Raw genomic sequence first — 461,373 nt, forward strand, 5'->3', positions numbered from 1 at the left:
GCAACAACCGTCGACGTCGACGTCGACGAACTACGCACCGTGAACCGGCCCCGACCGCGCGGACTGCACCGGTTCCAAGCCTGCGCCGCTTGCAATGCCCGCGTCCCTCGATGTCGATCGAAGTCGGCATGGGCGTCGACGGCGATCGCAGCACCACAACGACCGTCGACGTCGACGAAAATTACCTTGAACATCAATATCGATCAGCAATGGCATCAGTGTCGGTGCTTATCGCAGCCCTGCGACGACCGTCGGCGTTGATGAACATCGGGGCGAACGGTCGAGTGCATGAGCGGCGGACCTGCGACGACCTGTCAGTTCAGCGGCACGCCCGCGGCGCTCAGGCGGCGGCCGCGGACGACCACCACCCGGTCGCCGAGTACGCGGCCCTCGTGGCCGAGCTGGGTGCCGTGCACGTAGTACCAGAGCTCGTTGTCGTACGTGAGCGGCGCCTCACGTTCGACGTGGCGGACACGCAGCGCAAGCTCGCCGGTGCCGTACATGTAGTCTCGCTCGGCCAAGAGCAGAACGAGCTTCTCGGTGCTCACGCTGCCTCCAGGCAATCGGGAACGCCGACGTTACACTTATCGCTGCGCAAGGGATACCGGACAGTATGTGACTGTTCGGCTGGCGGGCAACATGGTTCGCTTACTGGACCGCCGGGTCGGCGATGAAACCTTTTGGCCGCCACTTTGGTGTGGGCGCGGGTTTCCGGAGCTCAGCGCGGTTGGAATGAACAGCCCGCGCGGAGCGCGATCGCGCACGGGCCGTTCATGCATCCAGGACACCGTGACCGCCGCTCCGCCGGAAACCCCCTATCCGGGCTCCTTGAGCGAATCTTGCGAAAGCTGACCGTTTAGGGGGCTGCGTCCACTGTGGAGGCCCGCGGTGCCGCCCGCGACCGACAGTCACCGGCCGTCACCTCAGCGACGATCTACGGACGGCTCATCAGACCTGGTTGGGCCCCATGAAGGTGAGGTCCCGCATGATCGGCGCCAGGGAACCCGCAGACGTTGGGCGGCCGAACCGCTGAGCCGGCCGAACCGCCGAGTCACCCAGCCGTCGAACCCTCCAGCCGCTCGGCCGCCGAGCCGCCAAGCCGCTCAATCGCCCAATCACCGCGCCGCCAAGCCGCCCAGCCGCTCAATCGCCGCGCCGCCAAGCCGTCCAGTCGCCGTGCCGCCAGCCGGCGAGCCGCCCAGTCGCCGTGCCGCCCAGTCGCCGTGCCGCCGAAACGCCCAGCCGCTCAATCGCTCAGTCACCGTGCCGCCAAGCCGTCCAGTCGCCGTGCCGCCAGCCGGCGAGCCGCCCAGTCACCGTGCCGCCCAGTCGCCGTGCCGCCGAAACGCCCAGCCGCTCAATCGCTCAGTCACCGTGCCGCCAAGCCGTCCAGTCGCCGTGCCGCCAGCCGGCGAGCCGCCCAGTCACCGTGCCGCCCAGTCGCCGTGCCGCCGAAACACCGAACCGCTCAATCGCCGCGCCGCCCAGCCGCCGAGCCCGCGCCCCGCCCAGTCGCCGTGCCGCCCAGTCGTCGAGGTGCCCAATCGTCGAGGTGCCCAGCCGTCGAGGTGCCCAGCCGTCGAGCCGTCCAGCATCTCGATCACCAACGGCGCAGCGTGCGAAGCGTCCTCATACGGCGCCCCGAGACCAGCCGTTCCCGTAGAGGCCGGTCGCCGCGGCCCGGTCGGCGTAAGTCGCAGGTCCGGCACCATCACGTGCCGGACCGTACGCGTGGCCGACCCACCGAGATCAACCGGACCGTCGAGCCCGGCGACTCGCAGCGCACCAGCGAGCCGGCCACCAGCGGGGTACGACAGGCAGTGCAGTGGGGTACGGCAGGCGACTCAGCGCAAAGCCTCGACCTCGTCGGGAAGGTCCTCGACACCGACCGCCAGAGCCTGCTCGTGGCGGCGGCGGGCCGAGGGCAGGATCAGCGCCGCGACGATGCCCAGGACCGCGACGCCCGCGCAGAGCCAGAAGCCCTTCGTGAACGCGTCGTCGGTCGGCAGGCCGCGGGCGGTGGTGTTGGAGGCGATGACCGCGGCGATGACGGCCGTGCCGATGCTGCTGCCGATGGTCCGGGCGATCGTGTTGACGCTCGCCGCCTCGCCGGTGTGGGTGGCCGGGACGCTCTCGATGATGGCGTTGGACATCGCGGCGAACGCGAGGCCGATGCCGGCGCCGGTGAACAGGCCGGAGACCAGGATCTGCCAGATCGCGCCGTGCCCGGCGGCGGGCAGGACGAACGCGGCGGTGACCGCGGCCGCGCCCAGGGTCATCGGGACCTTCGGGCCGAAGCGGCGGTCGAGCAGGCCGGCGAGCGGGCCGAAGACCAGCATCATGAGCACCGTCGGGAGCAGGAACAGGCCGGCCTGGGAGACCGACTTGCCGAAGCCGTAGCCGGTGGCCGCGGGGAGCTCCAGCAGCGTCGGGACGAGCACGAACGTGCCGAACATGGCGAAACCGAAGATCAGCGCCACGAGGTTGGTGGCCCACACACCGCGCAGGGCCATCAGGCGCATGTCGACCAGCGGCTCGCGCACGCGCAGTTCGACCACGACGAAGACGGCGAGGAGCACGACCCCGGCGGCCAGCAGCACGACCGTCTGCGGGCTCCCCCAGCCCCACTCGCGGCCCTTGCTGATCGCCAGGAGCAGCGAAACAAGGGCGGCGGAGAGGATCGCGGCGCCGATCAGGTCGAGGCGTCCGGGTGCGCGCACGGGCGACTCCGGTACCCCCACCAGGACGCCTATGAGGGCGATCCCGACCACCACCAGCGGAAACCAGAACAGCCAGTGCCACGACAGGTTGTCCACGATCGGGCCGGCGGCGACGATCCCGACGCCCGCGCCGATGCCGAAGATGGCCGAGAGCAGCCCGACGGTGACGCCGACGCGTTCGCGGGGCAGTTCGTCGCGGACGATGCCGATCGACAGCGGCATGATGGCGCCGGCCGCGCCCTGCAGCGCGCGGGCGACGATGAGCACCGTCAGGTTCGGCGCGAGCGCGGCCAGCAGCGTTCCGGCGGCCAGGATGACCAGGACGACGAGCATGACGCGGCGCTTGCCGACCATGTCGCCGAGCCGGCCGAGGATCGGCGTGAGGACCGAGGCCGACAGCAGGTACGCCGTGAGAATCCAGCTGATGTCGCCCGTCGACGCGTGCAGGTCCCGGGCGATGATCGGCAGTGCGGGCGCGACGAGCGATTGCAGCACCGCGAACGCCAGGCCGCCGAGCGACAGGAACAGCACGACAAGGGTGCTGTTCGAGTGCCGGCCGGTGCGTTCGCCCGACGGCGTAGATGTCACGGGTACCCCTCAGCATGTAAACGACTGTTGACTTCGACCGTAGCGAGCGATCCACAGCGAAGTCAACAGCGGTTTACACCACACCGCTCGACGCCCGGCGGCGAGCCGATCGGGTCCGGGCGTTCAAGACCCTGCTCCGGGGGTACTGGACAAACCATGACTTTCGACCCGGAACAGATGGAAGCGGAGCAGGAGATCCTGCGCAACGGCGGCCCCACGCGCACGGGAGGCGTGCAGACCACCACCGGCTCGAGCGCCGGACCGGGCGGCTCCGGCCGCGCGCCGCAGCGCCACGTGGAGCCCGGCGCGCTGACGACCACCGGCGACGCCACGACCGGCGGCATGTCCTCCCCGGCCGAGGGCAGCACGAGCGACGCCAGCGGCCCGGCCGCCGAGGCGGGCGACTTCACCGACCGCTGAGCCGCAGCGCCGGGAGCGACCGTAACGCGACCATTGACATGGAACGATATTCCACATAGATCTGTCGACCATGTTCACGCTGCGGCGGATGGCCGCGATTCTGGCCGTCGTCGTGGCGGTGGTGGCGCTCGGCGCCCCACCGGCCATGGCGGTCAGCCAGTTCCAGAAGCTCTACCAGGAGCCCGACGCCTACGAGGCCCGGTTCCCCGACATCCTCAAGCTCGACGACGGCCGCCTCATGGCGGTCTGGCACCGGGCCACCGAGCACGTCAGCCCGACCAGCTTCGGCACCGTCCAGGTCTCGTTCGGGACCAGGAGCGGCGCGACGTGGAGCTGGGTCACCCACCAGGCCCTCGCGCACCCGGCGACGATGGCGGACCGGGACATGCGCGACCCGAAGATCGGCAAGATGCACGACGGCTCGGTGGTGCTGACGTTCTTCGTGCCGGGCGACGGCGTCTACTACTCGGTCTGGAAGCCCGGCTGGAACAACTTCACCGACCCCGTCAAGCTCGTCGTGCCCGGCATCGGCGGCAGCGCGCTCGCCGAGCACGGCAGCGTCCTGGCCCTCGACGACCGGGGCGGCCGGGCCGACCAGGTCCTGATCCCCGTGTACAACGACACCGGCGCGTGGTTCGTGCGGGCCACCTGGCAGCCGGTGAGCACGGTGCGGCTGCTCGTCGCCGACGCGTTCCAGCTGGGCGCGAACACCCCGGTCGGCAACGGCTTCACCGAGAACTACACCGAGCCGAGCTTCGTGCAGGTCCAGGGCACCGTCGTCGCCGTCGTGCGGCACGCGCAGAACATGGGCACGACGTCCAACCAGGCTCCGGCCCTGGTGCTGCGGTGGGACCCGTACACGTTCACCGGCGCCGCCGGCGACTACACCACGCAGTTCGTCAACGTCCTGGCCAGCTCGCACAACCTGCTCAAGACGCACGACGACAAGGTGCTGTTCACGTTCGGCGACAAGGCCGTGGCGCTGCGCCCGACCTACGGCATCCTCGTCGACCAGCCGCTGCAGACCTGGCCGGCCGGGCCGAAGGTGCTCATCTACAACTCCGGCATCGCCAACGGCGACCAGGCCAACCCGTCGAGCGTCGAGGTCGGGTCCGGCACCGCGGCCGACCCCTTCGCGTTCTTCACGCTCGCCTACAACGCGAAGGCGAAGAGCACCACCGAGGGCAACAACCAGTCCCCCAACGGCGGCTCGCTCTGGATCATGCGCAGCGTCGCGTCCGAGTACTGAAGCGTCTGCTCAGAAGTCCTGTCCGTAACCCCGGCGACTGTCGCCCGGCGGCCGGCCGTCGGAGTCGGCCCGGCGGACAGGACTTCCGGCAACGTGCTCAGGACGCAGCGGCGGCCGTCCGGATCGCGCGGACGGCCGCCGGGATGCCGCCGGACCACGGGGCACCGTGCCCGGGCAGCAGCCACTTCGCCTCGATGCCGGCCAGGCGCTCCAGCGAGTCGAGGGCCTGCTGCGGCTCATCGGTGAACGGGGCCGGCTGCGGGCCGGTCCGGCCGGTCAGCACGTGGCGGGTGGTGAGGCCGTCGCCGACGAACACGGCGTCGGCCACCGGGACGTGCACGGCGATGCTGCCGGCGGAGTGGCCGGGCAGGGCGATGACCCGCGGGGCGCCGGGCAGGTCCAGCACCTGGCCGTCCGCGACCGGGACGACCTCGGTCAGGTACGTGGTGCGCAGGCCGCCCTTGCGGATCGTGTGCCACAGGAAGCCGGTCATGGGCAGCACCTTCTTGGGCCCCCACGAGTCGGGGCTGTACTTCTCCTCGCCGCGCGCCCGGGCGGCGTCGGCCGCGCCGATGTACACCGGGACGTTGCACTCCCGCCGCAGGCGTTCGGCGAAGCCGATGTGGTCGGTGTCGCCGTGGGTGAGCACGACGCCGCGGACGTCGGCGAGCGTGCGGCCCATGGCGGTCAGCTCACGTCGCAGGTCGTGCCAGTGCCCGGCCAGGCCGGCGTCGATGACGGTGACACCCTCGTCGGTGACGACGAGGTACGCCGCCACGAGATCGTCGCCGATGCGGTGGAGATGCGGCCCCAGGTTTGTCATGATAGCTATGGTAGTTAGCCATGATGGCTACGGTCAATAGCTATGGTGGGGAGCACACATGCCGACGCCCGATCGCACCTCGCTCGAGGAGATCGTCCAGGCCGGCCGCGACATCCTGGAGTCGGCCGGCCTCGACGGGCTGACCATGCAGGCGGTGGCGGCCCGGGTCGGGGTCCGGCCGCCGTCGCTCTACAAGCGGGTCCGCAACCGCGAGGACCTGATCGGCCTCATCACCGAGGCGACCGCGCGCGAGCTGAGCGCCGAGCTGGCCCGGCTCCAGGCCGGCGGCGACGTCCACGCGGAGCTGGCCGCGATGGCCCACGCGTTCCGGGCCTTCGCCCACGCCCGGCCGGCCGCGTTCGCGCTGATCTTCGGCCGCCGGGCGGACCAGGCCCGGCCGACTGTCGCGGCCCTGGCCGAGCTGGCCGCGCCGCTGCTGCGCGTGACCGAGCGGCTGGCCGGTGCGGCGCACGCGCTACCGGCCGCGCGCACCGTCACGGCCTGGCTCTACGGGTTCGTCACGATGGAGCTGGCGGGCGCGTTCAACCTGGGCGGCGACGTCGGCGAGGCGTTCGAGTTCGGCATCGCCCGGCTCACCGAGACCCTGGCGCCGCGGGACGTGCGTCAGGCCCCGTAGCCGCAGATCTTCCAGTCCCCGTCCTCTTTGAGCAGGGTGAGCGACAGGTTGTTGGTGCTCGTCTTGCCGCTTGTCGCGCTGGTCTTCACGGTGAACTGGGTGAAGACGGTCGCCGTGTCGCCGCTGATCGTCTCGCCTGTCACGTGCCAGTCGATGATCCGGTCGTTGTCCGCCGGGTCGTTGGTGGACAGCTCCTTCTTGAGCTTCGCCGCCTCGGTCTTGCACAGGTACTTGCCGAGCTCGTCCGCGGACGGCTTGTCCTTCAGCGCTTCCTTCATGTACGCCTGCACGACCTCGGTCGGCGTGTCGACGAAGACCTTCTGGTAGGTGAAGTAGCCGCCGACGACGACCAGGATCAACGCCAGCAGGGCACCGCCGGCGATCAGCGCGAGCTTGCCGCCGCGCTGCTGGGTGGGCGGCGGCAGCTGGGTCGCCCACGGCACCTGCGGCGGCTGCCCGAACTGCGGCTGTCCGGACTGGGGCTGGCCGTACTGGGGCTGCCCGAACTGCGGCTGGCCGTGCTGGGGCTGTCCGTACTGGGGCTGGCCGTAGGGATCAGGCCGGCCGTAAGGGTCAGGCTGCCCGTAGGGCTGAGGCTGGCCGTAGGGCTGCTGCGGATCCGTCGGTCCCCCGGGGTACGTCACAGCCGGATCCTATACAGCTCCTTCACTGCGCGCTCACAACGGCAAGATCGCCGGGGTGGTGAAGGTCTCGCCGTCCGGGCCCGGGCCCCACGTCACGCGCAGCGGGCCGGACGGCAGGCCGGACGTCGTGAACCGGCCCACCGCGTCCGTCGCACCCGTCCAGGTGCCGTCGCGGTGGCGGATCTCCAGCGGCGCCGCGAGCGGGCGGCTGATCTGCCCGGTCACGTGCACCGTACCGTCCTCGTCGGTCAGCTCCAGGTCCAGCACCGTGTCGCCGGCGCCGTAGCTGAGCATCCGCGAACCGTCGGCGGGCCCGGCCCGGACACCGGCGGCCGCACCGGCGACGGCGCTGTCCAGGAGCAGGGCGGCCAGCGCGTCATCCGCGCAGCGCCAGGCCAAAATGCCGGAAGCGGCCTGCAGCAGTGGTACCGGCGGTGGGTCGACGGTTGCGTAGACGCGCGCGACCGCATCGCCGAGGGCGTCGTCGTCGCTCGCCGTCATGATGGTCTCCTCAATCGGCTCGGCGTCACGTCGACGCCATCAGGCCGCGCAGCATCCCCAGGCAGCGGGCCCGGGTCGGGCCGATGCTCCCGACCGGGATGCCGAGCGCCGCCGCCAGCTCCGCGTAGCTCGGCACCGGGTCGGTGCCCATCGCCCGCAGCAGCCGCGAACAGCGCTCCGGCAGGCGCCCGACGGCCTGCCACAGCAGCCGGTCCTCCTCGGCCCGCAGCACCGTCTCCTCCGGCAGGTCGGAGGTCGACCGCACGGCGGCCATGTGCTCGTCGAGGTCGGTCGGCGACTCCCGGCCGCGGCGGCGCAGCATGTCGATGGCCTCGTTGCGGGCCGTCGTCGCCAGCCAGGCGCCGAGACCCGCGCCATCGCGGACCTGGTGCAGCTTCTCGACCAGGCGGAACCACGTGGCCTGGAACACGTCCGCGGCGTCCGCGTCGGCCAGCCGGAAACTGCGGGCGGTCGCCCACACCAGGCCGGAGTAGCGCGCCACGAGCGAGTCCCAGGCCCGCTGATCCCCGTCGGACGCCTCGATCAGCGCAATGGTGGGATCGAATGTGGTCACGAGATGGCAGGGTACCCGGCGAAGCTGACCGCGGTGCCGGAGAGCACCTGCTTCGCCGCGGCCACCACCCCGCCCGTGTGCGCCGCTTCGGCGATCGCGGCCACGACGTGCGGGGTCGCGAACGAGGTGCCGCTCCAGGCCGCCCAGCCGGTCGTGAACTCCGGGTGGTTGATGTAGGTGCTGACCACGTCGGCCCCGGGCGCGGCGACGCTCACCCACGATCCGGTGTTGCTCCACTGGCACACGGCGGTGCCGTCGTGGGCGGCCACGGCGATCACCTGGTCCTTCCAGGCGACGCCGGCACCGGCGAACGCGGCCGGCCAGAACGGCGGCCCGGCCTGCCCGTCGTTGCCGGCCGCGGCGACCACGAGCCGGTCCTGGCCGAGCAGGAACCGGTTCAGGGCCCAGCGCAGCAGCACCGGCGGCTGATCGTCGGCGGTGTACCCGCCGAGGGACAGGTTCAGAATGTCCGTGTCGTCAAGAGTCGCGACTTTTTGCGCCAGATCCAATTCGGTGCCGACGCCGAACGAGTCGAGCACCTTGACAATGCGGACCCGCGCCTGGCTCGTACCCTGCAGTACCACTCCCGCGATGAAGTTGGCGTGGCCGACGTCGGAGTCGATCACCGAGTCCCCGTCGGCGTCGGTGTTGGTCTCGTAGTCCGACGCCCCGACCGTGTAGCGGCTGACCGGGAGCGGGCTGTCGGACCACACACCGGTGTCCATGACCGCGACCCGCACCGGCGCCTGCGGACCGGGCGCGGCGAGCGTGGCGGCCGCGCTCACCACCGGCCGGCCGAAGGGGCCGCCCTGCCAATGGGGCGTGCCGAGCAGGACGTGGTTCGGGCCGACCTGGACGTCCCCGGCCCGCTCGCGGACCCGCCGGGCGGCGCGCAGCGGGTCGAGGCCCCGCGCACGGATTCGCCGTACCCCCGGCAGCGGCTCGTCCTCGACGAGGTCCGCGGCGCTCTTGCCCTGGGCGGACACGGCGCTGCGGGCGTCGTCGTAGTGCTCGTCCACGGCCAGCAGCTCGTCGCCGACGTAGCGCACCGTCCGCGGCCCGGCCGCGTCCGTGACCAGCCAGGGCAGGGCGGCGAGATGCTCCGCGCGGCGGGCCCGCCACCGCTCCAACCGTTGGTTCACGGCTCCTCCTCGATCTCGTTCGGCAACGTTTGGATGACCCGCCGGGTCATCCGATCGATACGTCGGGTAGGCGACAGTCCCATCCAGTGCAAGGATCGCAATCGTGACCGAAGCCGCAACACCGCTCGCGCTGGCGGCGCGGGCGATCGAGGCGGCGGCGGGCGACCCGCGGCGGGCGCGGACGCTCGCCGAGACGGCCCTGGCCGCGGCGCGCCGGGCTCGGGACCCCGAGGCACTGTCCATGGCGCACCGGGCGGCCGGGCTCGCCGCCCGCGCATCGTACGACGCCGGCGCCGCCGCCCGGCACCTCCGCAAGGCTGTAACCGTTGCCGCCGCACACGATCGGGCGACCGAGGCGGCCGAGGCCCGGATGAGCCTGGCCCTGGTCCTGGACGAGATGGGCCGCCCGGCCGCCGCGGTCCGCGAGATCGACGCCGCCCTGGTCGGCCTGCGCGGGCTGCGCCGGGCCCGGGCCGTGATGCAGCGGGCCGTGATCCTCAACCGGCTCGGCCGCGACGGCGAGGCCCTGGCCGGCTACGGGGCCGCGCTGCGGGTGTTCCGGCGCGCCGGCGACCGGCTGTGGCAGGCCCGGGCGCTCAACAACCGCGGGATCCTGCACGGGTACCACGGCAATCTGCGGCTGGCCCAGGCCGACCTCGACGCCGCCGCCGCGATCTACGCCGGCATGGACCTGCCGGTCGGCGCGGCGCAGGTCCAGCACAACCGCGGTTTCGTGGCCGCGCAGGCCGGCGACGTGCCGGAGGCGCTGGTGCGCTACGCCCGGGCCCGCCCCGAGCTCAGCCGGACCGGACCCGACGCGGTAGGCCTGCTCGACCTCGCCGAGGTACTCCAGTCGGTGCGCCTGCTGCCCGAGGCCCAGCGGGCCGCCCAGGACGCCGTCGACGCCTGCACGGCCGGGCGCCTCGACGGGGTACGCGGTGAGGCGGCGCTGCTGGTGGCCCGCATCGCCCTGGCCCGCGGACGCGCGAGCGAAGCCCGGGCGACGGCGCAGGCGGCCCGGCGCGCGTTCGCCAAGCACGGCCGGCAGCTGCTGGTCCTGCGCGCCCTGGCGGTGGAGCTGTCGGCCCAGATCGCCGCCGGTTCGGCGCACCGCGGCACCCTGCGCCGCCTCCAGGCGACGGCAACCGCACTGACCCGCGCCGGATGGCTGATCCCCGCCTGGGAGGCCTGGCTGGATGCAGTGCATTTGGCGGTACTGCTCCAGGACCGGCCGGCCGCAGCGGCCGGACTGGCCGGGGCGGCCGGGGCGGCCACCCGAGGGCCGGCCGCACTGCGAGCCCGGCTCTGGCACCAGCGCGCCCTGGTCGCCCTGTCCACCGGGGACGTACCCGCCGCCATCCGCGCCGCCGACGCCGGCCTGGCCGAGTTCGAGGTCCACCGCTCCAGCCTGGGCGCCACCGAACTGCGCGTCCGCAGCGGCGCCACCATCGCCGAGCTGGCGGAGTTCCGCCTGGCCCTGGCCGTGGCCCACGAGACACCGCAGCGCCTGCTGGCCACCGCCCAGCGCACGTGCGCCGCGACGCTGTGGCTGCCCCCCGCCCGCCCGAGCGCCGACCAGGTCATCACCCGCGGCCTGGCGATGCTCCGCCGGGTCCACGCCGACCTGTCCGCGGCCCCGATCAGCGCCGCCCACTCCGGCCGCCTGATGCGCTGGCAGCACGACCTCGAGGCCCGCATCCGCACGAGGGCCTGGCAGGCCCAGGGCACCGGCCCCGCCGAGTCGGGCCGCCTGGCGCTCGACGACCTCGCCGCCGCGCTGGGCCCGGCCGCGCTCGTCGACTTCGTGGCCGTGGCCGGCGTCCTGCACGCCCTGGTGGTCACCGACGGCCGGGTCGTCCACCGCCCCCTGGGCCCGCTGGCCCCCCTGGTGGAGGAGCTGGGCGGCCTGCGCTTCGCCCAGCGCCGCCTGGTGATGGTCCGCGGCCACGCCGGCGCCGCCGCGGCCGCCGCCCGGCACGCGGCCCGGGCCCTGGACGCGGCCCTCCTGGCGCCCCTGGCCGACCTGACCGGCGACCGCGACCTCGTCCTGGCCCCGGTGGCCCAGCTGCACGCCGTCCCGTGGGCCCTCCTGCCGAGCTGCCGCGGCCGCCCCGTGCGGGTGGCCCCGTCGGCCGCGATGTGGTGGCGCGCGCACCGCACCGCCCAGCCCACGGGCCCGGCCGTCCTCGTCGGCCCGTCCGACCCGCCCCACGCCGGCCTGGAGGTGGCCCGCATCGCCGAGTTCGCCCCCGACGCCCGGGTCCTGACCGGCCACCGGGCGAGGGCGGCCGACGTCCTGTCCGCCCTCGACGGCGCGCGGATCGGCCACATCGCCTGCCACGGCGACTTCCGCAGCGACAACGCCCTGTTCTCCGCGCTGCGCCTGAGCGACGGCCCGCTGACCATCTACGACCTGTCCGCCCTGCGCACCGCGCCCGGCCTGCTGGTCCTGTCGGGCTGCGACACGGGTGTCTCCGCCGTGCACCTGGGCGAGGAGCTGCTGGGCCTGACGAGCGCCCTCCTGCAGCTGGGCACCCGCACGGTCCTGGCCAGCACGGGCCCGGTCGACGACGAGGCCACGGCCGCCCTGATGGCCGACGTCCACAAACGCCTGGCCGCCGGCTACACCCCGGCCGCCGCCCTGGCCGCCGCGCAGCTCTCCGCCGACCAGGCCCACCACCACAGCACTGGCGTCTTCGCCTGCTTCGGCGCCTGACCCCCGGCCGCGCCGGGTCAGGTGGCGACGGCCAGGGCGGTCGAGCGGGCCTCGTCGGCGGTCGCCTTCGCCGCCGTGACGATGCCGACGACCGCGCCCACCAGCAGGACGACGGCCCACACGATGGCGGCCACGGCGCAGACGATGCCGGCCACCGCGTCGGTGATGCTGGCCAGCACGCCCGGCACGACGCCGTGCAGGAAACTGACCGCCACCGTGCACAGCAGCGACGTCAGCACCAGCGCCACGAGGCCCTTGTTCTGCAGGAACCGCTGCTGGGCCGCGGCGAGCGAGCCGGCGAAGACGAACTTCAGGAACATGATCAAAGACAGGATCACGGTGGCCGTACCGCGCGGGAAAAACCCGAACCCGATGAGGTACGCGATCGTCCCGAACGGAAACGCCAGCAGCAGCGTCACCATGAGGATCAGCTTCGCGACGGCGAGCACCAGCAGCCCGATCGCGGCCAGCACCAGGAGCACGGCGAAGACGAGCGTCACGATCCCCTGCAGCCGGCCCTGGAGCTTGGCCGGCACCACGAGCCCGGCGGCCATCAGGGCGACAGTGAACAGGGCGACCACGTCGACGAGCGCGAGGTACGGCACCCCGAGCCCGGCCGGCCGCTCGACCTGCCCGCCGGCCGGCACCTGCAGCCCGGCGCCGGCCGCCTGGTCGGTCAGTGCGGTGCCGGCATCGAACCCGCCGACGATGAGGTGCTCGCCGAGCTCGACGCAGACGACCAGGGCCATGGCGACGAGGGCGATGATGAAGAACGGGGTGCGCAGGCGCTCGATGTTCACGGCTGTCACTCCCCCGTCATCAGGGTCAGCACGCAGGTCCGCTCGCCCGCGCAGATGACGTCGATCTGGGCGCCGCCTTTGCCGACGGCGACGCTGACGGTGGAGCCGGCCTCGACGTCGCTGCGCACGAGCGTGTCGCGGCCGGGGGCGGGGGCCTGCACGGCGACGTCGCTTTCGCTGCGCAGCCGGACCCTGCGCTGGTCCACTGTGGACTTGGCAACGGTGAGGGTGCAGGTGCCGTTCTTCACGGTGAGCTTCTCCTCCAGCAGGCACGGTGCGGACAGGTCGGCCCGGGCGGCGTCGGGCGTGCCGCCGAAGCGGTGCCCGAGCCAGCCGACGAAGCCGCCGGGCTTGCGCAGGGCCGTGGAGTCCCCGCCGGTGTGGTTGACCGCGGACAGCACGTAGAGCACGGCGATGAGCGCCAGGACGAGGATCGCGATCCGCGGCTGGGTGAGCTTGAAGGCGCCCATGTCAGGCCACCATCTGCGCGTTCAGGGACAGGCTGAACGGGCCCGCCTGGTCGAAGTCGTCGACGGCCGCGACGTACCACCGGAACGTTCCGTCGTTCGTGAAGTAGGCCCCGGTGGGTGACCCGACCACCTGCATGAACGCCGTCTGCACCGGCGGAACGGCGGATCGGGCGTCGACCCGCACGGCGTTCACCCCGAGGGCGGCGCAGATCGGCGCGGAGGCGGAGGTGTTGTGAAAGCAGACTGACGGCGCGTAGACGACCAGCCAGTGGGTGACGTAGCGCTCGGCCTGCTCCCACTGCAACGTGGCTTTGCCCTTGATGCTGATTTTGGCATCGCCGGGGGTCTTCAGGGTCGGCGCGGTGAGCCGCACCGCGACGACGAGGTCCACTTTGGAGCCCACCTCGACCTTGGCTCCGACGGGGGGATTCTGTTCGACGATGTTGCCGACGTGGTCGAGGTCGAGCCGATACTTGACGGCGCCCGGGACGAGCCCCCGGTCGCGCAGCAGAAATCCCGCGTTTTCCTCGTTGTAGCTGAGCACCGTCGGGACCGAGACCAGGCCGGACGCCGGGGCCGACGGCTGCGGTCTCGCCTGCTGCGCCTCGCCGCCGCCGAGGGTGAGGACCAGGGTGACGGTGACGACCGTGATGACCACGAGCGCGGCCGCGACGAGCAGGATCCACATGGGTATCCGGCGCTTCTCGGGTGCGGGCGGGGCGGCGACGTCGAAGACGATCCGGTTGCTCAGCACCGAGGACTCCTCGGGTGCCTCGCTCGCCGAATACACGCGGCCGCGGACCTCGTACGTGCCGGGCGCGGCGCCGTCGGGCACCTGGACGGCGAGCAGGAACGAGGCGGAGCCGCTGGCCGCGACCTGCCGCTGCGGCTGGTCGACGGTGAACCAGGCCGGGTCGGCGCCGTCGCCGGGCACGACCTGGAACACCGCCCGGTCGGCCCGGGCCGCCGGGTTGGTCACGGTGAAGGTGGTCTCCCCCCGCTTGGCGTCGTCGAGCGCGACCCGCTCCGCGGCGGTGGTGACCACCCAGTTGGTGGACATAACCTAAGCCTCCTCAGCAATGTCGGCGGTGACCGCGGCGGGCTTCTCCAGCGCCACGGCGACCCGGATCAGCGGCAGTTGGTCGTGCGCGGCGGCCGGCACCCGCACGACGATGTGGAACGGGCGGTCGGCGGGCTCGTCGATCACGAACCCGGCGACGCCGGTGACGGTGGCCAGCAGCGCGCACAGCCCGGCGGCGGTGCCGCGGGTCCGGGCCAGCTCGCCGGCGCGCGCGGCGAGGTCCCGCTGCCGGCCGGGCGGCAGGGACCGCCCGATGTGGTCCATCGCCAGCCAGCCGAGCAGATAGGGCAGGAACGCGTCAGGTGTGCGGTAGGGCGCGACCAGGTCGTCGACCGCGGCCAGCCGGCCCTCGACGGGCTCGTGCATGCCCTCCATGACGTCCAGGAGCGCGGCGAGCGGCCCGCCGGTGCCGGCGGCGCGCTGGTACACGGCCGGGAGCAGCCGCTCGATGTCAGCGCTGCGCATCGGCCCGCACCACGTCGATCGCGTGCTCCGCCGAGCACAGCAGCCAGGTCGCCGGGATCGTGACGGCCTGGCGGACCTCGCGGCCCGCGGTCTGGGCCCAGGCCGCGCCGTCGTCGGTGCGGTAGGCGCCGCCGGCGGTCCCGGCCAGGACCCGGCCCCGGTGCGTGCCGGGTCCGCTGACCGCGAGGGACGTCACCGCCATGAACCGGGTCCGGTCGCGCAGGGGCAGCCCCGAGTTGACGTTCGCCGGCTGCCACTGCGGGCCCGGCGCGCCGCTGTCGAGGCGCAGGACCCCGCCGCTCTGCGTCGCCGCGACGGCCACCGGTCCGTCGAAGGCGATGTCCCAGCAGGTGCCGCCGGTCCAGCCGGCGTTCATCTTCTCCCACTGCACGCTCGCCTCGAACAGCCGCGCGCGCTGGCAGCCCTGCCCTGGCCTGCTCGCGTCCGGTTCGCCGGCGCCGGCCCACAGAACTGTGGCCGGCCCGTCGAGCTGGACCTCGAGCGTCCGCACGTCGACGTTGCGCAGCCCGACGGGGCTGAACGACCCGGCCGCGCCGCCGAGCACCGAGAGGTAGACGCCCTGCTGAGCCTGGGCCGCGACGGCGACCCCGTGCACCCCGCGGTCGGAGACGAAGGCCCGCACTCCCGAGAACCCTTTGTCGGGATCGGCCTGATCCACCAGAATCTGCAGGGGTACCGCACCCGCCTGCGCCGCCACCGCGTAGAGCCCGGCGTCCGTCGCCAGCAGCAGCGCCGCCGCCCCTTCCCGGTCGATCCAGGCCACGTCGGCGACCGCGGGTTCGAGCGCGGCGACGAGCGTCCACGTCTCGCCGAGGTCGGAGGAGATCCGCACCACGGAGCCGCCGTCCTGATCCCGGCTCACCGCGGCCAGGTGCCCGGGCCGCGCGACGATCCCGGGCCGGGCCGCGGCGGGTGCGACGGTCACGATCCGCACGTCCTCGCCCGGGAACCGGCCGACCGGCTCCCACCCGTCGCCGCCGTTGGTGGAGCGGAAGAGCAGCTCACCGGCGCCGGCGTACCAGGTGTCGGCCTGGTACTGGTCGGCGGCGACGGTCCGCACCACCTGGTCGGGCGCCTCGTCGAGCACGAACCGGACGTCGTCGACGTAGCGCACGCCCGGCTCGGCCTGTTCGAGGAGCCGGTACACGTTCGACGCGCGCAGCGGCTCGCCGAACGCCCAGCCGGTCGGGTTGAGCGGGGTCGGCAGCGGGCTGATGGTGCCGTAGAGCCGGTCGTTGATCCGGCGCCGCACGGCGTCGGGATCCTCGTGCGGCCCGACCACCACCCGGGCCCGGACCGACACCGGCTTGTACCGCGCCCACCCGGCCAGGACCCGCGTGCCGAGCGCCCGCCGGGTGTCGAGGTCGGCCTGGGTCTGGGCGCGCACGTCCTCGGTCTGCAGGGCGAGCAGCGCCGCCATCGGCAGCCGGCCGCCGGGCCGCGACTCGGCGCCGACGTGCGGGACGAGTACCACCTCGACCTCACCGGGGTGGGCGAACGCCCACATGGCGCTGCGGGTGAACGCGGTGGCGCGGGCGACGGCCGGTGACGCGGCGGTCGCGAGGAGCTCGAAGTCGCGGGCGGTGACGGCCCGGCGCAGGGCGAAGAACTCGTAGGGGCCGCGGGTGAGGGCGGACTCGATCGGCTCCAGCGCGCGCCCGCCGACGGCCGCCTGCGGGTTGGTGACGGTGACGCCGGGGATCGGGGTGCGCAGGGCGGTGAGTGTGCCGGGGGCGACGTTGCCGGCCGGGCCGCCGCCGGTGCGGTACCAGAGCCGGACCTCCCGCCCCGCGGCCGGGACCGCCGCGACCGGCACGCCGCCGCCGTCCACGGCCGGTGCGAACGTCACAGTGCCGGTGCTGCGGTCCAGCTGATACACCTTCGCGTCGGGCGCCACGCCGGCGAACCCGGAGACGGCGGCCCAGATCTCGAAGGTGCGCCCGCCGAAGTCCCGGCCGGCCGCGACCTCCCCGGTCGTGCCCGGCGGGACCTCGACCCCGAGCACCACGTCGTACGCCTCGGTCGTCGTCACCAGCGGCGCATGGGCGGTGCGCAGGATCTGCCCGGCCCGCCCGGTGCCCGGGCCGAGCAGCTCCCCGGCGACCACGTCGCAGTGGTAGCCGCGCACGGCGACCTCCGCGGCGCCCGCCGCCAGCTCGGCCGACTCGGTCGTCACGAACACCACCGGCCGCGGATCGGCCCCGCCGGTCCCGGCGACCGCCGTCCCGGCCGGGATCGCGACCCGCGGCCGGTCCTCCCCGGCCCGGCCGAAAACCAGCCCGGCCCAGGCGGCGGCGGGCGGGCGGCGGGCCACGCCGAGCAGGTTCAGGAACTCGACGTACGTCTTCTCCGGCACCCGGTTCAGCCGGTACAGCAGCACCTCCGTCAGGTGCGCGAACGCCTCGACGAGGGTGATGCCGGGGTCGTGCACGGACAGGTCGGTCCACTCGGGGCACGTGCGGGCGATCCGCTCGCGGGCGTCGCGGACGAGGTCGGCGAAGGCGCGGTCGTCGAGGTTGGGCACGGGCAGGCTCATGGTCGGCTCCCAGGTGGTGTCGGGGCGAGGTCGAGGGTCAGGTCGAGGTCGTTGCGCGCGGCCGTGGCCCGGACCCGGTAGCGCAGCCGGATGTTGAGGCGGGTGGCGATGTCCGGGTCGGCGGCCGCGTCGAGCTCGACGATGTCGGCCCGCGGCTCCCAGCGCAGGATCGCCTGGCGCACGTAGTGCACGGCCAGCCCGGCCGTGGTCTGGTCATTGGGCGCGAACAGCAGCCGGTCCAGGTGGCAGCCGTACTCGGGCCGCATCAGCCGCTCCCCCGGCGTCGTCGTGAGCAGCAGCAGCAGCGCCTGTCGCACCGCCGCGTCCCCCTCCACCATGGACAGCGCCCCGGCCGCGGTGACCGCCGGCCCGGTGCCGCCGCCGTACCCGGCCGAGCCGGCACCCGCGAACCAGATCGTCCTCTCGGCGCTCATGTCGCCGCCTCCACGAACCCCTGGCCCGGGTCTCGGACCGTGTAGTGGACGGTGCCGGGCACGGTGCCGTCGGTGAGCCCGTCCAGGTCGGACAGCACGATCCGCTGCCCGCCGATGCGCAGCCACGGGCTGTAGCCGGTGTTCACGGCGAGCGTCGTCGTGCACGGCTTCATCGTCGGCCCGATGTTCGGGCAGCCCGAGACCCGGCACCCTTCCGGATCGGCGTCGACGAGCACGGCGCTGCCGCCGATGCGCACCCACGACTGCCGGGCCGAGTTGTGCACCCGGCCGTCGTGGCCGCAGCGCACCACGGCCGCCAGTGTCACGAGCTTCACGTCAGCCCTCCCGCAATGTCCACGATGGAGTGTTCGAAGTCGACGCTCGACGCCTTGACGGTGATGCCGTGGCCGGGCGCCTCGAGGACCATGTCGGTCGCGGCGTGCAGGCGCAGCAGGTCGGGGCCGAGCTCTACGTACGACCCGGCGTCGTTCTGCAGGCGCAGCGACTTGTGCTCGTCGTCGAAGACGACCGACTGCCCGGCCGCCGTGCGCAGCGACCACCGCCGCACCCGTCCGCCGCTGACCCCGGCTCCGTCCGGCGCGGCCGCCGCCCCGAACAGCGAGCCGAGCACGATCGCGGCCCCGTGTGCGTCCTGCGGCAGCGCCACGAGCACGGCGTCGCCGACGTCGGGCAGCACCACAAGCCCGCGCCCGGCCCCGGCCCCCGGCGCGAGCACCGGCAACCAGCCCAGGTCCAGCCCGGCCACCGCGCCGAGCGTGACCCGGACCCGCCCGCACCCGTCGGGGTCGGCGACGTCGGCGACGGTCCCGAGGGTCAGCGCCGCCCCGCCGCGCTCGGCGGTCCGCTCGGGCGGCCGGCTCGACAGCGTCGCCAGATAACCGTCGGCGTCGACGGTCGTCACGACCTCGCTCAGCACGTACGCCCCGTCGAGCGCCGCGGCGACCCCCTCGACCCGCACCCGGCCGCCGGCCCGCAGGTCCGGGCGGCCCGCCGCGACCCCGTCGAACACCACCGTGCGCGCGTCGCTCACGTCGAGCGCCGCCTGCGCCACCGCCCGCAGCTCGTCCTCCCCGGCCGCGGCCGCGTCGAGCAGCGTCAACGTCCCCGCCCCGCCCGCGGTGCCGACCTGCGGGCGCAGCGCGATGTCACGGCCGCCGGCGGGCCGCTCGGCCGCCGCGGTGAGCAGGTCCGCGGTCCGGGGCCGCCAGGCCGTCGCCGCGCACCGGGCGGCGGCGCGCTCCAGGCTCGCCGAGATCTCCGCGCGGTGCAGGTTGCGGCCGTAGCGCAGCACGACCGGCTCCCCGTGCCCGCGCAGCGACACCAGCCGCAGCCGGCGATCGTCGAGCACCGCGTAGAGCCCGACCCGGGCCAGCGTGGCCGCGAGCAGCTCCAGGTCGCGCTGGCGGTGCTGGAGCACCCGCTCGAAGCGCGGGCCCGGCTCGTCGGCCTCGACCGTCACCCCGAGCCCGGCGGCGACCGCCTCGGCCAACTCCACCGCGTCGACGTGCTCCAGGCACCGCGGCGTCTGCCGTTTGCGCAGGCGGTGCAGCGCGTCGTACGCCACGACCCGCGACACCGTCTCCCCGTCGGCCGCCCGGACCACGTCGACGCCTGTCACGTCCCCGGCGAACAGGTCGCGCTCGTCGCCGCCGACCCGCACCGTGATCCCGGCCCCGAGCAGCTCGACCGCCCGGCCCTGCGGGTCGTGCAGGGTCAGCTCGCACTGCGCCGGCTGCGACAGCCGCCGCGCCACCCGCACCGCCCGGACCCGGCCGCCGCCGGGCAGCTGCTCGCCTCCGGCCCGCACCTCGACCGCCGGGATCACGACCGGCTCCCGGCGGACGGCACCGCGAGGACGGTTCCGGCGCGCACGGCGAGCGGATCGTCGACGTCGTTGTGCGCCGCGAGCTCCCGCCAGCGCATGGGGCTGCCGAGGGCGTCGGCCGCGAGCAGGTCGATGCGGGCGGTGCCGGGGCGGCCGTCGGACGTACCCCCGTCGCCTATCGCTTCGAGCGCGGCCGGACGGTCGGTGTCGCCGTTGGCGGTGGCGGTCCTGGTCAGCTCCTCGTCGAACGAGCAGGCGGCCGACCCGGCCGGCTCACCGACCCGCAGCAGCTTCAGCCGGATCCACGACCGGCCGGGGGCCCCGCCGGCGTTGAACGCGTCGAACCGTTCGGCGATCGCCGACACGACGCACGGCACGTTCCACGACTTGCCCCAGACGAGCCGGATCAGCGGCGGCCGGCCGGCCCCGAGCTCGTGGGCGGTGTTCTCGGCGAGGTTCCACAGCCGGGCGGTGAGCGCCCGCACGTCCTGCGGCGCGCCGCCCGACTCGACAAGCCCGACGTCGAACACCATGTCGAGCAGCAGCTCGGTCCGCCCGCCGCCGGTGAACCGCACGGGGTCGTCGGCCTGCCCGCGCCCGACGATCGGCTCGCTGCCGGCCGCCGGGGTGCGCACCCCGGCCAGCCGCCGCACCTCGAACGTCTCCGGGTTGAGCAGGCAGTCGATCCGCTCACCGGTGGCGTCGATGATGAACGCTACGCGTTCCATGGCAGTCCTCGCTGTTCGTCGTCCAGATACCGGTCCCGTTCCCGCCGCCGCGGCCGCGCGGCGACCGCGAACTGCCCGCCGTCGTCCGGCAGCTGCGGCCACGGCCCCTCCACCGCCGCGAGCGCGACCCGCTCGACGACACCGTGCACCGGCCGTTCATCCACAGTGGACAGCCACGGTGCCGATGCCGGCGCCGGCCCGGGAACCGGTGCAGTCGCCGCGGCCGGGGCAGGCTCCGCGGGTGCACCGGCGCTGTGCAGCGGCGACGGCGATCGGCCGCTCACCACGTCCAGCCAGTGCTGCGGCGGCCCCGCCGGCCGCGGCCACGCCCCCGGCGGCGCGGGCGTCACCGCGACGACTGACGAGCCGGCGATCCCCGCGGCGCCCGGCGTGGCCACACCCGGAGACCGCCCGCCAAGGACGACCGGTCCTGGCCGGCCCCGCCACGGTGCGACCGGTTGAGCTGCGACCGGCTGAGTCGTAGTCGTTTGAGGCGTGAACGGCTGAGGCGCGAGCGCTTGCATTGGAGGCGCTTGCGGTGCATTCGCTTGCGGCGCGAACGATTCAGGCGCGAACGGTTCAGGCGCAAACGGTTGAGCCGCAAACGATTTAGGCTCAAACGATTGAGGCGCGAACGGTTCAGGCTCAATCGATTGAGGCGCGAACGGTTGAGATGCGAACGGTTGAGGCGCGGGCGGGTCGGGGGTAGTGGGCTCCGGTGAACGGCTGTGCGCCACGGGCCGTGCATCCTCGCGCGATCGGACACCCATGCCGTGCGAGAACGAGTCGCTGCGCCCGGAGTCGACCGCCCGCTCGACCCGTGCCGGCCGGGCGTCCGCGTCCGCGTCCTCGTCGCCGGCCGTGTAGCCGATGCTTGCGGGATTCAGCGGTTCGGGCAGCGCCGGTCCGAACGGGAACAGTGGCTCCGGGACCGGAAACGGTGGCTCCGGGACCGCAACCGGGAGCGGTGGGGGCTGGGTCGCCAGCCGGGTGGCCAGGCGGTCGACCCGGTCGGCCAGGTGGTGGGCCCGCGCCGCGGCACGGTGCAGGCCCAGCGCCAGGCCGCTACGCAGTCGGCGCCTGACCACCGCCGGCCTCCCGCTGCAGACCCTCGTGTGCCAGCGTGAGGGTCTCGATGGCCAGTTCGCGGCTCATGGCGTCGAGCGGGGAGCCGTACCACTCCTGCGGCCACGCGTTGAGCAGGTTCCAGCGGATCGCCTCGGTGGAGCCCGAGGAGTCCAGGACGACGATCGAGACGTTGCGGCGGTTGACGCGGCCCTCGACGGCCGTCATGAGCCAGTCCCACAGGTCGGCGGAGTCGGTGAGGCCGAAGCGCAGGGTGACCGGCGGGTACGTGACGCGGCTGGGGATCGCGCGCACGATGCTGTTGTTGCCGGCCTCACGGTACGAGATCCGCTCGACCTTGACGCCGAGGCCGTTGACCTCGGTGAAGTGGCCCTCGGTGACGTTGTTGATGAGCAGCTTGAAGTTGTAGGCCCGATACGGGTCGACGACGTTCCCGGGCTGGGCCGCGGGGGACGCGGGCAGTGGCGCGGTCATTGACGGGCTCCCTTACTGCGCTTCGGTGCCGACGGAGGACTGGCTGAGCTTGAACACGACGAACTCGGCCGGCTTGACCGGCGCGACGCCGATGAGGGCGACGACCTGGCCGGCGTCGCGGACCTCCGGCGGGTTGGTCTCCGCGTCGCACTTGACGAAGAACGCCTGCTGCGGCGTGGCCCCCATGAGCGCGCCGTCGCGCCACACGCGGGTCAGGAACGCGCCGATGTCGCGGCGGATGGAGCGCCACAGCTGCTCGTCGTTGGGTTCGAAAACGATCCAGCGGGTACCGTCGGCGATGGACTCCTTGAGCATGGAGAACAGGCGGCGCACGTTGAGGTAGCGCCACTCCGACGCCTCGGCGGCGAGGGTGCGGGCGCCCCAGACGCGGATGCCCTCGCTCGGGAAGTAGCGGATGCAGTTGACGCCCGCCGGGTTGAGGATCTCCTGCTCGGCCCGGGTGATGCGGTAGGTGAGGTCCAGGGCGCCGCGGACCGGCTCGTTCGCGGGCGCCTTGTGCACGCCCCGCAGCGTGTCGGTGCGGGCCCAGATCCCGGCGACGTGGCCGCTCGGCGGGGTGGGGACGATCTCGCCGCTGATCGGGTCGCGCACGACAAGCCACGGCAGGTAGAACGTGCCGTAGTCGGACTGCCGCGGCCGCAGCGCGCCGTCGTTGGCCGGTGCCGGGGCCGGGGCGGCGTCCTTGTCGCCCTCGGCCTTGGGCTTCTTCGGCGCGGTGGCGGTGGCGACGCGGGTGTACCGCTCCACCTCGGCCGGCTCCGCGGGCGCGTCCAGGATCGCCACCCGGTCGCCGAGCAGCTCGCAGTGCTTGAGCAGCTCCTCGTGGGAGGCCGGGTCGCTGTAGCCGGGCGCGGCCACGATCGCGATGTCGTCGATGGCCTCCAGCAGCCCGAGGCCGCTGCGGCCGCGGCCGGTGGTGCCGATCGGCTCCCCGGGGGCCACGTTGACGACGTAGCAGCGGCCGCCGCCGTTGTCGAAGAAGCCGTACACGGCGCGGGACAGTGCGGTGCCGGGGCCGGGCTCGTCGCCGCCGCCGAACGCGCGCAGGAACTGCGACCACGAACCGATGGCGACGGCCTCGTTGCGGCGGGCGTCGCGGTCGGGGGCGGTGCCGACGAAGCCGGCGGTGCTCGTGCCCACCGCCCCGATCGGCCGGGCGCCGCCGCTTACCTCTTCGACGTAGATGCCGGGAGACGCGTAGAAGGGCATGTCAGTCCTCTCTGAACTCGCAGAAGATCACCGCGGGGCTACCGTCCGCAGCGACCTCGTGGTGGAAGTGCCGGCCCCGCCCGGTCAGCCGCAGCGCGACGGGGCGGCCGGTGACGACGCCGGGCAGCGCGAAGCGCCCCGCGTGGTCGGTGTCGGCGGCGAGACGCCCGTCGGCGGTCTCCACGCGCATCCCGGCGAGCGCATGCCCGCCCGGGCCGAGGACGGTGCCGCGCAGGGTCGTCATCGGCGCCGTCTGCAGCCGCAGCGGCTCGACGACGCGCGGGACGGGGCGCAGCGGCCGGTCGAGCCGCGCGACCACGTCGATGTGGAACGCGGGCCGCGGTGTGAGCCCGGCGCTGAGCCAGATCTCGGCCGGGACGGGCTCGAAGGTCGCCGGATACGGGCTGCCGACGGTCGCCTGCAGCATCCGGTCCAGCGACAGCAGGTCGTCGGGGCGGGAGCAGCAGCAGAGGTACCGCAGCCGCAGCCGGACCGCGGCCGCACCGTCGCCGGGCCGCAGCTGCTGCTCCGGGAGCAGGCCGAGCAGCCACAGGTACACCTGCGCGCCCTCGGCGACCGGAGGGCCGGAGCCGGCCGTGACGCCCGCGGCCCGCGCCCACCCGAGCAGCTCCTCGGTCGCGGCCGTCGTCACCCCGGGTTGCATGGGCGTCCTCCCGTCGCTGCGATGCGGCTGTCCCGCATCGGGCGTCAGGAAGAGCCCCGGTGGAGCCCTCGAAATACTCCGGTTCTGTCAGCTAGGCGACGTATCAGTGCGCGTCACCCGGGCGGGGTTGTCCTCATCCCCGGGTGGTCACCGCCGGGAAGGAGGCCCAGATGTGCTTGGCGTCGGCGGTGGCGTACCAGCCGACGTCGAGGGACAGCTGCCGGGCCAGGTGCAGGCCGCGGCCGCCGGAGTCGTACGGCTCCACGTCGCGCAGCTCCGGGACGGCCTGCATGTCGTGGTCGGCGATGTCGATCAGGAAGCAGTCGTCGGCGAGCAGCAGCCGGACCACGCTCGGCGGCAGGCCGTGGACGAGCGCGTTGGTGGCCAGCTCGGAGGCGACGAGCAGCACCCGGTCGGCCCGGTCGTCGAACGCGGGCGCGGCGACGAGGTGCCGGGCCTCGAGCGTCTCCAGCAGCGCCTCCCGCAGCCCGTGCAGCTCCCGTACGTTCGTGATGATCCAGCTGCGCAGCTCGGTCGTCACCGGGGGCAGTGGCGAAACACTCAACGTCGTCACCTGGTCGGGCTACCCATCTGCTCGGGGATTGACTCCTCGGCCACCGGTTCGGGGGCCACCGTCGAGCCCAGGACGCTCAGCAGTGCCGGTGCGAGCAGCGACCGTACGATGAACGCGTCGATGAGCACACCGGTGGCGAGGGCGAAGGCGAGCTCGCGGAACGGCCGCAGCGGCACGAGCAGCAGCAGCCCGAAGCTCACCGCGAGCGTGATCGCGGCGGTGCGGATGGCCCGGGCCGAGTGCGGCAGGGTCAGCGCGAGCGCCTCGCGCAGGGGCCGGGTGCGGGCCTCGCGCCAGGCCGGGCCGATGCCGAAGATGTTGTAGTCGGAGCCCAGGGCGACCAGGAGCACGGCGGCGGCGAACGGCACGTAGAACGTCAGGCCGTCGGCGTGCCAGACGTCCTGGAACAGCCACGTCGTGAGGCCCAGCGTCGCGCCGATGGCCAGCACGCTGCAGGCCAGCAGGCCGATCGGCGCGAACAGGGCCCGCAGGAACAGCATCAGGAACAGCAGGTTGGCCAGCAGCGCGGCGATCGCGATCCGGCCGAGGTCGCTCTTGGTCTGCTCGACGACGACCCGGGCGACGGCGGTGTCGCCGCCGAGGCTGGCCTGGGTGTTCTCCAGCCCGGCCGCGGCCAGCAGGCCGGGCAGGTCCCGGTTGAGCCGGTCGAGGGTCTGCACGGCCCGGGCGCCGAGCGGCTCGGTGTCGAGGATGAGCAGGTAGCGGGCGGCGCTGCCGTCGCCGGCCCGGAACACGTCGAACCCCTTGGGCAGCTGCGCGGAGGACGGGCCGAGGACCGCGGCCACGCCGGGCTCCTTGGCCAGGGCCTGCTGCACCCGGTTGAGCTCGTCGGGGCGCCCGGCGATGCCGCCGCCCTCCACCAGCAGCTCGGTCGGCGACAGGATGCCGTCGGCGAACCCGGTCTCGGCCGCGGTCGCCGCGGCCCGCGCGGGCCGGTCCGCCGGCAGCGCGTCGACGAACGACACCCCGAGCCGGATGTGCTGCAGCGGCAGCGCGGCGATGACGAGCCCGGCGGTGCACAGCACCAGCACCGGCGCGGCGAACCACTTGCGGGTCAGCAGCCGGGCCCACCAGGTGCTGCCGGCGGGTTCGGTGTCCACGAGCGGCCGGCGGCCCAGCGGCGACCAGAACGCGGCCGCGCCGAAGATCGCGAGCAGTGCGGGGACGAGCGTGACGGACACGATGACACCGATGAGGATGGCGAGGGCCATGCCCGGCCCGAACGCCCGGAACGCCGGCGACCCGGCCACCACCAGCGCCCCGGTGCCCGCCGCCGCGGTCAGCCCGGCCACCAGGATGATCGGCGTGAACCGGGCCGTCGCCTGGCGGGCCGCCTCCACCCGCGTCTCCCCGGCCGCGAGGGACCGCCGGACGCCGGCCAGGTAGAACACGACGTAGTCGGTGACGACGCCGAGCAGCAGCGCGACGAGCAGCGGCTGGGTTTCCTGCGGCACCGGTACGCCGAGCTTCAGCGCGAGCACACCGCCCACGTGCAGGGTCAGCAGCGTCGCGACCCCGGCGACCGCGAGCGCGACGAGCGGCGCGATGAGCGAGCGGAAGGCGACCGCGACGATGAGGAACACGGCGATGACGGTGATCAGCTCCAGCCGCGACACCGACGACTGGACGATCCGGGCCTGCTCGACCCGGGCCGGGACCGAGCCGGTGACGCCGACGACCGCGTCATCGGGGCCGTAGTGGGCCTGCACGAACCGCTCGGCCGCCTTGACCTGCCCGGCGAAGGACACGTCGGGATTGGTGAACAGGTACGTGACAATCGTCGTGCCGTTCTCCTCGGAGCCCGGGAACAGGCCCTTGACGTTCATGACGGGCACGGCGGCGCGGATCGGCCCGGCGTCGGTGTACGTCCCGTCGCTGACCGCCTGCGCCCGCTCGAGCGCCGCGGTGCGGGCCTGCTCGGGCAGCCCCTGCGGGTTGCGCTGCACGACGGCGACCCGGCTGAGCAGCGGGAATCCGAACTTGTCGAACGAGCGCAGCTCGCTGTTGATCGCCGGGTTGTCCTTGGAGACCAGCTGCTCCAGGTCGCTGCCGCCCTGCCCGACCGCCGGGAGGTAGATCACCGACGCGATCGCGGCCGCGGCCCATCCGGCCACGACGAACCAGCGCAGGCCGACGACGAGCGCGGCGTATGCGCGCGGCAGCAGGCTCGGCCGCCACCGGCCACGGGTTTCGATGCCCTCATCCACGCCCGCCGTTGTGCCCCGGCAGCGGCATCGTAAAACGGTGAACTCTTCCGGGGCCCTGCCCGTACCCCCTCCGTGAGGTGGCTCGTGGCGGCGGTGGCCGGTGTCCTGTTCGTGCTCGCTGCACCGGCGCTCCCGGCGAGCGCGCACGCCGTGCTGAGCGAGTCGAACCCGCGGCCGGGGGCGGTCGTGGCGACGCTGCCCGGGGAGATCCGCCTCGCGTTCAACGAGGCAGTGCACGCGGTACCGGGCAAAACGGTCGTGGCCGGGCCGGACGGCAAGCGGATCAACGCGGGCGACCCGGCGGTGGCCGACGGCGCGCTGGTGCTCCGGCTGCGCGCCGCGGACCGGGTGACCGGGACGTACGTCGTCTCGTACCGGGTCATCTCGGCCGACAGCCACCCGGTGTCCGGCTCGTTCACGTTCTCGGTCGGCGCGCCGTCGGCGGGCCCGGCCGCCGCGGTGCCGACCGGCATTGACCCGATCGTGCGAGCCCTGGTCCCGGCGGCGAAGTACGCCGGGTACGTCGGCCTGGTGCTGCTGATCGGCCCGGCGGTGCTGCTGGCGGTGTGGTACCCCCGCCGCCTCTCCCGGGCCGCGCCGCTGCGCCTGGCCCGGGCCGGGATCTACGCGGCGGCCGGCGGCACCGTCGCCGCGCTGTGGCTGCAGGCCCCGGCCGCGTCCGGCGCGGCGCTGCTGGACGTGGCCCCGGCCGAGCTGTGGGAGGTGCTGACGTCACAGTTCGGCCTGCTGCTGCTGGCCCGGCTGGTCGCGCTCGGCGCGGTCGCGGTGATCCTGCCCCGGCTGCGGCGCCGCCCCGACCGGCGCCTCGGCACCGGGCTCGCGCTGGTGGCCGTGGGCGGGCTCGTCACGTGGCCGCTGACGGGGCATCCGGTGGCGTCGCCGTATGCGTGGCTGCTGGTCGCGGCCGACGTGGTCCACCTGGCCGCCATGGGCCTGTGGCTCGGCGGCCTGATCGTGCTCGCGGCCGTGGTGCTGCGCCGGGCCGACCCGCGCGAGTTGCGGCTGATCCTGCCGTCGTGGTCGCGGTGGGCGCTGATCACCGTGTACTGGCTTGTCGCCGCGGGCGTGCTGCAGGCCCTGGTGCAGCTCGGCGGCTGGCCGGCGGTCACCGGCAGCACGTACGGCCGGCTGATCCTGGTCAAGGGCGGCCTGGTCGTCGGCGTCCTCGCGATCGCCTACCTCTCCCGGCGGCTCGTGCAGCGCGGGGCGTTCACCGCGGCGCGGCTGCGCCGCAGCGTCGGCGTCGAGGCCGCGCTGGCCATGGCCGTGCTCGCGGCGAGCGCCGTGCTGGTCCAGCTCACGCCCGGCCGCACCGTCGACGTGGAGGCGGCCGCGGCGGCCCGGGCCCGCGGCTTCGCCACGACGCTGACGAGCCCGCTGTATGCGGTGCAGTTCGAGGTGTACCCGGCGGCGGTGGGCGAGTACAACAGCTTCCACGCGTTCGTGTACACCCCGGAGGGCCGGCCCCTGGAGGTCGTCGAGTGGACGGTCACGGCGGCCCTGCCCGGCCAGGGCATCGAGCCCATGCCGAACCCGGTCTACACCCTCACCGGCAACCAGGGCCTTGGCAACATCACGTTCCCGTTCGCCGGTGACTGGAGGCTGACCCTGACCCTGCGCGTGTCCGACTTCGATCAGGCCACCGTCACCGCCCAGGTCCCCGTCACCTGAGCGCCGCCGGCCGGGACGGGCGGCCGCTACCTACTGGCCGGGCACGCGGTAGGTCAGCAGGACGTTGCCGCCGGTCGTGCCGTGGACCTCGACCAGGTCCAGCCGCCGCAGCGCGTCCTGGTCGGCGAACAGCTTCCGGCCGGTGCCGGCGAGCGCGGGCGCCACGACCAGCCGCAGCTCGTCGACCAGGCCGGCGTGGAGCAGCGACTGCGCGAGCGCGATGCTGCCGTGGATGCCGATGTCACCGCCGTCCCCGGCCTTGAGCGCGGCGACGTACCCGGCGGCCGGGGTGTCGACGAAGACGCTGTTGGACCATGCAGTGGCGGGGCGGGACGCGGTGAACACGTGCTTGGTCGTGCCGTTGATGAAGCTCGCGAACGGCTCCACGTCCGCGGTGGGCCAGTAGCCGGACCAGTAATCGTAGGTGCCGCGGCCGAGCAGGACGGCGTCCTGGCGTTCGATGACGCGGGCCAGGTTGTCGAACACGCCCGCGTCCGTGTCGAACATCCAGTTGCCGGGCTCCTCGGCCACGCCGTCGAGGGACATCAGCTGATACAGCACCACGTTGCGCATGCCACCACCCTATGGCCGCCGCAGTCGTGCCCGGCCGCCGGCGCCGGGGCGGGTCGCGGTCGGATCACCCGCGCAGGGCGCCCCGCGCCCGCCGCGGGCCGTTCGGCCGGTCGCTCAGGACCTGGTGTAGTAGCCGGCGTCGAGGTCCTCCAGCAGCGTCGGGTGGGTCGGGGTCCAGCCGTACTGCCGCTGGGTGTACTCGCTCGACGCGGGCATGTTCAGGCCGAAGAACATCCCGATCCAGCCGAAGTGGGCCGGGGCCTCCTGCGCGGGCACGGACTTGACGGGCAGGTCGAGGCCGCGGCCGATCGCCTCGGCGATGGCCTTCGTGGACACGCCGGGCTCGGCTACTGCGTGCAGTACAGCCGCCGCCGGAGCTTGTTCGATCGCGAGCCTCACCAGCGTCGCCGCGTCCGCGCGGTGGACGGCCGGCCAGGCGCCGCTGCCGTCGCCGACGTAGGCCGAGACGCCGTGGCGGCGGGCCGCGTCCACCAGGACGGCGATGAAGCCGTGGTCGCCGTCGCCGTGGACCGTGGGGGCGAAGCGGATGACGCCGGCGCGCACACCCCGGTCAGCGTAGGCGAGCGCGGCGGCGGCGTTGGCGACGCGCGGGTGGCTGGCCGGGTCGCCGGGCTCGTCCTCGGTGGCGGGCGTGCCGTCGCGGCTCAGCCCGGCGACGCCGGAGGCGATGAACAGCGGGCGGCCGGTGCCGGCCAGGGCGTCACCGAGCGTGGTGATCGCGCGCCTGTCGGTTTCAGCGGCGCCCTGCATGTCCGAGAAGTCGTGGTTGTAGCCGAGGTGGACCACGCCCTCGGAGTCGTCCGCCCCGGCGCGCAGCGAGTCGAGGTCGTCCAGGCTGCCGCGGCGCACCTCGGCGCCGAGGCCGGCGATGGTCGCGGCGGCGCTGTCGGAGCGGGCCAGGCCGACGACGTGGTGGCCGGCGGCGAGGAGCTCGGCGGTGACGGCGGAGCCGATCCAGCCGCTGGCGCCGGTGACGAAGATGCGCATGGTGACGTCCTTACCTTCGAGGCGATGTCACTTGATGACATGACGAACGTAGCACGCGATGTCATCATGTGACATGGCCTAGACTGTGTGACGTGGGACGCTGGGAGCCGGACGCGCGGGGCCGCATGGGTGAGGCGGCGATGCAGCTGTACGTCGAGCAGGGCTTCGAACAGACGACGGTCGCCGAGATCGCGGCCCGGGCCGGCGTCACCGCGCGCACCTTCTTCCGCCACTTCACCGACAAGCGCGAGGTCCTCTTCGCCGGCTCCGAGCTGCTGCTCCAGGGCATGGTGGCGGCCCTCGACAACGCTCCGGCGACGGCCACACCACTCGACGCGGTCACGGCCGCGCTGGACGCGGCCGCCGAGTTCCTCGGGCGCAACCACGCGCACTCCTGCCAGCGCCAGGCCGTCATCACGGCCAACCCGGAGCTGCTCGAGCGCGAGCTCATCAAGATGGCCCGCATCGCCGCCGCCCTGGCCGAGGGCCTCCGCTGCCGCGGCGTGCCGGACCCGGAGGCGACGCTGGCCGCCGAGGCCGGGGTGGTGGTGCTGCGGGTCGCGTTCGTGACCTGGGTGAGCCGCCCCGACCCGACCGACCTCGCCGCGACCATGCGCGACACCCGCGCCCGCCTCACGGCCACCGTCTGCGGGCCGTAGGGCCGCCCCCGGTCACCGCCGGTCACGCGGACGGGCCGGCCGGCGCGCGGCCCGGGCGGCGCGGCGCGGTGCGCAGCGGCGATGTGCTCAGGCGCTCCGGCTGGCTCCCGGCCCGCAGCGCGCCGGTGGCGGCCGGACCGGTCGTGCGGTGGGCCGACCGGTGACGCCGGTCGTGGCGGGTGCGACGGTGACGCCGGTCGTGCGACGGTGATGGCGGTCGTCCGACGGTGACGCCGGTCGTGCGGTGGGCGACGGTGACGCCGGTCGCGCCGGGTGCGACGGTGACGCCGGTCGTGCGACGGTGATGGCGGTCGTGCGACGGTGACGCCGGTCGCGCGGTGGGCAACGGTGACGCCGGTCGCGCCGGGTGCGGCGGTGACGCCGGCCGTGCGACGGTGATGGCGCGGTCGCTCACTCGGCGTCGTGCAGGACGATCCCGAGGGCGTGCCGGCGGCCGGACTTCACCAGGCTCACGCCGTGGCGCACCGGGGCGGCGGACCAGCCACGGGCGGTGCGGATGGGGCGGTCCCGGGTGGTGAACACGAGGCCGTGGCCCTGCTCCAGGATCGCCGTGGTGCCGCGGGACTGGGCGCGGGGACGCTGCTCGACGAGCATGAACTCGCCGCCGGTGTAGTCGGTGCCGTAGCGGTCCAGGCCGATGACGACCTGGAGGGGGAAGACGAGCTCGCCGTACAGGTCGCGGTGCAGCGCGTTCCAGTCGCCCGGGCCGTAGCGCAGCAGGATCGCCGTCGACTTGCGCTGGCCCCGCTCGTGACACATCGCCGTCCACTCGTCGAGCGTGTCCGGCCACGGCGCCGGACGGGCCAGCCGGGCCGACCAGTCGCGGGCGATCGGCAGCAGCCTGGGGTACAGCCGCTGCCGTAACGCTTCGATGACGGCGGGCAACGGGCGCTCAAAGTAGCGGTAACAGCCGGAGCCGAACCGGTGCCGGGCCATGTCGACCGTCGAGCGGAACACCTCGTCCCGGTCGAACAGCGCGGCGAGCTCGCGGCAGCCGGCCGCGTCGAGCAGCCGGCCGGTCGGCGCGCACCCGACGTCGTCCAGGCCCTTGGTCACCGCGTCCCAGTCTGTGGTCATCACCCAATCCTGCGCGCCTTCGCCCGCCCGGTGCTTGCGGAAATCGGACCTCGCACTGGACCGTAACGCTCCCGGTGGACAAGGCGTTGAGCGGTGATGATGCGGACACTGCGGGCAGCGGTCACCGGTGCGCTGCTGATGTTCGGCGCTGTCGCGTCCGGCGGGGCGGCGAGCGGGGCCGGGGTCGCGGCGACCGCGGCCCGCCTGGACGCGCTGTACATCAGCATCCACGGCCACGCCGACGAGCTGCGGGCGGCCGAGCGGCTCAACTACGAGCGGGTCGAGGGCGGTACCGCCGCCTGCATGCACGCCCACGGCCGCACCGCGTACCGGCCGGTGCCGTACGACGGCTGGTACCGCGACTTCACCGACGCCGACCTGGGCTACGGCAACGGCTACGGCTCGGTCCTGGACTCGCTGGGCGGCCCCGGGCGCCGGCACCTGCGCAACGAGGCCGCCCAGGCGCGCCTGCTACCCGACCAGCGGGACCTGGCACCGCAGGATGTCGACGTGTACAACGCGTGCACGGCGCCGTACGGTCACAGCCCGTACTGGGACTTCATCGGGCCGACGATGAGCCTGGACGACCTCCTGGCCCCGGTGGAGGCGGACCCGGTCGTGCAGCAGGCGGCGGCACCGTACAGCGCGTGCATGCACGACCGCTTCGGCTACACGATCGGTGAGCGGCCGGACGACCTGCTGTACCCGAAGTCGTCGATGGACGCGAAGTTCGCCGCCGACGCCGAATGCCGCCGCCCCGCCTACACGGCCGCGATGCTCGCTCTCGCACCACGGATCACCCCGTGGGAGCAGCGGCACCGGGCCGAGCTGACGGCGGTCCGCCAGCAGTGGCGCCAACTGGTCGCCGACGCGGCCCGCCTCCCTCGCTGACCCCAGCTTCGGAGCGCCGGCCACGCTGGGCGGCAACAGCCCGTCCCAGCTCGGGTGCGACGGCCGGGCCGGGCGGCCATGTCCGATTGATGACGGCCGCTGCCGTATCTTCCGCGGCCGGCTCGGGGTCCTTCACCCATGACCGTCACCATGCCGGGGCTCCCGGCGCCGTACCGGGTCATCCCGGACTCCATCCGCCGCATCCTCGTCATGAGCTTCTTCGCCACCAACCGCGCCGTCGACCAGCTTGCGCTGTGGGCGGGTGAGCGGCCCGTCCACGCGTTCGACGGCTGGCCGGGGGCGGTCAAGGCGGCGATGGACGCCGTCGGCGACCGGCTCCGCGAGGACATCCGGCCGGGTCTGGAGCAGGAGCTGCTGGACCTGGTCTACTACTCGGCCCGGGCCGTGGAGAGCTTCGGCGACCAGGATTTCGCAGGTGTACTGCGCGTCGGCCACCTCGTTCCCCTGCACAACCGCCACCAGGTGACTGTCAGCAACGTCACCGAATACGCCGACCGGGCCCGGGTGCACCTCACCGATCCGGCGCTCGTGGCGCTGCTGGTGCACGAGCCGTACCTGGCCGCCCACCGCCCGACGATGGTCCCGCCGGGCTCGACGACCGGCGGCCTCACCGCCGTCGTGGGAAACCGGCAGGTCCGCGCCCCGGACCTCGATTTCGACATCTATGCCGACGACGCCCCGACCAACGTCGACAACGTCGATTCTCGTCAACCCCACCGCGTCCACATCGACGATCGTCACGGACACCCCGTCAACGCCGACCGTCGTCACGCACACGCCGTCGACGTCGACGCTCGTCACCAACACCAAGTCGACATCGACGACAGTCGCGGACATCCCGTCGACATCGGCAACCGTCACGAGCCCAGCATCGATGTCGACAACCGTCACGGACACCCCGTCGACGTTGACGGTCGTCGCCAATCCCGCGTCGATGTCGACGGTCGTCACGAACACGGCGTCAACGTTGACAGCTCTCTCGGGCACCCCGTCGATGTCGACCGCCGTCGCGAGCTCCGCGTCGACGTCGACGAGCGTCATGAACACGACGTCGACGTCGACGGTTCTCTCGGGCACCCCGTCGATGTCGACCGCCGTCGCGAGCTCCGCGTCGACGTCGACGAGCGTCACGAACACGACGTCGACGTCGACGGTTCTCTCGGGCACCCCGTCGATGTCGACCGCCGTCGCGAGCTCCGCGTCGACGTCGACGAGCGTCATGAACACGACGTCGACGTCGACGGTTCTCTCGGGCACCGCGTCGATGTCGACCAGCTTCGCGGACGCCCAGTCGACGTTGACGGTCGTCACGGGAACCGCGTCGATGTCGACGAGCTTCGCGGACGCCCTGTCGACGTTGACGGTCGTCATCGACACCCCGTCGACGTCGATTTCTGGCACGGGCCGGCTGTCGATGTTGATGCTCGTCGAGGGCAGGGCGTCGATGTGGAAGGTCGTCAAGGACCGGCCGTCGACGTCGAGTTCGTCAGGGCCGCCGCGGTGCTGACGCAGGCCTGCTTCGCCGAGGTGCGGGGACGCCATGAGGTCACCGGAACCCTGCGGGTGCGTCTGGGTGGGCGGCCGGCCGGCGTCATGTACCTGGCCGCGTGCCGCCTGCGCGCCGAGTTTCCGGGGCTGACCGTCGAGCTGGGTTGACGAGCCACCGGGGCGTATCTCTATAGTGCTAGGCATCTAGTGAAACGAGACGTCACGGTGATTGAGTTCCATCTCGACGGGCGCTCCGGCATCGCCCCCTACATGCAGCTCATCCAGCAGGTCCGCCACGCGCTGCGGCTCGGGCTGCTGGTCGAGGGGGACCGCCTGCCCACCGTCAAAGAGGTCGTCGCGAAGGTGGCGATCAACCCGAACACGGTGTTCAAGGCGTACCGCGAGCTCGAGTACCAGGGGCTTGTCACCGCCCGGCCGGGCGTGGGCACGTTCGTCGCCCGCACCCTGGCCGATCAGTCGCTCGCCGCGCACGAGTCGCTGCGCGCGGAGCTGCGCGCGTGGCTGGACAAGGCGCGCGGCGCCGGCCTGGACGACGAGAGCATCGAGGCGCTCATCGCGAGTACCGTCCGCACCCCCATCGAGGAGTCGACATGACCGAACCCGCGCTCAGAGCCGTGGGCCTGAGCAAGCACTACGGACGGCGCCGCGCCCTGGCCGACTGCACCCTCGACATCCCGGCCGGCCGGGTCGTCGGCCTCGTCGGCCCGAACGGCGCCGGCAAGACCACGCTGCTGCAGCTGGCCGCGGGCATGCTGCGCCCGAGCGCCGGCACCATCGAGGTCCTCGGCGGCCGCCCCGGCTCCGGCGGCGCGCAGCTGGCCCGGGTCGGCTTCGTCGCCCAGGACGCGCCGACCTACGCGGGCCTGTCCATCGCCGACCACCTGCGCTTCGGCGCGTCGGCCAACCCGCGCTGGGACCAGGCGGCGGCCGAGGAGCGCATCGCCGCGCTCGGCCTCGACCCGAGCCACCGGGCGGGGAGGCTCTCCGGTGGGCAGCGGGCCCAGCTCGCCCTCACCCTGGCCATCGCGAAACGGCCGGAGCTGCTGATCCTCGACGAGCCCGTGGCCAGCCTCGACCCGCTCGCCCGCCGGGAGTTCCTCAAGGTGCTGATGGGCTTCACCGCCGAGCACGGCGCCAGCGTCATCCTCTCCTCGCACCTGGTGTCGGACCTCGAACGGGTCTGCGACTACCTGGTCGTGCTGGTCGGCTCGCGGGTGCGGGTGGCCGGCGACGTCGACGACCTCGTGGCCGGGCACTTCCGGCTCACCGGCGCCCGCTGCGACCCGGCCGACCTGCCCGCGGGTGTGCACGTCATCGAGGAGAGCCACACCGAGCGGCAGTCGACGTTCATCGTGCGCGCCGGCGGGCCGCCCGACACGTTCGCGTTCACCGCCGAGCAGCTCACCCTCGAAGACCTCGTCCTCGCGTACATGTCGCAGGCCGCGTCGGCCCGCCCGATGCTGGAGCCCACCCGATGATGATCTGGTTCACCTGGCGGCAGTTCCGCGCGCAGACCGTGGTCGCCGCGGGGGCGATCGCCGCGCTCGGCGTGCTCCTGCTCGCCACCGCGCACATCATCACCGACCTGTACGCCGACGTGGCCGCCTGCACCGCCGGCTGTGACGGTGCGGTCCACACGTTCCTGACCCGCTTCCACGACAGTGCGGCCTTCCCCGTGTACCTCACCGGCCTGGTTTCCGCCTATGCGCTCCCGCCGCTGCTGGGTGTCTTCTGGGGCGCTCCCCTGATCGCCCGGGAGCTCGAGACCGGCACCTACCGCCTGGCCTGGAACCAGTCGGTCACCCGGACCCGCTGGCTGGCCGGCCGGCTGCTGTTCGGCGGCGCCGTGACGGCGGCCGGGTCGGGCCTGCTCAGCCTGGCCGTGACCGTCTGGTCCCGGCACGTCGACGTGGTCTCCAAGGACCGGATCCAGCCGCTGCTGTACGGCTCCCGCGGGCTCGTGCCGATCGGGTACGCGGTCTTCGCCTTCGTCCTCGGCGTGACCATCGGCATGCTCCTGCGCCGCGTGGTCCCGGCGATGGCCACGACCCTCGCCGCCTACGCGGCCGTGGCGGTCGCGATGCCGCTGTGGGTCCGCACGCACCTGGTCGCGGCCGTGCGCGAGAGCACCCCGCTGACCGCCGACGACATCCAGGGGCTCTCGTTCAGCCCGAGCAAGGGCACGATGAGCGTCCGCGGCGCCGACGTCGAGGGCGCCTGGACCGTCTCCACCGGGACGTTCAGGGCCGACGGCAGCGTCTTCACCGGCCCGGGCGACCCGGTGGCGTGCGGCATGCAGACCGGCGGCAGCCCGTCCCGGTGCGGCGAGTGGCTGGCCACGCAGCACCTGCACCTCGATCGGGTGTATCACCCGGACAGCCAGTTCTGGTCGCTGCAGTGGGCGGAGACCGGCCTGTTCCTGGGCCTGGCCGCGCTGCTGGCCGGCTTCTGCTTCTGGTGGGTGCGTCAGCGGGTGGTCTGAACGGCGATGGCGGCGTGGGGCCGGTGCGCGCCGCCGTCACCGTCGGGCCGTTCGAGGCGGCCGACCTCGGTGAAGCCCGCGGCGGCCAGGAGTGCGGCGAACCCGTCGGGCGGATACCGGTAGGCGGTGGTGACCTTGTGCTCGAACGGCTCCACGCGCTCGCCGGTGAAGAAGCCGACGACCATGATGCCGCCCGGGATCAGCGCGCGCCGCAGCCGGGCCAGGACGGCGGGAACGTCTTCGGGGTCGCGGTGGATGAGGGAGTACCACAGCAGCATCCCGGCGATGGAGGCGTCCGCGGCCTCCAGGTGGTCCATCGAGCCCAGGTCGAAGCGCAGGTCCGGGTGGGCCGCCCGGGCGTGGGCGACGAACTCGGGCACCAGGTCGATGCCCGACACGTCGGCGCCGAGCCCGTGCAGGTAGCCGGTGAGGTGCCCGGGGCCGCAGCCCAGGTCCAGCACCGGCCCGGGCCGGCCGGCCAGGTGCCGCCTGATGAAGTCCAGGTCGTCGGGGTGCGTCTTGTCCGGCGATGCGAACATGTCGATGTAGAGCCCGGCCACCGCCGAGTAGGACGCCGCGATCGTCACCGCCCGACCCTATGCCGGCGACCACCGCGGGACGCGGCCGGTGTCGTGCCCGGCGGCCCGGGTGCACGGACTAAAGTACGTGGGTGCAGATCCGATTCGACGTCCCCGCCGACCCGGCCTACCCCGCACGGGTGGCCGCCGTCATGAGCAGTGAGAAGCTGCGGCGGTACCGCAACATCGGCGCCGCGCTCGTAGGGCTGGGCGTCATCGGGCTGGTGGTCACCCGCTACGCGTCCTGGGGTGCGCTCATCCAGCCGCTGTCCCTCGCGATGGTCGTCGGCGGCGCGCTGTCGGTCCTCTACGGGCCGTGGGTGCGGTACAACTCCAAGCGCCGCTCCGGCCGCTACGCCGTCGAGGGCGCCTACGACATCACCGCCGACAACATCATGATGACGAGCGGCTCCGAGTCCGGCGGCATCGCCTGGGACGGGGTTTCGCGGGTGGCGCAGACGCCGGACTTCTGGGTCGTGTACGTCGGGCGCATCCCGGCGACGGTGATCCCCCGGGAGTACATGTCCGAGCCGGACGCGGCGCAGCTGGAGCGGTTCCTGCACGAGCGCGGGCTGCTCGGCGTCTGAGCTCAGCCGCCGACGAACGTCACGGTCTCGCGCAGGTCGGCCCGCCCGGTGCGCAGCGGTGGCACGCCGTCACGCGCGTAGCCGACCGAGACACCACAGAGCAGGACCAGCTCGTCGCCGGCGCCGACCGTCTCGCTCACCGTCGTGCGGTACATCGTCCACATCACCTGCGGGCAGCTGTGCAGGCCCTCGGCGCGCAGCAGCAGCATCACGGTCTGCAGGTACATGCCCGCGTCGGCCCACTGCCCGGGGCCCATCGCCCGGTCGACGTAGCAGAACAGCACCACCGGCGCCCCGAACCCGTCCGAGTTCAGCGCGGCGATCTTCGCCGGCCGGGCCGGGTCGTCGCGCTCGATGCCGAGCGCCGCGTAGCGCTGAGCGGCCGCGGCCGTGAACCGGTCCCGGTACGGCGCCGCCAGCTCCGCCGGGTACATCGGATACTGCCGCTCGTCGCCCGGATCGCCCGCCCGCGCCCGCGCCGTCGCCCGCCGCTTCAGCCCGGCCAGCGGCTCCCCCGCCACGACGTACACGTGCCACGGCTGCAGGTTCCCGCTGGACGGCGCCCGCGCGGCCGCGCCGAGCACCCGCTCGAGCACCTCCCGCGGCACCGGCCGGTCGCTGAACGCCCGCACGGCGCGGCGGCTGTCCACGGCCTCGTACACGTCCACCGCCGGCCCATCCTCTCGATCCACCGCGAACGGTCACAGTCCGGACGGCCGCGGCTCGGCGGGCGCTGCGAGCCGCTCAGCGCCCGCTCAGTGCACGCTGCGCTGCAGCACCCGGTTGCGGGCCTCGAGCGCGGCCTCCAGTGCGGCGCGGGCGGCCCGCTGGGCCCGCTCGGCCGCGAGCCGCCCGGCCTGCGCGCGGTCGCGGGCCCGGGCGGCATGTTTGCGGGCCAGATGGGCCCGTTCGTGGGGTGACGATGTGCGATCCACGCCCTCTATGATTCCAGGCCCGACGGGCCGCGAAACCTGCAATGCCGCTACGGGACCGGGTCGTGCGTCCCGCGGGGCGTCGACGCGTTGCAGCGGCGGATCCGGGCCGCGGTCAGGCGCGAGCCGATGACCAGACCGTAGCGGCGGACCGCCTCCAGCCCGTAGTTGCTGCACGAGGGCACCTGACGGCAGCGCGTCGGCAGATGCGGTGAGAGCCGGCGTTGGTACCCCCGGATCGCCGCCATCCCCGCCCGCACCGGCACACCCGGCCGCACCCCCACCGGGCGCGCCGCCCGCGGAGGCGCCGCGATCGCCAGCACCCCGAGCAGCGACCCGAGCATGAACGGGTTGCAGTCGCACCCGTCGCAGCCGTCACACCCATCGCAACCGTCGCACCCGTCGGGGCTGCACCCGCTCAGGTCCACATCGGACCATCGCCGCCACCAGCTCCGCCGCGGCCCGGCCTCGTCCACGTCCACGCCCGGCATTGTGCGGACCCGGCACGGTACCGATCAAGGCAGCTGTCGCCTGTGCGTCGATTGACGCCGGCGGCTACGCTGCCCGCATGGGAGCCGGACGGGGGCGCTGGTTCGTCGTGCTCGCCGCCGGGCTCGTCGCCGCGGCCGCCGTGGTGCTCGCCGTCCGGCTGCACCGCCCCGCCGATCCGCGGCCGGCCGCCGCCGGGCCGTCGGCCTACCCCACCACCGAGCGGCTGTGCACCGCCGGCTGCGACGCCCGCGGCACGATGCGCTGGTCCGTGCCGGTGCCGGGGCCGTACGTGGAGAGCGGCGGGTTCGTGTTCCCGGCGAGCGCGGACGGGACCGCGTCCGCGCGCTCCTGCAGCCGCAAGGCCGGCCCGGCGTTCTACCTGTGGGCCGGCGACCGGCTGCTCGCCTACGACGCGGCGAGCGGCCGGCTGCGCTGGAACGCCGCGCTGCCGCTCCCGCCCGCCGGCGCCTACTGCCAGATCTTCGCCGACGCGCAGCACGTGATGGTCGTCGCCACCGACGCCAAGGACGGGCCCGACCGGGCCGGCGTCGTCAGCGCCGCCGACGGCCGGGCGGTCGGCAGCTGGGACGCGCCGTATCCGCACGGGCCGGGCAACGTGCCCGCGGCCGCCGTGTCCGGCCTGGCCGGCGACCGGGCGATCTGGCTGCGGTTCTCCGGCGAGGTCAGCGCCGTCGACCTCGCGACCGGGCAGCCCCGGTGGACCTCCCCGGTGGCCCCGTTCGCCGGCTACCACGCCGACGGGGCCGGGCTGTTCCTCGACCGGGCGGGCGGCGGCCTCGAGCAGGTGCAGCGCCTCGACCTCGCCACCGGCGCGCTGACCCGCATCCCGGTGTCGGCACCGATCGGCGCGAACGGCCGGCTGTACATCGGGCGCAGCTCCAGCACCCCCTACGACGGGCTGAGCGGGGTGCTCCTGGCCACCTCCGACGACAGCGCCGCGGCCATCTCGGCAGCCGACGGAACCCTCCTGTGGCGGATCGTGACCGGGCAGGTCCGCGCACCCGGCGTCCCGTACGTGCAGCAGATCTGGACCGTCGACCCGGTGGCCGCGGCCGTGTACGTCGACGGGCCGCAGCCCCAGCAGGTGCGCCGGGTCGCGGCCCGCTCCGGGGAGACCGGCGAGCCGTTCGGGGCGTCCGGGGTGAAGGGCTGGACGGTCCTCGGCGGCGTCGGCGTCCACACCGGCACCGTCAGCGGCGGCCCCGGGCTGCTCGGCGACGAGCCGGCCACGGGCGAGGTCCGCTGGCGGGTGCCCGGGCCGCGCTCGTTCAGCGGCCTCGGCACCGACGCCGCTTCCCCGCTGGTCATGGTGGGCTTGGGCTGCGCCGGCACCGGCGCGCGCCCGATGGACGACGCGCTGCACGTGTGCACCGCACCGGTACTGGTCGCCGTCAACGTCTGAGCGACCAGCACAACCGCCGGAATCGCTCACCCGTCCACCACCGACCGATTTCCACGACCGCCGCTGATCGAGACCACGCTCGGCTCACACCGCGTAGGCCGTCCTAGGAAACTAGGCTCCATCTCCAGGGGCGCTGGCGGCGCGGTCATGGGGTTCGGATGCGGGCCGGCGCTCACGGTTCGTAGGGTGATGACATGGATCATGTCGATGCCGGCCCGCTGTCGATCGCCTACCGGCAGGACGGCCCGGCGGACGGCTGGCCCGTCGTCCTGTCGCACGGCTTCCCCTACGACGTGCACGCCTTCGACGGGGTCGTTCCGGCCCTGACGGACCACGGCGCCCGGGTGATCCGCCCGTACCTGCGCGGCTTCGGCCCGACCCGGTTCCGCGCCGCCGGCACCGTCCGCAGCGGGCAGCAGGCGGCGCTCGGATCGGACCTGATCGCGCTCGCCGACGCCCTGCGGCTGGACGGGCCGATCATCGCCGGGTACGACTGGGGCGGCCTGGCCTCCTGCGTCGCGGCCGCGCTGTGGCCGCGACGGGTGGCCGGCCTGGTGTCGATGGCCGGGTATGACATCATCGACATCGATCGGCAGCGGCACGGCTTCGACCCGGCCGTCGAGCACGCCGTGTGGTACCAGCACCTGTTCCAGACCGAACGTGGCCGCGAGAGCCTCACCGCGCACCGCCGGGCCCTGTGCCGGATGCTGTGGCGGCAGTGGTCGCCGCGGTGGGACTTCGACGACGCGACATTCGCCCGGACCGCCGCGTCGTTCGACAACCCCGACTTCGTCGACGTCGTCATCCACGCCTACCGCCACGCGCTGGGCCAGGCCGAGGGCGATCCCGCGTACGACGACCTCGAGGCCCGGCTGGCCGCCCGCCCGCCGATCACCGTCCCGGCGGTGACGCTCGACGGCGCCACGGACACCTTGAAGCCGGGTGGCACCGCCGACCACGCCCCCATGTTCACCGCCCGGCACGAGCACCGGCTGGTCGACGCCGGCCACAACCTGCCGCAGGAGGCACCGGCCGCCTTCGCCGACGCCGTGCTGACCGTGCGGGCCTGGCTCGTCTCGCCCTGACCGCCCACCGGCCCACGACCCCGTTCGCTGCGGCCGTCAGCGCGCACCGCCGTGCGGCACCGCCACCCGGAGCCGCCACGCCGACGGGCCGCGGCCGCGCGCGGACGGTCGGCCCGCGGCTGCGCGCGGACGGTCGGCCCGGAGCGCCAGCGCCCGCGGGTGCGCCGCCGGCCGCTGAGTGCGCGCGCAGGGCCGAGCCGGCGTGGACCGCACGCCGGCCGCGGACCAGGGCTCCGGGGCAGACCGTGCGCCTGGGGCGATCGACCGGGGCGGGGGCCACCCGCTTCTGCGCAGCCGGCCCCGGTGAGCGCGCGCAGGCCCGGGCCGGCCCGGACCGCACGCCGGGCGCGGGTGTGCGGTTCAGGCGGGAGGCGGTGCGGTGCTCTCGCGGACCTTCAGGGAGGTGGCCAGCTCGACGCCGAGCTGGGGCGGGCGTTCGCCGCGGCCCAGCGCCAGGGCCATCTCCGTCGCCGCGGCGGCCATCTCGACGAGCGGCTGGTGGATCGTGGTCAGGGGCGGGTCGACGAGGGTGGCCACCGCCAGGTCGTCGAAGCCGACGACGCTCAGGTCGGCCGGGATGCGCAGGCCGAGGTCGCGGGCGGCCTTGTAGACGCCGACGGCCTGCAGGTCGTTGGCGGTGAAGACGGCGGTCGGGCGGTCGGGGCGGCGCAGCAGGCCGGCGGCGGCCGCGTGGCCGCCGTCCACGGTGAGCTCGGCCGCGGCGACCACCGCGGCGTCGTACGGCAGGCCGGCCGCGTCGAGGGCCGAGCGGTAGCCGTCCAGACGGGCCCGGCAGTACAGGACGCCGTCGGGGCCGCCGACCATCGCGATCCGCCGGTGGCCGAGCCCGGCCAGGTGCCGGGTCGCGGCCCGGCCGCCGGACCAGTTCGTGGCGCCGACGAACGGGACGTCGTCGGGCAGCTCGCGCGTCGGGTCGAAGACGACGAACGGGATGCCGCGGGCCCGCAGCTGGTCGCGCTGCTCCTGGTTGAGCTGGGCGACGGTGACGACGCAGGCGGGACGCCGCTCCAGGGCGCTGTCGATCCAGTATCGGATGGCGCTGCCCTGCGGCCCGAACTCCGACAGCACCACGCCGACGTGGTGCTTGCGGGCGACCCGCTGGACGCCGTGGATGATCTCGGTGCCCCACATGTGCTCGAGACGCTCGAAGACCAGCTCCATCAGGTCGGTGCGGTTCGGCGGGGTCGGCTTGCGGTAGCCGTACTCGCTGATGAGCGCCTCGACCCGGGCCCGGGTCTCGGCGGCCACCCCGGATCGGCCGTTGATGACCTTCGAGACCGTCGGGACCGAGACGCCGGCCGACTCGGCGATGTACGCGATGGTGACCGGCGTCGAAGCGTCACCTGCGTCCATCCGGTCAGGATAGCGGCTCATAGTCGAACCAATCGGCGTGCACGGTGCCCTGCGTCGCGTACAGCCCGATGACCCGGCCGGTGAACCCGCCGGCCACCTCCGTCGACAGATAGCGCCCTTCGAGGGTGGCCAGGGCGCAGAAGGTGCCGTCGAAGAACTCGATGCCGAGCGTGAGGCTGTCCGGGCCGGCGAGGGGGTCCCAGTCGCCGGCCGTCTCGGCGATGTCGATGCGCAGCACGACCGGGCCGGGCTGGACGGCCATCTTCTCGACCACGGTGCGCAGCGTGCCGACGACCGCGTGGACGGCGACGGCGCCCTCGGACGCCTCGATCGAGTACCGGTGCCGGTCGTCGAGGCGGACGGCGAGGCCGCCGGTGCCCGCGGCGGCGTCGATTTTCGTCCGGACCCGGCATGATCGATGCTGCTGACGCCGGCCGACGAAAATCGAGCGGAGCGTCAGCCAGCCCGGGCGGACCTTGTTCGTGACCTGGTCGACGGTCCGGCCCCGCGGTGAGATCCAGCGCGGGTCCAGCTCGGCGGCGTCGAAGTCGTCGCGGACCGGGGGTTCGGCGGCCGGGTACAGCGGCCAGGGCAGTGGCGGCAGTTCGACAGGCACCTCGCCGACCACCGGCCAGCCGTCGTCGTCCCACCGGACCGGGGCCAGGAACGTCTCGCGGCCGAGGACGTGCCAGCCGGGGGTGCCGCCGCCCGGGCGCACGCCGAGCAGCACCATCCACCACGAGCCGTCCGGGGCCTGGACCAGGTCGGCGTGGCCGGTGTTCTGGATCGGGTGGTCGGTGCCACGGTGCGTGACGATCGGGTTGCGCGGGCACGGGTCGAACGGCCCGGCCGGTGTCGGGCCGCGGGCGACGGACACCGCATGGCCACGCTCCGTGCCGCCCTCCGCGAGCAGGAGATACCAGTGGTCGCGGATGCGGTACAGATGCGGCGCCTCCGGGGCTTTGGCTCCGGGCGACCCGGACCAGATCGGGTACGGCTCGCCGAAGGTCCGGCCGGTCTCCGGGTCGAGGCGCACCTGGTTGACGCCGGCGGTCGTGCAGTAGCAGGTGCCGTCCTCGTCGTCCCAGGCCAGGTCCGGGTCGATGCCGTGGACGCCGGGCAGCGGGAGCGGATCGGACCAGGGGCCGGCCGGATCGGTCGTGGTGACGATGAAGTTTCCGCCACCGCTGACATTCGTGACAATAAGCCAGAAACGCCCGCCATGGTACCGCAGAGTAGGCGCGTAGACACCGCCCGAGGCAGGGGTGCCGGGCGGCAGGTGCAGCTGGCCCGGCCGGTCGAGGACGTTGCCGATCTGCGTCCAGTGCACCAGGTCCCGGCTGTGCAGGAGCGGGATGCCGGGGAAGTACTCGAAGCTGGAGCAGGCCAGGTAGTAGTCCTCCCCCACGCGGCAGACGCTCGGGTCGGGGTGGAAGCCGGGCAGGACGGGGTTGGTGGGCGACGTCATCCTTTGATTGCTCCGATCAGCATGCCCTTGACGAAGTGGCGCTGGACGAACGGGTACACGAGGAGGATCGGGATCAGGGTCAGGGTCACCACCGCCATCTGGATCGACAGCGGGGCCAGGGCCTGGTGGCCGGCGAGCTGGCCGCTGGTGATTCCGGTGCCCGGGGTCGGGCTGCCGAGCAGGGTGTAGGTGTACACGATCATCTGCAGCGGCCACGTACCGTTGTCGGGGAGATACAGCAGCGCATTGAAGAAAGAATTCCAGTAGCCGACCGCGTAGAACAGCGTGATGACGGCGACGACGGGTTTCGAAACCGGCACCACGACCGACCACAGCACCCGCCACTCGTTCGCGCCGTCGAGGCGGGCCGAGTCGATGAGGTCCGGCGCGGTGTTCATGAAGAAGCCGCGCATCACGATGATGTTGAACACGGAGACGGCGCTGGGCAGGATCAGCGACCAGTAGTTGTCGTAGCCGCCGAGCGCCGACACGACGATGAACGTGGGGATGATGCCGCCGCCGAAGAACATCGTGACGATCAGCGTCATCAGCAGGGTGCGGTGGGCGAACGAGCCGCGGCGCGACAGCCCGTACGCGCACATGACAGTCGTCAACATCGACAACAATGTGCCGACGAGCGTGATGACGACGGAAATCACCAGCGAGTGCATGATCAGCGCGTTGGCGAAGATCTGCCGGTAGGACTGCAACGTCAGGTTGTCGGGCAGCAGGACCATGCCGCCGGCCCGGTTGATCGCCGCCTGGTCGGACAGGCTGGTGAGCACGACGGAGTACAGGGGGACGGCGAGCACGAGCAGCACGACGGTCAGCACCGCGCCCTTGCCGGCCCGCCCGGCCACCGTCGGTGGCTCCTGCCAGATCGGTCTCGTCATCGCCGATACAGCCCGTCTTCGCCGAAGGCGTGCGCGAGGCGGTTCGCGGCCAGGATCAGCATCAGCGACAGCACGCCCTTGAACAGCCCGGCCGCCGCGCCGTAGCTGAAGTTGTTGTTGACGACGCCGTAGTAGTACGCGAACGTGTCGAGCACCTCGGCCGCGTCCCGGCCTACCATGTCCCGCTGGATCAGCATCTGCTCGAACCCGACGGTGAGGGCGTTGCCGAGCCGCAGGACGAGCATCAGCACGATGACACTGCGTAACCCAGGCAGCGTGATGTGCCACAGCCGCCGCCACCGCCCGGCCCCGTCGGCCGCGGCCGCCTCGTACAGCTGCGGGTCGATCGCGGCGAGCGCGGCCAGGAACACGATGATGCCCCAGCCGGCCTCCTTCCAGACCGCCTGCGCGGTGACGAGGAGCTTGAATGTGTCAGGGTCGGTCATCACGTCCCAGGTGCGCAGGTCGTGGCGGCGCAGGAATGCGTTGAGCACGCCCGCGCCGCCGAGCATCTGCTGGAAGATGGTGACGACGAGCACCCACGAGAAGAAGTGCGGCAGGTAGACGACCGACTGGATGAACGCGCGGATGCTCGGATTGAGAATCGAGTGCAGCAGGATCGCCAGGGCGATGGGAATCGGGAAGTACAGCACCAGCTGGACCGCGCTGATGACCAGGGTGTTGCGCACCGCCGACCAGAACAGCGGGTCGCCGAGCAGGACTTCGAAGTTCGCCGTCGCGACCCACGGGCTGTGCATGAAGCCCGTGTAGACGCTGTACTGCTGAAACGCCATGACGGTGCCGAGCATCGGCGTGTATGCGAACACGAGGAGCAGCCCGACGGCCGGCAGCGTCATGAGCACCAGCGGCCAGTCGCGGCGCGCTTTCTTCATTGCCCCGTGCCGTATTTGCCGCGGATGTCGTCGTAGAACCGGCGCAGCTGGTCGCCGCCCTGCTTGCGCCAGGTGTCCACACTGGACTTGAATGCGCCGATCGGTTTGCGGCCGAACCGCACGTCCTTGATGGTGTCCTCGACCTGCTGCTCGATCGATGCGTACTGCGCCGGTTCGGCGATGTTCATCCCGTAGAACAACGGCCGGACGGCGTGTTTGACGGCGTCCGCCTGCCACGCCGCGAAGTCCTTCACGACCTGGGTGAGGCCGTTCTTGACGAGGGTGACGGCGGGCGGGCTGACCAGGAACTGGTAGCCCTGGGCCACCTCCTGCTGCCCCTTGCCGGTGAGCACCGGATTGCCGCCGGTCATGGTGAAGTCGACGCTTTCGGCGCCGAAGTTCACCAGCAGGTACTCCTTGGAGCCGTACGGGGCGGCCAGATAGTCGGCAATGGCCAGGCATTCGCGGATCTGCGCGTCGGACAGTTTCTTGTTGAGGTAGCTGAACCAGCCGGCACCCGGGCTGAGTTCGATGCCGGCGGTGCCGCCCGAGGCCGAGAAAACCTTGAAAGCCTGGCGGTTGTACTGCGCATCGGCCGCCAATCCGCCCTTGGCATCGTCACCGTCCCAGCCGCCGGTCCCCCCGCCCTGGACGGCTACCTTGCCGCTCCAGAATCGCTGCCGGCCCTGCTGGGTGTTGTTGGCGAGCGCGTCCGGGTGCACGTAGCCGGACTTGGCGATTTTCGCGGCGAAGTTCAGCGCCTCCAGCATGGCTTCGGTCTCGTACTGGTTCACGAGTTTGCCGCTCGCGTCCGCTGACCACTTGCCGTACAAACCGAAGGGGAATTTCAAATAGGGCCAGAGGTCGTCGAAGGCCCATCGCCCCGCGCCGGTGTCGGTCAGTTTGGCGCCGAGTGCGAAAAGGTCGTCGATGTGCCGCAGCTCCGGGCCGGCGCCGGCGGCGTCGAGGAGGTCCTTGCGGTAGAAGATGTATCCGCCGAATCCGCCGGCGGACGGGAAGCACGGCAGGCCGTACAGTTTGCCGTTCCAGACTCCGGCCTGCCATGCGGCGGACGCAATGGCGGCCAGGTTCGGATACCTGGCGACGTTGCCGCCGGACAGATACGGCGTCAGATCGGCGAACCGGTCAAGCGCGGCGCCGAGGTTCAGCTTCGCGTTGGCCCAGCCGGGGATCTGCAGCCAGTCGGGCAGGTTGCCGGAGGCGAACAGCGCGGGAATGGAGTCGACGTACGTGTTGCCGTCGCTCGGCTGGAGCTTCAGTGTGGCGCCGAGCGCCTTGTTCACGGCGTCGTAGTAGGCGTTGCCGCTGGACGGCGGGATCGAGCCCCACAGGGGAGTCCGGGTCACATAGGTGCCGCCCTTACCGGGAGTGCCGCCGACCGTCGCCACCGGGTCCTTGGGGTAGCTCAGGAACGCGGAGTCGGACGCGGCCCCACCGGCGCCGGTCACGGACGGTATGTCGGCGGTGACGGCCCGGCTGGGGATGTAGTCGGGTAACGCCTTCTTCAGGTCGTCCGCACCGGTCGTGCCCGGGCCGCTGTTCGTGGGCGCGTCTCCGCAGGCCGCGAGGAGGGCCGGGGTGGCGAGCGCCGCGCCGGCGGCCGCGAGGAGCCGCCGCCGGGACAGTCCGGCGTTCATGCAGTGACCACCGAGCAGGCCGAGCCGTTGAGGGCGAACGCCGTCGGGCTGGCGTCGCTGGCCGTCCAGCCGCCCTGGAAGCCGAACGAGGTGCTGCCGCCGGCCGGGATGGCGGCGTTGTAGGAGGCGTTGACGGCGGTGGCCGCCTTGCCACTCTGAGTGACCGTCGCGTTCCACGCCGTCCCGACGGTCGTGTCGCCCGGGAACGTCCACGTGAGCGTCCAGCCGTTGATGGCGGCCGGGCCCGTGTTGGCGACCGTCACCGTGCCGACCAGGCCGCCCTGCCACTCCTGCTTCGTGTAGGTCACCTTGCACGTGCCCTGCGGGGCGCTCGGCGATCCGCTGCCGCTCCGGCTCGGGCCGGCGCTCGGAGACGTGCTGCCGCTCCGGCTCGGGCTCGCGCCCGGCGACGCGCTGCTGCGGCTCGGGCTCGGCGACGTGGTCGTCGCCTTGTGGAGGGTGACGACGGCGATGGAGTACGCCGCAACGGTCTGCGCGGACGCGGACCCGGTCGTCGCCGTGCCGATCGCCGACGCGTTCTTCAGGTACGAGAAGACGGTCGGCGGGCCGGCCGCCGGCGTGAAGCCGCTGTAGGCCAGGTTGACGGTGACGGCGTTGTTCGGGTCCTTGTTGATGAGCATGACACTGACGTCGCCGTTGGCCTTCTTGACGGCGTGCGTCGACAGCATCGCGGTCGACGATGTCGTCTTGAGGAGCTGGTCGCCGGGGCCGCCGAGCCGGCCGAGCATCTGCAGGCCGTAGTACGACGGGAACGGTGTGTTCGCGGGCGGCTCACAGGACGCGCCGCTGGAGAGCATGCCGCCGTCGTTGTAGTCGGTGGCGCCCTGGATCGTCGTCACCTTGCTGCAGTCGGTGCCGTTGCGCAGATCCCACCAGTCGACGTTGAACGCGCCCTGCTCCATCCAGGTCAGATACATGTCGGGCGTGTACAGGCCGGAGGGTGACGTGTTGAGCGCGTACTGCGAGTTGGCCTCGGTGACCGCGATGGCGAGGTTCGGCTGGATCGTCCTGAGGGCGCTCATCATCGCCGGGATGTCGGCCTGCGGCTTGGTGAGCATCTCCGCTTCGCTCGTGCTGTACGGGTAGTGGTGCACGATCCCGAAGTCGATCTTCGATCCGGCGATCGACAGCACGGTGTGGTTCCAGTCCTTGGTGTCGCCGGGCCCGACGATCCCGTCCGGCCAGTTGCCGGGCGTGGTCAGCACCGCACCGATCTTGATGGTCGGGTCGACGGCCTTCATCGCGGTCACGAACTGCAGCACGTTCGTCGCGTACGTGGTCGCGGTCTTGCTGTCGTGCTTGTCGATCTCCCAGTTCGCGCCGTAGAGGCCGTTGCCGTACAGCTCGTTGCCGATCTCCCAGTATTTGATGCCGTAACCCTTGGTGACGTTCGCATAGCGCACCCAGTCCGCCGCCTCCTGGGGCGTGCCGGACCCGTAGTTCGCGGTGATGATGGGGGTGGCACCGGCCGCCTTGACCATGGCCACGAACGGGTCGAACTCGGTGTTGGGCGCGACGTAGCCGCCGCCCTCGACCGTGTGCGTCTGCCAGTGGTAGCCGTCGCTGTAGCTGCCCCCGGGGTACCGGACGGCCGTGATGCCCGCCCCGGACAGCTGCGTGGACGTCGACGCGTCGTTCATGCGCCCGTCCCAGACCGCGACGTTCATGCCGACACCGGCGCCGTCGATGGTGCGCAGCGTCTGCCCGGCATCGACCGACACCGTCGCGGCCGTGGCGGCGGCGGCGGCCGCGGACGGCACGACCAGGGCGGTGAGGCCCGTGGCGGCGAGCAGCACCGCCCCGGTCAGCGCAGGGAGCCTTCGCATAGTTCCTCCCATTCGGGTGATATGCCTGGAAACTTTCGGCAATCGAGACCGATAGTTGCCAGACCCGATGAAGGAGGTCAATCGTTGGTCGCAGTATTCGCCGGTCGCCGCAGCCCGCCGGCGAAACTTTCAGTGCTCGCGTCGCCGGCTCAGTGCAGGTACACGATGCGGCCCCGTCCGTGGCGGGTCTCGCTCAGCTCGTGCGCGGCGGCGGCCTCCTCCAGCGCGAACGTCGCCGCGACGGGAATGCGCAGGTCGGTGTGGAGCAGGCCGTGGACCGCGAGCGGGTCGCTGAAGCCGCTGGACATGTGCACGCCGTGCTCGGCCGCGGCGAAGTCGGCGATCGTCACCACCTTCGCCGGGTCCCCGGCGATGGCGATCAGGTCCGGCAGCGCGCCGCCGAAACAGTCGAAGACGCCGTCGGCGTGCTTGACGCGGTCGGGCAGCCCTTCGCCGTACGTGGTGGGTTCGGCGCCGAGGGAGCGCAGGAAGTCGTGGTTGGCCTCGCTCGCGGTGCCGATGACGCGCAGGCCGCGCGCTCGGGCCACCTGGACGGCGACCGCGCCGGTGCCACCGGCGGCCCCGTTGATCAGCAGCGTCCGGCCGGGCCCGAGGGCCAGCCGGTCCAGGACGCGGGCGCTGGTCTCGAGCGGCCCGGTCGCGCCACCGGCCTCGGCCCAGTTCCACGCGGCCGGCTTCGGTGCCCAGGCGACGAGGACGGCGAAGTCGGCGTTGGCACCGCGCCGGCTCATCGCGGTCATCCCGAACACCGCGTCGCCGATCGCCGCCCCGGTGACCCCGGCACCGATCTCGTCCACCACACCGGCGGCGTCGAAGCCGGTGCGGTACGGCAGCGGAGTCGCGATGACACCCTGCAGACGCCCGGACCGGACGATCGTCTCCCCCGGCGAGAACCCGGACGCCCGCACGGCGATACGGATCTCCCCCGGCCCCGCATGCGGCTCAGGAATGTCGTCGACATGGACGACACTCGGCGGCCCGTACTCGGTGAACTGCACAGCTCTCATGCCGCCGGAACGTAACGGAACACCCCGTCCGGTTGGCTAAAATGAGAGCGGTGACGGCCGAAGTGAGGCAACCGGGGCGCTCCGACGCCCGCGACAACCGGACCCGCATCCTGGCGGTCGCCCGCGCCGCGTTCGCCGCCGACGGTCTGGACGTGCCGATCCGGGAGATCGCCCGCCGCGCCGAGGTCGGACCGGCGACCGTCTACCGCCACTTCCCGACGAAGGAAGCCCTGTTCGCAGCCGCGTTCGCCGCGCCGCTGGAGCTGTGCTCCACGATCGTGGCCGAGGGCCTGGCCGCCCACGACCCGTGGCGCGGATTCTGCCTGGTGCTCGAGCGCCTGATGGAGGTGCACGCGCTGGACCGCGGGTTCGCTCGCGCCTTCACATCGTTGCCCTACTTCACGGCCGACCGCGATCGCACGATGCAGATGCTGCTGCGGTTGATCCACCGCGCGAAGTCCGCCGGCGCCCTGCGCTCCGACTTTGTGCTGGAGGATCTCGTCCTGGCCTTGATGGCCAACGACGGCATCCAGGCCGACTCCCAGGCCGCCCGCACCGCCGCCTCCCGCCGCCTGGCCGCGCTCATGCTCCAGTCCTTCCACGCCCACCCCGTCCCAACTCCACTCCCCCCACCCGCCCGCCTCCCGCTGACCCTCCGCTGACGTCCGACGTAGACGGGTGCTGCGGGACAGCTGTCGACGTCGACGCCCGGTGCCGAACAGCCGTCGACGTTGACGGCGCTGCGGGACAACTGTCGACGTTGACGCGTAGTGCCGAACAGCCGTCGACGTCGACGCTATTGCGGGACAGACGTCGACGTCGCCGCGTGGCGCTGGACAATCGTCGACGTCGACGGTGCTGCGGGACAGTCGTCAACGTCGACGCCTGTGCCGGACAGTCGTCGATATTGACACCTGGTGCCGGAGCCTCCACGCGGCTGCGGGCGTCGGCTTGATGCGTTCGGTCTGGCTGTGACGGCATTCGTGGCGCTGGACCAGTCCGGTGATGGGGCCGGTGGGCCAGCGGCTGCGGTCCTCGCTTGGCATCCGCTGGTCCTCGGCACGGTCCACGCGGCCCGGTCGGCCGCAGACTCTCATCGGCTTGGCAATCGGCGTGGAGTGGTTCGCGGTGGTCGGGGCGGCGGGCCAGGATGCCGGGTGCAGGTTGGGGTTTGTGACCGTCGTCGGAACCCTGAAATGAGCGGACGCGCCGCCCCGGCCGGTCCGCGAGCACTGTGCCGGCGCGGCGCTGCACGGAAAGGCGGTGCACGGGGTGACGGGGCATGGGGAGGCGGGGCCGGCGTGGGTGTTGCGTCTGCGGTACGCCCGGCGGGGCGGATCGGCGCGGGCGGATCGGCCGAAAGCACGGTGATCGGCTCGCACCAATGACCGGGGTGATGACCGGTCTGCGTACCGATGACCCGGGCGGCGGCAGCGGCGACGATCGACGGTATGAAGGCGATAGTGCAGGAGCGGTACGGGCCGCCGAGTGTGCTGCGATATGCGGAAGTGGCCACGCCCGTCCCGGCCGCCGACGAGGTGCTGGTGCGCGTCCACGCCGCCGGTGTCAACGCGGCCGACTGGCACATGCTGCGGGGCGATCCGAAGCTGGCTCGGCTGACCGTGGCGGGGTTCGGGCTGCGCGGGCCGAAGCAGTCGATCCCCGGGCGCGACTTCGCCGGCGTCGTCGAGTCGGCCGGTAGTGCGGTCGAGGATCTCTCACCCGGTGATGAGGTGTACGGCACGAGTGCGGGCGCCTTCGCCGAGTACGTCTGTGCCAAGTCGGGCACCGTCGCCCGCAAGCCGGCCGGGCTGACGTTCGAGGAGGCCGCGGCGCTGCCCCTGGCCGGCGTGACGGCCCTCGGTGGGCTGCGCGACCTGGCCGCGGCTCAGCCCGGTGGGCGCCTGCTCGTCAACGGCGCCTCGGGTGGTGTGGGCATGTTCGCGGTACAGCTGGCCAAGGCCATGGGTCTGCACGTCACAGGCGTGTGCAGCACCCGCAACCTCGAGCTCGTCACGGGCTTCGGCGCCGACGAGGTCATCGACTACACGCGCCACGACTTCACGCGCGGGGGGCGGCGCTACGACGTCGTCTTCGACCTGGTGGCCAACCGTTCCCTGGCGGCGCTGCGCCGCGCGGTCACCCCGGCCGGTGTGCTGATCCTGGCGGGCGGCGGCGTGTACACGGGCGGCAGCCTGGTCGGGCCGATGGGGCTGGTCATCGTCGGGCTGCTGACCGGCCGCCTCGTGCGCCAGCGCATCGTGCTGCTCGCCGCCGCGCCGGACCGTGAGCGGCTCGACACCCTCCGCGAGTACGTCGAGGCGGGCCACGTCAGGCCGGTCATCGAGCGCACGTACCCGCTGCACCGGGCCGCGGCGGCGATCACCCACCTGGAGACCGAGCACGCGCGCGCGAAGATCGTGATCACGTGCAGAATCGAGGGGTGAACGAGTACAGCGACAGGGGTGTGGCCCGGGTCCTCACCCAGGCGCGGCAGGGCGTGCGGCGGTACGCCCCGCAGGAGGCCGACGCGGCCCGCCGCCGCGGTGCCCTGATCGTCGACACCCGCACCGAGACCCAGCGCGCCGAGACGGGCGAGCTCCCGGGCGCCCTGGTCATCGACCGCACGGTCCTCGAGTGGCGCCTCGACCCGGCAAGCCCCGACCGCATCGCGGAGGCGACCTCGTATGACGTGGAGGTCGTCGTGGTCTGCCGCCAGGGTTACAGCTCCAGCCTGGCCGCCGAGAGCCTCCGCCGTGTGGGCCTGCACCGCGCCACCGACCTGGCCGGCGGCGTCGAAGCCTGGGTGCGGGCGGGCCTGCCCCTGCGCCGCTGACCCGCCGACGTGCGCCGCTGCCCCGCCGACCTGCGCCGCTGCCCCGCCGACCTGCGCCGCTGCCCCGCCGACGTCCGCCGCTGACAACGCCGACGTGCGTAGCTGACACCTGCCGGCGCCTGCGGTCGGGCGTCGACTGCGGCCGGGCGCCAGCCGCCGGTCGGACGCCAGCCGCCGATCAGGCGGTGGCTGCCGGTCAGGCGGTGGCTGCCGGTCAGGCGGTGGCTGCCGGTCAGGCGGTAGCTGCCGGTCAGGCGGTAGCTGCCGGTCAGGCGGTAGCTGCCGGTCAGGCGGTGGCTGGCGGTCAGGCGGTGGTGAACGGGGCCGTCATGGCGGTCAGGAGGGAGTGTTCGTCGTCGTCGCCGGACAGGTGCCAGGTGAAGACGCCGCGCAGGGATCGGTCGGCGGCGAAGCGGGCCCGCTCGGCTATCGACTCCGCGTCCTCGTAGCTGACGAACGTGCTGGTGTGCTCGTTGTACAGCCACGGTGAGCGGGCCACCGGGTGGTGGTGGCGCTGCCAGGCCGGGTCGGGGAGCAGGGTGCGTCTGACGTCTCGCCAGTCGTAGGTGTCGGTGGTGCCGATCTGGGGCTGGTAGAGGCCGGCCCGGGTGCCGGGTGACGCGACCACGAAGCCGCGGGCGTAGAACGGGACGCCCAGGACCAGCTTGTCGCGCGGGACGCCTCGCTGCTCGTAGTACGCCACCGCGCCCTCGACGTTGTTCCAGCGGCGCAGCGGGGCGGGCATCGGGTCGTCGGCGACCTCGGTCAGCGGGGCGTTGAAGGTGGCGACCGGTGAGAAGCCGGTGCCGAAGTCGTACGTCATCAGGTTGACGAAGTCGAGAAGCGTGGCGAGCTCGGCGAGTTCGTAGCTCTCCGCCGGGTCGTACGGGCCGTTGGACTGCAGGCGACCCGCGGGCAGGGCGGCGGTCAGCAGGCGGTCCGGGCCGAGGCGGTCGCGCAGCTCGCGGGCCAGCAGCGTCGCGTTGCGGCGGTCCTCGGGGCGGTGGACCAGCTCCGCCGGGCCGCCCGAGACGGGGAACTCCCAGTCCAGGTCCACGCCGTCGAAGGCGGCGGCCAGCGGCATGAGCTCGTCGGCGAACGCGGCCCGGGCACGTGCGCTCAGCGCCGCGTCCGAGAAGCCTCCGGCTCCCCAGCCGCCGACCGACAGTACGATCGAAGCACCGGCTTGTCGCAGCGTGGCAAGGGCTTCGAGGTGGGCCGGGGCCCCGGGTGGGAGCGTGAGGTGGCCGTCCTCGACTGTGGCGAAGGCGTAGAACAGGTGGGTCAGCCGGCCGGGCGGGACCGCCCACGGGAAGCTCGTCGCGGGCAGGTAGGCGCCGAGCACGGCCGGGGCAGTGATCATCAACGCACCCTAACAGCAGCCCCGAGATCAGGGCGGAGACCGACTTGGTGACCTTGGCCGCTGGTCGACACCGTCCGTGGACGGCGGCGGGATTCGAACCCGCGTAACCACCTTGGGTTGGAAGTAACGGTCGCCTGCGCACCGGGGATGCTGTGCCCACATCGTGCAGCATCGCCGGCCCGTGCGGCAAAGCATTTAGCGGACCAGTTGACTGCCCGGCCGGGCAGCCGCAGGGCTGGCTGGTGTCGCAGCAGTGCGGGCGGACCGCACCGTCCACAATGGCCGATGCAGGGCGAGTCACGCCGTCCACACTGAAGGCGCCGGTCGGCCACCGTAAGCGCCCCTGCGCCGCGTGGGTGCGAACCGCGGCGGCGCCACCGGCACCATCGCCGTCGTCGCGCCCCGTGGGTGCGGACGGCGCCCGGACCATCGGCCTGCCCCGGTGCCGGCCTGAGCCCGCGCTCGGCCGTCAGATGTCGAACAGCGCGAACAGCCGCGGGTCGGCGAACGTCACGCTGCTGCGCACCTGCCCGCGGTACACCCGGAAGATCTGCAGTGAATGCGGTAGGCCGTCCGGCGAGTAGGCGGCGAGGCCGGGCGCGCCGTTGGCGGTGATGGGCCGCGTCCGCCAGCCGGGGCCGCGCATCGCGAAGACGCGCTCCATGAAGGTGGCGTAGTGGTGCCGGCCGGCGAGCCACAGGTTCACCGGCGGCATCTCCAGGACGACGTCGGCGGCGAGCAGGCGGGTGAGGGCGGGCACGTCGGCCGCCTCGAACGCGCTCGCGTAGCGCTCGACCACGGCCCGCTCGTCCGGGTCGGCCGGCTCGCGCAGGTCGTCCAGCTCCGGTGCGGCCTCGCGCAGCGCCGCCCGGGCGCGCTGGAGGCTGCTGTTCACCGACGCGACGCTCGTGTCGAGGGCCTCGGCGACCTCGGCCGCGGAAAGCTGCAGCACCTCGCGCAGGACAAGCGCGGCCCGCTGCCGGGCCGGGAGCAGCTGCAGCGCCGCGACCAGGGCGAGGCGCAGACCGGCGCGCTGCTCGGCGGCGTCGGCGGGGTCGCCCAGCCGGGCGTCCGGGAACGGCTGGAGCCACGGGATGTCGAGGCTCGGGGTGAGCGGCGCGTGCGGGTCGTCGCCGGGCGGCCCGAGACCGCTCGGCAGCGGGCGGCGGGCCCGGCCCTCCAGAGCGGTGAGGCAGGCGTTCGTCGCGATCCGGTGCAGCCACGTGCGCACGGACGCGCGCTGCGGGTCGTAGCGGTCGGCCGCCTTCCACGCGCGCAGCAGCGTCTCCTGGACCAGGTCCTCGGCCTCCTCGACGGACCCGAGCATCCGGTAGCAGTGCGCCAGCAGGTCACCGCGGTACGGCTCGAACTGCGTCACGCCGGGAGCGTACGCGATGAGTTCCGCGGGCGGCGGCGGTATGTGGTGGTGAGAACGGTCCCCGACGAAAGGAACCACCGATGGGCGACATCATCGTCATCCAGTTCAGCACCCTGGACGGCGTGGTCTCGGACCCCGACGGCCGCTCCGGTACCGCCTATGGCGGCTGGGCGTTCCGATACGGCCCCGGCGCGGTCAGTGACGACAAGTTCCGCCTCGGCGCGCGGATGGAGCGCGACGGCGTGCAGCTCTACGGCCGCGGCACCTGGGAGAGGTTCGCGAAGCTGTGGCCGGGCCGCGACAGCGACTATGCGCGCGTGATGAACGCGGTCCCGAAGCGGGTCGCCACGCGCCGCGGCATCGACGCGTCGGCCTGGTCGAACTCGGCCGCGATCGACGGTGACGCGGTCGCCTGGGCCGCGGCCGAGCGGGCGCGGCGCAACGTGGTCGTGATCGGCAGCCTGAGCCTGGTGCACGCCCTGGCCGCGGCGGACCTCGTCGACGAGTACCGAATCCTCACCTTCCCGCTGGTCACCGGTGCGGGTGACCGGCTGTTCGCCGACGGCGTGCCGGGCGAGTTCCGGTTCACGGACGCCGAGACGGTCGGCGCGGCGGTGCTGACGGTCCTGCGCCGCAAGGACTGACACCCGGCTGCCACCGGCCCTGGAGCAGGACGCCGGGCACGGACGGGGCGGGCCGCACCAGGCACCGGTGTGGCCCGGCCCGGGTCAGGGCGTGTGGAGGGCGGGGACCCAGTGCCCGCCGTAGCGCTGGCGCAGGTCGGGGCGGTCGCGGTCGGTGCCGGTCACCACGCCGCGGCACAGGGGCGAGCCGCAGTGGCACACCATGCTGAAGGCGGGGTGTGCGGTGCTGGTGGCGTAGTCGTTCGTGAGCTCCTCGTCCGCGGCGATGTCGCGGCGGGCGGAGAGGGTGTAGGCGTCGGTCCACCACAGGTTGGGGTCGCAGCTGTGGTTGCCCTTGCCGTTGGGGCGGTCCGGGGGCAGGACCAGGTTGAGGATGGCGGTGACGGCGATGGTGTCCACATACCGGCCGGCGCCGCGCAGCATGGCGTCGAGCTCGGGCCAGCCGACCAGGCGACCACCCAGGCGGGACACCGGCGTGCCGGCGGCGATGGGAGCGCGGGCGAACAGGCCGTGCCCGGCGATCGGCGACGGGCGGACCTCGGCGTCCGGGTGGAGCCAGCAGTCCGGTGCCGGAGGCGGCGGCTCGGTCATGCGCCCTCCGCTCCGCTCCGGGCACTCGACCGCCGAACTGCACCCCTGATGACCGGCCCCTCCGCAAGCTCCGGACCGGTCATGACGGGTGCGTCAGGCCGTGGCCCGGCCGGTCGACGGTGGGCCCGGCCGGGGCGCGGCGGCCGGGGCGGGTGCGGGTCAGGGCCGGGACCTCCGCGACGCCGCGACCCCACCCGGGGCAGCGCCGCCTCATCGGGCCGGGAGCCCCTCGACGAGCAGCGTGCAGAGGTCGGCGAGGACTGTCTCGCGGTCGGCCTGGCTCCACTCCTGGGCGTGGGCGGGGTGGTGGAACGCGGCGGTGGCCGCGAACACGGCACGGGCCGTCGCGGCGGTGCCGACGATGGACTCCAGCTGGCCCAGGAGCGCCTCGACGTGCTCGCCCGCGACGACGCTGTGCTCGGCGGCGAGCACCCGGTAGGTCGCGAAGATCTCGGGGTCGCGGGCGGCGGCGTCGCGCTTGGCCCGGAAGAGCGCGAACACCCATGCCCGGAGGCGCTCGGCCGGGCCGGTGGCGGTGTCCGCGGCGATGGCGGCCAGGTCGTCGTACGCGCGGTGCAGCCAGCGGCGGGTCACGGCCTCGCGCAGGGCGGCCTTGGACGGGAAGTGGCGGTAGACGGCCGCGTGGCTGACGCCGAGGGACCGGGCGACGTCCACGACGGTGGCCTTCGCGGGGCCGTGCCGGCGCAGGACGTCCTCGGTGGCCAGCATGATGGTCTCGGCGTCGAGCACGGCGCGACTCTAGCGCTCGCTGTCGAGCATCGCCATCTGCGGCGCGCCGTACCTGGTGCCGGCGACGGCCCCGGCGGGGACCGCCTCCTCGATGGCGGCCAGGACGTCTGGCTCCAGGACGAGTTCGGCCGCGTCGAGGGCCGCGGCGACCCGGCCGGGGCGGCTGGCCCCGACCAGCGCCACGATGTCGTCGGCCTGGGCGAGTACCCACGAGATCGACAACTGGGCGATGGTGACGCCGAGGCCGTCGGCGATCGGGCGCAGGCGCTCGACGAGTGCGAGGTTCGTGGCCAGGTTCGCGCCGTGGAACCGGGGCAGGTGCCCGATCTCGCCGCCGCCCGTGTAGGAGCCGGTGAGCAGGCCGTGGGCGAGCACGCCGTAGGCGGTCACGCCGATGCCGAGCTCGCGGCAGACCGGCAGGATCTCCCGCTCGGGACCGCGGCTGAACAGGGAGTACTCGATCTGCAGGTCGGCGATCGGGTGGACCGCGTGGGCCCGGCGGATGGTGGCCGCGCCGACCTCGGAGAGCCCGACGTGGCGCACCCAGCCCGCCGCCACCATCTCCGCCGCCGCGCCGACGGTGTCCTCGATCGGCACGGCGGGGTCGAGGCGGGCCGGGCGGTAGATGTCGATGTAGTCGGTGCCGAGCCGCTGCAGCGAGTACGCCAGGGAGCTCTTGAGCGACGCCGGGCTCATGTCCATGCCGACGAACTGCCCGGCCGGGTCGCGCAGGCCGCCGAACTTGTCGCTGATGACGGCCCGCTCCCGGTCGCCGGGGCGCAGCGCCTGGCGGATCAGCCACTCGTTGTGCCCGTTGCCGTAGAAGTCGCCGGTGTCCAGCAGGGTGATGCCGGCGTCGAGCGCGGCGCGGACGGTCGCCACGCCGGCCTCGTCGCCGGCGTCGCCGGAGGACATCTGGTTGCAGCCGAGCCCGATCGCGGACACCAGCGGGCCGTGGGTTCCAAGCCGTCTCATACGCCGACGCTAGCCCACCGGGTTACAGATTACAAATTCTGTAACTTGACACCCCGCCGCTCCTCACCCGGCTCACCTGCCGCCGTAGAGCTGGTAGGCGTCCTCCGCGATCTCCTTGACCTCCGCCGCCGGCGGCGCGGCGATCGTGACGGGCCGGCCGAAGCCGGAGAGCTTGACGGTCGTCGTGGCCGGCTTCATGCCCGCGATCGTGGGCGCCGGGTGCAGGACGAGCGTCGTGACGTACCCCTGCTCGTCAAGGGTCGCCTCGAACGGGAACGGCTGGGCCTTGGCGTTGTGGATGACGGCGGTCGGCCCGGCCCTCGCCGGGTCGAGGGTGCCGGTGAACGAGCGGGGGCCGCCGCGCCGCACGTCGGCCAGCGCGGGCCCGGCCGACCCGACCGACGCCACGATGCCGGTGAAGCCCAGCGCGGCGGCCAGCGGGGCCCGGGACAGCTGCATGTGCGTCCACTGCCTGTCCGGCGGGCCGGTGCGGCTCCAGAGGTCGTCGCCGATCACGGTGATCTCCACGACCGTCACGCCGACGCCGCGGCTGGGCTCCGACCGGCCGCTCGATGCCTTGCGCGCCGGATCACTGACGCCGGACATGACGCCCTGGACCTGCTTCGTCGCATCCTCGACGACCTGCACCGCATACGTGCTCGTCGTCGCCGCGGTCCGGTCCAGCCCGGCCGCGAGCTCGTCGCGGGCGCTCGCATACGTCACCACCGACGGCGACGGTGACGGCGGCCCGGCGGCCGGCCCGGTCGATGTCGCCGGGTCATCACACGCCGCGAGCAACAACGCGGCCACCACGATCAGAGCTCCCCGCACAGCTCGACATCATGGCAGATCGACCGGCGCCCCGCGGACGGCCGCGCCCGGTCACGTGTCGCGGTGGTCGATGAGCCGTTGCAGCTTCCCGACGGAGCGGGCGAGTGTCTCCGGCTCCACCACCTCGACGTCGATGCTGGTGCCGATGGTGTCCTTGACCTGTGCGGCGATCTCGGCCCCGGCCCGCTCGCGGCGCCCCGGCGGGCAGTCCGGCCGCGCCTCGACCTGGACGGTGAGGTGGTCCATCCGCCCGCGGGTGGTGAGGACCAGCTGGAAGTGCGGGGCGAGCCCGGCGGTGCGCAGGACGATCTCCTCGATCTGCGTCGGGAACAGGTTCACCCCGCGCAGGATGATCATGTCGTCGGAGCGGCCGGTGACCTTCTCCATGCGCCGCATCGACGGCCGCGCCGTGCCCGGCAGCAGGCGGGTGAGGTCGCGGGTGCGGTACCGGATGATGGGCATCGCCTCTTTGGTGAGTGACGTGAATACCAGCTCCCCGAGCTCGCCCTCGGGCAGCACGGCGCCGCTGTCCGGGTCGACGACCTCCGGGTAGAAGTGGTCCTCCCAGATGTGCAGCCCGTCCTTGGTCTCGACGCACTCCTGCGCGACCCCGGGCCCGATGACCTCCGACAGCCCGTAGATGTCGACGGCGTGCATCCCGGCCCGCTCCTCGATCTCCAGGCGCATCTGCTCGGTCCAGGGCTCGGCCCCGAAGATCCCGATCTCCAGGCTCGACTCGCGCGGGTCCAGGCCCTGCTTCTCGAACTCGTCGATGATCGTCAGCATGTAGGACGGCGTCACCATGATGATCCGCGGCCGGAAGTCGGTGATCAGCTGCACCTGCCGCGGCGTCATCCCGCCCGACACGGGGATGACGGTGCACCCGAGCCGCTCGCCCCCGTAGTGCGCGCCCAGCCCACCGGTGAACAGCCCGTAGCCGTACGCGTTGTGCAGCCGGTCCCCGGCCCGCCCGCCGGCCGCCCGGATCGAGCGCGCCATCACATCGGACCACACATCCAGATCCTGCTGGGTGTACCCCACGACGGTGGGCCGGCCCGTCGTGCCGGACGAGGCGTGCAAGCGCCGCAGCTCCCCCTCGGGCACCGCGAACATCCCGAACGGGTAGTTGTCCCGCAGGTCCGCCTTGGACGTCAGGGGGAAACGGGCCAGATCCTCCAACGACCGAAGATCATCCGGGTGTACGCCGGCCGCCGCGAACGCCCGCCGATAGTGCGGGACCCGCGCATGGGCCAGCCGCAGCGTCGAGCGCAGCCGCTCCAGCTGCAACTCCCGCAACCGCCCGACGTCCATCCGCTCGGCCTCGTCGAGCAGTTCCGGCTCCGGCGCCCTCGCCGCCAACATCCTCCCACCCGACACCCGCCCCGACCCCCTGTCAAGCCGAGGCCGCCCGCGTCGTCCACGATCCGCCGGCGGACCCCACGGGCGCCGGGTAGCTGCTGGTGGCGATACTGGTGGGCGTGCAGTACGTGTCCAGAGTGCCGCGACCGCCGCTGGACGCGCTCGCCGACGACCTCTACTACCTCGAGGGCACGCCGCCGTACGCCCGGCTGATGCTGCCCGCGATGCCGGCGGCACTGCTCATCGTCAACCTCGGGGCGCCGCTGCGCATCCGCGCCGGCGCCGACACCGAGGCGGCCGAGTTCGCCGACGGCTGCGTCGTCTCGACGCCCACCCGCGCACTGGACTTCGGCTACCCGGTCCCCACCCGGTCCGTCGGCGTCCACCTCAAGCCGTGGGGGCTGGCGCCGATCCTGCCGATGCCCGCGGTGGAGCTGTGCGACCGGCCGGTGACCGTCGAGCAGGTATGGGGCCGGGCGGCCGTCGCCGAGCTGCGCGACCGGCTGGCCGCGGCGGCCGGGCCGCACGAGATGCTGACGCTGCTCGAGGACGAGCTGATGCGGCGGCTGCGCGCGACCGCCGGCCTGGGCCTGGTCCGCCGCACGAGCGGCGTCATCGCGGCGACCGGCGGGGCGGTGGCGATCGGCGAGCTGAACGCGGCGGCCGGCGTCAGCAGCACCCACATGGTCAAGCGGTTCAAGGAGCTCGTCGGCGTCACGCCGAAGCGGCTCGCCCGCACCCAGCGCTTCGCCGCCGCCGTGTTCGCGATGGACCCGGCCGGGCCGATCGACTGGGGCGCCCTCGCCGGTGCCGCCGGCTACTTCGACCAGGCCCACTTCGGCCACGAGTTCCGGGCGTTCACCGGCCTCACGCCGACCCGCTACGCCGAGGTCCGCCGGCGGTTCCGCCGCGAGCACCCCGGCCACGTGCTGGACGGCTGGCCGCTGCCTGTCGATTGATTTCCTACAAGAGCCGAGACCCACGAGCCGATACGTTCGGGGGGTACCCGGATCAGAGGAGACATCGTGGGCAAGGTCGTCATGTACAGCTCGGTGTCGGTCGACGGCTTCATCGCGGACGACGACGACCGGCCCGGCCCGCTGTTCGACTGGCTCTCCGGCGGTGACGTCGCGCTCGACGACAGCGGCGCGCTGCGGGTGTCGCAGGCGTCCTACGACTACGTCCGGCCGTACTGGGACGGGATCGGGGTGACGATCGTCGGCCGCCACGTCTTCGACCTGACCGACGGCTGGGACGGCAAGCCGCCGAGCGGCGTCGGCCACGTTGTCGTCGTGACCCACCGCCCGGCACCCGACGGCTGGGACCCCGCGGCGCCGTTCCACTTCGCCGGCGGCGTCGAGGCCGCCGTGGCGGCGGCGCAGGAGCTGGCCGGGGACCGCATCGTCGAGGTCGCCGCCGGGGACGCCGGCGGCCAGGTGCTCGCCGCGGGCCTGATCGACGAGGTGCGCATGGACGTCGTACCCGTCGTGCTCGGGTCCGGCAAGCGCTACTTCGGCGCGGTCGACGCCCAGCACCTGCTGGAGGACCCGGACGTGGTGCTGCCGGGCCGCCGGGTGCTGCACCTGCGCTATCCGGTGCGCCGCTGACCGCCCGCGCCCGGCTACGAGGCGCCGAGCCGGATCGCCTTTCGCGGGGCGGCACCCGGTGAGCCGGGCCGGCGCCGGGCTTTGCGGCGGGCGGTCGGAAGTTCGGGGCTCCCGCAGTACCGTGGCTATCGTGTAGTTTTGCGCGGTTCAGGCCGGGCCCAGTCGCGGCCGTCTCCGTGGCGGCGGTCGTCGGGCTGGCGGGATCGGGGCTGCTCGGGCCGTGGTGGTCGGTGCTCGTCGACGACGCCGGGCAGCTCGCGGCGGCGACCGCCGCCGCGGTGGCCTGCTGGGTCACGGCGGGCCGATACCGCGGCGGGCAGCGGTGGTGGCGGGTGTGGATGGGGGCCGGGGCGGCCGGGTGGGCGGCCGGGCAGGTGATCTGGTCGTGGTATCAGCTGGTCCGCGGGGTCGGGTTGCCGGCGCCGTCGCTCGCCGATGCCGGGTACCTGACGCTGCCCGTGTTCGTGATCCCGGCCCTCGCGGCGGTGTCGGACCGGTCGCCGCCGGGGGTGACGCGGCGGGCGGTGACGGTGCTGGACGGGCTCATCATCGTGGGCGCGCTGTTCGCGCTCAGCTGGGGCACGGTGCTCGGGTCGGTGGTCCGGCACGGGTCGGCCGAGCCCCTCGCCTACGCGGTGGCGATCGCCTACCCGGTCTCCGACCTGCTGCTCACGGTCATCGTCATCCTGCTCGTCGCCGTGGCCTCCTCACCGGCCAACCGCAGGCAGCTCGTCCTGCTCGGCTGCGGGCTGTTCGCCCTGTCGCTCTCCGACAGCGTGTTCGCCTACCGGGTGTCGATCGGCGCCGACGGGATGCCGCCGGCGACGGACGCCGGGTTCATCGCCGGGTTCGCGCTGATCGCGGTGGCCGCCCTCACCCCACCGGGCGAGACGCCGGAGCCGGCGGTGCGCCCCGAGGTCCACTGGGGCCACCTCCTCCTCCCGTACGTCCCGGTCCTCGCCATGGGCGCGATGCTCGTCGTGCGCCGCGCCCTGGACGTGGCCCCCGACCCCGTCGTGGGCATGGCGGCCACGCTCGTCATCGGGCTCGTCGTCATCCGGCAGGCGGTCGCCCTGGTGCAGGGCGCCAACCTCGTCGCCTCCCGGGCCCGGCTGCTGCTCGCCACCGACCTGGCCCGGCGGCGCCTCGAACGCGACCTGCACGACGGCGTCCAGCAGCGGCTCATCTCCCTCGCCCTCGACGTGCGGCGGGCCGAGGCGGACGCGCCGCCGGAGCTGGACGGGCTGCGCCGTCAGCTCGCCGACATTGTGGACGGCCTCAACGCGACGGCGGAGGAGGTGCGGGAGCTCTCGCGCGGCGTCCACCCGGCGATCCTCACCGACGGCGGGCTGCGACCGGCGCTGCGCGCGCTGGCCCGCCGCAGCGCCGTGCCCGTCGACGTCGACGTGCGGGTCGAGGGGCGGCTGCCGGAGTCGCTGGAGGTCGCCGCGTACTACGTCGTGGCCGAGGCGTTGACGAACGTCGCCAAGCACGCTGACGCCACGCTGGTGACCGTGTCCACCGAGGTCCGCGGCCCCGGCCTCTACCTCACGGTGACCGACGACGGCCACGGCGGCGCCGACCCGCGGCGCGGCACCGGCCTGACCGGCCTGCGCGACCGCGTCGAGGCGCTCGGCGGCACCCTGGCGGTCGACACCTGCCCCGGCGTCGGCACCCGCCTGCACGCCGAACTCCCGCTCACCGGCTGATCGCCGACGCCGTCCGGGGCCCGGCCGGGCGTGCCCCGGGACGCGGGCCCGGCGCCGGTGGGCCGCCCGTGACGGCGCGGCCCACCGGTGCGGTGGTGACTACGACACGCAGTCCTGGGCGCGGGCCAGGTACAGCCCGTGGTCGAGGAACGCCAGCGACGCGTCGAGAGCGTTGGTGTCCAGGGCGACCTGCGCCGCGGCCCGCACGCTCGGCCCGCCGGCCGCCATTGCCTGGTTGATCCTGAGCAGCAGGTCGACCGCCCAGCCCTGGAGCACGCCGTGCTTCAGGAAGGCACGCAGGTCGGCCGGTGCGCCGTCGAGCCGGGTCTGGAGCCGGCCCCGCAGCACTGTCAGCTTCTCCGCCTGCGCCCGGGCGAGGATCTGGTTGGCCACGACCCTCACCTCGGTGTCGGAGGCGGTGTCGAGATTGATCGTGATGAGCGAGCGGATGTCACTGTACTGCCGGTAGGTCCCCGAGTCCTGAGCGCGGGCGATGTACAGGCCGTCGTTCAGGTACTGCAGGAAGCCGTCGACGGTGCCGGCGTCCAGAGCGATCTGGGCCGCGTTCTGGACGTTCGGGCCACCGCCGGCGAGGGCCTGGTTCACCTTGATCCGCAGGTCGGTGGACCACGGCGCCGCCACCCCGCTCTTGAGGAACGCGCGCAGGTCGGCCGGTGTGCCGTCGAGCCGGGCCTGGACGCGGCCGGGCAGGACGCTCAGCCGGTCGGCGACGGCCGCGGACAGGATCTGGTTGGCCAGGATCCGCACCTGCGTGTCGGTGGCCGTGTCGAGGTCGATGGTGACGAGCGTCCGGATGTCCGTGTAGACAACCGTTTCACAGGTTGTTGCGGCCGGCCCGGGCGATGCGCTCTGCGCCGCCGCCGACGCCGCCGGGACCAGGAGAGTTGCCGCCAGGATGAGGGCAGCCGGGATCTTCCATCGCATGCAGACGTCTCTGCCCGTGTCAGTCCAACGTTCGCGATTGCCCCGCACTATACAAGCGCATCGACGCCCGTGATGTCCCACAGCCGCACGACCGCGTCACCCCGGTCGAGCGTGGCGAGCGCCGCACCGCCGGCCGGGAACGCCACGTCGCAGGCCGGTGTGGCGATGCCGTGGACCAGCCCGCCCGTGGCCACGTCCCACACGCGGGTCTCCTCGCCGCCGGTGGCGAGGCGGGCGCCGTCCGGGCTGAAGGCCAGCCCGGACAGCCCCGGTGTGGCGAGGTCGTGGATCGTGTCGCCGGCCGGGAGGTGCAGCCGCACGTGCCGCAGGGTGCCGACGGCCAGCATCCGGCCGCCCGGCGCGGCGCGGCGCGCGGGCCCCCACGGACGCTGCCCCGCCCGGACCTCCCGGACGGCTCCGCCGGGTCCGAAGACGACCCCGTCGAGGTGGAGGCGCGGCAGCGGCTCGTTGCTCCGCCGCGTCCCGGTAGCCACGTCCCAGACGGTGAGCCGCCCGCCCGAACGGTAGCCCCACACGGCCAGGGTGGCGCCGTCCGGGCTGAACGACATCCCGTACGGGTCCACCGCATCGGGATGCTCGCCGATGCGGATCTCGCGCACCGGCACCGGCGCCGCCAGGATCGACGCGAGGTCCGCCGCGGCCCGCCGGTCGCCACCGGCGGCGAGCGACCGCAGCTGCGCGACAGCGGCCTCACGCTCCCCCTGATACAGCCGCAGCATCGCCTGGGTCCGCCGATACGCGACGGCCTCCGGCCGGTCGAGCAGCGCGATGACGTCCGCGCACCACCCGGACCGGCCCCGATGGCGCGAGGCCGCGAGCAGCCGGTCGTGCAGCCACGCGCTGGGCCCGATGACGGGGAGCAGCGCGACCGCCTCCTCGGCCCGGGCGGGCCACCAGCGCAGTGCTGTCCAGGCCAGTTCCCGGCGGGCCACCGGATCACCCGCCGCGGCCCGCCCGCGCACCACCTCGAGGCGCCGCGGGCCCCACAGGCCCTGGCTGCGCAGCCAGGACTCGACCCGGCGGCTGTCGGCCGGGGCGTGCTCGAGCTGCATCATGGCCTCCGGCACCCGCCCGAGCCCGGCGAGCAGCCGGGCCCGGCGACGCTGCGCGCTGACGTCGCCGGCCTCGGCCGGCGGGCGCAGCACCTCGACCGCCTCAGCGCTGCGCTTGCGCCGGACCAGCCAGTCGCTGTAGCCCCAGCGCGCGTCGACGTCCCCGGCCGCCATGCGGGCCAGCAGCTCGCCCGTCCGGTCGGTGTGGTTGAGCCACCGTGCGAGCACGCGCGCGGCGACGGTGTCCCCCGCGTCGGCCCGGCCGCGCAGTTCGTCGATGCGCCCCTCCCGCACCATCCGCTTCGCGCCGGCGTACGGCCCCTCGTGATACGCCACGCCGATGATGATGCCGCGGCGGGCGCCGATGCGTCTGCGGGATTTCTTGCCCCTTCGCACGGGGCGTCGCGCGGGCCGGCCTCCGCGAGGGCAGGGAGCGGCTACGGTGCCGGGGCCTCCGCCGGGGTGGAGCGGAACGACTGGCGGTAGGCCTGGGGGCTGACGCCGACCACGCGCTTGAAGCAGTCGCGGAACGCGGTCGGGGAGCCGAAGCCGGCCTGGCCGGCGATGCGGTCGACGGTGATCCCGGTCGCTTCCAGCAGGTACTGCGCGCGGCGCACCCGGGCCCGGTGCAGCCACTGCAGCGGGGTCGTGCCGGTCTGCTCGCGGAAGCGGCGGTTGAGGGTGCGCACGCTCATGCCCGCGTGGGCGGCGATCTTGCGGGTGGTGAGGTCCTCCCCCAGCGACTCGTCGAGCCAGCGCAGCAGCGGCTCCATGGTGGCGCCGCGCGGGACCGGGGGCTGCTCGTGGACGATGAACTGGGCCTGGCCGCCCTCGCGCTCCAGGGGGACGACCGACAGCTTGGCGGCCATGGTGGCGGCGGCCGAGCCGTGGTCGCGGCGGACGAGGTGCAGGCACAGGTCGAGGCCCGCGGCGGCGCCGGCGGAGGTGGCGAGGTGGCCGTGGTCGACGTAGAGCACATCGGGGTCGACGTCGATGGCCGGGTACGAGCGCGCCAGCAGCTCGGCGGCGGTCCAGTGCGTCGTGGCCCGGCGTCCGGCGAGCAGGCCCGTGGCGGCCAGGATGAACGCGCCCGAGCAGATGGAGGCCAGGCGGGCGCCGCGCTCGGAGGCGGCCCGCAGCCGGGCGATCACCTGCGGGTCGATCGGCTCGGTCACGTCGGCGCAGCCGGGCAGGATGACGGTGTCGGCGACGTCGAGCGTGTCGAGGCCCCACGGCGCCCGGATGGTGAACGCGCCCGCCTCCACCGTGCTCGCCGGCGCGCACACCCGTACCTCGTAGGGGTTGCGGCCGTCCTCCAGGCGCACCCGGGAGAACACCTCCAGCGGCGTGGCCAGGTCGAAGGGCACGACTCCCGGCAGCGCGAGGACCGCGACGATGTGCATGCCCGCAGCCTAGGCCAGCGGTGGCCGGGATCCGTTGATGTGTGGCATTCCCGCCACTTTCCCGGTCCGGGGAACTTTCCTAAGTTCGATCACCGTGACGAAAGTGCTGCTCAGCATCCATGTGCTCGCCGCGATCATCGCCATCGGGCCGGTGACCGTCGCCGCGAGCATGTTCCCGGCGGTGGCCCGGCGGGGTGACGGCCGCGCGCTCGGCCTGCTGCATCGCATCTGCCGGGTGTACTCCACCATCGCCGTCGCCGTGCCGGTGTTCGGGCTGGCCACGGCGAGCAGTCTCGGCGTGCTCGGCGACGCCTGGCTGCTGACGTCGATCGCCCTCACCGTGCTCGCGGCCGCGCTGCTGGGCCTGGCGATCCTGCCGCGGCAGCGGCGCCTGATCGACGACGGTGGCGACGCGCGGCGGCTCGGGATGCTCACCGGCGTGTTCAACCTGCTGTGGGCGGTCGTCGTGGTCCTGATGATCGTGCGGCCCGGCTCCACGACGGGGGTGTGACGATGCCGCTGCTGCGGGCCGCGGCCCTGGTCGAGCTGGTGAGCCTGGTGGCGCTGCTGGTCAACCTGGCGACAGTGCACGTCGCCGCGGTGGCGTCGCTGCTCGGGCCGGTGCACGGCTGCGCGTACCTGCTGGTGATCGGGGCGACCTGGCACCGCACGCGCTCGGCCCGCACCACGGTGCTGGCCGCCGTCCCGGTCGCCGGCGGGCTTCTCGCGCTGCGGCGGGTCCGGTGAGCCCAGCCCGGCCGTCCCTGCTCGACCGGGCTGGAGTCCTTACCGCACCGCCGGGCCGTTACGGCAGCGTCGCCGCGACCGGCGCCGAGCGCTGGGTGGTGGTGCCGTCGCCCAGCTGCGAGTTGCCGTTGTTGCCCCAGCACCACAGGCCGCCGTCCGTGCGGACGCCGCAGGTGTGGTAGCTGCTCGCGAAGTTCGCCGTCCAGGTCGTCAGCGTGCCGACCCGGGTGGGAGCGGACCGGTTGGTCGTGGTGCCGTCGCCGATCTGCGCGGTGATGTTGTTGCCCCAGCACCACAGGCTGCCGTCGGTGCGTGACCCGCAGGTCGTGTCGACGCCGGTGCCGACCTTGTTCCAGGTCGTGACGGTCCCGACCTGGACCGGGGTGTTCTGCAGCGAGCCGCTGACGCCCAGCTGGCCGTAGCCGTTCTCGCCCCAGCACCACAGCGTGCCGTTGGTGCGGGTGGCGCAGGTGTGCGCGTAGCCGGCGGCGACGCCGTTCCAGGTGGTGGCGGTACCCACCTGGGCCGGGGTGGTGGAGTAGCCGACGGTGCCCAGGCCCAGCTGCCCGGCCGAGCTGTCACCCCAGCACCACATGGTGCCGTCGGTCCGGGTGGCGCAGGTGTGGGCGTAGCCGGTGGTCACGCTCGCCCAGGTGGTGGCGGTGCCGATCTGCTGCGGCGTGGTGAACGTCCAGGCCGCGGAGCCGTTGCCGACCTGGCCGAGCCGGTTGTAGCCCCAGCACCACAGGGTGCCGTCGGTACGCGTGGCGCAGGTGTGCGCGTCACCGGCGCTCACGCTCGCCCACGTCGTGGCGGTGCCGACCTGCGTCGGGGTGGTCTTGTTGGCGGTGGTGCCGTCGCCGAGCTGGCCGCGGAAGTTACGGCCCCAGCACCACAGGGTGTGGTCGGTCCGGGTGGCGCAGGTGTGGCTGCTGCCGGCGTCGATGGTCGCCCAGGTCGTGGCGGTGCCGATCCGGGTCGCGGTGGACTTGTCGGTGCCGCTGCCGTCACCGACCTCGCCGCTCCAGTTGCTGCCCCAGCAGTAGAGGCCGCCGTTGGTACCGATGGCACAGGAGTGCGCATAACCGGCGGTGACGCTGGCGGCCGGCGTGGCGGCCAGCGCGTTCGCCGGGCCGATCGTGGCGCCGACCCCGACGCCCGCGATGACCATCGCCGCCGTAGCGACGAACCTTCTCAGTTGGCTCATGCGCTGCGACGCTAAGATCACCCCGTCGCGCAGGGCAACGCCCACGTCACCGAAACCGGCCCTGACCTGCACTTGACCGGGAAAGTTACAGCGCCGTCGGGCGGGTGTCAGGCGCCGGGCTGCTTGCGGTCCTCGCCCGACTCGGCGCCCGCGACGACCGTGGCCAGGGCGGCGCCGTCCGCGTTCGGGTCGCTGACCGTCTCGTCGGGCTTCGCCTCGTCATCATCCTCGTCCTCCTCGGCCGGGGCGGGGCCGACGGCCGAGGCGAGCAGGGCCGAGTTGGGGATGTTGAGCGGGCCGTCCTTGGTCTCCAGGATGGTGTACAGCAGGCCGGCGGAGACGATGACGCCGCGGTGGGGGCCGTTGATCGCGCCGGACATGACCCGCACCTGCTGGCCGGGGACGTACGGGCGGGCGAACAGCAGCACCAGCCCCGCGAACAGGTTGCCCAGGACCGGCTGCGCGGCCAGGCCGACGATGATGCCGGTGATCGCCCCGCCGACGAGCAGCTGACGCAGCTGGAGGCCGAGCAGGTCACAGACCGTGAGCACGGCGATGAGGTACCCGCCGAGGAGCACGAACAGCCGCAGCGGCGTCCCGGCCACCGCCCCCGCGCGGGCCACCGCGATCCGCTGCACCTCGCGCGCCGCGGTCCGGCTGGCCGCCACGCCGAAGACGAGCGTGAGCAGCGCACAGCCGTAGGCCATCAGCCGGATCCGCAGCGACTGCGCGTGTACCCCGCCGATGTTGTGCCCGGTCACCAGGAACGCCAGCGCGAGCACACCGAAGACGATGGTCCGCCGGAAGTCGGGCCGCACGCGCAGGTCGATCGCCCGCAACGCGCTCCCGTCGGCCTTGCGCCACCCGGCCATCCAGCTCATCGTCCTACCTCCAGCCCGGTTGCCGACCCTACCGTCCCGGCGTTGCGCCAGGCATCACCCGGGGTACCCCTAGGATCTTGGCCATGGCGACACGGCTGGTGCAGGTCAACATGAAGGCCCACGACGACGCGGCGCTCGGCGCGTTCTGGGCGGCCGCCCTCGGCTGGTCCGTCTCCAGCGAGGCCCCCGGGGTGACCAACCTCGAGCCGGAGGGCTTCACCTACCCCGACCCGTCAGCCGTCTGCATCGACCTGGTCGCCTCGGCGGAGCCCAAGACCGGCCAGAACCGCGTGCACCTCGACCTGGCCACCACCTCGAAGGCCCACCAGGCCGAGCTGGTCGACCGCCTGCGGTCCCTGGGCGCCCGCCCCGCCGACGTCGGCCAGGGCAGCGACGTCTCGTGGGTCGTCATGACCGACCCGGAGGGCAACGAGTTCTGCGTCCTGGACTGGCACGACCCGGACCACCCCACGGGCCCGATCGCCACCGTCGTCGTCCACTGCGCCGACCCGCGCGTGATGGCCGACTTCTGGAGCCGCGCCACCGACTGGACGCTGCTGCGCGTGTCCGACGACAGCGCGGTCCTGCGCTCGGCCGGCAACGTCGGCCCGTTCCTGCAGTTCCTGCACAGCCCGAACCCGAAGACCGGCTGGAACCGCGTCCACCTCGACGTGCGCCCCTACCCGGGCGACGACCCCGCGGCCGAGGCCGCCCGCCTGCGGTCGCTCGGCGCCACCGCCATCGACGTGGGCGACGACGTGCCGTGGACGGTCCTGGCCGACCCGGAGGGCAACGAGTTCTGCCTGCTCAGTCCCGGCTGATCCAGCACCGCTCGCCCGAGGTCCTTCGGATCGGCGCCGCCGAAGCCGGCGACGCCGATCCTGCACTCCGTCGTGGCTCAGCCGAACAGGAGCAGTTGCCACAGGTCGTAGGACTGGATGCCCCGCCCGTGGGTGGCGGCGTACAGGCGCAGGCCCGTCGGGCCCGTGCGCAGCTGCATGGTGGTGGTCGTGGGCAGGTTGCGGCCCAGGACCTTCCAGCCGGTGCGGCCCGGGGCGCGGTAGAAGACGCCCAGGTCGGTGCCGACGATCAGGCCGCCGCCCCAGATGACCTTCACGGCATTCGCCGGGATGTCGGGGAGGTCGGCGGAGATGTCGGTCCAGTGCGCGCCCGCGTCGCGGGACTCGAAGACGTGCCCGACGCCGGCACCCGGGCCCTCGGTCCACTTGCGCGAGTAGCCGTTCATGGCCACGAACACGTGGTTGGGGTTGGCCGGGTCGACGTCGAAGCCGGAGACGTACCGGTTCGGGATCACACCGTCGACCGGCAGGTCCAGCTGGTGCCAGCCGGTGCCGTCGGCCTTGCCGACCGCGATGCCCCGGGTGAAGCCCTGGTTGTTGCACGGGCCGCACCAGCCGACGTAGACCTGGCCGCCGGAGATGGCGACGCCGGTGGCGACGTGGCCGGCACCGAGGTCGAACACGTTGATCCAGTCGGCGCCCGACTGGATGTTGAAACCCTTGTGCTGGATCCACACATGGGTGCCGCCGGCGACCCAGTCGTTGCCGTTCGCCGCGATCGGCGCGATGAACCGGGCGCCGGCCGAGCCGAGGGCATTGTCGGGCGGGGCGACGTTGCGGCTGGAGACCTTCGACGGGTCCGTGGTCCAGGAGCCGTCATTGACCGCGCAGTTGTTCGTCACCGACAGCGCCAGGTACACGTACTCGGCCGCGATGTTGCACCCGTTGGCCGGGTCGACGATGGTGTCACCGCCGTCGCCGCCGAAGTTCGAGCCCATCACCCGGTCGCCGGGGCGCAGGATCGACTGGCCGTTGTCCTGCAGACCACCGCTGACCGCCACACCCACATTGCGGCCCTGCCGGTCCAGGCCGACGCCGACGGAGTAGTACTGCAGCACGTCCATGCTGCCGTCGTTGAGCGACGCCCAGTCGAGGGCGTGCCCGGACGCGTCGGCCCGGCCGTTGACCGGCCGCTTGTAGATGCCGCCGTCGTCGCCGACGAGCAGGTACGACCGGCCGCCGCTGCTGCCGATCGCGGCCGCGTGCTGGTCGGCGTGGACGGTCTGGTGGCAGTCGCCGGTCTGCTTCGACGGGTCGATGCTCCAGCAGGGGAACGGGAAGTTCCAGTACGGGCCGGGCGTGGTCCAGGTCGCGCCGGCGTCCCTGGTCTCGAAGACCTCCTCGAGGCCGAGGTACAGGTGCCGGGGGTCGTTCGGGTCGACCTGGAGGAACTGGTTGTACCAGCTCTGGATGCCCGGCATGTACCCGTCGTCGGTAAGCGCCGAGCCGGAGGCGGCGAGCTTGTGGTAGTCGGCGATGCGCGTCCACGGCCCGAGCGGGTTGCCGCTCGCGGAGACGAAGACGCCGTAGAGGTTGCTGTCGGGGTTTGTCGCGAGCATCTCCGGCGACTGCTCGATCGCGTAGTACTTCGACCCGTCGGCCGACCGCGAGAAGGTGACCGCGCCGACGTTGTCCGGGTCGCTGGCGATGTCGCCGCCGAGCGTCGTCTTCTGCCAGGCGCCGTGCACCCTGGTGTAGAAGCCGTTGTAGTCGTCGCTGCTGCGCCAGCCGATGGCCAGCACGACCTTCGACGGGTCCCGCGGGTCGATGGCGACGTCGTTGGCGATGTTCTTGTACGCCGCGTTGTCGTCGGCCGCGTCGGCCCCGCCCGGCAGGAACGACGGGTTGGGCGCGAACTCGAGGTGCCACGGCCCGGCGAGGTTGGCGACCGAGTGCGTCCACACGCCGCGGCTCGTCGCCGCCCAGACCGTGTCGCCGCCGAAGCGCAGCGCCCGGATCGTGGTGTTCTCCAACTCGGTGCCGCCGACCCGGTCGGAGGTCCGGAACTCGCCGTGGCGCGGGTCGTTCAGGACGTAGACACCGGTGCCGACGAAGCTCGTCGCGCTCGTGTTCGCCTCGCCGGTCGCGAACCACAGCCGGCCGCGGCCGTCGAGGCGCAGGTCGCCGGTGGCCGGGGCCGGAAGCTTGTCGGAGATCGGCTGCCAGCGCCCGCCACCGGTGGAGGAGCGCCACACGCCGCCGTTGGCGGACCCGGCGTACACAAAACCGCGGTCATCGGCGGCCATCCCGACCACCCGGCCGGTGACGTTCCCGGCGCCGCCGGAGGAGTTGGAGTTGATGTCGCGGTACCGGGGGTCGTCCGAGTTGTACGGCAGGCCGGTCTCGTCCGCCCACCGGCCGCCCGTGCGCGGCAGCGACTGCAGCTGGGCCCAGGCCGCCGAGTAGGCACCGGGGGCGACGACGCCGGGTGCGCTGCGGGCCTCGTTCCACTGGTCGGCCTGCTCCATGATGTCGCTGGAGCCCTCTTCGTCGTCGTCGCCCGGCGCGAGGCTCGACACGGTGCTCCCGCGATGGGCGGTGGCCGCGCGGTCGCCGGCGTGCAAGGGCCGCGGGGTTCCCGGTGGCGCGGCGCCGGCGGGCAGCCCGCCGAGGATGAGCAGCGTCGCCGATAAGCCGGCGACGGTGGACACACGTCGGTGCATGGTGGGCCGCAATGCCCGCTCCCTCCGTGAGGAGTGCCGGCCGGTCCGGCCAGCGCGTTCACGCCCGATCGTTCATCGCGGCGGCGCGGGAGAGAAGCGGAGCCCGTCATCGGGGAACGCTTGAAGGGTTTCGGCAAGGGTAGACCATGATCAATGCATGGGCACCCCGCTGACCATCTCCATATTGATTGTACCGGGAGAAAGCGCCGTACAAATCGTCAGGAATGTGGATTTTCAGCGATTGAGCGGCGCCTACGCTCGGCCCTTGTGTCCGACGTGCGCATGCAGGAGATCGCGGCCGAACAACTCGTCGTCGACCGCGTGTACCGGCTCCTCGACACGAAGCGCGAGCAGGCCGGCGCGCTCGCGGGCGAGGGCCACCGCCGGGCCGCGGCCGGTCCGCTCACCGGGCTCGTGGAGCGCGATGCCATGGTCCACCGCGCCGCCGCGCAGCTGGCCGCCCTGTCCGCCGCGGAGGAAGGGCTGGTGTTCGGGCGGCTGGACTTCGACGACGGGGAGCGGTACCACATCGGCCGGCTCGGCGTGCGCGACGGCCTCGACCCGCTGCTCATCGATTGGCGGGCCCCGGCCGCCGAGGCGTTCTACCGCGCGACGCCCGGCGCGCCCCTCGGTGTGACCCGCCGCCGGGTCATCATCTGCCGCGGCCCGCGCGTGCTCGACCTCGACGACGACGTGCTCGACCCGGACGCCGCCGGCGACCTGCACGTGCTGGGCGAGGGTGCGCTCCTGGCCGCGCTGCGCCGCTCGCGCGGGCCGCACATGCGCGACATCGTCACCACGATCCAGCACGAGCAGGACGCCGCGATCCGCGCCCCGGCCCGCGGTGTCACCGTCATCACCGGCGGCCCCGGCACGGGCAAGACGCAGGTCGCCCTGCACCGCGCCGCCTACCTGCTCTACACCGACCGCGCCCGCTTCACCGGCGGCCGCATCCTCGTCGTCGGCCCGTCGTCGGTCTTCACCGACTACATCGCCCGGGTCCTGCCCGCGCTCGGCGAGGACAGCGTGCACCTGCGCGCCCTCGGCGATCTCGTCGACGGCACCACCGCCACCCGCCGCGACCCGCCCGACGTCGCCCGGTGCAAGGGGGCCGAGTCCATCGTCGCGGTCCTCAGGGACCTGATGTGGCAGACGCCGCCCGACGCTCCCGAGCAGCTGCGGATGGTGTACTCCGGGCAGGTGCTCACCCTCGACGAGCCGGACCTGACCGCGGCCCGCCGCCGGGTCCGCGCCCGCTGCGAGCAGAGCGGGGTGCCGGTGAACGCCGCCCGCCGTCCCGCCGCGGCGGTGCTCCTGGCCGCGCTGCGGGCCCGCGCGGTGACCGCGTTCGACGCCGAGGAGGTCGCGGAGCGCCGCGAGTTCCTCACCTTCCTCGACGGGTGGTGGCCGGTCCTCACCCCGGACGCCGTGCTGTCGTGGCGCTTCGGCCCCGACCGCTCGATCGACGACGTCCCGCTGCTCGACGAGCTCGCGGTGCTCCTCGGCCGCCCGCCCGCCGCCCCGAAGGCCCCGGCCCCCGAGTGGCAGCTGCGCGAGCTCAACCCGGGCACCCGCCTGGTCGAGACGTTCGTCCTGGCCTGCGGCCTGCGCGACGGCTGGGAGCTCTACGCCCCCGGGCTGCCGACCCCGATCGCCCTGGCCGGCCCCGGCATCGACAACGACGCCATCGCCGCCGCCCAGCGCTGGGCCGAGGCCGTCATCCTCCGCGAGGGCCACCGCGTGACCGGCTGGACCGACGGCTACGACCCGCACGGCGAGGAGGGCTACGTGCCGGTCCTGGCCGACCCCCTCCCGGTCTCCGAGCCCGACGACGACCCGATCGAGGAGGACCCGTACCTCCACGTCATCCTCGACGAGGCCCAGGACCTGTCGCCGATGGAGTGCCGGATGCTGGCCCGCCGCGCGCAGTACGCCTCGATGACCGTCGTCGGCGACCTCGGCCAGGCCACCCACCCCCTGGCCGCCGCGAGCTGGCCGGAGCTCGTCGCCCGCCTGGGCAAGCACGAGGTCCGCACCCTCGACCTGCCGACCGGCTACCGCGTGCCGCAGACCATCGCCGACTACGCCGCCCGCGCCCTGGCCCCGGGGCTGGAGCCGACCCGCTCCTACCGCCCCGGCGGCACCCTCGACGTCCGCCGGGTCACCGATCTCGCCGAGGCGATCCGCGCGACACTGGCCGGCATCGCGGCGGGCGCGACGGTGGCGGTCATCGCGGCCGACGCCCAGGCGCCCCACCTCCCCGGACCGGTCGTGCCGGTGAGCCTGGTGAAGGGCCTGGAGTACGACCACGTCATCGTCGCCGAGCCGGCCGCCATCGTCGCGGCCGAACCCCGCGGCCGCAACCGCCTGTACGTCGCCCTGACCCGGGCCGTGTCCGCACTGACAGTCCTGCACACCGAGCCCCTCCCGGCCGCCCTGCACGACCCCGCCCAGGCCCGCCCCTTCGGCGATGCGGCCGGCACCTCCTGACCGGCCCCGCGTGGCGGCCGGGCGGTGTGGGCGGTGTGGGATCATTGCGCGGTGGCGGTGTATGCGGTTGCGCTCGTGCTGCTCGTCGACCCCACCGGCGCCGTGCTGCTGCAGCACCGTGACGGCAACGCTGTCGCGTCACCGCATCAGTGGAGTCTGCCCGGCGGGCGTATCGAGCCCGGCGAGACGCCGGAGGAGGCGGCCCGGCGTGAGTTGCTGGAGGAGACGGGGCTTGTCGCCGGCGAGCTGGAGCCGCTGTGGCACGGCCCGCGGCCGGCCGAGGACGGCTTCCCGCACACCGTGACGGTGCACGTGTTCCGGGGCCGGACCGAGGCGCGGCAGGAGGACGTCGTGCTGGGCGAGGGGCAGGCCATGGTGTTCGTCGCCCGGGACGCACTGCTCGATCGCGACCTGGCGGCCGCCACGGCGCCGGTGCTGGCCCGGCATCTCGGCCGACCCACATCTTGACCGCCGGATGGTGCCGCCAGCCGTAGCCCGGCACGATCAGGCCGCGCAGCACCTGCAGTGCCTCGACCCGCTGTTTGCCGAGCCGGCGCTGGTCCAGCACCCGGGCACTGGCGGCGAAGTCGGGGTACGGCAGGAACGTCTGCATGCCTCCGTCTTCACACTCCCCTCCGGATTCGCCCCTTGAGCAGGGCGGCCCGCTGGTTGAATAGGGGCAAATCAACCCAGAGGTGAAGAATGTCCCGATCGCGCGCCACCGCGCCCCTGTTCGCCGCGCTGACCACGTTCGTCGCGCTCTCGTCAACGCTGCTCGGCGGCCCGGCGGCGGCCGCGGCGGACGCGCCGGCCGTGGACAGTGTGCTTGTCACCGGTACCGGCGAGGTGTCCGGTGAGCCCGACACCGTCACCGCCGACTTCGCGGTGGAGATCACCGCAGCGGCGGTCGACGACGCCATGACCCGGGCCGGCACCGCGGCCACCCGGGTGCGCGACGCGCTGCTGCACGCCGGGGTCGCCCGGGCCGACCTGCAGACCTCGAACGTCAACGTCGGCGCGCAGCGCAACGACGACGGCAACGTCACCGGCTACACGGTCAGCCAGGGCATCACCGCGACCATCCGGAGCCTGCCGCAGGCCGGGGCCGTCCTCTCCGCGGCGATCGCGGCCGGTGGGGACGCCGCCCGGCTCAACGGCGTGTGGTACTCGATCGAGGACGACACGGCGCTGCTGAGCCAGGCGCGCAAGCTGGCGTTCGCGGACGCCCGGGCCAAGGCGCAGCAGTATGCCCAGGAGGCGGGCCGGCCGCTCGGGCGCGTCATGACGGTGAGCGAGGTGCCGTTCACGGTGCCGGTGTCGGGCGGGTTCGACTACCGGTCGGGGGCTGACGCGCCGGCGGCGCCGATGCCTGTCGAGCCGGGCCGGCAGCGCCTGTCCGTCACCGTCACCGTCGAGTGGGCCCTGCCGCCGGCCCCGGACCAGCACGCGTCGATGTGACGGGCGAGCCCCGGTCCGCTCAGTCGGTCGCGGTCGCGGCGGCGGCGATGGGCTCGAGGGCCGCGGTCAGCTCGGCGAGCTCGGCCGGGCTGAGCACGTCGTAGGCGGCCGCGGCGAGCTCGTCGGTCAGGGCCTCGATCCGGGCCTTGAGCGCCCGGCCGGCGCCGGTGAAGCCGCCGTCCGCGCTCACCAGGCCGCGGGCGCGCAGGCCGTCGACGACCGCGGCGATCGTCGGCGCGGGCAGGTGGTGCAGGCGCCCGAACTCCTCCGCGCGCTGACCGAGGTCCAGCGCGAGCAGGACGTGGGCCTCGGCGCCGGCGATGCCGTGGGCGACGAGGACGGCGTTGTGGCTGTCGCCGCGGTGCTCCCGCAGGAGCGTCGCGGCGTGCCACAGCCGGGCCACCGGCTCTCGCGGCACGTCGAGTGCCCGCAGACCGGCGTAGAGGGGCCGGCCCTCGGTCGGCGCGCTGCCCGCGGCCCGGGTGGCGAGGTCGGCCGCCCGGGCCAGGCCCGGCGAGCCGGCCAGGGCCGCGCCGATCATGAGGCGCAGGGCGGCGGTGCTCCCCCGCTCGCGGATGGCGACCGCCTCCTGCGGGGTGAGCGTGCCCCACACCCACGGGATGTGCCGGGCCACCTCACCGTCGGCGAAGTTGTAGAAGACCGCGTGCACCACCTCGGCCGGCGCGAGGCCCAGCGGGGCGGCGCGGCCGGCGAAGTAGCCGTCCCAGTAGTTGCGCATCCCGGCGGCCAGGAACGCCTCGTTGGCCACCGCGGAGAACGTGGCGGTGGCGATCGGCTCGACGAGCTCGAACATGCGGTGGATAGCGGCCTGTGCGTGCGGCATGTCGGTGTCTCCTGTGCTCGTTCGCGGCGGTGGTGCTCATCCACGCTACGAACGGCCCGGCCCGGATTCGACAGCACCGGCCCGGCGGGTCAGACGTCGACGGTCACCGCGGTCGTGGGGCGGGCGCAGCACAGCAGGATGTTGCCCGGGGCGGGCGGCTGCAGCGGCGTGAGCGAGTGCGTGACGGTGCCGGACAGCAGCGGCGTCTCGCAGGTGTGGCAGACGCCGGTGCGGCAGCTCCAGCGGGTCGGTACGTCGCACGCGTCGGCCAGGTCCAGGAGGCTGCCCGTCGCCGGGAACGGCACCGTCAGCGCGCTGCGGGCGAACGTCACCGGCGGGCCGGTCCCCGCCCCGCCCTCCGGCGGGTGCGGTGCGCGGGAGGGGCGCGCTGCGAGCCCGGGGTTGATCGGGTCGCGGGCGCCGAACGCCTCGGTGTGGATGCGGGCCGGGTCGACGCCGACGGCGCTCAGGGCGGTGCGCATGTCGGCCATGAACGCATCCGGGCCGCAGACGTAGGCGTCGGCGTTGGGCGGCAGCGACAGGGCGGTCAGCCCGGCGGCGTCCAGGCGGCCCGTGGTGGCGCTGTAGAAGATGCGCTCGGCCGCGCCGATGCGGGCGGCGAGCGCGTGGGCCTCGGCCGCGAGGGGGTGCTCGGCGGGGCTGCGGGCGGCGTGGATCCACCAGACCTCACGGGTCGCGGCCTCATCGGCCAGGTGGTGCAGCATCGCCAGCACCGGGGTCAGCCCGATGCCGGCCGAGATGAGCAGGACCGGGGTGTCGGCGGCGGTCAGGACGAAGCTGCCGCGCGGGGCGGCGGCGTCCAGCGTCGCGCCCGGGCGCAGCTCGCGGGTCAGGTAGCGGCTGGCGGCGCCCTCGCCCTTGACCGTGATGCGGTAGGTGCGCCCGCCGGTCGTCGACAGCGAGTAGCTGCGGACCGGGCCGTGCTCGGGCAGGCGGAGGGTGAGGTACTGGCCGGGGGCGGCGCGCGGGAGGGCGGCGCCGGCCGGGTCGACCAGGTGGATCGAGGTGACGTCCGCGTTCTCGTGGGTCACGCCGGCGACGCGCAGGGGGCGGAAGCCCTCCCACGCCGGCGGGGCCGTGGCGGCGGCGGTCAGCAGGTCGCGGAAGGAGGCCCGCCAGCCGGGGCTCAGCGCGCGGAGGCCGGCGGCGAGGCGCAGGCGCGACGGGTCGGGCTCCGGCAGGTACAGCAGCGCATCGGTCTGGGTTATCGAGAGGGCACCGGGACCCTCCCGGGTCTGCTCGATGGCGTCGCCGGCCCGGATGCGGCCCTCGCGCAGGACGCGCATGTAGAAGCCGGGGCGGTGGTGGGCGACGAGCAGGGCGGCCATCTCGGGCACGCCGAGGCGCAGACCGACGCGGTAACACGTGACGCGCGGCTGCGTGACCTCGAACTCGGCCTCGCCGATGCGGTACCGGTCGCCGATGCACACCTCGTCGTCGGGCAGGCCGTCGATGGTGAGGTTCTCGCCGAACTGGCCCCAGGCGCGCGGATCGAGGCCGAGCTGCTCGTGCCAGAAGGCGTAGGAGCCGACCTGGTACGCCAGCACGGCGCGCTGCTGCCCACCGTGCCCGGCGGTGTCGCCCTGGCCGTCGCCGTCGAGGTTCAGCCGGCGGGCCAGGACCGGGCCGGCGACCGGGTGTTTCCACGCGCCCGTGTGGACCGTGCGCCCCTGCCACGGCACGTCCTTCGGCCGCCCCACGTTCACGGACACCAGCGTCGCCACGGCTCCATCCTGCCGCCCGGCACGGGGGCGTGGCGTCGTTCCCACAGAGTGAACGGCGGCCGTCCGGGCTCGGCACCACCTGGCATAGTGAGCGGTCGCGATCGATGGACCCGCAGACCACGGGGAGGTACCGGGCATTGCTTCGCCTGCTGCTCGTCGACGGCGACCCGCAGTCGGCCGTCGCGCTGGCCGCGCTGCTGGGCGGCGAGGGGTTCGAGGTCCGGGTGGCCGCTACGGCCGGTGACGCCCTGCGCACGTTCGACGAGCACGGCGCCGAGCTGGTGCTGCTCGACGCCGGGCCGGGGCTGTGCCGGGCGCTGCGGACCCGCTCCGCGGTCGGCATCATCGTGCTCAGCGGCTGCGGCGGCGAGGACGACAAGGTGGCCGCGCTGGAGTACGGCGCCGACGACTACGTGACCCGGCCGTACGGTCAGCGGGAGCTCGTCGCCCGCATCCGCGCGGTGCTGCGCCGCACGCCCGGCCGCCGGGCCCGCCGAGCCGTCATCAGCGCGGGCCCGGTCCGGCTCGACCCGGCCGCCCACACCGCCACCGTGACGGGCCGCCCGCTCGACCTGCCGCTGAAGGAGTTCCAGCTCCTCGAGGCCCTGGTCCGCAACCCCGGCCGCACCCTGGGCCGCGACCAGCTCCTGGAGACGGTGTGGGCGGGCGCGGCGGGCGAGAGCAACACGCTGAACGTGCACATCAAGCGCCTCCGCGCGAAGATCGAGCCCGACCCGGCCGCGCCCCGCCACCTGCTGACGGTGCGCGGGATCGGCTTCAAGTACCTGCCGTGATCCCGCCGGCCGTACTGCGCGCGTTCGGCGTGGCGGCGCCGGCCCGGCCGCTCGACGGTGGCCAGGGCACGTCGTGGACGGCGGGCGGGCTGGTGTTCAAGCCGGGCGGCGGGCGGCTGCACGAGTGGCTCGGCCGGGTGCTGCCGGGCGTGGCGGCGGACGGCTTCCGGCCGGCGCCGCCGGTGCGGACGCGCGACGGCGCCTGGGAGCACGGCGGATGGTCGGCCACGCGCTGGGTCCCGGGGCGCGCGCCCGACACCGCCTCGGTGTCGGCGTGGGTGGAGATCATCCGGGCCGGGCGGGCGTTTCACCGCGCGGTGGCCCATCTGGACCGGCCAGACCTCCTCGACGCGCGGCAGGACGCGTGGGCGATCGCGGACCGGGCCGCCTGGCAGGAGCGGGACCTCGCGCTGCACCCGCAGCTGGCGCCCGTCGCGCGGCGGCTGCTCGCCGCGCTGGAGCCGCTGGGGCCGGCGCAGGTCGTCCACGGTGACCTGACGGGCAACGTGCTCGTCGCGGCCGGGCTCGCACCGGCCGTCATCGACATCTCGCCGTACTGGCGGCCGCCGGCCTATGCCGAGGGTGTCGTCGTGGCCGATGCGCTCTGCTGGCACGGTGCGCCGCCGTCGCTGCCGGAGACGGTGCAGGTCCCGGTGGCGGCGGTGGCGCGCGGGCTGCTGTTCCGGATGGCCACGACGAGCGAGCGGCACGCGGCCGGAGCCGTCACCGAGGCGGCGCTGCGCGACGAGGCGCGCCGCTATGCGCGCGCGGCCGCGGCCATCGGGCGGTAAATCGGTGGCCCGGCGGGCGGGGTGGCGGGAAAATCCGCCCGGGCAGCCCGAACCTGAGGAGACGTGACGATGGCGGAAGTCCGTACGGCGGCCGGTGTGCTGCGGGGACGCAGCGAGGCGGGCGTGACGGTGTTCCGGGGCATGCCGTTCGCCGCGCCGCCCGTCGGTGCCCTGCGCTTCGCCGCGCCGGCGCCGGCCGCGCCGTGGGACGGGGTGCGCGAGGCCGTGGCCTTCGGGCCGCCGCCGCCGCAGCCGGACCCGTTCGGCCGCGGCGAGACGCGGGCCGAGGGCGCCGAGTGGCTCACGGTCAACGTCTGGTCGGCCGATCCGGGCCGCGGCGCGAACCTGCCGGTGATGGTGTGGATCCAGGGCGGCGGCTACACGTTCGGCGCCGCGAGCAGCCCCGAGTTCGACGGCCACCGGCTCGCGCGCGACGGCGTCGTGGTGGTGACGTTCAACTACCGCGTCGGCTTCGAGGGCTTCGCGCAGATCGCCGGGGCGCCGGCCAACCGCGGGCTGCTCGACCAGGTCGCGGCTCTGGCCTGGGTGCGCGACAACATCGGGGCGTTCGGCGGGGACCCCGACCGGGTCACGGTGTTCGGGGAGTCCGCCGGGGCCGGGTCGATCGCCGCGCTGCTGGTCATGCCGCGGGCCGATGGGCTGTTCCGGCGGGCGATCGCGCAGAGCGTGCCGGGGGCGTGCCTGGCGCCGGAGCTCGCGGCCGAGATCGCCGCCGCCTGCACCGCGGAGCTGGGCCTGGAGGCCACTGTCGCCGAGCTGGCCGACGTGGACCCGGCGCTGCTGGTCGAGGCGGCGATGGAGGCCGCGGGGAAGATGACGGCGCAGGCGCGGTGGGGGGTGGTCGGGTACCGCTCGCTGCAGTTCGGCCCGGTCGTCGACGGTGACGTGCTGCCGGTCGGCCTGTTCGGCAACGGCCGGGCGACCGAGCTGCTGGTGGGCCACAACCGGGACGAGCAGCGGCTGTTCAGCGCCCTGACCGGCGTCATCGGGCAGGTCACCGGGGAGCAGGCGGACGAGGCGCTGCGGCTGCTCGCGCCGGGGCCGCACGGGGAGCGCCGCTACCGGGAGGCGTTCCCCGACGCGGGGGCGGAGCGGTTGTACGAGCTCGTCCACGGCGACTGGCTGTTTCGCATGCCGAGCCTGCACCTGGCCGAGGCGCAGCTGCGCCGCGGGGGCCCGGCGTACCTCTACGAGCTGACCTGGGCCGCGCCGGGCCTCGGCGCCACCCACGGGCTCGACGTGCCGCTCGTGTTCGGCAACCTCGGGGGCAGCCGGCCCGCCATGCTGCTCGGCGGCGCGGTGGCCGCGGCGCAGGAGCTGTCGGCGCAGATGCGGGCCGCGTGGACGGCGTTCGCCACCACCGGCGATCCGGGCTGGCCCGCCTACGACACCGAGCGGCGCCTGACCCGGGTCTTCGACGTCGAGCCCGAGGTCGTCGCCTACCCGGAGGACGCCTCGCGCCGGATCTGGGGCGAGCACACCTTCGACACCCTGCGGCTGCGCGAGTAGGGCCCCGGGCGGCGGCCCAGGAGCCGGGCGGGGTTGCCGGTTCGCTCAAGACCCGGGCTTCGACGGTACCGCCGCCGAGCCGACGCGTGGCAGTCGCGCCTCGAGGTCGGCCGGCGGCAGCGGGCGGGCGTAGAAGTAGCCCTGGGCGTTGCGGTACCCCAGCAGCGTCAGCTCGGTCGCCTGGGCCTCGTGCTCGATGCCCTCCGCGACCGTGTCCATGTGCAGGATCTGGCTGAGCCGGATCACGGCCTCGGCGACCGCGGCGCCCTCGCGCTCGCCGTTGAGCTCGTTGACGAAGCAGCGGTCCAGCTTGAGGATGTCCACCGGCAGGCGGGTGAGGTAGCGCAGGGAGGAGTACCCGGTCCCGAAGTCGTCGAGGGCGATGCGGACACCGTGCCGGCGCAGCTCCTCCAGCTGCGGCACCGCGGACCGGTCGTCGACGAGCGCGCTCTCGGTGATCTCCAGCACGAGGTTGCGCGGGTCGTAGCCCGTGCGGTCGAGCACGGCCAGCACGGCGGCGGCCAGGTCGGGCTGCTCGAGCTGGACCGGGGACAGGTTGACGCTCACGTACATGCTCCGGCCGGGCGGGAGCATCGCCTGCCACTGCCCCACCTGCCGGCACGCCTCGCCCAGCACCCACGCCCCGATCTCGTTGATCAGGCCGGTGCGCTCGGCGGCCGGGATGAACCGGTCCGGGCCGAGCAGGCCGAGCCGCGGGTGCTGCCAGCGCACGAGCGACTCCGCGGCCACGAGGTCTCCGGTGGCCAGGGCGACGATCGGCTGGTACAGCAGGCGCAGCTGCCCCTCGGGGACGGCGGCGGCGAGATCCTCGGCGAGGGCGGCGGCGGCCCGCTCGGCCTCGACGGCCTCGGCCGAGTACATCACCCAGCCGAGGGTGCCGCTGCGTTTGGCGGCGTACATGGCGATGTCGGCCCGGTGCGGCAGTTCGGGGGCGTCGGCCGCGCTCTCGGCGATCGCGATGCCGATGCTGCCCTTCAGGTGCAGGGTGTTGCCGCCGATAAGCAGCGGCGCGTTGCAGGCGGCCAGGATCCGCTCGGCGACGGCGATCGCGTCCTCGCCGCGGCGCAGCTCCGGGAGCAGGACCGCGAACTCGTCGCCGCCGAGGCGGGCCGCGACGTCGCCGGCCCGGACGGTGCGGCGCAGGATCTCGGCGAACGCGACGAGCATCCGGTCGCCGACCGCGTGCCCGTAGTTGTCGTTGACCTGCTTGAACCCGTTGAGGTCGAGGACCAGGGCGGCCATCGGGTTGCCGGTGCGCCGCTGCCGGTCGACCGCGGCCCGCAGGGCGATGCGCAGTTCCCGGCGGTTGGCCAGCCCGGTGAGGCTGTCGGTGACGCCGAGGGCGTAGTTCTCGCGGGCCGCCAGGACCTGCCGGGCGGCGACGCCGACGGTCATGACGATCGCGCCGGCGACCAGGCCGAGCCACGGGTACATCCCCGTCTTCACCGCGGCCACGACGAGCAGGGCGTAGCCGCCGGCGAGGGCGGTGTACGGCAGCCAGGAGCGGCCCGGCAGCGGCCGGTCGGCGACGGCCCCGGCCACGGCGGGTCCGGGCCGGACCACGGCCGCGAGCAGAATGAGCAGGACCGGCAGGTGCAGGGCGGCCGGGGCCAGGACCTCCGGGCCGACCCCGTGCACCACCTGGTAGAGGAATACCGCGTCGATCACGAGGTAGCCGACGGTGCCGCCGAGCAGGAGGGACAGCGGCCGGCGGGCGGCGGGGGCCGGGCCGCGCAGGAGCACGCTGCCGACCCCGACGATCAGCACGACGTCGCCGAGCGCGAACAGCACCGCGCCCAGCCGCAGCGGTTGGAGCAGGCCGCCGCCGCGCAGGGCCGGCCCGAGCACCAGATACCACATCAGCATCAGGCTCGCGCCGAGCACCGTCGCCATGTCCATCGCGAGCTTCCACCGGGCCAGGCGGCCCAGGCCGGCCGCCATGGACAGCAGCCCGGCCAGCAGCACCGGCACGATCAGCAGGCGCGGGACGACGGCGACGAGCGTCACCGGGCCCCAGCCCTTGTCGCCGGTCCGGAACGCGACCGCGAAGCCGACGCCGGCCACGACGAGCAGCGCCAGGGCCACGCTGGTGAACCGGTACGGCCGGCGGGCCGCGGGGCTCCGGCGGGCGCTGGTGGCCGCGCGGACGTGCAGCGCCAGCGCGACGACTTCGAGGGCGCACAGGGAGATGCCCGCCACCTCGGTGCTCTTCACGGCAGCCCAGATCGGAACGGGCGCGGCCGAGTTGAGCTTTGCCATGATGATGGACCTGAGCGACCGACGCCTGGCGCGTGGTCCGCCGCGACCGGCCGAACGCGGGCAACCCCCTCGATATCGCACACCCCCTCTGGCTCACCCGGGCGCTCGGGTAGCGGACCGCCGCCGTCGAGGCCCCGCCCCCAACCCTGCTGCGCGACGCCCGCGGTCACCGCCCGCAGCCTGCGTCGACATCATAACCCAATGTAGTTGCAGTATTACTCTGCGCTATGGCACACCCTCTGTGCCATAGCGGCTTGTTCGTGTGCCAAAAGTGTGCCACCATGGCACACATGGAGCTGACCACATACGTGAACACCCTCGGCCGCGAGTTCGCCACCCTGGCCGAGGCCGGCGGCGCGGAGTCACGGGCACTGGTCGAGCGCCTGACCGGCCCCCTGGAGTCGGCGATCCGGATGACGCTGCTGGAAGCGCTGTCGGCGGCGGCCGACGAGATCACCCGCGACCTGGCACCGGGCTCCGTCGAGCTGCGCCTGCGCGGCCGCGACCCCGGCTTCGTCGTCACCGCACCCGCGTTCACGCAGCCGCCGGCCGGCGCCGACGCGCCGGACCCCGACCGGCTGATCGGCGAGGACGGACCGTCCGCGCGGATCAACGTGCGGCTGCCCGAACAGCTCAAGGCCGCGATCGAGGAGGCCGCGGCCCGGGAGGGCCGCTCGGTCAACGCCTGGCTCGCCCGCGCCGCCGCCGCCGCACTCCAGCAGCACGCCGAACCGGCCCCCACCGTCACCCGCGGACACCAGCGCTTCTCCGGCTGGGTCCGCTGACACCCACCCACCCACTCCCGGAACGGGGACGACCATGCCCACCTTCGACACACCGCAACCCATCACCGTCAGCCTCGACCTCGGCGTCGGCCACGTGCGCATCTTCGCCACCGACCGGGCCGACACCGTCGTCGAGGTCCGCCCGACCGACCCGGCCGAGCCGTCCGACGTCGACACCGCCGCGCAGGTGCGGACCGACCTCACCGGCGGCACACTGCGCATCACCGGGCCGCGCCCGCGAATGTTCGACTTCTCCCGCAAGACCCGCTCGGTGGAGCTGACCGTCGAGGTGCCCCGCGGCTCGCGGGTGGCCGGCGAGCTCCAGCTCGGCGACTTCCGCTGCACCGGGCCGCTCGGCGACTGCCGGCTCAAGACCGGCCTCGGCAACGTCTGGGTCGAGCAGAGCGGCTCCCTGCGCGTCGACACCGGCGCCGGCGACGTGACGGCCGGCGGCGTCGCCGGTGACGCCGAGATCGCCACCGGGACCGGGAAGGTGCAGCTCGGCACGGTCGACGGGGCCGCGGTGGTCAAGAACTCCAACGGCGAGTCGGCGGTCGAGGCCGCCGGCGGCGACGTGCGCATCCGCAACGCCAACGGCCGCATCGCGGTCGGCCGGGCCGGCGCCGGCGTCGACGCGAAGACGTCCCTGGGCGACGTCCGGCTCGGCGCGGTGACCCGCGGCTCGGTCATCACCGAGAGCGCGCTTGGCGACCTGGAGATCGGCATCGCCGCGGGCACGGCCGCCTGGCTCGAGGTGAACACCGGCTTCGGCCACGTCCGCAACGAGCTGACGAACACCGCCCGCCCGGAGCCGACCGACGAGACCGTCGAGGTCCGCGGCCGCACGTCCTACGGCGACGTCATCATCCGCCGGGCCTGACCGGCGACTCGGGCTGCACCGGCCCGGGCGTCTGCGGGTGCGCCCGGCGGCGACGCTGCAGGAGCAGCCCTCCGGCGGTCAGCAGGACGAGCGTGCCCAGGGCGGCCCACAGCGGCCAGGCGCCGGGCTGCCAGCCGTAAGCGCCGACCGTGACGTAGGCGGCGGTCGCCGGGACGATGCCGATCCCGGTGCCGAGCAGGAAGTCGCGCAGCCTGACGCTCGTCACCCCGGCGACGTAGTTGACAGCGGTGAACGGCACCACCGGGATCAGCCGGGCGACCAGGATGGCCCGCACACCGTGCTTCGCCAGCACGGCGTCGACCGCGTCCAGGCGGCCACCGGCGAGCCAGCGCACGGCGTCGCGGCCGAGCAGCCGCCCCAGGTACAGGGCCATGACCGCGCCGAGCAGCGCCCCGCAGACCACCGCGGGCAGCCCGCCCGCGATGCCGAACAGCGCACCCGCGGCGAGGGTGAACACCGTCTTCGGCAGCGGCGACAGGCACACCAGCCCGTAGACCCCGGCGAAGGCGGCCGGCGCCCACCAGCCCAGCCCGTCGGCCCACCGCCGCAGCGCGTCCCGGTCGGGCAGCCCGACGAACACGGCGAGCGCGACCACCCCGCCGACGAGGACGACGAGCCCGGCCAGTCGCAGCAGCCGGGCTCCACGCGTCATGATTCACATCATGCCCGATCCGGCGCGCATCGGCTCGCCGCGTCCACGCGATGACCGGCCGGCTCGCCGACCGCGGTGGGGTCAGCCCCTCCAACCGACGGGGGTCACCGGGTCTGTGCCGGGGCACAAAATCGGGAACGCTTCGATGCATGACCATCACCCGACGCGCCGTGCTCGGCGCCGCCGCGTTCGTGCCGTTCCTGGGGAGCGTGGGCTCCAGGAACCCCGAGGACCTCATCGACCTCCGCCGCGATCTGCACGCCCATCCGGAGGCGGCGGGGCAGGAGCAGTACACCGCCGGCGTCGTCGCGCAGCGCATGCTCGCCGCCGGCCTGCAGGTGACGACCGGCATCGGCGGCCACGGTGTCGTCGGCGTGCTGCACGGTGCCCGCCGGGGCCGGACGGTCGCCTACCGGGCCGACATCGACGCGGTGCCGCCGGCGGCGCAGTTCCCCACCGGGCCCGTCACCGCGCACCTGTGCGGGCACGACATCCACACCACCGTCGGCGTCGGCGTGGCCGAGGCGCTGGCCCGGCAGCGGCGAGCCCTGCAGGGCAGCTTCGTGTTCGTGTTCCAGCCCGGCGAGGAGAACCTGACCGGCGCGTCGGCGATGCTGGCCGACCACCTCTTCGACAGCAACCCGCCCGCCGAGATCCACGCCCTGCACTGCGCCCCGTTCCCGGTCGGGCAGTTCGCCGTCATGCCCGGGTTCGGCCTGGCCGGCCTGGACCGGGCGCAGATCACCCTGCCCGACGCCGCCACCGCCCGGTCCGTGGCCGCGGCGGTCAGCGCGCTCGGCACTGTGCAGTTCCCGCAGGGCACGGCGGACATGGAGCGGCTCATCGCCGACCTGCAGCAGCCCGGCTCGCCGCTCGCCGAGTTCGTCTTCATGCGCGCGTCGGCCTCCGGCGCCACCGTCTCGCTGGCCTACAAGTGCTGGCCCGAGCAGCGGTACACCGCCATCCGGCAGGAGATCCAGCGCCTCGCCGGGCCCGCCGCCGTCGCCTGGGCCGGCGACCCGTTCCCGGCGATGGTCGTGGGCGAGCGCGAGGGCACGGCGGTGGAGCGGTACCTGCGCCGGGCCGCCCGCCGCGTGACCCGGCTGCACGGCTCAATCCCGTTCAACGGCGAGGACTTCGCCCTGTTCCTCAAGCGGCTGCCCGGGACCTACACCTTCCTGGGGGTCCGCCGCCCGGGCAGCACCATCGACACCGCGTACCCGCACTTCGGCGCGTTCGACCCGGACGAGCGGGCCATCGCCCACGGCGTGCACGCCATGGCCGGCTGGCTCGCCGAGCGGGGACTATCACGGTGAGATGACAAATGCGTACGCGTAGGTGATCATGTTCCAGCCCTGGTCCCACACCGGTTGGAGCGCCACCGTGTCCCGCATCGACAGCACCTTCGGCCGCCCGGAGCTGGCCGCCGTCCGCGCCGCCGCCACGCGCGGCGACCTGCGGGCGCTCAGCGCCACCCTCACCACCGGCCTGGCCGGCGCCCACGACCGGCTCGACCGGATGTGGGAAGCGGTCGACGCCTTGACCGCCCGGGCCGGCACCGCGGTGCCGGCCGGGCTGGATGACTGGCTGCGCGCCGAGCCCGGCAACCCGACAGCCCTCGCCCTGCGCGGCGGCGCTGAGGTCGGCCGGGCCTGGGAGGTCCGCGGGAGCGCTCCGGCCCGGCAGACCCGGCCGGAGCGCCTCCACGCCTTCCAGGCTGCGCTCGCGGACGCCGAGCGCCTGTGTCACGCCGCCGCCCAGGCCGACCCGCGCGACCCGGCGCCGTGGGCGTTCCTGCTGCAGTCGGCCCGCGGCCGGCAGCTCGACACCGGTGAGGTCCTCCGCCGCCGCGACGAGCTGGAGGCCCGCGCCCCGCAACACCTGCGGTCCCAGGCCCACGCGGCCATCGCTCTGGGCCCGATGTGGGGCGGCTCGACACAGCTCGCGGTTGAGACCGTCCGTACCTGGCTGCGCAGTGCCCCGGCCGGCTCGACGCTGCCGGCCCTGTTCTTCGTGGTGCAGTTCCAGCGCTTCCCGCAGGAGGGCCGCGGCTTCGCGAGCGACCCGGCCGTCCGTGAGGAGGGCACCCGCATGGCCGCCCGGCTGCCCGAGCACCCGGCCCGCACACCCGACGAGTTTCTGGCCCACAACTACGCTGCCGGCTGGTTCGCCCTGACCCGCGAGCCGGGCCGCGCGAACCACCACTTCAAACTCCTGCAGGGGTACGCCACCGAGCAGCCCTGGACCTCCCTGGGCGACGCGACCGGGCAGCGGGCGATCGCGGTCTTCCGCGGCAAGCGCCAGAACGCCATGCTCCGACTGCCCATCTGAGGTCCGCGGACCGACAGCCCCGGCGCGGTGGGCGGGGCCCACCGCGCCGAGGACCGGCACCACGTTCGTCAGCCGCGCGAACGTGCCTGCCCGGCGATCACGGGTAGCTCACCACGGTGTGCGGGGTCACGTGGTCCGGCGTGGCGGTGTCGCCGGTGTCGTTGATGACGTGGGTGATCGAGCCCTTGCCCAGCGACACGGTCAGCAGGTCGTGGAACCTGACGTTGGCGTTGACCGGCGCCTCGAAGGAGTGGTACGCGGCGATGGACTCGTCGGTCGTGAAGACGCAGTAGCTGCCCATGCCCCACGCCTCGTGCGAGGTGACGGTGTTGGCGACCTTGTACGCGGCGTAGCCGGTGATCCCGTCATGGGACCAGGCCGCGGCCGACGGCGGGTCGTAGGGCAGCTCGTTCTGGAAGAAGATCGTCTTGCCGCCGTTGCCGTTCCAGATGACGTTGTACTTCTCGAAGTGCTCCACGAACAGCCCGTACGCCGTCACGTTCTGCCCGTTGACGATCAACCCGGTGTCCGACGGGTTGGACGTCCAGCCCGCCCCGGCACCGTGGTCGGCCCGCCACGCCCAGATGTGGTCGATGATCGTGTTGTTGTTGTTCACCACGAGCGCGTTCGTCACCTTCGCCGCGCCCGCACCACCGACCCGCAGGAACACGTCGGAGATGAGGTTCGGAGCACCCGCGTGGTTGCCCGAAGCCCCCGCCGGACCGACCTGCAGCAGCGCCGGGGAGTTCGTCGGACCCGCATCGAACAGCAGCGACGCGATCTTCACCCCGTCGACGTCACCGACCTGCATCGGCAGCACACCGTTGTCGGCCACGATCGTCGCGTAACCCAGACCCAGCACCACCGTGTTGGCCCGGTTCACGTTCACCGTCTGGCTCAGGTGGTACACACCCGGCGTGAACAGCAGGTTCAGACCCTGCGCCACCGCCTGGTTCAGCGTCGCCGCGGTCACACCCGGCTTCGCCACATAGAACTGACTCAGCGGCAGCGACGTGCCCGGGGTCTGCCCGTTGATCCAGGTCGCACCGCTGCTGCTGGTGCGCAGCGACGGGACGAAGACGCGGTAGCCCGAGGCGTCGGCGTAGAAGTACGGCTTCTCCTGGGTCACCGGCGAGGTGGCCAGGGTGGTGTACGCCGGCGACGGGAACGAGGTCGCGGGCGCGCCCTGCACCCCCGAGAACACCATGTTCCACAGGGCGCTCTTCCAGCTCCCGATCGTGCTGTCGCGGGTGAACCACTGCTGCTGCGAGCACGGGCTGATCTGCCCGCTCACCCGGCTGTCGGCGATGTACCCGCCCGAGGCCCAGCCACAGTTCGGGCTGGCCAGGGTCATGCCGCCGTGCACGTCCATCCGGCGGAACGGCGCCGCCTGGGCCACCGCCCAGCGGTCGGTGCCGTTCACCGGATAGACCGACAGGTTCTCGGCCGAGCGCCAGAAGTTCTGGGTGGCGTTGCCGGCCATCCAGCCGGCGTCGACGGTGACGTCACCGTGGATCTGCACGTCCTGCGGGTTCTGCCCGAGGCCGCTGATCGACGTGTAGAAGCCGATCTGGGCATTCAGGCCGCTGTAGGAGCCCGGCTTGAACAGGAACTGGTAGCGCTCCGAGCCGAACTGGTTGGTCTCCTGCTGGGTGAAGACCTGGTCGAGCTTCGCCTGGATCGTGGCCGACGACTGGCTCGGGTCGAAGACGATGACGTTGGAGCCGAGGTCACCGCCGCCGGGCAGGCCCGGGCCGGACGGGGTCGTGCTCGGCGACGGATCGGTGCCCGGGCCGGAGCTGAACACCGAGAACTCGAAGAGCGAGTAGCCGTACTGGGTGGCCCGGGCGGTCCCGTACAGCCGGATGAAGCGGCCGGAGCCGCTGACGTTGAGGGTTTCGGTCCCGCCGGCGCCGGTCGTGGTCGAGTAGATCGGCGTCCAGCCGTTGACGCCGTCGGCCGAGACCTCGACCCGGTACGCCTTCGCGTAGGAGCGCTGCCACGACAGCGACACCTGACAGATCTGTGTGGTGGCACCGAGGTCGATCTGAATCCACTGTGGATCGACGCCGTGCTCGCTCGACCACCGCGACGAGCCCGAGCCGTCCACGGCCTTGGCGGGGCCCAGGCTCGCACTTTCCGACGACGACGCCGTGGCCGTCCTGTTCAGAGCGACATTGGTGGTACCACACCCGGTCGCCGCGTCCGCCGAGCGACCGATCACCACGAGTGTGCACGCCAGTAGCGCCGTGGCGGCGGCGGCTACGGCGAAGAGTCTGCGCTGCATGACAGCAAGGTAGGACCGGCCCGAAGGCCGGGGCAATCGCTTGCCATCTCTTGCCAAATGGATCAACGCGGCTCCACTGTGGACCTTGACTTGGCATGGCAACTCAATGGCAAACGCTTTCCCGGGGCCGCGGGCCGCTGCTACGGTCCGCAACTACCTATCGCCGATGCTCGATTCAACCGCCAAGGAGTCGACATGAGCATCCGTCCGAAACCACACCGGATCCTGGTCGCGGCGGCGTTCGCCCTCGCGCTTGCCGCAGGTGTGGCCGTGGCCGGCCCGGCGCTCGCCGCGGACGACCCGCCGCGCGCGCAGTACCACGAGATGCACGCCAACTGCACCGTCAACCACACGCTCAACGACGACCCGATCGTCTTCCCGGGCCTGCCCGGCGCCTCGCACAACCACTCGTTCATCGGCAACCCGGCGGTGAACGCGAACTCCACCCCGCAGTCGCTCGTCGGCGGGGCGAGCTCGTGCGAGGACACCCTCGACGCGTCCGGGTACTGGTTCCCGACGCTCCTGCAGCGCGGAGTACCGCTGCAGCCCGACAAGCCGACCGTCTACTACAAGTCCGACGTCAAGGACTACCGCACCGTGAAGCCGTTCCCGGCGGGCTTCAAGCTGCTCGTCGGCGACGCCAAGGCTCCGAACACCGCGGCCTTCAGGGGCAACTACCAGTGCACCGGCTACAAGGGCGCCGACTTCCCGGCCTCCTGCCCGGCGGGCTCGACGCTGCAGGTCCGCCTGACGTCGCCGAGCTGCTGGGACGGCGTGCACTTGGACACCGCCGACCACAAGTCGCACATGGCGTGGCCGGTCAACGGCGTCTGCCCGGCCGACCACCCGGTCCCGCTGCCGATGCTCGAGATCAAGCTGCCGTACCCGCTGAACAACGGCGACACCGGCGGCCTGGCCTACGCCTCGGGCGGCAGCTACACGTTCCACTACGACTTCATGAACGGCTGGAACGCCGCTCGCCAGGCCTACCTGGTGTCGTACTGCATCAACGGCGGCCGTCAGTGCAACGGCTTCGGCGTGGACCCGAAGAACCCCTGATGTCCGCGATGGCGGCGATGCCCGACTCGATCGCCGCCCGCGAAGTGTTCCCGAAGCCGAGGATCAGGCGCGGCTGCGGGTGTACCTCGCCCACGTAGAGGCTCGCCATACCGTACAACCCGACACCGCGCGAGGCCGCCGCCGCGATGAACGCGGCCTCGCCGGTGCCGGGCGGCAGGTGCAGCACCGCGTGGAAGCCGGCGGCGAGCCCGGTCACGGGCAGGTGCGGCGCGTGGCGCTCCAGCGCGGCGAGCAGCGTCTCGCGGCGGGCGGCGTACTCGGCCCGGACCCGCCGCAGGTGCCGGTCGTAGCGCCCCGACTCGAGCAGGGCGGCCAGGGCCAGCTGGTCAAGGCCCGGGCTGCCGCGGTCGGCGCGCCACTTCCCGCGGGCCAGTGCGGCGTGCAGGCGCGGGGGCGTGACGATCCAGCCGAGGCGCAGGGCGGGGGCGAGGGACTTGCTGACGGTACCGAGCGAGACGACACAGTCGGGGGCGAGCCCCTGCAGCGACCCCACGGGATCGCGGTCGTAGCGGAACTCGGCGTCGTAGTCGTCCTCGACGATGATCGCGCCCGTGGCCCGGGCCCAGGCGATGAGCTCGAGCCGGCGCGGCCCGGTGAGCACGACCCCGGTCGGCCACTGGTGCGCGGGCGTCACGAACACCGCGTCGGCCCCGCTGCGGGCCAGCGCCCCGACGTCGAGCCCGCCCTCGTCGACCGCGACCGGCACCGCCCCGATGCCGGCCGCCGCCGTCAGGTCCGCGACGTTCGCGCCGCTGCCCGGGTCCTCGAACCCGATGCGGGTGAACCCGGCCGCGGCCAGCGCCCCGACCACGAGCCCGAGCGCCTGCTGCATGCCCGCACAGACGATGAGGTCCTCCGCCGTGGCCGCGACCGCGCGCACCCGGCCCAGGTAGGAGGCGAGCACCTCGCGCAGCGCCCGGGCCCCGACCGGCTCGCCGTAGTCGAACGCCGCGTTGGGGGCGGCGCGCAGGGTCTGCTGCACCGCCCAGGCCCACTCGGCGCGCGGGGCCAGGCCGAGGTCGGGCACGCCGTGGCGGAAGTCGGCGACCGGGTATCGCGGGCGCTGCTCGGCGATCGTGCTCGGTGCCTGCGCATCGGGGCGCACCACGACGCCGGGGGCGACGCGCGTCGCGGAGCCGGGGCGGCTGGTGAGGTACCCCTCGGCCTGGAGTTGCGCGTAGCAGTCCTGCACCAGTCCGCGCGACAGGCCCAGAGCGCGGGCCAGTTCCCGCGACGACGGCAGCGGCTCGTTGCCGGCCAGCCGCCCGCCGCGAATAGCGGCCCGCAGCTGCTCTTCCAGCTGCGTGCGCAGCCCGGCGCCGCCGCCGCGGTCGATCGTCACCAGCAGCCCCGGCCCCGAACCGGCCCACTCGACAGGCACGGAACTGGACCTTACCAGGGGTCCGGTTCGCCCATAGCGTCATGGGCATGACGACCTACGCGCTCCCCGCCCCGCCCGCGACGACGCCGGCCCGCCCGCGTCTGGTGACCCGGGCGCTGCTGCTGCGGCTGGTGTCGATGCTCGGCTCGTCGATCGGCTTCTACCTGCCGCTGTCGGTGGTGCCGCTGTTTGCCCGCGACTCCGGCTCCGCGCGCGCCGCGGGCCTGGCCACCGTCGCGCTGCTGCTGGCGACCGTCGCGTGTGAGCTCGTCACGCCCCGCCTGGTGGCCCTGGTCGGCTACCGGTGGGCCCTGGGCCTGGGCCTCGTCCTGCTGGGCGCGCCGACGCTGGTGCTGACCGTGACCGGCGAGCCGGGAGCGATCCTGGCGGTCTGCCTCGTCCGCGGAGCCGGGTTCGCGATCTGCACCGTCGCCGGCGGGGCGCTGACCGTCACGCTGATCCCGGCCGAGCGCCGCTGCGAGGGCCTGGCGTTCGTCGGCACGGTCGCGGGCGGCTCGAGCCTGATCGCCCTGCCCACCGGCGTGTGGGCGGCCGACCGCTGGGGCTACACCCCGGTGTTCCTGGCCACGGCCGTCCTCACGCTCCTGGCGCTGCTCGCGGTGCCCGGCCTCCCCCGCCGGATCGCCGGCAACACCGCCCACCGCGGCCTGCTGTCGGGCCTGCGCCGCCCGGCCCTGACCCGGCCGGCCACCGTCTTCGCGGCCGTCACCGCCGCCGTCGGCGTGCTCGTCACGTTCCTGCCGCTGGCCACCTCGGCCCAGCCGGCCTGGGTCGCCGCCGCCGCACTCCTCGCGCAGCCCGCCGCCGCGACCGCCGCCAGCTGGCTCACCGGCCGCGTCGCCGACCGCCGCGGCCCCGCCCGCTTCCTGACGCCCGGCCTGATCCTGGCCGCCGCCGGCATGGCCCTCCTGGCCCTCATCGGCACTCCGGCCGCGGTGATCGGCGGCGCGGCCGTGTTCGGCACCGGCTTCGGCATCCTGCAGAACACCACACTGTCGCTCATGTACTCGCGCGAGCGGGCCGGCGGCGAAAGTACCGTCAGCGCCATCTGGAACACCGCCTACGACCTGGGCATGGCCGCCGGTGCCCTGGCCGCGGGCCTGATCGTCGCCTCCGCCGGCTACCCGCTGACCTTCCTGCTCACCGCCGCCGCCATCCTCCCCGCGCTCGCACTGTCCACCCGGGAGCGCTGACCCGCCGCGGGCCGGCCGGCGTCCGGGCCGACGCCGACCGGCCCCGCGCCGCGATCAGGCGGTGCGGTGGCGACCCTGGTACACGGTCGCGGTCAGCTTGTACAGGTGGCGGTGGCCGACCTGCTGGCACGACGCCTTGTCCCACTGGCCGCGGCGGACCCCGGCCCGCGCGTCGCTGCGGCACGCGTGGCGGCTGCGGTAGAAGTCGACGGTGAACGTCCGGGCCTTCGGCGCGAACCGCACGTCGTGCTGGTGGCCCCGGTTGTCGCGGTCGCGCCAGTCACCCTGCTGGTCCCGGCCGCGGCCGTCGTTGCCGCCGCGGTCGCCCCGGCCGTCGTTGCCGCCGTGGTCGTCGCTGCGGCCGCCGTGGTCGTTGCCCCGGTCGTCGCGCTGGTCGCCGCTGTGGCCGCTCGGCTGACTGCCCGAGCCGTCGCCGTGGCCGTCGTCATGCCTGCCGTCGCCGCGCTTCCCGTCGTCGTGCTTCCCGTCGTCGCTCCGCTGGCCGTCGCGGCTCTGCACACCGCCGGTGCGGGCCTGGTCGGAACCGTGCTGCTGGGTGGCGGTCGTCGTGACCGGCACCGCGACGTCGGTCGGCGACGCGACGGAGGCGGCGGAGGCGGCGGTGCCGCTCAAGCCCAGCGCCGCCCCGGCGACGACGCCCATGCCGACAACCGTCAGTGTCCTGCGAGCCTTGGCATTCATGTCCGGTGGTTCCTTCCCCCGTTGCGATTTCCGTGTGCAAGCACCGTAAACCCCCAAACCGGACATGTACGAAATATGCGCTCACCGCTTCATCCCGATTCCCGCCGCCGAACACGCGCGCGCAGCCACCGGAAACGCGCGCCCGACCGGCCGAAACGCGAGCCCGGCCACCGTTCGGAGGAGGGCGGCCGCCGTTCAGCCGGTGCAGCGCCGCGCGATCAGCGTGGCCTCATCGCCGTTCCAGACCGGCCCCGGGCGCACGATGTAGCCGGCGGCCACGAACTCGTGCCCGCCCGTGCGGACCCCGTCGAGGAACTTCCCGCCCACCGGTCCGGCGGCGACCCGGGTCCACCGCGTCCCGTCCCAGTGCAGCGCCAGGGGTTGCCTGGTCGCCGCCCGCTCCTCCCCGATCAGCCCGAGCAGCCACGCGTCCCCGGGCCCGAACACCGTCACGCCGTGCACGGAGCCGGCGCCGACGTCAGGCAAGGCGGCGACAGTCCACTGCCGACCGTCCCAGTGGGCGGCGTACGGGCGCTGGGTGCCGACGGTGTCCACCCAGAGGCCGCCCACCCAGACGTCAGCCGGCCCGGCCGCTTCGACGTTGCGCAGCAGGGTCTGCCGGCCCGCGACGGGTGGCCGGGGCATGGCCGACCACCGCACGCCGTCCCAGTGCTCGACGAGCGGATCGCCGCCCCAGTCACCGCCGACCGCCCACACGTCCGAGGGGCCGGAGGCGGCCGCCGCGCGCAGCAGGTTCGACGTCGCCAGCGGGCTGGGTGCGGCGATGCGGGTCCAGCCGCCGCCGTTCCAGCGCAGGACCGCGGCCTCCGAGGAGTACTGGGTCTCGTTGGTGTAGCCGAGCACCCAGACGTCGGTGGCGGTCATCACGACGGCCGACGCGAACAGGCCGGCCGGGAGCGGCCGCTCGGTCCACGTGGTGCCGTCCCAGTGCACCGCGATGCTGTACACCGGCACATCGCCGCCGTCACCGGCACCGTTGTCGCCGTAGCCGACGGCCCAGGCGTCGGTGCGGCTGCGGGCGGCGACGTCGGACAGCAGGTTGGCGCCGGTGCCGGGGTTCGGGCTCGGGAACGTCTGCCACGCCGAGCCGTCGTAGTGCGCCAGCAGGCTGCGGCGGCCGGACTGCCCCACCGCCCATACGTCGGACGGGCCGGTGGCGGCGATCCCGGCGATGTAGTGGATCCCGGCGGCGGCCGGCGGCATCGCGATGCCGGTCCAGCCCGCCGCGCACCTCGTCGGCGCCGGTGTCACCACGGGAGCCGGGGTCGTCGGCGTCGGTGCCGGTGCCGGTGGTGCGGTTGTCGTTGGCGCGGTTGTCGTTGGCGCGGCAGTCGTGGGTGGTGCGGTGGTCGCCACCGGTGGGGCGCCGGCCGCGGTCGTGGCGGGCGCCGAGGCCGGCGGAGGCTTCGGTGCGGCCGAGGGCGGGCGCGTGGAGGCGGAGGTGACGGCCACGACCGGCCGGTCGGCGGCGTCCGAGGACAGGGTGGAGGACAGCACCCCGGCGACGACCGCCACCACGACCGCCCCGGCGGTGCCCGCCGCGGCGACGGCGCCCGGATGCTGCTGCGCGGTGCTCACGACGGCCGCGACCGCCGGCTGCCGGGTCACGCTCGCGACGAGCGCCTGGACCCGGTCGCGCCCGCGCTCCAGGCGACCGGGCGGTGCGTCGGGAGCCGTGACCGCGCCCTCCAGCACGGCCACCGGCGACGGCACCGGGCGGGAGAACCAGCCGGTGACGATCTCGATGATCGTGCGGCGGCGGTCGGGGTCGGTGTCGCGCTGCCGGTCCAGCCACGCCTGGAGCGCGGCGGGGACGGGCAGCAGCGGCAGGGTCCGGAACTTCTTGAGCACGGCGGCGCCCGAGCGGGCCAGCCGGATGGTGTCGGCCTCGGCGCCGCAGGCCGCGCAGCCGGTGATGTGGGCGGCGACCGCGTCGTAGCCCTCGGGTGCGATCGTCCGCCGCCCGCCCAGGAGCCCGGTCAGGCCCGCGCAGCCCAGGGTGCCGGCCGAGCGGGCCACCCACACGGCGGCGAGGCGCGCCACGAACCGCTTCAGGGCCCTGGACTTCAGGACCGAGATGTTGCTGTAGCCCGTGAGGCCGGCCGCAGCGGCGAGGTCGGCCCCGGTGAGCTCCAGGCGGAAGGCGCAGTAGACGAGGGTGCAGTCCCGCGGCGAGAGCAGGCTCAGCGCCTCGTGCACCCACTGCCAGAACTCGCGGGTGCCGGCCTCCTCCGGCGGGCTCGGGGCGGAGGAGGTCAGGGCCGGCTCGAGGTCGGCGGGCGCGGCCGGGATCGAGTAGCCGCGCCGGCGCCGGGCCGTGTAGCGGGCCACCTCCCGCCCGGCCGCCGTGAGCAGATACTTGAACAGCGAGCTGCGGTCGTAGGCGAACCGCAGCTCCGTGCCGCCGTCGTAGGCGCGGATGACGGCGTACATGACCCTGCGGGTCAGCTCTTCCGCGTCGGCGTCGTCGGGGACATGGGCGCGGACGAAGCCCCAGATCTCGGGCATTGCGTCGTTGAGGAGGTGCCAGAGCGCCTCCCGGCCGGCCGCTCCACCGCGCCGGACGTCCTCGAACCGCCGATCCATCAGGCCCTCCACGAGCTCGCCGCGGCCGCCGCACCCATGGTGGCGGTCCCATCGCGGTCTGTCACTCCCCGATCGGCTCGACTTCCGGGCCGACCGGGCGCGGGCGTCCGAGGTGGTCGAGGTGATCAACGTGGTCGCGGGCGCCCACCACCTTCAGAGGCAGCCGGGCCCGCGCGCTCACACCCCCGGACCGGGGAATGTCGAGCAGCATGGCGAGGCCGGCGGCGGCCAGTGCCAGTCCCTCGCGCTGCGCGAGCATCGCGCCGGCGCCGAACAGTTGCAGCAGGATCTGCAGTCGCTTCATACCGTCCACAGAGTCGTTCCCCGGCGCCGGCTAACAGGCCCGGCGAGAATGGGGCCATGGAGATGGATGTCAACGCCGCGGTGCGGTTCGTGGCGACGCACGGGCGGGTGCTCGACCGGCGGCGGCTGGATGTGCTCCTCGGCCGGGGGGAGCCGGAGCCCGTGCTCGCCGCGCTCGACGCGTACCGGAACGGGGACGGCGGGTACGGCTGGGGCCTGGAGCCCGATCAGCGCTCGGCCACCAGCCAGCCCGTCGGCGCCATGCACGCCCTGGAGGTGCTGGCCGACGCCGGGGACGGGCGGAGCCCGCGGCCGATCGAGGTGTGCGACTGGCTGGCCGCGCACAGCCGGGCCGACGGGGGCATCCCGTTCGGGCTCCCGCACGACGACACCGCCGGCAACGCGAAGCACTGGGTCGACGCCGACCCGGCCGTGTCCTCGCTGCAGATGACGGCGCAGCTGGCCGCCCAGGCGCACCGGATCGCGCGGCGGCGGGCCGACGTCGCCGGGCACCCGTGGCTGGCCGCCGCCACCGCCTACTGCATCGACCAGATCGAGCGGCTCGGCGCCGACCCGCACGCCTATGTGGTGATGTTCGCGCTGCACTTCGCCGACACCGCCCCGCCGGCCCACCACCTGGTCGAGCGGCTGCTGCGGTACGTGGTGCCGGACGGGCCGACGCCGGTGAGGGGCGGGGCCGGCGGCGAGGCGCTGCACCTGCTGGACTTCGCGCCCTACGCGGACGGCCCGGGCCGCCGGGCGCTGCCCGCCGGGGCGCTCGCGAAGGACCGGGAGCGGCTCGCCGCCGCTCAGCGCGACGACGGCGGCTGGACCGTGGACTACCCGGTGTACAGCCCGGCGGCGGCGCTGGAGTGGCGGGCCTACGCGACGGTCCAGGCGGTACGCGTGCTGCGCGGCCGGTAGTGCGCTGCCCGGCGACCGGGACCGGTATCCGTTGACCGGGGGGCCGCGCTCGTGATACCAGTCGACGATCATCGATACTCGTGACAATCCTGCCGCTCATCGCGGCGTTGCTCCTCCTGCAGCGGTACTGGCGCGGCGGCCTGACCATCGGCGCGCTCGAGTGAAAGGCAATGCGATGCTCAAGGCGCACGTCACCCTCGACCCGGCGGCCGTCGTCGCCCCCGTCAGCCGCCGGCTCTTCGGCACCTTCGTCGAGCACATGGGCCGGTGCGTGTACACCGGCATCTACGAGCCCGGCCACCCGCTCGCCGACGAGGACGGCTTCCGCACCGACGTGCTCGCGCTGACCCGCGAGCTGGGCGTCACCACGGTGCGCTACCCGGGCGGCAACTTCGTCTCCGGGTACCGCTGGGAGGACGGCATCGGCCCGCGCGCGCAGCGGCCGCGGCGGCGGGAGCTGGCCTGGCACAGCATCGAGACGAACGAGATCGGCATCGACGAGTTCGCCCGGTGGGCGGCCAAGGCGGGCGTCGAGATCATGTACGCGGTGAACCTCGGCACCCGCGGCGTCCAGGAGGCGCTCGACGTGCACGAGTACTGCAACCAGCCGGCCGGGACGACGCTCGCCGACCTGCGCCGGGCCAACGGGGCCGAGCAGCCGTACGGGATCGCGATGTGGTGCCTCGGCAACGAGCTCGACGGGCCGTGGCAGCTCGGGCACAAGAACGCCGCCGAATACGCCCGGCTCGCCGCGGAGACGGCCCGCGCGCTGCGGGCGGCCGAGCCGGGTCTGCAGCTGGTGGCGTGCGGCAGCTCCGGCTCGACGATGCCCACGTTCGGCTCCTGGGAGTCGACGGTCCTGGAGGAGACCTACGACCTCGTCGATTACATCTCGTGCCACGCGTACTACGAGGAGTACGACGGCGATCTGGGCTCGTTCCTGGCTTGTGCCAACGACATGGACCACTTCATCGACAGTGTCGTCGCCACCGCGGACAGTGTCGGTGCCCGTCTGCGCAGCCGTAAGAAGATCCAGCTGTCCTTCGACGAGTGGAACGTCTGGTACCTCTCCCGCTTCCAGGGCGGCCCGCCGCCGACCGAGTGGCAGGTCGCGCCGCGGGTCATCGAGGACGAGTACAACGTCGCCGACGCCGTGGTCGTCGGCAACCTGCTCATCGCGCTGCTGCGCCACAGCGACCGGGTCACCGCGGCCTGCCAGGCGCAGCTCGTCAACGTCATCGCGCCGATCCGCACCGAGCCGGGCGGCCCGGCCTGGCGCCAGAGCATCTTCCACCCGTTCGCCCGCACGGCCGCCCTCGCCCGCGGCGACGTGCTGCGGACCGCCGTCGACGGCCCCTCCTACGAGACCGAGCGCTACGGCACGGCCGCGACTGTCGACGCCGTCGCCACCCACGACCCGGCCACCGGCGACCTGGTGCTGTTCGCCGTCAACCGGGACCGGGCCGAGCCGGTCGAGCTGACCGTCGGCCTGCGGGCGTTCGGGGCCGGCGCCCGCCCGGCCGGGACGTGGACCCTGGCCGACGACGACCTGCTGGCGACCAACACCGCCGACTCCCCCGACCGCGTCACCCTCGACACCTCCGGCACCGTCACCGTCGACGGCGACACCGCGACGGTCGTGCTGCCTCCGGTCTCCTGGACGGCGGTCCGCTTCCGTAAGCCTTCCTGACCCCAACCGCCGGCCGGTCACGGCGAGGCCGCCGCCCACCGGCCGGGTCATGGCAGGGCGCCCCGGCGACGACGCCCCGGGGCGGCGGGCGCTGTCAGGGCTGGCCGCGCATCCCGTGTTCCGCGATGCGTTCCGGTTTTGCGGCTAGGGTTTGGCGACGGTGAGCCGGGCGTGGCGGCCGTGGACAGGGTGATGGGCGTCGGTTTGGCCTGTTGGAAGCATTCCTCGATCGCCGGAGGTGGAGGCGTGGACAGTTCGGTGCAGCCGGGGCGCAGGCTCGTCCCGGTGGTGCTCGGTGCGGTTGCGCTTGTTGCCGTGGTGGTGGAGGCGGTGGCGGCGGCCAACCCGGGACGCTACGTCGTGCTCGTTCCGGCCGGTCGGGCCGCCGTCGTCGCCGTGGTGCTGGCGGCGGCGTTGGTGGTGGCTGGCGTCGCCGTCGGTCTGCTGGTGCGCCGGACGGTCGCGGCGAAGGTCGTGGCCGCCGGCACGGCCGTGGTGGCGCTCGTCGTGGTGTGCTGGGGGCTCGAGGTCGGGCGGGCGAACGACGGCCGGCAGCGGGGCGCAACGGACTCGGTCGCGGTCTCGCCCGACGGCCGGTTCGAGCTGGTGCTCGTGCACTACCCGTCGTCGGAGGCGCCGCGCGACTACCTGCGGCTGCGCTCGAGGGACGGGGTGGGTAGCCGCGAGTCCGGGCAGAGTCTCGCCTGCTTCTCCAAACACTATGACGTCAACGCCCCCGAGGACCAGTTCGGCCAGGCGTCGTTCGTCGCGGAGCGCGAGGTCGAGATCCGGGCCGCGACGGGCGAGCCGTTCCGGACGACCTTCGACCCCGCCTCGTTGAACGCCGTCGCGACCTGGTCCCGGGGCTGCGACGCCTGAAGGCGCTCCCACCAGCCACAGTCGAGCCGGTCTCGAAGCACCGTTGTAAAGCTAGGCGGACTCGAGGGTGGTGGCGATCGGGCGGCGGGCGGCCAGGAGGGCCGGTACGGCCGTCAGCGCCACGATCGCCAGGATGACCAGCAGCGCCGTGGTCAGCATCGCGGTGATCGTGGCGTAGTGGAAGCCGCCCGATTGGTCGAAGTACGCGTACAGGCCGATGCCCGCCGGGACGCCCGCGGCCACGCCGGGCAGGGCGGGGAGGAGCTGGGCCACGGCCAGGCCGGTGCCGGCCTGGAACGGGGTGGCGCCCAGGGCCCGGGCCACGGCCAGCGGGTGGCGGGCGTCCAGGACCGCGCTCCACGTGCTCACGACGGTGTTGAACAGGGCCAGGACGCAGATGACGGCGGCCACCAGGAAGCCGGCCCGGGCGGTGGCGGCGCCGCGGACGTCCGGGAGTTCGGCGCCGCCGAGGTCGACGGGGTGGGTGCCGATCTGGGCCGTCAGCATCAGGACCGCCGACAGGGCGAACATCGTCATGAAGGCGTTGACGGTGACCAGGCGGGCCCGGCGGGGGCGACGGGCGTTGATGCGGACACCCAGCAGGAGTGGGGTGGGCAGGCGGCGGGAGAGCCACACGCGCCAGCGGCGGCGGCGCGGCGGGGCGGCGGCGTCGGCCAGGGCGTGGGTGGTGCTCGTGGCGGTGGCCCGGAGCACGGGGACGACAGTCGCGGCGGCGGCGATGGCCACGGCCAGTTCGACGGCGGCCAACAGGGCCTGCAGCGGTGGCGGGGCGGCACGTGACGTACCCAGGAGACCGGCACTTGGCTCGAAGAGGGCCGGTGCCGTGAACCAGCCGGCGAGCAGCCCGGCGCCGGCCGCGGTCAGGGCGATCACCAGGTACTCCGTCAGGTGCACGAGCGCGATGAGGGCCGGGCCGGCGCCGAGGGCCTTGAGCACACCCACCCGGCGGCGGCGCCCGGCGATGCGCCCGGCGACGATGCCCAGCACGCCGGCGATGGACAGGACGTTGAGCATCCAGCCGCCGAGCCGCAGGGTCAGCTGGGCGTCGCGGTTCTGTTCCTGGTAACGCTCCTCGAAGTTCTGCCAGCGCAGCATGTTCAGGCCGGGGCCCCACTGGTGGGTGAAGGCGCGTGAGGCGTCCGGGTCGGCGATGCGGACCTTCAGCGAGTACGTCTGCGGGTGCGCGACCTCGCTGCGCTCGACCCAGATCAGGCCGGCGCTCGCCGTGGCCACACCCTGGCCGGGCACGCGCCAGCCGGCCGACGGGTACGCCGAGCGGGACGCCGTGATCGCGGTGCCGGCGACCCGCAGCGGGCGACCGTCCACTGTGACCTGATCGCCGAGGTGCAGGCCGAGCGCCACGGCGAAGCCGTGTTCGACGACGGCGGCGCCGGGGGCGATCCACGTCCCGCTGCGCACCAGCGGCTGGTCGACGGCGGCCGGGGACGGGTCGCGGCCCTCGACGACGGTGCGCACGGTCCGGCCGCCGGCGCTCATCATCAGGTACGCGATCGGGAACGGTCCACTGCTGGCGATCGTGTCCGGGTTGTTCGCGACCGCTTCGAGGTCGGGCAGGACGGCGTCGCCGGTGCCGAGCGGCTCGGCCGCCGCGTCGGGGCCGTTCGTCGCGGCCCTCGTCTGCTGGTAGGACGAGGCGGCGATGGCGTTGAGCGCGAAGCCGAGGCTCAGCGTCGCCGTGGCGGCGCCGATGGCCACGACCAGCAGGGCCGTCTCGAGCCACGTGCGGCGCACGTCGCGCACGAGGAGGCGCCCGATGATCAGGAGTCGGCCGCGCACGTCAGCGCCCGCTGCCGGCCCGGTAGAGCGACCCCAGCATGCCGTCGCGCATGGCGATCATCCGGTCGGCGACGGCCGCGATGCGCATGTCGTGGGTGACGACGACGAGGGTCTGCCCGGCCGCCCGCAGCTCCTCGAAGAGGCGCAGCACGTCGAGGGTGGCCTCGCTGTCCAGGTTGCCGGTCGGCTCGTCGGCCAGCACGATGAGCGGATCGTTGCTCAGCGCGCGGGCGATCGCGACCCGCTGGCGCTGCCCGCCCGACAGCGCCGACGGCAGGTGCTTCGCCCGCTCGGCCAGCCCGACCCGCTCCAGCAGCTGCATGGCCCGCCGCCGGGCCCGGGCCGGTGACCGCCCGGCCAGCAGGGCCGCCATCTCGACGTTCTCGACCGCGGTGAGCTCGTCCATGAGATGGAACGCCTGGAACACGAAGCCGACGCTGTCGCGGCGCAGCCGGGCCCGGGCCCGCTCGCTCATCGTGTCGATGCGCTGCCCGGCCAGCCAGACCTCGCCCTCGTCGGGCTCCTGCAGGCCGCCGAGCAGGTGCAGCAGCGTAGACTTGCCGCAGCCGCTGGGCCCGGTGACGGCCAGCGACTGCCCCTGGGGTACCTCGAGCTCGACCTCGTCGACCGCCCGGACCAGCCCTTCGCCGCGGCCGTACCACTTGCTCAGCCGCCGGCCGCTCAGCACTGCGTCCACACGCGCTCACACTCCTCCAGCCACTGCAGGTCGGCCCGCAGCCGCAGCACCACGCCCTCGACAAGCAGCCCGGCCACCGGGTCCAGCGCCCGGTCGAGGGCCGTGCGCTGCGCGTCGCGGAGCCGGCCGAGCAGGTCGTGGCGCTGGGCTTCGACGAGGTCCAGCGGGTCGGCGAGCCGGGCCGCGGCCGCCGTCACCAGCTTCAGGTGAAACTCGGTCAGGTCCGGGCGCGGCCAGCTCACCTCGGCCAGCCACTCGGTGACCCGCTGCTGGCCGCCGGGCGTCAGGGAGTACACCCGCCGGTCCTTGTGCTGGGAAACGGTGTCCTCGCAGGACACGAGGCCGGCCTTGGCCAGGCGGGTCAGCGTGACGTAGATCTGCCCGGCGTTCAGCGCCCCGCCCAGCGGCCCGAGCGCCCGCTCAATGCGTTTGCGCAGCTCGTAGCCGTGCGCGGGCTCCTTGGCCAGCAGCGCCAGCACCACGTCCTGCACGGGGCATAGCTAACCGTTATCCGTGAACCCTGTCAAACCCATGAGCTCCAGGACGGCCCGGCTGAGCTCCGCGGGGCGCGTCTCCGGGGTCACCAGCATCGGCATGGCCGGGGCCGGGACGGGCCACGCGGCCTCGACGAGCGCCAGCCGGATGACGGCGGCGGGATACTCGGTGGCCAGGCACAGCGCGACGGCGGCACCGAGGCCGTGCCCGACCACGGTGAACCGCTCGCAGCCGAGGTCGCCCATCACGTCGAGCGCGTCGCGGGCCATGGCCCGGGCCGACATCTCCGCACCGGCCCGCGCCGCGCTCTGCCCGTGCCCGCGCAGGTCGAGGCCGACGACGGTGGCCCAGAACGCCAGCCGCCGGGCGAGCTCGGGGTCCTGGCGCAGCAGCAGGATCGGCGGCCCGGAGCCGTCGACGGTCACGAACAGCTCGGCGTCGTCGACGTCGACGATCCGCGTCCTCACGCCGCGACCCGCACGACGTCGCCGACGCGCAGGGCGCCGGTGCGCTCGACCGACCCGTAGGCGCCGACGCAGGTCAACGGCCCCGGCCCCCACAGCGCGACCCGGTTGGCCCGGGCCGCGGCCCGCAGGACCGCGGGATCGTCGGGCAGGTCGTCGCCCTGGGCCAGGGTCGGCACCGCGCACCGCGGCGTGGGGTGCAGGACCCGGATCACCGCCCCGTCGCCGATCGTGAGCGTCCGGCCCGACCAGGTGTTCTCCACGAACGGCTCGGCGTCGGGCAGGCGCACCACGAGGTTGGGCCGGAACCGCCGGTGATCCGGCCGGCCCAGCGCCTCCAGGGTCGCGGTGGTGACGATGTGCACGGCGGCGAAGTCGGCGAACGTGCCGGCGGAGCCGAGGTCGCTCAGCGTCATCACCCCGGCGCCCGGCTCGGTCTCCGGGGTCAGCCGCTCCATCTTCGCGTCGCCGGGGCCGGCCATCGAGCCGTGCGACGCCAGGCGCACCGGCCGCCCGACCACCCGGGACAGGCCGGCGTCGGTGTCGAGCGCGGCGCCGTCCGGGCCGGTGATCACCACGCTGTCGTCGGCGCGGTAACCGGCGGACATCCGCAGCAGCCGCCGCCACTTGCGCGGGTTCTTCGCGCTGGCCACGAGCCCGGACTCGGCGTCCACGAGGGCGTAGCGGCGGTCGCCGTCGAGCCCGGACGGGCCCAGGTGCGCCTCGGCGAGCTCCTCGCCGCACATCGACTTGACCGGATAGCGGCCGAGCCAGACGATTTCTCCCACCTCAGAAATCTACCCGCGCGATGTCGATTCCCGCGGCCCGCCGTTCGTGTGGTGATGTGATGGTTGACGACATGCGCATTCTCGTGGACGGCCGCGGCCTGCTGGAGTCACCCCGCTGGCACGGCGGGCGCCTGTACTTCGCCGACTGGTCGGCCGGCGAGGTCCTGGCCGTGGCCCCGGACGGCGGCGGCACCGAGGTGGTGGCCCGGGTCGACTCGCTGCCGCTGTGCATCGCCTGGCTGCCGGGCGACCGGCTGATCATCGTCGACTCGCGCCGGGGGCGGCTGCTGCGCCGTGAACCGGGCGGCGCGCTCGTGCCGCACGCCGAGCTCGGCCGGCCGGGCTGGAACGACATCGCCGCCGACGGCCGCGGCAACATCTACGTCAACGGGGCCGGCTTCGACCCGATGGCGGGCCAGGAGTTCGCGCCGGGCGCCGTGTTCAGGGCAGCGGATGTGGTACTGCCGGCCGCCGACGACATCGCCTTCCCCAACGGCATGGCGGTGACACCCGACGACCGCACCCTGATCGTCGCCGACTCCTACCGCCACCACCTCCTCGCGTTCGACATCGGCCCCGACGGCGCCCTGGCCAACCGGCGGGTGTGGGCCGAGCTCGGCACCGGCGTGCCCGACGGGATCTGCATCGACGCCGAGGGCGCGGTCTGGTACGCCGACGTGCCCAACCGCTGCTGCGTCCGCGTCGCCGCGGGCGGGGCCGAGCTGCAGCGCGTGACGGTGGACCGGGGCGCCTTCGCGTGCGCGCTCGGCGGCTCGACGCTGTTCGTCACGGCCGCCCGCTGGCAGGGGATGACGGCGGCGCAGATGGTGGAGCCGGGCAGCGGGCAGGTGCTGGCGATCGAGGTTGCGGTACCGAATGCTTAAGTTGCTTTTCGGTCGGCCGATGGTGGCGGTGTGCTCTCCTGGATCGCGGATCGGCGGATCCGCACGAAAATCCTGGCCGCGGTGGCCGTCGTCGCCGCGCTGAGCACGCTCGACAGCGTGTTCGCGATGGACGAGCTGGCCACGACCAACGCCCGGGTCGACACCGTCGCCGCGCACACCCGCACGGTCGAGGCCGCGGGGGGCCTGCGCGACGCCGTCTACCGGGCCCAGATCAACTCCCTCGACCTGTTCCTGGCCCAGGACCCGGCGACGGTGACGGCGAAGACCGCCGCCGTCGACACCACCGACCGGGCGGTCGCCGACGCCGCGGCCGCGCTGCGCGGGCGGGCGCTGTCCACGGCCGCCCAGCAGGCGCTTGACACGTTCACGGGCACGTGGACGGCGTACATGGCAGCGCTGCGCGACCAGCTCGAGCCGCTCGCCGCCCGCGGGGACCTGGCCGGCGTCCAGTCGGTGCGGGCCACGAAGATCGCCCCGCTGACCGCGACGATCACGGCCTCCCTCGACACCGTCGTCGGCGAGGCCGTCCAGGGCGCGCAGGCGGAGCAGGACGGGGCCGACGCCGGGTATCGCCGGACCATGCGCATCGTCGTGGTGGCCCTGGTCGCCACGCTGGTGTTCGGCCTGCTGCTCGCGTTCGGCCTGGCCCGGCTCATCTCCTCGGCCCTGGACGCGTGCATGGCGGCGCTGCGCCGCATCGGCGCCGGTGACCTCACCGCCCGGGCCCACGTGCGCAGCCGCGACGACCTCGGCGAACTCGCCGACACCCTGAACAGCACCGCGGCCGCCGTCGGCGCGACGGTCCGCAAGATCACCGACAGCGCGCAGCGGCTCACCGAGACCTCGGCGCGCATGTCCGCCGTCGCCACCGACCTGTCCGGCTCCGCCCGGACCTCCTCCCGGCAGGCCGGCACCGTCGCCGGCGAGGCCCAGCGGGTCTCCGGCAACGTGGCCACGGTCGCGACCGGGGCCGAGGAGATGGGCTCGGCGATCCGCGAGATCACCCGCAACGCGACCGAGGCGTCGCAGGTGGCCGCCGACGCCGCCCGGATCACCGACCAGGCCCAGCTGTCGGTGCAGCACCTCGGGAACTCCTCGGCCCAGATCGGCTCGGTGGTCAAGCTGATCACGTCGATCGCCGAGCAGACGAACCTGCTGGCGCTCAACGCGACGATCGAGGCGGCGCGGGCGGGTGACGCCGGGAAGGGCTTCGCGGTGGTGGCGGGCGAGGTCAAGGACCTGGCTCAGGAGACCGCCCGGGCCACCGGGGAGATCGGCGCCCAGGTCGCCGCCATCCAGCAGGAGACCGACGGGACGATCGCCGCGATCGGGCAGATCGCCGAGGTCATCGGCCGGGTCAACGACTACACCACGACCATCGCCTCAGCCGTGGAGCAGCAGACCGCGGTGACCGCCGAGATCTCCCGCAGCGTCGCCGAGACCGCGACGAGCGCCACCAGCATCGCGTCGAGCATCGCCGGTGTCGCCGGGACCGCCGACGCCGTCAACTCCGGCGCCACCGACACCCAGCACACCGCGTCGACGCTCGCCGCGATGTCCGGCGAACTGCGCGACGCGATCGCCGCCTACCGCATCTGAGCCCGCACCCGCCGCCCGATCCGCCAGGCGAGCCACACCACCGGCAGCCCGGCCACGGTGAACATCCCCCACACCCACCAGGACGCCTCGAACCGGTCCGGCCAGTCGGCCCGCCCGCCGAACGTGCCGTGCTCCACGAGGTCGAGCGGGATGTCCGGGTTGACCATATCCCGGTCCAGCGTCATCAGCGTCCGCTCGGCGCCCGGCCCGAGCTGCACGACAGTCGTCTCGCCGGTGCCGAAGCGCAGCGCCACGACGTCGCCGTCGCGGAAGCCGAGGACCCGGTCGGCCCGGCCGAGGCGCCGCACCTCGGCGCCGGTCGCCGCGTCCAGGACGACGGCCTGCCCCCGGTGGTCGCCCGGACAGTTGCGGGTGCGGGCGTCGCAGTGGTCGACCGTGGTGGCCAACTGCCGACCGTCCGGGCTGAACACCACGGGGTCGTCGAGGAAGAAGCCGTTGACCGGCACGTCCCACCGGACCGGTCCGGCCGGGTCGATCCGGACCAGCCGGTGCTCACCGACACCCCCGCCGGCCACCGGCACCACCACGGTGTCGCCGTCCGGCGCGATGGCGAGCCCGGCGCGGCCGATCGTCCCGTGCACCGCGTGGGAGATGCGGACCCTGCCGGTGCCGAGGTCGATGAGGTTGACCGTGGAGTCGTTCTCCACCGCCGCGACGGTGTTCCCGTCACGGGACCACGTGGAGGGGTAGGCGCCGTTCAGCCGGGCGATCTCGCCGGTGGTGAGGTCCAGGACGCGGTCGTAGCCTTCCAGGAGCCGCCGCCCGTCCGGCGACACGTGCCCGCGGCTGTGTCCCCGCACCTGGTCCCGGACGCGGTAGCGCCCGTCGCGCCCGACCACGACCGTCTCCGTCTCGTCCAGCGTGAACGGGCGGTCGCCGTCGTACACCAGCGCGACCGGCCCCGGCGGTGAGCTCGCGATCGTCGGGCGCCCGAACGTCGCGGCCGCCGCCCGGCTCGGCAGCACGCCGGAGGAGCCGTCCGGGGTGGCCGGCTCGGCCCGGTGGTGCCCGGCCGCCGGCCACCACAGCGGCACCGTCAGCAGCACCACGACGACCGTGAGCGCGACCGCGCCTCGCCGGATGACCCGCCGACGCCGGCCCCGCCGCCACGCGCGGTCCGGGAACCGGGGCGGCGGCATCCGGTCGGCGACAGCGCTCAGCGCGGCCCGGACCGTGTCGAGGTCCTCCACCTCAGCTCCCCTCCCCGGCCGCCGCCAGCTCCGGTGCGACCTCCCGCAGCCGGGCCAGCGCCTCGCGCGCGTAGCCCTTCACCGTGCCGACGGACAGGCCGAGGATCTCCGCGGTGCGGGCCTCGGTCTGGTCCTCGAAGTAGCGCAGCACCAGGACCGCCCGCTGCCGCGAGCTGAGCCGCCCCAGCGCCTCCCGGACCGCCAGCGACAGCACGACCCGGCCGCTGTGGTCGGCCGCCGCGCTCCCCGGCGCCTCGGGCGGCTCGGCGACCGGCACGACCCGCCCGCGGTGGCGCCGCCAGGCCGAGACGTGCTGCGAGTAGAGCACCCGGCGCACGTACGGGTCCGGGTCACCGCCGCGCACGATCCGCTCCCACCGCGCCGCGACCTGCTCCAGCGTCGCCTGGACGAGGTCCTCGGCCTGGTGCACGTCGCCGGTCAGCAGGTACGCCACCCGCGACAACGCCACCAGCCGGTCCCCCGCATACCGGCGGAACGACTCCTCAGCCTGCTGCACCGCCACCTCCCACCGGGTTACACGCGTGCGGGTGCCGGTTTGGAGGGGGCTACGAGGCGGACGGCCCCGCCGACGCGGGCGCGGCCGGCACCGTCCAGCTCGCCACGGCCCCGTGCGGGGTGTAGTCGACGGTGGTCGGGCGCTTGTCGGCCGGGGCCGGGAACGTGATCCAGCCGCGGACGCAGGTCCCGGCGGGCAGGGAGCGGGAGGTGAACGGGTACTGCGGGCGCGGGAAGGCGTCGTTGTTGGTCTCGGCCGCGGCGGCGAGCGAGTTGTCGGCGTAGTGCAGGCTCCACGTCTTCCAGTCGACGGTGACGTTCTGCTTCGCCGAGTCGAGGGTGCAGACCTGGACGTCGGCGGAGGCCCACGTGTAGCCGGCCGGCCCGGCGTTCGGCCCGCCGGCCACGCTGGGCAGGCGAAACTCGTAGACCGTCGCGCTGACGGTGTCGACCAGCCGGGCCGACTGCCCGAACGCGACAGGCGGCCCGGCGGTGGGCCGCGCGGCCGGCGTCCTCGCCGGTGGGGTGGTGCGGTGCGGGGTCGGCTTGGGGTGCCGCGGCGCGCCACCACAGCCGGCGGCCGCGACCGCCACGATCAGGAGCGAGCACACGGCAGGCACACGTCGGGTCACCTCACCAGCGTAGTCAGGCCCGGCCACGGCGGCATGGGCGCCGTGACCGGGTCCCTCACGCGTCACCGGGTGCGGTACACCCGGAAGTAGTCGAAGACGGCCGTCGCCCGGGGGTCGTTGCCGCCGTGCGCGATCAGGCCGATGCGCGGCGCCGGGCCCGGCGGGAAGGTCCAGGTGCCGCCCCAGCTCCAGTGCACGCCGTCGCGGCTCCAGCCGGCCCGGAAGTGGTGCTCGCCGTGCACGGTGGTGTGGGCCAGGCGCAGCCAGGTCGTCGCCGCGGGCGGCCCTTCGACGATGCCGCCGTAGGAGAGGCGCCCGGCGTAGGGCAGCTCGCGGCCGAACTCGATCTGGCGGGTGTTCCAGATCGCGACGTGGCTCAGGCGGGCGAAGTCGTCGTCGCCGCGGTACGCGATCAGGCCCGCCTGCTCGTAGTTGCGGACGGTGTCGACGCCGAGGTCGATGGTCAGTTTCGTCTCGACGATGTAGTCGCCCTCGGGGGTGGCGCGCCGGAGCAGTACCCCCGCGGTGTTGGCCGGGCCGGTGAGATCGGCGGCCTCGGTCGGCCAGCGCAGCGCACCGCCGCCGACCGCTGCCGCGTCGTCCGGGCGCACCCAGGTCCAGCCCCGGCCCAGGCCGCCGTCGAACTCGTCGGAGGCGGCGCGGTCCAGGCGGCCGGAGTGCGGGGCCGGGGCGGTGCGGACGCTCGGCCAGCCGCCCGGCCACTCGAGGCGGTCGATGAGCATCGGGCGGCGGTTGATGCCGTACGGCTCGTTCAGGTACGGGGCATTGCGGTCGATCGCGTGGTACACCAGCCAGTCCTGGCCGGTGCCGTCGGTGACGACCGCGTTGTGGCCGGTGCCGACCCAGCGGTCGCCGTCGGGCTGGATGACCGGCGTGCCGCCGACCCGGGAGTCCAGCAGCGACACGCCGTCGCGGTCCACGAACGGCCCGGTGGGGTTGCGGGAGCGGCCGGCGAAGACGCTGTAGCCGGTGGTCGGGCCGGCGCAGCAGTTCGCGGCCGAGCCGAACAGGTAGTACCAGCCGTCGCGGCGCACCACGTAGGCGCCCTCGTAGCGGTTGTCGATCGCGACCTGGGTGGCGGCGCCGGCGACGGTGAGGCCGTCGGCGGTCAGCGGGGCGGTGAAGATGCCGCCGAAGTAGGAGCCGTAGTACAGCCACAGCCGGCCCTGAGCGTCGCTGAGCAGCGCCGGGTCGAACGTCCAGAGGAACCCGCCGCCGGGTGCGGGGCGCGGTGCGACGACCGGGCGGCCGCTGTCGGTCCACGGGCCGAGCGGCGTGGGCGCGGTCGCGACGCCGATGGCCGAGTCGTCGCCGGGGTTCAGGGTGGTGTCGGTGACGGTGTAGTACAGCAGGTAGTGCTCGCCGACGCGGCGGATGTCGGGCGCCCAGATCCCGGCGGCGGGCTCGGCCCAGGCGGGGCGGCTGGTGAGGGCGTCACCGGCGTACGCCCAGTGGAACAGGTCGGTGGAGCGCAGGATCGGGATCAGGTGCGGGGTGGTCTCCCCGGCCTTCAGGGGGTCGCTGGTGCCGAACGCGTACCAGACGCCGTCGGCGCCGCGCACCACCGACGGGTCGGCGAACGTGTCAGCGGCGGGGGCGGACACCGGGTTCGTATAGGGCGCCGGGCGCGCGGCCGCGCCGGCGGGCAGCGGGATCAGGACGGCACCGACGAGGAGCGCGATCAAGCTCAGGATGCGCATGCCTCACTTTCTACAACGTTGTATTCATCGTTGTAAAGAGCGGGTGTTGTACCGTCCACGGGTGATCTCGGGTTTACGACACGCCCTGCTCACCGGCGCTGTCCTGCTCGCGCTGGCGGCCTGTGGCAGTACGGGCCAGGTCGGCACCGTCCCGGCGCAGCGATCGTCAGCCGGCCCGGCCGCGGAGGCCGGCGCGGGCCTCGGCAGCGTCTCCGCCGCCGCACCGGCGTCGAGCGCCCCGGCCGCCGTGCCCCGCAACCCCGGCGGCGCGGTGCTGGTGGTCGGGCCCGGCCACGCCTACCGCACCCCGTGCCAGGCGATCGCCGCGGCCAAGGCCGGCGACACCGTCCAGATCGACGCCAAGGGCAATGGCGGCTACGCCGGCGACGTGTGCGGCTGGAGCACCGACGGTCTTATGATCGTCGGGTTCAACGGCCGGGCCCACGTCGATGCCGCCGGGAAGAACAGCCAGGGCAAGGGCACCTGGGTCATCGCCGGCAAGCGCACGACCGTCGACAACGTCGAGCTCAGCGGGGCCACGGTGCCCGACGGCAACGGGGCGGCGATCCGCCAGGAGGGTGCCGGGCTGACGCTGCGGCGAAGCTTCCTGCACGACAACCAGAACGGCATCCTGGCCGGCGACAACGCGGCGAGCGACATCGTCGTGGAGTCGACGGAGCTGGCCCGCAACGGCGCCGGGGACGGGTACACGCACAACCTGTACCTCGGCCACGTGCGCAGCTTCACCATGCGCTACAGCTGGTCCCACGACGCCAGGGTCGGCCACCTCGTGAAGTCCCGGGCGCTCGTCAACGACATCCTGTACAACCGCATCACCGGCGAGAACGGCTCCGGCAGCTACGAGATCGACCTGCCCGACGGCGGGCGGAGCCGCATCGTCGGCAACGTCGTGCAGCAGGGCAAGGGCAGCCAGAACCCGAACATCATCGCCTACGGCGAGGAGGGCTCCCCCAACCCCGGCTCCCGCCTGACCGTCGCCTTCAACACCATCGTCAACGACCTGGGCCGGGGCACCGCGATCATGGTGGGCTCCGGCATCACGGCACCCGTCGTCGTGCAGAACAACATCCTGGCCGGCGGCGGCACGCTCGTGAGCCAGGGCGGCGCGAGCACGTCCGGCAACTGCACCGCGGCCGACCCCCGCTTCGCCGACCGCGCCGGCCTCGACTACCACCTGGCCGCCGGCTCGCCGTGCATCGACAAGGGCGTCACCCCGGGCGCGGACGCGGCGGCGGCCGAGCAGTACGTGCACCCCCTGAGCCACCGGGCCCGCGCCGCCACGGGCGCCGGGCCCGATCCCGGCGCCTTCGAGTGAACCGGCCTCAACCATCGGGGGCCGGGGTGACGTTCTGGATGGTGTGAACGACGAGCGGTACCCCGGCTTCAGGGACTTCGCGGACGCGCGCGGCGCCGCACTGTCGCGGGCGGCCTTCCTCCTGACCGGCGACCACCACGCCGCCGAGGACCTGGTGCAGTCCGCGCTGGCCCGGGTCCTGCGGCACTGGCGGCGCATCGAGGGCGGCGACCCCGAGGCGTACGTCCGGCGCGTCATGTACAACCTGCAGATGTCCTGGTGGCGCCGGCGTCGGGTGCCCGAGCACCTGGCGGCGACACCCCCGGACCGGCCCGGGACCGACCCCTACGCGGCGGCGGCCCTGCGGCTGAGCCTGGACCGGGCGCTCGCGCTGGTGACGCCGAAGCAGCGGGCGGTGCTGGTGCTGCGCTTCTACGAGGACCTCACCGAGGCCCAGGCGGCCGACCTGCTCGGCTGCTCGGTCGGCACTGTCAAACGGCACGCGCACGACGGCCTGGCCCGGCTGCGCGCGGTCGCCCCCCATCTCGTCGACGACGTCCGGATCACTGGAGGCCTGCGATGACGGCCCGGCTGCGCGAGGCGATGCGGGAGCAGGCCCGACGAGCCGAGACCTACGAGTTGTACCGCGGGTCGCTCGCCCGGGCCCGCCGAGCCCGCCGGCACCGGCGCACCGCCGCGGCGCTGGCGATCGCGCTCGTCGCCGCGGCCGGCCTGGCCCTGCCGCTGTGGCTGCACCGCACGGCCCCGGTCCCGGCCGTCCCGCCGCCGGCCGGTCCGAGCCTGCCCGCCCGGATCGGTGCACCGCCGCCCGGGACCGGCCCCCTCGGCGGCCCGGCGAGCGTCGCCTTCGGGGCCGGCACCTGGTGGCAGGGCGCGAGCGCGAACGTCACAGCGGTCGTCGGCGCCGGCCGCGGCGACTACGGCGTCGTGGACAACCGCGCCCCCCTCTACGCGGGCGAGCAGGCCGTCCTGTCCCCCGATGGCACCCGCCTGGCCGGCGAGGGCCGGGTCAGCGACCTGCGCACCGGCACCGCCACCGACCTGCCCGACCTCGGCCCCGGCACCCGGACCCCGCAGGCGTGGTCCCCGGACGGCCGGTGGCTGGCCGTCATCGCCTACCGGACCCACCCCTCCGGCAACGAGTTCACCGGCGCCACCCTCCACCTGGTCGACCCGGCCACGGGCGAGCACCGCCCGGTCGCCGACCTGAACCCGCACGGCGCGGCCGACGGCTGGAACGTGGCGTTCGCGCACCACAACAGCCGGTGGGCGTACCAGTCGGGCAACGAGATCATGGTCGCCGACATCACCGGCGACCGGCTCGCCCGGTTCACCGTCCCACCGGGCACCCACCTGGCCGGCAAGGGCGCCTGGACCCCCGACGACACCGCCCTGACCCTGCTCGGCCGCCACGACTCCCGCTGGCGGCTCAGCTACGCCCGCTGGCCCGACGGCGCCGCCGCGGCCGGCCCGGCCCTGCCCGAGCTCGACGGCCTGGCCGCGGTCCGCCTGCTGGGCTGGTCACCGGCGGGCGCGGCGGTCGTGGCGGCGCTGTATCCGAAGCCCGGCACCCCGCCGCACGACTTCACCCTCGACCAGGACACCCTCCCGGCCGCCCACACCCGGCTGACCGCCTACCGCTACGTCGACGCGGCCCGGATCCTGGCCGTCCGCCCGGCCCCCGACAACACCCTGCGCGTCCTGGTCCAAGGGGCCGAGGTCTACTCCATCGACGCGGCCGACGACGCCGTCGCGAGCGGCCTGGAGCGCCCGTGACCCCGGCCGCCGCGGCACCGCCGCCCCCGGCCGCAACGCCGCCGCACCGCCGAGCCGGCCGCGGCCGGGTGTCCGACGCTGTCCGACGCCGTCCGGGATCCGGGGCGCAGCCGGCGGCGATCGGCCACGATGCCGCCATGAAGCTCAAAGCCCTCGCCGCGCTCCTCGCGCTCGCCCCGGCGTCAGCGTTCGCCACCGCCGCCCCGGCCGCCGCCGACCCCACCCCGGCGCCGACCTGCACGGCCCAGGTCATCCCGTTCGCACCCCAGTTCCTGACCGTCGTGACCGTGCGCAACAACGCCACGGCCCCGTTCACCGGCTGGTCCGTCACGTTCGAGCTCCCCGCGACGGCGACGGCCGGCATGGTCTTCGGCGGCACCCTCACCCGCGCGGGCTCCACGGGCACCATCACGCCCGCGCCCTGGTTCGTCTCGCTCAACCCCGGGGTCGCGGCGAACGTCGGCTTCTCCGGCTCGGCTGTACCTTTCACGCTGCCCACCGACATCAGGCTCAACGGGGTGCCCTGCGGCCCGTCCGGCCGGTAGCCCGCCCGGGGCGGTGCCGGTTAGCCTCCCGCCATCGAGACTCTCGGCGACCTGGGGCGGGCGCTGCGCGAGCTGCGGCGGCGGCACGCCCGGCGCGGGCACACCGGTGAGCTGACCTACCGCGAGCTGGCCGCCGCGACCGGCTGGTCCCACGGCGTCATCGGCGGGTACTTCTCCGGCCGGGTCCTGCCGCCGACCGACCGCCTCGACACCCTCGTGCGCCTGCTCGGCGCGACGCCCGCCGAGCAGGGCGCGTTCGCCACGGCCCGGGACCGGATCGCCGACGGCCGGGCCGCCCGGCCGCGGGCGGCGACCCCGCGGCAGCTCCCGCTCGACGGTGCGGGCTTCGTCGGCCGCGAGGAGGAGCTGGCCGCGCTCGACGGGACAGCGCTCACGGCCGTCGTCGGCACCGCCGGTGTCGGCAAGACCGCGCTGGCCGTGCGCTGGGCCCACCGCGCGGCCGCCCGGTTCCCCGACGGGCAGCTCTACGTCGACCTGCGCGGCTTCGACAGGCAGCGGCCCGTCGCGGCCGCGGAGGCGCTCGGCGGCTTCCTGCGCGCCCTCGGCGTCGACGGCGGCGACGTGCCGCGGGCCGAGGCCGAGCGGGCCGCGCTGTACCGCACCCTCGTCGCCGGCCGCCGTCTGCTCGTGGTGCTCGACAACGCCTCCGGCGCCGACCACGTCCGCCCGCTGCTGCCCGGCACCGCCACCTGCACCGCCGTCGTCACCAGCCGCGACGACCTCACCGGCCTGGTCGTGCGCGAGGGTGCCCGCCGGGTCCGCCTGGAGCCGCTCGGCCCGGCCGCCGCGACCCGGCTGCTGCGCACGCTGCTGGGCGAGGAGGCCGACGTCGCCGCGATCGTCAGCCGGTGCGCGGGGCTGCCGCTGGCCCTGCGCATCGCCGCCGAGCTCGACGACCTCGGCGGCTTCGACACCGGCGACCCGCGGACCGCCGTGCGGACGGTGTTCTCCTGGTCCTACCGGCATCTGGGCCCGCGCGAGCGGCACGTGTTCGCCCGGTTCGGCCTGCACCCGGGCCCCGACCTCGACGGCGCGGCGGCCGGCGACCCCGCGGCGCTCGCCGCCCTGGTCCGCGCGCACCTGGTGACCCGGACCGGCGCCGACCGCTACGCGATGCACGACCTGCTGCGCGCCTACGCGGCCGAGACGCTGCCCGCCGGGGAGCAGCGGGCCGCGCTGACCCGGCTCCTCGAGCACTACCTGGCCCTGGCCACGGCCGCGGGGGCCGCGCTCTTCCCGCACGACGTCGCGGGCCGCCCGGCTCCCGGCGGCGCCGACGCGGCCCGCCGCACTCTGGACCGGGAGCGGGCCAACCTCGTCGCGCTGGCCGGGCTGCGCACCGAGCACGCCATCGGGCTGTCGCGGGCGCTGTGGCGTTACTTCGAGGTCGGCGGCCACGGCCACGACGCCCTCGCCGTGCACGGCGCCGCGGTGCACGCGGCCCTGGCCGGCCGGGAGGGCGCCGCGCAGGTCATGGCCAACCTGGCCGGCACCTATTGGTGGCTCGGCGAGCACGCCCGCGCCCGCGACTGGTTCGAGCGCGCACTGGCCTGGCACGAGCGCAGCGGGGACCGGGCCGGCCGGGCCCGGGCCCGCGCGCGGCTGGGCCTGGCCCACGAGCGCCTCGGCGACTGCGCGCAGGCCCGCGCATGCCTGGTCGCGGCGCTTGCCGAATACCGGCTCATCGGCGACCGCCACGGCGAGGGCTCGCAGCTGCTCAACCTCGGCGGCCTGCACCGCCGCCTCGGCCACTACGGCCTGGCCCGCCGCCACCTGCGGGCCGCGGCGACCCGGTTCGCCGAGCTCGGCGACGCCCGCCTCGAGGGCTACGCGCTGGGCAACCTCGGCGCGCTGGAGAGCCTCGTCGGCCGGCACGAGGAGGCCCTGGACCAGCTGCGGCGGGCGCTCGCGGCCTGCCGGTCCGTGCGCGACCGGGGCGGCGAGGGCAGCGCGCTGGCCGCCCTCAGCGCCGCGCTGCTGCGGCTGGGCCGCCCGGCGGAGGCGGCCGCCGGGTTCGAGCAGGCGCTCGCCATCAGCCGGGAGACCGGCGAGCGCGGCCTGCACATCGAGGCGCTCAACGGCCTCGGCGACGCCCTGCAGGCGCTGGGCCGCAACGACAGGGCGCGGCATCGGTACCGCACCGCGCTCGACCTGGCCCGCCGGGCCGGCGATCCCCACGAGGCGGCGCGGGCCGAGGCGGGGCTCACGGGGCGGCGATGACCGAGAGCAGCTGCAGCTTCTCGTGGCTCTCGCTGCCGGGGACGGCCGTGTACACCAGCAGGGAGTGCGCCTGGTCCGGGTCCTGCAGCGCCTGGCAGGCCACCTCGAGCAGCCCGACCTCGGGGTGGATGAAGCGCTTGGTGTGGCTGTAGCCGACGCCGATCTCGTGCTCGTCCCACACCGCCCGGAACTCGGCGCTGCCCGCCATCAGCAGCCGGTGCAGGTGCGCGGCCCACGAGTCCGGCCCGCGCAGCGTCACCACCGCCCGCAGCCCGGAGGCGAAGACCCGCGAGTGCAGGGCGTGGTCGTCGGGGTGGTACCGGGCGCGGTAGGACGGGTCGGTGAACCAGCGGTAGCCGATGCTGCGGGCGGGGCCCGTGTACCTCGTCAGGTCACCGGTGAGCGCGACGCCCAGCGCCGTCTGCCGCAGCGTCTCGCCGAGCTCGGTCACCACCTCGGCCGGCGTGTCGGTGAGCCGGTCCAGGATGCGCAGCACGCCGGGGCTGATGTGCTCGCTGCCCGGGCCCTTCGTCGGCGGCTGGTGCCCGGCGAGGCGGAACAGGTGGTCGCGCTCGTCGCGGGACAGGTGCAGCCCCTGCGCGATCGACGCGATCATCTGCTCGGACGGGTGCGGCCCGCGCTCGCGCTCCAGCCGGCTGTAGTAGTCGGCGGAGATGTGACACAGCGTCGCCACCTCTTCGCGGCGCAGCCCGCTGGTCCGGCGCCGCTGCCCGCGCGGCAGCCCCACGTCCTCCGGCTGCAGCGACTCGCGGCGGTGGCGCAGGAATCCCGCCAGCCCGGCTCGATCGATCATGTCTCGTTCTTACCATCGGCGCCGCGGCGCAGCCTGGGATCGAGAGGCCGTGGATAACCGCGCGTGACCGGCCCACAGTGAGGGCATGACACGCAAAGCCAGCGACATCACCGTTCCCGACCTCTCCGGCCGCCTGGCCGTGGTCACCGGCGCGAGCGACGGCGTCGGCCTCGGCCTGGCCACCCACCTCGCGGCCGCCGGCGCCGAGGTGATCCTCCCGGTGCGCGATCCGGGCAAGGGCGAAGCCGCGATCGCCGGGATCCGGCGGTCGTACCCCCGGGCCGTCGTCTCACTGCGCGAGCTGGACCTGGCCTCGCTCGACTCGGTCGCCGCGCTCGGGACCGTGCTGCGCGCCGAGAACCGCCCGATCCACATCCTGGTCAACAACGCCGGCGTCATGACCCCGCCGGGGCGCCGGCGCACCGCCGACGGGTTCGAGCTGCAGTTCGGCACCAACCACCTGGGCCACTTCGCCCTCGTCGGGCACCTGCTGCCCCTGCTGCGGGCCGGCCGCGCGCGGGTCACCGCGCAGCTCAGCATCGCCGCGCGGCAGGGCACCATCAACTGGGACGACCTGCAGTGGGAGCGCTCCTACGACGGGATGAAGGCCTACGTCCAGTCGAAGATCGCACTCGGGCTCTTCGGGCTCGAGCTGCAGCGGAGAAGTACCGCCGAGCACTGGGGTATCACCAGCAACATCGCGCATCCCGGCGTCGCCGCCACCAACCTGCTCAAGGCGCAGCCGGGCCTGGGCCGCCCGCAGGCCACCATCGGCGGCCGGCTCATCCAGGCCCTCGGCAGCCGGGGCATCCTGGTCGGCACCCCCGACAGCGCCGCGCTCCCGGCCCTGTACGCCGCCACCGCACCGCAGGCGCACGGTGGCCGCATGTACGGCCCGGGCGGCTTCCAGCACCTCGCCGGCGCCCCGGTCGAGCAGCCCGTCTACGCCCCGCTGCGCAGCGAGGACGACGCCCGCCGGGTGTGGGAGATCTCCGAGTCCCTCACCCACGTCGGCATCGGCCGGGCCCCGGCGGCCTGACCCCGGCGCCGCCAGCGCCCGCCGCCGGCCGCCGACACCGGCGATCCGGGGGACAGCCGGGCGGCGGTCGCCGGCGTACGCTCCCGGCTGTGCTCATGACCATCCACGACGAGACGGCGACGGGCCGGGTCCTCGGCTCGCTGGAGCTGGACCTGCCGGCCGCGCTGACGCTGCGTGAGCTGATCCGGCTGCGGGTCCGGGAGGAGGTCGCCCGGCACAACGCCCAGGCCGCCTCCGCCGCCGAGCGGGTCGACTGGGAGCCGCCGGCCGGCGCCGCCGTGGCCGCGTTCGGCCGCAACGCGTTCTTCGTCCTCGTCGGTGACCGGCAGGTCGAGGACCTCGACGCGCCGCTTACCCTCGACGAGGCGTCGCGGGTCGCGTTCGTCCGCCTCGTGCCGCTGGTCGGCGGATGACCGCCTTCGACCTGCCGGACACCCGCCTGGTGGGCCCGCAGGACGCCGAGCACTTCCGGCGCACCGTGGTGCCCGGCCTGAGCGACGAGCAGGTCCGCTGGGCCACGATCCACCTCGCCGAGCGGGCGGCGGCGGCCGACAACTGGTACATGGACGACGGCCGTCTCCTGCCGGCGCTGGCGACCCGGCGGCCCGCCTGGTCCGCGGCCGAGGTCGCCCGGCTGTTCGACCTCGGCCTGCAGGCCACGCCGTACTCCGTCGTGACGGTCCTGCGGGTCGCGGCCAGCGCCGCCGAGACGCTCGACCCGGCCGAGCGCCGAGGCCTCGCCGGGCGCATCCGGGCGGCCCGGCAGCGGGTCGACGAGCCCACCTACAGCGAGGCCGGCGAGCGGGTGCGGCTGCACTCCCGGCTGACCGCCCTCGCCGAGTCCGCGGACGGCTCCCCCAACGTCTGGCTCGGCCGCATGCACGTCGAGGACGGCTGGAGCCGCGCCGCCGTCGACCTCCTGGGCCGGGCCGCGGCCGGCGCCGACCCGGAGGCCGTCCGGGACCTCCTCGACCATGCGCAGGCCCTCGCGTCCGGCCCGCGCCCGACCAGGGCGTGGCTGGGCGGGGCGGCTGCGCTGCTCGACGGCCGGCCCGGCCTGCTCGCCCTCGTGCACGACCTCCTCGAGCTCGCCCACACGTGCCCCCCGGCGCTGACGCGGGCCTACGGCAGCCACTACCCGGTCCGCGTCGGGCCGGACAGCGCCGGCCTGGTGCGCGGGCTGCTCTGGTCGGCGCAGGTGGGCGGAGCGCCCTGGCTGGTCCCGCTGGCGCTCGCGCTGGCCCCGACGCTCGGCGAGCCCAAGGCGCTCAACGCGTGCTACGCGGTCCTGGGCCGCCGGGCCGACGCCGACGCGATCGCCGCACTGGTCCGGCTGCAGCGCGGCACCCGCCACCGCGGCAAGCTCAAGCAGATCGCCGCCGCCCTCGACGAGGCCGCCACCACCGCCGGCGTGAGCCGCGGCGAGCTCACCGAGCTGACCATCCCCGACTGCGGCCTCGACGGGCGGCGGGAGCGGCGCATGTCGTCCGGCGGCGTGACCGCCGTGCTCGCCGTCGACGGGCGGGCTCGGGTCCGCGTGACGTGGGAGCAGGCCGGCACGCGCACGACGAAGCCGCCGCCCGGCACGGACGCGGCGCTCACCGCCGAGGTCCGCGGCGCCACCACCGAGCTGAAGAAGGCCCTCGCCGGCGAGAAGGAGCGCCTGGAGGACCTGCTCGCCGAGGACCGCGAGTGGACGTTTCCCATCTGGCGGCGGCGGTACCTCGAGCAGCCCGTCACGGCACCGCTCGCCGAACGTCTCCTGTGGACGGTGCAGGACGGCGGGCACCGGCGGACCGTCCTGCCGGCCACGCACGACGGCCCGATCGAGGCGGGCGACGCGGCGACGGTGCGGCTGTGGCACCCGGTCGACGCCGACCCCGCGCAGGTGCGGGCCTGGCGCGAGCACATCCTCGCCGTGGAGCTGCCGCAGCCGTTCAAGCAGGCGTTCCGCGAGATCTACGTGCTGACCCCGGCCGAGGAGGAGACCGCCGGCTACTCCAACCGGTTCGCCGCCCACGTCCTGCGCTACCACCAGGCGTACGCGCTCATGAAGCAGCGCCGCTGGGGCGGCAACTACCTCGGCGGCTGGGACGGCGGCTACAGCGGCGAGGCGAAGCGCGAGTTCCCGGCGGCCGCCCTGACCGCCGTCTTCCACCACGAGCAGGCGGGCGACGGCAACCGCGGCGACACCGTCGAGTACTGCACGACCGACCGGGTCCGCTTCGAACGCGGCCGCGCCCGCACCCGCGAGGAGGTCCCCCTGGCCGACGTACCGCGCCGGGTCTTCAGCGAGGCCATGCGCGACGTCGACCTGTTCGTGGGCGTCACCTCGATCGCCACCGACCCGACCTGGGCCGACCGCGGCCCCGAGGACGACCGGTTCGAATACTGGCAACGCTTCGCCTTCGGCGTGCTGACCGCCAACGGCCAGGTCCGCCGCCAGGTCATCGAGCACCTGCTGCCGAAGCTGAAGATCCGCGACAGGGCCCGGCTGGACGGCAACTACCTGGTCGTCGACGGCCGGCGCCACACGTACCGCATCCACATCGGCAGCGGCAACATCCTCATGTCCCCGAACGACCGCTACCTGTGCATCGTCCCCTCGTCGAGGCCCAAGCCGGCGGGCGTGCGCTTCCTACCTTTCGAGGGCGACGAGATGCTGTCCGTCGTCCTGTCCAAGGCCCTCCTGCTGGCCGACGACCACAAGATCACCGACCCGTCCATCCTGCGCCAGCTCGGATGACGTCCGCCGCGTAACCACCCACGCAGCACGACGCTTGACGCACCACGCAGCGCAAGCCGCCATGTGCCGTGTGCGATGCGTCAGCGCGGTCGTCGTGCCGTCAGCTCCCGAACGAGGTGGCCCGCCGGCCGTCCGCCGCGGCCCACCAACCGGAGTTGGAGACCGGCCCGGTCCACCAGCCGGAGTTGGAGACCTCGGCCGACCGCAGCGGCCCGGCGGCCGGACCGGCGACGACCTTGACGCAGTCGCCGGCCGAGGTGGCCACGGCGACCGAGCCGGCGGACATCAGCAGCGCCGTCCAGTTGCCGCAGGAGCAGGTCCACGCGGCAGCGCGGCGCTTGGCAAGCCGCCGGGCCGAGCGCGGTGTCGGGCCCGGGCACGTGATCGGCCGGTGCGCGGAGCGTGGCCGGCCCCGGCCGATCGGGCTCCTGGCCATAGTGCGGACCGGCGCGGCGTACCTGCCGTTCGACCCGCAGTACCCCACACAGCGAATCCGGTTCATGGTCATCGACGCTACGCCCGGCCTCGGTTCTGTGCACATCGATTTCTTGTGGGCTTGTCAAGCGTGCTCGGCTGCATCGGGTACGCGGGCTTGCCGCACGACTCCGACGCCAACCGCGACGAGAACGCCGTCGTCCGACACGCTCCGAACGACGGGACCAACAGGTGGTTCGGCATCTGGAGGAGCGCCCCAGCCTGCTGCCCACGAGCCAATGAGACTCGACCGCCCGACCGTTGACATCCGATGGAGGGTCACATCCAGCAGCAGCCAACAGGCGCAACGGATGCACGCTCATGCTTGATATGCAGGTAATTCTCCTTCATCTTCGGCTGGTTTGTGCCGATAGGTCGGTAGAGGGGTTCCTGTATGTCGTGGAGTGCTCTGCGCCTGGTTCGGTCACGGGACGCTGCGGGCGATCTTGTCGTGCGGTTCGGTGTGGCGGTGCTGGATACGTATCTGGAGTTTCTGGCGGTGCGGTCGCGGTCGAATACGGTGGCGGCGGTCGCGTATGACCTGAAGGTGTTCTTCGCCGTGGTTGGTAAGCCGCCGCGGCGGGTCGTCGCGGCGGACGTGCTGGCGTTCGTCACGGCGCAGTATGCCGGCGGCCCGGCGCGGCGGCTGCAGATAGCCGGCGGGAAGGGCGGCGTTTCGGCCCGGACGGTCCGGCGGCGGCTGTCGAGTGTGTCGGGGCTGTTCGCGTTCCTGCATGTGCGCGGTGATGTCGCGGTGAACCCGGTGCCGCGGGGGCTGCCGACCCGGCGGGAACAGCAACGCCCGCGGCAGGGCGTGCCGCTGGTCCGCACGCCGCGCACGTTGCCGCGGATTCTGGAGCCGGGTCAGGTTGATGCGCTGCTGGCGGCGCTGCGGACGCACCGGGACCGGGCGATGGTCGAGGCAATGGTGCTGGGCGGGCTGCGTCGCTGCGAGGTTCTTGGACTGCGGCTGCAGGATCTGCACGTGGCGGCGCGACGGGTGTTCATCGCTGCAGGGAAGGGCGGTCATCAGCGGCAGATTCCGGTCTCCGGCCGGTTTTTCGCCTCGGTCGCGGCATATTTGGATCGTGAACGGCCGCTGGAGGCGAATACCGATCGTCTGTTTGTGGTCCTCAAGGGCCAGCGGCGGGGCCGGCCGCTGTCGCCGGCGGGCGTGGATCAGATCCTCGACTCCGCCCGTGTCCGGGCCGGGCTGGGTCAGGCCACGTGTCACCAGCTGCGGCATACCTGCCTGCCCCGGCTGCGGGAGGCCGGGATGGCCCTCGAAGCAGTGCAGGCCCAGACCGGGCATGCCTCGATCGAGTCGACGCGTATCTACCTGCACCTGGCCGACGACTGGCTGGCGTCGCAGTACCGGCGCGCAGCCGAAGCCATCGACGCGCAACTGCTGTCTGGTGCACTGCTGCCCGGCGAGCTGCCGGCGTTCCGCGGCCCTCATCATGGTGCAGGAACAGACCAACGTGTGTCTGTTGTGGACGGAGACTATTCGTGACCGGCGTGCTCCGGCTGCCCGGCTGGGATCAACTCGCCGCGTCCGCCCCGGACATTGCCGCGCCGATGCGACGCTATCTGCTGCAGCTGACCGCCATCCTGCGCCCGGGCAGTGTCGGCGGCGCCGATCTTGCCCTGCGCTCGCTGGCCGCGTTTCTCGCCGAGCAGGCGCCGGAAGTCCGGTTCATCGCCGACATCCGTCGCCACCATATCGAGGACTTCCGCACCTGGCTGGCCGCCCGGCCCGGCCAGCGCAGCACCCGGGTTACCCCGGCGACGCTTGCGCACCGGCTCGGCACGCTGCGGATGTTCTTCGTGCGGATCAGTGACTGGGACTGGCCCGAAGCGCCGGCCCGGGTGCCGATCATTCCCGCCGATCTGCCCCGCCAGGACCATCCCCTGCCCAAAGCCCTCGACGACCCGGCCGCGGCGAAGCTGCTCCGCGCGGCCCGCAACGATCCCAGGATGCTCACCCGGGTCGTGGTGGAAGTGTTACTGCGCACTGGTTTACGCGTCGGTGAGTTCACCGCGCTGCGCGCCGACGCGGTCATGCTCATCGGTGCTGCGCACTGGCTGCACGTCCCGGTCGGCAAACTCCACGAAGACCGCTACCTACCCCTGCACCCGCACCTGGTCACCCTCATCGACGAATACCGCACCGCCCACGTCGCACCGGACAACCCCCTGCTACTGCCCCGAGAGAGCGGTGCCGCACTGGACCGGCACACCGTCACCCGCCTGATCAACAAGGCCGGCACCACCGCCGGTCTGTCGCACATCCATCCGCACCAGCTGCGGCACACCCTGGCCACCCAGGCCATCAATCGCGGCATGACCCTCGAAGCCATCGCCGCCCTGCTCGGCCACCGCAGCCTCGACATGACCCTGCGCTACGCCAAAATCGCCAACCGCACCGTCGCCGACGAATACTTCGCCGTCACCGAGAAAGTCGAATCCCTTTACCAGCAAGGCAAACCCCTACCGGCCGACACCATCGGCCCGCGCATGGCCCGGCTCCGCCGCGAACACCACCGCCTCCTCGGCAACGGCTACTGCACCCGCCCACCCGAACTCGACTGCGCCTTCGAAGCCATCTGCGAAACCTGCACCTACTTCCAAACCAGCATCGAGTTCCGGCCGACCCTGCAACGCCAACACGACCACGCCGCCGAACACCACCAAACCCACCGCGCGAACCTGTTCAACCAACTCCTGACCCGCCTCGACGACCAAGCATCCTGACCACGGCACCGAGAGGCCAACCAACCCATGCCCGACATCACCGTCACCCACAACCACACCGCCGAACTCGCCGAACTCCTCGAGTTCATCAACACCTGGCTCACCAGTGACTACCACCTGCTCAACGCCTCGCTGCACCAGTTCGTCGGCCACCCCGCCTACCACATCGACCGGCTCAAAGCCGACCTTGCCAAATTCGCCCTCCTCCTCGGCGGCGCCCCTGACACCCTCACCGAACCCCACCAACCCGATCTCTAGATCAACTTGACAAGGATTACCTGCATAATGCCGATGAGCGGACACACGCATACCGGACAATTGATCTTCCCTGGCCGACCGTCGGTGAATATCGACCCATCGGACGAATGGGTCCGACCTAACTCCTAGAACGATAGGTGCCCGTCGCTCGAAATCATTCTGTCGATTAGACGTAGGGTCTAGGATTTCCGTCCCATTAACTATGGACCCAGCCCAGAGCCTGCTGGGTCCGTAGCTCTTGTGGCCGTCTTGACACCATCTCACCATCGTTTCATCAGCGGAGAGAAGATGCAATCTTTCGCCAAACTTCCGGCGATGTTGGTTCGATATGAACCAACACCCAGTCCGAACCCCGCCTCAGCGCCTCCTGGGAGTGGACTAGATTGGTGGCAAATTGTAGTTGCTGCCGGTGTTGTTGTCGGATTGGTCGTCGGAATTGTGCAGGTTGTATTTTGGGTTCAAGATCGCCGAACTCGGCGCGAGCAGCAACGACTGTTTGAAATTATTGGAAATCAACTGAATGCCGAGCGCGCTAGGGTCGAGGCGGTGCAGTCAACCGCGCTAGTCGCGGAGCTGCGAGCGCAGATTGAGCGAGATCTCCCAGCGGAAGCACGCCGTGTCCATCTTTCGGAACGACTGCAAAGTCTTGCGCGTAGTATTACGGCAGACTTTGAAGAGTATCAACAAATTGAGAAAGAAATGGCGCAAACAGCGAGCGCCTCTCCGCTGCACGAGCAAGTGCGTAGCGTGGTAGAGCAAGCAATCCTGCCTGCTCGGCAAATGGACCGCCGACGGGATCGGTTCGTTCTAATCATGCTGGACCTATTGGCGGCGAGCACCCTACAGCTACGACTCATTGAATTATGATCGACTCTACTCGGCTATCTTTACCGGGACTCTGCTCTGGAGCGTAGTAGCACTTGTGGCTGGATACGTGCTCCGCTGGTCGGAAGCAAAGTCGCTGAGGCGTAACCGTCTGCTCCGCGTGGCATCCTTACAGCACATTGGGGCGACGACACGGCCACCCAAGCCTACGCAAACTGTCATAATCCGAACATGCTTGTACTCTTCGACGGCACCGTGCAGATCCACTACCAGCAGCTTTATGTCGAGAGCCGGGAACCCGACATCATTGCTATCGACGCCATCGATGCCTACGCCGGACAACGCAACGGCATGTGTGGCGCGGCAACACCAGGCCTCCTATACATCACGACGGGCAAAGGCAGCGGCCCCGCCGCAATCCGCGTTGAGCGGCACGACACCGAACCGCCGATCGAAGACGTCTGGGAAGACATCGTCGAAGTCCCGTTCCACCCTCAAACATCAACCGTCCAACTCATGCAATGGGCAGCAGAAGCACGGTGGCCACTGGACCTCGAACACCAGCACTACCGCGTCAGATACCACGCGCGCGGCATGGACTTCAGCGACGAAGGCTCGGACGAACCGGACGAAGACTACTTGCTGCAATTCTGGCCCGCGCCGCCAAAACCCGACCGAATCGTCCGGCAGGAGACGAAGACCGCCGGCCACCTCAACACCGAGCGAATTTGGTCACCGAAATCCGGGCGATACGTTGAACCATAGGGCGTTACGGTGGCCGCGAGAAAGGCCACCAGCTACAGGCCGAGCAGCACCACGACCTTCGCCGGGGCAGTTCGTGGCCGGTGCACGACCCGATCGTAGCCGCGACAATCAATGGCCGAAGTGTCGCCGGAACGGTGCGCGCTCCTACCGGTCCCGTGCGCTCGTACCGCTGGACAAGCACGACGGCATGCGGGTGCTTTGATCAGGCGCACGCTCATGCCGCTGCGAGCGCTCGCAGCCACCAAGGGTCTTCACTGACCGTTAGCAACCCTCGGCAAGGTATGGTCGCATCGATGACAGCGCATCCCGCCATGGTCTTCCTCGTAGCATCCGAACACGGCGTGCTCGCCAATTCATGGCATGGGGTGGGCGCGGAGCCAGTCGGCATACCCGTGCGTGCCGTCCAGGCCGCCATACCACCGTGACCAACTCTTTGGGATCGTCGTGATCGGTCGGGCAATCAGTAAGCGTCGAGTAGGGAATCCGCGACAGCGCAACACTGAGCGTGGCGCGTCCGCAAGGTCGCAGGAAGCAGCTAGAACGGATCTATGCGGTTCACGCTCACCTACGACGGTCCCCTCAAGCCAGACGGCGACGCTCGGCACAAAATGGACATTCGCCGGCAGTTGCACCGCCAGTTGGCAGAGCTCTGGACGCACGAGCCGCTCAGGAATATGGGCAACGCCGCCGAGCACTATGAGCTCGTGGGCGGCCGTGGGTTCACATCCGTTGTGCATGATGCGTTCAAGCTCCGAGCCGAACTCGACGTGCTCCTGCTTCGCGAGGCAGCTCCAGGCGGCATCCTCAGTCGAGCCGACATCGACAACCAGCTCAAGACCTTGTTCGACGCCTTGAGCTGCCCCCACCTACAACAGGTGCCGACTGATTGGCAACCGGACAGCGCCGAGCAACCGCTGCACTGCCTGCTGCAAGACGACCGTTACATCACTCGCGTGAACCTGGAAACGGAGCGATGGCTGGACGCGCCGCGCCCTCAGTACGTCCGGCTCTTCATCCGCGTGCGAGTAACCACCGCCTACCCGACCTTTGGCTCCGTCGCACTTGGCATCTGATCAGTCCGAACGCGAATCCCCAGCGCCGCGAGAGCTGACCATTGTTGCCTGTCTCGGCTATCCAACCCGAGCACTTGCTGCACAGGCGGCGCGCTCGTCCACCAAATTCAAGATCACCTTTACGCATATGGCGCTGTTGGTGTGTGCGACGGGCGGACCGTGATCGGTTCTACCGGGGTCTTCCTCATCGACGGCATGCTGCCCCCATTCGCCCGCCGGCACGCACGGTCATCTCGATGTCCTGCCAAGAGCGGACAACCTGGCCTGTCACGCGAGGAACGCCGAGGCCTGGTGGAGAGCCCGATCGCCGTTCACTGTCGCAATCTGCTGCTTCTAGCGCGGCCCGAACCTGAACAGCTGGGTGGCGGTGCCCTTGGTACGTGGCTGCGGCCCGCTGCTCTGCGTCTCGGCCCGCTTGAAGACGCCGCGCTGCACGACTGTGCCGTCGGCCTGCACCGTCAGCGTCAGGCCGCTGCCGACGTTCTGCACCATTGTCGGGCCGGCGTTGGTGAGGAGCACAAACGCCTGGCTCGGCGTGCCGTCGCACGGCCGCAGTTCCAGGGCCGCGCCCGCCTGCTGCGAGTCGCCGACGACGTCCAGGCACAGCGGCCGGCGGCCGGGCCGCAGGCTCGGCTGGAAAGCGAAGGCGTTCGGCAGCACCTTGCTGGTGACGGTGGTTGCGGCCTCGATCCGCGGGAACTGTTTCGTCCACACCTGCGAGTCCGGCGCCTGCCCGGCCTGGCCGATGCGCGGCCGCTGCACGATCCAGGCGCCTGCCTTGTCGCCGTCGGGCTGCAGGACGTTCGCGGCGCCGGCCGGCTGGATGATCTGGTCCTTGACCGGCGGCAGGACGTCTTCGGCGGCGGCCGGCGCGGCGCTGGGACCCGCCAGCAGCGCGGCGGCGAGGGCGACGCCGCCGCAGAGCGTCGCGGTCCGGCGAAAGGTACTCGTGCGCATCGCTGTGCTCGCTTCCGGTGCTCGGCGGTGGCGGTCGGCGTTCGTCACCAGACACGGGCGGTCCCGGCGCCCGGTTCAGCGAGTCGCCGGTACTGGCACGACGTGAGCAGTGGCGCGGCGCCGCTTGTCGGCTTGCTGACGGCCGCGGGTCAAACCGATCCGGGTGGCGGCGCGTGTGTACCTGCGCGCGCCACCGTCGATGCTCCGAGGGGAACCTGCCGTGAAAGCTCGCACCGCCGCACTCGTCCTCGTCGTCGCTCTGGGCGGTCTGACCGCGTGCGGGTCCGCCGCCGGCCCGCCGGCCTCGGCACCGTCCGAACCGGACCTGACCGACGGCCCCGCCGTGGTGATCCCGACGCCGAGTCCCGAGCCGGTCACCCTGACCGCAGGCAAGGCCGAGGTGGGCGGTGCCGAAGCCGACGTCGTGCGGTTCAAGGACCGGGTCGTGTATCGCTTCGAAGCCGACGAGAACAAGCCCTCGAAGGTGAACTGCACCGGTGACTGTCTCGTCATCTGGCCGCCGCTGCTCACCGACGGCACCCCGGTCAAGCTCACCGGCGTCGACGCGACCCTCGTCGGCACCGTCCGGCGCGCCGACGGTCTCGCCCAGGTCACCCTCGCCGGTTGGCCGCTGTATCTCTACAAACAGGACCAGTCACCCACCGACACGAAGGGTGAGGGCGTCGGTGGCAACTGGAGCGTCGTGCGCCCGGACGGCAAACCCGTGATCAGCAAGTAATCCTGACGCCGTGAGTCGTGCATTCGGGCGTAGTATGCGCGAGGCCTTCGGGCTGATCCCGGTACGTCCGCTCGTGGCCGCGACGCGAGCGGATGAGGACGCGCGCAGCGCTCAGCGCTCTCGGTTGATCGCCCGCTCCTTTGCCAAGTCCTCGATGAGCCAGCGCAGCGCCGATACCGCATTCGAGTAGCGAAGGTAGCGCGGGTTCTGGTTTGACTTTGGTTCGCATCGCTCACGCATGCGGCGGAGCTCATCGATCATTTGCTGGAGGCGCTGCTCGTCCGTCACGCCGCTCATCGTGGCCCGGCAGCAGCCAGCGATCAAAGCGTCAGTTCATGCTTGATGCGGGCGCTCCCGTCTCATGGATCGCCCGCGCCGCGGTGCTGGGTAGTCTCGGTCCGTGGTTGCCAAGGGCGGAGCGACGGGCGGCGCGCGAGGTGGTGGCGGCGTAGCACGAGGCCGCGTTGGGCGATCTTGTTGCCCGCGTCGGTGAGGCTGTCGACCGTTACACGCCCATAGCCGCATCGTATTGGCGTCGTGTGCACTGGTGCGCCGCTGTACCGTCGCGGCATGGACGGCTCGCCGCTTCGCATCGACCGGGCTGATCTGCGCCAGACCGATGACGAGCTCACGCTGATCCTCGGCGCCGCGGGCATCCACGTCATGCTCATCAGGCTGCGGTACGACGGATGGGTCGACGAAGTCATCAACAACGCCGGCTCCGTCGCGCACGGGCCAGCCGCCTGGACCCTCGTCGACCACGACCTTTCCCTCGAGTTCGGACCACGAACCGCGGACACGCTCGGCTTTCCGCGCGACTGCCGCCTCCACCTCGACGTCGACGCCGCCACCATCCGACGGGTCAGGGCCGCACTCCTGGAAATCCTGCAATGCGCCTGCTTCCTGGTCGACACCGTTGAGGGCCAGCTCACCGGCTGAGCACCCCCACGGACCACCCCCACAGCCGTTGCATCGGCGGCCCACCTCGCCCCTGGATCTGCCGCGATCCGCTCGTCGCTGCCTGGCATGCGCAAGGCCCGTTCGGCTTGTGGACCTGTCGCGGTAGGACGTCGGGTGGTGTGGGAAGGGGATGCAGTTACGGGGTGGGGATTCCCTGCGGTGAGAGCATCATGGATGGATGGGCGACTGGCTCGCTGCGGCGCGCGTTCGGTGGTCGGCCGGCTCTGCACCGCGCCGGCTGGTCGAGGTCATCATGCGTGACCGCAACCGCGCGGCGCGCGAACAGGCGCTGGCCACGCTCGAACGGCTCTGGACCGACCAGCCCGAACGGCGGGCCGACATCTGGTCGGAGGTCTGGTCCGGCAACGACGATCCGCCGGCCGAGATCATGAGATTCCTGCTCGCCGGCGGGCCGCGGATGGTGACCTATCTCCGCCATGACACGCTGCGGTTCTCGGGCTCCCTGCGCGACGTGCCGGCCCGCATCCTGCGGCTCGCACGACGCAATACCGACGTCGCAGCGCTGCTGGCCACCACCGGCGAGCCCCGGCTGCTGGCCGCGCTCGAGGCCGCGTTCGTCGAGGGGTTCCACCATCACGCGTCGTACAGCCGAGATATTCCGGTCCACCCGTTGTGGGAGGACGACCGCCCGACCCCGCTGCTGCGCATGCTGCTCGACAACCCGCACCTTCCCCGCCCGGCCGGCGACGACCTCGAGCTCGCGGCGCTCATGGCCCTCAAGCGACGGTACGACCTGATGATCGGCTTCGACGGCAACGACCTGGTGTTCCGGCTGCTGGAGATGCTGCGCTACGAGCCACCGGCCCCTGCGGTCGATGCGCTCCGGCTGGCTTTGCGCGCGTTCCCGCCAGGCCCGGCCCGCGACAGCGTCTGCTGGTGGGCGATGGGCCGCGACGACGAGGCAACCGCCGCCGCGGTCGAGGCCGGCTATCGCCCCGCCGAACCCGACCTGGTGCCGATCTTCCTGGTCCTGACCGGCCAATGGTCCTCGACCGACGACGACGCCGCCCTGTACGACTTCATCGTCGGCGGCGGCCTCCACGACCGGCGTGCCGGCCCGAGCCCGGTCAGTCATCTCCTCGAGCTCGCCGACGAGGACGGCCGGGCCATACCGCCCGCGGTCGTCCGCGCACTCAGAGATCTCGGCCCCGGCGATGCACGCGACGCGGTCTGCGACGCGGCGCAGTGGCAGGACGGGATCGCCCGCCGCGTCGTCGTCGAGGCCGGCTATGTGCCGTCCGACCCGCAGGTTGTGCCCGCCTTCCTGTACCTGACCCGCCAGTGGGCCCGCTACGACGCCGCCGACCCCGACGGTGCACTCCTGCGCGCGTACGCCGACACCTTGCAGTTCTCCGACTTCAAGCGCGACGAGCTGTGCGAGGCGGCCGCCGAAGCAGGCCGCCCGATGCCCTGCGACCCGCAGGAGTTCAGCACGCCGGACCGCTATCGTCCGGGCGGCACCGGCATCGCCGGCACGGGAGGCTTCACGGTGCACTCCTGACCCGCTCGACCTCGGCGCCGGGCCCGACCGGCCGCATAGTCGAGGCGAGCCGGCGCATCTGCCGCCGTCGGTGCGCAATGGCCGGTCCGCACGTCGCAGCGAGTGACCTACTAGAGCGGCGACGCCAGGACTTCGGGGATACCTGGCTCCAGGCGCACCGTGCGGGAGGCGCTGCGCTCGGCGGTGGCGGCGCCGCGGAGGCTGCGTACGGGCGGGCGGCGCACGCGAATGCCGCGCAACTTCGAAGAGTCGATATGATCCGCCGCATGCGGAAGATCATGAGCGTTCTGGGAGTGGCACTGGTGCTCGGCGCCGCCGCGTGCAGCGACGAGAGCGGCGACACCGCGACCGGTGCGCCGAGCGCCGCTGTCACGTCCGCCGCGGCGGTGGCCTCGCCGTCGCCGTCGGCCAAGCTGGTCGGCAACGGCAAGGAGATCTGCACGGCGGCCATGACGATGGTGAACACCACTGACGTCGACAGCTTCACGAAGCAGTTCGGCGCGCTCATCACGGCCCGGCAGTTGAAGAACGCCGCCGCGGAGGCGACGGCGAAGAAGGCGATCCAAGACCAGGCCGCCCGGTGGTCGCAGCAGCTCAATGAGCTCCAGGGGCGGGCCGACGATCCGGCGCTGCGGACCGCCCTCGGCACACTGGCTTCGGCTCTGACGAAGGCCTCCGCGGACGACTCGCTGGCCGGGGTCAAGACGTTCGAGGACGCCGGGCGGGTCGTCTCGCCGGTCGGCAGCGCCGTCGACGCCCTGCAGAAGGCCTGCGTCTGACGCGCCATGGCGCGGAGATACGGCTCACCGCCGCCGTCGTCCTGCTGCCGGCGGCGGTGAGCCCGTGCCGGGTCAGGTGGCCGCGCGCACGCCCGCGAGGCGCTCCTGCTCCTGCGCCACGATCATCTTTGCCAGCTGGACCTCGGAGATGTCGACCGCGCCGGGGGCGGCGTGGGCGATCGTGCTGTGGCGGACGTATGCGTCGAACAGCTGCGCCTTGGAGCCCAGCAGCTCGATCATGCGCTCGTCGACCGAGTCGGCGATGAGCAGGCGGTGGACCTGGACGCTGCGGACCTGGCCCATCCGGTGGGCGCGGGCGATCGCCTGGGCTTCGATGGACGGCTTGACCTGGGGTTCGCAGAGCAGTACCACCGACGCTGCCTGGATGTTGACGCCCACGCCGGCGGCCTCGATCTGGCAGACCAGCACCGCCGGTTTCCTGGCGGCGGTGAACTCGTCGACGATGCGCTGGCGGTCGCGGACCGGTGTCGAGCCGGTGATGGGGCCCTGGGCGGCCGGGCCGAGTGCGGCGCCGACCACGGTGAGAACGTCGCGGAAGTAGGAGAAGACGACGACCTTGCGGCCGTTGGCCATCGCCTCGCGGGCCAGCTCGAGCAGCCGGGTCAGCTTCGCCGAGTCGGCCGGGCGGCGCACGGCGAACGCGGCCCGGCGCATGGCCATGAAGTTGCCGTCGCGCACGGCGTCGCGGTAGGCCGCCCCGTCCTCGGCGCCGAACTCCTCCCACTCGTCGACCTGCACCAGCTCCGGCAGCTCGGTGAGCACGTCGGACTGGTTGCGGCGCAGGTACACGGGCGCGGCCGCGCGGCGGAACGCCTCGACGCCGATCGCGGCGTGCTCGGGGCCCATGCCGTGGGCGATCTCCGGGCGCAGGTGCTCGATGAGATTGCGGAACTCGTCGATGCGGTTCTCCATCGGCGTGCCGGTGAGGAACAGTACCCGCTCGGACGCGGCCGCGACCCGGTTGACCGCCTGGGACCGCTTGGCGCCGGGGTTCTTCACGTAGTGGGCCTCGTCGACGACGAGCAGGGCCGGTCGGGGCGGGGCGAGCTGGAGGGCGCCGATCGAGCCGAACGTGACCACGCCGACGCCGCCGGCGGCCCGCCACTTCGCCACGGCCCGGGACCGGCCGCTGCCGTGCAGGCTGACGACCGGGATCGTCGAGTGCCGGGCGATCTCGCGGGACCAGTTGATCAGGACGCTGGCCGGGCAGACGACCAGGAAGTGGGTGGCGCCGCGGGCGGCGAGGTGGGCCATCGCGGCGATCGCCTGGACCGTCTTGCCCAGCCCCATCTCGTCGCCGAGCACGACCCGCCGCTGGACGAGGGCGAACCGGGCCCCGAACGACTGGTATCCGCGCAGCCGCAGCCCCTCGCTGAGCCGGGACGTGTCCAGCTGCTGCGCGCCGACGCGTTCGACGATGTCGGCGGGCAGGAACCCTTCGCTCGCGGCGACGTCCCCGCCCAGCCCGACGACCTGGCCGAGCAGCCCGTAGTAGTCGGCCGAGTGCTGCTCGAAGTGCCGCCAGAGCGGCCGGTCCTTCGGCGTGCGCAGCCCGCGCAGCTCCCGGGCCGCCGGCCCCAGCCCGCTCGCCTCGGCCGCCTCCACGAGCGCCCGGACCCGCTGCGCCGCCTCGTCGGCCGTGGACTTGTCGCCGGCCTTCATGAACAGCCGGCGCAGCCGCCCCGCCTCGGCCGGTCCGGCGACGGGCCGCTCCCGGGCCAGCGCGGGCGCGAGCTTCCCGGCGTCGGTCTCGTGCAGGCCGGCCACGCGCCGGGCCTCGCCGAACCGGTACAGCGCCCGCAGCAGCCGGGTCAGCTCCGCGTTCGCCGGGTCGAACGCGATGCGGAACTGCAGCGAGTCGCGGGCCGCGCGTTTGAGCTGCTCCGCGGCGTGGAGGGTCTTGCGGGCGGTACCCTCGCCGACGCCCGGCACCGCGGTGAGGGCACCGGGGCCGGCCCGTAGCACGTCGGCGACGGAGTGGAACCCGTGGGCGGGCAACTCGTCGAGCTTCGCCCGCCCGTCGACCGTGTCCTTGACCGTCTCGATCGACATCTTCTCGACCGCCGCCCACACCTGCGGCTCGCTCGCCACCTCGTAGGCCGCGACGACCTCGGCCCGGGCGTCGCCGAGCACGGCGGTGACCGTCTCGGCGTCGGCCTGCGCCTGCCCGGCCCGGGCCAGCAGCGCCCGCGTCTCCCGGCGGCTCGGTGCGGTCATGGCCTCGAACTTACCGCCACCGGCCGCGCGGGGGGCCACCCCATCCTGGCGCCGGGCGCGCTTCGGTACGGTGCAGTCGTGACCGTGGACATGGATGCCGTACGCCGATTAGCCGCTGCCGTCGACACCACCGCCATCTGCGATGCGGCCCGGGATGCGCGGGTCATGTCGCCGGAGCTGCGGTGCCGGTCGGCCAATCCGGTGCTGTGCGGCCCGGCGGTGACGGTGCGCTGCCGGGACGACTTCCTGGGCGTCATCCAGGCGATCGAAACTGCGCAGGCGGGAGATGTACTGGTCGTGGACGGCGGTGGCCGCGAGACCGCCCTGGCCGGCGAGCTGTTCGCCCGGGCCGCTCTCGGCAAGGGCCTGGCCGGCATCATCGTCGACGGCGGCTACCGCGACCTGCGCTTCGTCGCCGCCTGCCCGCTGCCCGTGTACAGCCGCCACGTCAGCCCGAAGGCCGGCAGCACCATCGTCCCGGCCCAGCTCAACACCCCCGTCGTGTGCGGCGGCATGTCCGTCAGCCCCGGCGACATCCTCGTCGCCGACCACAACGGCATCATCGTCCTGGACCCCCGCACCGCCGTCGCCGCGCTCACGGCCGCCGCCGAGGTGATGAAGACCGAGGCCGCCGTCATCGAGCGCCTGGACGCCGGCGCGACCCTGGGCGAGTGCACCAACCTGGCCGAGCACGTCGACCTCCTGTCCCGCCGCGAACCCTCCCGCCTGCGCTTCACGGTGTAGTTGCAACGGTCGCAGTGGCAGTTCGCCGATCTTCACATCCAGGCCGCCGGCCGCGTGACCAGACCGGCGAGCTCCACTGCCACGACATGGCCGCTGACCTCGTCGCCCCCGCCGCCGGCGCTGCGAACGCAGCAAAGGACGTCACCGACCGCCCGCACCACGCCCGAAGTCCTCCGGCGCGGTCCGAAGCCGCTCCTCCATCGCCGCCTCGATCGCATTGTCCTCGGGCCGTCTGCCCCTGCGGTTCCAGTACTCGACGTTGAGGCTTTCCGCGCGCGCGTAGTTCTCATGATCGGCTGCGAGGGCACGCATCAACTCGGCCAGATCCGCCAAGCCGAAGTAGTCACAGGCCGTAGCCACCCTCGTCATCCGTTCAGCCGGATGCCAGCGCAGAGCCTCGCTCAGTCCACTGGCCATGACCCGATCGTCGAACCAGCGAATGTAGGCGAGGTGGCGCATCGCAGGGGGCTCAGCGTCGGCAACATGTTCGCCCTCGCCATACATTCGCATATACAGGTCGCCGCTGTCGTTCCAGACCTGCTCGCCCATGTCACTGAACAAGGTGCCCCGATCGTCATGCCGGAAGTCCACGCCCTTCCTCCAGGGCATTGACAATGTACAACCCAAAGCTGCGTTGCTGTTCATACGTCCACCCTTGCCGGGCGATCCAGACCCGCAGCGGCATTTTGTTCGTGTAGCTGTGGCTCGAGCTGTAGTACTTACCTTTTGCGGTGTTCAGATCCTTGTTCATGATGATGAGATTGTCGGGGTGGTTGACGATGCGGGAATCGAAACCGCTCATCCATGGGTCGATCTGTGACTGCTCGACGACGTGCTCCCAGCTCGCATCGGCCCCGCCCCAGGCCGACGCTGGCCCGAGGGCCTTCTGCGCATCGTCCCAAGTCGACCAGCCGAGCAACGGGTTCGGGCAGTTGTGGACCAGGACGGGCGCCGTACCGGCCAGCACGTAGTACGTGTGCAGGGCGCCGACGGTGAGGTCACGCATCTGGCGGCTGGCGGTGAAGACGACGACCTCGAGCACGGTCTGTGCCGAGCCGTCCGCCGCATGCAGGCGGTCGGTCGGGCGAAGGTCGGCGGCGTCGGTCCACTGGTTGCGGGACTCGTTCCAGAACGGGTGGTGCTGCGTCGTATGGAGGACCGAAGCCCCATCGGCACCGAGAACTGTGACGTCGGCCAGGTCCTCGTCCTGGTTGATGTGCAGCGCCGTGACGGGCTCCGTGGTGTCGGCGCCGGTCAGCGGGTCGGTGGACTTGACCTCGTCGCCGACGTCAACGTCCTTGATCTGCTTGGTGGTTGAGTCGGCCAACAGGACCGGCGTGTCAGGCGCGAAGCTGTGCAGGCAGCCACCTCCGGCCGCCAGCATCCGCTCGCCGGCGGCTTCGGCGGCGTGCGCTCCGGCGCCTCCGCCCGGGATGAAGCCGAGTGCGTCGAACCCCATGCCGAGGGCGAAGCCGCCCGCGGCCATCCAGCCGTCCTTGTACGCGCCCGAGTTGACGAACTCGTAGGTACGGTCGGCCATCGAGATGGCGGACATGGTGCCGTTGGTGACCGCGCACAGCACCGGGTTGAAGCAAGAGGCGATGCTCAGGATGGTGCCGCCGGCCTCGACCCAGCCCTTGTTGCCGTTCCACCACCAGCCTGGATGGTTCCAGCCGCACTTGACGTCGAAGAAGCCGCAGGACGGCGGGGGCGGGGGCGGTGGCGGCGCGGTGGGACAGCGCACCTTCGGCTTGTGGCTGTTCACGACGCGCTCGGGATGCGGCGTCGTAGTGGTGCCCTTGAAGATGGGGCCGAGGTTGACCCACTCCACCTCGACCCACACGAAGCCCCACACGTTGGGCATGAGGATGTTCTGGTTGGTGCAGTTACCGCTGGACAGACAGACATAATGCAGCTCGAGCTTGACCCGGAAGAGGTATTTGCCGTCGCTGCGCGTCTCGTACTTGACGTCCGATCCGGCGTGGCCGCCGTCGTCGCGGGTCAGGCCGGACGGGTCGCTGCTGGACACCGGGTTGTAGTTGGCGTACCCGTAGCTGTTGAAGGCCTGCGGGTCGCCACTGTTGAAGACCGGGTCGGCGGATATGAACCGGCCCAGATCCGCGTCGTACGGGCGGGCACCGACCTGGGTCAGGCCGGTCGGGTCAGTGATACCGCCGACGAAGCCGCGGGTCGTCGGCCAGGCCGCAACGGCGCCGCGGACGTTGCCGAACGGGTTGGTCCGGCGTTGGGTCTTCGTCAGGTCCGACGCCTTGAATACCAGGTCGCCGGTGCCATGCTGATCGGCAATGGTCCAGGCGAGGCCGCCGGCGGTCGTGCGAACGGCGCTGCCGCCGTAGAACCGGGTCGTGGTGACCTGATTCGTCGGGGACAGGTGGACCTCCTGCCCGCCCAGGTACAACGTGGTGCCGGTGGAGTCGCGGGCGATGAGCCGGCTGCCGGACGCGTCGTACACGTAGCTCGACGAGCCGGCCGTGTCGGTGACCGAGCTGAGCTGACCCTCCGCGTCCCAGGTCAGGCCCTGCGCGGGCCGGCCGGCGACCGCGCGGGTCGTGGTGTTGCCGGCGTCGTCGTAGTTGTAGGTGTTGGTTGCCATGACGGTGCCGGCCGGGTTCTTCACCACGACCTTGTCCAGCGTGTGCGGCTGGCCGTCGGTGGGCAGGACGTACGTCGAGGTAGCCGTCGTGTCGCCGGCGGCGGTGCGGTCCTTCTGGGTCGCCCGGTTGCCGGCCTGGTCGTAGGTCCACGACTGCCAGTACGGGCTCGGCCCGCCCAGTGCCGACCACTGCACGTTCGCCGGGTCGGCGCCGCAGTCGCCATTCGTCGGCGTCCACGCGTTCGTCAGGTGCTGCAGATAGTCGTACCGGAAACACTGGTTGTCGTCCGGGCCGGCGCTGTACTGCGCCGTCAGGTCCTTCAACATGGTGATCCGCCCCGAGTTGTCGTAACTCGGATACAGGTCTTGATAGACCTTCGAGGTGTCGTCGTTGTCGTAGACACCGTGCTCCACCAGCCGGCCCGTGCCCGGCTCGTAGGCCCACACCTGAGCCAGGTTCCTGCTGCCGCCGTCGTTGTACACGGTGGCGGTCATCCGCCCCGCCCAGTCGTACGCCGTGGCCTTGATGTAGGTGTTCAGGCCGGCCAGTGTCGTGGGATTGCCGAGGGTATCGTACCCGTACGTCAGCGTCTCGGCCGGCTGTGAACCCGTACCGATGCCACCGATCGCCGGCAGCTTCGCCGTCGCGACGCTGCCGTCCGGGTTGTAGCTCGTCTCGGTCGTATAGGTGCCGGCCAGCGGCGTACCTTCGGCCGCGGGGATGACGATCGCCGATTTCGTCGGCCAGTAGGTGCCGGCCTGAAACTCGGTGACCTTTGTCGAGTACTGCCGCCCGTCCGGCGTGTAGCGGGTCGCCGTCGACAACTGGCCCTTGAGTACCAGGTCGTAGTCGTTGTGCACCAGGAGCGCACCCGTCGCGGCGTCGCCCTGGTACAGGTCGGTGACGCGCCCGAGTTCGTCGTAGACGCTGGTGCGGGTCATCCGGCGGCCGTCCGTGACGGTCAACTGCTGGTCCGCGTCGTCGTACGTGAAGTCGGTCGTGCCGCGGTCCGGGTCCTTCGTCTGCAGCGTCCGGCCACGCACGTCGAACGCGAACGACCACTCGGTGCCGGCCGAGTCGGTGATCTTCTCGGTGTTACCGCGCTTGTTGTACGTGTACCTCGTCGCGTCGTACGCGCCGGTCGGCGTGGCGCCGCGGTACTGCCGCAGCTCTGTCGTCTGGCCCGTGGCGTTCATCCACACCGAGCTGGGCGTACCGCCGGCGGGCGGGGTGGTATCGGTGTGGTCACCACCGAACGTGGTCTTCGTCCGCCATTTCTCGACGCCGTTGACCTGGAAGATGACGTCCGTGGCCCGGGCGGCGTTGTCGTAATTCGTCAGCGTCCGGCCCGGGGTCGGGCTGGACGGGATGAAGAGGCTGCCCCACGAGACGCCCGCCTGGAAGTAGGTGCTGTTGGCCTGGACGGCCAGACCCCGTGAGTCGTAGATCGTGTCGGTGAGCACCACGCCGCCACCGACCGCCGGGGACTGGGTCTGCCGGGCGCGCATCAGCCCGTCGTAGATCTGGTACGAGGTCACGTAGCCCGTGCCGGCGGTGTTCAGCACCGAGGTGGACACCGACGTGGGCAGCGGCGGGTTGGACTGGAAACCGTCGACGACATAGCCGTACGTCGCCGACGCCGTCTGCCCGGCCGCCTTATCGCGGCCCGGCCTCCACACGGCGGTCGCCCGGCCCAGCGGGTCGTACGTCGCGTCAGTGCGCCGGCCGTTCGGATCCACCTGCGACGTGATGTTGCCGTACGCCGGGTTGAACGTCGTGACGGTGTCCCACAGCTTCGGGTTCTTCACCGACATCGACGTGACCTGCGAGCCCGACGGCGGTGTGTACTCCGTCTTTGTCTCTCGGTTCAGGGCGTCCTTCGACGTCTTCACCCGGCCGTAGTCGTCGAACGTCGCCTCGGTCTTCTTGATGTATACCGGCGCGCCGGCGTCGATGCTGCCGACCTGCTCGGTCAGGGTGACGTCGCCCTTCGACACCGTCTTGTCGAAGGTGGTGGCGGAGTCGTACCAGGTCCGAACGTCCGAGATCAGGTCGGTGGCGAGGTTCGGGGTGGCCGAGCAGGTGCCCGCGATCACCTGCTGTTGCGCCACGGCGTTGAGGATCTTCCCGCTCGGATCGGTCGCGTACGTCGTCAGCGTGCACCGGTCGTCGGCGGTCGTGCTGACGTCGTTGGACATTCCGGTCTTCACGATCCGGCCGATCTTGTCCGGCAGGCCGACCTCGGCGTCGAAGATGTTCGTCTTGCTCGAAGTCATCCAGCCCCGGCCGCCGTCCAGAGCAAGCTTCGTGGTCGAGGACTTCTCGCTCGCCACGTACGCCCTGGTCGTCACGCCGAGGCGGGTCCGGGTGACAGTCGGCCCGAATTCCCAGGGCGTCGACAGCGTCTTGGACAGCACCGGCGCCGTGTCCCCGACGCCATTGAAGCTGATGGTCTCCCGGACCTGGCCGTTGCGCCAGTCCTCGTCGTTGACCGCCGCCCCGCCGAAGTCGGCGTCGACCGGCATCTGCACGCTGCGGGTGCCGGTGCTGGTCCTGTCGCCGTGCATACCCCGGAAGAAGACGGTGTCCGTTTGGATCTGCGCCGTGTCGGCCGCGCCGACAATCTTTCGGACCTTCTGATATCCGCGCCACTGGCCCCAGGTCTTGTGCGCGGCCGGGATCAACTCGTTGTCGTCGTAGTGCCAGGCCGGCGCGCCGATGTACTGGTACGTCTCCTGCATGCCCACCTTGGACGGCCGCGAACCGGTGAAGTCGGAGACGACCACACCCTTCACGACGTATTTGTGGAACCAGTCGAACGTGGCGGTCGTAGTGCCGTATGGCGTCCAGTAGACCGGATAGCACAGCTTGGTATTGTTGTCGGCGGAGGCGGGCATATTCGAGTTGAGGACACACTCCGGATCGGAGTAGGTGACCGCGATCTTGCTGCCGAACTCCGTCTCGATCGACGAGATCCGCATCCGCATGATGGGGTTCTTCGTCAACGCCGTATCGACCCGGTTCGACATGGACACCGCGGTGAACTTCACGTCCGGCGTCGGCTGCGACTGACCCGCCGGGAGGCCTTCGAGGCCCTCGTGCCCGATCGCGTCCAGCCACAGCAGCTTGGCCCGGCCGTCACCCGGCGGCTTCATCGACGTCTTCAGCGTCCACCGCTGCACGTTGCGGTAGTCCGTACCGGTACCCGCCCAGATCTGGGTGGTGATCGCCGAGAGCTTCCTCGTCGTGAAGAACGCCGGGGTGTACTTGTCCGGACACGACGACGCCGAGTCGCACTGCTGGTCCCACGGAACGTCGGGCCAGTTCGACGGGTTGCTCTGAGCGCACGCCGAGCCAGCCGTCTCACACCGGTCGGCGGTGTCGAAGACGACCCGGGCCGGGGCGAAACCCGCACTGTAGATACTGTCGACGCCGTTGTCCTTGCGCGTGCCGTAGTCGATGTGCCAGACGTGGCCGGCGCGGGTGTAGGTCGACACGGCCGTGGACGTGACGTTGCGGCCGTAGTGGTTGAGCTCTTGCTTGTACCAGTACGACATCGTGTTGCCATGCGGGTCCTCGACGTAGTCGAGATTCCACGTCGCCGCCTGGTCGCACCAGGCGTTGGCGAACGTCGCGTCGTAGCACGGCTCGCCGCTGTTGTTGCCGAACACCGGCACGGTGAACACCGACGCGGTCTCGCCCTTGTTGGCGCTCCAGCCGGGCAGCCGGTTCAGGCCGAACCAGTACGCCCAGCCGTCGGTGGTGGTGACCTTCCAGTGCTCGCCGTTGTGGGCGCCGTTCGTCGCGCCGGTCAGCCGCTCGACCTTCGTGCCGTCATCGGCCCGCAGCTTCCACACGTCCGGGCTGGTCGACACCTGCAGGAGTTCGCCCGAGTGCCCCGGCAGCGTGAGCGCGGCATTGTCGGTGCCCCAGCACTCATCGCCGATGCCCGTCTTGCCGTCGTCGGTGCACGCCTTGTAGCTGCGGTTGATCATGCCAGGGGCGTAGTCGAAACCCTCACCAACCCACGACGGCTGGTTGTTCGTCGCCGCCGTCAGGCCGTCCATCGCGCCGGACGAGTACCCCAGCCCGACGTACGGTGCCGGACCGGCGATCGGCGGCGGCGATTCGATCGGGTAGCTGTAGGTGAAGTCGCCGCTCTCGCCGCCCGCGGACCACGAACTGGTCGCGGCCAGCGCAGACGCGCCGAAGTCACCGCCGCCGTCGGAGGCCTGGGTGCCGGCGGTCAGCGCCACCGTGGCGCCGGATATGGGGACCAACGCCGAGACCGACCGGGCCGACGTGTCGTTGGCCGTGCTCAGGTCGGTCGCCTGGCAGGCATTCGCGTCGGGAGTGGACAGTGCGCACTCCGGCAGCGACACCAGCCGCAGCCGGCTCGACCAGTCGCCGCCATAGGCATTGCGGAAGCCGCTGTAGTCCAGGGACAGGCGGACCGAGCCGCCCGTCTTTGCGATGCCGTCCACCTGCGACACCCGCACGATCACCGGGTGGTCCTTCGAGGTGTCGTGGGGCAGGATCTCGACCCGCAGCTTCGGGGCGGTGCCGGCCTGCTGGAGCCCGGCCGCCGCCTTGCCGCTGACCGACATCGCGGTCAGCCGCACGGGCGTGTTCGGTACCGCCACCGCCGTGCGCGTGTCCCGGTCGACCGTCGCCGACAGGTCGCCGGCGGTCGCCAGCGTCACCTCCGAGCGCACCGCCGCCGGCCAGTGCGCCTCGGGCGGCGCGACGGCGTTGCCCAGGGAACGGCCGGTCGAGACCGGCATGGAGTTGCCGTACGAGCCCGGTACCGAGGCGATGGGGTCCGGGGTCTTGATGCGCTTCGGCGGGCCGGCGAAGGCGGAGGCCTGGGCGCCGACCGTCGCCAGGAGGACGACGGGCAGCGTGAACGCGAGCGCGCGGCGGATGCGCCGGCCGGAGTACTTTAGCCCGCTCATGCGACGGGCCGCAGTGTGAACTTCTGGGCCGTGCCGAAGTTGCACGTCCACTGCCACACGGCCGTGCCGTCGGCGGTGCCGCCGTTGTTGAGGTCGACGCACATGCCGTCATACAGCATGGTGATGGAGACGAGGGGGTTCGTCCCGGGCAGGCCGCCTGACATCAGATGCACGTTGAGTTTCTGCCATTCCTGTCCGCAGGTGTACTGCACGATGGGCGGATTGTTGCCGAGGGCGCCGTTGAGCGTGCCGAGGCATTTGCCGGTCACGTGGGCCGGCTCGACCCACATCTGGCCGCCGTCCCTCAGGTGCAGCGTGAACTGCCCCGCCAGGTTCGTCGCGCTGCACGGCTGCAGCTGCAGCTGCGCGCCGTCCGACGTGGAGTTGCCCGGGATCGTCAGGCACTTGCCGGAGATGTCACTGACCAGCTGATACCTGCGATTCGGGTCGTCCGGCGGCAGCGAGCCGGCGTTGACCGGGCCGACCGCGCCGTTCCAGACCGGCACCGGGGCGTTGAAGAAGGCGCTGGAGCCTGTGGTGAACATGGCGTTGGCCAGCAGCGTCCAGGCCCGCTGCTGGAACGCGCCGCAGCAGTTGTGCACCAGGGCGACGTCGGAATGCCCGTCGGCGTTGAAGTCACCGGCGACCGGCGTGGACAGACCGAAGTCCCACGTGTTGGCGCCGCCCGACGTCCACCACTGGGTCCAGCCGGTGTAGCGCGGGCTGCCCAGGCCGGAGAGGAAGACCCGCAGCTCGACGTTCTTGTTCTGGTTGTCGTAGAGCGCGCCGATGTCGTCGCGGCCGTCGCCGTTGATGTCACCGATGAAGTACTTGGCCCGGGAGGCGAACCAGCCGTTGCTGAAGCTCTCCCACTGCTGGGTGCCGGCGCCGAGAGTGCGGCCCGAGCCGGAGGACTCGTGGGAGTAGATGGTCGTCCAGTTGCCGCCGAAGTCGTACAGTTCCATGACGTCGTCGTCGCCGTCACCGTCCATGTCGGCGGCGAGCAGCGTGGCCTTCGTCAGGTCGGACGGGACGGTCCGCCAGTTCGACACGGCCTCGAACGAGGGGGCGCCCGGCACGGCGTTGGAGCGGAAGACCCGCATCTCCCAGCTGGTCGCCGATAGCCAGTAGCCCGCCAGCACATCGGTCTTGTGGTCGCCGTCGAAGTCACCGGCGACGAGCTTGACCTTGGTCAGGTCGGCCATGCTCCAGCCGGTGAGGGTGAGCGACCAGCCGTTCGCGGTGGTCAGCTGGTTGCCGTCGGAGCGCTGGATGCCGAGGATGGCGTTGCTGCCGCTCCTGTACAGGGTGGCCACGTCCGTGAGGCCGTCGCCGTCGAAGTCGCCCTGCGCGAACTCGGTCTCCGCGGTGTTGTACACGCGGGCGTTGCCCTGCGGCGCGATCGGCGGGGCGAGCAGCACCGCGGTCGAGTTCGAGTCGGCCGCAGTCATGTTGGAGTTGAGCCGGAACAATGCGGTCTGGTTGGTGCCGACGGTCGCCGGGAATGTGACATCGGCCCGCCCGTCGCCTGTCGCGTCGCCGGTCACGGAGGTCGTGACGCCGCCGCCCGCACCGGGCCGGAAGACCCGGCTGATCGGCGAGCCGGCCGTGCCGTCGGCCTTCACCGCCGCCACCGTGACCGAGTTGGAGGTGATGAACGGCAGCGCGGTCACCGCCGCCACCGCGGTGCCGTCGGGCCGCGCCGGAATCCAGATCGTCAGCTCGGCATTGCTGTCGGCCCAGACGCCGTACCGGTACCCCGTCACCCGGCCTGCATCGCCTGCGGCCGGCGTGAAGGTCACGGCGCCGGTCTGCCCGACCTTCGTCGGCGACGGCGGCGGTGGGATCACGCTGTTCCCGTCGCGCAGGATGATGTCCGTGCTCGTCAGCGCAGGTATGCCGAGCGCCGTGTTGTCCGGCATGAAGTAGCACCACGGGCTGAAGTCGCCGGATCTCGGCGTGTTGTCGGGGTTCGGCACGGTGTCGGTGCCCTTGACCCGCCACTTGAGCACCTGGCCCTCCAGGGTCGAGAATGCGGCCCCCGGGATCGTCGTCTGGAAGTTGCTGCCGGAGTCCTGGAATCCGGAGTTGGCGGGCGTGTAGCCCGCGAGCTGTGACGACACCTCCCAGATGGCCGACACGTGATCCCCCGCGGGAGCGTCGGCGTCGGTGAGCACGGCGTTGAGCGTCAGCCCGTCGGACGTCTTGATCCGGGCCGCCGTGCCCTCGGTCTGCCCGCAGGACACCTGACCGTCCGAGCCCATGCGCAGGTTCGCCAGCGACGGGGCGTCGGGCACGTGGTCGTACTGCACGTGCAGCACCGCCGTCGAGGAGTCGAACCGGTGCCAGGCCAGGTTCGAGCCCTCGTTGGAGCTGCGCAGCTCGACGGAGATATCGCCCGCACCGGCGATCCCGGCGACCATGCCCGTCGTGTTGAGCGACACCGTCGCGCTGTTGCCGCAGCTGGACCCGCCGCCGACCCGGTTGTTCGCCGGCGAGCTGGCGATGTTGGACAGGTAGGCGGCCGGCTGGTTGTTCCAGTTCACGTTGGAGCCGAACCCGTCGGTGAACAGCAGGTCAGCGTTCGAGTTGGGACTGCAGGTCCAGGCCCACTTCTGCAGGATCTCGAAGTTGGCGCTGAGCACCGTGCCAGGGTTGGCCGGCATCTCCATCCGGAACAGCGACCGCACCAGATACGTCGTGCTGTTGCAGGTGTTACCGCTGTAGTTGTCGCAGGTGCGGCCCGCGCCGGCGTCGCCGAACGTGCCGCCGTCGGACATGAACGTCGTCTTCCAGAACGTCGAGCCCTTCAGGTCCGACCGGTCCGCGATGACCGCCCAGGCGCCGCTGGCCTTGTTGCCGGTGAACATGGGGTCGACGTAGACCGGGTACTGCGTCGCCGGGTCGGCCAGGAAGCCCGCGTCCGGCGTGATCTGCAGGTCGCCGCCAGAGAGCTTCTGTTGCATCGGCTTGAGCTTGCGCGACGTGGCCCCGGTCGCGACACCGGCGCCGCGCATCTGCGACTGCTCGCTGACCGCCGCCGCGCCGGAGGAGTCCCACATCAGCGCCCGCGGCGACCGGAACACCGTCGCGCCGCCCGCGTCCAGGGCCTCGACGCCGCCGTCGCCGGCCGGATGCAGCGACACGCCGGTCGTGGTCAGCTTGAACCCGAGCTCCGTCAGCGCGGGGTGCTTCGCGGCGGCCGCCGACTTCACGACGAGCACCTCGGAGAACCCGTCGGCGAGCGCCGTCACCTTCAGGTCGACGCCGGGCAGGACCTCGGCGTAGGTCGCGGTGTCCCCGCTCAGCACCGGCCTCGGTAGCGGGTGCCCGGGCCAGGCCATCGCCACCTGCCGCCCGGCGTCGGTCAGCGTGGCCAGCGGGGCGTCACCGCCGCCGGACAACCGCACCGGCAGCACCGTCGCGCCCGGCACGACATCGTCGCTGTCGAAGTGCAGCCTGGTGTCGACATCGGTCCACGACCCGTCGCCCCGCTTCGCCCACCGCGCGGCCGGGAACGTCTCCACGGCCGCCGTGCCGTCCGCGTTGGCCAGGATCCGCGACGACGATGTCCGATGGTCGAGGACCTCGACCGGCCCGCCGCAGGCCTTGGCCGCCTTGAGCGCGTTCGCTTTGTCGGGCTTGGCCGCCGGACAGGCGACCTGGGCGGAAGCCGGGCTGTTTCCAACGATCAGCAATCCGGCCACAAGCAACGCGGCGGAAAGCATTGAGGCCCGCATGCGCGGGCGGGAACGCAGGACGACCGGCACGCCGACTCCCCGAGATCGAGAACGATGGCTCGGAATGTATCGATCAAATGATCCGTTCACAACGTGATCCACTTCGTCGCGTTTCGCCATCCTCACGGTCCGTGTCGGGGGCCCAGGTGACTCACAGGCTTTACCCAGCAATGATCACGAACCGCAACTGGCCGCCGAGCTTGAGATTGCGCGACGATTCACGAAAAGTTATTGCGATCGGTCATGCGACCATCCAGGAGCAGGTCCGTCCATTTCGGACAAACACTCGCGCGGCACATGCACTCGTCAACGGCCAGCGGTCTGCGGAAGTGTGGGGCCAGCGCCACCTCGCGCTGACATACAAGCAGAAGAGCCGGGTGCCGAGGCCGCTTCGCTCCCGCCTCGGGCAGGGGGCTCGCGCCCCCGCACCGCCGGATGCACGGTCACCGAGCCCAGGATCTCCAGATCACCAGCCGCCCTCGAAGAAGGCGAGCAGCGCGGGTGCCGGGTCGGCGGCGACGCCGGTGTTGCCGTAGGCGAGGAGGGCGAAGGCCACCGCGGTCAGGGCGGCCAGGGTGCCGAACACGGCGTGGACGCGGCGGGCGCGGCGGGCCGGGCGGGCCGGGCGGGCGAAGTGGCGCCACTGGGACCAGCTCAGGGCGGCGAAGGCCACGGCCGTCAGGGCGCCGAGGACGGCCATCACCGCGTGGTACCAGCCGAAGTCGTCGATCAGGTGCTGCACCGGTGGGGAGGCCGCCGCGCCGGTGGTGACGGTGGCGTGGAGTTGGGCGCGTACGCCGGTCAGGGTGCCGGCTGGGGCGTGGTCGAGGAAGGTGGCCAGCGACGACAGCGGCGACAGGGTGCACTGGATGTTGGCCATCACCAGCATGATCGCGACGAGGGTCAGGGCGGCCGTGAGCGTGCCGGCGGTCGCTGTGGCCGTGCGTCGGCCCAGGGGTTGGTCGGCGGCGGCCAGGAAGGCTCGCCACAGGCGGACGGTGAGGGTGGCGAGGACTATTGCGAGTACCACTGCGAAGGCGGTTTTGAAGATGTGGAAACGGACCCAGTAGTCGACCAGGCGCTCCAGGTCGGGCGTGAGACCGGCCTCGCCGGACGACCAATAGCCGGTGAACGCGGTGCCGGCGGCGTCGGTCAGGGCGGGCTCGTCGGCGTAGCCGCCGTCGGGGCCCAGCGCGGCCAGCGGGGGCGGGGCCAGGAGGAAGGCGGTGCTGAGGATCGCGGTCAGCGCGGCGAACGCGGCGAGCATCCGGGCTGACAGGTTGGCGGGGCGTGGCGCGGCGAACGTGGACATGGTGGCTCCCCGTCGAGCGGTGGTCGGGATCGCCCCGGAGCGTAACCAGGATCGTGCGCGCGGTTCGCGGCAATTGGCGTTCGTCACGTCGGGCAACCCGCCTCCGGCGACCCGTTCAGCAGTGGCAGTGCAGCCGCACGACGATGTGGTCCGGCGGGAGATCGTCGAGGTACGCGGTGCAGCGGCGGGCGTACGCGGTGTCGGCGTCCTCGTCGGCCTGACGCTCGCCGAACGGGCCGGGCCGCTCGCGGGTGAGCCACCGGCCGTCCACGGTCAGCAGGGCGTAGGTGCTCACGGCCCAGGCGGCCGCGGCGGCGAACGCCGGCTCGGGGTCGCGGGTGTAGTGGGTGATCGGGTCGGTGTTCGGGCCCAGCACCCACAGTGCGAGGTTCGGGTACCGCGGCCAGAGTCGCTGATGGTTGAGCGTGGCGATGAGCGGCTGGGCGTGGTGGTCGGCGATGGCCGTCTCGCGCGGGTACCCGTCCGGGTCGGCCTCGTGGCGGGCCAGGAACGCGGTCAACGGCCGAGCCGGCGGGTGGTCGGCGACGAGGCGCTCGAAGTCGCGCTGCTCGGCCTCCCACCTGGCCCGCGCCTGCTCGACGGCCCGCCGCCGGGTCGCCTCGAAGTCCAGGAGCCCGCGCGGTCCGCCGGCGCAGCGCAGCGGTTTTCGGTCGCCGTCACCGTGGACGAGGCGCGGATCGCCGTCGTACCCGGGGCGGACCGTGAAGCAGTGCTCCCCGGCGCTGATGCGCCACCAGTCCCACTCGCCGGCCTCGTTCCAGTCGTCGCCGAGATTGATGTCGAACGGTGCCATCGCGGCGGCCAGGGCGGCGGGGAGTTCGCCGGGCGGGCACGGCTCGAGGCATACGTTGACCGAGAACTTCGACATGTCTGTCCCCCTGTGTTGCCGCGGCGCGGCTGAGCCGGCGGTCGCCGATCGTAATGGTGCGGGCGGCGGTCGGGCGCGGTAAATATGCGCGGCCTGCGGGTCTCGGCCTGCGGGTCTCGGCCTGCGCGTCTGCGACGATGCGTGGATGAGTGGGTCTGAAGCCGTCGAGCTGGTCCGGGTGCCGCAGCTGAGCGACCGGGCGCCGTACGCGTACGCCGCCGTGGCATCCGATGTCCGGCGCCTGGTGTTCACGGCCGGTGCCTGTCCGCTCGACGAGCATGGCGCTACTGTCGCGGCCGGCGATGTGGCCGGGCAGGCCGAGCGGGTCATGGCGAACCTGCGCGCGGCGCTGGCCGCGGCGGGTGCCGGGCTGGGCGACGTGGTCAAGACGACCGTGTACGTGGCCAGCCACGACCGTGACGATCTGGTCACGGCGTGGGAGGTGGTGAGCCGCCACTTCGGGGCGCATGACGTGCCGAGCACGCTGCTCGGCGTCGCCGTCCTGGGCTACCGCGACCAGCTCGTCGAGGTGGAGGCGATTGCGGCTCTGCGCTGATCCGGTCGGCGCCGGGCCGGGCCGGGGCTGGTCGCAGATGTGGGCCCGAGATCGAGGCGGCGCCGGGACTGTAAGCGCTCTGCTGCTGAGCTACGCCCCGTCGAGTCGGGACGGCGGGAGTTGCACCCGCGACCTCTCTATCCCAAATAGAAGTATCCGATGCCTGCGCACCGGGCTCCATCTGCACCGACCACGTTACCTGCGGCCGAATCCGCTGTCGCGCGAATATGCCTCGCCCGTCGGTCGGTCGGTCGGTCCGGTCCCACCGGAAGCGGCGGGTTCGCTCTTCGACGTGGCGCGTTCACACCTTGACGTGGCGCGTTCGCTCTTTGACGTGGCGCGTTCACACCTTGACGTAGCGCGTTCACACCTTGACGTGGCGCGTTCGCTCTTTGACGTAGCGCGTTCGCACTTCGAAGTGGTGCGTCGCCTGCCGAAGGCGGCGCATTCGCTCGGGAGTGGCGGACCGCTCTGCAGCGGTCCGCTACCCGTGCGGTGATCGTCAGGTCAGCAGGTCGCGGTGGCGCGTGTAGGAGTCGGCGCGGCACCATACCGGGATCTCCTCGAGCGGCGCGTCGACTGTGACCGTCCGGCCACCCTCCGTGGTTTCGCCGGTGCGCAGGTCGGTCCATCGGCCCGGGGGCAGGAGCGCGGTGCGGCTCGACGCGCCCGGCTCCAGGACCGGAGCCACGAACAGGTCGTCGCCGAGCAGATAGTCGTACGGGTGGTCCCAGACACCGGGCGTCGAAGGGTGCGCCAGGGCGGTTGCGCGCAGCAGGGGCCAGCCGGTGTCGATGGCCCGGGCCGCCTGCTCAGCGAGGTACGGAACCAGACGCTCGCGCAAATGGGAGTACCGGCGGAAAGTCGTCAGCACCTGCGGGTCACCGGTCTGGTCGGCGATGTTCCACGGCGTGCGATCCCGCGACGGCATGCGGTGATGGTTGAACTCCGAGTGGTACTGCATGATCGGCAAGAACGCCGACAGCGCGGTGGCCCGCAGGTAGAGCTCCGCATCCGGCACCGGCCCGGAGAAGCCGGCCAGGTCCCAGCCCCAGTACACGATCCCGCACGCCGCGGCGGTCAGGCCGGCGCGCAGGGAGGAGCGCATCGCCTCCCAGGTGGAGTCCTCGTCACCGGCCCAGAACACGCCGTGGGCCTGCGATCCGGTGAAGCCCGCGCGACTGAAGGTAACCGGCGCCTTACCGCTCGATCGCAGGAGGTCGCCGTAGGCCGCCGCGTATTCGACCGGGAAGCGGTTGTTGCCGCTCGCGCCCACGGAGCCGTCGAAGTAGCGCAGGTCGTGGCCCCACGCGTGCTCGCCGCCGTCGGTCTTGAAGCCGTCGATGCCGACCTCGTCAACGAGGTAGCGCCGCTTGGCCAGCCACCAGTCGCGGGCCTCCGGGTTCGTGAAGTCGGGCATCAGCGCGAGGGGGAACCACCAGCCGCGGTTGCGGTACGGCCGACCGTCGCCCTCGCGCACGCCGTAGCCCTCCCGCACCATGGTGGCGGCGTCGGCGGCGGCCTGGCCGGACGGGTGCGGCCGCATCTTCTGCAGCGGGATCTGCCACAGGACCACGCGGACGTCCTCGTCGTGCAGTGCGTCGACCATGCCCTTCGGGTCGGGCCAGGCGCCGTCAGGCCGGAACGTGAAGTCGGCCAGTCGATGTGGCCGACCATCGTCATGGATTTCGTACTCGGCGTCGCGGAACGCCACGAACGTCGACTCGTCGCTCCACGCTTCGATGACGACGACGCCGACGGGGATGTCGTGCTTGCGGTGCAGCTCCATCTCGGCGGTCACGCGGGCCTGGGTGTTCCACTCGTTGCCGCTGGCCCAGAGCTTGAACACCCAGTCTGGCAGCCGCTCGGGCTTGCCGACCGCGTCCAGCCACCGCGCGAGATTGTCGCCGGGTGATCCGTCGAAGAAGTGCACGTCGAGCCGTCCATCGACGACGTCCGCCTCGACGAAAATCATGCCGGTCCCCGCGACCGACACCTGTCCACGATTACCGTCGACATCGACGAAAGCCTGCCCAGCCGCCCCGACCGACACTCGTCCGTGATTACCGTCGACATCGACTGAAGTCCGCCCGGCCACCGTGGACGACGCTAGTCCACGACTGCCGTCCACATCGACCGAAGTCCGCCCGAACGCGTCAGACGACGCTTGTCCGTGACTATCGTCGACATCGAGCGAAGTCTGGGCCGTCGTGTTGAGTGACGGTTGTCCGTGATTGGTGTCAACGTGGACGAAATCCGGGGCGGCTGCTTCGGGCGACGGTTGTCCGAGACTGGCGTCAACGTCGACTGGAGTTCGGTCGGCTGCCTCGGAAGACGGTTGTCCGTGATTGTCGTCGACATCGAGCGAAGTCTGGGCCGTCGTGTTGAGTGACGGTTGTCCGTGACTGGCGTCGATGTTGAACCAGGTCCGCTCGGCGGTGTCGACGTGGAAGGCCCAGCCGGTGCCGCCCAGCACGTGCGCGAACGGCATCGGCAGGTAGGTCCGGCCGGCTGCGCCCTGGCCCTTGTACTGCTCGAAGACTGTCGCGTCGATCGAGTGCCCGCGCTGGTCGAGCCGGTCGAACCGCTCGCCGAAGCCCACCACGTGCTCGGCCGCGGCCAGGCGCAGCGCGAAACGGACCTTGCACACGCGGTCACCGTCGGTCAGCCATGCGACGGACTCCGGCACGATCCGGCTGGTGCCGTGGGTCGAGAGCGTGCCGCCGGTCGGTGACCAATGCGCGCCCGCCACCGTGAACCAGCGGGTCCGGCGGGTCGTGGTGCCGTCGGTGGCGACGAAGCGGTAGCGCACCGCCCGGCCGGCCGGCAGCGGCGGGCTGTCGAAGGACCAGCGCACACTGCGGCCGCGGTGCCCGGCCGCCGCGGACGCGAGATGCCCCTCGGCGCCGGCCACCGGACCGGCCGGGCCAAGGTCCCGGACCAGCGGAAGCACGGAGCCGTCCCACTCACAGTGCACCGCGGTCACCGAGGCCGCCGCGGCCACCCCGAGGTTGACCGAAGAGCCGATCAGCGGGTGTGCCGGCACCCGCTGGTCGATCGACGCCTGGTACGCGTGGCCGGAGCCGAACGGGCGGTGCCGGATCATGCCGTGACTCCCAGTCGTGCGGCCAGGGACAGGAACGCGCCGTGCGACCACAGCAGCGGCGTCGCCACCGGGCCCCAGCGGTCCAGCCACTCCTGCCGGTGTTCGGGCGCAAGGAGGCGGTCGCTCACCTGCTCGGGCAGGTCGCCGTTGGGTGCGGCGGTGCCGGCGATCCAGGCGAGCTGGCGCCGCGCGTCCGCGGGACGGTCCAGGGCCAGGTAGGCGTGCCCGAGCAGCGCGGCCAGGACCGGCCAGCGGCCGCCGCCGTAGAACACGTCGGCCCGGAAGCGGTGTACTCCCCCGCCGTCGAGCAGGTCGCGCTCGACGGCGGCGACGGTGCGGGCTCCGGTGCCGGCGTCGACGACCCCGAACGGCGCGAACGCCGCGAGGAGGCTGCCGTCGACGGCGTCGGAGCCGAGCCACTTGCGCAGCCGCCCGTCGACGGTTCCCTCGCGGGCCACCACCAGGGCGATCGACGAGGCCGCGCTCGTCGCCTGCGCGGCCAGGTCGTCGTCCAGCAGGCCGGTGCGCAGGGCCGCGCGCAGGCCGGCCTCGACGGCTGTCAGCGTCGAGACGTGGACCTGGTCGGAGTGCTCCTCCCACCAGTCGTAGCAGGGCAGCCGCCAGGTGGCGCAGAGATAGCGGACGGTGCTGCGCACGGCGGGGCGCAGCGAGGGGCCGTCGGCGGGGACTGAGTGCAGGAACCGCTCCAGCACGAACAGCCAGGTGCCGTAGCCGTCGAGCTGGAAGTCCCACCAGCTCTCGGTACCGTCGCCGCCGTCAAGGGTGTATCGCGTCGGCAGGAAACTGTCGGGTGCCACCTCGGCGCCCGCGGCCAGGGTGGCGACGACCTCGTCGATGCGCTCGGCGCGCTCGGCGATGACGCGGGCGGTCCAGTCGTGGAACGCCCGCGGCCCGTCGGTGACGCCGTGGGCGAGCACCCCGTCGGCCACGAAGGCGCCGTCGCGAAGCCACGCGTAGCCGTACACGGGGAAGTTGGAGCAGGCCGGGTAGGCCCCCGAAGGGGCCTGCTCACGGCTGATCACCTTGAGGCTGTGCTCGACCAGGTCGTGCATGTGCGATTCCTTAGGAGAGCAGTGCGGTGACTTGCTGGGCGGCGTCGTCGAGGGTCTTCTGCAGGTCCGCGCCTCCGGCTGCCTGGGTCAGCGCCTTGTCGACGATGTCCTGCATCTGCTGCTGCTTGGCCACGACCGGCTGCAGCGACTGCTTGCCGAGGGCGTCCATGACGGCCTGCCGGTTGGCGGGCGGCTTGATGTCGAGGTATCCGGACAGCTTCGACGCGTCCGCGAGCGGCGGCAGCTCCCAGGAGGAGCTGATCCGCGACTTGACGCTCTGCTCGGATGTGGTCAGGTAGTTGAGCCACTTGAACGCCGCGTCCTTGTGGCCGCTCTGCGCCGAGACCGCGACACCGTTCTGGAAGACCGCGCTGGCCCGCTGGGTGTCGCCCGGCTCGACGACGACGTCCCAGCCGAACGGCACGTCCTTGAGCGCGTCGAACTGCCAGTTGCCGTTGTGCCACATCGCGAGTTTGCCGGACTTGAACAGATTGGTGTCGAAGTCCGGGGTGCCGCCGACCTCGGTAAGCGTGGGCATCGTCGAGCCGGGCTTGCCGATGAGCCACTTCGCCGCGGCCACGCCCTCGGCGCTGTTGAACGTCGCCTTCTTGCCGTCGGCGCTGAGGAACGAGCCGCCGGCCTGGCTTACCGACTTGTAGAACTCGTTGTAGGTGACGGGCTGGAAGTCGCCGTAGACGCCCTTGCCCTTGTCGGTCAGTTTCTGCGCGGCGGCCGTCTCGTCGGACCACTTCCAGTCCTTCGTCGGGTACGTCACGCCGGCCGCGTCGAAGAGCGCCTTGTTGTAGATGAGCACGACGGTGGAGAAGGACTCCGGCAGGGCGTACTGCTTCCCGTCGCGCTTGAAGGCGTCGAGGGCGCTCGAGGCCAGCACGGACGGCTGCCAGGTCTTGTCGTTCGCGGCCGGCCCGGCGAGGTCGGCCAGGGAGCCGGCCTGGGCGTAGGTGACGAAGTTGCCGTAGTCGAGCTCGAAGGTGTCCGGGGCGGTGCCGCCGGCGATCGAGGTCTGCAGCTGGGTGAAGTAGTCCTTGTACGCCGCCGTCTGCACCTGGATCTTGATGTCCGGGTTGGTCTTCTCGAACGCGGCCTTGATGTCGTCGAGGTCCTTGAGGTGGTCGGGCGCGGCGGAGAACGTCAGGTAGTGGATGGTGGTGACGCCGCCCTCGGAGGAGTCCTTGGTGGCGGAGCCCTTGGAGCAGCCGGCTAAGGCGAGCAGGGCGGCGAGGGCCAGGGCGGCCGCGCGCCGGGGGTGTCGGGACATTGGGGCCTCACATTCAGCGGGAAGGGGTTCACTTGAGACCGGCGTTGGCGACGCTCTGCACGATGTGCCGCTGCGCGAACGCGTAGAGGACGAGCATCGGCACGATGCTGACGACCGAGCCGGCCATGATGGCGTTCCACTGGGTGCTGTACTGGCCGCTGAGGGTCGACAGGCCCAGGGGCAGGGTCATGAACTCACGGGAGCGGATGGCGACGAGCGGCCACAGGAACGCGTTCCAGCTCGACATGAACGCGAACAGGCCGTAGGTGGCGAGGGCGGGCCGGATCAGCGGCAGGATGATCCGCAGGAAGATCCGGATGTGCCCGGCGCCGTCGACGAATGCGGCCTCGTCGAGCTCGCGGGGCAGCACGGCGACGGACTGGCGCAGCAGGAACACGCCGAACGCGGAGGCGATCGTCGGCACGATCAGGGCGGCGTAGGTGTCGACGAGGTCCAGCGCGCGAACCTCGATGAACAGCGGCACCACGAGGACCTGCATCGGGATCATGAGGGTGGCGAGGTATCCGACGAACACGATGTTCTTGCCGGGGAACTCGAGGCGGGCGAACGCGTAGGCCGCGGTCGAGCTGGTGATGAGCAGCAGGGCGGTCGACACGACGGCGAGCACGAGGCTGTTCGCGGCGATCCGCCAGAAGGGCAGTGCCTCGAAGAGTTTGCGGTACCCGTCCAGCCCCGCCCGTTGCGGTATGAGCCGCGGGGTGGTGAGCACGTCGCCGCCGGCCGTGATCGACGTGACGACGGTCCACACGAACGGGAAGATCATGAGCAGCGCGCCGGCGGCCAGCAGCGCGATGAGCAGCCGTCTAGACATAGTGGACCCACCGCTTCTGGAGGCGCTGCTGGACCACGGTGACCGCCAGGATCACGGCGAACAGCAGCAGGCTCAGTGCCGAGGCGCCACCGGCGTCGCCGTAGCGGAACGTGAGGTCGTAGATCTCCTCGACGAGGGGCCGGGACGCGCCCGCCGGCCCGCCGCCGGTCATGACGTAGATCTGGTCGAACACCTGGAACCCGTTGATCAGCGAGATGACCACGACGAAGTAGCTGGACGGGGTGAGCAGCGGGAACGTCACCTTCCAGAAGCTCTGCCAGGCCGAGGCGCCGTCGAGGCGGGCGGCCTCCAGGTACTCCTCGGGGATCGACTGCAGCCCGGCGAGCAGGATGACCATGACGAACCCGGCGTCCTTCCACACCGAGGCGATCACGGTGGACGGGATGGCCCAGGTCGGTGACGCCCACCAGCCGGGGCCCTCGATGCCGACCGTGCCGAGCAGGTGGTTGACCAGGCCGTTGGCCGGGTTCAGCAGCCACTTCCAGGTGAGCGCGACGACGACCCAGCTGGTGACGACGGGCAGGAAGTACATCGACCGCAGCAGGCTGCGGCCGGGGAAGCGCCGGTTCAGCGCCACGGCCAGGGCAAGGCCGCAGAGGTACACCAGCGGCAGGTAGAGGCCGAGGAAGGCCAGGGTGTGCAGGAGCGCGTCGCGGGTGTCGGCGTCGCCGAGCAGGCGGGTGTAGTTGTCCAGGCCGGTCCAGCGCATCGGGGACTGCAGGTTCCAGGTGTGCAGGCTGATCCAGCCGGCCGCGACCATCGGGGCGATGGTGAACAGCAGCAGCGGTACGGCGCTGGGCAGCAGGAAGAGGGCGACGATCCCGAGTTTGCGGACGCCGCGCGGTCCGGCGGCCATCAGTCCACCGCCCCGTCGCCGCCGTGCAGCCGGGCCACGACGAGGTCGGCCTGGTCGCCGCCGAACCCGTCGAGGTCGAACGGGGCGGCCAGGACGAGCGCGGCGGCCCCCTGGGCCCAGTTGCTGTCGTCCCAGGTGTCCACGACGAGGGCGATGCCGTCGCCCCGGCGGACCTGGCGCCTGGCGAACTCGGCCCGGAACGCGCGGTCCCAGTGGACCCAGTGGGCGACGCCCTCGCCGGCGATGACGATCCGGTCCGGGTCGAGGATGTTTGCCGCACCGGCGACGGCCCGGCCGAGCAGCCGCCCGGCCGCGGCGAGCACCCCGCAGGCGGCGTCGTCGCCGCGGTCGGCCGCCGCGACGAGCGCGTCGAAGCCCTGCCGCGGGCCGAGGACTCCCCGCTCCCGGGCGGTGCGTTCGAGGGCCGGCTCGCCGAGGGACGCCTCCAGGCAGCCGCGGCGGCCGCACTGGCACGGCGGCCCGTCGTCCTCCATCGGCACGTGCCCGAACTCGCCGGCGCCGCCGCGGCCGCCGCGGTAGATGGTCCGGTCGGCGACGATGCTCAGGCCGATGCCGCGGCCGATGGTGAGCACCAGGAAGTCGTCGACCTCGCGGCCGTGGCCGTAGAGCACCTCGGCGACGGCGAGGGCGTTGACGTCGTTCTCGACCACGACCGGCAGGCCGAGGACGCCGCGCAGGTGCCGGCCCAGGGGCAGCTGCCGCCACTGGAGCACGTCGGCGTCGACCATGCCCTTGTCGGGCCGCTGGACCACGCCGGGGACGGCGACGCCGACGCCGAGCAGCGGTGGGAGGCCCGGGTCCGGCGCGGTGTGGGGCACGAGCGCGGCGGCCAGGCGCGGGAGGGCGTCGGGGGCCGTCGCGTCGAACGCCATCGTGGCGCTCGACAGCAGCTGCCCGTCGAGGCGGACGTTGACGACGACGAGGTGGTCGGCGGCGACCTTGACCCCGAGCGCCCGGCCGGCCGAGCCGACCAGGCCGATGAGGGAGCCGGGCCGCCCGCCACTCGACGGCGCCTGGGCGACCTCCTCGACCAGGCCCTGCTCCAGGAGCCGGCGCATGATCTGGGACACCGCGGCCGGGCTGAGACCGAGCTCACGTGCGATGTCGGCCCGCGAGGTCGGCCCCCGGCCGCCCAGCAGCGCGAGCACCGCCGATCTCGACAGGTCCCGGCCCGTCCCGTGCTTCCCTACCGGCACTTCGTTCACCTACTTCATGAAGTTGCGATACAAAGTCGCACGCGGCGCGGCCAAGGTCAAGAGGCCCGGGACGCCGGAAGCCGGTCGGCCCGCGAGGGGGCCGACCGGCTTCGATGCGCTCGGATCAGGACGCCGGGGTCACCCGGCCGCTGAGGCGGTGGTGCAGGGGGTGCCGTTGAGCGTGAACGCCGCCGGGACCGGGTTCGCGGTGCTCCAGGCGCCGTTGAAGCCGAAGTTCGCGGTGCCGCCCGTGGCGAGGGCGCCGTTGTAGCTCACGTTCGTCGCGGTGACGGCGGCGCCGGACTGGGTGACGGTGGCGTTCCAGGCCTGGGTGACGCTCTGGCCGGTCGCGAACGTCCAGCCGAGGGTCCAGCCGGTGATCGGGCCGCCGAGGTTGGTGATGGTGACGTCGCCGCCGAAGCCGCCCGCCCACTGGTTCGTGATCCGGTAGGCGACCCGGCAGGTGCCCGGCGGCGGCGGGGTCGACGACGCGGAGGTGGACGGCCGGGGCGACGCCGAGGTCGCGCTCGCCGACGGCGACGGCGGCGTGGTGGTCAGCTTCGCGCCGACGATCGGGGCCAGTTTCGCGGCGATGGCCTGGTGGCCCTTGTCGTTCGGGTGCACGCTGTCGCTGAGGCCGTCGCTGGGCAGCCAGCCCTCGGTGTTGACGTAGAAGACGTTGCGGTCGCCGGCGGCCGTCTGCGTCGTGACCGCGGCCTGGGTCTCGGCGGCGTAGCGCTTCGAGAACGTCTCGAGGGCGAGGATGGCGGCGTTGGGGTACTTGCTGCGGACCGTCTTCAGGAACGCGACGTAGCCGTTCTGGAAGTCGGCCGAGCTGACGCCGTGGCTCTTGTCGTTGGTGCCGAGGTTGATGACGACGGCGTCGGCCGTGTAGCGGGTGAAGTCCCAGTTGGCGCTTGTCGCGGAGTATCCGGTCTTCAGGAACTGGGAGGCGACCGACACGCAGCCGTCGGCGGTGGCGACGAGGCAGCCGCCGCCGTACCCGATCTGGGTGTGCCGGGCCCCGAGCTGCTCGCCGGTGAGCCAGCCGTACGCCGTGAGCGCGTTCTTCGACGACGTCGTGCCGACCGTGATGGAGTCGCCGACGAACTCGACGAGCTTCGGGGCGGCGTTCGCGGGCAGGGTGTGGGCGCCGGAGTCCAGGACGAGGCCCTGGAAGACGGCGTCGCCGGTGTAGGAGCCGGCCACGACGCGGTAGGAGACCATCAGGGTGTGGTTGCCGGACGGCAGCGCCGAGGGCGTGAGGTTGACGGTGCCGGAGACGTTCTGGATGTACTGCACCGCGCCGCCGTCGATGCTGAAGTACAGGTCGATCGGGTTGCGCTGCTTGAGTTTCACGGTCGTGCCGGTGAACCCGGTGCGGAGGTAGGCGCCGGCCCAGTTCGGCACGTAGGCGCCGGCGTTCGTGCGGTCCCACCGCCCCACGAACGCGATGTTGGCGTCACCCGGCGAGCCGTCGCCGGTCGCGGCAAACGCACTGACGATTCCGGCCCCGGCCAGCAGCGCCCCGGCCGCGGCGGCGGCGAACAGCCCTCTGAGTCGCATGGCGCGCTCCTACGTGTCGCGTGTGAGCGCTCACAGTCAACCCGTCCAGTCATCATGGTCAATGCCTGGCGGGAAAACCGCAGCACCGGCCGCTTCGCCCCCGGGAAAGTTTCATCGCAAAACGGGCTTGAGGAAGTTTCGCGATTCGTACAGTGATGTCGGGCTCGTAACGATTCGTGGAGGTTCCGATGGGCTGGTTCGCGAACATCAGCGTCCGGGTGAAGATCCTGACCGCGATCGGCGTCGCGGCGCTCGTGGCGCTGGCGGTCGGCGTCAGCGGCCTGCTCGCACTGAGCGGCGCCAGCGCGGCCGCCCAGCGCATCTACTCCAGCAACGTCGCGAGCATGTCGGCCGTCGGCCAGCTGCGGACCGCTGTCGCGACCACCCGCTCCGACCTGGCCAACCAGGCGCTGTCCCAGGACGCGGCGACCGTCGCGAAGTTCACCGACCGCTACACCGACGACGTGCGCAACTTCGCCGCCGCCATGGCCGCGTACCGCGCCAGCAACCCGGCCGGCGACCCGAACATCATCGACGGCGTCCAGTCGAGCTGGGACGCCTGGATGCAGATCGCCAAGACCAAGCAGCTCCCGGCGGGCGCGGCCAACGACTTCACCACCTGGCAGAACACCCGCGACACGGAGGTGGAGCCGCTGCTGTCGAAGCTCGCCGCCGACCTGGACTCGCTCTACGCGTCGGAGAGCGCCGATGCGGCCAGGAACGCGGCCCAGGCCGCCGCGGGCTACCGGACCAACCGGACGACCTCGATCGTGCTGCTGGTCGTGGGGCTCGCGCTCGCGCTGGCCTTCGGCCTGCTCGTGGCCCGCGGGGTCGTAGCGCCGCTGGACCGGGTCCGGGCCGTCTGCGAGGCCCTGCAGCGCGGCGACCTCACCGCCTCGACCGGCCTGACCTCCCGCGACGAGGCCGGGCGCATGGGCCGGGCCCTGGACAGCGCCATGGACCGGCTGCGCCAGACGGTGCGCACGATCGACGGGTCGGCCTCGTCGCTGGCCGGCGCGGCGGAGCAGATCTCCGGCGTCACCACCCAGATGTCCACGTCGGCCGAGGAGACCTCGGTGCAGGCGCAGACCGTGTCGGCCGCCGCCGAGGAGGTGTCGCGCAGCGTCGACACGGTCTCGGCCGGCAGCGAGGAGATGGGCGCCTCCATCCGCGAGATCTCGCAGAACGCCTCGGAGGCGGCCCGGGTCGCGGCCGAGGCGGTCGCCGCGGCCACCTCCACCTCGTCGACGATGAGCCGGCTCGGCGAGTCCTCGGCCGAGATCGGCAACGTCGTCAAGGTGATCACCCAGATCGCCGAGCAGACGAACCTCCTCGCACTCAACGCGACGATCGAGGCGGCCCGGGCCGGCGACGCGGGCAAGGGCTTCGCGGTGGTCGCCTCGGAGGTCAAGGACCTGGCCCAGGAGACCGCCCGGGCCACCGAGGACATCGCCCGGCGGGTCGAGGCCATCCAGGCCGACACCGGCGGCGCGGTCCAGGCGATCGAGCGGATCTCCGAGGTCATCGCCCGCATCAGCGACTACCAGACGACAATCGCCTCCGCGGTGGAGCAGCAGACGGCGACCACCTCGGAGATGAGCCGCAGCGTGTCGCAGGCGGCCACCGGCGTCGGCGAGATCGCCGCGAACATCACGGGTGTCGCCGAGGCGTCGCTGCTCACCAGTCAGGGCGTGACCGAGGCGCAGCGGTCGACGAACGACCTGGCCCGGATGTCGACCGAGCTGTCGGCACTCGTCTCGCAGTTCCGGTACTGAAAACCACCCGGCGGCCGGCGTCAGCCCGCGGCGACGGCCACCCGGTCGCGGCCGGCGCGCTTGGCCTCGTACAGGGCGGCGTCGGCCCGCACCAGCAGCTCGTCGGAGTGCTCGCCGGGAGCGAGCGTCGCGACCCCGGCCGAGAACGTCTGCCCCAGCGGCGTCGCCGCGCGCATCCGGTCGATGATCTGGTGCGCCGCGTCGCGGGTCGCGTCGGGCAGCATCACGATGAACTCCTCGCCGCCGTAGCGGGCCAGGGTGTCCACCGTGCGCAGGTGGGCCTGCCAGGCGGCCGCGGCCTCCTTGAGCAGCCGGTCGCCCGCCGGGTGGCCGTAGCTGTCGTTGAACCGCTTGAAATGGTCGAGGTCCAGCAGCGCCACGGTGAGCGGGCGGCCCTCGCGGCGCGAGCGCTCAAGCGCCCGGGGCAGCTCGGCGTTCCAGGCCCGCCGGTTCGGCAGCCCGGTGAGCTCGTCGGTCACCGCCAGCTCACGAACCTTCTGCGACTGTACGTCCAGCTGCGTCAGCAGCTGCGACATGCGCGCCAGCACCAGCAGGAACAGCGCCACGCACCCGATGCCGATGGCGAGCGCGTCGTCGACCTGCCCCATGGCCGTCTCGGCCAGCAGCAGCACCGGCGCGATGAGCGACGTGGCGGTCAGCACGGCCAGCAGCGCGCGGCCCGGGCGGACCGGGCGCGCCGGCGCCGGCCGGGTGGCCGCCCGCACATCCGGGTGCAGCGCGGCCGCGGCGAACGCGAAGTATCCGGCCAGGAACACCGACGCCAGGGCCTTGTGCGCCAGCGGGCCCGGCTCGAAGTTGACCTGGTTGACGACGACCCAGGCGCTGTCGCCGCCGAGGAAGCACAGCAGCGCGCTCAGCACCCACCGCAGCGCCACGTTGCGCCCGGCCCCGTCGAGCAGCAGCCGGACCGTCATCGCCAGCAGCACGATGTCGCCGATGGGGTAGGCGACGCTCACGATGTGGCCGAGCAGCCCGATGCTCGGGTCGGTGGCCGCGGGCTGGATCATGAAGATCCAGGCGAGCAGCCCGATGCCGGTCGTGAGCGTCGTCGCGTCGACGGCGGTGGTCCAGTTGCGCCTGGGGCTGCGGTGGCGGATCAGCATCATGAGACCGCCGGCGGTGAGCGGGTACAGCGACAGGTAGGCCGCGTCCGCCCACGACGGGAACCCGGCGTCGACCTGCAGCCGGGTCAGGACCGTCTCGACCCCGATGCCGGCGGCGTTCCCGGCCACCCCGGCGGCGATGAGCCACCACAGCGCCGGCACCGCGGGCCGGTGCCGCAGCACGCCGAGCACGATCGCCCCGGCGGCCACCCAACCGATCCCGACCTGCCAGACCACCTGGAGCAGGCTGCCGTCGGGCACGATGAAGAAGCCCACCATGAGCACCACGGCGAAGCCGAGGGCGATTACCTGAAGCCGAGCGCGTGCCATTGCCACACCGTTGCATTCGGCGCGACGGGCGGGAAGCTGCATGGCCGGCCCGGAGCATTCGGTTGCTATTGGGCAACCATCGCGGCGGACTGGCGGCGCAGCTGCTCGGCCGGGACCGGGCGGCCGCAGTGGAACCCCTGCAGCAGCGGGCAGCCGAGCGCGACGAGCTCGGACAGCTGGGCGGCGTCCTCGATGCCCTCGGCGACGACCTGCAGACCGAGGGTCAGGCCCAGGTGCAGCACGGCGTCGATGAGGTCCCGGTGCCGGCCGCTGCCGACGAGCCCGTCCAGGAACGAGCGGTCGATCTTCAGCACGTCGGCCGGGATGTCGCGCAGGTAGCCCAGGGACGAGTACCCGGTGCCGAAGTCGTCGATGGCGACCCGCACACCGAGCGCGCGCAGCCGGTCCAGGCGCGGGGCGGTGGCGGCGACGTCGCGCATCAGCGTCGTCTCGGTCACCTCCAGCACCAGCGCCTCCGGGCGCAGGCCGGTGTCCCGCAGCACCTCGGTGACCAGGTCCGGCAGGCCGGGGCTCTCCAGCAGCGGCGCGGCCACGTTGACGCTTATCCAGTCCGGGGCCTGCTCCGGCTCCTCGTCCTGCCATTGGCGCAGGGTCCGGCAGCTCTCCCGCAGCACCCAGCGGTCGATGTCGGCGCTGAGGCCGGCCTCCTCGGCCAGCGGCAGGAACGCACCCGGCGGCCGCAGCCCCAGCGCCGGGTCCTGCCAGCGCACCAGCGCCTCGACGCCCACGGACCGGCCGGTGTCCGCGGCCACGATCGGCTGCAGGTGCAGGCGCAGCTCGCCGTGCTCGACGGCCAGGCGCAGGCGGCTCTCCTGTTCGAGCCGGTCGACCAGCCGGACGTGCATCTCCTCGTGGAAGACCTGGCAGCGGGCCTTGCCCTCGCTCTTCGCGGCGTACATGGCCACGTCGGCGTTGCGGACCACCTCGTCGGCGTCGGCGTAGCGCCCGGCGTCCCACACGGCGCCGATGCTCGCGCTGACCGCGACCTCCCGGCCGTCGATCAGCAGCGGCTCCTCCAGCGCCCGCAGGAGTCGGGCGGGCAGGCCGGCGACGATCTCGCCGTCGGCCGGATCGAGCATGATGCCGAACTCGTCGCCGCCGAAGCGGGCCACGGTGTCGCCCGCGCGCACGGTGCTCAGCAGCCGCTCGGCGGTGGCCTGCAGGAGCCGGTCGCCGGCGCCGTGGCCGAGGCTGTCGTTGACGCGCTTGAAGCCGTCCAGGTCGAGGAACAGCACGCCCAGGGGCGTCTGGGAGCGGGTCATCGCCTGCTCGAGGCGGTCGGTGAACAGCGCCCGGTTCGGCAGCCCGGTGAGCTCGTCGTGCAGGGCCTGGTGGCGCAGCTGCTCCTCGAGGGCCCGCTGCCGGGTCACGTCGCGCAGCAGGACGACCGCGCCGGCACTGCGCTCACCGCGCAGGATGGGGCTGACGGTGTACGCCACGCGCGTCCGCGAGCCGTCCGGAGCCGGCATGTCGCCCTCGCGCTGCACCGGGCCCCGCGGGCCGCCGGCGGCCGGGTCGGCGTCGGGGAGTACCACCGCGGCGTCCTGATCGAGAAGCTCGTCGACGCTGAGGCCGGTGATCCGCGCCGCCGCCGCGTTGGCGAACGTGATCCGGTTGTGCTCGTCGACGCCGCAGATGCCCTCGCCGGCGCTGGCCAGGATGGCGTCGGTGTACTCCTTGGCCAGGATGTCGCGGGCCGAGCGGTCCAGCTGCTCGGCCATGTCGTTGAACGCCCGGCCGAGCTGGGTGATCTCGTCGCGGCCGGTGGCGTCGACCCGGCGCGTGTAGCGCCCGTTGCGCACGTCGAGCACCGCCGCGGTCAGCTGCCCGATGCGGCGGGTCAGGGTGCGGGCGATCAGCCAGCCGATCAGCAGCACCAGGAGCACGCCGGCGGTGCAGGCGGCGGCGATGCCGAGCTGGGTGTGCCGGGTCGACTGCAGCATCTCGTCATAGAGGGGGGTGTACTCGAGGATGACCGCGCCCAGCGTGACGCCCCCGGCCCCGACGAGGGGCACCACCGCCTGCTGGATGCCGTCCGGGTAGTCGTCGCTCACCTCGATGAAGGTCCGCGTGCGCCCGTCGCGGATGGTCGCGCCGACCTCGTCGCCACGGTCGTTGTCGAACCGGCTGCCGACCTCCTCGGGGATGGCGTCGCCGAGCACGACCTGGTCGCGGTCCACGACCACCACGTCGCGGTCCTGCATCTTGTGCAGCCGCTGCAGGTAGACGCTGAGCGCGTAGCCGTCGCCGAAGAGCGGCTTCGGTACCTCGCCCAGGGTGTCGGCGGGCAGGCCGAACGCGACGTCGTTGCCGACGCCCTGCGCGATGTGCTCGGCCTCGGTCACGGCCGCCTGGCGCGCGGAGTCGGCGTCGATCCGCCACGCCATCGCGCCGACCAGGGCGACGAGGGCGGCGACGACGAGGTACCCCGCGAGCAGCTTCTGCCGAACGCTCATCGCCGCACTCATCGGCCCGCATACCCACCGCTTGACACTTCTTGCTGGCCTACAGTGACTCAATGTGACCAGGCGGAACTCTCACGTCGCCCTGTTCGGAGCGCTCACCGGCCCGGACGGCGCGGACGCGGCACTGCCGATCGACCGCCTGCTGCGCATCGCCGCCACCGCCACCCGGGCCCCGATCACGCTGGCCGTCCTCCACGAGCCCGCCGGCGGCCCCTTGACGCTGCTCGGCCGCCACGATCCGGCCGCACCCGCCGCCGACGTCACACTGCCGCAGGGCCTGCTCACCGCCGTCATCGCGGCCGGGCTGCCGATCATCGTCAACGACACCGCCTTCGACAGGCGGTACCGCACCGCGGCCCTGCGCGGCGCCACCCCGGCCGCCTTCGCCGGCTTCCCCATCCGCGACCGCTACGAGCACGCCATCGGTGCGGTAGCGCTCGCCGACCGGCAGGCCAGGGCCTGGACGACCCGCGAACTGGACATCGCCGACCAGACCGCCCAGCTCGTGTCGGCCGCGCTGCCGCGCTGCAGCGGGCGCCGCAGGCCCGGCCCCGGCGGGGAGGCGTTCCTGATGGCGCTGCTCGACACCCTGGACACCGGCGTCGCCGCCTGTGACGCCGACGGGCGGCTGCGGCTGTTCAACCGGGCGCTGCGCGACATGCTCGGCGCGGAGCACGGCGAGACCGGCCCGGCCGACTGGGCCTCCCGCTTCGTCGTCAACGACCTCAGCGGCAACCCGGTGCCCGGCGAGGCGATGCCCCTGGCCCGGGCCCTGCACGGCGAGCCGGTCCGCGGCGTCGAGCAGCTCGTCGGGCCGCGCCAGCGCCACGTCCTGGTCAACGGGCTGCCGATCGTCGGGCCGGACGGCGCCCGCCTCGGCGCGGTCGCCGCCGTCCACGACATCAGCCTGCGCCGGCAGGCCGAGCGGCTCGCCGAGTGCGAGCTGCAGGTCTGCTACGCCCTCGCCGACGCCGAGGACACCGCCACCGCCGGTGCGGCCGTCCTGCGCATCGTCGGCACCGCCTTCGGCTGGACGTGCGGGCAGCTGTGGCTGGCCGACGACACCGACGACATCCTGCGCTGCTCGGCGACCTGGCACGCCGAGCAGCACGACTGCCCCGAGCCGCCGCCGGCGATCCTCGGCCGGGGCGACGGGCCGGCCGGGCGGGCCTGGAAGACAAACGCCGCGGTCCTGGAGCCCGGCGACACCGACCGCGGCGGCTCACACCGCACCGCGCTGGCCCTGCCGATCCGCGACGCCGACACGACAGTCGGCGTGCTGGCGTTCACCGCCGACACCGTCCAGGAGCCGGGCGACCCGGTCGTGGCGCTGCTCAGCGGCGTCGCCGCCCACCTGGGCCAGTTCCTGCACCGCACCCGGGCCGCGGCGCTGCGCCTCGACCTGGCCGCCGCCCGCGACGAGTACCTCGGCCTCATCGGCCACGAGCTGCGCTCGCCGCTGACCGTGATCTCCACCTACGTCGAGCTGCTCGCGGCCGACCTGCCGGCCGACCACCCCGGCCACGACGACCTGCGCTCGATGCTCGACGCCGTGGAGCGCAGCACGGGCACCCTGCGCCGGATCATCGACCAGCTCATCGACCTCGCCGCGCTGGACGCCGGGCAGGCCGTCGTGCACCGGGTGCCGGTCGACCTCATGGCGGTCGTGCGGGACGCGGCCGGGGACATCGGTGTCGACGGGCCGGCGGCGCTCGTCGTGCCCGGGGACCGCGACCGGCTCGGCCAGGTCGTCGCACACCTGGTGGCCAACGCGGTGCTGTACAGCCCCGACGGCGGCCCGGTCGAGATCGCCGTGGGCCGCGACGGGCCACACGCCGTCGTCACCGTCGCCGACCGGGGCGTCGGCGTCGACCCCGACGAGCTCGAGACCGTGTTCGGGCGCTTCCAGCGCGGCCGCAACGTGCGCCATCAGGGATACCCGGGAGCCGGGCTCGGGCTCTCGCTGAGCCGCACCTTCACCGAGCAGCACGGGGGCTCGCTGCGGCTGGACGCCCGCGACGGCGGCGGGACGGTCGCGACGCTGAGGCTGCCGGTCGAGACGTGACCCGCTCCGGTCGAGACCGAACGTTCTCCCCACTATCATGGGGTCATGACCAGCAGCGCAACCGCCGGCCGGCCGTCCGAGGCGCGGGACCGGCTGCTCGGCACCGCCTCCCGCATCTTCTACGCGGAGGGCATCCGCTCCGTGGGCGTCGACCGGATCGTGGCCGAGGCGCAGGTCACCCGGGCCACCCTGTATCGGCACTTCCCGGGCAAGGACGACCTGATCCTGGCCTACCTGGCCGCCGCCGACGAGGCCATCCGGGCCCGCACCGGCGCCGCCGTCGCCGTGGGGCTCCCGGGGCCCGAGACGGTCCGGGTCATCAGCCAGGGCATCGCCCACACCATCCGCACCGGCGGGTTCCGCGGCTGCGCGTTCCTCAACGCGGCCGCCGAATACCCGGACCCGGACCATCCGATCCACCGCGCCGTCCTGGCCCACCGGCAGTGGTTCCTCGACACCGTCGCCGGCCTGCTGGGCGACGACGCGCGGGCCCGGCACTTCGTGATGCTGCGCGACGGCGCGATGGCCGCCGGCTGCCTCTTCGACCCGGTCCTGATCGGCGACACGTTCCTCACCGCTGTCGACGGCTTCCTGTGCACCTGACCGAGCTGCTGGCCGGCTGGGACCTCCCACCCGATGCACAGCTGTCCCCCACGGCCGCCGGCACGAACAACCACACGTTCCGGGTGGCCGCCGGTGGCCGGGCCTGGTGCCTGCGGGTCAGTCAGAACATGGATCTGGGCCAGGTGCGGGCCGAGCATCGGTTGCTGGACCGGCTGGCGCGGGCGGGGCTGTCGTTCGCGGTACCCGCACCGGTCCCCCGCCGCGACGGCACCACCGCGGCCGACAGTCCCGACGGCCCGGTCACGCTGTGCGAGTGGATTCCCGGCGTCCGGCCCGACCTCAGCACGGAGCCCGCCCTCGCCGCGCTCGGCGGCGCCGCGGCCGAGCTGAGCACCGCCCTCGCCGCGGTGCCGGCGCACGACGCCCCGTTCGACTGGCAGGGCGGCCCGCTCGCGGACCTCCCGGACCTGGCGGCGCTGGAGCGGGACCTGCGGGCGGCCGGGCTCGACGCCGAGCGGGCCGCGGTGCTGCGCGACGGCCTCGACCGGGCGGTGGCGGCGTGGGCCGGGATCGCCGGGCGGCTGCCGCAGCAGGTGGTGCACGCCGACCTGGCGCCGTCCAACGTCCTCGTCGACCCGGCCACCGGCGCCGTCACCGGCATCCTCGACTTCGAGGTGGCCGGGTTCTGGGTCCGGGCCGTCGAGCTGACCGTGGCCCTCGCGCTGTCCGGCTCGGTCCGCGGCCCCGGCTGGGCGCGGCGGGCGGCGGCCGTGGCCCGTGGCGGGGCCTGGGGCACCCGGCTGACCGGCGCCGAGCTCAGCGCCGTCGTGGCCGGGGCCTGAGGCTCCGCGGGAACGCCGCGGCCGCGGCCCCGGGCGTCACGGCCCGGCCCGAGCACCAGTGCCGCACGACCGCGACCGGGTCTCGAGTAGCAGCGTTGCCGCTACGGCAGGGTCGACCCGGCCGCGCCGGTGAGCGGCTTGCGGTAGCGGTGGTGCTCACGGATCACCCGGAACCCGAGCCGCTCGTACAGTGACCGCGCGCCCGCCGGGTCGTGGCCTTCGGTGTGCAGCCGGATCGTCGTGGCTCCCGGCCCGGCCAGCGCGCCGAGTGTCCGGGTCAGCATCGCGCTCGCCAGGCCGCGCCGCTGCACGTCCGGGTCGACCTGGACGTCGTCGATCTCCGCGCGCCCCGGCCCCCGCGTCGCGGCGACGAACCCGACCGCGCGGCCACCGAGGGTCGCCACCTGGAACAGGTCCAGGTCCGACCGGCCGAGCCAGTGCTCGAACTGCTCCGCGGTCGGCAGCGCGGAGTACGGCCGCCCGGCCCACGCCCGCCCGGCGAGCGCACGCAGCGCCCCGGCGTCGCCGACCACTGCCGCCCGGACGGCGACGCCCTCGGGCAGCGGCCGGACGGGCACCGCCGACCCGTCGTGCTCCATCTCGACCATGGTGAACGCCGGCCGGTACCCGGCCCGCTCCAGCAGCGCCGCCCGGTCCGGCTGCACGTCCGACGCATTGCCGCCGAGCACCTCCGGACCGTCGCCGGCGTGCCGCGCGGCGGCGGACTCAGCCTCGGCCAGCAGCCGCCGGCCGAGCCCGCGCCCGCGCACGGGCGGCGCCACGTATCCGTCGGTGAGGTGGACGCGCGTCCCGTCGTCCTCGGTCCACGACCGCAGCAACCCCCACCCGACGACGGAGCCGTTCCGGTCGTGCGCGACCGCCGCCCAGTCCGCCGCCGCCACTCGCGCCCGCACAGCGTCCGGCTCCGGCAGCGGCTCGATGGTGGACAGCGCGTCGGCACCGTCGTGCGCCGCGTGGCGGGCCTGCAGCGCGCAGACGGCCGCCGCGTCGGCGTCCCAGAACGGGCGCAGCTCGTAGGCGGCCATCGGACGCGCCGGCTCCTCTCGTTCGTGGAAGGCGGGGCGGGAGGCCGTCCGCCGGCGGCGAGCTGGTCCGTGTGCACGGCCCGGCTCGCCGCCGGCAGCGACCTCCGGCGGGTGTGCCGTGCTACACCGGCTCGATCCAGATGTTGCGGTAGCGGACGTTCGCGCCCGGGTCGCCGTGGTCCTGGAGGCGGATCGGCAGGGCGGCGGGGCTTTCGGCGGCGCCGGCACCTGTCGGGCCGTCGATGGCGACGTTGTTGTGGACGGTGACGCCGTTCCACACTACCGTCACCCGTGCGTTCTCGACCTTCGTCGCGCCGGTGAACCTGGCCGCGCGGAACGTCATCTCGTAGGTCTGCCACGTCTGCGGGACTGTGCCCGGGTTGCTGTCGGGTGCGCGTTTGAGGTAGATCGAGCCGCATTCGTCGTTGGCCAGGGCCGGCTTGCCGTACGTGTCCAGGACCTGGACCTCGTAGCGGTCCTGCAGGTAGATGCCGGAGTTGGCGCGCTGCTGGCCGGTGACGTCGGACGGCAGGTTGGGCAGGTAGAACTCGACGTGGAGCCTGAAGTCGCCGTAGGTCTGCTTGGTGCGCAGGTCGCCGCCGAGGACCTCGGCCGAGCCGCCGGAGATCGGCCACGTCGGGGCGGTGCCGTCGGCGTTCTGGAACGCGTTGAGGCTGCCGCCGTTGAACAGCGTCACCCGCGACACTCCATTGTGGACCCACTTCTGCTGGGCCGCGCCCGCCGCGGCGTCCCAGATCTGCAGCTGGGTGCCGTCGGCGGAGGCGCCGCCGGCCGCGTCGAGCACCTTCGCCGACTGCGGGTTGCGCAGCGTGCCGTCGGCCTGCGCCTGCCAGACCTGGGCGGCCGAGCCGTTGCAGGTGTAGAGCTGCACCAACGTGGCGTTGGCGGTGCCGCCGTTGTCGACGTCCAGGCACTTGCCCAAAGCCCTGAGCGTGTCCCCGGTACGCGTCCAGCTCTGCGCGGTGGAGCCGTTGCACGTCCACAGCTGAATCTTCGCGCCGTCGGCGGTGCTCGCGTTGCTGACGTCGATGCACTTGCCGCCGATGCCGGTGATGGTGCCGGTGTGCTCGGCGGTGCCGGTGCCGCCGGCCGGTGTCACGTTGATGTTGTCGAGGTTGACGTGGCCGGCGTCGCCGCTGTCCACCTTGTACGCGACCGTGTTGCCCCCGGCGCGCAGCGTCAGCGTCTCGGTCTGCGTCGCCCACGTGTCCCAGTTGCCGGTGTCGGCCAGGGAGATCTGCTTCTGCTTCACGCCGTTGAGGTACAGGCTCACGGTCTTGGCCCCGGCCGCCGGATTCGGCCCGTTGCTGAAGCGCAGCGCCACGTTGTAGGAGCCGGCACTCGGGGCGGCGACGCTGAACGTGGCCGCGGCGCCCGGGCTGCCGAAGCCGGCGACGAAGCCGGAGCCGGAGTATCCACTGTGGTCGGTCGCGACCCCGGCAGTGCCGCTGAGGCCCGAGTGCTCGGCCTCCTGCTGCCCCGTCGGCGGGAGCGTGCCGTCGGCGAGCGCGTTGAGGGTGTACCACGCCTCCGTGCTCCACAGCGACTCGCCGGACGTCGAGGAGAACGGCCGCGGCGAGCGCATGGAGACGACCCGGCCCGGCTTGAGGCCGGCGACCTGGACGTTGACCTTCAGCCGGTCGGCCGACAGCGTCGCCGAGGTGACCGGCAGCGACTCCTCGTCGACCTTCGGGCCGCCGTAGGCCGGGGTGGAGACGTACCGCCACTGCCTGAAGGTGTACCGGGCGGCCAGCGAAGCCGCCGTCGCGTCGGAGACGGGCTGCGTGTACTCGATCTCGAAGCCGCCCGGCTTGACCCGCATCGCCTTCATGTCGAACACGGTGACGCCGTTCGGCGTGATCTTCTGCAGGCCGTACGTCAGCTTGCCCTCCTGGCCCCAGTTGCCGCCGGCGCCGAGACCACCGGCGTAGAGGGCTCCGTCCGGGCCTTCACTGATTCGCAGTACACCCATCTCGAGCCCTTGGGTCATGCGGAACACGGCACCCTGGTATTCGCCGTTGACCTTCTCCAGGGACGCGCGCTGGATGCCACCGTAGGTGACGTCGCCGAACGCGACCTGCCCGGCGTACGGTCCATTGTGGAGCACGATAGGCGTGCTCGGCGAGTTGGCGATCTCGTTCTGGGGCAGCCACAGGACCGGCTGGGTGATGGGCTGGCCGTCGAACGGGCCGTCGGGGTTGGTGTAGTGGCCGAAGAACCGGTCCTGCTTGATCTGCACGAGCTTCGAGGCCGGCAGCCAGCCGCCCTGGTTGTCGGTCACGAAGATCTCGTTCTCGGGGCCCCAGCCGATGCCGTCGGGGGTGCGCAGGCCGCCGGCCACGTACTGCACGGCGCCCGTCGACCGGTTGATTTTGAGGCTCGTCCCGCGGTTGGCGGAGCCCTGCGGATCCGTTGTCGCGCCGCCCTCGTTGATCGACACGGACAGGTTCAGGTAGAAGTACCCGTCCTGGTACAGCAGCCCGAAGCCGAACTCGTGGAAGTTGCCGTCGAAGGGCCAGGTCGCGACGGTGCGGTACCTGTCGATCTGCCCGTCACCGTTGGTGTCGGTGAGCTCGGTGAGCTCGTGCTTCTGCGAGACGTAGATGATGCCGTCCACGATCTTGAGGCCCATCGGTTCCCTGAGCCCCGAGGCGATCCGGGTGTACTGCACCTGCGACGGTGAGGTCGCGCCGGTCACGTTGCGCAGGATGTACACCTCGCCCGTCGTGTTGAGGCTACCGCCCCAGGTCGCGATGGCCAGGCGCCCGTCGGGGAACCAGTCCATGGCGCTGACCTGCGGGTTGAAGCCGCTCGGGCGCAGGTTCGTGAGCGTGTAGCCGGGGTGGAGCGACGTCAGCGGCAGCCCGTCGCCGGGCGAGTCGCCGGAGCCCTCGCACTCCTTGCGGCCGGGTGCGGTGACGCGTACGACACCGGAGTCCGTGCTGAGCACCGAGTTCGGCACGATCGCGTAGGCCGACGCGCCCGGCGGGCGCCATTCGAGGGTCAGCTGCTGGCCGCCGTCGCGCTCGAAGAAGTCGATGCGCAGGGCGTGGTATCCGGCGGTGAGGGCGACGCTGCCCTCGACGGCCGTCGCCCCGTGCAGCCCGTCGTTGGTGATGACGGTGGCCCCGTCGACGGCCAGCCGTGAACCGTCGTCGCTGGTGAGCCGGAAGGCGTAGGTGCCGGCGGCGGCAATGTTCACGTTGCCGATGACCTGCGCCTGGAAGTAGTTCTCCAGACCTCCGAAATCGGCCGCGGTGGTCCAGTTGACGCTCGGCATGAGCTTGTCGACGTTCGGCGTCTGGCCGGTCTTGAGCACGCAGATGGCGCTCTGCGGGGTCTGCAGGTCGAAGACGCGCAGGGTGACGCCGGGCTCTTGCGGGGGCACCGCCGCCCCGGCGGGGATCGCGGGTATCAGGCCGATGCCCATCAACATCGCGGCCGAGCGGATCGCCCATCGCTTGGGGGTCGTCCATCGCTTCATGAAACGCTCCGGGTTGGTAGGAGCCGTCACGGACGCCCGCGCGCGCTCGCCGAAGACGGGCACGGGTCATCGCCATGGCGACCGGCACCGAGGAACCGACGGCTGTCGATGTGTTACGTCACGCTAGGGGACTTCCGCAGGGTTGTCGATAACTTCTGCTGCCAGGAGCGAAAGATCGTCTCGTTTGTCCGTGAGGTCCGCTTCTCGAGTGTTGGATTTTGGCGAAACCCGGCACCACCGCGCCGGATTTGCCCGCGGTCAGCGGAACGCCGGGTACACAGCCTGCCGCGGCGGCAGGTGCGGCCACACCCGCCGCAGCGCCCCGATCACCTCGGCGAACCAGATGCCGAGCGGCTGCCCGGGCGCCGCGTCGACGGCGACTTGCAGGGTGTCGAGGAGCTGGCCGCGGCGGGAGAAGCCCATGGGCTGCGGCGCGTCGGCGGCGAGCAGCTTCGGCAGCCGGGCGAGCCGGACCACCGCCCAGATCGCGGTGGCGGCGGCCATGCCGGTGTCGTACGCCTCATCGTCACCGAGTCCGGCCGCGCGGCGATAGGCGGACTCGACTGCCGCCCCGACGATCGCCGGGATGCGCGCCCAGCACGGCGGCCCGTAGAACGGCAGCCGCAGGTGCGCCGCGTCGAGCAGCGCGTGCTGGAACCGGGCGCTCTCGAAGTCCAGCAGCCGCACCCGGCGCGCGCCGATCCGGCAGTTCTGCGGGGCGACGTCGCCGCTGGACAGCACCAGCATCGGCGGCCCGGGCTCGGCCATCCACGCCACGAGCCCGTCGAGCGCGCCCCCGGGCGGGGACAGCTCCTCGATCGCCGACCACCACTGCGGCAGCGTGGCGCCGGCCAGGGTCAGCCGGTCCAGCCGCCGGTCGACGCCGGGCAGGCGGGCGTAGAAGGCGTCCGCGCGCCCGCGGGTCGCCGCGTGCATCCGCCCGACCGACTCGGCGAACGCGACGAACCCCGCGGTGGCGGCCTGCGGGTCGTCGCCGACGAGGAGGTCCTCCAGCGCGTCGCCGGGGCCGAGGTCCTCGAGGATCTCGAAGTCGTCGCCGTACCCCAGCAGCCGCGGCCCGGCGTCCGACCCGACCGCCTCGAGGAAGGCCAGGGCCGCCCGCTCCCGGCCGGCCGTGTCCCCGGGCCGGCGGGTCTTGACGATGACGGACCGGGCCGGGTCACCGATGGTGCGGCGGGCGATCCGGGGATACTGCGTGTATCGGGCCGACCATCCCATCCGCCGACCTTAGGCGGGCCCCGCCTGTGGCTGGTAGACGTCCGGCTCGACGAAGATCAGCGTCGCGATCGGGACCGCCGCGCGGATGCGGGCCTCGGCGCTGTTCGTGGCGGCGCTGATGGTCTCCGCGACGGTACCCTCGGCCACCGTCACCTTGACCGCGACGAGCAGCTCGTCCGGGCCCAGGTGCATGGTCCGCAGGTGCACGACCCGGTCGAACAGCGGCTCGGCCAGCAGCGCCGCGCGAATCCGCGCGACGTTCGCCTTCGAGGCCGCCTCGCCCACCAGCAGGCTCTTGGTCTCCATGGCCAGAATGCACGCGATCGCCACGAGCAGCAGGCCGATGATGAGCGTCGAGACCCCGTCGAACACGGCGTTGCCGGTGATGACGGTGAGGCCGACGCCGAGCAGCGCGACCACGAGCCCGGTCACCGCGCCGGCGTCCTCGAGCAGGATCGTCGGCAGCTCCGGCGCCTTGGCGCTGCGGATGAACTGCCACCAGCTGCGCCCGCCCCGGGTCTCGTTGGCCGACCGGGCCGCCGTGGACAGCGCGTAGCCCTCGAGGCCGATCGCGATCACCAGGATGACCACGGCGACGAGCGGCGACTCGAGCTCCTCCGGGTGCCTGACCTTGTGGTAGCCCTCGTAGAGCGCGAACAGGCCACCGAGCGTGAACAGGACGATCGAGACGATGAAGGCGTAGATGTAGCGCTCCCGGGCGTACCCGAAGGGATGCTGCTCGCTCGCGGCCCGCTTGGCCCGCCGCCCGCCGACGAGCAGCAGCGCCTGATTCGTGGTGTCCGCCAGCGAGTGCACCGCCTCGGCCAGCATCGACGACGATCCGGTGATGACCGCGCCGATGCCTTTGCTCACCGCGATCCCCAGGTTTGCCGCGAGCGCGGTCACCACCGCCCGGGTACTGCCACCTTCCGCCGCCACGGACACCGACCTCCACACCGCACCGCCCAGGCCCCTGGCAGGCCGAAGTCGATCACCAGTGTGGCAGACCGGCACCGGGTCACGATATGCTGACGTCGCGCACCCGGACCGCGGTGCGGGCGGTGTCCAGGGCGTCGTGCACCGCGCCGGCGAAGACGGCCGTCAGCCGGCCGGGCAGCTCCCGGCGGGCACACCAGTGCACGCCGCCGCCCTCGCCGCCGGTGATGCGGGCCCGGAACACCAGCGTCAGGCCGCCGCTCGGGGTGTCGTGGTAGACGCCGGTCAGCGGGCCGGCGTCCACCGTGAAGCCGGTCGTGGCGGTCACGGCGCGGCCGAGCGCGGCCTCGAGCGTCTCGCCGGGGGCGACGGGGCCGCCGGGCAGCGCCCCGCCGGCCGTCAGCACGAGGCCCCGGCCGTCGGTGATCACGGCGTGGACGGCGACCGCCGCGGCGGGTGCCGGGGCCGCCACGGCGGCCGGGGCCGGCTGCGGCCGCTCGGCGCGCAGCCGCTCCTGCTCGGCCCGGCGGCGCTCGTTCTCGCCGTGCAGCCGGTCGGCCAGGGCCAGGAACTCGGCCCGCGCCTTCGCCCGGTCGGCGCCGGCGAGCAGCTGGTCGGCCAGGGCGTCCACCGGCCAGGTCAGCAGCTCGCCGTGGCGGGCGAAGTACAGGCCCGCGGTCCGGATGCGGTAGGCGTCGCGGTCGTCGAGCCAGGCGCAGGCCAGGACGTGCCACAGCCACTGCCGGGAGCTCGTCGTCCGGCTGGTGGTGATCGCGGCGTGGACGCGCACGAGCGCGCTGCCGTCCGGGCCGGCCAGCAGCAGGTCGCTGTCGTGGCGGTGGTCGAGGAAGACGGGGCTGGCGATGCCGAGCGGCCGCCCGGGCGGCGGGTTGCCGGCCAGCCTGGCCAGCTCGCCGAGCGCGCCGCGGCTCTCCAGCAGCCGGGCGATGGCGACCATCTCGTCGAGGGCGGTGTCCGGCACCGTGGCCAGCAGCTCCTCGACGGTCGGCACGCCGGCGCGGAACAGCCGGAAGACGGGCTGTTCGAGGGCGTCGTTGCGGTAGGCGAACTGGAACTGGGCCAGCAGCCAGCACAGGCGGGCCACGCCCCGCTCGGCACCGAGCCGGCCGAGCGGGGCGTTCGCGGCGAAGTAGGCGCGGGTGCGCTCCAGCAGGCCCGCGAGCATCGGCTCGGCCGGATAGTCCTGGGCCCGCCCGTCGAACCGGGGCATGGCCGGCCCGGCGTAGGACGGCACGCGCGCCCAGCCGTCGAGCGTCGGGCTGTAGTGGACCGCGTCGCCCCGCAGCTGCGCCGGCATGCTCGCGTGGGAGGCGTAGCGCGCGGCCTGCTCATCGGCCCACTCCCGGCGCACCAGGCCGAGATGCACCAGGCCGAGCAGGGCGGCATAGGGTGGGGCGGGCTGCACCAGCGCGGCCAGCCGGATGCCGACGGCCCGCTCGACCTGGGCCCAGTGCTGCCGCTCGACGCCGTCGGCGGGCCGGATCGGCTCCCGCGCCCGGGTGTGCCAGGTGATCCGGGTGGTCAGCTCTTCCCAGCCGCCGAGGTGGTCGGCGCACCACTCCCCCAGCTCGCCGCGGTACAGGTGGGAAATCACCGACATCAATCCAGCATATCGGGCGGACGGCGGCCCGGCCCGGCGACGCCGGCCATTGTGGACGGTCAGACGGCGAGCACCAGGGTGAGGCAGAAGCCGAGCAGGGCGGCCCCCTGCAGGGCGGCGCGCAGGTTGATGATCGAGTCCCACCGCTCCTGCAGGCGGCGGGCGTCCGGCGGCACCCGGCCGGCCGCGGCGGCCGCGATGAAGGTGTTGTTGATCGGCAGCGCGACGCGGTTGAACAGGACCAGCCAGATCAGCAGCAGGAGCAGGCCGGCGCCCGCGGCGGCGCCGGCCGACGGGTGCCCGGCCAGGAACGCGACGAGGGTGGCCGCGGCGGCGGTGACGACGCTGAGGATGCCGGCCACGGGCATGCGGGCGTTGCCGTAGCGGTGGGCCAGGCCGACCACGCGGGTCATGGTGGCGTCGTCCAGCGCGGCGTACGTCGGGCGCATGACAAGCGCGCCGAGCGCGTCGGTGCCGAAGATGACCGCCGTGGCCAGCGCGGCCGTGATGGCGAGCACGTCGAGGAGCACGATCATGATCCCTCCCGGATCTAGCGTTGCTAGCAACACTAGCACTGCTAGAAACGCCGGGGCTAGCCCGGGCCGGCCGACCGGGACGCATCACTCGCGGGACCTGGAGATCCTGGAGCTGGTGGTGCAGGGCCGGCCGATCTCGCAGGTGGCGGCCCGGCTGTTTTGGCCCCGAAGACCATCCGCAGCCGCGTCTCGGAGATGCTCGCGAAGCTCGCGTGGCGATCCGCGAGGAGGCGATCGCCCCGGCCCGCGGCGGCGGCTCAGGACGTCCGGGAAAATAGCAGCGGCGTGCGGTGCTGGTGCTCGGTGCCCGGCCGGGAGCGCACATGGGCGCAGCCCCGCGTGAACGCCCGGGGGATCGGGAGCCCGCCGAAGAGCCCCTCGTAGAAGCCGACGCTGAACTGGATCGACGCGTCGTCGGCGATCATATTGCGCATGCCGACGGTGTACTGGATGCGCGTGGCCAGGGTCTCGGCGAGCTGAACCGAGTGGCAGGCGTTGACCACCACGCACCGCAGCGAGTCGCGGTGCTGCCCGAACAGGTCGGCCAGCCCCTCCGGCGTCACCAGGTCCCGATCGCCGAGCTCATCCTCGACGCACAGGTTGCCGTCCTCGTCGCCGTGGCCGGAGAAGTGCACGATCTGCGGCTCGTAGTCGATGAGCGCCTGGCTGATGTCCTCGAACCGGGCCGCCGGGCACCACTCGAGCCGGAACCGTTCGCGGTCCCGGCTGCGCTGCAGCTTCTCCCTGACCTTGCGCATCTCCAGGTCGGACCGTAGCGGCTCCATGTCCCGGGGCGCGGCGGCCAGATACAGGACGACCTGCTCGCTCTTCCGCCCGGCCCGCGGCGGCGCTTGCTGTCCGGTCTGCCCCTCGGTCTGCTGCCCGGTCTGCGGGGGCGCCTGCTGCTGGGTCTGGTGCGGCGCTTGCCCCTCGGGGCGCACGGTGACCGTGGCGCTGTCCTCCTGCGTCCGTGCGCGCAGCTCCCCACCGGCGTCCCGGAACCGGTACGTCGTGCGCACGTCGACCGGCACCCGCCCGGCCACATCCATTTTCACACTGAACGTGCACCGGACCGAGGCACCGTCCCCGAGCACCGCCACCCGCGACCGCCGCCCATCGGTCTCGAACGGCCCGTCGACCGCCGCAATGACATCCCCGAGCGCCACCCCTGTCCCGTTGCCGACCCGCAGCCTCAGCTCGCCCCACTGCCCGGCGGCCAGCTCTCCGTCCTCGCACTCGACCCGCAGCCGCCCCCGGGGCAGCCGGACCGGCTCCGCCTTGATCGCCGCCGCGGCCACCAGCCGGACACTGAAGTCGGTCACCCGCCGCTGCCGGTCGGACTCGTCGCGGTACGCGAACCTCGCGCTTGTCAGCTCGAACGGCCCGACCTTCTGCGTGAGCACCGAAATCGTGTGCGTGTACACCCGCCCGGGCCCCAGCACCGGGATATCCACCTGCCCGACCCCGCTCTGCAACATCACGCCCGGCGGCAGCCGCACCATGAACTCCACGTTGAAGCAGGGTGCGCGCCCGGAGTTGAAGAACCGCAGCGTCAACGCCGAACTCCGCCCCACCACGATCTCCTGCGGCGACACCGCGACCTCGATCACGCCGCCTCACCCCTCCGCTCCCACCGCCCGACCCTCCACCAAGGCCTCTGACCGCTCTCTGACGGACAGCACGTATCCGTTCTCTGAAGGACAGCACAGGTCCGCTCGCTGACGAACGGCGAAGGTCCGCTCGCTGACGGACAGCACAGGTCCGCAACGCGGGCGACACCGGGCGCCGGCCGACGGCATCATGGCGCGGTGATGCCCCAGCTGGCCGCCCTGGCCGCCGACCCGTCGCCGCTGACCGGCCACGTGAGCGCCGGCGACACCACCTTCACGGTCCGCGCCCTGCTCCCCTCCGACGCCGGCCCACTGACCTCCTTCCTGGCCAACCTGTCCGCGACCAGCCGCCGCTACTGGCACGGCGACACCGCCGCGGCCGACGAGTCGGCCAGGCTGATCGAGGCGATCGGCCGCTACGACAAGCTCCGCCTGGTCGCCCACCGCCCGGAACACCCCACCGAGCTGGCCGGCCTGATCGACCTGAGCTTCTCCCTTCCGGACGGCTACGAGATCACCCGCTTCGCGGCCCACGGCGTCGCCCTGGACCCCGAGCGCACGGTCCGCTTCGGCCCCTGCGTGTCCGACGCCTGGCAGGGCCGCGGCCTGGCCGCCGCCCTGCTCCCGCCGGCCTGGTCAGCCGCGCGCCTGCTGTCCCGAGACTGCGTGGTCCTGTACGGCGGCGTGGACCCCGCGAACCACCGGGCCCGCCGCTTCTACGCCCGCCACGGCTTCACCGAGGTGGGCCGGGAAAACGGCGTCGTCGACATGATGCGCTACCTGCCCGTCACCTCTCCTACGTGAAGTCGCTGCGGTGATCACGCGCCCACTGCACGAGCGTCCGCCCGCTGTGCCCGGTCAAGTCGCGCACGCCGCTGCGCACCGGGTCGGGCGCGGCCACGGTGTCGCTCCAGTAGTCGAGCAGCATGGCGATGATCTCCGGCGGCACGAACTGCCCGACGTCCTGCCGGAACTCCTCCGGGCTGATCTCCACCACCTCGAGGTCCCGACCGATGCCGGCCCCGATGGCCGCGACCTGCTCGGCCCGTGTCAGTGACTCCGGCCCGCTCAACGCATAGATCGCGCCGGCGTGCCCGCCCTCCATGAGCACGGCGGCCGCCGCCTCGGCGATGTCCGCCTCATGAATCGGCGCCTGAGCCGACCGCACGTACGGCGCCCGCACCGGCAACCCCGCCTTGATCGCCCAACCCCAGGAGAGCAGGTTGTTGGCGAACGTCCCCGGCCGCAGGATCGTCCACCCATCGGTCAACGCCATCACCGCCCGCTCGACGCCGAGGTGGTGCGTGTAGCTGGCCGACCCGATGTCCCGCGGGAACTCCCCGGCCGCAGCCAGCGACGACAGCACGACGAACTGCTCCACGCCCGCCGAGACCGCGGCCTCGACGAGCTCGGGCACCCCCTGCTCGAACGGGAACACGAACATCCGATCCACCCCGCCGAACAGCTCGGCACCAATCGCCGCGCCGCCCCCGAGATCCGCCCCGGCCACCTCCACACCGGCCGGCAACCCGGCGCGCTCCGGCTTGCGGCTCACCGCCCGAACCCGCTCGCCACCGGCCGCCAGCACCCCGACCAGCCGCCGGCCGACCGCACCGGTAGCTCCGGTCACCAGAATCGTCATTGCGCCTCATTCCCGTCGAACACCAAGCCGGCACCCCCGGCGAGCCGAACGCTACGAACGATTGCGGCCAACTTCCGACCTCATCCACGTGGACGCCAGCCGCCTACCGCAACGAGGCCCACCGTGCGGGCCGAGCGCGCGGGCCGAGCTTTGAACGACCGAGACCCACCGCGGCGGCGCAACGACAGCCGCGAACCCGCGCGCCTTCACGTGTCCCGCCGCCAGAGCAGCACCGCTCCCGCGAGCAGCGCCGCGCCGGCCCAGGCCGCGAGCACGCCGAGCCCGGCCCAGGGTCCTATCGGCAGTTGCCGCAGGCCCGTCGTGGCCTGCACGGCAAGCCCCGCGCTCATCGGTGCAGCCTGCTCGAGCACCCGGTGCACCCGCTCATTCGTCACCATCTGCGCCACCAGCGGCGGCACGAAGAGCAGCCCGAGTACGCCGCCGATCGCACTGCCGGAGTCCCGGACGACGGCGGCAACCCCGAGGCTGAGCAGCGAGACCAGCACCAGGTAGGCCACCGTCCCGCCCGCCGCCCGCGCCAGGCCACCGCCGCCGAGCAGCCCGTCCCCGAACCCGGGCGCAGCCGTGACCCCCTGCGCGGCCGTGAACCCATGCCGGGGCAGCACCGTCGCAGCGGTCACCAGCGAGCCGGCGACCGCCACGGTCCCCACGACCCCCACCGTGCCGGCGAGCACGATCCCTTTGGCCGCCAGCACGACCCCCCGTCCGGGCATCGCAGCCAGCGTCGTACGGATCAACGCCGTGCTGAACTCCCCGCTGACCACCAGCACCGCCAGCACCGCCACGGGCGCCTGCCCCAGGTACACCCCGCTGAACACCAGCCGCCCGACGTCTACGCCGCAGCCGAGCTCGCCGCACCGCGTGACGCCGACGACGGCCGCCCCCAGCCCGACGGTCACCACCAAGGTCACGGCAAGCAGCCACCCCGGCCCGGGCGTGGTCCACAACTTCACCCACTCCGCCCGCACCGCACGCACCACGGCAACGGTCGCGCGCCTGGTCTGCGGCACCCCTGGCCCCTCCGCCACGGCACCCTCGCCCCCACCGGCAACGGCACTCATGCGTCCCTCCGGCGTAGCAGGACGACGGCCAGCGCCAGCGCCACCCCGGCATACGCGCACAGCACCCCGAACCCGGCCGCCGGTGACAGCGGAAAGTACCCGTTGGCCGGCGTGTAGACGCTGTCCACCTGCGGATACCGAACCAGGGTCTGCTGCACCGCCAGCCCGGCCGCGGGCGTCACCTCGGTCAGCCACCGCGCCATCCCCGCCGGCAGGAACGGCACCCGCGCCAGCAGATGCGGCAGCACTGTCGCGACGACGACCACGGTGACCGCTGTCGCGCTTCGCCGCAGGACACCCCCGACCGCCAGCGCGAACACGGCGGTCACCGCCAGCACGGCAGCGGTGCCGACCTCGGCCCGCAGCAGCGCCCCCGGCGCGGCGGGGAACACGTAGATCCCCAGCCCGCGGACGAGCCGCAGCCACACCGGCACCGCGACCACGGCAGCGACCAGGCTCGTCACGAATGTCACGCCACCGATGACGAACGCCTTGACCACCAGCACCCGCCCCCGTCGCGGGCTGACACCGAACGTGCTGCGAATGACCCGATACCGGAACTCCGTCGTCATCATCAACGTGGCGATGACCACGATCACGATCAGCGCCGGAAACGTCCCGAACAGCAGGTCTCCGGGCGTGGCCGCGACCGCCAGATCGTTGCGCGTCGCGGGTGCGAGGTCCCCGCCGCCCGTCACCGTGAACCCGTCTCCGGCCGCCGCGAACCCAGCGGACACCTCCCGCGGAAGCCCGGCAAATGAGGCGCTGTCCGTCCCCCGCTGCTCCCCGCTCCACTCCCCCGCCGCCCAGTCCCCCACGAGCCGCGGAGCTCCGAACGACGCGGTCGCCGCATCGACCGCCGACCCGAGCCTCTCCATCCGGGCCGGGCAGGCCACGAACAGCCCGACTTCGGCAGTCCGTTCCAAACCCTGCAGCTGTACCGTCGCAACCCCGCTCCACTGCGCACCGTCTACTGAGGACTCGCCGGTCACCAGGTCCCCGGCCCGCGTCAGCCGCAGCCACCGCACAGCCGAGGCCGGCACCCTTACGGCCGGCCCGGCGTAGTCGTGCAGATAGTCGTACTGCATCCGCACCCCGTGCCCGCCCGTCACCATCACCGCCGCATACCGCGCCCCCGGCTGCTCCCCCGCGCTGATCAGCAGCCCGGCCTTGGCCCACGGCGCCACCGACCCGCCGTCTGCGCCGCGCTGGGAGGTAAGTCCCGACACGGCAACGGTGATCTGCCCGTCCCCGGCGAGCGCGCGATGCACGAAGTAGTACCCGGCACTCACCGGCTCGCCGTCCGGCCCGACCGGCACCGGCCGCAGATGCTCCGGCGGCCCCCCACCCAGCCCCGTGGCCGGAAACACCAGGATCAGCAGCGCCGCCACCACACTGCCCCACGCCCATCCCCGCACCGACCGAAACTTCGTCCACTCCGCCCGCACCAACCGCACTATCGCCGACCAGGTGCTCGTCCCGTCCACCGCCTCCAGCCCGGGCCCGCTCTCGCGACGCGACCGGCCGAACCCGGTTTCACCGCCCATCTGACCGACCGCGTCCGCGCGGCGCGACCAGCCGCGCCCGGTCTCAGCGCCCGTCTCGCGCGACCGGCCGGCTCCGCTCGGACTGTCGGGGTGTCCGGAACCGCCGGCGCGGCCAGATCGGTCCCGTCCACCCGGCGGCGTCACGACGACGCTCCGGTGGCGGCGGCGCGATACTCGACGGCGTCGCTGGTCAGGTCGAAGTACGCCTCCTCCAGCGTCGCCCGATGCGGTGCCAGCTCGGAGAACGGGAGCCCGCGCGCGGTGAGCACGGCGACCACCCGCTCGGCGCCGAGCCCCCGGACGGACAGCACCCCGGCCGCCGTTTCGGTGACGTCGGCGCCCGCGGCGGTGAGCGCCGCGACCACAGCCCCCGCGGCGCTGGTCCGCACCCGCACCCGGTCCCCGGAGGCGGCCGCGATGAGGTCGGCGACGCTGCTGTCGGCGATGACCCGGCCCCGGCCGACCACCACCACGTGGTCGGCCATGCCCTGCAGCTCACCCATCAGGTGGCTCGACACCAGCACGGCCCGGCCCTGACCGGCCAGCGTCCGCAGGAACCGGCGCAGCCACACGATGCCCTCCGGGTCCATGCCGTTGAACGGCTCGTCGAGCATGATCGCCGGCGGGTCGGCCAGGAGTGCGGCCGCGAGCCCGAGGCGCTGCTGCATGCCGAGCGAGTAGCCGCCGGCCGGGCGCCGGCTCGCCGAGGCGAGGCCGACCAGCTCGACGACCTCGTCGACGCGGCCCCGGCCCAACCCCTGTGAACGCGCGAGCCACAGCAGATGGTTGCGGCCGGTCCGGGCCGGGTGCAGCGCGGAGGCGTCCAGGAGCGCCCCCAGGTAACGCAGCGGGCTGCGCAGCGACCGGTACGGCCGGCCTCCGACGAGCGCCCGGCCCGAGTCGGCGGTGTGCAGGCCCAGGATGATCCGCATGGTGGTGGACTTGCCGGCCCCGTTCGGCCCGACGAATCCGGTGACCCGCCCCGGCTCGGCCGTGAAACTCATCCCGTCGAGTGCTGCGGTGGAGCCGTACCGCTTCCGCAGTCCGGCGACTTCGATCGTGGCGTCGCTCATGGCATCGGTTGTACGCCGAGGCCGGTGACAGCCAGGTGTCAACAACTGTCACCTGGTTGTCACCTTGCGCCTGGCATGGTGGACCCGTGGCCGTCGGGCGGCGGCCGGACCGGAGAGGAGCCGAGACCATGCGAGTGCTGGTGGTTGAGGACCATCGGACGCTGAGCGCGCTCATCGCGTCCGGTCTGCGCCGCGAGGCGATGGCCGTGGACACCGCGTTCGACGGCCGGGCCGCGCTGGAGCAGCTCGCCGCCACCCGCTACGACGTGGTGGTCCTGGACCGGGACCTGCCCGGCATCCACGGCGACGAGGTGTGCCGCCGGATGGTCGCGGACGGTTCGGACACCCGCGTCCTCATGCTCACCGCGGCCGCTGCCGTCCGCGACCGGGTCGAGGGCCTGGGCCTCGGCGCCGACGACTACCTGCCCAAGCCGTTCGACTTCGCCGAGCTGGTGGCCCGCATCCGAGCCCTGGCCCGCCGTTGCGCACCGGCCGTCCCGCCGATCCTGGACAACGGCGACCTGACCCTGGACCCGGCCCGCCGGGTCGCGCTGCGCGCCGGGCGCCGGCTCGACCTGAGCCCGAAGGAGTTCGCCGTCCTCCAGCACCTCCTCGCCGCCGACGGCCGGATCGTCTCCGCCGAGGAGCTCCTGGAGCGGGTCTGGGACGAGGCGGCCGACCCGTTCACCAGCACGGTGAAGACCACCATCGGCCGGCTGCGCCTCAAGCTCGGCCAGCCCCCGGCCATCCACACCGTCCGCGAGGGCGGCTACCGGATCGGTGAACCGTGAACCGGCCGGCGCCGCCACCGCGCCCGCGGCTGCGCACGCGGCTCGCCTTCCTGCACGCCGGGCTCGCCTTCGGCTGCGGGGTGCTGCTGCTGGCGTTCGTCGACCTCCCGCTGATCTCGGCGGGGCAGACAGCCCGCGTTCCCGGCGGCGGGGATCTGACCGGCGGACAGCCGGCCGGCCCGGCCGCAGGAGGCCGGGCGACGGGGAACCTCGCAGAGGTACTCCGATACTCCGTCATCGCACTCGTCCTCATCGCCGCGGTCGCGATCGTGCTCGGGTGGGCCATCGCCGGCCGGGCGCTGCGGCCGCTGCAGGTCATCACGGCGGCGGCCCGGTCGATGTCGGCGGACAACCTCAACGGGCGGTTGCGGGTGCCGGCCGCGTACCGCGAGTTCGGTGAGCTCGCCGACACCCTCGAAGGCCTCATCCACCGGCTGCGCGGATCGTTCTCGGCGCAGCGGCAGTTCATCGCCAACGCCTCGCACGAGCTGCGCACACCGCTGACCGTGCAACGCACCCTGCTCCAGCTCACCCTCGCCGACCCCGACGCCGGCACCGGGGCACTCCGGGCGGCCTGCCGGGACGTGCTCGACCTCGGCCAGCAGCAGGAGCGGCTGATCAACGCCCTGCTGACCCTGGCCGGCGGCTACCAGCCGATCGAGCGCTGGGAGCGCTTCGACCTCGCCGAGCTCGTCCGCACGGCCGTCCTGGAGCATCGGGCCGAGGCCGAGCGCCGCGAGGTCGAGGTCCGCACTGCGCTCGGCCCGGCCGTCGTGACCGGCGATCCCCGCCTGGCTGTGATCCTGGTGACGAACCTGATCGACAACGCCGTGCGCCACAATCACCCGCGCGGGATCATCGACGTCGCCACCACCGCGCCCGGGCGCCTGACGGTCGCCAACAGCGGCGGCGTAATCCCGCCGGCGGAGATCGGCCGGCTGTTCGAGCCCTTTCAACGCCTGGGCACCGACCGCACCGACCAGACCGAGGGCCACGGCCTGGGCCTTGCCATCGTCGCCGCCGTCGCCGAGGCCCACCACGCCCCGCTGTCGGCTCGCTCGCGGCCGGAAGGAGGGCTGGAGCTCACGATCGACTTCCCGCCGGCGCACCCGGCGACACCTGGATGTGCCGCTGACGACCGCCGCCGGTAGTGCATGCGTGGCGGGGGCGGCGGGTTGTGGTGGCGGTCAGGGAGAGGACGAAGAAGGTTGCGGCTACGAGGCTGATGGCGCCGCCGGCGGCCACGTCGTACCAGCGGGAGATGTACAGGCCGCCCACTGCGCTTGTCACGGCGATCGCTACGGCCAGGGCGGTCAGCGGGGCCAGGCGGTCGGTCCACAGGCGGGCGGCGCCGGCTGGAGCCACCACCAGGGCCAGCGTCAGGATCGTGCCCACCGCGGGGACCGCTGTGGCTACCACCGCCTCGATCAGTACCAGGACCAGCAGGTCCATCGCGCCCGTCCGGTAGCCGGCGGCGCGGGAGCCGGCGGGGTCGAAGGCCGTGAAGAGCAGCTCCTTGTGCAGCAGCATCAGCAGCAGCGCGACGGTGACGGTGACGGCCGCGGCCACCAGGAGGTCCTCGGTGCGCACGGTCAGGATCGAGCCCGTCAGGTAGGCGGTGAGGTCCCTGGTGAAGCCGTTCTGCGCGGACAGGAGCGCGGCGCCCAGGGCGAAGCCGGCCGCCAGGGCCACGGCGGTTGCCGTGCTCGGGTCCTGGCCCCGGCGGCGGGACAGGGCGGTGACGGCCAGCGCGGCCAGGACGCCGGCCGCCGCTCCGCCCAGGTACAGGTTCAGGCCTGTCACGGCGGCCACGACGACGCCCGGGAACGTTGCGTGGGTCATCGCCATGGTGAAGAACGCCTGGCGCCGCAGGACCACGTGGACGCCGATCAGGCCGCAGACGGTACCCACGAGCAAGGCTTCAAGCATTGCGCGGTGAAACGCCACGTCAAGCCACTGCACTCGGTGCCCTCCGGCGGGGTCGAGAACGGGCCGCCCGCGCGAGGGCGGCAGCGGTAAGGGTCAGCAGGTGGACGGATACGAGGGTGAGGACCACGGTGGCGCCGCCGGCCAGGCGCAGGCCGTAGGTGACCGAGGCGTGGTAGCTGATGGTGAGGCCCAGTGCGCCGCCGGCCGCGGCCACCGCCACACCGATCGCGGTGATCGCCGGCAGGCGGGCGGACAGCACGCGGCCGGTTGCCGCCGGGACGACCAGCAGGGCGATGACGAGCATCGTGCCGACCGAGCGGGCGGCGGCGACCACGACCAGTGCCACGGCGAGGTTCAGGACGAGGTCCAGGCGCCAGATCCGGTACCCCATCGCCGACGCGGCGGCCGGGTCGAAGGCGCGCAGCACGAGCTCCTTGTGGAGCAGGGCGAGTGCCACGAGGACGATCGCGGCGACGAGTGCGGTCTGGATGATCTCGGCGCGGTTCACGGTCAGGAGCCGGCCGAACAGTAGCGAGGTCAGGTCGGCGGTGTAGGACGCGCGCCGGGAGACCAGCACGACGCCGACGGCGAACATCGCGGCCAGCAGCACGGCGAGCGCGGTGTCGTCGGTGACGCGGCGGGACCGGGTGAAGAGGGTGAGCAGGAGCGCGGTGACCGCGGCGGCGAGGAGGGCGCCCGGGAAGACGCCGTCGACGCCGGCGGTGACGAAGCCCAGCACGACGCCCGGGAAGACGGTGTGGGTCATCGTGTCGGCGACGAAGCCCAGCCGGCGGGTCAGGACGTGGGCGCTCACCACGCCGGCGAGGACGGCGAGCAGGAGCAGTTCGAGCAGCGCGCGGGCCATGAAGGGCAGGGTGAACGGGGCGATGAACAGGTCGTACACGGTGGCCTCAGTGGTGGGCGGCGACGATGTGGTCGCCGTGCCGGTCGAGGGTCCGGCTGCCGTAGGTCGCGCGCAGCCGGTCCGGGGTCAGGGTGGCGGCGGTGGGGCCGAAGCCGTACATCCGCCGGTTGAGCAGGCAGGCGTGGTCGCTGACGTGCCGGGCCAGGGCCAGGTCGTGGGTGGAGATGAGCACCGCGGTGCCGTGCCGGCGCAGCTGCGCCAGCACCCGCACCAGCGCCTCCTGGCTGACCACGTCGACGCCGCTGAACGGCTCGTCGAGCAGCAGCAGGCGGGGCTGGGCGGCGATGGCCCGGGCCAGCAGGACGCGCTGGCGCTGGCCGCCGGACAGGGTGCCGAACGTGGCCCGGGCGCGGTCCGCGAGGCCGACCTGGCGCAGCGCGTCGGCGGCGATGGCGCGGTCCGCGCGGGCCGGGCGGCGCAGCCAGCCGATCCGGCGGTACCGGCCCATGAGGACGACCTGGGCCACCGAGACCGGGAACTGCGCGTCGAGCGTGTCGGCCTGCGGCACGTAGCCGACGTTGCGGCGGGCCGCGGCCGGCGACCGGCCGAGGACGGTGATGGTGCCGGTGGTCACCGGGACCAGGCCGAGCACCGCCTTGATGAGCGTCGACTTGCCGGCGCCGTTGGGGCCGATGAGCGCGACGATCTCGCCCGCCCCGACGCGGCCGGTGACGCCGGTGAGCACCGGCTGCGCGTCGTAGGCGATCGAGGCGCCGTCGATCGCCAGCACGGCCGGCTCAGACACCGAGGGCCCGCACGATGACGTCGGTGTTGTGCTCCTCCATCTTGAGGTACGTGTCCCCGTCGGAGCCCGCCGGCCCGAGCGTGTCGCCGTAGAGGGCGTCCTCGCCCGCGACGACCTTCACGCCGGCCTGCTCGGCGATGGCCTCGGCGGTCTTCGGCGGCAGCGAGCTCTCGGAGAACACGGCCCTGGTGCCGGTCTGCTTGATCTTCGCCACGATCTGGTCGATGTCCTGCGCGGAGAGCTCGGCCGACGTGTCGAAGCTCGGGATGATGGAGCCGACGAACTCCAGGTTGTACCGGTCGATGTAGTACCCGAACGCGTCGTGGTTCGTCACCAGCTTGCGGTGGCCGGCCGGCAGCTTGTCGATCTTCGCCTGGATGTCGGCGTCGAGCTTGTCGAGCGCGGCCGTGTAGTCCGCGAGGTTGCGGGCGTAGACGGCCGCGTCGGCCGGGTCGGCGGCGGCGAACGCCTGCTCGATGTCCCGCACCATGATTGCGACGTTGCGCGGGTTGTGCCAGATGTGCGGGTCGCCGGCCGCCTCTTCCTCCTCGCCGTTGCCCTGCCGGACCGCCACGCCGGCGCTGGAGTCCACGGTGGTGCCCGTGAACCCGGCCGAGGCGATGGTGTCGTCGAGCCACTTCTCCAGCCCGAGCCCGCTCTTCACGACGACCTTTGCCGCGCCGATCGCCCTGATGTCGGCCGGCGTCGGCTCGTAGTCGTGCGGGTCGATGTTCGGCTTGAGGATCTGGGTGACGGTGACCTTGTCGCCGCCGATGGTGCGGGCGAAGTCGGCCACCTGGGTGGTGGTGGCGACGACGGCGAGGGTACCGGCCGGGCCGGGCCGGGCGGCGGCGCCGTCGCCGGTCGCGGCGCCGCCGCACGCGGTGAGCGACGCCGCGACGACGGCGATGAGGGGGATCGTCATGATCGAGCGCATGCGCCAGACGGTACGCGTTTTCATTTTCAATAACGAGCCGTCGTATCGCTATGGGCGCATGGGTGGCGCCGATGAGCGGTCGCGCACCTCCGGACCGGCCGCAGTGCCGGGAGGCCGGCGTGACGCCGCAGCGCCGGCCTTACCGCAGCGCTTTGCGGAAGACGACCTCGTGCCGGTGGTAGCCCATCCGCTCCTCGTAGAACGGCACCGACGTCGGGTTGCCCAGCCCGGTCTCCAGCGTGACGACGTGCGCACCGTGCTCGGCCGCCCACTGCTCGACCGCCGCCAGCAGCGCGGTCCCCACGCCGCTGCGCCGCGCGGACGCGGCGACGAGCAGCGCGTCGACGTGGACCCGGCGCACGCCCAGGTCCCGCTGCACCTGGAAGCGCGCCGACGGCACCGGCTCCAGCCGCCGCGCCACCACCGAACCGACGAGTGCCCCGTCCCGCTCGGCGACGAGCATCAGCATCGCCGGGTCAGCGGTGCTGCGCGCCCAGATGTCGTCGAGCCACTCGACCAGGCCCTCGGCGTCCGGTTCGCGGGCGGCCGCCGGATCGATGGCGGCGAAGTACCGCCCGCCCTCCAGCCACAGCGCCGCCCGCCCGGGCCCGTCCTGTGCCGTCACCGCGCGTACCGTCACCGTCATCCGATCATTGTCGGCGACCGGTCCCGCCCGCTCCAGGTTCCGGTCGATGGAAGGCAACTGTCGCGGGAAGGGCTGTCGAGCGCCTATGGTTGCCCTGGTGACGGACCTGCTCTGGCCCGGCGACGAGCGCGCGGGCGACATCTTCGCCGACGCGGCGGTGCTGGCGGCGATGATCCGCGTCGAGGCGGCGTGGCTCGGGGCGCTCGCGGACGCCGGGATCGCGCCGCCGCCCGCCGCCGACGAGCTGCACGGGCTCGTCGACGACGCCGACATCGCGGCGATCGCCGCCGGGGCCGAGGCGGGCGGCAATCCGGTCATTGCGCTGCTCGGCCTCGTCCGGCCGCGGCTGGCCGCTCGCAACGCCGCCGCAGCGTCCTGGCTGCACAAGGGGCTGACCAGTCAGGACACCCTGGACACCGCGCTGGTGCTGTGCCTGCGCCCGGCCGTCGGGGCGATCCTCGAGCACATCGCCGACCAGGTCGGGTCGCTGAGCGCGCTCGCCCGGCGGCACCGCTCGACGCCGATGGCGGGGCGGACGCTGACGCAGCACGCCGTGCCGATCACCGCCGGCCTGCGGTTCGCGACCTGGCTCAACCAGATCCTCGACGCCCGCGAGCGCCTCACCGCCGCGAGCGCCGCCCTCCCGGTCCAGCTGGGCGGCGCGGCCGGCAGCCTGGCCGCGGTCGCCGCCCTGGCCGGGACGCCCGACGCGGCCCGGCGGCTGGTGGCGGCCACCGCGGCGGCGCTCGACCTGCCGGCCCGCGATCCGTGGCACACCAGCCGCATCCCGGTCACCAGCATCGGCGACGCCCTTGTCACCTGCACCGACGCCTGGGGGCGGCTCGCCAACGACGTGCTCACCGGGTCGCGGCCGGAGATCGGCGAGCTGGTCGAGGAGCCGGGCGAGGGCCGCGGCGGGTCGTCGGCGATGCCGAACAAGCGCAATCCGGTGCTGGCGGTGCTGGTCCGGCGGGCGGCGCTGGCGGGGCCGCCCCTGGCCGCGACCCTGCACGCCGCCGCCGCGGCGACGCTCGACGAGCGCGCCGACGGGGCGTGGCACGTCGAGTGGGCGACGATCCGGGCGCTCTCCCGCCTGACCGTCACCGCCGCCGCGCAGACGTCCGAGCTCCTGCGGCAACTGCGCGTCGACGTGGACCGGATGGCGGCCACGCTCGCCGCGGCCCGGCCCGGCATCGACGCCGAGCAGCGCTCGGTCAGCCCGGGCGCGCGGGCGGGCACCCCCTACGCCGGCGCCGCCGACCAGATCATCGACGCGGCCCTCGACCGGGCCCGGCCGGTGGGGCCATGACGACGCCGACCCTGACGGGGACCGAGCTGGGCGTTTCGGGACCGCAGCGGCCGCTGCTGGTGCTCGGGCCCTCGCTCGGCACCTCGGCGGCGGCGCTGTGGGCTCGCTGTGCCGGGCAGCTGCGCGGGGAGTACCAGGTCATCGCCTGGGATCTGCCCGGGCACGGCCGCAGTGCGCCCGCGGGCGGGCCGCTGGACATGGCTGACCTGGCCCGCGGCGTGCTCGACCTCGTCGACACGGTCCGCCCGGGTGCGGTGTTCGGCTACGCCGGCGTCTCGGTCGGCGGCGCGGTCGGGCTGCAGCTGCTGCTCGACGCCCCGCAGCGGGTGAGCGCGGCCGCGCTGCTGTGCACCGGGGCGCGGATCGGGGCGGCGGCCGGGTGGCGGGAGCGGGCCGAGCTGGTGCGGGGCGGCGGCACGGCGGCGGTGGTGGACGGGTCGCTGCAGCGGTGGTTCACGCCCGGCTTCCGCGACCGGGAGCCGGGGGTCGTCACCGCGCTCATCGACGCACTGCGGGCGGCCGACGCCGAGAGTTACGCGCGGGTGTGTGCGGCCCTGGAGACCTTCGACGTGCGGCCGCGGCTGGCCGCGATCGCCGCGCCGGTGCTGGCGGTGGCGGGCGGGGAGGACCTCGTGACACCGGCCGCCGGCCTCGCCGAGATCGCCGGCGGGGTGCGGCAGGGGCGGCTGGTGGTGCTCGATGCGGTCGGCCACGTCGCGCCGGCCGAGCGCCCCGCGGCGGTGGCGGTGCTGCTGGACGAGCTGTTCGACCCGCGGCGCGCGGCCGGGGGCGCGGTGCGCCGGGCCGTGCTCGGCAACGCCCACGTCGACCGGGCCGCGGCGGGCACCACGCCGTTCACCCGCGACTTCCAGGATCTGGTGACCGGCCACGCCTGGCACGACATCTGGGGCCGGCCCGGGCTCGACCGCCGCAGCCGGTCGCTGGTGACGCTCACCGCGCTCGTCGCGCTGGGCCACCACGAGGAGCTGGCGATGCACGTGCGGGCGGCGCGGGCGAACGGGCTGAGCGACGACGAGATCGCCGAGGTTCTGCTGCAGACCGCGATCTACTGTGGAGTACCGGCGGCGAACTCGGCTTTTCGCATTGCCCAGCGCGTCCTTCGCGAGCTCGACGGGGAGTCGTAGCGCGGCTCAGCCGATGACGAGGGCGCGCAGGCGGTCGAGGGCCTCGCCGCGGACGCCGGTGAGGGCCGGGTCGGCGGTCACGGTGGCGGCGCGGACGGCGACCGGGCGGGGCGCGCGGCCGGTCACCGCGCGGATGTCGTCGATGAGGGCCGGGCCCCAGGATCCGCCGATGACCACCTCCTGCGGGTCGGCCAGGGCGACCACCGCCGCGATGACGCCGCCGACAGCCGTGGCGACGGCCGGGTGGGCGGCCGGCGTGGCGCGCAGGCGGGGCCCGTCGATCGCGGTGGAGCCCGGCCGGCGCAGGCCGAGCTCGCCGAAGAGCTCGATGAAGTTGACCGCACGCCCGCCGGGGCCCTCGGTGAGCAGGTGGGCGATCTCGCCGGTGAGACCGGAGTGGCCGCGGCGGACCTCGCCGTCGTTGACGATGGCGCAGCCGAGGCCCTCCCCGAGGTACAGGTAGGCGAAGTCGCGCAGGTCCCGGCCTTCGGCGCGGGCGGCCCAGTTGACGTCGTTGTCGACGACGACCTGGCCGGCGCCGTGCAGGACCGCGGCCGGGTCGAGCTCGCCGACCAGGAACGGGGAGTCGGGCAGGTGGACCAGGCGGCCGGTGGTCCGGTCGACCGGGTCGGCGGCGCTGACGACGGCCACCCGGACCGGGGCGGCGGCCGCGTCGATCTCGGCCGCGACCTCCGCGAACGCGGCGGCGACGCGGCCCGGGACCGCCGGGCGGCCGGCCCGGGCCACGGTGTCGCCGTACACGTCGACGGCCTCGGCCACGATGCCCTCGGGCGCGATGACGACCGCGAGCGCCGTGCCGAGTGTGGGGGCCAGGGCGTAGTAGGAGCCGACCCTCCCCCGGCCGCGGCCACCCGGGGTGCGCTCGCCGGTGTCGGCCACGAGGCCACGCTCGGTGAGGCGGCGCACGCTCTCACCCGCGGTCGGCTTCGAGATGCCGACGGTCAGGGCGAGCTCGGCCCGGGTCAGCCGGCGGCGGTGCATCAGGGCGCGCAGCACCTGCTCGTCGGTGACCGAGCGGACCAGGTCCAGCGAGGGCCGCACGTTGTCCACCCGACGATGCTAGTCAGGGGCCTTGCCTTGAACGCCGGGCGGGCGTACCTTCGTTCAAGTAAGGTTACCTTCCTAGAAAGGATCAGCCGTGTCCGTGCCGACGGCGGCGCTGCCGCACTGGGAGCAGACCCCCACCGACCTGCGGGCCGCCACCCGCGAGATCAAGGCCGCGCTGCGCGAGCGGATCGAGGCGTCCGGCCGCACCGTCGAGGAGGTCTTCGCCGTCGTCGAGGCGCGCGTCCAGGCCGCCGTCGACGACATCGCCGCCGCCCGCCGCCGGGGCGAGCCGATCTGGCCGGTCATCGACTACGCCGACATCGCCGCCGGCACCGTCGGCGCCGAGCAGCTGGCCGCTGTCAAGCGCCGCGGCTGCCTCGTGGTGCGCGGGCACTTCGAGCGCGCGCAGGCGCTGCAGTGGGACGCCGACATCGTCGACTACGTCGAGAGCAACCACTTCTTCGAGGACTACCGCGGCCCCGGCGACGACTTCTTCGGCAGCGTCGGCTCCCGGCCGGAGATCTACCCGATCTACTGGTCGCCGGCCCAGATGCAGGCCCGCCAGAGCGAGCGGATGGCCGCCGTCCAGGCATTCCTCAACAGCCAGTGGAAGCACGAGTCCGACGGCGTCACGTGGTTCGATCCGAACCGGGACTCGTTGTACCCCGACCGCATCCGACGCCGCCCGGAGGGCGCGGACTCGGCGGGCCTCGGCACCCACCTCGACCCGGGGACGCTCGACCTCTGGATGACCCGGGCCTACCAGCAGGCGTTCCGGCACCTGTTCGACGGCAGCGTGGAGCGGTACGACCCGTGGGACGCGGCCCACCGCACGGCCGGCCCGCAGTATCCGGGCTCCACCATGTGCTCGGCGTTCCGCACCTTCCAGGGCTGGACCGCCCTGTCCGACATGGACCACGACCAGGGCGTGCTGCACACCGTGCCGATCCCGGAGGCGATGGCGTACCTCATGCTGCGCCCCCTGCTGCCCGACGTCCCCGACGACGACATGTGCGGCGTCACCGTCAACCAGGTGTTCCCGGCCGGCCACAAGTGGCACGCGCCGCTCATGGAGGCCCTGTCCGGCATCCCCGACGTCACGGCCGGCGACTCCGTCTGGTGGCACTGCGACATGATCCACAGCGTGGCGCCGGTCGAGGCGCAGCGCGGCTGGGGCAACGTCATGTACATCCCGGCCGCCCCGTGGTGCCCGCGCAACGAGCAGTACGCGGCCTCGGTCCGCGACGCGTTCACGAAGGGTGAGAGCCCGAGCGACTTCCCGGCCGAGCACTACGAGCGCGACTGGCCCAACCGCTTCCAGGCCGCCGACCTCAACGCCATCGGCCGCCGCGGGCTGGGGCTCTAGGACCGGTGGGCGGCCACGAGGTCGGCCACGGCCTTGGGGATGGTGGTCTCGAAGTCCAGGAGCTTGGCCCAGTCCGGCTCCACGGTGATGACGATCATCTGGGTGTACAGGGCCAGCACTCCCTGGTGCCAGCCCTCGAACTGCTCGGCCGGCACCAGCTTGCGGGACGCCTCGACGTACTCGTCCGGCACGCCGTCGACGAGCTCCAGGCGGGCCGCGCCGCGCACCAGCAGGACCCGCGGCGGCCACTGGGCCTCGGTGTCGACGGTCAGCGCGACCCGGGGGTGCCGGCGCAGCGCGTTGACCTTCGCCGCCTTCGGTACCGTCGCCATGACCAGCCGCTCGCCCGTCCACCAGAACCCCATCGGGATCACCCGCGGGTCGCCGTCGGCGCCCGTGTACGCCAGCCGGGCCGGGATCGACGAGCCCAGCAGCTCCCGGGCGATCGGCCGGGCCAGCACCTCGGCCACCTCGTTGCGGTCCATGTCCGTCTCCTTCGTCCTCGACGCTGTGCAGCGGGGACGGAGCCGGTCGCGGATTCTCGACACGGACCGGCGCGCAGCGCCCCGCCGGCCGTCGCGGCGGTCCGCCCCGGGCCGTGGCCTGCGGATCCGGGCCGGCGACGGCGTTCGCGCACCGCCCCGGGCGTGGTAGCGTGCTGAGCGGTTCGGTCACGAGCTGCACGACTCACCCTGGGGTGGCGGTTGTCGATCCGCCGTTGGCCGAGGCCGACCCGCGAAGGCCCCCGATGCCCGACGCTCACCTGTGCCCCGCCTCCCCCGACCGGGTCCGCAGTGCCCGGATCGCCGCCGAGTCCCAGGAGGCCGCCCGCCGCCTGGCGCGCATCCGCGGCGACGTCGCCCGGACCCGCGAGCGCATCGCCGACGCCCGGCGGCGCGCCGAGGTGCGGATGGTCCGCTCGACCGCCCGGGTGGTGACGAGCCAGGAGATCCTGCGCTCGTCCGCCGCGCGCAGCGGCGCCGAACGGCCCCGTCGCTGACCCTCGGCCCGCGGTGGTTCAGGCCCGGTGGCTCAGGCGGCCAGGTCGGCCCAGGACGGCGGGGCGACGCGGAACAGGTCGGCGGCGCCCGGCGCCATGGTCAGCGCGATCATCGCGGCCGCAATGTGCGACAGCGGCATCACCAGGTCGACGCAGCCCGTCGCGAGGGCGGCCTTGGGCATGCCCGGAGCCTGCGCGGTGGACGGCTGCTGCACGATGGTGCGCCCGCCGTGGCGCTTGATCGCGCGGACGCCGGCGGCACCGTCCTCGAGGCGGCCGGTGAGGACCACACAGAGCGCCCGGTGGCCGCAGTGCGCGGCGGCACTCTCCAGCAGCGGGTCGGCGGTCCGGCCGCTGTCGGCCGCCCGCAGCCGCAGCCGCCCGCCGGGGTCCACGGTCGCGGTGTGCCGGGGCGGTAGCACCCCGACCCCGGGCGTGGCCAGCGGCTCCTCGTCACCGACCGTGCGGACCGCAAGCCGGGTGCGGGCCTGCAGAGCCTCGACGAACCGGCCGTCGAGCTCCGGCGGGCGGTGCTGCGCGACGAGCAGCGGGACCGGGAAGTCGGCCGGGATCGCGGCCAGCACCTGGCGCAGCGCCGCCGGACCGCCGAGCGACGCGGCGATGACTGCCACATCGAACTCGGCCACTGCGGGCCCGCCCGGCGTGCCGGCTGACATACGGCAAGTGTAGGCATTGTGTACGGCACCGTGCATAGGCCAGCACCGCTCGGGTAGCGGATGACCGACTCCCACGCAGGAGAGGCCCGCATGGAGCGACTCCACGACCCCGCCGCCGTCGCCGCCCTCCGCGCCGACAACTTCGTCCTGGCCGCCATGCCCGACGCGGAGTTCTCCCGGATGGCCGCCGGCCTCGAGCCGGTCCGGCTGGAGGTGCACGACCCGATCCACGACTCCGGCGAGCCGATCGAGCACGTCTACTTCCCCGCCACCGCCGTGCTGTCGATGGTCTGCGTCGTCGACGGCGAGACGGCGGTGGAGGTGGCCACCATCGGGCGGGAGGGGATGAGCGGGCTGCCGGTGTTCCTGGGCGTGAGCGCCAGCCCGAACACCGTCTTCGCCCAGGTCGCCGGCCTGGCCGTGCGGATGCGCACCCACGAACTGCACGCCTTGCTGACCCGGGACGGCGCGCTGCACCGGCTGCTGCACCGCTACGTCCAGGCGACGATGGTCCAGCTGGCGCAGAACGTCGCCTGCAACCGCCTGCACACCACCGAGGAGCGCGCGGCGCGCTGGCTGCTCACGACCGCCGACCGGATCGGGAGCCAGCGGTTCGCGCTGACCCAGGACTTCCTGGCCCAGATGCTCGGCGTGCGCCGCGCCACGGTCTCGCACACCGCCGGGGTCCTGCACGACGCCGGGCTCATCAGCTACGCCCGCGGCCTCGTCACGATCGACGACCGGGACCGCCTCACCGGCGCGGCCTGTGACTGCTACCGCATTGTCCGCGCCGAGTTCGACCGGCTGCGCGCCGGACCGTGAGGCGCCGGGCCGACACGCGCAGCGGCCGCCCCGCGACGCGCGATGCGCGCCCCGGGACGGCCGTGGTGCGGTGCGGGTCCTAGTGGTGGTCCCACGGGGTGTGCGCGGTGACCGCGGCGTAGGCGTCGACGATGCCGTGGCCGTAGAAACCGTTGAACTGCTTCGTGCCCTGGCACAGCGCGTCGAACTCGGCCGGGCGGCCGACGTCGACGTACGAGACCAGCGGCGGGTTCGGGCACGCGTGCTCGGCCGCCGTGTGGGTCAGGATGTACTCGACCTTCCACGGGTCCAGGCCGAAGCCGTTGCGGCCCTCCCGGCTGCCGTGCGCGCTGACGATCAGCGCCGCGACGCCGGCGGCGTGCGGGGAGGCCATCGACGTGCCCTGCAGGTAGGTGTAGTACCCGCACTGCCCGGCCGCGTTGCAGGCCTTGAAGACCGAGTCCTCGAAGCCGGGCACGATGTTGCCCGCCTCGTCGACCGACCCCTCCTCCTGCAGCACCTTCTTCGGGTACGTGGAGAGGATCTCGTTGCCCACGGTCCGATAGGTGTCGGTGCCCAGACCGTCACGGAAGTATCCGCCCGGCGCCGAGACGGTCGCCCGCTCAGTGCCGTAGTCCGAGTAGTCGGCCTTGTTCAGCGACGGGCCGAGCGCGGTGACGCTGATGACGAAGGGGCCCTCCGTCGGCAGATCCCAGCACGTGCCGTTGTCGATCGGCCGCTCGTAGGCCGTGTCGGCGGGGTAGTCCGGGCTGGAGGTGTCGGCGCGCGGGTGGCCCTTGTCATCGTGGTTGTTGCCCAGCGCGCTGACGAGCGTCACACCCTTGAGGTGGGCGTAGGTCAGAGCCCGGAACATCGCCTTGATGATGGTGCGCTGCTCCGCCTGCGCGGCCGGGGAGTCGGCCGGGTTGGCGGTGCAGTTGAACAGCCACGGGTCGACGTAGAACGACATGTTGACCACGTCGACGCCGTTGTTGGCCGCGTGCACGAGCGCGTTGACGACGGGCTCCAGGAAGAAGTACCCGGAGTCCTGCCCGCCCTTGAGCTCGACGAGCGACACGTTCGGCGCGACACCGGAGACCCCGACGCCGTTGGCCGCCGCGCCGATCGTGCCGGCGACGTGCGTGCCGTGGCCGCCGTCGTCGGTGCCGACCGGGTCGAGGCAGCTCGCGACCTCACACGGGCCGTCGATGTCGACCATGTCCTTGGCGAAGTTCCTCGACAGCGCCCAGTTGAAGTTCGGGGCGATGTCCGGGTTGGACGCGTCGACGCCGGTGTCCAGGATGCCGACGGTGACGCGCTTGTCACCCGCGTTGACCTTCCGGGCCTTGTCGGACCGGACCGTCGTGAGGCCCCAGAGCTTGTCGTCGAGCGGGTCCATGCCGGCCGTGGCCGGCTTGTTCCCGCCGCCCCGCTTGGCGGACTGGGCCGCCTGCTGAGCCTCGCGCTCGACGGCACCGGGCTGCTCCTTCTTCGGAGCCTTGCCGATGGCCGCCTTGTGCGTCGCGCCGACGAGCTGGCTGGACGTCCCGGCCTTCTCGACGAACCCGTTCTGCGGCGCCTGCACCGTGTACATGCCCACCGCGTCGTTGCTGCCGACGACCTTGCCGCCGGCCTTGGTGATGGCGGCGGTGGCGTCGGCGGCGGAGACGTTGTCCGCGGCGACGACGGTGTACTCCGCCGTGGCCGCGTTGTCGGCGTAAGCCGGAGCCGACACCAGGCCGGCCGCCGTCACCGTCAGCGTCGCGGCGACAACCGCAGCGCCGGTGAGCTTCTTCTTGTATCCCACATAACCTCCCTGGTCGAGGGAATGGGGTAATCAGACAGTGGCACGTAGCGGTGACGGAACCCTTCCGAGCGAATTCCGCTAATGCAAGGGGGCCCGGGCGAACACGAATGCGCCCTCTTTGTGGGCGTCCGGGTAGTGGCACAGCTCGGCCTCCACGGTGAACCCGGCGTCCCGCAGCAGCGCCGCGACCTGCCCGGACGTGCGCCTGTGCACATAGACGTCCATGGGGTGGCCGCCGTAGCCGTCCGTCTTGTGCCGCGTGCCCGTCCCCGCGTGGAAGGCCAGGAGTGCGACACCGCCGGGCCGCAGGACCCGCCGAAACTCCGCGAGCACGCCGGGAACCTCCGCGTCGGGCACGTGGATCAGGCAGAACCAGGCCAGGAGCCCGCCGAGGGTACCTCCGGCGATGTCGAGCGCGGTCATGGAGCCGACCTCGAAGCGCAGGTCAGGGTGCTCGTCCCGGGCGACGGCGATCATCCCGGGCGAGAGGTCCACACCGAATGCGTCGAGGCCCTGGCGGTACAGATGCCGGGTCAGGCGCCCGGGTCCGCACCCGATGTCCGCGACGGGCCCGCCGCCGGCGCCCCGCACGAGCTCGGCGAAGATCTCGAGGACCCCGCGTTCGTACGGCGCGTCGGCGAGTGCGTCGCCGAGCATCGCCGCATAGCTGACGGCGACGGTGTCGTAGGAGGTCCGGGTCTTCGCGATCCAGTCGGCTTCGGGCACAGAAGGCACGATAACCACTCGCGGCCGGCACCGTCGGCCCGCAGCGTCGCCTCAGCCGGCCGCCGCCGGGTGGGCGCGTGCCCCGCACCGCACGCCACGGGCCGGAGCCGACCGGCCGCGAGCGTACCGGAAACGTGCTTTCACCCGGCCTGGCGGTGGCGGGCGGCCGCGACCTCGATGGCGATCTCGATCGCGCGGGCGGCCAGGGGTGAGTGGGTGCGGCCGGCCGGCCAGAGCAGGTAGATCTCGCGGGGCGGGACCGCGGGCTCCAGGTCGTGGACCGACAGGGTGTCGTCCGCGGCGTCAAGGACCAGGCGGGGCAGGACGGCGGAGCCGATGCCGGCGCGGACCATGGCCAGGACGGCCTCGTTGCTCGTCGTGCGGAAGACGGTGCGCGGCGCCACGCCGGCGCGGGCGAACGCCTCCTCGACGCGGGGCCTGTCGCACACGGCGGGCCAGGCGACCATCGGGGCCCCGTGCAGGGCGGCGAGCGGGACGGGGCCGGCGGGGAACGCGCCGCGGCGGGCGACGAGCGCGTAGGGGTCGTCGAGGAGTTTGCGGTGCTCGACGTCGCCGGTGGTGCGGCCGTCGAAGAACACCAGGTCCAGGTCGTCGAGGCGGGGCGGGTCGGTCTCCTCCTCGAACAGGCGGATGTCGCAGTCCGGGTGCTCCGCGCGCAGCCGCTGCACCAGCACCGGCAGGATCACCGCGGTCAGGCTCTGGAACGTGCCGATGTCGACGCGGCCCTCGCCGGCGCGGAACCGGTCCAGGGCGGCGCTCATCGCGTCGGTGCGCGACAGCAGGTCGCGGGCGTACTGGAGCACGACCCGGCCCAGCGGGGTGATGGTGACCGGCTTCGGGCCGCCGGGCCGGTCGAAGACGGCGCCGCCGACGGTCTTCTCCAGGCCGGCGACCTGCTGGCTGACGGTCGACTGGGTGTAGCCGAGCCGCGCGGCCGCGCGCCCGAACGAGCCCTCGTCGACGATCGCCACCATGGTGGCGAGCTGGCGCAGATCCACACCCCGAATATATCGGAAAAGCCGATCGACACGATCGGAAGCAATCGCTTTTCCGGATGTCCGGGGGCGGGCTAGCGTGAGGTCATGGCCACTTTCGTCCTGATTCACGGTGCCGGCGGCTCGGCCTGGGACTGGCATCTGCTGGTGCCGCAGCTGCGGGCCCGCGGCCACGACGCCGTCGCCCCGGACCTGCCCGCCGATCCGTCATCCGACCTGCACGACTACGCCGACGCGGTCGTGCACGCCGCCGGTGAACGCTCGGGTGTCATCGTCGTCGCACATTCGTTCGGCGCCTTCACGGCACCGCTCGTCACCGATCGCCTGCGGGCGTCGGCGCTCGTGTATCTGTCCGGCATGGTGCCGGCGCCCGGGGAGCGGCCCGCCGATTGGTGGCAGCACGTCGGGCACGAGGGCTGGGCCGACGACGACCCGTTCGTCGTGTTCTACAACGATGTGCCGCGGCCGCTCGCCGAGGAGGGGCTGCGCCGGTCGCGCCCGCACCCGTCCGAGGTGGCCAACGATCAGGTCTGGCCGCTGGCGGCGCTTCCGGCGGTACCCACCAGATTTGTGCTCTGCACGTTGGACAACTGCCTGCCGGCCGCACTGTTGCGCCGGGTCGTGCCGGAGCGGCTCGGCGTCGTCCCCGACGAGTTCGCGGCCGGGCACTGCGCGGCGTTGAGCCGGCCGGCCGCGCTCGCCGACCTCCTGCACGGCTGCGCCTGAGGCGCGCTCGGCGGAGACGCTGCGCCTGCACCCGGCGATCGCTCCCCCGGCCGGGCCGGTGAGATCCGGTCGCGACCGGGTCAGCTACGGGCGCGGTCGAACACCACCGACCAGGGGCCCGGGGCGCCGAGAATGCGGGCCGGGGCGCCGGCGGGCGTCCGCAGCACCGCACCGGCGAGGGCGGCGAACCGGGCCGCGGCCGGGTGCGGGGCCCGCCGGGGCCAGACCGCCGACGTCTCCTGCCACAGCGGGTCTCCGGCGAGGGGCCGCCACGCCACCCGCGGCTCGCGCCGGACCGCGTCCTCGCGCTCCAGGCCCACCCCGAGCCCGGCCAGGACCAGCCCGCACAGGAACTCCGGGTTGCGGGCGTGGCGCACCCGGGCCGGTGCGAGCCCGAGGTCGCGGCACGCGTCGAGCAGGGTGTCGTACCAGGCCGGGGCGGTCGCCCGCGGGAACACCACGAGACCCTGCCCGGCCAGCTGGTCGACGGTGAGCTCGGGCCGCCGGGCCAGGGGTGACACGCGGGGCACGACGACGCCGAGCCGCACCCGGGTGACCGGGCCGTGGTGCAGGTCGGTGGTGTCGACCGGGTGGTGGACGAGGCCGACGTCCAGCCGGGCCGCGGCGAGGAGGTCCAGCTGCTCGGCGGTGGTCAGCTCCTGCAGGTCGACGTCGAGGCCGGGGGCCTGCTCGCCCAGGCGGCGCAGCAGCTCGCCGAGGGCGGCGGCCGGGGTCTCGGGCGGCACCCCGGCGCGCAGCGGGCCGAGGTCGCCGTCGCGGATGCTGTGCATGAGCGCACGCATCCGGCGCTCGGCCGCCAGGAACTGCGGTGCCTCGTCGCGCAGCGCCCGCCCGGCCGCGGTGAGCTCGGTGCCGCGCGGGAGCCGGTCGAAGAGGGTCACGCCGAGCTCGCGCTCGAGGCGGCGCATCGCCTGGCTGAGCGGCGGCTGGGCGATGCCGATCGCCTCCGCGGCCCGCCCGAAGTGCAGCTCCTCGGCGACGACGAGGAAGTACCGCAAGTGCCGCGGCAGGTCCACCATACAGTGCACTGTATGTCGATTGCGGACATCTTCCCCGCCGGGCTCCAGGGCCGGCTGCACGCCTGCGACATCGACTCGGGCCGGGCGGTCGGGCTGGGCGCCGGCGAGCCGGTCGTGCTGTCGTCGATCGTCAAGGTGCTGCTGGTGCTGGAGTTCGCCCGCCAGGTCGCGGCCGGTGTCCTCGATCCGGCCGAGCGGGTCGTGGTCGGCGCCGCGGACCGATTCGGCGGCTGGGGTACCGCGGGCTGCTCCGACGACGTCGAACTGTCCTTGCGGGACTGCGCCTACTTCGCCATGTCCGTGAGCGACAACACGGCGGCCGACGTCCTGCTCCACCGCCTCGGCGGACCCGACGTCCTGGGGCTGCTGGCGGCCGAGCTCGGGCTGGACCGCACCCGGGTGGCCGGGGGGCCGCGGCAGCTGCTCGAGTCGATGTTCGCCGACATCGGGGCCCGCGACGACGCCGAGTTCGCCCGGCTGTTCCCGACGCTGCCGGCGGATCGGGTGGCGGCGCTGCGCGTCTTCGATCCTTCGCGGACGACGGCGAGCACCCCCGAAGACATGACGAGGCTGCTGCGGATGATCTGGCGGGACGAGGCCGGCCCGGCCACGGCGTGCGCGGCGGTGCGCGGGCTGATGGCGCGGCAGATGGCGTGGACGCGGCTGCGGTCGGGATTCCCCGGCGACGTGCGGGTCGCGGGGAAGACCGGGACGCTGCCCGGTCTGGCGATGGAGATCGGGGTCGCGGAGTTTCCCGACGGCGGCCGCTACGCCGTGGCCGTCTTCGTCACCGGCGGCGGCGCGCCCCGCATCGATGTCGACCTGGCCCTCGGCCGCGCCGCCGCCACCGCCGTCGGCATGCTCCGTGACGAGCGCTGATACCCATCCGCATATGGGCCGTTCGGCGCTTCGGTCTTGGACAGCCCGGGCCGGCCTTTGCTTGGGTGGCGCCATGCCCGAGAACCTGGACCTGAACCGCCGAGCCCTGATCCGCACCGCCGTCGCCGGCACCGCCGTGGCCGCCGGCCTCACCGCCCTGGCCGCACCGGCGACGGCCGCCGAGCGCTCCCGCACCGGCACGCTGCGCTGGTTCGGTACGTCGGGCTGGCGCATCGACGTCAACGGCCGGACCGTGCTCGTCGACCCGTACCTGAGCCGCTACCCCACCGGCCTGTTCACCGGCGCGTTCGACCCGGCGACCCCGCTGCAGGTCGACGCCGACGCGATCGGCCCGCGGATCGGCCGCCCGGAGACCGTGCTCGTCACGCACACGCACTGGGACCACTTCAACGACGTCCCGCACATCGCCCGCACCGTCCCCGGCGTCCGCGTCTTCGGCACGCTCACCGCATACCACCTCGCCCTCGCCTCCGGCGTCCAGGCGATCCCGGTGAAGGGCGGCGAAAACCTGGACTTCGGCGACTACACCGTCGAGGTCGTCGCCTCCCTGCACAGCCGCAACCCGGCGTACTCCCTGGCCTTCCCAGGCGTCCGCGTCACCCCGCCCCCGCCGCCGCGGACGATCGCCGACCTCCCGGAGGGCGACACGCTCGCCTACCAGGTCACGATCGCCGGCGGCCCGAAGGTCTTCTTCATGGGCGGCAGCGACTTCGTCGAACGCAACCTCACCGGCCTCGACCCGGACGTGGCGATGCTCGCCCTGCCCTCCGGCGGCGTCGTGCACGACTACACGCCCCGCCTCCTGGCCGCCCTCGGTCACCCGCGCGTGATCGTCCCGGTCCACTGGGACAACTTCGAGACCCCGCTGCACAACCCGCCCGCGGTGGCCGCCGCCGACGCCGCGAAGCTCGACGCGTTCGAGGCCGCGATCCGCCGGGCATCGCCCCGGTCGCGCGTCCTGCGACCGGAGTACGACACGCCGTACACCTTCTGACGCCGCTACTGGATCGTGATGGTCCGCTGCTGCACGCCCCAGCTGTCGGCCTCGGCGCCGGGGAGCCAGACGTCGACGATCTCGCCCTGGATCCAGGTGCCGATGTCGGCGGCGTAGCAGTAGCCGTAGCCGTCGACCTTGAAGCGGGTGCCCCAGGGGATGTAGCGGGTGTCGACGGCGCAGATGCCCAGGGCGGTGTTCATGCCGCTCGCCGTCTGGCCGGCGTCGTTGTAGGAGGTAATCTCGTACTGGAGCCGGGTGCCGGCCGGGATCGCGTAGGGCTGGACGGTGCCGCTGTCGGCGAGGACGTACGGCTGCGACAGTGCGCCGGTGGAGGCGTCGCTGCCGTCGGAGCGCAGGGCCGCGATCGTGTAGTGGGCGTTGCGGCACGGCGCGGTGTCGGTCACGGACAGCGTCGCCTGGCCCCAGTCGTCGACCCAGCCGACGGACTGGCTGTTGCGCCACACCCGGTAGGCCACGGCGCCCGCGACGCGGCTGAACGTGATGGTGACGCTCGGTCCGTGCAGCGATCCGCTCACCGTGGAGGGTGCCGGCAGCCGCCCGGCGAGGCTGATCATCGGCGCCTGGCTCGCCGCGTCGTGGCTGGGGCCGACGGTCCGCACGGGCGGCGTGACGGTCGACCAGAACTGGCAGGCGGCGAGGCCGGCGCCGGGCCCGGTGCCTCCGGTCGGGCTCGTCGGCGGCGTCGGGCTCGGCGAGGCGGTCCGGCTCGGGCTGGCGGCCGGTGAGGCGCTCCTCGACGGTGACGGGCTCGCCGGCGGCGGCGTGGAGGTGGGCGGCGGCGTCGTCGTGGGGCCACCGCCGGCGCCGGAGGTCAGGACGAAGTCGTCGGCGTAGTAGGTGGGCTGGCCGTACCAGCCGTGCACGAACACGGTCACGCTCGTGGTCGTGGCCGAGGTCGTGAACGACGTGGACAGCTGCTGGAAGGCGCCGCCGGTGGACGGGGTCCAGATGCTCGCCCCCGACGCTCCGATGTAGACATAACTGCCGTTGATCCAGGCCGTGAGGGTGTACGTCGTGTTGGGCGAGACCGCTACCGCCTGCGTGCACTGGGCCGTGTCGGCGGCACCGGGGCTGGCCTTGAGCGCAGCCGCTCCGGAGTGCACGGTGCCCGCCGCCGCGCTCACCGTGCCGCTGCACGACCACCCGGTCAGCCCGGACTCGAACCCGGGATCGCCAACCGCATTGGCCCCCGCACTCGCCGGCAGCACCATCGCGGTGATCCCCACCACCGCTGCGACGCTCGCACAGCCGGCCGCGACGGCCAGACCCTTCCACCTACGCATACACAGATGACAGTGGCTCAGCCATCCGAATGTCAAGGTTTGTTAACTGTTCCTGCCGACGATTTATGCCGCGCTTCAGGGGCGCGGCCACCGGGACCATCGTGATCGTCTACGCCCGATCCGCGCGCGGCTTGACGCGGACCAGTCCGGGGAGGTCCTCCTCAGCCGCCCACCGGAAGGCCGTCCGGAGCCCGGCCGGGTCGAGGTGCAGCGCCTCCATGATCGAGTGGTCCAGGTCCTCGGCCAGGACGGCGTCGCCGTCCTCGCCCCGCAGCGCGGCACCGAGGCGGTCCAGATCGACCGGGCCGACGCCGAACGGCGCGAACACCGCCGGATCGGCGCCGCCGGGGCCCTTCGGGTACGGGGCGTCGGCCGGATACTCGACGCCCCCGAGGCGGTACCGGGACGCCCCGTCGCCGTCGATGAACCAGTCGACGAGGAACTCCTGCTCGGAGACGTAGCTGTGGAAGTGCTCGCCGTTGCGGTACAGCTCGATGAAGACGACGTCCGAGTCGACGACGCTGTTGCTCGCGGCCAGGGTCCCCAGCTTCGCGCTGAGCAGCCGGGCGTGGGCGTCGGCATCGGCGTAGCCGTACCCGTTCTCGCGCGGGAGCACGGCCACCCGGCCCGGGCCCGCGGGCAGCAGCCAGGCGTTGCCGCCGAGGTCGGTCAGGGCGCTCACCACGTCGGCGAACTCCCCGACCACCAACACGTTCTGGTACGAAGTTCCCACGCGATCACGATAGAGCGCAGGCCCGTCCGGCGGGAGCGAAGCAGCGCCGCGCGTCGCCGAGCAGGCCGAAGCGTCGGCACCCGTCAGCGGTCGGCGAGTGACCGCAGCGCGGCCAGCAGCGCGGCCGGGTCGCGGACCGGCCCGAAGAACGCCGCGTCGGCCGCCTCCACCGCGGCGACGGCCGCCTGGGCCAGCGCCGCGCCCCGTTCGGTGACCCGCAGGCGGCGGGCCCGGGTGTCGGCCTGATCGACCTCGCGCCGGATCAGCGACTTCGCCTCCAGCTTGCGCAGCACCTGCGAGGTCATCTTCACGTCGGTGCCGGCCTGGGTCGCCACGGCGAGCTGGTTGGGGTCCTCGCCGTGGGAGTTGAGCCACCAGGTGGTGGTCAGCAGCACGAACTGCACGTGGGTCAGGTCCAGCGGGGCCAGCACCGCGGCGATGTCCCGCTGCCAGCGCAGGGTGACGTGCCACAGCAGGAATCCGGGGCTCTCGTCCGGCTGCAGCGGCACGGCTCAGCGCTCCGCGAGCCGGACCAGCGCGGCCACGACGTCGGGGAAGTCGGCCGTGATCGCCGGGCCAAGCTGCGGCCCGACCTGGTCGGCGGCGGGGCCGGTGATCTCGGTGCGGTAGACCACCCGCGTCGTGCCCCGCTCCCCCGGCTCCAGGCGATGGACGGTGCGCACCACGAAGTCGCCCGCGTCCATCTCGTCGGTGAACAGCGTTCCCGGCACCACCTCGGTCAGCCGCATCCGCAGCGGCTCACCGTCCGGCGGCGTCATCGTGAACTCGGTCCCGGCCGCGAACGGGCCGTCGACCTCGATCGCCGCGATGCCCGCGTTCCACCGCGGCCACTCCGCGATCGACGACCAGTGCCGCCAGAGCACCTCGGGTGCCGCGGTCGTCTCCGCACTGTGCTGGTACTCCCACATCGCCACTCCCATGAAATCGCAGATGAACTGCGCAAAGATTATCTGCGCGCAGACTAACTGTCAACGCGGCCGGCGTGGGCCTCGGCCTGCGCCCGGGCTAGGCTGCGTCACTTCGCGAAGGGACACACGCATGACCCCGCTCGACCTGAGCACGTACGACGGCCCGGCCACCCGCGGCGACATCGAGCGGTTCGCCGTGCTCTACCGGGCCGTCTTCACCGCACCGCCCTGGAACGAGGACGAGGCCCGGGTCGACGAGTTCCGCGCCCGCCTCGCCGACGACACCCACCGTCCGGGCTTCCGCGCCCTCGTGGCCCAGCTCGACGGCGACTGGGCCGGCTTCACCACCGCGTGGCCCACGCAGCCACCGTTCCCGACCGGCCGCGCCTACGGGGCCGTCCGCGACCAGCTCGGCCCGGCCCGCACCGACGAACTGCTCCTCGGCGCCCTGGAGATCGACGAGGTCGCGGTCGTCCCGGCCGCCCAGGGCCACGGCGTCGGCGGCCGCCTCCTCACGGCGACCCTGGCCACCGCCCCGGACCGCCGCGCCTGGCTGCTCACCTGGACCACGTCCCCGCAGGCGGTCGGCTTCTACAGGCGTCAGGGCTGGCACCCGGCCGAGCCGAACCCGTCCGCCGCCGAGGAGCTCGTCGTCTTCCTGAGCCCGGACCACCGATAGCACCGAGCGCGCCGATCCGCCGGGAAGGTCGTCGAGGCCGCCCGCGGAGGCCTACGCCCGAGGGGCGCCTGCGCACTCGCGGCGCCGCCCGCATGGTAGGTCTGGTGGGTGCACACCGTCGAACTGCTGCTGGACGAGCGCCTCGAGGCCGAGGTCCGGGCATCGTGGCGGCGGCTGTCGGCTGCCGGGCTGCCGAGCCTCGACACGCACCGGCACCCGACGAACCGGCCGCACCTGACGCTGCTCAGTGCGGCCTCGCTCGCCGGGCTGCCGCCGCTGACGCTGCCGGTCGAGGCGGAGCTGGGGCCGGTGCGCATGCTCGGCCGGGCGCTGGTCCTCGAGGTCCGCCCGGCGCCGGCGCTGCTGCGGCTCCAGGAGCAGGTGTGGGCGGCGCTTGACGGAGGCGATCGGTGGCCCGCGCCGGAGGCGTGGGTGCCGCACGTCAGCCTGGCCCTCAAGGTCCCCGAGGATCGGCGCGCGGCGGCGGTGGGGCTGTTCGGTGACCTGGAGCCGCTGCGCGGGTGGTTCACGGCGGCGCGCAGCTACGACACCGGGTCGCGGGCCGTCGTCGGGCTATGAGGCGGGTGCGGTACGGCGGAAGCGGTGAAACCGCCGGCCGGCCAGCTCGATCTCGCCGTCGGGGCGGAAGCCGAGGCGCCGGACGGCGGCGGCGGTACGGCGGCTCGGTGGCAGCAGGACCGTCACGGCCGGCAGGGCGAGCGGGCCGAACGCCTCGGCGAGGACCCGTTCGGCTATCGCGCGGCCGTGGCCCCAGAACGCCTGGCGCAGGACGAGGGCCAGGTCGGCGTCGCCGTCCTCGGGCTGCAGGCCGCCCCAGCCGGCGAACTCCCCGTCGACCAGGAACGCCCACGGCCCGTAGCCGTGCTCGTGCCACATGGCCTCCTTGGCGGCGACCCAGGCGGTGCACTCCGCGGGGCCGAAGACGCCGGTGGCCAGGGGCATGTGCCGGCGTACCCGGGGGTCGTTCATGAGGTCGATGAGCGCTTCGGGTGCGACCTGGGTGAGCCGGGCCAGCGTGAGCACCCCCGGGACATTACCGGCCGCCGGGCCGGGCTTCGTGACCCCGGGCAGCTGCGGCGGCCGCACGCTAGTCCACCGCACCCAAGCGGCGGACGGCCCGTTCCGCCGCGGCCGGGTCGGCGGTGTCGAGCTCGACGACGCGGTCGCCCAGCTGGATGTTGATCCGGCACCGGCGGCCGCGGCCCGCCGACAGCCAGCCCAGAATCGCGCCGAGGAGGGCGCGGAGCTGCTCCGGTGACTCCGGTGTCGCGCGCAGCGTGTCGGCGACCGGGCCGCTCAGTTCGCCCGGGCGCGGGCCGGCGCCGACCAGGTCGAGGCGGCTGCGCAGGGCCGGGGCGTCCTCGCGCAGCCAGCGGTAGAGGTCGGTCAGGATGAGGCCGGACTCGTCGTCCGGTGTGCTGAGGGCGAAGGTCGGCGGGGCCGGGGTGGACCGCCGGAAACGGACGATCGGCAGCGCATCGGCCGGGACCGCGGCGAACAGGGCGGTCAGCTCCCCCGGGCCGTCGGGGCTGTGGTTCTGGCGCAGCGCGCGGTACAGGTCAGCGGCGGTCGTGCCGGGGCGGATGAGTTCGCGGGCCACCAGCGCAGCGGTCGGGCGTATCGCGCCGGTGGCCACCACCGCCGGGGTGTTGCCGGCCCGCAGGAGCTGGTCGGCGAAGTCGTTGCGCAGCAGGACCTGCCGCATCGCCTCGGTCCGGCGCGGAGGGAGCGGGATGTCGAGGATCACCACCGGTGGCGCGGGCTGGCGGGCCAGCCAGGCGTCGAGCACCGTGACGCCGAGCGGAGCCGGGCCCTGGTCGTCGAAGTCGTAGTAGCCCGTGATGCCGCCGAACGAGATGCGCGGTACCCCGGCCGAGTCCTCCATGATGCCCTGGACGTAGACGACGGCGCCCGGGCCCTCCCGCAGGCCGAGCACCGGCATGAAGCCGGCCAGGTCCAGGTCGTAGGAGGCGCGCCCGGTGAACTCGCGGGGCCCGTGCGACGAGCTGACCGGCTCCAGCACCACGGCCGCCGGATACTCGCCGTCCGGTCTGGGGCCCCAGGGCAGCTCGCGCACCGCCGGCCAGAAGCTGTCGAACCGGGCCGGGTCACCCGCGCCGGTCTCGGCCGCGATCCGCTCGGCCTGGCGCCGGTACGGCGAGCCCGGCCCCTCCTCCGCCGCCGAGCGCCAGCACCAGCCCCCGTCGTCGCGGGCCGGCAGGAACAGCTCCCACGGGACCGTCGCGAGCCGGCCGTCGTGGGTGACGAGCCGCAGCTGGCGCGGCCCGGTGTCGCCGAGGTGCCGCAGCCGGTCGACGAGCCCGGAGGAGTGCGGCTCGGCCAGGAACCGGGACAGGTCGTGATAGGCCGCGTCCAGCAGCGCAGCGACGAACGGATCGGCCGGCCCGAAGAGCTCGGCCGCCGTGTCGGCAACGCGCAGCGACACCCGACCGTCGCCGGTGAGCGCCAGGTCCACCCGGACGCCCCAGGCCGCCAGGTCGTCGTCGGCCGCGGCCCAGTCGGGCGTCGCCACGGCGACGGGCCCGCCGGTGCGCCGCCGGTACCACGCATGCACCGCCGGGAACTGCTCCAGCCCGGGCAGCGCCGCCGGTACACCGGGCGGCGGCAGGGTGCCGCACCGCACGGCCAGGTCCGTGTACGCCACCCAGGCGTAGGGCGCCGCCAGCTCCACCGCGGCCGGCCAGGCCACGTCCAGCGCCTCCGCCGGCCCCCGGGTCAGCCGGACCACGTCGGCGTGGTGCAGTGTCCACAGTGGCCCGCGGCCGCCGGCGCAGAGGGCCAGGAGCCGATCATCCGGCAGCGGCTCCGATCGCCGGTGCAGCCAGCCGAGCCGGAACGCCCGGGCCGCGGGAGGCTGCACGAGGCCGAGCGTCTCGTACAGCGCCGCCAGGAACGCATCCGAGGTGGTCAGCGCCAGCCCGGCCGTCGCCACCGTCAGCCGGTCGACGCCGGCCACCTGCGGCAGGAGCCGGTGCAGCGGCTCGACGTCGCCGGCGACAAGCGCGCGCAGCACGGTCCGGCGCACCGCCTCCGGGTGCTCGTCGGCGACCGTGAGCCGCTGGGCGTTGCCGAGCCGCGCCTGGGCCGCCCGGAAGCCGGGGCCGGCCGCGAGGCACACCTCGACGGCGTCCAGCAGTGCGGTCAGGGCGGCCGGCACGTCCCGGCGGCCCAGTGCCTCGTCGTAGAGCCGGTCGAACAGCGCAACGGCGTTGTCGAACTCGTGGAGATCGCACAGCGCTCGCGCCCGGGCCCGCAGCACCTCCGGCCCGTCCCGCCCGTCCAGCAGCCGGACGGCCTCCTCGGGCCGGGCGGCCCGCCGGCCCGCCTCCGCGCGCAGCACGACCGCACGGTCCGACCGGTCGGGGCGCAGCATCTCCTGGGCCTCGACCGGCGAGCCACCGGCCAGCAGCAGCGCCGCCGCGGGCAGCCGCAGCCGCTTGTCACCGAACCGCCGCACGATCGCCAGCGGGCCCGCCGTGTCCAGCAGCCGGTCGGCGTCCGCCGCGAGGCGTTCGACGAACATCACCCCGGACGGCGGCAGCACGCTCAGCCGCCCCAGCTCGGCCCAGGCCCGCTCGGGCCGGCCCAGGCCGGCCTCGATCTCCGCCCGCAGCACCACGATCTCGGCGTCGTCGCCGGAGGGCAGCGACCCGCGGGCCGAGTCGAATGAGCCTTTCGCCACCAGTGACGCCGCGTGCGCCGACCGGCGCGCAAACCCGCCGGCGGCCCGGGTCAGGTCGCGATCGACGTGGTCCCAGCGGTCGGCCCGGCCCGTGGAGCGCATGAGCAGCGCCTCGGCCCAGGCCCGTTCGGCGTGGGCAGCCGCCTGCCACCGCCGCGGCACCAGGTGCACGACGTCCGCATGCAGCAGCTCGTCGCACAGCCGGATCACGCCCAGCGGATCGCCGGCCGCCGCCACCGCCGCGCGCCACCGCTCCTGCGCCGCCCGCGGGTCGAGGTGCAGCCGGTGGTAGACCTCCTCGGCGGTCCACTGTGGAGCGTTACCGGGGTCCTCGGCCGCGCGCCGGGCGAAGAACGCGGCGGCGTCCGCGTGCAGCCGGGCGAGGACGGACTGGCCCTCCAGCAGCCGCCGCATCGGTTTGGCGAATGTCGGATGGAACACCACGGTGGAGTCGTGCCGGCCGACCCAGGAGCCCTCGACCGCGTAGTCCAGCAGCCGCTCCCACAGCGCGTCGAAGTCCGGCGCCGCCAGCCCGGCCGGGAAGGTACCCCGCTGCGCCGACTCCGGGTCGCGGTCCGGCCGGTCGTCCTCGGTGCCCGCCAGCGCGGCCCGCAGATGCGGCATCACCACCGCCTCGGCCAGGTCGCGGGAGAGCCGGCGCGGGACGACGCCGTAGCGCACGAACCACTGCAGCCCACCGTCGATGCGATCGACGACCCGGTCCAGGCACCAGGCCACCTCCGGGTCGACGGCCGCCAGCTGCGCGGCGGTGATGTCCGGCGTGTACGTCACCAGGTCGGCGTACACGCCGAGCAGCCACGGCACCCCCTCGGCCCGCTCGACGATCACGGCCCGCAGCGGCGCCGGCTCCACACCGCGCCGGTCCCGCAGGTAGTCCTGCGCCTCCGCCGCGCTGAACGGCTCGACCATCAGGGGCTTCCACCCCAGGTCGCGCACCGAATCGGTCTGCCGGTCCTCGGCCGCGGTGCGCCGCCCGGCGACGACCAGCCGCAGCGCCGGCACCGCCGCCACCGTGTCGCGCAGCAGCCGCAGCAGGTCGCCGAGCCGCTCCCCGCGCAATGCCGGCTCCTCGAACGTGTCGAGCACGACGAGCACCGGCCCGGCCGGCCCGCCCTCGTCGAGCGCCTCCCGGAACAGCTCGCGGACCAGGTCGGCGTCCGGTGCCGGCGGCGCGGTGGCGGTGCTCGGCGGCAGCAGCGACGCGAGCGCCCGCTCCGCCTCGGTGGGGAGCAGGCCCGCCCGGACCGCGTCGAACGAGGTCAGCAGCTCCTGGAACGGTGCTCCAGGACACTGGGGGTTGAGCTGCCGGGCCCATTCCAGCAGTACCAGTGCCGGATGTTGCAGGATCGCGAACACGTCGGTGAAGTCGAAGTCGATCAGGGCGCACGGCACCCGGTCGGGGACGCAGCGGTGCGCGATGAACCGGTGGATGCTCGTCGACTTACCCATCCCGCCGGAGGCGTACAGCCGCAGCGCCCGGTGCCGCGGACCGCCCGGGCCGTCCCCGGCGGCCGCGTCCGGCGGGTCGGCCAGCAGCCGCTCGAGCGCGGCGTCGACGGCGCGGCGGGCCTGGTAGCGCTGGGTCCGCCGCCAGCTCGGCAGCCACAGGGTCCGGGCCCGCAGGTGCCGGGCCCGGTCGGCGCAGAGGGCCAGCAGCTCCGGCCCGGCCAGGTCGGTCAGTTCGGGGCTGGTGACGATGTCGAGGAGGTCCTGGCAGCCGGGCAGGTTCAGTGCCGCGTCCCGGGCCGCGAACAGCTCGGCGAAGCGCTGCCGGGCCGACTGCGGGTCGGCGATGATCAGGGCGCGCAGGCCCAGGTCGGCCCGCTCGTCGGCGCACTCGGTTGCCAGGCTGCCGGCCAGCTCGGCCAGCGCCGGCGGCACCGGGCGGCCCAGCGGGGCGAGCCCGGCGTCGGTCCACCAGGAGGCCAGGCCGTCGCGCCGCATCGGCTCCGGGACCCGGAACCGCCGGCCGGTGCTGGAGGTCGGCTCGATGCAGCGCGAGGCGACGAGCTCGGGCAGCGGGCGGCCGTCGCCCTGCAGTACCGCCGCGTAGACCTCGGCGTCGAAGGCGTCCGGCACGCTGCAGCGGCGGATCACGGAGCGGTCCGCGGTCGACAGCGTGGTGAAGGCGCTCACGACTCCTCCACGTCCAGGACCGCGCGCCGGGCCTGCCCCTCGGCGTCCACGAGCTCGTAGGCCCGCACCCGGGCCAGGGCGTCGGGTTCGGCGCGGCCGCCGGCCCACTGCTTGATCCGGCGCGTGATCGAGTGCCACTGATCCTCGGTGGGGGCCTTCTCGCGGTACCGGCTCAGCCCTCGCAGTCGCACACAGAACTCGTCGGCCAGGCGGACCACGTCCTCCCGGTGGAACAGCTGCACCTCGACGTCGCCGCGGCTGCGCAGCGCGGCGTCGAAGCGCCTGTCGACGAGCACCAGCCGGACCCGTCCGAGCTCGCCCTTCGCGGCCGGCACGATCAGGCGGGTCAGCACGTCGGCGTCGCCGGCGACGGGCGTGAACGGGTCGATGACGAGCACGATCCCCGCGGCCGGGACCGCCGCCTCCGCGAACGTGGCGAACAGCCCGGCCACCCGGCCCGGGTCGAGGGGGTCGTCGCTGGGGCGCACGACGCCGACGGCCGGTGCGGCGCCGTCGAGCGCGGCCCGGAACCGCTGCGCCGGGCCGGCCGCCTCCGGCCCGACCTCCGCCTCGACCGCGGCCACCATCCGGCGCAGCAGCCCGGCGTAGTCGAGCCGCCCGTCGGCCTCGATGGCGGCGGCCGGCGTGCCGTGGACCCGCGCGGTGAGCATCGTCCACTGCGCGACGGTGCTCTTGCCGGCCTTCGCCTCGCCGTGGATGGCCAGCAGCCCGCTGGCGTCGCGCAGCCAGCTCCACACCGCGCGGCGCACGTCGCAGCGGTCCACCATCTGCCGGATCGTGTCGGACGCCGGCTCGGGTACCGCCGCCAGCAGTGCTACCGCATCACCGGGCCGCGTGACCCGCAGCGCGTGCTCGGGCGCGGTGGCGACGGTCAGGACCGGCACCGCCCACTCGTGGTCGCGGAACCGCGGCCGGCTCCACAGCAGCCGGGCGCGGGCCCGGGCGACGGCCACGTCGACCGGCACCGCCTCGGCCAGCGCGCCGTAGAGTTCGCGGGCGAACGCGACGCCGGCCTGGGCCCGCACGTCGCCCTGGGTGGTGACGACGGCCGGAACTCCGGCGGTCAGGAAGGCGGCGCCGACGCCGCGGACGGCGGCCGTCTCCCCCGCGGTCCGGCAGGCGTTGAGCACGACCAGGCGCGGGCACGGCAGCTGGTTGCTGGCGATGACGGCCGGGTTGATGGACCAGCCGCTCTCGACCCGCAGCTGGGCCCGGCCGCCCGGGCGCTGCTCACCGTGGCCGATGAAGTGCAGGATGTGCCGTTCGGTGCGCATCGCCGCGATGAACTCGTCCATCGCCGGTTCGATGAGCACCTCCACGTTCCAGCAGGCGGGCAGGCCGCTGACGGCGTGGTAGATGGCGTCGATCTCGGCGGCCACGCCCAGGTCGCCGGTGCGGTCGGCGTCGCCGGCCACCACCAGCATCTCGACCGGCGCGCACAGCGGCGCGGGTGGCTCCCGGTCGGCGACGACGCGGGCCGCCGGGCGGTGCTCGCCGCCGAAGAGCCAGGCGTCGTCGGGCGCCTGCATGAGCTCCCACGGCAGCGCCAGCACCTGGGGTGCCGCATCGGCGAGGTCGAGCAGCAGGCGGGCGCCGTCCTCGGGGGTGGCCGCGCCGGCGCCGAACAGCGCGTCGAACAGCCCGCGCCCGACGGCCGACAGCCGGTCCTCGTCGGCGCTGCGGTCGATCTGGATCTGGTACTTCCCCAGCTCCGCCAGCGCCACGACGCGCTCCGGGGCGCCGTCGACCGCGACCCGGACGGCATCGTCGCCGCCGGGCCGCACCGTCACCCGCACCGTGTGCACGCTCAGCCGCCCAGCCAGCCGACGATCCGCTCCCGCACCTGCGGATGCCCGAAGAACCCGGTGTGCGCGGTGAACGGCGGCCCGCCCACGACATGGAACGGCTCGTCCACGATGTACCGGCCGGCCCGGTACACCCCCTCGGTCGGCACCACGAGGTCGTTGGGCGCGGCGAAGAGCAGGTCGACCAGGCCGTCGAGGGCGCGCAGGGGCAGCGCCGCGCCGTCGCCGGGCTCGAAGTCGGTGGTCGCCGCGAACACCCGCGTCGACCCGGGGCGCGGGCCGGCGTTGAGGGCGGTGAGCCAGTCGCCGTCCGGGCTCATCGCGGCGATGCCCGGCAGGCCCTGGTGCGCACCGGTGGCGAGGTCCTTCACGATCTCCAGCACCACGTCGACGACGGTCCCGGTGGCGTCGTCGAGGAACAGGGTGGCCAGGTTCGTCACGACGTCGAGCAGCGCGCGCAGCTTGTCGGTGCGGGCCAGCACCGTGCCGGCGTTGGGCACGGCCACGTGCACGAGCCGCTCGACGACCGGCACCGGCCGCCCGGCCGTCGCCGCGACGCCGGGGTCGCTCAGGACCCGCGACACGAGCCCGCCGCGGGAGTGGGCCACCACGTCGAGGCGCACCGGCCGGTCCGCGGGCAGCCGCCGTAGCAGCCAGGCGACGTTGTCGACCGGCCGCTCGTGCAGCGTCGGATGGTCGAAGACCAGGATCCGGCCCTGGTACCGCTTCAGCAGCCTCCCCATCGCGTCGGCATCGGCGGCCAGGCCGGCGAACCCGGAGTGCCCGACGCTGAAGGTCCCGTGCACCAGCAGCAGCACCGGGTCGTCGGCCCCGCGGAACCAGTCCGCGTCCACCATGGACAGTCCGGACCGGGCGGTCGGGTCGAAGTACCCGGCGCCGGCGTCCCACAGGCCGTAGGGCCGGTTGCGCTCCTCCCAGCGCCGGGCGAGCGAGGCCGCGACCCGCCCGGCCGCCCACTCGATCGGAAACCGCAGCAGGTGCAGGATCTTCCGGCGGCCGAAGTCGAGCAGCCCGCGCTGGGTCGCCGGCCCGGTCTGCAGCTCGTACTGCTCGACCGGCACCGCGAACGTCTGCCCGTCCCCGGGCCCGCGCTGCGCCGGTCCGGCCGCGCCGTCCGGCTCGGCGATGTGCCACCGCAGGACCCCGGCGCCGTCGACCTCGAGCAGCACCTGGCCCTCGTCCGGGCGGTCCGGGAACGGCACGGTGACGTCGAGCCGGGCCGGCTGGGCCTCGGCCCGCACGCCGATGGCCGGCGCGGCCGTGGACTGCAGGTCCTCGAACGTCAGGGTCAGGTCGAGGCGCAGCCCGGTGCGTTCGAGCGCGGCGTCGAGCCGGGCCGCGTCGTCCGCGTCCAGGCCGACCGGCAGGCCGCCGCCGCGGACCCCGCCCGGCCCGGCCTCCTGGGGGTCCGACACGGTGCCGGAGGTCTCGTGGGCGGCGATGGTGACGCCGGGCAGCAGCACCACCTCACCGGGCGCGAACGACCTCATTGCCGATCCTCCATGGGGTTGACGGGCCCGCGCCAGGTGACACGCAGCCGCGGATGGCCGAAGAACAGGTACGCGAGGCGCGACGGGTGCCGCCCGGCGGCGGCCCGCTGGCCGCGCAGGTAGGCGGCCGGAGACTGCCCGGCGAACACCGCTTGATAGAAGCCGGTCCCGATGTCGTACGCGACGTCGTCATCGACCTTCCACAGCGGCGCGAGCACCGCCCCGACCCCCAGGCCGGTGAACGCGGCCGCCATCCCGGCCGACCGGCCCAGCGAGTCGTTGGCCTGCCCGAGCTGGCAGGCGTTGAGGAACACCAGCCGGCCCCCGAACCGCTCGACCCCACCGACCTCGCTGGAGGTCAGGTAGCCGTCGGTGAGCAGCAGCCCGTCGCTGATCCCGAACGCGTCGAACCGGCCGTGGATCGCGAAGTGCACGATGTCGTACGCCGGATCGGCGTCCAGCAGGGCGGCCACCGCCTGTTTCGTGGCGTCCACCGGGGTGCAGGTGTAGGCCCGCCGCAGCTGCTCGGCCTCGGCCCGGGCCTTCGGGAGGTCCTCGCGGGTGTAGGTGCCGCAGACGGCGGCCATGGTCGCCGCCTCGATCCGGGCCGGCGGCACCTTCACCTGGTCGCGGCCGACACCCGTGAGCCACCGGCCGATCCGGGCGTAGCCGCCGAGGACGTCCTGGCCGGGCTCGCGCAGGTCGCGGGGCACCTGGGCGAGCTCCCACGGCACATACGGGTCGACCGTCGCCAGCATCACCGCCGCCCCGGCGCCGACCGCGCGCAGCGCGCCCCAGACCGGCTCGGGGATCGCCTCGGCGACGGTCCGGCCCAGGTCCCGCAGCAGCGCGTCCGGGTCGGCCTGCCGCCGGTCGATGTTGCGGTAGGCGTTGGCGGTGAACTCGCCGAGCTTCTGCCCGACGGTGCCGAGGACCGGTTGGCGCAGCGTCACGCCGGGCCGGGGTGACAGGACCGTCCAGGCGAGCTGGTCGGGCCGGTTGGCCTCGCCGACCACCAGGTAGAGGTCGGCGGCGTCGGCCGAGTCGGCGTCGAGCGTCCACGCGGTGGTCGCGCTCGCCGGCGCCACGGCCGCGCGCAGCCCGTGCGGCTCGGCCGGCGCCGGTGTGCCGGCCGGCCGGACCTCGACGCTGCGCCAGGCGACGCCGAGCAGCTGGCCGCCGATGTGGAAGCTCGCCTGGATCTGCCGGCTCGCGTTGTAGGCGGGGTCGTCGACGGCCATGATCCGCACCGCCTCGACGGGCAGCGGATCGTCCTCGACGACGTGCAGGGTCACGGTCTCGCGCACGGTGCCGAGCATCCGGAACCCGTTGAGACTCAGGCTCACGGTGACGTCGACGTCACCGGGCGGCAGCGTCAGCGGCCCGGGCGCGACGGTGCCACCGGCGGAGGTGTCGGCCGCGGACAGCCCGACCTCGAGGAAGAACGGCACGGCCGCCTCGACCTGGGCCGGCGCGCCGAGCAGCGGGTGGGCGATCCGCGGCGCCCGCGGCCGGTCGTCCCCGGCGGCCGGCAGCACCTCCCCGTCGGCCTGCGGGTCGAAGATGGCGGGGCCCCACTCCCAGGCGCGGCTCGCGCCGCGGGCCTCGGCGCGCACGACGGCGAGATGGCGGAAGTCCGGGCCGAGCCGCACCGCGACGTCGGTGTCGACCCGGCCGACGTGCGGGGCGACCCGGGCCAGTGCCGGCAGCATCCGGGGCAGCTCCGTGCGGTCCATGGTGAGCAGCACCTCGTCGGCGGCGACGAACGACAGCGCGGCGCCGGCGGCCCGCGGCTCCGCGTCGATGTCGATCGCCGGCATCCCGGCGAGGCCCCCGGTGACCTCGGCCACCGCGGCGATGCGCCGGACCGCGAGGTGCAGCGCGGCGTCGGGCCGGGCCCGGTCGAGCAGCCGCTCCAGGAGCCGGTCGAGCAGCCGGCGCAGCGCCGCGTCGTCGAGGCCGCGCAGCGGCGTCAGGTCATCGGGGAACGCGGGGTCGTCGAGCCGCTCGACGATCCGGCGGGCGAGGTCGCGGCCCCGGGCCGCCTCGGCCGGGTCAGACACCCGGCCCGCCCCGCCCTCGGCCGGCAGATCGCGCAGCACGGCGGCGGCCGCCTCCCGGACCCGCACGTCGAGCAGGCCGGACCCGGCCAGGAAGGACAGCACGTCCCTGGGCGATTCGCTCATCTGCTCCCTTCCGGCCACGAACCGGATGACCGGCCGTCGGCTCGACCGTACCGTCGGTGACGCCATGACCGTTATCGACCGAACCGGTGGCCCGCCCGATCGCGCGGCGGACCTGCTCCGGGCCGCCGCCCGGATGCGCCATCCGTTACGGTTCTCGATCGGTGACCCGATTCGGGGCGGCTCACCGGGGCCGCCCCGACATGGATTGTGAGGCTGGCGGCATGGGGGCGAACGGCAACGAGTGGTCGCCGTGGGCGATTCCGCCGGGAGACGTCGCCGGGGGTGACGCCCCGGTCGCCGAGCCGGCCCCGGTCAACCCGGCCGACGCGCCCACCGCCCAGCACCCGGTCGTGCCGGTCGCCCCACCGATCGCACTGCCACCGGCCGCGCCACCACCGGTCCCGCTGGCACCGGCCGCGCCACCGGCCTACGGTCCGCCGCCGCCGGTCGCTGCGCCGCCGCCGGTGTTCGGGCCGCCGGGGGCTCCGGTCGCGGGCGGGCGCCGGCGGACCGGGCTGGTGCTGGCGGCGGCGGGGGCCGCCGTCGCTGTGGTGGCCGGTGTGGTGGCGGTCGTGGTGCTGCGCGGCTCGGATGACGGCACGCCGTCGTCGGCCGCCGTGCAGGGGCCGCAGTCGTCGGCCGGGGCCGAGCAGAGCGGTGCCGGGTCGCCGGCTGCGGGCGGCAACCGGGACATCGCGTCGCCGCTGCCGAGTGCTTCGACGCCGCCCGCCCAGCTCGAGCCCGGATTCGCGCTCACCGCGGGGCAGGCGCTGCGGTCGGCGAACGGGAAGTACACCCTCACGCAGCAGCCGGACGGCAACCTCGTCCTGGCCGACGAGGCGAAGCGCGTGCAGTGGTCCTCGCAGACCTCGGCGAACCCGGGCGCGACGGCCAGCCTCGACCGCACCGGGGACTTCGTCGTCTACGCCAAGAGCGGCACCGTGCTGTGGCGCAGCTCCGTCAACGGCCAGGGCGCGCTGCTCCAGGTCCGCGACGACGGCACCGCCACGATGACGCGGGCCGACCGGCAGGAGGTCTGGTCGAGCAGAAACGAGCGGACGCGGCTGTACCCCGGGCAGGCCCTCAACGCCGGCCAGCAGCGCCGATCGTCCGACGGCCGGTTCTCCCTGGCCCAGAACGCGGACGGCAACCTGGTCGTGACCGACGCCGGCAAGAAGGTCGTCTGGAATGCGCAGACCAGCGGCCACCAGGGCGCCTACACGCTGATGCAGTCCGACGGCAACCTGGTGGTGTACGGCGCCGACAAGCAGCCGCTGTGGTCCTCCGGCACGTTCGGCAGCAGCGGGGCCGCGGCTGTGCTCAACACCGACGGGAACCTCGCGCTCACCGTCGGCGGCAAAGTCGTCTGGGGCACCGCGACCGACGGCACCACCAAACTGACAGCCGGCCAGCGCCTCCTGGCCGGCCAGTCCCGCGCGGCGCCGAACGGCCAGTTCACGCTCCTCATGCAGCCCGACGGCAACCTGGTCCTGCAGAACGCGGCCAAGGCCGTCCTCTGGCGCAGCAACACCGGCGGCCACCCCGGCGCCTCACTGCGGATGCAGGCCGACGGCAACCTGGTCGTCTACGAGGGCGGTACCGGCTCCACCACAGCGCTCTGGAGCACGAAGACCACCGGCCGGGCCGCCACCTACCTGCAGGTCCTGGACAACGGCACGGTCACCCTCAACACCGCGGCCGGCCAGGCGGTCTGGAAGGCCCCCTGACGCATGTCGTCCGGGCCCGGGCAGCCGCGTGCGGCGGCGGCCCGGCCGGGCCCCCATCGCGGCGCCGACTGACAACGGCCCCGGTCCGACAGCTGTCGGACCGGGGCCGGCGTGCGTGGCGCGGGGCCGGGGGCTCAGTAGACGGTCGGGTCCTCGTCGTAGCCGGGCTGCCGCTGCTGCGGCGGGCGGGCGTGACGCGGCGCCGGGGGCTCGGGCGCCGGGTCGGCGCCGCCCAGGACCGCGGGAGCGTTGGGCAGGTCGTCGCCCCACACCATCTCGTCCTCGGTCAGCCAGGTGCGGTGCTCCTCGTCCTCGTCCTCGAGGCCGCGGCGGGCCGCGGCGGCGCCGCCCGGGCCGCCCCGGGCCCCCCGGTTGATGCCCAGGCTGCCCTCCTCGGCCATGCCGGACGGGACACCGGAGAACGGGTTGCCGGGGCGGCCGATGCCGCCGGCCGCCTCCGCGTTGGCCAGGTTGGCACCGGCGCCGGCGCCGGCGCCGAAGGGGAGTTTGCTCGCGCCGTAGGCGCCGAGGCCGATGGCGGCGGCCGCGCCGAGGCCGGCCGCGGTCATGCCGCCCGGGCCGCCGAGCAGCGAGCCGCCGGTGCCGGACAGGCCGCTGCCGTAGACGAGGGAGTCGGCGTCGGCGTCGGGGTCGGGGATCGCGCCGGTCGTGTCGTCGGCGCCGGAGAGGCTGGTGACCGTGCTGGTCTCGGTCGGGTCGACGACCGGGGCGGCGGTGAAGGTGGCGGCGTTGGTGCCGGCCGGGCCGGCGTGCACCGCCTTGGTGCCGGGGCCGGTCGTGGTGTCGGTCAGCACGTTCGTCGTGTCGACCGGCACGCCCTCCTCGGGGCCGGTCACCTCGTCCGGCATGCGGTCGGTGGTGTAGTAGCCGACGGCCAGGTCGGTGACGATCTGCACCATCCGGTCGTGGGCCTTCTTCTTCTCTTCCTCGTCCTCGTCGTGACCCATCCAGCCGCCGATGACGCCGCCGGCCACCATCCCGGGCGGGCCGAGCGGGGAGCCGATGGCGGCGCCGATGGCCGCGTCCTTGATGGTCTTGTCGTGGTCGTCGGTCTTCGCCGGGTTGTCCTTCTCCGCCTGCGTGCGGGCCTCTTTCAGCAGCGGCACCCAGTTGGTCAGGGTGGTCTGCACCGAGTCCATGTCGGCGTGCAGGCTGGAGGCGAAGTCCGCGATGAGACCGAGGCGGCGCTGATACTCGATGCCGGCGTCGCTCGCCCAGCTCTTGTGCAGGCCGGCCAGGTCGGCGTGCAGCGTGTCGCGCAGCGTGCCGAGCGTGTTGCGCAACGAGGTGATCTTCGCGGCGACCGCGGCGACCTGTTCGGGGTCGCTGGCCATGATCTGCTGGTACAGCTGCTCGTGGCTCACGCCCGCGTACTTGGCGTGGAAGTCTTCGGTCACGGCTGCTCCCCGAGGGCCGTGGGCACGGTGGAGAGGGCGCCCTTGATCTCGTTGGCCTGAGCCGCGTTCAGCGACTCGGTGGTGTGGTAGTTGGCCGCGATCGTGGTCGTCGCCTTCTGGGCGGCGGTGATCGCGTTGTGCAGCTGCTGGACGCGCTGCTCGAACTGGTGGTACAGCGCCGTGTAGGCCTGCTCGGCCTTGACCGCGTCGTCGAACGTCCCGAGCTGGGGCACCTTGACGATGCCGCCCGAGGTGAGCGTCGCGTCGTGCTGCAGACTCGTCAGCACCGTCCGGGCCTCACTCAACCGCCCGGCGAGCCGGGTGTTGAACTCGCCCAACGAGATCATGTTGATCGATGAGCCTTCGCCTGGCATGACCGTCCCACCCCCGTAGCCGTCGGTCGCACATCATAAACACACTCGTACGCTGCCCAGAGTAATCGATGCGCGCCCATCCGCGCCGCCCCGTTCCCGGCCGCCGCGGGGCCCGCCGGTCAGCCCGACGAACGCACCGACGGGGTGGCCGCCACGTTGCCCGCGGGCAGGAAGCTCAGCGCGGCCGCCGGGTCGAGCGTCGGCCCGGTCGGCACCAGCGCGAGCAGGTCACGGTCGATCGGCACCGGCTTCACCTCACCGAACCCGAGCGACGCCTGCGCACCCCCGCCGGACGAGCCGGCACCGCCGTCGCCGGACTTCGGCCCGGCCGCCAGCGGATACTTGATGCCCTGGTCGGTGATCAGGTACACCGTGGTCACGGCGTCCGAGCCGGGGACCGGCAGCAGCCGGACCAGCGCGCCGTGCCCGCCCGCGATCACCACCCGGTCGGCGCTCAGCACGCCGTCGATCCCGTTCCGGGGCGCGCTGACGTCGCCGTTGGTGATCTGGGCGAGGGCGCCGGGGATCTGGCCGTGCAGGTCGACCGTCAGGGTCTGCGCGGCCGGGTCGGACTGGCCGGCGGCGAACTTCGCGCAGACGGTGGTGCCGGCCGGCACCTGGCGCATCGTCCACAGCGTGCGCGGCATGCCCGGCGGGTCGAAGTCGACGTTGGCGAGCGCGGCGCCGGCCACGGCCGGGGCGAGCTCGGTCGGGCGGGCGGCGCCGCCGGCCACCAGCAGGTCGGCCGTCACCTCACCGATCGTGGCCAGGCCCTGCGCGAGCATGACGTAGTAGACGTTGTTGCTGCGGTACAGCGTGCCGACGGGTACCGATGCGCCGCTGATCTTCTTCTGACTGGCCCCGCCCTTGCCGGGGATCACCGGCACGGCCAGATCGGGGCCGGCGGGCAGCGCGTTGACGAACGCGTCGTCCACGACCACCGGCCGGACCGCGGAGAGGTTGAGCGCCGCGCGGACCGGGCCGCTCGACTGCCCGGCCGGCACCTTCAGCCGCACCCCGTGCAGCAGCACGAACGTGGCGCCGTCGGTGCCGAGCTGCATCAGCATGCCCTCGTCGCCGAGCCCGGCGCCGTCCGGGACGGCGCTGCCGATCAGCAGCGACGTGGTGAGCGTCGCGGTCGAGGCCGAGCGTGGCCCTTCGCACACCTGCCACGGCAGCCCCAGCAGCGACTTGGCGTCGGGCAGCGAGTCGGGCGCGCCGGCGATGCCGACCGGGACCCCGCGCGGGATGTCGCGCAGCTTCTTGCTGGAGACCGTGGAGACGCTCGGGGTCGCGCTGCCCATGATGAGCCGGGCCGAGGCGTAGTTGAGCACCGGGTACAGCCGGCCCTGCAGGTAGACGAACCGGGCCCCGGACTCCTCCTCGATGACTATCGAGTTCTCCTCGACCGAGCCGCCGCCGGGGTTGATCTGCCCGTAGATGCCGAACGCCGCGAAGACGATGGTGGCGAGCATGACGCTGCCGAAGATGGCCAGACCGAGCCGGCGCATGGGCAGATCGGTCGTCTCCGGCTCGCCGGAAAGCAGGGCCGACACGATTCGCCGCGTGACGAAACGGTGCGCCCGGACCTGCTCACTGCGAGTACGCATGCAGCCTCTTCCTCACTTGCCTCGCGCTGGGCTGGCGCCGCAGATCGGCACGGTCCCCTTAGGATAGGTGCCGGACGATAGGGTGCGGGGACCCGGATCGCCACTGCGGCCGGGCGGTGTGACGCGAAAGGCAGCGGATGGCGACGGTGGCCTCGGTTCCGCGACAGCGGGTGGCAACGCGGACGGTCTTCGCCGTCCGGCGGCGGCGCGGCGGACTCGGCGACTTCCCGATCGGCCGGGTGATGCTCGCCCAGGTCGCGCTCCTGGCCATCGCGCTGGCCGTGCTGGTGGCCGACCCGTTGCTCAAGGTGGTCTGCGGGGCGGCCGCGGTGGTGCTGCTGCTGGCCGTCTCCGTCCGCATCGGCGGCCGGTGGTGGCTGACGCAGCTGCGGCGCCGGGGCGCACTGAGAGTCCGGCGCCAGGCCGCCCGCCGGGCGATGGGTGTGGCGACCCGCAGCGGCGACACCCGCCTCGTCGCGCTGGCCGCGCTCGCCCCCGGCGCCTCGATCGGCGAGTTTCACGACCGGGGCAGCGACATCGGCATCGGCCAGGACGAGCACGGCTGGTACTGCGCGCTCGTCGTCGCCCCGTTCGCCTCGCTCGACGGCACCCGGCGGGCCTCGTTCTCGCTGGACCGCCTGGCCCGGGTCCTCTCCGAGACGTCGGTGCCGGTCTCCCGGATGCAGGTGGTCACCTGTGCGCTGCCCGCGCCGCGCGAGCTCGCCGGCGCCGCGGTCGCCCAGTCCTACCGTGAGCTGCTCGGCAACGACCCGGTGCCGGCCGACCAGACGATCTGGGTCGCGGTGCGGCTCGGCCCGGCGGACGCCGCCGACGCGGCCGCCAGCCGGGGTGGCGGCGTGGAGGGCGTGCACCGCGCGCTGGCCACGAGCATCGCCCGGATCGGCAAGGCCCTGTCCGAGGTCGACGTGCCACACCGGGTCCTCGACGGGCTCGAGCTGCTCGACGCGGTCAGCGGCGCGATCGGCGGTGCGGCCGGCCCCGGCGCCGAACACGCACAGTCCTGGCAGGCCGACGGCCTGTCGCAGGTGTGCTTCGAGGTCACCGAGTGGCCGTCGGGGCACCCGGCGGAGTTCCTCACCGGCTTCAGCCACCTGCCGGCGTCCCTCGTGAGCGTGTCGGTGCTGGTCAGCCCGGCCGAAGGCGAGGTCGGGCTGCGCGGGCTGATCCGGATCGGGGCGCCTCCGGGCGGCATCGGCAACGCCGGGCGGGCCGTCGAGGAGCAGGCCCGCCGGGCCGGCGGCCGGGTGCGGCGGCTGGACGACGAGCACGGGCCCGCCGTCTACGCGACCTGCCCGACGGGAGGCGGAGCATGAGCGCGGGACCGGTCGGCGCCGGCGCGGGCACCCATCTCGGCGCGGCCGAGCAGCTGGCCTGGCTGCGGGTCCAGGCCGACCCGGCCGGGCTGGTGCTCGGCCGCAGTGTCGAGCGCGAGCTGGTGCCGGTGCGGCTGTTCCGCGAGGACCCGGTCCGGGCCACCCTCATCGGCGGCTGGTGGCTGGCGTCGCTTGTGGCCTTCCGGGCGCTCGCGGTGGGCGCCCTGGTCGCGGTCAACACGACGGCCCCCGATCGCTGGCACCCCCTCGTGCGGGCCGTGCAGGGCTCCGACCGGCTGGCCGTGATGGTCGGTGACCGGCCGGTCAAGGCGGCCGCCAGCTGGTCGAGCCCGATGCTGCTCATCGACGACCTCGGCCCCTACGCGCCCGCCGCCCGCGGGACCCTGACGCCCTGGCAGACCCGGCTCACCGTGCTGCCCTGGCTGACCCCGGCCGGCGCGGTGGTGGCCGGCTCGGCCACGCTGCTGATGACCCAGCGGCTGGCCCCCGAGGAGGTCGGCCTGCTGCGGATGGACGACCGGACGGCGGGCCTGATCCAGGCCATGCACGACGACATGGTGGCGCTCGTCGGCGGCGGCGCCAATCGCTACGTCTGGCTGACCCCGACAAGCGTGGAGACGCACTTCTTCGGGGCGCCGCACCGCTCGCGCTGACCGCCGGCGCGAGCGGTGCGCCGCTGCGGGCGCGGCGGGCGGGCGTTCAGGCCTTGAGCGAGCGGACCCAGGCGTAGAGGTTGCAGACCCACAGCACCAGCGGCACCACGGAGACGATGAGCGTCGTCTCCAGGATGTCGAGCACCCGGGCCCAGACGGGGCTGATCCGCCGCCCGGCGCCGGCCAGGCCGAAGCCGACGCTGATGATCGCCAGCACGATGAGCGTCCCGAGGACCAGGGTGAGGCGCTGCATCGCGGACGTGGCGAGGAACCCGGCCAATGCCACCGCACCCAGCGCCGCCGAGCCGGCGATGAGCAGCGGCAGCCGCTGCCTCAGGCCGAGGAACCAGCGGGCCCGGATCAACAGCAGCAGCGCCAGAACGGCGCACAGGATCAGATCGGGCACGGCGTGACTGACGGCGAGGACGACGGCCGCGCCCAGGCCGACGGCGGCGACCCAGCCGAGCATCGCGGTCAGGAACTCGTCGGCCCGCCGGCTGCGCTCCAGCACCCGCTGCCCGTCCACGGTGGTGGCGTCGGCCCGCAGCTCCTCCGGGTCGGTGGGGACCGTCGGGATCGGCAGCCGGGCCATGCGGTAGGACAGCATCGGCGTGGCCGGCAGCAGCGCGAAGGCCAGGGCGAAGACCACGGCGGCACCGGCCGCGGGGCTGCCGCCGAAGACCAGGTCGATCGCGGCGCCGATGCAGATGGCGACGCCGGCCGCCGCCGCGGCCAGGAACACCGGTGTGGCGTCGGCCACGGCGACCGCGGCGATGCTGGCGAAGACGGCCACCGCGGCGCCGCCGATGAGCACGTTCGCCGCGCTGAGGTGGGTGAGCGAGCGGTCACCGGCCAGCACCAGCAGCCCGCCGATCCCGCCGTACACGATGCCGACCAGACCGAACGCGACGCCGGAGCGGCTGTCGGCAAGCGCCCGGGAGGTGATCATCCCGGTCAGCACCAGCGCCGCCCCGACGACCAGACCCACCAGCGCGCCCGGCAGCTGCGGCGGCCCCGCCGCCAGCGCGACGAGCGCGCCGGCGAGCAGCGCGCACACGCCGAGACCGAGGGCGAAGCGGCGGGCGTTGGCCGGCTGCCAGCGGCTGCCCCGCTCCTGCGTGCCGGTGGCGACGGCGTCGACGACGTCGTCGAAGACCACCTCGGGCGCGGCCTGGGCGCGGGGCGTGAAGTACAGCAGCTCGCCGTCGCGGATCTCCAGCTGGGCGCTGGTCCGCGACGAGTCGAGCGGCAGACTGCCCAGCCGGGACAGCACCCAGCCACCGTTGCTGACGCCCTCGTCGGCCAGGTCGGGCCGGGCGTAACGCAGCAGGGTGGGCAGCAGGTCGGCGAGGGGGACGTCGGCCGGAAGGGCGAGGTCGACCCGGCTCTGCGGGGCCACGATCGTGACCTTGCTCAGCCCGCCGCCGGCAACGGTCGGCACGAGGGGCACTCCTTCTTCGTCAGGACTATTAGGCTCACTCGATGTCAGGCAGAGCGTACCCAGAACGGCCTTCGTCCAGGGGCCCCCGGGTCATGGTTACGGCACGCCGGTCAGACTGTCACGCACGGGCCTGACCAGGGAGGGAATCGTGAGTACCGTCATCTTCGGCCGGCCGCCCCGGCAGCAGGGCCCTCAGCTGCCCCGCGGTGAGCTGCTGCTGGAGTCGCCGCCGGAGCTGCCCGAGAACCTGCCGGGCGGGGCGGGCCGGCTCCTGATGCTGCTGCCGATGGTGGCCGGCGCGGGCGCCATGGCGTTCATGTACGCCGGCCGCGGCGGCGGCATGATGACGTACGTGACCGGCGCGATCTTCGCCGTGTCGATGCTCGGCATGGGCGTGGGCTCGATGGCCGCGGGCGGCGGGGGCAACAGCAAGGCCGAGATCGACGCCGAGCGCCGCGACTACATGCGCTACCTGGCCCAGGTGCGCCGGCAGGCCCGGCGCGCGGCCGCGCAGCAGCGGGCCGCGCTCGCCTGGTTGTATCCGCCGCCTGACGCGCTGTGGTCGATCGCCGCGTCCCGGCGGATGTGGGAGCGGCGGAGCACCGACGACGACTTCGGCCAGGTCCGGGTGGCCGTCGGGCCGCAGAAGCTGGCCGTGAAGCTTGTCACGCCGGAGACGAAGCCCCTGGCGGACCTGGAGCCGATGAGCGCCATCGGCCTGCGCCGGTTCGTGCGCGCGCACTCCATCGTGCCCAACCTGCCGATCGCGGTGTCGCTGCGGGCGTTCGGCCGGGTCGTGCTGCAGGGCGATCGGCCCACCACGACCGCCCTGGCCCGGGCACTCGTCGGCCAGCTGGTGACGTTCCAGGCGCCCGAGGAGCTGGTGATCGCGGTGGTGGCCGCGCCCGAGCGCCAGGGCGAGTGGCAGTGGGTCAAGTGGCTGCCGCACGCCCAGAACCCGCGCCAGGTCGACGGGGCCGGGCCGGTCCGCCTGGTCGCCTCCACGCTCACCGAGATGGAGGAGATGCTCGCCGACGAGCTGGCCGGCCGGCCGCGCCACCGCTCGGAGGCCAAGCCGCTGACCACGGCCGCCCACGTGCTGGTGGTCCTCGACGGCGGCGAGGTGGCCCCGACCTGCCAGCTGCTCGGCCCGGGCCTGCAGGGCACCACGGTGCTCGACCTGTCCGGCATGGTCCCCCGCGACGCCGGCAAGTGGCTGCTGCACCTCACCGTCTCCCCCGGCTCCGCGCACGTCAGCCAGGGCACCAAGAGCACGTCGCTTGGCACGCCCGACGCGATGACGATCCAGCAGGCCGAGGGGCTGGCCCGCCAGCTGTCGGCGTATCGGCTGTCGCAGCAGGCCACCGCCGACGAGCCGCTGGCCCGCACCATGGAGCTGCCGGACCTGCTCGGCCTCGGCGACGCCGCGAACATCGACACCCGGATCAACTGGCGCCCCCGGCCGCTGCGCGAGCAGCTGCGGGTGCCGCTGGGCCCGGGGCCGGACGGCTCGGTGGTGGAGCTGGACTTCAAGGAGTCGGCGCTGGAGGGCATGGGCCCGCACGGCCTGGTGGTCGGCGCGACAGGCGCGGGCAAGAGCGAGCTGCTGCGGACGATCGTGTCGGCGCTGGCCGTCAACCACTCCTCGGAGGACCTCAACTTCGTCCTCATCGACTACAAGGGTGGTGCGACGTTCGCCTCGATGGAGGCGCTGCCGCACACCAGCGCCGTCATCACCAACCTGAAGAACGACCTGCCCCGCGTCGACCGCATGCAGGAGGCCATCCGCGGTGAGCTGGTGCGCCGCCAGGAGCTGCTGCTGTCGGCGGGCAATTTCGTCAACCGGCACGAGTACGAGAAGGCGCGCAAGGCCGGCGCACCCCTGAACCCGCTGCCCAGCCTCATGGTGATCTGCGACGAGTTCAGCGAGCTGCTGCAGGACAAGCCGGACTTCATTGATCTCTTCCTGCAGATCGGGCGAATCGGGCGGTCGGTCGGGGTACACCTGATGCTCGCCTCGCAGCGGCTGGAGGAGGGCAAGCTGCGGGGCCTGGACACCTTCCTGTCCTACCGGATCGGTCTGCGCACGTTCACCCCGATCGAGAGCCGGATCGTCCTGGGCGTCCCGGACGCGTTCGACCTGCCCAACCCGCCCGGGCACGGGTACCTCAAGGACTCCTCGACAATGCTGCGCTTCCGGGCCGCGTACGTCTCCGGCCCCTACCGCGAGGTCACCAAGACGCGCGCCGCCCAGGTCCAGGTGCAGCAGCGGGTGGTGCCGTACGGCGTCGGCCGGGTCGCCGTGCCGGAGCTGCCCAAGACGGTCGAGCCGGAGCAGCCGGAGCAGGCCGAGGGCAAGCAGATCACCATGCTGGACGTGATGATCAGCAAGCTGCAGGGCCAGGGGCCGGCCGCGCACCAGGTCTGGCTGCCGCCGCTGGCCGAGTCGTCCACGCTCGACATGCTGCTGCCGGCGCTGTCGGCCGACCCGGCCCGCGGGCTGACGCCGGCCGGCTGGAACGGCAACGGCCGGCTGATCGCCGCGGTCGGCATCGTGGACCGGCCGTTCGAGCAGCGCCGTGACCCGATGGGGCTGAGCCTGGACGGCGCCGGCGGCCACGTCGTGGTCGTCGGCGGCCCGCAGGCCGGCAAGAGCACCCTGGTGCGCTCGCTCATCGCCTCGCTGGCGCTTACCCACACCCCGCTCGAGGCGCAGTTCTTCTGCATCGACCTGGGCGGCGGCACGCTGCGCTCCCTGGAGGGGCTGCCGCACACCTCCGGCGTGGCCGGGCGCCGCGACACCGAGTCGATCCGCCGGACGGTGGCCGAGGTCGCCGCGCTGCTCGACGAGCGCGAGGCCCGCTTCACCGCGCACGCGATCGACTCGATGGCCGCCTACCGGGCCCGCCGGGCCTCGGGCGCCGTCACCGACGACCCGTTCGGCGACGTGTTCCTGGTCGTGGACGGCTGGGGGCTGTTCCGCGACGAGCACGAGGAGCTGCTCCCGGTCGTCAACCAGGTCGCGGCCCGCGGGCTGGGCTTCGGGGTGCACGTGGTCCTCACCGCCACCCGGTGGGCCGAGGTCCGCTCCAACCTGCGCGACCTCATCGGCACGAAGATCGAGCTGAAGCTCGGCGACCACAACGAGTCCGAGATCGACAGGCGCGCCGCGAACAACGTCCCCAAGGTGCCCGGACGCGGCCTGACCCACGACAAGCTGCACTTCCTCTCGGCGCTGCCGCGCATCGACGGCCAGCAGCGCCCGGGCGACCTGTCCGACGGCGTGGCCGACATGGTGCAGCGCATCGCGGAGGCGTGGCCCGGCGCGCCGGCGCCGAAGGTACGGCTCCTGCCGCGCCTGCTGCCCGCGGCCGACCTGGCCCGCATCGCCGACCCGGCGCAGCCGGGCATCCCGATCGGGCTCAACGAGACGCACCTGGCGCCGGTGCACCTCAACTTCGACGTCGACCCGCACCTGATCGTCTTCGGCGACTCCGGCTCCGGGCGGACCAACCTGCTGCGGCTGATCGGTCAGTCCCTCGTCGCCCGGCACAGCCCCGACCAGGTCAAGTTCGTCATCGGCGACTTCAGCCGCGGCCTGCTCGGCGCGTTCCCCAACGAGTACGTGCTGGCCTACTCTCCGTCGAGCCAGGCGCTCACAGAGACGCTCAACTCGGTCCGCCAGGCCATCACCAACCGGCTGCCCGGTGCCGACGTGACCCCCGAGCAGCTGCGCCGCCGCAGCTGGTGGAAGGGGCCGGAGGTGTTCGTGCTGATCGACGACTACGACCGGGTGGCCGGCGTCGGGGGCAACCCGGTCGCGGCGCTCGTCGACCTGCTGCCCCAGGCCCGCGACGTCGGCCTTCACCTGATCGTCGCCCGCCGCACCGGCGGCGCCGCCCGGGCGCTGTTCGAGCCGGTCATCCAGCGGCTGCGCGAGATCAACGCCCCTGGCCTGCAGATGTCGGGCAACCGGGAGGAGGGTGTATTGTTCGGCAACCTCCGGCCCAGCCAGCAGCCGCCCGGGCGCGGCTTCCTGGTCCGCAACACCGATCAGGTGGAGCTGATCCAGACCGCATGGGTGGACCCGGTGTGACCAAAACAGCAGCAGAGGGTGGGTAGACCGGTGTAAATGGGGTCAGCGCGAAATGGCCTCCATCGGCTACCGTTTTGAGCAGACAATGCACGGGGTTGTGCCGCCACCCACGGACGGCGGAGACCATGGCGACCTCGCGGCCACCCGGCCGGTGTGCAGACGCCGTGCGTCGACAGGAAGAAGGGCGGAGGTATGAGCGGTACGAGCAGCGTGGATTTCACCACGCTCTATCAGGCTGCAAAGGACGTCAGGGGGGTCCGGGAGGAGGTCAACGGCGAGATCCGGGCCTTCGACGGGACCGTTGCCCACATGCTCAGCGGCTGGCGCGGCGCCGCCGCCACCGCGTTCCAGGGCCTGGCCGGCCAGTGGCAGCAGGACATCGGCAGGGTGCTCCTCGCCCTTGACGGCATCGCCGACGCGCTGGAGAAGTCTGCGGGCATGCACCAGCAGACCGACGCCGACCAGCAGGCGGCCGTCAACTCCATCATCGCCGGCATCAACCCGTCCTGAGCGACGCACGAGAGAGGCTGAGGAACCGCGCATGAGCGACGGCGAAGTTTACGTCAACTACCAGGCGCTGCAGGACGGCGAGGCGCAGATCATCCAGATCTCGCAGCGCATCGAGCAGAAGCTGGCCGACCTCAAGGGCCGGCTCGCCCGGATCGCCTGGGAAGGCACCGACCAGCAGGCCTACCAGAGCTACCAGGCGCAGTGGGACCAGGCCATCGCGGACCTGAACACCGTGCTGGCGAAGACCGGCGCGCTGGTGGGCTCGGCCCACGGCAACTACAAGCAGAACGAGATCAACAACACGCACGTCTGGGACGGCGCCTGAGGCGTCCCGGCACCCTCCCGGCCGGGCCCCGGCCGCAGCGCGTCACCGGGGCTCGGTGGGCAGGCGGCCGGTCGTCCCGGCCGGCAACTCGTGGACCTTCACGCACAGCGCATCGGCGCCGGGCGGGCGGAAGCCGCGGGCCGAGGGCCGTCACCGCAGGTGCAGCCCAAGGTCCGGACCGGTGCGGCGGTGATCGTTGCTCCGGTCAGGCGCGCCGGTCCGCCGGCAGGCTGCGGCCCAGCTGCGGATGGGGCAGGATGCGGGCCCATCCCTCGGCGGCGTGCCGCTCGGCGGTCTCCTGCAGCGAAGCCGGCACCGCCCGCAGCGCCGACCAGAACGCGGCGAAGCTCGGCTCCAGCCACTGCAGCAGGTTGCGGGTGATGGCGTCCGGGCCGTACCCCTGCTGGTCAGCCGGGTCGTCGTCGTCCAGATAGGACACGGTGCCGTACTCCAGCCCGAGCACCAGCAGCCCGCCCTGCACGAACCCGATCGGCAGCAGCCCCGCCTCGATCCGGTCGCGCTGCATGAGGTGCTGCTGGACCAGGTCGGTGAACGGGTCCCCACCGGCCGGCGCCGACCCGAACAGCGGCTGATCAACGACAAACCCCGCCTTCGGGTGTACCGCCGGCACGCTCGCCCGCCCGCCGTTGGTGGCGACGAGGAACTCCCGGTACGCGCCCGGCAGCGGCCGCCCGATCTCGTCCTCGATGGCCAGCACCACGTCCTCGGTGAGCTCACCCTCGATGCGGCAGCGCGGCTGCACGCCCTCGGTGCCCGACACGCCGCGCCGGCGCCGGTCGTTGCCGCTGGTGCTCACGCCGCCGACGTGCCGGAACGCCCCGTAGAGCTCGATCGGCACCAGCGCGATCTGGCGGGTCAGCGGCAGCCGGGCCCACGTCCAGCCGGTCGGCGTGTGCGCCTCGTCCGCGCCCCAGAGCGGGTCGCCGCTGCGCCGGCCGAGCGCGTTGGCGGTCTGCACCCCCAGCACCCGCGCCTCGTCCCAGCCGAGGCCCTGCGGTGGCGGTGGCAGCTCGCCGAGCAGGCGCGCGTACGGAATCCAGTCCGGCACACCGTACGGCGTGATCTGGACCCCGTCCGGGTAGCGCTCGCGCAGCGCCGGCGGGCCCGGGTGGATGACCTGGCCGGCGAAGGCCATCGGGGACGGGGCTTCCGGGTCGGTGATCACTTCGCCGTCCGGCCCCCTTCGCGCGACCACAGCAGCTCCGCGGTCTCCAGCGCGTTGCGGTGATACGGCGCCGGCTCCCAGTCCGGGAAGAAGATCTCGACGGTCGGCACCACGTCGGCAGCCTCCTCGACGCGGATCGCCCGGGTCTGGGCCAGGTCCCGCTGCATGATCCGGGTCAGCCGCCAGGCGGCCGTGCCCGGGGCGACAGTGGCCAGGAAGATCCGGCGCGGCCCGTCCGGGTCGGCCCGCCAGGCCCGCCACATCCGCTGCGCACCCTTCTCGTACATGAACGCGATGGCCGCGGACTGGTCGGTGAAGTCCTGCGCCACGCCCGGCCGCGCCCCGAACCGGTGCCCGCCGTCGGTCACGGTGTCGGTCAGGATGAGCTTGTCCAGCTGCGGCGGGTCACCGCCCGGCACCCGCAGCGCCCGGGAGATCTCGACTATCGCGTTGACCTCCGGCCGGGTGAGGGGCACGTGCGCCCGCAGCGCGGCGAAGGCGATCCCGCCCGGCGTCCCGAACGGGTCGGTCACGACCGAGTCCCGCAGCGAGATGACGTCGCTGTCCGGAAGGCGCCCGGCCAGGCCGAGCAGCAGCTCGTGCAGCTGGACGTAGGTGGCCTCACCACTGCCCGGGGCAAAGCCGCGCGCCGACGGCCACAGCCGGGCGTGGAGCTCGGCGTCCGGACTATCCGGCAGGGTCACGCGGCACCTCCCGCATCACGATGATCTTCACGTTCGGATGTCCCAGCTCGTCCAGCTTGGCACGCACCTTCGCCGCCTCGGCCCGCAGCCTCGGCTCCGCGTCCGGCGGCAGCCGGTCCAACTCGACGCGCTGGATCCGGACGCCCGGTAGCAGCACCGCCTCCTGCTGCTGCGGGAAGAGCGAGAACTTGGTGATGTCGCGGGCCGACTGGCCGGTCAGCTCATACATGATCATCGCCGGCTGCGGGTCTGTCTCGTTCTCCAGGAACCGGGTCGCCTGGTTGAGGCTCCGGCTGGTGCTCACCACCTGCGTCGCCTGCCCCTCCGGGTGCTCCGGCGTGCCGTACAGCTTGGCCTTGGCCGTCGCGCTGAGGCCGTCGCCCCGGTACGTGTACTGCGGGTTGTCCGGGTGGCCGCTGGCCGGCAGCCGCCCGATCGCGTCGGCGATCATGTCGGCGTGGAAGCGCATCTCGGCCGCCAGGCGGGGCAGCGCCTCGGCCACCTTCGCGTCGACCGCCTCGCGTGCGGCGATGAGCTCGCGCTGCGCCGCCGCCTGTGCATCGAGGTCGCCGGTCCGCTTCACCGCTTCGAGCGCCCGCTCGGCGTCGATGTAGCGCCGCGCCAGCTCGGTGGGGTGGGCGACACCGCGGGGCTCCCCGCCCGCCGCCGCGTCCGCGTGGTCACCCACCGGCGCACCGTCGTGGTCGGTAGGTGGCGCCGCATCGTGCTCGCGGACCTCACCGAAGAGTTCCCGCAGGATCGCCGGGGCCTGCCGGGGATCGCCGTTGGCCAGGTTCTCCAGATGGTGCTCCGCGGCCACCTTGAACTTCGCCGTGAGCCCTTCGGTGCTCGCCAGCGTCGGATCGTGGATCTCGCGGATCGTCGCGTTCAGCAGCGAGTAGGCGTGTCCGGTGTAGACGGCGACGGCCAGGACGTGCGCGGGAGTCAGCCGGTGGACGGCGTTGAGCGCATCCTCCGTGATCGGGATGTTGTTGTTGCGCAGCCACGTCTTGACGGCCGCCTCGTCCAGGTTGTGGAACGAGTCGTACAGCGCCTGGGCTCTCGCCCGCACCTCCGGGGTGGCCTCGGAGAAGTGCCCGGCATCGGCCTCGTGGAGGTAGACCGCCTCGTGCGGCAGCTGCTCGCCCGGCATGAAGCTGCGCAGCTGGTCCAGGTCCAGCGGCAGTGAGCGGTAGAGCTCCGCCGGTGTCATGGGGTGTTCGGCGTGGATCGGCTCGATACCCCCGGCGCCGACCAGGTCGGCGCCCAGCATGATCTCCGCCATCGAGTGATCCGGTCCGGGCAGCATCCAGCCCATGAGGCCGGCCAGGAAGTCACCGCGGCTCGGCTCCCCGGCCGGGCGCTCGCCCGGCGGGTGCATCAGCTCGTAGGCGACGAGCATGCGCGCGGTGGTGCCGGACACGCCGTCGACCGCGGGGAAGCCGGCCCGGCGCATCTGCTCGGTCCACTCACCGCGCATTTCGTGCAGTGCCGCACCCTCCCGGATCAGCAGCGGCGTGCCGGGCTCGAGCGGATGCCCGAGGTACTTCGCCTGGTACTCCATCTCGCGTGTGCTGAGCGGAACGCCCCACCGCTCGTAGCTCTCCCGCGTGCTGACCTGCCCGGGCTGCGTGCGGTTGTCGCGGTCGGCTCGGCTGCGCTCGAACTCCTCGACGCTGCGCGGGGCGTCCTGCGCCCGGCGCGCGGCCCGCTCCTCGGCCCGCGCGGCCTCGTCCACGCGGCGACCGGCCTCCGCCTCGGCGCGCGCGGCCTCCCGCGCGCCGCGAGCGGCCTCCTTCCGGTCGCGGGCGGCCTCCTCCTCCCGGCGGCCGGCCTCCTCCTCGCGGCGGGCCGCCTGTTCCGCGTTGCGGGCGGCCTCCTCCTCGCGGCGAGCCGCCTGCCCCTCGCGGCGGGCGGCCTCCTCCACCCGGCGGGCCGACGCCTCGTCGTCGCGGGCGGCGTGCTCCTCCCGGGCGGCCGCATGCTCCTCGCGGGCCGCCACGTACTCCTCGAGGGCTGTCGCGTGGTCTTCCTGGCGGGCGGTGTGCTGCCGGCGGGCGGCCTCGTGCTCCGCGCGGGCGTTCGTGAACTCCGCGTGCGCGGCCTCACGGGCCTGCACGGCCGCCGCGTGCTCGGCGACGGCGATCGTGTGCTGCTCCTGGCGGGCCGCGTGCACGTCGACGGCGGCCGCGTGCTCCCGCACGGCGCGCTCGGTGAGCGCCGTTCCCAGCTCCAGCGGGCCCTCGCCCGCCAGGTTCCGGACCAGGTCGACGTTCACGACGTCCCGGACCAGGTCCAGGTTCACCTTCCCCTGCCGCTCCGCCTCCGCCGCCTGCACGACCAGGTCGACGAAGGTGCCCTTCCAGTTGCCGTAGGCGGCGTTGTAGTAGGCCGTCATCAGCTCGCGCAGGTTCGTCGGCTCGGCCGCGGTGTGCTGGCCGGTCAGGATCGCCTCGCGGCCGCGCTCCCAGCCCACCTGGCCGGCACTCTCCGGGTGGCCGTCGGAGAAGAACATCCGCTCCACCCGGTCGGCGATCGCTTCCCGGGGCGTGCCCGGCTCGAGCACGGCGTGCAGCCGCTCCATCGCCGTGCGCAGCTCGGTGACGGCCGAGCGGGCCGCGGCGATCGCATCGGGGTGGTTGGCCATGAATGCGCCGATGCGCCGCTCGTGCTCGTGCGTCAGCGCCTGCCACTGCTCGTGCTGGTGGAAGTCCTCGTAGCGGAACGTCGCCTGGTCGGTGCTCTGGCGCACCGGCTGTTCGAGCGGGTCGAACTGGCCCCGGTCGACGAACCCGCCCGGATCGCGGTCGCTCGGGTCGCGGTCGCCCGGGTCGCGGTCGCCGGGATGCGGTTCGGCGGCGCGCGGCTCGCCGGGATGCGCCGGGTCGTGGCCGGCCGGGTGCTCCGTGCCCGCCGGGTGCTCCGTGCCCGCCGGGTGCTCGGCCGGCGGCTCCAGCATCCAGTCGGTCGGCCGGAAGTGGGAGGACGGCTTGCCCGTGGCGCTGTGATCGGCCGGGCCGTCGCTGCCGAACACCGCCGGCGCGACCTCGCGGCCGAGCGACGCGCTCTGCTCCTCGGCCCAGCGGTACAGCTCGGGAAACGCCGCCTTGGCGACTTCCTTGGTCACGAAGCCGTACTTCGGGTGGGTGAGCTCCAGCTGCGGGAAGCGCTCCTGGCGGATCTGCTCGGCCTTGGCCAGCATGGCGTCCGAGGACAGCTGCACGTCGTAGTCGCTCGGTTCGGGCTCGAGCCCCAGCCGGTGCATCGAGTCGAACGGCCGGCGCAGCGGGTGCTCGGTGGCGTCACCGCGCCACTCCTGGTAGCGGCGGGCCGACTCCTCCGGCATCGCGGCCATCTCCGGCAGCGACTTGTGCGGGCCGGAGAAGAAGTTCGCCGAGGACCCCTGCAGCCGGGCGTCGATCTGCTCCGGCCGGAGCCCGTCGATCGCCATCCGCTCGTACAGCGATCCCCGGAACTGCTCGAACCGCTCGGGGGTCATGCCCAGCGGTGCGTCCCGGTTGGCCCAGTCGCGCACGGCCTCGGGCGTGATGCCCAGGAACTCGGCGTCGTGCGGGGTGATCTGGTAGCCGGAGTCGTCGGCCGGCAGCCGGTCGGCGACCTCGTCCCAGGTGACCGGCGGATGCTCGACGGCCTCGGGCGGCGCCCCGGTCTCCTCGGCCGCCTCGTCGCGGTCGCGGGTCTCCTCGCGGTCCCGGGCCTCGTCGCGGTCCCGGGTCTCGTCGGCCGGGCGGTGCTCCTCGGGCTCCCGGACCGGCTGGTGTTGTGGTTCCTCGCCGTTCCGGGCCGGTGATCGGGGCTCGGTGGTGGGCTCGGCCACGCGGGTGGCGGGCGGCTCCGGGCGAGCGGCGGGCGGCTCCGGCCGGGCGGGCATCGGCCGCTCCGCGCCGTCCGGGCCGAAGGAGCGCCAGCGGCCGTTGGGCGGGTCGGCCGGGATCCAGCGCGTGCCCTGGCGGACTCCCGAGGTCACCAGCTCCTCGCCGCGCAGGTTGCTCCAGAACCGCTCGGTGGGCGCCACGACACCGCGCCCGGACTCGCGCGCGAACTCGGCGGCCGGCGGGTGCTCGCCCTGGCCCGTGTCGCACGACGCCAGCCGGAACTGCTGGTCCTCGCCGATGCGGATGCGGCCCTCCAGCCGCAACTGGTCGACCGCGCGGGCGAACTGCTCGCCGGTGAGGGTCCGGCCGTCGATGACGAAGCCGTGCCGGGAGCCGTGCAGGTCGAGCACGACCTCGCCCGGGCGGGGCGCGTACGCCTCGGCGACCGCGTGCATCCCGTCGCCCGGGCGGTAGAAGTCGTAGCCTGCGGGCGTTTCCCGGACGTGGTCGCGGACGAGGTGCATCGCTGTCTCGTCGCTGACGAAGTGCGGGCCGCCCCGGTCCATGAACTGCTCGGCGCCGTCCGGCTCGCGCTCCGGCGCCGGCTGCTCGTGCTCGTCGCGCACGGCCGGCTGGTCGTGCTCGTCGTGCCGGGCCGGCTGCTCACGCTCGCTGTGCCGGGCCGGCTGGTCGTGCTCGCCGTGCCGGGCGGGCTGGTCGTGCTCGCCGTGCCGGGCGGGCTGGTCGTGCTCGCCGTGGGGGGCGGGGGTGCCGCGGTCGACGTGCTCGGGTGGGGGGACGCCGCTTGTCCGCTCGCGCTCGGCCGCGACCTTGGCGGCGACCTCGTCCTGCGCGCGGCCCTGCTCCGCCTCCATGCGCTGCCGGCCGTGCTCGCTGAGGCCCAGCTCGGCGGCCCCCTCCGGCCGCCGGACCTCGGCGAAGCGCGCGTTGTGCTCCACCTTGGCCGCCATGACTCGCGGGTCGTCTTCGTCACCGCTGCGCATCACCTTGTACAGGTCGTGCGTCTCGCTCTTCGTGACGAAGCTCTCGGCCGTGTGGATCTGGACCTCGAACACGTGCCCTGTCGCGTTGTCGCGCCAGAAGGAGTTGAGCCCGACGTAGCCCTCCTCCGCGCCCCAGAAGTTCTTGAACTTCACCGGCTCGAAGCGGTGGCGGTCGCCGTCCATGGTCTCGGTGAGGTACTCGATCGTCGCCTTGGCGCCGGCCTGGTAGTGCTCCTCGGGGAACCCGATGGTGTATCGGACCGTGTCCTTCATGTCCGCCAGGTGCTCGGCCATCGCGAGCTGCGGCTTCCTGTGTACCTCGTCGGCGAGCTTGCGCTTGAAGGACTCCTCGTCCTTCAGCCGGTGGTCCTCGCCGAGGAGCTCGCCGCGGACCCCGGTGGCCCGCCCGACCTCGTCGACGAGCGTGTGCATCCGCTCGGTGATGGCCGGCTCGGAGTCCCGGGCGTGGGTCAGCGCCGCGTCGGCGGCCCGGTTCTGCTCGGCGTCGAGCGTCCGGCCTTCCTCGTTCGACCAGGCCGGCTCGTGCTCGGCACCGCGGGAGGCGAACTCCTCGGCGCCCCGGTGCGCACCCACGGGCTCCGTGGTCGCCGGCGGCGGCTCGTGCGCGGTCCGCGGCTCGGCCGGGGCCGGCTGCTCGTGGCCCGGCGCCCGGTGTTCGGCCGGGGCCGGACGCTCGACCGGCGCCGGGCGCTCCGTGGGCGCAGGGCGGTCGGTCGATGCCGGGCGGTCGGTCGATGCCGGGCGGTCGGTTGACGGAGGGCGCTCGACCGGAGCCGGGCGCTCGATCGTGGGCGTCGTGTGCGTGCCGGTCTCGGCGCGCGGCCCGGGCACGGTGGCGCCCGGCCGGGTGCCCGCCGTCGCGCCGCCCGCCGCTTCGTAGCCGGTGTGCACCACGCCCGGCGGTACGGCCGCGGCCGGGGTTGTCGTGGGCTCGGTGCGTGCGGGCTCCACCCGGGCCGGCTCCGCACGGCCGCTGCCGGGGGCGACGAACGCTTCCGGCGCGTAGGTGGTGCCGGCGTCGGCAAGCGTGACACCGGGCTCGTGGCTGCCGGTGGCCGTGCGCTCGGTCGTCACCGGGTGCTCGGTCGTGGCGGGGCGCTCCGTCGTGGCCGGGTGCCCGGTGGTGCCGGCGTACTCGGTCGTCACGGCGTGCTCGGTCGTCACGGCGTGCTCGGTCGTACCGGGACGCCCGGTGGTGCCGGCGTGTTCGGTGGTCACGGCGGTCGTGGCCGGGTGGCCGGTGGTCGCCGCGTGGCCGGTGCCGGTCGTCTCGACGGTGGTGTGGCCGGCCGGCATCGAGGTCGTGTCGGCGACCGGGCGGAACGTCGTCTCGTGCGTCGCGCCGGGGACGTAGCCGGTCTCGTGCGTGGTCGAGGTCGTCGGGTGCGCCGAGGTGCTGGTGGTGGTCGTCGTCTCGCCACCGAGCACGCTCATGATGTGCTCCGGGCTCGGCTGCACCAGACCGGTCTCGGCGTTCGCCGGGTCGGTCTCGCCGCGCCCGGTGCTCACCTCGGTCACCTCGGCCCCCGGGCGGTGCGGGCCGGTCTCCGTGGTCAGGTGCTCGCCACCGGTCGTGAGGGGGCCGTGCTCGTCGCGCACGAAGCCGTGGCCGCCGAGATTCGTCGCGCCCATGAAGGCGCCCGCGCTGGCCTGCTTGGCCAGGGACTCGAAGGTGAGCGGTTCGCCGGTGGCCGCGGCCAGGCCCAGCGCCCCGAACGCGTTGCCGGCGGCGCCGGTGGTGACCCGGCCGAGGAAGCTCTTGGTGAAGTTGGGCAGGAACTTCGACGCGCCCATGTGCACACCGCCGCCGGCGACACCGAAGACGGCGCCGGCGATGGCGCCGTTGATGACGTCGCCGGCCAGCGACGACGTGTCGAACTCGGTGCGGTGCCCCTCGCCGAGCTGGATCAGCTGGATGGCGATGTCGCCCACCAGGTTCTGGACGATCATGAAGACCATCGTCCGGATCACGTTCTGGGCGATGATCCGGATGAACGACTGGGTGGCGACCTCGGCCACCGGGATGGCCGCGGTGGAGGCGCCGAACGTCGGCGCGGCCATCGCCAGGTAGTAGGCGATCTGGAGGGCCAGCACGATCAGGGCGAAGATGAACTGGTACTTCGCGAACTCGATCTGCACGGCCGTCTGGTCGCACAGCTGGCTCATCGACTCGCACAGCGCGACGAGCTTGGGCAGGTAGGCTTCCTCGCCCTCGCTGTACTTCGCCCAGTACTGCGTGAAGTGGTCGGCCAGCTCACCGCCGACAGCGCCGAGCACGTCGATCGACGCGCCGTTGCCGTCGTCGAGCACCGCCTGCACGCCCTGGGCCGCCTCGGCCCAGACGTCCCGGAGCCGCCAGAGGGCGTCCTCGTCGCCCTCGGGCCAGTCACTCCCGACGATCCACTCCAGCCATTGCAGTTCGGCCGGCAACTCCATGCCCACGACGTTCCTCCCCCGGCACGTCCAGCAGCGGCCCGGTCAGGAGCCGGGTTGATCGGGGCGCCACTGCGCCCACCAGTCGTCGGCGATGCGGGCCGCCACCCGGGACGGGATCTCCTCGAAGTCGTCCTCGCCGCTGCGCGCGTTCTGCACGAACGCGCCGGTGTGCTCCCAGCGCATCGACCGGGGCAGCACCTGGTCGCGGCGGACGCCCTCGTCGGTGCGCCACTGCCGCAGCAGTCCGGCCGGGGCGGTCGCCGGGTAGCGGGGGTGGTCGACGATCGCGAAGTACTGCGCGGCCCGCCGCCCGGTGAGCTGCTCCGGCGGGTCCGCCGTCATGGCCATGTCCGAGGCGGCGTCGCGCACGTCGTCCGGCACCGACGCCGGAGGCCGGTAGCCCGCCGCCGCGATGTGGGCCACGAGGTCGTCGTCGGGCGCGCAGCCGCGAGCGCGCAGGTAGTAGGCGGAGGCCTCCTGCCACACCCAGACCCCGTCGGTGCGGTAGCTCAGCGGCACGACCTCCCCGGCACCGGGGTCCAGCGGGTCGGTCTCGAAGCCCGACGCTCGCAGTACCATCGGCGCGGTCTCCAGATAACGGGCCAGCGACTCCCGCTCGGCGGGGTCGAGCACGCGGCGGCGGTCGGCCGAGAAGTAGGGGCCCTCGGCGTCGGTCGCGTCGAACACCCCGGCCATGCGCAGCGGGGCTGTCACGTCAGGAACTTCTTGTCGTTGGTGTCCTCGCCGCGGGCTGTCGTGTCGGCCATCTCGATCAGGCCGGCGCCCATGTCCCTGATGCCGTCGACCATCTGCGGGAAGAACTCCAGCGCGTTTTCCTTGGGCTCCTGGTAGTTCTTGTCGAACGCCTCGCCGTACTGGTCGTGGCCCTGGCACTCCCCTTCGGCGGCCAGCCCGCTCTTGAGCTTCTGGAACACCTGCTGCATCCGGTCGCTCAGGTCGGTGAAGGACTTGGCGGAGGACTTCACCCCCGGCACGTCGATCCAGTACCCGCTCATGCCGGTACCTCCGCAGGCTCCGGTACCGGCCTGAGCGCCGCCCTGCAACACTGATGAGCGGCCACTCCGCTGCGCTCCGTACCGCTCATGCCGCCACCCCCGCAAGCTCCGGCGCCGCCCTGAGCTCCAAGCTGTAACACTGATGAGCGGCCACTCCGCTGCGCTCCGTACCGCTCATGCCGCCACCTCCGCAAGCTCCGGCGCCGGCCTGAGCGCCGCCCTGCAACACTGATGAGCGGCCACTCCGCTGCGCTCCGTACCGCTCATGCCGCCACCCCCGCAAGCTCCGGCACCGGCCTGAGCACCGCCCTGCACTCATGATGAGCGGCCACTCCGCTGCGCTCCGTAGCGTTCATGCCTTCCCCGTTTCCGTGCCATTCGTCCCCGACAGCCTAGCGACACGTGTCACTGCGGGCCGCCCCGCGCCGGGTCGCGCCACTGGACTCCGGTCACGGCCAGGCCGGCCCGGACGGCCGCGGCGCCCACCTCGTCGACGAGGGAGGCGAGCGAGTCGGCGGCCGGCTGGTCCTCGGCGTTGATGTGGAACTCCCACGGGCCGTCGAGGTCGTGGCGGTACAGCACGATCTGCACCCGCCCGCCGGGCACCTCGCGCGTCCCCGTGCCGAGGACGTCGTCGTAGGCGTCGCCGAGCCGGCCCTCCGGCTTGAGGTGCAGCAGCTCTCGCAGCCTGTCGAGGCGATCCCTGTCGATCTCGCCGGCCAGCTTGACGGTCGCCGCCCAGGAGAACATGCTCGCCGTCCCTTCCTAACCGGCTGCCGGCGGTCCACCGGCGGCACCCCGGCGCAGGTCACGCAGGCCGGGCATGTCCTGTGGATCTTCCGGGAAGATCTTCGTCACGTCAAAGTCGGCGCCCATCCCGGACAGGCCGGCGAAGTTCGGCGCGTGCGGGGCGACGAGCTCCTGGACCCGCCGGCGCAGGTCGGCGGTCGCGGCCTTCGTCGTCGTGACGATCGTCTCGCCGAGGGTGACGGAGTCGAGCAGCCGGAACGCCCGCGGGTTGATCTCCACCTTGGTCAGCTCGCCGCGGTGGTCGACGCTGACCTTGACCAGCTCGTCCTCCGACTGCGCGGTGGCGCTCAGTTCGGCCATCTCGCGCTGCATGCGGCCGATGTTGTCGCGGGCCTGCCGGTACTGCGCCAGCAGCTCGTCGAGGTGTGCCTGATATTCAGCCCGCACGGTCGGTCCCTCCCGGTGGGTTCGCCGGTGGTTGACCGGGCGGTGGATACGGCGGCGGGTAGCCCGCCGACGACGGGTGGCCCGGCGGCTGGTATCCCGACGGCGGGTAGCCCGGCGGCGGATATCCGGGCGGGCCGGCGGGGCGGCGGCGCCGGGAGGCGCGCACGATCAGCAGGACCACCACGACCAGCACGGCCAGCAGCCCGGCTCCGACGGCGCCGCCGATCACGAGCGCGGTCGGGACGCCGGCGCCGGACGCGGGGGCCGGGGCCGGGGCCGCGGCCGTCGGGCCCGCACCGGCCGATGCGGGGGCCGAGGGCGCCTCGCCGCCGAGCGGGTTGGCGCTCACCTGGGGTACGTCGGCGGTCAGCGCCTCCAGCGGCTGGATCACGCCGAATCCGTAGTCGCCGTCGCGGCCCGGTGTGCCCGCGTCCTTGGCCGTGCGGATCAGTCGATTGATCACGTTCGCCGCGCTGAGCTGCGGATACTTGGCTCGGATGAGCGCCGCGACACCGGAGACGATCGCGGTCGACGCGCTCGTGCCGTCGGCGGTGCCGTAGGTCGACGGCGACTTCGACGGCGGTACCGCCACCGGGATCTTCGTGGCCGGCGCGGCGATGACCGCGGCCGCACCCCGCGTCGACCCGGACCACAGACTGCCTGTCTGGTCCACGCCGGCGACCGCGACGACGCCGGGGATCGACGCCGGCGACAGCGGCTCCTGGATCCCCGCCGTGGTGTTGCCGATGCCGGCGATCACGACCACGTCGTGGCTGAGCGCGTAGCGCACGGCCTCGATCTCGTAGTCGTGGGCCTCGCCGACGTGCCCGAGCGAGATGTTGATGACCTTCGCGCCGTGGTCGGTCGCCCACGTGATGGCGTCCGCGGTGGTCTGCGCGTTGGAGTTGCCGGTGACGGTGGAGTTGGCCACCGGCAGGACCTTCGCGCCCGGCGCGATGCCGAGCAGGTGCTCGTTGCTGCCGCCCTTGGCCGCGATGATGCTGGCGACGCCGGTGCCGTGCACGACGCCCGGGTCGTCGGGGCCCCAGCCGTCGGCCGGTCCGCCGGACGCGGTCGTGCCGCCCTTCTGGACCTGGCCGCTGAGGTCGGCGTGGGTGGCGTAGATCGGGCTGTCGATGACCGCGACCGTCACCCCGGCCCCCTTGCTGACCTGCTGGGCCTGCGCGATCTTGTACGGGCCCAGGAACCACTGCGCCGCCCGCACGTCGAGCGCGGCGTGGGCGGGCGCGCCCGTCAGCACCGAGCCGAGCAGCCCGGCCGCCACGGCCGCCACCGCGAGCCGCGCCGGGCGGTTCACTGCCGTCGGCCCGGATCGTCGGACGGCGGCCAGTTCGGTGGTGGCCGGAACGAGCCGGTCGATGGCGGCGGCGGAGGCGGCTGATACTGCGGCGGCGGCACTCCCCCCGGCGGCCCGGGCCACTGCGCGGTAGCGGGCGGCGGCACCGGCCGGCGGTTGCGCCGCCGCGCGGCCACGATGATCACCGCGAGCAGCGCGCCGAGCGCGACCACCGGGCAGGCGATGAGTGCGACGAGCCGCCCGACGTTCAGATGCCCGCCCAGCGCCGGGGGCGAGGGCTTCACCGCGGTGGACGACGGGCCGGGCTGGCCGGCCGCCGGGCCGCTGAGCGGGTTCGTGTCGACGGCGGGCACGTCGGCGGTCAGCGCCGCGAGGGGCTGGATGGTGCCGAAGCCGAACTTCGGGTCGCGGCCCGGGTTGCCGTTGTCCCGGGCCGTGCGGATCAGCCGGTTGATGACGTTGGCCGCGTTCATCTGCGGGAACTTGGACCGGATAAGCGCCACCACGCCGGAGACGATCGCGGTCGAGAGGCTTGTGCCGTCGGCGAGGCCGTAGCCGGAGGGGAACGTCGTGGAGTCGCCCGCGACCGACATCTGCGATCCGGGCGCCGCGACGACCGTCTCCGGGCCGTACGTCGAGCCGGACCAGAAGTTGCCGCCCTGCTCGACGCCGGAGACGGCGACGACACCGGGGATGTTGGCCGGTGAGATCACTGCGTCCATGCCCTCGCCGCGGTTGCCGGCGCCGGCCACCACGACCACGTCCTTGGCGATCGCGTAGCGGATCGCCTCGGTCTCCTCGTCGGTGGCACTGCCGTTGTGCCCGTTCGACAGGTTGATGACCTTGGCGCCGTGGTCCGCGGCCCACTTGATGCCGGACGCGGTGGTGATGCTGGTGCCGTTGCCGCCGTTGGAGTTCGCGACGGGGAGGATCTTCGCCGCCGGGGCGATGCCGAGCAGATGGTCGTCGCCGCCGCCCTTGCCGACGATGAGGCTCGCCACCTCGGTGCCGTGGGCGTTGCCGGGGTTGTCGGCGCCCCAGCCGTTGGCCGGGCCGCCGCCGGTGGAGGTGCCCTGCAGCAGCTGGCCCTTCAGGTCGCGGTGGCCCTCGAAGATGGGTGTGTCGACCACGGCCACGACCACGCCCGCGCCCTTGGTGATCTGGTGCACCTCGGTGAACTTCAGCGGGGTGAGGTACCACTGGTACTGGCGCACCGGGTCGGCCTGCGCCGGCCCGGCCCAGAGCACCGGGCCGGTGAGCCCGGCCAGCACGGCCAGGGTCGCCGCGATCGTGCGGCGCACGGTCAGCCTCGTCATCCGTCCTCTTCGCGATCGCTCAGGTCAGCCCAGGACCGACGGCGGCGCGTCGGCGTCGCCGCCCCACGGGTCCTCGTCCTCGGTCAGCCAGGTGCCGCGCTCGTCCTCGGGGGCGTGTGCACCGGCGCCGTGCCCGCCGCCGCCCATCATGCCGCCGCGCCCCTTGGCGCCGGCGCCGCGCGCGCCGGCGCCCGCGCTGGACATCCCGCCCAGCCCCATCGGCAGCTGGGGCCCGGCGACCGGCCGGCCCGTGCCGCCGCTGAGGGCGCCCGCGGGGAGGCCGCCCAGGCCGCCGCCCGCCCCGGCGCCGAGGCCACCGCCGAGGCCACCGCCGGCGCCGCCGAGGTCACCGAGGCCGCCGCCGGCGCCGGCCAGGCTGCTCAGCGGGTCGGCGTTCGGGTCGAAGCCCGAGCCGGTGCCGGTGCCGACGCCGCCCGGGTCGAAGCCGGAGCCGGTCCCGGCCGGGTCCAGCCCGCCGATGCCGCCCGCGGATGCGGCCGGATCGAACGCGGCCGGATCGAACGCGCCGCTGCCGAGGCCGCCGACCCCGGCACCGGCACCGCCGCCACCCGGAAACTTGGTGCCGCCGGGGAACTGGGTAGTGGTGTTGGTGACACCTGTCTGCACGGGCACGGCCTTGTCCGAGCCGGCCGCGGTGCTGGTGTAGGTGCGGTTGACGTACTGGTAGACCGCCTCGGCCTCACCGGTGCGGTCGTTGAGCCAGTCGTCGATCTTCGAGCTGATCCCCCCGAGCGCCTCGCGGGCCACGTCGCCGATGCCGTTCATCAGCTTCTGGCGGAACTCGCCGGGCAGGAGTCCGTAGACCACCAGGCCCACGCCGGCGGTGCTGACGGTGAGGTCGGCCAGCGCCACGTCACCGCCGATGCCGTTGGCCCTGTTCAGGTCGTCGGCATGGCCCTGGACGTTGTCGAGCATGTCGATGGGCACCGGCATGTTGTCCTGGCCGTACTTCAGCGCGGCCGCCGCGTCCTTCAGCAGCGGCGCGGCGTCGGCGTTGCCCTCGGCCGTCTTCTCGATGGCCTTGGCGATCTTCTCCAGCTTGCCGAAGTAGTCCTCGGCCGCGTCGCCCTTCCACTTCTCCTTGAGGTCCTTGATGCCGTCGCGCAGGCTGTCGGCGACCGTCTGGGCGTTCTTGAAGATGGTCTCGACGCCGCCGGCGTACGACTCGAGGACGCCCGGGCGGCCGGCGACGCAGACCCGGTTGACCATTTCCTCCCAGCTCAGGTCGGCCATCAGATGGTCCCCGCGTCGCTGGCCGGCCCACCGGCCGAGCTGTCGCCGGTGAACGCCTTCTCGACCGCCTTGACGTTGAGCTCGTTGTTGTGTTCGGCGTCCCGGTAGTTCTGCGCGATCTGCTTGGTGGCCTTCGACGCGACGTCGAGGGCGTGCGCGATGTCCTGATATGAGGAGATCATTGCCCTCATGTAGTCGTTGTGCTGCTTCGACATGTCCGCGGCGCCTTCGAGGCCGCCGAAGAAGAGCTTGACGTCGGCGCCGTTCATGACCATGACGGCGACCTGCTTGACCAGGTGGTCGTGGACGTAGGCCCGGAGGTCGTCGAGCCAGGGCGCCGCGTTCTCGAGGGACTTGATGTCGACCTGCGTCGGCACGCCCGTGTCGGGTGTGATGCGGCGCATCACATGCTTGACGTCGTCGTCTGTGCCCATCGCCTACCCCCGTGTGAACGCCGCCGAATGCCTGCACCTTAACGCAGGCGGGCCACCCGGCGGCGACCCGTCGGCATCGACCGCGAAAAATGGACACGGCCGGTCATCCCGGGCGCCCCGTCCGGCCCCGGTGAGCGTCGGCTCCGCCCAGTTGCGGCACCCGGGCCCCCGGCCCGGCGGGCGCGTCCAGGGCCCGGCGCCCGGACGTCGCGGTGATGCTCAGTGGCCGGCCGACGACCGGTTGGAACCCGTCCTTCGCCGGCGCCGGCCCGGCCGGCCCGGCCGCTCGCCCGGCGCGCCACTGCCGGGCCCGGCCCCGGCGCAGTACCGGTGCCGCGAGCAGCACGAGGACCGCAAGCAGCAGCGCGCCCGCGGCGATCGCCCAGGCGGCCCGGCGCAGGGACGCCTCGGAGTCGACCCGGTCCTTCGGCGAGGTCAGGCGGCCCGGCGGAGCCGCCTCCGCGCTGCGCACACTCTTGTAGACCGAGGCGACGGCCTCGTAGGGGTTGACCACGCCGAAGCCGACCTGGTCGTTGCTGCCCTGGGGCGGGTGGTCGGCGGTGCGGCGGACCCGCTGGGTCACGTCATACGGGGTGAGGTCCGGGTTGTAGGACTTGATCAGCGCCGCGACCCCGGAGACGTAGGCCGCCGCGAAGCTGGTGCCGCCCTGCTCCAGCAGCCCGAACCCGCCGCCGCGCGGCGCCGGCCCGATGATGTCCACGCCGGGTGCGGCCACGTCGACGAAGTCGCCGGAGCTCGACGTGGCCACCCGCTGGTCCTGCCGGTCCGTGCCGGCGACCGCGATGACCCCCGGATAGGCCGCCGGGAAGACCGGCTGCCCGTTGCTCGCCGCGGCGCCCTCGTTGCCGGCCGCCGCCACCACGACGATCTTGTGGTCGATCGCCGACTTGACCGCGTCGGCCAGCTCCTGGGTCGGGTTGCGGATCTCCAGCGAGAGATTGATCACCTGGACGTTCGCGGTGATCGCGTCGCGGATCGCCTGGGCCACGATGGCCGGCTCCCGCGGGTCGTTGGTGTCCTTGCCCGCCAGCACCCGCAGCGGCAGGATCTGCGCGTCGGGCGCGATCCCGGAGAACGTGGCGTCGGGGGTGTCCCGCCCGGCGATGATGGCCGCGACGACGGTGCCGTGCCCGACCGCGTCACACGTCGCGTCGGTGCCGCCGGTGTAGTCCTTGCCGGGAAAGACCTTCCCGGCCAGCTTCGGGTGCTGGTCGGACACGCCGGAGTCGATGACCGCCACCGTCACGCCGGCCCCGCGGGACAGCTGCCACGCCGTCGCCGGGCGCAGCCGCAGCAGCGGCCAGGGCGTCTCGGTGAGCTTGTCGCTGCGCGCCTGCCCGCAGTTGTTGGCCGCGTACAGCCGCGCGGGCACCGCACCGCCGGCTCCGGCGAGCGCGGGCGCCGCCGGGCCGAGCAGCGCCACGAGGGTGACAGTGACTGCCATGAGCAGGGAGGCGGGCCGCACACGCGCAGCGTACCGGCCGCGCCCGATCCGCGTGACCCACCGTCTCACCGCGGCCCGGCGGCGCTCAGTGCAGGCCGTCGGGGTCGCAGTACTCCACCTCGTCGGTGGTCTGGAACGGGCCGACGACGATGCCACGCTGGAACGGCTTGCCCTGCGCGACCTCGTCGGCCGCGGCCCGCAGGGCGAACTGCTGCAGCACCCGCAGGTCGCGCCCGGCGATGCGGACCGGGCGGCGCACCTCGTACAGCGGCGACCACGGGCACTCGTAGTAGCAGCTACTGCCGTCGCGCGTGCGGAACACGGCGATGTCCCCGGCAGTCACGAGCGCGTCGATCTGGGCCTTGAGGGCCAGGGTCGCGGCGGGGTCCGGGTCATACTGCCACAGCTCGGCGATCGCCTGCTTCGCCTTCCTGTCCTTCTGCCAGCGCTTGAGCGTGAGCCGGTCGGTGAGGCACCACGGGTCGAAGCGGGCGCCGCCGGGCAGTGACGCCGGATCGGGGCGGCCGGACGGGCGGATCGGGCGGTAGTCGTCGAGCAGCCGGGGCATGGCCGCCAGCTGGCCCGCGTGGAACCACAGCTCGAGGGCCTGCTTGAGGTTGTTCTCGACCAGCTCGTGCAGCACCGCGTTGTACCGCACGCTGCGCAGCCCGACGGCGTAGTCCGCGGCGGCGGCCGCCTCCGCCGCGAGCTGCTTGAGCCGGTTGACGGCCGGCTGCCGACCGGCCGGGACGCCGGCCCGTTCGAGCGAGTACAGCGCGACGTCGACGTGCTCGCGCACGGGCGGGACCGCGGCCAGCAGCGCGGCGAGGTGCTCCGGCGGGCACGGCTCGACCTCGGCCCACGCCGGGAGCGCGGCCGGCAGCGCGAGCTCGGCGGTGATGTCGTAGTCCGGGTTGACCCGGGCCTGCCGGCCGCGCGAGATCCAGCCCTCGACGGCGCTGAACCACGTCGACACCTGGTCGAACGTGACGGCCGGGACGCACCCGACGGTCCGCGGGTTGGCGGAGTAGTCGGCGTCGAGGAACTGCTGGCCGAGCGTCTGCAGCACGAACGCGTTCCAGGCCGCCACCAGCTGACTGCCGACGGCCGGTGGCGCGTCCCACAGGTTGACCCCGGCGGCGGCGAGCTCGTCGCGGGCCTTCTCGGCCGCCAGCAGCTCGTCGTAGGCCATCCGGCCGGCCCCGCGCAGCGCCTCGAGGATCACGGCGTCACGCTCCCCGGCGAGCGAGGCACGCATCTTCGTCAGCAGGTTCGGCCGCAGCGGATCACCCATGGCATTCACCGTAGCGAGTGCCCGCACGCCCGCCGCCGGTCCGGCGCGTGGCAGGCTGGGCGCCGTGTCGCTCACGCAACTGCTGACCCTGACGGCGGCGTCGGCGGCGGCCTTCGGGCTGTCGCTGCTGTCCGCGGTGGCCGGGTTCGGCGGTGGGGTGTTGCTGCTGCCCGTGTTCACCGCGCTGTTCGGGCTGCGGGTGGCGGTACCGATGCTGACGCTGACGCAGTTGTCGAGCAACGCGTCACGGGCCTGGCTGAACCGCCGGGAGCTGCGGTGGCGGCTGATCGGCTGGTTCGCCGCCGGGGCGGTGCCGTTCGCGATCGCCGGCGGTCTGCTGCTGGCCCGGGCCCCGCTCGGTGCGCTGCAGCGGCTGCTCGGCGGGTTCCTGATCGGCATGGTCGTGTGGCGGCGGCTCAACCCGCAGCCGCGCAAGCCCGCCGACGCCGCGTTCGCCGGGGTCGGGGCCGCCTCCGGGCTGGGCTCGGCGCTGCTGGGCTCGGTCGGGCCTCTGACGGCCCCGTTCTTCCTCGCCTACGGGCTGACGCGCGCGGCGTACATCGGCACCGAGGCCGCCGCCGCGCTGACGCTGCACCTGTCGAAGCTTGCCGCGTACGGCGCCGGCGACCTCATCACCGCCCGGGTGCTGCTGTACGGCGCGGCCCTGACGCCGGCCACGCTGGCCGGGGCGTGGGTGGGCAGGCGGATCGTCGGGCGGATCAGCGACCGCGTCTTCGTCGCGCTCGTCGAGATCGGCCTGGTCGCCGCCGGGGTCCTGCTCCTGATCGGGCTGTGAGCCGGCCGGTCCCGCCCGGCGGAGGGAACACCGCCGTGCTCACCGCCCGGCGGTGTGCCGGGCGACGGCGAAGCGGCTGTCCACGACGAGGTTGCCGGCCGGGTTGAACCAGCCGTAGGTGCTGCCCTGGTGGCGGCGGACAGGACGGGCCCCGAGGTCGGGTAGGCCCCGCCGGTGTTCACTGTGGACAGCTGCACCAGGGCGGTGGAGCCCACCCATCGGCCAACGGTGAGCGTGTGCGCGGCGTCGGGGGCGACCCAGGCGATGAGCATCCCGAGCCCCGCGTCGGTGGTGTCGAACACCAGGCCGGGGCCGTAGGCCGACGTCTGCGGCAGGACCGTGCGCATCGACAGGCTCAGCGTGTGGGTGCTCGCGCAGGCCTCCTGGCTCAGCCGGGCCACGTTGAGGTGGTCGGTGGTGTCGGTCCAGGCCACGTAGAGCTTGCCGGAGGAGTCGGCGGCCAGGGCCGGGGCGTGCCGGGTGGTGACGCCGGGCCCACGACCGACGCGTGCGCGGGCGCGCCGATGGCGGCGCCGGTCAGGGCGGACAGCAGGACGGAGAGTGCGGCCACAGCTCGGTGCTTGCTCATCGCGGCTCCAGCGGGGCGAAGAGGGCCAAGGTCTCGGAGCGTGACGCACCCGGGGGCAGCCGTCAAGGTGTCACCGCATCACCTAGATCGCTTGCATCATACCGTTTTCCGTCGTCGCAGGTTGGCGATCGGTTCGCCTGACGAGTACAAGATGATCACTTGCTGTGTATGTTTCATCGCACTCGGTGGTGTCCGCGCTGTTCAGTCCCGGGCGGCGCCGCGGCCGGGTGTGAGGGCCGCGGGGTGTGGTCCAGACTGCGCCCGACGTTCCCCCGTGGCCGGGAGGCTGCCATGGCTCGCTCGCTGCGCCGTCTCGTGATCGCCGCCGTCGCCGGACTGGTGGCCGCGCTGCCCGCACCGCCGCCCGCACTGGCCGCGGGGCCGGGCGCGGTCGCCGGAAGCCTCGGTGAGGCGGGCGCGCCGGTGGCCGGGGCGACGGTGTCGTTGCTGCTCGACACGTTCCCGGTGAGCCTCGCCACGACCGTCACCGGCGCCGACGGCACGTTCCGGCTGGAGGGGGTGGCGCCGGGGACGTACCGGCTCAGGTTCAGCCTGCCGGGCGGGCTCGAGCAGTTCTATCCGGGGCGGACCGACTTCGCCGCCGCCACGAGCATCATTGTCGCCGACGGGCAGACGACGGGAGGGATCGACGACACCGTCATCGCGCACGGATCGCTCGCCGGGCACGTCACCACGGCCACCGGCGCGCCGGCCGCCGGCGCGCTCGTCGGGATCGCCCGGCCCGGGTCGGCCGCCGACCTCGCGCGCGTGCTCACCGACGACAGCGGCGCCTACCGGCTGCCGTACGTGGCCGCCGGGAGCTACCGCGAGTTCGTGAGCGCCGCCGAGCGCGGGGCGCCGCGGCAGTGGGTGCGCGGGCAGAAGCTGGCGACCCTGGCCGACACCGTGACAGTCGCGGCCGGCCGGAGCACCACCGTCGACGAGGCGCTGCTGCCGCTGGCCACGATCTCGGGCCGGTTCACCGACGCCGCCGGGCCCGTCGCGGCGCCGACGATCACCGCGTTCTCGCAGAGCAGCCCGGCCGAGAACGTCGCCACCTCGGCCCGGGCCGACGGGACGTTCCGGATGTTCGTCTACCCGGGGCGGTACAAGGTGCAGTTCACCGCCCCCGCCGGCCACGGCCTGGACCAGTGGTCGGGCGGCCGGGAGTCCGAGCGCACCGCGGACGTGCTCACCGTCGCCGCCGGCGCCGACCTGGTCCTGGACGAGCGGCAGCTGCCGAGCGGGACCGTCCGCGGCCGGTTGACCGACGCCGCCGGCCACCCGGTGCCCGCGGCCGGCGTCACCGTCGCCGACCCGACCCGGGACCGGCAGTTCCGGGCCACCACCGCCGCCGACGGCACCTGGTTCCTGACCGCGTGGACCGGCCGCTACCGGGTCGGCTTCAGCACGCAGACCCAGGCGCAGTGGGCGCCCGGGGCACCCGCACCGGCCGGCGCCGCCCCTGTGACGGTCGCCGCCGGCGCCACGGCGACCGTCGACGACGCGCTCACCGCACCGGGCTCGGTCACCGTCAGCGCCGTCGATGCGCGCACCGGCGCGGCGCTGTCCACCTTCTGCGCCGAGACGAGCGGGCCCTTCGTGTACCTCCCGCCGGTCTGCACCGATACCGGCACCGTCACGTTCCCCGCCGTCGGCGCCGGCCCGCTCGACGTGAAGGTCACCGACGGCAGCCACCTCGACACCACGGTGCCGGCCCGGGTCACGGCCGGCCGCTCCGCCGCCGTCAGGGCCCGGCTGGAAGCCGGCGCGACCATGACGTTCGCGCTCGTGGACGCGGCCACCGGCGCGCCCGTCGACGGCTGCGTCAACCTGGTGCCGGCGAGCCGCGCGCCCGAGCCGTACGCCGGGACCGCCGGCGACTGCGGCCACGGCACTGTCACGCTGCACCGGGTCCACGCCGAGCCGTACGCGGTCTTCGCGAGCGCCTCCGACGGCACGCACGGCGCCCAGTGGGTCGGCCCGCGCGGCGGCGTCGGCTCGCGGGCGGCCGCGCAGACGCTGGCGCCGATCGCCGGCGGCACGACCGCGACCACCGTCCGGTACGACACCGCGCGCACCATCACCGGCACGGTCACCGACCGCTCTACCCGCGCCGCGGTGGCCGGCGCATCCGTGAGCACGTATGTGCCGGAGGCGACGACCGACAGCGCCGGCCGCTACACGATCGACCGCCTGGGCCCGTACCGGTGGACGCTCACCTTCACGCAGCCGTCCTACGCGGGCCAGGTCTCGGACCGGCCGGGCGTCGCCCTCGACCGGGGCACCGTCGTGCAAGGACAGATCAGAGGCGATTTCGGGGGTACCCCGCAGACGGCGACCGTCGCGCTCGTCGACGCGCGCACGTTCGAGGTGCTGTCCCAGGTGGACGCCGCGGCCGACGGCACGTACACGGCGCGCGTGTCGGCACCGGCCCGGGTCCGGGTGACGGTGCTGTACACCCTGCACGCCTGCCCCGGCAGCGCCGCGAGCCGCGACACGACGGTCTCCGGCCCCACGACCGTGAACCTCACGGTCCCCGAGACCTGCGGCGTCTGAGCCGCCGCCGGCCAATTCATTCACATCTATCACATTGACCGTCGCCTATTTCCTGATTAGCGTTTGGCGTGCACGGGGGTGCTGCTGAAGGCTGTGTCTCCCCGTGCGCTCCGACCACGGGAGAGGGGCTCCTTGCGCATGCCATTCGACAAGCCGCGTCCGCGCCGATCCAACCTGGCGTGGCCAGGCCTCGCCGCCTTCGCCGCGATCCTCCTGCTCGCCGCCGGCACACCGGGCCGCATCGGCGACGTGCGGCTCGCGGCCGCGGTGGACATCACCGACATGCCCGGCACCATCACCGACCAGTGGGGCACGACCACCGGCTCCGAGAGCGTCGACAAGGTCATCGACAACACGCCGTACCGCAAGTACTTCACGTTCAGCGGCGCCGGCTGGATCCAGTTCGAGGCGGCCACCGCGGCCGTGGTGACCAGCTACTCCCTCACGTCGGCCAACGACTGGCCGGACCGCGACCCGCGCAGCTGGGTGTTCGAGGCGTCGACCACCGGCACCACGTGGACCGCGCTCGACACCCGGACCAACCAGACGTTCATCACCGGGTTCCACACGAACACGTACACCTTCAGCAACACCGCCTCGTACCGGTACTACCGGCTGCGCGTGACCGCCACCAACGGCTCGACGAACATGCAGCTCGGCGAGTGGAAGATCTTCGGCACCACCACCGCCACGACCCCGGCCCCGGCCGCGCCGAGCGGGTTCACCGCGACCCCGGGCAGCGACGTCATCCGCCTTACCTGGACCGACAACACCCGCTGGGAGACCGCGTACCGCGTGGAGCGCTCGACCAACGGCACCACCTGGTCGGCGCTGGCCGTCCTGCCGGGCAGCACCACGCAGTACTTCAACCTGAAGCTGCCGGCGAGCACCCACTACTACTACCGCGTGCGGGCCGAGGGCGTGGCCGGCAACTCCGCCTGGGTCACCGTCGACAACACCACGACGAGCGCCACCCCGGCCGCCTCGTGGACGGAGACGTGGCACGCCCCCAACGAGGTGCTCACCCGGTACTACTACGACGCCAACATCGCCGTCTACCGCGACCCGGGCCTGGCCTCGACCGACCTGACGTGGGCGAAGGACTACGCGAAGCAGATCTGGGAGTACGTCCAGGCCAACTACGGCGAGCTCAGCGGCCAGCGCCTGTACGAGGTCATGCACGACGGCGCCGGCTCGGGCGGCTTCGCGCTGAGCCAGTTCGACCCCAACACCCTCTTCCGCGACGTCAACGACATGAGCGGTGACGGCTGGGCCAACACGGACCTCAACGAGGACGTCATCGCCCACGAGATGAACCACGCCGTCGAGTTCACCGCCTTCGGCGTCAACGGCTCCCCGGCCTACGCCATCTGGCACGACAGCAAGTGGGCCGAGATCTTCCAGTACGACTGCTACCTCGGCACCGGCCGCACCACCGACGCCACCCGCTGGAAGAACGCGAAGCTCGCGACGTCGGACAACTTCCCGGTCGCCAACACGTTCTGGTTCCGCGACTGGTTCTACCCGATCTACCAGAACTACGGCGGCAAGCTGGCCCTGAACAAGTTCTTCCAGCTGCTGGCCCAGAACTTCCACAAGTTCGACGGCGTCTACGCCCGCGACCTCAACTGGGGCGAGTTCGTGCACTTCTGGAGCGGCGCCGCCGGCGTCAACCTGAAGCCGCTGGCCACCACCGCCTTCGGCGGCTGGCCCGCCGACTGGCAGGCCCAGTTCGTCCAGGCCCAGGCCGACTACCCGGCCGTCACCTACACGCCGTAACCACCGGACGAGGGCTCCGCGGTCAGTCGCGCAGTGCTGCCGTGGCGAACCCGCGGATGCCCTCGTCCGGCACCACCGCCGCCGCGAAGCCCAGGTCGCGCCGGGCCCGGGCCGGTGAGGCCACCACGTGCCGCACGTCGCCGGCCCGGAACTGGCCGGTCACGACCGGCTCCGGGCCGGCCATCGCCGCCGCCAGGATGCCGGCCATCGCCCCCACGGTCGTCGGGTGACCGGAGCAGACGTTGTACGCCCGGAAGCCCCCGCCCCCGCCCGTGTCCGACACCGCGGCGACGTTGGCGGCGGCGACGTCGGTGACGTGGACGAAGTCGCGGCGCTGGCCGCCGTCCTCGAAGACGCGCGGCGCCCGGCCGGTCTCGAGGGCCGAGCGGAAGATCGCGGCCACGCCGCTGTACGGGGTGTCGCGGGGCATCCCCGGCCCGTACACGTTGTGGTATCGCAGCGCCACCGCCGAGCCGCCGCTCGCGCCCGCCCACGCCGCGGCGAGGTGCTCCTGCGCGGCCTTCGTCGCCGCGTACACGCTGCGCGGCCGCAGGGGCGCGTCCTCGTCGACCTCGCCCGGCTCCAGGACCGCGGCGCAGGTCGGGCAGCGGGCCTCGAAGTGCCCGGCGGCCAGGTCCGCGGCGGTGCGCTCGGCCGGCGGCACCGCGCCGTGCTCCGGGCAGGTGTAGGCGCCCTCGCCGTACACCACCATCGAGCTGGCCAGCACCAGCCGGCGCGTGCCCGCCCGGGCCATCCCGGCCAGCAGGACCGCGGTCCCGAGGTCGTTGCTGCCCACGTACTCCGGCAGGTCGGCCAGGTCGACGCCCATCCCGACGACCGCCGCCTGGTGCACGACCACGTCCACGCCCGCGAGCGCGTCCGCGACCGTCGCCGCGTCGCGCACGTCGCCGCGGCGCACCCCGTCCGGCAGCCGCGTGGCCCGGTGCGCCATCGGGTGCAGCGAGTCGAGCCCGGTGACGTCGTGCCCGGCCGCGCGCAGCGCGTCGGCGACGTGCCCGCCGATGAACCCGGCCGCGCCGGTGACAAGAATCCGCATGCCGGTCACGCTATGGCCCGCCGAGCGCCGGGACCGGCCACGTTCGTGGTTCGTAATGGTCTGTCAGCGCCTCGTAAGACCTCTGCGCCGCATTCGTCCGTAGCGTCCGGACCGTGCCCGATGTGATCCTGCCCTGCCTCGACGAGGCCGCCGCCCTGCCGTGGGTGCTGTCCCGGATGCCGCACGGCTACCGTGCGATCGTCGCCGACAACGGCTCCGGTGACGGCTCACCCGCGATCGCCGCCGCACTCGGCGCCACCGTTGTGCACGCCACGCCGCGGGGCTTCGGCGCCGCCGCGCACGCCGGCCTGGCCGCGGCCACCGCCGACGTCGTGTGCTTCATGGACGCCGACGGCTCGTTCGACCCGCGGCAGCTGCCCCGGGTCGCGGCCCCGATCGTCGCCGGCACCCACGACCTCCTGCTCGGCCGGCGCCGCCCGACCGCCCGGGGCGCCTGGCCGCTGCACGCGCGGACCGGCAACGCGGTGGTGTCCTGGCGCCTGCGCCGCACGACCGGCATGATCGTGCACGACCTGGGCCCGATGCGGGCCGCGCGCCGCGAGGCGCTGCTGGCCCTGGCGCTTACCGACCGCCGCTTCGGCTACCCGCTGGAGATGATGGTCCGGGCCGCCGCGGCCGGCTGGCGCATCGGCGAGGTCGACGTCGACTACGCACCGCGCACGGCCGGCGGCCGGTCCAAGGTCACCGGCACGGTCCGCGGGACGCTGCGCGCGGTCCGCGACATGAGCCGGGTGCTGGCGTCATGACCGGTCCGGAGCTTGCGGAGGGGCCGGTCATCATGGGCGCAGCTCGGCGGTCGTGCGCCCGGAGCGAAGCGGAGGGCGTCATGACCGGTCCGGAGCTTGCGGAGGGGCCGGTCATCATGGGCGCAGCTCGGCGGTCGTGCGCCCGGAGCGAAGCGGAGGGCGTCATGACCGTGCCCCGCATCCAGCTGCTGCTGCTCGCCAAGGCCCCGCTGCCCGGCCGGGTCAAGACCCGGCTCTGCCCGCCGTGGACGCTCCAGCAGGCGGCCGACCTCGCCGCGGCGGCGATCGCCGACACCGTGGAGGTCCTCACCGCGGTCCCGGCGGTCGCCCGCACCCTTGTCGCCGACGGCCCGCTGCCCGCCCCGGCCGGCTGGGCCCGCATCGAGCAGCGCGGCGAGGGGCTGGGCGAGCGGCTCGCCGCCGCGTTCGCCGACACGGCCCGCCCCGGCGTCGCCACCCTCCTCGTCGGCATGGACACGCCGCAGCTCGGCATCGCCGACGTCATCGCCGCGGCGGCCGCGCTCACCGGCGCCGATGCGGTGCTCGGGCCGGCGGAGGACGGCGGCTGGTGGACCCTCGCGCTGCGCGACCCGGCGGCCGCGGCGGTGCTCCCGGGCGTCCCGATGTCCACGGCTGACACCTTCGCCCGCACGCACGCCGCGCTCACCGCCCGGGGCCTGCGCGTGGTCACCACCGCGACGATGCGCGACGTGGACACGGCGCCGGACGCCTGCGCGGCCGCCGACGCCCGCCCCGGCACCCGCTTCGCCCGCGCCCTCGCCGCCGTGCGGGCCGCCGCATGACGGCGCCGGTGGCGGTGTTCGGGGCCGCCCTGCGCCGGGCCGAGCGCGGGGAGCCGGCCGGCCTGCACCTGCTCGGCCCGGACGGCGTCGCGGTCCGGGCGCTGGACGCGGGCGCCTGGCACACCCGGCACCGGCCCGGCGACGGCTCGCTGCTGGCCCGCTGCCCGGACGGCACCGTCGACCTCGGCTGCGGCCCCGGACGTCTCGCCGCCGCCCTGCACGCCAGCGGGCGGCGGGTCCTCGGCGTCGACGTCAGCCCGCAGGCCGTCCGCTACGCGCGCCGCCGCGGCGCGCCGGTCCTGCACCGCGACCTGTTCCACCCGCTGCCCGGTGAGGGCGCCTGGCCGGGTGCGCTGCTCGCCGACGGCAACATCGGCATCGGCGGCGACCCGGCCCGCCTGCTGCGCCGGTGCCGCCGCCTCGTCGGCCCGGCCGGGACGGTCCTGGCGGAGGTCGACCCGCCCGGCGCCGGCACCTGGCACGGCCCGGTCGCGCTGGCCGGGCCCGGCCGGGTCAGCGCACCGTTCCCCTGGGCGTTCGTCGCCGCCGACGACGTCGCCGCGATCGCCGCCCGCGCCGCGCTGCGGCTCGTCGAGACCTGGACGGAGGCCGGCCGATGGTTCGTCCGCCTGACCCTCTGACCCTGGCCCGCTCGCTCCCGGCCCGGTTCACCAGCCCGCTGCGGTCGCGGTGGCTCACCGCGCGGCTCGGGATGTGGCTGGGCATCGCGTTCGGGATCTGCCTGCTCACCGGCGTCCTGAGCCACCTGATCCAGCATCCGCCGGCGTGGTTCCACTGGCCGTCGCGCCCGGTGCAGCTCTACCGCATCACCCAGGGCCTGCACATCGCCAGCGGCCTCGCGTCGATCCCGCTGCTGACCGCGAAGGTCTGGTCGGTCTTCCCCAAGCTGTTCGCCTGGCCGCCGGTGCGCGGGGCCGGCCACGCCCTGGACCGGGCCGCTGTCGCGCTGCTGTCCGCCGCGGCCGTCTTCGAGCTCGTCACCGGCGTGCTCAACATCGCGTACTGGTACTCGGCCATGCCGTTCGGGTTCGTCGGCGCCCACTACTGGACCGCGTACCTGCTCGGCGGGGCCGTCCTGCTCCACCTCGCCGCGAAGCTGCCGGTCGCCCGGGCCGCCACCAGGCCGCCCGACCCGGCCCGCCGCCGGGTGCTCACCATCGCCGGGGCCGCCGCCGCGACCGTCACCGTGGCGACGATCGGGCAGACGTTCGCGCCGCTGGGGCGGCTGTCGCTGCTCGCGCCGCGGCTGCCCGGTGTCGGCCCGCAGGGGCTGCCGGTGAACAAGACCGCGGCCGCGGCGCAGGTCGCGCGGGCCGACGCGGCGTACCGGCTGACCGTCACCGGACCGGGCGGCCGCCACGCGCTCAGCCTGGCCGACCTCGAGGCGCTGCCGCAGACGACGGTCGAGCTGCCGATCGCCTGCGTCGAGGGGTGGAGCGCCACCGGCACCTGGTCCGGCGTGCGGCTCGTGGACCTGCTGCGCCTGGTCGGGGCCGAGCACACCGACCGGCCGGTGCGGATCGAGTCGTTGCAGCCCGAGGGCCCCTACCGCGAGTCGGTCGTCGAGCCCGGCCCGGCCCGCGACCCCCTGACCCTCATCGCGCTGCGGCTCGACGACGAACCGCTGCACCTCGACCACGGGTTCCCGTGCCGGCTCATCGCCCCCAACCGCCCCGGCGTGCTGCAGACCAAGTGGATCGCCGCGATCACGGTGGTGGACCGGTGAGACTGCTGCGCATCCTGCTCCTGGCCGGCGGCCTCGCGCTGGTGGCCTACGGCGTCTCCGGCTGGGTCGAGGCGCCCGTCACCGAGCTGGCCGGCCGGCTCGCCTTCGCCGCGGCCGTCCTCGTCGCCCATGACTTCGTGGTGGTACCGCTGGTGCTCGCCGTCGGCGCGCTCGTCACCCGATACATCCCGGCACCGGCCCGGACCCCCGCGCGGACGGCCCTCGTCATCGCCGCGGCGGTGAGCGCGGTCGCGCTGCCGTTCGTCATCGGCGCCGGACGCATCGCCGACAACCCGTCGGCGTTCCCGCAGCACTACGGCCGCAATCTCCTCCTCATCCTGGCGATCGTCGCCGCGGCGACCGGGGCGTGGATCGCGGCCGGGTGGCTGCGGCGACGCGGGCGGGCACGGTGACCGGCCACCGGATCAGGGCCGTCGCCGCCGCCGTCGCGCTCGCCGCGACCGCCGCCGCGCTGCTGCTGCCCGGCCGCTGGTACCTGCTGGCCTTCGCCCCGTTCGCGGCCGGCGCGTGGCTCGTGACCCGGCTGGAGCGGCGCACCGCGCTCGTCCTGGTCCTGCTCGGCGGGGTGCTGCTGCCCCTGACCGCGGCCACCGGCCCGCCCGACAGCAGCGACGACCTGTACCGCTACCTGTGGGACGGCCGCGTCCAGCTCGCCGGGGTCGACCCGTACCGGTACCCGCCCGCCGCCCCCGAGCTCGCCCCGCTGCGCGACGCCCCGCTGTGGTCGCCGGACGCGCACTGGTGCGTCCCGGACGGCGCCTGCACCCGGATCAACCGGCCGACCGTGCCGACGATCTACCCGCCCGTCGCCGAGGGCCTCTTTGCGGCCGTCGCCGTTGTCGCACCCGGCGTCCGGGGACTGCAGCTGGTGATGGCCGGGTTCGCCTTCGCCGTCGGCGCGCTGCTGTGGCGCGCCCTGGCCGCCCTCGGCCGCGACCCGCGCCGGGCCGTGCTGTGGTCGTGGTGCCCGATGGTGGCGCTCGAGGCCGGCAACAACGCGCACGTCGACGTCGTCGCGGTCGGCCTGGCCGCCGTCGCCGTGTGGCTGCTCGCCCGCGGCCGCGCGGTGCCCGGCGGGATCGCCTGGGGGCTGGCCGTCGCCACGAAGCTCACGCCCGCGCTGCTCGCCCCGGCCCTGCTGCGCCGCCGCCCGCTCGCCGTGGGCCTGGCCGCCGTGGGCGCGGTCGCCGCCGTCTACCTGCCGCACGTCCTCGCCGTCGGGCCGGCGGTGCTCGGCTACCTGCCCGGGTACCTCCACGAGGAGGGCTACGCCGACGGGTCCCGCTTCGCGCTGCTCAGTGCCGTGCTCCCGGCGCCGCTGACCCCGCCCGTGGCCGCCGCGATCCTGGCCGCAGCCGCGATCCTGGTCTGGCGGCGGGCCGACCCGGACCGACCGTGGCGGGCCGCGGCCGCGATGGTGACCGCGACGCTGCTGGTCGCCGCGCCCGGCTACCCGTGGTACGCCCTCCTGCTCGTCATGCTCGTCGCCTACGGCGCACCGTGGGAGTGGCTCACGGTCGCCGCGGCCGCGTACCTCGCCCAGTTCGCCCCCGACCTCGGCCTGGCCACGGACACCGCCCAGCGGATCGGCTACGGCACCGCCCTCGCCGTCGTCGCGGCCGGCCTGGCCCTGCGGCACCGGCAGCGACGGCGGGCCGAGCCCGGTCAGCGGATGAGCACCGCCCGCGTGTAGAGCAGCTCGAAGCCGCGGCGCTGGACGTTGCGCTGGGACGGCGAGCCCGGCTGGGTGGTGACGACGGCGAGCTCACAGCCGTCGGCGGCCGCGTCGGCGAGGCGGGCGGCCAGCAGGGCGCTCTGCACGCCGCGGCGGCGGAAGGCGGGCGCGGTGCCGGCGCTGAAGCTCGCGATGCCGTCGCGGATGCCCATGCTCGCGCCGCCCGCCGGAACGCCGTGGACGAGGGCGAGGTAGCGGCGGGCACCGGTGGCGGCGATGTCACGCTCGGCGTCGGCGACGACCTGGCGCGGGAAGTCGTCGAGCCACGGCAGGCCCTCGGTGTCGGGGTGCGCGACGGCGTCGAGGATCACCTCCAGCCACACGTCGAACTCGTCGTCCCCGCTCGGGCGCACCTGCACACCGGGCGGCGTGACCCGCTCGCTGTCCCCGCCGCTGACGAGCAGGCCGAGCACGTTCTCGTACGACGCGAGCCGGTAGCCGCGGCCGGTCAGCAGCTCACCGACGGCCGGGTCGGCGAGATTGCTGAGCTCGACCTGCACCGCCGCGCCGCGCTCGGCGAACGCATCCTCGATCCGGGCCAGCTCGTCCTCGTCCGGCACACCGGCGAAGCCGAGCCCCGCGACCTTGTTCCACGGCGAGTCCGGCTCCGCGAAGCCGGCCACGCCCCCGGCGACCGGCATGGCGAACCCCGCCCCGCCCGTACGCCGCTGGGCCGCCGCAAGCGCAGCGGTGATGAACCCGGCCTCGGCGCCTTCGATGCGCCGGGCCAGGTCGGTGTCGCAGAACAGTGCCGACATGACAAACCTTTCAAGCTTCGGTGGTACTGCGATGCCTGCTGCGAAACGACGTGGACTTGGCCCGGTTGCCACAGGCCGCCATGTCACACCAGCGCCGGGAGGTGTTGCGGGAGCCGTCGAGGAACACCCAGCGGCACCCTTCGCCCCGGCACGCCTTCAGCCGGGGCCAGGACGGCCGGCCCGACGCGCGCAGCAACGCCGCGACGGTGGCGGCGCCGATGTCCCGCGCGAGGTCGCCCCGGCCCTCGGCCCGCAGCCCGGGGACGCCGCCGCCGAGGTCGGGCCGCAGGGTGAGGCCGGCAAGCCCGGCGCCGTCCACGCGGGCGTCGATGCCGTTGTTGCGCAGGGCGAGCGCGCGGATCACGGCCCGCAGGTCCCGCAGCACCGCCACGGCCTCGGCACTCGCCGGCCGCGCGGCACCGGCGCCGCCGAGGGCCCGCCACCATCGCCGCACCGACCGGCCGTCGGCGAGCTCGTCGCCTTCCCCGTGCGCGGTGTTGGCAATGGCGATGAGCAGCTCCTCGTCCTCCACGCAACCACTGTATCCATCTCACCGGTTGCCACAGCGATCGGCCGGGACCTCGGGCCCGGGCGTCAGGGCCCGGTAGCCGTCGCGATCCCGGTCCCCGCGGCCGGCCGCCACGGGCGGCTCGGCACCCTCGGCCGGGCCCGCCCGCAGGAGCAGGGCCAGCCCGGCCAGGATCGCCGCGCCGCCCGCCAGCTGGACCAGGGCCGGGCGCTCGTGGAGGAACACGACACCGGTGAGCGTGCCGATGACGGGCGTCAGGTTCATCAGCTGCCCGGCCCGGGAGGCGGGCACGTGGGCGATGCCGCGGTTGTAGGCGACGCCGCCCACGGCGCCGAGCAGCACGACGCCGAGGCAGGCGATCCACGCCACGGCCCCGGCGGCGGGCAACCGGCTGCCGCCGCCGGCCCAGGAGAAGGCCACGAACGGCGCCGTGAGCAGCGCGCCCCCGGCGGTCTGCCAGGCGCCGGCGGCGAACCCGTCGCCGTCGTCGTGCCCGCTGTAGCGGCGGGTGGCGACCAGGAAGAGCGCGCCGGCCACGACCGCCCCGAGCACGAGCAGGTTGCCGATCGCCGCGCTCGCGCCCGTCCCGCCGTCCGTGGGCCCGAACGCCACGAGCGCGCTGCCGCCGAGCCCGACGACGAGCGCGACGACGGCCCGCCCGGCCATCCGCTCGCGGAGCACGAGCACGGCCAGCAGCACCGACAGCAGCGGGTCGACGGCCACGAGCAGGCTGCCGCTTGACGCGCTGGTGCGGGCCAGGCCGAGGTCGGCCAGCAGGAACGTCGCCCCCGGGAACAGGCCGCCGAGCACCAGGTTCCGGGCCGCGCCGCGCCACCGCAGCCGCCCGCGCAGCGCCGCAATGCCCAGGAGCACGGCGGCCGCGCCGATGAGCTCGACGGCCAGCAGGTCGGCCGGGCGGACGGCTCGCAGGGCGAGCACCGACACGGTGGTGCTCACCCCGTAGACGGCGGAGGACAGCAGGATCGCCGCCTCGCCGCGCGCAATGCGAACACCGTGCGGTGCCATCGTGTGCCTCCGTCCAGCGCCCGCCGCCGGCCGACAGCACAACCACCATCACGGTTACACCGGTTACCGAGCCGAGCAACCGAATAACGGTCGACGGTGGTCACCGGACTACATCGAGCCCATCTGGCGCTCGAAGGCCGCCGGGTCCTCGCGCCACGCCCGGTGACCCTGCCGGGCCATCGGGTCCGGGAAGATGGACTCCTCCCCGGCCTCGACCCCGTCGAGGATCGCGGCGGCCACGTCGGCCGGGCTGGTCTTCGGGATCGCGAAGTCGCGGATCATGTCGGTGTCCACGGCGCCCGGGAAGACGCCGTGCACGGTGACCTTCCGGCCGGCAAGCTGGGCGCGCAGCGCCTGGGTCATCGACGCCGCGGCGGCCTTGGACGCCGAGTAGCCGCCCATCGCCGGCACCGCGCCGAGCACGACAAGGCTCAGGGTGTTGACGATCGCCCCGCCGCCGTTGCCCTCCAGCACCGGCACGAGCGCCCGGCTCAGTGCGAGCGGGCCGACGAAGTTGGTGCGCAGGTCCGCGTCGATCGCCGCCAGGTCGCCGGTGAGCGGGTCGGCGAAGTGCAGCGACCCCCCGTTGTTGATCAGCATGGTCGCGTCGGTGGCCGTTTGCGCCGCCCGGGCGATCTGCTCGAGGTCGGTGAGGTCGAGCCGGAGCGGGTGCACCCGGCGGTCGGCGGCGGCGAGGTCCGCCACCGTCTCCACCCGGCGGGCGGCGGCGTAGACCTTCGCGGCGCCGCGGGCGAGCAGCGCCGTCACCAGGGCTCGGCCGAGGCCGCGATTCGCCCCGGTCACCAGCGCAACAGTGCCATTGACAGGCATTCGAGATCTCCCAATCGGTGGGTGTGCGGTTGTGACACCCACCATCGCCCGATCGGCGGGCGACACCCATTACCCTGCCCCGCCCCGGTCGCCGCCGACCATGGGTCTGGCAGTGCCAGGCAGCGAGCGGGCCGCCGCGGCCATACTGGTGGTATGGACCGACGCACCGAGCTGGCCGAGTTCCTCCGCTCGCGGCGGGCCCGGATCGACCCGGAGGCGGCCGGTGTCCCGCCGTACCACGGCCGCCGGCGGGTCCAGGGCCTGCGGCGCGAGGAGGTCGCGCAGCTCGCCGGCGTCAGCGTCGACTACTACGTGCGCCTCGAGCAGGGGCGGGCGGCGAACGTCTCCGCGGCCGTCCTCGACGCGGTCGCCCGCGCGCTGCACCTCGACGCCGACGAGCGCGCGCACCTGCGCCGGCTGACCCACCCGGTCCGCGGCGTCCGCCGCCCGGCATCGCCGCAGCGGGTGCGTCCCCAGGTGCGGCACCTGCTCGCGGCCATGAGCGACGCCGCCGCCTACGTGGTCGGGCGCCGGACCGACGTGCTCGCCTGGAACCGGCTCGGCGGCGTCCTCTTCACCGACCTCGACGCGCTGCCGGTCCAGCAGCGCAACTTCGCCCGGCTCATGTTCGGCGACGAGGCCGCCGGCGCGGCGATGTTCGCCGACTGGCCGGCCAAGGCCCGCGACCTCGTCGCGTTCCTGCACGTCGACGCCGGCCGCCACCCGGACGACCCGGCGCTGGCCGAGCTCGTCGGGGAGCTGTCCGTGCACAGCGCGCGGTTCCGCCGCCTCTGGGCCGACCACCCCGTCCACGACAAGGGCCACACCACCGCCGTCGTCAGGCATCCGCTCACCGGCCCCATCGAGCTGGCGTACGAGGCGCTGCGCCTGCCCGACGACCCCGACCAGATCCTCGTGACCTACAGCGCCGCCCCGGACTCCGAGGCCGCCACCGCGCTGCGCCTGCTCGCCTCCTGGCACGCCGCGCCGCGGTGAACGAGCACCGGCCCGCCGGCGACGCCCGCGCGCACAGCGGCGGCGGTGGCGCGCTCGGACGGCAACCTCGCGATGAGGCGGGCCCCATGGAAGGTGGTGCCATGCGTCCCCAGGACCACGCCTACGAGATCCTGCTGCGCGGCGCGATCCCGTTCGTCCTGACCCCGGCGGGCGCATCGCCGGCCACCCGGCAGCTGCGCGGGGTGGTCCGCCCCCGGCCCGACCGGGCCCGGGTCGTGTACACCGACGACGCCGCCATGACCCGCGGCGTGGCCTTCGAGCTCACCCTCCCGGGCGGCGACGACCCGGCCGCCGCCATGTGGGCCGCGCTCGGCCGCCTGCGGGTCCTCGCGGCCGAGCCGTGGACCGCCTTCACCGGCCCCGGCCCCCGCTGACCCTCGCCCGCGGGCCGACGGGCCGCCCGGCGTGCGGGCGGCCCGGAGCCTGCGGGCTTCAGCTGTTCGACGCCTGCTCCTGCTGGGAGGCGTTGTTCGTGGCCCGGGAGGAGGCGTCCCGCAGTGCCGACGAGACCGTGGAGAGCTGGGTGCGGTACGTGTTCTGCCAGTCGCCGCGGAACCCGTCGGCGTCCAGGCCCACCCACTGCACGCCGTCGAGCGAGGAGCTCAGCGTGCTGGCGATCGAGTCGATCTCGTCGGCCTTGGCCGACAGCTGCGAGGCGAGCGTGCGGACCGCCTCGACGTCCATTCCGGTGAAACCGGCCATTGCACTGTCCTTTCGCTACGGTGGTGCTACGGGTTCGTGATCTGCGGGCCAGGGGTCCAGCCGATCTGGACGACCGAGGTCTGGCCGGCGCGGACGAGCAGGGCCCGGCCGGGCGGGAAGTCGGCCCGGTTCAGGCGGTTCGGGAACGGTGTGCGGAAGAGCCGGTCGCCGTCGGAGGGGTCAGGGGCCAGCGCCAGGCCGCAGCGACCCGACTTGATCAGGCCGAGCAGGCCCATCGTGCCGGTCATCGAGGCCGCCTCGCCCTCACCGACGGCGAAGAGGCCCTCGTCACGGCAGACCCGGACCAGGTCACTGAGCGCGGTGTCGGCGGCCGGGTGGGTGGCGACCTCGGGCACGTTCTCGATGAACACCGCGACCCGCTCGCCGGCCCGGACCCGGTCGGCCAGGTCCTTCGCGTGCCGGGCCATCGCCTCGGCGCCGGCGGCGACCCCGGCGAACACCGGTGCGGCGGCCAGCGGCGAGCGGCGCTGCGGCGTGAACAGGTGGGCCCGGACGGCCGGGTCCCGGTGGCGCACCGCGGCGGCGATCGTGCGCATGGCTGTCGTGCGGCCCGACTGGGGCGGGCCGGCCACCAGGAACACGCCCTCCGGCACGAACGTCGCCGGACCCAGCGTCGCCGCGGCCACGCCGAGCACCGCGGCCCCGCCGGGGTCGGCGGGCAGCACGTCGATCCGCTTGCTCAGCGACGCGATCGGCGGCGCGGCGGGCATGCCGGCCCGGACCATCGACTCGCCGAAGGACTTGCAGTAGGCCGCCTGGCTGCCCATGTCGGCCCGGCCGCCGAGGATCGCGACCTGCAGCTCGACCCCGTCGATCATGCCGCGGCCGGGCGGAGAGCTCGGCTTGAGCACGTCATGGGGCAGATTCATCGTCTGGTACTCGTTCACGTCCGCCATCCGCAGCGCGACCCTGGTCTGCATGGCCGAGGCCAGGGCCGACGGCACCGACGCGGGCCGGTCGGCGGTGATGAACACGTGCACGCCGACCGGACGGCCCTCGACGGCGATCGCGCAGAACGCGTCGAAGAACTTCGCCCGCTCCCCCGTCTCGTACGCCTGCCGGAACGCCGCCACGCCGTCGACGAGCAGCAGGATGCGCGGCTCGTCCGGGACGCCGCCGGCCGCGGTGCGGTACTCGGTGATGGAGCCCGCACGGGCCGCCGAGAACCGCAGCGCCCGTTCGGCGATGAGCTGCCCGAGGCCGGTGATGAGCCGGGCGACCCGCTCGTGGTCGGTGGCGCCGATGATGCTGCCCACGTGCGGCAGCGCCTCCAGCATGGCCAGCGCCCGGCCGGCGAAGTCCAGCCCGTACACCTGGCACGGCCCGCCACGCACTGTCGAGCCGGCGGCCACGGCGATCGTGCGCAGCAGCGTGCTTTTGCCCGAGCCGCCGGTGCCGTAGACGGCGAGGTTGCCGTGCAGGTCCGGGTAGAACGCGACTGTCGGCTGCCGCTGCTCGGTCGGCACGTCGCAGACACCGAAGACCAGCTCGTCGTCGCGGCGGGCGGTCGGCACCTGGGTCGGGTCGGAGATGTCGTACAGCGTGGCCAGCGGCGCCAGCCACGGCCGGGCCGGGCGGTAGATCCGGGCCCGGGTCCGGGCCTCGTCCAGCGCGGTGACGAGGCGGCGGATGTCCGGCTCGCCCAGGCGGACCGGGGCCTCGTCCAGCTCCGGCAGCTCCCACGCAGCCGGGGCGCCGAAGCCGAGCTCCTCGACCCCGATGCGGGCCGGCTCCGGCTCGTCGCCGGTCCAGCCGCCGGCGTAGCCGGTCTGGAAGGGCACCAGCCGGCCGGGGCCCGTCTTGGACACCGCCCGCCCCGGCACCGCCGAGTCGAAGAACGCGGCCTCGGGCGAGCCGAGCACGTCGACGCTGTCGGCCTCGTCGGCGGTGCGCAGGGCCAGGCGCAGGTTGGTGTTGGCCCGCAGGTTGTCCTTGATGACCCCGGCCGGGCGCTGGGTGGCCAGGATCAGGTGGACGCCGAGCGACCGGCCCCGCTGCGCGACGTTGATCATGCCGTCGACGAACTCGGGCAGCTCGGCCACGAGGGCGGCGAACTCGTCGACGACGATGACGAGGCTCGGCGGCGCGTCCGGCGAGCCCTTCTTCTCCAGCTCGACGAGGTCCTTGACCTGGTGCGCGGCGAAGAGCTTCTCGCGGCGGCGCAGCTCGGCCGAGAGCGACACCATGGCCCGGCGCACCTCGTGCGGGTCGAGGTCGGTGACCAGCCCGACCTGGTGCGGAAGCCCGACGAGGTCCTTGAACGCCGAGCCGCCCTTGTAGTCGATGAGCAGGAACGTCAGCCGCTGCGGGCTGTGCGCGGCGGCCATCGCCAGGATCCAGGACTGCAGCAGCTCGCTCTTGCCGGCGCCGGTGGTGCCGCCGACGAGCGCGTGCGGGCCGTCGGCGCGCAGGTCCACCGCGTGCGGGCCGACGGCCGTGCGGCCGATCACGGCGCGCAGGGTGCCCGCCTGCTTGGCCGGGCGGTCGGGCGCGTAGGGCCCGGTGACGATCGAGCGGCTGGCCTGCCACCGCTCCAGCACGACGTCGGCGTCCGGCGTGAGCGGTGTCTCGCTGACGTTGAACAGCGGCACCGAGCGGGGCAGGTCGCTGTCGTCGACGATCCGCGCGCCGACGTCGACCAGGGGCGCGAGGCGCCGGGCCAGGTCGACGGCGGTCGCGGCGTCGAGCCCCTCGACGGCGAGCGGGTCGACGAGGTCGGCCGGGCCGACGAACCCGGCGACGCCGCCGCCGGACCCGTCGTAGTGCAGCGACACGTAGGACCGGCAGGCGGCGGGCAGCCGCGCGGTCGCGGGGGCCAGCCAGATCACGTGGACGCCGGCGGCGGGGCCGCGCTCGGCCAGCTCGACCAGGCGGCTGCGCTCGACCGGGGCGTCGTCCTCGACGAGGACCACCACGGCCGGCCGCCCGGCGTCGTTCGTGGCCAGCCGGCGCTCGAGCAGCTCCTCCAGCGCCGAGACCAGCGCGACGCCCTCGCGGATCGTCGAGACCAGGTGCCGCTGGTTGATCGGGCTGTGCGCCGACGTCGTGTGCGGCAGCCAGGTGAGCCACGACCAGGCCGGGGCCGCACCGGGCGGCACGAACGCGGCCAGGACGAGCTCGGCCGGCGAGTGCAGGGCGGCGAGCTGCAGCAGCAGCGAGCGGCCCACGGCGAACAGCGCCTCGCGCGGGCCGGCGAGGCCGACGGCCCCCTCGGTGAGGTCGGCGACGACGGGGACGTCGGGCAGGTCACGGTAGCGCCGGACCACCTCGTCGATCTCGGCCAGCAGCTCCCGGGGCAGCTGCTGGCGCGTCGGCACGGCGATGGTGTCGCGGGCGGGCCGGCGCCCGGTGCCCAGCCGGATCTCACCGAAGCCGGGCTCCCCCGGCCGGCGCGTCCACAGCAGCGGGGTGCTCCGCCGGACGGCCTCGACGCAGGCGGCCAGGGGTGGGTGCTCGCCGTTGCGGGCCATGGTCTCGGCCGCCGCGCCCGCGGCCGCCTCCCGGTCCAGCCGCTCGAGCTCGGCGCGGAACACGCGCAGTCCCTTGCGGTACGCCGACCGCCCGGACAGGAAGCCCTCCGCGGAGTACCCGAGCATCATGAGCGGGCTGAGCGCGACGAAGGCCAGCGAGGCGATCGACCGGGTGATCAGATAGAGCGCCCCGCCCATCAGCATCGGCGCGATCATGGCCACGAACGGCAGCCGGGTCGGTGCCGGCCGCTGCGGCGGCTCCGGCGCCGTGCGTTCCTCGCCGGTGTAGCGCGGGTCGAGCCGGGGTGAGCGCACGAAGCCCTCGGCCGCGGTGTCGGCCCGGGAGGCGGCGGCCACGAGCCGCACGATGAGCTCGGTGTCACCGATGCGCACCGCGTCACCGGGCGACAGCACGGCCCGCGTGACGGCGGAGCCGCCGACCTCGAGGCCGTTGGCCGAGCCGAGATCGACGATCTCGGCGGCCGGGCCGAGGATGAGCCGGGCGTGCTGGCGCGACGCGAGCGGGTCGGAGAGGCGGACATCGCAGCCGCGCTCGCGGCCGATGACGCTCGTCGGGTTGGTGAGCGCAAACTCGCGGCCGGCGTCGGGCCCGGCGGTCACGACGACGACCGCCCGGACCTCGCCGCGGTGGGCCGGGTACGTCTCCGGCGACCGCGTCACCGCCACCCGCGCACCCGAGCGCAGGCCGCTCTCCGCGAGCGTCATGCCCGGGTCGAGGCTGGCCCCCTGGCCGGGGCCCGGGCCGGCGATGAGGTGCAGCGTCGGGCGGTCCGGGCCGGCGATGCGGGCGCCGCGCGCCGCCGGGTCGGCCAGCAGCAGGTGCCGGGCCAGGTCGCCGACGGTCGCGGTGGCGTCGACGGTCGCGACGAGGTCGGCCTCGGGCGCGCCGGGCCGCTGCAGGGTGAACTTGAGCTTCACAGTCCGGCTCCTTGGACGGTCCGCGGCCGCGTTCGCGCGCCGGGGTCGAGGGGGCGGGGAACGGCCGGCCGGCGGTCGGTACGCGGCCCCGGCCGGACCGGACCCGGGCGCCGCGGGCGCAGCGAGCGCAGGCTGAGCGCGGCCCGCAGCCGGCGCCCGCGGCCGGCCCCGGTGCGCATCCGGCGGCGGGCGTCGTCGACCTGCCGCCAGAACTCGGCGGCGTGGGGCGCGGCCGGGTCGTCGGGGCCGTAGACCGCGTGGTCGGCGTCGTCGGCGATCGGGCCAAGCCCGGCCAGCCCGGCCCCCGACAGTGCGGCCGCCTCCTCCTGCCGGGTGCCTCCGGCGTAAACGGTGGCGCCGAGGTCGCGGGCGGTGTCGACGAGCTCCCGCCAGCCGTTGGCGTAACGGTCGCTGACGCTCCCGCCGCGGCGGCGGTGCCGGCGCCGGGCCGCCTTGAGCCCGACGATGAGGCCGGCCGCGACGGCGAGCGCCAGGACGGGCGGCCCGACCCAGCGCAGCACCGGCATCATCGCGGCCAGGACCCGGCACAGCAGGCACGACCGGGGCCGGGGCGGATGCGTCTGGGTGAGGTCGGTGCGGCCGGAGTCCAGCGCCGGGACCGGCTGGCGGGCGGCGTTCGGGGGCGGGACGGCCGCGGTGTCGGTGTTCTCCGACTCCGTCGGTGGCGTGGTGTCCGGCTTCTTCGTGACGTCGGGCATGAACTCGGTCTGCGGGATCGCCACCCAGCCGCGCCCGCTGACGCCGACCTCGACCCAGGCGTGGACGTCGGCCCCGCGAACCGTTCCGTCGGACCGCGGACGCGCGCCGAGCACGACCCGGGCCGGCACGCCGAGGTAGTTGGCGACGAGCGCGTAGGCCGCGGCGTACTGCTCGTCGTCGCCGACCGGGCGGGCCGCGGTGAAGAACCCGGCCAGCCGGCCGGTGCCGTGCCCGGGCAGGAACTGGCCCTCACCCTTGCCGCCGTCGCTGTAGGCGCCGTTGTCGTGCAGGTAGGCGGCGACCGCCCGCAGCTGCGCGGCCGGTGTGGTGACGCCCCTGGTCCAGGCGGCGACCTTGCTGCTGAACAGCGCCTGGGCCGGGTCGGTGAGCGCGGGCCGGGCGGCCGGCTGGGCGTCGTCGGGCAGCGCCGGCGTGTCGATCGCGGTCCGCATGGTGTAGCTGTCACCGGCGGCGAGGCGCGCGCTGACGAGGACGGCCGAGGTGGCCGGGCTGACCCGCAGGCCGGCCGCCAGGTCCGCGGACCGCGGGCCCGCGAACGTCACCGCGGCCGGGCGGCCGGCGCCGGGCAGCCAGGGGTTGAGGTCGGTGGCGGCGGCGTACGCGGCGGCGATCGTCACCTGGATCGTGGCGGACCCGCCGCTGCCGAAGGCGGGCCCGACCCGCTCGAAGCCGCCGTCGCCGCGGCCGGCCGCGCCCCAGACGAGCCCGTCGTAGTCGTCGAGGACCGCGATGCGCAGCGGGGTGCCCGCGGGCAGTCCGCTCACCGTGAGCAGGGTCTGGTCGTAGAGCTGCTCGGCGTCCTTGGTGAACTTGCGGAACCCGACGAGCGGGCTGGGGTACGCCCCGATGTCGAACGGCGGCAGCACCTCGTCGCGCAGCACGACGCGGGGTCCACCGGCCACGGCGGGCGCGGCAGCCACGGCGGCCAGGCCGGCCACCGTGAGCGCGAGCGCCCCGGCGCCGATCCGGGCGGCGCTCGGGCGGGTGCCGCGGCGGCGGCTGGCGGCCCAGACGAGGCATCCGGCGGCGAGCAGCACCCCGTCGGCGAGCCGGGCGGCCGGTTCGCGGGTGCCGAGCAGGATGACCGCCGAAAGCAGCAGCGGGGGTACCGCAACCGGCGCCGACGGCAGCCGCGGCGCCCGCTTGGCCAGGATCATCCCGCCCGCACCGGCCACCAGGGCGAGCACGAACGGCACGACGAGCAGGTCCCGGCCCGTCACCGGCGGCCGGGTGGTGAGCAGCTCCTTCCAGCCCCGCACCGCGTCCAGGGCGAGGGCCCGGTAGGTGTCGAGGGCCGCCGGCGAGCGGTCGGTGAGCACGAGCGGGCCGCCGAGGGCGAAGAACAGCGCCAGGACGGTGGCCGCGACCATGATGACCGGCTGGCGGGCGGCGGTGAGCGCCCACGCGGCACCGATACCGGCGGCGAGGCCGAGGGCGGCCACGACGAGGTAGTCGCGGCCGGCGTAGGTGGCGCCGAAGCCGAGAAGCGCGACAAGGCCCAGCCCGGCCAGGGCGGCCGCGTCGCGCGCGTCCCTCACGCCGCCTCGCCCTTCAGCAGCAGCATCGGCAGGTCCTCCAGCCGGGCCAGGGTGAGCACGGTCAGCGCGGCCGTGGACAGCAGCCGGGCGTGGGCGAGCGGGTCGACGCGGATGGTCACGGCGCGCACGCCCGGCGGCAGCTGGGCCGTCACCTTGCGCAGCGCGGCGGGCGCCGGGTTCGCCCCGGTGACGAGGACCGCCGAGGTGGTGCCGGGCGCGACCCGCAGGCCGCGCACCGTGAGCCCGGGCAGGCCCGCGTCCGGGCTCGTGGCGGCCCGGGCGCACATGTCGAGCAGTTCCCCGCGGTGCTGGCGGCGGCCGGGGTCCTTGCCGATCCAGCGGTCGCCGACGAGGGCGGTGGTGTCGACGCCGTCCTCGACCGCGCGGGCCGCGACCGACGCGCCGACGGACACGGCGGTCTCGAAGTCGTCGGGGTCCGGGTAGGAGCGGGGGTCGCCGTCGACGATGACCATGAGGTGGGTCCGGCGGGTGTCGCGGAACTGGCGCACCATGAACTGCTCCACCGGCCCGGCCGACCCGGTCTTCGCCGACGAGCGCCAGTGGATGTACCGCCGGTCGTCGCCCGGCACGTATTCGCGCAGGGTGTGGAAGGCCAGGTCGCTCGTCGACATGTCGTTGGTGGTGCGGCCCTCCAGGTCGCGCAGCAGGCCCTGGCCGAGCGCGGCGAGGCGGACGGTCCGCGGGTGCACGAAGATCTCGGTGACCCCGGTCCAGGTGACGCGCCGCTGCCACATCCCGAGCGGGTCGCCGCGCACGCTGCCGGCCGGGCCGACCGGGATGACGCCGCGGCGCAGTGCGTCGACGGGGAAGTCGCGCACGTGCGGGTCACCGCCGGCGGCGAGGCGCGGCACCCGGAAGGTGTGGGCCTGCGCACCGGTGCCGACCTCCAGGGTGAGCGGCAGCATCGCCCGCGCGGCGGCGTTGCGGACCACGACGTCGACCCGGGTGGAGCGGCCCGGCTCCAGCCGGCGGCGGCGCGGCTCCAGCGTCACCAGCAGCTGCATCCGGCCGATCGTGAACACCGCACCCAGGGCGAAGGCGACGAGCCCGGTGAGGCCGGCCAGGGTCGCCTCGGCCCAGCCGGCGACGGTGCCGGCGGCGAGGGCCACGGCCGACGCGGCGAGCACCGTCCAGCCCAGCGCGGTCACCGCGGCCAGCCGCGTCCACAGTGGAGCGAGCCGCGGGACGACCCGCGGCGCGAGGGCCGTCAGCGCCGTCATGCCACCCGCTCCAGCGGCGCGGCGATCTCGGTGAACACCTCGTTGACGACCTGCTCGACGGTGACGCCGTCGAACTGGGCCTCGGCGTTGACCTGGATGCGGTGGCTGAGCACCGGGTAGGCCAGGGCACGGATGTCGTCCGGAGTGACGAACGTGCGGCCGTGCGCGATCGCCCAGGTCTTGGCGCAGCGGACGTAGGCCAGCGCGCCGCGGGCGGAGACGCCGAGCTTGGTGTGCTTGTGCCGGCGGGTGGCCTCGGTCAGGCGGCTCACATAGGACAGGGTCTCGGTGCGCACGGTGACCGCGTCGGCCAGCCGGCCCAGCGGCACCAGGATCTCGGCCGACACCTTCGGCTGCACCTCGGCGGCGCGGTCGCGCACGGCCGCGGTGCGCAGCAGCTCGACCATCGCGTCGTGGTCGGGGTAGTCGAGGCTTGTCTTCATGAGGAACCGGTCCAGCTGCGCCTCCGGCAGCGGGTAGGTGCCGGCCTGCTCCACCGGGTTCTGGGTGGCGATGACCATGAACGGGCGGCCGACGTCGTAGCTGATCCCGTCGACGGTGACCCGGCCCTCGTCCATGACCTCGAGCAGCGCCGACTGTGTCTTCGGCGAGGCCCGGTTGATCTCGTCGGCCAGCACGATCGAGTGGAAGATCGGGCCGCGCATGAACTCGAAGCGGCGGCTGGCCTGGTCGTACACCTGGACGCCTGTCACGTCGGTGGGCAGCAGGTCGGGCGTGAACTGGATCCGCGAGTGGGAGCCCTGCACGGTGCGGGCCAGCGCCCGGGCCAGCGACGTCTTGCCCGTGCCCGGGTAGTCCTCCAGCAGCAGGTGGCCGCCGGTCAGCAGGCAGGTCAGGGCCAGCCGCACGACGTGCTCCTTGCCCAGCACCGCCTGGCCGATGTTGGCGACCATCAGCTCGAACGTGTCGCGGAACCGGGCGGCCTGATCCGGGCTGATCGTCATGGGTGAGTGCCTCTCTGCTACGACCACGTCATCTGTCCCGTCACTCCGCCGCAGGTCGCGCGCACCCACTCGCCGGGGTAGCCGTACCAGTTGCCGGAGTCCTTGCTCTGGTTCGGGCCCCAGGTCTGGGTGATGAACCCGCCGGGCCCGTGCTGGCTGTCGAACGTGCAGGTGACGTTGCCGGTGAAGTTCGCCGTCTGCACGTGGATGTAGGCGCACGAGGCGCTGGAGCACACGCCGCCCGCGCAGGCCGCGCCGCCACCGCCGCCGCAGCGCGCGCCCTTGGAGAGGGTCACCGTCGGCGGCGGGGGCGGAGTCGCCTGCGACTTGGAGCCGGTCAGCGCCGACCGGCCGCTGTCCGCCACCGTCACCGTGATCGTGTCGGTCTGGCTGTAGCCCATGGTGTCGGACCCGGACCAGCTCCAGGCGCCGACGCCGGTGGTGAAGGTCTGCGTCTGGCGGCTGGTCTGGACGGTCACCGTGGCCGGCTTGCCGTTCGGGTCCACGGAAATCGTGAAGTTCACGGCAGTACCACTGGCGCTCGTCTGAATGTTGAGGTTCTTCAACGGCCCGTAGGTCGTGACGCCGGCGGTGGCCGTGGGGCCGCACTGCGCACCGGCGCCGTTGCCGCCGCGGCTGCCGTTGCAGTCCTGGAGGCTCACCGTGACGTTCTGGCCGTTCGGCAGGCCGTTGACGGTCTCGCTGACGCCGGACTGGCCGCCGGGCGGGAACGTCCAGGTGCCGCAGGTCGTCCCGCCGTAGGTGCAGCTGACGGTCGAGGTGGCGCCGTGCGAGGCGGGTGCGTCGAACTGCAGGGTGGCCTGGCCGTCGACGCCGGTCGGAGTGGCGCTGAGCCGGCCGACGGCGCCCGGGGTCGCGGCCGCCTCGACGGTGGTGCCCGGGCTCGCCGCCGAGGTGTGCCCGGCGACGCCGTTGGTGGCGCTCAGGCTGTAGGTGTAGACGGTGCCATCGTTGGCCAGGCCGTCGTCGGTGCACTGGCGGGCCGTGACGCCGGTGCAGACCGTGCGGGTGCCGCCGCCGGTCCGGGTGACCGCGTAGGTGACCGGGCCCGGGCCGTTCGGGTCGGACGCGGGCCAGGACAGCGTGACCGCCCGGGCGGCCGAGTCGGCCGAGTTCGCCGACGCCGCGGCCGGGGCGGCGGGGGTGGCCGGGACGCCGGCGGACTGGCCCTGCACCGTGGCCGCCTCGCCGGGGCCCTTCGCGTTGACCGCGATGACCGTGAACGTGTAGACGATGTCGTTGTCGAGCCCGGTCGCGGTGAGGCCGGGGCCGGTGGCGCTCGCCCGGCCGCCGCCGGACCAGCTCACGTCGTAGCGCAGCACCGGGGTGCCGTCGTTGGGCGGCGCGGCCCAGGCCAGCCGGAGGGTGCCGTCCTGCGGGTCGGACGCCGTCAGCCCGGTGACCGCGCCGGGCACGGTGTTGGGCTCGGCGCCCTCGGAGGTGCCGCTGGGCCTGCTCCAGCCGACCAGGTTGTGGGCCTTGACGGTGAACGTGTAGGTCCGGCCGTTGGTGAGCCCGGTGATGAGGCACGGGGAGGCGGCGCAGCGCTGGGAACCGCCCGGGTAGTCGACCTCGTAGGTGTCGACGGGCGCGCCGTTGCTGGCCGGGGCCGCCCACGACACCGACACCGAGCGGCTCAGGACCGTGCGGTCGATGGCCGGTGTCCCGGGCGCGTCCGGCACGCCGAGCACGTGCAGGGTGATCCGCCCGGTGACGCGCCGGTCGGCGCGGCCCCGGTCGGCGACGTCGGTCATCGTGACGACGAACGTGAGCGTGCCGTGGGCCTCGGCCGACGGGGTGAGCCGCACTGTCGCGCCGTCGCTGGTGGCCGTGGCGGGCATACCCTCGCTCTGGCTGACCGACACGGCGGAGATGACCGGCCGGCGCAGCTCGGAGCGCACGTAGCGGCTCATGTCGACGGTCGCGGTGTCGCCGGCCTTCACGCCGTCGACGGTGACCGCGCCGACCGACGGCGGGGCCGCCGCGGCGACGATCACGGGCAGGTCGGTGACGACCGCGTCGGAGCCGGCAACGCCTACCGCGATGGTCCCGCCGGCGCCCGGCACGGCCCCGGCCTCCGCGGTGACGCCGACGGTGTGGGTGCCCGCGCCGCCGATCGACACGCCGGGGATCGCCCTGTGCCAGGCGGCGGTGTAGCTGAGCCCGGGCAGCGTGGCCCGGTCCGGCGCCCACACGTGGCAGACCGATGTCACGTCGATGGCGAGGGGTGCGCCGCCCTCGACGACCGGCACCGGGTCGCTCGGGCAGTGCAGCACCGGTGTCGGCGGGCCGACCTGGACCGGCAGCGTGACGACGGCGGTCTGGGCGGCCTGGTCGGTGAGCGTCGCCCCGTCGGTGACCTCGAACGTGACCGACGCCGGGCCGGTGTAGTCGCCGTGCGCGGCCAGCGCGACGTCGTGCTCGCCGGCGGCCTTCGCGGTGACGCCGGCGGCGGGTGCGGCCCAGACCCGATCGACGGTGGTCAACCGGACCGGCTTACCCGCCGGGTCGACGACGTAGTCGGCCAGGGGCACGGTGGTCGCGCCGTTGCGGTCGACCTTCACGGTGGCACCGGGCTTGGCGTAGGGGGCGCCGGCGCCGGGGGCGGGCACGTGGACGAGGCCGATCGCGGTGGCGCCGCCGGGGTCCCTGATCTCGAACGGGACGGTCCGTGGCGGCCCGGTGACCTTGATGACCAGTTTGCCGTCCACGATCGACGTCTCGGGGTCGTAGGCGTGGGCGAGTACCAGATCCGCCGCTGCTCCGTCGGGATCGGCGCAGGCGGCGAGCACGTCGACGGTGATCGACGCCGCGCCCTTGTCGACAGCCGGGTAGGCGTCGACGGCGACCGGCGGCAGGTCGACGTCGCGCTGGCTGTGCACGGTCAGCGTGGCCAGGGACGGCCGGCCCAGGCCGTCGGACAGCGCGTAGACGACGGTGAGCGGCTTGCCGCTCAGGTCGGGCGCGGTGACGTCGATCGGGCCGAGCGGTCCGCGCACGGCCGCCCCGGCGTCGTCGACGAGGCTGACGGTGACGGTGTCGTCGGCCGCGTACAGGTCGTTGGCGAGCACGTCGGCGTGCAGGTGGGCGCCGGGCGCGGCGGTGATGTCGTCGTCGACGGCGACCGGCGGCTGCGGCGCGCCGGGCGGGGTGACGCCGACCCGCACCGTCGACTCCCCGGCCAGGCCGAACCGGTCCACGACGCGGTACGTGAACGTGTCGGTGCCGGCGCTCGTCGGATACGCCTGATACACCAGCGACGTCGCGTTGACGCTCAGCACGCGTCCGAGCGTGGGCGCGGACGCGACGCCGGTGACGGCGACGCTGTCGCCGTCGGGGTCGACGCCGGCCGTGGCGATCCGCAGTGTCAGCGTCTGCCCCGCGGTCGCCCGGGCCTCGATCGGCAGCGGCGCCGGTGGGCGGTTCGGCGTCCCCGCGCCGGGCGGTGGCACCACGCTCACCCGGAGGTGCCCGATGGCCTGGTCGCCGGCGGCGTTGCGGACCGCGTAGTCGACGGTGACCGACAGCGGTGCGCTCAGCGTGGCCGGCGGCACATACCGCACCAGGTTGCCGGCCACATAGGCCCGGCCGAGCTGGTCCGGCCCGCCGCCCCGGGCCCCGGTGACGCTCAGCTGCCCGGGCCCGGGCGCGCCGGTGACGTCGCCGGCGAGGCTCATCGCCGCGCCGCCCGGGTTGGTGTCGTTGTCCAGGACGGCGACGGTGACCGAGTCACCGGCCCGCACTGTCGCGTAGTCGTCGGAGGGCACCGGGCGGGTGTCGGCGGCGTCGATCAGCCGGGTCACGGTGACGTCGCCGCTGACCGGGGCGGTGATGCCGTCGGTGACGGTGTAGTGCACGAGCTGCGGCGCCGGGACGCCGGCCGCGTCGAGGGCGGCGATGCGCAGCCAGTGGCCCTGCACGACGGCGACGCTGAGCCGCGACGCCGGGTCGGCCGCCTGCGCGTGCTGCACGACGAGCACCTGACCGGCCGGGTCGAAGTCGTTGGCGAGCACGTCGACGGTGGCGGGGAGCTGCCCGTGCAGCACCACGGCGTCGGGCATGGCGACCGGCGGCGCCGGGCTCGTCGGCACCGGCACCACGTCGACGCGGATGCTGCCGGCCGCGAACGGCGCGTTGCCGAAGGCCGCCTTGTACGTCAGCAGGTACGGGCCGGGCTTGGCCGCGCTCAGCACGACAGTGCCGGTCTTGAGGTTCGTGACCACCGTCGTGCCGGCCGGGCCGGCGACGTCACCGGCCAGCGCGAGGTGCGCCGCCGGGTCGGCCGGGTCGGCGCCGGGCAGGTCGTTGTCGAGCGGACGGATCGTGATCGGCAGCCCGACCTCACCGCGGGCGACGTCGGGCTGGGTGACGGCGGCGACGGCCACCGTCGCAGTCGGCGCCTGGACCGTCACGTCGACGGCGCCGGACGCCGGGGCGCCGATGCCGTCGGAGACCCGGTACGTGAGGTGCTGGACGCCGCCGGGCACGGGCGCGGTGTAGCTGAGCCCGCCGTCCGGGGTGGTCGTCACCGTGCCCGCCTTGGCGGCGGCGTCGACGAGGCCGATCGGGTCGCCGTCGAAGTCGCGCCAGTCGCCGATGACCGGGATCGACAGCTGCCCGCCCGAGGCGACGGTGCGCGCCGGCGCGAGGTAGCCGGCGCGCACCTTCGGCGCCTGGTTGTCGCCCGGCCCGCGGATCTGCACGGTGACCTGCGCGCTGGCGTTGTTGCGGCCGTCGTCGACGGTGTAGCGGAAGTGCACCGCCGGCCCGGCCGCCGGCACCGTGATCGCCACCGTCTGCCCGTCGGCCGCGATCGTGACGCGGGCCTGCGGGTTGTCGGGCGCGGTGACGGCCGTGATGGCGAGGATGCTGCCGCCCGGGTCCGAGTCGTTGTCGAGCACGTGCAGCAGGGTCGTCCGGCCGGGGCGGGCCCCCCAGGTGTCGTCGACCGCCTTCGGCGGCTTCTGCAGCGCGGCGTTGGTGAGCTGGTTGTTCTGGTTCTTGTCGCCGTCCTTGGGCACCGGCGGCGGCCGCACCGCCGACCAGTTGTCGACGCGGCGCTGGTCGCCGAGGTCCCACACCGCGCCCGAGGTGAGGTCGTTGAGGACGATCGCGCCGCGGTTGACCCGGAACACGGGCCGCTCGAGCACACCGGCGTCCTTGAGGTTGCCGCGGGTCGCCGGGGCGGCGTCACACGAGCGCAGGTAGCCGCCGCCGGCGCCGGACCAGGCGGCGTGCACGCAGTTGTCGAGCCGGACGGGCGCGGTGGGCGTGCCCGAGGCGACCGTCGCGAGCTGCGCCGCGTGCCCGGTCTTCAGCTCGACGCCCAGCAGCGCCCGCCCGGTGGCGACGACGACGGTGCCGGCCGCCGGGCCGGGCTGCTGGAGCACCGCGTGCGCGTCGCCGCCGAGGTCGGCCGAGCCCCCGCCGGCCACGGTGAGCGCGCCGGTGCGCCCGTCGAGCGCCACAAGCGTGGAGCCGACGACGGTGACGTGCGGGTCACCGATGGCATGACCGAGGTTGGTGTACTGCGGTGAGGCGAATCCGCTGCCCTCGACGCTCACGGTCGCCACCCGCCCCGCGGCGGAGACGGCGTGGATGGTGCCGTCCCGGCCGACGGCGAGGGCGGCCCGGTCGCCCACGGTGGCGACCGGCATACCCTGCTGGTCGAGGCCGCCCAGGCCGATCGGGCCGCGCCCGGCCCCGGCCCGAACCGCCCAGATTTTGCCGGTCTTCGCGTCGAGGACGGCGAGGGTGCCGCCGGCCAGCTGCACGTCCTGCTCAGCGCCGACGGAGGCGCCCTGGTCGCCGACGATGGCCGCCCGGGCGGGGTCGATCGGCAGCAGCTTCCCGGCGCCCCGGTCCCAGGCCGCGGCGGCGTCGCCGTCCTGGACGACGTCGAGGGTGTAGGCCGGCTGGGCCCCGCCGGGCGGGTTGAAGGCCGCGTCGAGGGCGCCGGCGGGCTTGTTGAGCCGGCCGAAGAGCCCGTCGTGGTCGCTCGTCACCCAGATCCCGCCATCGTGCAGGTCGACGTGGCGCACGGGCACGCCCTCGGCGGTCACGGCGGCGAGCACGAACACCGCAGCGCCCGCGGCGAGGACGGCGGCCGACGCGGTGGTGCGCCATCGCAGGCGGAGCCGCCTCACCTGACGCACCCGGCCTTCGGCCAGTCCACGGTGCCGTCGCGGCCGTCGGCCCGGACCACCTTGACCTGGAGGCAGACCTCGGTGCCGGCCGGGTCGGGAAGCTGCAGCTCCGGCTCGTCGGCGACGCCCGAGCGGGCGTTGTCGGCGGTGCGCCAGGCGAACGTGTCGGTGTCCAGCGCGGCCGAGTAGGTCCAGGTGAACCTGACGGTGCCCGCGTCGACGCGGGCCCCGACGATCTCGACCGGGCCCGGCGGGACGACGTCGCCGCCGGCTCCGGCGTCCTGCGGGGCAGCATTCTGGGCGGTCGGCTCGGGCTCGGGCCCGGGACCCCCACGCCCGGCCAGCGGCACCGCCAGCGCGGCCGCGACGACCACGGCTGTCGCGATCCCCCACGTCCACAGGAACCGCCGCGACGGCGGCGCCAGCTCGGTGTCCGCGGCGGGTGCCGCCGGCTGCGGCGGCGCGGCGCGGTGCACGGTACTGGCGAGCGGGCGGCCGGTGGCGTTGAGCGGGGGCTGCGGCGGCACCGGGCGCAGCGTCGTGCGGCCGAGCGCCTCGCCGGCCCCGCGCAGCGTCGTCGCCTCGAACTCGGCCGGGCGGGTCGGCACAGTGCCGACGGGCCAGGGCGCGTCGGCGGCGACCGGGCCGCCGCCCGCCCGCTCGATGGCGATCAGCTCGGCCTCCACCTCGCCCGCCGACGACGGCCGGCACCCCGGCCGCGGGTCGAGCATCCGGGCGAGCAGCCGCTCCAGGCTCGGCGGCACGTCGGGCCGGCCGGTCGGCGGTGCGGTCTCGGTGAGGATGCGCTGCTCCAGCTCGGCGGCGGTGATGCGCCGGCCCGGCACCTCGAACGGCGAGCGGCCGGTGAGCAGGTTCCACAGGGTGGCGCCGAGGGAGTACACGTCGGCGGCGACGTCACCGCGCTCGCCGCGGACCACCTCGCGCGGCGCCCACGGCAGCGACAGCCCGACGGCCTCCTCGCCGGGCGTCGCGACGAGCTGCCCGGCGATGCCGAAGTCGGTGAGCTGCGGGCCGTACTCGTCGGTCAGGATGTTGGCCGGCTTGATGTCGCGGTGCAGGATGCCGGCCTTGTGCGCGACCCGCACCGCCCCGGCGATCTGCACGCCGATGCGCAGCACCCGGCGCACGTCGAACGGGCCGTTCGCGAGCAGCTTCGACAGGTCGGCGCCCGGGCACAGCGCCATGATGATGTAGGCATGCCCGTCGGCCACCCCGGTGCTGAAGACCTGCACGATGTTCGGGTGGTCGCCCAGCCGGGCCATCGCCTTCGCCTCGTGCACCCGCGCCCCGGCGGCCGCGCCGGCGAGCACCTTGACGGCGACCTCGCGGTCCAGGTCGACCTGGCGGTAGCGGAACACCTCCGAGTGGCCGCCGCCGTCGATCCGGCCCACGTACCGGTAGCCGTCGATGTGCGGCGGTGCGATGGCGGCGTTCGTCACTGGCCGGCCTCGAAGCGGATCGTCACGTCCTCGTTGAGGTACACGCCGCCGCCGGGCATCAGCTCCACCGGCTCGCCGGGCGTGATCCGGTGCGGCCGCTCGCCGGGGCGGGCGACGTACGTGCCGTTGCTGGAGTGCAGGTCGACGACGAGCACCCGCCAGCCGTCGAGGCGGATCTCGACGTGCTTGCGCGAGATGTCGCCGTCGGGGCTGCGCAGCTTGACATGGTGCGGCCGGTCCGGGTCGGCCGGGTCCGGCACGCCCGGCGCCCGGCCCAGGATGACGCCGCGGTCCAGCGCGATCGCGTCGCCGTCCGGGAGCAGCAGCCGGCCCAGCACCGGCCGGGCGACGACGACCGGGCTCTGCGGCGCGATCACCGCCGGGCAGGCGCGGCACGCCGTGGCGGTGTCGGGGTTGGGGTGGCCGGCGGTGCAGCGGACCGCGGAGACGGTGGGCCCGGCCGCCGTCTCCGGCCGGCCCCGCAGGACCGTGTTGCGCAGCTCCTCGTCCAGGCCGCCGCCCTGCTCGCGCGCCACGGGGGCCGGGCCGGGCGAAGCGAGCGCCGGGCCGGGCGGAGTGGGGGCCGGGCCGGGTGCGGCGAGGGCCCAGTTGATGTCGGCCAGGCCGAGCACCGGGGCGCCGTTCGCCGCCGCGAACTCGTCGTGCCGGACCGGCTGGTAGGTGGCGCCGAACATCGCGTCGAACCGGCGCGTCTCCGCCTCGTCCTCGGCGGGCGCCGGGACCGGCACCGGGATTGCGACCTCCACGGGGGCCGGAACCTGGACGGGGGCCGGGACCTCGGCCGGGAGCTGCGCGAGGGCCATGGCGATCTGGGACGCCGGGGCCACGCCGGCGTGCAGCGGCAGCCACGGGCCGGCGCTGTCGGGCGGTGTGCCCGGGCAGTAGAGGCGGATCGTCGCGAGTGGACGGTCGACGCGGTGCCGCCCGGGCCCGACCGTGCGCCGGTCGCCGGAGTGGTCGACCACCTCGGCCAGCGCCGTGCCCTGCACCGCCAGATCCGTGACGGCGCCGGACAGCACCAGGGCCAGGTCCGCACCGCCGAACAGGTACAGCAGCTCATCGGTGCCCGCGCCGGCCTCGAAGCGCCGCCAGCACTGCTCCACGTCGACCGTCGGCCGGACCAGCAGCCAGCGCGCGGGCGCGGCGAAGACCAGCCAGTCGCCGGCGACGTAGCGGACGTCCGGCCCCGTCACCGGACGGACCTCGGCGGGGCGGTCTGCTCGTAGCGCTCGTCGTCGGCGGCCGGCACGTGATCGACGACGACCGCCGTCACATTGTCCCGCCCGCCGGCGTCCACCGCCCGGCGCACCAGGGTCTCCGCGGCCCGCTGGGCGCTGGGCTCGGCCGCCAGGACGACGGCGATCGCCGCGTTGTCGACCTCGAGCGGCAGGCCGTCGGAGCAGATCAGGAACCGCTCCCCGGGCGTGGGCGGAAACATCCAGACGTCGGCCTCGGGGGCCGGGTCGGTGCCGAGCGCGCGGGTGATGCCCGCGCGAGGACCGGGCGCGGTGTGGTCGACGGTCACCTGGGCCAGGGTGCCGTCCACGAACCGGTACACCCGGGAGTCGCCGACGTTGAACACCACCCAGTGCTCGGTGCCGGCGAAGCGGACCAGGCCGAGGCCGGCCACGGTGGTCCCCATCCCGGCTCGTTCGGGCTGCCGGCGTACCGCGCCCAGGATCTCCCGATTGGCCGCGGCGAGCCCGGCCCGCAGGTCCTGCGGCGTCAGGCCGGGCCGGTCGGCGAGGCGCTGCAGCGCGGCGATGGCCAGCCGGCTGGCGACGTCTCCGGCCGCGTGCCCGCCCATCCCGTCGGCCACGGCGAAGACGCCCGCCCCGGCCAGCGCGCTGTCCTCGTTGCGCGTGCGCACGGCGCCGGTGTCGCTGGCCACGCCGGAGCGGACGGTCATCATCGGCGGCCCGCCCCGACGGGTGCGTCGCCGAACAGCTGCCCGATGCGCCGGGCCACCTCGGCCCGCGGCACCGGGCGGCCGCGGTCGGGGCTGCGCTCGGTGTCGGAGAGGTACCAGTCGCCCAGCGCGTCGCGCGCCGCGGCCAGGCTGACCCGCTCCTCGCCGGCCGGGTCCGTGGAGCGCAGCACGACGGCCACCTCGCCCCCGGCCTCGGCGGCCCGGGTGACGAGGTCGTCGAGCAGGCCGGCCAGGGGCTCCGCGGCCGGGCGCACCTCGATGGAGTACTGCCCCATGAAGCCCGGCGCCGCGATCAGCCGGGCCCGCTCCCCGGTGAAGATGTGCAGCACCACCGGCCGCCCGCCGATCTGCGTCGTCGCGTCGGTGATCGTGTGCACAGTGGACAGTGCGGCGACCACGCCGACGGCGAGGTTGCCCGGCCGGACCTCGGTGCCCTCCTGGGTGCACAGCCCGCGGGCCAGCAGCGACGAGACCCCGGCCGCGGCGGCGACGTCGGTGGCCGACTCCGGCCCCAGGTGCAGCCGCAGCCGCACGGCGTCGGCCGCCGCCACGCCGGAGCGCAGCAGGAACGCCAGTTCGGCGAAGGTGAGGACAACCGCATCGGACATGACCGGGCGCTCCTTATTTTCCGAACCCGAGGAAGTGCTTGGCGGCGTTGACGCCACCGCTCACGATGTGCGTGGCGCCCTTGGCCACGTCCTGCACCAGGTGGACCTCGGCCTTGACCGCTTCGACGTGCGCGTTGACGACGTCTTTGGCCGCGTTGACGACAGCACCCTCGATCGCGTGGTGCACGTTTGGCGGCAGCTTCTCGTACAGGTCGAAGCCCACGTGTACGGCACCGATCCCGAGCGCGAGCGGCGGGACCGTGATCGCGGCCGCCTCGGCGATGTCGAATGCGACGTCCACCGCGGCGTCGGTCTTCTTCCGGTCCCAGTCACCGCCCCGGGCCAGCTCCGAGCCGAGCGTGTAGCCGTCGACTCCGGCGCCGATCAGCGCCAGCGGACCGAGCCGGTCCGCGGCGTGGACGACTCCTTTGAGGCCGGTGGCGTCGTCCGCGAGGCCGAACAGTGCGTGCTCCTTCGTCAGGAGCTCCACGAGCGGCCTGTGTGCGAAGCGATCGACCGCACCGATCTTCTTGAAGACGTCGAGCCCGTCGACGCCGAGCATCACCGTGCCGGCGAACAGGCTGCCCCATTCCCAGGCCTGGCCCGGGCCGAAGCCGCTGCCATCGCCGCCCCAGCCACCATCGCCGCCTCCACCGCCGGGGCGGGCCAGGGGTGCTGTCGGGTTGCCCGAGTCGGTGCCGCTGGCCCGGCGCTGCTCGGCCGCGTTGCGGTGCAGGCGGGTGGAGGCGTCGCGGGTCGCGTTGGTCGTGGTCTGCAGCAGGCCGGCGAGCCGGTGGTTCCACTGGCCGTGGAAGTCGGCGGCGTCGTCGCCGTCCCAGGCGGCCCGGCCCAGCGCCGCGCTCACCTCGTGGCGGACGGCGTCGAGCAGGTCGGCCGCCTGCGTCATCCGGCGGCCCAGATCGTCGAGCTCGTCGGCGTCCGCTCCCCACATGACTGCCATCAACACTCCTCGCAAGACCCCTATCGGGTGAATCCCAGGCCGGACAACGGTTTTGCGGTGTTGCCGGGTGCGGGGCGCCGGTGACGCTAACAGCGCGCGGCCGGCCGGTCAGCGCCTGAGACGGGGATCGGTACCTTTGTTTGCGCAGGTCGATCTGGCGGCCATCGCCGGCCCGCCGGAATGTCCGGGCGTCGATGCGACCCGGCGATGCGACTCTGACCGGTCAGGCGAGCCGTTCCGGGTCCCGCTGTCCGGACGGCCAGGTGGGCCCGACCAGCGTCCGGCCCGTCCGGTCGCGGGTGTCGCCGGGACCTCCGATGCCGGCGCGGCGTACCGGCCCGCAGAGTGGGGCCATCCGGTGCTGCCGCCGGAGGCCGCCGACGAGACCCGCTCCACCGCCACGCGCCACCGCCCGCCCGCGACAGTCGAACCGGCACCGGGCCGGCCCGCCGCGACCGGGGTCTGGTGATCGCGGGCGCGCTCGTCGCGGTCACCGCGCTCGGCGGTACGGCGATCTGGGCGTCGGGCCGGCCGGCGGCACCGGCGGGTTCGACGCCCGCATCGACGCACCCGGCCCCGGCTCACCCGGATACGGGCTCGGGCCGCCCCGCCGGGCTCGGCGACGATCCGCTCACTCACGGTCAGTTGGACGCCTTGACGAACGTCACGGCGGAGGTGGGGCCGGCCTGCAACCCTGACGTGGGCCTCGGCCGTCTGGTAGGTGTGCGTCTTGCGACCCCCGGACTCCTGACCGCCGCGGTGCTGCTCCTGCTGGGCACGGTGGCCCGCGACAGCGTGCCGGTGGCCCGGCCCGGGCCGCTGCCCCCGGCCGCCGTGTCAGCGGTGCCGGTCGCCGCCGCGCCGAGCGCCGGGCCGTCGGTGTCGCCGTCGCCCAGCCCGACGTTCCACGACGGCGACGGGCCGGTCGGGTCGTTCCTGACGACGAAGAGCCAGGCGGTCGCGCTGACCTTCGACGACGGGCCGGACCCGATCAACACGCCGAAGCTGCTGGAGCTGCTGCGGGAGCGGCACATCCACGCCACGTTCTGCATGGTCGGGTTCCGGGTCCGCGACCGGCCCGACCTCGTCCGGGCCATCTACGCCGACGGGCACACGCTGTGCAACCACTCGTGGCAGCACCTGCTCAACCTCGCCCAGCGCGATGAGGCGTACCTCGACTGGGACCTCAAGCACACCAACGAGATGATCCGGGCGGCGGTCGGGACGGACGTGCCGATCCGGTACTTCCGCGCGCCCGGCGGCAACTTCACGCCCGCACTCGTGGCGAAGGCCCGCTCGCTCGGCATGGACTCGATCTACTGGGACGTGGACCCGCGCGACTGGGAGCACACGCACGACAGCGGCGCGTCGGCGCACATCTCCCGCGTGGTGAGCGAGGTCAAGAGCCATACGCGCCCGGGGTCGATCGTGCTGTCGCACGACAACGGGCAGCCGAACACCATCACGGCGTACCAGCAGCTGCTGCCCTGGCTCCAGGAGCGCTTCACGCTGGAGGGGCTGCCGACCTCCGGGCTGTGAACATGTTCCAACATTGATGCCCCCGGCGGTCAGGTATTGACAACTGTCTTAACAGTCGGCGAGCATGCTGAGAGCGCTCTCACGTCCGCCAACAACGAGAGCCGAGCAGGTGCATTCCACTTCCCCGCCCATGGTTGAGAAGGGGCACAATCGTCGTGGAAAGTAAACACAAACGCACATGGAAGGTGCTCGCGGCGGCCGCCACGCTCGCGGCCGCCGTCCCTATCGCCGTGATCGCCACCGCCACGGCGTCGCAGGCCGTCGGCCCGGCGACGCTGCCCGTCACCGTCACCAACAACACCGGCCGGTCCGGCGCCGTCTACCTCTACGTGCTCGGCACCAACCTGAGCACGGGCCGCCTCGGCTACGTCAACGCCGCAGGCACGTTCAACAACTGGCCGGCCGGCGGGTCGCCGCCCACCCCCGCCCCGGACGTCTCCATCGGCGGGCCCGGCAACGGCGGCTCGGTCACGCTCCAGGTCCCGCGCGGCCTGTCCGGCCGGGTGTACTTCTCCATCGGGCAGCGGATCAACTTCTACCTCACCCCGGACGGGCTCGTGCAGCCCGCGCCGTGGGCGGGTGGCGACTCGAACCGCGACATCCTGTTCGACTGGAGCGAGTTCACCTACAACAACGACGGCCTGTGGCTCAACAGCTCGCAGGTCGACATGTTCGCGATCCCGCACGCCGTCACCGTCACCAACAGCGCCGGCGCGACCAAGCGGACCGGCGACCTCGTGGCCGGCGGGCGCGACGCCGTCATCAACGGCATCAAGGCGCAGTCCGCCTGGGCCGGCTCGGTGTACACCCGCTCGGACGGCACCGTGCTGCGGGTCCTCGCTCCCGGCAAGGCCGCCGAGGCCGGCCTGCTGAGCAGCACGTACTACGACGGGTACATCAACTCCGCCTGGAGCGCGTACGCGTCCAAGACGCTGACCGTGGTCCCGTTCGCCGACCAGCCGAACACGAAGTACTTCGGCCGCACGTCGGGCACCGTCATGACCTTCACGAACGGCTCCGGCCAGCAGGTCGCCTCGTTCAACCGCCCGTCGAGCGGCGACGTCTGGGGCTGCGCCGGCAACCTCTTCGCACCCAACGACCAGGTCGTCGGGCCGATCGCCCGCACCCTGTGTGCCGCCCTGATCCGCGGGACGCTCGGCACCGTCGACACCCAGCCGAGCACCAACGCGGCGCAGTTCTTCCAGAACAGCCCGGCCGACCAGTACGCGAAGATCATCCACGCGAACATGGCCGACGGCAAGGCGTATGCGTTCCCGTTCGACGACGTCGGCAACTTCGAGTCCCTCGTCAACGACGGCGACCCGCGCTCGGCCGGCATCGTCCTCACCTCGTTCACCGGGGGCGGCGGAGGTGGCGGCACCGCTGGTGCGGCCGCCGGCACCGTCACCGGCCCGGGCGGCAAGTGCGTCGACGTGAGCGGTGACGACACGGGCGGCAACGGTACCGCGGTGCAGCTGTGGGACTGCCAGGGCAACGCGGTCGACCAGAAATGGACCCACAACGCCGACAACTCCCTGAGCACCCTGGGCCGGTGCCTGGACATCAACGGCAACGCCACCGCCAACGGCACCCCCGTCCAACTCTGGGACTGCAACGGCGTCGGCGGCCAGAACTGGCAACAACAGGCCGACGGCTCACTCCGCAACCCCCAGTCCGGCCGCTGCCTCGACGCCCCCAACGCCACCACCACCAACGGCACCCGCCTACAGATCTGGGACTGCAACGGCACCACCGCCCAGAAGTTCGCGGTCAACGGCGGCGGCCCCATCAACGGCCCCGGCGGCAAATGCGTCGACGTCGCCGCCGACGACACCGGCACCAACGGCGCCGCCGTCCAACTGTGGGACTGCCAGTCCTACGCCGTGGACCAACACTGGTTCCACACCACCACCGGCGCACTGCGCACCCTGAACCGCTGCCTGGACATCAACGGCAACGCCACCGCCAACGGCACCCCCGTCCAACTCTGGGACTGCAACGGCGTCGGCGGCCAGAACTGGCAACAACAGGCCGACGGCTCACTCCGCAACCCCCAGTCCGGCCGCTGCCTCGACGCCCCCAACGCCACCACCACCAACGGCACCCGCCTACAGATCTGGGACTGCAACGGCACCACCGCCCAGAAGTTCACACTGACCTGAGCGACACACCACACGGCCGCCCCACACCGGGGCGGCCGTGCGCGGGTCAGGCGGCCGGGGCGGCGCTGTCGAAGCGCAGGCCGCTGTCCGTGGCGCCCCGTTTGTCAGCAGGGGCGTTCCAACCCGTTCCACACCTTGATCGACGGGACGTGAAAATCCGTTAGATGCATTACTAAGGCGTCACCAGTCACACTGCAGAGATGCGCCGGAGCGAAGCGAGTCGATTGATCGTCGTCGTCGCGGCCTGTGCCCTCGTGCTGAGCGGCGCGACGGCATGCGAGCCGCAGCAGGGCGAAAGATCGGGAACGTTACCCGGCTACGCCAAGCCACCGAGCACGTTCGCCGACGTCCTGGCCCAGTCCGACGACCGCTCCGTCAGCGCCGACGCGCACAGCCTGTCCCGCAGCGGGCGCACGACCTCGGCCCGGGTCACCGACAGCCTGGCCCAGGGCGTCGCGGTCCACGACGGCGACGTGCAGGTCACCGCGCACACCTCCGGAGCCGGGTCCGGCCAGACCGCGGCCCGGGGCGTGGTGGTGTTCCGCGACGCGGCGACCGCCACCGACATCGCCCAGCAGGTCGTCGCCCCCGAGGCGGTGCGGATCCTGTACGTGATCAAGGGATCGTCGGCGCCGGCCGCGTTCGAGACCACGTTCGCCGGGGCCACGCCGCGCCTCGCGCACGGCGGTGTCGAGCTGGCCCGGGACGGCAAGACCGTCGGTGCGCTGACCCCGCCGTGGGCCTACGACGCCGACGGCACCGCCGTGCCGTCGCACTACGAGGTATCCGGGGACCGGGTCCGGCTCGTCGTCGAGCACCGCGGCCGCGACGTCACCTACCCGGTCGTCGCCGACCCGATGATGGCCCTCGGCTCCGGCGGCCGGCTCATCGGCGCCCAGCTGCTCGGCGGTGTGTTCGAGTGGGCCGCGGTGGGCGCGATCACCTGGGGCGTCGTCAAGTTCGACTCCAACGGCTGCCTGACGCTGAGCACGTTCGCCTCGTGCCTGCTGCACCCGCTCCAGCACGACTGGGGCAACCCGGCCAAGCCCAAGGCCGATCAGGTCGACGCGGCGATGCCCGCGCTCACCGGCGTCCGCCTGCCCGACGCCCAGCACCAGCTCAACGCGCTCAAGCTGCGCAACGTCCACCTCGTCGACGACACCGGCCAGAACCGCACCGTGTATGACCCGAAGAACTGGGTTGTGACGTCACAGCGCCCGGCCGCGGGCACCACGGTGCACGCCAACACCGAGCTGACCCTGCGCGTGCGCAAGCCCTCCGACGGCACCGGCGGCGGCGCGGCCGATCGCGGCACCGTGCCCGGCGTGATCTGCATGAACCTGCAGGAGGCGCAGGACCGGCTGCGCTCCGCGGGCTACCGGACCGAGTCGCGCGACCACGGACCCGATCACCGCCGCCAGGTGCTCGACCGCAACTGGCTGGTCGTGGCGCAGGACCCGGCCCCCGCCGCCACGGCCGCGGCGGGCGCGACGGTGACGCTCGATGTGGTCAAGTACGGCGAGCCGACCGGATCATCGGGGTGCAAGAGTTGATATCCGCCCTTTCCACCGCACCGCGGCCGCCCCACGCCACCCGTACGGATGATCAGCACCGCCGCTTCGGCCGTGTGCCGCCCACGGAGGTTCCACAGTACGATGACGATCTGGACCACCGCTTGGCCCCGCACCACGGAGAGGTGTCCACGATGACCGTTGGGGTCGACGTCTACACCACGGTTCCGCACGCCGACGACGCATCGACGAGCTTCCGCCGGACCATCGCCGACACCATCCGCTGGAGCGAGGCGGCCGGGGCCGTCGGCCTCTCGCTGCCCGGCGGCCACGACCGGCCGGACCCGTGGGTCGGCGCCCAGTATGTCCTGGAGCGCAGCGAGACCCTCGTACCGCTGATCGCCACCGACGCGGCCGACCTGCACCCGCTCGCCACCGCCCGCAAGATCGCCGCGCTGGCCGCCGTCTACGGCCGCCGCGTCGACCTCGACCTCGTCGCCACCGAGCACCCCGGCGAACTGCGGGCGCTCGGCATCTTCCTCGACCACCACCAGCGCCACGACCGCCTGGCGGAGTACGGCCAGGTGATCGCCGCGCTGCTCTCGCCGGGCGGCGTGCACACGTACCGCGGCCACTACTACGAGATCAGCAGCGCCCGCGTCCACCCCGCCGTGCCCGCCGGGTGCACCCCGCGCCTCTTCGTCACCGGCTCCTCCCCCGCCGCCACGGCGGCCGGCCGGGTCCTCGGCGCGATCCGGATCAGCGACGCGCCCGCCCTGGACGGGGCCGCCCCCGACGCCCAGCGCCCGCACGGCGGTGGACTGCGGCTGGGGCTCATCGCCCGGGAGACCGCGGCCCAGGCGTGGCAGGAGGCCCACCGCCGGCACCCGGAGGCCGGCGCCGACGAGCCGGACTCCGTGTTCTGGGCCCACCCCCAGCAGGCTGCGGCGGCCCGCTGCCCGTATCTGGTGGGCAGCGCCGCCGACGTCGCCCAGGCCCTGGCCCGCTACGTCGACCTGGGCCTGGAGGTGCTGGTCCTGGGACCGGTCCACGACGAGGACGACCTGCAGGCGGCGATCGGCGCGCTCCGCCTGGCCGAACGCCTGGCCGCCGGCCGCTCGGCCTCGCCGATGCGCGGCTGGTCAGTCGACCCGATGCCCGGCCACCACGCCACCGGGCCACTGCGCGCCGCCCCCGTCGACAAGTAGCCGCCGCCCCCGCCGATGCCGCGCACCAATGGGCTGCGGTCAGGCGGCGGGCGCGGGAGGCTCGGCCGGCCCGGGAGGTGCCGGGAACGCGGCCAGGGCGGCGAAGGCCGTGCGGAGACGGGCCAGCGCGTCGGGGATGCGCCAGGCCGCGCGGTCGCGGGGGCCCACCGGGTTGGAGATCGCCCGCAGCTCGGCGAATGCGACGCCCTCGGCGGCCGCGGCGACCCCGAAGCCCTCCATCGCCTCGGCGCCCGCGCCCGGCACCCGGGCGGCCAGGGCGGCGGTCCGGGCGGCCGAGCCGGTGGCGGTGCTGACGGTGAGCACCGGCGCGACGACGGCGTCGGGCAGCGCCGCCCGTAACCCGTCCAGCAGGCGGCGATCGGCCGGGTGGCGCGACCGGCCGAAGCCGAGCGCCTCCACGTCAACGAACGCGTCATGGTCCTCGGCCCCGAGGTCGGCCGCGATGCTGACATCGGCGATCACCAGCCCGCCGACGGCGGCGAGCGGCGCGAACCCGCCCCCGATGCCGGCGCACAGCACGGCGTCGAACGGCTCGCCGGCGCACTCGGCCCGGGTGAGCAGCCGCGCGGTGCCGGCGGCGGCCGCGGCCGGGCCCACCCCGACCGCCGCGGTCGTCACCGCTGTCGCGGCACCGAGACCGCCGGCGACGGCCGCCCGCTCCGCCTCGACCGCGGTCACCACCAGCACCCGCGCGAACCCGAGCAGGCTCACCGCGGGCCGACCAGGTCCAGGACCGGGCCCAGGCCGCGGTCGCCGGTGCGGTGCTCGGCCGGGAGGATGTAGCAGCGCAGGCCGGCCGCGGCGGCGCCGCCGTCGCGGGCCGGGTTGTCGCCGACCATGAGGGTCGCCCGGGGGTCGGTGCCGAGATCGGCGCAGGCCTTGCGGAACAGCTCCGGGTCGGGCTTCTCGCGGCCGGCCTCGAATGACAGTGCCCAGGCGTCGATGAGCCCGTCGAGGCCGTGGCGGTCGGCGAAGACGCGGATGTCCCAGGCGATGTCGCTGACGACCCCGGCGCGGATACCGCGCTCCCGCAGGGCGCGCAGGACCGGGGCGGTGTCCGGATACGGGCGCCAGGAGCCGGCGTCGATCATCCGGGCGTGCGCGGCCGCCTCGTGGCCGTGCAGGAACGGGACGGCGGCGAACCAGGCGAGCATGGCGTCGCGGTGCGCGGTCATCGACCGGTCCCGGCCGACCTGGGCCGCGAGCACGTCGGGGCGCTGGTATGCGGTGGCCAGGTCGGCGACGACGGCGGCCGCCCGGGCCGGGTCGTCGAGCGCACCGGGCCGGCCGGTGTCGGCCGCGACAAGCCGCAGCCAGTCGGGCGCCTCGATCATCTGGAACAGCGTGTTGACGAAGTCGAAGAGGACGGCCTGCACCGGCGGCGGGGGCGCGGCGGACTCGGCCGGGGTGATCCGATACGTGGTCGCGGAGTCGAACAGCGTGTGGGTCGGCGGCCGGGCGCCGGCCGGGACCGGCTCCGCGCTCACCACGCCCTGGGCCCGCCGTCGGGCAGCAGGTCGCGGCTGCGGCGGCGCTGGACCTTGCCGCTCGTCGTGCGGGGCAGCGCACCGGGGCGCAGCAGGATCACGGTGCCGGCGTGGAGCTGGTGCTCCTCAGCGACGGCGCGGCGGACGGCAGACACGATGTCAGCGTAGCCAACGGTCCCGCTGCCCTCGGCGGGCGCGTCCCGGGTGACCTTCACCGCCCGGGCCGTCTCGGCGACGATGCCCAGCTGCGGGCGGTCGCCGTAGAGGAAGGCGGCGACGAGGTGGGTGGCGATCGCCGGGTGGGCCGCGGCGACGGTGGCCTCGACGTCGCTCGGGTAGTGGTTGCGGCCGTCGACGATGATCAGGTCGTCGCGGCGGCCGAGGACGTAGAGCTGGCCGTCGTGGACGAAGCCGATGTCGCCGGTGCGCAGGACCGCGCCGTCGAACCGGGCCGCCGTCGCCTCCGGCTGGGACCAGTAGCCGGCCGAGACGCTGGGGCCGCCGACCCGGATCTCGCCGCAGTGCCCGGCCGCGGCCGGTGCGCCGGTGGCCGGGTCGGCGATGGTGAGCTCGACGTTGGCCGGGATGCGGCCGCACGCGGTGATGCGCCGGGCGGGCCGGCCCGGCGCCGCGGGGATGATCTCGTCGCGCTGTTCGAGGGCCTCGGCGTCGATGTCGAGGTAGGGCCGGTCCCCGGGGTCGCGGGCGCCGGTGACGTACACGACCGACTCCGCGAGCCCGTAGCACGGCCGCACGCCGTCGGCGGGAAACCCGGCCTCCGCGAAGGTCTCCGTGAAGCGGGCGACGGTGTCGTAGCGCACCGGCTCCGCCCCGTTGAGCGCATAGCCCCACGAGCCGAGGTCCAGCTGCGCCCGCTGCTCGGCGGTGACCCGGTCGGCGCACAGGTCGAAGGCGAAGTTCGGGGCGGACGAGACCCGGGCCCGATACCGGCTGACCGCCTCCAGCCACACGAACGGGCGCATCAGCAGCGCCATCGGCGGCATGAGCACGACCCGCCCGCCGTTGTAGAGCGAGCCCAGGATCTGCGCCAGGCCCATGTCGTGGAACGTCGGCAGCCAGCTGACCACCACGAACTCGTCGGCGGTGCACCGGTGCGCGCCGGTCTGCACGGCGATCGCCGACAGATTGGCCAGCACGTTGCCGTGGCTCAGCACGACACCCTTCGGCGCGTTCGTCGATCCGGAGGTGTACTGCAGCAGCGCCGTCGCGTCCGCCCCCACCCCGGGGTCGCGGAACAGCTCACCCAGCCCGGCCGGCACGTCGGCGACGACGACCGGCTCGACGCCGCCCAGCTCCCCGGCGAGCGGTGCGTCGGCCAGTTCGGCGGTGGTCAGCAGCAGCACCGGGTCCGCGTCCTTGACGATCCCGGCGAGGCGGCCCAGGGTCCGCCGGCCGCCGTGAATGCCTTCGGGCGACGGGGCCGGCACCGCGATCAGCCCGGCGTAGGCGCAGGCGAAGAACGCCACGACGAAGTCGACGCCGTTGGGGAGCATGAGGATCGCCCGGTCGCCGGGGTTCGTCGTCTGCTGCAGGACGGCCGCGGTGTCGCGGACCCGCGCGTCGAGCTCGGCATAGCGCAGCGTCGCCAGCTCGGCGCCGTGGCTGTCCAGCGCGGTGCAGGCCGGGGCGTCCGGCCGGACCGCGGCCCAGTGCCGCACCAGATCGCCGACCGTGGCCAGCTCCGGGCGGACGAGAAGCTCGTGCCGCGCGCTCACCGGGCGTCGACCGTGATCGGCCGGGCGCCGGGCAGCAGGCCGGCGGTGGTCATCGCGTCGGCGGCGCGCACGACGGTGGCGACGATCCGCTCGACGTCGGCGTCGGTGTGCGCGGTCGACAGGAAGCAGTTGCGGCCCTCCCAGATGTACAGGCCGGCCTCGACGAGCAGGGTGTGGAAGATCTCGACCCGCTCCGACTGCTGCGGCTCGTCGATCAGGCGCAGGCGGAACAGCGAGCCGAACCGGGCCACCCGGATCGGCACCGACGCCGCCTCGAACATCGCGTCCAGGCGGGCGCCGAGCGCCTCGACCCGGGCGCTGAGGGCGGCCTGGAGGTCCGGGCCGCGCTCGCGCATCTCGCGCAGCACCGCGCGGGCGGCCGCCAACGCGAGCGGGTGCTTGCAGAACGTGCCGGAGAAGAAGGTGCGCACCGACTGCGGGTACGGCTGGTCGCCGAACTGCCACGCCCCGCCGTCGATGGCGTCGAGGTAGCGCGGGTCCCCGGCGACCAGGCCGATCGGCAGCCCGCCGCCGACGACCTTGCCGTAGGTGGTGAGGTCGGCGGTGATGCCCCACAGGGCCTGGACCCCGCCCGGGTGCATCCGGAAGCCGGTGATGACCTCGTCGAAGATCAGCGCCGTGCCCGCGCCGGCGGTGATGGTGCGGACCTCGCGCAGGAAGTCGACAGGCTGGATGTCGGGGCGACGGCTCTGCACCGGCTCGACGAGGACGGCCGCGAGCTCGTGGGCGCGCTCTCGCAGTACCGCCAGCGATGCCGGGTCCCCGTAGGGCAGGACGAGCGCGTTGGCCGCGACCTCGGCCGGCACCCCGGGGGCCATCGGGACGGAGTCGCCGCTGGAGCGGTCGAGGTTCTGACGGGCCAGGATCGGGTCGGCCGAGCCGTGGTAGGCGCCGGCGAACAGCGCGATGCGGTCCCGGCCGGTCACCGCCCGGGCCAGGCGCACGGCGACCATGACGGCCTCGGAGCCGGTGTTGCAGTACACCACCCGCTCCTTGCCGGTGAGCTCGCGCACCAGGCCGGTCACCTCGGGCACGAGCGGCGAGTGGGGGCCGAGCTGCATGCCCTCGGCGAGCTGGGCGCGGACCGCGTCGTCGATGAAGTCCTCGCCGTGGCCGAAGAAGTTGACGCCGAAGCCCATGGTCAGGTCGAGGTACTCGTTGCCGTCGACGTCCCAGACCCGCGCCCCGGCCGAGCGCGCGACAACGATCGGGTAGCGGATCTCCTTGAGGTTGAGGTAGGGCTGCGGTGCGTGCCGCACGTCGGCGTGGTGGCCGCGCTCGGCGGCGGCCTGGTCCCGGGACCCGGCGGTACGCGCGCGGAAGCGCTCCACGAGCCCGGCCACGAACGCGCGCTGGGCCGGGTCGAGGGTGCGCGGGCCGTCCGCGCGGCCGCCGAACGCGACGAACGTGCCGGCGGGTGCGACCGGCACGGCGGTCGGCTCGGGCACGGTGACCGGCTCGGGCGCGGCGATCGGCTCGGGACGCGGGTGGCCAACCGGCGCGGGAGCCGGCTGCGGCTCGGCCCCGCCCCGGCGGCGCAGCAGCTCGTAGGCCTGGTCCATCACCTGCGAGTGCACGTCGAGGAAGCGCTCGACCGCACTGCCCGCCACCGGCCGCGTGGCCGGCGACGGACCCGGCGCCGGCGGCTCGGCAAGGGCGATCGGCGCCGCGGGTGCGGGCGCGAAGCGGGCGGCCAGCACGGCCGGCTCGGCGTGCTCGCGGATGTACCGGGCCAGCCGCCGCAGCGTGTTGACCTCCTCGAACAGCAGCCCGATCGGGATCGTCACGCCGAAGGTGCGCTGGACGGTCTGGATGGTCTGGAACATCGTCATCGAGTCGGCGCCGAGCTCCAGGAACGACATGTCCGGGTCGATCGGCGAGCCGAGCTCCAGCAGGGTCACCACGACGTGCGCGAGATCGGCGAGGATCGGATCGTCCCCAGGCGGCTGCTGCATGCTCTCCTCAACTTCGTCGCGCCCGGCGGTCGCCGCCGGTGCCTGCGGTGCCTGCGCCGGCAGCCAGTGACGCCGGCGCTCGAACGGGTAGGTGGGCAGCGACACCCGGCGGCGCCGGTGGCCGTCGTGCAGCCCGGACCAGTCCGGGTCGTGGCCGGCGGCGTAGAGCCGGGCCAGGGAGTCGGTGAGCACGACGGCGTCGTCGACGCCGGGGCGCAGCGAGGGCAGCCAGCGCGCCCCGGACACGACCCGGCGGCCGGCGCCCAGCAGCACCTGGCCGGGCCCGACCTCGACGAACGTCGCGACACCGGCCCGGCCGAGGGCGGCCACCGCGTCGGCGTAGCGGATCGGCGCGCTCAGGTGCCGGACCCAGTAGGCGGCGTCGGGGCGGTGGCTGTCGTCGAAGTACTGTCCGTCGAGGTCGCTCATCAGCGGCACGGCCGGGTCGCGGTATTCGACGCCCGCCGCGACCTGCGCGAACGCCTCCGCGGCGGCGGCCATCATCGGCGAGTGGAACGCGAAGCCCGAGGTCACCGGCCGGACCTCGATCCCGCGCCCGGTGAGGCGGCGCGCGGCCGCCTCGACCGCCTCCGGGCTCCCGGCCACCGTCACGTTCGTGGGGGCGTTCACGGCCGCGATCGCGACGCCCGCACCGGCGGCCGCGCGGACCTCGTCCTCGCCGGCGAACGCGACGAGCATCGCGCCGGGCGCGCTGAGCTGCTGCACCAGGCGGCCCCGGGCGGCGACCAGGCGCAGCCCGTCCTCCAGCCCGAACACGCCCGCGACGCAGGCAGCGGCCAACTCGCCGACGCTGTGGCCGAGCAGGTGCCCCGGGCGCACGCCCCAGCCGGCCCACAGCTCGGCCAGGGCGTACTCGATGCTGAACAGCGCCGGCTGCGTGTAGCGGGTCTCGCCGAGCAGGTGCCGGTCGGCCGGGGCCGCGAAGATGACCGACGGCAGGCTGCGGCCGAGCTCGGGGCGCAGGATCTCGTCGCAGGCCAGCAGCGTGCGCCGGAACCGGGCGTTCGTCACGTAGAGCTGGCGGGCCATGTCGGCGTACTGCGAGCCCTGCCCGCTGAACAGCAACGCCACGGTGCCCGGGCCGTCGGCCGGGCGCTGCCCCAGGTGTACCGCCGGATGCCCGTCACCCGCCGCGAGCCGGTCGAGGCGCTCAAGGGCCTCGTCGCGGTTGCGGGCGGCGAACGCGGCCCGGTGCTTGAAGTGCGTCCGTCCGGTGTGGACGGACACGGCGAGGTCACCGAGGGCCGGGGCCGGCTCGGCGCGCAGCGTCTCGGCGTAGCGGGCGGCCAGCGCGGCGAGCGCGGCCGGGGTGCGGGCGCTCACGGTGAGCAGGTGGGCCGGGCGCGGTCCGCCCGCGCCCGCGGCCGGCGCGCCCTCGGCCGGCGGCGGGGCCTGCAGGAGCACGTGGGCGTTGGTGCCGCCGAAGCCGAAGGAGCTGACCCCGGCGGTCAGCGGGCCCCGCCGGTCCGTCCACTCGCGGCCGGTCACCGGGATCTCGAAGGGCGCGTCGGCCGGGATGCGCGGGTTGCGCTCCCGCAGGTGCAGGTGCGCCGGGATCCGCCCGTGGCGCAGCATCTGCACGACCTTGAGCACCCCCGCGATGCCGGCGGCGGCCTCCGCGTGGCCGATGTTGGTCTTCACCGAGCCGACGGCGAAGCGCTCGCCGGCCGGGCGGCCCGCGCCGAGCACCGCGGCGAGGGCGGCGGCCTCGATCGGGTCGCCGAGCGGCGTGCCGGTGCCGTGGGCCTCGACGTAGCCGACGTCGGCCGGCTGCAGGCCGGCGTCGCGCAGCGCCTCGCGCAGGACGTCCTCCTGGGCGCCGCCGTGCGGGGCGGTCAGGCCGTTGCTGCGCCCGTCCTGGTTCACCGCCGAGCCGCGGACCACGGCGAGCACCCGGTCGCCGTCGCGGCGGGCGGCGCTCAGCGGCTTGAGCAGCACGAGGCCGACGCCCTCGGCGCGCACGTAGCCGTCGGCGGCGGCGTCGAACGTCTTGCAGCGCCCGTCGGCGGCCATCATCCCGGCCGTCTCGAAGACCGCTGTGCCGTCGCCGGACAGCACCAGGTTCACGCCGCCGGCCAGCGCGGTGTCGGCCTCGCCGTGGCGCAGGGCCCGGCAGGCCAGGTGCAGCGCCACCAGCGACGACGAGCAGGCGGTGTCGACGGCCACGCTCGGGCCCTTGAGGTCGAGCGCGTAGGAGATGCGGTTGGCGGCGATGCTCAGCGCCTGGCCGGTGCCGGTGTACGGCCCGAGGCGGCCCGGGTCGGCGGCGAGCAGCCGGCCGTAGTCGCTGGCGCTGATGCCGACGAACACGCCCGTCCGGGTCCCGGCGAGGCGGCCCGGCACGATCCCGGCGTCCTCGAGGGTCTCCCAGGCGACCTCGAGCAGGAGCCGGTGCTGCGGATCGATGTGGGCGGCCTCGCGGCCGGCGATGGCGAAGAACTCGGCGTCGAACGCGTCGACGTGCGGCAGCAGCCCGTGCGGACGGCCCATCGGCGGGTGGCCGGGCACGTCGCCACCGACCGCGTCGCGGCCCTCGTCGAGCAGCCGCCAGTAGGCGGCCGGGTCGGCGGCGCCCGGGAACCGGCAGCCGATGCCGATGACCGCGATCGGCTCGCCGGGGTCGGCCGCGCGGGCGGCGGATGGCGCGGCGGCCGCCCCGGCACCGGTCAGGTGCCGGGCCAGCAGCCGCGCCGTGGGGTACTGCCAGAAGACCGTGGCCGGGATCGGCCGGCCCAGCAGGTCCTGGAGCTCACCGAGCAGCACGAGCGCGTCGCGCGAGGACAGGCCGAGGTCGGCCAGGACCGAGTCCGGCTCGACGGTCTCGGCGGAGACGCCGGCCTTCGCGGCGGCCTGCCGCCGGATCCAGCCCTCCACCGCCGCCGGGTCGGTGCCCGCCCCGCCCGATCCCTGTCGTGCTGCCGTCACCGGTCGCCCTCCCCTGGTCGGGTATGAGCATGGGCGAGCCCGATTAAGGGAACGCCTAGATCCCCCGGCGCCCCGGCGCGCAACCGGGCCGGGGCGGCGGGGGCCCGGTACCGTTGCGACAGTGAGCGTCGTCGAACCCCCGAGTCCACCGCGACGGGTCCACCCGCCCATCGCGACCGTCCTGGTGACCCTGGCCACCGCCGCCGGCGCGGCCGCCCAGCTGTCCGACCCCGGCCTCGTGGACAGGTTCCGGCGCGACTACCCCGCGCTGCACGACGGCGAGTGGTGGCGGTGGTTCACCCCGCTGCTGGTCCAGCCGGCGGGCTGGGGCCAGATCGCGTTCAACATCGCCTCGCTCGTCGTCGCCGGCGTCATCGCCGAGCGGCGCTTCGGGACCGTGCGCTGGCTGCTGCTGTACCTCGGCGCCGGACTCTTCGGCGAGGGGGTCGTCGGTGAGCGGCTCGACCCGCACGGCGCGGGCAACTCGATAGCCGTCTGCGGGCTCGTCGGCGGCCTGGCCGCGCTGCTGCTCCTGCGCCCGGGCGAGGCGACCCGCCCGCACGCGTTCGTGGTGCCGTACTACACGGCGTGCGTGGCCGGCCTGGGCTTCGGCGGGACCGTCGGCGCGTTCGTGGCTCCGACGGCCGTGCTGGTGGTGCTGAGCATCCTGCTGCGCAACCGGCACTACCGCGGCATCGCGTTCGGCGCGGCGGTCGTCTCGCTCGTCACGGCCGGCCTGCTCGCGGCCCGGCCCGACCAGCACGGCATCGGCCTGGCCGTCGGCGCCGGGCTGGGCCTGCTGCTGGCCGCCACCGTGCGCCCGGGGCCGCGGGTGGCGGCCCCGGCCCGCACTAGTAGCCGATGAGGTCCGGCAGCGGGTGCATCGTGACCGCCGGGCGCAGGGCCGCGACCGCGATCCCGGTCACCAGCAGCCCGCGGCCGACGAGCCAGCGGCCGGAGAAGCCGCCGAGCTCGATCCCGCCGACGACGGGCCCGGGCACCAGCAGCCGGGCGGCGAACGTCGCCCGGCCGGCGTCGAAGGTGACGGTGGCCTCGTCGAAGTCCAGCCAGCGCTCGGTCAGCGGATACCACGCCTTGAAGACCGTCTCCTTGGCGCTGAACAGCAGCCGGTCCCAGTGCACCGCCGGGTGCCGGCGGCGCAGCAGCGCGAGGTGCTGCCGCTCGGCCGGCCCGGCGATCGTCTCCAGGATGCCGTCGGGCAGCGGCCCGTGCGGCTCGGCGTCGACGCCCAGGGTCGAGAACTCCCCGGCCCGGGCCACGACCGCGGCCCGGTAGCCGGCGCAGTGCGTGATGGCGCCGGTGACGCCCGCCGGCCACAGCGGCTCGCGGCGCGGCCCGGCCATGATCGGCCCCGGCGGGTGGCCCAGCAGGCCCAGGGCCTGCCGGGCGCAGCGGCGGGCGGTGGCGAACTCGTCGCGCCGCTTCGCCACGGCGTTGCCGAGCAGCGCCGACTCCTCGGGGTACAACGGTGCCGGCGTGGCGTCGTCGAATGCCTCGACGGCCGCCACGCCGGTGGGGAACAGCCCCTTGATCATGACGACTCGGCGTCCGGTCCGTACACTTCGACGCCGTCGCCGGCCCGCCGTACGTGGATGCACTCGCCCGGGCACTCCTGGGCCGAGTCGATGACGTCCTTGGCCGCCGTCAGCGGCACGAAGACCGCCGAGCCCGCGTCGTGGCGCAGCTCGCCGTCGCTGCCCTTGACGTAGGCGAGGCCGTCGACGTCGAGCTCGAACACGTCCGGCGCGTACTGGGCGCAGATCCCGTCACCGGTGCACAGGCCCTGGTCGATCCACACCTCGAGCTGCTGCGTGGTCACCGTCTCCGCGGTCATCCGCTCTCACCTGCCTCGTCTCGTGGATCGCTGTCACGGTTGCGCGGATGCACGCTCAGACCCGCATCGGCTGCGGCGTCTCGCGGCGCTGGAGGTCCGGCCCCTCGAACTCGCGGATGATCTCGTAGCGCGTGTTGCGCTCCACGGGCCGGAAGCCCGCGTCCCGGATGAGGTCCAGGAGGCTCTCGCGGGTCATCTTGTCCGGGGTGCCGTAGTTGTCGGCGTCGTGGGTGATCTTGTATTCGACGACCGAGCCGTCGATGTCGTCGGCGCCGTGGTTGAGCGCGAGCGACGCGGTCTGCAGGCCGTGCATCACCCAGAACACCTTGACGTGCTGGACGTTGTCGAACAGCAGCCGGGACACGGCGAACGTCTTGAGCGCCTCGGCGCCGGTGGCCATCGTGGTGCGCGCCATCAGCTTGTTGCGGATCTTGCCGTCGCGGGAGTCGTGGAAGTCGTGCTGGTAGCGCAGCGGGATGAAGACCCGGAATCCGCCGGTCTCGTCCTGCAGCTCGCGCAGCCGCAGCACGTGGTCGACCCGGTGGCGGTGCTCCTCGATGTGGCCGTACAGCATCGTGCAGGGCGTCTTGAGCCCCTTGCTGTGGGCCAGGCGGTGGATGCGCGACCAGTCCTCCCAGTGGCAGGCGTGGTCGACGATGTGCTGGCGGACCTCCCAGTCGAAGATCTCCGCGCCGCCGCCGGTCAGCGACTCCAGACCGGCGTCGATCAGCTCGTCGAGGATGTCGCTGGCCGGCAGGCCGGAGATCTTCTCGAACCACTGGATCTCGGTTGCCGTGAACGCCTTGATGGCCACCGTCGGCGGCAGCGTCTCCTTGAGCGCCCGGATCGAGCGGGGGTAGTACCGCCACGGCAGCGTCGGGTGCAGGCCGTTGACGATGTGCAGCTCGGTGAGCTGCTCGCCCTCCATCTCCTTGGCCAGCCGGACGGCGTCCTCGATCCGCATCGTGTACGCGTCCTTCTCCCCCGGCTTGCGCTGGAAGGAGCAGTACGCGCACGAGGCGGTGCACACGTTCGTCATGTTCAGGTGCCGGTTGATGTTGAAGTGCACGACGTCGCCGTTCTTGCGCGTCCGCACGTAGTGCGCGAGACCGCCGAGCCACGCCAGGTCGTCGCACGCGTAGAGCGCGAGGCCGTCCTCCCGGCTGAGCCGCTCACCGGCGAAGACCTTGTCCTCCAGCTCCCGCTTCAGACCCGTATCCACGAACCACTCCTCATCTCGGTCGATCTCGTGCGGATGTTCAGTACAGGCCTTCCGGCGTCGCCGAGCTGATCTGCAACGGGCGCACGTTGGCGACCCCGTCGCAGGGCCACTTGCCACCGGTGTCGAAGCGGATCGCCTGATCGCGCTCCAGGATGTTGGGCAGGAACAGGTCGTCGTGCAGCACGGTGAGCCGCACCCGGCCGACCTCGCCGTAGCCGACCTCCCGGCGCGGGTCGTCCTTGTCCACCACGGCCATCGTGACCTGCGGATAGTTGGGCAGGTAGGGCAGGATCGCGCCGCCGTTCTCGGCGGGCAGGCCCATCGCGCAGCCGAACGTGTTGCCATAGGTGGTGCCGATGACGCCGCCTTCGAGAGCCTCGACGATTTCGCGGTACATCGGTGGGGTGAGCTGCGTGCCGCCGAGCCCGACGCCCTCCAGGCCGCTGACCAGCTCGGGCCGGCGGGCGATGAGGGCCTGCAGGATGGCCGGGGTAGTCTCCAGGTACTGCACCCGCCCGGTCTCCAGCAGGTCGGTCATCTGCTCGATGGTGTGCTCGACGTACAGGTTCATCTCGACGAGCCGGCTGTCGCGAATGAGGCCCTTGATCCAACGGGGATCGAGGTCCATCGTGTAGACCGTCGAGTGGTACAGCTCGGCGATCTGGTTGGCGCCGCGCCCGACGATGTGCGGGCCGCTCGGGCAGGCGTAGAGCCAGGTGCGCCCGGGCTCGAAGCCGGCCTGGCGCAGCCCGAGCAGGCGCCACTGGGTGTGGTGCTCGGCCATCGAGGGGGTGTGGAAGATGCGGCACGGGCGGCCGGTGGTGCCGCCGGACTCCCAGATCCGCCCGGCCAGCGGGCGCGGGATGTCACCGGGCACGAGCTGCACCGGGTCGAGGTCGCGCAGCGTGGCCAGCGAGAACGGCTCGAACTGGGCCAGCTCGGCGTATCGGGTGATGTCCAGCGGGTCAAAGCCGAGGTACGGCCGGCGCGACAGCCAGTACGGGCTGCCCGTCTGCGGGTCGAAGTGACGGCGCACGACCCGGCGCGTCCAGGCGTCGAGGTCTTCGGACAGCCAGGCTTCGGTCAGGTCGGCGGCGTCGGGTTCCATGACGGTCGTCATCGGGCGTCCTTCGGTGGGTTGGGCAGCGGTCGGCTCGGCCGTGCCTGCGTCGATCGTGCCGCCGGGGAGATTGGGGAATTCCCCAAACTTGAACCGCGTCAATGTGCAGGGTGTAGTCCGATAGAGCGCAATCACCGCGACAACCCTTAGTATTTCGGACACGAACGGATCGGCGATCCAGAGCGGGGGAGCTCGATGGACGAAGCACTGCGTGTGGCCTACTCGCCGTGCCCGAACGACACCTTCGTCTTCCACGCCTGGACCCACGGCCGGCTGCCCGGTGCGCCGGCGACCGCTGTCACCCACGCCGACATCGACGTCACCAACGGCCTGGCCGGCAGCGACCGGTTCGACGTGCTCAAGATCTCCTACGCCGCGCTGCCGCTGTTCCTGGACCGGTTCGCGCTCGTGCCGTGCGGCGGCGCCCTCGGGCGCGGCTGCGGCCCGCTGCTGCTGACCCGCCCCGGCACCGGCCTGGACGCGCTGCCCGACGCGACGGTCGCGGTGCCCAGCGAGCGCTCGACCGCCTACCTGCTGCTGCGGCTCTGGGCCGCGTCCGCGGTGCCCGGGGGCCTGGGCCGCGTCGTCGTGCTGCCGTTCCACGAGATCATGCCGGCCGTGCGCGACGGGGCGGTCGACGCCGGCCTCATCATCCACGAGTCGCGGTTCACCTACCCGCAGTACGGGCTGCAGCAGCTCGTCGACCTCGGGCAGTTCTGGGAGCGCGACACCTCCCTGCCCATCCCGCTGGGGGCGATCGTCGCCCGCCGCGACCTCGGGGCACCGGCCCTGACCGCGCTGGCCGCCACCATCCGCGCGTCGGTCGAGCACGCCTGGCGGCACCCGGACGACTCCAGTGCGTACGTGCGCGAGCACGCCCAGGAGATGGCGCCCGAGGTGATGGCGCAGCACATCGGCCTGTACGTCAATTCGTTCACCGCCGACCTCGGCGCGGAGGGGCTCGCCGCGGTGCGGGCCCTGCTCGACCGCGCGGCGGCCGTGGGCGCCTGTCCGGCCGTGCCACCCGGCGCGCTCGACTTCCCCGCCACACTCTCGGAGGTACACCCGTCATGAAGTCCCCTGCCGCCACCCGGGCGCTCGCGATCGTCGGTGCCACGGTCGGCGCGATCCTCGTCTGGGTCATCGCCCACCAGGCGGTCGGCGACCTCAACGTCAAGACCGGCGACAGCTCGCAGACCGTCAGCATCGTCGCCGTGATCCTGACCGTCGTCTTCGCCGGCCTGATCGGCTGGGGTCTGCTGGCGATCCTCGAGCGCGCCACCGGCAAGGCCCGCACCATCTGGACCGTCGTCGCCGTGGTCTTCCTGGTGCTGTCGCTGCTGGGGCCGCTCGGCGCCGTCGGCACCGGCGCGAAGGTGTCGCTCCTGCTCATGCACCTCGTCGCCGGAGCGGTCATCATCCCGCTCTTCGCGCGCAGCACCACGCCTCGCTGACGTCCCGCTCCGGGGCGCCGTTGGCGGCGCTCGAGGTACCAGCGAAATCGCGTGGATAGGAAGACGCTGCCGATGGTGACGATGCCGATGGCGGCGCTGCCCGGTGAACCGTCAGGGTCCGATCCGCAGGCGGCGCCGGCGGCCCGGCCCGACCTGCCCGCGGCGCCGCCCGAACCGGGTGCGCCGCGGGTCGTGCTCGTCCTCGGCGCGCCCGGGACCGGCAAGAGCGCCCTGCTCGCGGCGATGGCCGGGCGCGGGTCGCGCACCCTCGGGGCGGTGTGCACGGAGGCGCAGGCGGCCACCGAATACGGCGCGGCCCGGCAGATGCTGCCGGCGGCCCGCGAGCCCGGGCGGCGGCCCGCGACCGCCGGCCGGGCCAACCGCGTGATCATGGAGCTGTACCGCCGCACGATCGGTCTGCTCGCCCACGGTCCCCTGCTGCTGACCGTCGACGACGTCCACTGGTGCGACGAGGGGACGCTGCGCTGGCTGCACCACCTCCTGCAGCGGGCCGGCGAGCGCCCGCTGCAGGTCGTCCTGGCCGGGGTGCCGCGCGAGCACCCGCCGCCCAGCCCCGTGCTGCACGACATCCTGGCCGCCTGCCCGCACGAGATCCTCGACCTCGACCTGGCCGGGCGGGTCGACCGCGAGGCCCGCACGGAGCGGCTGCGCCGGCAGTTCCGCCACCATCCGACGCTGGAGCGGGTCGCCGTGGCCGTCGCGCTGCTCCAGCGGACCGACGCCGACCTGGTCGGGCCGCTGGCCGGGCTCCCGCCCCAGCTCGTCGCCCCGCCGCTGGACCGGCTCCGGCGCATGGGGCTGGTCGGCGACGACCCGCAGCACCCGGTGCCGCCGGCCGTCGCCGACGGGCTGCTGGCCCTGCTGGACCGGCCGGAGCGCCAGGAGCGCCTGACGCACGCGGCCCGCCTGCTCAGTGACGCCGCCGCCCCGGCCGGCCGGATCGCCGAGCTGCTGCTGGACGCCGACGAGCTGGCCGAGCCGTGGATGCTCGACCTGCTGCGCGACGCCGCGGCCGAGGCGCTGCTGCACAGCGCGGCCGACGCCGTGCGGATCCGGGAGCGCATCGTGCGCGCCGAGCCGCAGTCCCCCGAGGCCGCCATCGACTACGCCGAGGCGCTTGTCAGCATCGACGCCGCGGCCGCCCGGGGGCAGATGCGCCAGGCCCTGCCGCGCACGCTCGACACCCGGCTCAAGGCCCGCGCGCTCGTCGGGCTGGGCCTGGCCGCGCTCGTCACGGGCCACGAGCCGACGGTGCCGTACCTGCTGCAGGACGCCGTCGAGACGCTGCGGCGCGCGGCCGGCGACCGGCCCCGGGTCCGCGACCGCACGCTGCTGGCCGCCGTCGACTCGACGCTCGCCGCCAACGCCGTCGAGGGCGCGGCCACCTACCAGACCGTGCGCTCCCGGATAGGCCCCGAGCCCGGCCCGGTCGTCGGTACCTCCTCGGCCCACCGGCTGCTGGCCGTGCACGCGCTCACCACCGCCTACGAGGGCGTGGACGTCGAGCGGGCGGTCGGCTACGCCCGGCAGGTGCTCGACGGGCCGGTCCACGGCGAGAGCTGGCCGCGCCTGGCCGCGGCCCGGGTGCTGCTGCTCGCCGACGACACCGCCGGCGCGATCGCCGCCGCCGAAGGGCTCGCGGCCCGCCATCAGGGCCGGGGCGAGCCGTGCGCCGAGGCCGCCGCCCGGGCCGCGCAGGCCCACGCCCGCTGGGAGACCGGGGACCTGGCCGGGGCCGAGCGCGACGCCGCGACCGCGCTGCGCCTGGCCGACGGGCGGGGCTGGTCGGCCGTCACCTGGTCGGCCGGCACCACCCAGGCCGTCGTGCAGGCGGCGGCGGCCCAGGTCACCGAGGCCACCGCGGCGCTCGACGGGCTGCTCGCGCAGGCCGCCGCCATGCCGTTCTGGGAGCAGGTCCAGGCCCTCAACGCCGCCGCGACCACCGCGTACTGGGCCTACGAGCACGACCAGGCCCTGGCCCTGATGCAGCGGTGCGGCCGGGTCGTCGAGGAGGCCGGCGTGTGCAACCCGGCCGTCAACTCCTGGTGGCTCGACGAGATCATCCTGCTGCACCGCATCGACCGCGACCACGACGCGCACCTGCGGCTGGAGCAGCTGGAGGAGCAGTGCCGCCGGTGGAGCACGCCGCGCACCCGGGGCATGGCGCTGCTGGCCCGGGCCGCGCTGCTGCCGCACCACGCCCAGATGGAGCCGCTGCTGGCCGCGATCCCCGAGCTGGTCGCGTCGCCCGCGCCGCTCAACCACGTGAAGGCGCTGCTCATGCTCGGCCGGGCGCTCACCATCGTCGGCGATCGCGCGGCCGCCCGCCGGCATCTGCGCGACGCGATGGTGCTGTCGAACCGCCGGGGCTACACCAAGCTGGCCGTCAACTGCCGCAACGTCCTGGCCGCGGCCGGCGGGCGCACCGGCTCGCAGCTGTCGGCGTGCGGGGACCTGTCGGCGAGCGAGCGCGCGGTGGCCCGGCTGGCCGCCGGGGGCGCGACGAACCGGCAGATCGCCGCCGAGCTCTTCATCACCGTGCGCACCGTCGAGTTCCACCTGACAAACGTGTACCGCCGGCTCGGCATCCGCCGCCGCGACGCCCTCGCCGACGCCATCGAGCCCATGCCGCTCTCCGGGCGTGACGACCCCCGGGAGGGACCTGGATGACCATGCCGGACCTGGTGGCGGCCGGGCCGCCGTTCGGGGCGTCGGCCGGGGCCCGGGCGGCGCTGGAGCGGTGGCGCCTGGCGCTGGCCGACGCCGGCATCGCCGGTGTCGACGCGCCCGCCGAGGCCCGCCTCGCCGCGGCGGCCGGCGGGGACGCCACGATCCTGGCCGCGGCGCTGCGGCAGTGCGGCGGCCGGCCCCGGATGCTGGAGGAGCTGGAGGCGGTCGCCGGCGACGTGCGCCGGGACCGGCTGACCGCGCAGGTGCGGGCCATGGAGCCGGTCCGGCGGCTGGCGCTGTGCGTGCGCGCGCTGCTCGGCCCGGTGCCCGCCCGGCTCGTCGAGCTGGTGGCCGGGGCCCGGGTCACCGACGCCGACCTGGACGAGTTCGACCTCGACGACCCCGTCGTCGCCGACGCCGTCCTGTCCACGGTGGACAGCGAGCGCCGGGCCGAGCTGCGGCGCAGCGCTGTGCACGCCGCGCACGACGACGGGTTTCCGGCCGGGACGGTGGGGCGGCTGCTGGCCGCGACGGCGCCGGGCTGGCCGGACTGGGCCGGGCCCGCGCTGCGCACGGCGGCCGGTGAGGCGCGCGACGGGCACCGATGGGCGGAGGCGGCGCTGCTGTTCGAGCGGGCGCTGCGCGAGCCGGCGGTAACCGCGGTTCGCCTCGCGACGATCGTCGCGCTCGGGGAGGTCCAGCTGGGCCGGGCTCCGCACGCCGCCGACCGCCGCTTCGCCGAGGTCCTGCGCACCGGCGCGTCGCCCGGCGACGACGGGGGTGGCCAGAGCTGCGGCAGCGACGCGGGCCCCTGGCGCGCCCTGGCGGCCGACCGGCTGCTCGTGCGCGGCGACGACGCCTTCGCGCGGCGGGAGATCGCGGCCGCGTACCGGCGGGCCCGGGATTGCGACCGGGCCCCGCTCGCGGCCCTGTACTGGACCGCGGCCGACCGGCTCCAGCCAACCGCCGGCCCGGACGACGCCGGCGTGCCCGCCCCGGAGGAGCTGCCGCCCGACGCCGCGGCGCTGGGCGTGCTCGCCTGGCGCACCGCGCTGGCCGGGCGCGACCTGGCCGGGGCCCGGCGGCGGGCGTTCGCCGCGCTCGACGCGCCGTTCGGCGACGACACCCCGGCCGGGCCGCGGCTCGCGGCGGTGCGGGCGCTGATCCTCGCCGAGGACCTGCCGGCGGCCGAGGCGCGGCTCGAGCCGCTGCTCGCTCGGCTGCGCCGGGCCGGGGCGGTGGCCGCGCCGGCACTGCTGCTGCGGGCCGAGCTGCACCTGCGCGACGGCTACATGGACGAGGCCGAGCGGGACCTCGGTGAGGCCCGGATGCGCCTGCCCGACGACGCCTGGCACCCGGCGGCGCTGCCGCGGGTCCGGTCTCTGCAGGTCATGCTGCACCTGGCCACCGGCCGCTCGCAGCAGGCGGCCGCGGTGCTGCGGGCGCCGCTGGTGCCCGGGGCCGCCGCCGGCACCGCGTGGACGGAGCTGCTCTACGCCCGGGCCGCCGCCGAGGCCGCCGCCGGGCGGCCGGGCGCCGCCCTGTCGCTGCTGCGCGAGTGCGGGCGGCGCTGCGTCGCGGCCGGCCACGACAACCCGGTGCTGCTGCCCTGGCGCTCCCTCGCCGCGCTGTGCGCCCACGCCACCGACCGGCCGGCCGAGGCCGCGCTCCTGCTGGAGCCCGAGCGCGCCGCGACCCAGCGCTGGGGCACGCCGCGGGCGGTGGCGACCACGCTGCTGCGCGCGGCCCTGGTCGGCGGCGGCCCGGAGGCGGTGACCCGGACCGGCCCGGCGATGGCGCTGCTGCGCGAGCTGCAGGGCGACCGGGGCCACCTGGAGGCGTGGCTGACCTTCGGCATCGTGGCCGCGATCGGCGACCGCTCGGCGGCGGCGGCCGCGGCGACGTGGATGACCGGAGCCGCCGCCACCCGCCGGCCCAGCCGCCCCGCCGTGGCCGCACCGCCGGCGCCCCGGCCGGAGGTCCGGGTCACCCGGGCCAACCTGTTCGAGGTGCTCGGCGCCGCCTACTCCGCGGAGCCGCCCGCCGTCGCGGCCGAGCGCCGCATCGCCGTCGGTGAGCTGTCGCGGGCGCAGCGGCGGGTCGCGGAGCTGGCCGCCGGCGGGCTGCCGAACGCCGCGATCGCCCAGGCGCTGTCGCTCAACAAGCGCACCGTCGAGTTCCACCTCAGCAACATCTACCGCAAGCTCGGCATCGCCGGCCGCGCCGAGCTGGCCGGGGTGCTGGGCGGGGCCGGTCCGCCGACCTGGTCGCCATGACGCCGCCAGCCGGCAAACGGCAAGATTGCCGCCAGATCGGTTCGTAGGGTGTATCCGCTTGCGCGGCTGGGGAAGACTCTTCCCTGTGCTGATCGAGCGGGAGTCCGAGCTCGAGCGGGTCCGCACCGAAATGGCGCTCCTCGCTGCGGCGCCGGGCGGCGCCGCGCGCCTCGTCGCGGTCACCGGCGGCGTCGGTGCCGGGAAGTCCGCACTGCTGGACGCGGCGGCGGGCATCGCCGGGGCGACGGGGGTCCGCACGGTCCGGGTCGCGGTGGCCCGCAGCGAGCAGTCCCTGTCGCTTGGCCTCGCCGCACGGCTGCGCCAGGCCGCCGAGGACGGCGCGGGGACCGGTGGCGCGCCGGGGCGGATCGTCGTGGTGCTTGACGACCTGCAGTGGGCGGACAGCGCCAGCCTGCGCTGGCTGTGGCGGCTGCCGCAGCGGCCGGGCGGCCCCGCGGTGCTGCTGGTCGCGGCGCTGCTGGACGGTGACCCGGCCGGCGAGCGCGGCGAGGTCCGGGCCCTGCGCGACCGGGCCGATGCCACGCTGCGCCCGCGGCCGCTGTCGGCGGCCGGGGTCCGGCGGCTGCTGGAGGACGCCGCCGCGGAGACGGGCGGCCTCGGCGGGGACACCGCAGCGCTCACTGCGGCGGCCCGGTGGTGTCACGAGCTGACGGCGGGCAGTCCGGCCCTGGTCCGCGCGGTGGCCGGCGATCCCGCGCTGCCGGCCGGCGCCATGCCCGACGTCACCGGGGTGCGCTACGCGCCGCTGCGCCGGCGGATCGAGGCCACCCTCGAGTCGCTGCCGGAGCCGGCTCGGGCCTACCTGTGCCGCGCAGTGCTGCTCGGCGACGACGCCGATCCTCAGGTCATCGGCCGGTTCGCCGGGCTCGACGAGGTCGACACCCGGGCCGGTCAGCGGCGGCTGCGGGCGCTCGGGCTGCACGGGGCGGCGCCGGGCGGCCCGCTGCTCGACGCGCTCGTGCGCCACGTCGTCATCACCACCATGTGCCCGCTCTCGTTCGCCGAGGCGCACCTGCACACGGCCCGGCTGCTGTACACCGAAGGCGCGGCCCCCGAGGTCGTCGCCGGGCACCTGGCCCAGGCCGCCGCGACCCCGGAGCCCTTCGCCACCGAGGCCCTGACCGCGGCGGCCCGCCTCGCGGCCGCGCGCCACGACCTGGACACCGCGGCGCGCTACCTGCGCGTCGCCATCCGGACCCGGCCCGCCGGCGCGGCCGAGCGGGGCCGCCTGCTCATCGAGCTGGCCGCGGCCGAGACCTGCATCGACCCGGCGGTCGCCCGGCGGCACGTCCTGCAGGCGCTGCCGCTGTTATCGGCCGGCACCGAGCGGGCCGCCGCGCTCGGGCGGATCCCGCTGCTGGGCCTGCAGTCCGGCGCCGAGGAGGCGGTCCGCGGCTCGATCGACGACGCCCTGGAGAACCTCCCGGCCGACGCGGACCTCAGCCGCCGCCTGGAGGCCCGGGGCTGGATCTTCGGCTGGCTCGACCCGGCCACCCTGCACGGCGCGGCCGACCGGCTGCGCGCCCTGGGCTGGCTCGGCTCCCGCGATGCGCCGTCGGCGCGCGCGCCCCGGACCGCGGCCGACCGTGAGCTCGCCGCGGTCCTGCTGTTCTGCGCGACCACGGCCGCCGGCACCGTGGCCGCGGACGCCGGGCGCCTCTCGCAGTGGCTGCTGGAGGCGACGCCGACCGACCACGACGCGGCCCGGGCGGCGGCGCTCGCCGTGGTCAGCGCCATCACGGCGGAGACGGTGCCGGCGCTGCGGCCGTGGCTGAGCGACGCCATCGAGGCCGCGAACGGCGTCGGGTGTGCCCGCAGCGCCGCCCGGCTCTACGCCCAGCAGGCGTTCCTGGAGTATCACGGCGGTCACCCGGCCCGGGCCGCGTCCGCCGCACTCACCGCGTTCGACCTGGTCCCCGAGGGCTTCGGCGGCGACACGCTCACGCTGGCGATGCTCACGACCGCGGCCGCCGCCGTGCCCGACGAGCGGCTGCGCCGGCTCGCCGCCGTGCACTGCGGCCAGGCGCTCGCCGTCAGCGAGACCGGGCTGGTGCCGGTGGTGCACTGCCTGCTGCGGGCGTCCATGCTGTACGGCACGGAGCCGGAGACGGCGCTGGGCCTGCTGACCGAGTGCGAGCAGCGCCTGGCGGTGCACGGCTGGCTCAACCGGGCGCTGTTCCCGACCGGGACGCTCATCGCGCCGCTGCTGCAGCGGCTCGGCCGGCCCGCGGCCGCGCTGGCCTGCATCGAGGAGGAGCACCGGCGGGTCGCGGCCTGGGGCGCGCCGACTGCGGTCGGCCGGGTCCTGCGGGTCTGGGGCAACCTGAGCCCCGGCCGCTCGGGGCTGCGGCTGCTCGACGACGCGGTCAAGGTGCTGGAGGACTCCGGAAACCGGCTCGAGCTGGCCCGGGCGCTGCTGGCCCGGGGCACCCGGCTGCTGGCGAGCGGGCGGCGCGGGGCCGGCGAGGACCTGCGCCGCGGCGAGCAGCTCGCGGCGGCGGCGGGGTTCTCGTGGCTGATGAAGCCGGCGAGCATGGCCCTGGAGGCGCATCAGGAGCGGCTGGTGCCCGGCATCAGCTCGCTGACCCCGGCCGAGCGCACCGTGGCCCAGCTCGCCGCGGCCGGCGCGACGAACGTGGCCATCGCGGAACAGCTCGGTGTATCGCAGCGGGCCGTCGAGAAACATCTCACGAACTGTTACCGCAAGATCGGTATCTCGGACCGGTCGCAGCTACGTCAGGCCCTACGGCACGCTACCGAGCGGTAATACGGGTTGGTGCGGGCGCGCGCCTTGGGAAGCGGCAACAATCGGTGATCGAAGCATCACGCAGTGCCGCCATTTGGGCCCAAACATTGGAATCCGGGCGCCCTGCACCCCCTATTCCGATCTCAAATTTTCGGCAAGATCGCTTGAGGTTTGTATCGGGCGAGGCCAGCAAAACGTTGCGGGCGGCGACTGCTTCGGTACGGGGTCCGCAGCCGCAGTCGCGGTACCACCCGGCACCCGCATCGCCACAGAGAGTCGGCAAGGGTGTCGCCACCTGGACAAACCACCCAAACTCGGCGCCCATCGGGCCACAGCGCCCCGGGCACCGCAGCCGACCGGGGCGGAACATACCGCAGTTCGGTACGGCAAGCCGAACCAGCCTCGGCCTTACCACAGTCTTTTGCGTCCGTTTTGGCCGCGTTGACCTCCACCAAAAGGCATGCAAGGCTCCCGATGGATCACGGTGATGGAGCATTTGGGAGACGTGTCGATGCTTCTGGTGAGTAATCTGAACGCAGACGTTCGAGACGGAACTCAGGCCGAACCTCTCGCGAGGCCAAACACGAACGAAACAACAGCGGAACAATGTCGGCAACCTATGCCCTTGCATCCGGCACTGGTCGCGGCCAGCGAATACGGCGAGCTGTTCCTGACCATTGTCGAACGCACCGGCGTGGGTCTGGTACTGCTGAACCCGCAGTTACGGATCCAGCAGACGAACGCGGCCTTCCTCGAGCACTGCGGGCAGCCGCGCTTCGACCTGCACGGCTTCGACTTCCCGGAGCTGCTGCACCCGAGCGTCCGGCAGTACATGCGCCGGCAGTTCGACCGGCTGCTGACCGGGCGCAGCAACCGCTTCGTCGAGCACCTGGCGGCGCTGTGGGCGACCCGCACGGCGTTCACCGGCGCGCTGACCGGCATGGCCGTTCCCAGCGAGGCGGGCCCGCTCAAGACGATCGTGGTGCTGGTGTCTCCGGACAAGGCCGAGGACGACGAGCGCCGGGTGCTCATCAGCCCGAACAAGATCCTGTCCGAGATCAACGCGAAGATCCTCGAGGGCGTCGCCACCGGGGTGCCCACCGTCCAGCTCGCCGCCCGCCTGTATCTGAGCCGGCAGGGCATCGAGTACCACGTCAGCAACATGCTGCGGCAGTTCAAGGTGCCCAACCGGGCCGCCCTGGTCTCCAAGGCGTATTCCATGGGACTGTTCGGGGTCGGATCCTGGCCACCCAAGGTGCTGCCGGAGTACGTGCGGCGCTGAGCCGCACCGATTGGCTATTGCGCGTGGCCGGAGGCGGATGCCGCCTCCGGCCACGACCGTTTTCCGGCAGTGGATGAATATCCCTTTCACGTGTCCCGGAATGGGGATTGCGGATACCGGTGAGCGACGGCGCCGGGCACTGTTCGGGTCCGAACAACCAACCGCAGGGCCGGCGCCGGTCCGGGCGCGCTCGACAGGGCGCGCCCGGATCGGGAAGTCGCTCAGGAGATGCCGAGCTCCCGGTCGATCAGGTCGAACATCTCGTCGTCGGAGGCCGTGTCCAGCTCGTCCGGCGCGCCGTCCTCCTCCGGGGTGTCCTCCCAGCGCCGCAGCAGGCTGCGCAGCCGCTCGGCGACCTGGCGGCGCACGGCCGGGTCGCGCTGCTCGTCCGGCCGGGCCGCGGCCAGGGCGTCGAGCGCGGCCAGCGGGCCGGCCGCCGCCTCGGGCGCGAGCTCGGCGTCGAGGTGGCGGGCCAGCGCCACCGGCGTCGGATGGTCGAACACCACCGTGACGGGCAGCCGCAGCCCCGTGGCGGCCGTCAGCTTGTTGCGCAGGTCCACCGCCGTGAGGGAGTCGAAGCCGAGCTCCCGGAACGGCCGGGAGGCGTGCACCGCCTCGGGGTCGGCGTGGCCCAGGGTGCCGGCCGCGTGGCTGCGGACCAGGTGCACCAGCTCGCGGTGCCGGGCCTCGGCGCCCAGGCCGAGCAGCCGCCGGGCCTCACCCGCCACCTCGGGCTCCGGCGCCGCGGCGGCCCGCTCCCCCGCCGCCCGGGCCTCGGGTAGTGCGGCGAGCAGCCGGTGGTGCGGTGAGAGTGCGTACAGGGCGCCGAAGCGGGCCCAGTCCACCCGCGCGACGACGAGCTCGGTCTCGCCGTGCTCGACCGCCTCCACCAGCGCGGTGACGGCGTCGGCGGGCTCCATGCCGAGCACGCCGTGGCGGGCCAGCCGGTCGGCCTCGGCCGCGTCGACCAGGCCGCCGCCGTCCCAGGCCCCCCAGGCCACGCACAGGGCCGGTAGGCCGCGCGAGCGGCGGTGGCGGGCCAGAGCGGCCAGGTAGGCGTTGCCGGCCGCGTAGGCCGCCTGGCCCGCGTTGCCCCACACCCCGGCCCCGGAGGAGAACAGCACGAAGGCGTCGAGGGGCCGGTCGGCCAGCAGCTCGTGCAGGTTGGCGGCGCCGGCCGCCTTCGGGCCGAGGATCGCCGCGAGGTCCTCCGGCGCGGTGTCGGCCAGCGCCCGCTCGGCGCCGGTCACGCCCGCGCAGTGCACGACCGCGCTGATCGGCCGGTCGGCCGGCTGGGCGGCGAGCAGGGCCCGCAGCGCCTCCCGATCGGCGACGTCACACGCCTCGATGCTGACCTCGGCGCCCAGTGCGGCCAGCTCGGCCGCGAGCTCGGCCGCGCCGGGCGCGGCCGGTCCGCGCCGGCCGGTCAGCACCAGCCGGGGTGCTCCGGCCGCGGCCAGGTGCCGGGCGACGTGGGCACCGAGCGCGCCGGTACCGCCGGTGATGAGCACGCTGCCGGTGGGCCGCCACGGCGTCCGGGGCCCGGCCGGGTCGAGCGGCGCCCGTTCGAGGCGGCGGCCGAGCAGCCCGGTGGGGCGCAGCGCCAGCTGCCGCTCGTCTCCGGCCGCCCCGGCCAGAACGGCGCAGAGCCGCTCGGCGGCCGCATCGTCGAGCTCGGCCGGCGCGTCGATCAGGCCGCCGGGCCGGGCCGGGTCGTCCAGCCCGGCCACGATGCCCAGGCCCCACACCAGCGCCTGCCCCGGTGCCTCGCCGTCGACGCCGCACGTCAGCCACCACAGCGGCGCGGCGACGTCGGCGTCGCGCAGCCCTTGGACGAGCGCCACCTCGGCCCCGAGCCCGGGGTCGCCCGGCTCCGGCGTCGCGTCGGCGCCCAGCAGCGACACCACCCCGGCCACGGGGCCGGAGGCGGCGCTCGCGCGCAGTGACCCGGCGAACCCGTCCCGCGTCGCGTCGCCCGCCGGGCGCAGCACCTCCACGGTCGCCCCGTGGCGCTGCAGCGCCGCCGTCAGCGCGCGGACGCGCTCGTGCCGGCCGAACGCCGGGGCGACGATCAGCCAGCGGCCCTCCAGGCGGGCCGGCTCCGGCTCCGGCAGTGCGGTCCAGCGCACCGCGTAGCGCCACGAGTCGAGCCGCTCCCGCCGCTCGGCCCCGGCCCGCCAGCCGCGCAGGCCCGGCAGGACCGCCGCGACCGCGTCCGGCGCCACCCCCAGCGTGCGGGCCAGGCCCGGCACGTCGGCGTCGCGGACCGCGCCCCAGAAGGCCGCGTCGGCCGGGTCGCTCCCGCCGGCCGGGTCGCCCGGTGCGGCGTCGAGCCAGAAGCGGCGCCGCTGGAAGGCGTACGTCGGCAGGTCAACAACCCGCCCCGCCGGCCCCAGCAGCGGCGCCCAGTCCACGCCGACGCCGCGCACGAACAGCTCGGCGGCCGAGGTGGCGAAGCGGGCCAGACCGCCCTCGTGCCGCCGCAGCGAGCCGGCCACCACGAACGCGCCGCCGTCGGCCACCGCCTCCGCGGTCTCCTGGACCGGCACGGTGAGCACCGGGTGGGGGCTGCACTCGACGAACACCCGGTATCCGTCGGCGACCAGGCGCTCGACGGCGTCGGCGAAGCGGACCGGGGCGCGCAGGTTGTGGTACCAGTAGCCGGCGTCCAGCTGTGGCCCGGCCAGCCACTGCCCGGTGGCCGTGGACAGCATCGGCACCGTCCCGGCCGCCCCGGTAACCCCGGCCAGCCCGGTGCGCAGCGTCGCCTCGACCGGCTCGACCTGCGCGGAGTGGGAGGCGTAGTCGACGTCGACCAGGCGGGCCCGGACGTCATCGGCGGTGCAGGCGGCGACGAAGGCGTGCACCGCCGCGACCGCACCCGACACCACGACCGCCGTCGGACCGTTGACGACCGCGATCTCCAGTTCGCCGCCCTGGGCCGCGATGCGCCGCCGCACCTCGTCCGGCGCCAGCGCCACGGATGCCATGGCGCCGGTGCCGGCCAGCGCGACGATCGCGCGGCTGCGCACGGCCACGACCCGGGCCGCGTCGTCGAGTGAGAGCATCCCGGCCGCGCAGGCCGCGGCGATCTCGCCCTGGGAGTGCCCGACGACGGCGTCGGGGTGCACACCGAAGGACCGCCACAGCTCGGCCAGGGCGACCATCACGGCCCACGAGGCCGGCTGGACCACGTCGACGCGGTCCAGGCCGGGCGCGCCGGCGGCGCCGCGCAGGACGGCTGTCAACGACCACTCGACGTGCGGGGTGAGGGCCCGCTCGCAGGCTTCGATCGCGGCCCGGAACACCGGCGCCTCGTCGAGCAGCCCGGCGGCCATGCCGGCCCACTGCGCGCCCTGGCCGGGGAAGACGAACACGGTGCGGCCGTCGACGTCGGCGCGGCCGCGCACGATGCCGGGCGCGTCGCCGCCGCCGGACAGGGCGGCCAGGCCCTCGCCCGGGTCGCCGAGCACCACGGCCCGCTCGGGCAGCAGCGAGCGGGTGTGCAGCAGTGACCGGGCCACGTCGGCCGCGGCGAAGGGCTCCAGCGCGCGCAGCCGGGCCGCCTGCTCGGCCAGGGCGGCCGGGGTGTGCGCGGTGACCGCCAGCGGCACCAGCGCCGGCGGCGGCGCGTCGGCCGGCGCCGGCGGCGGCGCGTCGGCCGGCGCCGGCGGCGGCGCGTCGGCCGGCGCCGGCGGCGCGGCCGGCGGCTCCTCGAGGATGACGTGGGCGTTGGTGCCGCTGATGCCGAACGACGACACCCCGGCCCGGCGCGGTCGCCCGCCGGCCGGCCACTCCCGCGCCTCGGTGAGCAGCTCCACCGCGCCCGCGCTCCAGTCGATGTGCGGCGACGGCTCGTCGGCGTGCAGGGTCCGGGGCAGCCGCTCGTGGCGCATGGCGAGCACCATCTTGATGACGCCGCCGATCCCGGCCGCGGTCTGGGTGTGCCCGATGTTGGACTTGAGCGACCCCAGCCACAGCGGCCGGTCCGGGGCCCGGTCGCGGCCGTAGGTGGCCAGCAGCGCCTGGGCCTCGATGGGGTCGCCGAGCAGCGTGCCGGTGCCGTGCGCCTCCACGACGTCGACCTCCCCCGCGCCGAGCCCGGCGGCCGCGAGGGCGTTGCGGATGACCCGCTGCTGCGACGGCCCGTTGGGGGCGGTCAGCCCGTTGGACGCGCCGTCCTGGTTGATGGCGCTGCCGCGGAGCACGGCCAGGACCTCGTGGCCGTGGCGGCGGGCGTCGCTGAGCCGCTCCAGCATGACCATGCCGGCCCCCTCGGCGAGGCCGAAGCCGTCGGCGCCGGCCCCGAACGCCTTGCACCGGCCGTCGCGGGCCAGGCCGCGCTGGCGGCTGAAGCCGACGAACTGGGCCGGGGTCGACATCACCATCGCCGCGCCGGCCAGGGCCAGGTCGCACTCGCCGCGGCGCAGCGAGTCGGCCGCCAGGTGCAGCGCGACGAGCGACGAGCTGCACGCGGTGTCGACGGTGACGGCCGGGCCCTCCAGGCCCAGCACGTAGCTGATCCGCCCGGAGGCCACGCTCGACGCGCCGCCGGTGACGAGGTACCCCTCCAGCCCCTCGGTCCCCGCGGCGCCGGCCTGCAGCCGGGTGCCGTACGCCTGGTCGGCCATGCCCACGAACACGCCGGTCCGGCTGCCGCGCAGCGCGGCCGGGGCGATCCGGGCCCGCTCGGCCGTCTCCCAGGCGACCTCCAGCAGCAGCCGCTGCTGCGGGTCCATGGCGAGCGCCTCGCGCGGGCTGATGCCGAACAGGTCGGGGTCGAAGTCGGCGGCGTCGTACAGGAAGCCGCCGTGGCGCACGTAGGTGGTCCCGGACCGGTCGGGGTCGGGGTCGTAGAGGGCGGCGAGGTCCCAGCCGCGGTCGGCGGGCATCGGGCCGACGGCGTCGACCTCGTCGGCCAGCAGCCGCCACAGGTCCTCGGGGGTGCGCACGCCGCCCGGGTACCGGCAGCCGAGGCCGACCACGACCACCGGGTCGCTCGCGTCGACGACGGCGACGGGCGCGGCGGCCACCGGGGCGGCGGCCTCGCCGAAGAGCTCGCTGCGCAGGAACCGGGCCAGGTCGACGGGGGTCGGGTGGTCGAAGACGACGGTGGCCGGCAGGCGCAGGCCGGTGGCCGCGCTGAGCCCGTTGCGCAGCTCGACGGCCGAGAGCGAGTCGAAGCCCAGCTCCATGAAGGCCCGGCGGACCTCGACGGTCTCGGCCGATTCGTGGCCGAGGATGCGGGCGATCTGGCCGCGCACGAGGTCGAGCAGCGCCCGGTCGCGCTCGGCCGGGTCGAGCCCGGCCAGCCCGCCGGTGCCGGGCGCCGCCGCGGGCTCGGCGCCGGCCAGGAGGGCCCGGCGGACCTCGGGCAGCTCGCCGATGAGCGGGCTGGGGCGGGCCGCGCCGAAGACGGCGGCGAAGGTGTCCCAGTCGACGTCGGCGACCGCGATCGCCGCGTCGTCGTGGTCGAGCAGCTGCTGCAGCGCGTGCAGCGACGGCTCGGGGTCGATGAGGGGCACGCCGCGGCGGCGCAGCGTCTCCTCCAGCGCGTCGGCGATCATGCCGCCGCCCGCCCAGGGCCCCCAGTTCACGCTGTGCACGGCGATGCCGGCCGCCCGCTGCCGCTCGGCGAGCGCGTCCAGGTGGGCGTTGGCCGCCGCGTAGGCGCCATGGTCGCCGACGCCCCAGGTCGCGGCGATGGAGGAGAAGTACACGACGGTGTGCACGTCGTCCAGGAGCGCGTCGAGGTGCCGGGCCCCGCCGACCTTGCCCGCGGCCACCCGGGCCAGCCCGGCGACGGTCAGCTCGGCCAGCGGCGCGAGGTCGGCGACGCCCGCGGTGTGCATGACCGTGCGGATCGGCTCGCCCGCGGCGGCGCAGCCGGCGACGAGCGCCGCGACGGCGTCGCGGTCGGCGACGTCGCACGCGACCACGCTGACCCGGGCCCCGAGCGCGGTCAGCTCCTCGGCGAGCGCGGCCACGCCGGGTGCGTCCGGGCCCCGCCGGCTGGTGAGCACGAGCCGCCGGGCCCCACCGGCGACGAGCCAGCGGGCCACGTGAGCGCCGAGCGCGCCGGTGCCGCCGGTGACGAGCACTGTCCCGTCCGGCCGCCAGGTCCGGGCCGGGGCGCCGGCGCCGGTCGCGGCCCGCACGAGCCGCCGGCCGTGGACCCGGCCGTCACGGATCGCGACCTGGTCCTCCCCGCCGGCCCCGGCCAGCACGGCGCACAGCCCGGCCAGCTCGGCCGGCGTCGGCTGCGCGGGCAGGTCGACGAGGCCGCCCCAGCGCTGCGGATACTCCAGCGCGGCGACGCGCCCGAGCCCCCACGTCTGGGCCTGCTCCGGCGAGACCGCGGCCGCACCGGCGACGCCGACCGCCCCGCGGGTCAGGCACCACAGCCGGGCCGCGCCGTCGGGCCCGGCCAGCTGCTGCAGCAGGGCGAGGTTGGCCGCCGTCCCGGCCGGCACCACCGCGTGCTCGGCGTGCGGACGCTCGTCGAGGGCGAGCAGCGAGACGACGCCGGCGTAGTCGCCGTCGTCGAGCGCATCGGCCACGCAGACGCTTGCACCGTGCGCGTCGAGCGCGGCGGCGACCGCGGCGACGAGCGCATCCCCGGCCGGCCCGACGACGAGCCAGCGGCCTTCGAGGCGCCCGGCCGGAAGATCAAGAGCGTCCCAGCGGATCTTGTACCGCCACCCGTCGACCACACCGCGGACCGCCCGCTGCTCGTGCCAGGCCCGCAGCGCCGGCAGCACGGCGGCGACGGCCGCGGGCTCGGCGGCCAGGACCCCGGCCAGCCCGTCGGCGTCGGCGCGCTCGACGGCGCTCCAGAACTCGCCGTCCAGGGTGCCCGCGGGCGTCTGCTCGTCGAGCAGCGGGGCGTCGAGCCAGTACCTGTCGCGCTGGAACGGGTAGGTCGGCAGGTCGACAGTGCGCCGCCCGGCCCCGAGGACGGCGGCCCAGCCGACCTCGGCGCCGTGCGACCACAGCGCGCCGAGCGAGCTCAGGAAGCGCTCCGGGCCGCCCTCGTCGCGGCGCAGCGTGCCTGTCACGAACCCTTCGCCGCCGAGTTCGTCGAGGACGTCAGCGATGCCGGCGGTCAGCACCGGGTGCGGGCTCACCTCGACGAACTCGGTGACGCCCCGGGCGGCCAGCGCGCGCACGGCGTCGGTGAAGCGGACGGTGTGGCGCAGGTTGCGATACCAGTACTCGGCCCCGGCGACGTCGACACCTGTCAGGTCGGCCCCGACGGTGGAGTGCAGCGCGATCGTGCCCGCGCGCGGGGTGACCGGCGCCAGCAGCTCCAGCAGCTCGTCGTGGATGGCCTCGACCTGCTCGCCGTGGGAGGCGTAGTCGACGTCGATGCGGCGGACCCGGACCCCGTCGGCCTCGGCGGCGGCGAGGAACTCCTCCAGCGCCGCGACCTCGCCGGAGACGACGACCGCGGCCGGCCCGTTGACGGTGGCGATGCCCAGCCGCCCGGCCCACGGCCGGATCCGCTCGGCGACCTCCGGCTCGGGCCGCGCGACCGAGGCCATGCCGCCCCGCCCGGCCAGCGCCGACAGCGCCCGGCTGCGCAGGATCACGACCCGGGCCGCGTCGTCGAGGCTCAGCACGCCGGCGACGCAGGCGGCGGCGATCTCGCCCTGCGAGTGCCCGACGACCACTGCCGGCTCGACCCCGCGGGAGCGCCACAGCTCGGCCAGCGACACCATCACCGCGAACAGCACCGGCTGGACGACGTCGACGCGGGTCAGCGGCTCGCCGCTGCGCAGGACCGCGGTGAGGCTCCAGTCGGTGAGCGGCGCGAACGCGGCCTCGCACCGCTCGACCGCGGCGGCGAAGACCGGCTCGGTGTCGAGCAGTTCGACGGCCATCCCGGCCCACTGCGAGCCCTGGCCGGGGAAGACGAAGGCCACCTGGCCGCCGGGGCGGGCCGGGCCGCTCAGCGGGGCGTCGCCGGCCAGGTCGAGCAGGCGGGTGCGCAGCTCGTCGCGGTCGCGGCCGACGACGACGGCCCGGTCGGGCAGCGCCGCCCGGGTCGTGGCCAGGGACCAGGCCACGTCGGCCGGGTCCTGCTCGGGGTGGGCCGCGAGGTGCTCGGCGATGCGCCCGGCCTGGGCCCGCAGGGCGGCGGCGCCCCGCGCGGCGAGCGGCATCGCGATGACCGCGGGCGCCGGGGGCGCGTCGGCGCCGGCGGGCTCGGCGGGTGCCTCCTCGATGATGACGTGCGCGTTGGTACCGCTCACGCCGAACGACGACACCGCGGCCCGCCGCGGCCGGGCCGCCGCCGGCCAGTCGCGGGCGTCGGTGAGCAGCCGGACCGCGCCGCCGGCCCAGTCCACGTGGGTCGACGGGGCGCTGACGTGCAGCGTGCGGGGCATCGTGGCGTGCCGGATCGCCATGACGGCCTTGATGATGCCGCCGACGCCGGCCGCGGCCTGGGTGTGCCCGACGTTCGACTTGAGGGAGCCGAGCCACAGCGGCGGCCCGCCCGCCCGCTCCTGCCCGTAGGTGGCCAGCAGCGCCTGCGCCTCGATCGGATCGCCGAGGGCGGTCCCGGTGCCGTGGGCCTCGACCATGTCCACATCGGACGGTGTGAGGCCGCCGTCGGCCAGCGCCGCCCGGATGACCCGCTGCTGCGAGGGCCCGTTGGGGGCGGTGAGGCCGTTGGACGCGCCGTCCTGGTTGAGCGCGGAGCCGCGCACCACGGCCAGGACCCGGTGGCCGGCCCGGCGGGCGTCGGAGAGGCGCTCCAGCGCCAGCATGCCGGCGCCCTCGCCCCACCCGGTGCCGTCGGCGTCGTCGGAGAACGCCTTGCAGCGCCCGTCCGGCGACAGCCCGCGCTTGCGGCTGAACTCCATGAGCACGCCCGGCGTGGACATGACGGTGACGCCGCCGGCCAGGGCCAGGTCGGTCTCGCCCGAGCGCAGCGCCTGCACGGCCAGGTGCAGGGCGACGAGCGAGGAGGAGCAGGCGGTGTCGACGGTGACGGCCGGGCCCTCCAGGCCCAGCGTGTAGCTGATCCGGCCGGAGGCGACGCTGTTGAGGCTGCCGGTGAGCAGATACCCGTGCATGCCTTCGGCCGGGCGGTGCAGGGCCGGGCCGTAGTGGGTGTACGGCACGCCGGCGTAGACCCCGGCGGCCGACCCGGCCACGGACAGCGGGTCGATGCGGGCCGACTCCAGGGCCTCCCAGGCGACCTCGAGCAGCAGCCGCTGCTGCGGGTCCATGCCGAGCGCCTCGCGCGGGCTGATACCGAAGAACGCCGGGTCGAACTGGGCGGCGTCGTGCAGGAACGAGCCGTGCCGGGTCAGGCAGGTGCCGACGTGGTCGGGGTCCGGATGGTAGAGCTCGGCGAGGTTCCAGCCGCGGTCGGCCGGGAACGTGCTCGCCGCGTCGACCTCGTCGGCGACCAGGCGCCACAGGGCCTCCGGGGAGTCGACGCCGCCCGCGTAGCGGCACGCCATGCCGACGATGACGACCGGGTCGTCGTGGTCGGCCGGGGTCCGGCGGGGCCGCACACCCGTCGCGGCGGGCCGGTCGCCGAGCAGGCCGTCGCGCAGGAAACCGGCGACCGCGCCGGGCGTCGGGTAGTCGAAGAGCAGTGTCGCCGGGATGCGCAGTCCCGTGGCCGCGGCCAGGCCCTCGCGCAACGCGGTGCCGATCCCGCGGTACACCCCGATGCTGCGGAATGCCGCGCCGGCGGCGAACGGGCCGGGTTTGCCGGTCGCGGCGGCCACCTCGGCCCGGACCAGATCGAGCAGTATCCGATCGCGATCGGTGTCGCCGGACTCGTGCAGGCGCCGCAGCAACGCTGCCGGTGCGTCGGTCCGCCGGCCGTCGGCGAGGGGTTCCAGCGCCATGGTGTGCACCGCCTTACCAGAGGGAGGACCCGGGCGGTGCGAGTATGACCCGGACCGCGGCCGCCCGGGCCCACCGGCGGCGCTTCTCTAGTGCTTTTCCCGGGACTGTGCCGGGCTTCGCTCACTGCGCGAGGGACTCCAGCTGCCGGCGCAGGCTCAGCGGGCGCATGTCGGTCCAGACCTCCTCGACGTAGGCCAGGCACTCGGCCTTGGTGCCGGCGCGCCCGGCCTCGCGCCAGCCGCCGGGGATGTCGCGCCCCTCGGGCCAGATCGAGTACTGCTCCTCGTCGTTGACCACCACGGTGTAGCGGCGGTCGTCGTCGTCCTCCATGGATGCACCTCCGGTAGATAGCTGGTTCAGCGCAGGGCCAGTTCGTCGGCGAGGCGGCCGATGACGGTCCCGGCGTGCGGCAGGACGGCGAAGTGGTCGCCGTCGAGCATGTGCCGTTCGAAGCGGCCGGTGGTGACCGCGGCCCACCCGTCGAGCTCGGCTGGGCCCACGGTGCGGTCGCCCGTGCCGGCGTACGCCGTGATCGGGCACGTCAGCGGTGGGGCGGGCGCGGGGCGGTAGCCCTCGACCATTGCCATGTCGGCCCGCAGCACCGGCAGGAACACGGCTCCGACCTGCGGGTCGTCGAGGATCGCGGCGGGGATGCCGCCGTGGCGGTCCTGCATGGCCCGGCCGAACGCCTGGTCCTCGAGGTGGCTCACCGGGGGCAGGTCGGCGGCGGCACCGGGCCGGCGCGCGGCCGCGACCACCAGCCGCACCGGGGCGAGGCCGTACTCGCGCTGCAGGTGCCGGGCCAGCTCGTAGGCGATGAGCGCGCCCATGCTGTTGCCCAGCAGCGCGAACGGCACGTCGAGCACGGGCAGGAGCGCCTCGGCCAGCTCCGGCACCAGGTCGCTGATGCCGGTCGGCAGCGGCTCGGCGAAGCGGGTCTCCCGCCCGGGCAGCTGGACCGGGCACACCTCCAGGCCGTAGGGCGCCGCCGCCGGCCAGGCCCGGAACGCCGACGCGGCGCCCCCGGCGTGCGGCAGGCAGAACAGCCGCAGCACCGGCGCGGCACTGGGGCGGCGCAGGGGCAGCCAGGCTTCACTCACCGGCGTTCACCGTCTTCCGGCAGCAGCGGGCGTCGGGATCGGCGGCGACCTGACCGAGCAGGGCGACGTAGCGATCCGCGAGGCCCTGGGCGGTCTCGTCGTCGAACAGGTCGGTGCTGTATTCGAGCAGCCCTTCGAGGCCGAGGCCGGCGCCGTCGGGGCCGAGCCGCTCGCGCAGCATCACGTTGAGGTCGAACTTCGCCGTCACCGACTCGGTCGGCTCGATGCGCACCCGCAGCCCGGGCAGGTCCAGCTCGCCGCGCTCCGGGTCGTCGGCGACGATCATCACCTGGAACAGCGGGTGGCGGGCGCCGGAGCGGGGCGGGTTCAGGGCCCGCACGAGGTGCTCGAACGGCAGGTCGGCGTGCTCGAACGCGGCCAGGTCGGCGTCGCGGACTCGCTCCAGCAGCGCGGTGAACGTCGGGTCCCCGTCCGTTGCGGTGCGCAGCACGACGGTGTTGGCGAAGAAGCCGACGAGCGGGGCGAGCGCCGGGTCGGGGCGGCCCGCGACGGGCGTGCCGAGCGGGATGTCGGTGCCGGCCCCGGCCTGGGTGAGCAGGGCGGCCAGCGCGGCCTGGGCGGCCATGAAGACGCTTGCCCGCTGCCGCTGCGCGAGTGCGGCCAGTCCGGCGTGGACGCCGGCGGGCACGGCGAAGCGGATGCCCCGGCCGGCGCCGGAGGGCAGGCGGGGCCGCGGCCGGTCGAAGGGCAGGGCCAGCTCGGCCGGGGCGCCGGCCAGGGTGCGCCGCCAGAAGGCGATCTGGCGGGCCGCGAGGCTGCGCGGGTCGCGCTCGGTGCCGAGCAGCCGGTGGTGCCATCGGGCGTAGTCGGCGTACTGGACCGCGAGCGGCTCCCAGCGCGGCGGCGCCCCGCTCCGGCGGGCGGCGTAGGCCCGGGCCAGGTCGGCCGCGAGCGGTCCGGTCGAGCCGCCGTCGCAGGCCGTGTGGTGCAGCACGACGGTCAGCACGTGCTCGGCCGGGGCGAGCCGAAACAGCCAGGCCCGCACGGGCAGGTCACGCTCGAGCGCGAACGGCGTGGCGACCGCCTCGGCCTGGGCCGCGGCGAGCTCGCCCGGCGCGCACGGGGCGACGGTCAGCTCGGGGCGGGCCGCGGCGGCCGGGCGGACCCGCTGGGCGGCGACCCCGTCGAGCTCCTCGACGGTGGTGCGCAGGCTCTCGTGCCGGGCCACCACGTCGGCGAGGGCGGCCGCCAGCGCGGCCGCGTCCAGCTCGCCGTGCAGGCGGATCGACAGCGGGACGTTGTACGTCGGGCTCGGCCCGGTCAGCCGGTAGAGGAACCACAGGCGCTGCTGCGCGAAGGACAGCGGCACGACGTCGGGGCGGGGCTCCGCGATCAGCGGGGGCCGGGCGGTGCCGGTCCGCGCGTCGTGCGCGGTGGCGGCGACCGCGGCGAGGGCGGCCGGTGTGGGCGCCTCGAACACGGCCCGCAGCGGCAGGTCGGTGCCGAGCTCGGCGCGGATGCGGGCGACCAGGCGGGCGGCGAGCATGGAGTGGCCGCCGAGGGCGAAGAAGTCGTCCTCGACGCCGATGCCGGGCCGGTCGAGCACCTCCTGCCACAGCCGCAGCATGGCGGCCTCGGCCGGGGTGCGCGGGGCGGCGTAGGCGGCCGCGGCCGCGGTGACGGGCAGGGCGGCCAGGGCCCGCAGGTCGGTCTTGCCGCTGGTGAGCCGGGGCAGGGCCGGCTGGACGAGCAGGTGGGCCGGCACCATCGCCGCCGGCAGCACCTGGCGCAGCCGGCGCAGCAGTGCGGCGGCCGCGGGCGCGGGGGTGTCGCCGTGCGCGACGTAGCCGACGAGCCGGGGCTCGCCGTCGACCGGGCGCACCAGCACTGCCGCGTCGGTGACACCGGGCTGCTCGCGCAGGGCGGCGGCCACCTCGCCCGGCTCGATGCGGACGCCGCGCAGCTTGACCTGGGCGTCGGCGCGCCCGACGAACTCGAGCTCGGCCTGCGGGCCGCCGCTGCCGGTCCAGCGCACGAGGTCGCCGGTGCGGTACATCCGGCCACCGGGCGCGCCGAACGGATCGGGGACGAACGCGGCGGCCGTCGCACCCGGGCGGCCGAGGTAGCCGCGGGCCAGTCCGGCGCCACCGAGGTACAGCTCGCCGACGGTCTGGAAGGGCACCGGCTGCAGGCCCGCGTCGAGCACGTAGGCCCGGACACCGGCGATCGGCCGGCCGATGGGGACGCTCGCGATCGGCTCGCCCCGGCGGGCCCGCCACATCGTCGCCTCGATGGCGGTCTCGGTCGGCCCGTAGAGGTTGAGCAGGTCGGCGTCCAGGCGCTCGAGGCAGCGCGCGGCCAGCTCCGGGCTGAGCGGCTCGCCGCCGCTGAGCACCCGGCGCAGGGTCGGCAGCCGCCGGTCGCCGAGGGCGTCGAGGAACTCCCGCAGCGTCGTGGGCACGAACTTGGCCGAGGTGACGGCGAAGCGCTCGATCGCGTCGGCGAGGTACGCCGGGTCGCGGTGGCCGTCGGGGTCGGCGAGCACGACGGTGGCCCCGGCGGCGAGGGTGCCGAAGAGCTCCAGCAGCGCCGGGTCGAACGTCAGCGGGGTCTTGAACAGCACCCGGTCGTCGGCGCTCACCGGCAGCGCGCCGACGTACCAGCGCAGGGTGGCGCAGACGGCGGCGTGCGGGACGGCCACACCCTTGGGCTGCCCGGTCGAGCCGGACGTGTACAGGACGTACGCCTCGTCGAGGGGGTGCGGCGGCTCGCCGGGTGCGGCCCCGCCGGGCTCCCCGTCGACGGCGCCGACGTCGAGGACCGGGTGGCCGGGGAAGTCGTCACGCCGGGCCGCGTCGGTGACGACGAGCACCGGCCGGGCGTCGCGCAGGAGCCGCTCGGTGCGGGCCGGCGGCGCGTCGAGGTCGACGGGGACGAACGCCGCCCCGGCCTCGGCGGCGGCGAGCGCGGCCACGACGAGGTCGATCCCGCGGGGCAGGGCGAGCGCGACCCGCCCGGTCCGCCCGGCGCCGCGCCCGCGCAGCCGCCCGGCCAGCGCGGTGACCCGGGCGGCCAGCTCGGCGAACGTCACCGGCCCGGCCGCACCGTCAAGCGCGACGGCGCCGGGGCGGGCGCGGGTCTGCCTGGCGAACAGCTCGGGCAGGGTCTGCGGCCCGGGGACGACTGGCGCGCCCGGGCCCCAGCCGTGCAGCAGCCGGTCCCGCTCGGACCGGTCGAGCAGGTCCACGGCGCTGCAGCGGGTGTCCGGGTCGGCGGCGACCGCGCGCAGCAGGCGCTGGAGGCGCTCGGCGAGCCCGGCGGCGTCCGCGGGGCCGAGGCGGGCGGTGTCGTAGCGCAGCTCGGCCTCGATCCCCCGGCCGTCCCCGCCGTCGGCGTAGCGCTCCCGCAGCGCCAGCACCAGGTCGAACTTGGCCGGGCCGGGCGGCACCGGCTCCTCGGTCACGCTCAGCCCCGCGAGGTCGGCGCTGATCCGGGCGGTGTCGTCGGCGACAAGCATGACCTGGAACAGCGGGTGCCGGTCGTCGGCCCGCGGCGGGTTGACGGCGGCCACCACGTGTTCGAACGGCACGTCCTGGTGCTCGAAGGCGGCCAGGTCGGCGGCGCGGACCCGGCCGAGCAGCGCGCGGAACGTGGGGTCGCCGGAGGTGTCGGTGCGCAGGACGAGCGTGTTGACGAAGAAGCCGATGAGCCCGTCGAGGGCCTCGTCGGCGCGGCCGGCGACCGGGCTGCCGATCGGGATGTCGGTGCCGGCGCCGAGGCGGGTCAGCAGCGCGGCCAGGGCGGCCTGCAGCACCATGAACACGCTGCCGCGCTCCTGCGCGGCCAGGCGGGCCAGCGCGGTGTGCAGGTCGGCGCCGATCGTGAAGCGCAGGGCGCCGGACGCGCCGGGGGACGGGGCGCCCGGCAGTTCGAGCGCGGCCGGGACGCCGTCCAGTGTGGACTTCCAGAAGGCGAGCTGGGCGGCGGCCGGGCTGTGCGGGTCGGCGTCGTCGCCGAGCAGGCGGCGCTGCCACAGCGTGTAGTCGGCGTACTGCACCGGCAGCGGTGCCCAGGCCGGCGGGGACCCGGCGCGGCGGGCGGCGTACGCGGTGGTCAGGTCGCGGGCGAGGGGCTCGACGGACCAGGCGTCGCCCGCGATGTGGTGCAGCACGGCGACAAGCACGTGCTCGGCCGGCCCGACCGCGAGCAGGTCCACCCGCAGCGGCAGCTCGTCGGCCAGGTCGAACGGGCGCGCGGCGAGCTCGGCCACGGCCGCGGCCACCTCGCCGGGCCCGACAGCGGTGACGGTGAACGGGACGACGGCCCGGCCCGGCGGCACCGCCCGCTGCAGCGGGGTGCCGGCGACCGAGAGCACGGAGGTCCGCAGCGTCTCGTGCCGGTCGGCGACGTCCTGGACGGCGCGGCGCAGCGCGTCCCGGTCGAGTTCGCCGGTGAGGCGCAGGGCCAGGGGGATGTTGTACGCCGCGCTCGGCCCCTCGAACTCGTGGAGGAACCACAGCCGCTGCTGGGCCGGGGACAGCGGCACCGCGGCGGGCCGGTCGGGGGTCGCGGTGAGGGCGGGGCGCCCGGACGCCTGCCGCACGGCTGCCGGCTCGCCGAGGCGGGCGGCCAGGCCGGCGACCGTCGGCGCCTCGAAGAGGTCGCGCAGCGCGGGCTCCCGGCCGAGCTCCGCGCGGATGCGGTTGACGAGCCGGGCGGCGAGCAGGGACCGGCCGCCGAGGGCGAAGAAGTCGTCGTCGACGCCGACCCGGTCACGGCCGAGGACGGCGGACCAGATCCCGGCGAGGCGCTGCTCCAGCTCGGTGCGCGGGGCGACGTAGGCGCGGCGGGCGGTGACGGCGGCGTCCGCCCCGGCGGCGAGCAGCGCGGCCCGGTCGAGCTTGCCGTTGCGCCCGGTGGGCAGGGCGTCGTGCAGCACGTACCCCTCCGGCACCATCGCCGACGGCAGGCGCTCGGCGAGCCGCTCGTGCCAGCCGGCGAGGGTCGGGCCGTCGGGCCGGGCGGCCACGTGCGCGATGAGCCGGGCGCCGCCGCCGGTGTCCGCGGCGCCCGGGTCCGGGTGGGCGAGCACGGCCACGGCGCTCAGGCCGGTGACCGTGCGCAGGGCCGCCTCGACCTCGCCGAGCTCGATGCGCTGGCCGCGGATCTTCACCTGGGTGTCGCAGCGGCCGAGGAGCTCGATGACCGGGCCGGTGTCGCGGCGGCGGTAGCGGGCCAGGTCGCCGGTGCGGTACAGCCGCTGCCCGGGCCGGTCGGCGAACGGGTGCGGGACGAACGCGGCAGCGGTGCGCCCGGGCGCACCGGCGTACCCGCGGGCGAGGCCGCCGCCGACGTAGAGCGCGCCGGCGACGCCCGGGGGCAGCGGACGCATGTCGTCGTCGAGCACGTACGCCTCCGCGCCCGGGTACGGGCCGCCGACCAGGCACACCGCGCCGCGGTCGGCGTCGCCGTGGACGTGGAAGGTGCTGTCGATCGCGGCCTCGGTGAGCCCGTAGGAGTTGACGACCTCGCCGTCCGGGCCGAGCAGCGCCCGCAGCCGGGCCAGGTCGTCGGCGTCGACGTGGTCGGAGCCGACGATGAGCAGCCGGAGCCGGTCGAGGCGCTCCCCCGTGGCGGCGGCGTGCCCGGCGAGGCCGCGGGCGACGACGGGGACGAACTCGGCGCAGTCGATCTCCTCCCGGCGGGCGAGGGCCAGCAGGCCGGCCGGGTCGAGCAGCAGGTCGCGCGGGCACAGGACGAGGCGGGCGCCGGAGCACAGGGCCCGCACCACGTCGCCGATGAACACGTCGAAGCCGAAGTTGGCCATCTGCAGGATCGAGCGGATGCGGCCGGGCAGGCGGTAGGCGGACTCCCACCCGCGGTACACCCGCAGCAGTGCGTCATCGGCGACCATGACGCCCTTGGGCCGGCCCGTCGAGCCGGAGGTGTAGACGAGGTAGGCCAGGGCGCCCGTGGGGCGCGGCACCCGGCCGGCCGCGGTGTCGCCGGGCTCGGCCGGGCGCACGCAGCGCACGCCTGTGCCGTCGAGGTCCGCGGCCAGGTCGGGCGAGGTGACGGCGAGGCGGACCCCGGCGTCGGCGACGATCTCGCGGCGGCGGGCGGGCGGCGTCTCAGCGTCGAGCGCGACGAACGCCGCACCGGCCTTCCACACGCCGAGCACGGCGACGATCAGCTCGGGCGAGCGGGGCAGCAGCACCGCGACCCGCTCCTCGGGGCCGGCGCCGTGGGCGCGCAGCCGGGCGGCGAGCGCGTCGGCGCGGGCGTCGAGGTCGGCGTAGCTGAGCCGGTCCGCGCCCCACACCACGGCCGGCGCGTCCGGGCTCCGGGCCGCGCGGTCCTCGATCAGCTCCAGCACGTTGCGGGCGGCCCCGGCCGGTGGCGCCGGGTTGCGGGCGGCGGCCAGCAGCAGCTCGCGGGTGGCCGGCGCGGCCAGGTCCAGGGCGGCCAGGGGCGTCTCGGGCCGGGCCGTCATCTCCCGCAGCAGCTGCATGTACAGCTCGGCGAAGGCGGCCACGGTGGCCCGCTCGAACAGGGCGGTGTCGTACTCGAACTGCACAGTCATCGCCCGGCCGATGCACAGCACGTCGACGAACAGGTCGAGCTTGGCGGCCGAGGGCGGCGGGGGCAGGACGGTGGCGCGGATGCCCGTCGTGTGCGGCATCGAGCGGGCCCGGTCGAGGTTGAAGAAGGTGCGAAACAGCGGGTCCCGATCGCCGGCATCGCGGCGCAGCAGCTCGGCGCCGAAGTCGGGATGATCATAAGCATCGATCAGATCCCGTTGTACGCCGCGCAGGTAGTCGCGCACGATGGATGTGGGTCCGGCACCGACGCGGATGGGCAGCACGGTGTTGCAGTGCCCGACGAGCCGGTCGGCGCCCGGGTGGTCGCGCTCCGCCACCGGCACCCCGATGACGACGTCGTCCTCGCCGGTGAGCCGCTGCAGCATGTGCGCGTAGGCGCCGAAGAGCACGGTGAAGGCGGTGGTGCCGAGCCGGCGGGCCTGCTCGGTGACCGCGGCGGCCAGCGCCGGGTCGACGTTGACCTCGACGCGGGCGGCCCGGCCGGTGCCGCGGGCCGGGCGCGGGCGGTCCAGCGGCAGCCGCAGCTGCGGGCGGGGGCCGTCGAAGCGCGCGGTCCAGTACGCGGCGGCGGCCCGCCCGTCCGGACCGGCCCGCCGCCGCGCCTGCCGGGCCACGTGGTCGCGGTAGGCGGGCGCGGCGGCCAGCGCGGCGGGCGTGCCGGTGCGCTCCTGCTCGTAGAGGCGCAGCAGCTCGTCGATGACGACGACGAACGACCAGCCGTCGATGACGCTGTGGTGGACCAGCAGGTGCAGCTGGTGGTGGGTGGGGGCGAGGCGCAGCAGGGCGGCCCGCAGGAGCGGGCCCCCGGTCAGGTCGAAGGGCTCCTGCACGCGCGCGTCGAGCCAGTCGCGGCGCCGCTGCTCGGCCTCGCCGGTGAGGTCGACGAGCGGAAGCTCCACGGCGGTCGCGGGCCGCACCCGCTGGTGCGAGCCGTCGGCGGCGAAGACGGTGCGGAGGCTGTCGTGGCGCGCGACGACGGTGTCGAGCGCCCGGTGCAGGGCGCCGGGGTCGAGCGGGCCGGCCAGGTCGAGCAGGACGGCCTCGTTGTAGGCGTGGGACGAGCCGTCGCCGAGCTGCTCCAGGAACCAGATCTCGCGCTGCGTTGCGGAGAGCGGGTAGGCGGCCGGGGCCGGCGGCAGTGCCGGAGCCGGGAGCGCCGGTGCGGCCGGCGCCGTGTCGTTCGTGGCCAGGGCCTGCCCGTCCGCCTCCAGCAGCAGGGCATGCACCTGGGCCATCACCCGCGCGTGCACGTCGAGCAGCCGGCCGACCGAGCGTTCGAGCGCATCCCCGGGCCCGTGCGCCCCAACGTCGAATGCGCCCATGAAGTCCCCGATCCCGCCGTCGTCGCCGGGACCGAAGGTAGGTGGAGCGGCTTAGCAATTTGCCTAGACTTGCTGTTCACGGGCATGGCGGGGTCACCCTCCGGTCGTCGTCACCTCCGGGCGTACCGCGTAGACGGTCCGATAGTTCAAATGGGCAAGCGCCTCCGGCGTCTCCACGTTGAGCTCGAAGCCGTGCGCGGTGAGCAGGTCCTGGACCGCCTCGGCCCGGCCGTCGAGGTCCTGCACCTCCACCACGACGCGGTGCAGCCGCGGCCAGTCGGCCTCGTCGATGCCGCCGAGGACCTCCAGCTCGGCGCCCTCGACATCGATCTTCGCCAGGTCGATGGTGCTCACCTCGGGGTGCTGGGCCAGGACGGTGGAGAGCCGCTGCAGGGGTACCTCGACCGTCTGCCCGCCGTACAGGCTGTCGCCGACGCTCGTGCCCCAGTCCGCGCTGATCCGGGCCCGGTCGAACTCCTTGAGCTCGGGGTAGCGCGTCGAGTTGCCGGGGATGTTCGGGTAGAACGTGAACGGCACACCGGGGTCGTCGACGGCGCCGAGCCCGACGGCGTGCACGGTGACGCCGGCGGCGCCGTGCAGCGCGAGGTTGGCCCGCAGCGCCTCGAGCGCGGCCGGGGCCGGCTCGAACGCGTGGATGCGGGCCGAGGGGCAGGTCCGCTTGAGCGCGAGGCTGAAGAGCCCCACGTTGGCGCCGATGTCGAGGACCGTCCCGCCCGGCGGCACGGTGACCCCGTGCTGCAGGTACGTGTGGTCGACGAAGGTCTCCTGATGGATGGCTCGCAGCTCGATGATGGCCCCCGGCGTGTTCACGCCGTAGCAGCCGAAATCCGGCTCGAGCTGCACGAAGTCGATGGTCGGCATTGGCGACGGACCCGTCCTCTCCACTACCCCCGTGCACGATGTGGCTTGACTTCCGTTTGAATTTGCTTTCTCTTTGTTTATGCCCGTCTATGTGGGGGTCCGTCAAGTGGCAAATGTTCGCGGAGGGCGCCGCTCCTAACGAAGTCCCTAGTCCGCGTCGTGTTGCCTGTCTGCATGTCCATAACCTCGAGAGGGATGCGATGACCGCCGGCACCAGCACCGGGTCCGAGCGCCTGTCGCCGGACGCGCGCACCGTGCTGGAGCAGCGGCTGGCCCGCCTGGCCGCGACGGCCGGCCGCGGATCCCGGCCGGTCATCCCGCGCGGCCGCGGCCCCCGGCCCGTGTCCCCGGCGCAGCAGCGGATGCTCTTCCTCGAGGAGCTCGACCCCGGCCGGCCGACCTACCACGTGATCTTCAACCTGCGCCTCGACGGCCCGCTCGACGCCGGCGCGCTCGAGTCGGCCCTGCGCGGCATCGAGGAGCGCCACGAGATCCTGCGGACGGTGTACCGCGCCGACGGCGCCGACTACACGCAGGTCACCGGCGACGCCCGGCTGGACCTGCGGCGCCTGGAGCGGCCCGGCGCGACCGAGGCCGACCTCGACGCGCTGGCCCGCGACGAGCACGCCCGCCCGTTCGACCTCGCCGCCGGCCCCGTGTGGCGGGCCGCGCTGGCCCGCACCGCCCCCGACCGGCACCACCTCGTCCTGACGCTGCACCACATCGCCTTCGACGGCTGGTCCGTCGACGTCCTGGCCCGCGAGCTCGCGGCCGGCTACGCCGCGGCGCTCGGCACCGGACCGGCCCCGGCCGCACCGCCGGTGCAGTACGCCGACTTTGCCGCCTGGCAGCGCCGGCGCCTCGACGACGGTGGCTACGACGACCAGCTCGCCTACTGGACCGACCGGCTGGCCGGCGCGCCACAGCGCCTGGAGCTGCCGTCCTTCGGGCCGGTCGCGCAGGAGGGCGGCGCGGTGGTGCGGGCCCGGGTCGATCCGGCGCTGACCGCGGCCGTGCGCGACCTGGCCCGCGGCCGGGCCGCGACCCCGTTCATGGTGCTGCTCGCCGCCCTGCACGCGCTGCTGCACCGCTACAGCGGCGAGCGCGACGTGCTTGTCGGCACGCCCGTCGCCAACCGCGCGCAGCCCGAGGTCGAGGGCCTCATCGGGCTGTTCGTCAACACCGTCGCCGTGCGGGCCGAGGTGCACCCCGGCGCGCCCTTCGCCGACCTGCTCGCCCGGGTCCGGGCCGCGGCCGCGGCCGCGCAGGCGCACCAGGACGTGCCGTTCGAGCGGGTCGTCGCCGCGCTGCCGGTGCCGCGCGACACGCAGACGAGCCCGCTGTTCCGGGTGCTGTTCGACTGGAACAGCTCGGCCGCCCGCACCGGGACCGCGCTGCGCCTGGGCGCGGCCACGGCCACACTCGTCGAGCGGTTCCGGCCGCAGACGGCCAAGTTCGACGTGAGCCTGGCCGTGGCCGAGCACGCCGACGCGTTCGAGCTGGAGCTGGAGTATCGCCGTGACCTGTGGGACGCGGCCGGGGCCGAGCGGGTGCTCGGGCACTACCTGACGCTGCTGCGCGCCGCCGCCGCGGCCCCGGCCACGCCGGTCGGCGACCTGCCGCTGCTCGGCCCGGCCGAGACGGCACTGCTGAGGACCGGCTGGCAGGGCCCGGCCCGGGCGCTCACGGGCCCGCACGACATCACCGCCGCCATCGCCGCCCGCGCCGGCTCGGACGACGTCGCACTGGTCAGCGGGGCCGACCGGGTGACCTACCGGGAGCTCAACGCCCGGGTCGACCGGCTCGCCGGGCACCTGCGCGCGGCCGGCGCCGAGCCCGACCGGCCGATCGGTGTGCTGCTGCACCGCGGCATCGACCTGGTCGTCGCGATCGTCGCGGTGGTCCGGGCCGGGGCGCCGTACCTGCCCCTGGACCCCGAGCACCCGGCCGAGCGCACCCGCACGGTCCTGCGCGACGCCGGCGCCGCCCTCGTCGTCACCGGCGCCGCGCTGACCGACCGCCTCGCCGGCACCGAGACGGTGGTGCGGCTCGACGCGGACGCCGCCGCCATCGCGGCCCGCCCGCCCCGGGTGCCCGCGGCGGCGATCCGGCCCGAGCACCTCGCCTACGTCTTCTACACCTCGGGCTCCACCGGCCGCCCCAAGGGCGTCATGGTCAGCCACCGCGCCGCCCGCAACCAGCTCGCCTGGCAGATCGAGCGCTTCGGCCTCGGCCCGGGCGCGGCCGTGCTGTTCAAGACCAACGTGACGTTCGACGACTCGGTCGTCGAGCTCTTCGCGACCCTCAACGCCGGCGCCCGGCTCGTCATCGCCGCGCCCGGCGGCCACCGCGACCCGGCCTACCTGCGCGGCCTATTGGCGGCCGAGCGGATCTCCTACGTCCGCTTCGTCCCCACCATGCTCGCCGCCCTCCTCGCCCACGGCGGCGACACGCCGCTGCCGCACCTGCGGGTCATCAAGAGCGCGGGCGAGGCCCTCTCCCCCGAGGTGCGGGCCCGCTGCCTCGCATCGCTCGGCGCCGAGCTGTACAACGCCTACGGCCCGACCGAGACCGCCGTCAACGTCACCGCCGACAGGTGCCGGCTCGACGGCGACCCGCGGGTGCCGATCGGCGCGCCGACCACCAACGTGCGCTGCTACGTCCTGGACGCCGAGCACCGGCTGCAGCCGATCGGCGTCCCGGGCGAGCTGTGCATCGGCGGCGTGCAGCTGGCCCGCGGCTACCTCGGCCGGCCCGGGCTGACCGCCGACCGGTTCGTCCCCGATCCGTTCGGACCGCCCGGAAGCCGCCTGTACCGCACCGGCGACCTCGTGCGCTGGCGGGCCGACGGCCGCCTGGACTTCCTCGGCCGCCTGGACCGGCAGGTCAAGCTGCGCGGCTTCCGGGTCGAGCTGGGCGAGATCGAGGCCGTCCTGGCCGAACGGGCCGGGCCCGCGGCGGTCGTCGCCCGCACCGACGGCCCCGGCGGCCCGCGCCTGGTCGCCTACGTCGCCGGGCCCGGCGCCGACCCGGCCGGGCTGCGCGAGTGGCTGCGCACGCGGCTGCCCGAGTACATGGTGCCCGCGGTCGTGGTGAGCCTGCCGGAGCTGCCGCAGCTGTCCAGCGGCAAGGTCGCCTACAAGCGGCTGCCGGACCCGCCCCGCGCCGCGCCGGTCGCCGCCGAGTACGCCGCTGCGCGCACCCCGGTCGAGCAGACCCTGGCCGGCCTGTGGGGCGAGGTCCTCGGCGTGGCCCGGGTCGGCCGCGACGACGACTTTTTCGCCCTCGGCGGGCACTCGATGCTCGCGGTCCAGCTGCTGTCCCGGGTCCGCGACACCCTGGAGGTCGACGTACCGCTGCGGTGGGCGTTCGACGCGCCGACCCCGGCCGGGTTCGCCGCCCGCCTGACCGCGCGATCGGCCGGCCCCGGCAGCGCGCTGCCGCCGGTGCCCGCGGCCGGCGGACCGGTCCCGCAGCTCTCCGCGGCCGAGGCCGGGCTGTGGCTCGTCGACCAGCTCGCCCCGGGCGACCCGGCCTACGTGGTGCCTGTGGTCAGCCGGCTCAGCGGCCCGCTGGACCCGGCCGCGCTGCTCACCGCGCTGCGGACCCTGCCCGCCCGCCACGAGGCCCTGCGCACGACGTTCCCCGCCCGCGACGGCGTGCCGCACCGGGTCGTGCGGCCCGAGCTGGACCTGGCCGTCGACCACCACGACCTGCGGGCCGAGCCGGAGCCCCAGCGGGCCGCCGCGCGCGAGCGGCTCGTGCGGGCGGTCACCGACACGCCGTTCGACCTGGCCCGCTCGCCGCTGGTCCGCGGCGCGCTGCTCACGGTCGCCGACGACGAGCACGTCCTGGCCCTCGCGTTCCACCACGCCGTCGTCGACGCCTGGTCCCTCGCGGTTCTGCACGACGACCTGGTCGCCGCCTATGACGCCGCCGTCACCGGCCGTCCCGGGCCCACCGGCGCGGCGCCGCGGACCGCGAGCGACTACGCCGGTTGGCAGCGGGGCCTGGAGCGGGGCGAGCGCTTCGAGCTGGAGCTGGCGCACTGGCGCGACCGCCTGGCCGGCCTTCCGCCCGGGCCCGAGCTGCCCGCCGACCGCCCGCGCCCGGCCCGCCCCGGCCCGTCGGCAGCGGGCCCGTCGGGGTCCGCCCACGCGTTCACCGTCCCGCCGGATGTCGCGGCGGCCGTGCGGGAGCTGGCCGCCGCCGAGAGCGCCACGCCGTTCATGGTGCTGCTCGCCGCGTACACGGCCCTGCTGCAGCGCCTCGGCGGGCGCGCGGACGTGGTGCTGGCGATGCCCGTCGCCGACCGGGCCCGCCCGGAGCTCGAGCGCGTCGTCGGCCTGCTGCTCAACACGGTCCTGCTGCGGGTGCGGGTCCGGCCGGCCGGGTCGTTCCGGGAGCTGCTGCGGGCGGTGCGGGCGGCCGTGCTCGACGCCTACGAGCACCGCCAGGTGCCCTTCGCCCGGGTCGTCGAGCACCTCGGCCTGGACGCTGCGGCACTCTCGCGGTACACCGTCACCATCGACCAGCCGCCCCCGGCCGCGACCCTCAGCGGCGGGGTCGTCCTGCGGCCCGCACCGTTCGTGCCGGCTGCGGCCAAGGCCGAGCTCAACGTCGCCTTCGAGGACGGCCCGGACGGGCTCGGCGGCTCGCTGGTGTACCAGACCGCCCGCTTCGACCCGGCGACGATCGCCCGCACCGCCGGGCACCTGCTGCGCCTGCTCGGGGCGGCCGTCAGCGCGCCCGACACCCGGGTGGAGCGCCTCGACCTGCTCACCGCGCAGCAGCGCGCCGACCTGCTCGGCCCGCCCGACGAGCCCGGACCGGCCGAGGCCCTGCACACCCTGGTGCTGCGCCAGGCCCGGCGGCGCCCGGACGCGACGGCGCTCGTCGCCGGCGGCACCACCGTCACCTACCGGGAGCTCGCCGAGCGGGCCGAGCGGCTGGCCGGCCGGCTGCACGCGCACGGCGTGCGCCCGGGCGACGTGGTCGCGCTCGCGCTCGGGCGCGGCCCGGCCCAGCCGGTCGCCGTCCTCGCGGTGCTGCGCCTGGGGGCCGCCTACGTGGCCCTCGACCGCCGCCACCCCGCGGCCCGGCACCGGCAGATCCTGGCCGACAGCGATGCCCGCTGCGTCGTCACCGACCGCGGCGGCGACTGGCCGCTGCCGGCCGTGGCCGTGGCCGGCGGGGCCGAGCACCCGGCGCCGCCCATCGTGGAGGCGCCCGACGCCGTCGCCTACATCGCCTACACCTCCGGCTCCACCGGCACCCCGAAAGGCGTCCTGACCCGGCACCGGGCGGCCGCGGCCTACCTCACCCGGTACGTGATGCCGGTGCACGGCCTCGGGCCGCACGACACGGTGCTCCAGCTGCCCGCGCTGGCCTTCGACGCCTCGGTCCGCGACCTGCTCGGCCCGCTCGCCGCCGGGGCCCGGGTGGTGCTCGTGGACGACGACGCGGCGGCCGACCCCGCCACCCTGCTCGCCGCGATCGACAGCGAGGGCGTGACGGCGCTGCTCAGTGTCGTGCCGACGGTCCTGCGGGCGCTGCTGGCCGAGGCGGCCCCCGGCAGCGGTGCAAAGCTGTGCCGGATCCTCACCGCCGGCGAGGTGCTCGACCATCGGGATGCGGCCCGCGCCGCCGCGGTGTTCGCCGGGCGGCCGGTCGTCGTGAACCAGTACGGCCCGACCGAGACGACGATGACCGCGACCTGGCACCGGGTCGCCACCGCGCCGGGCGCGACCGGGCCGGCACCGATCGGCCGGCCGGCCCCGGGCGTGCGCGCCTGGGTCGTGGACCGCGGCGGCGAGCCGGCCCCGCCCGGCGTGCCGGGCGAGCTGTGGATCGGCGGCGACCGGGTGGCCCTGGGCTACCACGGCCGGCCGGCCCTGACCGCCGAGCGCTTCGTCCCCGATCCGTTTTCCGGCACCCCGGGAGCGCGGGTGTACCGCACCGGCGACACCGCCTACCGCGACGCCGACGGCACGCTGCACTTCGTCGGCCGCGACGACGACCAGGTGAAGATCCGCGGCAACCGGGTCGAGCCGGCCGAGGTCGAGGCCGCCCTGCGCGACGGGCCCGGCGTCCGGGAGGCGGCAGTGGTCGTCGCCGGCCCCCCGGGCGCGCCGCGGCTGGCCGGGTTCGTCGCGCCCGCGGACGCCGACCTCGCCGGGCTGCGGGCGGCGCTGGCCGAGCGGCTGCCCGAGTACCTCGTCCCGGCCACCCTGCACGCGCTGCCCGCCCTGCCGCGCACGAGCAACCAGAAGGTCGACCGGGCCGCCCTGGCGGAACGCGCCGCGACCCGGGAGCCGGCCGCACCGGGCGGGGCCGATGCGCCGCGCACCGCGGCCGAGCGGCGGGTCGCGGCCGTGTTCGACGAGCTGCTGGCGGGCGAGGGCATCGGCGGGCCGGCCTGCGGCCGCGACGACGACTTCTTCGCCCGGGGCGGGCACTCGCTGCTGGCCGCGCGCCTGGCGAGCCGTCTGGGCGTGCCGCTGCGGACAGTCTTCGAGCGGCGGACGGTGGCCGCCCTCGCCGCGCCGGCGGACGGCGACGGACCCGCACCGTGCGGGCCGGCCCGCAGCGCGCCCGCGGACCCCGGGCGGCTCACACCCGCACAGCTGTTCATGGTCCGGCATCAGGCGGCCGACCCGCGCAGCCCGATGTACAACATCAGCTTCTCGGCGTTGCTGCGGGGCCCGCTCGACGAGGTGGCGCTGGTGCGCGCGGCCGACGCGGTGGCGGCCCGCCATCCGGCGCTGCGGACCCGGTTTGCCGACCGCGGCGGCGAGCCGGTCGCGGTCGTCGACCCGGTGCGCCCGCCCGAGATCGTCAGGTGCCAGGCGCCCACCGCCGGGGCCGCGACGGCGGTGGCGACGGCCGAGCTGCGGCGCCCGTTCGACCTGGCCGCGGGGCCGCCGCTGCGGATCGCACTGGTCCGGCTGCACCGCCACGAGCACCTGCTGGCCGTCACGGTGCACCACGCCGTGGCCGACGGGTGGTCGCTGAGCGTCATCCAGCGCGACCTCGCCGCCTACTACGCGGCCTTCGCCGAGGGCCGCGCGGTCACGCTCCCGCCGGTGCGCGGCTTCGCCCCGCAGCACGTCGAGCCGGACCCGGCCGATCGGGCGTTCTGGGCCGACCGGCTCCGGGGCGTGCCGCTCGACGTGGCCGCCGCGCCCGACCGGCCCCGGCCACCGCAGTGGTCGACGGCGGGCGCCGTGCACCACTTCGACCTGCCCCCGGCACTCGCCAACGCCGTGCGGGCCACGGCCGCGGCGAGCGGGGCGACGGCGTTCATCGTGCTGTTCGCGGCCGTGCAGCGATGGCTGGGCCGGCAGACCGGGGCCGAGCGGTTCCTGGTCGCCGTGCCCGTCGCCGACCGGCCCGCCGACGCCGAGCACGAGGTCGGGCCGTACGCGAACATCCTGCCCGTGCGGGCCGACCTGACCGGCGCACCGGACTTCGGCACGCTCGTCGCGCGGGTGCGCACCGAGATGCTCGCCGCCTGGGAGCACCAGCACACGCCGTTCGAGACCCTCACGGAGGAGTACGGCGGGGGCCTGCACCCGCCGCTGTGCCGGTTCATGTTCGCGATGCAGAACCTGCCGCCCGGCGGCGACCCGCTGCCCGGCCTGGCCGTCGAGCGGGTCGACCTGGACCGCGGCACGTGCCGCTACGACCTGCACGTGCGCTGCCGGGAGACCGCGGACGGGATCTCGGGCTGGATCGAGTACAGCACCGCGCTGTTCGACCGGGCCACCGTCGCGGACCGCCTCGAGGACCTGTTCGCCGTGCTGGCCGGGGCGGTGTGACGTGCGGGTCTTCAACGTGCTCTGGGCCGGTCAGGTCGTCTCGCTCGTCGGCTCGTCGGTCACCGCGTTCGGCGTCGGCATCTGGGTGTACGCCAGCACCGGCTCCCCCACCGCCTACACGCTGCTCGTGCTGGCCGTGTCGCTGCCCGGGATCGTGCTGCTGCCGATGGCCGGGGCCCTGGTGGACCGGTGGGACCGCCGCCGCGCCATGCTGCTCAGCGACGCCGGGACGGCCCTGGTCACCCTGGCCGCTCTGATCCTGCTGGCGACCGGCGTCTTCGCGCTGTGGCAGCTCTACGTCATGGCCGTGCTCCTGTCGGTCTTCAAGGCGATCCAGTGGCCGGCGTTCTCGGCCCTGGTGAGCGAGATCGTGCCGCGCGAGCAGCTGGGCCGGGCCAACGGCCGCATCGGCCTGGCCGAGGCGGTCGGCGAGGTGCTCGGCGCGGTCCTGGCGGGCAGCCTCTACGCCGTGCTGAGCCTGCGCGGGCTGCTGCTCATCGACGTCCTCACGTTCACCGCCGCGCTCGGCACCATGCTGTGGTCGCTGCGCCGCCTGCCGCCCCGTCCGCCGCGCGCGGGTGCGGCCCGGGAGCCGCTCGGCGGCGAGCTCAGCGCCGGCTGGCGGTTCATCCGGGCCCGGCCCGGCCTGTCGGGGCTGCTGACGTTCTTCGCGGTGCACAACTTCGGCATGCAGCTCGTCATCGTGCTGGTGCCGCCGCTCGTCCTGACCCTGTCCGGGCCGGCCGCCTACGGCATCGTGGAGGCGGTCGGCTGGGCCGGCATGGTGCTCGTCGGCGCCCTCATCAGCGTCACCCGCCAGCCCCGGCGCCGGGTGCGGGCCATCCTGGTCGTCGGCGGCGTGCACGCCGTGCTCGTCGCGGCGATGGGGCTCACGCACAGCGTCTGGGCGGTCGCGGCCGGCATGTTCGCGATCCTGGGCGGCTGGGCCGTCACCAACGCCGTCACGGCCACCCTGTGGCAGCTCAAGACGCCGCTCGACGTGCAGGGCCGGGTCTTCGCCGTCCGGCGGATGCTCGCCTGGTCCGCCCAGCCCCTCGCGTACGCCGTGGCCGGGCCTGTCGCGCAGTATGCGGCCGCGCCCCTCGTCGACGCGGGCGGCCCGCTCGCCGCCTCCCTGGGCCGGGTCACCGGGGGCGGCATCGCGGGCGGGATCGCGCTGCTGTTCCTGGCGGCCGCCCCGCTGCTGCTCGGGATCGTCGCGGTCAGCGCGCTGCGGCCGCGGGTGCGGCTGCTCGAATCGGAGCTGCCGGACGTGCCCGGGGAGCCGGCTTCACCGCCGGCGGACCGGGCCGAGGACGCCCAGCCCGTGCTCGCCACGCCGAGTGCGGTCTGACGTGACACACCCGCCGCGGACTCCGGGGATTCCCCCAGACTTCTCCTGGGCGCGTCCCCGGGCCGCCGCCGCAGGCGCACCATGCTCACCGGCGGGGGCATGCCGCGCGACGATCCGGGAGGCCGCCGTGGAGACCAGCCGAGCGGGCCGACAGGGGCCCGGGCGCGCCGTGCTGCTCGGCGCGAACGGCTTCGTCGGGCGCACCATCGCGGCCGGGCTGCTCGACGCCGGCTGGCGGGTGACAGCCGTGGTGCGCGGCGCGGCCGGGCCGGACCCACGGTGCACGACCGTGCGCCTCGACGCCGCCGAGGAGCCGCCGGAGGCGATCGCCGCCGTCATCGCGGGAGCCGAGCTTGTCGTGAACGCCGCCGGTGCGCTGTGGGGCGCGACCGGCGCCGAGCTCGACCGGGGCAACGTGGTGCTCGTCGAACGGCTCGTGGCGGCCCTGGCAGCGGCGGCCGGACCGGTCCGGCTCGTGCACCTCGGCTCCGTGTTCGAATACGGTGAGCAGCCGCCCGGGCCGCCGCTCACCGAGGACCTGACCGAGCGCCCGGTCAGCCACTACGCGCGGACGAAGCTCGCCGCCACCCGGGCGATCACCGGGGCGGTGGCGGCCGGGCGCATCGACGCGGTCGTCCTGCGCATCTCGACGGTGATCGGGGCGTGGGCGCCGGTGCAGAGCCTCCTCGGCGGCCTGGCCCGGCAGCTGGCCCGCGACGGCGCGGCGGTGGAGGTGCCGCCGCTGTCCGGGCGCCGCGACTTCGTCGACGTACGGGACGTCAGCGACGCCGTTCTGTGCGCGGCCACGGCACCGGGCGTACCCCCGGTGGTCAATATCGGCGGCGGGCAGGCCGTGGCCGTGACAAAGGTCGTCGACCTGCTCATCGCCCGGGCCGGCGGTGGCGGGCGCGTCGTGCGGCGGCCCGGTGCCGCCGAGCGGCGCGACGCCGGGGTCTCGGCCCGGCCGATGGACATCGCACTCGCGCGCCGGGCCCTCGGCTGGGCTCCGGCCCGATCACCGGCCGAGGCGATCGACGCGCTGTGGCGGCACACCCGGCCGGAGGACATCGGCGGGAACGCACCAACCCCGAGCTTCGCAGCGAATGGAGACACCGCAGATGGTTGACGAGGTCAAGCAGCTCATCCTCGAGCAGACCCGCAAGCTGCACCGCGACCGGGCGGCCGGCGAGCAGGGGTTCGTGCCGGGGGTCACCCCGATCCTGCCCTCGGGCGCCGTGCTCGACGAGGACGACCGGACCGCCCTGGTGGAGCAGGCGCTGGAGATGCGCATCGCCTCGGGCGCGATGGCGCTGCGCTTCGAGCGGCTCTTCGCCCGCACGATCGGCGTGCGCAAGGCCCACCTGACCAACTCCGGCTCGGCCGCGAACCTGCTCGCCGTGGCGTCGCTGGGCGCGCCCGAGCTGGGCGAGCGGCGGCTGCGGCCGGGCGACGAGGTCATCACCGTCGCCGCGAGCTTCCCGACGACGGTCAACCCGCTGCTGCAGCACGGGCTCGTCCCGGTCTTCGTGGACGTGGACCTGCGCACGTACAACACCACACTCGACCGGATCGAAGCCGCGCTGTCGCCGAAGACCCGCGGGGTCATGATGGCGCACACCATGGGCAACCCGTTCCCGGTCGCCGAGATCGCCCAGCTGTGCAAGGACCGCGGGCTGTTCCTGGTCGAGGACAACTGCGACGCGGTGCTGGCGACCTATCAGGGCCGGGTCACCGGCACGTTCGGCGACTACTCGACCGTCAGCTTCTACCCGGCCCACCACCTCACCATGGGCGAGGGCGGCTGCGTGCTCACCGACAGCCTGGAGCTGGCCCGCATCGTCGAGTCGATGCGCGACTGGGGCCGTGACTGCTGGTGCGAGCCCGGGCAGGACAACAAGTGCCTCAAGCGCTTCGAGTATCAGCTCGGTGACCTGCCCTACGGCTACGACCACAAGTACATCTTCTCGCACGTCGGCTACAACCTGAAGACGACCGACATCCAGGCGGCGCTCGGCCTGAGCCAGCTCACGAAGATCGCCGACTTCGTTGACGCCCGCCGGCGCAACTGGCAGCGGCTGCGCGAGGGCCTCGACGGGGTGCCGGGCCTGATCCTGCCGGAGGCCACGCCGGGCAGCGACCCGAGCTGGTTCGGCTTCGTCATCACGCTCACCGAGGACGCGGGCTTCCACCGGCGCGAGATCGTGGACTTCCTGCAGTCCCGCAAGATCGGCACCCGGCTGCTCTTCGCCGGCAACCTGATCCGCCAGCCCGCCTACAAGGACGCGGTGTACCGCGTGAGCGGCGAGCTGACCAACAGCGACATCATCACCGAGCGCACGTTCTGGGTCGGGGTGTACCCGGGCGTGACGGCCGAGATGATCGACTACATGATCGAGTCGATCAGGGAGTTCGCACAGCGGCGGGCCTGAGCGCCCGCCGCCGCGCGGGGGCCGTCAGGCGGCGGCGAGCTTCTCCAGGCGGGCCAGGACGTCCACGGGGGACGGCCGGTCCTCGGCGGCCCGGCGCAAGTCGGCCGCGGCCCGCCGGTGGGCCGGGTCGGTGAGCAGGCCGGCCGCCGCGGCCCGGATCGACGCGACGCTCACGGCCGGGCCGGGCACGTGCCGGGCGGCGCCCGCGGCGGCGGTGCGCTGCGCGGTGCACGCCTGCTCGCTGGCGAACGTGAGCATCAGCTGCGGGGTGCCGGTGGCGATCGCCGTCATGGTGCTGCCCGAGCCTCCGTGGTGGACGACCAGATCGCACTGCTGCAACAGCGGGTGCAGCGGGCAGTACTGCAGCACCCGCGTCCCCGGCGGCACGTCGCCGAGCGCGGCGGCGTCGGCCCGGGTCGCGGTGAGCACGATCTCGACGTCGAGGCCGTGCAGGGCCTCGAGGATGTGCGGCAGCGCGTAGGACCGCGGGCCCGTCATCGTGCTCAGCGCGGTCGACCAGGTCACGCAGACCCGGGGCCGGTCGATGGCGGGCAGCGGCTCCGGCGGGGTGCCGGGGCCGTTGTAGGGCACGTACCGCACCGGGATCCGCTCGGCCCGCACCGGCGGCGCGATCGCGTCCGGGCACGGGTCAAGCGCGTAGCGGACCAGGTCCGGGCTGAACGGGCCGGCGCCGTGGCGCTCGAAGGAGCCGCCGAGGTCGGCGGGCAGCAGCCGGAACGGCGACGCGGGCTCGTGCGTGCCGACCGGCCCCCACAGGCCGAGCACCGCGGGCACCCCGAGCACCAGCGCGGCGAGCAGGCCCTCCGTGCTGACCGGGTCGTGGATCACCAGGTCCGGCCGCCACGACCGGGCGTAGGCCACCGCGGCGTCGTGGCTGCGGGCGGAGCCGGCCGCATACCGGGCGCCGTCGGTGCGCGCGTACGCCGCGGTGTCGAAGTCGGCCAGGGACGCCATCGCCGCGCCGGTGACCGGGTGCAGCGGTGTCCACGGGTAGGGCCAGTCGCCGTCGAGGGCTTCGCGGACGTACGACAGTCTGTTGTGGACGGACACCTCCATGCCGTCCAGGATCGGCACCGCGGGCAGCCCGGCCCCGGCGACCGCGTCGCGCTGCGAGGGCATGCACAGCACCCGCACCTCGTGCCCGGCGGCGCGCAGCGCCCAGCCGTAGGGCACCAGTGCGGCGTAGTGGGTCGGCCACGAGGAGACAGTGAACAGCACGCGCATCGGGACCTCCTGGTCGGTTGGGCCGCCCTCAGGATGCCGCCGGGCCTGCACCGCGACGGCGCACCGGCGTCAAGAACCGGGAAACACCCAGACTTGACGTGCATCGGGGCCGCAACAGTGGTCGCGCGCGCGGCGGTGATGGATAGTGACCGCATCGTCGACCCGGGGAGTGCACATGCCAGTTTCGCCCGGTACCGCACCGGCTTCCGCGCACGGCCGCGGCGCGGTGCTCGCACCGGCCCGCCCCGCCCGGCCGCGGGTCGGCCACATCGACTTCCTCAACTGCGTGCCGCTGTTCTGGGGCCTGGCCCGCACCGGCGCGCTGCTCGACCTCGACCTGCACCGGGCCACCCCGGACCGGCTCAACGACGCGCTGGCCGGCGGCGCGCTGGACATCGGGCCGATAAGCCTGCTGGAGTTCCTGCGCCACGCCGACGACCTGGTCGCGCTGCCCGACATCGCCGTCGGCAGCGACGGCCCGGTGATGTCGTGCCTCATCGTGAGCCGGGTCCCGCTGGAGGAGCTCGACGGTGCGCCTGTCGCGCTGGGCTCCACCAGCCGCACGTCGGTGCGCCTCGCCCAGCTGCTGCTGCACGAGCGCATCGGGGTGCGGCCGCAGTACTTCACGGCCGAGCCGGACCTCGACGCCATGCTGCGCGACGCGCCCGCGGCCGTGGTCATCGGCGACGTCGCCCTGCGCGCCGCGCTCACCGAGGCCGAGCGGCTCCGGCTGCACGTCTACGACCTCGGCGCGATGTGGCGCGAGTGGACCGGGCTGCCGTTCGTGTTCGCGGTGTTCGCCGCGCGGCGCGACTTCCTCGCGCGGGAGCCGGAGACGGTGCGCCGGGTCCACGCGGCCTTCCTGGCCTCGCGTGACCTCTCGCTGCGGGAGGTCGACGCGGTCTGCGAGCAGGCCGCGCGCTGGGAGCCGTTCGACGCCGTGACCCTGCGGCGCTATTACATGACAGCCCTCGACTTCAGCCTCGGCGATCGGCAGCTGGCCGGCATCGCGGAGTTCGCCCGGAGGGTCAGCGACGCCGAGGCCGGGTTCCCGCCGGACGTCGACGTGCGGCTCCTGCCGCGAGCGTGAGCCGGACCGACCCGGCGCACGGCAACCATCGTCACTCCCGAAAGGCTCGACATGGCCAGATCTGTCAACACGCTGCTCGACCAGGCCGCTGCCGGTGAGCGCATCAGCGCCGAGGAGGCGCTGGAGCTGTACCGCCACGCACCGCTGCACGCGCTGGGCGAGGCGGCGGACGCGGTGCGCCGCCGGCGCTACGCCGGGGTGGAGCACATCGCGACGTACATCATCGAACGGAACATCAACTACACGAACGTCTGCGTGACGGCGTGCAAGTTCTGCGCCTTCTACGCCCCGCCGAAGAGCGACAAGGGCTGGGAGCGCGACCTGGACGACGTGCTGCGCCGGTGCGCGGAGACCGTCGAGCTCGGCGGCACCCAGATCATGTTCCAGGGCGGGCACCACCCCGAATACGGGGTGGAGTACTACGAGCGCATGTTCGCCGCCATCAAGCAGGCGTACCCCATGCTCGTCATCCACTCGCTCGGCGCCTCCGAGGTCCAGCACATGGCGAAGGTCTCCGGTGTGACGCCGAAGGAGGCCATCGAGCGCATCCGGGCCGCGGGCCTGGACTCGTTCGCCGGCGCCGGCGCCGAGCTGCTGCCGGCCCGGGCCCGCAACGCCATCGCCCCGCTGAAGGAGAGCGGCGAGCGCTGGCTGGAGATCATGGAGATCGCGCACAACCTCGGCGTCGAGTCGACGTGCACGATGCTCATGGGCACCGGCGAGACCAACGAGGAGCGCATCGAGCACCTGCGCATGGTCCGCGACGTGCAGGACCGCACCGGCGGCTTCCGCGCCTTCATCCCGTACACGTACCAGCCCGAGAACAACCACCTCAAGGGGCGCACGCAGGCCACGCCGCTGGAGTACCTGCGGATGATCGCGATCGCCCGGCTGTTCTTCGACAACGTCAACCACATCCAGGGCTCCTGGCTGACCACGGGCAAGGAGATCGGCCAGCTGTCGCTGCACTACGGCGCGGACGACCTCGGCTCGGTGATGCTCGAGGAGAACGTGGTGTCCTCGGCCGGCGCCAAGCACCGCAGCAACCTGCTGGAGATGATCCACCTGATCCGGGCCGCGGGCCGGGTGCCGGCCCAGCGCACCACGACCTACGAGCACATCCGGGTGCTCGAGGACCCCGCCGACGACCCGGTCGACGACCGCGTAGTGTCGCACCTGTCGTCCATCGCGGTCGAGGGCGGTGGCGTCGTCGAGTCGCGGCGGATGCTGAAGGTGACACCGGTCGGATGAGCCACCCGCGTGGCGGCCGAGGCGCCGGCGTGCGGCCGGCGCCCCTCCGGTGGAGAGGATGACATGCAGATCGTCGGCAATGGCTTTCTCGCCAGGAACCTGCGCGAGGCGTTCGGGGACCGCTTCCCGGCAGTGACGGCGTTCGCGGCGGGGGTGTCGAGCACCTCGGTGACCGACCCGGTGCAGCTGGACCGGGAGGCCGAGGCGCTCTACGACGCCCTGCGCCGGTGCCGGGCCGAGGGCAGCACGCTGCTGTACTTCTCCACCGCCTCCTTCGCGATGTACGGCACCACCGACACCCCGGCGACGGAGGACGGGCCGCTGTACCCGCCGTCGATCTACGGCCGGCACAAGCTGGCCCTGGAGGCGTGCGTGCGGGCCGGCGGCGGCCCGCACCTGGTGCTGCGCCTGGCCCACGTCGTCGGCCCGTATCAGCGGCCCCACCAGCTGCTGCCGGCGATCGTCAAGCAGGTGTGCACCGGCACCGTCACCGTGCACCGCGGCGCGCACCGCGACCTGCTCGACGTGCGCGACCTCGTCTACGCCATCGACGGGCTGCTGAGCGCGGACGTGCGCGACATCGTCGTGAACGTGGCCTCGGGCCGCCCGTGGCCGGTCGAGGACATCATCGACGGCGTCGCGAAGCGGCTGGGCTCGGCGCCCGACCGCACCTACCGCGCCCGGCCCGTCTCGCGCACCGAGGTCTCGCTGGCCCGCCTGCACGCCCTCGTGCCGGGCTTCGCCGGCGGCGCCCCGGCCGGCGACGGCTACCTCGACATGCTCCTGGACCGCTACGTCGACCGGGCCGTGACCGCCGCGACGCACTGAGGCCGGCGCGCCTGGCGCCGGCCTCCTGTCGCTGCCGCTACCTGTGTTGCCGTTGCCCGTGTTGCCGCTGCCCGTGTTGCCGCTGCCCGTGTTGCCGTCCGGCTCAGCCGCGGGCGGTGGCCGGCAGCGCCTGCTCGACCACGTCGGCCGCGAGCGCCGCCCCGCCACCGGCCCGCAGCGCGGCCTGCATCGCGGCCACCCGCTGCAGGGTCTGGGGGTCGTGGGCGAGGGCGTCGACCGCGGCGCGCAGGGAGGCCGAGTCGAGCTCGTCCGGCGACAGGACGCGCCCGATGCCCAGCTCCTGCAGCCGCCGCCCGTTGACCAGGTGCTCCGGGGTGTGCGGGACGACCACGACCGGGCGGCCGAAGTACAGGGCCTCCAGGATGCTGCCCATGCCGCCGTGGCAGACCAGGACGGCGGCGTGCGGCAGGACGGCCAGGTGCGGCAGCCACTCGTGGGTCTCGACGCTCGGCGCGCTCAGCCCCGCGGCCAGGCGCTTGCCGCGTCCGAGCGTCATCACCACGTGCCAGGCGCCGTCGGCGAACGCCTCGGCGCACATGTGGAACACGTGCTCGCGCTCGTTGGACTCGGTGCCCATGGAGACCAGGGCCACGGCGACGTCCGGGGACGGCGGCGACCAGGCGACCGCCGGTGGCGTGGCCGGCAGGCAGTGCCCGACGAAGGTGTAGCGCTCGTCGAAGGTCTCGCCCTTCGGCTGCAGCGCGCGCGGGAGCAGTACCAGATTCCGGGTGTCCTGCGGCGCCATCATCGCCCACTGGGCGTCCGCGTCGGGCTCGACCTCGGCCAGCACGCGCAGGATCTCCTCGACGCCGTGGTGCACGGCCGGGGAGTCGGGGTCGAAGATCTCGGCGTGCAGCGACCACTGCTCGTTGGAGGCCAGGTACGGGAAGAACTGCAGGGTGGCGCTGCCCCACTCGCGGGCCAGGATGCGGGCGGAGACGAAGCTCTCGAACTCGTACACGATCAGGTCCGGCGGGTCCGCGGCGAACCCGGCCCGGGCCGCCGGCAGGACCTCGCCTGTCGTGTAGCCGAGGATGTCCAGGCCCAGCTCGGTGATCTGGTCGGCGTCGACGTGGGCGGCGCTGAGGCGGCGGCGGGTGGCCGGGAACGTCAGCAGCGACGCGCCGACGGCCTCGACGGCCGGGGCGTAGTCGGGGCTGAGGACGTATGTCACCCGGTGGCCCCGCTCGACGAGGAGCCGGGCGACCTCGAACGTCGGGTTGACGTGGCCGTAGTCGGGGAAGATGAAGAACGCGACGTGCCGGCTCATCGGACCCTCCGCGGCGGCATGACGGCACCGGTCTCGAAGATGCCGGCGGTGACGGCCGGCAGGTCGGCCGGCGACTCGATGTGCACGACCGGGAACGGGAAGTCGATCCAGCCGCGGGGCAGCGACGGGCCGAGGACCAGGCCGAGGCGGGTACGGTGGCGGCGCATCTCGGCGCTCATGGCGTCGATGCGGATCGTCTCGACCGCGTTGCGGCTGAACATGTCGGCGACCTCGGCCGCGGTGCTCAGCGTGCGCTGCTCCAGCGCGGAGCACAGCGGCAGGACCGGGTCCTTGATCGCGACCTCGGCGATCAGCGGGGCGATCGAGGCGCGCACCGCCTCGCGCAGCGGCGTGTGCACGGCGACGGTGTTGAGCTCCTGCAGCTGTACCGAGCCGACAGTCGTCTCCGCGGCCAGCCGCTCCAGGCTCTCGCGGTACCCACTCAGCAGGAGAATGCGGAACTGCCCGGTCGGATGGGTGCCGAAGTCACCGGCCAGCCAGACGCCGTCGCGTTTGGGCTCGACGAGCAGCTCGATGTCGTCGTCGACGGGCAGGAACGCGACGGCGACGCCCTCGGCGGGGCCGGCCGGGTCGCGCGGGCCGATGTGGTCCATGCGCATGAGTAACTCGAAGACGGAGCGGCGGGGCAGCGCGCCGGCCAGGCAGCTGCTCACCATGGAGCCGAGGCTGAGCCCGCCGACGGCGGCCGGGTGGATGCCGAACTGCTGGCCGAGGACGTCGTGGATGCCGATCATGGCGGCGGCGAGGGCCACGGAGCCCTGCCGGGAGCGGGTCTCCGGGTCGGCGTCGGCGTCCTCGCGGCGGCGCAGCAGCAGGTCCTCGTCGAGGCCCGTCCACTCGCCGACCGAGGCGTAGAGGCGCTGCATGCACGGGTTGGCGGCGTGGAACTCGGCCACGCCCCGGGGGTCGTAGTTGAGCAGGTTGGTGCCGAAGATGAATGCGATGCTCACGGGTTCAGCCCTTCAGACTCTGCAGTGCCTCGTGCTCGCCGACCGCGGCCACGGCCTGGTCGACGTGCTCGGGCGCATCGACGTACACGACCGGGAACGGGAACTCGAATCCGTCGCGCGGCAGCGTGGGGCCGAGCACGACCCCGAGCCGCACGCCGAGGCGGCGCATGCGGTCGCTGAGGTGGTCGGTGCGCACCGGCTCGACGACGTTGCGGCTGAACTCGGCCCGCACCAGCGCCGCGCTGTGCAGCTCCCGGGGCTCCAGCGACGAGCACATCGGCACCACCGGATCGGTGAAGTCCATGGCCGCGGTGCGCCGGGCGACCTCGTCGCGGGCGCGGTGGCGCAGCGGGCAGTGCACGGCGACGTGCTCGTCGCTGAAGACGAAGTACTCGGCCGGGTAGCCGGCGGCGAGCTCCTCCAAAGCGTCGCGGTAGCCGCTGAGCAGCAGCATGCGAAACGCCCCGCTGGTGTGCATCCCGAAGTCGCCGCCGAACCAGACGCCGGGGCGGGTGCCGTAGAACTCCTCGTAGGTCTGGCCGAGTGGCAGTACCGCGGCCACGCACCCCTCGGGCCGGGCGGGGTCCTGCGGGCCGTCGTCCTCGGCGGTGCCGGCCAGCAGCTCGACGACCTGCCGGCGCGGGGCGGCGCCGGCCAGCGCGGCCGCGACCATGGCGCCGAGGCTGATCCCGCCGACGACGGCCGGGCGCACGCCGCGCTCCCGCAGGACGTCGGCGATGCCGAGCATGGCGGCGGCAAGGCCGAGCGAGTTGGTGCGCGCCCGGACCGCGGGGTCCTCGCTGCCGCGGACGAGCAGCTGCGGGTCGTGGCCGCTCCACTGCCCGACGCTTGTGTAGATGTCGCGCACGGCCGGGCACTGCTCGTACAGGGCGATGAGGCCGGCCGGGTCGTAGTTGAGGTTCTTCTGGCCCAGGATGAACGCGACGCTCATGGTTGGCTCCAGCCGGGTAGGCGCGACTCGGCGGCCAGCCGCTCGAGCTCGCCGACGATCGCCGCGGGCGCCGGGCGGCCCGTCGCCTCCCGCCGCAGCACGTCGGCGCCGGCGGCGAAGCCGGGCTCGCTGACCAGCCGGTGGACGGCGTCGCGGATGCCTTCCGCGGTCACCGCGTGGTGCGGGATGAGCAGGCCGGCCCCGGCGTCCTGCAGCCCGGTGCCGCGCAGGATCTGGTCGGCCACGGCGGTCGCCACGAACAGCTGGGGCACGCCGTGCACGAGGGCGGTGGCGTAGCTGCCGAACCCGCCGTGGTGGATGAGGGCGGCGCAGGTGGGCAGCAGCGCGTGCAGCGGTACCGACGAGACGACCCGGGCGTTGTCCGGCACCGTGCCGAGCTCAGCGGCCTGGGCCGGCAGCAGTGCGGCGACCACCTCGACGTCGAGGTCGGCGAGGGCGTCGAGGATCGCGCCCTTGGAGACGTAGTCGCCGCCGTAGCGCTCCGTGTTCGCCGCCCCGAGGCTCAGGCAGACGCGGGGCCGCGCGGGCGGCTCGGCGAGCCAGCCGGGCACGATCGCCGGGCCGTTGTAGGGCACGAACCGCACCGGCACCCGCCGCACGTCGGACGGCACCGAGAGCCGCTCGGGCAGCGGGTCGAGGGTCAGCTGGCCGGTGACGAGGTCCTCGCCGAACGCGCCGCCGAGCTTCTCGGCGTGCCCGCCGAGCCACTCGGCCATCGGGTCCTGGCGCTGCGCCTCGGGCTGCTCGTCACGCAGCTTCGCGAACAGCTGCCGCTTCATCACCCACACGTCGGCGAAGCACATGGAGCGCACGTGGGCGGCCCCGCTGGCCCGGGCGGCGATGGCCCCGGCGTAGGTCAGCGGGTCCCAGACGACGAGGTCGGGCCGCCACTGCCGGGCGAAGGCGACCAGGTCGGGGATCATCGGCTCGTTGTAGTACGCGAAGCCCCAGGCGCCCATCTGGGCCCGCTCCAGCTCCTGGGCGTAGGTCAGCCGGGCCGGGTCGAGCTCGCTCCAGTCGACCGACTCGACCTCCTGCGACTCGCGGTGCTGGGCCATGGCCGAGCTGATGTTGCTGTCGTCGCCGACTCCGACGGCGGTCATGCCGGTGCGGGCGATCACGTCGGTGAACGCGGGCGAGCTGGCCACCCGGACCTCGTGCCCGGCGGCCCGCATCGCCCAGGCGATCGGGGTCATGCAGAACAGGTGCGACTTCTCCGGCAGCGTGGCGAACAGCACCCGCATGGCGGCTCCCTCCAACGAACGTTATGCGGAGCGCAGCGACGCGCCGACGAGGGCCAGGACGGCCGAGATGTGCTCGGCCAGGAAGAAGTGGCCACCGCCGTAGACGTGCAGGACGCTGCGGGCGGCGGTGTGCTCGCGCCACGCCTCGGCCTCCTCGACGCTCACCTTGGGATCGTCGTGGCCGGTGAGTACCGTGACCGGGCACTGCAGGAGCGGACCGGCGCGGTACTCGTACGTCTCCGCCGCCTTGTAGTCGTTGCGGATGACCGGCAGCACCATCCGCAGCAGCTCCTCCTCGGCGAAGACGCGGGTGTCGGTGCCGCTGAGCGAGCGCATCTCCGCGATGATGCCGTCGTCGTCGCGGCGGTGCACCGACTCGTCCCGGGTGCGCGACGGCGCCCGCCGCCCGGAGGCGAACAGGTGGGCCGGGCGGCGGCCCTCGGCCTCGAGCCGGCGCGCGACCTCGAACGCGACGGTGGCCCCCATGCTGTGGCCGAACAGGGCGAAGGGCCGGTCCAGCCACGGCCGCAGGGCCTCGGTGCAGCGCTCGGCGAGCGTGTCGATGCTGTCGATGAGGGGCTCGTGGCGGCGTTCCTGGCGGCCCGGGTACTGCACCGACAGCACGTCCACCGCCGCGCCGAGCCCGGCCGCCATCGGCAGGAAGTACGGCGCCGAGCTGCCCGCGTGCGGGAAGCACACGAGCCGGACCGGGGCGTCGTCGTGCGGGTGGTACCGGCGCACCCAGGCGTCGACTGTGGGGCTTGTCGCGGTGGTCATCGATCTACCTTTCCGGCGCGATCGCGCGCCCGACCCACTGCCGGACCGCGTCAGCGGTCGTCCCGGCGTGGTGCTCCATCATCGTGAAGTGGTTTCCGGGCACGTCGAGGATCGTGTCCGCGTCCGACCAGGACGTCTGCCAGTCCTCGGGGCGGTACGGCCCGTCGGGGCCGGCCGCGACGATCGGCTCGGACGAGCGCAGCAGGAGCGTCGGTGTCGCCGTCGACGCCGGCCGCCAGCCCGCATACAGGTCGAAGTACCAGCTCATGGCGGTCAGCCGGGCCGAGTCGAGGTGCGTGAACAGCCCCTGCCGGTCGAACATGCCGTCGATGAGCTCGGCCTGGAACTTCGCCAGCGGCGAGTCCTCGGTCGCCGGGTAGGTGTCGAGCAGCACGACGCCGGCGGCCGGGCGGCCGAGCTCGCGCAGCCGGGCCGCGGCGGCGTGGGCGAGCAGCCCGCCGCCGGAGGAGCCGAGCAGCACCGCGGGGCGGTCGCCGACGCACTCGGCGACCAGCTCGGCCTGCATGCCGGTCACCGTCTCCGAGCTCACCGGCAGCCGCTCCCCGGCCCGGAACCCGGGCACCGACAGCGCCCAGACGTCGAAGCTCTCCCGGAATCCGGCGGCGAGGCGGGCGTACTGGTGCACGCCGGCGAGCGCGACGAACGAGCTGAAGCAGACCAGGACCGGCCGGTCCGCGGGGCCGGAGGCGAGCTTGACCGGCTGGAGCTCGCGGCCGAAGTCGGCGCGGGACTTGAACGTCGGGCGCAGGGCGGCGGCGCTGCGCAGCAGCGCGTAGCCCTGGTCGACCTGCCGGTTGCGGCATGCCTCGCGGAACAGCGCGCCGATACCGTCCTCCCGCGCCACCGCACCGTCGGGCACTTCGGGGCCGGCCGCCGGCGCGGCATGCCCGAGGTCACCCAGTTCGGCCAGCAGGTGCGCGGTCAGCGCGGCCGGCGTCGGGTGGTCGAACACCAACGTGGGAGGCAGCCGCAGGCCGGTGGCGGCGCCGAGCCGGTTGCGCAGCTCGACAGCGGTCAGCGAGTCGAACCCGGTTTCGAGGAGGCTCTTGCCGGCCGGTACCGCGTCCGGGGTGGTGAAGCCGAGCACGGTGGCGACCTGGGTGCGCACGGTGTCCAGCAGCAGCGCGTCGCGCTCGGCAGCGGAAAGGGCGGCCAAACGGTCGCGCAGGGAGGCGGGTGCGGCGCCGGTCTTGGCCGCGGTACGCCGGGCCGGGCCACGGACGAGGCCACACAGGACGGGAGCGGCGGCTTCACCGAGCTCCCGCAAAGCACCTGCATCGATTCGCAGCGGTACGGCCACCGCCGCCGCCCGGTCGACGGCCGCGTCGAACAGGGCCAGGCCCCGCTCGGCGTCGAGCGGCAGCAGCCCGCCGCGGGACATCCGCGCGATGTCGGCGTCGGTCAGCTCGCTCGTCATGCCGCGGCCGGTCGACCACGGCCCCCAGGCGATCGCGGTGGCGGGCCGCCCGCGGGTCTGCCGGTGGGCCGCCCACGCGTCGAGGAACGCGTTCGCGGCGGCGTAGTTACCCTGCCCGGCCCCGCCCATGAGGCCCGAGACGGAGGAGTAGACGACGAACGCGGCGAGGTCCGTGCCCGCGGTGAGCGCGTCGAGGTTGCGCACGGCGTCGGCCTTCGGGCGCAGGACGGCGGCGAGCCGCCCGGCGTCCAGGGTGCTGACGGTCGCGTCGTCGAGGACGCCGGCGGTGTGCACGATCGCGGTCAGTGGGTGCTCGGCCGGGACCGTGGCGAGCAGTGCGGCCGCGGCATCGGGGTCGGCCACGTCGCACGCGGCGACGGTGACGGCCGCACCGAGGGCCTCGAGCTCGGCCCGCAGCTCGGTCGCGCCGGGGGCGGCCGGTCCGCTGCGGCTGGCCAGCAGCAGGTGCCGGACGCCGCGGTGCGTGACGAGGTGGCGGGCGGTGTCGGCGCCGAGGCCGCCGGTGCCGCCGGTGACCAGGACGGTGCCGTCGGGGCGCCACGGTGCCGGCAGGGTGAGCACGACCTTGCCGACGTGGCGGGTCTGGCTGATGTAGCGGAAGGCGTCGCGGGCCCGGCGCACGTCGGACGCGGTGACGGGGAGCGGGTGCAGTACCCCCGCATCGAACAGTTCGACGAGGTCGCGCAGCATGGCGCCGATGCGCGCGGGCCCGGCCTCGATGAGGTCGAACGCGCGGTAGTGCACGCCCGGGTGGGCGGCGGCCACGGCGTCGGCGTCGCGGACGTCGGTCTTGCCCATCTCCAGGAAACGTCCGCCCCGCGGGAGCAGGCGCAGCGACGCGTCGACATAGTCGCGGGCGAGCGCGTTGAGGACGAGGTCGACGCCCTCCCCCGCGCTGCGCTCGCGGAACGTCGCCTCGAAGTCGAGGGTGCGGGAGGAGGCGAGCCGGTCGGCGGCGACCCCGAGGCCGTGCACGACGCCCCACTTGCCGTGGCTCGCGGTGGCGTAGACCTCGGCGCCGAGGTGGCGGGCCAGCTGCACGGCGGCCATGCCCACGCCGCCGGCGGCCGCGTGGACGAGCACCCGCTGCCCGGCGCGCAGGTCACCGAGCTCGACGAGGGCGTAGTAGGCGGTGAGGAAGACCAGCGGCACCGAGGCCGCCTGCGCGTCGGACCAGCCGGCCGGCACGGCGACGACCATGCGGTGGTCGGCGACGGCGACGGGGCCGAACGCGCCCGGGAACATGCCCATGACCCGGTCGCCGACCGCGAACCCGGCGACGTCCGGCCCGACCTCGGTGACGACGCCGACACCCTCCTGGCCGAGCGCGCCGGCCTCGCCCGGGTACATGCCCAGGGCGTTGAGGACGTCGCGGAAGTTGACGCCGGCCGCCCGGACCCGCAGCCGCAGCTGGCCGGGGCGCAGCGGCCCGGTGACGTCCGTGACGGGCTGCAGCTCGAGGGACTCCAGCGTGCCCTGGGCGCCGACCGTGAGCCGCCACGCGTCCGCGCCGGCCGGCACGGCCAGCTCGTCCGGACCGCCGGCCCGGACCAGGCGGGGGACGCGGGCCGTGCCGTGCTGGAGGAGTACCTCGTCCTCGCCGCTGTCCAGCGCGGCCGGCAGAGCGGCCAGCGACTCGGGCGACGCGTCGAGGTCGACCAGGGCGAAGCGGCCCGGGTTCTCCGTGCGGGCGGCGCGCACGAGGCCGCCGACGGCCGCGGCGGCCGGGTCGCGCACGTCGTCGCCGACGGCCCCCCGGGTCAGGAACACCAGCCGGGCGGCGGCGAACGCGGGCTCGGCGAGCCACTGCTGGACGGCGGTGAGGGCGCGGGCGGTCAGGGCGTGGACGTCCTCGTCGCCCCGGCTGATGTGGAACACCACCGGCGGGACGGGGGTGCCGGCGCGGGCCGCGGCGGCCAGCGCGGTGAGGTCGGCGTAGGACTCGAGGTGGACACCGGCCGCGTCGGCCGCCGCACCGAAGCCGAGCGGGTCCTCGCCGGCCACGGCCCACCGCCGGGGTCCGGGGCCGGCCGGGATGAGGCTGAGCGCCGGCCAGTCGAGCCGCAGCAGGTCCGGCGGCAACGTCGACGGCGCGGCCGCCAGCTCCCGCAGCGTCAGCGAGTCCACGCTGGCCACGGGCCGGCCGGCGGGGTCGGCGACGTCGAGGGAGACGGCGTCGGGCCCCAGGGTGCGCATGGTGACCCGCAGCCGGGTGGCCCCGCTCGCGTGCACCGTCACCCCGGTCCAGGCGAACGGCAGCCGCCCGCGGTCGGTGCGCCCGAGCCCGGTGAACGCGACGGCGTGCAGCGCCGCGTCGAGCAGTGCCGGGTGGACGGCGAAACCGGCGGCGTCCCCGCCGGCCGGTGCGGGCAGCTCCACCTCGGCGTAGACGTCGTCGCCGGCCCGCCACACCGCCTGCAGGCCGCGGAACACCGGCCCGTAGCGGAACCCGGACTCGGCCAGGTGCTCGTAGAAGCCGTCGAGCGGGACTGCTGTCGCACCGGCGACGGGCCAGTCCCGCGGCAGCGGCTCCGCGGCCGGGACGGTGAGCACACCCGTGGCGTGCAGCGTCCACTCGTCACCGTCGGCCTCGCGGGCGTGCACGGTGACCCGGCGGCGGCCCGTCTCGTCGGCGGCGTCCGCGTGGACCTGCACCTCGACCGCCCCGTCGGACGGCAGCGCCAGCGGCGCGGCCAGGGTCAGCTCCTCGACCCCGGGGCAGCCGGCCTCCTCACCGGCCCGCAGCGCCATCTCCAGCAGCGCGGTGCCGGGGACGATCACGGCACCGGGCAGGGCGTGGTCGGCCAGCCACGGGTGGGTGCGCAGTGACAGCCGCCCGGTGAGCAGGACGGTGTCGTCGGCCGCGAGCGCGACGGCGGTGCCCAGCAGCGGGTGGCCGGTGGCGTTGTCGGTGCCGGCCGCGGCGCCGGGGCGCGGCCAGTAGCGGGTGCGCTGGAACGGGTACGTGGGCAGGTCGGCCGGGGCCACCCCGGCCGGGGCGAACGCGGCCCGCAGGCTCGCGCCGGCGCCGGCGACGACGAGGTGGGCCAGGCCGCGCAGGTACGCCTCCGCCTCGGGCCGGTCGCGCCGGGACAGCGCGACCCGCAGCGCGTCGCCGGGCAGGCTTTCCGCGGCCATGGCGGTGAGGACGGCGTCGGGGCCGCACTCGACGAAGCGGGTGTAGCCGGCGTCGTGCAGGGCGGTGACGCCGTCGGCGAAGCGCACTGCCGCGCGCACGTGCCGCACCCAGTACTGCGGGTCGGTGAGCTCGGCGGCCGTGGCGAGCGCGCCGCTGACGTTGCTCACCACCGCGATCCGCGGCGGCGCGTAGGTGACGGCCGCGGCGGCCCGGCCGAACTCGGCGAGCATGCCGTCCATTCGCGGCGAGTGGAACGCGTGGCTGACCTGCAGCCGCCGGACCCGCCGGCCCGCGGCGGTGAAGTGGGCGGCGATCCGCTCGACGCCGGCCGCGTCACCGGACACGACGACCGCGGCCGGCCCGTTGACGGCGGCGACGGCGACGCCGTCGTCGAGCAGCGCGGCGACCTCGGCCTCACCGGCCTGGACGGCGGCCATCGCCCCGCCCTCGGGCAGCGCCTCCATGAGCGCGGCGCGGGCGGCGACGAGGCGGCAGGCGTCGTCGAGGTCGAAGACGCCGGCGACGTGGGCGGCGACGATCTCGCCGATGGAGTGGCCGAGGACAGCGTCGGCGACCAGGCCGGCCGACTCGGCGAGGCGATACAGGGCCAGCTCGAACGCGAACAGCGCGGGCTGGGTGTAGCCGGTGCGGTGCAGGTCGGGTCCGCCCTCGAACGCGACGTCGCGCAGCGGCCGGTCGAGGGTCGTGTCGAAGCGGGCGCAGGCGGCGTCGAACGCGGCGGCGAACACCGGGTACCGCGCGTACAGCTCCCGGCCCATCCCGGCGCGCTGGGCGCCCTGCCCGGTGAACAGCACTGCGGTCCGCCCGGCCGGGGCGGCCTCGGCCCGCACGACGGCCGGGTGGCCGGCCCCGGTGGCGACGGCCTCCAGCGCGGCCGCGAACGTGTCGCGGTCACCGGCGACGACGGCGGCCCGGTCCGGCAGCAGCGCCCGCGCGGTGGCGAGGGTGGCCGCGACGGCGCCGGGGTGCTCCTGCGGGTGCTCGGCGAGGGCCCGGGCCTGGGCCGTGAGCGCGTCCTCGCCGCGGCCGGACAGCACCCAGGCGAAGGGCCCCTCCGGCTCGACGGCGGCCGTTGACTCCACGGCGGGCGCCTCTTCGAGGATCAGATGCGCGTTGGTACCGCTGATGCCGAACGCGGATACGCCCGCGCGCCGAGGCCCGGCGCCGGGGCTCGTCCACTCGGCCGCGGCGGTGAGCAGCCGCACGTCGCCGGCGGACCAGTCGACGTGCCGCGACGGCGTGGCCGCGTGCAGGGTCGGGGGCAGCACCCGGTGTCGCAGCGCCAGCACGGCCTTGATGACCCCGGCGACGCCGGCGGCGGCCTGGGTGTGGCCGATGTTCGACTTCACCGAGCCGAGCCACAGCGGCCGGTCCGGGTCGCGCTCCTGCCCGTAGGTGGCCAGCAGCGCCTGGGCCTCGATCGGGTCGCCGAGCGCGGTGCCGGTGCCGTGCGCCTCGAGCAGGTCGACGTCGCCCGGGCGCAGGCCGGCGGTGCCGAGGACCTGGCGGATGAGCCGCTGCTGGGCCGGGCCGTTGGGGGCGGTGAGCCCGTTGCTGGCGCCGTCCTGGTTGACCCCGCCGGCCCGGATGACCGCGTGGATCGTGTGGCCGTTGCGCTGCGCGTCGGAGAGCCGCTCCAGCAGGACCAGGCCGGCGCCCTCGCCCCAGTTGGTGCCGTCGGCGTCGTCGGAGAACGCCTTGCAGCGCCCGTCGCCGGCGAGGCCCCGCTGGCGGCTGAAGGCGATGAACGAGCCGGGCGTGGTCATGACCGTCACGCCGCCGGCCAGGGCCAGCTCGCACTCGCCGTTGCGCAGCGCCTGGGCCGCCCAGTGCATGGCGACGAGCGACGAGGAGCAGGCGGTGTCGACGGTGACGGCCGGACCTTCCAGGCCGAGCGTGTAGGAGATCCGGCCGGACATGACAGCGGCGGTGTTGCCGGTGCCGACGTAGCCCTCGTCGAACGCGGACGCGGCGGCGAGGGTGGCGATGTAGTCCTGCCCGTTGGTGCCGGCGAAGACGCCGATGCGCCGCCCGCGCACGGCCGCCGGGTCGATGCCGGCCCGCTCGAACGCCTCCCACGCGACCTCGAGCAGCAGCCGCTGCTGCGGGTCCATGGTGAGCGCCTCGCGCGGCGAGATGCCGAAGAACTGTGGGTCGAAGTCGGCGACGCCGTCGAGGAACGCGCCCTCGCGGACGTAGGAGGTGCCGGCGTGGTCCGGGTCGGGGTCGTAGAGCGCGGCGGTGTCCCAGTTGCGGTCGGTCGGGAACGGCGTCACCGCGTCGCCGCCGCCGACGACGAGGTCCCACAGCGCCTCGGGTGAGCCGACACCGCCGGGGAACCGGCAGCTCATGCTCACGATGGCTATGGCCTCGTCGGTACGTGCACCCACGGCCTCGGCCACCGCCGGCGCGTCGGCCGCCCCGCCGCCGAACTCACCGGCGAGGTGCGCGGCGAGCGCGGTGGCGCTCGGGTGGTCGAACAGCAGCGTCGCGGGCAGCTTGAGCCCGGTCGCGGTGTTGAGCCGGTTGCGCAGCTCGACGGCGGTCAGGGAGTCGAACCCCAGGTCACGGAACGCCTGCTCGGCATCGACGGCGTCCGCGGCGGCGTGGCCGAGGGCAGCCGCGGCCTCGGCCCGCACGAGGTCCAGCAGCACCGCGGTCCGCTCGGCGAGCGACAGCCCCGCGAGCCGCTCCCGCTGGCTGCCGGCCGCGGCCAGGGCGGCCGGGTCGTCGGCGGCGTTGAGCGCGGCGACCTCGGGCAGGTCGCCGAGCAGCGGGCTGGGCCGGCTGCCGGTGAACCCGGGCGCGAACCGGCCCCAGTCGACGTCGGCGACGGTGACCGACGCCTCGCCGAGCGCGAGCGCGCCGCGCAGGGCGGTGAGCGCCCGGGCCGGGTCGAGCACGCGCAGACCGCGGCGGCGCAGGAACTCCTCGGTCCCCTCCTCGGCCGTGACCATGCCGCCCCCGCCCCACGGACCCCAGGCGACGGCGGTGCCCGCCCGCCCGGCCGCGCGCCGGCGCTGGGCGATCCCGTCGAGCACGGCGTTGGCCGCGGCGTAGGCGGCCTGCCCGCCACTGCCCCAGGTGGCCGAGATCGACGAGAACAGCACGAACGCGTCGAGGTCGCGCCCGGCGGTCAGCTCGTCGAGGTGGATCGCCCCGGCCGCCTTGGGCCCGTAGACGGCCGCGAAGTCGTCAGCGGACATCCCGTCGAGCACTGCCGACTGGGGTACGCCGGCCGCGTGGACGACGACCCGCAGGTCGCTCAGCCCGTCGAGGAGCCGGGCCACGGCCGCCCGGTCGGCGATGTCGCAGGCGGCGACGGTGACGCGCACACCGAGCGCGGTCAGCTCCTCGGTGAGTGCGGCCGCCCCGGGTGCGTCGCCGCCGCGGCGGCTGGTGAGCACCAGGTGCTCGGCCCCGAGCCCGGCGAGGGCCCGGGCGACGTGCGCACCGAGCGCGCCGGTGCCGCCGGTGATGAGCGCCGTACCGCCGGTGCGCCACTCGGCTTCGGCCGCCGGGGCGGGGGCGTGGACGAGGCGCCGCACGAAGACCCCTGACGCGCGCACGGCGACCTGGTCCTCACCGGCGCCGGCGGCGAGGACCCCGGCGAGGCGGCGGGCGGCCCGCTCGTCCGGGTCGGCCGGGATGTCGACGAGCCCGCCCCAGCTGCGGGGGTACTCGAGGGCGGCCGCGCGCCCGAGGCCCCAGACGCCGCCCTGTTCGGGGTCGCGCAGCGGGTCGGACGGGCCGATGGAGACGGCGCCGCTCGTCACGCACCACAGCGGCGCCGCGATCCCGAGCGCGGCGAGCGCCTGCACGAGCTCGGCGGTCTCGGCCGCGGGGCTGGTGGTGCGGTCCGCACCGGTGGCGAGGAGCGAGACGATCCCGTCCACGGCGCCGGCGCCGAGCAGGGCCGCCCGCAGGTCGGCTCCGGGGTCGGCGGTCGTCACGGTGGCGCCGGCACTGCGCAGCCCGCCGGCGACGGTGTCGAGGACGGCTGCCGGTCCGTGGTGCAGGATGAGCCAGGTCCCGCGGAGCGTGGCCGGCGGCTCGTCGCTGGGCCGCCACTGGATTCGGTAGCGCCAGGCATCCACGGTGGACTGCTCACCGCGGCGCCGGCGCCAGTCCGCGAGCGCAGGCAGGACCGTCGTGAAGGCATCGGCGTCCAGCTGCAGTGTCGCACCGAGCGCGACGGTGTCGGCCCGCTCGACGGCGTCCCAGAACTGCGCGTCGGCCGGGTCGGCGGCGCCTGTGGCACCGGCAGTGGGGTGCTCGATCGTCGGCCAGTACTGCTGCCGCTGGAACGGGTACGTCGGCAGCTCCACCACCGCCGCGTTCCCGAACACCTTCACCCAGTCCGGCGACCACCCGGTGACGTGCGCCCGCGCGACAGCCGCCATCAGCGTCTCCGCCTCATCCCGGTCCCGCCGCGCCACCGCAATCCCGTCCTCGACCAGCGCCGCCAGCACCCCATCCGGCCCGACCTCCAGGAACCGCGACACACCCGCCCGCCGCAGCGCCTCCACCCCATCCGCGAACCGAACCGTCTGCCGAACCTGCCGCACCCAGTAATCCGGATCCGTGAAGTCCGCGCCCAGATCCCCTGTCACATTCGACACCACCGGAATCGCGGGAGCCTGCGCCGGCACCGACGCCACCACAGCCCGGAACTCCTCCAACATCCCATCCATGTACGCCGAATGGAACGCATGCGACACGTTCAACCGCCGCGACTTCACACCCAGCGAAGCCGCGACCTGCTCCACATCACCCGACAACACCACCGAATCCGGCCCGTTCACCGCCGCAATCTCAGCACCATCCACCAACGCCGCCCGCGCAGTCGCCTCATCGGCATGCACCGCAATCATCTGCCCACCCGACGGCAACGCCTGCATCAACCGACCACGCGCCTCCACAATCCGGCACGCACCATCCAGATCCCACACCCCAGCAACATGCGCCGCCGCCAACTCCCCAATCGAATGCCCCAACAAGAAATCCGGCCGCAGGCCCCACGACTCCAACAACCGGAAGACAGCGACCTCGAACGCGAACAACGCCGGCTGCGTCCACCGCGTCTGATCCAGATCCCCAGCATCCCGCAAACCAGCGATGCGATCACACACCGCGTCATACGACGATGCGAACACCGGGAACGCCTCGTACAACCGGCGGCCCATGTCCGCCCGCTGGGCACCCTGACCGGTGAACAGCATCGCGGAGCGCCCCTTGCGCACCTGGCCGCGCACCACGGCGGAGCCCAGCCGGACCGCCCGGTGCTCGAACTGCGACCGGGTCGTCGCCAGCGAGAACCCGAGGTCCACGCTCGGCGCGGCTGTCGCATCGAGCCGGGCCAGCTGGGCGTCGAGCGCCGCCGGCGTCCGCGCCGAGACCGGCAGCGGCACCACCGGCAGGTCGGCGGGTGACAGCTCGGCCGCCGGGGCCGGCGAAGGCTCCTCCAGGATCACGTGGGCGTTGGTGCCGCTCATGCCGAACGACGACACGGCGGCCCGGCGCGGGCGGCCGGTCTCGGGCCACGGCCGGGCCTCGGTGAGCAGCTCGACGTCCCCGGCGGCCCAGTCGACGTGCGGCGACGGCTCGGTGACGTGCAGGGTCGGCGGCAGGACGCCGTGGCGCAGCGCCTGCACCATCTTGATGATGCCGCCGATGCCGGCCGCGGCCTGCGGGTGGCCGATGTTCGACTTGAGCGAGCCGAGCCACAGGGGCCGGCCGGGCTCGCGCTGCTGGCCGTAGGTGGCCAGGATCGCCTGGGCCTCGATCGGGTCGCCGAGGGGGGTACCGGTCCCGTGCGCCTCGACCGCGTCGACGTCCGCGGGGGCCAGGCCGGCTCCGGCCAGGGCCCGGCGGATGACGCGCTGCTGGGCCGGCCCGTTGGGGGCGGTGAGCCCGTTGGAGGCGCCGTCCTGGTTGACGGCGCTGCCGCGGACGATGGCGAGCACCCGGTGGCCGTTGCGGCGGGCGTCGGAGAGCCGTTCCAGGACGACGAGGCCGGCCCCCTCGGACCAGCTGGCGCCGTCGGCCGCGGCCGAGAAGGGCTTGCAGCGCCCGTCGGGGGCGAGGGCCCGCTGGCGGCTGTAGTCGATGAGCGAGACCGGGGTGGACATGACGGTGACGCCGCCGGCGAGGGCCAGGTTGCAGTCGCCGGCCCGCAGCGACTGGATGGCCCAGTGCAGCGCGACGAGCGACGAGGAGCAGGCGGTGTCGACGGACACGGCCGGGCCCTCCAGGCCGAGGGTGTAGGCGATGCGGCCGGACAGGACGCTGAACGAGTTGCCGCTGCCGATGAGCCCTTCGGCCCGCTCCTTGGCCAGCATGAGCAGGCCGACGTAGTCCTGGTAGGTGACGCCCGCGAAGACGCCGGTGGGGCTGCCGCGCAGGCCCGCCGGGTCGAGGCCGGCGTGTTCGAGGGCCTCCCAGGCGATCTCCAGCAGGATGCGGTGCTGGGGGTCCATGGCGAGCGCCTCGCGGGGCGAGATGCCGAAGAACGCGGGGTCGAAGTCGCCGGCGTCGTGCAGGAAGCCGCCGCCCTGCGCGTAGCAGGTACCGGGCGCGTCCGGGTCGGGGTCGTAGAGCGTTTCGAGGTCCCAGCCGCGGTTGGCCGGGAAGCCGGTGATCGCGTCGCCGCCGGACAGCACCAGGTCCCACAGGTCGTCCGGGCCCTGCACACCGCCGGGGAATCGGCAGCTGAGCCCGACGATCGCGATCGGCTCGTCGACGGTGGCCGGGGCGAGCACCTCGGTCGGCCCGTCGTCGGCGGTGCCGAGCAGCTCGGCCCGGAGGTGTTCGGCGACGGCGGCCGGCGTGGGCCTGTCGAAGACCAGGGTGGCGGGCAGCCGCAGGCCTGTCGCCTCGGTGAGGGCGTTGCGCAGCTCGACAGCGGTGAGGGAGTTGACGCCGAGGTTCTTGAACGGCTGGTCGGCGTCGACCTCGCCCGGGTCGGCGTATCCGAGCACGCCCGCGGTCTGCGCGCGGACCAGGTCGGTGAGCAGCCGGAGCCCGTCGGCGTCGGTGAGCGCGGCGAGGCGCCCGGCGAGCCCGTCACCGGCTTCGGCCGCGGGGTCCGGTGCGGCGGTGGCCGCGGCCCGGCGGCGCGCGGGTGCGGTGGCGCCGCTGCCGGTGCGGGTGGCCTCGGCGGCCGTCGCCGGGCCGCCGGTGGGCCGCAGGACGAGGGCGTCGGCGCTGGCGACGGGCGCGCCGGTGGGGTCGGCGAGCAGCAGGGCGACGGCGCCGGGGCGGCCGGCCGGGCTCAGGCGCACCCGCAGCCGGGTGGCCCCGGCGGCGTGCAGGGTGAAGCCGCTCCAGGCGAACGGCAGCAGGTCGCCGTCGAGGCCGGGCAGGGCGCCGAGGGCGAGCGGGTGCAGGGCGGCGTCCAGCAGGGCGGGCCGCAGCCCGAAGCCGTCGTCGCCGGGCTGGGCCGGGACCTCGACCTCGGCGTAGACCGAGCCGCCGCTCTTCCAGGCGGCGCGCAGCCCGCGGAACGCGGGCCCGTACGCGAACCCGGCCTCGGCCCACCGCTCGTACAGCTCGTCGACGGCCAGGGGTTCGGCCCCGGCCGGCGGCCACTGGGCGAGGGCGCCGGGGTCGCGGCCCGGTCCGCGGCTGAGGGTGCCGTGGGCGTGGCGGGTCCAGGGGCCGGCGCCGACCCGGCTGAACAGGGTGACGGTGCGGGCGCCGCCGGTGTCGGCCGGGCCGACGGCGGCCTGCAGTTCGAGGGAGCCGTCCGCGGGTACCGGCAGCGACGCCTCGACGATCAGCTCTTCGACGCGGTCGCAGCCCACCTCGTCGCCGGCGCGGACGGCCAGGTCGACGAGGACCGTGCCGGGGATGTAGGCGACGCCGTGGACGACGTGCTCGGCCAGCCACGGATGGCTCCGCAGCGCGACCCGCCCGGTCAGCAGGACGCCGTCGCCGCCGGCCACCGGGACGGCCGCGCCGAGCAGCGGGTGCTCGGTCGCGCGCTGACCGAACGCGGCCGGGTCGGTGGCGGTGGTCGTGGGCTCGAGCCAGTACCGCTGCCGCTGGAACGGGTAGGTAGGCAGTTCGACGACGGCCGCGGGCCCGAACACCTTCACCCAGTCCGGCGACCACCCGCTCACATGCGCCCGCGCGACAGCCGCCATCAGCGTCTCGGCCTCGTCCCGGTCGCGGCGCGCCACCGCAATCCCGTCCTCGACCAGCGCCGCCAGCACCCCGTCCGGCCCGACCTCCAGGAACCGGCTGACATTCGCATGCTGCAGCGCCTGCACACCATCGAAGAACCGGACGGTCCCGCGCACCTGCCGCACCCAGTAATCCGGATCCGTGAAGTCCGCGCCCAGATCCCCAGTCACATTCGACACCACCGGAATCGCGGGAGCCTGCGCCGGCACCGACGCCACCACAGCCCGGAACTCCTCCAACATCCCGTCCATGTAGGCCGAGTGGAACGCATGCGAGACATTCAGCCGCCGCGACTTCACCCCCAACGCAGCCGCAACCTGCTCCACGTCGCCCGACAGCACCACGGAGTCCGGCCCGTTCACCGCCGCGATCTCAGCACCCTCGACCAACGCGGCGCGCACGGTCGCCTCATCGGCCTGCACCGCGATCATCTGCCCACCAGCGGGCAGCGCCTGCATCAGGCGGCCACGCGCCTCCACAATCCGGCACGCACCATCCAGGTCCCACACCCCGGCGACATGCGCCGCCGCCAACTCCCCAATCGAATGCCCCAACAGGAAGTCGGGCTTCAGACCCCACGACTCCAGCAACCGATAGACCGACACCTCGAACGCGAACAACGCCGGCTGCGTCCACCGCGTCTGATCCAGATCCTCAGCATCCCGCAAACCGTCGATGCGGTCGCAGACCGCGTCATACGAGGCGGCGAACACCGGGAACGCCTCGTACAACCGGCGACCCATCCCCGCCCGCTGGGCACCCTGGCCGGTGAACAGCATCGCCGACAGGCCCTCGCGGACCTGCCCGCGTACCACGGCCGGGCCGAGCAGCACCGCCCGCCGCTCCAGCTGCGCCCGCGTCGTGGCGAGCGAGAATCCGAGGTCGACCGGGTCGGCGTCGAGCGAGCGGACACGTGCGACATGCGCGTCGAGGGCCGCCGCGCTGCGCGCCGACACCGGCAACGGCACCACCGGCAGCGGCACCCGGGCCGGCGGCAGGACGGCCGGCAGCTCCGGAGCGCCCTCGATGATGACGTGCGCGTTGGTGCCGCTGACCCCGAACGCCGACACCCCGGCGCGCCGCGGACGCCCGGCGTCGGGCCAGTCGCGGCCGGCGCTGAGCAGCGCGACCGCCCCCGCCGACCAGTCCACCTTGGACGTCGGCGTGGCCGCGTGCAGCGTCTGCGGCAGCCGCCCGTGGCGCAGCGCCATCACGGTCTTGATGACCCCGGCGACCCCGGCCGCGGCCTGCGTGTGCCCGATGTTCGACTTGACCGAGCCCAGCCAGAGCGGCTCGGTGCGGTCCTGGCCGTAGGTCGCCAGCAGCGCCTGCGCCTCGATCGGGTCGCCGAGCGCGGTGCCGGTGCCGTGTGCCTCGACGGCGTCCACGTCGGCCGGGGCCAGCCCGGCGTCGGCGAGCGCGGCCCGGATGACCCGCTGCTGCGCCGGCCCGTTCGGGGCGGTGAGCCCGTTGGAGGCGCCGTCCTGGTTGACGGCGGTGCCCTTGACGACCGCGAGCACCGGGTGCCCGAGCCGCTCGGCGTCGCTGAGCCGCTCGACGAGCAGCAGGCCGACGCCCTCGCCCCAGCCGGTACCGTCGGCGTCGTCGGCGAATGCCCGGCAACGGCCCTGCGCGGCCAGGCCGCCCTGCCGGCTGAACTCCGCGAAGACGCCGGGCGTCGCCATGACGGTGACACCGCCGGCGACGGCCATGGTGCACTCGCCGCGGCGCAGTGCCTGCACGGCCAGGTGCAGGGCGACGAGCGACGACGAGCAGGCGGTGTCGACGGTGACGGCCGGCCCTTCGAGCCCGTAGGTGTACGACAGCCGCCCGGACAGCACGCTGCCGGAGTTGCCGGTCAGCAGGTGCCCGGCGAGCTCGTCGGGGACCGTCGTGAGGCCGGCGGCGTAGCCGGACGGCGACGCCCCGATGAACACCCCGGTGGCGCTGCCCCGCAGGACACCGGGGTCGACCCCGGCCCGCTCGAACAGCTCCCACGACGTCTCGAGCAGCAGCCGCTGCTGCGGGTCCATGGCGAGCGCCTCGCGCGGCGAGATGTTGAACAGGCCGGCATCGAACAGTGCGGCGCCGTCGAGGAAGCCGCCCTCGGTGGTGGTACTGCTACGCCCCCCGCGCTCGTCCCCGTACAGCCCGTCGATGTCCCAGCCGCGGTCCCCCGGCATCGCCGACACCGCATCGGTGCCGGCCGCGACGAGCCGCCACAGGTCCTCGGCGGAGGCCACCCCGCCCGGGAACCGGCAGCTCATCGCCACGATCGCGATCGGCTCGTCGGCGGCGGCCGCGGGCCGGACGGCGTCCGCCGAGGCCGCCCCGAACAGCTCGTCGCCGACGTGCCCGGCCACGGCCTTCGCGGTCGGGTGGTCGAAGACCAGGGTCGCCGACAGCGTCAGCCCGGTGGCCGCGTTGAGGCGGTTGCGCAGCTCGACGGCGGTGAGCGAGTCGAACCCGAGCTCACGGAACGGCCGGGCGGCCTCGATGGCGCCGGTGCCGGTGTGCCGCAGCACGGCGGCGGCCTCGGCGCGGACCAGGTCGAGCAGGGCGGCCGCGCGCCCGGCGGCGGGCATCGGGGCGAGCCGCTCGCGCAGCGCGTTGCCGGCGTGCGGGCCGGCACCGGGCCCGGCCGGGGCGGCGGCCAAGGCGGGGCCGGCCAGGTCGGTCAGCAGCGGGCTGGGCCGGGCGACGGTGAACGCCGGCAGGAACCGGGCCCAGTCGACGTCGGCGACTGTCACCACGGCCTCGCGTCCGGCGGCGGCGCCGAGGAGCGCGGCGAGGGCGGCCTCGGCCGGCATGGGCCGGATGCCGCGGCGCAGCAGCCCGTCGCGGGCGGTGGGGTCGGCGGCCATGCCGTGGTCGGCCCAGGCGCCCCACTGCACGGCGGTGGCCGGGACCCCGGCGCTGCGCAGCTGCTGGGCGACGGCGTCGAGGACGGCGTTGCCGGCCGCGTAGGCGGCCTGCCCGCCGCTGCCCCAGGCGGCGGCGATCGAGGAGAACAGGACGAACGCGTCGAGGTCGCGGCCGGCCAGCAGCGCGCCGAGGTGCCGGGCACCGGCCGCCTTGCCGGAGTACACGGCGGCGAAGTCGGCGAGGCTCATGCCGGGCAGCGGCTGGGACTGCGGCAGGCCGGCGGCGTGGACGACGGCGCGGATCGGTGGCCCGTCGCGGTCGGCTGCGGCGACCAGGGCGGCGACGGCGTCGGGGTCGGCCAGGTCGCAGGACTCGATGGCCACGGTGGTCCCGAGGGCGGTGAGCTCCCCGGCGAGCTCGGCCGCTCCCGGGGCGTCGGGGCCGCGGCGGCTGACGAGCAGGAGGCGCTCGGCGCCGCGGGCGGCGAGGGCCCGGGCGACGAGCCCGCCCAGCGCGCCGGTGCCGCCGGTGATGAGCGTGGTGCCGCGAGGCCGCCACTCGGCCCCGCCGGCCGGGGCGGGAGCGGGCACCAGCCGCCGTACGAACGTACCGCCGTCGCGGATCGCGAGCTGGTCCTCGTCCGCGGTGAGCACGGCGGCCAGGCGGCGCACGGTGTTGGCGTCGACGTCGGCCGGCAGGTCGATGAGGCCGCCCCAGCGGGCCGGCTCCTCGAGGCCGATGACCCGGCCCAGACCCCACGCGGCCGACTGGTCGGGCGCGCGCAGCGGGTCACCCGGCCCGGTGGAGACGGCTCCGCTGGTGACCGTCCACAAGCGGGTGTCGCCGAGGGCCTGGGCGAGCAGGAGCGTGGCGGCGACACCGGCGGGCACTCCGGGCGCGTCGGGCCGGGGCCGCTCGTCCAGCGCGAGCAGCGACAGGATGCCGGCGGCCCCGTCGAAGGTGAGGTCCTCGCGCCGGGCCGTGGTGGCGTCGACGTGTGCCACGTGCAGGTCGAGGCCGAGGGCGGTGAGCTCGTCGGCGACTGGCGGCGCGGCGACGCCGTCGGGCAGCAGGAGGAGCCAGCGACCCGCGGGCCGGGGTGCCGCGGCCGGGGGCCGGGGTTTCCAGCTGATCCGGTACCGCCACCCGTCAGCCGCGGCCCGGGTGCGCTCCTCGCGGTGCCAGGCGGCGAGCGCGGGCAGGAGGGGTTCGACGGTGGTGTGCTCGACGTGGAGGGCCGCGGCGAGCCCGGCGGCGTCGGCCCGCTCGACCGCGTCCCAGAACCGGTCGTCCCGGGTCGCGGCGGCGGTCCGGGCCGGGGCCGGGGTGGGCCAGTACCGCTCGTGCTGGAACGCGTACGTCGGCAGCGCCACCGTGCCGGCGCCGGGGCCGGCGAGGTCGGCCCGGCCGCCGTCGGCCCACACCTGGGCGACGGCGGCGAGGAACCGCTCGGGTCCGCCGTCGTCGCGGCGCAGGGTGCCGGTGACCGTCGCCTCGACGCCGGCGTCCTCCAGGGTCGCCTGGACCGCGACGGACACGACGGGGTGCGGGCTGACCTCGACGAACGCCGTGTAGCCGGCGGCCGCGAGGGACCGCACGGCGGGCTCGAAGGCGACGGTGTTGCGCAGGTTGGCGTACCAGTAGCCGGCCGAGCCGACGGCGGCGTCGCACGGGCCGCCGACCGTCGAGTGGAACGCCACAGTGCCCGGGCCGGGCGTGACGGGGGCGAGCACGTCGAGGAGGGTGTCGCGGATCGCCTCGACGTGGGCGCAGTGGGAGGCGTAGTCGACGTCGACGCGGCGGGCCCGCAGCCCGTCGGCGGTGCAGGCGGCGGCGAGGGCGTCGAGCGCGTCGGCGTCACCGGACACGACGACGGCGGCCGGGCCGTTGATCGCGGCGACGCTGATCCGCCCGTCCCAGGGGGCGATCCGCGCGCGCACGTCGGCGAGGGGTGCGGCGACCGACAGCATCCCGCCGCGGCCGGACAGGGCGAGCAGGGCCCGGCTGCGCAGGGCGACGACCCGGGCGGCGTCGTCGAGGCCGAGGACTCCGGCGACGTACGCGGCGGCGATCTCCCCCTGGCTGTGCCCGACGACGGCGTCGGGCTCGACACCCCGAGACCGCCACAGCGCGGCGAGAGACACCATGACGGCGAAGAGCACCGGCTGGACGACGTCGACCCGCTCCAGCGGCGGCGCGCCGGGCTCGCCGCGCAGGACCGCGGTCAGCGACCAGCCGGTGTGCGGGGCGAGGGCCGTTTCGCAGTCGGCGATGTGCGCGGCGAAGACGGGTTCGGTGTCGAGCAGGCCGAGGGCCATGCCGGCCCACTGCGAGCCCTGGCCGGGGAACAGGAACGCGACCTTGCCTGCGGGCCGGGCGCGGCCGGTGACGACGGCGGCGGTCGGGGTACCCCCGGCGAAGTCGGCCAGGGCCTGTCGCAGCGTAGCGGCGTCGGCACCGACGACGACGGCCCGGTGTTCGAGCGCGGCCCGGGTGGTGCTCAGGGCCCGCCCGACAGCGGCCGGGTCGAGAGCGTCGAGGTCGAGGAGGCGGGCGGCCTGGGCCCGCAGCGCCGGTTCGCTGCGGGCCGAGAGCGGCCACGCGAGGGCGGCCGGCGGCTCGGTGGCCTCCGGTGCGGCGTCGGGTGCGGGCGCCTCCTCGAGGATGATGTGGGCGTTGGTGCCGGAGACGCCGAAGGAGGAGACACCGGCCCGGCGCGGCCGCCCGGTCGCGGGCCACGGCCGGGACTCGGTGAGCAGCGACACGGCGCCGGCGGACCAGTCGACGTGCGACGACGGCTCGGTGAGGTGGAGCGTCTTGGGCAGTGTCTCGTGCCGCAGCGCGAGGATCATCTTCATCAGCCCGGCGACCCCGGCGGCGGCCTGGGTGTGGCCGATGTTCGACTTCACCGACCCGAGCCACAGCGGCTCGTCCCGGTCGCGCCCGTAGGTGGCGAGCAGCGCCTGCGCCTCGATCGGGTCGCCGAGACTGGTCCCGGTCCCGTGGGCCTCGACCGCGTCCACGTCGGACGGCCGCAGCCCCGCGTCGGCGAGGGCGGCGCGGATCACCCGCTGCTGCGACGGCCCGTTCGGCGCCGTCAGGCCGTTGGAGGCGCCGTCCTGGTTGACCGCGCTCCCCCGGACCACGGCCAGCACCTGGTGCCCGAGCCGCCGGGCGTCGTCGAGCCGCTCCAGCAGCAGCAGGCCGACGCCCTCACCCCAGCCGGTGCCGTCGGCGTCGTCGGAGAACGCCTTGCACCGCCCGTCGACCGAGAGCCCGCGCTGCCGGCTGAACTCGATGAACAGCCCCGGCGTCGACATGACGGTGACGCCGCCGGCGACGGCCAGGCTCGACTCACCGCGGCGCAGCGACTGCACGGCCAGGTGCACGGCGACGAGCGACGCCGAGCACGCCGTGTCGATCGTGATGGCGGGACCTTCGAACCCGAAGGAGTACGAGATGCGCCCGGACACGACACTCGCCGCGTTGCCGGTGCCCTGGTAGCCCTCGACGTTCTCCGCCCCGGCCGCGAGCACTGCCGGATAGTCCTGCCCGTTGGTGCCGACGAACACCCCGGTGGGGCTGCCCCGCAGCGCACCCGGGTCGATGCCGGCGCGCTCGAAGACCTCCCACGCGGTCTCCAGCAGCAGCCGCTGCTGCGGGTCCATTGCGAGCGCCTCGCGCGGCGACACCCCGAAGAACCCGGCGTCGAAGCCGCCGACGTCGTCGAGGAACCCACCGACCCGCGTGTACGACGTGCCGACCCGATCCGGGTCGCTGTCGAACAGCCCGTCCAGATCCCATCCCCGGTCGTCGGGGAACGTCGTCAACCCGTCGCGCCCGTCGGCGAGCAGCTGCCAGAACGCTTCCGGGGTCGTCACGCCACCGGGAAACCGGCCCGCCATGGCGACGACGGCGATCGGCTCGTCGAATGCCGATTGCGCGGTGGTACTGCCGGAGGCCGCGTCGCCACCGCCGAGCAGCTCCGCCACCAGGTGCCGAGCCAGCCCGGCCGGTGTCGGATAGTCGAACACGAGCGTGGACGGCAGTCCGGTCCCGCCGGTCGCCGCGGCGAGCGCGTTGCGGAACTCGACGGCGGTGAGCGAGTCGAAGCCGAGGTCCCGGAAGGCCCGGTCGGCACCTATCGCGTTCGGGTCCGCGTGCCCGAGCACGGCCGCCGCCCGCTCGCGGATGAGCCCGAGCAGGACCCCTTCCCGGTCGCCGGCCGGCAACCCCCGGAGCCGCTCGGCCAGCCCGGACTCGGCCGCCGGTGCGCTGTCGGCCCGCGCCCGCAGCTCGTCGAGGAGCGGAGCGGCCCGGTTGGCGGTGAACGCCGAGCCGAACCGGTCCCAGTCGATGTCGGCGACGATCGGCGCCGCCTCGGCCCCGACGGCCAGCCGCTCCAGCGCGGTCACCGCCCGCTCGGCCGCCATGGGCCGGACCCCGCCGCGCCGATGCCGGGCCGCGACCTCGGCGTCGCCGGCCATCCCGTCGCCACCCCAGGTCCCCCACGCGATGGCCACGGCCGGCAGCCCCGCCGCCCGCCGCGCCCGCACCACCCCGTCAAGCGCCGCATTCGCCGCCGCGTAGTTCGCCTGCCCAGCCGACCCCACAGCACCAGCGAACGACGAGAACAGCACAAACGCGTCCAAGCCCAGCCCACGCGTCGCCTCATCGAGATACCGCGCACCATCGACCTTCGCCGCCGCAACCGAACGCAACCGCTCAGCCGTCAACCCCTCGATCACCCCGTCATCAAGCACCCCCGCAAGATGCACCACCGCATCCGGCCGCACCCGCTCCACCAACGCAAACACCGCATCACGATCCGACACATCGCACGGCGGCTCACTGTGCCGCCCAGCCACGACCACCCGCTGCGCCCCGTGCTCAACCAACCACCGCGTCACATGCCGCCCGAGCGCACCGGACCCCCCGGTGACAAGCACCGTCCCCCGCGGCCGCCACCGGCTCCCGTCCGGCACCGCCCGAACCAGCCGGCGCCCGTACGCGACACCGTCCCGGATCCGCACCTGATCCTCAACCCCACCGACCACCCGGGCCAGCATGTCCAGATCCGCCTCCGATGGCTCCGCCGGCAGGTCGACAAGCCCACCCCACCGATCCGGATACTCAAGCGCGGCGACCCGGCCGAAGCCCCACACATCGTCCGAGCCGCCGCCCCGGGTCACACACCACAGCGGCGCACCGTCATGCCGCTGCACCGCCGCGAGCGCCTCGACCGCGTCACGGACCTCGACAATCACCCCGTCACCCGGGGCGGCCGGCACCGTCAGCGGCACCCAGTTGATCCGGTAGAGCCACCCGTCGACGGGGTCCGCGGAGTGCTTGAGCGTCGGCCAGTACCGCCGCCGCTGGAACGGATACGTCGGCAGCGCAACAGGCGCCGCAGCACCGAACACCTTCGCCCAGTCCGGCGCCCACCCCCGGGTGTAGGCCCGGCCGACGGCGGCCATGAGCGTCTCAGCCTCGTCGCGCCCCTTCCGCGCCACCGCGATCCCGTCCTCGACGAGCGCGGCCAGCACCCCATCCGGCCCGACCTCCAGGAACCGCGACACACCCGCCCGCCGCAGCGCCTCCACCCCGTCGGCGAACCGAACCGTCTGCCGAACCTGCCGCACCCAGTAATCCGGATCGGTCAGATCAGCGCCCAGATCCCCGGTCACATTCGACACCACCGGGATGGCGGGAGCCCGCGCCGGCACCGACGCCACCACAGCCCGGAACTCCTCCAACATCCCGTCCATGTACGCCGAGTGGAACGCATGCGACACATTCAGCCGCCGCGACTTCACACCCAGCGACGCCGCAACCTGCTCCACATCACCCGACAACACCACCGAATCCGGCCCGTTCACCGCCGCGATCTCAGCACCCTCCACCAACGCCGCCCGCACGGTCGCCTCATCGGCCTGCACCGCAATCATCTGCCCACCAGCGGGCAGCGCCTGCATCAGGCGGCCACGCGCCTCCACAATCCGGCACGCGCCATCCAGATCCCACACCCCAGCAACATGCGCCGCCGCCAACTCCCCGATCGAATGCCCCAACAGGAAGTCCGGCCGCAGGCCCCACGACTCCAACAACCGGAAAACAGCGACCTCGAACGCAAACAACGCCGGCTGCGTCCACCGCGTCTGATCCAGATCCTCAGCATCCCGCAAACCAGCGATGCGATCACACACCGCGTCATACGAGGCGGCGAACACCGGGAACGCCTCGTACAACCGGCGACCCATGTCCGCCCGCTGCGCACCCTGGCCGGTGAACAGCATCGCCGAGCGGCCCTCGCGGACCTCGCCCCGCACCAGCGTCTCGCCGAGCAGCACCGCCCGCAGGTCGAACTGGGCCCGGGTGGTGGCGAGCGCGAAGCCGACGTCGACGGGGTCGGCGTCCAGGGCACGGACGGCGGCGACCTGCGCGTCGAGCGCGGCCGCGCTGTGCGCCGACACCGGCCGCGGAGCCACCGGCAGCACCGCCCGGTGCACCTCGGCCGGCTCGGTGGCCGGAGCCTCTTCGAGGATGATGTGGGCGTTGGTGCCGGAGATGCCGAACGATGACACACCGGCCCGGCGCGGGTGCTCGGCGGCCGGCCACGGCCGGTGCTCGGTCAGCAGCTCGACGGCGCCGCCGGACCAGTCGACGTGGGAGGACGGGCGGGAGACGTGCAGTGTCGCCGGGAGGGCGCCCGCGCGCATCGCGAGGACCATCTTCATGATGCCGGCGACGCCCGCGGCGGCCTGGGTGTGCCCGATGTTCGACTTGATCGAGCCGAGCCACAGCGGCCGTCCGGGTTCGCGGCCCTGACCGTAGGTGGCCAGGAGGGCCTGGGCCTCGATGGGGTCGCCGAGGGCGGTGCCGGTGCCGTGGGCCTCGACCGCGTCGACCTCGGTCGCGGCGACGCCGGCGGCGCTCAGCGCGGCCCGGATGACCCGCTGCTGGGCCGGGCCGTTGGGGGCGGTGAGCCCGTTGGAGGCGCCGTCCTGGTTGACGGCGCTGCCCTTGACGACGGCGAGGATCGGGTGGCCGTGCCGCTGGGCGTCCGAGAGCCGCTCCAGCAGGAGCAGGCCGACGCCCTCGCCCCAGCCGGTGCCGTCGGCGTCGTCGGAGAACGCCTTGCAGCGCCCGTCCGGGGCCAGGCCGCGCTGGCGGGCGAACTCGACGAACACGCCCGGGGTGGACATGACGGTGGCGCCGCCGGCGACGGCCAGGCTGCACTCGCCGCGGCGCAGGGCGGTGGCGGCCAGGTGCAGCGCGACGAGCGACGCGGAGCACGCGGTGTCGACGGTGAGGGCGGGGCCCTCCAGGCCGAACGTGTAGGAGATGCGGCCGGACACGACGCTCGCCGCGTTGCCGGTGCCGAGGTACCCCTCGACGTTCTCCTCGGCCCGGGTGAGCAGGTTGAGGTACTCCTGCCCGTTCGTGCCGATGAACACCCCTGTCGCGCTGCCGCGCAGCCGCTTCGGGTCGAGGCCGGCCCGCTCGAACGTCTCCCAGGCCGTCTCCAGCAGGAGCCGCTGCTGCGGGTCCATGGCGAGGGCCTCGCGGGGGGAGACGCCGAACAGGTCGGCGTCGAAGTCGGCGACCCCGTCGAGGAAGCCGCCGACCCGGGTGTAGGTGGTGCCGGAGCGGTCCGGGTCGTCGTCGAACAGCGCACCCAGGTCCCAGCCGCGGTCGTCCGGGAACCCGCCGAGCGCGTCGCCGCCGCCGGCGAGCAGCTCCCACAGCTGTTCGGGGCTCTGCACGCCGCCGGGGAAGCGGCAGCCCATCGCCACGATCGCGATGGGCTCCTGCTGCGCGGTCTCCAGTTCGCGGAGGCGCTGGCGGGTCTGGGCGAGGTCACCGGTGACCCATTTCAGGTAGTCCCGGAGCTTGTCTTCGTTCATGACAACCTCACCCGTATGCCGGGCTCACCTCATGCCCGACCGAGCTCCTCATGGATGAACGTGAAGAGGTCGTCGTCGGTGTCGAACTGCATCGAGGTGGCCGTTGCCGATACATCTGTGCGCAGCTTGTCGAGCTTCGACAGCATCACATGCAGTCGGCCGCGCACGGCAGCGTGCAGGTCATCCTCTGGGGAAATCCCCGAAATCGCCGCTTCGAGCTTGTCGAGTTCGGCCAGGACCGGTACCCCCGCGTCCGCCCGCACCCCGCCGCCGACCGCTTCGAGCAGGTGAGCGGCGAGATCGGCCGGCGTCGGGTAGTCGAACACCGCCGTCGCGGGCACGGCCAGCCCCGTCCGGGCGGCCAGCCCGTTGCGGAACTCGACGGCCGTCAACGAGTCGAAGCCCAGGTCGCGGAAGGCCCGGTCGGCTCCCACGGTGCCGGCCTCGGCGTGCCCCAGCACGGCCGCCGCCTGCTCCCGGACGACGCCGAGCAGCAGCGCCTCCTGGTCGGCGGGCGACAGCCCGGCCAGCCGCGCCCGCAGCCCGTCGCCCTCGTCCGGCGCGGTGCCCCGGTGGAACGTCTCGATGAGGGGCGCCGGCCGCGCGGCGGTGAGCCCGGCGCCGTAGCGCTCCCAGTCGACGTCCGCCACGACAGGCCCGCCCTCGGCCCCGACGGCCAGCCGCTCCAGCGCGGCGAGCGCCACCGCGGGCGCCAGCGGCGTGATCCCGCCCCGCCGCTGCCGCTCTCCCGCCCCGGCGTCGGCGACCATCCCGTCCCCGGCCCAGGGCCCCCACGCGATGGCCACGGCCGGCAGCCCCGCCGCCCGCCGCGCCCGCACCACCCCATCGAGCGCCGCATTCGCCGCCGCGTAGTTCGCCTGCCCAGCCGACCCCACAGCACCAGCGAACGACGAGAACAGCACAAACGCATCCAAGCCCAGCCCACGCGTCGCCTCATCGAGATACCGCGCACCATCGACCTTCGCCGCCGCCACCGAACGCAACCGCTCAGCCGTCAACCCCTCGATCACCCCGTCATCAAGCACCCCCGCAAGATGCACCACCGCATCCGGCCGCACCCGCTCCACCAACGCAAACACCGCATCACGATCCGACACATCGCACGCGGGCTCACTCTTGCGCCCCGCCACGACGACGTGCTGCGCCCCGTGCTCGAGCAGCCACCGCGACACGTGCCGCCCGAGCGCCCCCGACCCCCCGGTGACAAGCACCGTCCCCCGCGGCCGCCACCGGCTCCCGTCCGGCACCGCCCGAACCAGCCGCCGCCCGTACGCGACCCCATCCCGGATCCGAACCTGATCCTCAACCCCACCGACCACCCGGGCCAGCATGTCCAGATCCGCCTCCGATGGCTCCGCCGGCAGGTCGACAAGCCCACCCCACCGATCCGGATACTCAAGCGCGGCCACCCGGCCAAAGCCCCACACATCGTCCGAGCCGCCGCCCCGGGTCACACACCACAGCGGCGCACCGTCATGCCGCTGCACCGCCGCAAGCACCTCGACCGCATCCCGGACCTCGACCACCACCCCGTCACCCGGCACCGCCGGCACCGCCAGCGGCACCCAGTCGATCCGATACACCAGCGCATCAACCGCCGAGGCCGCCTGCCGCTGCTCCCGCCAGGCCGTCAACGCCGCGATAGCCGCGCCGTCGAGCCCGGGCACCGACTGGCTCTCGACCGCCGACCAGAACTCGGCGTCGACCCGCCCCTGCCGCCGCACTGTGGGCCAGAACCGAGTGCGCTCAAACGGATAGGTGGGCAGCGCGACCACTGCCGCGTTCCCGAACACCTTCACCCAGTCCGGCGACCACCCGGCCACATGCGCCCGCGCAACGGCCGCCATCAGCGTCTCGGCCTCGTCCCGGTCCCGCCGTGCCACCGCAATCCCGTCCTCGACCAGCGCCGCCAGCACCCCGTCCGGCCCGACCTCCAGGAACCGGCTGACATTCGCATGCTGCAGCGCCTGCACACCATCGAAGAACCGAACGGTCCCGCGCACCTGCCGCACCCAGTAATCCGGATCCGTGAAGTCCGCGCCCAGATCCCCGGTCACATTCGACACCACCGGAATCGCGGGAGCCTGCGCCGGCACCGACGCCACCACAGCCCGGAACTCCTCCAACATCCCGTCCATGTAGGCCGAATGGAACGCATGCGAGACATTCAGCCGCCGGGTCTTCACCCCCAGCGAAGCCGCGACCTGCTCCACATCACCCGACAGCACCACCGAGTCCGGCCCGTTCACCGCCGCAATCTCAGCACCCTCAACCAACGCCGCCCGCACAGTCGCCTCATCGGCCTGCACCGCAATCATCTGCCCACCCGACGGCAGCGCCTGCATCAACCGGCCACGCGCCTCCACAATCCGGCACGCACCATCCAGATCCCACACCCCGGCAACATGCGCCGCCGCCAACTCCCCGATCGAATGCCCCAGCAGAAAGTCAGCCCGAAGACCCCACGACTCCAACAACCGGAAGACCGACACCTCGAACGCGAACAACGCCGGCTGCGTCCACCGCGTCTGATCCAGATCCTCAGCATCCCGCAGGCCGTCGATGCGATCGCAGACCGCGTCATACGACGCGGCGAACACCGGGAACGCCTCGTACAACCGGCGGCCCATCCCGGCCCGCTGCGCACCCTGACCGGTGAACAGCATGGCGTTGCGGCCGCCGCGAACCGAGCCGCGGATCTCGGTGCCGCCGAGCAGGACGGCGCGGTGGTCGAAGTGCGTGCGGGTCGTCGCCAGCGAGAAGCCGACGGCAACCGGGTCGGCGTCGAGCGCCCGGACCCGGGCGAGCTGGGCGTCGAGCCCGGCCGGGGTGCGCGCCGACACCGGCCACGGCGCGACCGGCAGGGCCGCCGGGGTCGGCGCCGCCGGGGAGGGCGCCGGCGCCTCCTCCAGGATGACGTGCGCGTTGGTACCGGAGATCCCGAACGACGACACCCCGGCCCGCCGCGGACGCGGCCCGGCGGGCCACGGCCGGGCCGCGGTGAGCAGCGACACCGCCCCGGCCGACCAGTCCACGTGCGACGACGGCTCGGTGACGTGCAGCGTCTTCGGCAGCGTCTCGTGCTGCAGGGCCAGGATCATCTTCATCAGGCCCGCGACGCCGGCGGCGGCCTGCGTGTGGCCGATGTTCGACTTGACCGACCCGAGCCACAGCGGCGCGGTGCGGTCGCGGCCGTACGTGGCCAGCAGCGCCTGCGCCTCGATCGGATCGCCGAGCGCGGTGCCGGTGCCGTGCGCCTCCACTACGTCCACATCGGACGGTTCGAGTCCGGCGTCGGCGAGGGCGGCCCGGATGACCCGCTGCTGTGACGGCCCGTTCGGGGCGGTGAGCCCGTTCGACGCGCCGTCCTGGTTGACGGCGCTGCCCTTCACCACCGCGAGCACCCGGTGGCCGGAGCGGCGCGCGTCGGAGAGCCGCTCCAGCAGGAGCAGGCCGACGCCCTCACCCCAGCCGGTGCCGTCGGCGTCGTCGGAGAACGCCTTGCACCGCCCGTCCACCGCCAGCCCCCGCTGCCGGCTGAACTCGACGAACGCGCCCGGGGTGGACATGACCGTCGCGCCGCCGGCGACGGCGAGCGTGCACTCGCCGCGGCGCAGCGACTGGGCGGCCAGGTGCAGCGCGACGAGCGACGCCGAGCACGCGGTGTCCACGGTCACCGCCGGGCCCTCCAGCCCGAACGTGTACGAGATGCGCCCGGACACCACGCTCGCCGCGTTGCCGGTGCCGAGGTACCCCTCGACGTTCTCCTCGGCCGCGGCGAGCATCGTCGGATAGTCCTGGCCGTTGCTGCCGATGAACACGCCCGTCGCGCTGCCCCGCAGCCCACGCGGGTCGAGACCGGCCCGCTCGAACGTCTCCCAGGCCGTCTCCAGCAGCAGCCGCTGCTGCGGGTCCATGGCGAGGGCCTCGCGCGGTGAGACGCCGAACAGGTCCGCGTCGAAGTCGGCGACCCCGTCGAGGAACGCGCCGACCCGGGTGTAGGACGTCCCGGCCCGGTCCGGATCGTCGGCGAAGAGCGCGGCGAGGTCCCAGCCGCGATCCGCGGGGAACGGCGCCAGCCCGTCGCGCCCCTCGACGAGCAACTGCCAGAACTCCTCGGGGGTACCGACCCCGCCCGGGAACCGCCCGGCCATGGCGACGATCGCGATGGGCTCGTCCGCGGCCGCGGCGACGCCCGGCCCCGCGGGTCCGGCGTCGGCCCCGGTGACCTCCTGCACCAGCCGGTCGACGAGCGCCGCCGGGGTCGGGTGGTCGAAGACCACTGTCGAGGGCAGGGCGACCCCGGTGGCCGCGGTGACCGCGTTGCGGAACTCGACGGCCGTCAGCGAGTCGAACCCGAGGTCCCGGAAGGCCCGCTCGGGCCGGATGGCCGACCCGTCGGCATGCCCGAGCACCGCGGCCGCCTGCTCCCGCACGAGCTGTTCGAGGCGGGCGGCGAGCTCGGCCGGGGCCAGGTCGCCGAGGTGGGTGACGCCCGCCGGCCGCGCGGACGCGGGCACGAGATCGGCGACGAGCGGCGCCGGCCGCCCGGCGGTGAACGCCGGCCCGTACCGCTCCCAGTCGATGTCGGCGACGACCGGCCCGGCCTCGGAGCCGACCGCGAGCCGTTCGAGGGCCGCGAGCGCGATCGCCGGCGACAGCGCCGTCACTCCGCCCCGCCGCTGCCGCTCCCCGGCTCCGGCGGCCATGCCGTCCCCGGCCCAGGGCCCCCACGCGATGGCGACGGCCGGCCGCCCGAGGGCCCGCCGCGCCCGCACGACCCCGTCGAGGGCGGCGTTCGCCGCGGCGTAGTTGGCCTGCCCGGCCGACCCGACGGCCCCGGCGAACGACGAGAACAGCACGAACGCGTCGAGCTCCAGGTCGCGGGTCGCCTCGTCGAGGTACCGGGCCCCGTTCACCTTGGCATCGGCCACCGCCGCCAGCCGCTCGGGCGTCAGCCCGTCGATGACCCCGTCGTCCAGGACTCCGGCGATGTGCACCACCGCGTCCGGCCGCACCTGCGCGACAAGTGCGTGGACGGCCGCCCGGTCGGTCACGTCGCAGACGACCGGCCCGCGCCGGCTGGCCACCACGACCCGCTCGGCCCCGTGCTGCGCCAGCCACCGCGAGACGTGCTCGCCAAGTGCCCCGGAGCCGCCGGTGACAAGCACCGTCCCCCGCGGCCGCCACCGGCTCCCGTCCGGCACCGCCCGAACCAGCCGGCGCCCGTACGCGACCCCGTCCCGGATCCGCACCTGATCCTCGACCCCACCGACCACCCGGGCCAGGATCTCGAGATCGGCCGCGGAAGGCTCAACCGGCAGGTCGACGAGCCCACCCCACCGGTCGGGGTATTCCAGCGCGGCGACCCGCCCGAAGCCCCACACATCGTCCGAGCCGCCGCCCCGAGTCACACACCACAGCGGCCGATCATGCGCCCCCTGCACAGCCGCGAGCGCCTCAACCGCATCCCGGACCTCGACCACCACGCCATCACCCGGCACCGCCGACACCGTCAACGGCACCCAGTCGATCCGATACACCAGCGCATCAACCGCCGAGGCCGCCTGCCGCTGCTCCCGCCAGGCCGTCAACGCCGCAACCGCAGCCTCGTCGAGCCCTGGCACCGACTGGCTCTCGACCGCCGACCAGAACTCGGCATCCGACCGCGGCGCACCCGCATCGAGCCAGTACCGCTGCCGCTGGAACGGGTACGTCGGCAGCTCCACCACCGCCGCGTTCCCGAACACCTTCACCCAGTCCGGCGACCACCCGGCCACGTGCGCCCGCGCGACAGCCGCCATCAGCGTCTCGGCCTCGTCCCGGTCCCGCCGAGCCACCGCGATCCCGTCCTCGACCAGCGCCGCCAGCACCCCATCCGGCCCGACCTCCAGGAACCGCGACACCCCGGCCCGCCGCAGCGCCTCCACCCCGTCGGCGAACCGAACCGTCTGCCGCACCTGCCGCACCCAGTAATCCGGATCCGTCAGATCAGCACCCAGATCCCCGGTCACATTCGACACCACCGGAATCGCGGGAGCCCGCGCCGGCACCGACGCCACCACAGCCCGGAACTCCTCAAGCATCCCGTCCATGTACGCCGAGTGGAACGCATGGGAGACATTGAGGCGCCGGGTCTTCACCCCGAGGGCCGCCGCGACCTGCTCCACATCACCCGACAACACCACCGAGTCCGGCCCGTTCACCGCCGCGATCTCAGCACCCTCCACCAACGCCGCCCGCACCGTCGCCTCATCGGCCTGCACCGCGATCATCTGCCCACCCGACGGCAGCGCCTGCATCAACCGGCCACGCGCCTCCACAATCCGGCACGCACCATCCAGATCCCACACCCCGGCGACATGCGCCGCCGCCAACTCACCAATCGAATGCCCCAACAAGAAATCCGGCCGCAGGCCCCACGACTCCAACAACCGAAAAACCGACACCTCGAACGCGAACAACGCCGGCTGCGTCCACCGCGTCTGATCAAAATCCTCAGCATCCCGCAAACCGTCGATGCGGTCGCAGACCGCGTCATACGACGCGGCGAACACCGGGAACGCCTCGTACAAGCGCCGGCCCATCCCGGCCCGCTGGGCACCCTGACCGGTGAACAGCATCGCCGACAGACCCTCGCGGACCTCGCCGCGAACGACCGCGCCGTCCAGCACCACCGCCCGGTGCTCCAGCTGCGCGCGGGTGGTGGCGAGGGAGAAGCCGACGTCGACCGGGTCGGCGGCCACAGCGCGCAGCTGAGCAACGAGCGCGTCGAGCGCCGGCTCGCTGCGCGCCGACACCGGCCACGGCACCACCGGGAGCGCGGCCCGGTGCACCTCGGCCGGCTCGGCGGCCGGGGCCTCCTCGACGATGACGTGCGCGTTGGTGCCGGAGATGCCGAACGACGACACGCCCGCCCGCCGTGAGCGCGGCCCGGCCGGCCACGGCTGCGCCGACGTGAGCAGCGAGACCGCCCCGGCCGACCAGTCCACGTGCGTCGACGGCTCGGTGACGTGCAGCGTCCTGGGCAGCGTCTCGTGGCGCAGGGCCAGGACCATCTTGATGATGCCGGCGACACCCGAGGCGGCCTGGGTGTGGCCCAGGTTGGACTTGACGGAGCCGAGCCACAGCGGCGTGGCCCGGTCGCGGCCGTACGTGCCGAGCAGCGCCTGCGCCTCGATCGGGTCACCGAGCGCGGTGCCGGTGCCGTGGGCCTCGACGGCGTCCACGTCTGACGGTTGCAGGCCGGCGGCGGCGAGGGCGGCCCGGATGACCCGCTGCTGGGACGGGCCGTTCGGGGCGGTGAGGCTGCTCGACGCGCCGTCCTGGTTGACGGCGCTGCCGGTGACGAGCGCGAGCACGGGGTGGCCGTGGCGCCGGGCGTCGCTGAGCCGCTCCAGGAGGAGCAGGCCGACGCCTTCGCCCCAGCCGGTACCGTCGGCGTCGTCGGAGAATGCCTTGCACCGGCCGTCCGGAGCCAGTCCCCGCTGGCGGCTGAAGCCGATGAACGTGCCGGGCGTCGACATGACAGTGGCCCCGCCGGCGACGGCGAGGGTGCACTCGCCGCGGCGCAGGGCCTGGGCGGCCAGGTGCAGCGCGACGAGCGACGACGAGCAGGCGGTGTCGACGGTGACGGCGGGGCCCTCGAACCCGAACGAGTAGGCGAGCCGGCCGGAGGCGACGCTCGGGGCGGAGCCGTTGCCGAGGTGGCCCTCCAGCCCGTCGGGCACCTCGTGCAGCCGCGACGCGTAGTCGTTGTACATGAGGCCGACGAAGACCCCGGTCGGGCTGCCGCGCAGCGCACCCGGGTCGAGCCCGGCCCGCTCCAGCAGTTCCCACGACGACTCGAGCAGCAGCCGCTGCTGGGGGTCGGTGGCGAGGGCCTCACGGGGCGAGATGCCGAACAGGTCGGCGTCGAAGTCGGCGGCGTCGTAGAGGAACCCGCCCTCGCGCGCGTAGCTGGTGCCGCGGTGGTCCGGGTCCGGGTGGTACAGCCGGTCGGAGTCCCAGCCCCGGTCGGCCGGGAACGGCCCGATGGCGTCGGCCCCGTCGGCCAGCAGCCGCCACAGGTCCTCCGGCGAGCGCACACCGCCCGGGTATCGGCAGCTCATGGCCACGATCGCGATCGGCTCGTCCGACGCCGCGGTCGCCGTGAACACCTCGGCCGGCACGTCGGCCGGGTCCAGCTCGCCCAGCAGGTGCCGGGCCATCGCGGCCGGGTTGGGGTGGTCGAACACGATCGTGGCCGGCAGCGTCAGACCCGTCGCCGCGGCCAGCCGGTTGCGCAGTTCGAGGGCGGTCAGCGAGTCGAAGCCCGCCTCGAGGAAGCCGCGGTGCGAGTCGACGTCACCGGCGGCGGCATGGCCGAGGACGGCCGCCGCCTCCGCGCGGACGAGCCGCAGCACCTCCGCCTCGCGGTCGTCGGCCGCGAGGGCGCGCAGCCGGTCGGCGAGGGGGCCGGCCGCAGCCGCCGCGCCGGGGGCCCGCGACCGGCCGGCCGGGACCAGGGAGCGCAGTACGGCCGGAACCGGCCCGGCGTCGCGCAGCGCGTCGAGGCGCAGACGGGCGGGGACGACGACCGCGTCCGGCCCGGCGCACGCGGCGTCGAACAGGGCGAGGGCTTCGGCGCTCGGCAGCGGGACCACCCCGTGGCGGGCCATCCGCTCCCGGTCGGCGTCGCCGAGCCCGGCGGTGATGCCGCTCGGCTCCTCCCACAGCCCCCAGGCCAGCGACAGCGCGGGCCGCCCGGCCGCATGCCGCTGCCGGGCGAGCGCGTCGAGGGCGCTGTTCGCCGCCGCGTAGCCGCCCTGCCCGGCCGCGCCGACGGTGCCCGCCAGCGACGAGAACAGCACGAACGCGGTAAGGCCCAGGTCGCGGGTGAGCTCGTCGAGGAGCCGGGCGCCCTCCGCCTTGGGGCGCAGGACGGCGTCGACCCGCGCGGCGGTGAGCTCGGCGACGGTGCCGTCGTCGACGACACCGGCCGCGTGCACGACCCCGCGCACCGGGTGCTCGGCCGGGACGGCGGCGAGCAGCGCGGCGAGGGCGGCCCGGTCGGCGACGTCGCAGGCGGCCACGGTGACCCGGGCGCCGAGGGCTTCGAGCTCGGTCCGCAGCTCGGCCGCGCCGCCGGTGGCGGGCCCGCGGCGGCCGGTGAGCAGGAGGTGCCGCACGCCGTGGGCGGTGACCAGGTGCCGGGCGACGCGGGCCCCGAGACCGCCGAGACCACCGGTGATGAGGACCGTCCCCTCGGTGTCCCAGGTGGCGACCGGCCCGCCGGTCCCCGCCGCCCGGACGAGGCGGGGCGCGCGGACCGTACCGTCGCCGCCGATGACGGTGACCGGCTCGCCGCTGTCCAGCGCGCGGGTGACGGCGTCCGGGCCGGCGTCGGTGCCGGTGGTGACGACGGCGAACCGGCCGGGGTGCTCGGCCTGGGCGGAGCGCACGAGGCCGGCGACCGCCGCCGCGGCCGGGCCGTCGCCGGTCAGCACGAAGGCGAGCGGCTCGGCCGGCCCGGGCTGGGCGAGGTGCCGCTGGATGGCGTCGAGGGCCTCGAAGGTGGCGGTGGCGATGTCGCCGCCGGTGACGGCGTGACGCACCCGGTCCGGGGCGCCGGTGCCGGCGGCCGCCGGGACGGGCACGAGGTCGACCCGGTAGAGCGCGTCGCGGGCGGTCAGCTGCGCGGCGGTCACCGGGCGCAGGTCGAGGCCCTCGATGGTGGCGACCGGGCGGCCGTCGGGGTCGGTGCAGTCGATGACCGCGGTGCCGCCCCGCAGCCGGAGCCGGACCCGCAGTGCGGTGGCGCCGGTCGAGTGCAGGTGGACCCCGCGGAAGGCGAACGGCAGCCCGGTGCCCTCGCCGCCGGCGTACCGCAGGCCGTGCAGGGCCGCGTCGAGCAGGGCCGGGTGCAGCCCGAACCGGCTCGCGGCCGGGTGCTCGGAGTCGGGCAGCGCGACCTCGGCGAACAGCTCATCGCCGCGGCGGTGCACGGCCCGCACACCCTGGAACGCCGGGCCGTAGTCGAGCCCGCCGGCGCGCAGGTCGTCGTACAGGCCGTCCACCGGTACGGCAACCGCCCCGGCCGCCGGCCACCCGGTCCACGGGGCCGGGGCGGGCGGGGCGCCCAGGCGGCCGGTGGCGTGACGGGTCCACGGCGTGGTGTCGTCCTCGGGCCGGGCGTAGAGGGTGAACGGGTGGCCTTCGGCTTCCGGCCCGACGATGAGCTGCAGGACGAGGGCGTCAGGGCCGGGAAGGGTGAGCGGAGCCTCGACCACGAGCTCGGCCAGCCCGGGCCGGCCGAGGGTGTCGGCGGCGCGCAGGACCAGGTCGAGCAGGGCCGTGGCGGGCAGCAGGGGCACGCCGAAGGCCACGTGATCAGCGATCCACGGATGTTCGCGCGGCGCGAGGCGCCCGGTGAGGACGTGCCCGCCGGCCTCGGCCAGGCCGAGCGCGGCCCCGAGGAGCGGGTGCTCGACCGCCTGGAGACCGACCGCGGCCGGGTCGCCGGCGCGGGCCGGGTCGTCGAGCCAGAACCGCTCGCGCTGGAAGGCGTAGGTGGGCAGTGGCACGGGCCGGCCGCCGGGCAGGAGGCGCGGCCAGTCCGGCGACCATCCGGTGACGTGCGCCCGCGCGACAGCGGCCATGAGCGTCTCGGCCTCGTCGCGGTCGCGCCGCGCGACCGGGATCCCGTCCTCGACGAGCGCGGCGAGCACGCCGTCGGGGCCCAGCTCCAGGAACCGGCTGACGCCGAGGGCCCGCAGCGCGGCAACCCCGTCGGCGAACCGGACCGTTTCCCGGACCTGGCGCACCCAGTAGTCCGGGTCGGTGAGGTCGGCGCCCAGGCCGCCTGTCACGTTCGACACCACGGGGATCGAGGGCGCGTGCGCCGGCACCGACGCCACGACCGACCGGAACTCCTCGAGCATGCCGTCCATGTGGGCGGAGTGGAACGCGTGCGACACGTTCAACCGCCGCGTCTTCACCCCCAGCGCCGCCGCCACCGCCGCGACCGCATCCGCGTCACCCGACAGGACCACGGAGTCCGGCCCGTTCACCGCGGCGATCGAAGCGCCGTCGACGAGCGCCGCCCGGACCGTCGCCTCGTCCGCCTGCACCGCGATCATCTGCCCACCCGAGGGCAGCGCCTGCATCAACCGGCCCCGCGCCTGCACGATCCGGCACGCGCCGTCGAGGTCCCACACCCCGGCCACGTGCGCCGCGGCCAGCTCACCGATCGAGTGGCCCACCAGGAAGTCCGGCGTCAGGCCCCACGACTCCAGCAGCCGGAACACCGACACCTCGAACGCGAACAACGCCGGCTGCGTCCACCGCGTCTGGTCGAGATCCTCGGCGTCGCGCAGGCCGTCGATACGGTCGCAGACCGCGTCGTACGACGCGGCGAAGACCGGGAACGCCTCGCACAACCGGCGGCCCATCCCCGCCCGCTGCGCGCCCTGGCCGGTGAACAGCATCGCGTTGCCGCCCGGGGCGCTCGCGCCGCGGACCACGTTCGGGGCGGACTCGCCGCAGGCCAGGGCGTCGAGGCCGGCGAGCAGGGCCGCACGGTCGGCGCCGAGGACGACGGCCCGGTGCTCGAGGGTGGTGCGCGCCGCCGCCGCGGTGTAGGCGACATCCAACGGGTCCGCGTCGAGGGCCGCGCGGAGGCGGGCGGCCTGCGCCGGGACGGTCGCGGCGGTCCGGCCCGAGACGAGCAGCGGCAGCAGCGGCGGGGTCCACCCGGCCGGCGCGGGCGCCTCGTCGGGGGCGGGCGCCGGTGGCTCCTCGATGATGACGTGGGCGTTGGTGCCCGAGACGCCGAACGACGAGATCCCGGCCCGGCGGGGACGCTCCCCGGCCGGCCACGGGCGGGGAGACGTGAGCAGCTCGACGGCGCCGCCGGACCAGTCGACGTGGGTCGACGGCTCGGTGACGTGCAGCGTCCGCGGGAGGCGCTCGTGGCGCAGGGCCAGCAGCATCTTCATGATGCCGGCGACGCCGGCGGCGGCCTGGGTGTGGGCCAGGTTCGACTTGACCGACCCCAGCAGCAGCGGGCGGGCGGGCGGGCGGCCCGGGCCGTAGGCGGCGATGAGGGCCTGGGCCTCGATGGGGTCGCCGAGGGTGGTGCCGGTGCCGTGGGCCTCGACGGCGTCCACGTCCGACGGTTTGAGGCCGGCGGCGTCGAGCGCGGCGGTGATGACCCGGCGCTGCGACGGGCCGTTGGGGGCGGTCAGGCCGCTGGAGGCGCCGTCTTGGTTGACGGCCGAGCCGCGCAGCACGCCGAGGATCGGGTGGCCGAGGCGCTGGGCGTCGCTGAGGCGCTCGACGAGCAGCAGGCCGGCGCCCTCGCCCCAGCCGGTGCCGTCGGCGGACTCGGAGAAGGACTTGCAGCGGCCCTCCGGGGACAGGCCGCGCTGGCGGCTGAAGCCGATGAACGTGTTGGGGGTGGACATGACGGTGGCCCCGCCGGCCAGGGCGAGTGTGCATTCGCCGCGGCGCAGGGCGGTGGCGGCCAGGTGCAGGGCGACGAGCGACGACGAGCAGGCGGTGTCGACGGTGACGGCCGGGCCCTCCAGGCCGAACGTGTAGGCGATGCGGCCGGAGGCGATCGACGGTGAGCTGCCGTTGCCGACGTAGCCCTCCATGCCCTCGGGGATCTCGCGCAGGCGGGCACCGTAGTCGTTGTACATGATGCCGACGAAGACGCCGGTGCGGCTGCCCTTGAGCGTGGCCGCGTCGATGCCGGCCCGCTCGAACGCCTCCCAGGCGGTCTCCAGCAGCAGCCGCTGCTGCGGGTCCATGCCGAGCGCCTCGCGCGGGGAGATGCCGAACGGGGCCGGGTCGAAGCGGTCGGCGTCGTGGAGGAAGCCGCCCTCCCGGCCGTAGGAGGTGCCCCGGTGGTCGGGGTCGGGGTGGAACAGGTGCTCCAGGTCCCATCCGCGATTGTCCGGGAACGCACCGACGGCGTCGCGGCCCTCGTCGAGCAGCCGCCAGAGGTCCTCGGGGGTGCTGACGCCGCCGGGGTACCGGCAGCTCATGGCCACGATCGCGATCGGCTCGCGCTCCTGGCGCTCCAGTGCGCCGAGCCGCTCCCGGGTGCTGTGCAGATCAACCGTGACGCGCCGGAGGTACTCGCGCAGCTTGTCTTCGTTCATCGGTGATCGTGCCCTTTCTGGGGAGCGGCGTTACGACAGACCGAGGTCGTTGTCGATGAACGCGAACAGGTCGTCGTCGCTGGCGGTGCCGAGCCGGTCGGCCACGGCGCGGGCCGGGGCCCCGGCGCGCGCGCCGAGCGCGGCCAGCAGGTCCTCGAGCCGCAGCGCGATCCGGTCGCGGATCTCGTCCTCGGCGCCCTCGAGGCTGGCCTCCAGCTCGTCGAGGACCGCGAGGGCGGCGCCGGCGTCGTCGGGGACGAGCTGGCCGAGCAGGTGCGCGGCCATGGCGTCGGGGCTCGGGTAGTCGAAGAGCAGCGTGGCCGGCAGCCGCAGCCCGGTCGCGGCGCCGAGCCGGTTGCGCAGCTCCAGCGCGGTGAGCGAGTCGAAGCCGAGGTCGAGGAAGCCGCGGTCGGCCTCGACGGCGGCCGGGCCGGGGTAGCCGAGCACGACGGCGGCCTCGGCGCGGACGAGTTCGAGCGCGGCCCGCTGCCGTTCGGCCGGGCCGAGCCGGCCGAGCCGGGCGGCGAGCGTCTCCTCGGGCGCGGCCGCCTCGGCGGGGGCGGTGACGGCGTGGCGGGCCGGGCGGCCGATGAGCCCGCGCATGATCGCCGGGACGGCCTCGGTGCCGGCCGCGGCGCGGATGGCGTCGACGACGAGCCGGGCCGGGACCAGGACGGCCTCGTCGACGACGCAGGCGACGTCGAACAGGGCGAGGCCCTCGGCGTGCGAGAGCGGGGCGAGGCCGCCGCGGGCCATCCGGCGCAGGTCGCCCTCGCCGAGCTTGGCCGTCATGCCGCTGCCCTGCTCCCACAGGCCCCACGCCAGCGACAGGGCGGGCCGGCCGGCGGCGCGGCGCTGGTGGGCCAGGGCGTCGAGGAAGGTGTTCGCGGCCGCGTAGTTGGCCTGGCCGGTGCCGCCGAACGTCCCCGCCATCGAGGAGAACAGGACGAACGCGGACAGCGGCCGGTCGCGGGTGAGCTCGTCGAGGTTGAGCGCCGCGTCGACCTTCGGCCGCAGGACGGTGTCGATCTGGTCGCGGGTCAGGGCCGACACGACCCCGTCGTCGACGACGCCGGCCGTGTGCACGACACCGGTGAGCGGGTGCTCGTCCGGGACCGTGGCGAGCAGCTCGGCCAGCGCCGCCCGGTCGGCGACGTCGCATTCGGCGACGGTGACGTCGGCCCCGGCCGCGGTCAGCTCGGCCTGCAGCTCGGCGGCGCCGTCGGCGGCCAGGCCGCGCCGGCTGGTGAGGATCAGGTGCCGGACGCCGTGCTCGGCGACGAGGTGGCGGGCGATGAGGCCGCCGAGGTCGCCGGTGCCGCCGGTGACGAGCACCGTCCCGTCCGGGTTCCACACCGCCGAGGGGCGGGCCCCGGGCGTGACCGCGACCCGGGCGAGGCGCGGCACGTGGACGGCGCCGACCCGCACCGCGACGTTGCCCTCCCCGCACAGCAGCGCGGCCGGCAGGGCGGCGTAGGAGACGTCGCGGTTGTCGATGTCCAGGAGCACGAAGCGGTCGGGGTTCTCGGTGAGCGCCGAGCGGACCAGGCCCCAGACCGGCGCCCAGGCGAGGTCCTCGGCGGTGTCGCCGCCGACGGTGCTGTAGGTGACGAACACCAGGCGCGACCCGGCGAAGCGGTCGTCGGCGAGCCAGGACTGGACGAGGTCGAGCGCCCAGTAGGTGGCGCTGCGCACCCGGGTCCGCAGGTCGTCACCGGCCGGGGGCTCGGCGCAGGAGACGATGACCCGGTCGGGCACCGGCGCGCCCGCGCCGACGGCGTCGGCGAGCGCGGCCAGGTCCGGGTACGCCTCCACCGCGGTACCCGTCGCGCCGAGCGCCTTGACCAGCTTGACGCTCTGGATGCCGAGCACCGCCCAGCGCCGCTGCCCCTCCTCGGGCGCGGGGGCGACCGGGGCCATGACCATGTCGACGCGGAACAGCGAGTCGTGGTACGGCGAGCGGGCCGCCTTGATCTGGTCGGCGGTGACGGGGCGCAGGACGAGCGAGTGCACGGCGGCGATGGGCCGGCCGGTGTGGTCGGCGAGGTCGACCGCGACCGTGTCCGGGCCCGACGGGGTGAGCCGCACCCGCAGCGCGGCGGCGCCCGTCGCGTCGAGCGTGACGCCCTCGAACGAGAACGGCAGGACCCCGCGCCCGGCGACGCCGTCGGCGAACGCGAGGGTGTGCAGCGCGGCGTCGAGCAGCGCCGGGTGCAGCAGGTACTTCCCCGCCGTAGCCCGCTCCGCGGTGTCGAGGGCGACCTCGGCGTACACCGCGCCGTCGAGCCGCCACACCCGGCGCAGCCCGCGGAACGAGGGCCCGTAGGCGAACCCGGCGGCGTCGAGGCGCTCATAGAGATCGTCGGCCGGGACCGGCTCGGCTCCGGCCGGCGGCCAGGCGGTGAGGTCGGGCGCGTCCCAGGAGCGGCCGGTGCCGAGCCGCCCGGTGGCGTGCGCGGTCCAGGTCTCGTCGGCGGCGCCGGAGCCGCGGGTGTGGATCTGCACCGGTCGGGTGCCGAACTCGTCGGCCGCCCCGACGGTCAGCTGGAGCTGGACCGCCCCGGCCTCCGGCAGCACGAGCGGCGCCTGCAGGGTCAGCTCGTCGAGCCGTTCACAGCCGACGGCCTCCCCGGCGCGCAGGGCCAGCTCGACCATCGCGGTCCCGGGCAGGATCACGGTGTCCATGACCCGGTGGTCGGCCAGCCACGGCTGATCGGCGATCGAGAGCCGGTTGGTGAACAGGTATCCGTCCGAGCCGGCGAGCGGCACGGCCGCGCCGAGCAGCGGGTGCCCGGCCGGAGCCAGCCCGAGCCCGGCCGGGTCGGCGGGTGCGTGGGAGGCGTCGAGCCAGTACCGCTGCCGCTGGAACGGGTAGGTAGGCAGTTCGACGACGGCCGCGGGCCCGAACACCTTCACCCAGTCCGGCGACCACCCGCTCACATGCGCCCGCGCGACAGCCGCCATCAGCGTCTCCGCCTCGTCCCGGTCCCGCCGAGCCACCGCAATCCCGTCCTCGACCAGCGCGGCCAGCACCCCGTCCGGCCCGACCTCCAGGAACCGGCTGACATTCGCATGCTGCAGCGCCTGCACACCATCGAAGAACCGAACGGTCTGCCGCACCTGCCGCACCCAGTAATCCGGATCCGTGAAGTCCGCGCCCAGATCCCCAGTCACATTCGACACCACGGGGATGGCGGGAGCCTGCGCCGGCACCGACGCGACAACGGCCCTGAACTCGTCAAGCATCCCGTCCATGTAGGCCGAGTGGAACGCGTGCGAGACGTTCAACCGCCGGGTCTTCACACCCAGCGACGCCGCGACCTGCTCCACATCGCCCGACAACACCACCGAGTCCGGCCCGTTCACCGCCGCGATCTCAGCACCCTCCACCAACGCCGCCCGCACAGTCGCCTCATCGGCCTGCACCGCGATCATCTGCCCACCAGCGGGCAGCGCCTGCATCAACCGGCCACGCGCCTCCACAATCCGGCACGCACCATCCAGATCCCACACCCCGGCGACATGCGCCGCCGCCAACTCCCCAATCGAATGCCCGAGCAGGAAATCCGGCTTCAGACCCCACGACTCCAACAACCGAAAAACCGACACCTCGAACGCGAACAACGCCGGCTGCGTCCACCGCGTCTGATCCAGATCCTCAACATCCCGCAAACCAGCGATGCGATCACACACCGCGTCATACGACGACGCGAACACCGGGAACGCCTCGTACAACCGGCGACCCATGTCCGGCCGCTGCGCACCCTGACCGGTGAACAGCATCGCCGAGCGGCCCGGACGGACCTGGCCGCGGACCACCGTGGAGTCCAGCCGCACCGCCCGGTGCTCGAACTGCGACCGGGTCGTGGCGAGGGAGAAGGCGACGTCGACACCGGCCGTCTCGAGCCACGCCAGCTGCGCGTCGAGCGCCGCCACCGAACGCGCGGCGACCGGCAGCGGGACGACCGGCAACACGGCCGGAGCGGCCGCAGCGCTGCGCGCGGGCGGAGCGGGTGGCTCCTCGATGATGACGTGGGCGTTGGTGCCGGAGATGCCGAACGACGAGACGCCCGCCCGGCGCGGGCGGTCGCCGGCCGGCCACGGCCGGGCCGCGGTGAGCAGCTCGACGGCGCCGGCCGTCCAGTCGATGCGCGTGGAGGGCTCGGTGACGTGCAGCGTGCGGGGCAGGGTGCGCTCCCGCATGGCCAGGACCATCTTCATCAGGCCGGCCACGCCCGAGGCGGCCTGGGTGTGGCCCAGGTTCGACTTGAGCGAGCCCAGCCAGAGCGGCTCGGACCGGTCCCGGCCGTAGGTCGCCAGCAGCGCCTGCGCCTCGATCGGGTCGCCGAGCGAGGTGCCCGTCCCGTGGGCCTCGACCGCGTCCACGTCGGCCGGCTCGAGGCCGGCGGCGGCGAGGGCGGCCCGGATGACCCGCTGCTGCGCGGGGCCGTTCGGGGCGGTGAGGCCGTTGGAGGCGCCGTCCTGGTTGACCGCGCTGCCCTTGACCACGGCGAGGACCGGGTGGCCGAGGCGGCGGGCGTCGGAGAGGCGCTCGACGAGGAGCAGGGCCACACCCTCGGCCCAGCCGGCGCCGTCGGCGCTGTCGGAGAACGCCTTGCAGCGCCCGTCCGGTGCGAGGGCGCGCTGCCGGCTGAACTCGACGAACGTGTCGGTGGAGGAGATGACGGTGACGCCGCCGGCCAGGGCCAGGGTGCAGTCGCCGCGCTGCAGCGACTGGATGGCCAGGTGCAGCGCGACGAGCGAGGACGAGCATGCGGTGTCGACGGTGAGGGCGGGGCCTTCGAGGCCGAACAGGTACGCGATGCGGCCCGACGCGACGCTGCCGGCGCTGCCGAGCGCGAGCTGGCCCTCGAAGCCCTCGGGGGCGTCGTGGAGGCGGCACACGTAGTCGTGGTAGTTCGAGCCGACGAAGACGCCGGTGCGGCTGCCGCGGGCGGCCTCGGGGTCGATCCCGGCCCGCTCGAACGCCTCCCAGGCCGTCTCCAGCAGCAGCCGCTGCTGCGGGTCCATGGCCATCGCCTCACGCGGCGAGATGCCGAAGAACTGCGGGTCGAACTCGGCGGCGTCGTAGAGGAAGCCGCCCTCGCGGGTGTAGAAGGTGCCGGCGTGCTCGGGGTCGGGGTGGTAGAGCCGGTCGAGGTCCCAGCCGCGGTCGGCCGGGAACGGTCCGACGGCGTCGACCTCGTCGGCGAGCAGCCGCCACAGGTCGTCGGGGCCGCGCACGCCGCCGGGCAGGCGGCAGCTCATGGCCACGATCGCCACCGGGTCGTCGGCCGGGGCCGCCGCGACCGGCCCGGCCGGAGTGGGCTCGGCGGATGCGTCCGGGGCGACGCCGAGCTCGCCGAGCAGGTGGCGGGTCAGGACGGTGACGGTCGGGTAGTCGAAGACCAGGGTCACCGGCAGCCGCAGCCCGGTGGCGGCGCCGAGCCGGTTGCGCAGCTCGACAGCGGTGAGGGAGTCGAAGCCGAGCTCCCGGAAGGCGCGGGTGGTGTCCAGGGCCTCGGGGTCGGTGAAGCCGAGGACGGCCGCGGCGACCTGGCGGACCAGGTGCGTGACCCGCGGCTCGCGGTCGGCGGCGGGCAGGGTGGCCAGCTCGCGGGCCAGCGGCACGGCGCCGTCGTCGCCGTCCGGGCCGCCGGCCGGGGCCGGGGCCGCCTCGGGCAGGTCGCGCAGGGCCGGGCTGGGGCGGGTCGCGGTGAACACGGGCGCGTACCGCTCCCAGTCGACGGCGGCGACGGCGATCGTCGTCTCGTCGTCGTCGAGCGCGCGCAGGAGCAGGTCCAGGGCGCGGTCGGGGTCCATCGGCAGCATCCCGGTGCGCCGGGCCCGCTCGCCCACCTCGCCGTCGGCGAGGCCGCCGCCGGCCCAGACGCCCCAGGCGACCGAGGTGGCGGTCCGGCCGGCGTCGCGGCGGTGCCGGGCGAGCGCGTCGAGGTAGCTGTTCGCGGCGGCGTAGCTGCCCTGGCCGGGGCCCCCGAGGACGCCGCCGAGCGAGGAGAACAGCACGAACGCGGTCAGGTCGAGGTCGCGGGTGAGCTCGTCGAGGTGGCGGGCGCCGCCGGCCTTGGGCGCGGCGACGGCGGCGGCGCGCCTGGCGTCGAGGCCGTCGATGACGCCGTCGTCGAGGATCGCCGCCGCGTGGAAGACCGCCCGCAGCGGCCGGTCGGCCGGGATGCTCGCGAGCAGGGCGGCGAGGGCGTCACGGTCGTCGACGTCGACGGCGGCGAGGGTGACCGCGCAGCCGGCCGCGGCGAGCTCGCGGGCCAGGTCCTGGGCGCCGGGCGCCGCGGGCCCGCGCCGGCCGGCCAGCAGCAGGTGCTCGGCGCCCTCGGCGGCGAGCCGGCGGGCCAGGTGGGCGGCGATGCCGCCGGTGCCGCCGGTGATGAGGACGGTGCCGTCGGGGCGCCACCGCCGCCCGCCGGTCGGGGCGCCGCCGCCGGCCCGCACGAGCCGGCGGGCGTGCAGGCCGGAGGGCCGGATCGCGACCTGGTCCTCGCCGTCGAGGCCGGCGACCGCGGCCGCGAGGCGCTCGGCGTCGCGGGCGGAGCACTCGGCCGGGAGGTCGGCGAGGCCGCCCCAGCGGTCCGGGTGCTCCAGGGCGGCGATCCGGCCGAGGCCCCACACCATCGCCTGGCCGGGGTCGAGCAGCGGATCGCCGGCGCCGACGGATACCGCGCCCTGGGTGACGCACCACAGCGGAGCCGGGCACCCCACGTCGCCGAGGGCCTGGATCAGCCCGAGCGTGCCGGGCAGGCCCGCCAGGAGCGACAGCACGCGCGACGGGGGCTCGGGGGCGTCGAGGGCGGCCCGGAGGTGGGCGGCGAGCGCGGCCCGGTCGGCATCCGCGGCGACGGCGACGATGTCCAGGCGGACCCCGGCGGTGGCGAGGCGGGCCAGGACCAGGTCGGCGGCGGGGCTCGGCGGGGGCGTGACGACGAGCCAGCGTCCGGTGGGCGGGGCCGGGGGCGGGTCGCTCAGCGGCTGCCAGCGGACCCGGTAGCGCCAGGAGTCGAGCTCGTGGCGGCGGGTCTCGCTGCGCCGCCACGCGGACAGGGCGGGCAGCAGGGCCTCGACGGCCTGCGGCTCGACGGCCAGGCCGGCGGCGAGCTCGTCCAGCCGCTGGGCCTCGACCAGCTGCCAGAACCGGGCGTCGACCGGGTCGGCGGCGGTGCCGGCCGGCGCGGCGGCGGACTCGAGCCAGAAGCGGCTGCGCTGGAAGGGGTACAGCGGCAGGTCGACGATCGGGCGGGCCGGGCCGAGGACCCGCTCCCAGGCGATCGGGACCCCTGTCACGTGCAGCGCGGCGAGTGCGGTCAGCCAGCGGGTGCGCCCGCCGTCGTCGCGGCGCAGCGATCCCGTGGCCACCGCCGGGGCGGCCTCGGCCTCGAGCGTCTCCTCGATCGCCGGCACGAGCACCGGGTGGGCGCTGACCTCGACGAAGGTGCCGACGCCGGCGGCGGTCAGGGCGGCCACGGCCGGGGCGAACTCGACGGTGTGGCGCAGGTTGCGGTACCAGTACTCCGCCCCGCCGAGCGCGATGTCGGCCGTGTCCGTGCCGACGGTGGAGCGGAACTCGACAGCGGCCGGGCCGGGGCGGACCGGGGCGAGCAGCTCCAGCAGCCGGTCGTGCAGCTCCTCGACGTGGGCGCCGTGGGAGGCGTAGTCGACGTCGACGCGGCGGGTCCGCACCCCGTCCGCGGCGCAGGCGGCGGCGAGCTCGTCGAGGGCGTCGACGTCGCCGGAGACCACGACCGAGGCGACCCCGTTCACGGCGGCGACGCCGAGACGGCCGGCCCAGGCGGCCAGGCGCTCCTCGGCCCGCTCGCGCGGCAGCGCCACCGACATCATGCCGCCGCGCCCGGCGATCGCGGCGAGGGCCCGGCTGCGCAGGGCCACGACCCGGGCGGCGTCGTCGAGGCTGAGCACGCCGGCGACGCAGGCGGCGGCGATCTCGCCCTGGGAGTGCCCGACCACCACGTCCGGGGTGACGCCGGCCGCCTGCCACAGGTCGGCCAGGGCGACCATGACGGCGAACAGGACCGGCTGGACGACGTCGACCCGGTCCAGGCCGGGGGCGCCGGGCTCACCGCGCAGGACAGCGGTGAGCGACCAGTCGACGTGCGGGGCCAGGGCCGCCTCGCACGCCGCGATCCGCTCGGCGAACACCGGCTCGGTGGCGAGGAGCTCGACGCCCATGCCGGCCCACTGCGAGCCCTGGCCGGGGAAGACGAACGCGATCCGGCCGGCCGGGCGGGCCAGGCCGGTGACGGTGGCCGGGCCCGGCGTCCCGGCGGCGAGCTCGCGCAGCTCGGCCTGGAGCGCGGCCCGGCCGGTGCCGATGACGGCGGCCCGGTGGGCGAGCGGGGTGCGGGTCGCGTGCAGGGACCACGCCACGTCGGCGGGTTCGTGATCCTCCAGGTGGGCCGCGAGCCGCCCCGCCTGGGCCCGGAGGGCGTCGTCGGTGTGTGCGGACAGCATCAGCGGTACAACCGCTGCATCGGGCTCGTCGACGGCCGGCGGCGGCGCACCGTGCGGCGCATCCTCCAGGATCAGGTGGGCGTTCGTGCCGCTGACGCCGAAGGACGAGACGGCGGCGCGGCGGGGGCGGTCCGTCGCGGGCCACTCGCGGGCCGCGGTGAGCAGCTCGACGGCGCCGGACTGCCAGTCGACGTGCGGCGACGGGGAGTCGGCGTGCAGGGTCCGGGGCAGGATGCCGTGGCGCAGGGCGAGGACTGTCTTGATGATGCCGCCGATGCCGGCCGCGGCCTGGGTGTGGCCGATGTTGGACTTGAGCGAGCCGAGCCACAGCGGCCGCCCCGGTTCGCGGCCCTGACCGTAGGTGGCCAGCAGCGCGTGGGCCTCGATGGGGTCGCCGAGCGCCGTGCCGGTGCCGTGGGCCTCGACGGCGTCCACATCGGACGGTTCGAGGCGGGCCGCGGCGAGGGCCTCGCGGATGACCCGCTGCTGGGCCAGGCCGTTGGGGGCGGTGAGCCCGTTGGAGGCGCCGTCCTGGTTGACGGCGCTGCCCTTGACGACGGCGAGGACGCGGTGGCCGTGGCGGCGGGCGTCGCTGAGCCGCTCCAGGACGAGCATGCCGGCGCCTTCGGCCAGGCCCATGCCGTCGGCCCGGTCGGAGAACGCCTTGCAGCGCCCGTCGGCGGCCAGGCCGCGCTGGCGGCTGAACCCGATGAACGCGGCCGGGGACGACATCACCGCGACCCCGCCGGCCAGCGAGAGGTCGCACTCGCCGCGCCGAAGCGCCTGCGCCGCCAGGTGTACCGCAACCATCCCGGACGAGCACGCGGTGTCGATGGTGACCGCGGGCCCCTCCAGGCCGAACGTGTAGGCGATGCGCCCGGACGCCACGCTGCTCTCGGTGCCGATGATGAGGTGGCCCTCGACGCCGTCGGGCACCTGGGCCAGGCGGGTGCCGTAGTCGCCGCCGGCCGCGCCGACGAAGACGCCGGAGCGGGTGCCGCGCAGCGTGCCGTGGCCGATGCCGGCCGCCTCGAACGCCTCCCAGGCGACCTCCAGCAGCAGCCGCTGCTGCGGGTCCATCGCGATCGCCTCGCGGGGCGAGATGCCGAACAGCTGCGGGTCGAACCGGGTGGCCCCGGCCAGGAAGCCGCCCTCCCGCACGTAGCTGCGCCCGGCCCGGTCCGGGTCGGGGTCGAAGAGGCCGTCGACGTCCCAGCCGCGGTCGCCGGGCAGCGGGCCGATGGCGTCGCGCTCGTCCAGCAGCAGCGCCCACAGGTCGGCGGTGGTCTCCACACCCCCGGGGAACCGGCAGCTCATGCCGACGATCGCGATCGGCTCGTCCTCGTCGACCGGGGCCGGCAGCGCGGCGGGGCCGCCGGTGCCCGCTCCGGCCGGCCCGAGGAGGTCGTCGAGGTGCGCGGCGAGGGCGGTGACCGTCGGGTGGTCGAAGATGATCGTCGAGGGCAGCGTGAGGCCGGTCGCGGTGCCGAGGGCGTCGCGCAGCTCCACGGCGGCGAGCGAGTCGACGCCGAGGTCGCGCAGCGGGCGGTGGTCGTCGACCGCTGACGCGTCGGTGTGCCCGAGCGCGGCCGCGGCGGCGGACCGGACCAGCTCGAGCGTGTTCGCCGGGCGCTCGGTCGTGGCCGGCGCGGGCGGCGGGGGTACCTCACCCAGGTCGGCGAGCAGCGGCCGCGGCCGGGCGGCGGCGAACAGCCGCAGGAACCGGGGCCAGTCGACGTCGGCGACGACGACCGCTGTGTCGTTGCGGTCCAGGGCGTGGTGCAGGGCCTCCAGCGCCGGGGCGGTCGCCATCGGCGTGATGCCGTGCCAGTTGGCGGCGCCGTCACGGGTCAGGCCGCCGCGCGTCATGCCCCCGCTCTCGGGGCTCCACATGCCCCAGGCGACGGAGGTGCCGGCGAGGCCGCGGGCGCGGCGGGCGGCGGCGATGGCGTCGAGGCAGGCGTTGGCCGCGGCGTACGCGGCGTGGTCGCCGCTGCCCCAGACCCCGGCGACGGAGGCGTAGAGCACGAACCGGTCGACGGTGTCGCAGTCGAACGCGGCGTCGAGGTTCAGGGCACCGTCCACCTTGGCCGCGAACGCCTCGTCGAGGTCGTCAGCGGTCGCGTCGGCGATCTTGCCGAGGACGCCGACCCCGGCCGCGTGCACGACGGTGCGGACCGGGCCGTGCTCGGCCTCGACGACGGCGACGAGCGCGGCGAGGGCGGCCATGTCGGCGACGTCGCACTGCGCGACGGTGACGCCTGCCCCGAGGGCGGCCAGCTCGTCGCGGAGCGCCTCGGCGCCGGGTGCGTCGATGCCGCGCCGGCTGACCAGCACGAGGTGGCCGGCGCCCTGGGTGGCCAGCCAGCGGGCGGTCTGGGCGCCGAGGCCGGTGGTGCCGCCGGTCACGAGCGCGACGCCGCGCGGGCGCCACACCGGCGCGGTGCCGGCGGCGGGGACCCGGGCGAGGCGGCGGACGCGGACGTTGCCGCCGCGGACGGCGAGCTGGTCCTCCGGGCCGTACGCACCGCCGAGGACGGCTCGCAGCGCGGCCCGGTCGGCCGGTCCGGCGTCGGTGGGCAGGTCGATGAGGCCACCCCAGCGGTCGGGGTGCTCGAGGGCGGCGACCCGGCCGAGGCCCCAGACGGCGGCCCGCAGGGGGTCGGCGACGGTGTCGTCGGCGACGGCCGCGGTGGTGACGTACCACAGCGGGGCGGTGATGCCGGCGTCGCCGAGGGCCTGGAGCAGCACGAGCGCGTCGAGGGCGGCGGCGGGCTCGGCGACCACGCCGGCGGGGCCGGGGCCGGCCGCGGCCCGCAGCCGCTCGGCGAGCAGGGCGCGGTCGGTGGTGGGGGCGACCAGGACCGGGTTGGCCCGGCCGCCGGCGAGCGCCTCGGCGAGGGCGGGGCCGCCGACGACGAGCCAGCGCCCGGCGATCCGGTCGGGCCCGGTCGGCGCGGACCGCCACTCCTCCCGGTAGGACCAGCCGCCGGTCGCCGGGGCGGCCCGGCGGTAGCTGTCGAGCCAGTACCGCTCCCGCTGGAACGGATAGGTCGGCAGCTCGACCGTCGCCGCGGCACCGAAGACCTTCGCCCAGTCCGGCGCCCAGCCCCGGGTGTAGGCCCGGCCGAGTGCGGCCATGAGCGTCTCGGCCTCGTCGCGGTCCTTGCGCGCGACGGCGATCCCGTCCTCGACGAGCGCGGCCAGCACCGCGTCCGGCCCGACCTCCAGGAACCGCGACACGCCTTCCTGCCGCAGCGTCTGCACCCCGTCGGCGAACCGCACGGTCTGCCGCACCTGCCGCACCCAGTAATCCGGTTCCGTCAGATCAGCGCTGAGATCCCCAGTCACATTGGACACCACGGGGATGGCGGGAGCCTGCGCCGGCACCGACGCCACCACAGCCCGGAACTCCTCCAACATCCCGTCCATGTAGGCCGAGTGGAACGCATGCGAGACATTCAGCCGCCGCGACTTCACACCCAGCGACGCCGCAACCTGCTCCACATCACCCGACAACACCACCGAGTCCGGCCCGTTCACCGCCGCGATCTCAGCACCGTCCACCAACGCCGCCCGCGCAGTCGCCTCATCGGTCTGCACGGCGATCATCTGCCCACCCGACGGCAACGCCTGCATCAACCGGCCACGCGCCTCCACAATCCGGCACGCACCATCCAGATCCCACACCCCGGCGACATGCGCCGCCGCCAACTCACCGATCGAATGCCCGAGCAGGAAATCCGGCCGCAGGCCCCACGACTCCAACAACCGGAAAACAGCGACCTCGAACGCAAACAACGCCGGCTGCGTCCACCGCGTCTGATCCAGATCCTCAGCATCCCGCAAACCAGCGATGCGATCACACACCGCGTCATACGACGACGCGAACACCGGGAACGCCTCGTACAACCGGCGACCCATGTCCGCCCGCTGGGCACCCTGACCGGTGAACAGCATCGCCGACAGGCCCTCGCGGACCTCGCCGCGGACCACGGTGCCGCCGAGCACGACCGCGCGATGCTCCAGCTGCGCGCGGGTGGTGGCCAGGGAGAACCCCACGTCGACCGGGTCGGCGGCCACGGCCCGCAGCCGCGACAGCGCAACCTCCAGTGCGGCCCCGGTGCGGGCGGAGACCGGCCAGGGCACGACCGGCAGTGCCGCGCGGGAGAGCGCCGCGGGCACCGGGGCCGGCGCCTCCTCCAGGATGACGTGCGCGTTGGTGCCGCTCGCGCCGAAGGCCGAGACCCCGATGCGGCGGGTGCGGCCGGTGGCGGGCCAGTCGCGCGCCGCGTCGAGCAGGGAGACCGCTCCCGCGGACCAGTCCACCCGGGACGCCGGCACGGAGGCGTGCAGGGTCCGGGGCAGGCGGCCGTTGCGCATGGCCAGGATCGACTTGATGACCCCGGCGACGCCGGCCGCGGCCTGCGTGTGCCCGATGTTCGACTTGAGCGTGCCCAGCCACAGCGGGTTGCCGGGGTCCCGGCCCTGCCCGTAGGTCGCCAGCAGCGCCTCGGCCTCGATCGGGTCGCCGAGGGTGGTGCCGGTGCCGTGGGCCTCCACCGCGTCCACGTCGGCCGGCTCCAGGCCCGCGTCGGCGAGCGCGGCCCGGATGACCCGCTGCTGCGCCGGCCCGTTCGGGGCGGTGAGCCCGTTGGAGGCGCCGTCCTGGTTGACGGCGGTGCCCTTGACGACGGCCAGGACGCGGTGCCCGAGCCGCTCGGCGTCGCTGAGCCGCTCGACGAGCAGCACGCCGACGCCCTCGCCCCAGCCGGTCCCGTCGGCGTCGTCGGAGAACGCCTTGCAGCGCCCGTCCGGGGCCAGGCCGCGCTGGCGGCTGAACTCGATGAACGACTGCGGCACGGCCATCACGGTGGCCCCGCCGACGAGGGCGAGCCCGCACTCGCCGAGCCGCAGCGAGCGCACCGCCAGGTGCAGCGCGACGAGCGACGAGGAGCACATGGTGTCGACGGTGACGGCCGGGCCGTGGGTGCCGAACGTGTAGGCGAGCCGGCCGGAGAGCACGGCGGCGGCGCCGCCGGTGAGCAGGTGCCCCTCGGTGCCCTCGGGCGCGAGCTCGGGTGCGGCGCCGTAGCCCTGGTGGCTGGCGCCGACGAACACGCCGGTGTCGGTGCCCTGCAGCGACTCCGGCGGCAGCCCGGCCCGTTCGAGGGCCTCCCAGGCGGTCTCCAGCAGCAGCCGCTGCTGCGGGTCCATGGCCAGGGCCTCGCGCGGTGAGATGCCGAAGAAGCCGGCGTCGAACTCGTCGGCCTCGTAGAGGAAGCCGCCCTCGCGGGCGTAGGTGCGCCCGGGGCGGCCGGGTGTCGGGTCGTAGAGCCGGTCGAGGTCCCAGCCGCGCCGGTCCGGGGCCGGCCCGACCGCGTCGCGCTCGGCGTCGAGCAGCGCCCACAGCTCGTCGGGGCCCGTGACACCGCCCGGGAACCGGCAGCCGATGCCGACGACGGCGATGGGCTCCCGGCCGCGGTCCTCGATCTCGCGGATGCGCCGGTTGGCCTGGCGCAGGTCGGCGGTGACCCGCTTGAGGTAGTCGCGGAGCTTGTCCTCGTTCGACACAGCGGCCTCCTGGGCTAGCTGACCGGTACGGCGGCCGACCGGACCGATCGGGCCAGGTCGGCGACGTGCTCGATCGTCGGGCGGCGCACGATGTCGCCGAGGCGGTCCATGAAGCGCTGCTCGTGCTCGGCCCCGACGACCGCGCGGCAGACCCCGGCCACCATCGAGAGCATGAGCAGCGAGTCGCCGCCGTACGTGTGGAAGTCCGCGTCGTCGGCCAGCCGGTCGGCGTCGACGCCGAGGGTGGCCGCCCACACCGCGGCCACGGCCCGGGTGAGCTCGTCGCGGTCCTGCTGCTGCCCGGCCGGCGCCGCGGCCCCGGCGAACGGGTCCGGCAGCGCCCGCACGTCGATCTTGCCGTTGACCGTGCGGGGCAGCTCGCCGACGACGGTGACGGTGGCCGGCACCATGTAGCGGGGCAGCCGCTCGCCGACGAACGCCTGGAGCTCCTCCGGTGCCGGGGCGGGGTCGGCGACCACGTAGGCGCAGAGGACCTTGTGGCCGCCGGCGGCGTGACGGGGTACCACCGCCGCTTTGGCAACCGCCGGATGCCGTTCGAGGGTCTGGGCGATCTCGGCCGGCTCGATCCGGTTGCCGAGGACCTTCACCTGGTCGTCGGCCCGGTTCAGGAACTCGATGACGCCCCGGGCGTTGACGCGCACGATGTCGCCGGTGCGGTACACCCGCGTGCCGTCGGCCAGGCGCACGAACCGCTCGGCGGTCAGCTCCGGGCGGCCGCGGTAGCCGCGGGCCAGCTGGACGCCGCCGATGACCAGCTCGCCGGCCTCGCCGGGGGCGGCGAAGCGGTGCTGGGCGTCGAGGACGTAGGCGGTGCAGTTCGGGGTCGGCACGCCGATCGGCACGCTCGCGGCGGTGTCGCGGCCCGGGTGGAACTCGTGCGCGACGACCTCGATGGTGGCCTCGGTCGGGCCGTAGAGGTTGAGCACCCGGCAGGCCGCCCCGAAGACCTCAAGGGTCTGCACGGCCAGGCTGCGGCGCAGGACCTCGCCCGCGGCGGCGACGACGAGCACGCCCGCGGGCCGCACCCCGAGCTCGCAGACGAGCTCCAGCAGCGACGGGGTGAGCGTCAGCACGGTCGGCGCGTCCTCGGTGAGCAGCCGGCGCAGTGTCGCGTGGTTGAGCTCGCCGCCGGGCAGCAGCAGGGTGCCGCCGGCCAGCAGGGGCAGGAACAGCGAGGTGCACGAGACGTCGAACGCGAACGAGGTCAGCAGCGGCATCCGGGTGGCCGCGTCCACGCCGAGCATGGGGGTGGCCCAGGCGACGTAGTTGGACAGCGACAGGTGCTCGATCTCGACGCCCTTGGGCCGGCCGGTGGAGCCGGAGGTGTAGATGACGTAGGCGAGGTCGCCGGGGCCGACGGCCGGCTCGACCCACCCGGGCGGCGGCTCCGTCGGCAGCGTGCCGAGCTCCAGGGCGCCCGGCACCGGGCGTGGAGCGTCCACCAGGCACAGTGGCGCCCCGGCGTCGGTGAGGATGTCGGCCAGGCGGGCGTCCGGGTGGGCGGTGTCCAGGGGCAGGTAGGCGGCGCCGGCCCGCAGCACGCCCCAGATCGCGGCGACGGCGGGGCGGCCGCGCTCGGCCAGGACACCGACGACATCACCGGACCCGATACCGCGCTCCTGCAGGGCGGCGGCGATCGCCCGGGAGCGACGGTCCAGGTCCGCATAGGTGTACTGCCCGTCGCGATCCACCACCGCAATCGCATCGGGGGTGGCCGACGCCTGCGCGGCGAACCCGACGACAACTGTGGTCTGCGGGACGACACGAGCTGTGTCGTTCGCCGCCCACGTGCGCAGCGCGGCCGGGGACAGCGCCTCCTCGATCGCGTCCAGGACGGCCTCGGCCCGCTCGGCGATGCCGGGGCCGTCGTGCCAGCTGAGCACGATCTCGGTGTGCCCGGCGCACTCGACCACGTCGATCTCGCAGGGGCCGCCGGCCGGGGCGGTGGACAGCGAGTACAGGGCGGTGGCGGCGAACCCGGCACCGCTGAACCCGGCGACGTCGACCCGGCCGAGGTGGGCGAGGGAGCAGTGGGAGGCGTACCTGTCGGTCTTGGCGGCCTTGCGCTCCAGTGCGCCGTTGATGAACCGCAGCACCGGGATCGGCATCTTCAGCACCGCCGGGTCGAGCCGGGCCTGGGCGTCGCGCTCCTCGGCCAGCAGCGTGAGCAGCCGCTCGTGGGTCGTCGACCAGTCCTGGCCGGTGGGCACGGCGAACGGCACGCTGTGCGAGAGGCTGGCGGTGGAGCGGGTCTCGGGGGCGTACCGCCGCAGGTTCACCGGCACCGAGAAGCGGGCCTCCGGCGCGCCGGTGAGCGGGGCGATGACGGTGGCGAGGCGGGCGACGAGCCCGGCGTGGTAGCCGTCGATGCTGCGCCGCACCCACAGCGTGCGCCGGCCGGGGCCGGGCTTGCCCAGCAGCGCCGGGTAGTCGAGGCCGGGCGGCTGCGGCTTGCCCTCCAGCGGGGGCAGCAGGTCCGTCTCGGTGACGGTGTCGGGCGCGCCGACGAGCGGCTCGCCGCGCAGGGCCCGGAACACGTCGGCGGCCCACAGCAGCACCCCGCCGGCGTCCATCACGGCGTGCGCGGCCCGGAAGACGATGGCCGGGTCCTGCTCGCCCACGAGCAGCACCTCGCAGGTCGGCCCGCGCCGGTCGTCGAGCGCCACCTGGAGGTCGGGGAGGTCGACCACCCGGCCCGCGGCGACGGTGCGCACGGCCGGGGGTGTGCCGGTGTCGACCCAGGTGCGGCCGCGGCGGACCAGGCGGGTGCCGGGGCAGGCGTCGGCGGCGGTGGCGACGGCCGCGGCGAGCCGCTCGGCGTCGATCCGGCCGGTGCCCTCGACCGCGAGCTGCAGGACCGGCGCGGTGCCCTTGGGGTGCGCGGCGATCCACCACTCGACGGGCGAGACGGGCCGGCGGAACTCAGTGGACGGCAAGGTCGCCTCCCTCGGGCGGCTTGGGTTGCTGCCCGGAAGTATGGTCGGCCCCGGCCTCGTGCGGCCGGGGCCCGGAGGATCTCTAGAAGAACCCTCAAACTGCGGTGAGCCGCACGGCGTCGACGAGCTCCGCGGTGCGCACCATCGACGCCAGCCCGGCCTGCTCCGCCGGGTGCCGCGCGGTCCGGCCGGCCAGCGCCGCGGCGGCGAACGACGCGACAGCGCCGAGGAACTGGTGCGCGGGCGGGAGCGTCAGCTCCTCGACGTGGTCCTGGCGCTCGATGCGCAGCACCGGCGGCCAGGTCGCCTGCGGCGTGAACGCGCGGTCCATGACGATCCGCCCGGCACTGCCCCAGAGGGTGTACCGCGATCCGTACGCGTGCTGGAACCCGAACTGGGCCGACGCGAAGACCCCACCGGCCGAGACGAGCAGCGCCTGCCCGGCCACGTCCACCCCGCGCTGCGGGTCCATCCGCAGCGCCCCGCCGACGACCCGCAGGTCGTCGCCGAGCAGCAGCTGGGCGGCGCGCAGCGGATACACGCCGGCGTCGAGCAGTGCGCCGCCGCCGAGCTGCGGCACGTAGCGGATGTCGCCGTCGGGCAGCGGCGGGAAGCAGAACTCGCCGGTGAACGTGCGCGGCTCCCCGATCCGCCCGTCGGCGACCAGCTGCGCGACCCGCGCGTGCTGCGGGTGGTGCAGGAACGTGAAGTTCTCGCGCAGCAGCCGGTCGGCGCCGGTGGCCGCCCGGACCAGCTCCCGGGTCTCGTCGGCGCTCGTCGCGGCCGGCTTCTCGACGAGCAGGTGCTTGCCGGCGGCGAGGACCTTCGCGCCCCACGGCCCGTGCAGGGCGGTCGGCAGCGGCAGGTACACGGCGTCGACGTCGTCGCGTTCGAGCAGCTCGTCGTAGCCGGCGGCGGCACAGCCGAACTCGGCCGCGAACGCCTTGGCCTTCTCGGGGTCGCGGCTGGCGACAGCGCTCAGCGTGGCCTCGGGGCAGGCGGCGATGGCCGGCATGGTGCGCCGCCGGGCGACCGACGAGCAGCCCAGCACGCCGAAGCGGATGCGTCTGTCCACGGTAGGGCTCCTCAGGACTCGGCGCGGCGGGCGGAGACGATGTGGACGCTGGCCCCGGCGAAGACGTCCTCCTGGAAGACCTCGGGCGTGAACCCGGCCGCCGTGAGCAGCGCGACGACGGCGTCGAGGTTGCCGTCGACGGCGTGGACCTCGGCCACGACGCAGCGGATGTGCGCCCACTGCTCGGGCCGCACGCCGCGCAGGACCGGCAGCTCGGCCCGCTCGACGTCGATCTTGAGCAGCGCGACCTCGGCGATGCCCTGCTCGTCGAGCACGTCGCCGAGCGTGCGGACCTCCACCGGGTAGCGCTCGGCACCGTCGCGGAAGCCGCGCCAGAAGTCATCCCGGGTGCTCTCGTCCACGCCGAAGTTGGTCAGGACGGCGGCCATGTTGCGCTCGTCGTCGGCGTCGTCGGCCGCGATCGTGGCCATCATGGTGTGGTTGGGCAGGAACGTGAGCTCGGCGACGCCCGGCTCGGCCCCGAGGGCCACGTTGAACGCGGTGACGCCGGGCATGAGCCGGGCCACGTTGTCGGCGAGGCACGCGTAAGTGCGCCGGGCCGGCTCGAAGGCGAGCACGCGCAGGCCGGGGACGCGGTCGGTGAACGACAGCGCGGTCAGGCCGATGTGGGCGCCGACGTCGATGACGACGTCACCGGCGGCGAGCCCGGTCAGCCCGGCGTCGTACGGCGAGCCCGCGCTCAGGCTCGGCCAGACCATCGTGTCCTGCGCAGTGGTGCAGGTGATGACCCGCCCGTCGTCGAGGGCGACGGAGTGCAGATCGGAGACCGCGGCGGTCATGAGGAGCCTTCCTGGGACGGGGCGACATGCCGGACGAATGCTTCGACGCAGTCGGCCGCGGCGGCGGCACCGCCGGCGGCCCGGATGGAGTCGCGCAGCTGCCGGGCCCGGTCGCGCACCGCGGTGTCGACGAGCATCCGCTCGATCGCGGCCCGCAGGGTGGCGGCGGTGAGCCCGGCCGGGTCCAGCACCCGTCCGGCGCCGACCTCGGCGATCCGGTCGGCGTTGGCCTGCTCCTCGGCCATCTGCGGCACCGCCAGCATCGGCACGCCCTCGTGGAGCGCCTCCATGGTGCTGCCCATGCCGGCGTGGGTGATGAACAGGTCGGCGTGGCGCAGCACGTGCAGCTGGGCCACGAACCGGCGCAGCTCGACGTTCGGCGGCGGGGTGCCCAGGGCCGCGTGGTCGACGCCGTCGCCGGTGGCGATGACCACGTGGCCGCCGAGGTCGGCGACCGCCTCCATGCAGGTGCGGAAGAAGCCGGGGTTCTGGTTGTAGATGGTGCCGAGGGTGACCAGGATCAGCGGGCCGCGCTCGTGCGGGCGCTGCCAGGAGCCGAGGAAGCGCCGCTCGTAGAGGCACGGGCCGACGAAGCGGTAGGCCTCGTCGAACGTGTCGCCCCGCGGCTGGAACTCCTTCGGGATGAACACGATGCGCCGGGCCGCCCCCTCGCCGGTGAGCAGCTCCTTCGGCGTGACGGCGGCGCCGCTGCGCTTCAGGTAGCCGCCGAGGCGCAGCAGGAACGCCCACAGCCGGGGCTGCAGCGGGTTGAGCCGGGTGTACTTCTGGCTCATCGACCACTCGGCGTTGGACATCAGCATCGGCGACACCTGCACCGAGGGCCGCTCCCACCTGGCCGCGAGCAGCCGGCCCCACCAGGCCGCGTTGTCGTAGACGACGACGTCGGGCCGCTCCGGGAACGCACCGTCCAGCAGCGGCACCAGCGCCTGGGTCTCGGCCAGGCTGGCCGCCATCGCGTCGACGAGGCTGCGGCCGCTGAACGTGAACGAGCGGAAGTCGCCCGGGTGCTGCTCGGTGTAGGTGACGACGTCGGAGCTGACCTCGGCCACCCGTTCGGCGAAGTCGGCGGTGGTGGCGTAGGTGACGTGGTGGCCCCGGTCGCGCAGCTCGGCGGCGAGGCCCAGTGTCGGGTTGACGTGCCCGGCCGACGGCGGGGCGAAGAAGGCGATGCGGGCCACCGCGCTCAGCCCCCGGTCCGGCTCTTGGTCCAGCGGAACGTCAGCAGGCACAGCACCAGCCCGGCGACGACCCAGCCGGCGAGGGCGGCGGCGACCCAGCCGAGCTGCCAGCTGTGCGCGGCCTCGTGCGCGGCGAAGCTGTCGGGCAGGAACACCGAGCGCAGGCCCTGGCACATCCACTTGAGCGGGAAGATCGAGGCGACGTTCTGCAGCCACGGCGGCAGGTCGGTGAAGACGAGCGCGGCGCCGGAGATGAACTGCAGCACGAACGCGAACGGCGCGACGACGGCCGGGGCCGAGCGGCTGTTGCGCGGCAGCGACGACAGCGCGATGCCGCACAGCGCGCAGGCGGTCACGCCCAGCACGCTGACCCAGGTGAACGTCCACCAGGCGCCCCCGTCGCGGGGCAGGTGCGTGCCGTAGAACAGCACCGACACCGCCACCAGGACCGCGGTCTCCACGACGCTTGTGACGAGCACCATGATGACCTTGCCGATGAAGTAGGCCGAGCGCGGCATCGGCGTCGCCGCGATGCGCTTGAGCCCGCCCCGGTCCCGCTCGATCGCGATCGAGATGGCCAGGGTCTGGAAGCCGGTGACCATCAGGCCGGTGGCGATGACGCCCGGCACCAGATAGTCGCTGTAGGAGACGCCGGGCGCGATCTCGCCGCCGAACATCGAGCTGAAGATGATCAGCGCAAAGACCGGGAAGAGCAAAGAGAAGACGACGGTCTCGGTACCGCGGAAGAACTGCAGCAGCTCCAGCTGCCCCCGGCGCCAGCCCAGTCGGGCGATGCGCTTGATGCGGCCCGGGCTGAACCGGGCCGGGGCGGCCGGGCGGGGCGGGGCGGCGGTGACGGCGCTCATCGGTCCTCCGGGCTGGCGCCGGCGGCGCCGATCATCGTCAGGTAGACGTCTTCGAGGCTGGGCCGGTGCACGGTGAGGCCGGGCGCCTCGCCGCCGAGGCGGGCATGCAGGTCGGCGATGAACTTCGTCGGTGCGGTCGTGGCCGCGCTCTGCGGGCCGTCGGCGCCGCTCCAGCGCACGACGGTCGCCTCGGTGTCGCGCCCGCCGAGCGTCTGCGGCACGCCGACGTCGAGGATGCGCCCGCCGACGATCACGGCGACCCGGTCGGCCAGGTGCTCGGCCTCGTCGAGGTAGTGGGTGGTGAGCACGATCGTGGTGCCGCCGGCCGCGAGGTCGCGGATGAGCTGCCAGAAGTCCCGGCGGGCCTCCGGGTCGAAGCCGGTCGTGGGCTCGTCGAGGAACAGCACCTCGGGCCGCCCGACGATGCCCAGGGCCACGTCGAGGCGGCGCTGCTGGCCGCCGGAGAGCTTCGACGCGCGCGCCTTGCGCTTCGCGCCGAGCCCGACCCGCTCGATGAGCTCGCCCGGGTCCTGCGCGTCGGGGTAGTAGCCGGCGAAGTGCTCGAGCACCTCACCGACGTTGAGGTCCTCGAACTCGCCGGTGGTCTGCAGCACCACCCCGATGCGGGCCCGCCAGTCCTCGCCGGCGCGGTAGGGGTCGGTGCCCAGCACCGAGACCGTGCCGCCGTCGCGGGGCCGGAACCCCTCCAGGATCTCCACGAGCGTCGTCTTGCCGGCGCCGTTGGGCCCCAGCACGGCAAAGATCTCCCCCGGGTGTACCTCGAGATCGACGTCGTGCAGCGCGACGCTGGAGCCGTACAGCTTGCGCAGGCCCTTGACCTCGATCGCCGGGCCGCCCTCGTTGCCGAGCGGTCTCATGCCACGTCCTCCTCAGGGGTAGTGCGGGCCGCGTCGGCGACGCCGGCGAGGGTCGGCCGCCGGACGATCTCGCCCAGCCGGGCCATGAACGCCCGCTCGCGCTCGGGGCCGACGACGTCGGCGCACACCCCGGCGAGCATGGCCAGCAGCAGCACGGAGTCGCCGCCGAGCTGGTGGAAGTCGGAGGTGCCGGTCAGCTCCCCGGCGCTGACCCCGAGGGTGCGGGCCCAGACCCGGGCGACAGCGGCCTGCACCGGGTCGAGCGCCGCACCGGCGGCGGTATGGAGTGCGCCGGCCGGGAAGGGGTCGGGCAGTGCGCCGGTGTCGATCTTGCCGTTGGCGGTCCGGGGCAGCTCGCTCACCACCGTCACGGTCGCCGGGACCATGTGCCGGGGCAGCCGCTCGGCGACGAACGCCGTCAGCTCGCCCGGGCCGGTGCCGGCGGCGACGACGAAGGCGCAGAGCACCTTGGCGCCGGCCGGTGAGGTACGCGCGACGACCGCGGCCCGGCGGACCTGCGGGTGCTCCTCCAGCGCGGCGGCGACCTCGGCCGGCTCGACCCGGTGGCCGTCGACCTTCACCTGGTCGTCGGCGCGGCCGAGGAACTCGATCTCGCCGGAGGGCAGGAGGCGGGCGAGGTCGCCGGTGCGGTACACCCGCGAGCCGTCGGCCAGGAACGTGAAGCGCTCGCGGGTCAGGTCGGGCCGGCCGCGGTAGCCCCGGGCCAGCTGGGCACCGCCGAGGTACATCTCCCCCGGCTCACCCGCCGGGACCGGGCGGCGCTCGCCGTCGAGCAGGTGCACCGTGCAGTTGGCGGCCGGGCGGCCGATGGGCACTGTCGGGCCCGCGTCGTGCTCGGGCCGCACCCGGTTGACGACGCAGCCGACAGTCGCCTCGGTCGGCCCGTAGTGGTTGAACAGCCGGACCTGCGGGCCGAACTGCTCGCGGGCGCGCCGGGCCACGGCCGGGCGCAGCGGCTCGCCGCCGCACACGAGCAGCCGCACGCCGCGCGGCCGGACGTCGAGCCGGCCGATGAGGTCGAGGTGTGACGGGGTGAGCTTGAGCGCGTTCGCGCCGGACTCCTCCAGCAGGTGGCGCAGGCTGAGGTGGCTGGCGTCGCCGGGCACGAGCACGAGTGGGGCGCCGGCCAGGGTGGACAGGTACAGCGCGGTGTTGGGCAGGTCGAACGCGGGCGAGGTGAACAGCGCGAACGACGTCTCGGCGTCGACCTCGAACTCGCGACCGGCCCAGTCGACGTAGTTCGCGAGGGACCCGTGGGTGACCTCGACGCCCTTGGGCCGCCCGGTCGAGCCGGAGGTGTAGATGACGTAGGCCGGGTCGTCCGGCCCCGGCGCCGCCGCGGCGGGCGGTGCCCCGGGCTCCGGGAGGTCGTCGAGGATGACGGCGGTGCCGAGCAGGGCCCGGCCGGCGTCGGCGCGGCTGAGCAGGTGGACCTTCGCGCCGGCGTCGCTGAGCAGCCCGGCCAGGCGGGCGTCCGGATGCCCGGGGTCCAGCGGCAGGTAGGCCGCGCCGGCCTTGAGCACGCCCCACAGGCCGGCGACCGCCCACGGTGCGCGGTCGGCGAGCAGCCCGACGACCTCGCCGCGGCCGACGCCGAGCTCGTGCAGCCGGGCGGCGACGGCGTCGGAGCGGGTGTCGAGCTCGGCGAAGGTCAGCTCGCCCGCGGGACCGCGCAGCGCTACCGCCTCCGGCGTGCGGGCCACGACGGCCCGGAACCGGTCCACGACCGTGCCGTCCGCGACCGGCCGGGCGGTGTCGTTGCCCGGCCAGTGGCGCGCGGCGGCCGGGGTCAGCGCCTCGACGACGGCGTCCAGCGCGGCGGCCATCCGCTCGGCGTTGCCGGGGCCGTCGCGCCAGGTCAGCGTCAGCTCGGTCCGGCCGCCGCACTCCACGCTGTTGAGCTCGGGGGCGCTGACCGCGGCCAGCAGCGGCAGCAGGTAGGTGGTGCGGGCCTCGAAGCCCGGGGCCGAGCAGGCGGCCAGGTCGGTGCGGCCGAGGTGGGACAGGACCGTCGCTGACGCGTGCCTGTCCTTGCGCCCGGCCTCCATGAACCGGATCAGGCCGCGCAGGGCCGGCACCGGCATCTTCAGCAGGTTGGGGTCCAGGCGCCAGGTGACCTCGCGGCCCTCGGCCATGGCGGCCAGGATCCGCTCGTGCAGTGCCTCCCACGGCTCGCCGGCGTCGACGTCGAACAGCTCGGTCTGCAGCAGGTTGCCGGTGGTGCGCGCGCCGGGCCCGTGCCGGCGCAGGTCGAAGGCGATCGCGAAGCGGGCCGCGGGCAGCGCGTAGGCGGCGGTGAGCGCGGTGGCGACCCGGGCCACGAGCCCGGGGTGGTGCCCGTCGACGGTGCGCCGGGCCCACACCGTGCGCGGGCGGCCCCGTCCGGGGCGGCCGAGCGGGGACGGGTACCAGGTGTCGGGTTTGCTCTCGGCGTTGGTGATGCCGAGCGCGTCGAACACGTCGGTGTCGGTGTGGGTGCCGGCCGCGCCGAGCAGCGGCTCGCCGCGCAGGGCCCGGAAGACGTCGTCGATCCACATGGCCTTGCCGCGCCCGTCCATGACGGCGTGGGAGGCGCGGAAGACGACGGCCGCTGGGTCACCGGGGCACCACAGGACCTCGCACCAGCCGCCGTCGCGGTCCGGCAGCGGGTCGTGCAGCGCGGCGAGGTCGGTGTACGGGCGGCCCGCGGCGGCGGCGACCCGCACGCGCGGGGCCCGGCCGGAGTCGACCCACGTCTGGCCCTCACGGCGCAGCCGGGAGCCGGGGTTGGCCACGCCGGCCGCCTCGACCGCCGCCCGCAGTGCCTCCTCGTCGAGCGCGCCGACGCCCTCGACGACGGTCTGGATGACCGGCGGGATGCGGCGCGGATGCGCGACGAACCACCAGTCGGTCGCCGAGACGGGCCGGCGGTAGGGCTCGCTCACCGCGCGCCGCCGGTGGCCGCGCTGACGAGCGCGGCGGTCAGCATGGTGTCGGCGCGGCGGCGGGCCAGCAGCGCGAAGGCGGCGGTGAGCACGGCCAGGTCGCGGCCGGGCCAGTCGCCCTCGGCCTCGACGAGCAGCGGCCCGCGCCCACCGGCCGGCATGGTGATGCCCACGTGCACGCCGTCGGCGGTGAGCACGCCGTAGAAGTGGCCGCGGTCGCGGGAGGCGGCCCAGCGCACGCCGCCGAGCCCCGGGATCGCCGCGCGCTCGGGGTCCAGGCGCACCAGCGGCTCCCGCTCGGGCCCGGCCCAGGCGGCCCGGCGGCGCAGCCCGGGGCTCTCCACCGGGACGACGCCGGCCCCGGTGGTGATGGTGCCGCGGCGCAGCCGGCGGTCGGCGGCCAGCGAGCCGCGGACCGCGCCGTCGGCACCGGTGAGGACGTAGGCGCCGCTCTCCCGCGTGATCGTCTGTCGGTCCATGGTGCCTCCCAGCGTTCGTTGTCTGCTCAGCCGGCGGCGGTGGCGGCCGGCTGCCGTCCGTCCGCTGGCGACTGCTGCCCGTCCCCGACCGTCGGCTGGTGCCCGTCCCGGACCGTCAGCTGGTGCCCGTCCCGGACCGTCAGCTGGTGCCCGTCCCGGGCGGATCGGGCCAGTTCGCTGACCCGGGCGAGGGTCGGTTCCCGGATGATGGCGCCGAGCTGCGCCATGAACGCGGCCTCGGCGCCGGCGCCGACGACGTCGTGGCTGACCGCCGCGAGCATCGTGAGCAGCTGGACGGAGTTGCCGCCGAGCTGGTGGAAGTCGGCGCTGCGGTCGAGGCGCCCGCCCTCGACGCCGAGCGTGCGGGCCCACACGCCGGCGACGGCCGAGACGACCTCGTCCTGCTCCGGCGCCAGGTCTCCGCCGGCACCGGTGCCGGGAGTATCGGCGCCGGCGGCGAACGGGTCGGGCAGCGCGGCCACGTCGACCTTGCCGTTGGCGTTGTGCGGGATCGTGTCCACGACGAGCGTCGCGGCCGGGACCATGTACCGCGGCAGGTGACCGCCGAGGAACGCGTCCCAGTCGGCCGGCTCCGCGCCCGCCTCCAGCACGACGTAGCCGGCCAGCTGCTTCTGCTCCGCGCCGGGGCGGGCCCGGGCGACGACGACGGCGCCGGCCACGGCCGGGTGCGACTGCAGCACCTGGGCGATCTCGGCCGGCTCGATCCGGTAGCCGTTGACCTTCACCTGGTCGTCGGCGCGGCCGATGAACTCCAGCTCGCCGCCGGGCCCGACGCGGGCGAGGTCGCCGGTGCGGTACACCCGGGTCCCGTCGGCGAGGTGGACGAAGCGCTCCCGGGTCAGGTCGCGCCGGCCCCGGTAGCCGCGGGCCAGCTGGGCGCCGCCGAGGTACATCTCCCCCGGCTCCCCGGCAGGCACGAACCGGCGCTGCTGGTCGAGCAGGTGCACGGTGCAGTTGTCCATCGGCACGCCGATCGACACGGCCGGTGCGGCGCCGTCGGCCGGTTCGTACGTGTGCAGCGTGAGCCCGACGGTGGCCTCGGTCGGCCCGTACATGTTGAGGATGCGGCAGTCCGGCCCGAACTGCTCCTGCGCGCGGGCCGCGACCGGGCCGCGCAGCTGCTCGCCGACCACGACGAGCGTGCGCACGCCGGCCGGGTGCAGGTCGAGGCGGCCCATGAGGTCGAGGTGGGACGGGGTCAGCGAGATGGTGTCGGCGCCGGAGGTCTCCACCAGCCGGCGCATCGTCACGTGGCTCGGCTCGCCGGGCTCCAGCACCAGCGTGCCGCCGACGCACAGGGGCGTGAACAGCGCCGTGTTGGACAGGTCGAACGCCAGGCTGGTGAAGACCGCGAAGGCGGTGCCGGGGCCGACGCCGAACCGCTCGGCGGTCCAGTCGACGTAGTTGGCCAGGGCCGCGTGCTCGATCTCCACGCCCTTGGGCTTGCCGGTGGAGCCGGACGTGTAGATGACGTAGGCCAGGTCGGCCGGAGCCACTGACACGACACCGGCATTGGTATCGCCAGTGCCGACCTCGTCGAGCACGACGCGCACGTACTGCGGGCCGACGGCCGCGCGCTGCGCATACGCCTGCTCGACGAGGCACACCTGGGCCCCGGCGTCGGCGAGCAGTCCGGCCAGCCGGCCGTCGGGGTGCTGGACATCCAGGGGCAGGTAGGCGGCGCCGGCCTTGAGCACGCCCCAGATGCCGGCGATGGCGTGCGGTGAGCGCCCGGCGAGCAGCCCGACGACCGAGCCGGGCCGCACGCCCAGGTCCCGCAGGCGGGCGGCGACGGCGTCGGAGCGCGCGTCGAGCTCGGCGTAGGTCAGCCGGCCGTCCGGCCAGCGCACTGCCTCGGCGTCGGGGGTCGCGGCGGCCCGGGCCCGGAACCGGTCGACGACGGTGGCCGCGGGCAGCTCGCGCGCTGTCGCGTTGGGGGCCCAGGTCCGCAGTGCGGCCGGGGACAGCGCCTCGGCGACGGCGTCGAGGACCTCGCCCATGCGCTCGGCCGCGCCCTCGCCGTCGCGCCAGGTCAGCGTCAGCTCGGTCCGGCCGCCGCACTCGACCAGGTTGAGGTCGGGCGGGCTGGCCGCGGTCAGCAGTGGGATGGGGTACAGCGTCCGGGCCTCGAACGCGGGCCCGCACAGGTCGGCGGGCTCGATCCGCCCCAGGTGGGCCAGGACCGTCGCGGAGGCGTAGCGGCGCTTGGCCGCCGCGCCGTTCTCCATCACCTTGATCAGCGTGCGCAGCACCGGCCGGGGCAGCTTCAGCAGCCCGGAGTCGATCCGGCCGCTGACCTCGCGGCCCTCGGCCATCGCGGTCAGGATGCGCTCGTGCAGGGCCTCCCACGGCTCGCCGGCCGCGGTGTCGAACAGCTCGACCTGGGAGAGGTTGCCGGTGGTGCGCACGCCGGGCACGTGGCGGCGCATGTCGAAGGCGACGGCGAAGCGGGCGGTGTCCAGGCCGTAGGCGGTCGTGAGCGCCCCGGCGACCTTGGCGACCAGGCCGGCGTGGTAGCCGTCGACGGTGCGCCGGGCCCAGGCGGTGCGGCGCTCGCCGCTGGGCTGCCCGAGCGGCGACACCCAGTCGATCTTCGGCGCCGGGGGCTTCTCGGCCGGGGCCGCGAAGCGGTCGAAGACGTCGTCCTCGGTGATCGGGTCGGCCGCGCCGAGCGGCGCCTCACCGCGCAGCACGCGGAAGACGTCGGCGATCCACAGCGCCATGCCGGGCCAGTCCATGACGGCGTGGTTGGCCCGGAAGACCACCGCGGCGGGCTCACCCGGGCACCACAGGACCTCGCAGAACGCGCCGTCGGGGGCGGGCAGCGGCTCGTGCAGGGCGTCGATGGCGGCGACGGTGCCCGGGCCGCCGGCGGCGCCCTTGACGGTCCGCACGCGCGGCGGCGCGCCGCCGGTGAGCCAGTGGCGGCGGGTGCCGGTCAGCGCGGTGTCGGGGCAGGCGACCGCGACGGCGGCCACGGCGTCGCGCAGGGCGGCCGGCGTGATGGTGCCGGTGCCCTCCACGACGGCCTGGATCACCGGTGAGACCGACGCCGGGTGGGCCAGCCACCACCTGTCGCTGGCCGAGACGGGCTTGCGGATCGTACCGTCCGGAACATCGACGCTCATCGCACCCCTCGCTTGGGTCGCAGCCAGTCCGGTCCGGTTCTAACACCTCCGGTGCTGGTGGATTCCTTAAACGCGAGCGCCGCCCACCGGGCCGGCGGCGCCAAGATTGCGAAGACGACCAGTCTCGCTGTGCTACCGCCCGAGCCCTTGCAATACCGCCCCTAACGTGCTGTACCGGCGTGGCCGGACGAGCGCCCCGCCCAGTGCGACGCACCGAGGAGGTGGCGCGTGTCCCGAACGACGACACTGCTGGACCGGGCCGGGCCCGGCGACCGCGCGCCCGCCGGCCGGCGTTTCACGACGTCGGCGACGGTCGACGGCCGGTTCACGACGAGTGACGAGTGCCTGGCCTGGCTGGCCGAGCAGCGCGAGATCCAGGCGTACTCGGTCGAGCGCGTGCCGTTCGATCAGCTGGCCGGCTGGCACTTCGCCCCGGACACCGGCAACCTGATGCACCACACCGGCCGGTTCTTCACCATCGAGGGCCTGGAGGTGCAGCTCAACCCGTTCCGGGTGCCGAGCTGGACCCAGCCGATCATCGTGCAGCGCGAGATCGGCATCCTGGGCATCCTGGTCAAGGAGTTCGACGGGGTCCTGCACTGCCTGATGCAGGCCAAGATGGAGCCGGGCAACCGCAACCTGGTGCAGCTCTCCCCCACGGTGCAGGCGACCCGCTCCAACTACACCCGGGTCCACAAGGGACGCACGATCCCCTACCTGGAGTACTTCACCGCACCGCGCAGCGGCCGGGTGATCGCCGACTCGCTGCAGTCCGAGCAGGGCGGCTGGTTCCTGCACAAGCGCAACCGCAACATCGTCGTGGAGACCGACGAGGACGTCGAGGTGCTGCCCGGCTTCCGGTGGATGACAGTGGCGCAGGTGCAGCGGATGCTGCGGCTGGACGACGTGGTGAACATGGACGCCCGCACGGTGCTGTCCATCATGCCGTTCGAGCGGCCGGAGACGACGACCGGCGGGCTCGACCCGTTCCGCGCGGCGCTGCTGCGCTCGCTCGACCCCGAGGCCCCGACGCAGCACACGGTGACCGAGGCGATCAGCTGGCTGACCGAGAACAAGGCCCGCTTCGAGCTGCACCAGCGACGCATCCCGCTGCTGGACACGGCCGGCTGGCACCGCACGGCCGACGAGATCGCCCACGTCTCCGGCGGCTACTTCAGCATCGTCGGCGTGGACGTGCGGGCCCGGGACCGTGAGGTCGGCGCCTGGATGCAGCCGCTGCTGCGCCCGGCCGCACCCGGCCGCCTGGTGCTGCTCACCCGGCAGATCAACGGTGTGCTGCACGTACTGCTGCAGGCCCGCCCGGCCGCCGGGGCGCTGGACATCGTCGAGGCCGCGCCCACCGTGCACTGCACGCCGCAGACGTTCCGGACGCTGCCGACCGCGCACCGGCCGCAGTTCCTCGACTACGTGCTCGACACCCCCGAGCGGCAGGTCCGCTTCGACACCTGGCTGTCGGAGGAGGGCGGGCGGTTCCTGCACGCGCTGAACCGGTACCAGATCATCGAGGTCGAGGAGCAGTTCCCGACCACACCGCCGCCCAACTTCATGTGGCTCGGCGTCCACCAGCTCATGACGCTGCTGCAGTTCGGCAACTGTCTCAACGTCGAGGCCCGCAGCCTGCTCGCGTGCCTGCACACCCTCTGGTGAGCGGGGGCGCCCCGGCCACCGTCGGCGTCCTCGGCGGGATGGGCCCGCTGGCCTCGGCGGCGTTCGTGCAGACCATGTACGAGATGGCGATCGAGCGCACCGGCCCGGCGACCGAGCAGGCGCTGCCGCGGTGCCTGCTGGACTCCGACCCGTCGATCCCGGACCGGACCGAGGCGATCCTCACCGGCGGCGCCGAGGAGCTGTCCCGGCTCATCGCCGAGCGGGTCGACGCGCTGATCCGCCTCGGCGCCGACCGGGTGGTCCTGGCCTGCGTCACCGCGCACCACCTGCTGGGCGAGGTCGAGCCGGGCCAGCGGGCCCGACTGGTCTCGCTCATCGACGCGGTCTTCGACGAGCTGGCCGTGGCCGCGCCGGGCCGGTTCCTGCTGCTGGCCACGACCGGCACCCGGCAGGCCCGCACCTTCGAGCGCTCGCCGCGCTGGCCCGCGGTCGCGCACCGGGTCGTCCTGCCGCCGCCGGACGTCCAGGACGAGATCCACTACCTGCTGTACCGGCTCAAGCGTGAGCCGGTCACGCCGGCCATCGTGGCGCGCGTCGAGGGGCTGGCCCGGCAGTTCGACTGCGAGGGCGTCATCGGCGGCTGCACCGAGCTGCACCTGATCACCCGCTGGCGGCGGGTCAACCGCCGGGGCCCGGTCATCCTCGACCCGCTCCTCGGCGTCGCCGCCACCCTGACGAAGCTTTCCGACGCTTAGGGGGCCCACCTTGCTCACCACCGCCTCGCAGTACTGGCGGGATCTGCTCGCGGACTTCACCGAGCCGACCCGGCTGCTGCCGCCGCGCCGCCGGCCCGGGACGGTCCCGGCCGGAGCCGTCGCGGCCGCGCTGACCTGGGACTCGCCGCAGGCCGCCCGGCTCGCCGCGGCGGCCGGGCGGATCGGGCTGCGCCCGGCCGACGTCGTGGTCGCCGCGTGGGGCCTCGTGCTGGCCACCACGGCCGGGGCCGAGGACGTGGTGCACGGCGCGCTTGTCGCCGGGGACGCCGCCGAGCCCGTCCCGGTCCGGGTCCGCCCCGTGCCGGGCATGCTCGTATCCGCGCACCTCACCGGCGCGCACCGGCAGTACACCGAGAATGTCCGTCATGCGGGACTGCCGGGCGAGCAGCTGGCCGCGTGCGCCGGGATGCCGGCCGGGACCCCGCTGTTCGAGACGCTGGTGTCCGTGGGCGGTGCGGCGGACGGGCCCGGCCTGTGCCTGTCGGCGGACGTGGACGCCGGACGGGTGGCGCTGCGGCTGACCGCGCCGGCCGCGGTCCTCGACGAGCCCGGCGTGCGGCGGCTGCTCGTGCACGTCAGCCAGCTCCTCGCGGCGATCGCCGACGCCCCGGTCACCGCCCGGCTGCGCGACATCGGCCCGCTGTCGCGCTTCGAACGGCACCGCGCGGTGCGGCAGTGGAACGCCACAGGTGTCCGGCGCGAGGCCGGGCTGTGCATCCACGAGCTCGTCGAGCGGCAGGCGGCCCGCACGCCCGACGCGACGGCGGTCCTGCAGGGCGCCGAGCGGCTCACCTACGCCGAGCTGGACGCGGCCGCCGACCGGCTCGCCCGCCGCCTCGCCGCCGAGGGGGTCGGGCCCGGCGACTTCGTCGCGCTGCACCTCGGGCGCAGCGTCGACACGGTCGTGGCCCTGCTCGGGGTCCTCAAGTCCGGCGCCGCCTACGCCCCGATCGACGCCGGCCAGCCGGTCGAGCGCATCCGCGGCCTGCTCACCGGGCTGCGCTGCGCCGTGGTGCTCACCGACCGCGACTCGATCGCCACCGTCGAGGCGGTCACCGCCGACGTGCCGACCGTGCGCACCGTGCTGTGGACCGGCGCCGAGCCGCCCGCGGACGCGCCCGCGCCGCGCCGCGCGAAGGCCGGCGACCAGGCGTACGTCATCTTCACCTCCGGCTCGACCGGCGCGCCGAAGGGTGTGGTGCTCACCCACGCCCCGGTGGTCAACCTGATCGAGTGGGTCAACGAGACGCACGCGATCGGCCCGGACGACCGGGTCCTGTTCGTCACCTCGCTCGGCTTCGACCTGTCCGTGTACGACGTCTTCGGCGTGCTCGCCGCGGGCGGCAGCGTCCGGGTCGCCACCGCGGCCGAGATCGGCGACCCGCAGCGGCTGCTGTCCATCCTCGACAGCGAGCCGATCACGTTCTGGGACTCCGCCCCGGCCGCGCTGCAGCAGCTCGAGCCGCTCTTCGCGATGCGCCCGCCACCCGCCGCGACGAGCCTGCGGCTGGTGTTCCTCAGCGGCGACTGGGTGCCGCTGAGCCTGCCCGACGCGGTCCGCACCGCGTTCCCGGGCGCCCGGATCGTCGCCCTGGGCGGGGCGACGGAGGCCGCGATCTGGTCCAACTCGTTCCCGGTCGGCGTCGTCGACCCGGCCTGGACGAGCATCCCGTACGGCCGCCCGATCGCCAACGCCCACTACTACGTCCTCGACGCGGCGCTGCGCCCGGCCCCGGTCGGCGCCCCCGGCGACCTCTACATCGGCGGCGACTGCCTGGCCCTGGGCTACCACGGCGACCCGGCGCTCACCGCCGGCAAGTTCGTCCCGGACCACCTCTCCGGCCGCTCCGGGGCCCGGCTGTACCGCACCGGCGACCGCGCCCGCTACTGGCCCGGCGGCACCATCGAGTTCCTCGGCCGCATCGACAACCAGGTGAAGGTCCGCGGCTTCCGGATCGAGCTGGGCGAGGTCGAGGCCGCCCTGGCCACCCTGCCCGGGGTGGCGACCGCCGTCGCGGTCGTGCACGGCGAGCGGGCCGACGCGCAGATCGTCGCCTACATCGTCCCCGAGCCCGGCGTGTACCCGGACCCGCGCTACGTCCGCGAGCAGGCGGCCGAGCTGCTGCCCGCGTACATGGTCCCGTCCCACGTCATGCTGCTCGACGCCGTCCCGGTGACCGCCAACGGCAAGCTGGACCGCCGCGCGCTGCCCGCACCGGGCGAGGACGGTCCGGCCCGGCCGCCGTACGTGGCCCCGCAGACCGCCGCCGAGCACGCGATCGTCGCGATCTGGGCCGACCTGCTGCAGGCCGAGCGGGTCGGGCTGGACGACAACTTCTTCGACCTGGGCGGCCACTCGCTGCTCATCACCCAGCTCATCGCCCGGCTCAAGGTCGCCCTGGAGATCGACGTGCCGATCCGCACGGTCCTGGACCACCAGACGGCCGGCTCGTTCGCGGCGGCGGTCGAGGCGGCCCTGATCGCCGCCCTGGAGCACGAGCCGGTCAAGAGCCCTGTCGCGTAGGAGGGAGAACCACGATGATCGACGCGTTCCGGGTGGTGCGCAACGACGAGGAGCAGTACTCCGTCCTCCCCGCCGACATGCTGAACCCGCCGGGCTGGACCGACGAGGGCACCATCGGCACCCGTGAGCAGTGCCTCGCCCACATCGCCACCGTCTGGACCGACCTGCGGCCGAAGAGCGTGCGCGGGTGACGACGGCGTCGGGGACGGCCGGGCGTCAGGCGGTGGTGACGCCGAGCTCGGTGATGAGCTGCTCGACGCGCCGCCTGATCTCGTCGCGGATCGGGCGGACGGCCTCGATGCCCTGGCCGGCGGGGTCGTCGAGCGACCAGTCGAGGTAGCGCTTGCCGGGGAAGACGGGGCAGACGTCGCCGCAGCCCATGGTGATGAGGACGTCGGAGGACTCGGCGGTGTCCCAGTCGAGCTTGCGCGGGGTGTTGGCGGTGATGTCGATGCCGACCTCGCGCATCGCCTCGACCGCCACCGGGTTGATCCGGTCCGCCGGCTCGGAGCCGGCGGAGCGGACCTCGACGGTGTCGCCGGCCAGGTGGCGCAGCCAGCCCGCGGCCATCTGGGAACGGCCGGCGTTGTGCACGCACACGAACAGGACGGTGGGCCTGGTGCTCATTGCTGGTGCTCCTTGACTGGCTGCGGTTCGGCTCGGCTGACGGTCACGTCATCGGCGGCGGTGCCGGCTGACGGGTACAGGAGGAGCAGGAGTCCGGTGGCAACGATGAGGCCCACGATCTGGGCGGCGACGAAGCCCGGGACGGAGGCGGGCGCGATGCCGGCGAAGGTGTCGGTGAACGCGCGGCCGACCGTCACCGCCGGGTTCGCGAACGACGTGGAGGACGTGAACCAGTACGCGGCGCCGATGTATGCGCCGACCGCCGCCGGGGCCACCGCGGCCCGGCCGGAGCGGGCCAGGGCGAAGATCAGCAGGAGCAGCCCGGCCGTGGCGACGACCTCGCCGAGCCACAGGTGCCCGCCGGTGCGGGCCTTGGTGGAGAAGGCCACGGCGGGCAGCCGGAACATCAGCCCGGCCAGCATCGAGCCGCCGATCGCCCCGGCGGTCTGGGCGACGACGTAGGCACCGAGGTCCCGGGCGCTCAGGCCGGTCCCCGCCGCGCGGCCGAGGAGCCAGTCGGCGGCCGAGACGACCGGGTTGAAGTGGGCGCCGGAGACGGGGCCGAAGGTGAGGATGAGGGCGCCGAGGGCGAGCGCGGTGGCGACCGAGTTCTGCAGCAGCTGCACGCCGGCATCGCCCGGGCTGAGGGTGCCGGCCATGATGCCGGAGCCGACGACGGCGGTGACCAGCAGCGCGGTGCCGATGAACTCGGCGAGCAGGCGCCGCCACAGTGACGGGTTCACGGGATCGAGGGTCCTGTCTCGGGGCGCGGGGCGGGGCGGACCGCGGGGGCGAGGCGGGCGATCCGGCCGTCGAGGTCGGCGTAGGCGGCCTCGAACGCGGCGTCGGTGTCGACCCGCGCCGGGTCCGGGATCGACCAGTGCAGCCGCGGGTGGACCGGCGCGCCGGGCCCGGCGAGGTCCTCGTGGGCGTTGTCGCAGACCGCGATGACCAGGTCCCCGTCGCGCACGACGTCGGCGACGCCGGCGGTCCCGGCCGGGTCGAGGGCGAGGCCGTGGCGGTGCGCGACCTTCACCGCCCGCGGATGCACCCGGCGGGCCGGATGCGTGCCGGCCGAGGCGACAGGCCCGCCGACCCGGTCCCGCCACAGCGCCGCGGCCAGCTGGGAGCGCGCGGAGTTGTGCGTGCACACGAACACCACCCGCCCGGCCGCCTCGAGCGCCGGTCCGGCGAGGGAGGCGAGCACCTCCGGGACCAGGCGCAGGTAGGTGCGGCGCCGATCGCCCTCGGACCGGCTCCGGGTCACCAGGCCGGCGTCGTTGAGCACCTTCACGTGGTGCGCGACGAGGTTCGTCGGCAGGCCCAGCACCTGCCCGATCTCCCCCGGCGAGGCGTCACCCAGCACCAGCGTGTCGACGATGGCGAGACGCGCGGGGTCGCCGAGCGCGGCGTGCACCCGGGCCCGCGCCCGCAGGGAAGGTAGCTCAGTGCTCATTGACTCAATGATTACTGAGCTAACTTACGGCGTCAAGGCGCGTCGAGGTCCGGTACGTGCGCTCGGGCCGGCGAATCCGGGCACGGGCCGGTGCTCGCCGAGATCCTGCGCGGATGCCGTGCGACCGCATGCGTGACGCGGTGGCGGCGCGGTCAGCCGCGGGCGGGCTCGGCGACGGTGAGCAAGCCGGCGAGCTGGCGCAGGACGCCGGCCCGGGCGCGGTAGTACACCCACGTCGCCCGCCGGTCGGAGTCGACGAGGCCGGCCTCGCGCAGGACGCGCAGGTGGTGCGAGATCGTCGGGCCGGACAGGTCGAACGCCGGGGTGAGGTCGCACACGCAGATCTCCCCACCCTCGGCCGAGGCGATCATCGACATGAGCTGCAGCCGGACCGGGTCGCCGAGCGCCTTGAACGCCGGCGCCAGGACGGCGGCGGTCTGCGCGGGCAGGCGCTGCTCGGCCATCGGCGGGCAGCACGGCTCGCCGGCGTTGAGGTCGATGAGGGTGAGAACCGGCGCCTGCTTCGACATGCCTCTAGGTTGACAGATCTCGAATCAGCGTGCAACTGTTGATTAGACAGACGTCAAAATAACAGGAGGGACCAGGATCATGAGCGAGACAACCGGTACCACTCCGGCCGGCGCGCCGAGCACCAGCGGGGCGAGCGGCTGCTGCGGCAACCCGCCCGCCGCCACCCACACCCGGGCCGAGCCGGCCGCCGCCGCGCCGTGCTGCGGCACCGCCGCCGAGGCGGCCACCGACGGCTCCTGCTGCGGCCGCACCGCCCGGGCCGACGCGGTCGCCGCCGGGCAGGGCTGCTGCGGATGACGACCCTCCCCTGCCCCCGGACCGGCCCGCCGAGCGGCTCGCCGGGGCGTCCGGGGTTGCCTGCGGCCGCCGGCCCGGATACCGTTTCATCGTAGATCGGCGATAGACGATGAAAATGGTGGACGGTGTCGGCACTGCTCGACCGGGCGACCGCGGAGACCTACGCGTCGTGGTTTCGCGCCCTCGCGGACCCCTCGCGGGTGCAGATCGTGGAGTATCTGGCCCGGCAGGGCCGGCCGCTGAGCGTCGGGGAGCTCGTCGCGGCGGTGGGGCTGGCGCAGTCGACGGTGTCGCAGCACCTGAAGATCCTGACCGAGGTCCGGTTCGTGCTCGTCGAGCCCGTCGGCACGGCCCGGCACTACCGGATCAACCAGGCGTGCATCGGCTGCTTCCCGTCGGCCGCCGACGTCGTCATGGGCCGCCCGGCCCCGGCCGGGGACTGCGCATGAGCGCCACGACCCGGGCCGCCGTGCGGGCGATGACCGCCGGTGACGCCGACGCCGTGCTGGCGATCTACCAGGCGGGGATGGACGGCGGCAACGCCAGCTTCGAGGACACCGCCCCCGACTGGGCGGCGTTCGACGCGGGCCGGCTGGCCCAGCACCGGCTGGTCGCGGTCGACGACCTCGGCACCGTGCTCGGCTGGGTCGCCGTCTCGCGCGTCTCGGCCCGGGCGGTCTACGCCGGCGTCGTCGAGCACTCCGTCTACGTCGACCCCGCCGCGCAGGGCCGGGGTGTCGGACGGGCGCTGCTCGACGCGCTCATCGCCTCGACCGAGGCGGCCGGCATCTGGACCATCCAGTCCGGCGTGTTCCCGGAGAACACCGCAAGTCTCGCCCTGCACCACTCGGCCGGGTTCCGCACGCTCGGCGTCCGCGAACGCATCGGCCGCCACGCCAGCCAGGGCAACCGCTGGCGCGACGTGGTCTTCATCGAGCGCCGGAGCCCGCGCGTCCAGTAGCACCACCCCACCCGCGGCCACCCGCGGTGTGGGCGCAGTCCGCGTTCCTGATTCGACATGTGTCAAGACAAACGATGTGGAGCTCCGATATGGATATGACGACTCAGCGCGACGACCTGCCCGTCGTCGTGATCGGCGCCGGCCCGGTCGGCCTGGCCGCCGCCGCCCACCTGACCGAGCGCGGCATCGCGTTCACCGTCCTCGAGGCCGGCGACCGGCCCGCCGCCGCGGTGCGCGAGTGGGGTCACGTGCGGCTGTTCTCGCCGTGGCGGTACGACATCGACGCCGCCGCCCGCCGCCTGCTCATCGACGCCGGCTGGGTGGAGCCCGAGCCGGACGCCCTGCCGACCGGCGCCCAGCTGGCCGGCGACTACGCGCAGCCGCTGGCCGACCTGCCGGCGCTCAAGCCCCACGTCCGCTACGGCGCCCGCGTCCAGGCGGTCACCCGCCTCGGCGTCGACCGGCTGCGCACCGCCGGCCGCGAGACCGCCGCGTTCCTGGTGCGCCTCGACGGCGGCGAGGACATCCACGCGCGGGCGGTCATCGACGCGTCGGGCACCTGGAGGACGCCCAACGTGCTCGGCGCGTCAGGCATCCGGGCCCGCGGCGAGCAGGCCGTCGCCGGGTTCGTCGAGCCCGCGCTCCCCGATGTCCTCGGCGCCGACCGGCACCGGTTCGCGGGCCGCCGAACCCTCGTCGTCGGCTCCGGGCACTCGGCCGCGAACACCCTGCTGTTCCTGGCCGAGCTCGCCGCCCAGGCGCCGGGCACCTCGGTCGTGTGGGCGATCCGCTCGACCGACGCCGGGCGCACCTACGGCGGGGAGGCGGCCGACGCCCTGCCCGCCCGCGGCGCGATCGGCACCCGGGTGCGCGAGCACGTCGAGGCCGGCACCATCGAACTGGTCACCGGCTTCTCCGTCGCGTCGCTCACGGAAACCGGGGGCCGGGTCGTCGTCTCCGACGGCTCGCGGGACATCACCGCCGACCGGATCGTGTCCGCGACCGGGTTCCGGCCCGACCACGGCATCACGAGCGAGCTGCGCCTCGACCTCGATCCGATCCTCGGCGCCACCCGGGCCCTCGCCCCGCTCATCGACCCCAACGAGCACTCCTGCGGCACCGTCCCGCCCCACGGCGTCGACGAGCTCACCCACCCCGAGGCCGGCTACTACGCCGTGGGCGTCAAGTCCTACGGCCGGGCCCCGACCTTCCTGCTCGCCACCGGCTACGAGCAGGCCCGCTCCGTCGTCGCCGCCATCGCCGGAGACTGGGCCGCGGCCCGCGACGTCCGGCTCGACCTGCCCGAGACCGGCGTGTGCAGCAGCGACGTGCCCCTCGACGAGGCCACGATCGGCGGCGGCGGCTGCTGCGGCCCGGCGGAGGTCGCCGCGCCGGCCGGGCCCGGGGCGGCCACCGGGATCAGCGGCGGGCTGCTCGCCTCGCCGCTGACGCTGCGCCCGGTCACCGCCGCGGGCGCCGATCGGCCGGCCGGCGACGCCTGCTGCGGCTGACCGGCCCGGGTGGACAGCACAGCACCGGTGGCCGCGACTCCGGCGGGCCGCGGCCACCGGTCCGTCTTCCACGGTTGGCGGATCGTCGCCGCCTTCGCCGTCACGCAGACCGTCGGGTACGGCTGCCTCTACTACGCCTTCGCCGTCCTGCTCCACCCGATGGCCGCCGACCTGCACACCGGCCCCGCCGCCGTCACCGGCGCGCTCACCGTCGCGATCCTGGCCTGGGCCGCCGCGGCGATCCCGGTCGGGCGGTGGCTGGACCGCCACGGCGGCCGCGCCCTCATGACCGCCGGGTCGGCCGCCGGTGCGCTCCTGCTGGTGGCCTGGTCGCGGGTCGAGGCGCTCTGGCAGCTCTACGCCGTCTTCGCCGCGCTCGGCGTCGCGATGGCCATGGCCCTCTACGACGCGGCGACCGCCGTCATCGTCTCCTGGTTCGACACCGACCGGCGGCCGCGGGCGATCCTGGCGATGATCGTCGTGGCCGGGTTCGCCTCGACCGTCTTCATGCCGCTCACCGGGCTGCTCGAACACCGCTTCGGGTGGCGGGCCACACTGCTCGTCCTCGCCGCCGTGTACGCGGCCGTGGCGGTGCCGCTGCACGCCACCGTCGTGCGCGCGCCGGCCACCCGCCGGCCCGGCCACTCCCCGCCCGCGCGCGTTGCGGAGCGGGCGGTGGCGGTGCGCGCGGCCCGCCGCGACGGCCGGTTCTGGTGGCTGGCCGTCGCGTTCGTCGCGCACGGTGCGGCGATGAGCGTGATGGCGGTCCACCTGGTCGGGTTCCTGGTCAGCCGGGGCCATCCGGCCACCTTCGCCGCCACCGTGGCCGGGCTGCTCGGTGTGCTGTCGGTGACCGGGCGGCTGCTGCTCACCGGGGCGGCCCGCCGCTTGTCACTGGCTCGGGCGGTCGCCGCGGTGTTCACCACCCAGGCCGTCGCCGCGGCCGCCCTGCCGCTGCTGGCCGGCGGCCGGGCCGGCGCGGTCGCCGGGGTCGTCGCGTTCGGCGTCGGGTTCGGCGTGGCGTCGCTGGCCGCCCCCGCACTGCTCGCCGACCGGTACGGCACCGCCGCCTACGCCACCATCGCCGGCACCCTCAACACGCCCGTCACCCTCGCCAAGGCCGGTGCCCCGCTCGCCGCCGCCGGCCTCACCGCGGTGGCGGGCTACGGCGGCACGCTGCTGAGCGTCGGCGGCGCCTGCGGCCTCGCCGCCTTCGGCATCCTGATGCGCTCAGATGGTGCGGTCGCGGGCGCTGACGAGCGCGATGCTCAGCGTTGACACGATCGTGCGGGCCTGGGCGACGGCCGCCTCGATGCTCGCGAGGCGGTCCGCGCCCGGCTCGCGCAGCATGCCGCGCAGCTCCTCGACGAGGCCGGCCGTGTGCTCCAGCGCGGCCGCGTCGAGTGGGGACGGTGCCATGCTCAGGCGCTGCGGCGCAGGAGCGTGCCGCTGTCCCAGACCAGGTCGACCTGGTCCCAGCCGATGGCCGTGCCCGCGTCGGGGAAGAAGCCGCTGCCGTTGAAGTTGGCGGACGTGTTGCACAGCACCGGGATGCCGCTGGCCGCGTGGTAGGCGCGCAGGATCTCGGTCAGGTCGGGGTCCTGGGCGGGGCTCACCGTCTGGAGGCGGGCGGTGCCGTCCAGGTGCAGCACGGCCGGGATGCGGGGTACCCACTCCGGGCGCACCGCGTGCTCGAAGAGCATGTACGGGTCCGGGGTGCCCGGGTCGAAGATCGCCGGTGCGTGCTCCTCCAGGCAGATCGGCGCGACCGGCCGGTAGTGCTCCCGGCGCTTGATCTCGTTGAGGCGGTCCTTCATGCCGGCCGAGACGGGGGCGGCCAGGATGCTGCGCCCACCCAGGGCCCGCGGGCCGAGCTCCGCGCGGCCGTTGAGGACGACGACCGGCTCACCCGTCTCGTGCAGCAGCCGGCCCAGCTCCTGCGGCGTGCACGGGGTGGCGGTCCAGCCCTCGGGCAGCTGCGGGGTGGGCAGCAGGCGCGGGCCGAGCCGGACGTGCCAGTCGATCGGGCGCAGGCCGCCGTAGACGCCGAGGTGGGCGCAGGCGGTGCCGATCGCCGAGCCGGAGTCGTCGGGGAACGGCGGGACCCACATGGCCTTGATCATCGGGTGGCCGCGCAGTGCGCTGTTCCACTTGATGTTCAGGGCGCAGCCGCCGGCGAAGCAGAAGTTGACCGGCTCGTCGCCCTTCCAGGCCCGGATCTTCGCCGTGACCCGCTCCAGCAGCAGCTCCTCGAGGAACTCGTGGACCGTGGCCAGGACGTCGTCGTCACTGACGCCGAGGCGCTCCACGTCGGCGGCGACGTCGGTGAGGAAGGCGTGCACGTAGCCGTGCGAGCGCTCGCCGTTGCTGCCGCAGCCGATGATCGTCTCGCGGTAGCGCCGGACCCGCTCGGTCGGCGCCTCGAAGTGCTCGTGGAACCGCTCGGTGAACGCGGCCTTCACGGCGTCGTCCGGCCGGCCCAGCGCGATGTACGCCATCAGCTTGCCCGCCACCGACAGGTCGTCGACGTTCTGCGACTTGTTCGTGCGCTTGTACGGGCCCCAGTGCTGCGAGGCCATCGAGTACGTGTGGCCGATGAGCGGGAACGCCTCGCCGCCCGGCTCGATGCGGCCCTGGGCGTTGACCGAGTACAGCCGCGGGAAGCAGCCGCCGTCCCAGACCATGACGATCGCCGGCTGGGCCCGGGCCGCGAACGGGCTCGTGGCGTAGGCGACCGAGAGGTGGCCGGCGACGTGCACGAAGCTGGTGTACGGCCGCGTGACGCCGTCGATGTGCAGCTCACCGCGGTAGGCCGGGCGGCCCGGGTCGGGCACGGCGGGCGTCTCACGGTACGGCGCAACGGTGAGGTCGACCGCGCCGATCGGGGTCTGCACCTTGACGTGGCCGTTGCGGGCGCCGTCCCAGCCGTCGACGACCCAGTGGTCGACGTCGTTCACCGAGTAGCCGTAGTCGGCTAACAGCTTCGGCACCAGCGCCAGGTCGTCGAAGTTGCTGTACCGCGAGTTGTTGTCGAGCTTCTGCATCTCGATGTTGAACACGAGGCGGTCGTCGTCGAGCAGCGCGAGCCCGCCGCTCTGCGTGAACTTCAATCCGGCCGTTATCACAAGGAGCCTCCAGTGCCATGCCGGCGGGGCGGAAGGGGTGCGGCACCCCGAGTGGCGGGGTGCCGCACCGGTCGACACCGCGCACACCGCACGGAATTGGGGGGAGGGTGCGGGCGGGCGTTCATACGTCGACCCCGCCATTGGACCGGTTCGCGGCTTGGGAAATTGCTAACAGCTCGGCCATGGCGGCGCCTTCGGCCGCCCGCCGGGCGATCGCGGTGAAGGCGCCGGCGAGCCCGGCCGCGGTGGCGGGGGTGAACCGGTCGAGGGCGTAGGTGAGCCGGCAGTCGAGCGCGCCGCCGCGGTCGCGCACGTCGAACTCCAGCTCGGCCCGGGCGCCCTCCCCCGGCGCGTCGACGTCGAGGGGCGTGAGGGTGAGCGGCCCCTCGGTCCAGGCCGGCTCCGGGGTGTTGTGCACGGTCAGGGTGGCGCGGTACGGCGGGCCCGGCAGGGCCAGGTGCCGCACCACTGTCTCGTACGGCAGCCGCTGGTGCTCGAGGGCGGCCAGGCAGTCGGCGGTGACGTCGGCCAGCAGGTGCGGGAAGGGCCGATCGGGGTGCACCTCCGCGCGCAGTACCACCACATTGGCCAGGAAGCCGATGAGCTCGTGCGTCGCCTCGTCGTCGCGGTTGGCGACCTGGCTGGCGAAGGCCGTGTCGCGGGCACCGGTCCAGCCGGCCAGCAGCACGTGCAGGACGGCGCAGAGGGCGGTGTAGACGCTGCCGCCGTGCGCCCGGGCCAGGGTCAGCAGGCGGCGGGTGTCCGCGGCCGGGACGGTGAACCGGTGCTCGACGGCCCGCAGGTGCACCGGCGGCGCGGTGGGTTCGAGGCCGGCCAGCCGGGTGCGCCAGTGGGCCAGACCGGCCGCCGCCTCCGGGCCGCGCAGCCACTCGGCCTCGCGGCGGGCGAAGTCGCCGTGCTGGGGCGGCCGGGTCGCCGGGCCGGGCTCGCCGGCGGCGATGGCGCGGTAGTGCGCGGCGAGGTCGCCGGCGAAGACCGACAGCGACCAGCCGTCGATGACCGCGTGGTGGAAGGTGAGCAGCAGCGCCGCGTCGTCGGCGGCCAGTCGCACCAGCCGGGCCCGCAGCGGGGCGCCCCGGGTCGGGTCGATAGGGGTGCGCCGCTCGGCCGCGGCCAGGGTGAGCAGCTCGGCCTCGCGCAGGTCCGGCGGCACGGCCCGCAGGTCGATCACCGGCAGCGGGACCGGGCCGGGCGCCCGCACGTGCTGGATGACCGCGCCGTCGCGCTCGTGCAGTTCGGTGCGCAGGATGTCGTGGCGGTGCACGACGGCGGTGAGGGCGCGGTGCAGCACCTCGGCGTCGAGCGGGCCGGTGATGCGGGCGTGGGCCGGGGTGAGGTACGCGGTGCCGTACGGGTCGCGGCGGTGCTGCCCGAGCATCGCCCGCTGGCTGCCCGAGGCCGGGGCCGGCCCGGTGTCGCCCGGCTCCTCGCGCAGCGGCGCGGACGGCACCGCGTCCAGGACGGCGGCCAGGGCCGCTACCGTGGCGCCGGCGAAGAACGCGCGCAGCGTCGGGGCGGCGCCGAGCCGGCGGCGGGCGGCGGCCACGGCGGTGACGGCCAGCAGCGAGTGCCCGCCGTTGGCGAAGAAGTCGTCGTGGATGCCGAGCCCGGGCACGCCGAGCAGGTCGGTGAAGATGTCGAGCAGGACGCGCTCGCGCTCGGTGCGCGGCGCGGCGGGTGGGGCGGCCGGGAGCCGGCCCGGCAGGGCGGCGGCCAGCGCGGTGCGGTCGAGCTTGCCGGTGCTGGTCAGCGGCAGCCGGTCGAGGACGACGACGTGGGCCGGCACCAGGTGCGGCGGGAGGGTCCGGGCCAGCTCGTCGCGGACCGCGCCGCCGTCGGCCGGGCCGCTGACGTAGGCGACCAGGCGGCGGTCGCCGGCCACGTCGGCCGCCGCGACCGCGCAGGCGGCGACGCCGGGCAGGCGCAGGGCGGCCGCCTCGACCTCGCCCGGCTCGATCCGGTAGCCGCGGATCTTGACCTGGCGGTCGGCCCGGCCGACGAAGAGCAGTGTGCCGTCGGGGCGGCGGCGCACGAGGTCGCCGGTGCGGTACAGGCGGGCGCCGGGGTCCGGGCCGAAGGGGTCGGGGACGAACCGCTCGGCGGTCGCGGCCGGCCGGCCGGTGTAGCCGCGGGCGACGCCGGGGCCGCCGATGAGCAGCTCCCCGACGACGCCGGCCGGGACCGGGCGCAGGGCGGCGTCCACGACGTAGGCGGCGCTGCCGGTGACCGGGCGGCCGATGGGGACGGGGTCGTCACCGTCGGCCGCGGTGACCACCTGGTCGGTCGCGGTCACGGTGATCTCGGTCGGGCCGTAGGCGTTGACGAGCCGCTGCGGCGGCCCGGCGGCCAGGACGGCCCGGGCCCGCGCGGGGTCGAGCACGTCGCCGCCGACGATCAGGGCGCGCACCGCCTTGAACGCGGCCGGGTCGGCGTCGGCGACCAGGTGGAACAGGGCCGGGGTCAGCCGCACCACCGTCGCGCCGCGCTCGGCGATCGCCGCGCCGAGCGCGGCGGCGTCGAGCGGCGGCCCGGCCGGCACCACGGCCAGGTGGGCGCCGTTGGTCAGGGCGGCCCACACGGCCCAGGTGGTGGTGTCGAAGGCCGGGTCGGCGGTGAGCAGCACGACGTCGTCCGGGCCGACCGGGGCGTGGTCACTGCCGGCGACGAGGCGGACGACCCCGCGGTGGGTGATCGCGACGGCCTTGGGCCGGCCGGTCGAGCCGGAGGTGAAGACGATGTTCGCGAGCCGGTCCGGGCCGGGGATCGCCTCGATCGCCACCGGGCCGTCGAGCGGCGGCACCGGATCGTCGGTGACGAGCGTCCGGACCCCGGCTTCGGCGCTGAGGGCGGCCAGCCGGTCCGGCGGGTAGGCCGGGTCGAGCACGACGTATCCGCCGCCGGCCCGCACGACCCCGAGCATCGCGGTGACCAGGGCGGCCGAGCGGCCACGGCGGATGCCGACCGGCTCGTCGGGCCGGACCCCGGCGGCGCGCAGGGCGACGGCGAGGGCGGCGCTGTCGGCGTCGAGCTCGGCGTAGGTCCACCGGCGGCCCGGTTCGCTGAGTGCGATGGCGTCGGGGCGGGCGGCGACCTGCGCGGCGAAGAGCGCGTCGAGGGTCGGTGCGCCGGGCCCGTCGTGCGGCGAGCGTCCGCCACCGCCGCGGACGGCGGCGGCGTGCTCGTCCGGCGACATCAGCGGCACCTCGCCGGCCCGGGCGTCGGGCCGGGCGGCCATCGCCCGCAGCACCCGGGCCCAGCCGTCGAGGAGCCGCCGGATCGTTGCCTCGTCCCACAGGTCGGTGGCGTAGTGCAGGTCGACGGCCAGCCCGGCGCCGGTGTCGGTCACGGTGCAGGACAGGTCGAGCTTGACCGTGTCCGTGTCGCTCTCCCGCGGCCGGGCGGTGGCCCCGTGCAGGGCGAAGCCGCGCAGGTCGTCCTCGAGCAGCTGGAACAGCACCTGGAACACCGGGTGCCGGCCGGGGTCGCGGTGCCCGGGCAGCGCGGCGACGACCTGGTCGAAGGGGGCGTCCTGGTGCTCGAAGGCGGCGGTGCAGGCGTCGGCGGTGCGGCGCAGGACCTGACGCAGTGTCGGGTCGCCGCCGAGGTCGATGCGCAGGGCAAGCAGGTTGACGAAGAGCCCGGTGATGTCGTGCAGTTCGCGGCGGGGCCGGTTGGCGATCGGCGTGCCGACGACGACGTCGGTGCGACCGGCCCAGCGGCCGAGGACGACGGCGAAGCAGGCGAGCATCGTCATGTACAGGGTGCGGCCCTCGCCCCGGCTCAGCAGCCGCAGCCGGTCGGCCAGGCCGGCGTCGAGGTCCAGGTGCACAGCGGCGCCGCGGTGGGACTCGGTGGCGGGGCGGGGCCTGTCGGTCGGCAGCGGCAGTGCTTCGACGTCCGCCAGCCGCCGCTGCCAGTACTCCACCTGCGCGGCGACGGCCCCCTGCTCGACGAGGTCGCGCTGCCAGGCCGCGTAGTCGGCGTACTGCAGCGGCAGCGGTGGCAGGCGGTGCGGTACCCCCGTGGCATGGGCCGTGTACATGGCGGCCAGCTCACGGGTCAGGATCGTCAGCGACCAGTCGTCGGTGATGACGTGGTGGAAGACCAGCACCAGCGTGTGCCGGTCCGGCCCGCGGCGCAGGAGCCGGAACCGGGCGAGCGGCAGCCGCCGCAGATCGAAGGGCCGGGCCAGCTCGGCCGCGACGACGGCGTCGGGGCCGGGGCCGGCGGTCAGGTCGACGTGGGCGTAGTCGGGCTCGGCGGTGTCGTGGATGAGCTGCCGTACACCCTCGGCGTCTTCGGTGAAGCACGTGCGCAGCGACTCGTGCCGGGCGACGAGGTCCCGCAGCGCCCGCTCGACGTGCCGCTCGTGCAGCGGGCCGTCGATGTCGACGGCGCCGCCGAGGTTGTAGGTGGCCGTGCCGGGCACCAGCTGCTCGAAGAGCCACAGCCGGTCCTGCGCGAGGGAGGTGCGGCAGGCGAAGGGCGCGTTCACGCGGGGTCCCGCCGCCGGGCGATCGGCGTGATCCCGCCCGGTGCGAACGGTGACGCCGACCGGCCCGCCGCGGCGAGCTGCCCGGCCAGCCCGGCGATCGTCGGGGTGCGGAACAGGGCGCTGAGGGCGAGGTCGACGGCGAGCTTGTCGTTGGCCCGGGCGACCAGGCGCATGGCGAGCAGGGAGTGCCCGCCGAGGGCGAAGAAGTCGTCCTCGATGCCGACCCGGTCGACGCCGAGCACCTCGGCCCACACGTCGGCGAGCTGCTGCTCCAGGGGTGTGCGCGGGGCCACGTAGTCGGCCGCGGCGACCCTGATCTCGCGGTCGGGGCGGGCCCGCAGCGCGGCCTCGTCGACCTTGCCGTTGCCGCTGAGCGGGAGCCGGTCGAGGATCGCGAAGCCGTCCGGGACCATGTACCGCGGCAGCCGCCGGCGCAGCACCGCGTGCCAGTGCGCGACCGGGGCGGTGTCGGGGTCGTGGCCACCGGCGAGGTACACCACCAGCCGCGGCGACCCGTCGGGCCCCGGGCGGCCGATGACCGCTACCGCGTCGACCCCGGCGACCTGGCGCACGACGGCCGCCACCTCGCCCGCCTCGATGCGGTAGCCGCGGATCTTCAGCATCGTGTCGGCCCGGCCGAGGTACTCCAGCTGCCAGCCGTCGCCGGTGCCGGCCCAGCGCACCAGGTCGCCGGTGTCGTAGAGCCGGGCCCCGCCGCCGGCCGGGTCGGGGACGAACCGCTCGGCGGTGCGCGCGGGCGCGCCGAGGTAGCCGCGGGCGACGGCGACGCCGCGGATGTGCAGGGTGCCGGGGACGCCGGGCGGGACGGTCCGGCCGCGCTCTTCGAGCACCACCAGCTCCGCGCCCGGGTACGGCCGGCCGATGAGGGCCCGGTGGTCGCCGGTGCCGTCCTCCTCGACGACCGACCAGGTGGAGTCGATCGTCGCCTCGGTGAGCCCGTAGGAGTTGACCACCACGCCGTCGGGGCCGAGAAGCTGTCGCAGCGCCGCGAGCTCGTGGCGGTACACCACGTCAGAGCCCACAACCGCAACCGCCACGCAGCCCAGCGTCGCGCCGACCGCTTCGGCGTGCGCGGTGAGCGCGCGGGCCACCACCGGCACGAACTCGGCGAAGTCGATGCGCTCCCGCTCGATCAGGGCGAGCAGTGCGGGCGGGTCGAGCAGTGCGGACCGCGGGCACAGCACGAGCCGGGCGCCTGTCGCGAGGGCGCGCGCGAGGTCGCCGACGAAGACGTCGAAGCCGAACGCGGCCATCTGCAGCACCGACGTGACCCGCTCGCGCAGGCGGTAGGCGCGCTCCCAGCCGGCCAGGATCGCGGCCAGCCCGTCGTGCTGCACCATGACGCCCTTCGGGGTGCCGGAGGAGCCGGAGGTGTACAGCACGTAGGCGAGAGACCCTCGGGCGTCGGATGCCGGGGCGTCGCCGAGCACGGCGGTGTCGAGCACGGCGGTGTCGAGAATGGTGACGGCTCCGCTGGAGGCGAGGACCGCTGCTCTGCGCGCGGCCGGCCAGTCGACGTCCAGGACCGTGAACGCGGCACCGGCCCGCCACACGCCGAGCACGGCCGCGACCGCGTCCACGCCGCGCTCGAGCTCGATCGCCACCACGCGCTCCGGCCCGGCCCCGCGGCGGCGCAGGGCACCGGCGATCCGCCCGGCCCGCACCCACAGCTCGCCGTAGGTAAGCGTCGTGGACCCGTCGGTGACGGCAGCGGCGTCGGGGGTGCGGGCCACCGCGGCGGCGATCAGGTCCGGGACGGAAGGGCCGGTGGTGACCGGCTCGCCCGTGCCGGCGGCCAGCAGCAGCTCGGCCTCGCCGGGCACGAGCAGCGCCACGTCGGCGACCCGGGTCCGCGGCGCGTCGGCGACGGCGGCCAGCACGGCGGCGAACCGGGTCGCGAGCAGCCGGGCCGTGGCCGGGTCGTAGAGGTCGGTGCTGTACTCGAGCTCACCGGCGATCCCGGCCGCGGGCCCGTGCTCGCACAGCGAGAACGTCAGGTCGAACTTCGCGGTGGTCCCGGGGTGCTGCTCCTCGCGCAGCGCGAGGCCGTCGAGGGCCACGTCGACCGGGGTGGTGTTCTCCAGCGAGATCATCACCTGGAACAGCGGGTGGCGGGCCGGGACCCGGGGCGGGTTGAGGACCTCGACGAGCCGCTCGAACGGCACGTCCTGGTGCTGGTACGCGGCCAGGTTCCAGTCCCGGACCCGGTCGACGAGCTCCGTGAAGGCGGGGTCGCCGGACGTGTCGGTGCGCAGCACGAGCGTGTTGACGAAGAAGCCGACAAGCCCGTCGAGGGCCGGGTCCATCCGCCCGGCGACGGGGCTGCCGAGCGGGATGTCGGTGCCGGCCCCGAGGCGGGTCAGCAGCAGCGCGAGGGCGGCCTGCAGCACCATGAACACGCTGGCGTCACGCTCGCGGGCGATGCGCTCCAGCTGGGCGTGGACGCCCGCGGGGACCTCGAAGGCGATCACGCCGCCGCGGTAGCTGGGCTCGGCCGGGCGGGGCCGGTCGGTGGGCAGGAAAAGCTCGGCCGGGGCGCCGTGCAACTGGCGGCGCCAGAAGGCCACCTGCCGAGCCGAGCGGCTGGAGGGGTCGCGCTCGTCGCCGAGCAGGTCGCGCTGCCAGAGGGCGAAGTCGGCGTACTGCACGGGCAGCGGCGCCCAGTCCGGCGCCGCACCCTGCCGCCGGGCCGCGTAGGCGGTGGCGAGGTCGCGGGCGAGGGGCTCCATCGACCAGGCGTCGCCGGCGACGTGGTGCACGACGACGGTGATGACGTGGACGTCCGGGGCGACGGCGAACACCCAGACCCGCACCGGCGCCTCGGTGGCCAGGTCGAACGCGTAGTCCCCGGCCGCCTCGACGGCCGCGGCGACCCCGTCCGGACCGGTCGGCACGACGGTGACCGGCGGGTGCGGCGGGCCGGGCGGGGCGATGCGCTGCCGGGCCCCGTCCGGGGTGTCCTCCACGGTGGTGCGCAGGACCTCGTGCCGGTCGACGACATCGCCGAACGCGGCCCGCAGCGCCGACGTGTCGAGCGCGCCGGTCGCCCGCAACGACATGGCGATGTTGTACGTCGAGTCCGCGCCCGTGAGCCGATGCAGGAACCAGAGCCGCTGCTGACCGAACGAGAGCGGGACGGCGGCCGGCCGCTCCGCGGCGCGCAGCGGCGGGCGGTCGGCCCCCGCGAGCGCGGCCGCGGCCAGCCGCTCGGCGATGCCGGCGACTGTCGGCGCCTCGAACAGCGCGCGGACGGGCAGCTCGACGCCGAACTCGGCGCGGACCCGGCCGACGAGGCGGATGGCGAGCAGTGAGTGCCCGCCGAGGCCGAAGAAGTCGTCGTCGACGCCGATGTCGGCCCGGCCGAACAGGTCACGCCAGACGGACAGCAGCCGCCGCTCGACGTCGGTGCGCGGCTCGCGGGCCGAGACGGGGCACACGGCGGCGCCGAGGGGCAGCGCGGCCAGGGCCCGCCGGTCGACCTTGCCGCTGCTCGACTGCGGCAGGCGGGGCAGGGCCACGAACCGGGTCGGCAGCATCGCCGGGGGCAGCAGCGCGCTCAGGGCGCGGGCGAGCGCGGCCGGGTCGGCGGCCACCGGTGCCGATGCCGCCAGATAGGCGACGAGCACGTCCTCGTCGCCGGCCGGGCGGACGAGCGCGGCCGCGTCGGCGACGCCGGGCAGCGTGCGCAGGGCGGCCTCGACCTCGCCGAGCTCGACCCGCACCCCGCGGACCTTGACCTGGGTGTCGGCCCGGCCGAGGTACTCCAGCTGCCAGCCGTCGCCGGGGCCGGCGACCCAGCGGGCGCGGTCGCCGGTGTCGTAGAGCCGGGCCCCGCCGCCGCGCGGGTCGGGCGTGAAGCGTTCGGCGGTGCGCGCGGGCGCGCCGAGGTAGCCGCGGGCGACGGCGACGCCGCCGACGTGCAGCGTGCCGGGGACGCCGGGCGGGGTCGGCCCGCCGCGCTCGTCGAGGACGGCGATGTCGGCGCCCGGGTAGGGGCGGCCGATGAGCGCCCGGCGGTCGTGGCCCTCGTCGGCGCCGACGACCGACCAGGTGGAGTCGATCGTCGCCTCGGTGAGCCCGTAGGAGTTGACCACCATGGCGTCGGGGCCGAGGAGCCGGCGCAGCGCCGCGAGCTCGTGGCGGTACACCACATCAGAGCCCACAACCGCAACCGCCATACAGCCCAGCGTCGCGCCGACCGCTTCGGCGTGCGCGGTGAGCGCGCGGGCCACCACCGGCACGAACTCGGCGAAGTCGATGCGCTCCCGCTCGATCAGGGCGAGCAGCCGGCCCGGCTCGGCGAGGGTGGGGCGGGGACATAGCACCAGGCGGGCGCCGGTGCCCAGGGCGCGCGCGAGGTCCCCGACGAAGACGTCGAAGCCGAACGCGGCCATCTGCAGCACCGACGTGACCCGCTCGCCGAGGCGGTAGGCGCGCTCCCAGCCGGCCAGGATCGCCGCGAGGCCGTCGTGGTGGACCATGACGCCCTTGGGGGTCCCGGAGGAGCCGGACGTGAACAGCACGTAGGCCAGCTCGCCGCCCCGATCGAGGTCCGGGGCCGGTTCGTCACCGAGGTCGTGCAGCCCGGCCGCGGTGAGGACCGTGACGGCACCGCTGGCGGCCAGGACCGCGGCGCGGCGGGCGGCCGGCCAGTCGACGTCCAGCACGGTGAACGCCGCCCCGGCCCGCCACACGCCGAGCACCGCGGCGACCGCGTCCACGCTCCGGGCGAGCTCGATCGCCACCACGCGCTCCGGCCCGGCCCCGCGGCGGCGCAGCGCACCGGCGATCCGCCCGGCCCGCGCCCACAGCTCGCCGTAGGTAAGCGTCGTGGACCCGTCGGTGACGGCGACCGCGCCGGGGCTCAGCGCCACCCGGGCCGCGATCCGGGCCGGGAGCGGCTCTGCGGCCGGCACCGGCTCGCCCCGCCCGGCCGCGAGGAGCCGCTCCGCCTCGCCGGGCAGCAGCACCGGTACGTCGCGCACCCGCACGGCCGGGTCGGCGGTGACGGCCCGCAGCACGGCCCGGAAGCGCTCGACGAGCAGCCGGGCGGTGCCGGGGTCGTAGAGGTCGGTGCTGTACTCGAGCTCGCCGGCGATCCCGGCGCCGGGCCCGTGCTCGCGCAGCGAGAACGTGAGGTCGAACTTGGCGGTGGTCGACGGGTGCGGCTCCGTGCGCATGGTCAGCCCGTCCAGGGCGATGTCGACCGGCGCGGTGTTCTCCAGCGACATCATGACCTGGAACAGCGGGTGCCGGGCGGCCGCCCGGGGCGGGTTGAGGACCTCGACGAGCCGCTCGAACGGCACGTCCTGGTGCTGGTACGCGGCCAGGTTCCAGTCCCGGACCCGGTCGACGAGCTCGCCGAACGCCGGGTCGCCGGACGTGTCGGTGCGCAGCACCAGCGTGTTGACGAAGAAGCCGACGAGGTCGTCCAGGGCCGGGTCCATCCGCCCGGCGATCGGGCTGCCGAGCGGGATGTCGGTGCCGGCCCCGAGCCGGGTCAGCAGCAGCGCGAGGGCGGCCTGCAGCACCATGAACACGCTGGCGTCGCGCTCGCGGGCGATGCGCTCCACAGCGGCGTGCAGGTCGGGCGGCAGCTCGAAGTCGACGACGGCCCCGGCGAACGTCGGCTCGGCCGGGCGGGGCCGGTCGGCGGGCAGCGTGAGCTCGGCGGGCAGGTTCGCGAGAGCCCTGCGCCAGAACGCGATCTGGCGGGCGCCGCGGCTGCGCGGGTCGCGCTCGTCGCCGAGCAGGTCGCGCTGCCAGCGGGCGTAGTCGGCGTACTGGACCGGCAGCGGCGCCCAGTCCGGCGCCACGCCCTGCCGCCGGGCCGCGTAGGCGACGGCGAGGTCGCGGGCGAGGGGCTCCATCGACCAGGCGTCACCGGCGATGTGGTGCACGACGATCGTGACGATGTGCACCCGCGGCTCGAGGCCGAAGACCCACACCCGCACCGGCGCCTCGGCGGCCAGGTCGAACGCGTGGTCGCCGGCCGCCGCCAGCGCCGCCGGCAGATCCGCCGGGCCGACGTCGACGGCGCGCACCGCCGCGGTCCGGGTGCCGGGCGGGGCGATGCGCTGGCGGGCCCCGGCGGGGGTCTCCTCGACGGTGGTGCGCAGCGTCTCGTGCCGGTCGGTGAGGTCGCCGAAGGCGGCCCGCAGCGCGTCGACGTCGAGCTCGCCGGTGACGCGCAGCGAGGTGGCCATGTTGTACGTCGAGCCCGGCCCCAGCAGCCGGTGCAGGAACCACAGCCGCTGCTGGCCGAAGGAGAGCGGCACCGACTCCGGCCGGTCCCCCGCGACGAGCGGCGGGCGGTCGGTGCGCGCCCCGTCCCCGGTCTGCGGGTCGAGGCGGGCGGCGACACCGGCGACGGTCGGCGCCTCGAACAGGGCCCGCACCGTGAGCTCGACGCCGAACTCGGCCCGGACCCGGGCGACGAGCCGGGTCGCCAGCAGCGAGTGCCCGCCGAGGCCGAAGAAGTCGTCGTCGACGCCGACGTCGGCCCGGTCGAAGAGCTCCGCCCACATGGCCAGGACCCGCCGCTCGGTGTCGCTGCGCGGGGCCCGCCCGGCCGGGTGGGTGGCCGCCGGCTGGTCCAGCGGGACGGCGGCCAGGGCGTGCCTGTCGGTCTTGCCGCTGGTGAGCAGGGGCAGCGCCGGCAGGGCGACGAACCGGGACGGCAGCATCGCCGGGGGCAGCATGGTGCTCAGCCGGCGCAGCAGCGCGGCCGGGTCGGCGGTGAGCGCCGGCGGGGCGGCGAGGTAGGCGACGAGCTGCTTGTCGTCGCCGGCCGTGCGGATCAGCACGGCGGCGTCGGTGACCTCGGGCAGGGTGCGCAGGACGGCCTCGACCTCGCCGAGCTCGACCCGCACGCCGCGGACCTTCACCTGCCCGTCGGCGCGGCCGATGAACTCCAGGTCGCCGCCGGGGCCGCGGCGGACCAGGTCGCCGGTGCGGTACATGCGGGTGCCGGGCGGGCCGAACGGGTCGGGCACGAAGGCGGCCGCGGTGAGGTCGGGCCGGTTGAGGTAGCCGCGGCCGAGCCCGGCCCCGGCGATGCACAGCTCGCCGACGGCGCCGTCGCCGACCGCCCGCAGGTCCCGGTCGAGGACGTAGAGGACGACGCCGGTGACGGGGCGGCCGATCGGGGCGGTCGCGGTCGCGGCGTCGGCGCGGCAGGGCCAGAACGTGGACTCGATCGACGCCTCGGTCGGGCCGTAGAGGTTGTACAGCGGGGCGGTCAGGACTGTGCCGTAGCGGCGGACGAGCCCGATCGGCAGCGCCTCACCGCCGCAGAGCACGTGGCGCAGCGTCAGGCAGTCGCCGGCGCCGGGCTCGTCGAGGAACTCGCGCAGCGTGCTGGGCACGAACTGCACGGAGGTGACGCCGGTGCGCTGGATGAGCCGCACCAGGTAGCGGGGGTCGTGGTGGCCGTCGTGGTCGGCGACGACGAGCACCGCCCCGGCGGCGAGCGGCCAGAACAGCTCGTGCACCGACGGGTCGAAGGTGAGCGGGGTCTTCAGCATCGTGCGGTCGCGGGCGGTGAGCGGCTGCTCGCTCTGCCACCAGCGCAGCGTGTTGACGATGCCGTGGTGCGGTACCACCACACCTTTGGGACGCCCGGTGGAGCCCGACGTGTAGATCACGTAGGCGGGGTGGGCGGGCAGCAGGCCGCGGGCCGCGTCGCCGGGCGGCACCGGCGGGGCCGCCGCGATCTGGGCCCGCACGGCCGGGTCGTCGAGCACGAGCCGGTGCCGGCCCGGCGCCTCCGGGGCCAGGCCGGCGGTGGCGGCGACGGTGAGCACGACGACCGGCTGGGCGTCGCGCAGCAGTGTCGCGGCCCGCTCGGGCGCGGCGGAGACGTCGACGGGCAGGAACGCCGCGCCCGCCTTGCCGGCGGCGATGGCCCCGATGACGAGGTCGGTGCTGCGGGGCACGGCCAGCGCGACGACCCGCTCGGGCCCGGCGCCGCGGTCGCGCAGGACCCGGGCCAGCCGGGCGGCGCGCTCGTCGAGCTCGGCGTAGGTGAGGGACTCGTCACGGTACAGCAGCGCCACCGCATCCGGCGTGCGCCGGGCCTGCTCCTCGACGAGCGCCGGCAGGGTGGGCGCGGCCATCGCCGGTTCGCCGGCGGGCAGCGGCGCGGACGGGTCGGTGAGCAGCTCCTCCAGGAGCCGCTCGTAGGCCTCGAGATGGCCGCGGGCGGTGGCCGCGTCGAACAGCTCGGCGTCGTACTCGCACGTGATCGTGTAGGAGCCGGGCAGCGCGAGGATGTCGATCTCGAAGTCGGCCTTGGCGTAGCGCCGGGAGGTGCGCAGCAGCCGCAGCTCCAGCCCGGCCGCGCTCGGCAGCCGCAGCGGCCGGTCGAGGTTGAAGAACGAGGCGAACAGCCGCTCCCCCGGCCGCAGGTCGATGCGCAGCCGGTCGCGGGCGGCCCGGGCGGAGAACCCGGGGTGCTGGTACGCCTCGACGAGGCCGCGCTGCACCGCCCGCAGGAACTCGTGCCCGGTCCCGCCGTCGGGCCTGGTGCTCGGGACCGGCAGCACGGTGCTGCAGTTGCCGACGAGCCGGTCCCCGCCGGGGTGGTCGCGCTGGGCCAGGGGCACGCCGACGACGAGGCGCCGCTGGCCGGTGATGCGGTGCAGCAGCGCGGTGTAGGCGCCGAAGAGCACGGTGAACGGCGTGCAGCCGAGCGTCGGCCCGACGGCCCCGACGAGGGCGGCGACGCGCGGGGACAGCGGATACTCGATCCGGTTGCCGAGCCGCGCGGTGTCGGCGCCGCGCGGCCGGTCGGCCGGCAGCCGCAGCACCGGGAAGTCGCCCTCGAGGCGCTGCGCCCAGTAGGCGGCGTCGGCGGCGGCCGCGGGGCTCTCGGCCCGCCGGCGCTCGTGCTCGACGTGATCGCGGAACGCGGGCGGCGCGGCGAGCCCGGCCGGGGCGCCGGTGTATAGCGTCACCAGCTCGTCGATCAGGATGCCGAACGACCAGCCGTCGATGACGGCATGATGGACGGCGAAGTGCAGCCGGTGCCGGTCCGGGCCGCGGCGCAGCAGGGTGACCCGGCACAGCGGGCCGGTGGCCAGGTCGAAGGCGTCCCCGGCCCGCTCGGCCAGCCAGGCCGCCTCGGCCTTGTCGCTGCCGAGGTCGACGACGGCGAACGGCTCCGGCGGCGGGGGCAGCGGGTGCTGGGTGGCGCCGTCGGCGGCGAAGACGGTGCGCAGGCTCTCGTGCCGCGCGAACAGCCCGGCGACGGCGCCGCGCAGCGCCGCGACGTCGAGCGGGCCGCGCAGCTCCAGCATGATGGTCTCGTTGTACGCGCGCGAGTGGTCGGCGCCCATCTGGTCGATGAACCAGATGTCCTGCTGCGCCGCGCTGAGCGGATACGGCCCGGTCGCGGGCAGCGGTCGCGGGGCGGGCGCAGCTGGAGCCGGGGCAGGCGGCGCCGGGGCGGGCGGCGCCGCCGTCAGCAGGGCGTGGGCCTGGCTCATCACGCGCGCGTGGACCTCGAGCATGCGCAGGACCGGATCGCCGGCCCGTGATAAGTCGCCTGGCATGCCGGTCATCAGACCCCAGGCCACCCGGGTCCTCAAGCCGGGAAGATCAGCACTAGGCGAATCGCTAGGCCGCGGCGGGTTACATGGTCCGACGGAGGTGACATGACCCTGCTGGCCGGACCGGTACCGCTGCGGCGCAACCGCGACTTCCAGGTCTTCTGGGCCGCGCAGGCGCTCTCGGCGCTCGGCAGCTCGTTCTCGCTCGTGGCGCTGCCGCTGCTGGTCCTGCACGCGACCGGCTCGGTGGCGCAGATGGGCCTCATCACCGGTGTCGCGGGCGCGGCCGGCGTGGCGTCGGGGCTTGTCGCGGGCGTCGTCGCCGACCGGCACGACAGGCGCCGGCTCATGGTCGCCTGCGACGCGGCCCGGCTGGTGCTCTACGGCGCGGTGCCGCTGCTGTGGTGGACCGCCGGGGAGGTGGTCTGGGCGCTGTATCCGCTGATGGCGGCCGCGTCCGTCGCGACAATGGTCTTCGACGTGGCCTGCTCGGCGGCGGTCCCGGCCCTCGTGGACCGGGACCAGATCACCGCGGCCAACAGCCGCCTGGAGGGGACGTACGCGGCCGGGTTCGTGCTCGGCCCGGTCGCCGCGGGGCTGCTGACCGGGCTGCTCGGCCCGGTGCCGGCGATCGCCGTCGACGCGGCGACGTTCGGCCTGTCCGCGGCCGGGCTGCTGCTGATCCGCCTGCGCCCCCGGGCGACGGTCGCCGAACGGTCGGCCCTGTGGCCGGACCTCGTCACCGGCCTGCGATTCCTCTGGGGTACTCCCAGGCTGCGCGCCATCACCGCCCTGTACATGCCCGTCACGTTCCTGAGCCTCGGCCTCGTCGACCTGTTCATCTACTACCTGCGCCACGACCTGGGCCAGGGCGACCGGGTCGTCGGGCTGCTGCTCGGTGTGGCCAGCCTCGGAGCGATCGCGGCCGCCGCGGTCACCCCGGCCCTGCGCCGGCGGCTCGGCTTCGGCCCCGCCTGGCTGGGCGCGTACCTGGCCTGCGGCGTGGCCATCGCCGCCGCCGGGCTGGTCTTCCACGTGGCCGCGGTGCTCATCGCGGCGACGGTGTTCGCGTTCGGCGAGACGGCGGCGGCGATCAGCTCGGCGTCACTGCGCCAGACCGTGACCCCGGAGCACCTGCTGGGCCGGGTCACCGCGGCGTTCCGGCTGGTGCACCACTCCTGCGGCCCGCTGGGCGCCCTCGTGCTCACCACCGCCGCCGCCGGGATCGGCGTGCGTGGCCCGCTGACCGCTGTCGGCGTGCTGTTCGTCGTGGTCGTGGCGATCGGGTTCGCCACCCCGCTGGCCGCCCGCACGCCGGAGGCGCCGGGATGACATCTCTGGCGTCATGCCAGACCGTCGTTGCTTGCGCTGCAGCCCCGCGGCCGGGCCTGGCTACGCTGCGCCGCGTGCCGACCCTCACCAGACGCCGCGCCGGCGGCGCCCGCCTGCTCGGTGTCGGGGCGTACCGTCCGCGGCGGGTGGTGTCCAACGACGACCTGTGCGCGGCCATCGACTCCAGCGACGACTGGATCCGCCAGCGCTCCGGCATCGTGTCCCGCCGCCACGCCGGCCCGGACGAGACGATTCCGGCGATGGCCGCGGCCGCCGGGCGCGACGCGCTCGAAGCCGCCGGGGTGGCGCCCGGCCGGGTCGACGCCGTCGTCGTCGCCTCGATGTCCAACCTGCAGCAGTCGCCGCCGATCGGCCCGGAGATCGCGACCCGGGTCGGGTCCGGCCGGGCCGCCGCCTTCGACCTCGGCGCGGCCTGCGCCGGCTTCTGCCACGCACTCGCCGTCGCCGACGGCCTGATCTGCGCCGGCTCCGCGGAGCACGTGCTGGTGATCGGGGCCGAGCGGATGACCGACATCATCGACCCGGCCGACCGCTCGACCGCGTTCCTGTTCGCCGACGGCGCCGGGGCGGTCCTCGTCGGGTCCGGTGAGCGGCCCGGGTTCGGGCCGGTGGTGTGGGGCTCCGACGGCACCCGGGCCGGGCTCATCGGGCATCCGGAGACCTGGCTCGCCGTGCGCGACAAGCCGGACTTCTGGCCGACGATGCGGATGGCCGGCCCGGAGGTGTTCCGCTGGGCGGTGCAGGAGATGGCCCCGCTGGCCCGCAGCGCCGTCGCCGCGGCCGGCCTGGAGGTGGCCGACCTGGCCGCGTTCGTGCCGCACCAGGCGAACCTGCGCATCATCGACAAGCTCGCCGCCGCGCTCGGCCTGCCGCCGGCGGCCCGGGTCGCCCGCGACGTGGTGTCGGCCGGCAACACCTCGGCCGCGTCGGTCGCGCTCGCCCTGCACGCGCTGCTGGACTGCCCCGACCCGCCGCGCGGCCCGGCGCTGCTGGCCGGGTTCGGCGCCGGGCTGTCGTACTCGGCCCTCGTCGTGGAACTGCCCTGACCCCGTAGCCATTGGAGAACGCATGACCAGACGCCTGTTCACCTCGGAGTCGGTGACGGAGGGACATCCGGACAAGATCGCCGACCAGATCAGCGACGCCGTGCTCGACGCGCTGCTGGCCCAGGATCCGCGCAGCCGGGTCGCGGTCGAGACGCTCATCACCACCGGCCAGGTCCACCTGGCCGGCGAGGTGACGACCGGCGCCTACGCCGACATCGCCGGGCTGGTCCGCTCGACGATTCTCGACATCGGTTACGACGCGTCGGCGAAGGGCTTCGACGGCGCCTCCTGCGGTGTCAGCGTCTCCCTCGGCGCGCAGTCGCCGGACATCGCCCAGGGTGTCGACTCGGCGATCGAGGTGCGCGAGGGCGCCGGCGGTGACTCGCTCGACCTGCAGGGCGCCGGTGACCAGGGCATGATGTTCGGCTTCGCGTGCAGCGAGACGCCTGAGCTCATGCCGCTGCCGATCGCCCTGGCCCACCGCCTGGCCCGGCGGCTCTCCGCGGTGCGCAAGGACGGCACGATCCCCTACCTGCGCCCGGACGGCAAGACCCAGGTCACCATCGAGTACGACGGGCTCAAGCCGGTCCGCCTGCACACCGTGGTGGTGTCCAGCCAGCACGCCCCCGACATCTCGCTCGACTCGCTGCTCACCCCGGACGTGCGCGAGCACGTCATCGCCCCCGAGCTCGAGGGCCTGGGCCTGGACACCGAGGGCTACCGGCTGCTGGTCAACCCGACCGGCCGCTTCGAGATCGGCGGCCCGATGGGCGACGCCGGCCTGACCGGCCGCAAGATCATCGTCGACACCTACGGCGGCTACGCCCGCCACGGCGGCGGTGCGTTCTCCGGCAAGGACCCGTCGAAGGTCGACCGGTCGGCGGCGTACGCGATGCGCTGGGTGGCCAAGAACGTCGTCGCCGCCGGCCTGGCCGAGCGCTGCGAGGTGCAGGTCGCCTACGCGATCGGCAAGGCCCACCCGGTGTCGCTGTTCGTCGAGACCTTCGGCACCGAGGTCGTGCCGGTCGAGCGGATCGAGAAGGCCGTCGGCGAGGTGTTCGACCTGCGCCCGGCCGCGATCGTGCGGGACCTCGACCTGCTGCGCCCGATCTACCGCGAGACCGCCGCCTACGGCCACTTCGGCCGCGAACTGCCGCAGTTCACCTGGGAAAGCACCGACCGCGCCGGCGACCTCAAGTCCGCCGCGAGCGCCTGAGCAAGGAGCCGCAATGCTCGACGATTTCAAGGTGGCTGATCTGTCCCTCGCCGCGTTCGGGCGTAAGGAGATCCAGCTCGCTGAGCACGAGATGCCGGGCCTGATGGCCATCCGGCGTGAGTTCGCGGCGGCGCAGCCGCTCAAGGGCGCGCGGGTGACCGGCTCGCTGCACATGACGATCCAGACCGCGGTGCTGATCGAGACGCTCGTGGCGCTCGGTGCGCAGGTGCGCTGGGCCAGCTGCAACATCTTCTCGACCCAGGACCACGCCGCGGCGGCGATCGCGGTGGGTCCGGAGGGCACCCCGGAGAAGCCGGCCGGGGTGCCGGTCTTCGCGTGGAAGGGTGAGACCCTCGAGGAGTACTGGTGGTGCACCGAGCAGGTGCTGCTGTGGCCCGATGGGCAGGGCCCGAACATGATCCTCGACGACGGCGGCGACGCCACGCTGCTGGTCCACAAGGGTGCCGAGTTCGAGGGGGCCGGTGCGGTGCCGTCACCGGACACCGCCGACTCCGAGGAGTACGCGGTCATCCTGGGGCTGCTGCAGCGTTCCATCGGTGAGGACAACCGCCGCTGGACCCGGATCGCGGCCGGGATCAAGGGCGTCACCGAGGAGACCACCACCGGCGTGCACCGCCTGTACGAGATGCAGCAGGCCGGCACGCTGCTGTTCCCGGCGATCAACGTCAACGACTCCGTCACCAAGTCGAAGTTCGACAACAAGTACGGCTGCCGGCACTCCCTCATCGACGGCATCAACCGCGCCACCGACGTGCTCATCGGCGGCAAGGTCGCGGTCGTGTTCGGCTACGGCGACGTGGGCAAGGGCTGCGCGGAGTCGCTGCGCGGGCAGGGCGCGCGGGTCATCGTCACCGAGGTCGACCCGATCTGCGCGCTGCAGGCCGCGATGGACGGCTACCAGGTCGCCACCATCGACGACGTCGTGGAGAGCGCCGACATCTTCATCACCGCGACCGGCTGCCTCGACGTCATCACCGCCGAGCACATGGCCCGCATGAAGCACCAGGCCATCGTGGGCAACATCGGCCACTTCGACAACGAGATCGACATGGCCGGCCTCGCCAACCGCTCCGACGTGACCCGCATCACCATCAAGCCCCAGGTCGACGAGTGGAAGTTCGACGACGGCCACTCCATCATCGTGCTGTCCGAAGGCCGCCTGCTCAACCTCGGCAACGCCACCGGACACCCCTCCTTCGTCATGTCCAACAGCTTCGCCAACCAGACCATCGCCCAGATCGAGCTGTTCACCAAGACCGACGAATACCCGATCGGCGTCTACACCCTGGCCAAGCACCTCGACGAAAAAGTCGCCCGCCTCCACCTCGACGCCCTCGGCGTCCGCCTCACCGAACTCACCAAAAAGCAGGCCGAATACCTCGGCATCCCCGTCGAAGGCCCCTACAAGGCCGACCACTACCGGTACTGACCATGCGGCCGCCGCGGAGGCTCAGGGAGTCTCCGCGGCGATCGCCGCGCTGATCCGCTGCGCGGTCGCCGTAGTGGCCCCGTTCACCCGAGGGTGGTCCGGATCGCCGGTCCGGCAAGCTCCTGCCAGGCCCGAGCCGTGTCCGGGTGCACGTCCTGCAGCACCATCCGGCCACCCG

Annotated in this window: 320 protein-coding genes and 2 pseudogenes (2 of these 322 running past the window's edge); 127 read left to right on the forward strand and 195 right to left on the reverse strand. The window is 74.4% G+C overall.

Annotated elements, in window-relative coordinates:
- The 4 genes from Dvina_RS29795 to Dvina_RS29810 all read right to left on the reverse strand — a co-directional run.
- A protein-coding gene (locus tag Dvina_RS29795) for a hypothetical protein (RefSeq protein ID WP_223092646.1) crosses the window boundary here: on the reverse strand, nt 1–194 show its 5' portion. Its footprint begins 118 nt before the window's first position; only the first 194 of its 312 coding nucleotides appear in the window; its start codon is at nt 192–194; its stop codon lies off the left edge, out of view.
- Nucleotides 195–314: 120 nt separating this feature from the next.
- A complete protein-coding gene (locus Dvina_RS29800; protein WP_223092647.1) occupies nt 315–548 on the reverse strand; it encodes a hypothetical protein in 234 nt (77 codons plus the stop codon).
- Nucleotides 549–1,424: 876 nt separating this feature from the next.
- Nucleotides 1,425–1,607 carry a hypothetical protein gene (locus Dvina_RS29805; RefSeq protein ID WP_223092648.1) on the reverse strand — a complete coding sequence of 61 codons (183 nt, stop codon included), beginning with the start codon at nt 1,605–1,607 and terminating at the stop codon, nt 1,425–1,427.
- A 237-nt stretch (nt 1,608–1,844) separates the two neighbouring features.
- A complete protein-coding gene (locus tag Dvina_RS29810; protein ID WP_246655403.1) occupies nt 1,845–3,308 on the reverse strand; it encodes an MFS transporter in 1,464 nt (487 codons plus the stop codon).
- Nucleotides 3,309–3,464: 156 nt separating this feature from the next.
- Between Dvina_RS29810 and Dvina_RS29815 the strand changes: the two genes are divergently transcribed.
- Nucleotides 3,465–3,728, forward strand: a complete 264-nt coding sequence (locus Dvina_RS29815) for a hypothetical protein (protein ID WP_223092649.1) — start codon at nt 3,465–3,467, stop codon at nt 3,726–3,728.
- Nucleotides 3,729–3,816: 88 nt separating this feature from the next.
- Nucleotides 3,817–4,977: an exo-alpha-sialidase gene (locus tag Dvina_RS54575; RefSeq protein ID WP_246655404.1), complete on the forward strand. Its 1,161-nt coding sequence runs from the start codon at nt 3,817–3,819 to the stop codon at nt 4,975–4,977.
- A 97-nt stretch (nt 4,978–5,074) separates the two neighbouring features.
- Here the strand turns inward: Dvina_RS54575 and Dvina_RS29825 are convergent, their stop codons facing one another.
- Entirely contained in the window at nt 5,075–5,800 is a 726-nt protein-coding gene (locus Dvina_RS29825) for an MBL fold metallo-hydrolase (RefSeq protein ID WP_223092650.1), read from the reverse strand.
- A gap of 58 nt (nt 5,801–5,858) precedes the next feature.
- Here Dvina_RS29825 and Dvina_RS29830 point away from each other — a divergent pair, with 58 nt between their 5' ends.
- On the forward strand, nt 5,859–6,437 hold the full coding sequence (locus tag Dvina_RS29830; protein ID WP_223092651.1) for a TetR/AcrR family transcriptional regulator: 579 nt from the start codon (nt 5,859–5,861) through the stop codon (nt 6,435–6,437).
- Here Dvina_RS29830 and Dvina_RS29835 read toward each other — a convergent pair.
- Genes Dvina_RS29835 through Dvina_RS29850 form a run of 4 tightly spaced genes read right to left on the reverse strand, consistent with a single transcriptional unit; the run spans nt 6,425 to nt 9,298 of the window.
- Entirely contained in the window at nt 6,425–7,081 is a 657-nt protein-coding gene (locus Dvina_RS29835; RefSeq protein ID WP_223092652.1) for an Rv0361 family membrane protein, read from the reverse strand. The two genes, Dvina_RS29830 and Dvina_RS29835, sit on opposite strands and share 13 nt — an antisense overlap.
- A gap of 33 nt (nt 7,082–7,114) precedes the next feature.
- Nucleotides 7,115–7,582 carry a hypothetical protein gene (locus tag Dvina_RS29840; RefSeq protein ID WP_223092653.1) on the reverse strand — a complete coding sequence of 156 codons (468 nt, stop codon included), beginning with the start codon at nt 7,580–7,582 and terminating at the stop codon, nt 7,115–7,117.
- 25 nt (nt 7,583–7,607) lie between these two features.
- The gene (locus Dvina_RS29845) at nt 7,608–8,156 is read right to left on the reverse strand and encodes an RNA polymerase sigma factor (protein WP_223092654.1); all 549 of its coding nucleotides are present in this window, start codon (nt 8,154–8,156) and stop codon (nt 7,608–7,610) included.
- Entirely contained in the window at nt 8,153–9,298 is a 1,146-nt protein-coding gene (locus tag Dvina_RS29850; protein WP_223092655.1) for a S8 family serine peptidase, read from the reverse strand. The genes Dvina_RS29845 and Dvina_RS29850 overlap by 4 nt, the downstream gene beginning before the upstream one ends.
- Nucleotides 9,299–9,401: 103 nt before the next feature.
- Here Dvina_RS29850 and Dvina_RS29855 point away from each other — a divergent pair, with 103 nt between their 5' ends.
- Nucleotides 9,402–12,014, forward strand: a complete 2,613-nt coding sequence (locus Dvina_RS29855; RefSeq protein WP_223092656.1) for a CHAT domain-containing protein — start codon at nt 9,402–9,404, stop codon at nt 12,012–12,014.
- 17 nt (nt 12,015–12,031) lie between these two features.
- On the opposite strand, the gene Dvina_RS29860 is transcribed toward Dvina_RS29855, so the two are convergent.
- The 15 genes from Dvina_RS29860 to Dvina_RS29930 form a co-directional block, all read right to left on the reverse strand.
- A complete protein-coding gene (locus tag Dvina_RS29860) occupies nt 12,032–12,814 on the reverse strand; it encodes a hypothetical protein (RefSeq protein ID WP_246655405.1) in 783 nt (260 codons plus the stop codon).
- A gap of 5 nt (nt 12,815–12,819) precedes the next feature.
- A complete protein-coding gene (locus Dvina_RS29865; RefSeq protein ID WP_223092657.1) occupies nt 12,820–13,284 on the reverse strand; it encodes a hypothetical protein in 465 nt (154 codons plus the stop codon).
- Nucleotide 13,285: 1 nt separating this feature from the next.
- Nucleotides 13,286–14,344, reverse strand: coding sequence for a PASTA domain-containing protein (locus Dvina_RS29870; RefSeq protein ID WP_223092658.1), 1,059 nt, complete (start codon nt 14,342–14,344; stop codon nt 13,286–13,288).
- Between the two features lie 3 nt (nt 14,345–14,347).
- Nucleotides 14,348–14,830 carry a phage tail protein gene (locus Dvina_RS29875; protein WP_223092659.1) on the reverse strand — a complete coding sequence of 161 codons (483 nt, stop codon included), beginning with the start codon at nt 14,828–14,830 and terminating at the stop codon, nt 14,348–14,350.
- Nucleotides 14,817–17,387 carry a putative baseplate assembly protein gene (locus tag Dvina_RS29880; RefSeq protein ID WP_223092660.1) on the reverse strand — a complete coding sequence of 857 codons (2,571 nt, stop codon included), beginning with the start codon at nt 17,385–17,387 and terminating at the stop codon, nt 14,817–14,819. Before Dvina_RS29880 ends, Dvina_RS29875 begins: the two co-directional genes overlap by 14 nt.
- The gene (locus Dvina_RS29885) at nt 17,384–17,821 is read right to left on the reverse strand and encodes a GPW/gp25 family protein (protein ID WP_223092661.1); all 438 of its coding nucleotides are present in this window, start codon (nt 17,819–17,821) and stop codon (nt 17,384–17,386) included. Before Dvina_RS29885 ends, Dvina_RS29880 begins: the two co-directional genes overlap by 4 nt.
- Complete coding sequence (locus Dvina_RS29890; protein WP_223092662.1) at nt 17,818–18,156, reverse strand: hypothetical protein; 339 nt, start codon at nt 18,154–18,156, stop codon at nt 17,818–17,820. The genes Dvina_RS29885 and Dvina_RS29890 overlap by 4 nt, the downstream gene beginning before the upstream one ends.
- Nucleotides 18,153–19,667: a phage baseplate assembly protein V gene (locus Dvina_RS29895; RefSeq protein WP_223092663.1), complete on the reverse strand. Its 1,515-nt coding sequence runs from the start codon at nt 19,665–19,667 to the stop codon at nt 18,153–18,155. Before Dvina_RS29895 ends, Dvina_RS29890 begins: the two co-directional genes overlap by 4 nt.
- Complete coding sequence (locus Dvina_RS29900; RefSeq protein WP_223092664.1) at nt 19,664–20,395, reverse strand: CIS tube protein; 732 nt, start codon at nt 20,393–20,395, stop codon at nt 19,664–19,666. Before Dvina_RS29900 ends, Dvina_RS29895 begins: the two co-directional genes overlap by 4 nt.
- Nucleotides 20,383–20,559: a hypothetical protein gene (locus tag Dvina_RS29905; protein WP_223092665.1), complete on the reverse strand. Its 177-nt coding sequence runs from the start codon at nt 20,557–20,559 to the stop codon at nt 20,383–20,385. The genes Dvina_RS29900 and Dvina_RS29905 overlap by 13 nt, the downstream gene beginning before the upstream one ends.
- Nucleotides 20,560–21,460: 901 nt before the next feature.
- Nucleotides 21,461–21,955 carry a phage tail protein gene (locus tag Dvina_RS29910; RefSeq protein WP_223092666.1) on the reverse strand — a complete coding sequence of 165 codons (495 nt, stop codon included), beginning with the start codon at nt 21,953–21,955 and terminating at the stop codon, nt 21,461–21,463.
- Between the two features lie 12 nt (nt 21,956–21,967).
- Nucleotides 21,968–23,185, reverse strand: a complete 1,218-nt coding sequence (locus Dvina_RS29915; RefSeq protein ID WP_223092667.1) for a phage tail sheath family protein — start codon at nt 23,183–23,185, stop codon at nt 21,968–21,970.
- A gap of 1 nt (nt 23,186) precedes the next feature.
- Nucleotides 23,187–23,849, reverse strand: a complete 663-nt coding sequence (locus Dvina_RS29920; protein WP_223092668.1) for a carboxypeptidase regulatory-like domain-containing protein — start codon at nt 23,847–23,849, stop codon at nt 23,187–23,189.
- A 133-nt stretch (nt 23,850–23,982) separates the two neighbouring features.
- Nucleotides 23,983–24,423: an ATP-binding protein gene (locus Dvina_RS29925; protein WP_223092669.1), complete on the reverse strand. Its 441-nt coding sequence runs from the start codon at nt 24,421–24,423 to the stop codon at nt 23,983–23,985.
- Complete coding sequence (locus Dvina_RS29930; RefSeq protein WP_223092670.1) at nt 24,420–26,651, reverse strand: MMPL family transporter; 2,232 nt, start codon at nt 26,649–26,651, stop codon at nt 24,420–24,422. Before Dvina_RS29930 ends, Dvina_RS29925 begins: the two co-directional genes overlap by 4 nt.
- Before the next feature lie 72 nt (nt 26,652–26,723).
- Between Dvina_RS29930 and Dvina_RS29935 the strand changes: the two genes are divergently transcribed.
- A complete protein-coding gene (locus Dvina_RS29935) occupies nt 26,724–28,343 on the forward strand; it encodes a copper resistance CopC/CopD family protein (RefSeq protein ID WP_223092671.1) in 1,620 nt (539 codons plus the stop codon).
- 30 nt (nt 28,344–28,373) lie between these two features.
- Here the strand turns inward: Dvina_RS29935 and Dvina_RS29940 are convergent, their stop codons facing one another.
- Nucleotides 28,374–28,916 (reverse strand): dihydrofolate reductase family protein, encoded by a 543-nt coding sequence (locus Dvina_RS29940; protein ID WP_223092672.1) that lies wholly within the window; start codon nt 28,914–28,916, stop codon nt 28,374–28,376.
- 114 nt (nt 28,917–29,030) lie between these two features.
- On the reverse strand, nt 29,031–29,924 hold the full coding sequence (locus tag Dvina_RS29945) for an SDR family oxidoreductase (protein WP_223092673.1): 894 nt from the start codon (nt 29,922–29,924) through the stop codon (nt 29,031–29,033).
- Nucleotides 29,925–30,016: 92 nt separating this feature from the next.
- Between Dvina_RS29945 and Dvina_RS29950 the strand changes: the two genes are divergently transcribed.
- Nucleotides 30,017–30,583, forward strand: a complete 567-nt coding sequence (locus tag Dvina_RS29950; protein WP_246655406.1) for a TetR/AcrR family transcriptional regulator — start codon at nt 30,017–30,019, stop codon at nt 30,581–30,583.
- Nucleotides 30,584–30,994: 411 nt separating this feature from the next.
- Here Dvina_RS29950 and Dvina_RS29955 read toward each other — a convergent pair whose 3' ends face one another.
- The gene (locus tag Dvina_RS29955; protein WP_223092674.1) at nt 30,995–31,681 is read right to left on the reverse strand and encodes a 2OG-Fe(II) oxygenase; all 687 of its coding nucleotides are present in this window, start codon (nt 31,679–31,681) and stop codon (nt 30,995–30,997) included.
- Between the two features lie 96 nt (nt 31,682–31,777).
- Between Dvina_RS29955 and Dvina_RS29960 the strand changes: the two genes are divergently transcribed.
- The gene (locus tag Dvina_RS29960) at nt 31,778–32,572 is read left to right on the forward strand and encodes a hypothetical protein (RefSeq protein ID WP_223092675.1); all 795 of its coding nucleotides are present in this window, start codon (nt 31,778–31,780) and stop codon (nt 32,570–32,572) included.
- 132 nt (nt 32,573–32,704) lie between these two features.
- Here Dvina_RS29960 and Dvina_RS29965 read toward each other — a convergent pair whose 3' ends face one another.
- A complete protein-coding gene (locus tag Dvina_RS29965; RefSeq protein WP_223092676.1) occupies nt 32,705–34,054 on the reverse strand; it encodes a hypothetical protein in 1,350 nt (449 codons plus the stop codon).
- On the opposite strand from Dvina_RS29965, the gene Dvina_RS29970 reads away from it, so the two are divergent.
- From Dvina_RS29970 to Dvina_RS29985, 4 genes are read left to right on the forward strand one after another with little or no spacing between them, the layout of a single operon-like run.
- Nucleotides 34,040–34,249 (forward strand): hypothetical protein, encoded by a 210-nt coding sequence (locus Dvina_RS29970; RefSeq protein ID WP_223092677.1) that lies wholly within the window; start codon nt 34,040–34,042, stop codon nt 34,247–34,249. The two genes, Dvina_RS29965 and Dvina_RS29970, sit on opposite strands and share 15 nt — an antisense overlap.
- A gap of 57 nt (nt 34,250–34,306) precedes the next feature.
- Nucleotides 34,307–34,696, forward strand: coding sequence for a GntR family transcriptional regulator (locus tag Dvina_RS29975; RefSeq protein ID WP_223092678.1), 390 nt, complete (start codon nt 34,307–34,309; stop codon nt 34,694–34,696).
- Nucleotides 34,693–35,580, forward strand: a complete 888-nt coding sequence (locus Dvina_RS29980) for an ABC transporter ATP-binding protein (RefSeq protein WP_223092679.1) — start codon at nt 34,693–34,695, stop codon at nt 35,578–35,580. The genes Dvina_RS29975 and Dvina_RS29980 overlap by 4 nt, the downstream gene beginning before the upstream one ends.
- On the forward strand, nt 35,577–36,584 hold the full coding sequence (locus Dvina_RS29985) for an ABC transporter permease (protein ID WP_223092680.1): 1,008 nt from the start codon (nt 35,577–35,579) through the stop codon (nt 36,582–36,584). Before Dvina_RS29980 ends, Dvina_RS29985 begins: the two co-directional genes overlap by 4 nt.
- On the opposite strand, the gene Dvina_RS29990 is transcribed toward Dvina_RS29985, so the two are convergent.
- Entirely contained in the window at nt 36,569–37,123 is a 555-nt protein-coding gene (locus tag Dvina_RS29990) for a class I SAM-dependent methyltransferase (protein WP_223105788.1), read from the reverse strand. The two genes, Dvina_RS29985 and Dvina_RS29990, sit on opposite strands and share 16 nt — an antisense overlap.
- Nucleotides 37,124–37,254: 131 nt before the next feature.
- Between Dvina_RS29990 and Dvina_RS29995 the strand changes: the two genes are divergently transcribed.
- Nucleotides 37,255–37,749, forward strand: coding sequence for a YcxB family protein (locus tag Dvina_RS29995; RefSeq protein WP_223092681.1), 495 nt, complete (start codon nt 37,255–37,257; stop codon nt 37,747–37,749).
- A gap of 2 nt (nt 37,750–37,751) precedes the next feature.
- Here the strand turns inward: Dvina_RS29995 and Dvina_RS30000 are convergent, their stop codons facing one another.
- From Dvina_RS30000 to yidD, 3 genes are all read right to left on the reverse strand, one after another.
- Complete coding sequence (locus Dvina_RS30000; protein WP_223092682.1) at nt 37,752–38,417, reverse strand: nitroreductase; 666 nt, start codon at nt 38,415–38,417, stop codon at nt 37,752–37,754.
- An 87-nt stretch (nt 38,418–38,504) separates the two neighbouring features.
- Nucleotides 38,505–38,684, reverse strand: a complete 180-nt coding sequence (locus Dvina_RS30005) for a hypothetical protein (protein ID WP_223092683.1) — start codon at nt 38,682–38,684, stop codon at nt 38,505–38,507.
- A 47-nt stretch (nt 38,685–38,731) separates the two neighbouring features.
- Nucleotides 38,732–39,163: a membrane protein insertion efficiency factor YidD gene (yidD, locus tag Dvina_RS54580; protein ID WP_246655407.1), complete on the reverse strand. Its 432-nt coding sequence runs from the start codon at nt 39,161–39,163 to the stop codon at nt 38,732–38,734.
- A gap of 86 nt (nt 39,164–39,249) precedes the next feature.
- Here yidD and Dvina_RS30015 point away from each other — a divergent pair, with 86 nt between their 5' ends.
- Nucleotides 39,250–40,596 (forward strand): outer membrane protein assembly factor BamB family protein, encoded by a 1,347-nt coding sequence (locus Dvina_RS30015; protein WP_223092684.1) that lies wholly within the window; start codon nt 39,250–39,252, stop codon nt 40,594–40,596.
- 194 nt (nt 40,597–40,790) lie between these two features.
- On the forward strand, nt 40,791–41,681 hold the full coding sequence (locus Dvina_RS30020) for an alpha/beta fold hydrolase (RefSeq protein ID WP_223092685.1): 891 nt from the start codon (nt 40,791–40,793) through the stop codon (nt 41,679–41,681).
- A gap of 360 nt (nt 41,682–42,041) precedes the next feature.
- Here Dvina_RS30020 and Dvina_RS30025 read toward each other — a convergent pair whose 3' ends face one another.
- The 7 genes from Dvina_RS30025 to Dvina_RS30055 form a co-directional block, all read right to left on the reverse strand.
- Nucleotides 42,042–43,055, reverse strand: coding sequence for a LacI family DNA-binding transcriptional regulator (locus tag Dvina_RS30025; protein ID WP_223092686.1), 1,014 nt, complete (start codon nt 43,053–43,055; stop codon nt 42,042–42,044).
- A gap of 4 nt (nt 43,056–43,059) precedes the next feature.
- Nucleotides 43,060–44,523, reverse strand: a complete 1,464-nt coding sequence (locus tag Dvina_RS30030; RefSeq protein ID WP_223092687.1) for a glycoside hydrolase family 43 protein — start codon at nt 44,521–44,523, stop codon at nt 43,060–43,062.
- Entirely contained in the window at nt 44,520–45,416 is an 897-nt protein-coding gene (locus Dvina_RS30035) for a carbohydrate ABC transporter permease (protein WP_223092688.1), read from the reverse strand. The genes Dvina_RS30030 and Dvina_RS30035 overlap by 4 nt, the downstream gene beginning before the upstream one ends.
- A complete protein-coding gene (locus Dvina_RS30040) occupies nt 45,413–46,309 on the reverse strand; it encodes an ABC transporter permease (RefSeq protein ID WP_223092689.1) in 897 nt (298 codons plus the stop codon). The genes Dvina_RS30035 and Dvina_RS30040 overlap by 4 nt, the downstream gene beginning before the upstream one ends.
- Entirely contained in the window at nt 46,306–47,967 is a 1,662-nt protein-coding gene (locus Dvina_RS30045; protein ID WP_223092690.1) for an extracellular solute-binding protein, read from the reverse strand. Before Dvina_RS30045 ends, Dvina_RS30040 begins: the two co-directional genes overlap by 4 nt.
- Nucleotides 47,964–49,814, reverse strand: a complete 1,851-nt coding sequence (locus tag Dvina_RS30050) for a cellulose binding domain-containing protein (RefSeq protein WP_223092691.1) — start codon at nt 49,812–49,814, stop codon at nt 47,964–47,966. The genes Dvina_RS30045 and Dvina_RS30050 overlap by 4 nt, the downstream gene beginning before the upstream one ends.
- A gap of 149 nt (nt 49,815–49,963) precedes the next feature.
- Nucleotides 49,964–50,842: an NADP-dependent oxidoreductase gene (locus Dvina_RS30055; protein WP_223092692.1), complete on the reverse strand. Its 879-nt coding sequence runs from the start codon at nt 50,840–50,842 to the stop codon at nt 49,964–49,966.
- Between the two features lie 50 nt (nt 50,843–50,892).
- Here Dvina_RS30055 and Dvina_RS30060 point away from each other — a divergent pair, with 50 nt between their 5' ends.
- The 3 genes from Dvina_RS30060 (at nt 50,893) to Dvina_RS30070 (ending at nt 53,678) form a co-directional block, all read left to right on the forward strand.
- Nucleotides 50,893–51,504 (forward strand): TetR/AcrR family transcriptional regulator, encoded by a 612-nt coding sequence (locus tag Dvina_RS30060; RefSeq protein ID WP_425516464.1) that lies wholly within the window; start codon nt 50,893–50,895, stop codon nt 51,502–51,504.
- A gap of 789 nt (nt 51,505–52,293) precedes the next feature.
- Nucleotides 52,294–53,289, forward strand: coding sequence for an NAD(P)-dependent alcohol dehydrogenase (locus Dvina_RS30065; protein ID WP_223092694.1), 996 nt, complete (start codon nt 52,294–52,296; stop codon nt 53,287–53,289).
- A complete protein-coding gene (locus Dvina_RS30070) occupies nt 53,286–53,678 on the forward strand; it encodes a rhodanese-like domain-containing protein (RefSeq protein ID WP_223092695.1) in 393 nt (130 codons plus the stop codon). The genes Dvina_RS30065 and Dvina_RS30070 overlap by 4 nt, the downstream gene beginning before the upstream one ends.
- 304 nt (nt 53,679–53,982) lie before the next feature.
- Here the strand turns inward: Dvina_RS30070 and Dvina_RS30075 are convergent, their stop codons facing one another.
- Together Dvina_RS30075 and Dvina_RS30080 are read right to left on the reverse strand one after the other, a co-directional pair.
- Nucleotides 53,983–55,041 (reverse strand): glycoside hydrolase family 18 protein, encoded by a 1,059-nt coding sequence (locus Dvina_RS30075; RefSeq protein ID WP_223092696.1) that lies wholly within the window; start codon nt 55,039–55,041, stop codon nt 53,983–53,985.
- A gap of 469 nt (nt 55,042–55,510) precedes the next feature.
- Nucleotides 55,511–56,419, reverse strand: a complete 909-nt coding sequence (locus Dvina_RS30080; protein ID WP_246655408.1) for an RNA polymerase subunit sigma-70 — start codon at nt 56,417–56,419, stop codon at nt 55,511–55,513.
- Between the two features lie 80 nt (nt 56,420–56,499).
- On the opposite strand from Dvina_RS30080, the gene Dvina_RS30085 reads away from it, so the two are divergent.
- Nucleotides 56,500–57,063: a dihydrofolate reductase family protein gene (locus Dvina_RS30085; protein WP_223092697.1), complete on the forward strand. Its 564-nt coding sequence runs from the start codon at nt 56,500–56,502 to the stop codon at nt 57,061–57,063.
- A gap of 84 nt (nt 57,064–57,147) precedes the next feature.
- Here the strand turns inward: Dvina_RS30085 and Dvina_RS30090 are convergent, their stop codons facing one another.
- The 5 genes from Dvina_RS30090 to paaK form a co-directional block, all read right to left on the reverse strand.
- Nucleotides 57,148–57,654 (reverse strand): SET domain-containing protein, encoded by a 507-nt coding sequence (locus Dvina_RS30090; RefSeq protein WP_223092698.1) that lies wholly within the window; start codon nt 57,652–57,654, stop codon nt 57,148–57,150.
- A gap of 210 nt (nt 57,655–57,864) precedes the next feature.
- Complete coding sequence (locus Dvina_RS30095) at nt 57,865–58,404, reverse strand: TetR/AcrR family transcriptional regulator (RefSeq protein WP_246655409.1); 540 nt, start codon at nt 58,402–58,404, stop codon at nt 57,865–57,867.
- 9 nt (nt 58,405–58,413) lie between these two features.
- Nucleotides 58,414–59,379, reverse strand: coding sequence for an aldo/keto reductase (locus tag Dvina_RS30100; protein WP_223092699.1), 966 nt, complete (start codon nt 59,377–59,379; stop codon nt 58,414–58,416).
- A 72-nt stretch (nt 59,380–59,451) separates the two neighbouring features.
- On the reverse strand, nt 59,452–60,210 hold the full coding sequence (locus Dvina_RS30105) for a hypothetical protein (protein WP_223092700.1): 759 nt from the start codon (nt 60,208–60,210) through the stop codon (nt 59,452–59,454).
- A gap of 51 nt (nt 60,211–60,261) precedes the next feature.
- Nucleotides 60,262–61,572, reverse strand: coding sequence for a phenylacetate--CoA ligase PaaK (gene paaK / locus Dvina_RS30110; protein ID WP_246655410.1), 1,311 nt, complete (start codon nt 61,570–61,572; stop codon nt 60,262–60,264).
- Nucleotides 61,573–61,670: 98 nt separating this feature from the next.
- Between paaK and Dvina_RS30115 the strand changes: the two genes are divergently transcribed.
- From Dvina_RS30115 to Dvina_RS30125, 3 genes are all read left to right on the forward strand, one after another.
- Nucleotides 61,671–62,528 (forward strand): helix-turn-helix domain-containing protein, encoded by an 858-nt coding sequence (locus Dvina_RS30115; RefSeq protein ID WP_246655411.1) that lies wholly within the window; start codon nt 61,671–61,673, stop codon nt 62,526–62,528.
- Between the two features lie 66 nt (nt 62,529–62,594).
- A complete protein-coding gene (locus tag Dvina_RS30120; RefSeq protein ID WP_223092701.1) occupies nt 62,595–63,176 on the forward strand; it encodes a dihydrofolate reductase family protein in 582 nt (193 codons plus the stop codon).
- A 176-nt stretch (nt 63,177–63,352) separates the two neighbouring features.
- Nucleotides 63,353–64,885, forward strand: a complete 1,533-nt coding sequence (locus tag Dvina_RS30125; protein WP_223092702.1) for a sensor histidine kinase — start codon at nt 63,353–63,355, stop codon at nt 64,883–64,885.
- 99 nt (nt 64,886–64,984) lie between these two features.
- On the opposite strand, the gene Dvina_RS30130 is transcribed toward Dvina_RS30125, so the two are convergent.
- From Dvina_RS30130 to Dvina_RS30140, 3 genes are all read right to left on the reverse strand, one after another.
- On the reverse strand, nt 64,985–65,830 hold the full coding sequence (locus tag Dvina_RS30130; protein WP_223092703.1) for an ALF repeat-containing protein: 846 nt from the start codon (nt 65,828–65,830) through the stop codon (nt 64,985–64,987).
- Between the two features lie 47 nt (nt 65,831–65,877).
- A complete protein-coding gene (locus Dvina_RS30135; RefSeq protein ID WP_223092704.1) occupies nt 65,878–67,239 on the reverse strand; it encodes a WD40 repeat domain-containing protein in 1,362 nt (453 codons plus the stop codon).
- 101 nt (nt 67,240–67,340) lie between these two features.
- Complete coding sequence (locus Dvina_RS30140; protein WP_223092705.1) at nt 67,341–68,306, reverse strand: GlxA family transcriptional regulator; 966 nt, start codon at nt 68,304–68,306, stop codon at nt 67,341–67,343.
- Nucleotides 68,307–68,400: 94 nt separating this feature from the next.
- Between Dvina_RS30140 and Dvina_RS30145 the strand changes: the two genes are divergently transcribed.
- A complete protein-coding gene (locus Dvina_RS30145) occupies nt 68,401–68,817 on the forward strand; it encodes a hypothetical protein (protein WP_223092706.1) in 417 nt (138 codons plus the stop codon).
- A 2-nt stretch (nt 68,818–68,819) separates the two neighbouring features.
- Nucleotides 68,820–69,053 carry a DUF3817 domain-containing protein gene (locus Dvina_RS30150; protein WP_223105794.1) on the forward strand — a complete coding sequence of 78 codons (234 nt, stop codon included), beginning with the start codon at nt 68,820–68,822 and terminating at the stop codon, nt 69,051–69,053.
- Nucleotides 69,054–69,111: 58 nt separating this feature from the next.
- On the opposite strand, the gene Dvina_RS30155 is transcribed toward Dvina_RS30150, so the two are convergent.
- Nucleotides 69,112–70,260: an RCC1 domain-containing protein gene (locus Dvina_RS30155; RefSeq protein WP_223092707.1), complete on the reverse strand. Its 1,149-nt coding sequence runs from the start codon at nt 70,258–70,260 to the stop codon at nt 69,112–69,114.
- 107 nt (nt 70,261–70,367) lie between these two features.
- The gene (locus tag Dvina_RS30160) at nt 70,368–71,141 is read right to left on the reverse strand and encodes a mechanosensitive ion channel domain-containing protein (protein ID WP_246655412.1); all 774 of its coding nucleotides are present in this window, start codon (nt 71,139–71,141) and stop codon (nt 70,368–70,370) included.
- Between the two features lie 83 nt (nt 71,142–71,224).
- Between Dvina_RS30160 and Dvina_RS30165 the strand changes: the two genes are divergently transcribed.
- Complete coding sequence (locus tag Dvina_RS30165) at nt 71,225–71,962, forward strand: VOC family protein (protein ID WP_223092708.1); 738 nt, start codon at nt 71,225–71,227, stop codon at nt 71,960–71,962.
- Between the two features lie 77 nt (nt 71,963–72,039).
- Here Dvina_RS30165 and Dvina_RS30170 read toward each other — a convergent pair whose 3' ends face one another.
- Nucleotides 72,040–74,652: a beta propeller repeat protein gene (locus tag Dvina_RS30170; protein ID WP_246655413.1), complete on the reverse strand. Its 2,613-nt coding sequence runs from the start codon at nt 74,650–74,652 to the stop codon at nt 72,040–72,042.
- Nucleotides 74,653–74,931: 279 nt separating this feature from the next.
- On the opposite strand from Dvina_RS30170, the gene Dvina_RS30175 reads away from it, so the two are divergent.
- Entirely contained in the window at nt 74,932–77,154 is a 2,223-nt protein-coding gene (locus tag Dvina_RS30175; RefSeq protein ID WP_223092710.1) for a HelD family protein, read from the forward strand.
- A gap of 51 nt (nt 77,155–77,205) precedes the next feature.
- Nucleotides 77,206–77,622, forward strand: coding sequence for an NUDIX hydrolase (locus Dvina_RS30180; protein WP_223092711.1), 417 nt, complete (start codon nt 77,206–77,208; stop codon nt 77,620–77,622).
- Here Dvina_RS30180 and Dvina_RS30185 read toward each other — a convergent pair.
- Nucleotides 77,606–77,767: pseudogene (locus tag Dvina_RS30185) on the reverse strand (MSMEG_6728 family protein); the annotation flags it as partial. The gene Dvina_RS30180 and the pseudogene Dvina_RS30185 overlap by 17 nt on opposite strands.
- Before the next feature lie 89 nt (nt 77,768–77,856).
- Here Dvina_RS30185 and Dvina_RS30190 point away from each other — a divergent pair.
- A complete protein-coding gene (locus tag Dvina_RS30190) occupies nt 77,857–78,612 on the forward strand; it encodes an SIMPL domain-containing protein (protein ID WP_223092712.1) in 756 nt (251 codons plus the stop codon).
- A 19-nt stretch (nt 78,613–78,631) separates the two neighbouring features.
- Here the strand turns inward: Dvina_RS30190 and Dvina_RS30195 are convergent, their stop codons facing one another.
- Complete coding sequence (locus Dvina_RS30195; RefSeq protein ID WP_223092713.1) at nt 78,632–79,456, reverse strand: SCO6745 family protein; 825 nt, start codon at nt 79,454–79,456, stop codon at nt 78,632–78,634.
- Nucleotides 79,457–79,545: 89 nt separating this feature from the next.
- Nucleotides 79,546–81,201: an MOSC domain-containing protein gene (locus Dvina_RS30200; RefSeq protein ID WP_223092714.1), complete on the reverse strand. Its 1,656-nt coding sequence runs from the start codon at nt 81,199–81,201 to the stop codon at nt 79,546–79,548.
- A 137-nt stretch (nt 81,202–81,338) separates the two neighbouring features.
- Here Dvina_RS30200 and Dvina_RS30205 point away from each other — a divergent pair, with 137 nt between their 5' ends.
- The 3 genes from Dvina_RS30205 to Dvina_RS30215 all read left to right on the forward strand — a co-directional run bounded on the left by Dvina_RS30205 (nt 81,339) and on the right by Dvina_RS30215 (nt 84,316).
- On the forward strand, nt 81,339–81,995 hold the full coding sequence (locus Dvina_RS30205; RefSeq protein WP_223105796.1) for a response regulator transcription factor: 657 nt from the start codon (nt 81,339–81,341) through the stop codon (nt 81,993–81,995).
- The gene (locus tag Dvina_RS30210) at nt 81,992–82,786 is read left to right on the forward strand and encodes a phosphotransferase (protein ID WP_223092715.1); all 795 of its coding nucleotides are present in this window, start codon (nt 81,992–81,994) and stop codon (nt 82,784–82,786) included. Before Dvina_RS30205 ends, Dvina_RS30210 begins: the two co-directional genes overlap by 4 nt.
- 69 nt (nt 82,787–82,855) lie before the next feature.
- Nucleotides 82,856–84,316: a carboxylesterase/lipase family protein gene (locus tag Dvina_RS30215; protein ID WP_223092716.1), complete on the forward strand. Its 1,461-nt coding sequence runs from the start codon at nt 82,856–82,858 to the stop codon at nt 84,314–84,316.
- Nucleotides 84,317–84,361: 45 nt separating this feature from the next.
- On the opposite strand, the gene Dvina_RS30220 is transcribed toward Dvina_RS30215, so the two are convergent.
- On the reverse strand, nt 84,362–86,596 hold the full coding sequence (locus Dvina_RS30220; protein ID WP_223092717.1) for a putative bifunctional diguanylate cyclase/phosphodiesterase: 2,235 nt from the start codon (nt 86,594–86,596) through the stop codon (nt 84,362–84,364).
- 290 nt (nt 86,597–86,886) lie between these two features.
- On the opposite strand from Dvina_RS30220, the gene Dvina_RS30225 reads away from it, so the two are divergent.
- Nucleotides 86,887–87,381, forward strand: a complete 495-nt coding sequence (locus Dvina_RS30225; protein WP_223092718.1) for a YlcI/YnfO family protein — start codon at nt 86,887–86,889, stop codon at nt 87,379–87,381.
- Between the two features lie 34 nt (nt 87,382–87,415).
- Complete coding sequence (locus Dvina_RS30230) at nt 87,416–88,261, forward strand: DUF4097 family beta strand repeat-containing protein (RefSeq protein WP_223092719.1); 846 nt, start codon at nt 87,416–87,418, stop codon at nt 88,259–88,261.
- Here the strand turns inward: Dvina_RS30230 and Dvina_RS30235 are convergent.
- Complete coding sequence (locus tag Dvina_RS30235; protein ID WP_223092720.1) at nt 88,245–88,934, reverse strand: TVP38/TMEM64 family protein; 690 nt, start codon at nt 88,932–88,934, stop codon at nt 88,245–88,247. The two genes, Dvina_RS30230 and Dvina_RS30235, sit on opposite strands and share 17 nt — an antisense overlap.
- A gap of 149 nt (nt 88,935–89,083) precedes the next feature.
- Between Dvina_RS30235 and Dvina_RS30240 the strand changes: the two genes are divergently transcribed.
- Nucleotides 89,084–90,250: a M20/M25/M40 family metallo-hydrolase gene (locus Dvina_RS30240; RefSeq protein ID WP_223092721.1), complete on the forward strand. Its 1,167-nt coding sequence runs from the start codon at nt 89,084–89,086 to the stop codon at nt 90,248–90,250.
- Between the two features lie 67 nt (nt 90,251–90,317).
- A complete protein-coding gene (locus tag Dvina_RS30245) occupies nt 90,318–91,265 on the forward strand; it encodes a hypothetical protein (RefSeq protein WP_223092722.1) in 948 nt (315 codons plus the stop codon).
- A gap of 97 nt (nt 91,266–91,362) precedes the next feature.
- On the opposite strand, the gene Dvina_RS30250 is transcribed toward Dvina_RS30245, so the two are convergent.
- A complete protein-coding gene (locus Dvina_RS30250) occupies nt 91,363–93,552 on the reverse strand; it encodes a discoidin domain-containing protein (protein ID WP_223092723.1) in 2,190 nt (729 codons plus the stop codon).
- A 195-nt stretch (nt 93,553–93,747) separates the two neighbouring features.
- Between Dvina_RS30250 and Dvina_RS30255 the strand changes: the two genes are divergently transcribed.
- Nucleotides 93,748–94,611, forward strand: coding sequence for a DUF1996 domain-containing protein (locus Dvina_RS30255; protein WP_223092724.1), 864 nt, complete (start codon nt 93,748–93,750; stop codon nt 94,609–94,611).
- Here the strand turns inward: Dvina_RS30255 and pdxR are convergent.
- Nucleotides 94,559–96,013, reverse strand: coding sequence for a MocR-like pyridoxine biosynthesis transcription factor PdxR (pdxR, locus tag Dvina_RS30260; protein ID WP_223092725.1), 1,455 nt, complete (start codon nt 96,011–96,013; stop codon nt 94,559–94,561). The genes Dvina_RS30255 and pdxR overlap by 53 nt on opposite strands.
- Before the next feature lie 47 nt (nt 96,014–96,060).
- On the opposite strand from pdxR, the gene Dvina_RS30265 reads away from it, so the two are divergent.
- Entirely contained in the window at nt 96,061–97,227 is a 1,167-nt protein-coding gene (locus Dvina_RS30265; RefSeq protein WP_246655414.1) for an MFS transporter, read from the forward strand.
- A gap of 54 nt (nt 97,228–97,281) precedes the next feature.
- On the opposite strand, the gene Dvina_RS30270 is transcribed toward Dvina_RS30265, so the two are convergent.
- The 3 genes from Dvina_RS30270 to Dvina_RS30280 form a co-directional block, all read right to left on the reverse strand.
- Entirely contained in the window at nt 97,282–97,929 is a 648-nt protein-coding gene (locus Dvina_RS30270) for a hypothetical protein (protein WP_223092726.1), read from the reverse strand.
- 195 nt (nt 97,930–98,124) lie between these two features.
- Nucleotides 98,125–100,536 (reverse strand): sigma-70 family RNA polymerase sigma factor, encoded by a 2,412-nt coding sequence (locus tag Dvina_RS30275; RefSeq protein ID WP_223092727.1) that lies wholly within the window; start codon nt 100,534–100,536, stop codon nt 98,125–98,127.
- Between the two features lie 61 nt (nt 100,537–100,597).
- Nucleotides 100,598–100,840: a hypothetical protein gene (locus Dvina_RS30280; RefSeq protein WP_223092728.1), complete on the reverse strand. Its 243-nt coding sequence runs from the start codon at nt 100,838–100,840 to the stop codon at nt 100,598–100,600.
- Nucleotides 100,841–100,896: 56 nt separating this feature from the next.
- On the opposite strand from Dvina_RS30280, the gene Dvina_RS30285 reads away from it, so the two are divergent.
- From Dvina_RS30285 to Dvina_RS30295, 3 genes are all read left to right on the forward strand, one after another.
- On the forward strand, nt 100,897–101,763 hold the full coding sequence (locus tag Dvina_RS30285) for a hypothetical protein (protein ID WP_246655415.1): 867 nt from the start codon (nt 100,897–100,899) through the stop codon (nt 101,761–101,763).
- A 175-nt stretch (nt 101,764–101,938) separates the two neighbouring features.
- Nucleotides 101,939–103,453, forward strand: coding sequence for an arabinosylfuranosidase ArfA (arfA, locus tag Dvina_RS30290; RefSeq protein WP_223092729.1), 1,515 nt, complete (start codon nt 101,939–101,941; stop codon nt 103,451–103,453).
- Nucleotides 103,454–103,699: 246 nt separating this feature from the next.
- On the forward strand, nt 103,700–104,332 hold the full coding sequence (locus Dvina_RS30295; RefSeq protein ID WP_223092730.1) for a hypothetical protein: 633 nt from the start codon (nt 103,700–103,702) through the stop codon (nt 104,330–104,332).
- 51 nt (nt 104,333–104,383) lie between these two features.
- Here Dvina_RS30295 and Dvina_RS30300 read toward each other — a convergent pair whose 3' ends face one another.
- The 5 genes from Dvina_RS30300 to Dvina_RS30320 are packed head-to-tail and all read right to left on the reverse strand — an operon-like array spanning nt 104,384 to nt 108,594.
- Complete coding sequence (locus Dvina_RS30300; RefSeq protein ID WP_223092731.1) at nt 104,384–106,150, reverse strand: FtsX-like permease family protein; 1,767 nt, start codon at nt 106,148–106,150, stop codon at nt 104,384–104,386.
- Nucleotide 106,151: 1 nt separating this feature from the next.
- Nucleotides 106,152–106,847, reverse strand: coding sequence for an ABC transporter ATP-binding protein (locus Dvina_RS30305; RefSeq protein ID WP_223092732.1), 696 nt, complete (start codon nt 106,845–106,847; stop codon nt 106,152–106,154).
- A complete protein-coding gene (locus Dvina_RS30310) occupies nt 106,832–107,338 on the reverse strand; it encodes a PadR family transcriptional regulator (RefSeq protein WP_223092733.1) in 507 nt (168 codons plus the stop codon). Before Dvina_RS30310 ends, Dvina_RS30305 begins: the two co-directional genes overlap by 16 nt.
- A 9-nt stretch (nt 107,339–107,347) precedes the next feature.
- Nucleotides 107,348–107,809, reverse strand: coding sequence for an alpha/beta fold hydrolase (locus Dvina_RS30315; RefSeq protein WP_223092734.1), 462 nt, complete (start codon nt 107,807–107,809; stop codon nt 107,348–107,350).
- Nucleotides 107,806–108,594 carry an MOSC domain-containing protein gene (locus Dvina_RS30320; RefSeq protein ID WP_223092735.1) on the reverse strand — a complete coding sequence of 263 codons (789 nt, stop codon included), beginning with the start codon at nt 108,592–108,594 and terminating at the stop codon, nt 107,806–107,808. The genes Dvina_RS30315 and Dvina_RS30320 overlap by 4 nt, the downstream gene beginning before the upstream one ends.
- Before the next feature lie 71 nt (nt 108,595–108,665).
- Here Dvina_RS30320 and Dvina_RS30325 point away from each other — a divergent pair, with 71 nt between their 5' ends.
- Together Dvina_RS30325 and Dvina_RS30330 are read left to right on the forward strand one after the other, a co-directional pair.
- Entirely contained in the window at nt 108,666–109,478 is an 813-nt protein-coding gene (locus Dvina_RS30325) for an SMP-30/gluconolactonase/LRE family protein (protein ID WP_223092736.1), read from the forward strand.
- Nucleotides 109,479–109,508: 30 nt separating this feature from the next.
- Nucleotides 109,509–111,098: a methyl-accepting chemotaxis protein gene (locus Dvina_RS30330; RefSeq protein WP_223092737.1), complete on the forward strand. Its 1,590-nt coding sequence runs from the start codon at nt 109,509–109,511 to the stop codon at nt 111,096–111,098.
- On the opposite strand, the gene Dvina_RS30335 is transcribed toward Dvina_RS30330, so the two are convergent.
- From Dvina_RS30335 to Dvina_RS30350, 4 genes are all read right to left on the reverse strand, one after another.
- The gene (locus tag Dvina_RS30335) at nt 111,086–112,309 is read right to left on the reverse strand and encodes a WD40 repeat domain-containing protein (protein ID WP_223092738.1); all 1,224 of its coding nucleotides are present in this window, start codon (nt 112,307–112,309) and stop codon (nt 111,086–111,088) included. The two genes, Dvina_RS30330 and Dvina_RS30335, sit on opposite strands and share 13 nt — an antisense overlap.
- Nucleotide 112,310: 1 nt before the next feature.
- Nucleotides 112,311–112,826: a SigE family RNA polymerase sigma factor gene (locus Dvina_RS30340; RefSeq protein ID WP_223092739.1), complete on the reverse strand. Its 516-nt coding sequence runs from the start codon at nt 112,824–112,826 to the stop codon at nt 112,311–112,313.
- Between the two features lie 49 nt (nt 112,827–112,875).
- Nucleotides 112,876–113,457, reverse strand: coding sequence for a hypothetical protein (locus Dvina_RS30345; protein WP_223092740.1), 582 nt, complete (start codon nt 113,455–113,457; stop codon nt 112,876–112,878).
- Between the two features lie 62 nt (nt 113,458–113,519).
- The gene (locus Dvina_RS30350) at nt 113,520–115,178 is read right to left on the reverse strand and encodes a family 43 glycosylhydrolase (RefSeq protein ID WP_223092741.1); all 1,659 of its coding nucleotides are present in this window, start codon (nt 115,176–115,178) and stop codon (nt 113,520–113,522) included.
- A gap of 61 nt (nt 115,179–115,239) precedes the next feature.
- Here Dvina_RS30350 and Dvina_RS30355 point away from each other — a divergent pair, with 61 nt between their 5' ends.
- The 5 genes from Dvina_RS30355 to Dvina_RS30375 all read left to right on the forward strand — a co-directional run bounded on the left by Dvina_RS30355 (nt 115,240) and on the right by Dvina_RS30375 (nt 121,076).
- Entirely contained in the window at nt 115,240–116,514 is a 1,275-nt protein-coding gene (locus Dvina_RS30355) for a right-handed parallel beta-helix repeat-containing protein (protein ID WP_223092742.1), read from the forward strand.
- 43 nt (nt 116,515–116,557) lie between these two features.
- Entirely contained in the window at nt 116,558–117,076 is a 519-nt protein-coding gene (locus Dvina_RS30360) for a SigE family RNA polymerase sigma factor (protein WP_223092743.1), read from the forward strand.
- Nucleotides 117,073–118,290 (forward strand): TolB family protein, encoded by a 1,218-nt coding sequence (locus Dvina_RS30365; RefSeq protein ID WP_223092744.1) that lies wholly within the window; start codon nt 117,073–117,075, stop codon nt 118,288–118,290. Before Dvina_RS30360 ends, Dvina_RS30365 begins: the two co-directional genes overlap by 4 nt.
- A gap of 137 nt (nt 118,291–118,427) precedes the next feature.
- Complete coding sequence (locus tag Dvina_RS30370; RefSeq protein ID WP_223092745.1) at nt 118,428–118,835, forward strand: cellulose binding domain-containing protein; 408 nt, start codon at nt 118,428–118,430, stop codon at nt 118,833–118,835.
- Between the two features lie 216 nt (nt 118,836–119,051).
- Nucleotides 119,052–121,076 carry an ATP-binding protein gene (locus Dvina_RS30375; protein ID WP_223092746.1) on the forward strand — a complete coding sequence of 675 codons (2,025 nt, stop codon included), beginning with the start codon at nt 119,052–119,054 and terminating at the stop codon, nt 121,074–121,076.
- On the opposite strand, the gene Dvina_RS30380 is transcribed toward Dvina_RS30375, so the two are convergent.
- The gene (locus tag Dvina_RS30380) at nt 121,060–121,890 is read right to left on the reverse strand and encodes a helix-turn-helix transcriptional regulator (protein ID WP_223092747.1); all 831 of its coding nucleotides are present in this window, start codon (nt 121,888–121,890) and stop codon (nt 121,060–121,062) included. The genes Dvina_RS30375 and Dvina_RS30380 overlap by 17 nt on opposite strands.
- 85 nt (nt 121,891–121,975) lie before the next feature.
- Here Dvina_RS30380 and Dvina_RS30385 point away from each other — a divergent pair, with 85 nt between their 5' ends.
- From Dvina_RS30385 to Dvina_RS30430, 10 genes are all read left to right on the forward strand, one after another.
- The gene (locus Dvina_RS30385; protein WP_223092748.1) at nt 121,976–122,929 is read left to right on the forward strand and encodes an SDR family oxidoreductase; all 954 of its coding nucleotides are present in this window, start codon (nt 121,976–121,978) and stop codon (nt 122,927–122,929) included.
- A gap of 95 nt (nt 122,930–123,024) precedes the next feature.
- Nucleotides 123,025–123,342: a hypothetical protein gene (locus Dvina_RS30390; RefSeq protein ID WP_223105799.1), complete on the forward strand. Its 318-nt coding sequence runs from the start codon at nt 123,025–123,027 to the stop codon at nt 123,340–123,342.
- Nucleotides 123,339–125,675: a DUF4132 domain-containing protein gene (locus Dvina_RS30395; RefSeq protein WP_223092749.1), complete on the forward strand. Its 2,337-nt coding sequence runs from the start codon at nt 123,339–123,341 to the stop codon at nt 125,673–125,675. The genes Dvina_RS30390 and Dvina_RS30395 overlap by 4 nt, the downstream gene beginning before the upstream one ends.
- A gap of 257 nt (nt 125,676–125,932) precedes the next feature.
- The gene (locus Dvina_RS55785) at nt 125,933–126,478 is read left to right on the forward strand and encodes an AMP-binding protein (protein WP_380030612.1); all 546 of its coding nucleotides are present in this window, start codon (nt 125,933–125,935) and stop codon (nt 126,476–126,478) included.
- 122 nt (nt 126,479–126,600) lie between these two features.
- On the forward strand, nt 126,601–127,662 hold the full coding sequence (locus Dvina_RS30405) for a tyrosine-type recombinase/integrase (protein WP_223092751.1): 1,062 nt from the start codon (nt 126,601–126,603) through the stop codon (nt 127,660–127,662).
- Nucleotides 127,659–128,903 (forward strand): tyrosine-type recombinase/integrase, encoded by a 1,245-nt coding sequence (locus tag Dvina_RS30410; protein WP_223092752.1) that lies wholly within the window; start codon nt 127,659–127,661, stop codon nt 128,901–128,903. Before Dvina_RS30405 ends, Dvina_RS30410 begins: the two co-directional genes overlap by 4 nt.
- Nucleotides 128,904–128,930: 27 nt before the next feature.
- Nucleotides 128,931–129,161, forward strand: coding sequence for a hypothetical protein (locus Dvina_RS30415; RefSeq protein WP_223092753.1), 231 nt, complete (start codon nt 128,931–128,933; stop codon nt 129,159–129,161).
- Nucleotides 129,162–129,449: 288 nt separating this feature from the next.
- Nucleotides 129,450–130,028, forward strand: coding sequence for a hypothetical protein (locus Dvina_RS30420; RefSeq protein ID WP_223092754.1), 579 nt, complete (start codon nt 129,450–129,452; stop codon nt 130,026–130,028).
- Nucleotides 130,029–130,217: 189 nt separating this feature from the next.
- Nucleotides 130,218–130,751, forward strand: a complete 534-nt coding sequence (locus Dvina_RS30425; RefSeq protein ID WP_223092755.1) for a hypothetical protein — start codon at nt 130,218–130,220, stop codon at nt 130,749–130,751.
- A gap of 548 nt (nt 130,752–131,299) precedes the next feature.
- On the forward strand, nt 131,300–131,824 hold the full coding sequence (locus Dvina_RS30430) for a hypothetical protein (protein WP_223092756.1): 525 nt from the start codon (nt 131,300–131,302) through the stop codon (nt 131,822–131,824).
- Nucleotides 131,825–132,157: 333 nt separating this feature from the next.
- Here Dvina_RS30430 and Dvina_RS30435 read toward each other — a convergent pair whose 3' ends face one another.
- The gene (locus Dvina_RS30435; protein WP_223092757.1) at nt 132,158–132,781 is read right to left on the reverse strand and encodes an RICIN domain-containing protein; all 624 of its coding nucleotides are present in this window, start codon (nt 132,779–132,781) and stop codon (nt 132,158–132,160) included.
- Nucleotides 132,782–133,001: 220 nt separating this feature from the next.
- Between Dvina_RS30435 and Dvina_RS30440 the strand changes: the two genes are divergently transcribed.
- Nucleotides 133,002–133,520, forward strand: a complete 519-nt coding sequence (locus tag Dvina_RS30440; RefSeq protein WP_223092758.1) for a hypothetical protein — start codon at nt 133,002–133,004, stop codon at nt 133,518–133,520.
- 111 nt (nt 133,521–133,631) lie between these two features.
- On the opposite strand, the gene Dvina_RS30445 is transcribed toward Dvina_RS30440, so the two are convergent.
- On the reverse strand, nt 133,632–133,808 hold the full coding sequence (locus Dvina_RS30445) for a hypothetical protein (protein ID WP_223092759.1): 177 nt from the start codon (nt 133,806–133,808) through the stop codon (nt 133,632–133,634).
- Between the two features lie 282 nt (nt 133,809–134,090).
- Between Dvina_RS30445 and Dvina_RS30450 the strand changes: the two genes are divergently transcribed.
- The 3 genes from Dvina_RS30450 to Dvina_RS30460 all read left to right on the forward strand — a co-directional run bounded on the left by Dvina_RS30450 (nt 134,091) and on the right by Dvina_RS30460 (nt 136,781).
- Nucleotides 134,091–134,459 carry a hypothetical protein gene (locus Dvina_RS30450; protein WP_223092760.1) on the forward strand — a complete coding sequence of 123 codons (369 nt, stop codon included), beginning with the start codon at nt 134,091–134,093 and terminating at the stop codon, nt 134,457–134,459.
- A gap of 199 nt (nt 134,460–134,658) precedes the next feature.
- Complete coding sequence (locus Dvina_RS30455) at nt 134,659–136,002, forward strand: hypothetical protein (protein ID WP_223092761.1); 1,344 nt, start codon at nt 134,659–134,661, stop codon at nt 136,000–136,002.
- Between the two features lie 266 nt (nt 136,003–136,268).
- Nucleotides 136,269–136,781 (forward strand): hypothetical protein, encoded by a 513-nt coding sequence (locus Dvina_RS30460; protein ID WP_223092762.1) that lies wholly within the window; start codon nt 136,269–136,271, stop codon nt 136,779–136,781.
- A gap of 72 nt (nt 136,782–136,853) precedes the next feature.
- Here Dvina_RS30460 and Dvina_RS30465 read toward each other — a convergent pair whose 3' ends face one another.
- The gene (locus Dvina_RS30465; RefSeq protein WP_223092763.1) at nt 136,854–139,019 is read right to left on the reverse strand and encodes a DEAD/DEAH box helicase; all 2,166 of its coding nucleotides are present in this window, start codon (nt 139,017–139,019) and stop codon (nt 136,854–136,856) included.
- A gap of 78 nt (nt 139,020–139,097) precedes the next feature.
- Between Dvina_RS30465 and Dvina_RS55335 the strand changes: the two genes are divergently transcribed.
- Nucleotides 139,098–139,763 (forward strand): RraA family protein, encoded by a 666-nt coding sequence (locus Dvina_RS55335; protein WP_281428095.1) that lies wholly within the window; start codon nt 139,098–139,100, stop codon nt 139,761–139,763.
- 141 nt (nt 139,764–139,904) lie between these two features.
- Here the strand turns inward: Dvina_RS55335 and Dvina_RS30475 are convergent, their stop codons facing one another.
- The 5 genes from Dvina_RS30475 to Dvina_RS30495 form a co-directional block, all read right to left on the reverse strand.
- Nucleotides 139,905–140,354 carry a DMP19 family protein gene (locus Dvina_RS30475; RefSeq protein WP_223092764.1) on the reverse strand — a complete coding sequence of 150 codons (450 nt, stop codon included), beginning with the start codon at nt 140,352–140,354 and terminating at the stop codon, nt 139,905–139,907.
- Nucleotides 140,338–147,384, reverse strand: a complete 7,047-nt coding sequence (locus Dvina_RS30480) for a polymorphic toxin-type HINT domain-containing protein (protein WP_223092765.1) — start codon at nt 147,382–147,384, stop codon at nt 140,338–140,340. The genes Dvina_RS30475 and Dvina_RS30480 overlap by 17 nt, the downstream gene beginning before the upstream one ends.
- Complete coding sequence (locus Dvina_RS30485; RefSeq protein WP_223092766.1) at nt 147,330–151,103, reverse strand: FG-GAP-like repeat-containing protein; 3,774 nt, start codon at nt 151,101–151,103, stop codon at nt 147,330–147,332. The genes Dvina_RS30480 and Dvina_RS30485 overlap by 55 nt, the downstream gene beginning before the upstream one ends.
- 436 nt (nt 151,104–151,539) lie before the next feature.
- Entirely contained in the window at nt 151,540–152,385 is an 846-nt protein-coding gene (locus tag Dvina_RS30490; RefSeq protein WP_223092767.1) for a hypothetical protein, read from the reverse strand.
- A 115-nt stretch (nt 152,386–152,500) separates the two neighbouring features.
- The gene (locus Dvina_RS30495) at nt 152,501–153,274 is read right to left on the reverse strand and encodes a hypothetical protein (RefSeq protein ID WP_223092768.1); all 774 of its coding nucleotides are present in this window, start codon (nt 153,272–153,274) and stop codon (nt 152,501–152,503) included.
- Between the two features lie 145 nt (nt 153,275–153,419).
- Between Dvina_RS30495 and Dvina_RS30500 the strand changes: the two genes are divergently transcribed.
- A complete protein-coding gene (locus Dvina_RS30500; protein ID WP_223092769.1) occupies nt 153,420–153,830 on the forward strand; it encodes a RidA family protein in 411 nt (136 codons plus the stop codon).
- Between the two features lie 502 nt (nt 153,831–154,332).
- Here Dvina_RS30500 and Dvina_RS30505 read toward each other — a convergent pair.
- From Dvina_RS30505 to Dvina_RS30535, 7 genes are all read right to left on the reverse strand, one after another.
- Nucleotides 154,333–156,936 carry a glycoside hydrolase family 31 protein gene (locus tag Dvina_RS30505; protein WP_223092770.1) on the reverse strand — a complete coding sequence of 868 codons (2,604 nt, stop codon included), beginning with the start codon at nt 156,934–156,936 and terminating at the stop codon, nt 154,333–154,335.
- Nucleotides 156,933–158,009 carry a glycoside hydrolase family 15 protein gene (locus Dvina_RS30510; RefSeq protein ID WP_223092771.1) on the reverse strand — a complete coding sequence of 359 codons (1,077 nt, stop codon included), beginning with the start codon at nt 158,007–158,009 and terminating at the stop codon, nt 156,933–156,935. Before Dvina_RS30510 ends, Dvina_RS30505 begins: the two co-directional genes overlap by 4 nt.
- A gap of 10 nt (nt 158,010–158,019) precedes the next feature.
- Nucleotides 158,020–159,288 (reverse strand): ABC transporter substrate-binding protein, encoded by a 1,269-nt coding sequence (locus Dvina_RS30515; protein ID WP_223092772.1) that lies wholly within the window; start codon nt 159,286–159,288, stop codon nt 158,020–158,022.
- A 28-nt stretch (nt 159,289–159,316) separates the two neighbouring features.
- The gene (locus tag Dvina_RS30520) at nt 159,317–160,120 is read right to left on the reverse strand and encodes a carbohydrate ABC transporter permease (protein ID WP_223092773.1); all 804 of its coding nucleotides are present in this window, start codon (nt 160,118–160,120) and stop codon (nt 159,317–159,319) included.
- Nucleotides 160,113–160,997 (reverse strand): carbohydrate ABC transporter permease, encoded by an 885-nt coding sequence (locus Dvina_RS30525; RefSeq protein ID WP_223092774.1) that lies wholly within the window; start codon nt 160,995–160,997, stop codon nt 160,113–160,115. The genes Dvina_RS30520 and Dvina_RS30525 overlap by 8 nt, the downstream gene beginning before the upstream one ends.
- Nucleotides 160,997–162,223: an ROK family transcriptional regulator gene (locus Dvina_RS30530; protein WP_223092775.1), complete on the reverse strand. Its 1,227-nt coding sequence runs from the start codon at nt 162,221–162,223 to the stop codon at nt 160,997–160,999. Before Dvina_RS30530 ends, Dvina_RS30525 begins: the two co-directional genes overlap by 1 nt.
- Before the next feature lie 129 nt (nt 162,224–162,352).
- Entirely contained in the window at nt 162,353–163,780 is a 1,428-nt protein-coding gene (locus Dvina_RS30535) for a cellulose binding domain-containing protein (RefSeq protein WP_223092776.1), read from the reverse strand.
- A 188-nt stretch (nt 163,781–163,968) separates the two neighbouring features.
- Here Dvina_RS30535 and Dvina_RS30540 point away from each other — a divergent pair, with 188 nt between their 5' ends.
- Nucleotides 163,969–165,555, forward strand: coding sequence for a methyl-accepting chemotaxis protein (locus tag Dvina_RS30540; RefSeq protein WP_223092777.1), 1,587 nt, complete (start codon nt 163,969–163,971; stop codon nt 165,553–165,555).
- A gap of 20 nt (nt 165,556–165,575) precedes the next feature.
- Here Dvina_RS30540 and Dvina_RS30545 read toward each other — a convergent pair whose 3' ends face one another.
- Nucleotides 165,576–167,009, reverse strand: a complete 1,434-nt coding sequence (locus Dvina_RS30545) for a GGDEF domain-containing protein (protein ID WP_246655417.1) — start codon at nt 167,007–167,009, stop codon at nt 165,576–165,578.
- Between the two features lie 65 nt (nt 167,010–167,074).
- Entirely contained in the window at nt 167,075–169,486 is a 2,412-nt protein-coding gene (locus Dvina_RS30550; protein ID WP_223092778.1) for an EAL domain-containing protein, read from the reverse strand.
- A gap of 64 nt (nt 169,487–169,550) precedes the next feature.
- On the opposite strand from Dvina_RS30550, the gene Dvina_RS30555 reads away from it, so the two are divergent.
- The 3 genes from Dvina_RS30555 to Dvina_RS30565 are packed head-to-tail and all read left to right on the forward strand — an operon-like array spanning nt 169,551 to nt 172,966.
- The gene (locus tag Dvina_RS30555; RefSeq protein ID WP_223092779.1) at nt 169,551–171,560 is read left to right on the forward strand and encodes an ATP-binding protein; all 2,010 of its coding nucleotides are present in this window, start codon (nt 169,551–169,553) and stop codon (nt 171,558–171,560) included.
- A 45-nt stretch (nt 171,561–171,605) separates the two neighbouring features.
- Nucleotides 171,606–172,163, forward strand: coding sequence for a TetR/AcrR family transcriptional regulator (locus Dvina_RS30560; protein ID WP_223092780.1), 558 nt, complete (start codon nt 171,606–171,608; stop codon nt 172,161–172,163).
- Nucleotides 172,154–172,966 (forward strand): phosphotransferase enzyme family protein, encoded by an 813-nt coding sequence (locus Dvina_RS30565; RefSeq protein WP_223092781.1) that lies wholly within the window; start codon nt 172,154–172,156, stop codon nt 172,964–172,966. Before Dvina_RS30560 ends, Dvina_RS30565 begins: the two co-directional genes overlap by 10 nt.
- Nucleotides 172,967–173,067: 101 nt before the next feature.
- Here the strand turns inward: Dvina_RS30565 and Dvina_RS30570 are convergent, their stop codons facing one another.
- The 7 genes from Dvina_RS30570 to Dvina_RS30600 form a co-directional block, all read right to left on the reverse strand.
- On the reverse strand, nt 173,068–174,012 hold the full coding sequence (locus tag Dvina_RS30570; protein WP_223092782.1) for a GNAT family N-acetyltransferase: 945 nt from the start codon (nt 174,010–174,012) through the stop codon (nt 173,068–173,070).
- A gap of 121 nt (nt 174,013–174,133) precedes the next feature.
- Nucleotides 174,134–177,517, reverse strand: a complete 3,384-nt coding sequence (locus tag Dvina_RS30575; protein ID WP_246655418.1) for a 3-keto-alpha-glucoside-1,2-lyase-like domain-containing protein — start codon at nt 177,515–177,517, stop codon at nt 174,134–174,136.
- A gap of 258 nt (nt 177,518–177,775) precedes the next feature.
- Complete coding sequence (locus tag Dvina_RS30580) at nt 177,776–178,756, reverse strand: phosphotransferase family protein (protein ID WP_223092783.1); 981 nt, start codon at nt 178,754–178,756, stop codon at nt 177,776–177,778.
- A gap of 9 nt (nt 178,757–178,765) precedes the next feature.
- Complete coding sequence (locus Dvina_RS30585) at nt 178,766–179,695, reverse strand: cation diffusion facilitator family transporter (protein ID WP_223092784.1); 930 nt, start codon at nt 179,693–179,695, stop codon at nt 178,766–178,768.
- Nucleotides 179,696–179,774: 79 nt separating this feature from the next.
- Nucleotides 179,775–181,313 (reverse strand): NUDIX hydrolase, encoded by a 1,539-nt coding sequence (locus tag Dvina_RS30590; RefSeq protein ID WP_223092785.1) that lies wholly within the window; start codon nt 181,311–181,313, stop codon nt 179,775–179,777.
- A gap of 59 nt (nt 181,314–181,372) precedes the next feature.
- Nucleotides 181,373–181,849 carry a DUF1772 domain-containing protein gene (locus Dvina_RS30595; RefSeq protein WP_223092786.1) on the reverse strand — a complete coding sequence of 159 codons (477 nt, stop codon included), beginning with the start codon at nt 181,847–181,849 and terminating at the stop codon, nt 181,373–181,375.
- A 257-nt stretch (nt 181,850–182,106) separates the two neighbouring features.
- Nucleotides 182,107–183,459 carry a CHAT domain-containing protein gene (locus Dvina_RS30600; RefSeq protein ID WP_223092787.1) on the reverse strand — a complete coding sequence of 451 codons (1,353 nt, stop codon included), beginning with the start codon at nt 183,457–183,459 and terminating at the stop codon, nt 182,107–182,109.
- A gap of 201 nt (nt 183,460–183,660) precedes the next feature.
- Here Dvina_RS30600 and Dvina_RS30605 point away from each other — a divergent pair, with 201 nt between their 5' ends.
- A complete protein-coding gene (locus tag Dvina_RS30605; RefSeq protein ID WP_246656608.1) occupies nt 183,661–184,263 on the forward strand; it encodes a GNAT family N-acetyltransferase in 603 nt (200 codons plus the stop codon).
- On the opposite strand, the gene Dvina_RS30610 is transcribed toward Dvina_RS30605, so the two are convergent.
- From Dvina_RS30610 to Dvina_RS30625, 4 genes are all read right to left on the reverse strand, one after another.
- Nucleotides 184,256–185,101 (reverse strand): NmrA family NAD(P)-binding protein, encoded by an 846-nt coding sequence (locus Dvina_RS30610; RefSeq protein WP_223092789.1) that lies wholly within the window; start codon nt 185,099–185,101, stop codon nt 184,256–184,258. The two genes, Dvina_RS30605 and Dvina_RS30610, sit on opposite strands and share 8 nt — an antisense overlap.
- Nucleotides 185,102–185,307: 206 nt before the next feature.
- Nucleotides 185,308–186,033 (reverse strand): ABC transporter permease, encoded by a 726-nt coding sequence (locus tag Dvina_RS30615; RefSeq protein ID WP_246655419.1) that lies wholly within the window; start codon nt 186,031–186,033, stop codon nt 185,308–185,310.
- Nucleotides 186,034–186,179: 146 nt separating this feature from the next.
- Nucleotides 186,180–187,730 (reverse strand): DUF1349 domain-containing protein, encoded by a 1,551-nt coding sequence (locus Dvina_RS30620; RefSeq protein ID WP_223092790.1) that lies wholly within the window; start codon nt 187,728–187,730, stop codon nt 186,180–186,182.
- Between the two features lie 140 nt (nt 187,731–187,870).
- A complete protein-coding gene (locus tag Dvina_RS30625) occupies nt 187,871–188,803 on the reverse strand; it encodes an ATP-binding cassette domain-containing protein (RefSeq protein WP_223092791.1) in 933 nt (310 codons plus the stop codon).
- Between the two features lie 128 nt (nt 188,804–188,931).
- On the opposite strand from Dvina_RS30625, the gene Dvina_RS30630 reads away from it, so the two are divergent.
- On the forward strand, nt 188,932–189,594 hold the full coding sequence (locus tag Dvina_RS30630) for a response regulator transcription factor (RefSeq protein ID WP_223092792.1): 663 nt from the start codon (nt 188,932–188,934) through the stop codon (nt 189,592–189,594).
- On the forward strand, nt 189,591–190,745 hold the full coding sequence (locus Dvina_RS30635) for a sensor histidine kinase (RefSeq protein ID WP_223092793.1): 1,155 nt from the start codon (nt 189,591–189,593) through the stop codon (nt 190,743–190,745). The genes Dvina_RS30630 and Dvina_RS30635 overlap by 4 nt, the downstream gene beginning before the upstream one ends.
- On the opposite strand, the gene Dvina_RS30640 is transcribed toward Dvina_RS30635, so the two are convergent.
- The 5 genes from Dvina_RS30640 to Dvina_RS30660 all read right to left on the reverse strand — a co-directional run bounded on the left by Dvina_RS30640 (nt 190,678) and on the right by Dvina_RS30660 (nt 194,776).
- Nucleotides 190,678–191,523 carry a metal ABC transporter permease gene (locus Dvina_RS30640; protein ID WP_246655420.1) on the reverse strand — a complete coding sequence of 282 codons (846 nt, stop codon included), beginning with the start codon at nt 191,521–191,523 and terminating at the stop codon, nt 190,678–190,680. The genes Dvina_RS30635 and Dvina_RS30640 overlap by 68 nt on opposite strands.
- Before the next feature lie 19 nt (nt 191,524–191,542).
- On the reverse strand, nt 191,543–192,427 hold the full coding sequence (locus Dvina_RS30645) for a metal ABC transporter permease (protein WP_246655421.1): 885 nt from the start codon (nt 192,425–192,427) through the stop codon (nt 191,543–191,545).
- Nucleotides 192,428–192,434: 7 nt separating this feature from the next.
- On the reverse strand, nt 192,435–193,193 hold the full coding sequence (locus tag Dvina_RS30650; protein ID WP_246655422.1) for a metal ABC transporter ATP-binding protein: 759 nt from the start codon (nt 193,191–193,193) through the stop codon (nt 192,435–192,437).
- Nucleotides 193,186–194,130 carry a metal ABC transporter substrate-binding protein gene (locus tag Dvina_RS30655; protein ID WP_246655423.1) on the reverse strand — a complete coding sequence of 315 codons (945 nt, stop codon included), beginning with the start codon at nt 194,128–194,130 and terminating at the stop codon, nt 193,186–193,188. Before Dvina_RS30655 ends, Dvina_RS30650 begins: the two co-directional genes overlap by 8 nt.
- A gap of 139 nt (nt 194,131–194,269) precedes the next feature.
- Complete coding sequence (locus Dvina_RS30660; protein WP_223092795.1) at nt 194,270–194,776, reverse strand: GNAT family N-acetyltransferase; 507 nt, start codon at nt 194,774–194,776, stop codon at nt 194,270–194,272.
- A 97-nt stretch (nt 194,777–194,873) separates the two neighbouring features.
- On the opposite strand from Dvina_RS30660, the gene Dvina_RS30665 reads away from it, so the two are divergent.
- Nucleotides 194,874–196,085 carry a lyase family protein gene (locus Dvina_RS30665; protein WP_246655424.1) on the forward strand — a complete coding sequence of 404 codons (1,212 nt, stop codon included), beginning with the start codon at nt 194,874–194,876 and terminating at the stop codon, nt 196,083–196,085.
- Nucleotides 196,082–197,230, forward strand: a complete 1,149-nt coding sequence (gene pcaDC, locus Dvina_RS30670) for a bifunctional 3-oxoadipate enol-lactonase/4-carboxymuconolactone decarboxylase PcaDC (protein WP_223092797.1) — start codon at nt 196,082–196,084, stop codon at nt 197,228–197,230. The genes Dvina_RS30665 and pcaDC overlap by 4 nt, the downstream gene beginning before the upstream one ends.
- Before the next feature lie 6 nt (nt 197,231–197,236).
- Here the strand turns inward: pcaDC and Dvina_RS30675 are convergent, their stop codons facing one another.
- Entirely contained in the window at nt 197,237–198,301 is a 1,065-nt protein-coding gene (locus tag Dvina_RS30675) for an ROK family transcriptional regulator (RefSeq protein ID WP_223092798.1), read from the reverse strand.
- Between the two features lie 88 nt (nt 198,302–198,389).
- On the opposite strand from Dvina_RS30675, the gene Dvina_RS30680 reads away from it, so the two are divergent.
- Entirely contained in the window at nt 198,390–199,664 is a 1,275-nt protein-coding gene (locus Dvina_RS30680) for a DUF1479 domain-containing protein (RefSeq protein ID WP_246655425.1), read from the forward strand.
- Here the strand turns inward: Dvina_RS30680 and Dvina_RS30685 are convergent.
- Nucleotides 199,661–200,149, reverse strand: coding sequence for a pyridoxamine 5'-phosphate oxidase family protein (locus Dvina_RS30685; RefSeq protein ID WP_223092799.1), 489 nt, complete (start codon nt 200,147–200,149; stop codon nt 199,661–199,663). The genes Dvina_RS30680 and Dvina_RS30685 overlap by 4 nt on opposite strands.
- A 263-nt stretch (nt 200,150–200,412) precedes the next feature.
- Here Dvina_RS30685 and Dvina_RS30690 point away from each other — a divergent pair, with 263 nt between their 5' ends.
- Nucleotides 200,413–200,664: a hypothetical protein gene (locus tag Dvina_RS30690; RefSeq protein ID WP_223092800.1), complete on the forward strand. Its 252-nt coding sequence runs from the start codon at nt 200,413–200,415 to the stop codon at nt 200,662–200,664.
- Nucleotides 200,665–200,696: 32 nt separating this feature from the next.
- On the opposite strand, the gene Dvina_RS30695 is transcribed toward Dvina_RS30690, so the two are convergent.
- Nucleotides 200,697–201,341, reverse strand: coding sequence for a chemotaxis protein CheB (locus Dvina_RS30695; RefSeq protein WP_223092801.1), 645 nt, complete (start codon nt 201,339–201,341; stop codon nt 200,697–200,699).
- A 90-nt stretch (nt 201,342–201,431) separates the two neighbouring features.
- Between Dvina_RS30695 and Dvina_RS30700 the strand changes: the two genes are divergently transcribed.
- Nucleotides 201,432–202,163 (forward strand): Crp/Fnr family transcriptional regulator, encoded by a 732-nt coding sequence (locus Dvina_RS30700; RefSeq protein ID WP_223092802.1) that lies wholly within the window; start codon nt 201,432–201,434, stop codon nt 202,161–202,163.
- A gap of 79 nt (nt 202,164–202,242) precedes the next feature.
- Here the strand turns inward: Dvina_RS30700 and Dvina_RS30705 are convergent, their stop codons facing one another.
- The 3 genes from Dvina_RS30705 to Dvina_RS30715 form a co-directional block, all read right to left on the reverse strand.
- Complete coding sequence (locus Dvina_RS30705) at nt 202,243–203,949, reverse strand: S8 family serine peptidase (RefSeq protein WP_223092803.1); 1,707 nt, start codon at nt 203,947–203,949, stop codon at nt 202,243–202,245.
- A 78-nt stretch (nt 203,950–204,027) separates the two neighbouring features.
- Entirely contained in the window at nt 204,028–204,675 is a 648-nt protein-coding gene (locus Dvina_RS30710; RefSeq protein ID WP_246655426.1) for a class I SAM-dependent methyltransferase, read from the reverse strand.
- 140 nt (nt 204,676–204,815) lie between these two features.
- Complete coding sequence (locus tag Dvina_RS30715) at nt 204,816–205,694, reverse strand: LysR family transcriptional regulator (protein WP_246655427.1); 879 nt, start codon at nt 205,692–205,694, stop codon at nt 204,816–204,818.
- A gap of 84 nt (nt 205,695–205,778) precedes the next feature.
- Between Dvina_RS30715 and Dvina_RS30720 the strand changes: the two genes are divergently transcribed.
- Entirely contained in the window at nt 205,779–206,417 is a 639-nt protein-coding gene (locus Dvina_RS30720; protein ID WP_223092804.1) for an alpha/beta fold hydrolase, read from the forward strand.
- 80 nt (nt 206,418–206,497) lie between these two features.
- Here the strand turns inward: Dvina_RS30720 and Dvina_RS30725 are convergent, their stop codons facing one another.
- On the reverse strand, nt 206,498–207,457 hold the full coding sequence (locus Dvina_RS30725) for a LysR family transcriptional regulator (protein WP_246655428.1): 960 nt from the start codon (nt 207,455–207,457) through the stop codon (nt 206,498–206,500).
- Nucleotides 207,458–207,469: 12 nt separating this feature from the next.
- On the opposite strand from Dvina_RS30725, the gene Dvina_RS30730 reads away from it, so the two are divergent.
- A complete protein-coding gene (locus tag Dvina_RS30730) occupies nt 207,470–208,336 on the forward strand; it encodes a serine hydrolase (RefSeq protein ID WP_223092805.1) in 867 nt (288 codons plus the stop codon).
- A gap of 73 nt (nt 208,337–208,409) precedes the next feature.
- Nucleotides 208,410–209,351, forward strand: coding sequence for an MBL fold metallo-hydrolase (locus Dvina_RS30735; protein WP_223092806.1), 942 nt, complete (start codon nt 208,410–208,412; stop codon nt 209,349–209,351).
- Nucleotides 209,352–209,356: 5 nt separating this feature from the next.
- Here Dvina_RS30735 and Dvina_RS30740 read toward each other — a convergent pair whose 3' ends face one another.
- From Dvina_RS30740 to Dvina_RS30755, 4 genes are all read right to left on the reverse strand, one after another.
- The gene (locus Dvina_RS30740; RefSeq protein WP_223092807.1) at nt 209,357–210,658 is read right to left on the reverse strand and encodes a carbohydrate binding domain-containing protein; all 1,302 of its coding nucleotides are present in this window, start codon (nt 210,656–210,658) and stop codon (nt 209,357–209,359) included.
- A 109-nt stretch (nt 210,659–210,767) separates the two neighbouring features.
- Nucleotides 210,768–211,391 carry a hypothetical protein gene (locus tag Dvina_RS30745; protein ID WP_223092808.1) on the reverse strand — a complete coding sequence of 208 codons (624 nt, stop codon included), beginning with the start codon at nt 211,389–211,391 and terminating at the stop codon, nt 210,768–210,770.
- Nucleotides 211,392–211,474: 83 nt separating this feature from the next.
- Nucleotides 211,475–211,900, reverse strand: coding sequence for a MarR family winged helix-turn-helix transcriptional regulator (locus tag Dvina_RS30750; protein ID WP_223092809.1), 426 nt, complete (start codon nt 211,898–211,900; stop codon nt 211,475–211,477).
- 3 nt (nt 211,901–211,903) lie between these two features.
- The gene (locus Dvina_RS30755; RefSeq protein ID WP_223092810.1) at nt 211,904–212,332 is read right to left on the reverse strand and encodes an SRPBCC family protein; all 429 of its coding nucleotides are present in this window, start codon (nt 212,330–212,332) and stop codon (nt 211,904–211,906) included.
- 118 nt (nt 212,333–212,450) lie between these two features.
- Between Dvina_RS30755 and Dvina_RS30760 the strand changes: the two genes are divergently transcribed.
- Together Dvina_RS30760 and Dvina_RS30765 are read left to right on the forward strand one after the other, a co-directional pair.
- On the forward strand, nt 212,451–212,999 hold the full coding sequence (locus Dvina_RS30760) for a GNAT family N-acetyltransferase (protein ID WP_223092811.1): 549 nt from the start codon (nt 212,451–212,453) through the stop codon (nt 212,997–212,999).
- Between the two features lie 108 nt (nt 213,000–213,107).
- Nucleotides 213,108–213,578 carry a 2'-5' RNA ligase family protein gene (locus Dvina_RS30765; protein WP_223092812.1) on the forward strand — a complete coding sequence of 157 codons (471 nt, stop codon included), beginning with the start codon at nt 213,108–213,110 and terminating at the stop codon, nt 213,576–213,578.
- Here Dvina_RS30765 and Dvina_RS30770 read toward each other — a convergent pair.
- The 5 genes from Dvina_RS30770 to Dvina_RS30790 are packed head-to-tail and all read right to left on the reverse strand — an operon-like array spanning nt 213,573 to nt 224,403.
- Complete coding sequence (locus tag Dvina_RS30770) at nt 213,573–214,106, reverse strand: GNAT family N-acetyltransferase (RefSeq protein ID WP_223092813.1); 534 nt, start codon at nt 214,104–214,106, stop codon at nt 213,573–213,575. The genes Dvina_RS30765 and Dvina_RS30770 overlap by 6 nt on opposite strands.
- 1 nt (nt 214,107) lies before the next feature.
- Nucleotides 214,108–218,880, reverse strand: coding sequence for an effector-associated constant component EACC1 (locus Dvina_RS30775; protein ID WP_223092814.1), 4,773 nt, complete (start codon nt 218,878–218,880; stop codon nt 214,108–214,110).
- Entirely contained in the window at nt 218,877–220,697 is a 1,821-nt protein-coding gene (locus Dvina_RS30780) for a CHAT domain-containing protein (RefSeq protein WP_223092815.1), read from the reverse strand. Before Dvina_RS30780 ends, Dvina_RS30775 begins: the two co-directional genes overlap by 4 nt.
- Nucleotides 220,698–220,708: 11 nt before the next feature.
- Nucleotides 220,709–222,217, reverse strand: a complete 1,509-nt coding sequence (locus Dvina_RS30785) for a DUF7379 domain-containing protein (protein ID WP_223092816.1) — start codon at nt 222,215–222,217, stop codon at nt 220,709–220,711.
- On the reverse strand, nt 222,214–224,403 hold the full coding sequence (locus Dvina_RS30790; RefSeq protein ID WP_223092817.1) for a CHAT domain-containing protein: 2,190 nt from the start codon (nt 224,401–224,403) through the stop codon (nt 222,214–222,216). The genes Dvina_RS30785 and Dvina_RS30790 overlap by 4 nt, the downstream gene beginning before the upstream one ends.
- A 221-nt stretch (nt 224,404–224,624) precedes the next feature.
- On the opposite strand from Dvina_RS30790, the gene Dvina_RS30795 reads away from it, so the two are divergent.
- A complete protein-coding gene (locus Dvina_RS30795) occupies nt 224,625–226,130 on the forward strand; it encodes a hypothetical protein (protein WP_223092818.1) in 1,506 nt (501 codons plus the stop codon).
- Nucleotides 226,131–226,264: 134 nt separating this feature from the next.
- Here Dvina_RS30795 and Dvina_RS30800 read toward each other — a convergent pair whose 3' ends face one another.
- The 3 genes from Dvina_RS30800 to eccB all read right to left on the reverse strand — a co-directional run bounded on the left by Dvina_RS30800 (nt 226,265) and on the right by eccB (nt 229,532).
- Complete coding sequence (locus tag Dvina_RS30800) at nt 226,265–227,548, reverse strand: WXG100 family type VII secretion target (RefSeq protein WP_223092819.1); 1,284 nt, start codon at nt 227,546–227,548, stop codon at nt 226,265–226,267.
- A complete protein-coding gene (locus Dvina_RS30805; RefSeq protein ID WP_223092820.1) occupies nt 227,545–227,922 on the reverse strand; it encodes a hypothetical protein in 378 nt (125 codons plus the stop codon). Before Dvina_RS30805 ends, Dvina_RS30800 begins: the two co-directional genes overlap by 4 nt.
- 119 nt (nt 227,923–228,041) lie before the next feature.
- Nucleotides 228,042–229,532, reverse strand: a complete 1,491-nt coding sequence (gene eccB / locus Dvina_RS30810) for a type VII secretion protein EccB (protein ID WP_223092821.1) — start codon at nt 229,530–229,532, stop codon at nt 228,042–228,044.
- A 170-nt stretch (nt 229,533–229,702) separates the two neighbouring features.
- Here eccB and Dvina_RS30815 point away from each other — a divergent pair, with 170 nt between their 5' ends.
- Both Dvina_RS30815 and Dvina_RS30820 read left to right on the forward strand, forming a co-directional pair.
- Entirely contained in the window at nt 229,703–230,866 is a 1,164-nt protein-coding gene (locus Dvina_RS30815; RefSeq protein ID WP_223092822.1) for a type VII secretion protein EccE, read from the forward strand.
- The gene (locus tag Dvina_RS30820; protein WP_223092823.1) at nt 230,863–231,540 is read left to right on the forward strand and encodes a hypothetical protein; all 678 of its coding nucleotides are present in this window, start codon (nt 230,863–230,865) and stop codon (nt 231,538–231,540) included. Before Dvina_RS30815 ends, Dvina_RS30820 begins: the two co-directional genes overlap by 4 nt.
- A 46-nt stretch (nt 231,541–231,586) precedes the next feature.
- On the opposite strand, the gene eccD is transcribed toward Dvina_RS30820, so the two are convergent.
- On the reverse strand, nt 231,587–232,981 hold the full coding sequence (gene eccD / locus Dvina_RS30825) for a type VII secretion integral membrane protein EccD (RefSeq protein WP_223092824.1): 1,395 nt from the start codon (nt 232,979–232,981) through the stop codon (nt 231,587–231,589).
- Nucleotides 232,982–233,129: 148 nt separating this feature from the next.
- On the opposite strand from eccD, the gene eccCa reads away from it, so the two are divergent.
- From eccCa to Dvina_RS30840, 3 genes are all read left to right on the forward strand, one after another.
- A complete protein-coding gene (gene eccCa / locus Dvina_RS30830; protein WP_223092825.1) occupies nt 233,130–237,077 on the forward strand; it encodes a type VII secretion protein EccCa in 3,948 nt (1,315 codons plus the stop codon).
- Between the two features lie 192 nt (nt 237,078–237,269).
- Nucleotides 237,270–237,587: a WXG100 family type VII secretion target gene (locus Dvina_RS30835; RefSeq protein ID WP_223092826.1), complete on the forward strand. Its 318-nt coding sequence runs from the start codon at nt 237,270–237,272 to the stop codon at nt 237,585–237,587.
- Between the two features lie 31 nt (nt 237,588–237,618).
- Nucleotides 237,619–237,912, forward strand: coding sequence for a WXG100 family type VII secretion target (locus tag Dvina_RS30840; protein ID WP_223092827.1), 294 nt, complete (start codon nt 237,619–237,621; stop codon nt 237,910–237,912).
- Between the two features lie 205 nt (nt 237,913–238,117).
- On the opposite strand, the gene Dvina_RS30845 is transcribed toward Dvina_RS30840, so the two are convergent.
- The 13 genes from Dvina_RS30845 to Dvina_RS30905 all read right to left on the reverse strand — a co-directional run bounded on the left by Dvina_RS30845 (nt 238,118) and on the right by Dvina_RS30905 (nt 256,393).
- Nucleotides 238,118–239,128 carry an HNH endonuclease gene (locus Dvina_RS30845; RefSeq protein ID WP_223092828.1) on the reverse strand — a complete coding sequence of 337 codons (1,011 nt, stop codon included), beginning with the start codon at nt 239,126–239,128 and terminating at the stop codon, nt 238,118–238,120.
- Nucleotides 239,095–239,802 carry a hypothetical protein gene (locus tag Dvina_RS30850; protein WP_223092829.1) on the reverse strand — a complete coding sequence of 236 codons (708 nt, stop codon included), beginning with the start codon at nt 239,800–239,802 and terminating at the stop codon, nt 239,095–239,097. Before Dvina_RS30850 ends, Dvina_RS30845 begins: the two co-directional genes overlap by 34 nt.
- Nucleotides 239,786–247,099 carry a WXG100-like domain-containing protein gene (locus tag Dvina_RS30855; protein WP_446682178.1) on the reverse strand — a complete coding sequence of 2,438 codons (7,314 nt, stop codon included), beginning with the start codon at nt 247,097–247,099 and terminating at the stop codon, nt 239,786–239,788. Before Dvina_RS30855 ends, Dvina_RS30850 begins: the two co-directional genes overlap by 17 nt.
- 42 nt (nt 247,100–247,141) lie before the next feature.
- Nucleotides 247,142–247,813, reverse strand: coding sequence for a hypothetical protein (locus Dvina_RS30860; protein ID WP_223092831.1), 672 nt, complete (start codon nt 247,811–247,813; stop codon nt 247,142–247,144).
- Entirely contained in the window at nt 247,810–248,115 is a 306-nt protein-coding gene (locus Dvina_RS30865) for a hypothetical protein (RefSeq protein WP_223092832.1), read from the reverse strand. Before Dvina_RS30865 ends, Dvina_RS30860 begins: the two co-directional genes overlap by 4 nt.
- A gap of 405 nt (nt 248,116–248,520) precedes the next feature.
- Nucleotides 248,521–248,865 carry a hypothetical protein gene (locus Dvina_RS30870; RefSeq protein ID WP_223092833.1) on the reverse strand — a complete coding sequence of 115 codons (345 nt, stop codon included), beginning with the start codon at nt 248,863–248,865 and terminating at the stop codon, nt 248,521–248,523.
- A 15-nt stretch (nt 248,866–248,880) separates the two neighbouring features.
- Complete coding sequence (locus tag Dvina_RS30875) at nt 248,881–249,312, reverse strand: YbaB/EbfC family nucleoid-associated protein (RefSeq protein WP_223092834.1); 432 nt, start codon at nt 249,310–249,312, stop codon at nt 248,881–248,883.
- Nucleotides 249,302–250,630 (reverse strand): S8 family serine peptidase, encoded by a 1,329-nt coding sequence (locus tag Dvina_RS30880; RefSeq protein ID WP_223092835.1) that lies wholly within the window; start codon nt 250,628–250,630, stop codon nt 249,302–249,304. Before Dvina_RS30880 ends, Dvina_RS30875 begins: the two co-directional genes overlap by 11 nt.
- Nucleotides 250,627–251,946, reverse strand: coding sequence for a S8 family serine peptidase (locus Dvina_RS30885; protein WP_223092836.1), 1,320 nt, complete (start codon nt 251,944–251,946; stop codon nt 250,627–250,629). Before Dvina_RS30885 ends, Dvina_RS30880 begins: the two co-directional genes overlap by 4 nt.
- 24 nt (nt 251,947–251,970) lie before the next feature.
- A complete protein-coding gene (locus Dvina_RS30890) occupies nt 251,971–253,200 on the reverse strand; it encodes a WXG100 family type VII secretion target (RefSeq protein WP_223092837.1) in 1,230 nt (409 codons plus the stop codon).
- Nucleotides 253,200–253,634 (reverse strand): hypothetical protein, encoded by a 435-nt coding sequence (locus tag Dvina_RS30895; RefSeq protein ID WP_223092838.1) that lies wholly within the window; start codon nt 253,632–253,634, stop codon nt 253,200–253,202. Before Dvina_RS30895 ends, Dvina_RS30890 begins: the two co-directional genes overlap by 1 nt.
- Nucleotides 253,635–253,737: 103 nt before the next feature.
- On the reverse strand, nt 253,738–255,120 hold the full coding sequence (gene mycP / locus Dvina_RS30900) for a type VII secretion-associated serine protease mycosin (RefSeq protein ID WP_223092839.1): 1,383 nt from the start codon (nt 255,118–255,120) through the stop codon (nt 253,738–253,740).
- Between the two features lie 64 nt (nt 255,121–255,184).
- A complete protein-coding gene (locus Dvina_RS30905; RefSeq protein WP_223092840.1) occupies nt 255,185–256,393 on the reverse strand; it encodes a hypothetical protein in 1,209 nt (402 codons plus the stop codon).
- Nucleotides 256,394–256,457: 64 nt separating this feature from the next.
- On the opposite strand from Dvina_RS30905, the gene Dvina_RS30910 reads away from it, so the two are divergent.
- Nucleotides 256,458–257,189 carry a sulfite exporter TauE/SafE family protein gene (locus Dvina_RS30910; protein WP_246655429.1) on the forward strand — a complete coding sequence of 244 codons (732 nt, stop codon included), beginning with the start codon at nt 256,458–256,460 and terminating at the stop codon, nt 257,187–257,189.
- Between the two features lie 39 nt (nt 257,190–257,228).
- Here Dvina_RS30910 and Dvina_RS30915 read toward each other — a convergent pair whose 3' ends face one another.
- The gene (locus tag Dvina_RS30915; RefSeq protein WP_223092842.1) at nt 257,229–257,408 is read right to left on the reverse strand and encodes a hypothetical protein; all 180 of its coding nucleotides are present in this window, start codon (nt 257,406–257,408) and stop codon (nt 257,229–257,231) included.
- A 661-nt stretch (nt 257,409–258,069) separates the two neighbouring features.
- Between Dvina_RS30915 and Dvina_RS30920 the strand changes: the two genes are divergently transcribed.
- Nucleotides 258,070–260,337 (forward strand): carboxypeptidase regulatory-like domain-containing protein, encoded by a 2,268-nt coding sequence (locus Dvina_RS30920; protein WP_223092843.1) that lies wholly within the window; start codon nt 258,070–258,072, stop codon nt 260,335–260,337.
- A gap of 138 nt (nt 260,338–260,475) precedes the next feature.
- Nucleotides 260,476–262,116 (forward strand): fibronectin type III domain-containing protein, encoded by a 1,641-nt coding sequence (locus Dvina_RS30925; protein ID WP_223092844.1) that lies wholly within the window; start codon nt 260,476–260,478, stop codon nt 262,114–262,116.
- Nucleotides 262,117–262,138: 22 nt separating this feature from the next.
- Here the strand turns inward: Dvina_RS30925 and Dvina_RS30930 are convergent, their stop codons facing one another.
- On the reverse strand, nt 262,139–263,173 hold the full coding sequence (locus Dvina_RS30930; protein WP_223092845.1) for an NAD-dependent epimerase/dehydratase family protein: 1,035 nt from the start codon (nt 263,171–263,173) through the stop codon (nt 262,139–262,141).
- Between the two features lie 113 nt (nt 263,174–263,286).
- On the opposite strand from Dvina_RS30930, the gene Dvina_RS30935 reads away from it, so the two are divergent.
- The 6 genes from Dvina_RS30935 to Dvina_RS30960 all read left to right on the forward strand — a co-directional run bounded on the left by Dvina_RS30935 (nt 263,287) and on the right by Dvina_RS30960 (nt 268,204).
- Nucleotides 263,287–263,940: a glycosyltransferase family 2 protein gene (locus tag Dvina_RS30935; RefSeq protein WP_223092846.1), complete on the forward strand. Its 654-nt coding sequence runs from the start codon at nt 263,287–263,289 to the stop codon at nt 263,938–263,940.
- Between the two features lie 164 nt (nt 263,941–264,104).
- On the forward strand, nt 264,105–264,743 hold the full coding sequence (locus tag Dvina_RS30940; protein ID WP_223092847.1) for a TIGR04282 family arsenosugar biosynthesis glycosyltransferase: 639 nt from the start codon (nt 264,105–264,107) through the stop codon (nt 264,741–264,743).
- Nucleotides 264,740–265,384 (forward strand): methyltransferase domain-containing protein, encoded by a 645-nt coding sequence (locus Dvina_RS30945; protein WP_223092848.1) that lies wholly within the window; start codon nt 264,740–264,742, stop codon nt 265,382–265,384. The genes Dvina_RS30940 and Dvina_RS30945 overlap by 4 nt, the downstream gene beginning before the upstream one ends.
- Entirely contained in the window at nt 265,360–266,490 is a 1,131-nt protein-coding gene (locus tag Dvina_RS30950; protein WP_223092849.1) for a molybdopterin-dependent oxidoreductase, read from the forward strand. Before Dvina_RS30945 ends, Dvina_RS30950 begins: the two co-directional genes overlap by 25 nt.
- Complete coding sequence (locus Dvina_RS30955) at nt 266,487–266,903, forward strand: hypothetical protein (RefSeq protein WP_223092850.1); 417 nt, start codon at nt 266,487–266,489, stop codon at nt 266,901–266,903. The genes Dvina_RS30950 and Dvina_RS30955 overlap by 4 nt, the downstream gene beginning before the upstream one ends.
- A complete protein-coding gene (locus Dvina_RS30960; protein ID WP_223092851.1) occupies nt 266,873–268,204 on the forward strand; it encodes a glycosyltransferase 87 family protein in 1,332 nt (443 codons plus the stop codon). The genes Dvina_RS30955 and Dvina_RS30960 overlap by 31 nt, the downstream gene beginning before the upstream one ends.
- Here Dvina_RS30960 and Dvina_RS30965 read toward each other — a convergent pair.
- From Dvina_RS30965 to Dvina_RS30980, 4 genes are all read right to left on the reverse strand, one after another.
- Complete coding sequence (locus tag Dvina_RS30965; protein WP_223092852.1) at nt 268,177–269,004, reverse strand: GNAT family N-acetyltransferase; 828 nt, start codon at nt 269,002–269,004, stop codon at nt 268,177–268,179. The genes Dvina_RS30960 and Dvina_RS30965 overlap by 28 nt on opposite strands.
- Nucleotides 269,005–269,014: 10 nt before the next feature.
- Nucleotides 269,015–269,536 (reverse strand): CGNR zinc finger domain-containing protein, encoded by a 522-nt coding sequence (locus tag Dvina_RS30970; RefSeq protein WP_223092853.1) that lies wholly within the window; start codon nt 269,534–269,536, stop codon nt 269,015–269,017.
- 18 nt (nt 269,537–269,554) lie between these two features.
- The gene (locus Dvina_RS30975; RefSeq protein ID WP_246655430.1) at nt 269,555–270,559 is read right to left on the reverse strand and encodes a DMT family transporter; all 1,005 of its coding nucleotides are present in this window, start codon (nt 270,557–270,559) and stop codon (nt 269,555–269,557) included.
- 108 nt (nt 270,560–270,667) lie between these two features.
- Nucleotides 270,668–271,363 (reverse strand): SDR family oxidoreductase, encoded by a 696-nt coding sequence (locus tag Dvina_RS30980; RefSeq protein WP_246655431.1) that lies wholly within the window; start codon nt 271,361–271,363, stop codon nt 270,668–270,670.
- 180 nt (nt 271,364–271,543) lie between these two features.
- Between Dvina_RS30980 and Dvina_RS30985 the strand changes: the two genes are divergently transcribed.
- Nucleotides 271,544–272,386, forward strand: coding sequence for a helix-turn-helix domain-containing protein (locus tag Dvina_RS30985; RefSeq protein ID WP_223092855.1), 843 nt, complete (start codon nt 271,544–271,546; stop codon nt 272,384–272,386).
- Between the two features lie 101 nt (nt 272,387–272,487).
- Nucleotides 272,488–272,781, forward strand: a complete 294-nt coding sequence (locus tag Dvina_RS30990; RefSeq protein ID WP_223092856.1) for a hypothetical protein — start codon at nt 272,488–272,490, stop codon at nt 272,779–272,781.
- A 58-nt stretch (nt 272,782–272,839) separates the two neighbouring features.
- Here Dvina_RS30990 and Dvina_RS30995 read toward each other — a convergent pair whose 3' ends face one another.
- From Dvina_RS30995 to Dvina_RS31045, 11 genes are read right to left on the reverse strand one after another with little or no spacing between them, the layout of a single operon-like run.
- Nucleotides 272,840–273,109, reverse strand: a complete 270-nt coding sequence (locus Dvina_RS30995; protein ID WP_223092857.1) for a WXG100 family type VII secretion target — start codon at nt 273,107–273,109, stop codon at nt 272,840–272,842.
- 26 nt (nt 273,110–273,135) lie between these two features.
- A complete protein-coding gene (locus Dvina_RS31000) occupies nt 273,136–277,539 on the reverse strand; it encodes a type VII secretion EssC family protein (RefSeq protein ID WP_223092858.1) in 4,404 nt (1,467 codons plus the stop codon).
- Nucleotides 277,536–279,818, reverse strand: coding sequence for a transglutaminase-like domain-containing protein (locus tag Dvina_RS31005; protein WP_223092859.1), 2,283 nt, complete (start codon nt 279,816–279,818; stop codon nt 277,536–277,538). Before Dvina_RS31005 ends, Dvina_RS31000 begins: the two co-directional genes overlap by 4 nt.
- Nucleotides 279,815–281,059, reverse strand: coding sequence for a DUF58 domain-containing protein (locus Dvina_RS31010; protein WP_223092860.1), 1,245 nt, complete (start codon nt 281,057–281,059; stop codon nt 279,815–279,817). Before Dvina_RS31010 ends, Dvina_RS31005 begins: the two co-directional genes overlap by 4 nt.
- A complete protein-coding gene (locus tag Dvina_RS31015) occupies nt 281,056–282,024 on the reverse strand; it encodes an AAA family ATPase (RefSeq protein WP_223092861.1) in 969 nt (322 codons plus the stop codon). Before Dvina_RS31015 ends, Dvina_RS31010 begins: the two co-directional genes overlap by 4 nt.
- Before the next feature lie 17 nt (nt 282,025–282,041).
- On the reverse strand, nt 282,042–288,191 hold the full coding sequence (locus Dvina_RS31020; protein WP_223092862.1) for an Ig-like domain-containing protein: 6,150 nt from the start codon (nt 288,189–288,191) through the stop codon (nt 282,042–282,044).
- Nucleotides 288,188–289,651 (reverse strand): serine/threonine-protein kinase, encoded by a 1,464-nt coding sequence (locus tag Dvina_RS31025; protein WP_223092863.1) that lies wholly within the window; start codon nt 289,649–289,651, stop codon nt 288,188–288,190. Before Dvina_RS31025 ends, Dvina_RS31020 begins: the two co-directional genes overlap by 4 nt.
- Entirely contained in the window at nt 289,648–290,865 is a 1,218-nt protein-coding gene (locus tag Dvina_RS31030; protein WP_223092864.1) for an FHA domain-containing protein, read from the reverse strand. The genes Dvina_RS31025 and Dvina_RS31030 overlap by 4 nt, the downstream gene beginning before the upstream one ends.
- On the reverse strand, nt 290,862–291,584 hold the full coding sequence (locus Dvina_RS31035; RefSeq protein ID WP_223092865.1) for a PP2C family protein-serine/threonine phosphatase: 723 nt from the start codon (nt 291,582–291,584) through the stop codon (nt 290,862–290,864). Before Dvina_RS31035 ends, Dvina_RS31030 begins: the two co-directional genes overlap by 4 nt.
- A complete protein-coding gene (locus Dvina_RS31040) occupies nt 291,581–292,210 on the reverse strand; it encodes a hypothetical protein (protein ID WP_223092866.1) in 630 nt (209 codons plus the stop codon). Before Dvina_RS31040 ends, Dvina_RS31035 begins: the two co-directional genes overlap by 4 nt.
- 13 nt (nt 292,211–292,223) lie before the next feature.
- Nucleotides 292,224–293,171 carry a hypothetical protein gene (locus Dvina_RS31045; protein ID WP_223092867.1) on the reverse strand — a complete coding sequence of 316 codons (948 nt, stop codon included), beginning with the start codon at nt 293,169–293,171 and terminating at the stop codon, nt 292,224–292,226.
- Nucleotides 293,172–293,894: 723 nt separating this feature from the next.
- Here Dvina_RS31045 and Dvina_RS31050 point away from each other — a divergent pair.
- The 4 genes from Dvina_RS31050 to Dvina_RS31065 all read left to right on the forward strand — a co-directional run bounded on the left by Dvina_RS31050 (nt 293,895) and on the right by Dvina_RS31065 (nt 299,591).
- Nucleotides 293,895–294,710, forward strand: a complete 816-nt coding sequence (locus Dvina_RS31050) for a polysaccharide deacetylase family protein (protein WP_223092868.1) — start codon at nt 293,895–293,897, stop codon at nt 294,708–294,710.
- 155 nt (nt 294,711–294,865) lie between these two features.
- A complete protein-coding gene (locus tag Dvina_RS31055; protein ID WP_223092869.1) occupies nt 294,866–296,872 on the forward strand; it encodes a beta-1,3-glucanase family protein in 2,007 nt (668 codons plus the stop codon).
- A 200-nt stretch (nt 296,873–297,072) separates the two neighbouring features.
- Nucleotides 297,073–298,425 carry a PASTA domain-containing protein gene (locus Dvina_RS31060; protein WP_223092870.1) on the forward strand — a complete coding sequence of 451 codons (1,353 nt, stop codon included), beginning with the start codon at nt 297,073–297,075 and terminating at the stop codon, nt 298,423–298,425.
- Nucleotides 298,426–298,577: 152 nt separating this feature from the next.
- Nucleotides 298,578–299,591 (forward strand): LLM class flavin-dependent oxidoreductase, encoded by a 1,014-nt coding sequence (locus tag Dvina_RS31065; protein WP_223092871.1) that lies wholly within the window; start codon nt 298,578–298,580, stop codon nt 299,589–299,591.
- Nucleotides 299,592–299,630: 39 nt separating this feature from the next.
- Here the strand turns inward: Dvina_RS31065 and Dvina_RS31070 are convergent, their stop codons facing one another.
- The 4 genes from Dvina_RS31070 to Dvina_RS31085 are packed head-to-tail and all read right to left on the reverse strand — an operon-like array spanning nt 299,631 to nt 307,757.
- The gene (locus Dvina_RS31070) at nt 299,631–300,323 is read right to left on the reverse strand and encodes a futalosine hydrolase (protein WP_246655432.1); all 693 of its coding nucleotides are present in this window, start codon (nt 300,321–300,323) and stop codon (nt 299,631–299,633) included.
- Nucleotides 300,320–301,099, reverse strand: coding sequence for an HAD family hydrolase (locus tag Dvina_RS31075; RefSeq protein ID WP_223092872.1), 780 nt, complete (start codon nt 301,097–301,099; stop codon nt 300,320–300,322). Before Dvina_RS31075 ends, Dvina_RS31070 begins: the two co-directional genes overlap by 4 nt.
- On the reverse strand, nt 301,096–302,835 hold the full coding sequence (locus Dvina_RS31080; protein ID WP_223092873.1) for a fatty acyl-AMP ligase: 1,740 nt from the start codon (nt 302,833–302,835) through the stop codon (nt 301,096–301,098). The genes Dvina_RS31075 and Dvina_RS31080 overlap by 4 nt, the downstream gene beginning before the upstream one ends.
- Nucleotides 302,832–307,757 (reverse strand): type I polyketide synthase, encoded by a 4,926-nt coding sequence (locus Dvina_RS31085; RefSeq protein ID WP_223092874.1) that lies wholly within the window; start codon nt 307,755–307,757, stop codon nt 302,832–302,834. Before Dvina_RS31085 ends, Dvina_RS31080 begins: the two co-directional genes overlap by 4 nt.
- Nucleotides 307,758–307,878: 121 nt before the next feature.
- Between Dvina_RS31085 and Dvina_RS31090 the strand changes: the two genes are divergently transcribed.
- Nucleotides 307,879–308,622 (forward strand): rhomboid family intramembrane serine protease, encoded by a 744-nt coding sequence (locus Dvina_RS31090; protein ID WP_223092875.1) that lies wholly within the window; start codon nt 307,879–307,881, stop codon nt 308,620–308,622.
- On the opposite strand, the gene Dvina_RS31095 is transcribed toward Dvina_RS31090, so the two are convergent.
- Genes Dvina_RS31095 through Dvina_RS31110 form a run of 4 tightly spaced genes read right to left on the reverse strand, consistent with a single transcriptional unit; the run spans nt 308,609 to nt 311,954 of the window.
- Entirely contained in the window at nt 308,609–309,313 is a 705-nt protein-coding gene (locus Dvina_RS31095; RefSeq protein WP_223092876.1) for a 4'-phosphopantetheinyl transferase family protein, read from the reverse strand. The genes Dvina_RS31090 and Dvina_RS31095 overlap by 14 nt on opposite strands.
- On the reverse strand, nt 309,310–309,612 hold the full coding sequence (locus tag Dvina_RS31100) for a ferredoxin (protein ID WP_223092877.1): 303 nt from the start codon (nt 309,610–309,612) through the stop codon (nt 309,310–309,312). Before Dvina_RS31100 ends, Dvina_RS31095 begins: the two co-directional genes overlap by 4 nt.
- Nucleotides 309,613–309,667: 55 nt before the next feature.
- Nucleotides 309,668–310,834: an aminofutalosine synthase MqnE gene (mqnE, locus tag Dvina_RS31105; RefSeq protein WP_223092878.1), complete on the reverse strand. Its 1,167-nt coding sequence runs from the start codon at nt 310,832–310,834 to the stop codon at nt 309,668–309,670.
- A 37-nt stretch (nt 310,835–310,871) separates the two neighbouring features.
- Entirely contained in the window at nt 310,872–311,954 is a 1,083-nt protein-coding gene (locus Dvina_RS31110; RefSeq protein ID WP_223092879.1) for an acyl-CoA synthetase family protein, read from the reverse strand.
- Between the two features lie 195 nt (nt 311,955–312,149).
- Between Dvina_RS31110 and Dvina_RS31115 the strand changes: the two genes are divergently transcribed.
- The 6 genes from Dvina_RS31115 (at nt 312,150) to Dvina_RS31140 (ending at nt 322,424) form a co-directional block, all read left to right on the forward strand.
- The gene (locus Dvina_RS31115; protein ID WP_223092880.1) at nt 312,150–313,028 is read left to right on the forward strand and encodes a 1,4-dihydroxy-6-naphtoate synthase; all 879 of its coding nucleotides are present in this window, start codon (nt 312,150–312,152) and stop codon (nt 313,026–313,028) included.
- Nucleotides 313,025–313,408: a DUF6069 family protein gene (locus tag Dvina_RS31120; protein WP_223092881.1), complete on the forward strand. Its 384-nt coding sequence runs from the start codon at nt 313,025–313,027 to the stop codon at nt 313,406–313,408. The genes Dvina_RS31115 and Dvina_RS31120 overlap by 4 nt, the downstream gene beginning before the upstream one ends.
- A gap of 51 nt (nt 313,409–313,459) precedes the next feature.
- A complete protein-coding gene (locus tag Dvina_RS31125; protein ID WP_223092882.1) occupies nt 313,460–316,099 on the forward strand; it encodes a LuxR family transcriptional regulator in 2,640 nt (879 codons plus the stop codon).
- Nucleotides 316,096–318,375 (forward strand): helix-turn-helix transcriptional regulator, encoded by a 2,280-nt coding sequence (locus Dvina_RS31130; RefSeq protein ID WP_223092883.1) that lies wholly within the window; start codon nt 316,096–316,098, stop codon nt 318,373–318,375. Before Dvina_RS31125 ends, Dvina_RS31130 begins: the two co-directional genes overlap by 4 nt.
- Nucleotides 318,376–318,460: 85 nt before the next feature.
- Nucleotides 318,461–321,163, forward strand: coding sequence for a helix-turn-helix transcriptional regulator (locus tag Dvina_RS31135; protein WP_223092884.1), 2,703 nt, complete (start codon nt 318,461–318,463; stop codon nt 321,161–321,163).
- 604 nt (nt 321,164–321,767) lie between these two features.
- Entirely contained in the window at nt 321,768–322,424 is a 657-nt protein-coding gene (locus tag Dvina_RS31140) for a LuxR C-terminal-related transcriptional regulator (protein WP_223092885.1), read from the forward strand.
- A gap of 221 nt (nt 322,425–322,645) precedes the next feature.
- On the opposite strand, the gene Dvina_RS31145 is transcribed toward Dvina_RS31140, so the two are convergent.
- From Dvina_RS31145 to Dvina_RS31165, 5 genes are all read right to left on the reverse strand, one after another.
- Entirely contained in the window at nt 322,646–332,296 is a 9,651-nt protein-coding gene (locus Dvina_RS31145) for a type I polyketide synthase (RefSeq protein ID WP_223092886.1), read from the reverse strand.
- Nucleotides 332,297–332,417: 121 nt separating this feature from the next.
- Complete coding sequence (locus Dvina_RS31150) at nt 332,418–332,627, reverse strand: MbtH family protein (RefSeq protein ID WP_223092887.1); 210 nt, start codon at nt 332,625–332,627, stop codon at nt 332,418–332,420.
- A 26-nt stretch (nt 332,628–332,653) separates the two neighbouring features.
- Nucleotides 332,654–333,397 (reverse strand): thioesterase II family protein, encoded by a 744-nt coding sequence (locus Dvina_RS31155; RefSeq protein WP_223092888.1) that lies wholly within the window; start codon nt 333,395–333,397, stop codon nt 332,654–332,656.
- Nucleotides 333,390–341,282, reverse strand: a complete 7,893-nt coding sequence (locus Dvina_RS31160; RefSeq protein WP_223092889.1) for a non-ribosomal peptide synthetase — start codon at nt 341,280–341,282, stop codon at nt 333,390–333,392. The genes Dvina_RS31155 and Dvina_RS31160 overlap by 8 nt, the downstream gene beginning before the upstream one ends.
- 93 nt (nt 341,283–341,375) lie before the next feature.
- The gene (locus Dvina_RS31165) at nt 341,376–342,164 is read right to left on the reverse strand and encodes an FkbM family methyltransferase (RefSeq protein ID WP_223092890.1); all 789 of its coding nucleotides are present in this window, start codon (nt 342,162–342,164) and stop codon (nt 341,376–341,378) included.
- A 200-nt stretch (nt 342,165–342,364) separates the two neighbouring features.
- On the opposite strand from Dvina_RS31165, the gene Dvina_RS31170 reads away from it, so the two are divergent.
- The 4 genes from Dvina_RS31170 (at nt 342,365) to rfbH (ending at nt 353,767) form a co-directional block, all read left to right on the forward strand.
- On the forward strand, nt 342,365–349,984 hold the full coding sequence (locus tag Dvina_RS31170) for a non-ribosomal peptide synthetase (RefSeq protein ID WP_223092891.1): 7,620 nt from the start codon (nt 342,365–342,367) through the stop codon (nt 349,982–349,984).
- A gap of 1 nt (nt 349,985) precedes the next feature.
- A complete protein-coding gene (locus Dvina_RS31175) occupies nt 349,986–351,338 on the forward strand; it encodes an MFS transporter (RefSeq protein WP_223092892.1) in 1,353 nt (450 codons plus the stop codon).
- A 127-nt stretch (nt 351,339–351,465) separates the two neighbouring features.
- Complete coding sequence (locus Dvina_RS31180) at nt 351,466–352,464, forward strand: NAD-dependent epimerase/dehydratase family protein (RefSeq protein WP_223092893.1); 999 nt, start codon at nt 351,466–351,468, stop codon at nt 352,462–352,464.
- The gene (gene rfbH, locus Dvina_RS31185; protein ID WP_223092894.1) at nt 352,457–353,767 is read left to right on the forward strand and encodes a lipopolysaccharide biosynthesis protein RfbH; all 1,311 of its coding nucleotides are present in this window, start codon (nt 352,457–352,459) and stop codon (nt 353,765–353,767) included. Before Dvina_RS31180 ends, rfbH begins: the two co-directional genes overlap by 8 nt.
- Before the next feature lie 24 nt (nt 353,768–353,791).
- Here rfbH and Dvina_RS31190 read toward each other — a convergent pair whose 3' ends face one another.
- Nucleotides 353,792–355,012: a nucleotide disphospho-sugar-binding domain-containing protein gene (locus tag Dvina_RS31190; RefSeq protein ID WP_223092895.1), complete on the reverse strand. Its 1,221-nt coding sequence runs from the start codon at nt 355,010–355,012 to the stop codon at nt 353,792–353,794.
- A 175-nt stretch (nt 355,013–355,187) separates the two neighbouring features.
- On the opposite strand from Dvina_RS31190, the gene Dvina_RS31195 reads away from it, so the two are divergent.
- The 3 genes from Dvina_RS31195 (at nt 355,188) to Dvina_RS31205 (ending at nt 358,181) form a co-directional block, all read left to right on the forward strand.
- Nucleotides 355,188–356,102 (forward strand): menaquinone biosynthetic enzyme MqnA/MqnD family protein, encoded by a 915-nt coding sequence (locus Dvina_RS31195; RefSeq protein ID WP_223092896.1) that lies wholly within the window; start codon nt 355,188–355,190, stop codon nt 356,100–356,102.
- A gap of 51 nt (nt 356,103–356,153) precedes the next feature.
- Entirely contained in the window at nt 356,154–357,353 is a 1,200-nt protein-coding gene (gene mqnC, locus Dvina_RS31200; RefSeq protein ID WP_223092897.1) for a cyclic dehypoxanthinyl futalosine synthase, read from the forward strand.
- A 63-nt stretch (nt 357,354–357,416) separates the two neighbouring features.
- A complete protein-coding gene (locus tag Dvina_RS31205) occupies nt 357,417–358,181 on the forward strand; it encodes an NAD-dependent epimerase/dehydratase family protein (RefSeq protein WP_223092898.1) in 765 nt (254 codons plus the stop codon).
- A gap of 103 nt (nt 358,182–358,284) precedes the next feature.
- On the opposite strand, the gene Dvina_RS31210 is transcribed toward Dvina_RS31205, so the two are convergent.
- From Dvina_RS31210 to Dvina_RS31420, 17 genes and pseudogenes are all read right to left on the reverse strand, one after another.
- Nucleotides 358,285–359,472, reverse strand: coding sequence for a macrolide family glycosyltransferase (locus Dvina_RS31210; protein ID WP_223092899.1), 1,188 nt, complete (start codon nt 359,470–359,472; stop codon nt 358,285–358,287).
- A complete protein-coding gene (locus Dvina_RS31215; protein WP_223092900.1) occupies nt 359,469–360,443 on the reverse strand; it encodes a hypothetical protein in 975 nt (324 codons plus the stop codon). The genes Dvina_RS31210 and Dvina_RS31215 overlap by 4 nt, the downstream gene beginning before the upstream one ends.
- 4 nt (nt 360,444–360,447) lie before the next feature.
- Nucleotides 360,448–361,395 (reverse strand): hypothetical protein, encoded by a 948-nt coding sequence (locus Dvina_RS31220; RefSeq protein ID WP_223092901.1) that lies wholly within the window; start codon nt 361,393–361,395, stop codon nt 360,448–360,450.
- Nucleotides 361,392–362,660 carry an activator-dependent family glycosyltransferase gene (locus Dvina_RS31225; protein ID WP_223092902.1) on the reverse strand — a complete coding sequence of 423 codons (1,269 nt, stop codon included), beginning with the start codon at nt 362,658–362,660 and terminating at the stop codon, nt 361,392–361,394. Before Dvina_RS31225 ends, Dvina_RS31220 begins: the two co-directional genes overlap by 4 nt.
- Before the next feature lie 21 nt (nt 362,661–362,681).
- A complete protein-coding gene (locus tag Dvina_RS31230) occupies nt 362,682–363,437 on the reverse strand; it encodes a thioesterase II family protein (protein WP_223092903.1) in 756 nt (251 codons plus the stop codon).
- A gap of 4 nt (nt 363,438–363,441) precedes the next feature.
- The gene (locus tag Dvina_RS54600; protein ID WP_246655433.1) at nt 363,442–387,015 is read right to left on the reverse strand and encodes a type I polyketide synthase; all 23,574 of its coding nucleotides are present in this window, start codon (nt 387,013–387,015) and stop codon (nt 363,442–363,444) included.
- A 344-nt stretch (nt 387,016–387,359) separates the two neighbouring features.
- A pseudogene (locus Dvina_RS54605) lies at nt 387,360–400,148 on the reverse strand (SDR family NAD(P)-dependent oxidoreductase); the annotation flags it as partial.
- Nucleotides 400,149–400,214: 66 nt separating this feature from the next.
- Entirely contained in the window at nt 400,215–414,257 is a 14,043-nt protein-coding gene (locus tag Dvina_RS55340; RefSeq protein ID WP_223092904.1) for a type I polyketide synthase, read from the reverse strand.
- A 14-nt stretch (nt 414,258–414,271) separates the two neighbouring features.
- A complete protein-coding gene (locus tag Dvina_RS31380; protein WP_223092905.1) occupies nt 414,272–417,214 on the reverse strand; it encodes an amino acid adenylation domain-containing protein in 2,943 nt (980 codons plus the stop codon).
- Nucleotides 417,215–417,308: 94 nt separating this feature from the next.
- Nucleotides 417,309–418,289, reverse strand: a complete 981-nt coding sequence (locus Dvina_RS31385) for a Gfo/Idh/MocA family protein (protein ID WP_223092906.1) — start codon at nt 418,287–418,289, stop codon at nt 417,309–417,311.
- Between the two features lie 11 nt (nt 418,290–418,300).
- Nucleotides 418,301–419,089, reverse strand: a complete 789-nt coding sequence (locus tag Dvina_RS31390) for an FkbM family methyltransferase (RefSeq protein WP_223092907.1) — start codon at nt 419,087–419,089, stop codon at nt 418,301–418,303.
- A complete protein-coding gene (locus Dvina_RS31395; RefSeq protein ID WP_223092908.1) occupies nt 419,086–420,339 on the reverse strand; it encodes a macrolide family glycosyltransferase in 1,254 nt (417 codons plus the stop codon). Before Dvina_RS31395 ends, Dvina_RS31390 begins: the two co-directional genes overlap by 4 nt.
- A complete protein-coding gene (locus Dvina_RS31400; protein ID WP_223092909.1) occupies nt 420,294–421,154 on the reverse strand; it encodes an ABC transporter permease in 861 nt (286 codons plus the stop codon). The genes Dvina_RS31395 and Dvina_RS31400 overlap by 46 nt, the downstream gene beginning before the upstream one ends.
- Nucleotides 421,151–422,032 carry an ABC transporter ATP-binding protein gene (locus tag Dvina_RS31405; RefSeq protein WP_223092910.1) on the reverse strand — a complete coding sequence of 294 codons (882 nt, stop codon included), beginning with the start codon at nt 422,030–422,032 and terminating at the stop codon, nt 421,151–421,153. The genes Dvina_RS31400 and Dvina_RS31405 overlap by 4 nt, the downstream gene beginning before the upstream one ends.
- Complete coding sequence (locus Dvina_RS31410; protein WP_223092911.1) at nt 422,029–424,977, reverse strand: non-ribosomal peptide synthetase; 2,949 nt, start codon at nt 424,975–424,977, stop codon at nt 422,029–422,031. Before Dvina_RS31410 ends, Dvina_RS31405 begins: the two co-directional genes overlap by 4 nt.
- Entirely contained in the window at nt 424,974–425,456 is a 483-nt protein-coding gene (locus Dvina_RS31415; RefSeq protein WP_223092912.1) for a hypothetical protein, read from the reverse strand. Before Dvina_RS31415 ends, Dvina_RS31410 begins: the two co-directional genes overlap by 4 nt.
- Nucleotides 425,457–425,482: 26 nt before the next feature.
- Nucleotides 425,483–428,605: a non-ribosomal peptide synthetase gene (locus tag Dvina_RS31420; RefSeq protein ID WP_223092913.1), complete on the reverse strand. Its 3,123-nt coding sequence runs from the start codon at nt 428,603–428,605 to the stop codon at nt 425,483–425,485.
- Nucleotides 428,606–428,833: 228 nt separating this feature from the next.
- Here Dvina_RS31420 and Dvina_RS31425 point away from each other — a divergent pair, with 228 nt between their 5' ends.
- The 4 genes from Dvina_RS31425 to Dvina_RS31440 are packed head-to-tail and all read left to right on the forward strand — an operon-like array spanning nt 428,834 to nt 433,725.
- Nucleotides 428,834–430,273 carry an NDP-hexose 2,3-dehydratase family protein gene (locus Dvina_RS31425; protein WP_246655436.1) on the forward strand — a complete coding sequence of 480 codons (1,440 nt, stop codon included), beginning with the start codon at nt 428,834–428,836 and terminating at the stop codon, nt 430,271–430,273.
- Nucleotides 430,252–430,989, forward strand: a complete 738-nt coding sequence (locus tag Dvina_RS31430; RefSeq protein ID WP_223092914.1) for an aspartate/glutamate racemase family protein — start codon at nt 430,252–430,254, stop codon at nt 430,987–430,989. The genes Dvina_RS31425 and Dvina_RS31430 overlap by 22 nt, the downstream gene beginning before the upstream one ends.
- A gap of 10 nt (nt 430,990–430,999) precedes the next feature.
- Nucleotides 431,000–433,534: a non-ribosomal peptide synthetase gene (locus tag Dvina_RS31435; RefSeq protein ID WP_223092915.1), complete on the forward strand. Its 2,535-nt coding sequence runs from the start codon at nt 431,000–431,002 to the stop codon at nt 433,532–433,534.
- Between the two features lie 14 nt (nt 433,535–433,548).
- Complete coding sequence (locus Dvina_RS31440; protein WP_223092916.1) at nt 433,549–433,725, forward strand: MbtH family protein; 177 nt, start codon at nt 433,549–433,551, stop codon at nt 433,723–433,725.
- A 25-nt stretch (nt 433,726–433,750) separates the two neighbouring features.
- Here the strand turns inward: Dvina_RS31440 and Dvina_RS31445 are convergent, their stop codons facing one another.
- The 4 genes from Dvina_RS31445 to Dvina_RS31460 form a co-directional block, all read right to left on the reverse strand.
- On the reverse strand, nt 433,751–434,161 hold the full coding sequence (locus Dvina_RS31445; protein WP_223092917.1) for an arsenate reductase ArsC: 411 nt from the start codon (nt 434,159–434,161) through the stop codon (nt 433,751–433,753).
- Entirely contained in the window at nt 434,158–434,904 is a 747-nt protein-coding gene (locus Dvina_RS31450) for an aquaporin (RefSeq protein WP_223092918.1), read from the reverse strand. Before Dvina_RS31450 ends, Dvina_RS31445 begins: the two co-directional genes overlap by 4 nt.
- Nucleotides 434,901–435,617: an arsenate reductase/protein-tyrosine-phosphatase family protein gene (locus Dvina_RS31455; protein ID WP_223092919.1), complete on the reverse strand. Its 717-nt coding sequence runs from the start codon at nt 435,615–435,617 to the stop codon at nt 434,901–434,903. Before Dvina_RS31455 ends, Dvina_RS31450 begins: the two co-directional genes overlap by 4 nt.
- Before the next feature lie 152 nt (nt 435,618–435,769).
- Entirely contained in the window at nt 435,770–436,147 is a 378-nt protein-coding gene (locus Dvina_RS31460) for an ArsR/SmtB family transcription factor (protein WP_223092920.1), read from the reverse strand.
- A gap of 79 nt (nt 436,148–436,226) precedes the next feature.
- Here Dvina_RS31460 and Dvina_RS31465 point away from each other — a divergent pair, with 79 nt between their 5' ends.
- From Dvina_RS31465 to Dvina_RS31485, 5 genes are all read left to right on the forward strand, one after another.
- Nucleotides 436,227–436,445, forward strand: coding sequence for a hypothetical protein (locus Dvina_RS31465; RefSeq protein ID WP_223092921.1), 219 nt, complete (start codon nt 436,227–436,229; stop codon nt 436,443–436,445).
- A 125-nt stretch (nt 436,446–436,570) separates the two neighbouring features.
- Entirely contained in the window at nt 436,571–436,894 is a 324-nt protein-coding gene (locus tag Dvina_RS31470) for an ArsR/SmtB family transcription factor (RefSeq protein ID WP_223092922.1), read from the forward strand.
- The gene (locus Dvina_RS31475; protein WP_246655437.1) at nt 436,891–437,406 is read left to right on the forward strand and encodes a GNAT family N-acetyltransferase; all 516 of its coding nucleotides are present in this window, start codon (nt 436,891–436,893) and stop codon (nt 437,404–437,406) included. Before Dvina_RS31470 ends, Dvina_RS31475 begins: the two co-directional genes overlap by 4 nt.
- Nucleotides 437,407–437,501: 95 nt before the next feature.
- A complete protein-coding gene (locus Dvina_RS31480; RefSeq protein WP_223092923.1) occupies nt 437,502–438,917 on the forward strand; it encodes an FAD-dependent oxidoreductase in 1,416 nt (471 codons plus the stop codon).
- 27 nt (nt 438,918–438,944) lie between these two features.
- The gene (locus Dvina_RS31485) at nt 438,945–440,195 is read left to right on the forward strand and encodes an MFS transporter (RefSeq protein WP_246655438.1); all 1,251 of its coding nucleotides are present in this window, start codon (nt 438,945–438,947) and stop codon (nt 440,193–440,195) included.
- Here the strand turns inward: Dvina_RS31485 and Dvina_RS31490 are convergent.
- From Dvina_RS31490 to Dvina_RS31505, 4 genes are all read right to left on the reverse strand, one after another.
- On the reverse strand, nt 440,148–440,336 hold the full coding sequence (locus Dvina_RS31490) for a hypothetical protein (RefSeq protein ID WP_223092924.1): 189 nt from the start codon (nt 440,334–440,336) through the stop codon (nt 440,148–440,150). The genes Dvina_RS31485 and Dvina_RS31490 overlap by 48 nt on opposite strands.
- Before the next feature lie 2 nt (nt 440,337–440,338).
- Nucleotides 440,339–442,027 carry a carbamoyltransferase N-terminal domain-containing protein gene (locus tag Dvina_RS31495; protein ID WP_223092925.1) on the reverse strand — a complete coding sequence of 563 codons (1,689 nt, stop codon included), beginning with the start codon at nt 442,025–442,027 and terminating at the stop codon, nt 440,339–440,341.
- Nucleotides 442,028–442,163: 136 nt separating this feature from the next.
- A complete protein-coding gene (locus tag Dvina_RS31500; protein ID WP_223092926.1) occupies nt 442,164–446,558 on the reverse strand; it encodes a non-ribosomal peptide synthetase in 4,395 nt (1,464 codons plus the stop codon).
- Entirely contained in the window at nt 446,555–456,133 is a 9,579-nt protein-coding gene (locus Dvina_RS31505; RefSeq protein WP_223092927.1) for a non-ribosomal peptide synthetase, read from the reverse strand. Before Dvina_RS31505 ends, Dvina_RS31500 begins: the two co-directional genes overlap by 4 nt.
- Nucleotides 456,134–456,235: 102 nt before the next feature.
- Between Dvina_RS31505 and Dvina_RS31510 the strand changes: the two genes are divergently transcribed.
- The 4 genes from Dvina_RS31510 (at nt 456,236) to ahcY (ending at nt 461,195) form a co-directional block, all read left to right on the forward strand.
- Nucleotides 456,236–457,462, forward strand: coding sequence for an MFS transporter (locus Dvina_RS31510; protein ID WP_223092928.1), 1,227 nt, complete (start codon nt 456,236–456,238; stop codon nt 457,460–457,462).
- A 74-nt stretch (nt 457,463–457,536) separates the two neighbouring features.
- On the forward strand, nt 457,537–458,529 hold the full coding sequence (locus tag Dvina_RS31515) for a beta-ketoacyl-ACP synthase 3 (RefSeq protein ID WP_246655439.1): 993 nt from the start codon (nt 457,537–457,539) through the stop codon (nt 458,527–458,529).
- Nucleotides 458,530–458,551: 22 nt separating this feature from the next.
- Nucleotides 458,552–459,745: a methionine adenosyltransferase gene (metK, locus tag Dvina_RS31520; RefSeq protein WP_223092930.1), complete on the forward strand. Its 1,194-nt coding sequence runs from the start codon at nt 458,552–458,554 to the stop codon at nt 459,743–459,745.
- Between the two features lie 13 nt (nt 459,746–459,758).
- Complete coding sequence (gene ahcY / locus Dvina_RS31525) at nt 459,759–461,195, forward strand: adenosylhomocysteinase (protein WP_223092931.1); 1,437 nt, start codon at nt 459,759–459,761, stop codon at nt 461,193–461,195.
- Between the two features lie 83 nt (nt 461,196–461,278).
- On the opposite strand, the gene Dvina_RS31530 is transcribed toward ahcY, so the two are convergent.
- On the reverse strand, nt 461,279–461,373 hold the end of the coding sequence (locus tag Dvina_RS31530; RefSeq protein ID WP_223092932.1) for a hypothetical protein. It continues 346 nt past the right edge of the window; only the last 95 of its 441 coding nucleotides appear in the window; its start codon lies beyond the right edge, outside the window; it ends in the stop codon at nt 461,279–461,281.

The organism is Dactylosporangium vinaceum (assembly GCF_019904175.1).
GTDB classification, from domain to species: Bacteria; Actinomycetota; Actinomycetes; order Mycobacteriales; family Micromonosporaceae; genus Dactylosporangium; species Dactylosporangium vinaceum.

What these genes read in the sequence shown, in the direction of transcription:
- Dvina_RS31150 (WP_223092887.1), bottom strand. Translation starts at nt 332,627, where the DNA reads ATGGAGGACGACGACGACCGCCGCTACACCGTGGTGGTCAACGACGAG.
- Dvina_RS30025 (WP_223092686.1), bottom strand. Translation starts at nt 43,055, where the DNA reads ATGGACGCAGGTGACGCTTCGACGCCGGTCACCATCGCGTACATCGCC.
- Dvina_RS31480 (WP_223092923.1), top strand. Translation starts at nt 437,502, where the DNA reads ATGACGACTCAGCGCGACGACCTGCCCGTCGTCGTGATCGGCGCCGGC.
- Dvina_RS31010 (WP_223092860.1), bottom strand. Translation starts at nt 281,059, where the DNA reads ATGACGGCGCTGACGGCCCTCGCGCCGCGGGTCGTCCCGCGGCTCGCT.
- Dvina_RS30695 (WP_223092801.1), bottom strand. Translation starts at nt 201,341, where the DNA reads ATGTCAGCCGGCACGCCGGGCGGGCCCGCAGTGGCCGAGTTCGATGTG.
- Dvina_RS31120 (WP_223092881.1), top strand. Translation starts at nt 313,025, where the DNA reads ATGAAGTCCCCTGCCGCCACCCGGGCGCTCGCGATCGTCGGTGCCACG.
- Dvina_RS31130 (WP_223092883.1), top strand. Translation starts at nt 316,096, where the DNA reads ATGACCATGCCGGACCTGGTGGCGGCCGGGCCGCCGTTCGGGGCGTCG.
- Dvina_RS30420 (WP_223092754.1), top strand. Translation starts at nt 129,450, where the DNA reads ATGCAATCTTTCGCCAAACTTCCGGCGATGTTGGTTCGATATGAACCA.
- Dvina_RS30865 (WP_223092832.1), bottom strand. Translation starts at nt 248,115, where the DNA reads ATGAGCGGGTACTGGATCGACGTGCCGGGGGTGAAGTCCTCCGCCAAG.
- Dvina_RS30545 (WP_246655417.1), bottom strand. Translation starts at nt 167,009, where the DNA reads ATGGCACGCGCTCGGCTTCAGGTAATCGCCCTCGGCTTCGCCGTGGTG.
- Dvina_RS30990 (WP_223092856.1), top strand. Translation starts at nt 272,488, where the DNA reads ATGCGTCCCCAGGACCACGCCTACGAGATCCTGCTGCGCGGCGCGATC.
- Dvina_RS31110 (WP_223092879.1), bottom strand. Translation starts at nt 311,954, where the DNA reads ATGACGACCGTCATGGAACCCGACGCCGCCGACCTGACCGAAGCCTGG.
- pcaDC (WP_223092797.1), top strand. Translation starts at nt 196,082, where the DNA reads ATGACGACGCCGACCCTGACGGGGACCGAGCTGGGCGTTTCGGGACCG.
- Dvina_RS30580 (WP_223092783.1), bottom strand. Translation starts at nt 178,756, where the DNA reads ATGGGATGGTCGGCCCGATACACGCAGTATCCCCGGATCGCCCGCCGC.
- Dvina_RS30575 (WP_246655418.1), bottom strand. Translation starts at nt 177,517, where the DNA reads ATGAAGCGATGGACGACCCCCAAGCGATGGGCGATCCGCTCGGCCGCG.
- Dvina_RS30085 (WP_223092697.1), top strand. Translation starts at nt 56,500, where the DNA reads ATGGGCGACATCATCGTCATCCAGTTCAGCACCCTGGACGGCGTGGTC.
- Dvina_RS31195 (WP_223092896.1), top strand. Translation starts at nt 355,188, where the DNA reads ATGCCAGTTTCGCCCGGTACCGCACCGGCTTCCGCGCACGGCCGCGGC.
- Dvina_RS30620 (WP_223092790.1), bottom strand. Translation starts at nt 187,730, where the DNA reads ATGGGCGGTGAAACCGGGTTCGGCCGGTCGCGTCGCGAGAGCGGGCCC.
- Dvina_RS30090 (WP_223092698.1), bottom strand. Translation starts at nt 57,654, where the DNA reads ATGACCGAGCCGCCGCCTCCGGCACCGGACTGCTGGCTCCACCCGGAC.
- Dvina_RS30550 (WP_223092778.1), bottom strand. Translation starts at nt 169,486, where the DNA reads ATGAGCGTTCGGCAGAAGCTGCTCGCGGGGTACCTCGTCGTCGCCGCC.
- Dvina_RS30285 (WP_246655415.1), top strand. Translation starts at nt 100,897, where the DNA reads ATGGAGATGGATGTCAACGCCGCGGTGCGGTTCGTGGCGACGCACGGG.
- Dvina_RS30275 (WP_223092727.1), bottom strand. Translation starts at nt 100,536, where the DNA reads ATGGATCGGCGGTTCGAGGACGTCCGGCGCGGTGGAGCGGCCGGCCGG.
- Dvina_RS30265 (WP_246655414.1), top strand. Translation starts at nt 96,061, where the DNA reads ATGACGACCTACGCGCTCCCCGCCCCGCCCGCGACGACGCCGGCCCGC.
- Dvina_RS30655 (WP_246655423.1), bottom strand. Translation starts at nt 194,130, where the DNA reads ATGCGCTCGATCATGACGATCCCCCTCATCGCCGTCGTCGCGGCGTCG.
- Dvina_RS30725 (WP_246655428.1), bottom strand. Translation starts at nt 207,457, where the DNA reads ATGGTGGACCTGCCGCGGCACTTGCGGTACTTCCTCGTCGTCGCCGAG.
- Dvina_RS30790 (WP_223092817.1), bottom strand. Translation starts at nt 224,403, where the DNA reads ATGAGCGAATCGCCCAGGGACGTGCTGTCCTTCCTGGCCGGGTCCGGC.
- Dvina_RS30760 (WP_223092811.1), top strand. Translation starts at nt 212,451, where the DNA reads ATGACCCCGCTCGACCTGAGCACGTACGACGGCCCGGCCACCCGCGGC.
- Dvina_RS30520 (WP_223092773.1), bottom strand. Translation starts at nt 160,120, where the DNA reads ATGTCTAGACGGCTGCTCATCGCGCTGCTGGCCGCCGGCGCGCTGCTC.
- Dvina_RS31100 (WP_223092877.1), bottom strand. Translation starts at nt 309,612, where the DNA reads ATGACCGCGGAGACGGTGACCACGCAGCAGCTCGAGGTGTGGATCGAC.
- Dvina_RS31445 (WP_223092917.1), bottom strand. Translation starts at nt 434,161, where the DNA reads ATGAGCACCAGGCCCACCGTCCTGTTCGTGTGCGTGCACAACGCCGGC.
- rfbH (WP_223092894.1), top strand. Translation starts at nt 352,457, where the DNA reads ATGGTTGACGAGGTCAAGCAGCTCATCCTCGAGCAGACCCGCAAGCTG.
- Dvina_RS30230 (WP_223092719.1), top strand. Translation starts at nt 87,416, where the DNA reads ATGCCCACCTTCGACACACCGCAACCCATCACCGTCAGCCTCGACCTC.
- Dvina_RS29910 (WP_223092666.1), bottom strand. Translation starts at nt 21,955, where the DNA reads ATGACCGCGCCACTGCCCGCGTCCCCCGCGGCCCAGCCCGGGAACGTC.
- Dvina_RS30195 (WP_223092713.1), bottom strand. Translation starts at nt 79,456, where the DNA reads ATGCCGCACGCACAGGCCGCTATCCACCGCATGTTCGAGCTCGTCGAG.
- eccB (WP_223092821.1), bottom strand. Translation starts at nt 229,532, where the DNA reads ATGCGTACTCGCAGTGAGCAGGTCCGGGCGCACCGTTTCGTCACGCGG.
- Dvina_RS30700 (WP_223092802.1), top strand. Translation starts at nt 201,432, where the DNA reads ATGGAGCGACTCCACGACCCCGCCGCCGTCGCCGCCCTCCGCGCCGAC.
- Dvina_RS29815 (WP_223092649.1), top strand. Translation starts at nt 3,465, where the DNA reads ATGACTTTCGACCCGGAACAGATGGAAGCGGAGCAGGAGATCCTGCGC.
- Dvina_RS30975 (WP_246655430.1), bottom strand. Translation starts at nt 270,559, where the DNA reads ATGGCACCGCACGGTGTTCGCATTGCGCGCGGCGAGGCGGCGATCCTG.
- Dvina_RS30390 (WP_223105799.1), top strand. Translation starts at nt 123,025, where the DNA reads ATGACCATCCACGACGAGACGGCGACGGGCCGGGTCCTCGGCTCGCTG.
- Dvina_RS31465 (WP_223092921.1), top strand. Translation starts at nt 436,227, where the DNA reads ATGAGCGAGACAACCGGTACCACTCCGGCCGGCGCGCCGAGCACCAGC.
- Dvina_RS30495 (WP_223092768.1), bottom strand. Translation starts at nt 153,274, where the DNA reads ATGTCGAAGTTCTCGGTCAACGTATGCCTCGAGCCGTGCCCGCCCGGC.
- Dvina_RS30940 (WP_223092847.1), top strand. Translation starts at nt 264,105, where the DNA reads ATGACCGTGCCCCGCATCCAGCTGCTGCTGCTCGCCAAGGCCCCGCTG.
- Dvina_RS31095 (WP_223092876.1), bottom strand. Translation starts at nt 309,313, where the DNA reads ATGATCAAGGGGCTGTTCCCCACCGGCGTGGCGGCCGTCGAGGCATTC.
- Dvina_RS30165 (WP_223092708.1), top strand. Translation starts at nt 71,225, where the DNA reads ATGGCGACACGGCTGGTGCAGGTCAACATGAAGGCCCACGACGACGCG.
- Dvina_RS31015 (WP_223092861.1), bottom strand. Translation starts at nt 282,024, where the DNA reads ATGACGATCAGCCCGGATCAGGCCGCCCGGTTCCGCGACACGTTCGAG.
- Dvina_RS30835 (WP_223092826.1), top strand. Translation starts at nt 237,270, where the DNA reads ATGAGCGGTACGAGCAGCGTGGATTTCACCACGCTCTATCAGGCTGCA.
- Dvina_RS31065 (WP_223092871.1), top strand. Translation starts at nt 298,578, where the DNA reads ATGACCGTTGGGGTCGACGTCTACACCACGGTTCCGCACGCCGACGAC.
- Dvina_RS29900 (WP_223092664.1), bottom strand. Translation starts at nt 20,395, where the DNA reads ATGGAACGCGTAGCGTTCATCATCGACGCCACCGGTGAGCGGATCGAC.
- Dvina_RS30930 (WP_223092845.1), bottom strand. Translation starts at nt 263,173, where the DNA reads ATGCGGATTCTTGTCACCGGCGCGGCCGGGTTCATCGGCGGGCACGTC.
- Dvina_RS30015 (WP_223092684.1), top strand. Translation starts at nt 39,250, where the DNA reads ATGGGAGCCGGACGGGGGCGCTGGTTCGTCGTGCTCGCCGCCGGGCTC.
- Dvina_RS31440 (WP_223092916.1), top strand. Translation starts at nt 433,549, where the DNA reads ATGATCGACGCGTTCCGGGTGGTGCGCAACGACGAGGAGCAGTACTCC.
- Dvina_RS29955 (WP_223092674.1), bottom strand. Translation starts at nt 31,681, where the DNA reads ATGACCACAGACTGGGACGCGGTGACCAAGGGCCTGGACGACGTCGGG.
- Dvina_RS30945 (WP_223092848.1), top strand. Translation starts at nt 264,740, where the DNA reads ATGACGGCGCCGGTGGCGGTGTTCGGGGCCGCCCTGCGCCGGGCCGAG.
- Dvina_RS30100 (WP_223092699.1), bottom strand. Translation starts at nt 59,379, where the DNA reads ATGAGACGGCTTGGAACCCACGGCCCGCTGGTGTCCGCGATCGGGCTC.
- Dvina_RS30380 (WP_223092747.1), bottom strand. Translation starts at nt 121,890, where the DNA reads ATGATCGATCGAGCCGGGCTGGCGGGATTCCTGCGCCACCGCCGCGAG.
- Dvina_RS31145 (WP_223092886.1), bottom strand. Translation starts at nt 332,296, where the DNA reads ATGGCGCTGGAACCCCTCGCCGACGGCCGGCGGACCGACGCACCGGCA.
- Dvina_RS30435 (WP_223092757.1), bottom strand. Translation starts at nt 132,781, where the DNA reads ATGCGCACGAGTACCTTTCGCCGGACCGCGACGCTCTGCGGCGGCGTC.
- Dvina_RS30660 (WP_223092795.1), bottom strand. Translation starts at nt 194,776, where the DNA reads ATGACGGTGACGGTACGCGCGGTGACGGCACAGGACGGGCCCGGGCGG.
- Dvina_RS30595 (WP_223092786.1), bottom strand. Translation starts at nt 181,849, where the DNA reads ATGATCGTGCTCCTCGACGTGCTCGCCATCACGGCCGCGCTGGCCACG.
- Dvina_RS29825 (WP_223092650.1), bottom strand. Translation starts at nt 5,800, where the DNA reads ATGACAAACCTGGGGCCGCATCTCCACCGCATCGGCGACGATCTCGTG.
- Dvina_RS30925 (WP_223092844.1), top strand. Translation starts at nt 260,476, where the DNA reads ATGCCATTCGACAAGCCGCGTCCGCGCCGATCCAACCTGGCGTGGCCA.
- Dvina_RS30720 (WP_223092804.1), top strand. Translation starts at nt 205,779, where the DNA reads ATGGCCACTTTCGTCCTGATTCACGGTGCCGGCGGCTCGGCCTGGGAC.
- Dvina_RS30430 (WP_223092756.1), top strand. Translation starts at nt 131,300, where the DNA reads ATGCGGTTCACGCTCACCTACGACGGTCCCCTCAAGCCAGACGGCGAC.
- Dvina_RS30350 (WP_223092741.1), bottom strand. Translation starts at nt 115,178, where the DNA reads ATGCGCATCCTGAGCTTGATCGCGCTCCTCGTCGGTGCCGTCCTGATC.
- Dvina_RS30155 (WP_223092707.1), bottom strand. Translation starts at nt 70,260, where the DNA reads ATGAGCCAACTGAGAAGGTTCGTCGCTACGGCGGCGATGGTCATCGCG.
- Dvina_RS31210 (WP_223092899.1), bottom strand. Translation starts at nt 359,472, where the DNA reads ATGAGCCGGCACGTCGCGTTCTTCATCTTCCCCGACTACGGCCACGTC.
- Dvina_RS30515 (WP_223092772.1), bottom strand. Translation starts at nt 159,288, where the DNA reads ATGTCCCGACACCCCCGGCGCGCGGCCGCCCTGGCCCTCGCCGCCCTG.
- Dvina_RS30130 (WP_223092703.1), bottom strand. Translation starts at nt 65,830, where the DNA reads ATGCGATGGAAGATCCCGGCTGCCCTCATCCTGGCGGCAACTCTCCTG.
- Dvina_RS30065 (WP_223092694.1), top strand. Translation starts at nt 52,294, where the DNA reads ATGAAGGCGATAGTGCAGGAGCGGTACGGGCCGCCGAGTGTGCTGCGA.
- Dvina_RS30730 (WP_223092805.1), top strand. Translation starts at nt 207,470, where the DNA reads ATGTCGATTGCGGACATCTTCCCCGCCGGGCTCCAGGGCCGGCTGCAC.
- Dvina_RS30915 (WP_223092842.1), bottom strand. Translation starts at nt 257,408, where the DNA reads ATGGGTGGGCTCCACCGCCCTGGTGCAGCTGTCCACAGTGAACACCGG.
- Dvina_RS30905 (WP_223092840.1), bottom strand. Translation starts at nt 256,393, where the DNA reads ATGGGTGATCCGCTGCGGCCGAACCTGCTGACGAAGATGCGTGCCTCG.
- Dvina_RS54600 (WP_246655433.1), bottom strand. Translation starts at nt 387,015, where the DNA reads ATGAACGAAGACAAGCTCCGGGACTACCTGAAATGGGTCACCGGTGAC.
- Dvina_RS30870 (WP_223092833.1), bottom strand. Translation starts at nt 248,865, where the DNA reads ATGTTCTCCTGGGCGGCGACCGTCAAGCTGGCCGGCGAGATCGACAGG.
- Dvina_RS30030 (WP_223092687.1), bottom strand. Translation starts at nt 44,523, where the DNA reads ATGACGTCGCCCACCAACCCCGTCCTGCCCGGCTTCCACCCCGACCCG.
- Dvina_RS29990 (WP_223105788.1), bottom strand. Translation starts at nt 37,123, where the DNA reads ATGTTCGCATCGCCGGACAAGACGCACCCCGACGACCTGGACTTCATC.
- Dvina_RS31035 (WP_223092865.1), bottom strand. Translation starts at nt 291,584, where the DNA reads ATGATGACCGTCCGCTCCGGCGTGGCCAGCGACACCGGCGCCGTGCGC.
- Dvina_RS30890 (WP_223092837.1), bottom strand. Translation starts at nt 253,200, where the DNA reads ATGGCCGACCTGAGCTGGGAGGAAATGGTCAACCGGGTCTGCGTCGCC.
- Dvina_RS29880 (WP_223092660.1), bottom strand. Translation starts at nt 17,387, where the DNA reads ATGAGCCTGCCCGTGCCCAACCTCGACGACCGCGCCTTCGCCGACCTC.
- Dvina_RS31225 (WP_223092902.1), bottom strand. Translation starts at nt 362,660, where the DNA reads ATGCGGGTGCTGTTCGCCACGCTGCCGGAGAAGTCGCACCTGTTCTGC.
- metK (WP_223092930.1), top strand. Translation starts at nt 458,552, where the DNA reads ATGACCAGACGCCTGTTCACCTCGGAGTCGGTGACGGAGGGACATCCG.
- Dvina_RS30630 (WP_223092792.1), top strand. Translation starts at nt 188,932, where the DNA reads ATGCGAGTGCTGGTGGTTGAGGACCATCGGACGCTGAGCGCGCTCATC.
- Dvina_RS30795 (WP_223092818.1), top strand. Translation starts at nt 224,625, where the DNA reads ATGGGGGCGAACGGCAACGAGTGGTCGCCGTGGGCGATTCCGCCGGGA.
- Dvina_RS30560 (WP_223092780.1), top strand. Translation starts at nt 171,606, where the DNA reads ATGACCAGCAGCGCAACCGCCGGCCGGCCGTCCGAGGCGCGGGACCGG.
- Dvina_RS30640 (WP_246655420.1), bottom strand. Translation starts at nt 191,523, where the DNA reads ATGCTTGAAGCCTTGCTCGTGGGTACCGTCTGCGGCCTGATCGGCGTC.
- Dvina_RS30895 (WP_223092838.1), bottom strand. Translation starts at nt 253,634, where the DNA reads ATGGGCACAGACGACGACGTCAAGCATGTGATGCGCCGCATCACACCC.
- Dvina_RS30490 (WP_223092767.1), bottom strand. Translation starts at nt 152,385, where the DNA reads ATGTCCACGTTCGCCGCGCCACGCCCCGCCAACCTGTCAGCCCGGATG.
- Dvina_RS31400 (WP_223092909.1), bottom strand. Translation starts at nt 421,154, where the DNA reads ATGAGCGCCGTCACCGCCGCCCCGCCCCGCCCGGCCGCCCCGGCCCGG.
- mqnC (WP_223092897.1), top strand. Translation starts at nt 356,154, where the DNA reads ATGGCCAGATCTGTCAACACGCTGCTCGACCAGGCCGCTGCCGGTGAG.
- Dvina_RS29885 (WP_223092661.1), bottom strand. Translation starts at nt 17,821, where the DNA reads ATGAGCGCCGAGAGGACGATCTGGTTCGCGGGTGCCGGCTCGGCCGGG.
- Dvina_RS30045 (WP_223092690.1), bottom strand. Translation starts at nt 47,967, where the DNA reads ATGAACGCCGGACTGTCCCGGCGGCGGCTCCTCGCGGCCGCCGGCGCG.
- Dvina_RS31455 (WP_223092919.1), bottom strand. Translation starts at nt 435,617, where the DNA reads ATGAGCACTGAGCTACCTTCCCTGCGGGCGCGGGCCCGGGTGCACGCC.
- Dvina_RS30465 (WP_223092763.1), bottom strand. Translation starts at nt 139,019, where the DNA reads ATGACCGCACCGAGCCGCCGGGAGACGCGGGCGCTGCTGGCCCGGGCC.
- Dvina_RS29945 (WP_223092673.1), bottom strand. Translation starts at nt 29,924, where the DNA reads ATGCGCATCTTCGTCACCGGCGCCAGCGGCTGGATCGGCTCCGCCGTC.
- Dvina_RS30820 (WP_223092823.1), top strand. Translation starts at nt 230,863, where the DNA reads ATGAGCGCGGGACCGGTCGGCGCCGGCGCGGGCACCCATCTCGGCGCG.
- Dvina_RS30455 (WP_223092761.1), top strand. Translation starts at nt 134,659, where the DNA reads ATGGGCGACTGGCTCGCTGCGGCGCGCGTTCGGTGGTCGGCCGGCTCT.
- Dvina_RS30605 (WP_246656608.1), top strand. Translation starts at nt 183,661, where the DNA reads ATGCCCCAGCTGGCCGCCCTGGCCGCCGACCCGTCGCCGCTGACCGGC.
- Dvina_RS29875 (WP_223092659.1), bottom strand. Translation starts at nt 14,830, where the DNA reads ATGCGCAGCGCTGACATCGAGCGGCTGCTCCCGGCCGTGTACCAGCGC.
- Dvina_RS31405 (WP_223092910.1), bottom strand. Translation starts at nt 422,032, where the DNA reads ATGAGACCGCTCGGCAACGAGGGCGGCCCGGCGATCGAGGTCAAGGGC.
- Dvina_RS30250 (WP_223092723.1), bottom strand. Translation starts at nt 93,552, where the DNA reads ATGCAGCGCAGACTCTTCGCCGTAGCCGCCGCCGCCACGGCGCTACTG.
- arfA (WP_223092729.1), top strand. Translation starts at nt 101,939, where the DNA reads ATGCTCAAGGCGCACGTCACCCTCGACCCGGCGGCCGTCGTCGCCCCC.
- Dvina_RS31160 (WP_223092889.1), bottom strand. Translation starts at nt 341,282, where the DNA reads ATGGGCGCATTCGACGTTGGGGCGCACGGGCCCGGGGATGCGCTCGAA.
- Dvina_RS30570 (WP_223092782.1), bottom strand. Translation starts at nt 174,012, where the DNA reads ATGGCCGCCTACGAGCTGCGCCCGTTCTGGGACGCCGACGCGGCGGCC.
- Dvina_RS30415 (WP_223092753.1), top strand. Translation starts at nt 128,931, where the DNA reads ATGCCCGACATCACCGTCACCCACAACCACACCGCCGAACTCGCCGAA.
- Dvina_RS30805 (WP_223092820.1), bottom strand. Translation starts at nt 227,922, where the DNA reads ATGCCAGGCGAAGGCTCATCGATCAACATGATCTCGTTGGGCGAGTTC.
- Dvina_RS30610 (WP_223092789.1), bottom strand. Translation starts at nt 185,101, where the DNA reads ATGACGATTCTGGTGACCGGAGCTACCGGTGCGGTCGGCCGGCGGCTG.
- Dvina_RS30160 (WP_246655412.1), bottom strand. Translation starts at nt 71,141, where the DNA reads ATGAGCTGGATGGCCGGGTGGCGCAAGGCCGACGGGAGCGCGTTGCGG.
- Dvina_RS31505 (WP_223092927.1), bottom strand. Translation starts at nt 456,133, where the DNA reads ATGCCAGGCGACTTATCACGGGCCGGCGATCCGGTCCTGCGCATGCTC.
- Dvina_RS30150 (WP_223105794.1), top strand. Translation starts at nt 68,820, where the DNA reads ATGCCGCTGCTGCGGGCCGCGGCCCTGGTCGAGCTGGTGAGCCTGGTG.
- Dvina_RS30075 (WP_223092696.1), bottom strand. Translation starts at nt 55,041, where the DNA reads ATGATCACTGCCCCGGCCGTGCTCGGCGCCTACCTGCCCGCGACGAGC.
- Dvina_RS30190 (WP_223092712.1), top strand. Translation starts at nt 77,857, where the DNA reads ATGTCCCGATCGCGCGCCACCGCGCCCCTGTTCGCCGCGCTGACCACG.
- Dvina_RS30785 (WP_223092816.1), bottom strand. Translation starts at nt 222,217, where the DNA reads ATGAGGTCGTTCGCGCCCGGTGAGGTGGTGCTGCTGCCCGGCGTCACC.
- Dvina_RS31415 (WP_223092912.1), bottom strand. Translation starts at nt 425,456, where the DNA reads ATGGACCGACAGACGATCACGCGGGAGAGCGGCGCCTACGTCCTCACC.
- Dvina_RS30840 (WP_223092827.1), top strand. Translation starts at nt 237,619, where the DNA reads ATGAGCGACGGCGAAGTTTACGTCAACTACCAGGCGCTGCAGGACGGC.
- Dvina_RS30365 (WP_223092744.1), top strand. Translation starts at nt 117,073, where the DNA reads ATGACGGCCCGGCTGCGCGAGGCGATGCGGGAGCAGGCCCGACGAGCC.
- Dvina_RS30985 (WP_223092855.1), top strand. Translation starts at nt 271,544, where the DNA reads ATGGACCGACGCACCGAGCTGGCCGAGTTCCTCCGCTCGCGGCGGGCC.
- Dvina_RS29980 (WP_223092679.1), top strand. Translation starts at nt 34,693, where the DNA reads ATGACCGAACCCGCGCTCAGAGCCGTGGGCCTGAGCAAGCACTACGGA.
- Dvina_RS31045 (WP_223092867.1), bottom strand. Translation starts at nt 293,171, where the DNA reads ATGGCAGTCATGTGGGGAGCGGACGCCGACGAGCTCGACGATCTGGGC.
- Dvina_RS30460 (WP_223092762.1), top strand. Translation starts at nt 136,269, where the DNA reads ATGCGGAAGATCATGAGCGTTCTGGGAGTGGCACTGGTGCTCGGCGCC.
- Dvina_RS31115 (WP_223092880.1), top strand. Translation starts at nt 312,150, where the DNA reads ATGGACGAAGCACTGCGTGTGGCCTACTCGCCGTGCCCGAACGACACC.
- Dvina_RS30950 (WP_223092849.1), top strand. Translation starts at nt 265,360, where the DNA reads ATGGTTCGTCCGCCTGACCCTCTGACCCTGGCCCGCTCGCTCCCGGCC.
- Dvina_RS29870 (WP_223092658.1), bottom strand. Translation starts at nt 14,344, where the DNA reads ATGTCCACCAACTGGGTGGTCACCACCGCCGCGGAGCGGGTCGCGCTC.
- Dvina_RS30235 (WP_223092720.1), bottom strand. Translation starts at nt 88,934, where the DNA reads ATGACGCGTGGAGCCCGGCTGCTGCGACTGGCCGGGCTCGTCGTCCTC.
- Dvina_RS29830 (WP_223092651.1), top strand. Translation starts at nt 5,859, where the DNA reads ATGCCGACGCCCGATCGCACCTCGCTCGAGGAGATCGTCCAGGCCGGC.
- Dvina_RS30220 (WP_223092717.1), bottom strand. Translation starts at nt 86,596, where the DNA reads ATGGCAAAGCTCAACTCGGCCGCGCCCGTTCCGATCTGGGCTGCCGTG.
- Dvina_RS29985 (WP_223092680.1), top strand. Translation starts at nt 35,577, where the DNA reads ATGATGATCTGGTTCACCTGGCGGCAGTTCCGCGCGCAGACCGTGGTC.
- Dvina_RS30885 (WP_223092836.1), bottom strand. Translation starts at nt 251,946, where the DNA reads ATGACGAGGCTGACCGTGCGCCGCACGATCGCGGCGACCCTGGCCGTG.
- Dvina_RS30040 (WP_223092689.1), bottom strand. Translation starts at nt 46,309, where the DNA reads ATGAAGAAAGCGCGCCGCGACTGGCCGCTGGTGCTCATGACGCTGCCG.
- Dvina_RS29840 (WP_223092653.1), bottom strand. Translation starts at nt 7,582, where the DNA reads ATGACGGCGAGCGACGACGACGCCCTCGGCGATGCGGTCGCGCGCGTC.
- Dvina_RS30525 (WP_223092774.1), bottom strand. Translation starts at nt 160,997, where the DNA reads ATGGCCGCCGGACCGCGCGGCGTCCGCAAACTCGGGATCGTCGCCCTC.
- Dvina_RS31220 (WP_223092901.1), bottom strand. Translation starts at nt 361,395, where the DNA reads ATGAGCGTCGCGTTCATCCTGGGCCAGAAGAACCTCAACTACGACCCG.
- Dvina_RS30450 (WP_223092760.1), top strand. Translation starts at nt 134,091, where the DNA reads ATGGACGGCTCGCCGCTTCGCATCGACCGGGCTGATCTGCGCCAGACC.
- Dvina_RS30425 (WP_223092755.1), top strand. Translation starts at nt 130,218, where the DNA reads ATGCTTGTACTCTTCGACGGCACCGTGCAGATCCACTACCAGCAGCTT.
- Dvina_RS29960 (WP_223092675.1), top strand. Translation starts at nt 31,778, where the DNA reads ATGATGCGGACACTGCGGGCAGCGGTCACCGGTGCGCTGCTGATGTTC.
- paaK (WP_246655410.1), bottom strand. Translation starts at nt 61,572, where the DNA reads ATGTTGGCGGCGAGGGCGCCGGAGCCGGAACTGCTCGACGAGGCCGAG.
- Dvina_RS30500 (WP_223092769.1), top strand. Translation starts at nt 153,420, where the DNA reads ATGAGTGGGTCTGAAGCCGTCGAGCTGGTCCGGGTGCCGCAGCTGAGC.
- Dvina_RS31230 (WP_223092903.1), bottom strand. Translation starts at nt 363,437, where the DNA reads ATGACCACCGCGACAAGCCCCACAGTCGACGCCTGGGTGCGCCGGTAC.
- Dvina_RS30510 (WP_223092771.1), bottom strand. Translation starts at nt 158,009, where the DNA reads ATGCACGACCTGGTCGAGCACAGCCTCAAGGTGATCAGCCGTGAGCAG.
- Dvina_RS31205 (WP_223092898.1), top strand. Translation starts at nt 357,417, where the DNA reads ATGCAGATCGTCGGCAATGGCTTTCTCGCCAGGAACCTGCGCGAGGCG.
- Dvina_RS30020 (WP_223092685.1), top strand. Translation starts at nt 40,791, where the DNA reads ATGGATCATGTCGATGCCGGCCCGCTGTCGATCGCCTACCGGCAGGAC.
- Dvina_RS30050 (WP_223092691.1), bottom strand. Translation starts at nt 49,814, where the DNA reads ATGCGAAGGCTCCCTGCGCTGACCGGGGCGGTGCTGCTCGCCGCCACG.
- Dvina_RS30035 (WP_223092688.1), bottom strand. Translation starts at nt 45,416, where the DNA reads ATGACGAGACCGATCTGGCAGGAGCCACCGACGGTGGCCGGGCGGGCC.
- Dvina_RS30270 (WP_223092726.1), bottom strand. Translation starts at nt 97,929, where the DNA reads ATGAATGCCAAGGCTCGCAGGACACTGACGGTTGTCGGCATGGGCGTC.
- Dvina_RS30215 (WP_223092716.1), top strand. Translation starts at nt 82,856, where the DNA reads ATGGCGGAAGTCCGTACGGCGGCCGGTGTGCTGCGGGGACGCAGCGAG.
- Dvina_RS31040 (WP_223092866.1), bottom strand. Translation starts at nt 292,210, where the DNA reads ATGTCCGATGCGGTTGTCCTCACCTTCGCCGAACTGGCGTTCCTGCTG.
- Dvina_RS30535 (WP_223092776.1), bottom strand. Translation starts at nt 163,780, where the DNA reads ATGCGACTCAGAGGGCTGTTCGCCGCCGCCGCGGCCGGGGCGCTGCTG.
- Dvina_RS31490 (WP_223092924.1), bottom strand. Translation starts at nt 440,336, where the DNA reads ATGGCACCGTCCCCACTCGACGCGGCCGCGCTGGAGCACACGGCCGGC.
- Dvina_RS31170 (WP_223092891.1), top strand. Translation starts at nt 342,365, where the DNA reads ATGACCGCCGGCACCAGCACCGGGTCCGAGCGCCTGTCGCCGGACGCG.
- Dvina_RS30505 (WP_223092770.1), bottom strand. Translation starts at nt 156,936, where the DNA reads ATGATCCGGCACCGCCCGTTCGGCTCCGGCCACGCGTACCAGGCGTCG.
- Dvina_RS30370 (WP_223092745.1), top strand. Translation starts at nt 118,428, where the DNA reads ATGAAGCTCAAAGCCCTCGCCGCGCTCCTCGCGCTCGCCCCGGCGTCA.
- Dvina_RS30855 (WP_446682178.1), bottom strand. Translation starts at nt 247,099, where the DNA reads ATGGAGTTGCCGGCCGAACTGCAATGGCTGGAGTGGATCGTCGGGAGT.
- Dvina_RS30225 (WP_223092718.1), top strand. Translation starts at nt 86,887, where the DNA reads ATGGAGCTGACCACATACGTGAACACCCTCGGCCGCGAGTTCGCCACC.
- Dvina_RS30685 (WP_223092799.1), bottom strand. Translation starts at nt 200,149, where the DNA reads ATGGACCGCAACGAGGTGGCCGAGGTGCTGGCCCGGCCGATCGCCCGG.
- Dvina_RS30395 (WP_223092749.1), top strand. Translation starts at nt 123,339, where the DNA reads ATGACCGCCTTCGACCTGCCGGACACCCGCCTGGTGGGCCCGCAGGAC.
- Dvina_RS30625 (WP_223092791.1), bottom strand. Translation starts at nt 188,803, where the DNA reads ATGAGCGACGCCACGATCGAAGTCGCCGGACTGCGGAAGCGGTACGGC.
- Dvina_RS30740 (WP_223092807.1), bottom strand. Translation starts at nt 210,658, where the DNA reads ATGCGTAGGTGGAAGGGTCTGGCCGTCGCGGCCGGCTGTGCGAGCGTC.
- Dvina_RS30735 (WP_223092806.1), top strand. Translation starts at nt 208,410, where the DNA reads ATGCCCGAGAACCTGGACCTGAACCGCCGAGCCCTGATCCGCACCGCC.
- ahcY (WP_223092931.1), top strand. Translation starts at nt 459,759, where the DNA reads ATGCTCGACGATTTCAAGGTGGCTGATCTGTCCCTCGCCGCGTTCGGG.
- Dvina_RS31475 (WP_246655437.1), top strand. Translation starts at nt 436,891, where the DNA reads ATGAGCGCCACGACCCGGGCCGCCGTGCGGGCGATGACCGCCGGTGAC.
- Dvina_RS29940 (WP_223092672.1), bottom strand. Translation starts at nt 28,916, where the DNA reads ATGCGCAACGTGGTGCTGTATCAGCTGATGTCCCTCGACGGCGTGGCC.
- Dvina_RS30590 (WP_223092785.1), bottom strand. Translation starts at nt 181,313, where the DNA reads ATGTCGGTGATTTCCCACCTGTACCGCGGCGAGCTGGGGGAGTGGTGC.
- Dvina_RS31420 (WP_223092913.1), bottom strand. Translation starts at nt 428,605, where the DNA reads ATGAGCGTCGATGTTCCGGACGGTACGATCCGCAAGCCCGTCTCGGCC.
- Dvina_RS30240 (WP_223092721.1), top strand. Translation starts at nt 89,084, where the DNA reads ATGACCATCACCCGACGCGCCGTGCTCGGCGCCGCCGCGTTCGTGCCG.
- Dvina_RS30690 (WP_223092800.1), top strand. Translation starts at nt 200,413, where the DNA reads ATGCCCGACGCTCACCTGTGCCCCGCCTCCCCCGACCGGGTCCGCAGT.
- Dvina_RS30540 (WP_223092777.1), top strand. Translation starts at nt 163,969, where the DNA reads ATGGGCTGGTTCGCGAACATCAGCGTCCGGGTGAAGATCCTGACCGCG.
- Dvina_RS31510 (WP_223092928.1), top strand. Translation starts at nt 456,236, where the DNA reads ATGACCCTGCTGGCCGGACCGGTACCGCTGCGGCGCAACCGCGACTTC.
- Dvina_RS54575 (WP_246655404.1), top strand. Translation starts at nt 3,817, where the DNA reads ATGGCCGCGATTCTGGCCGTCGTCGTGGCGGTGGTGGCGCTCGGCGCC.
- Dvina_RS31460 (WP_223092920.1), bottom strand. Translation starts at nt 436,147, where the DNA reads ATGTCGAAGCAGGCGCCGGTTCTCACCCTCATCGACCTCAACGCCGGC.
- Dvina_RS30280 (WP_223092728.1), bottom strand. Translation starts at nt 100,840, where the DNA reads ATGAAGCGACTGCAGATCCTGCTGCAACTGTTCGGCGCCGGCGCGATG.
- Dvina_RS29920 (WP_223092668.1), bottom strand. Translation starts at nt 23,849, where the DNA reads ATGCAACCCGGGGTGACGACGGCCGCGACCGAGGAGCTGCTCGGGTGG.
- Dvina_RS30140 (WP_223092705.1), bottom strand. Translation starts at nt 68,306, where the DNA reads ATGCACATCGTCGCGGTCCTCGCGCTGCCGGGAGTCGTGCCCTTCGAC.
- Dvina_RS31060 (WP_223092870.1), top strand. Translation starts at nt 297,073, where the DNA reads ATGCGCCGGAGCGAAGCGAGTCGATTGATCGTCGTCGTCGCGGCCTGT.
- Dvina_RS30385 (WP_223092748.1), top strand. Translation starts at nt 121,976, where the DNA reads ATGACACGCAAAGCCAGCGACATCACCGTTCCCGACCTCTCCGGCCGC.
- Dvina_RS30255 (WP_223092724.1), top strand. Translation starts at nt 93,748, where the DNA reads ATGAGCATCCGTCCGAAACCACACCGGATCCTGGTCGCGGCGGCGTTC.
- Dvina_RS29865 (WP_223092657.1), bottom strand. Translation starts at nt 13,284, where the DNA reads ATGGGCGCCTTCAAGCTCACCCAGCCGCGGATCGCGATCCTCGTCCTG.
- Dvina_RS30995 (WP_223092857.1), bottom strand. Translation starts at nt 273,109, where the DNA reads ATGGCCGGTTTCACCGGAATGGACGTCGAGGCGGTCCGCACGCTCGCC.
- Dvina_RS29915 (WP_223092667.1), bottom strand. Translation starts at nt 23,185, where the DNA reads ATGCCCTTCTACGCGTCTCCCGGCATCTACGTCGAAGAGGTAAGCGGC.
- Dvina_RS30055 (WP_223092692.1), bottom strand. Translation starts at nt 50,842, where the DNA reads ATGAGAGCTGTGCAGTTCACCGAGTACGGGCCGCCGAGTGTCGTCCAT.
- Dvina_RS31390 (WP_223092907.1), bottom strand. Translation starts at nt 419,089, where the DNA reads ATGACCGCCGCGGTCTCCGATCTGCACTCCGTCGCCCTCGACGACGGG.
- Dvina_RS30325 (WP_223092736.1), top strand. Translation starts at nt 108,666, where the DNA reads ATGCGCATTCTCGTGGACGGCCGCGGCCTGCTGGAGTCACCCCGCTGG.
- Dvina_RS31190 (WP_223092895.1), bottom strand. Translation starts at nt 355,012, where the DNA reads ATGCGCGTGCTGTTCACTGTCTCCTCGTGGCCGACCCACTACGCCGCA.
- Dvina_RS30920 (WP_223092843.1), top strand. Translation starts at nt 258,070, where the DNA reads ATGGCTCGCTCGCTGCGCCGTCTCGTGATCGCCGCCGTCGCCGGACTG.
- Dvina_RS30965 (WP_223092852.1), bottom strand. Translation starts at nt 269,004, where the DNA reads ATGTCGGCACTGTTCTGCGACACCGACCTGGCCCGGCGCATCGAAGGC.
- Dvina_RS31165 (WP_223092890.1), bottom strand. Translation starts at nt 342,164, where the DNA reads ATGCCGACCATCGACTTCGTGCAGCTCGAGCCGGATTTCGGCTGCTAC.
- Dvina_RS30755 (WP_223092810.1), bottom strand. Translation starts at nt 212,332, where the DNA reads ATGGGAGTGGCGATGTGGGAGTACCAGCACAGTGCGGAGACGACCGCG.